The 461373-nt window shown below is 73.5% G+C and carries 418 protein-coding genes, 7 pseudogenes and 3 riboswitches (2 of these 428 running past the window's edge); of the genes and pseudogenes, 186 read left to right on the top strand and 239 right to left on the bottom strand.

Annotation, left to right across the window (positions count from 1 at the left end):
- From O7603_RS02560 to nhaA, 10 genes are all read right to left on the bottom strand, one after another.
- Positions 1-414, bottom strand: the 5' end (the start) of a protein-coding gene (locus O7603_RS02560) for a GH1 family beta-glucosidase (RefSeq protein WP_281574055.1). It extends 957 nt beyond the left edge of the window; the window shows 414 of its 1371 coding nt (coding positions 1-414); its start codon is at positions 412-414; the stop codon falls past the left edge of the window.
- Between the two features lie 25 nt (positions 415-439).
- On the bottom strand, positions 440-1852 hold the full coding sequence (locus tag O7603_RS02555) for a GH1 family beta-glucosidase (RefSeq protein ID WP_281574054.1): 1413 nt from the start codon (positions 1850-1852) through the stop codon (positions 440-442).
- An 8-nt stretch (positions 1853-1860) separates the two neighbouring features.
- The gene (locus O7603_RS02550; protein WP_281574053.1) at positions 1861-2889 is read right to left on the bottom strand and encodes an ABC transporter ATP-binding protein; all 1029 of its coding nucleotides are present in this window, start codon (positions 2887-2889) and stop codon (positions 1861-1863) included.
- Positions 2886-3959 carry an ABC transporter permease gene (locus tag O7603_RS02545; protein ID WP_281574052.1) on the bottom strand — a complete coding sequence of 358 codons (1074 nt, stop codon included), beginning with the start codon at positions 3957-3959 and terminating at the stop codon, positions 2886-2888. The genes O7603_RS02550 and O7603_RS02545 overlap by 4 nt, the downstream gene beginning before the upstream one ends.
- Before the next feature lie 3 nt (positions 3960-3962).
- Positions 3963-4943, bottom strand: coding sequence for an ABC transporter permease (locus O7603_RS02540; RefSeq protein WP_281574051.1), 981 nt, complete (start codon positions 4941-4943; stop codon positions 3963-3965).
- Positions 4940-6073, bottom strand: coding sequence for an ABC transporter ATP-binding protein (locus O7603_RS02535; protein WP_281574050.1), 1134 nt, complete (start codon positions 6071-6073; stop codon positions 4940-4942). Before O7603_RS02535 ends, O7603_RS02540 begins: the two co-directional genes overlap by 4 nt.
- Before the next feature lie 110 nt (positions 6074-6183).
- Positions 6184-7863 carry an ABC transporter substrate-binding protein gene (locus tag O7603_RS02530; RefSeq protein WP_281574049.1) on the bottom strand — a complete coding sequence of 560 codons (1680 nt, stop codon included), beginning with the start codon at positions 7861-7863 and terminating at the stop codon, positions 6184-6186.
- Positions 7864-7996: 133 nt separating this feature from the next.
- Positions 7997-9019, bottom strand: a complete 1023-nt coding sequence (locus O7603_RS02525) for a LacI family DNA-binding transcriptional regulator (protein WP_281574048.1) — start codon at positions 9017-9019, stop codon at positions 7997-7999.
- Between the two features lie 243 nt (positions 9020-9262).
- The gene (locus tag O7603_RS02520; protein WP_281574047.1) at positions 9263-10003 is read right to left on the bottom strand and encodes an NAD(P)H-binding protein; all 741 of its coding nucleotides are present in this window, start codon (positions 10001-10003) and stop codon (positions 9263-9265) included.
- A gap of 137 nt (positions 10004-10140) precedes the next feature.
- Positions 10141-12075 (bottom strand): Na+/H+ antiporter NhaA, encoded by a 1935-nt coding sequence (gene nhaA / locus O7603_RS02515; RefSeq protein WP_281574046.1) that lies wholly within the window; start codon positions 12073-12075, stop codon positions 10141-10143.
- Between the two features lie 577 nt (positions 12076-12652).
- Here nhaA and O7603_RS02510 point away from each other — a divergent pair.
- The 3 genes from O7603_RS02510 (at position 12653) to O7603_RS02500 (ending at position 14825) form a co-directional block, all read left to right on the top strand.
- Positions 12653-13075 (top strand): winged helix-turn-helix domain-containing protein, encoded by a 423-nt coding sequence (locus O7603_RS02510; protein WP_281574045.1) that lies wholly within the window; start codon positions 12653-12655, stop codon positions 13073-13075.
- A 181-nt stretch (positions 13076-13256) separates the two neighbouring features.
- The gene (locus O7603_RS02505; RefSeq protein ID WP_281574044.1) at positions 13257-13721 is read left to right on the top strand and encodes a DUF1707 domain-containing protein; all 465 of its coding nucleotides are present in this window, start codon (positions 13257-13259) and stop codon (positions 13719-13721) included.
- Positions 13722-13895: 174 nt separating this feature from the next.
- The gene (locus tag O7603_RS02500) at positions 13896-14825 is read left to right on the top strand and encodes an NAD(P)H-binding protein (protein ID WP_281574043.1); all 930 of its coding nucleotides are present in this window, start codon (positions 13896-13898) and stop codon (positions 14823-14825) included.
- Positions 14826-14964: 139 nt separating this feature from the next.
- Here the strand turns inward: O7603_RS02500 and O7603_RS02495 are convergent, their stop codons facing one another.
- Genes O7603_RS02495 through O7603_RS02485 form a run of 3 tightly spaced genes read right to left on the bottom strand, consistent with a single transcriptional unit; the run spans position 14965 to position 17973 of the window.
- Positions 14965-16470 (bottom strand): tripartite tricarboxylate transporter permease, encoded by a 1506-nt coding sequence (locus tag O7603_RS02495; RefSeq protein ID WP_281574042.1) that lies wholly within the window; start codon positions 16468-16470, stop codon positions 14965-14967.
- A 20-nt stretch (positions 16471-16490) separates the two neighbouring features.
- A complete protein-coding gene (locus tag O7603_RS02490) occupies positions 16491-16952 on the bottom strand; it encodes a tripartite tricarboxylate transporter TctB family protein (protein ID WP_281574041.1) in 462 nt (153 codons plus the stop codon).
- Between the two features lies 1 nt (position 16953).
- Entirely contained in the window at positions 16954-17973 is a 1020-nt protein-coding gene (locus O7603_RS02485) for a tripartite tricarboxylate transporter substrate-binding protein (protein ID WP_281574040.1), read from the bottom strand.
- A gap of 146 nt (positions 17974-18119) precedes the next feature.
- Between O7603_RS02485 and O7603_RS02480 the strand changes: the two genes are divergently transcribed.
- Positions 18120-18803, top strand: a complete 684-nt coding sequence (locus O7603_RS02480) for a response regulator transcription factor (RefSeq protein WP_281574039.1) — start codon at positions 18120-18122, stop codon at positions 18801-18803.
- Between the two features lie 224 nt (positions 18804-19027).
- On the opposite strand, the gene O7603_RS02475 is transcribed toward O7603_RS02480, so the two are convergent.
- From O7603_RS02475 to O7603_RS02455, 5 genes are all read right to left on the bottom strand, one after another.
- The gene (locus O7603_RS02475) at positions 19028-19903 is read right to left on the bottom strand and encodes a hypothetical protein (protein ID WP_281574038.1); all 876 of its coding nucleotides are present in this window, start codon (positions 19901-19903) and stop codon (positions 19028-19030) included.
- A 415-nt stretch (positions 19904-20318) separates the two neighbouring features.
- Positions 20319-21275 carry a TAXI family TRAP transporter solute-binding subunit gene (locus O7603_RS02470; RefSeq protein WP_281574037.1) on the bottom strand — a complete coding sequence of 319 codons (957 nt, stop codon included), beginning with the start codon at positions 21273-21275 and terminating at the stop codon, positions 20319-20321.
- 49 nt (positions 21276-21324) lie between these two features.
- Positions 21325-22167 carry a phosphatase PAP2 family protein gene (locus O7603_RS02465; RefSeq protein WP_281574036.1) on the bottom strand — a complete coding sequence of 281 codons (843 nt, stop codon included), beginning with the start codon at positions 22165-22167 and terminating at the stop codon, positions 21325-21327.
- Between the two features lie 106 nt (positions 22168-22273).
- Positions 22274-22945, bottom strand: a complete 672-nt coding sequence (locus O7603_RS02460; protein ID WP_281574035.1) for a TetR/AcrR family transcriptional regulator — start codon at positions 22943-22945, stop codon at positions 22274-22276.
- A gap of 107 nt (positions 22946-23052) precedes the next feature.
- Positions 23053-23829, bottom strand: a complete 777-nt coding sequence (locus tag O7603_RS02455; protein ID WP_281574034.1) for a VOC family protein — start codon at positions 23827-23829, stop codon at positions 23053-23055.
- A gap of 281 nt (positions 23830-24110) precedes the next feature.
- Between O7603_RS02455 and O7603_RS02450 the strand changes: the two genes are divergently transcribed.
- Complete coding sequence (locus O7603_RS02450) at positions 24111-25046, top strand: UbiA family prenyltransferase (protein WP_281574033.1); 936 nt, start codon at positions 24111-24113, stop codon at positions 25044-25046.
- 97 nt (positions 25047-25143) lie between these two features.
- Here the strand turns inward: O7603_RS02450 and O7603_RS02445 are convergent, their stop codons facing one another.
- Positions 25144-25404 (bottom strand): DUF6454 family protein, encoded by a 261-nt coding sequence (locus O7603_RS02445; RefSeq protein WP_281576578.1) that lies wholly within the window; start codon positions 25402-25404, stop codon positions 25144-25146.
- 308 nt (positions 25405-25712) lie between these two features.
- On the opposite strand from O7603_RS02445, the gene O7603_RS02440 reads away from it, so the two are divergent.
- Positions 25713-26084 (top strand): VOC family protein, encoded by a 372-nt coding sequence (locus O7603_RS02440; RefSeq protein ID WP_281574032.1) that lies wholly within the window; start codon positions 25713-25715, stop codon positions 26082-26084.
- A gap of 43 nt (positions 26085-26127) precedes the next feature.
- Here O7603_RS02440 and O7603_RS02435 read toward each other — a convergent pair whose 3' ends face one another.
- The gene (locus tag O7603_RS02435) at positions 26128-27618 is read right to left on the bottom strand and encodes a CoA-acylating methylmalonate-semialdehyde dehydrogenase (protein ID WP_281574031.1); all 1491 of its coding nucleotides are present in this window, start codon (positions 27616-27618) and stop codon (positions 26128-26130) included.
- Entirely contained in the window at positions 27615-28919 is a 1305-nt protein-coding gene (locus O7603_RS02430; protein WP_281574030.1) for an aspartate aminotransferase family protein, read from the bottom strand. Before O7603_RS02430 ends, O7603_RS02435 begins: the two co-directional genes overlap by 4 nt.
- 128 nt (positions 28920-29047) lie before the next feature.
- Between O7603_RS02430 and O7603_RS02425 the strand changes: the two genes are divergently transcribed.
- From O7603_RS02425 to O7603_RS02405, 5 genes are all read left to right on the top strand, one after another.
- Positions 29048-30652, top strand: a complete 1605-nt coding sequence (locus tag O7603_RS02425) for a PucR family transcriptional regulator (protein WP_281574029.1) — start codon at positions 29048-29050, stop codon at positions 30650-30652.
- Positions 30653-30883: 231 nt separating this feature from the next.
- Positions 30884-32443 (top strand): NCS1 family nucleobase:cation symporter-1, encoded by a 1560-nt coding sequence (locus O7603_RS02420; RefSeq protein ID WP_281574028.1) that lies wholly within the window; start codon positions 30884-30886, stop codon positions 32441-32443.
- Positions 32440-33282 carry a nitrilase-related carbon-nitrogen hydrolase gene (locus O7603_RS02415; RefSeq protein WP_281574027.1) on the top strand — a complete coding sequence of 281 codons (843 nt, stop codon included), beginning with the start codon at positions 32440-32442 and terminating at the stop codon, positions 33280-33282. The genes O7603_RS02420 and O7603_RS02415 overlap by 4 nt, the downstream gene beginning before the upstream one ends.
- A complete protein-coding gene (hydA, locus tag O7603_RS02410; RefSeq protein ID WP_281574026.1) occupies positions 33279-34682 on the top strand; it encodes a dihydropyrimidinase in 1404 nt (467 codons plus the stop codon). Before O7603_RS02415 ends, hydA begins: the two co-directional genes overlap by 4 nt.
- Positions 34683-34694: 12 nt before the next feature.
- Entirely contained in the window at positions 34695-35687 is a 993-nt protein-coding gene (locus tag O7603_RS02405; RefSeq protein ID WP_281574025.1) for a TIGR03842 family LLM class F420-dependent oxidoreductase, read from the top strand.
- On the opposite strand, the gene O7603_RS02400 is transcribed toward O7603_RS02405, so the two are convergent.
- Positions 35684-36172 carry a hypothetical protein gene (locus tag O7603_RS02400; protein ID WP_281574024.1) on the bottom strand — a complete coding sequence of 163 codons (489 nt, stop codon included), beginning with the start codon at positions 36170-36172 and terminating at the stop codon, positions 35684-35686. The genes O7603_RS02405 and O7603_RS02400 overlap by 4 nt on opposite strands.
- Positions 36173-36258: 86 nt before the next feature.
- On the opposite strand from O7603_RS02400, the gene O7603_RS02395 reads away from it, so the two are divergent.
- Complete coding sequence (locus tag O7603_RS02395) at positions 36259-36816, top strand: TetR/AcrR family transcriptional regulator (protein ID WP_281574023.1); 558 nt, start codon at positions 36259-36261, stop codon at positions 36814-36816.
- A 32-nt stretch (positions 36817-36848) separates the two neighbouring features.
- Here the strand turns inward: O7603_RS02395 and O7603_RS02390 are convergent, their stop codons facing one another.
- On the bottom strand, positions 36849-37145 hold the full coding sequence (locus tag O7603_RS02390) for a MoaD/ThiS family protein (protein ID WP_281574022.1): 297 nt from the start codon (positions 37143-37145) through the stop codon (positions 36849-36851).
- A complete protein-coding gene (locus O7603_RS02385) occupies positions 37142-38257 on the bottom strand; it encodes a sialidase family protein (RefSeq protein ID WP_281574021.1) in 1116 nt (371 codons plus the stop codon). Before O7603_RS02385 ends, O7603_RS02390 begins: the two co-directional genes overlap by 4 nt.
- A 398-nt stretch (positions 38258-38655) precedes the next feature.
- Here O7603_RS02385 and O7603_RS02380 point away from each other — a divergent pair, with 398 nt between their 5' ends.
- The gene (locus O7603_RS02380; RefSeq protein ID WP_281574020.1) at positions 38656-39645 is read left to right on the top strand and encodes an SDR family oxidoreductase; all 990 of its coding nucleotides are present in this window, start codon (positions 38656-38658) and stop codon (positions 39643-39645) included.
- 18 nt (positions 39646-39663) lie between these two features.
- Here the strand turns inward: O7603_RS02380 and O7603_RS02375 are convergent, their stop codons facing one another.
- Together O7603_RS02375 and O7603_RS02370 are read right to left on the bottom strand one after the other, a co-directional pair.
- Entirely contained in the window at positions 39664-40566 is a 903-nt protein-coding gene (locus O7603_RS02375) for a serine hydrolase (RefSeq protein ID WP_281574019.1), read from the bottom strand.
- Positions 40567-40730: 164 nt separating this feature from the next.
- Complete coding sequence (locus O7603_RS02370) at positions 40731-40979, bottom strand: hypothetical protein (RefSeq protein ID WP_281574018.1); 249 nt, start codon at positions 40977-40979, stop codon at positions 40731-40733.
- A gap of 66 nt (positions 40980-41045) precedes the next feature.
- Between O7603_RS02370 and O7603_RS02365 the strand changes: the two genes are divergently transcribed.
- Complete coding sequence (locus O7603_RS02365) at positions 41046-41513, top strand: dihydrofolate reductase family protein (RefSeq protein ID WP_281574017.1); 468 nt, start codon at positions 41046-41048, stop codon at positions 41511-41513.
- On the opposite strand, the gene O7603_RS02360 is transcribed toward O7603_RS02365, so the two are convergent.
- The 8 genes from O7603_RS02360 to O7603_RS02325 all read right to left on the bottom strand — a co-directional run bounded on the left by O7603_RS02360 (position 41462) and on the right by O7603_RS02325 (position 50099).
- Complete coding sequence (locus O7603_RS02360) at positions 41462-43111, bottom strand: aldehyde dehydrogenase (NADP(+)) (RefSeq protein ID WP_281574016.1); 1650 nt, start codon at positions 43109-43111, stop codon at positions 41462-41464. The two genes, O7603_RS02365 and O7603_RS02360, sit on opposite strands and share 52 nt — an antisense overlap.
- A complete protein-coding gene (locus tag O7603_RS02355) occupies positions 43104-44597 on the bottom strand; it encodes an NAD(P)/FAD-dependent oxidoreductase (protein ID WP_281574015.1) in 1494 nt (497 codons plus the stop codon). The genes O7603_RS02360 and O7603_RS02355 overlap by 8 nt, the downstream gene beginning before the upstream one ends.
- A complete protein-coding gene (locus O7603_RS02350) occupies positions 44590-44934 on the bottom strand; it encodes a (2Fe-2S)-binding protein (RefSeq protein ID WP_281574014.1) in 345 nt (114 codons plus the stop codon). Before O7603_RS02350 ends, O7603_RS02355 begins: the two co-directional genes overlap by 8 nt.
- Entirely contained in the window at positions 44931-46088 is a 1158-nt protein-coding gene (locus tag O7603_RS02345; RefSeq protein ID WP_281574013.1) for an FAD-binding oxidoreductase, read from the bottom strand. Before O7603_RS02345 ends, O7603_RS02350 begins: the two co-directional genes overlap by 4 nt.
- Before the next feature lie 66 nt (positions 46089-46154).
- Positions 46155-46838, bottom strand: a complete 684-nt coding sequence (locus tag O7603_RS02340; RefSeq protein ID WP_281574012.1) for a GntR family transcriptional regulator — start codon at positions 46836-46838, stop codon at positions 46155-46157.
- A complete protein-coding gene (locus O7603_RS02335; RefSeq protein WP_281574011.1) occupies positions 46835-47836 on the bottom strand; it encodes a proline racemase family protein in 1002 nt (333 codons plus the stop codon). Before O7603_RS02335 ends, O7603_RS02340 begins: the two co-directional genes overlap by 4 nt.
- Positions 47833-48738 carry a dihydrodipicolinate synthase family protein gene (locus O7603_RS02330; RefSeq protein WP_281574010.1) on the bottom strand — a complete coding sequence of 302 codons (906 nt, stop codon included), beginning with the start codon at positions 48736-48738 and terminating at the stop codon, positions 47833-47835. The genes O7603_RS02335 and O7603_RS02330 overlap by 4 nt, the downstream gene beginning before the upstream one ends.
- A 32-nt stretch (positions 48739-48770) precedes the next feature.
- Complete coding sequence (locus O7603_RS02325; RefSeq protein WP_281574009.1) at positions 48771-50099, bottom strand: aminopeptidase P family protein; 1329 nt, start codon at positions 50097-50099, stop codon at positions 48771-48773.
- A 303-nt stretch (positions 50100-50402) separates the two neighbouring features.
- Between O7603_RS02325 and O7603_RS02320 the strand changes: the two genes are divergently transcribed.
- Positions 50403-51311, top strand: coding sequence for an intradiol ring-cleavage dioxygenase (locus O7603_RS02320; RefSeq protein ID WP_281574008.1), 909 nt, complete (start codon positions 50403-50405; stop codon positions 51309-51311).
- Between the two features lie 132 nt (positions 51312-51443).
- Positions 51444-51767, top strand: a complete 324-nt coding sequence (locus O7603_RS02315) for a DUF4326 domain-containing protein (protein ID WP_281574007.1) — start codon at positions 51444-51446, stop codon at positions 51765-51767.
- Positions 51768-51836: 69 nt separating this feature from the next.
- Here O7603_RS02315 and O7603_RS02310 read toward each other — a convergent pair whose 3' ends face one another.
- From O7603_RS02310 to O7603_RS02300, 3 genes are all read right to left on the bottom strand, one after another.
- The gene (locus O7603_RS02310) at positions 51837-52676 is read right to left on the bottom strand and encodes an amino acid ABC transporter ATP-binding protein (RefSeq protein WP_281574006.1); all 840 of its coding nucleotides are present in this window, start codon (positions 52674-52676) and stop codon (positions 51837-51839) included.
- A gap of 5 nt (positions 52677-52681) precedes the next feature.
- The gene (locus O7603_RS02305; protein WP_281574005.1) at positions 52682-53476 is read right to left on the bottom strand and encodes an amino acid ABC transporter permease; all 795 of its coding nucleotides are present in this window, start codon (positions 53474-53476) and stop codon (positions 52682-52684) included.
- Between the two features lie 67 nt (positions 53477-53543).
- Complete coding sequence (locus O7603_RS02300) at positions 53544-54365, bottom strand: basic amino acid ABC transporter substrate-binding protein (protein WP_281574004.1); 822 nt, start codon at positions 54363-54365, stop codon at positions 53544-53546.
- Between the two features lie 277 nt (positions 54366-54642).
- Positions 54643-54732: riboswitch (ZMP/ZTP riboswitch) on the top strand.
- 20 nt (positions 54733-54752) lie between these two features.
- Between O7603_RS02300 and O7603_RS02295 the strand changes: the two genes are divergently transcribed.
- Positions 54753-56192 (top strand): glycine hydroxymethyltransferase, encoded by a 1440-nt coding sequence (locus O7603_RS02295; RefSeq protein WP_281574003.1) that lies wholly within the window; start codon positions 54753-54755, stop codon positions 56190-56192.
- Between the two features lie 85 nt (positions 56193-56277).
- Here the strand turns inward: O7603_RS02295 and O7603_RS02290 are convergent, their stop codons facing one another.
- The 3 genes from O7603_RS02290 to O7603_RS02280 all read right to left on the bottom strand — a co-directional run bounded on the left by O7603_RS02290 (position 56278) and on the right by O7603_RS02280 (position 59570).
- Entirely contained in the window at positions 56278-57945 is a 1668-nt protein-coding gene (locus tag O7603_RS02290) for a ribulokinase (RefSeq protein WP_281574002.1), read from the bottom strand.
- 149 nt (positions 57946-58094) lie between these two features.
- Positions 58095-58355, bottom strand: coding sequence for a hypothetical protein (locus O7603_RS02285; RefSeq protein ID WP_281574001.1), 261 nt, complete (start codon positions 58353-58355; stop codon positions 58095-58097).
- Between the two features lie 99 nt (positions 58356-58454).
- Complete coding sequence (locus tag O7603_RS02280) at positions 58455-59570, bottom strand: alpha-hydroxy acid oxidase (protein WP_281574000.1); 1116 nt, start codon at positions 59568-59570, stop codon at positions 58455-58457.
- Positions 59571-59725: 155 nt separating this feature from the next.
- Between O7603_RS02280 and O7603_RS33010 the strand changes: the two genes are divergently transcribed.
- From O7603_RS33010 to O7603_RS02270, 3 genes are read left to right on the top strand one after another with little or no spacing between them, the layout of a single operon-like run.
- On the top strand, positions 59726-60223 hold the full coding sequence (locus O7603_RS33010; protein WP_348651050.1) for a phosphotransferase: 498 nt from the start codon (positions 59726-59728) through the stop codon (positions 60221-60223).
- Positions 60174-60644: a phosphotransferase gene (locus O7603_RS33005; RefSeq protein ID WP_348651049.1), complete on the top strand. Its 471-nt coding sequence runs from the start codon at positions 60174-60176 to the stop codon at positions 60642-60644. Before O7603_RS33010 ends, O7603_RS33005 begins: the two co-directional genes overlap by 50 nt.
- A gap of 26 nt (positions 60645-60670) precedes the next feature.
- The gene (locus O7603_RS02270; protein WP_281573999.1) at positions 60671-61075 is read left to right on the top strand and encodes an MmcQ/YjbR family DNA-binding protein; all 405 of its coding nucleotides are present in this window, start codon (positions 60671-60673) and stop codon (positions 61073-61075) included.
- 21 nt (positions 61076-61096) lie between these two features.
- Here O7603_RS02270 and O7603_RS02265 read toward each other — a convergent pair whose 3' ends face one another.
- Entirely contained in the window at positions 61097-61570 is a 474-nt protein-coding gene (locus O7603_RS02265; RefSeq protein ID WP_281573998.1) for a dethiobiotin synthetase, read from the bottom strand.
- 233 nt (positions 61571-61803) lie between these two features.
- Here O7603_RS02265 and O7603_RS02260 point away from each other — a divergent pair, with 233 nt between their 5' ends.
- Together O7603_RS02260 and O7603_RS02255 are read left to right on the top strand one after the other, a co-directional pair.
- Positions 61804-62745, top strand: coding sequence for an exo-alpha-sialidase (locus O7603_RS02260; protein WP_281573997.1), 942 nt, complete (start codon positions 61804-61806; stop codon positions 62743-62745).
- A 416-nt stretch (positions 62746-63161) separates the two neighbouring features.
- Positions 63162-65090, top strand: coding sequence for a S1 family peptidase (locus tag O7603_RS02255; RefSeq protein ID WP_281573996.1), 1929 nt, complete (start codon positions 63162-63164; stop codon positions 65088-65090).
- Between the two features lie 97 nt (positions 65091-65187).
- Here the strand turns inward: O7603_RS02255 and O7603_RS02250 are convergent, their stop codons facing one another.
- From O7603_RS02250 to O7603_RS02205, 10 genes are all read right to left on the bottom strand, one after another.
- Entirely contained in the window at positions 65188-65508 is a 321-nt protein-coding gene (locus O7603_RS02250; RefSeq protein WP_281573995.1) for an antibiotic biosynthesis monooxygenase family protein, read from the bottom strand.
- The gene (locus O7603_RS02245) at positions 65501-66751 is read right to left on the bottom strand and encodes a beta-ketoacyl synthase N-terminal-like domain-containing protein (RefSeq protein WP_281573994.1); all 1251 of its coding nucleotides are present in this window, start codon (positions 66749-66751) and stop codon (positions 65501-65503) included. Before O7603_RS02245 ends, O7603_RS02250 begins: the two co-directional genes overlap by 8 nt.
- Positions 66748-66870 (bottom strand): hypothetical protein, encoded by a 123-nt coding sequence (locus O7603_RS02240; RefSeq protein WP_281573993.1) that lies wholly within the window; start codon positions 66868-66870, stop codon positions 66748-66750. Before O7603_RS02240 ends, O7603_RS02245 begins: the two co-directional genes overlap by 4 nt.
- The gene (locus O7603_RS02235; protein WP_281573992.1) at positions 66867-68141 is read right to left on the bottom strand and encodes a beta-ketoacyl-[acyl-carrier-protein] synthase family protein; all 1275 of its coding nucleotides are present in this window, start codon (positions 68139-68141) and stop codon (positions 66867-66869) included. Before O7603_RS02235 ends, O7603_RS02240 begins: the two co-directional genes overlap by 4 nt.
- A 55-nt stretch (positions 68142-68196) precedes the next feature.
- A complete protein-coding gene (locus tag O7603_RS02230) occupies positions 68197-68601 on the bottom strand; it encodes a cupin domain-containing protein (protein WP_281573991.1) in 405 nt (134 codons plus the stop codon).
- Complete coding sequence (locus O7603_RS02225; RefSeq protein WP_281573990.1) at positions 68594-69337, bottom strand: SRPBCC family protein; 744 nt, start codon at positions 69335-69337, stop codon at positions 68594-68596. The genes O7603_RS02230 and O7603_RS02225 overlap by 8 nt, the downstream gene beginning before the upstream one ends.
- A 14-nt stretch (positions 69338-69351) precedes the next feature.
- Complete coding sequence (locus tag O7603_RS02220; RefSeq protein ID WP_281573989.1) at positions 69352-70842, bottom strand: acetyl-CoA carboxylase biotin carboxylase subunit; 1491 nt, start codon at positions 70840-70842, stop codon at positions 69352-69354.
- Between the two features lie 11 nt (positions 70843-70853).
- Entirely contained in the window at positions 70854-71288 is a 435-nt protein-coding gene (gene accB, locus O7603_RS02215) for an acetyl-CoA carboxylase biotin carboxyl carrier protein (RefSeq protein ID WP_281576577.1), read from the bottom strand.
- 74 nt (positions 71289-71362) lie between these two features.
- Entirely contained in the window at positions 71363-73066 is a 1704-nt protein-coding gene (locus O7603_RS02210) for an acetyl-CoA carboxylase carboxyltransferase subunit alpha (RefSeq protein WP_281573988.1), read from the bottom strand.
- On the bottom strand, positions 73063-73404 hold the full coding sequence (locus O7603_RS02205; RefSeq protein ID WP_281573987.1) for a TcmI family type II polyketide cyclase: 342 nt from the start codon (positions 73402-73404) through the stop codon (positions 73063-73065). Before O7603_RS02205 ends, O7603_RS02210 begins: the two co-directional genes overlap by 4 nt.
- Before the next feature lie 409 nt (positions 73405-73813).
- Between O7603_RS02205 and O7603_RS02200 the strand changes: the two genes are divergently transcribed.
- From O7603_RS02200 to O7603_RS02180, 5 genes are all read left to right on the top strand, one after another.
- Positions 73814-74665 carry a BTAD domain-containing putative transcriptional regulator gene (locus O7603_RS02200; protein WP_281573986.1) on the top strand — a complete coding sequence of 284 codons (852 nt, stop codon included), beginning with the start codon at positions 73814-73816 and terminating at the stop codon, positions 74663-74665.
- Between the two features lie 81 nt (positions 74666-74746).
- On the top strand, positions 74747-75100 hold the full coding sequence (locus tag O7603_RS02195) for a TcmI family type II polyketide cyclase (RefSeq protein WP_281573985.1): 354 nt from the start codon (positions 74747-74749) through the stop codon (positions 75098-75100).
- 8 nt (positions 75101-75108) lie between these two features.
- Positions 75109-76458, top strand: coding sequence for an NAD(P)/FAD-dependent oxidoreductase (locus O7603_RS02190; protein WP_281573984.1), 1350 nt, complete (start codon positions 75109-75111; stop codon positions 76456-76458).
- Positions 76459-76677: 219 nt separating this feature from the next.
- Positions 76678-77685 (top strand): hypothetical protein, encoded by a 1008-nt coding sequence (locus O7603_RS02185; RefSeq protein WP_281573983.1) that lies wholly within the window; start codon positions 76678-76680, stop codon positions 77683-77685.
- Positions 77686-77855: 170 nt separating this feature from the next.
- Complete coding sequence (locus O7603_RS02180) at positions 77856-79031, top strand: low temperature requirement protein A (RefSeq protein WP_281573982.1); 1176 nt, start codon at positions 77856-77858, stop codon at positions 79029-79031.
- An 82-nt stretch (positions 79032-79113) separates the two neighbouring features.
- Here the strand turns inward: O7603_RS02180 and O7603_RS02175 are convergent, their stop codons facing one another.
- The gene (locus O7603_RS02175; RefSeq protein ID WP_281573981.1) at positions 79114-79866 is read right to left on the bottom strand and encodes an Asp/Glu racemase; all 753 of its coding nucleotides are present in this window, start codon (positions 79864-79866) and stop codon (positions 79114-79116) included.
- The gene (locus O7603_RS02170) at positions 79863-80690 is read right to left on the bottom strand and encodes a hypothetical protein (protein ID WP_281573980.1); all 828 of its coding nucleotides are present in this window, start codon (positions 80688-80690) and stop codon (positions 79863-79865) included. Before O7603_RS02170 ends, O7603_RS02175 begins: the two co-directional genes overlap by 4 nt.
- 252 nt (positions 80691-80942) lie before the next feature.
- Here O7603_RS02170 and O7603_RS02165 point away from each other — a divergent pair, with 252 nt between their 5' ends.
- From O7603_RS02165 to O7603_RS02155, 3 genes are all read left to right on the top strand, one after another.
- A complete protein-coding gene (locus O7603_RS02165) occupies positions 80943-81149 on the top strand; it encodes a hypothetical protein (RefSeq protein WP_281573979.1) in 207 nt (68 codons plus the stop codon).
- Positions 81150-81332: 183 nt separating this feature from the next.
- On the top strand, positions 81333-81995 hold the full coding sequence (locus O7603_RS02160) for a TIGR03557 family F420-dependent LLM class oxidoreductase (protein WP_281573978.1): 663 nt from the start codon (positions 81333-81335) through the stop codon (positions 81993-81995).
- Positions 81943-82293 (top strand): hypothetical protein, encoded by a 351-nt coding sequence (locus O7603_RS02155; protein ID WP_281573977.1) that lies wholly within the window; start codon positions 81943-81945, stop codon positions 82291-82293. The genes O7603_RS02160 and O7603_RS02155 overlap by 53 nt, the downstream gene beginning before the upstream one ends.
- 168 nt (positions 82294-82461) lie before the next feature.
- Here O7603_RS02155 and O7603_RS02150 read toward each other — a convergent pair whose 3' ends face one another.
- The 4 genes from O7603_RS02150 to O7603_RS02135 all read right to left on the bottom strand — a co-directional run bounded on the left by O7603_RS02150 (position 82462) and on the right by O7603_RS02135 (position 90410).
- Positions 82462-84120 (bottom strand): hypothetical protein, encoded by a 1659-nt coding sequence (locus O7603_RS02150; protein WP_281573976.1) that lies wholly within the window; start codon positions 84118-84120, stop codon positions 82462-82464.
- A 205-nt stretch (positions 84121-84325) separates the two neighbouring features.
- Positions 84326-86416, bottom strand: coding sequence for an amino acid transporter (locus tag O7603_RS02145; protein ID WP_281573975.1), 2091 nt, complete (start codon positions 86414-86416; stop codon positions 84326-84328).
- A gap of 170 nt (positions 86417-86586) precedes the next feature.
- Entirely contained in the window at positions 86587-87357 is a 771-nt protein-coding gene (locus tag O7603_RS02140; protein WP_281573974.1) for a DUF5995 family protein, read from the bottom strand.
- Between the two features lie 149 nt (positions 87358-87506).
- A complete protein-coding gene (locus O7603_RS02135) occupies positions 87507-90410 on the bottom strand; it encodes a helix-turn-helix transcriptional regulator (RefSeq protein WP_281573973.1) in 2904 nt (967 codons plus the stop codon).
- Positions 90411-90598: 188 nt separating this feature from the next.
- Here O7603_RS02135 and O7603_RS02130 point away from each other — a divergent pair, with 188 nt between their 5' ends.
- Positions 90599-92959 (top strand): adenylate/guanylate cyclase domain-containing protein, encoded by a 2361-nt coding sequence (locus O7603_RS02130; protein WP_281573972.1) that lies wholly within the window; start codon positions 90599-90601, stop codon positions 92957-92959.
- A gap of 155 nt (positions 92960-93114) precedes the next feature.
- On the opposite strand, the gene O7603_RS02125 is transcribed toward O7603_RS02130, so the two are convergent.
- The 5 genes from O7603_RS02125 to O7603_RS02105 all read right to left on the bottom strand — a co-directional run bounded on the left by O7603_RS02125 (position 93115) and on the right by O7603_RS02105 (position 97799).
- Positions 93115-93681 (bottom strand): dienelactone hydrolase family protein, encoded by a 567-nt coding sequence (locus O7603_RS02125; protein WP_281573971.1) that lies wholly within the window; start codon positions 93679-93681, stop codon positions 93115-93117.
- A gap of 49 nt (positions 93682-93730) precedes the next feature.
- Positions 93731-94840 (bottom strand): nucleotide disphospho-sugar-binding domain-containing protein, encoded by a 1110-nt coding sequence (locus O7603_RS02120; RefSeq protein WP_281573970.1) that lies wholly within the window; start codon positions 94838-94840, stop codon positions 93731-93733.
- Positions 94841-94893: 53 nt separating this feature from the next.
- The gene (gene paaI, locus O7603_RS02115) at positions 94894-95313 is read right to left on the bottom strand and encodes a hydroxyphenylacetyl-CoA thioesterase PaaI (RefSeq protein WP_281576576.1); all 420 of its coding nucleotides are present in this window, start codon (positions 95311-95313) and stop codon (positions 94894-94896) included.
- 31 nt (positions 95314-95344) lie between these two features.
- Complete coding sequence (paaK, locus tag O7603_RS02110; RefSeq protein WP_281573969.1) at positions 95345-96652, bottom strand: phenylacetate--CoA ligase PaaK; 1308 nt, start codon at positions 96650-96652, stop codon at positions 95345-95347.
- Between the two features lie 181 nt (positions 96653-96833).
- Positions 96834-97799, bottom strand: a complete 966-nt coding sequence (locus O7603_RS02105) for a zinc-binding dehydrogenase (protein WP_281573968.1) — start codon at positions 97797-97799, stop codon at positions 96834-96836.
- A 247-nt stretch (positions 97800-98046) separates the two neighbouring features.
- Between O7603_RS02105 and O7603_RS02100 the strand changes: the two genes are divergently transcribed.
- The 3 genes from O7603_RS02100 (at position 98047) to crcB (ending at position 99812) form a co-directional block, all read left to right on the top strand.
- Positions 98047-98805, top strand: a complete 759-nt coding sequence (locus tag O7603_RS02100) for a class I SAM-dependent methyltransferase (protein ID WP_281573967.1) — start codon at positions 98047-98049, stop codon at positions 98803-98805.
- Between the two features lie 127 nt (positions 98806-98932).
- Entirely contained in the window at positions 98933-99415 is a 483-nt protein-coding gene (locus O7603_RS02095; RefSeq protein ID WP_281573966.1) for a CrcB family protein, read from the top strand.
- Between the two features lie 34 nt (positions 99416-99449).
- Positions 99450-99812, top strand: a complete 363-nt coding sequence (crcB, locus tag O7603_RS02090) for a fluoride efflux transporter CrcB (RefSeq protein ID WP_281573965.1) — start codon at positions 99450-99452, stop codon at positions 99810-99812.
- A gap of 176 nt (positions 99813-99988) precedes the next feature.
- On the opposite strand, the pseudogene O7603_RS02085 reads toward crcB, so the two are convergent.
- The 12 genes and pseudogenes from O7603_RS02085 to cobN form a co-directional block, all read right to left on the bottom strand.
- Positions 99989-100867: pseudogene (locus O7603_RS02085) on the bottom strand (sirohydrochlorin chelatase); the annotation flags it as partial.
- On the bottom strand, positions 100864-101469 hold the full coding sequence (locus O7603_RS02080) for a precorrin-8X methylmutase (protein WP_281573964.1): 606 nt from the start codon (positions 101467-101469) through the stop codon (positions 100864-100866). The gene O7603_RS02080 and the pseudogene O7603_RS02085, both read right to left, overlap by 4 nt.
- On the bottom strand, positions 101466-101663 hold the full coding sequence (locus O7603_RS02075; RefSeq protein ID WP_281573963.1) for a 4Fe-4S binding protein: 198 nt from the start codon (positions 101661-101663) through the stop codon (positions 101466-101468). Before O7603_RS02075 ends, O7603_RS02080 begins: the two co-directional genes overlap by 4 nt.
- Positions 101651-103420, bottom strand: coding sequence for a precorrin-3B C(17)-methyltransferase (cobJ, locus tag O7603_RS02070; RefSeq protein ID WP_281576575.1), 1770 nt, complete (start codon positions 103418-103420; stop codon positions 101651-101653). Before cobJ ends, O7603_RS02075 begins: the two co-directional genes overlap by 13 nt.
- Positions 103421-103551: 131 nt before the next feature.
- A complete protein-coding gene (cbiE, locus tag O7603_RS02065; RefSeq protein WP_348651048.1) occupies positions 103552-104868 on the bottom strand; it encodes a precorrin-6y C5,15-methyltransferase (decarboxylating) subunit CbiE in 1317 nt (438 codons plus the stop codon).
- Between the two features lie 349 nt (positions 104869-105217).
- Positions 105218-106369: a cobalt-precorrin-5B (C(1))-methyltransferase gene (locus O7603_RS02060; protein ID WP_281573962.1), complete on the bottom strand. Its 1152-nt coding sequence runs from the start codon at positions 106367-106369 to the stop codon at positions 105218-105220.
- Positions 106366-107208: a precorrin-4 C(11)-methyltransferase gene (cobM, locus tag O7603_RS02055; RefSeq protein WP_281573961.1), complete on the bottom strand. Its 843-nt coding sequence runs from the start codon at positions 107206-107208 to the stop codon at positions 106366-106368. The genes O7603_RS02060 and cobM overlap by 4 nt, the downstream gene beginning before the upstream one ends.
- Positions 107205-107969, bottom strand: a complete 765-nt coding sequence (cobI, locus tag O7603_RS02050) for a precorrin-2 C(20)-methyltransferase (RefSeq protein ID WP_281573960.1) — start codon at positions 107967-107969, stop codon at positions 107205-107207. The genes cobM and cobI overlap by 4 nt, the downstream gene beginning before the upstream one ends.
- Positions 107966-109369: a cobyrinate a,c-diamide synthase gene (locus O7603_RS02045; protein ID WP_281573959.1), complete on the bottom strand. Its 1404-nt coding sequence runs from the start codon at positions 109367-109369 to the stop codon at positions 107966-107968. Before O7603_RS02045 ends, cobI begins: the two co-directional genes overlap by 4 nt.
- Positions 109366-109977, bottom strand: a complete 612-nt coding sequence (cobO, locus tag O7603_RS02040) for a cob(I)yrinic acid a,c-diamide adenosyltransferase (protein WP_281573958.1) — start codon at positions 109975-109977, stop codon at positions 109366-109368. The genes O7603_RS02045 and cobO overlap by 4 nt, the downstream gene beginning before the upstream one ends.
- On the bottom strand, positions 109977-112106 hold the full coding sequence (locus O7603_RS02035; protein ID WP_348651047.1) for a VWA domain-containing protein: 2130 nt from the start codon (positions 112104-112106) through the stop codon (positions 109977-109979). Before O7603_RS02035 ends, cobO begins: the two co-directional genes overlap by 1 nt.
- Complete coding sequence (gene cobN, locus O7603_RS02030) at positions 112103-115771, bottom strand: cobaltochelatase subunit CobN (RefSeq protein WP_281573957.1); 3669 nt, start codon at positions 115769-115771, stop codon at positions 112103-112105. Before cobN ends, O7603_RS02035 begins: the two co-directional genes overlap by 4 nt.
- 288 nt (positions 115772-116059) lie before the next feature.
- Positions 116060-116189: riboswitch (cobalamin riboswitch) on the bottom strand.
- 180 nt (positions 116190-116369) lie between these two features.
- Between cobN and O7603_RS02025 the strand changes: the two genes are divergently transcribed.
- Complete coding sequence (locus tag O7603_RS02025; protein ID WP_281573956.1) at positions 116370-117095, top strand: MBL fold metallo-hydrolase; 726 nt, start codon at positions 116370-116372, stop codon at positions 117093-117095.
- A 64-nt stretch (positions 117096-117159) separates the two neighbouring features.
- Here O7603_RS02025 and O7603_RS02020 read toward each other — a convergent pair whose 3' ends face one another.
- Entirely contained in the window at positions 117160-117495 is a 336-nt protein-coding gene (locus O7603_RS02020; RefSeq protein ID WP_281573955.1) for a hypothetical protein, read from the bottom strand.
- 107 nt (positions 117496-117602) lie between these two features.
- On the opposite strand from O7603_RS02020, the gene O7603_RS02015 reads away from it, so the two are divergent.
- On the top strand, positions 117603-118349 hold the full coding sequence (locus O7603_RS02015; protein ID WP_281573954.1) for a hypothetical protein: 747 nt from the start codon (positions 117603-117605) through the stop codon (positions 118347-118349).
- Between the two features lie 38 nt (positions 118350-118387).
- Here the strand turns inward: O7603_RS02015 and O7603_RS02010 are convergent, their stop codons facing one another.
- Both O7603_RS02010 and O7603_RS02005 read right to left on the bottom strand, forming a co-directional pair.
- On the bottom strand, positions 118388-119284 hold the full coding sequence (locus O7603_RS02010; RefSeq protein WP_281573953.1) for an aldo/keto reductase: 897 nt from the start codon (positions 119282-119284) through the stop codon (positions 118388-118390).
- Between the two features lie 119 nt (positions 119285-119403).
- Complete coding sequence (locus tag O7603_RS02005) at positions 119404-120639, bottom strand: MFS transporter (RefSeq protein WP_281573952.1); 1236 nt, start codon at positions 120637-120639, stop codon at positions 119404-119406.
- Between the two features lie 149 nt (positions 120640-120788).
- Between O7603_RS02005 and O7603_RS02000 the strand changes: the two genes are divergently transcribed.
- Complete coding sequence (locus O7603_RS02000) at positions 120789-121778, top strand: LacI family DNA-binding transcriptional regulator (protein WP_281573951.1); 990 nt, start codon at positions 120789-120791, stop codon at positions 121776-121778.
- Between the two features lie 268 nt (positions 121779-122046).
- Complete coding sequence (locus tag O7603_RS01995) at positions 122047-122763, top strand: phospholipase (protein ID WP_281573950.1); 717 nt, start codon at positions 122047-122049, stop codon at positions 122761-122763.
- Between the two features lie 21 nt (positions 122764-122784).
- Here O7603_RS01995 and O7603_RS01990 read toward each other — a convergent pair whose 3' ends face one another.
- Complete coding sequence (locus O7603_RS01990) at positions 122785-123909, bottom strand: FUSC family protein (RefSeq protein WP_281573949.1); 1125 nt, start codon at positions 123907-123909, stop codon at positions 122785-122787.
- Positions 123910-123962: 53 nt separating this feature from the next.
- Between O7603_RS01990 and O7603_RS01985 the strand changes: the two are divergent.
- Together O7603_RS01985 and O7603_RS01980 are read left to right on the top strand one after the other, a co-directional pair.
- Positions 123963-124918 (top strand): annotated as a pseudogene (locus O7603_RS01985) (AraC family transcriptional regulator).
- 5 nt (positions 124919-124923) lie between these two features.
- Positions 124924-126090 (top strand): FAD-dependent oxidoreductase, encoded by a 1167-nt coding sequence (locus O7603_RS01980; protein ID WP_281573948.1) that lies wholly within the window; start codon positions 124924-124926, stop codon positions 126088-126090.
- Positions 126091-126134: 44 nt separating this feature from the next.
- Here O7603_RS01980 and O7603_RS01975 read toward each other — a convergent pair whose 3' ends face one another.
- A complete protein-coding gene (locus O7603_RS01975; protein WP_281573947.1) occupies positions 126135-126563 on the bottom strand; it encodes an NUDIX domain-containing protein in 429 nt (142 codons plus the stop codon).
- Positions 126564-126820: 257 nt separating this feature from the next.
- On the opposite strand from O7603_RS01975, the gene O7603_RS01970 reads away from it, so the two are divergent.
- The 17 genes from O7603_RS01970 (at position 126821) to O7603_RS01890 (ending at position 142198) form a co-directional block, all read left to right on the top strand.
- On the top strand, positions 126821-127651 hold the full coding sequence (locus tag O7603_RS01970) for a DUF3153 domain-containing protein (protein WP_281573946.1): 831 nt from the start codon (positions 126821-126823) through the stop codon (positions 127649-127651).
- Between the two features lie 109 nt (positions 127652-127760).
- Positions 127761-128105: a hypothetical protein gene (locus tag O7603_RS01965; RefSeq protein WP_281573945.1), complete on the top strand. Its 345-nt coding sequence runs from the start codon at positions 127761-127763 to the stop codon at positions 128103-128105.
- A gap of 10 nt (positions 128106-128115) precedes the next feature.
- Positions 128116-128724, top strand: coding sequence for a glycine zipper family protein (locus O7603_RS01960; RefSeq protein WP_281573944.1), 609 nt, complete (start codon positions 128116-128118; stop codon positions 128722-128724).
- Positions 128721-129419 carry a carboxypeptidase-like regulatory domain-containing protein gene (locus O7603_RS01955; protein WP_281573943.1) on the top strand — a complete coding sequence of 233 codons (699 nt, stop codon included), beginning with the start codon at positions 128721-128723 and terminating at the stop codon, positions 129417-129419. The genes O7603_RS01960 and O7603_RS01955 overlap by 4 nt, the downstream gene beginning before the upstream one ends.
- Positions 129420-129434: 15 nt before the next feature.
- A complete protein-coding gene (locus tag O7603_RS01950) occupies positions 129435-130682 on the top strand; it encodes a phage tail sheath subtilisin-like domain-containing protein (protein WP_281573942.1) in 1248 nt (415 codons plus the stop codon).
- Position 130683: 1 nt separating this feature from the next.
- Positions 130684-131163 (top strand): phage tail protein, encoded by a 480-nt coding sequence (locus O7603_RS01945; protein ID WP_281573941.1) that lies wholly within the window; start codon positions 130684-130686, stop codon positions 131161-131163.
- Positions 131141-132844 (top strand): hypothetical protein, encoded by a 1704-nt coding sequence (locus tag O7603_RS01940; protein WP_281573940.1) that lies wholly within the window; start codon positions 131141-131143, stop codon positions 132842-132844. The genes O7603_RS01945 and O7603_RS01940 overlap by 23 nt, the downstream gene beginning before the upstream one ends.
- Positions 132844-133659, top strand: a complete 816-nt coding sequence (locus O7603_RS01935; protein ID WP_281573939.1) for a hypothetical protein — start codon at positions 132844-132846, stop codon at positions 133657-133659. Before O7603_RS01940 ends, O7603_RS01935 begins: the two co-directional genes overlap by 1 nt.
- A complete protein-coding gene (locus tag O7603_RS01930) occupies positions 133656-135251 on the top strand; it encodes a phage baseplate assembly protein V (protein WP_281573938.1) in 1596 nt (531 codons plus the stop codon). Before O7603_RS01935 ends, O7603_RS01930 begins: the two co-directional genes overlap by 4 nt.
- Entirely contained in the window at positions 135251-135589 is a 339-nt protein-coding gene (locus tag O7603_RS01925) for a hypothetical protein (RefSeq protein WP_281573937.1), read from the top strand. The genes O7603_RS01930 and O7603_RS01925 overlap by 1 nt, the downstream gene beginning before the upstream one ends.
- Positions 135586-136053: a GPW/gp25 family protein gene (locus O7603_RS01920; protein WP_281573936.1), complete on the top strand. Its 468-nt coding sequence runs from the start codon at positions 135586-135588 to the stop codon at positions 136051-136053. The genes O7603_RS01925 and O7603_RS01920 overlap by 4 nt, the downstream gene beginning before the upstream one ends.
- Entirely contained in the window at positions 136053-138698 is a 2646-nt protein-coding gene (locus tag O7603_RS01915; RefSeq protein ID WP_281573935.1) for a putative baseplate assembly protein, read from the top strand. The genes O7603_RS01920 and O7603_RS01915 overlap by 1 nt, the downstream gene beginning before the upstream one ends.
- Entirely contained in the window at positions 138679-139194 is a 516-nt protein-coding gene (locus O7603_RS01910) for a phage tail protein (RefSeq protein WP_281573934.1), read from the top strand. Before O7603_RS01915 ends, O7603_RS01910 begins: the two co-directional genes overlap by 20 nt.
- Positions 139191-140117, top strand: a complete 927-nt coding sequence (locus O7603_RS01905) for a hypothetical protein (RefSeq protein WP_281573933.1) — start codon at positions 139191-139193, stop codon at positions 140115-140117. Before O7603_RS01910 ends, O7603_RS01905 begins: the two co-directional genes overlap by 4 nt.
- A complete protein-coding gene (locus O7603_RS01900; protein ID WP_281573932.1) occupies positions 140114-140575 on the top strand; it encodes a hypothetical protein in 462 nt (153 codons plus the stop codon). Before O7603_RS01905 ends, O7603_RS01900 begins: the two co-directional genes overlap by 4 nt.
- A 19-nt stretch (positions 140576-140594) precedes the next feature.
- Entirely contained in the window at positions 140595-141368 is a 774-nt protein-coding gene (locus O7603_RS01895) for a hypothetical protein (RefSeq protein WP_281573931.1), read from the top strand.
- 101 nt (positions 141369-141469) lie between these two features.
- Positions 141470-142198 (top strand): HD domain-containing protein, encoded by a 729-nt coding sequence (locus O7603_RS01890; protein WP_281573930.1) that lies wholly within the window; start codon positions 141470-141472, stop codon positions 142196-142198.
- A 113-nt stretch (positions 142199-142311) separates the two neighbouring features.
- Here the strand turns inward: O7603_RS01890 and O7603_RS01885 are convergent, their stop codons facing one another.
- The 4 genes from O7603_RS01885 to mptB form a co-directional block, all read right to left on the bottom strand.
- The gene (locus tag O7603_RS01885) at positions 142312-142674 is read right to left on the bottom strand and encodes a barstar family protein (protein WP_281573929.1); all 363 of its coding nucleotides are present in this window, start codon (positions 142672-142674) and stop codon (positions 142312-142314) included.
- Between the two features lie 84 nt (positions 142675-142758).
- Entirely contained in the window at positions 142759-143208 is a 450-nt protein-coding gene (locus O7603_RS01880; protein ID WP_281573928.1) for a ribonuclease domain-containing protein, read from the bottom strand.
- Between the two features lie 128 nt (positions 143209-143336).
- A complete protein-coding gene (locus O7603_RS01875) occupies positions 143337-144725 on the bottom strand; it encodes a glycosyltransferase 87 family protein (protein WP_281573927.1) in 1389 nt (462 codons plus the stop codon).
- Positions 144722-146173 (bottom strand): polyprenol phosphomannose-dependent alpha 1,6 mannosyltransferase MptB, encoded by a 1452-nt coding sequence (gene mptB / locus O7603_RS01870; protein ID WP_281573926.1) that lies wholly within the window; start codon positions 146171-146173, stop codon positions 144722-144724. Before mptB ends, O7603_RS01875 begins: the two co-directional genes overlap by 4 nt.
- A gap of 148 nt (positions 146174-146321) precedes the next feature.
- Between mptB and O7603_RS01865 the strand changes: the two genes are divergently transcribed.
- A complete protein-coding gene (locus tag O7603_RS01865) occupies positions 146322-147146 on the top strand; it encodes a hypothetical protein (RefSeq protein ID WP_281573925.1) in 825 nt (274 codons plus the stop codon).
- A gap of 111 nt (positions 147147-147257) precedes the next feature.
- Here the strand turns inward: O7603_RS01865 and O7603_RS01860 are convergent, their stop codons facing one another.
- Entirely contained in the window at positions 147258-147932 is a 675-nt protein-coding gene (locus tag O7603_RS01860; RefSeq protein WP_281573924.1) for a CPBP family glutamic-type intramembrane protease, read from the bottom strand.
- Positions 147933-148202: 270 nt separating this feature from the next.
- On the opposite strand from O7603_RS01860, the gene O7603_RS01855 reads away from it, so the two are divergent.
- From O7603_RS01855 to O7603_RS01845, 3 genes are all read left to right on the top strand, one after another.
- A complete protein-coding gene (locus O7603_RS01855; protein WP_281573923.1) occupies positions 148203-148706 on the top strand; it encodes a hypothetical protein in 504 nt (167 codons plus the stop codon).
- A 140-nt stretch (positions 148707-148846) separates the two neighbouring features.
- Entirely contained in the window at positions 148847-149221 is a 375-nt protein-coding gene (locus tag O7603_RS01850; protein WP_281573922.1) for a hypothetical protein, read from the top strand.
- Between the two features lie 86 nt (positions 149222-149307).
- Positions 149308-150198: an SGNH/GDSL hydrolase family protein gene (locus tag O7603_RS01845; RefSeq protein WP_281573921.1), complete on the top strand. Its 891-nt coding sequence runs from the start codon at positions 149308-149310 to the stop codon at positions 150196-150198.
- Between the two features lie 64 nt (positions 150199-150262).
- Here O7603_RS01845 and O7603_RS01840 read toward each other — a convergent pair whose 3' ends face one another.
- The 3 genes from O7603_RS01840 to O7603_RS01830 all read right to left on the bottom strand — a co-directional run bounded on the left by O7603_RS01840 (position 150263) and on the right by O7603_RS01830 (position 156143).
- On the bottom strand, positions 150263-153358 hold the full coding sequence (locus O7603_RS01840; RefSeq protein WP_281573920.1) for a hypothetical protein: 3096 nt from the start codon (positions 153356-153358) through the stop codon (positions 150263-150265).
- Positions 153359-153558: 200 nt separating this feature from the next.
- Complete coding sequence (locus O7603_RS01835) at positions 153559-155184, bottom strand: anibiotic ABC transporter (RefSeq protein ID WP_281573919.1); 1626 nt, start codon at positions 155182-155184, stop codon at positions 153559-153561.
- Positions 155181-156143, bottom strand: a complete 963-nt coding sequence (locus O7603_RS01830) for an ABC transporter ATP-binding protein (RefSeq protein WP_281573918.1) — start codon at positions 156141-156143, stop codon at positions 155181-155183. The genes O7603_RS01835 and O7603_RS01830 overlap by 4 nt, the downstream gene beginning before the upstream one ends.
- A gap of 108 nt (positions 156144-156251) precedes the next feature.
- On the opposite strand from O7603_RS01830, the gene O7603_RS01825 reads away from it, so the two are divergent.
- Positions 156252-157004: a TetR family transcriptional regulator gene (locus O7603_RS01825; protein WP_281573917.1), complete on the top strand. Its 753-nt coding sequence runs from the start codon at positions 156252-156254 to the stop codon at positions 157002-157004.
- A gap of 39 nt (positions 157005-157043) precedes the next feature.
- Here the strand turns inward: O7603_RS01825 and O7603_RS01820 are convergent, their stop codons facing one another.
- Positions 157044-157508 carry a MarR family winged helix-turn-helix transcriptional regulator gene (locus tag O7603_RS01820; RefSeq protein WP_281573916.1) on the bottom strand — a complete coding sequence of 155 codons (465 nt, stop codon included), beginning with the start codon at positions 157506-157508 and terminating at the stop codon, positions 157044-157046.
- A 141-nt stretch (positions 157509-157649) separates the two neighbouring features.
- On the opposite strand from O7603_RS01820, the gene O7603_RS01815 reads away from it, so the two are divergent.
- A complete protein-coding gene (locus O7603_RS01815) occupies positions 157650-158210 on the top strand; it encodes an NAD(P)H-dependent oxidoreductase (RefSeq protein ID WP_281573915.1) in 561 nt (186 codons plus the stop codon).
- Positions 158211-158281: 71 nt separating this feature from the next.
- Here the strand turns inward: O7603_RS01815 and O7603_RS01810 are convergent, their stop codons facing one another.
- Positions 158282-160075 (bottom strand): ABC transporter ATP-binding protein, encoded by a 1794-nt coding sequence (locus O7603_RS01810; RefSeq protein WP_281573914.1) that lies wholly within the window; start codon positions 160073-160075, stop codon positions 158282-158284.
- An 83-nt stretch (positions 160076-160158) separates the two neighbouring features.
- On the opposite strand from O7603_RS01810, the gene O7603_RS01805 reads away from it, so the two are divergent.
- Entirely contained in the window at positions 160159-160581 is a 423-nt protein-coding gene (locus O7603_RS01805) for a MarR family transcriptional regulator (protein ID WP_281573913.1), read from the top strand.
- Positions 160582-160732: 151 nt separating this feature from the next.
- Positions 160733-162517 carry an N-acetylglutaminylglutamine amidotransferase gene (locus O7603_RS01800; RefSeq protein ID WP_281573912.1) on the top strand — a complete coding sequence of 595 codons (1785 nt, stop codon included), beginning with the start codon at positions 160733-160735 and terminating at the stop codon, positions 162515-162517.
- Positions 162518-162523: 6 nt separating this feature from the next.
- Here O7603_RS01800 and O7603_RS01795 read toward each other — a convergent pair whose 3' ends face one another.
- The 3 genes from O7603_RS01795 to O7603_RS01785 form a co-directional block, all read right to left on the bottom strand.
- The gene (locus O7603_RS01795) at positions 162524-163657 is read right to left on the bottom strand and encodes a glutamate--cysteine ligase (protein ID WP_281573911.1); all 1134 of its coding nucleotides are present in this window, start codon (positions 163655-163657) and stop codon (positions 162524-162526) included.
- 136 nt (positions 163658-163793) lie between these two features.
- Positions 163794-165011 (bottom strand): sigma-70 family RNA polymerase sigma factor, encoded by a 1218-nt coding sequence (locus O7603_RS01790; protein ID WP_281573910.1) that lies wholly within the window; start codon positions 165009-165011, stop codon positions 163794-163796.
- Positions 165012-165013: 2 nt separating this feature from the next.
- A complete protein-coding gene (locus tag O7603_RS01785; RefSeq protein WP_281573909.1) occupies positions 165014-165358 on the bottom strand; it encodes a YciI family protein in 345 nt (114 codons plus the stop codon).
- 280 nt (positions 165359-165638) lie between these two features.
- On the opposite strand from O7603_RS01785, the gene fxsA reads away from it, so the two are divergent.
- Genes fxsA through O7603_RS01770 form a run of 3 tightly spaced genes read left to right on the top strand, consistent with a single transcriptional unit; the run spans position 165639 to position 168854 of the window.
- Entirely contained in the window at positions 165639-165830 is a 192-nt protein-coding gene (gene fxsA / locus O7603_RS01780) for an FxSxx-COOH cyclophane-containing RiPP peptide (protein ID WP_281573908.1), read from the top strand.
- Positions 165831-165832: 2 nt separating this feature from the next.
- Entirely contained in the window at positions 165833-167212 is a 1380-nt protein-coding gene (locus O7603_RS01775; protein WP_281573907.1) for an FxsB family cyclophane-forming radical SAM/SPASM peptide maturase, read from the top strand.
- A 10-nt stretch (positions 167213-167222) separates the two neighbouring features.
- A complete protein-coding gene (locus O7603_RS01770; protein WP_281573906.1) occupies positions 167223-168854 on the top strand; it encodes an HEXXH motif-containing putative peptide modification protein in 1632 nt (543 codons plus the stop codon).
- Positions 168855-168892: 38 nt separating this feature from the next.
- On the opposite strand, the gene fxsT is transcribed toward O7603_RS01770, so the two are convergent.
- Positions 168893-172804, bottom strand: coding sequence for an FxSxx-COOH system tetratricopeptide repeat protein (fxsT, locus tag O7603_RS01765; protein WP_281573905.1), 3912 nt, complete (start codon positions 172802-172804; stop codon positions 168893-168895).
- Positions 172805-172817: 13 nt separating this feature from the next.
- Positions 172818-174056 carry a TIR-like protein FxsC gene (locus O7603_RS01760; protein WP_281573904.1) on the bottom strand — a complete coding sequence of 413 codons (1239 nt, stop codon included), beginning with the start codon at positions 174054-174056 and terminating at the stop codon, positions 172818-172820.
- A gap of 316 nt (positions 174057-174372) precedes the next feature.
- Here O7603_RS01760 and O7603_RS01755 point away from each other — a divergent pair, with 316 nt between their 5' ends.
- Together O7603_RS01755 and O7603_RS01750 are read left to right on the top strand one after the other, a co-directional pair.
- Complete coding sequence (locus O7603_RS01755) at positions 174373-174747, top strand: SCP2 sterol-binding domain-containing protein (RefSeq protein WP_281573903.1); 375 nt, start codon at positions 174373-174375, stop codon at positions 174745-174747.
- On the top strand, positions 174744-176795 hold the full coding sequence (locus tag O7603_RS01750; protein WP_281573902.1) for a glycogen debranching N-terminal domain-containing protein: 2052 nt from the start codon (positions 174744-174746) through the stop codon (positions 176793-176795). Before O7603_RS01755 ends, O7603_RS01750 begins: the two co-directional genes overlap by 4 nt.
- A gap of 58 nt (positions 176796-176853) precedes the next feature.
- On the opposite strand, the gene O7603_RS01745 is transcribed toward O7603_RS01750, so the two are convergent.
- Both O7603_RS01745 and O7603_RS01740 read right to left on the bottom strand, forming a co-directional pair.
- A complete protein-coding gene (locus O7603_RS01745; RefSeq protein WP_281573901.1) occupies positions 176854-179484 on the bottom strand; it encodes a discoidin domain-containing protein in 2631 nt (876 codons plus the stop codon).
- A gap of 667 nt (positions 179485-180151) precedes the next feature.
- A complete protein-coding gene (locus O7603_RS01740) occupies positions 180152-181351 on the bottom strand; it encodes an ROK family transcriptional regulator (RefSeq protein ID WP_281573900.1) in 1200 nt (399 codons plus the stop codon).
- A 98-nt stretch (positions 181352-181449) separates the two neighbouring features.
- Here O7603_RS01740 and O7603_RS01735 point away from each other — a divergent pair, with 98 nt between their 5' ends.
- Both O7603_RS01735 and O7603_RS01730 read left to right on the top strand, forming a co-directional pair.
- Positions 181450-182127 (top strand): TMEM175 family protein, encoded by a 678-nt coding sequence (locus tag O7603_RS01735; protein WP_281573899.1) that lies wholly within the window; start codon positions 181450-181452, stop codon positions 182125-182127.
- A 161-nt stretch (positions 182128-182288) separates the two neighbouring features.
- Positions 182289-183524 (top strand): family 16 glycosylhydrolase, encoded by a 1236-nt coding sequence (locus tag O7603_RS01730; protein ID WP_281573898.1) that lies wholly within the window; start codon positions 182289-182291, stop codon positions 183522-183524.
- Between the two features lie 39 nt (positions 183525-183563).
- Here the strand turns inward: O7603_RS01730 and O7603_RS01725 are convergent, their stop codons facing one another.
- A complete protein-coding gene (locus O7603_RS01725; RefSeq protein ID WP_281573897.1) occupies positions 183564-184196 on the bottom strand; it encodes a nucleotidyltransferase family protein in 633 nt (210 codons plus the stop codon).
- Between the two features lie 126 nt (positions 184197-184322).
- On the opposite strand from O7603_RS01725, the gene O7603_RS01720 reads away from it, so the two are divergent.
- From O7603_RS01720 to O7603_RS01690, 7 genes are all read left to right on the top strand, one after another.
- Positions 184323-184820: a 2Fe-2S iron-sulfur cluster-binding protein gene (locus tag O7603_RS01720; protein WP_281576574.1), complete on the top strand. Its 498-nt coding sequence runs from the start codon at positions 184323-184325 to the stop codon at positions 184818-184820.
- Positions 184817-185806, top strand: a complete 990-nt coding sequence (locus O7603_RS01715) for a xanthine dehydrogenase family protein subunit M (RefSeq protein ID WP_281573896.1) — start codon at positions 184817-184819, stop codon at positions 185804-185806. Before O7603_RS01720 ends, O7603_RS01715 begins: the two co-directional genes overlap by 4 nt.
- On the top strand, positions 185803-187899 hold the full coding sequence (locus O7603_RS01710) for a xanthine dehydrogenase family protein molybdopterin-binding subunit (RefSeq protein ID WP_281573895.1): 2097 nt from the start codon (positions 185803-185805) through the stop codon (positions 187897-187899). The genes O7603_RS01715 and O7603_RS01710 overlap by 4 nt, the downstream gene beginning before the upstream one ends.
- A 27-nt stretch (positions 187900-187926) precedes the next feature.
- Complete coding sequence (locus tag O7603_RS01705) at positions 187927-188298, top strand: metalloregulator ArsR/SmtB family transcription factor (RefSeq protein ID WP_281573894.1); 372 nt, start codon at positions 187927-187929, stop codon at positions 188296-188298.
- Complete coding sequence (locus O7603_RS01700) at positions 188295-188936, top strand: SRPBCC family protein (RefSeq protein WP_281573893.1); 642 nt, start codon at positions 188295-188297, stop codon at positions 188934-188936. The genes O7603_RS01705 and O7603_RS01700 overlap by 4 nt, the downstream gene beginning before the upstream one ends.
- Positions 188937-189172: 236 nt before the next feature.
- The gene (locus O7603_RS01695; protein ID WP_281573892.1) at positions 189173-189832 is read left to right on the top strand and encodes a hypothetical protein; all 660 of its coding nucleotides are present in this window, start codon (positions 189173-189175) and stop codon (positions 189830-189832) included.
- Positions 189833-190043: 211 nt separating this feature from the next.
- Positions 190044-190559: an NUDIX domain-containing protein gene (locus tag O7603_RS01690; RefSeq protein WP_281573891.1), complete on the top strand. Its 516-nt coding sequence runs from the start codon at positions 190044-190046 to the stop codon at positions 190557-190559.
- Between the two features lie 121 nt (positions 190560-190680).
- Here the strand turns inward: O7603_RS01690 and O7603_RS01685 are convergent, their stop codons facing one another.
- The 3 genes from O7603_RS01685 to O7603_RS01675 form a co-directional block, all read right to left on the bottom strand.
- Complete coding sequence (locus O7603_RS01685; RefSeq protein WP_281573890.1) at positions 190681-191730, bottom strand: aldo/keto reductase; 1050 nt, start codon at positions 191728-191730, stop codon at positions 190681-190683.
- Positions 191731-191815: 85 nt separating this feature from the next.
- A complete protein-coding gene (locus O7603_RS01680) occupies positions 191816-193273 on the bottom strand; it encodes an ATP-binding protein (protein ID WP_281573889.1) in 1458 nt (485 codons plus the stop codon).
- Entirely contained in the window at positions 193270-194937 is a 1668-nt protein-coding gene (locus O7603_RS01675) for an FAD-dependent oxidoreductase (protein WP_281573888.1), read from the bottom strand. The genes O7603_RS01680 and O7603_RS01675 overlap by 4 nt, the downstream gene beginning before the upstream one ends.
- 154 nt (positions 194938-195091) lie before the next feature.
- Here O7603_RS01675 and O7603_RS01670 point away from each other — a divergent pair, with 154 nt between their 5' ends.
- A complete protein-coding gene (locus O7603_RS01670) occupies positions 195092-197323 on the top strand; it encodes a hypothetical protein (protein ID WP_281573887.1) in 2232 nt (743 codons plus the stop codon).
- A 79-nt stretch (positions 197324-197402) separates the two neighbouring features.
- Here O7603_RS01670 and O7603_RS01665 read toward each other — a convergent pair whose 3' ends face one another.
- A complete protein-coding gene (locus O7603_RS01665; RefSeq protein ID WP_281573886.1) occupies positions 197403-197819 on the bottom strand; it encodes a RidA family protein in 417 nt (138 codons plus the stop codon).
- Positions 197816-198655, bottom strand: a complete 840-nt coding sequence (locus O7603_RS01660) for an NAD(P)-dependent oxidoreductase (protein ID WP_281573885.1) — start codon at positions 198653-198655, stop codon at positions 197816-197818. Before O7603_RS01660 ends, O7603_RS01665 begins: the two co-directional genes overlap by 4 nt.
- A 94-nt stretch (positions 198656-198749) precedes the next feature.
- On the opposite strand from O7603_RS01660, the gene O7603_RS01655 reads away from it, so the two are divergent.
- The 3 genes from O7603_RS01655 (at position 198750) to O7603_RS01645 (ending at position 200862) form a co-directional block, all read left to right on the top strand.
- Complete coding sequence (locus tag O7603_RS01655) at positions 198750-199673, top strand: LysR family transcriptional regulator (protein ID WP_281573884.1); 924 nt, start codon at positions 198750-198752, stop codon at positions 199671-199673.
- The gene (gene smpB / locus O7603_RS01650) at positions 199670-200158 is read left to right on the top strand and encodes an SsrA-binding protein SmpB (RefSeq protein WP_281573883.1); all 489 of its coding nucleotides are present in this window, start codon (positions 199670-199672) and stop codon (positions 200156-200158) included. Before O7603_RS01655 ends, smpB begins: the two co-directional genes overlap by 4 nt.
- A gap of 311 nt (positions 200159-200469) precedes the next feature.
- Positions 200470-200862, top strand: coding sequence for an SCO5389 family protein (locus tag O7603_RS01645; RefSeq protein WP_281573882.1), 393 nt, complete (start codon positions 200470-200472; stop codon positions 200860-200862).
- Between the two features lie 420 nt (positions 200863-201282).
- On the opposite strand, the gene O7603_RS01640 is transcribed toward O7603_RS01645, so the two are convergent.
- Positions 201283-201567 (bottom strand): hypothetical protein, encoded by a 285-nt coding sequence (locus O7603_RS01640; protein WP_281573881.1) that lies wholly within the window; start codon positions 201565-201567, stop codon positions 201283-201285.
- Positions 201568-201702: 135 nt separating this feature from the next.
- Positions 201703-202116, bottom strand: coding sequence for a type II toxin-antitoxin system Phd/YefM family antitoxin (locus O7603_RS01635; RefSeq protein ID WP_281573880.1), 414 nt, complete (start codon positions 202114-202116; stop codon positions 201703-201705).
- A 298-nt stretch (positions 202117-202414) separates the two neighbouring features.
- Here O7603_RS01635 and O7603_RS01630 point away from each other — a divergent pair, with 298 nt between their 5' ends.
- From O7603_RS01630 to O7603_RS01620, 3 genes are all read left to right on the top strand, one after another.
- The gene (locus tag O7603_RS01630; protein WP_281573879.1) at positions 202415-203947 is read left to right on the top strand and encodes a cellulose binding domain-containing protein; all 1533 of its coding nucleotides are present in this window, start codon (positions 202415-202417) and stop codon (positions 203945-203947) included.
- Positions 203948-204082: 135 nt separating this feature from the next.
- Entirely contained in the window at positions 204083-204868 is a 786-nt protein-coding gene (locus O7603_RS01625; RefSeq protein WP_281573878.1) for an RNA ligase family protein, read from the top strand.
- A gap of 219 nt (positions 204869-205087) precedes the next feature.
- Positions 205088-205669 (top strand): TOPRIM nucleotidyl transferase/hydrolase domain-containing protein, encoded by a 582-nt coding sequence (locus tag O7603_RS01620; RefSeq protein WP_281573877.1) that lies wholly within the window; start codon positions 205088-205090, stop codon positions 205667-205669.
- Here O7603_RS01620 and O7603_RS01615 read toward each other — a convergent pair.
- From O7603_RS01615 to O7603_RS01605, 3 genes are all read right to left on the bottom strand, one after another.
- Positions 205640-206212: a GNAT family protein gene (locus tag O7603_RS01615; protein WP_281573876.1), complete on the bottom strand. Its 573-nt coding sequence runs from the start codon at positions 206210-206212 to the stop codon at positions 205640-205642. The two genes, O7603_RS01620 and O7603_RS01615, sit on opposite strands and share 30 nt — an antisense overlap.
- A 92-nt stretch (positions 206213-206304) precedes the next feature.
- Positions 206305-208818 (bottom strand): DUF4132 domain-containing protein, encoded by a 2514-nt coding sequence (locus O7603_RS01610; protein ID WP_281573875.1) that lies wholly within the window; start codon positions 208816-208818, stop codon positions 206305-206307.
- Positions 208818-209210: a hypothetical protein gene (locus O7603_RS01605; protein WP_281573874.1), complete on the bottom strand. Its 393-nt coding sequence runs from the start codon at positions 209208-209210 to the stop codon at positions 208818-208820. The genes O7603_RS01610 and O7603_RS01605 overlap by 1 nt, the downstream gene beginning before the upstream one ends.
- 166 nt (positions 209211-209376) lie before the next feature.
- Between O7603_RS01605 and O7603_RS01600 the strand changes: the two genes are divergently transcribed.
- Positions 209377-210372, top strand: a complete 996-nt coding sequence (locus O7603_RS01600; RefSeq protein ID WP_281573873.1) for an aminoglycoside phosphotransferase family protein — start codon at positions 209377-209379, stop codon at positions 210370-210372.
- 49 nt (positions 210373-210421) lie between these two features.
- Complete coding sequence (locus O7603_RS01595) at positions 210422-210907, top strand: GNAT family N-acetyltransferase (RefSeq protein ID WP_281573872.1); 486 nt, start codon at positions 210422-210424, stop codon at positions 210905-210907.
- Between the two features lie 46 nt (positions 210908-210953).
- On the opposite strand, the gene O7603_RS01590 is transcribed toward O7603_RS01595, so the two are convergent.
- The 7 genes from O7603_RS01590 to O7603_RS01560 all read right to left on the bottom strand — a co-directional run bounded on the left by O7603_RS01590 (position 210954) and on the right by O7603_RS01560 (position 218854).
- Positions 210954-211454 (bottom strand): anthrone oxygenase family protein, encoded by a 501-nt coding sequence (locus O7603_RS01590; RefSeq protein ID WP_281573871.1) that lies wholly within the window; start codon positions 211452-211454, stop codon positions 210954-210956.
- Between the two features lie 53 nt (positions 211455-211507).
- Positions 211508-213373, bottom strand: coding sequence for an IucA/IucC family siderophore biosynthesis protein (locus tag O7603_RS01585; RefSeq protein ID WP_281573870.1), 1866 nt, complete (start codon positions 213371-213373; stop codon positions 211508-211510).
- Positions 213370-213978 (bottom strand): GNAT family N-acetyltransferase, encoded by a 609-nt coding sequence (locus O7603_RS01580; protein WP_281573869.1) that lies wholly within the window; start codon positions 213976-213978, stop codon positions 213370-213372. The genes O7603_RS01585 and O7603_RS01580 overlap by 4 nt, the downstream gene beginning before the upstream one ends.
- Entirely contained in the window at positions 213975-215270 is a 1296-nt protein-coding gene (locus O7603_RS01575) for a lysine N(6)-hydroxylase/L-ornithine N(5)-oxygenase family protein (protein WP_281573868.1), read from the bottom strand. Before O7603_RS01575 ends, O7603_RS01580 begins: the two co-directional genes overlap by 4 nt.
- A 34-nt stretch (positions 215271-215304) precedes the next feature.
- Positions 215305-216840 carry an aspartate aminotransferase family protein gene (locus tag O7603_RS01570; protein WP_281573867.1) on the bottom strand — a complete coding sequence of 512 codons (1536 nt, stop codon included), beginning with the start codon at positions 216838-216840 and terminating at the stop codon, positions 215305-215307.
- Positions 216841-216977: 137 nt separating this feature from the next.
- Complete coding sequence (locus O7603_RS01565) at positions 216978-217823, bottom strand: siderophore-interacting protein (RefSeq protein ID WP_281573866.1); 846 nt, start codon at positions 217821-217823, stop codon at positions 216978-216980.
- Positions 217823-218854 carry an ABC transporter substrate-binding protein gene (locus O7603_RS01560; protein WP_281573865.1) on the bottom strand — a complete coding sequence of 344 codons (1032 nt, stop codon included), beginning with the start codon at positions 218852-218854 and terminating at the stop codon, positions 217823-217825. Before O7603_RS01560 ends, O7603_RS01565 begins: the two co-directional genes overlap by 1 nt.
- A gap of 121 nt (positions 218855-218975) precedes the next feature.
- Between O7603_RS01560 and O7603_RS01555 the strand changes: the two genes are divergently transcribed.
- The 5 genes from O7603_RS01555 (at position 218976) to O7603_RS01535 (ending at position 224571) form a co-directional block, all read left to right on the top strand.
- A complete protein-coding gene (locus O7603_RS01555; RefSeq protein ID WP_281576573.1) occupies positions 218976-220025 on the top strand; it encodes an iron chelate uptake ABC transporter family permease subunit in 1050 nt (349 codons plus the stop codon).
- On the top strand, positions 220022-221050 hold the full coding sequence (locus O7603_RS01550) for an iron chelate uptake ABC transporter family permease subunit (RefSeq protein WP_281573864.1): 1029 nt from the start codon (positions 220022-220024) through the stop codon (positions 221048-221050). The genes O7603_RS01555 and O7603_RS01550 overlap by 4 nt, the downstream gene beginning before the upstream one ends.
- 62 nt (positions 221051-221112) lie before the next feature.
- Entirely contained in the window at positions 221113-221901 is a 789-nt protein-coding gene (locus O7603_RS01545) for an ABC transporter ATP-binding protein (RefSeq protein WP_281576572.1), read from the top strand.
- Positions 221898-223988 (top strand): penicillin acylase family protein, encoded by a 2091-nt coding sequence (locus O7603_RS01540; protein WP_281573863.1) that lies wholly within the window; start codon positions 221898-221900, stop codon positions 223986-223988. Before O7603_RS01545 ends, O7603_RS01540 begins: the two co-directional genes overlap by 4 nt.
- On the top strand, positions 223978-224571 hold the full coding sequence (locus O7603_RS01535) for a GNAT family N-acetyltransferase (protein ID WP_281573862.1): 594 nt from the start codon (positions 223978-223980) through the stop codon (positions 224569-224571). Before O7603_RS01540 ends, O7603_RS01535 begins: the two co-directional genes overlap by 11 nt.
- Before the next feature lie 179 nt (positions 224572-224750).
- Here the strand turns inward: O7603_RS01535 and O7603_RS01530 are convergent, their stop codons facing one another.
- From O7603_RS01530 to O7603_RS01480, 11 genes are all read right to left on the bottom strand, one after another.
- Positions 224751-226013: an ISL3 family transposase gene (locus O7603_RS01530; protein WP_281572460.1), complete on the bottom strand. Its 1263-nt coding sequence runs from the start codon at positions 226011-226013 to the stop codon at positions 224751-224753.
- Positions 226014-226221: 208 nt separating this feature from the next.
- The gene (locus tag O7603_RS01525) at positions 226222-227088 is read right to left on the bottom strand and encodes a S1 family peptidase (protein WP_281573861.1); all 867 of its coding nucleotides are present in this window, start codon (positions 227086-227088) and stop codon (positions 226222-226224) included.
- Between the two features lie 92 nt (positions 227089-227180).
- Positions 227181-228020, bottom strand: coding sequence for a metallophosphoesterase (locus tag O7603_RS01520; protein ID WP_281573860.1), 840 nt, complete (start codon positions 228018-228020; stop codon positions 227181-227183).
- 6 nt (positions 228021-228026) lie between these two features.
- Positions 228027-228599: a nucleosidase gene (locus tag O7603_RS01515; RefSeq protein ID WP_281573859.1), complete on the bottom strand. Its 573-nt coding sequence runs from the start codon at positions 228597-228599 to the stop codon at positions 228027-228029.
- 73 nt (positions 228600-228672) lie between these two features.
- Positions 228673-229548, bottom strand: coding sequence for an SMP-30/gluconolactonase/LRE family protein (locus tag O7603_RS01510; protein WP_281573858.1), 876 nt, complete (start codon positions 229546-229548; stop codon positions 228673-228675).
- Between the two features lie 14 nt (positions 229549-229562).
- Positions 229563-230615 (bottom strand): sugar kinase, encoded by a 1053-nt coding sequence (locus O7603_RS01505; protein ID WP_281573857.1) that lies wholly within the window; start codon positions 230613-230615, stop codon positions 229563-229565.
- Positions 230612-231232, bottom strand: coding sequence for a bifunctional 4-hydroxy-2-oxoglutarate aldolase/2-dehydro-3-deoxy-phosphogluconate aldolase (locus tag O7603_RS01500; RefSeq protein ID WP_281573856.1), 621 nt, complete (start codon positions 231230-231232; stop codon positions 230612-230614). Before O7603_RS01500 ends, O7603_RS01505 begins: the two co-directional genes overlap by 4 nt.
- Positions 231229-232176, bottom strand: coding sequence for a hypothetical protein (locus O7603_RS01495; protein WP_281573855.1), 948 nt, complete (start codon positions 232174-232176; stop codon positions 231229-231231). The genes O7603_RS01500 and O7603_RS01495 overlap by 4 nt, the downstream gene beginning before the upstream one ends.
- A complete protein-coding gene (dgoD, locus tag O7603_RS01490) occupies positions 232170-233315 on the bottom strand; it encodes a galactonate dehydratase (RefSeq protein WP_281573854.1) in 1146 nt (381 codons plus the stop codon). The genes O7603_RS01495 and dgoD (O7603_RS01490) overlap by 7 nt, the downstream gene beginning before the upstream one ends.
- A 52-nt stretch (positions 233316-233367) precedes the next feature.
- Positions 233368-234084, bottom strand: coding sequence for an FCD domain-containing protein (locus tag O7603_RS01485; protein WP_281573853.1), 717 nt, complete (start codon positions 234082-234084; stop codon positions 233368-233370).
- A gap of 37 nt (positions 234085-234121) precedes the next feature.
- Positions 234122-234880, bottom strand: coding sequence for an SDR family NAD(P)-dependent oxidoreductase (locus tag O7603_RS01480; RefSeq protein ID WP_281573852.1), 759 nt, complete (start codon positions 234878-234880; stop codon positions 234122-234124).
- Between the two features lie 144 nt (positions 234881-235024).
- Between O7603_RS01480 and O7603_RS01475 the strand changes: the two genes are divergently transcribed.
- The 4 genes from O7603_RS01475 to O7603_RS01460 are packed head-to-tail and all read left to right on the top strand — an operon-like array spanning position 235025 to position 240222.
- Positions 235025-236320 carry an extracellular solute-binding protein gene (locus O7603_RS01475; protein WP_281573851.1) on the top strand — a complete coding sequence of 432 codons (1296 nt, stop codon included), beginning with the start codon at positions 235025-235027 and terminating at the stop codon, positions 236318-236320.
- A gap of 10 nt (positions 236321-236330) precedes the next feature.
- Positions 236331-237266 carry a sugar ABC transporter permease gene (locus O7603_RS01470; RefSeq protein ID WP_281573850.1) on the top strand — a complete coding sequence of 312 codons (936 nt, stop codon included), beginning with the start codon at positions 236331-236333 and terminating at the stop codon, positions 237264-237266.
- Positions 237263-238087 (top strand): carbohydrate ABC transporter permease, encoded by an 825-nt coding sequence (locus O7603_RS01465; RefSeq protein ID WP_281573849.1) that lies wholly within the window; start codon positions 237263-237265, stop codon positions 238085-238087. Before O7603_RS01470 ends, O7603_RS01465 begins: the two co-directional genes overlap by 4 nt.
- A gap of 50 nt (positions 238088-238137) precedes the next feature.
- Positions 238138-240222: an alpha-galactosidase gene (locus tag O7603_RS01460; protein WP_281573848.1), complete on the top strand. Its 2085-nt coding sequence runs from the start codon at positions 238138-238140 to the stop codon at positions 240220-240222.
- A 98-nt stretch (positions 240223-240320) separates the two neighbouring features.
- Here the strand turns inward: O7603_RS01460 and O7603_RS01455 are convergent, their stop codons facing one another.
- Positions 240321-243275, bottom strand: a complete 2955-nt coding sequence (locus O7603_RS01455; RefSeq protein WP_281573847.1) for an Hsp70 family protein — start codon at positions 243273-243275, stop codon at positions 240321-240323.
- 179 nt (positions 243276-243454) lie between these two features.
- Here O7603_RS01455 and O7603_RS01450 point away from each other — a divergent pair, with 179 nt between their 5' ends.
- The 3 genes from O7603_RS01450 to O7603_RS01440 all read left to right on the top strand — a co-directional run bounded on the left by O7603_RS01450 (position 243455) and on the right by O7603_RS01440 (position 245368).
- Positions 243455-244147: a response regulator transcription factor gene (locus O7603_RS01450; RefSeq protein ID WP_281576571.1), complete on the top strand. Its 693-nt coding sequence runs from the start codon at positions 243455-243457 to the stop codon at positions 244145-244147.
- Entirely contained in the window at positions 244140-245165 is a 1026-nt protein-coding gene (locus O7603_RS01445; RefSeq protein ID WP_281573846.1) for an ATP-binding protein, read from the top strand. Before O7603_RS01450 ends, O7603_RS01445 begins: the two co-directional genes overlap by 8 nt.
- A gap of 77 nt (positions 245166-245242) precedes the next feature.
- Positions 245243-245368, top strand: a complete 126-nt coding sequence (locus O7603_RS01440) for a hypothetical protein (protein WP_281573845.1) — start codon at positions 245243-245245, stop codon at positions 245366-245368.
- Positions 245369-245428: 60 nt separating this feature from the next.
- Here O7603_RS01440 and O7603_RS01435 read toward each other — a convergent pair whose 3' ends face one another.
- The 3 genes from O7603_RS01435 to O7603_RS01425 are packed head-to-tail and all read right to left on the bottom strand — an operon-like array spanning position 245429 to position 247499.
- Complete coding sequence (locus O7603_RS01435) at positions 245429-246127, bottom strand: class I SAM-dependent methyltransferase (RefSeq protein WP_281573844.1); 699 nt, start codon at positions 246125-246127, stop codon at positions 245429-245431.
- Complete coding sequence (locus O7603_RS01430; protein ID WP_281573843.1) at positions 246124-246804, bottom strand: DUF2064 domain-containing protein; 681 nt, start codon at positions 246802-246804, stop codon at positions 246124-246126. Before O7603_RS01430 ends, O7603_RS01435 begins: the two co-directional genes overlap by 4 nt.
- Complete coding sequence (locus O7603_RS01425; protein ID WP_281573842.1) at positions 246801-247499, bottom strand: glycosyltransferase family 2 protein; 699 nt, start codon at positions 247497-247499, stop codon at positions 246801-246803. Before O7603_RS01425 ends, O7603_RS01430 begins: the two co-directional genes overlap by 4 nt.
- Before the next feature lie 145 nt (positions 247500-247644).
- Here O7603_RS01425 and O7603_RS01420 point away from each other — a divergent pair, with 145 nt between their 5' ends.
- Positions 247645-249045 carry a hypothetical protein gene (locus tag O7603_RS01420; protein ID WP_281573841.1) on the top strand — a complete coding sequence of 467 codons (1401 nt, stop codon included), beginning with the start codon at positions 247645-247647 and terminating at the stop codon, positions 249043-249045.
- Between the two features lie 62 nt (positions 249046-249107).
- Here O7603_RS01420 and O7603_RS01415 read toward each other — a convergent pair whose 3' ends face one another.
- Entirely contained in the window at positions 249108-250169 is a 1062-nt protein-coding gene (locus tag O7603_RS01415; RefSeq protein WP_281573840.1) for an NAD-dependent epimerase/dehydratase family protein, read from the bottom strand.
- A gap of 187 nt (positions 250170-250356) precedes the next feature.
- On the opposite strand from O7603_RS01415, the gene O7603_RS01410 reads away from it, so the two are divergent.
- The 3 genes from O7603_RS01410 to O7603_RS01400 all read left to right on the top strand — a co-directional run bounded on the left by O7603_RS01410 (position 250357) and on the right by O7603_RS01400 (position 253629).
- A complete protein-coding gene (locus O7603_RS01410; protein ID WP_281573839.1) occupies positions 250357-251739 on the top strand; it encodes a molybdopterin-dependent oxidoreductase in 1383 nt (460 codons plus the stop codon).
- Positions 251732-252229 carry a hypothetical protein gene (locus O7603_RS01405; RefSeq protein ID WP_281573838.1) on the top strand — a complete coding sequence of 166 codons (498 nt, stop codon included), beginning with the start codon at positions 251732-251734 and terminating at the stop codon, positions 252227-252229. Before O7603_RS01410 ends, O7603_RS01405 begins: the two co-directional genes overlap by 8 nt.
- Positions 252230-252528: 299 nt before the next feature.
- On the top strand, positions 252529-253629 hold the full coding sequence (locus O7603_RS01400) for an L-dopachrome tautomerase-related protein (RefSeq protein ID WP_281573837.1): 1101 nt from the start codon (positions 252529-252531) through the stop codon (positions 253627-253629).
- Positions 253630-253654: 25 nt separating this feature from the next.
- Here O7603_RS01400 and O7603_RS01395 read toward each other — a convergent pair whose 3' ends face one another.
- From O7603_RS01395 to O7603_RS01360, 8 genes are all read right to left on the bottom strand, one after another.
- A complete protein-coding gene (locus tag O7603_RS01395) occupies positions 253655-254275 on the bottom strand; it encodes a VOC family protein (protein WP_281573836.1) in 621 nt (206 codons plus the stop codon).
- 168 nt (positions 254276-254443) lie between these two features.
- Positions 254444-255142, bottom strand: a complete 699-nt coding sequence (locus O7603_RS01390; RefSeq protein WP_281573835.1) for a dihydrofolate reductase family protein — start codon at positions 255140-255142, stop codon at positions 254444-254446.
- Positions 255139-255792, bottom strand: a complete 654-nt coding sequence (gene ribA, locus O7603_RS01385) for a GTP cyclohydrolase II (protein ID WP_281573834.1) — start codon at positions 255790-255792, stop codon at positions 255139-255141. Before ribA ends, O7603_RS01390 begins: the two co-directional genes overlap by 4 nt.
- A gap of 68 nt (positions 255793-255860) precedes the next feature.
- Entirely contained in the window at positions 255861-256793 is a 933-nt protein-coding gene (locus O7603_RS01380) for a lysylphosphatidylglycerol synthase transmembrane domain-containing protein (RefSeq protein ID WP_281573833.1), read from the bottom strand.
- Positions 256794-256860: 67 nt separating this feature from the next.
- Positions 256861-257676, bottom strand: coding sequence for a class I SAM-dependent methyltransferase (locus O7603_RS01375; protein WP_281576570.1), 816 nt, complete (start codon positions 257674-257676; stop codon positions 256861-256863).
- 54 nt (positions 257677-257730) lie between these two features.
- Positions 257731-258789, bottom strand: a complete 1059-nt coding sequence (locus O7603_RS01370) for a glycosyltransferase family 4 protein (protein ID WP_281576569.1) — start codon at positions 258787-258789, stop codon at positions 257731-257733.
- A 77-nt stretch (positions 258790-258866) separates the two neighbouring features.
- Positions 258867-259265, bottom strand: coding sequence for a 6-carboxytetrahydropterin synthase (locus O7603_RS01365; RefSeq protein WP_281573832.1), 399 nt, complete (start codon positions 259263-259265; stop codon positions 258867-258869).
- Positions 259266-259268: 3 nt separating this feature from the next.
- Positions 259269-260249, bottom strand: coding sequence for a zinc-binding alcohol dehydrogenase (locus O7603_RS01360; RefSeq protein WP_281573831.1), 981 nt, complete (start codon positions 260247-260249; stop codon positions 259269-259271).
- Between the two features lie 91 nt (positions 260250-260340).
- On the opposite strand from O7603_RS01360, the pseudogene O7603_RS01355 reads away from it, so the two are divergent.
- The 16 genes and pseudogenes from O7603_RS01355 to O7603_RS01280 all read left to right on the top strand — a co-directional run.
- Positions 260341-261036, top strand: a pseudogene (locus O7603_RS01355) (CDP-alcohol phosphatidyltransferase family protein); the annotation flags it as partial.
- Positions 261037-261227: 191 nt separating this feature from the next.
- A pseudogene (locus O7603_RS01350) lies at positions 261228-262907 on the top strand (sulfatase); the annotation flags it as partial.
- A gap of 564 nt (positions 262908-263471) precedes the next feature.
- Positions 263472-265355 (top strand): gamma-glutamyltransferase, encoded by a 1884-nt coding sequence (locus tag O7603_RS01345; RefSeq protein ID WP_281573830.1) that lies wholly within the window; start codon positions 263472-263474, stop codon positions 265353-265355.
- Positions 265356-265852: 497 nt separating this feature from the next.
- Positions 265853-267982: a HAMP domain-containing protein gene (locus tag O7603_RS01340; RefSeq protein ID WP_281573829.1), complete on the top strand. Its 2130-nt coding sequence runs from the start codon at positions 265853-265855 to the stop codon at positions 267980-267982.
- 1 nt (position 267983) lies between these two features.
- Positions 267984-269225 carry a poly-gamma-glutamate synthase PgsB gene (pgsB, locus tag O7603_RS01335; protein WP_281573828.1) on the top strand — a complete coding sequence of 414 codons (1242 nt, stop codon included), beginning with the start codon at positions 267984-267986 and terminating at the stop codon, positions 269223-269225.
- Positions 269222-269707 (top strand): poly-gamma-glutamate biosynthesis protein PgsC/CapC, encoded by a 486-nt coding sequence (locus tag O7603_RS01330; RefSeq protein ID WP_281573827.1) that lies wholly within the window; start codon positions 269222-269224, stop codon positions 269705-269707. The genes pgsB and O7603_RS01330 overlap by 4 nt, the downstream gene beginning before the upstream one ends.
- Positions 269708-269743: 36 nt before the next feature.
- Positions 269744-270796 (top strand): NlpC/P60 family protein, encoded by a 1053-nt coding sequence (locus O7603_RS01325; protein ID WP_281573826.1) that lies wholly within the window; start codon positions 269744-269746, stop codon positions 270794-270796.
- A gap of 397 nt (positions 270797-271193) precedes the next feature.
- Entirely contained in the window at positions 271194-271901 is a 708-nt protein-coding gene (locus O7603_RS01320) for a C39 family peptidase (protein ID WP_281573825.1), read from the top strand.
- A 280-nt stretch (positions 271902-272181) separates the two neighbouring features.
- Positions 272182-272793, top strand: coding sequence for a DUF6230 family protein (locus O7603_RS01315; RefSeq protein ID WP_281573824.1), 612 nt, complete (start codon positions 272182-272184; stop codon positions 272791-272793).
- 77 nt (positions 272794-272870) lie between these two features.
- Positions 272871-273374 (top strand): annotated as a pseudogene (locus O7603_RS01310) (DUF6114 domain-containing protein); the annotation flags it as partial.
- A gap of 242 nt (positions 273375-273616) precedes the next feature.
- Positions 273617-274330: a hypothetical protein gene (locus O7603_RS01305; protein WP_281573823.1), complete on the top strand. Its 714-nt coding sequence runs from the start codon at positions 273617-273619 to the stop codon at positions 274328-274330.
- Positions 274331-274624: 294 nt separating this feature from the next.
- Positions 274625-275092: a general stress protein gene (locus O7603_RS01300; protein WP_281573822.1), complete on the top strand. Its 468-nt coding sequence runs from the start codon at positions 274625-274627 to the stop codon at positions 275090-275092.
- 28 nt (positions 275093-275120) lie between these two features.
- A complete protein-coding gene (locus tag O7603_RS01295) occupies positions 275121-275756 on the top strand; it encodes a poly-gamma-glutamate hydrolase family protein (RefSeq protein ID WP_281573821.1) in 636 nt (211 codons plus the stop codon).
- 486 nt (positions 275757-276242) lie between these two features.
- Positions 276243-276506, top strand: coding sequence for an isochorismatase family protein (locus O7603_RS01290; RefSeq protein WP_281573820.1), 264 nt, complete (start codon positions 276243-276245; stop codon positions 276504-276506).
- Complete coding sequence (locus O7603_RS01285) at positions 276503-276841, top strand: YciI family protein (RefSeq protein WP_281573819.1); 339 nt, start codon at positions 276503-276505, stop codon at positions 276839-276841. The genes O7603_RS01290 and O7603_RS01285 overlap by 4 nt, the downstream gene beginning before the upstream one ends.
- A gap of 4 nt (positions 276842-276845) precedes the next feature.
- Positions 276846-278069, top strand: coding sequence for a sigma-70 family RNA polymerase sigma factor (locus tag O7603_RS01280; RefSeq protein ID WP_281573818.1), 1224 nt, complete (start codon positions 276846-276848; stop codon positions 278067-278069).
- 66 nt (positions 278070-278135) lie between these two features.
- Here the strand turns inward: O7603_RS01280 and O7603_RS01275 are convergent, their stop codons facing one another.
- The 3 genes from O7603_RS01275 to O7603_RS01265 are packed head-to-tail and all read right to left on the bottom strand — an operon-like array spanning position 278136 to position 279984.
- On the bottom strand, positions 278136-278825 hold the full coding sequence (locus tag O7603_RS01275; RefSeq protein WP_281573817.1) for a hypothetical protein: 690 nt from the start codon (positions 278823-278825) through the stop codon (positions 278136-278138).
- Positions 278822-279649, bottom strand: coding sequence for an ATP-binding cassette domain-containing protein (locus O7603_RS01270; RefSeq protein ID WP_281573816.1), 828 nt, complete (start codon positions 279647-279649; stop codon positions 278822-278824). The genes O7603_RS01275 and O7603_RS01270 overlap by 4 nt, the downstream gene beginning before the upstream one ends.
- Positions 279646-279984, bottom strand: coding sequence for a PadR family transcriptional regulator (locus O7603_RS01265; RefSeq protein WP_281573815.1), 339 nt, complete (start codon positions 279982-279984; stop codon positions 279646-279648). The genes O7603_RS01270 and O7603_RS01265 overlap by 4 nt, the downstream gene beginning before the upstream one ends.
- 262 nt (positions 279985-280246) lie before the next feature.
- On the opposite strand from O7603_RS01265, the gene O7603_RS01260 reads away from it, so the two are divergent.
- Positions 280247-280522 (top strand): hypothetical protein, encoded by a 276-nt coding sequence (locus tag O7603_RS01260; protein WP_281573814.1) that lies wholly within the window; start codon positions 280247-280249, stop codon positions 280520-280522.
- 128 nt (positions 280523-280650) lie between these two features.
- Here the strand turns inward: O7603_RS01260 and O7603_RS01255 are convergent, their stop codons facing one another.
- Genes O7603_RS01255 through O7603_RS01240 form a run of 4 tightly spaced genes read right to left on the bottom strand, consistent with a single transcriptional unit; the run spans position 280651 to position 285019 of the window.
- The gene (locus O7603_RS01255; protein ID WP_281573813.1) at positions 280651-282201 is read right to left on the bottom strand and encodes a long-chain fatty acid--CoA ligase; all 1551 of its coding nucleotides are present in this window, start codon (positions 282199-282201) and stop codon (positions 280651-280653) included.
- The gene (locus O7603_RS01250) at positions 282198-282662 is read right to left on the bottom strand and encodes a MaoC family dehydratase (RefSeq protein ID WP_281573812.1); all 465 of its coding nucleotides are present in this window, start codon (positions 282660-282662) and stop codon (positions 282198-282200) included. The genes O7603_RS01255 and O7603_RS01250 overlap by 4 nt, the downstream gene beginning before the upstream one ends.
- Entirely contained in the window at positions 282659-283831 is a 1173-nt protein-coding gene (locus O7603_RS01245) for an acyl-CoA dehydrogenase family protein (RefSeq protein WP_281573811.1), read from the bottom strand. The genes O7603_RS01250 and O7603_RS01245 overlap by 4 nt, the downstream gene beginning before the upstream one ends.
- Before the next feature lie 39 nt (positions 283832-283870).
- Positions 283871-285019 (bottom strand): acyl-CoA dehydrogenase family protein, encoded by a 1149-nt coding sequence (locus O7603_RS01240; RefSeq protein WP_281573810.1) that lies wholly within the window; start codon positions 285017-285019, stop codon positions 283871-283873.
- A gap of 142 nt (positions 285020-285161) precedes the next feature.
- Between O7603_RS01240 and O7603_RS01235 the strand changes: the two genes are divergently transcribed.
- From O7603_RS01235 to O7603_RS01220, 4 genes are read left to right on the top strand one after another with little or no spacing between them, the layout of a single operon-like run.
- Entirely contained in the window at positions 285162-285827 is a 666-nt protein-coding gene (locus tag O7603_RS01235; RefSeq protein ID WP_281573809.1) for a TetR/AcrR family transcriptional regulator, read from the top strand.
- A gap of 48 nt (positions 285828-285875) precedes the next feature.
- Positions 285876-287288, top strand: a complete 1413-nt coding sequence (locus tag O7603_RS01230) for an aldehyde dehydrogenase family protein (RefSeq protein ID WP_281573808.1) — start codon at positions 285876-285878, stop codon at positions 287286-287288.
- Entirely contained in the window at positions 287285-288358 is a 1074-nt protein-coding gene (locus O7603_RS01225) for a zinc-binding dehydrogenase (RefSeq protein WP_281573807.1), read from the top strand. Before O7603_RS01230 ends, O7603_RS01225 begins: the two co-directional genes overlap by 4 nt.
- Positions 288359-288374: 16 nt before the next feature.
- Positions 288375-289157 (top strand): GNAT family N-acetyltransferase, encoded by a 783-nt coding sequence (locus tag O7603_RS01220; protein ID WP_281573806.1) that lies wholly within the window; start codon positions 288375-288377, stop codon positions 289155-289157.
- Positions 289158-289183: 26 nt separating this feature from the next.
- Here O7603_RS01220 and O7603_RS01215 read toward each other — a convergent pair whose 3' ends face one another.
- The 10 genes from O7603_RS01215 to O7603_RS01170 form a co-directional block, all read right to left on the bottom strand.
- On the bottom strand, positions 289184-291952 hold the full coding sequence (locus tag O7603_RS01215; RefSeq protein ID WP_281573805.1) for a LuxR family transcriptional regulator: 2769 nt from the start codon (positions 291950-291952) through the stop codon (positions 289184-289186).
- Between the two features lie 144 nt (positions 291953-292096).
- The gene (locus O7603_RS01210; protein WP_281573804.1) at positions 292097-292708 is read right to left on the bottom strand and encodes a TetR/AcrR family transcriptional regulator; all 612 of its coding nucleotides are present in this window, start codon (positions 292706-292708) and stop codon (positions 292097-292099) included.
- A gap of 306 nt (positions 292709-293014) precedes the next feature.
- The gene (locus O7603_RS01205; protein WP_281573803.1) at positions 293015-294298 is read right to left on the bottom strand and encodes an ABC transporter substrate-binding protein; all 1284 of its coding nucleotides are present in this window, start codon (positions 294296-294298) and stop codon (positions 293015-293017) included.
- A gap of 72 nt (positions 294299-294370) precedes the next feature.
- Complete coding sequence (locus tag O7603_RS01200) at positions 294371-295393, bottom strand: branched-chain amino acid ABC transporter permease (RefSeq protein ID WP_281576568.1); 1023 nt, start codon at positions 295391-295393, stop codon at positions 294371-294373.
- Positions 295394-295479: 86 nt separating this feature from the next.
- A complete protein-coding gene (locus O7603_RS01195; RefSeq protein ID WP_281573802.1) occupies positions 295480-296358 on the bottom strand; it encodes a branched-chain amino acid ABC transporter permease in 879 nt (292 codons plus the stop codon).
- A 21-nt stretch (positions 296359-296379) separates the two neighbouring features.
- Positions 296380-297096 (bottom strand): ABC transporter ATP-binding protein, encoded by a 717-nt coding sequence (locus tag O7603_RS01190; RefSeq protein WP_281573801.1) that lies wholly within the window; start codon positions 297094-297096, stop codon positions 296380-296382.
- A gap of 76 nt (positions 297097-297172) precedes the next feature.
- On the bottom strand, positions 297173-297958 hold the full coding sequence (locus O7603_RS01185) for an ATP-binding cassette domain-containing protein (protein WP_281573800.1): 786 nt from the start codon (positions 297956-297958) through the stop codon (positions 297173-297175).
- Positions 297959-298111: 153 nt separating this feature from the next.
- Positions 298112-299014 (bottom strand): alpha/beta hydrolase, encoded by a 903-nt coding sequence (locus O7603_RS01180; RefSeq protein ID WP_281573799.1) that lies wholly within the window; start codon positions 299012-299014, stop codon positions 298112-298114.
- A gap of 183 nt (positions 299015-299197) precedes the next feature.
- Positions 299198-299932 carry a DUF2071 domain-containing protein gene (locus O7603_RS01175; protein ID WP_281573798.1) on the bottom strand — a complete coding sequence of 245 codons (735 nt, stop codon included), beginning with the start codon at positions 299930-299932 and terminating at the stop codon, positions 299198-299200.
- A gap of 81 nt (positions 299933-300013) precedes the next feature.
- Positions 300014-302230 (bottom strand): hypothetical protein, encoded by a 2217-nt coding sequence (locus O7603_RS01170; protein ID WP_281573797.1) that lies wholly within the window; start codon positions 302228-302230, stop codon positions 300014-300016.
- 362 nt (positions 302231-302592) lie between these two features.
- Here O7603_RS01170 and O7603_RS01165 point away from each other — a divergent pair, with 362 nt between their 5' ends.
- Positions 302593-303777 carry a low temperature requirement protein A gene (locus tag O7603_RS01165; protein WP_281573796.1) on the top strand — a complete coding sequence of 395 codons (1185 nt, stop codon included), beginning with the start codon at positions 302593-302595 and terminating at the stop codon, positions 303775-303777.
- A gap of 50 nt (positions 303778-303827) precedes the next feature.
- On the opposite strand, the gene O7603_RS01160 is transcribed toward O7603_RS01165, so the two are convergent.
- Positions 303828-305018, bottom strand: a complete 1191-nt coding sequence (locus O7603_RS01160; protein ID WP_281573795.1) for a low temperature requirement protein A — start codon at positions 305016-305018, stop codon at positions 303828-303830.
- Between the two features lie 190 nt (positions 305019-305208).
- Here O7603_RS01160 and O7603_RS01155 point away from each other — a divergent pair, with 190 nt between their 5' ends.
- Complete coding sequence (locus O7603_RS01155; RefSeq protein ID WP_281573794.1) at positions 305209-307590, top strand: discoidin domain-containing protein; 2382 nt, start codon at positions 305209-305211, stop codon at positions 307588-307590.
- Positions 307591-307653: 63 nt separating this feature from the next.
- Complete coding sequence (locus O7603_RS01150; protein WP_281573793.1) at positions 307654-309696, top strand: glycosyl hydrolase family 28-related protein; 2043 nt, start codon at positions 307654-307656, stop codon at positions 309694-309696.
- Between the two features lie 109 nt (positions 309697-309805).
- Here O7603_RS01150 and O7603_RS01145 read toward each other — a convergent pair whose 3' ends face one another.
- The 3 genes from O7603_RS01145 to O7603_RS01135 form a co-directional block, all read right to left on the bottom strand.
- Complete coding sequence (locus tag O7603_RS01145; RefSeq protein ID WP_281573792.1) at positions 309806-311383, bottom strand: Na+/H+ antiporter; 1578 nt, start codon at positions 311381-311383, stop codon at positions 309806-309808.
- A 122-nt stretch (positions 311384-311505) separates the two neighbouring features.
- On the bottom strand, positions 311506-311793 hold the full coding sequence (locus O7603_RS01140) for a hypothetical protein (protein WP_281573791.1): 288 nt from the start codon (positions 311791-311793) through the stop codon (positions 311506-311508).
- Positions 311787-312107 (bottom strand): hypothetical protein, encoded by a 321-nt coding sequence (locus tag O7603_RS01135; RefSeq protein ID WP_281573790.1) that lies wholly within the window; start codon positions 312105-312107, stop codon positions 311787-311789. The genes O7603_RS01140 and O7603_RS01135 overlap by 7 nt, the downstream gene beginning before the upstream one ends.
- Positions 312108-312249: 142 nt before the next feature.
- Between O7603_RS01135 and O7603_RS01130 the strand changes: the two genes are divergently transcribed.
- Complete coding sequence (locus O7603_RS01130) at positions 312250-314436, top strand: glycogen debranching N-terminal domain-containing protein (protein ID WP_281573789.1); 2187 nt, start codon at positions 312250-312252, stop codon at positions 314434-314436.
- 10 nt (positions 314437-314446) lie between these two features.
- Here O7603_RS01130 and O7603_RS01125 read toward each other — a convergent pair whose 3' ends face one another.
- The 3 genes and pseudogenes from O7603_RS01125 to O7603_RS01115 form a co-directional block, all read right to left on the bottom strand.
- Positions 314447-314863, bottom strand: a complete 417-nt coding sequence (locus O7603_RS01125; RefSeq protein ID WP_281573788.1) for a nuclear transport factor 2 family protein — start codon at positions 314861-314863, stop codon at positions 314447-314449.
- Positions 314864-314929: 66 nt separating this feature from the next.
- Positions 314930-315408 (bottom strand): annotated as a pseudogene (locus O7603_RS01120) (ChaB family protein).
- Positions 315409-315511: 103 nt separating this feature from the next.
- Positions 315512-315955, bottom strand: coding sequence for a PPC domain-containing DNA-binding protein (locus O7603_RS01115; RefSeq protein ID WP_281573787.1), 444 nt, complete (start codon positions 315953-315955; stop codon positions 315512-315514).
- Positions 315956-316128: 173 nt separating this feature from the next.
- A riboswitch (SAM riboswitch) is annotated at positions 316129-316241 on the top strand.
- A gap of 279 nt (positions 316242-316520) precedes the next feature.
- Here O7603_RS01115 and O7603_RS01110 point away from each other — a divergent pair.
- Genes O7603_RS01110 through O7603_RS01100 form a run of 3 tightly spaced genes read left to right on the top strand, consistent with a single transcriptional unit; the run spans position 316521 to position 318950 of the window.
- Positions 316521-317390: an ABC transporter substrate-binding protein gene (locus O7603_RS01110; RefSeq protein WP_281573786.1), complete on the top strand. Its 870-nt coding sequence runs from the start codon at positions 316521-316523 to the stop codon at positions 317388-317390.
- Positions 317391-317433: 43 nt separating this feature from the next.
- Positions 317434-318210, top strand: a complete 777-nt coding sequence (locus tag O7603_RS01105) for an amino acid ABC transporter permease (RefSeq protein WP_281573785.1) — start codon at positions 317434-317436, stop codon at positions 318208-318210.
- Positions 318211-318212: 2 nt separating this feature from the next.
- The gene (locus O7603_RS01100) at positions 318213-318950 is read left to right on the top strand and encodes an amino acid ABC transporter ATP-binding protein (RefSeq protein ID WP_281576918.1); all 738 of its coding nucleotides are present in this window, start codon (positions 318213-318215) and stop codon (positions 318948-318950) included.
- A gap of 39 nt (positions 318951-318989) precedes the next feature.
- On the opposite strand, the gene O7603_RS01095 is transcribed toward O7603_RS01100, so the two are convergent.
- From O7603_RS01095 to O7603_RS01085, 3 genes are all read right to left on the bottom strand, one after another.
- Positions 318990-319865: a sugar phosphate isomerase/epimerase family protein gene (locus O7603_RS01095; RefSeq protein ID WP_281576917.1), complete on the bottom strand. Its 876-nt coding sequence runs from the start codon at positions 319863-319865 to the stop codon at positions 318990-318992.
- A 38-nt stretch (positions 319866-319903) separates the two neighbouring features.
- A complete protein-coding gene (locus O7603_RS01090; RefSeq protein WP_281573784.1) occupies positions 319904-321067 on the bottom strand; it encodes a dihydrodipicolinate synthase family protein in 1164 nt (387 codons plus the stop codon).
- Between the two features lie 67 nt (positions 321068-321134).
- Positions 321135-322286 carry a Gfo/Idh/MocA family oxidoreductase gene (locus O7603_RS01085; protein WP_281573783.1) on the bottom strand — a complete coding sequence of 384 codons (1152 nt, stop codon included), beginning with the start codon at positions 322284-322286 and terminating at the stop codon, positions 321135-321137.
- Between the two features lie 225 nt (positions 322287-322511).
- Between O7603_RS01085 and O7603_RS01080 the strand changes: the two genes are divergently transcribed.
- Entirely contained in the window at positions 322512-323540 is a 1029-nt protein-coding gene (locus tag O7603_RS01080; RefSeq protein ID WP_281573782.1) for a LacI family DNA-binding transcriptional regulator, read from the top strand.
- A 94-nt stretch (positions 323541-323634) separates the two neighbouring features.
- Here the strand turns inward: O7603_RS01080 and O7603_RS01075 are convergent, their stop codons facing one another.
- The 7 genes from O7603_RS01075 to O7603_RS01045 all read right to left on the bottom strand — a co-directional run bounded on the left by O7603_RS01075 (position 323635) and on the right by O7603_RS01045 (position 331646).
- The gene (locus O7603_RS01075; RefSeq protein WP_281573781.1) at positions 323635-325731 is read right to left on the bottom strand and encodes a PQQ-dependent sugar dehydrogenase; all 2097 of its coding nucleotides are present in this window, start codon (positions 325729-325731) and stop codon (positions 323635-323637) included.
- Positions 325732-325769: 38 nt separating this feature from the next.
- Positions 325770-326735: a LamG-like jellyroll fold domain-containing protein gene (locus O7603_RS01070; RefSeq protein WP_281573780.1), complete on the bottom strand. Its 966-nt coding sequence runs from the start codon at positions 326733-326735 to the stop codon at positions 325770-325772.
- Positions 326736-326887: 152 nt separating this feature from the next.
- The gene (locus O7603_RS01065) at positions 326888-327637 is read right to left on the bottom strand and encodes an ABC transporter ATP-binding protein (protein ID WP_281573779.1); all 750 of its coding nucleotides are present in this window, start codon (positions 327635-327637) and stop codon (positions 326888-326890) included.
- Positions 327627-328367 (bottom strand): ABC transporter ATP-binding protein, encoded by a 741-nt coding sequence (locus O7603_RS01060; protein ID WP_281573778.1) that lies wholly within the window; start codon positions 328365-328367, stop codon positions 327627-327629. Before O7603_RS01060 ends, O7603_RS01065 begins: the two co-directional genes overlap by 11 nt.
- A complete protein-coding gene (locus O7603_RS01055) occupies positions 328364-329563 on the bottom strand; it encodes a branched-chain amino acid ABC transporter permease (RefSeq protein WP_281573777.1) in 1200 nt (399 codons plus the stop codon). The genes O7603_RS01060 and O7603_RS01055 overlap by 4 nt, the downstream gene beginning before the upstream one ends.
- Complete coding sequence (locus O7603_RS01050) at positions 329547-330434, bottom strand: branched-chain amino acid ABC transporter permease (protein WP_281573776.1); 888 nt, start codon at positions 330432-330434, stop codon at positions 329547-329549. Before O7603_RS01050 ends, O7603_RS01055 begins: the two co-directional genes overlap by 17 nt.
- Before the next feature lie 6 nt (positions 330435-330440).
- Complete coding sequence (locus O7603_RS01045; RefSeq protein WP_281573775.1) at positions 330441-331646, bottom strand: amino acid ABC transporter substrate-binding protein; 1206 nt, start codon at positions 331644-331646, stop codon at positions 330441-330443.
- 148 nt (positions 331647-331794) lie between these two features.
- Here O7603_RS01045 and O7603_RS01040 point away from each other — a divergent pair, with 148 nt between their 5' ends.
- Complete coding sequence (locus O7603_RS01040; protein ID WP_281573774.1) at positions 331795-332826, top strand: LacI family DNA-binding transcriptional regulator; 1032 nt, start codon at positions 331795-331797, stop codon at positions 332824-332826.
- A 47-nt stretch (positions 332827-332873) separates the two neighbouring features.
- Here O7603_RS01040 and O7603_RS01035 read toward each other — a convergent pair whose 3' ends face one another.
- Entirely contained in the window at positions 332874-333665 is a 792-nt protein-coding gene (locus O7603_RS01035) for a maleylpyruvate isomerase family mycothiol-dependent enzyme (protein ID WP_281573773.1), read from the bottom strand.
- A gap of 368 nt (positions 333666-334033) precedes the next feature.
- On the opposite strand from O7603_RS01035, the gene O7603_RS01030 reads away from it, so the two are divergent.
- Complete coding sequence (locus O7603_RS01030) at positions 334034-335809, top strand: DivIVA domain-containing protein (RefSeq protein WP_281573772.1); 1776 nt, start codon at positions 334034-334036, stop codon at positions 335807-335809.
- A gap of 51 nt (positions 335810-335860) precedes the next feature.
- Here the strand turns inward: O7603_RS01030 and O7603_RS01025 are convergent, their stop codons facing one another.
- The 22 genes from O7603_RS01025 to O7603_RS00920 form a co-directional block, all read right to left on the bottom strand.
- The gene (locus O7603_RS01025) at positions 335861-336241 is read right to left on the bottom strand and encodes a DUF2267 domain-containing protein (protein ID WP_281573771.1); all 381 of its coding nucleotides are present in this window, start codon (positions 336239-336241) and stop codon (positions 335861-335863) included.
- 153 nt (positions 336242-336394) lie between these two features.
- Entirely contained in the window at positions 336395-337201 is an 807-nt protein-coding gene (locus O7603_RS01020) for a methyltransferase domain-containing protein (RefSeq protein ID WP_281573770.1), read from the bottom strand.
- A gap of 5 nt (positions 337202-337206) precedes the next feature.
- Positions 337207-338004 carry an ABC transporter ATP-binding protein gene (locus O7603_RS01015; RefSeq protein WP_281573769.1) on the bottom strand — a complete coding sequence of 266 codons (798 nt, stop codon included), beginning with the start codon at positions 338002-338004 and terminating at the stop codon, positions 337207-337209.
- Positions 338004-338747, bottom strand: coding sequence for an ATP-binding cassette domain-containing protein (locus O7603_RS01010; RefSeq protein ID WP_281573768.1), 744 nt, complete (start codon positions 338745-338747; stop codon positions 338004-338006). Before O7603_RS01010 ends, O7603_RS01015 begins: the two co-directional genes overlap by 1 nt.
- A complete protein-coding gene (locus O7603_RS01005) occupies positions 338744-339766 on the bottom strand; it encodes a branched-chain amino acid ABC transporter permease (protein ID WP_281573767.1) in 1023 nt (340 codons plus the stop codon). Before O7603_RS01005 ends, O7603_RS01010 begins: the two co-directional genes overlap by 4 nt.
- The gene (locus O7603_RS01000; protein ID WP_281573766.1) at positions 339763-340659 is read right to left on the bottom strand and encodes a branched-chain amino acid ABC transporter permease; all 897 of its coding nucleotides are present in this window, start codon (positions 340657-340659) and stop codon (positions 339763-339765) included. The genes O7603_RS01005 and O7603_RS01000 overlap by 4 nt, the downstream gene beginning before the upstream one ends.
- Positions 340656-341846, bottom strand: coding sequence for an ABC transporter substrate-binding protein (locus tag O7603_RS00995; RefSeq protein ID WP_281573765.1), 1191 nt, complete (start codon positions 341844-341846; stop codon positions 340656-340658). The genes O7603_RS01000 and O7603_RS00995 overlap by 4 nt, the downstream gene beginning before the upstream one ends.
- 54 nt (positions 341847-341900) lie before the next feature.
- Positions 341901-342305 (bottom strand): roadblock/LC7 domain-containing protein, encoded by a 405-nt coding sequence (locus tag O7603_RS00990; protein WP_281573764.1) that lies wholly within the window; start codon positions 342303-342305, stop codon positions 341901-341903.
- 17 nt (positions 342306-342322) lie between these two features.
- Positions 342323-344716, bottom strand: a complete 2394-nt coding sequence (locus O7603_RS00985) for a nitrate- and nitrite sensing domain-containing protein (protein WP_281573763.1) — start codon at positions 344714-344716, stop codon at positions 342323-342325.
- Positions 344717-344973: 257 nt separating this feature from the next.
- Positions 344974-345420, bottom strand: coding sequence for a helix-turn-helix transcriptional regulator (locus tag O7603_RS00980; RefSeq protein WP_281573762.1), 447 nt, complete (start codon positions 345418-345420; stop codon positions 344974-344976).
- 271 nt (positions 345421-345691) lie between these two features.
- Positions 345692-346984, bottom strand: coding sequence for a cytochrome P450 (locus O7603_RS00975; protein ID WP_281573761.1), 1293 nt, complete (start codon positions 346982-346984; stop codon positions 345692-345694).
- 457 nt (positions 346985-347441) lie between these two features.
- A complete protein-coding gene (locus tag O7603_RS00970; protein WP_281573760.1) occupies positions 347442-348104 on the bottom strand; it encodes a phosphatase PAP2 family protein in 663 nt (220 codons plus the stop codon).
- A gap of 64 nt (positions 348105-348168) precedes the next feature.
- Positions 348169-348615, bottom strand: coding sequence for a VOC family protein (locus tag O7603_RS00965; RefSeq protein ID WP_281573759.1), 447 nt, complete (start codon positions 348613-348615; stop codon positions 348169-348171).
- A gap of 57 nt (positions 348616-348672) precedes the next feature.
- Complete coding sequence (locus tag O7603_RS00960; RefSeq protein WP_281576916.1) at positions 348673-349476, bottom strand: SAM-dependent methyltransferase; 804 nt, start codon at positions 349474-349476, stop codon at positions 348673-348675.
- Positions 349477-349599: 123 nt separating this feature from the next.
- Complete coding sequence (locus O7603_RS00955) at positions 349600-350637, bottom strand: zinc-dependent alcohol dehydrogenase family protein (protein WP_281573758.1); 1038 nt, start codon at positions 350635-350637, stop codon at positions 349600-349602.
- Positions 350634-351512: a carbohydrate ABC transporter permease gene (locus O7603_RS00950; RefSeq protein WP_281573757.1), complete on the bottom strand. Its 879-nt coding sequence runs from the start codon at positions 351510-351512 to the stop codon at positions 350634-350636. Before O7603_RS00950 ends, O7603_RS00955 begins: the two co-directional genes overlap by 4 nt.
- The gene (locus tag O7603_RS00945; protein WP_281573756.1) at positions 351509-352444 is read right to left on the bottom strand and encodes a sugar ABC transporter permease; all 936 of its coding nucleotides are present in this window, start codon (positions 352442-352444) and stop codon (positions 351509-351511) included. Before O7603_RS00945 ends, O7603_RS00950 begins: the two co-directional genes overlap by 4 nt.
- Positions 352445-352503: 59 nt before the next feature.
- Positions 352504-353874: a sugar ABC transporter substrate-binding protein gene (locus tag O7603_RS00940; RefSeq protein ID WP_281573755.1), complete on the bottom strand. Its 1371-nt coding sequence runs from the start codon at positions 353872-353874 to the stop codon at positions 352504-352506.
- A gap of 56 nt (positions 353875-353930) precedes the next feature.
- On the bottom strand, positions 353931-354692 hold the full coding sequence (locus O7603_RS00935) for a DeoR/GlpR family DNA-binding transcription regulator (protein WP_281573754.1): 762 nt from the start codon (positions 354690-354692) through the stop codon (positions 353931-353933).
- 239 nt (positions 354693-354931) lie between these two features.
- Positions 354932-355786 carry an alpha/beta hydrolase gene (locus tag O7603_RS00930; protein ID WP_281573753.1) on the bottom strand — a complete coding sequence of 285 codons (855 nt, stop codon included), beginning with the start codon at positions 355784-355786 and terminating at the stop codon, positions 354932-354934.
- A 99-nt stretch (positions 355787-355885) separates the two neighbouring features.
- Positions 355886-356074 carry a hypothetical protein gene (locus O7603_RS00925; protein ID WP_281573752.1) on the bottom strand — a complete coding sequence of 63 codons (189 nt, stop codon included), beginning with the start codon at positions 356072-356074 and terminating at the stop codon, positions 355886-355888.
- A 316-nt stretch (positions 356075-356390) separates the two neighbouring features.
- A complete protein-coding gene (locus O7603_RS00920; protein WP_281573751.1) occupies positions 356391-357572 on the bottom strand; it encodes a phosphatidylinositol-specific phospholipase C1-like protein in 1182 nt (393 codons plus the stop codon).
- 197 nt (positions 357573-357769) lie between these two features.
- Here O7603_RS00920 and O7603_RS00915 point away from each other — a divergent pair, with 197 nt between their 5' ends.
- The gene (locus O7603_RS00915; RefSeq protein WP_281573750.1) at positions 357770-359209 is read left to right on the top strand and encodes a hypothetical protein; all 1440 of its coding nucleotides are present in this window, start codon (positions 357770-357772) and stop codon (positions 359207-359209) included.
- A gap of 53 nt (positions 359210-359262) precedes the next feature.
- On the opposite strand, the gene O7603_RS00910 is transcribed toward O7603_RS00915, so the two are convergent.
- The 4 genes from O7603_RS00910 to O7603_RS00895 all read right to left on the bottom strand — a co-directional run bounded on the left by O7603_RS00910 (position 359263) and on the right by O7603_RS00895 (position 365507).
- A complete protein-coding gene (locus O7603_RS00910) occupies positions 359263-360750 on the bottom strand; it encodes a hypothetical protein (protein WP_281573749.1) in 1488 nt (495 codons plus the stop codon).
- Between the two features lie 297 nt (positions 360751-361047).
- Entirely contained in the window at positions 361048-361959 is a 912-nt protein-coding gene (locus O7603_RS00905; RefSeq protein ID WP_281573748.1) for a TIGR03619 family F420-dependent LLM class oxidoreductase, read from the bottom strand.
- Positions 361960-362061: 102 nt separating this feature from the next.
- On the bottom strand, positions 362062-363609 hold the full coding sequence (locus O7603_RS00900; protein ID WP_281573747.1) for a tannase/feruloyl esterase family alpha/beta hydrolase: 1548 nt from the start codon (positions 363607-363609) through the stop codon (positions 362062-362064).
- Between the two features lie 119 nt (positions 363610-363728).
- Entirely contained in the window at positions 363729-365507 is a 1779-nt protein-coding gene (locus O7603_RS00895; RefSeq protein ID WP_281573746.1) for an ABC transporter ATP-binding protein, read from the bottom strand.
- Between the two features lie 74 nt (positions 365508-365581).
- Here O7603_RS00895 and O7603_RS00890 point away from each other — a divergent pair, with 74 nt between their 5' ends.
- Positions 365582-366154, top strand: coding sequence for a TetR/AcrR family transcriptional regulator (locus O7603_RS00890; RefSeq protein WP_281573745.1), 573 nt, complete (start codon positions 365582-365584; stop codon positions 366152-366154).
- Between the two features lie 10 nt (positions 366155-366164).
- On the opposite strand, the gene O7603_RS00885 is transcribed toward O7603_RS00890, so the two are convergent.
- From O7603_RS00885 to O7603_RS00845, 9 genes are read right to left on the bottom strand one after another with little or no spacing between them, the layout of a single operon-like run.
- Positions 366165-366950, bottom strand: a complete 786-nt coding sequence (locus tag O7603_RS00885) for an IclR family transcriptional regulator (protein WP_281573744.1) — start codon at positions 366948-366950, stop codon at positions 366165-366167.
- On the bottom strand, positions 366947-367327 hold the full coding sequence (gene pcaC, locus O7603_RS00880; protein ID WP_281573743.1) for a 4-carboxymuconolactone decarboxylase: 381 nt from the start codon (positions 367325-367327) through the stop codon (positions 366947-366949). Before pcaC ends, O7603_RS00885 begins: the two co-directional genes overlap by 4 nt.
- The gene (gene pcaD / locus O7603_RS00875; protein ID WP_281573742.1) at positions 367324-368103 is read right to left on the bottom strand and encodes a 3-oxoadipate enol-lactonase; all 780 of its coding nucleotides are present in this window, start codon (positions 368101-368103) and stop codon (positions 367324-367326) included. The genes pcaC and pcaD overlap by 4 nt, the downstream gene beginning before the upstream one ends.
- The gene (gene pcaB / locus O7603_RS00870) at positions 368100-369440 is read right to left on the bottom strand and encodes a 3-carboxy-cis,cis-muconate cycloisomerase (protein WP_281573741.1); all 1341 of its coding nucleotides are present in this window, start codon (positions 369438-369440) and stop codon (positions 368100-368102) included. The genes pcaD and pcaB overlap by 4 nt, the downstream gene beginning before the upstream one ends.
- Positions 369415-369987, bottom strand: a complete 573-nt coding sequence (gene pcaG, locus O7603_RS00865; RefSeq protein ID WP_281573740.1) for a protocatechuate 3,4-dioxygenase subunit alpha — start codon at positions 369985-369987, stop codon at positions 369415-369417. Before pcaG ends, pcaB begins: the two co-directional genes overlap by 26 nt.
- A complete protein-coding gene (gene pcaH / locus O7603_RS00860) occupies positions 369980-370732 on the bottom strand; it encodes a protocatechuate 3,4-dioxygenase subunit beta (protein ID WP_281573739.1) in 753 nt (250 codons plus the stop codon). The genes pcaG and pcaH overlap by 8 nt, the downstream gene beginning before the upstream one ends.
- 12 nt (positions 370733-370744) lie before the next feature.
- The gene (locus O7603_RS00855) at positions 370745-371926 is read right to left on the bottom strand and encodes a thiolase family protein (RefSeq protein WP_281573738.1); all 1182 of its coding nucleotides are present in this window, start codon (positions 371924-371926) and stop codon (positions 370745-370747) included.
- Complete coding sequence (locus tag O7603_RS00850) at positions 371923-372660, bottom strand: CoA-transferase (RefSeq protein WP_348651100.1); 738 nt, start codon at positions 372658-372660, stop codon at positions 371923-371925. Before O7603_RS00850 ends, O7603_RS00855 begins: the two co-directional genes overlap by 4 nt.
- A 23-nt stretch (positions 372661-372683) precedes the next feature.
- Positions 372684-373502, bottom strand: coding sequence for a CoA-transferase (locus O7603_RS00845; protein ID WP_281573736.1), 819 nt, complete (start codon positions 373500-373502; stop codon positions 372684-372686).
- A gap of 325 nt (positions 373503-373827) precedes the next feature.
- Between O7603_RS00845 and O7603_RS00840 the strand changes: the two genes are divergently transcribed.
- The 9 genes from O7603_RS00840 to O7603_RS00800 all read left to right on the top strand — a co-directional run bounded on the left by O7603_RS00840 (position 373828) and on the right by O7603_RS00800 (position 383714).
- Positions 373828-374793: an ABC transporter substrate-binding protein gene (locus O7603_RS00840; RefSeq protein WP_281573735.1), complete on the top strand. Its 966-nt coding sequence runs from the start codon at positions 373828-373830 to the stop codon at positions 374791-374793.
- Entirely contained in the window at positions 374790-375614 is an 825-nt protein-coding gene (locus O7603_RS00835; RefSeq protein ID WP_281573734.1) for an ABC transporter permease, read from the top strand. Before O7603_RS00840 ends, O7603_RS00835 begins: the two co-directional genes overlap by 4 nt.
- Positions 375611-376405, top strand: coding sequence for an ABC transporter permease subunit (locus tag O7603_RS00830; RefSeq protein ID WP_281573733.1), 795 nt, complete (start codon positions 375611-375613; stop codon positions 376403-376405). The genes O7603_RS00835 and O7603_RS00830 overlap by 4 nt, the downstream gene beginning before the upstream one ends.
- A gap of 5 nt (positions 376406-376410) precedes the next feature.
- The gene (locus O7603_RS00825; RefSeq protein WP_281573732.1) at positions 376411-377241 is read left to right on the top strand and encodes an ABC transporter ATP-binding protein; all 831 of its coding nucleotides are present in this window, start codon (positions 376411-376413) and stop codon (positions 377239-377241) included.
- Entirely contained in the window at positions 377238-378836 is a 1599-nt protein-coding gene (locus O7603_RS00820; protein ID WP_281573731.1) for a thiamine pyrophosphate-binding protein, read from the top strand. The genes O7603_RS00825 and O7603_RS00820 overlap by 4 nt, the downstream gene beginning before the upstream one ends.
- A gap of 44 nt (positions 378837-378880) precedes the next feature.
- Positions 378881-380341: a benzaldehyde dehydrogenase gene (locus O7603_RS00815; RefSeq protein WP_281573730.1), complete on the top strand. Its 1461-nt coding sequence runs from the start codon at positions 378881-378883 to the stop codon at positions 380339-380341.
- Between the two features lie 15 nt (positions 380342-380356).
- Complete coding sequence (locus tag O7603_RS00810; RefSeq protein WP_281573729.1) at positions 380357-381190, top strand: IclR family transcriptional regulator; 834 nt, start codon at positions 380357-380359, stop codon at positions 381188-381190.
- 2 nt (positions 381191-381192) lie between these two features.
- A complete protein-coding gene (locus tag O7603_RS00805; protein WP_281573728.1) occupies positions 381193-382383 on the top strand; it encodes an MFS transporter in 1191 nt (396 codons plus the stop codon).
- 101 nt (positions 382384-382484) lie between these two features.
- A complete protein-coding gene (locus tag O7603_RS00800; RefSeq protein ID WP_281573727.1) occupies positions 382485-383714 on the top strand; it encodes a 4-hydroxybenzoate 3-monooxygenase in 1230 nt (409 codons plus the stop codon).
- A gap of 3 nt (positions 383715-383717) precedes the next feature.
- On the opposite strand, the gene O7603_RS00795 is transcribed toward O7603_RS00800, so the two are convergent.
- Complete coding sequence (locus O7603_RS00795) at positions 383718-384326, bottom strand: TetR/AcrR family transcriptional regulator (protein ID WP_281573726.1); 609 nt, start codon at positions 384324-384326, stop codon at positions 383718-383720.
- An 86-nt stretch (positions 384327-384412) separates the two neighbouring features.
- On the opposite strand from O7603_RS00795, the gene O7603_RS00790 reads away from it, so the two are divergent.
- The gene (locus O7603_RS00790) at positions 384413-385300 is read left to right on the top strand and encodes an alpha/beta hydrolase (RefSeq protein ID WP_281573725.1); all 888 of its coding nucleotides are present in this window, start codon (positions 384413-384415) and stop codon (positions 385298-385300) included.
- Between the two features lie 61 nt (positions 385301-385361).
- Here the strand turns inward: O7603_RS00790 and O7603_RS00785 are convergent, their stop codons facing one another.
- From O7603_RS00785 to O7603_RS00755, 7 genes are all read right to left on the bottom strand, one after another.
- Positions 385362-385703: an MmcQ/YjbR family DNA-binding protein gene (locus O7603_RS00785; RefSeq protein WP_281573724.1), complete on the bottom strand. Its 342-nt coding sequence runs from the start codon at positions 385701-385703 to the stop codon at positions 385362-385364.
- 91 nt (positions 385704-385794) lie between these two features.
- Positions 385795-386355, bottom strand: a complete 561-nt coding sequence (locus O7603_RS00780) for a gluconokinase (RefSeq protein WP_281573723.1) — start codon at positions 386353-386355, stop codon at positions 385795-385797.
- The gene (gene manD / locus O7603_RS00775) at positions 386345-387574 is read right to left on the bottom strand and encodes a D-mannonate dehydratase ManD (RefSeq protein ID WP_281573722.1); all 1230 of its coding nucleotides are present in this window, start codon (positions 387572-387574) and stop codon (positions 386345-386347) included. Before manD ends, O7603_RS00780 begins: the two co-directional genes overlap by 11 nt.
- 43 nt (positions 387575-387617) lie before the next feature.
- Complete coding sequence (gene dgoD, locus O7603_RS00770; protein ID WP_281573721.1) at positions 387618-388766, bottom strand: galactonate dehydratase; 1149 nt, start codon at positions 388764-388766, stop codon at positions 387618-387620.
- A 5-nt stretch (positions 388767-388771) separates the two neighbouring features.
- On the bottom strand, positions 388772-389587 hold the full coding sequence (locus O7603_RS00765; RefSeq protein WP_281573720.1) for a carbohydrate ABC transporter permease: 816 nt from the start codon (positions 389585-389587) through the stop codon (positions 388772-388774).
- The gene (locus O7603_RS00760; protein WP_281573719.1) at positions 389584-390531 is read right to left on the bottom strand and encodes a sugar ABC transporter permease; all 948 of its coding nucleotides are present in this window, start codon (positions 390529-390531) and stop codon (positions 389584-389586) included. The genes O7603_RS00765 and O7603_RS00760 overlap by 4 nt, the downstream gene beginning before the upstream one ends.
- Before the next feature lie 70 nt (positions 390532-390601).
- On the bottom strand, positions 390602-391876 hold the full coding sequence (locus tag O7603_RS00755; RefSeq protein ID WP_281573718.1) for a sugar ABC transporter substrate-binding protein: 1275 nt from the start codon (positions 391874-391876) through the stop codon (positions 390602-390604).
- 153 nt (positions 391877-392029) lie between these two features.
- Here O7603_RS00755 and O7603_RS00750 point away from each other — a divergent pair, with 153 nt between their 5' ends.
- The gene (locus tag O7603_RS00750) at positions 392030-392791 is read left to right on the top strand and encodes an FCD domain-containing protein (protein ID WP_281573717.1); all 762 of its coding nucleotides are present in this window, start codon (positions 392030-392032) and stop codon (positions 392789-392791) included.
- Between the two features lie 21 nt (positions 392792-392812).
- On the opposite strand, the gene O7603_RS00745 is transcribed toward O7603_RS00750, so the two are convergent.
- Positions 392813-393967 (bottom strand): CapA family protein, encoded by a 1155-nt coding sequence (locus O7603_RS00745; protein WP_281573716.1) that lies wholly within the window; start codon positions 393965-393967, stop codon positions 392813-392815.
- A 251-nt stretch (positions 393968-394218) separates the two neighbouring features.
- Positions 394219-395439: a DUF418 domain-containing protein gene (locus tag O7603_RS00740; protein WP_281573715.1), complete on the bottom strand. Its 1221-nt coding sequence runs from the start codon at positions 395437-395439 to the stop codon at positions 394219-394221.
- Positions 395440-395535: 96 nt separating this feature from the next.
- Between O7603_RS00740 and O7603_RS00735 the strand changes: the two genes are divergently transcribed.
- Positions 395536-396114: a TetR/AcrR family transcriptional regulator gene (locus O7603_RS00735; RefSeq protein WP_281573714.1), complete on the top strand. Its 579-nt coding sequence runs from the start codon at positions 395536-395538 to the stop codon at positions 396112-396114.
- Positions 396115-396282: 168 nt separating this feature from the next.
- The gene (locus O7603_RS00730; protein ID WP_281573713.1) at positions 396283-397875 is read left to right on the top strand and encodes a GMC family oxidoreductase N-terminal domain-containing protein; all 1593 of its coding nucleotides are present in this window, start codon (positions 396283-396285) and stop codon (positions 397873-397875) included.
- Between the two features lie 48 nt (positions 397876-397923).
- Here O7603_RS00730 and O7603_RS00725 read toward each other — a convergent pair whose 3' ends face one another.
- The 4 genes from O7603_RS00725 to O7603_RS00710 all read right to left on the bottom strand — a co-directional run bounded on the left by O7603_RS00725 (position 397924) and on the right by O7603_RS00710 (position 404293).
- Positions 397924-398535, bottom strand: coding sequence for an LUD domain-containing protein (locus tag O7603_RS00725; RefSeq protein WP_281573712.1), 612 nt, complete (start codon positions 398533-398535; stop codon positions 397924-397926).
- Complete coding sequence (locus O7603_RS00720; protein WP_281576915.1) at positions 398532-399953, bottom strand: LutB/LldF family L-lactate oxidation iron-sulfur protein; 1422 nt, start codon at positions 399951-399953, stop codon at positions 398532-398534. Before O7603_RS00720 ends, O7603_RS00725 begins: the two co-directional genes overlap by 4 nt.
- A 17-nt stretch (positions 399954-399970) precedes the next feature.
- Positions 399971-400744 (bottom strand): (Fe-S)-binding protein, encoded by a 774-nt coding sequence (locus O7603_RS00715; RefSeq protein WP_281576914.1) that lies wholly within the window; start codon positions 400742-400744, stop codon positions 399971-399973.
- A 150-nt stretch (positions 400745-400894) separates the two neighbouring features.
- Positions 400895-404293, bottom strand: a complete 3399-nt coding sequence (locus O7603_RS00710; RefSeq protein ID WP_281573711.1) for a glycoside hydrolase N-terminal domain-containing protein — start codon at positions 404291-404293, stop codon at positions 400895-400897.
- Between the two features lie 325 nt (positions 404294-404618).
- Between O7603_RS00710 and O7603_RS00705 the strand changes: the two genes are divergently transcribed.
- The 10 genes from O7603_RS00705 (at position 404619) to O7603_RS00660 (ending at position 414300) form a co-directional block, all read left to right on the top strand.
- Positions 404619-405452 (top strand): fumarylacetoacetate hydrolase family protein, encoded by an 834-nt coding sequence (locus O7603_RS00705; protein WP_281573710.1) that lies wholly within the window; start codon positions 404619-404621, stop codon positions 405450-405452.
- Positions 405449-406819 carry an L-fuconate dehydratase gene (locus O7603_RS00700; protein WP_281573709.1) on the top strand — a complete coding sequence of 457 codons (1371 nt, stop codon included), beginning with the start codon at positions 405449-405451 and terminating at the stop codon, positions 406817-406819. The genes O7603_RS00705 and O7603_RS00700 overlap by 4 nt, the downstream gene beginning before the upstream one ends.
- Positions 406812-407573: an SDR family oxidoreductase gene (locus tag O7603_RS00695; RefSeq protein WP_281573708.1), complete on the top strand. Its 762-nt coding sequence runs from the start codon at positions 406812-406814 to the stop codon at positions 407571-407573. The genes O7603_RS00700 and O7603_RS00695 overlap by 8 nt, the downstream gene beginning before the upstream one ends.
- 166 nt (positions 407574-407739) lie before the next feature.
- Positions 407740-408786 (top strand): sugar ABC transporter substrate-binding protein, encoded by a 1047-nt coding sequence (locus O7603_RS00690; RefSeq protein ID WP_281573707.1) that lies wholly within the window; start codon positions 407740-407742, stop codon positions 408784-408786.
- Positions 408786-410321, top strand: coding sequence for a sugar ABC transporter ATP-binding protein (locus O7603_RS00685; protein ID WP_281573706.1), 1536 nt, complete (start codon positions 408786-408788; stop codon positions 410319-410321). The genes O7603_RS00690 and O7603_RS00685 overlap by 1 nt, the downstream gene beginning before the upstream one ends.
- Complete coding sequence (locus O7603_RS00680; protein ID WP_281573705.1) at positions 410318-411343, top strand: ABC transporter permease; 1026 nt, start codon at positions 410318-410320, stop codon at positions 411341-411343. The genes O7603_RS00685 and O7603_RS00680 overlap by 4 nt, the downstream gene beginning before the upstream one ends.
- Positions 411344-411394: 51 nt before the next feature.
- On the top strand, positions 411395-411730 hold the full coding sequence (locus O7603_RS00675; protein ID WP_281573704.1) for an L-rhamnose mutarotase: 336 nt from the start codon (positions 411395-411397) through the stop codon (positions 411728-411730).
- Positions 411727-412737, top strand: coding sequence for an aldo/keto reductase (locus tag O7603_RS00670; protein ID WP_281573703.1), 1011 nt, complete (start codon positions 411727-411729; stop codon positions 412735-412737). The genes O7603_RS00675 and O7603_RS00670 overlap by 4 nt, the downstream gene beginning before the upstream one ends.
- Positions 412734-413585, top strand: a complete 852-nt coding sequence (locus tag O7603_RS00665; protein WP_281573702.1) for an amidohydrolase family protein — start codon at positions 412734-412736, stop codon at positions 413583-413585. The genes O7603_RS00670 and O7603_RS00665 overlap by 4 nt, the downstream gene beginning before the upstream one ends.
- Before the next feature lie 43 nt (positions 413586-413628).
- Positions 413629-414300, top strand: coding sequence for a FadR/GntR family transcriptional regulator (locus tag O7603_RS00660; protein ID WP_281573701.1), 672 nt, complete (start codon positions 413629-413631; stop codon positions 414298-414300).
- A 97-nt stretch (positions 414301-414397) separates the two neighbouring features.
- Here the strand turns inward: O7603_RS00660 and O7603_RS00655 are convergent, their stop codons facing one another.
- The 8 genes from O7603_RS00655 to O7603_RS00620 form a co-directional block, all read right to left on the bottom strand.
- Positions 414398-415825, bottom strand: coding sequence for a rhamnulokinase family protein (locus O7603_RS00655; RefSeq protein ID WP_281573700.1), 1428 nt, complete (start codon positions 415823-415825; stop codon positions 414398-414400).
- 72 nt (positions 415826-415897) lie between these two features.
- Positions 415898-417940: a bifunctional aldolase/short-chain dehydrogenase gene (locus O7603_RS00650; protein WP_281573699.1), complete on the bottom strand. Its 2043-nt coding sequence runs from the start codon at positions 417938-417940 to the stop codon at positions 415898-415900.
- A gap of 25 nt (positions 417941-417965) precedes the next feature.
- Positions 417966-419147 carry an L-rhamnose isomerase gene (rhaI, locus tag O7603_RS00645; RefSeq protein WP_281573698.1) on the bottom strand — a complete coding sequence of 394 codons (1182 nt, stop codon included), beginning with the start codon at positions 419145-419147 and terminating at the stop codon, positions 417966-417968.
- On the bottom strand, positions 419144-419497 hold the full coding sequence (locus O7603_RS00640; protein WP_281573697.1) for an L-rhamnose mutarotase: 354 nt from the start codon (positions 419495-419497) through the stop codon (positions 419144-419146). Before O7603_RS00640 ends, rhaI begins: the two co-directional genes overlap by 4 nt.
- A gap of 64 nt (positions 419498-419561) precedes the next feature.
- Positions 419562-420647, bottom strand: a complete 1086-nt coding sequence (gene rhaS / locus O7603_RS00635; protein ID WP_281573696.1) for a rhamnose ABC transporter substrate-binding protein — start codon at positions 420645-420647, stop codon at positions 419562-419564.
- 33 nt (positions 420648-420680) lie between these two features.
- Positions 420681-421751, bottom strand: a complete 1071-nt coding sequence (locus tag O7603_RS00630; protein WP_281573695.1) for an ABC transporter permease — start codon at positions 421749-421751, stop codon at positions 420681-420683.
- Positions 421741-422802, bottom strand: coding sequence for an ABC transporter permease (locus tag O7603_RS00625; RefSeq protein ID WP_281573694.1), 1062 nt, complete (start codon positions 422800-422802; stop codon positions 421741-421743). The genes O7603_RS00630 and O7603_RS00625 overlap by 11 nt, the downstream gene beginning before the upstream one ends.
- Positions 422799-424322, bottom strand: a complete 1524-nt coding sequence (locus tag O7603_RS00620) for a sugar ABC transporter ATP-binding protein (protein ID WP_281573693.1) — start codon at positions 424320-424322, stop codon at positions 422799-422801. The genes O7603_RS00625 and O7603_RS00620 overlap by 4 nt, the downstream gene beginning before the upstream one ends.
- A gap of 314 nt (positions 424323-424636) precedes the next feature.
- On the opposite strand from O7603_RS00620, the gene O7603_RS00615 reads away from it, so the two are divergent.
- The 6 genes and pseudogenes from O7603_RS00615 to O7603_RS00590 all read left to right on the top strand — a co-directional run bounded on the left by O7603_RS00615 (position 424637) and on the right by O7603_RS00590 (position 430441).
- Positions 424637-425668 (top strand): LacI family DNA-binding transcriptional regulator, encoded by a 1032-nt coding sequence (locus O7603_RS00615; RefSeq protein ID WP_281573692.1) that lies wholly within the window; start codon positions 424637-424639, stop codon positions 425666-425668.
- A 75-nt stretch (positions 425669-425743) separates the two neighbouring features.
- Positions 425744-426205, top strand: coding sequence for a DUF5709 domain-containing protein (locus O7603_RS00610; protein ID WP_281573691.1), 462 nt, complete (start codon positions 425744-425746; stop codon positions 426203-426205).
- 144 nt (positions 426206-426349) lie between these two features.
- A pseudogene (bla, locus tag O7603_RS00605) lies at positions 426350-427287 on the top strand (class A beta-lactamase).
- 140 nt (positions 427288-427427) lie between these two features.
- The gene (locus O7603_RS00600) at positions 427428-428987 is read left to right on the top strand and encodes an alkaline phosphatase D family protein (protein ID WP_281573690.1); all 1560 of its coding nucleotides are present in this window, start codon (positions 427428-427430) and stop codon (positions 428985-428987) included.
- Between the two features lie 138 nt (positions 428988-429125).
- Positions 429126-429731, top strand: a complete 606-nt coding sequence (locus O7603_RS00595; RefSeq protein WP_281573689.1) for a TetR/AcrR family transcriptional regulator — start codon at positions 429126-429128, stop codon at positions 429729-429731.
- 125 nt (positions 429732-429856) lie between these two features.
- Entirely contained in the window at positions 429857-430441 is a 585-nt protein-coding gene (locus tag O7603_RS00590) for a dihydrofolate reductase family protein (protein ID WP_281573688.1), read from the top strand.
- A gap of 83 nt (positions 430442-430524) precedes the next feature.
- On the opposite strand, the gene O7603_RS00585 is transcribed toward O7603_RS00590, so the two are convergent.
- On the bottom strand, positions 430525-432123 hold the full coding sequence (locus O7603_RS00585) for a DHA2 family efflux MFS transporter permease subunit (RefSeq protein ID WP_281573687.1): 1599 nt from the start codon (positions 432121-432123) through the stop codon (positions 430525-430527).
- 447 nt (positions 432124-432570) lie between these two features.
- Between O7603_RS00585 and O7603_RS00580 the strand changes: the two genes are divergently transcribed.
- The 3 genes from O7603_RS00580 to O7603_RS00570 are packed head-to-tail and all read left to right on the top strand — an operon-like array spanning position 432571 to position 435814.
- On the top strand, positions 432571-433536 hold the full coding sequence (locus O7603_RS00580; RefSeq protein ID WP_281573686.1) for a sugar ABC transporter permease: 966 nt from the start codon (positions 432571-432573) through the stop codon (positions 433534-433536).
- A complete protein-coding gene (locus O7603_RS00575; RefSeq protein ID WP_281573685.1) occupies positions 433533-434378 on the top strand; it encodes a carbohydrate ABC transporter permease in 846 nt (281 codons plus the stop codon). The genes O7603_RS00580 and O7603_RS00575 overlap by 4 nt, the downstream gene beginning before the upstream one ends.
- Positions 434379-434407: 29 nt before the next feature.
- Positions 434408-435814: an ABC transporter substrate-binding protein gene (locus O7603_RS00570; protein ID WP_281573684.1), complete on the top strand. Its 1407-nt coding sequence runs from the start codon at positions 434408-434410 to the stop codon at positions 435812-435814.
- Positions 435815-436022: 208 nt separating this feature from the next.
- Here the strand turns inward: O7603_RS00570 and O7603_RS00565 are convergent, their stop codons facing one another.
- Positions 436023-436826 carry an IclR family transcriptional regulator C-terminal domain-containing protein gene (locus O7603_RS00565; RefSeq protein ID WP_281573683.1) on the bottom strand — a complete coding sequence of 268 codons (804 nt, stop codon included), beginning with the start codon at positions 436824-436826 and terminating at the stop codon, positions 436023-436025.
- A 3-nt stretch (positions 436827-436829) separates the two neighbouring features.
- On the bottom strand, positions 436830-438266 hold the full coding sequence (locus tag O7603_RS00560) for an amidohydrolase family protein (protein WP_281573682.1): 1437 nt from the start codon (positions 438264-438266) through the stop codon (positions 436830-436832).
- Between the two features lie 193 nt (positions 438267-438459).
- On the opposite strand from O7603_RS00560, the gene O7603_RS00555 reads away from it, so the two are divergent.
- Genes O7603_RS00555 through O7603_RS00535 form a run of 5 tightly spaced genes read left to right on the top strand, consistent with a single transcriptional unit; the run spans position 438460 to position 442566 of the window.
- Positions 438460-439596 carry a CoA transferase gene (locus O7603_RS00555; RefSeq protein WP_281573681.1) on the top strand — a complete coding sequence of 379 codons (1137 nt, stop codon included), beginning with the start codon at positions 438460-438462 and terminating at the stop codon, positions 439594-439596.
- Complete coding sequence (locus O7603_RS00550; RefSeq protein ID WP_281573680.1) at positions 439581-440351, top strand: citryl-CoA lyase; 771 nt, start codon at positions 439581-439583, stop codon at positions 440349-440351. Before O7603_RS00555 ends, O7603_RS00550 begins: the two co-directional genes overlap by 16 nt.
- A 30-nt stretch (positions 440352-440381) precedes the next feature.
- Entirely contained in the window at positions 440382-441245 is an 864-nt protein-coding gene (locus O7603_RS00545; RefSeq protein WP_281573679.1) for an extradiol ring-cleavage dioxygenase, read from the top strand.
- On the top strand, positions 441242-441604 hold the full coding sequence (locus tag O7603_RS00540; RefSeq protein ID WP_281573678.1) for a hypothetical protein: 363 nt from the start codon (positions 441242-441244) through the stop codon (positions 441602-441604). Before O7603_RS00545 ends, O7603_RS00540 begins: the two co-directional genes overlap by 4 nt.
- On the top strand, positions 441601-442566 hold the full coding sequence (locus O7603_RS00535; protein WP_281573677.1) for a zinc-binding dehydrogenase: 966 nt from the start codon (positions 441601-441603) through the stop codon (positions 442564-442566). Before O7603_RS00540 ends, O7603_RS00535 begins: the two co-directional genes overlap by 4 nt.
- 78 nt (positions 442567-442644) lie before the next feature.
- Here O7603_RS00535 and O7603_RS00530 read toward each other — a convergent pair whose 3' ends face one another.
- Positions 442645-443019: a VOC family protein gene (locus O7603_RS00530; protein WP_281573676.1), complete on the bottom strand. Its 375-nt coding sequence runs from the start codon at positions 443017-443019 to the stop codon at positions 442645-442647.
- 151 nt (positions 443020-443170) lie between these two features.
- On the opposite strand from O7603_RS00530, the gene ligD reads away from it, so the two are divergent.
- The 3 genes from ligD to O7603_RS00515 all read left to right on the top strand — a co-directional run bounded on the left by ligD (position 443171) and on the right by O7603_RS00515 (position 446532).
- Positions 443171-444124, top strand: a complete 954-nt coding sequence (gene ligD, locus O7603_RS00525; protein ID WP_281573675.1) for a non-homologous end-joining DNA ligase — start codon at positions 443171-443173, stop codon at positions 444122-444124.
- Between the two features lie 178 nt (positions 444125-444302).
- On the top strand, positions 444303-445382 hold the full coding sequence (locus tag O7603_RS00520) for a glycosyltransferase family 2 protein (protein WP_281573674.1): 1080 nt from the start codon (positions 444303-444305) through the stop codon (positions 445380-445382).
- On the top strand, positions 445369-446532 hold the full coding sequence (locus O7603_RS00515; RefSeq protein ID WP_281573673.1) for a glycosyltransferase: 1164 nt from the start codon (positions 445369-445371) through the stop codon (positions 446530-446532). The genes O7603_RS00520 and O7603_RS00515 overlap by 14 nt, the downstream gene beginning before the upstream one ends.
- A gap of 104 nt (positions 446533-446636) precedes the next feature.
- Here O7603_RS00515 and O7603_RS00510 read toward each other — a convergent pair whose 3' ends face one another.
- Positions 446637-448238, bottom strand: a complete 1602-nt coding sequence (locus O7603_RS00510) for a hypothetical protein (RefSeq protein ID WP_281573672.1) — start codon at positions 448236-448238, stop codon at positions 446637-446639.
- Positions 448235-449104 carry a hypothetical protein gene (locus O7603_RS00505; RefSeq protein WP_281573671.1) on the bottom strand — a complete coding sequence of 290 codons (870 nt, stop codon included), beginning with the start codon at positions 449102-449104 and terminating at the stop codon, positions 448235-448237. Before O7603_RS00505 ends, O7603_RS00510 begins: the two co-directional genes overlap by 4 nt.
- A 221-nt stretch (positions 449105-449325) precedes the next feature.
- On the opposite strand from O7603_RS00505, the gene O7603_RS00500 reads away from it, so the two are divergent.
- The gene (locus O7603_RS00500; protein ID WP_281573670.1) at positions 449326-449652 is read left to right on the top strand and encodes an STAS domain-containing protein; all 327 of its coding nucleotides are present in this window, start codon (positions 449326-449328) and stop codon (positions 449650-449652) included.
- A 43-nt stretch (positions 449653-449695) separates the two neighbouring features.
- Here the strand turns inward: O7603_RS00500 and O7603_RS00495 are convergent, their stop codons facing one another.
- Positions 449696-450514: a DUF3152 domain-containing protein gene (locus O7603_RS00495; RefSeq protein ID WP_281573669.1), complete on the bottom strand. Its 819-nt coding sequence runs from the start codon at positions 450512-450514 to the stop codon at positions 449696-449698.
- A 143-nt stretch (positions 450515-450657) separates the two neighbouring features.
- Between O7603_RS00495 and O7603_RS00490 the strand changes: the two genes are divergently transcribed.
- From O7603_RS00490 to O7603_RS00475, 4 genes are all read left to right on the top strand, one after another.
- Positions 450658-451161 (top strand): SigE family RNA polymerase sigma factor, encoded by a 504-nt coding sequence (locus O7603_RS00490; RefSeq protein WP_281573668.1) that lies wholly within the window; start codon positions 450658-450660, stop codon positions 451159-451161.
- The gene (locus O7603_RS00485) at positions 451158-451907 is read left to right on the top strand and encodes a hypothetical protein (protein ID WP_281573667.1); all 750 of its coding nucleotides are present in this window, start codon (positions 451158-451160) and stop codon (positions 451905-451907) included. Before O7603_RS00490 ends, O7603_RS00485 begins: the two co-directional genes overlap by 4 nt.
- Before the next feature lie 108 nt (positions 451908-452015).
- A complete protein-coding gene (locus O7603_RS00480; protein WP_281573666.1) occupies positions 452016-453440 on the top strand; it encodes an aldehyde dehydrogenase family protein in 1425 nt (474 codons plus the stop codon).
- Between the two features lie 279 nt (positions 453441-453719).
- Entirely contained in the window at positions 453720-454553 is an 834-nt protein-coding gene (locus O7603_RS00475) for a helix-turn-helix transcriptional regulator (RefSeq protein WP_281573665.1), read from the top strand.
- 20 nt (positions 454554-454573) lie between these two features.
- On the opposite strand, the gene O7603_RS00470 is transcribed toward O7603_RS00475, so the two are convergent.
- Both O7603_RS00470 and O7603_RS00465 read right to left on the bottom strand, forming a co-directional pair.
- Positions 454574-455395 carry an alpha/beta hydrolase gene (locus O7603_RS00470; protein ID WP_281573664.1) on the bottom strand — a complete coding sequence of 274 codons (822 nt, stop codon included), beginning with the start codon at positions 455393-455395 and terminating at the stop codon, positions 454574-454576.
- 173 nt (positions 455396-455568) lie between these two features.
- Positions 455569-456387 carry an AraC family transcriptional regulator gene (locus O7603_RS00465; RefSeq protein WP_281573663.1) on the bottom strand — a complete coding sequence of 273 codons (819 nt, stop codon included), beginning with the start codon at positions 456385-456387 and terminating at the stop codon, positions 455569-455571.
- Between the two features lie 50 nt (positions 456388-456437).
- Here O7603_RS00465 and O7603_RS00460 point away from each other — a divergent pair, with 50 nt between their 5' ends.
- The 4 genes from O7603_RS00460 to O7603_RS00445 all read left to right on the top strand — a co-directional run.
- Positions 456438-456860: a DUF2000 domain-containing protein gene (locus tag O7603_RS00460; protein ID WP_281573662.1), complete on the top strand. Its 423-nt coding sequence runs from the start codon at positions 456438-456440 to the stop codon at positions 456858-456860.
- 126 nt (positions 456861-456986) lie between these two features.
- Complete coding sequence (locus O7603_RS00455; protein WP_281573661.1) at positions 456987-459245, top strand: esterase-like activity of phytase family protein; 2259 nt, start codon at positions 456987-456989, stop codon at positions 459243-459245.
- Between the two features lie 362 nt (positions 459246-459607).
- Entirely contained in the window at positions 459608-460780 is a 1173-nt protein-coding gene (locus O7603_RS00450) for an alanine--tRNA ligase-related protein (protein WP_281573660.1), read from the top strand.
- 309 nt (positions 460781-461089) lie between these two features.
- Positions 461090-461373, top strand: partial view of a ricin-type beta-trefoil lectin domain protein gene (locus O7603_RS00445; protein ID WP_281573659.1) — the start only. Its footprint extends 1324 nt past the window's final position; 284 of the gene's 1608 nt are visible here — the first part of the coding sequence; the start codon lies at positions 461090-461092; its stop codon lies off the right edge, out of view.

The raw sequence follows: 461373 nt of genomic DNA, 5'->3' as shown, positions 1-461373 counted from the left end.
GCCGCGGTCCTGCAGCACCTGGGGCAGGTCCCAGTGGTACAGCGTGGCGAACGGGCGGATGCCGGCGGCGAGCAGGCCGTCGACGAGCCGGTCGTAGAACGCGATCCCGGCGGGGTTGGGCCGGCCAACACCGTCGGGCATCACGCGCGGCCACGCCACCGAGAATCGGTACGCGTCGAGGCCGAGCCGGCGCATCAGCGCGATGTCCTCCGGCCACCGCCGGTAGTGGTCGCAGGCGAGATCGCCGGTGTCGCCGTTGTCGATCGCCCCCGGGACCCGGCAGAAGGTGTCCCAGATCGAGGGTTTACGGCCGTCGGCTGTCACCCCGCCCTCGATCTGGTACGCCGAGGTGGCGGCGCCCCAGACGAAGGTCGGCGGCAGGGCGGCGAGGTCAAACACACTCTTCTCCTTCATGTCTCTCTTCGGACCGGCCGCCGTACTACGCGGACCCGCCGCTGCGCACCCGCCGCGCGGTGTCGCCGTACCAGAGCGCGCTCTGCTTGGGGACGCGCGCCTGCGTGTCGTAGTCGACCCGGACGATGCCGAACCGCTTGTCGTAGCCGTACGCCCACTCGAAGTTGTCTAGCAGCGACCACGCGAAGTACCCGCGCACGTCCGCGCCGGCCTGCCGGGCCGCGGCCACGGCCGCGATGTGCGTCGCGAGGTACGCGGTCCGGTCGTCGTCGCGCACGAACCCGGTCTCGTCCGGGCGGTCGTCGAACGCCGCCCCGCTCTCCGTGATCACGATCGGCAGACCGGGGTAGTCCCGGCTGATCCGGACCAGCAGGTCGGTCAGCCCCTCCGGGAAGATCTCCCAGTCCATCGCGGTGGTCGGCAGGCCGCGCGGCACCGCTCGCTCCACCGGGTTGCCGTCCGCGTCCTCGGTGCGCCCGTCCTCGTCCACTCCGGAGAAGACGTGGCTCGTGTAGTAGTTGACGCCGAGCAGGTCGAGGGGCGCGGAGATGATCTCCAGGTCGCCCGGCCGCACCGGAAGCTCGACCCCGCGCGCGGCGAGGTCGGTGACCACGTCGGCGGGGTACCGACCGTGCCGCAGCGGGTCCAGGTAGATCCGGAGGCCCAGCCCGTCCGCGCGGCGTGCCGCCGCCCGGTCCAGCTCGCTGTCCGTCTCCGCCGCGGCGGTGCCCAGGTTCAGCGTGATGCCGAGCTCGACCGGGCGGGTCGCGGCGGCGCGCATCCGCTGGGTGGCCAGGCCGTGGCCGAGCAGCAGGTGATGCACCGCCTGCAGGGCCGCGGTGAAGTCGCGGCGGCCCGGCGCGTGCGCCCCGTACGCGTAGCCGAGCATCGCCGAGCACCACGGCTCGTTGAGGGTGGTCCAGGAGCGCACGCGGTCGCTGAGCCGGTCGAAGACCAGCATCGCGTAGTCGGCGAAGCGATAGGCGGTGTCCCGGGCCGGCCACCCGCCGGCATCCTCCAGCTCCTGCGGCAGGTCCCAGTGGTACAGCGTCACCCAGGGGTCGACGCCGCGGCCGAGCAGCTCGTCGACGAGCCGGTCGTAGAACGCCAGCCCGGCGGGGTTGGCCGGGCCGCGGCCGCCGGGCTGCACCCGCGGCCACGCCACCGAGAAGCGGTACGTGTCGATCCCGAGGTCCTGGATGAGCGCGACGTCCTGCGGCATGCGGTGGTAGTGGTCACAGGCCACGTCACCGGTCTCACCGTTGACGACGGCGCCCGGCACCCGGCAGAACGTGTCCCAGATCGACGCGGTGCGACCGTCGGAGCGTACGGCGCCCTCGATCTGGTACGCCGACGTCGCGACGCCCCACCGGAAGCTCGGCGGCAGACCGGCGATGAGGTCGGACTGCGCGCTGGTCAGGTGACTGGTGGTGGTCATGCTTCTCCTCATTGACGAGGTGCCGGGATCAGGGGGGCGGTGTCCTTCGTCGGGTGCAGCCAGCAGGCCACGGTCCGGGTCCGCCCGTCCGGCACCGGCGGCGCGCCGAGCACCGGCACCTCCCCGGCACACGGGTCGAACGCCTTCGGGCAGCGCGGGTGGAAGGCGCAGCCGGTCGGCATCGCGCGCAGGTCCGGCGGCGAGCCGGCGATGCCGGTCAGCTCACGGCGCGGGCCGCGCAACGCGGGGAAGGAGTGCAGCAGCCCGTCGCTGTACGGGTGCAGCGGGTCGCGGTACAGCGCGGCGGCGGGAGCCTCCTCCACGATCCGGCCGCCGTACATGATGGCGATGCGGTCGGAGAACTCCACCAGCAGCGACAGGTCGTGCGTGATGAACAGGACCGAGAAGCCCAGCCGCTCGCGCAGGTCGACCAGCTGCCGGAGGATCTGCCGCTGCATCACGACGTCGAGCGCCGTGGTGGGCTCGTCCATGATGACGATCTGCGGCTCGAGAGCGAGGGCCATCCCGATCATGACGCGTTGGCGCATGCCCCCGGAGAGCTGGTGCGGATAGCTGTCCATCCGGTCGGCCGAGATGCCGACCATCTTGAGCAGGGAGCGGGCGCGGGCCAGCCGGGCCGGTCTGCTCATCGTCGGCTCGTGCGTCTTGATCACGTCGAGCAGTTGGGTGGACACCTTGTGCACCGGGTTGAGCGAGTTCATCGCGCCCTGGAACACGATGGACGTCTCTGCCCAGCGGAAGCGCCGCAGCTCGGCCGGTGTGAGCCCCATGACGTCGATCGGCTCACCGCCGGGCGGGTGGTAGAGCGCCGAGCCGCCGCTGACCACGCCGGGCGGCGGCAGCAGCCGGGTGATCCCGTATGCGAGGGTGGACTTGCCGCTGCCGCTCTCCCCCGCCAGCCCGAGCACCTCACCGCGGTGCAGGGTGAGGTTCACGTCCCGGACCGCGTGCACGGCGTCGTCGCCCAGCCCGTAGTCGACGTTGAGGTTCCGGATCTCCAGGACGGGTTGCTTCATCGCCGGGCACCCTTCCCGTCGGCGTTGCTCACCACGACAGCGCCGGGCGGGACCTTCCCCGGCGGGCTCGATCGCGGCGGGTCCAGGACCGGGGTGAAGCCGACCCGCATCCGCACGGTGCGCCCGACCGCGGTCCTGATCCGGGTCTTGCCGCTGCTGCGCAGGCGCGGGCTGACGAACTCGTCGATGCCGAAGTTCACCAGCGACAGCGCGGTGCCGAGCAGCGCGATGGCCAGCCCGGCGGGGACGAACCACCACCAGGCGCCCTGCGCGAGGGCCTGCTGGCCCTGCGCCCAGAACAGGATCGTGCCCCAGTTCCAGGTCGAGATCGACGAGATGCCGATGAAGGCCAGCGTGATCTCCGACATGACGGCGAAGATGACGGTGCCGACGAAGCCGGACGCGATGATCGCAGTGAGGTTGGGCAGGATCTCGAAGACGATGATTCGCCAGGTCTTCTCGCCGCTCGCCCGCGCGGCCTCCACGTAGTCGCGGCGACGCAGCGACAGGGTCTGTGCGCGCAGCACGCGGGCGCCCCACGCCCACGACGTCAACCCGATCACGAGCGCGACGATCAGGTCGCCGGCGTTGTTGATGGTCGACGTCACGATGATGATCAGCGGGAGGGCCGGGATCACCAGGAACACGTTGGCGACCGCGGAGAGGCTCTCGTCGGCGGCGCCGCCGAGGTAGCCGGAGGTCACGCCGATCAGGATGGACAGGACGGTCGCCACCACACCGGCGATCAGCCCGACGACGACCACGCCGCGCGTGCCCACCAGGATCTGACTGAAGATGTCCTGCCCGAGATGGGTGGTGCCGAACCAGTGCTCGGCGGACGGCGGCTGGATCAGGTCCGAGCTACGCGCATCCGGGTCGTACGGCGCGACCCACGGCCCGATGATCGCGAAGAGGACGTAGACGGCCAGGATGGCCAGCCCGGTGGCCACCTTGGCGTTCGAGACGAAGCGGAACCGCGCCCGCCTGCTCCTGGTCGGCTCGACGGCCGGCTGGGCCATGGACCCCTGGCCCGGAATGACCTGTTCAATGCTGGAGGAGGAGATGGTCATCGGTCAGCCACTCTTTCGGGTGCGAGGGTCGAGCAGCAGGTAGGCGACGTCGGCGAGCAGGTTGGCCACCAGGACGGCGATCGTGATGATCAGGAAGATGCCCTGCATCAGCGGATAGTCCTTGGCGCCGACCGCCTGGAACAGCTGGTAGCCGAGGCCCGGGTAGGAGAAGACGATCTCCACCAGAAGCGTGCCGCCGACGATGAACCCCAACGCCAGCGCGAAGCCCGACACGTTCGGCAGCAGCGCGTTGCGGGCGGCGTAGCTGACCGCCACCCGCCGCTCCGACAGGCCCTTCGCGTGGGCGACGGTGATGTAGTCCTCCGCCGAGACGGTCACCATCATGTTGCGCATCCCGAGAATCCAGCCGCTCATCGACGAGATCAGGATCGTCGCCGCGGGCAGCAGGCTGTGTTGCACGGCGCTGGGGATGAAGTACTGGTCGAACGCGGGCACCAGGCCCGGCTCGAAGCCCCCGGACGACGGGAAGAAGCTCCCTGGGCCGGCCAGCAGCGCGATCGCGACCAGACCCAGCCAGAAGTACGGGATCGAGGAGAGGAACGTCGTGGCGGGCATCAGGGCGTCGATCCACGAGCCGCGCCGCCAGCCGGCCACCACGCCGAGCGCGGTGCCGAGCAGGAAGCTGATGACCGTGGTGATGCCGACCAGGCCGAGCGTCCACGGCAGGCTGTTGCCGACGACCTCCGACACCGGCGACGGGAAGAACGTGAACGACACGCCGAGGTTGCCGTGGAACAGCTGGTTCCAGTATTCGAGGTACTGCTCCCACAGGCTCTGGTTCTTGTCGAGCCCGAAGAGCACGCGCAACGACTGGATGGCGTCGGTGCTGAGCCGCCCCTGGTACCGCGACAGGAGCGAGCTGACCGGGTCGCCCGGGATCATCCGGGGGATGAAGAAGTTGAGCGTGATCGCCGCCCACGCCGTGAACAGGTAGAAGGCGATGCGCCGCAGCAGGAACGTCATCGTGCCTCCTCCGCGAGAGTGCGGGCCGGTGGGGTCGGGTGCGTCGTCTCGGCGACGGCCGCCGATCCGGGTTCCTCCGCCGCGACCGTGGCCGGGTCGTAGAGCCAGCACGCCGCCCAGTGACCGGGCTGGTCGTCGACCGGAAGCCGCGGCGGCAGGTCGCTGGCGCAGCGCGGCATCGCGTGCGGGCAACGAGGGTGGAACCGGCAGCCGGCCGGCGGCCGGATCAGGCTCGGCGGCTCCCCGTTGCCGCGGTCCTCCTCGGTGTCGGCGGCGATTCCGGCGATCCGGTCCGGGTCCGGGGCGGACTCGATGAGCAGCCGGGTGTACGGGTGGGCGGGGCTCTGGGTGACCGTCTCGCTGTCACCGCCCTCGACCATGCGTCCGGCGTACATCACCAGCGTCTCGTCGGCGAAGTACCGGGCGGACGCGATGTCGTGCGTGATGTAGAGGATGGCCAGGTTCAGCCGATCCTTCAGGTCTCGCAGCAGGTTGAGGATGCCCAGCCGGATGGAGACGTCGAGCATGGAGACCGGCTCGTCGGCGAGGAGCACCTCCGGGTTGGCGCCCAGCGCTCGGGCGATCGCGATGCGCTGCCGCTGCCCGCCGGAGAGCTCGTGCGGGAACTTGTTCACGTACCGTTCGGGTGGCGTGAGACTGACCCGCGTGAGCAGGTCGGCGAGGGCCCGCTCGAGGTCTTCGCCGGTGCGACCGGCGTTGCCGTGGATCCGCAGCGCCCGGGTGAGGTGGTACCGCACCGTGTGCACCGGGTTCAGCGACGCGAACGGGTCCTGGAAGATCAGCTGCACGCGTCGGACGTACGCGCGGAAGCGGCGGCCGCCGCGAACCGACGTCGATACGCCGTGCAGGAGGATGTCGCCGCCGGTGCGGGGATACAGCTGGGCCAGGAGTCGGGCGACCGTCGTCTTGCCGGAGCCGGACTCGCCGACCAGCGCCGTCACCCGACCGCGGCGGAGCACGAACGAGACGTCGTCGACCGCGTGGACGCTGACCCGCGTCCGGGAGAAGAGGTCGCGCAACCGCCGACGGACGGCGAAGTGCTTGGTCAGGCCGACGGCCTCCAGCACCACCTCGCTGCCCGGCGTCGCCGCGCTTTCGCTCACCGTCATGCCGAGTTCCTGTCTGGGGTGTCATGTCACCGGAGGTGACGCGATGCCACTGTGGAGCCGGGGACCGCTCCCCCGGGCGGCCGAGGCCACCCGGGGGGCGGTGTCGCGGATCAGCTACCGGCCGGCTTGAGGTGCAGGACCACGTCCACCGCGTTGGGCTGGGTGGGCTGCATCGCGCCGTACGGGTTCGCGTCGTCGGGCCAACCGACCCAGTTCTTCGTGCTGTAGGCGCCGCCGACCTGGTCCGCGCCGACCGGGATCATCGGCATCTGGTCGACGAAGATCCGCTGCAGCGTGGCCATCGCCGTGGTGCGGTCGGCGTCGCTCGTCGCGGCCGCGTACGCCCGCAGCGCCGCGGTGGCCTCCGGGTTGTTGAAGCGGCCGAAGTTGCCGGCCGGCGACGCGGTGCCGATCGGCTTGAGCTGCGCGCCGTCCATGACGGTCCGGTAGATGTCGTACGGGGTGGCGCCACCCTCGGTCCACCGGAACGTCGCGTCGAAGTTGCCCGCCTCGACGTTCTTGAACCAGGCGTCCTGGTTGGCCTTGTCGACCGTCGCCGCGATACCGATCTTGGACAGGTTGTCCTTCACGATCTCGAGGCTGGTCTGGTAGTCGGACCACCCGGCGGGGTCGGTCAGGGTGAGCGTGACCGGCTTGCCGGTCGGGTCCTTGAGCGTGGTGCCGTCGAGCTTGAAGCCGGCGTCGGTGAGCACCTTCTTGGCGCCCTCGACGTCGACCGCGTGCTCCTTGCCCTTGAACTCCGCGGCGATGTACGAGTCACCGGCCGGGCTCGGCAGGCCCGTGACGCTCTTCACCAGCGGGTGGAAGTACCCCGCCTCGGCCTGGACGAAGATGTCCTCGCGGCTGATGACCATGTTCATGGCCTTGCGCAGGGCGGCGTTGTCGAACGGCTTCTTGGTGGTGTTGATGTAGAGGCCGTGGATACCGAGGACCGGCGGCGCCCACACCTTGTGGTTGGCCGGGTCCTTGTCGACGAAGACCGTCTTGTAGTTCGGGATGAAGACGAAGCTCCACTCCGACTCGCCGTTGGCCAGCGCGGTCGTCTGCGCGTTGTTGTCCGTGTAGGACGTGTAGCGCAGCTCCTTCACCTGCGGCAGGTCCTGCCAGTAGCCGCCGGTGCGCACCGACAGGGTGGTGGTCTGCGGGGTGAAGGACTTCAACGTGTACGGGCCGCTGCCGACCGGGTTCTTGTTGATGTCGGTCTTCGGGTCGCTGATCTTCTCCCAGATGTGCTTGGGCACGATCGGGACGCGGAACAGGACCTTCGGCTGGTTCACGAACTGAGGGCTGTCGAAGGTCAGCGTGACGACGTTGCCGCTCACGCTCACCTCCTTGTACGGCGTGCCCTGGTCGTTCAGGGCGTCGTTGTCCTTGACCAGGTTGTAGGTGTACGCGACGTCCTCGGCCGTCAGTGGCTTGTCGTCAGACCACTTGACGCCGTCCCGGATGGTGACCTTGACCGACGTGTAGTCGGGCGACCACTCGGCCTTGGTGGCGAGCCACGGCTTCATCGGGTCGGCCGGCTTGACCGGGTTCCACATCATCAGCGGCTCGTAGATCTGGTAGGCGTAGCCCAGCGATCTGGCGGCCGACGTGGTGAGGAACGGGTTGTGGTTCTCGGTCTGCGGTCCGTTCGGCATACCGACGTTCAGCACGGTGGCCGTCTGGGCCTTGTCCTTGTTGGCGTTCGGGCTGTCGCCACAACCGGCGAGCAGTCCGATCGCGGTCACACTCGCGAGGGCGAGCGCGAGAGTACGTCTGACGCGCATTCATTCCTCCCATTTATTCGTTTTTTGGGGGTGGGGGATCTGGGAGCGGCCGGGGCAGTTGACGGGCGCCGGCCATTCGGTAGAGCGCTCTCACGATTGCGTCGGTGCGACCCCCTGGCGGCGGTGCCGGGGGTCAGGGGAGGTGCGTCGCGGCGAGGGCCGGGACCGTCGAGGTGCGGGTGACCAGGGTGGTGGGGATGACGGTGGGAGCGTCGGGCAGCGGCACGCCCTCGAAGTACGACATGAGCATCCGGGCCGCGGCTTCTCCCATCTCGCGAATCGGTTGGTGCACTGTGGTCAGTGGCGGCTCGGTGTGCGCCGCGTACGGGACGTCGTCGAAGCCGACGACGGCGATGTCGTCCGGCACCGTGCGACCCGCCTCGCGGATCGCCTGCAGGGCGCCGCCGGCGGACAGGTCGTTGTGAGCGAAGACGGCGTCGAACTCGATGCCGGCCTTGAACCGCCCGTTGACCGCGTCCCGACCTGAGTCATAGGTGAAGTCACCCTCGACCACGAGCCGCGGGTCGAGGGGCAGGCCCGCCTCGGCGTACGTCTCGGCGAACCCCGCCAGCCGCTCCTGGGTGCAGCCGAAGGCCTCGATGCCGGTGACGACGAGCGGTCGACGTCGGCCGAGCTCCAGGAGGTGGCGGGCGGCGGATTCGCCACCGGCGCGGTTGGTGGTGGCGACCGACGGAAAGGGGCGTTGGTGGCCGCGGTCGTCGATGAGGATCACCGGGAGGCCACCACGGTGCAGGTCGGCGATGTAGTCGAGGGTGCCCTCGGGCTCGATCACGAGCAGCCCGTCGAACGACTTCGCGGACACGTGCGAGGCGAACTGCCGCATCGACTCGTCGCCCCGGTTACAGGTGAACAGCAGCAACCCGTAGCCCGCGCTCTCCACGACGTCCACGACGCCCTGCACGACCTCACCCATCCACGGCCACGTCAGGGACGGCACCAGCATGCCGACGATCTGCGTCCGGCCGCGGGCCAACCCGACCGCGCGAGCACTCGGCACGTAGCCCAACTCGTCGATCACCCGCCGCACGCGCGCGGCGGTGGTCTCGTCGAGCTCACCCTTGCCGTTGAGCACCCGCGACACGGTGGTCTTGCTGACCCCGGCCCGCGCGGCCACGTCGGCGATGGTGATGGGCACCCGTACCCCCTCCCCGCGTGTTTCTGGTGGGTTAACGCCAGATACGGAACCGGTTGCGGAAGCGGTTCCGGCACGGAGTCAACCGGAGTGAGCTACGCCACGTCAATAACGCCGAGGTAACGACTGAGACCTGGCCACAGCCAGCCCACGACAGGTGTGCGGGCTCAGCCGAGCGGGGACCGGTGCGGCTCACGTGGCGGTCGCGACGCGCCGGCCGATCTCCGCTACCTGCCGCCGTGCCGTTCAGGCGGTGGGGTCACTCCCGGCCGTCCCGGGGAATCGACCATCACCGGCGTGGGCCAGCGCGCTGGGCGAGAGGCACCCGACGATCGCCGGCGCCTCGTGGATGAGCGTGTCGTCGGTGAGCGCGTGCACCATGAACAGCGCGAAATCCACACGCCGCGTCAGGTTGCTCGCGAGGACCGGGTCGCCGACGTGACGGCTCCACACGGGTAGACCCTCGCTCTCGCCCGCCTCGAGGTCGCTGCCGCGGACGACGGTCCACCGCCGATCGCTGGCGAAGATCCGCCGGCACGCCTGCACCTGGTCGTCGACGTCGATGGCGCGCACGAGGCGGGCCAGCCAGGTGACGATCCGGACAACCGCCTTGAACCTCCAGGAGTACTGGTCCCTGCCGTCGCGGGTGATGTGCCAGCCGCATGAGAAGACCAGGCGCGCGCCGGGGTCAGCGTGGTCGAGCACCGCCTGGGCCGTGCCCGACGAGTACTGCCGCATACCCCAGGGGACCAACACGGTCAGCACGCCGTCGCAGCCGGCGACCGCCGTCCGGATCACCTCTCGGTCGTTCGTGGGGCCGGGAACGATCGTGATCCGGTCCGCGTAGGCGGCGAGCTTCGGGACACTGCGTTCGCGACACACGCCGACGACCTCGTAGCCGCGGTCCAACGCGTGCTGAACCATGAACCGCCCGAGCTTCCCCGAGGCCCCGACGACGCACACCTTCCGCATCTGGTTCCTGCTCATGTTTCCGCTCCCGCCTGTGGAGTCGCCGGTCGGACTTACGGCGTAAGTCACGCTAGGCCACCCGCGCCACGCGGGCGCCGATGTCCTGGCGTACTCGATGCCGTCGATCCGGATCGGGCTGCCCGCCGCGCGGCGTTTCAGCTCGCCGGTCCCCCCTCGCGGCGGCGCCCGGGATCCCGGCGGTACTCGGGACGGAGCTTCGCGCTGGCGAACGCCGCCTTCACCGCCGCTGACAGCGCCTCGATGTCGTACGCGCCGTGGTGGCGCCGGCCGTTGATGAAGAAGGTCGGGGTGCCGGTGACGCCGCTGAGGTCGGCGGAGTCGACGTCCTCGGCGATCCGGTCGGCACCCTTGGCCTTGGCCAGCCGTTCCCGGAACCGGTCGAGGTCCAGGCCCACCTGCTCGGCGTAGCGCAGCAGGTCCTTGGGATTGAGCGCGTCCTGGTGCGCGAGAAGCAGATCGTGCATCTCCCAGAACGCGCCCTGCTCACCCGCGGCCTCGGCGGCCTCGGCGGCGAGTTGGGCGTGCGGGTGGACGTCGGTGAGAGGCAGGTGCCGCCAGACGTACCGGACGTTGGCAAAGTCGGCCAGCAGTGCCCGGACCACCGGCTCGGCCTGCCCGCAGTAGGGGCATTCGAAGTCGCCGTACTCCACGACCGTCACCGGCGCTTCGCCCGGCCCGCGCATGTGGTCGCGCTCCGGATCGACCGGAACCATCAGGTCGACGATCCCCTCGGCGACGCCCAGCAGCGCGCGGGCCCGCCGCGCCGGTGGGAGCCGGGCAGCGGAGCGGAACACCAGCCAGGTGACGACGGACGCCACCACCGTCGCGACGAGGATGCCGAGCTTGGCCTCCTCCAGGGCCGGGCCGTCCAGCGCGTGGGTGGCGATCAGGAGGGCGACGGTGAAGCCGATGCCGGAGACCGTGCCGACGCCGGCGACGGCGAGCCAGCCGACCGGCGGCCGGAACCGATTGCGGCTCAGCCGCGTCACCAGCCACGAGGCGACCACGATCCCGGCCGGCTTGCCGACCACGTACGCCACGACGACGCCGATCGCGACCGGGGAGGTCACCGCCCTGGCCAGGAGCTCGCCGTCGATCACGATCCCGACGTTCGCCAGCGCGAAGAGCGGCACGATCAGGTAGCTCGCCCACGGGTGGTAGAGGGTCTGCAACCGCTCGTTGGGCGACAGCGCCGAGGCGAGCCCGGCCCGGGCCGAACGGGCGAGCTGCGGGGTGGGCTGTTCCCGGAAGAGGCGGAACTGGTCACTCGCCCGCTGCAGTTCGGTGCGGCCGGGGGCGTAGGCGTAGCTGAGCATTCCCATCACCAGGCCCACCACGACCGGGTCGACACCGGACTCCGAGACCGCGAGCCAGGCCGCCACCCCGAGCAGCGCGTAGACCGGCCCGAACCGCACGCCACAGCCCCGGACGAGCAGGACGAGGCCGAAGACTCCCGCCGCGACGAGCAGCGCCGTCGGCGACGGATGCTCCGGGTAGGCGATCGCCAGCACCGCGATCGCGACCACGTCGTCGATGACGGAGACCGTCAGCAGGAAGCCCCGCAACCGATCCGAGAATCGTGGCCCGAAGACGGCCAGCGCGCCGAGCGCGAGCGCGGTGTCCGTGGCCATCACCGCGCCCCAGCCCGCGGCGGTGGTACGCCCGGCGTTGATCGCGAGATAGATCACGATCGGCACGAGCATGCCGCTGAGCCCGGCCAGCACCGGCAGCGCCAGCCGGCGCCGCTCCCGCAGCTCTCCGATGTCGAACTCGCGGCGCAGCTCCAACCCGGCGACCAGGAAGAAGAACGTCATGAGGCCGCTGTTGACCCAGTAACGCAGGTCGTGTGACACGTGCCAGTCGCCGAGCTGGACGGAGAAGGACGTGCTCCAGAGCGACTCGTACGACGACGGATGGACGTTGGCCCAGAGGAGCGCCACCACCGCGGCGACCAGCACCACCCGTGCGCCGCCGGTCTCGGTGCGCAGGAACCTGCGCAGTGGGGCGTCGAACCGGCCGACCCAGGCGGTCCGGGCGGACCATCCGGGGTGAGGGCTGCCACTCGTCACGCGGACAATCCTCCTCGACCTGATCGCCGCCTTGGTTCGGATTCGCGCACAACGGCGAGGGTGCCACACGGGCGCGGGCGAGTGATCCGAGGCCGTGCGAGGCGCGACTTCATGGCCGCGATCACCGCGCGAGCCCGCTACCGTCGCCGGCCCTTGGCGGCGCCGAGGAGGTGAATGACGTCCTCGTCGACCGGATCGGCCGGTGAGCCGTCGAGTCACCGACGCACCCGGGTGGATCACGTACCGCCCGCTCATCGTCCGCCGTCCTGGGCGGCACCGGCAGACCCGTGCCGCCCCGGCGCTGCGCCCTCCGGAGCGGCACAGCACCACGACAATCCCCCGACGTCGCCCGACCGAGGGACAGCCGCGACTTCGGCCGCGGGATGCCAGCTCGGCAATGACTATACGGACAGGGGCACAGGGGCACAGGGGCACAGGGGCACAGGGGCACAGGGGCACAGGGGCACAGGGGCACAGGGGCACAGGGGCACAGGGGCACAGGGGCACAGGGGCACAGGGGCACAGGGGCACAGGGGCACAACCGGCGCGGCACACGGGGGGACAACGCTTGTGCGGCATGACTGTCGATCCGCGCTCGCACACACCGGTCTATGTGCAGGTCGCCGATTTCCTCAGGACGCGGATCGAATCGGGTGAGCTGGCGCCCGGGGAATCGCTGCCCAGCGAGGCGCGGCTGACCCAGGAGTACGGCATCGGCCGCGAGGCGGTGCGGATGGCGATCTCGACCCTGCGATCCGAGGGGCTGGTCAGCACGGTCCGCGGTCACGGGACGCGGGTGCGCAGCACGCCCGAGCGGCACCAGATGGAGCTACCGGCTGGCTCGTCAGTCGTCGCTCGGATGCCGACGGGCCGCGAACGAACTGAGCTGCAGTTGGACGAGGGCGTCCCGATACTGGAGATCCGCCACCGCACCGGCAAGACGGAGGTCAAGCCCGGCGACCCGATCGAGCTGACGCGCCCAGGGGAAGACAAGCCCTAGCCAGGTAGCCGGCACGGTGAAGTAGCTCGGTCACAAGAATGCCCACGGGAGCATCGTCGTCCTGCATCTCGACCGGACACCGTCGGTCGCGGTCAAGGCATACTGGGATTCCTGATCTTGTTCCTGACTGGGGCGGGCTGGACGCCCGCTGTGGCCGGATCGTCAGCGCTAGGCTCTCGCGGTGAGCGGCGTCGAAGACCACGGGTTGGATCTCAGCGGACCTTCGCCCGAGCTGCGCATCGGAACACCGGAACGTCGGGCAGCCGAGGACGCACTCGAGATCCACCTGAGCGAGAAGCGACTGGACTCTGACGAGTTTGATCGGCGGGTAGAGGCGTGCGAGCAGGCGAGCAACCAGGCGGAGCTGCTGCGGATATTTGCTGACCTTCCGACGCCCCACCCTGAGATGCCGTCTTCTGCCGCTTCCCCGGCCGAGTTTGAAGGCGACGTCCCACCGATCGCGGTGGCGGGCTGCCTGACGTTGGGGCTGGGGCTACCGGTGGCCATCGTGCTCGGGTGGGTTTACGGCACCTGGTGGGCTCTTGCCGTACCGGTAGCGGCAACTGTGGCGATGGCCTACATCGAGCACCTACGCAAGCCGCCACGTAGCCCTGTCGAGGGCAGCGACCCGCAGCCTTCCGACTGACCAGTGCCCGCGGCCACGGCGCCCGTCGCGCCCGCCGTCGTTCAACGTCCCGTGACGGCTTTCTCACCGTCCTGCGGTTGGTTTCCGGCCGGCTCGCACGGCTTGCCCGTTCTACGTGGTCGCTTGACAAGCCCCGGGGTCGAGTGTGGACGATTCGGTGTGCGGATTTTCGTGGTGGGTGGAAGCGGCCTGATCGGCGCCCATGTGGTGGACGCGCTGCGCGAGCGGGGCCATACGGTGACCACGGTGGCGCGTACCGCTCGTGCGGGCGTTGATCACGTACTCGATGTCGGGTCTGCCTCGGTCGACGAACTCCGGCCACTGCTCGCCGGCCAGGACGGTGTGGTGTACGCGGCCCGCACCGACGAGCAACGACCGGTGCGCAAGCCGATCTATCCGGTCTTCCGCCGTGACATCGTCGAGCCGGTGGCGCGCCTGTTCACTGCCGCCCGCCACGAGGGTCTCACCCGTGGGGTCATCATGGGCTCGTACTACACCTACTTCGATCGGCTGCATCCCCAGTGGCGTCTCGCGGCCCGACACACGTACATCCGGTGCCGGGTGGAGCAGGCGCGGGAGGGACGGGCGGCGGCCGGCCCGGATCTGCCGGTCGCCGTGCTCGAGTTGCCGTTCGTCTTCGGCCGGGCCGGCGAGCGGCTGCCGAACTGGGCCGGTCCGCTGGACCGGTGGGCGAGGTCTCGTACGCCCCTGCTCGTCCCCGCCGGCGGGAGCGCCGCGACCTCGGCGCGCAGCGTGGCCGAGGTCGCGGTCGACGCACTCGAGCGTGCCCGCGGCGCGGACCTTCCGGTCGCGGACGAGAACCTCACGTGGCACGACATGATGGCGCGCATCGCCGAGGCGGTCGGTCGGCGCCGCCGGGTCGGTCGACTGCCCGCCGGCGCGGCACGGGCCGCCCTACGCGGTGGCGGCGCGCTGCAGGCCCTCGGTCGCAGGGAGTCGGGCGTCAACCTCACCCACCTCGCCGACCTCCTGCTGGCCGAGCTGTTCGTCGAGCCGGCGAGCGGCCGGTCGCTGGACCAGGCGCTCCACGAGACCTTCACCGACATGGCATCGACGCAGGATCGCGTGCCGCCGTCGACGTGATGCGCGGGGCGAACTCCAGACCTACCGTGCGGCCGGTCGGCCCACGTACGGCGCGGTCGAGCGCCCGCGAGTGACGCGCCCGACCGGGAGGCGGCTCCTCGCCTCCCGGTCGGAACGCCCACGACTCAATCGGGTACGCCTACTCCTCCTCGGCGAACACGGCCTCGCGGCGCCTGCGGATCGTCGGCAGGACGGCGACGACGAGCGCTGCCACGGCCAGGGCCAGGAGCACCGCGGAGATCGGTCGGGTCAGGAAGACCGACGCGTCGCCCCGGGAGATGATCAATGCGCGTCGCAGGTTCCTTTCGAGCAGCGGGCCGAGGACGAAGCCGAGCAGCAGGGGCGCGGGCTCGCAGCCGCACTTGATCAGGATGTAGCCCAGGATCCCGAAGAACACGATCGCGTAGACGTCGTACGCGTTGAAGCTCAGCGAGTAGGTGCCGATCGCGGCGAACAGGATGATCATCGGGAACAGCACCTGGTACGGGATGCGCAGCATGCGCACCCAGATGCCGATCAGCGGCAGGTTCAGCAGCACGAGCAGCACGTTCCCGATCCACATCGACGCGATCAGGCCCCAGAACAGCGCCGGCTCGTCGTTGATGACGTTCGGCCCGGGGGTGATGCCGTGGACGATGAACGCGCCGACCATCAGCGCCATCACCGGGTGGGCGGGCAGGCCCAGGGTGAGCAGCGGGATGAACGACGTCTGCGCGGCGGCGTTGTTCGCCGACTCGGGACCGGCGACGCCCTCGATCGCGCCGCGTCCGAACTCCTGCTGCCGCTTCGAGATCCGCTTCTCGACGGCGTAGGAGGTGAACGACGCCAGGACGTGGCCACCGCCGGGCAGGACGCCGAGCGCGGCGCCGAGACCGGTGCCCCGCAGGATCGGGCCGACGATCCGGCGCCGGTCCTCGCGGGTCGGCCAGAGGTTCTTCACCTTGCTGACGATCGCCGTGCGGGTCTGCTCGTTCTCCAGGTTGCGCAGGATCTCGGCCACCCCGAACATGCCGACGGCGACCGACACGAAGTCGATGCCGCCGTACAGCTCGCGCTGGTCGAACACGAACCGGGGCGTGCCGGTGTAGATGTCCTGGCCGACCGTGCCGAGCACCACGCCGAGCGCGATCATCGCCAGTGCCTTGAGCGCCGTGCCACGCGCCAGCGCGATCGACACGATCAGGCCGAGCAGCACCAGCGAGAAGTAGTCGGCCGGACCGAACTTCAACGCGACGCTGGCCAGCGGTGGGGCCGCGACGGCCAGCGCGACGGTGGCCACCGTACCGGCGATGAAGGACCCCACCGCCGCGGCGGCCAGCGCCGGACCGGCCCGGCCCTGCCGGGCCATCTCGTGCCCGTCGAGCGCGGTGACCGCCGCCGACGACTCGCCGGGCAGGTTGATCAGGATGGCGGTCGTGGAGCCGCCGTACTGTGCGCCGTAGTAGATGCCGGCCAGCATGATCAACGCCGTCACCGGCTCGAAGCTGAACGTGATCGGCAGCAGCATCGCCACCGTCGCCGTCGGCCCGATGCCGGGCAGCACGCCGATCGCGGTTCCGAGCAGCACTCCCACGAAGCAGTAGAGGACGTTCTGGACCAGGAGGGCGGTCGAGAAGCCCAGCGCGAGGTTGTCGAGAAGATCCATGCCTCAATCCGGATGCCGCGTCAGACCCCCAGCCACGGACCCCACAGGGGGATCCGCAGCTGGAGCCCGACGACGAAGATGAGCGTGCTGGCCACGGTCAGCCCGGCGGCCACGGCCACGGCCGTGAGCAGCCGTACGCGTGAGCTGGCCAGCGTGGTGAGCAGGGCGGTCACCGCCGACGTCGGGACGAATCCCAGGCGCCGGACGGTGAATCCGAAGAACAGGACGGCGACCACGATGACGGCGACCGCACGCCAGGGAATCGGCCCGAACGAGACCACCTCGCCGGCGATGAGTCCCTTGACGACGATCGCCAGCCCCAGGAGAGCCACGGTCGCGCCGACGAGCAGCGGGAAGGCGCCGGGGCCCATCCGCAGTGGGGTGCCCAGCTCGTAGCCGAGCGACCCCAGCGCGAACGCGCCACCGATCAGGACGAAGATTCCCCCGGCGAGGAGATCCGGGAAGGATCGGCGACGCTCCACCTCAGGAGACCTTGACCCCGGCGTCGGCGATGATCTTCGCCCAGGTGCCGAGCTGCTCCTCGAGCTTGGCCCGGTGCGCCTCCGGGGTCGCGTCCTGAGCCGGGACCGGCGCGGTGCCGAGCTTGGCCATCTGGTCGACGACCGCCTGGTCCGCCAGCGCCACCTTCAGCGCCTCGGACAGCTTCTGGACGATCTCCTTCGGCGTGCCGGCCGGGACGTAGAGGCCGTGCCACACGCTGACCTGGAGCTGGGGCAGCCCAGCCTCGGCCGTGGTGGGCAGGTCGGGCAGGCTCTTCACCCGCTCCGGCGTGGTGACCGCGTACGCCTTCACCTTGCCCGCGGCGATCTGACCGCTGGTGTTGGTCGTCTGGTCGCACATGAAGTCGACCTGACCGCCGACGAGGTCGGTGAGCGCGGGACCGGTGCCCTCGTACGGAACCTCCTGGAGCTTGACACCGGCGGCGGTCTGGAACAGCAGGCCGCACAGGTGGGACGCGGCGCCGATGCCGGCGTTGGCCAGTGTGACCTTGTTGGCGTTCGCCTTCACGTGGGTCACGAGGTCCTGGAGCGTCGTAGGGGCGAAATCCTTGCGGGCGACCACCGTCATCGGCACCTCGGTGACGAGCCCGACCATCTCGAAGTCCTCGAGCGGCTTGTAGCCCAGGCTCTTGTACAGGGCGGGCGCCGTCGACATGCCGATGTGGTGCATGAGCACGGTGTAGCCGTCCGGCTCGGCCCGCGCGACCTCGCCGGCGCCGACCGTGCCGCCGGCGCCCTCGACGTTCTGGACGACGATCTTCGCGCCGAGCTTGGCGGCCATCGGCTCGGCGATCATGCGGGTGACGGTGTCCGTCGGGCCGCCCGCGCTGAACGGCACGACGAAGGTGATGTTCTGGTCCGGATAGCCCGCGGCGTCGCCTCCGCCGGTCGCGCCCCCGTTGCCGGAACAGGCGGCGGCAAGCGAGACGACGCCGATCGCGGCGATCATCCGCGCGACGGCGCGGTACCTGCTGGTTCCCATACAGCGACCTCCTCATCGGCGTATGCACATTCCTCAGTGCACGAGTGGCCCCAGTCTCGGCTGGCCGGGGCGCGGATGGTGTCAGAGAAATCCCAAGAACTCGACGCGCGGCACGAGCAGCGGCCCGGGCCGTACAATCCCCCGGTATGCGGATAACCGTCATCGAGGATGACGACCGCGTGGCGCGGGGTCTGGTGACCGTCCTGACCCAGGCAGGCTTCGAGGTCCACCGCATCGCCACCGCCGCGGAGGCCGTGCGCGCCGCGCCGTCCGACGTGGTCCTCGTCGACCTGGGTCTGCCCGACGGCGACGGGCTCGACGTGATCCGCAAGCTGCGTGACCACCCGGAGACCGCCGTCATCGCGGTGACCGCGCGGTCCGAGGAGCACGACCGGGTTCGTGGCCTGCGCGCCGGCGCCGACGACTACATCGTCAAGCCGTTCGGCATCCCGGAGTTGCTGGCCCGGATCGACGCCGTCCTGCGGCGTACCCGGGCCGCCCGCGCGCTGAGCCGTTCCGACGAGCCACTCCTCCTCGGCCCGATGCGGATCGGCGTCGGCACCCGCGAGGTCACCGTCGACGGCACACCCGTGCCGTTGACCCGCAAGGAGTTCGAGCTGCTCCTGCTGCTGGCCCGGCGGGCGCCCAACGTGGTCAGCCGCGACGTCATCCTCGACCAGATCTGGGGCGCGACCTGGGAGTCGTCGAGCCGCACCCTCGACACCCACATCGCGGCGTTGCGGCACAAGCTGCGGCCGGACGTGGTCATCCGCACGGTTCACGGTGTCGGCTATCGGCTCCTGGCCGACCAGCCGGAGCTGATCGGCTGACGTGCCGTGCACCGCCGCCTGCTCGTCGTCCTGGTTCCCCTCGCGGTGCTGCTCGTCGCGGCGCTCGGGGTGCCGCTCGGCGTCACCGTGGCCGAGCGGGAGATGCAGGAGACGTACGTCAACCGGCTCAACGACGTCGGCCGGTTCGCCTCGCTGGCCGAGACCGCGCTGTCGACCGGGCGGACCGAGGCGCTGCAGCAGGAGCTGACGCGCTATCACGAGCTCTACGGCATCCCGGTCGCGCTGATCGACACGTCGGGCGAGGTGCTGCTCGGGCCGGCCGGCGCGTACCAGGAGGCGGCGGGCGCCGAGCCCGCGTTGCCCCGGATCGTCACCGCGGCGCTGGCCGGGGCCCGGTCCGAACCGTCCTGGGAGTGGGCGCCGTGGGACGACTCGGCACTCGTGGTCGCCGAGCCGGTGGGCCGCGACAGTGAGGTCGTCGGCGCCGTCGTGACGATCTCCGACCTGTCGAGGACGCGCGAACTCATCCTCGCCCGGTGGGCCCGGCTCGCCGGGCTCGGGCTTCTGCCGTTGATCGCGCTGACGGCCGTCGCCTGGCCGGTATCGGCGTGGGTGCTGCGGCCGGTGCGGAAACTGGACGCGGCTACCTCTCGGATCTCCGCGGGCGACCTGACGATCCGTGCCGACGCCGAGGCCGGGCCGGTCGAGCTGCGGCGGCTGGCGGAGTCGTTCAACACCATGATGGACGCCGTCGAGAACTCCGTGCAGCGGCAGCGGGCGTTCGTTTCCGACGCGTCGCACCAGTTGCGCAACCCGTTGACCAGCCTCCGCCTCGCGGTGGAGAGCCTCGAACCACACCTGCGGCCGGAGGACGACGGGCGGCAGGTGTACGACGTCGCCGTCGACGAGCTGAAGGCGATGCAGCGGATGCTGAACTCGCTGCAGGCCAGTGCCCGGATGGAGAGCATGCGAACGGCGTCGCCGGTGGACCTCGACGAGGTGCTGGCGACCCGGGTGGACCGATGGCGGGCATTGACGGCGACGGCGGGGCAGACGCTGACGGTCGACGTGCCGCCGGGTCTGCGGTTGCTGGAGCCGCCGGGCGGACTGGGCAGCGTCCTGGACGAGCTGATCAGCAACGCGCTACGGCTGTCGGGAGCGCAGATTCTGGAGGTGACCGCCCGAGTCGTCCTCGGTGGCCCGGTCGCCGGGCACCGCGACGGTGGCGCGGCCGGCGGCGTGGTCACGATCGTCGTCCGTGACGACGGGCAGGGCCTCGACGTTTCGGAGCGGGCCCAGGCGCTACGACGGTTCTGGCGGTCTCCGCGGCACCAGAACGTGTCGGGGACCGGCCTGGGACTGGCGATCTGCGCCGACCTGGTCGGTGCGGCGGGGGCCAACTGCGGCTGGAGGACGGCTTGCCACGCCCGGACGGCTCCGGGCACGGGTTCGCCGCCGTGGTGGCGTTGCCGGTCGTTCCGCGGGTGCCGTCCTCGTCCGGCGTCGCGGCGCCGTCGCCGGCCTGAGGGCCCGGTCCGGTCGCCGGGCCGCGGGTCAGCGCTTGCGGTCGCGGAACCAGGCGGCCGCGCCGGGATGGAGCGGGACCGATGCGGTGGAGATCCCGGTGCGCACGTTGATGTGCCACGCCTCGGGAACGGCTGCGTCGTCGCGGCTCGCGGAGGTGATCGTGCCGGTGTGTGTGAAGATCGTGTCGGTGATGGCGTAGACCAGGTCGTCGGGCAGGTCGTTGCGGGCGAGCAGCACGTTCGGCACGGCGACGGTGCGGGTCGCCGGGACACCCGCGTAGGCGGTCGCGGGAATCATGGCCGGGGCGTAGGGACCCGGGTACGCCGTGAAGAGCGCGTCCGCCTGTGCGTCCAACCGGATCAGCCGGATCGGGTGCCGCTGCGCCAGCTCCGTGATGGCGGGTGTCGGGACGCCGGTCAGGGAGAACATCGCGTCGATCGTGCCGTCGCGCAGTGCCGCCGCCGATTCGGCCTGGCTGAGGTACCGACCGTCGGCGTTCACCGGACCGAGCTTGAGAACCCGCAGCGAGGTGAACTCCGTCCCCGAATCGCGGGCACCGAGGGAGATGCGCTTGCCCCCAAGGTCCCGGAACTCGTCGATCGCCGAACCGGCCAGGACCACGAGATGCAGGTGACTGTCGTAGAGCCGGCAGATCGCCGCAAGGCCGTCGGGCGCGCTGCCGTCGGTCGTGATCAGCGCATCCAGGCTCGTCAGCCCGAGGTGCACCTCGCCGGCCCGCAACATCCGGATGTTGTCGGTGGACGCCCCACTCGGCACGGTGGTCACCGTGGCACCCGGGACCTGCTCGGAGATGTGTTCGGCCAGGGCGCCGCCGATGCGCCGGTAGACCGCCCCCGCCGGCCCGGTGGCCAGTCGCAGGTGGACCTTGTCCGCCTCAGGCCGCGGTTTGCAACCGGCGAGCAGCCCGCCGGCGGCCAGCAGCGCCGCCCGACGGCTGAACCGCACCTCCAGGTTCAGCGCCATGCCGAGATGATACGGACGGTGGCGTCGGTGGGCCCGGCACCAACGATGGCTACGGCCCGCCGGAGCCGACGATCTGCTCCACGTCACCGCGCCGAGCGTCGACGTGCTCCACGCCAACCCCGGCCACCGTGACCAGCGGGCGGGCCGGTTCGCCCGTGTTCGTCGCGGCCGTGGACCGTGTCGTAGCGGGCGCCGCCGATCGGGGTCGGGGGGCAACCAGCAGGATCGCGCCGAGCAGGGCGAGGGCCACCACGGCGTCGAGCCAGTAGTGGTTCCCGGTGATCACCACGACGGTGAGGGTGAGCAGTGGGTGCAGCAACCAGAGCCAGCGCCACCGGGTCCGGCCGGCCGCGATCAGGACGATGGCGACCACCATCGCCCAGCCGACGTGGAGCGAGGGCATGGCCGCGTACTGGTTGGAGAGGGTGTCGGTGGCGGGGTCGCCGTAGGCGCTCGGCCCCACCACGCGTCCCGTGTCCAGCACGCCTGTCGCGGACAGCAGCCGCGGCGGCGCCAGGGGAACGAGTGCCTGGATGGCGAACCCCACGCCGGACAGCGCCGCGAGGAGCGTGCGCGCCCACCGGTACAGGGCCGGACGACTCACGTACGTGAACAGCAGCAGCGCCGCGGTGGCCGGGAAGTGCACCGAGGCGTAGTACCTGTTGGCGGCCCGGACCAGGCCGTCGTACGACAGGACGGTCCGCTGCAGCGTCGCCTCGTCGGGCAGCCCCCACGCGCGCTCCAACGCCCAGACGTGCGTGGCATGGGCGTATGCCGCGGGCAGGTCCCCGACCACGAGCAGCCGCCCGACCTTGTACGCCAGGAACAGGGCGGCCACGATCAGCAGTTCGCGGACGGGGTGCGGGCGCTTCCCGCGGTCGTCGGCACCCACGGCGTTCCTTTCGCGGCGAGGGATGTGTCGGCGCACGGCCGCCGACGTCGTCTGCGAACGGCGGCGGCTCCGTGGGAGGGGATGCTGGTCGGGTACCGGCTCCACCTCATGGACGGGAGGGATCTCCGGCGCGCTGTCGGGCAGCCGGCGGAATGGCCGAGGGCTCAGGTGGCGGGTGGCCGAGGGGCAGGCCCTCGCGCAGCTGCGCGACGCTGATCCGGACGAGGTCGGGAAGGGTGGCGTCGGTGGCGCCGCCGGCCCAGAACGTGACCACCGCCCGCATCGTGGCTCCGGGGACGGCAGCCAGCAGATGCGGAGCAAGGTCATGGTCGACGTCGGCACCGGTCCGCTCCGCGACGACCTCGGCGAGGAGCCGCTCGACGCGAGCGAACGCCGTCAACTGCTGCGCCAGCATCGCCGGGTTCTCGGCGGAGACGCGTACCAGGGCGGCGACGTCGGCCTCGCGCTCACCGAGCACTCTCATGATCGCGTCGGGCAGGACGTGGGCGAAGGACTCCCACACCGGCTCGCCGGCAGGCCGGGCGCGCAGCGCCTCGACGAGCCAGTCCGCGCGCTGCGCGATCCCGTCGAGGATCGCCTCCTCCCGGCTCGCGAAGTAGTTGCGGAAGGTCCGGGGTGAGACGTCCACCGTCGCGGCGACCGACTCTGCGGTCACCGCGTCGATCCCGCGCTCGACCATCAGCGACCATGCCGCACGGCTCAACGCCGCGCGGGTCGCCCGCTTCTTCCGCTCGCGCAGGCCAACGTCCGAGGTCACGGCACAACTATCCGCGCGACTTTCCCAACCGGCAAAATTTCCTTGTGGGAAAAGTCGTGGAATGGATCACATGAGCAGCAGTCATGCGAGTGGGCCACCTCTTGTGGTCAGCCGGGCGCGCCGGCCGGTCTCGTGATCACCGAGAACTCGGCGCCAAAGGGGTCGGTGATGGTCGCTATCCGCCCGTAGAGCATGTCCTCGATCTCACCGGCGGTGCCTCCGGCTGCCCGGGCGCGCGCAACCACGGCGTCGGTGTCGGCGACCTCGAACGTCGTCGCCCACCTGGAGGATCGGGCCTCGGGGAGGCCGAAGATGCCGCCGATCTCGTGGCCGTCCGGCCGGCGGAGGAAGGTGAAGTCGAATCCCGGGAGATCCTCGTTGCGGTCGAGCGTGAAGTCGAACACCGCCGCGTAGAAGGTGCGGGCGGGGTCGGGGGCGGCGGTGACCAGGTCGTTGCGGACCAACGACCCGGGCTCGTTCACGATCTGGGCGCCGATGTGCGCGCGGCCCTGCCAAAGCCCGAACTGCGCACCGACGGGATCCCGTGCGATCGCCATTCGGCCCTGGTCCATCACGTCCATCGGCGCGTCGATCATCGCGCCGCCCGCGTCGATGATGCGCTTGGCCGTGCCATCGCAGTCCGCGGTCGCGAAGTACACGTTCCACCAGAAGTCGGTGGCGCCCGGGTCGGGGTTCGGCATGATCGCAGCGACCGGTCGGCCTCTCAGCAGACACGTCGCGTAGTGCCCGGCCTCCGCCGGACCTACCTCGAACTCCCAGCCGAACAGCGCGCCGTAGAACTCCATCGCCCGGTCAAGGTCGGGGATGCCGAGATCGATCCACGTCGGCGTGCCCTCCGGCTGGTTGGCGGTGACGTGACTCATCGCACGCTCCTTCGTCTCGAGCGGGACCAGGCCCGGCTGACCGGTCGCGTGGGACGTTACCGTCGGGGGCCGACAACAAGGGCCAGTCGGTCCTGGGCGCACCATCGGCAGCAGCCAGCGAGGCCGTCGCGGCCCGTTCCAGTCGTGCCGGCCGACCAGGAGCGACGGGCGCGAGCGCTGGTCGTGCCGTCGGCGACCTCCCGCGGAGTCCCTCCACCGAGGGAGGCGGTTGGCCTTGCCGGGTGAGGTGGGAAGCCGGTGCCCTTCCTAGCGTCGACTGCATGGATCACCCACGCGGCTCCGGCACCGCCACCATCCCCGGTACGCGATCGCGGACCGCCGCCAGCCGGCCGCAGGTCGCATGGGCGGTTGTCCGCCTGGCACGGCCGTGGTTCTGGCCGCTCGGCTGGGCCGGCGCCTACCTGGGCCTCGTGCTCGCGACACGCAGCTGGGTGCCACCAGCTGACACGCTCCCCGCGGCGATCACCGCGCTCGTGGTGCTCGGCCCGCTGGTGTGGGGAGCGGTCCTGACGGTCAACGACCTGCACGACCTGCCGAGCGACCGCCACAACCCGCGCAAGGCGACCGCGCCGCTGGTGACCGGCGTGCTCACCGGGGCCGACCTGAGGCGGTGGCATCGGCGGTGCGTCGTGGCGGCCATGGCCGCGGCGGCGACCATCGGGCCGGCGTTCGTCGCGGGCACCGCCGCGGTGCTGGCGTTGGGGTGGCTGTACAGCGCGCCGCCGGTGCGGCTCAAGGGACGCCCGGGCGTCGACGTCACCGTGAACGCGCTCGTCGTCGGAGTCCTCGCGCCCATGGCCGGATGGTCACTGCACCGGCCCGTCGGCGAGTACCCGGCGGTCATGATCCTGCTGGGGCTCCTCCTGGCCGCCGCGCTCTACGTCCCGACCACCGTGCTGGACGTCGACGCGGACCTGGTCGCCGGCGACGCGACGGCCGCGGTGCGCTGGAAGCCGCGGGCGTGCTACCGGCTCGGACTGGCGTTGTGGAGCTCGGCGAGCGCGCTGTGGCTGGCCAGCTGCCACCTCGACCTCATCGTGCGGCGCGACTCCTGGACCCTGCAGACCGTAGCGGTCCCGATCCTCGTGGCGGTCTACGCCGCCGCGACACGCAAGCCGTCGATCCCCCGGATGGCCGCCGTCTCGCTCGCGTTCGCCGTGCCGGCCGCCGACTTCCTGGCTGCGGTTGCCGGGTGATCACCCCGCCACCCCCGACGACGGGCCGGGCAGACGAGGGCTCTTTCCCCTGTGGTCGCGGGAAAGAGCCCTCGGCGCCGATTGCGCGTGAACGCGGTCAGCCGATCGGAGCCTCGTACACCAGCAGCTCGGTGCCCGCGACCTCCTCGGCGTCGTCGGGCGCGGCGAACAGCCGCAGCTTGTCGCCCGCCACCTCGAGCGCGACCGGGTTGCGCGTCGCGACGTGCCCGGCGGTGGAGAACTTCGGGAACGGGATCTCGTGCAGGATGCGGTTGTCCCGCAGGTCCAGCAGGGCCAGCCCGCCCAGTTCGTAGCCGCCGCCGTCCGGCCGCGGCAGCCCGGTGACCCCGGAGCAGATCTGCTGCGCCAGCCGCTGTAGTCGCAGTCCTGGTAGTCGACGAGGTGGTCGGGGTTCGCCACCTTGCTGAGTTGGTGGCCCTTCGGCGTCCAGGAGTATTCGGGGCGCGAACCCCAGCTCACGCCGTGCACCGTGCCGCTGACCCGGTCCCGGACCACCCCGCCGACGTGGTCGGCGACTCGGAACGCCTCGGTGACGCGGTAGGTCTTCGGGTCCAGCCGGTAGACGATCGCCTTGCTGTTCGGCCGGGCGGTCGGGCGGTCGGTCGGTCGCCAGCCAATGTCGTACCGACGTCCTACGGTGGGGCGATGGACTGGAAAATCGAGCTCATCCCCGTCCCGGTGACCGATGTCGACCGGGCCAAGGCGTTCTATCAGAGCGTGGGCTTCAACGCCGACCACGACCACCGGGTGCACGAGAGCCTGCGGTTCGTTCAGCTGACGCCGCCCGGCTCGGCCTGCTCCATCGTGATCGGCGACGGCATCACCGACAAGACGCCCGGCACGCAGGAGATCCAGGTCGTCGTCGCCGACGCCGCGGCGGCCCGCCGGCAGTTGCTCGACGCCGGCGTCGACGCGAGCGAGGTCGAGGTGCAGCCGTGGGGCAGCTTCGTCTACTTCCGCGATCCCGACGGAAACTCGTGGTCGCTGCAGGCGATCGAGTCGCGCCCCAACGGGTGATCGGCCGGCGGCGGCGCGCCGGCGGCGACTCGGGTCCTGGTGGTCAGCTGTTCTGCGGGAAGCCGAGGTTCACTCCGCCGTGGGAGGGGTCGAGCCACCGGCTGGTGACCACCTTGGACCTGACGAAGAAGTTCACGCCTTCCGGCCCGTACGCGTGCGCGTCGCCGAACAGGGAGTCCTTCCACCCGCCGAAGGAGTAGTACGAGACCGGGACCGGGATCGGCACGTTCACTCCGACCATGCCGATCTCGATTTCGTTCTGGTAGCGCCGGGCCGCCCCGCCGTCGTTGGTGAAGATCGCGGTGCCGTTGCCGTAGCGGTTGGCGTTCACCAACTCGACGGCGTCGTCGTAGCTTCGCGCACGCACGACCGACAGCACCGGTCCGAAGATCTCGTCGGTGTAGACGGACATGTCGGTGTCGACGTGGTCGAAGAGGGTCGGCCCGAGCCAGAAGCCGGTCAGTTCCCCGTCGATCGGGTGGCTCCGCCCGTCGACCACCAGCGTCGCCCCCGCGGCCCGTCCCGCGTCGAGGTATGCCGCCACCCGGTCGCGGTGGGCACCGGTGACCAGCGGTCCCATCTCACAGCCCGGGCGACGGCCGTCGCCGACGTGCAATGCCGCGATCCGCTCGCGGATCTTGTCGACCAGCTCGTCCCCGATCGGGTCGACCGCCACGACGACCGAGATCGCCATGCACCGCTCGCCGGCCGAGCCGAAGCCGGCGGAGACCGCGGCGTCGGCGGCGAGGTCGAGGTCGGCGTCCGGCAGGACGACCATGTGGTTCTTCGCGCCACCGAGCGCCTGCACCCGCTTGCCGTGCCGGGTGCCGGTCTCGTAGACGTAGCGGGCGATCGGCGTGGAGCCGACGAAGGAGATCGCCTTGACCGCCGGGTGTTCGAGAATCCGGTCGACGGCCTCCTTGTCGCCGTGCACGACGTTGAACACGCCGTCCGGCAGCCCGGCCTCGGCGAACAGCTCCGCCAGGAAGTTCGCCGCGGACGGGTCCTTCTCGCTCGGCTTGAGCACCACGGTGTTGCCGCAGGCGATCGCGTTGGGTGCGAACCACAGCGGCACCATGGCCGGGAAGTTGAACGGGGTGATCACGCCGACCACACCGAGCGGCTGCCGGAGGGAGTACACGTCGACCTGGGTCGAGGCGTTCTCGCTGAACCCGCCCTTGAGCGTTTGCGGGATGCCGCAGGCGAACTCGACGTTCTCCAGCCCGCGCTGGATCTCCCCCGCGGCGTCGGACAGCACCTTGCCGTGCTCGGCCGTGATGATCTCGGCGAGGTCGGAGCGGCGCGCGCGGAGCAGTTCCCGGAACGCGAACATCACGGTCGCGCGCTGCGCGAGCGACGCCGTACGCCACCGGGTGAATGCCTCGCCGGCGGCGCCGACCGCCTCGTCGACGACCGCGGCGGTCGCGAAGTCGACCTGCCCGGCGACCTGCCCGGTGGCGGGGTCGTAGATGTCGCCGGTCCGGTCGGGAACACCGTTCCACTGCTTGCCGCCGATCCAGTGCGTCGTCCTCACAGCGCCTGCACCTCCTTGGCCACGGCCTCGATCGACTGGGTGAGGATCTCGAGCGCCTCGTCCGCCTCGGCCCGGGTCAGGGTCATCGGCGGCGCCAGGCGGATGACATTGCCGTACAGCCCGCCCTTGCCGACGAGCAGCCCTCGTTGCCGCGTCTCCTCGAGCAGCGCGGCGGCGGCCGCAGGGCGGGGCGCGCCGTCGGGTCCGACGAACTCCAGCGCGATCATCAAGCCCTTGCCGCGGACGTCGCCGACCACGGGATTCGCCTGCGCCACCGCACGGAGGCCGTCGAGCAGCCGGGCGCCCAGTTCGGCGGCGTTGGCCTGGAGGTCGTGCTCCAGCAGATAGGTGAGCGAGGCCAGCGCGCCGGTGGTGGCGAGCGGGTTGCCGCCGAACGTGGAGATCGAGTTGGCGCCGAGGCAGTCCATCAGGTCCGCCCGGGCGACCACGCCACCGATCGCCAATCCGTTGCCCAGGCCCTTGGCGAAGGTGATCGCGTCAGGCACGACGTCGTGCGCCTGGATGCCCCAGAAGTGCTCGCCGGTGCGGCCCCAGCCGGTCTGCACCTCGTCGGAGACGAGGAGGATGCCGTACTCGTCGAGCACCTTCTTGAACTCGCCGAACAGCCCGTCCGGTGGGGCCGCGAAACCACCCACGCCCTGGATCGGCTCGACGATCATGCACGCGACGTCGCCCGCGGTCGTCGTCTCGATGATGTCCCGCAGGTCGGCCACGCAGGCCCTGATGTAGTCCGCGTCGGGCAGCTCGCGGAACGGGCTGCGGTAACGGTATCCGCCGTGCACCCAGCTCACCTTCACAGGACTGAGGGCGCTGGCCGACCAGCCGCGGATGCCGGTGATGCCGACGGTGGCGAACGCGCGGCCGTGGTAGGAGTTGCGCAGCGCCAGCACCTGCTCGCTGCGCCGGTGCTGGGTGGCGAGCATCAACGCGGTCTCGTTCGCCTCGGTGCCCGAGTTGGTGAAGAAGACCTTGGCGTCCGGGATCCCGGACAGGTGCGCGATCTTCTCGGCGAGCGCGACCTGCGACTCGATCAGGTAGAGCGTGGACGAGTGCAGCACGCCGGTGTCGATCTGCGACCGGACGGCGTCGCTGATCTCGGCGACGTCGTAGCCGATTCCGTTGGTGAGGATGCCGGCGAAGAAGTCGAGGTAGGTCCGCCCTTCGCGGTCGGTGACCCGACGACCGGACGCGCTCGCGAACTCGATCGGCTGCTCGTAGTACAGCGCCAGCCAGTTCGGCATCACGGACCGGTGTCTGGCCAAGAGTTCGCGGTGCGCCATGGCGTCCTCCCCTGTCTCGTCCCTACGGCGAGTGTGGTCGCATTCGTTGTCCAACCGCTATGCACAACCTGTACCGCTCTGCGGAGCGCACCATTACGTTGTGTGCATCCCGTCAGAGGGGAGCGCCGATGTATCCCTCCGTCGCAGAGGCCGTCGCGCTGCCGGTGATCCGGCGGGCGAAGCCGCAGGTGGTGGCCGGGTCGGCCGGCCTGCAGGGGCGCGTCCGCTGGGTCCACGTGGCGGAGGTCGCCGACATCGCCCATCTGTTGCGCGGCGGGGAGCTGGTGCTGACCACCGGCATCGCGTTGCCGGACGAGGCCGCGGCGCTGACCCGGTACGTGGACGACCTCGCCGCGGTGCGCGCGGCGGGACTGGTGATCGAGCTGGTCCGGCGGTGGAACGACCGCGTCCCGGACGCGCTCGTGGCCGCGGCGGACCGGCACCGGCTCCCCCTCATCACGCTGACGGAGGAGACGCGGTTCGTGTCCGTCACGGAGGCGGTGGTGGCGCTCATCGTCGACGCGCAGCTCGCCGAGCTGCGGGCCGCCGAGCAGGTGCACGAGACGTTCACCTCGCTGACCGTCGCCGGCGCGGAGCCGGCCGAGGTGCTGCGCGAGGTGGCCAGGATCTCCGGGCTGCCGGTGGTGCTGGAGACGTTGGGGCACGAGGTGCTCGCGTACGACGCGGCCGGGCAGGATCCCACCGAGCTGCTGGCCGACTGGGGACAGCGGTCCCGATCGGTGGCCGCGCCCGAGCGGACGGCCCACGACGAGGAGGCCGGCTGGCTGGTCACGATGGTCGGCGCGCAGGGCGCCGACTGGGGGCGGCTGGTCCTGCTCTCGCCGGACCCTCCACCCCACCGGCACGTGGTGGTCGCCGAGCGGGCCGCGTCGGCGCTGGCGGTGCACCGGCTGGTGGCGCGTGATCGGGAGAGCCTGGAGCGCCAGACGCACCGCATGCTGCTCGCGCAACTGCTCGGCCAGGCGGTGCCGCCGCCGGATCTGGCCGCTCGGGCCGCCGCGCTGGGCGTCGGCCTGGACCGGCGACAGCTGGTCGGGATGGCGATCCGGCCCGCCACCGTGACACCACGCGCCCCCGCGCTCGCCACCCAGGAGGTGTTGCGCGACCTCGCCGAGGCGACCGCGTTGGCCGCGCGCCGGGTGGCGGTGCCGGCCCTGGTGGGGGTCGTCGACGACACGAGTGTCCGCGCGTTGGTGTCGCTGCCCGCGCAGGCCGGGGTCGACGCGGTGCTGTGCCGGTTGGCCAGGGAGGTGCACCGCTCGGCGGCCGGCCCGGTGTTGGTGGCGGTCGGCACCACGGTGACGCACGCCGCCGAGGTGCGCCGCAGTCTCGGCGAGGCCGCCCACGTGGCGGGGGCGGCGCTCCGCTCCCCCGGCGCCCAGCTCTACCACCGGCTGGACAACGTACGCCTGCGCGGGCTGTTGCACCTGTTACGGGAGGACGAGCGGGTCCGGGCGTTCGCGGATCGCGAGTTGGGACCGCTGCTGGCTCGAGACGCCCACCAGCGCAGCCGGCTGGTGGAGCTGCTGCGCTGCTACTGCGAGCAGGGCGGCAACAAGTCGGCGGCGGCCGCCGCGGCGCACCTGTCGCGTACGGCCTACTACCAGCAGCTGTCGCGGATCGCGCAGGTGCTCGGGGTGTCGCTGGAGGACCCGGAGTCGGTGCTGTCGCTGTACGTGGCTCTCCTGGTGCACGACCTCGACGACGCGTAGGACCGGTCGGAGGCGGGAACCGTCCGGCGTGCTGATTGACAGGTCGGTGCGGGGCATGCCGTGGACAGAGTGTGCCCTGATCACGGCAAGCGTGGACACTTTGCCGCTGCCCGTGGCGGGTCCGCGACACCCACCATTCCCAGATAAAGATCGCGCTGAACCGTCCACCAGGAGCGCGTGAGCCGGGTCGGTCGGCCAGTGTTGCGGCAGCGTAACAGGGAGGTGTCACCGATGGCCGTCGAACCCCTGCCCCCCTCCGAAGCCACCGCGGTCGAGCCGGGCACGCAGATCACCCACCCGGATGGCCGAGTCGAGTTGCGCGACTTCTCCACGATCGCCGACAGCCGGTACTTCAACGAAGAACTCGCCCCGGTGCCCATCGAGAAGCGCACCTGGAACACGTACAACTTCGCGGCGCTGTGGATCGGCATGGCGCACAACATTCCCACCTACCTGCTCGCCGCCGGCCTCATCCAGCTCGGCATGAACTGGGTGCAGGCGTTCCTCACCATCACGCTGGGCAATCTGCTCGTCCTGATCCCGATGCTGTTGAACAGCCACGCGGGCACCAAGTACGGCATCCCGTTCCCGGTCTTCGCCCGCGCGTTCTACGGGGTTCGCGGCGCCAACCTCGCGGCCCTGCTGCGCGCGTTCATCGCGTGCGGCTGGTTCGGCATCCAGACCTGGATCGGCGGTGAGGCGATCTACGCGATCGCCGGCAAGCTGCTGGGCTCGTGGTGGGTCGACGCGGCACGGATCATGGACTACCCGTGGACGCTGTGGGCCTCGTTCTTCGTGTTCTGGGCAATCGAGATGGCGATCATCTGGCGGGGCATGGACACCCTCCGGCGCTTCGAGAACTGGGCGGCGCCGTTCGTCATCGTCGTCGCGGTCGCCCTGTTGATCTGGGTCCTGGTCGAGGCGGGCGGGCTCGGCCCGATCCTGTCCGAGCCGTCGAAGCTGGGCTGGGGCGCCGACTTCTGGAAGCTGTTCGCGCCGTCGCTGATGGCGATGATCGCGTTCTGGGCGACCCTGTCGCTGAACATCCCCGACTTCACCCGGTTCGGCGGCAGCCAGCGGCAGCAGGCGTACGGCCAGATCCTCGGCCTGCCGACCACGATGTCGTTCTTCGCCATCCTGTCGATCATGATCACCTCAGGCACGGCCGTGATCTACGGCGAGGCGATCTGGGACCCCATCCAGCTCGCCGCCAAGTTCGAGAACCCGCTGGTCGTCGCGCTCGGCCTGTTCACGGTCGTGGTCGCGACGCTGTCGGTGAACGTCGCGGCGAACACGGTGAGCCCGGCGTACGACTTCTCCAACGCGGCGCCCCGACTCGTCAGCTTCCGGACCGGGGGTCTGATCACCGGCGTGCTCGGCATCCTGATCCAACCGTGGCGCCTGGTGCAGGACCCCAACATCTACATCTTCGTCTGGCTCGGGTTCTACGGCGGTCTGCTCGGCGCGGTCGCCGGTGTGCTCATCGCCGGATACTGGGTCCGCAGCCGCACGCGCCTCCTGCTGCCCGCCCTCTACCGCCCCGAGGGTCGGTACTGGTTCTCCGGCGGCTGGAACTGGACGGCCGTCGTCGCCACCGCCGTCGGCGCGATCCTCGCGGTGGGTGGCGCCTACTCCGCTCCGGGCAAGGGGCCGTTCCCGGAGGACGGGTTCATCCCGTGGCTCAAGCCGCTCTACGACTACAGCTGGGTCGCCGGTCTCGTCGGCGCGTTCGTCGTCTACCTGGCGCTGTCGCTACCGCGCACCGCTCACGTCAAGGAGGAGATCCGATGAGCACCATCGTCCGAGCCGGCCTGGTGCAGCAGAAGTGGACCGGCGACAAGGAGTCGATGATCGCGAACGCGGTGGAGGCGATCCGCAGCGCCGCGTCACAGGGCGCCCAGGTCGTCTGCCTGCAGGAGTTGTTCTACGGCCCGTACTTCTGCCAGGTGCAGGACGCCGACTACTACTCGTACACCGAGGCGATCCCGGACGGGCCGACCACGGCGCTCATGCGTGAGCTGGCCGAGCAGCACGGCGTGGTGCTGATCGTGCCGATGTACGAGCAGGAACAGCCGGGCGTCTACTACAACACCGCCGCGGTGATCGACGCCGACGGCACCTACCTCGGCAAGCACCGCAAGAACCACATCCCGCAGGTGAAGGGGTTCTGGGAGAAGTTCTACTTCCGGCCGGGAAACCTCGGCTATCCGGTGTTCGACACCGCCGTCGGCCGCATCGGCGTCTACATCTGTTACGAGCGGCACTTCCCGGAAGGCTGGCGGGCCCTGGGGCTGGCCGGCGCGAAGATCGTCTTCAACCCCTCCGCCACCAGCCGCGGCCTGTCGGAGTATCTGTGGCGGCTGGAGCAGCCGGCCGCGGCGGTCGCCAACGAGTACTACGTCGGCACGATCAACCGGGTCGGCGTGGAGCCGTTGGGCGACAACGACTTCTACGGCCAGTCCTACTTCGTCGACCCCCGGGGGCAACTGGTCGGCGAGGCGGCGTCGGACACCGAGGAGGAGATCGTCGTACGCGATCTCGACATGGACAGGCTGGCCGAGGTGCGCGACCTGTGGGCGTTCTACCGCGACCGCCGGCCGGAGACGTACGAATCGCTGGTGACGCCGTGAGCATCGTCATCCGCAACGGCACAGTCGTCAACGCCACCGGGGAGTACCCGGCGGACGTCCTGGTCGAGGGCGAGCGGATCGCGGCACTCGCCGCGCCCGACTCGGGCCTGGCCGAGCAGTGGGCCTCCGGCGCCGAGCGGGTGATCGACGCCGCCGGGAAGTACGTGGTCCCGGGCGGCATCGACGGCCACACGCACATGGAGATGCCGTTCGGGGGCACGTTCTCGGCGGACACCTTCGAGAGCGGGACGATCGCGGCGGCCTGGGGCGGCACCACCACGATCATCGACTTCGCGGTGCAGGGCAAGGGGACGTCGCTGTTGTCCGCGCTGGACAAGTGGCACAGCAAGGCCGACGGCAACTGCGCGATCGACTACGGGTTCCACATGATCGTGTCGGACGTCAACGACACGTCGCTGAAGGAGATGGAGGCCTGCATCGACGCGGGCGTGAACACCTTCAAGATGTTCATGGCCTATCCCGGGGTCTTCTACGCCACCGACGGGGAGATCCTGCGAGCGATGCAGAAGGCCCGGGACACCGGGTCGATGATCATGATGCACGCGGAGAACGGCATCGCGATCGACCAACTCGTCGCGCAGGCGCTGGCCAGCGGGCGCACCGACCCGGTGCAACACGGGCTGACCCGGCCGCCCGATCTGGAGGGCGAGGCCACCTCGCGGGCGATCACGCTGGCGAAGGTCACCGGCGCGCCGCTGTACATCGTGCACCTGTCCGCCGCGCACGCCCTCGACGCGGTCACCCAGGCCCGCGACACCGGCCAGAACGTGTTCGCCGAGACCTGCCCGCAGTACCTGTTCCTGTCGCTGGACGACCTGGCCCGACCCGACTTCGAGGGCGCGAAGTACGTCGCCTCTCCCCCGCTGCGCCCCAGGGAGCACCAGGCGGAGTTGTGGCGGGGCCTGCGCACCAACGACCTGTCGCTGGTGTCCACCGACCACTGCCCCTTCTGCTTCAAGGACCAGAAGGAGCTGGGCCGGGGCGACTTCTCCAAGATTCCCAACGGGATGCCGGGCGTCGAGCATCGCATGGACCTGCTCTACCAGGGCGTCGTGAACGGTGAGATCACCCTGCCGCGCTGGGTGGAGATCAGCTCCACGACGCCCGCCCGCATGTTCGGTCTCTACCCCCGCAAGGGCGTCATCGCCCCCGGCGCGGACGCGGACATCACGGTGTACGACCCGACGGCCGAACAGACGATCTCCGCGGGCAGCCACCACATGAACGTCGACTACTCGGCGTACGAGGGCATGAGGCTGACCGGGAAGGTCTCCACCGTGCTGTCCCGTGGTCGGGTCGTCGTCGACGACAACGCCTTCCACGGCGCCGCCGGGCACGGCACGTTCCTGAAGCGCGACCTCAGCCAGTACCTCATCTGACGAGGAGGAGCCGTGGACTTCGGTGTCGTACTGCAGACCGACCCACCCGCGCGCGACGTCGTGGCGGGGCTCGCCGCCGCCGAGGACAACGGGTTCCGCTACGGATGGACGTTCGACTCCTGCGTACTGTGGCAGGAACCGTTCGTCATCTACTCCCAGGTCCTCGCCGCGACCAAACACCTGGTCGTCGGGCCGATGGTGACCAACCCGAGCACCCGCGACTGGTCGGTCACCGCGTCGCTGTTCGCCACCCTCAACGAGATGTTCGGCAACCGCACGGTGTGCGGCATCGGCCGAGGCGACTCGGCCCGGCGCGTCATCGGCCAACCGCCGGCGAGCCTGGCCACCCTCGGAAGCGCCATGCGGGTGATCAAGGAGCTGGCCGAAGGCCGCGAGGTCGAGCACCACGGCACGCCGGTGCGTATCCCGTGGGTGCGGGACGGCAAGCTGGAGATCTGGATGGCCGCCTACGGCCCGAGAGCGCTGCGGCTGGTCGGCGAGCAGGCCGACGGCTTCATCCTGCAGACCGCCGACCCCGACATCGCCCGCTGGACGATCGGCACCGTCCGCGACGCGGCCACCGCCGCCGGCCGGGACCCCGACTCGATCACGATGTGCGTCGCCGCCCCGGCCTACGTGGGCACGAACCTCGCCCACCAACGGGATCAGCTGCGCTGGTTCGGCGGCATGGTCGGCAACCACGTCGCCGACCTGGTCACCCGCTACGGCGACTCCGGCGTGGTGCCGAAGGCGCTGACCGACTACATCAAGGGCCGCGAGGGGTACGACTACGCACACCACGGCCGCGCCGGCAACCCGTCCACCGACTTCGTCCCGGACGGAATCGTCGACCGGTTCTGTCTGCTCGGTCCCGAGTCGGCCCATGTCGACCGGCTACAGGAACTGAAGGAGATCGGGGTGCACAACTTCGCCCTCTACCTGATGCACGACGACAGGGAGAAGACCCTCACCGCGTACGGCAAGAACGTGATCGCGCACGTCTAGGCGCCCTCATCGGGTGCGCGGACCCGTGCCGCGGCCTGGCGAAGCACGCCGGGGACGAGTCGCCGATGGACGGCCGACAACGGGGGCCACAGGGTGTCGCCCACGGGCCGGGCGTAGTGCAGGAAGGTCGCCAGCGACACCCGCTGTTCGGCGGTCCGCACGAGGAGGTTGCCGGTCAGGAACCACGAGGCGGCTTCGAGCCGGATCCAGTCCTCGCCACGATCGCCGATCCGCCATCCGCCCACGGTGGCCGGTGATCTTCCGCCGCTGAGTCGGAGGCCGAGGATGACGCGCCAGATCAGCAGCTCGGCGACGGTCGGGACGTCGCCGAACATCGCTCGCGCCCACTGCTCCGGTGTGGCGTTCACGTCGGTCGAGAGGCTGAACAGGTCGGCGTAGTCGATGGCGGGCAACGAACTCAGCGCGCGGACGGATGCGGGGATGTTCTCGGTCCCCACCGCACCGTCCACCGACCCCACGGTCATCTCTCCCGCCTCCGTTCGCGCATACGATGCCGTATAAGACCAGCCTAGCCGACATATACGGTGGCGTATATAGAAGGTGGGACATCATGGGCGCGATCCGCACGCCGCGCGACAGATGGATCGAGGAGGGGCTGCGGGCGTTGGCCGCCGGCGGCCCGGACGCGGTCCGCGTCGAGGCGCTGGCCAAGAACCTCGGCGTCACGAAGGGCGGGTTCTATGGGACCTTCGCCGACCGTGAGGCGCTGCTGGAGGCGATGCTGGACACCTGGGAGCGGGAGAGCACCGACGAGGTGATCGAACGGGTCGAGCGCGAGGGCGGCGATCCGAGGACCAAGATCCGGCGCGCGGGCATGCTCACCTTCTCCAGCGACCGCCTGCTCCCGATCGACCTCGCGATCCGGGACTGGGCCCGCCGGGACGAGGCGGTCGCCGAACGCCTGCGACGGGTAGACAACCGGCGCATGGGGCTGCTGCGCGAGATCATCGGCACCTTCTGCGCCGACGCCGACGAGGTCGAGGCCCGCAGCCTGCTCGCCTTCTGCGTAGCCATCGGCGAACACTTCCTCGCCGCGGACCACGGCGACCGCACCCGGGCGCAGGTCCTCGCCCGCGCCGCCGACCTGCTGTTCAACCGCCCGACGTAGGCCACCGGTCGCGGACCAGCCCGCTTTCGCGGCTATCCACCGGCCATCGCGCCGAGGATGATGAACGGCTCCTTGCCGGCGATCACCTCCTCGGGCAGGGTCGTGTCGGGTGCGTCGTTGGACAGGTCCTGCTCGCAGGCGTAGAACCGGACGAACGCGCGGCGCGTGCCGGTGTGCCGGTCGCGGATCGTCCCGAGCAACATGGGGTACCGCGCCTCGAGAGTGTCCAGGACCAGGCGCTGCGTCGCCGGCCCGGACACCTCGAGGCGCACCTCGCCGCTGACGTGAGCCAGGGTCTTCAGGTGGGCCGGGAGGACCACCCGGATCACGGCAGCACCTGGACTTCCACGGAGAGCACGGCCGGCAGGTCCCGGACGATCGGCGCCCACGTGTCGCCACCGTCCGCCGAGTGGTAGACCTGGCCGCCGGTGGTGCCGAAGTAGATCCCGCACGGGTCGAGCGTGTCGACCGCCATCGCGTCGCGATACACGTTGACGAAGCAGTCGGACTGCGGCAGACCCTTGGTCAACGGTTCCCAGTCGTCGCCGCCGGTGCGGCTGCGGTAGACGCGCAGCTTGCCCTCCGGCGGGTAGTGCTCGGAGTCGCTCTTGATCGGCACGACGTAGATGGTCTCCGGCTCGTGCGCGTGCACCGCGATCGGGAACCCGAAGTCCGACGGCAGGTCACCGCTGACCTCGCGCCAGTTCGCACCGGCGTCGTCGCTGCGCATGACGTCCCAGTGCTTCTGCATGAACAGCGTGTCGGGCCGGGACGGGTGCTGGGTGATGTGGTGGACGCAGTGGCCGACCTCGGCGTCCTGGTCGGGGATCTCGCCCGAGCGAAGGCCCTTGTTGATCGGCAGCCAGCTGGCGCCGGCGTCGTCGCTGCGGAACGCGCCGGCCGCGGAGATGGCGACGTAGATCCGGTCCTTGTGCACCGGGTCCAGGATGATCGTGTGCAGGCACATGCCACCGGCGCCGGGCTGCCACGTCGGCCCGGTCGGATGGGTGCGGAGTGCGGTGAGTTCCGTCCACTTCAGGCCGCCGTCACTGGACACGTAGAGTGCCGCGTCCTCCGCACCCGCGTACACCGTGTCGGGATCGTCGCGGGACGGCTCGAGGTGCCAGATGCGCTTGAACTCCCACGGCCGCGGGGTGCCGTCGTACCACAGGTGCTCGCCCACGTCGCCGGCGTAGGCGAAGTCGTTGCCGACCGGCGTCCAGCTCTTGCCGCCGTCGTCGGAGCGCTGGATCAACTGCCCGAACCAGCCGCCGGACTGGGACGCGTAGAGCCGGTCGGGGTCGGCCGGCGACCCGGCGAGGTGGAAGATCTCCCAGCCGCCGAAATGCGGACCGTCGACCGTCCAGTCGCCGCGCCTGCCGTCGGACGTCAACGTGAACGCGCCCTTGCGCGTGCCCACCAGCACCCTTACGCCGCTCATGGCCTCATCCTTCCGCTTGTCGACCGTACGTCGAGTCAGACCGTCCGTGGCGCCGAGATTCATCGGTCTCCGACGCCGCAAAATCCCCGAGTACGAATCGGCGACGCCGGACACCCGGGCTGAGGCGTCAATTCAGATGTGGTCGTCCGGCCACCGGACCCGGGGCTCCCCGGGCGTCAGACGAGTGCGCGGGCAGGAGCTTCGGACACTTCGCCGCCACCATGGTGTCCCTGGTGACGGTGCTGGCCCTCGCTGTCGCCCCGGGCGGCCCGGCCCAGCCGACGGTACCCCGCGACCCGGTGACCCGCGCAACCCCTGACCGGACGCGCGGTTCCCGCGCTTCGGGCACCCCTCGACCCGCCGGGACGGGCCGGCGAACCACCGCCTACCGTACAGCGGTGACTGCCTTGAAGGTCCTGTTCATCGGCGGCAGCGGCATCATCAGCTCGGCCTGTGCCCGCGTCGCGGTCGAGCGGGGCGTCGAGCTGACGGTGCTCACTCGCGGAGGCACCACCATCCGGCCCGTGCCGCCGGAGGCGACGGCGCTGCGAGCCGACGTCCGCGACCCCGAATCCGTGCGGGCCGCCCTCGGCGGGCGCGAGTTCGACGCCGTCGTGGACTGGGTCGCGTTCACCCCGGAACACGTGACCACCGACGTCGACCTGTTCCGCGGCAGCGCCGGACAGTACGTCTTCATCAGTTCCGCGTCGGCGTACCAGACTCCGCCCGCCCGGGTGCCGATCGTCGAATCGATGCCGCTGCGCAACCCGTTCTGGCAGTACTCACGAGACAAGATCGCGTGCGAGGACGTCCTGGTCGCGGCCTACCGCGACGAGGGGTTCCCGGCGACGATCGTGCGGCCCTCGCACACGTACGACAAGACGTTGGTCCCGTTCGACGGCGGTTGGACCGTCCTCGGCCGGATGCGGCAGGGCAAGGAGATCGTCGTGCACGGCGACGGCACCTCGCTCTGGACGCTCACCCACCACACGGACTTCGCCCGGGGTTTCGTGCCCCTGCTCGGCGACCCCCGTACGCTCGGCGACGTCTTCCACATCACCTCCGACGAGGCCCTGACGTGGAACCAGGTCGCCGAGACGCTCGCGGCCGCCGCCGGGGTCGAGGCTCGCATCGTCCACGTGCCGTCGGACGCCATCGCGGCGGCCGACCCGCAGTGGGGCGCCGGCCTGCTGGGCGACAAGGCGCACTCGATGGTGTTCGACAACAGCAAGCTGCGCGGCGTCGTGCCGGACTTCGTCGCGACGATCCCGTTCGCCCAGGGCGCTCGGGAGATCGTCGCGTGGCACGACGAGGACCCCTCGCGGCAACAGACCGACGCGCGACTGGACGCGGTCATGGACCATCTGGTCGAGCGTTTTCGTCAATAGGAGCGTGGCCTGACCGGGCTACCGGTCGAGTTGGGCACGGATCAGCTTGGCGATCTTCTCGACGAACGCGATTCCCTGGCTCAGGGTGGTGTGACCGCGGGTCAGCACCGCCACGGTCACGTCGGTGCGGGTGCCCGTGATCCGGCCGACGCTGTTGACCGTCCATCGATCACCCTGGTTGGCGCGGGTCATCCAGCCGTTCTTCAGTTCGATCGATTCGCCCCGACCGGCAGCGGCGCCGACACCCCAGTCCTGGTCATCCACCACGCTGCCCATCAGGTCGAGGACGAGCTGACCCGATTCGCCGAGCGGCCCGGTCGGATCGGAGATCACGTCGAGCAGCTTGATCTGATCGGACGCTGTGGTGGTGGTCCATCCCCACCAGCCGTCGGGGCCGGGCACCGTTTCGGTCAGGCCGAACGTCGTGTCGGCGGCACTCAGGCCGGCCGCCCCGCCGATCTTGGACCACAGCGCGGTGGCGGCGTCATTGTCGCTCTGCCGGATCATGACCTCGGCGAGGTGCTTCTCCTCGGTGGTCAGGGTGCGGCCATCGTGACGCGCCTGCAACAGCAGCGCGGCGAGGATGTCCACCTTCACCACGCTCGCCGTCTCGAACGGCTCATGGGAGCCGAAGGTGTACGCGGCCCCGGTCCGGTGATCGAGCACCGCCACCGCGAAGTCGGGCGCTCCGCCGGGGGCGGCCAGGGCATCGAGAGCGGCGGTCAGGGCAGCCCCGTTCCCGGCGCTTCCGGTGCGCTTCTGCGCCGGTGGCGTGCTCGGCGCAGCCTCGGCCGTCGCCGAGGTCGCGCCCGTGGGCCCGGCGCCCGGGCCCGCCGTGCCGGCGCTGCCGGCCGAGGCCGAGGAAGGGATGGCGGGCCGCCCGAACAGGGCGACGCCGCCGAGGATGGCCAGGAGCACCACCAGGCACAGCGCCAGGCGCCACCGGCCAACACGTCGCGCTGTCATGCCGCGACGCTGCCTCGGTCAGCTGAGAGAAACCTTGGAGCAGGCTCGGAGCGGGTTGCGAAGGGCCCACGTGGTGGCGGGGATCACCGGTACGGCGAGACGATCCGACGCCGGACCGGTCAGGTGTCGGCCGGGGCCGACGCTCCGACCCGGAGGGCGCGAACCTCGGCGTGGCCCTCGGCGACCCGGTCGGGGATGAGCAGGAGGGTGCAGGCGCGCTCGTACCTCGCGCCGAGGCGATGCCAGCCGTCCACCGCCTCGGTGAGCGCGTCGAGGTCGTGGTGGAGGCGGCCCTGTGCCCGCAGGAGGCAGCAGGCTGCCCACACGCCGTGGGGCCGCACCGGGTCGGGGCGAAGTTCCGTGGCCACCACGGATGTCCGGCAGGTCCGCGCCGAGCAGGCTGACGGAAGCACGCAGGCAGAGCGGAGAGAGCGATGGCCAACGGCATCCTGCACGACGCGTACGAACGGTTCCACCGCACCGGGCCGGAGTGGGGCGAGGACCAGCTGACCAACCACGGCCCGATGGCGGTGGAGGTGCTGGTCCGGCGCGGCCACGCCGACGCGGCCTCCCGCTGGAGAAGGCGGACTGGACCAACTCGACCGTGCTGGACGGGTGACCTTCCCGCGGCCGTACGCGAGCTGAAGGCGAAGCCCGGGAACGAGCTCCAGGTCCACAGCAGCCTGGACCTGGTGCGCACGCTCGTGCGCAGCGAACTGGTGGACGTGTTCCGGCTGCTGGTGTTCCCGGTCGTGCTGGGCGCCGGACGGCGACTGTTCGACGACGCCGTCCCGGCCGCGCTGACGCTCGTCGACAGCAAGCAGACCAGCACCGGCGTCATGGTCCAGACCTACCGGGCGGCCGGCCGTCCCACCTTCGGCACGGTCGACGCCCTCGAGTGACGCGTCCGACCGGAAGGCGGATCCCCGTCTCCCGGTCGCGACCGCCCGCCGGGCGGAGCCGCGGACCGCAACGGGGCCGTCGGCACGCCGTCGACCGTCCGGGGCAGCTGGAGCGGGTTGGCGTCCCGCAGCTCCGCCGGGAGCAGCGGGTCCGGGGTGTTCTGGTAGCAGACCGGGCGCAGCCAGCGTTCGATCGCGGTGCTTCCCACCGAGGTCGACCCGCTCGTCGACGCGGGGTAGGGTCCGCCGTGCTGCATGGCGGGGGCAACCGTCACCCCCGTAGGCCAGCCGTCCACGACGACCCGTCCGGCGATCTCGCTCAGCCGGGCGAGCAGCTCCGCCGCCGCGTCGTCGCGCTCGTTCGCGGCCAGGTGGGCGGTCGCCGTAAGGTTGCCCGGCAGGGCGGTGAGCAGCGCGTCCCGCTCGGCCGTCGAGCCGTAGCGGACCAGCACGGTGACGGGCCCGAAGCACTCCTCCAGCAGCTCCCGGTGCGGCCCACCCTCGGCGAGCCGGGACGCCGCGACGGTCAACACGCCAGGTCGCACGGCCAGCGGCGTCGCGTCGTCGCCGGCCTCCCCCGCCGCCAGCGGCGCCGCCACGCCGGGGAGGCCGGCGCGGGAACGGACGCCGTCGAGGAACGCCGCGCGCATGCGGGGGTCGAGCAGCGGCCCGGACGGGACCGCCGCCGTGACGACCGCCTGGAGGACCCCGTCGCCCGCCGGTCCCTCCGGCAGGAGCACGAGGCCCGGTTTGACGCAGAACTGGCCCATGCCCAGGGTGTACGAGGCCGCGAGCCCCGCCGCGATCTCCTGCGTTCTGGTCTCGGCCGCCCGAGCGGTCACGACGACCGGGTTCAGGCTGCCCAACTCACCGTGGAACGGGATCGGCCGGGGCCGGGCGGACGCGATGTCGAACAGCGCCCGGCCGCCGCGCACCGAGCCGGTGAACCCGACCGCCGCGACCAGCGGGTGGCGGACGAGTTCCGGGCCCGCGTCGAAGCCGTGGACCAGGCGGACGACATCCTCGGGCAGCCCGACGTCGACCGCCGCCGCCCGGAGGATCCGGGCACACAGGACGGACGTGGCCGGGTGATCCGGGTGCGCCTTGACCACGACCGGGCATCCCGCGGCGAGGGCGCTGGCGGTGTCACCGCCCGGCACGCTGAAGGCCAGCGGGAAGTTGCTGGCCGCGAAGACCGCGACCACGCCGAGCGGCACCTTGTAGCGCCGCAGGTCGGGTCGGGGCGCGGGCTGCGCCAGCGGGTCGGCGTGGTCGATGATCACGTCCAGGTAGCCGCCGGCGTCCACCACGTCCGCGAAAGCGCGCAGCTGGTAGCAGGTGCGGGCGAGCTCGCCGGTGAGCCGCACCTGGCCGAGCGCGGTCTCGGCGTCGGCGGTCGCGACGATCTCCTCGCCGCTCTTCTCCAGCAGCGCGGCGGCCGCGCGGAGCAGGTCGGCCCGCGCGGCGTGGTCCCGGAGTGCCGCGCCGGCCGTGGCGGCGGCGCGCACCGCCCGGTCCACGTCCTCCGCCGTCGACTCCGCCGCGACGCGTGCGCGCGTCTGTCCGGTACGCGGGTCGATGCTCAGTACGTCACTCACCGGCTCGTCCTCGTTCCTTCGTCGGGTGTTCCGACGCCTCGACGGGCGTCCTGTCATCGGCCAGTTCGGCAAGTTCGGCGAGGGGCACCGGCACGGCGAGGCTGCGGGTGGCCAGCGGGCGCAGGTCCTGCGCCGTGCACCCGCGCCCACTCAACCGGGCCGCGATCCCGGCGGTGGCGAACCCGCACACGCGTCCCTGGCACCAGCCCATCCCCGGCCGCGCCAGCATCTTCAGCGTGCGCGCGTCCTGCGCGCCGAGGTCGTCGTGCGCCCGGCGCAGGGCGCCGTACGAGACCTCCTCGCAGCGGCAGACCAGCGTCGTCTCCGACAGCCACCGCGGCCACTCGGGTGGCACCGGATAGGTCCGGTGCAGGGCGGCGGCGAACCGCCGTCCCCGCGCGACCGCGCCGCGCAGCCGCCTCGTCATGCCCGGATCGACCGGGCGGCCCCGCGCGGCGGCGAGGGCGAGCGCGCTCAGCCGTCCCTCGTGGACGGCCAGGGCCGCGCCGCCGACACCGGTCGCCTCGCCGGCGACGTACAGCCCGTCGACGCTGCTGCGCTGGCGGTCGTCGACGGCCACGACGAGGGATCCGTCGGCGTCCTGCACCGTCTCGGCGCCGAGCATGAGCGGCAGTTCGACCGACGGGGTGAACCCCCAGCCGAGCGCCACGACGTCGGCGGGGATCTCCTCCGCCGGCCCGGCCGGGCGGCCGTCGCGGTCCACGCGGGCGATCCGGACCGCCTCGACCCGGTCCGTGCCGAGGATCTCACGGATCACGGTTCTCGTCCGGTACGGGATGCGGTGCCGGGCCAGCAGCGCCGCGTACCGCAGTGCCTCGACGGACTTGCCCGGCGCGGACATCGCGCCGAGCGGATCGCGCAGCCAGCCGCGCGTGGCGTTGGCCTCGACGACGGCCGCGACGCGGACTCCGGCCCGCGCGAGCCCGGTGGCCACGGGGAGCAGGAACGGGCCGGTGCCGGCGACGACCGCACGCCGCCCGGCGGTCGTGCGATGCCCCTTGAGCAGGGCCTGCGCTCCCCCGGCGGTCAGCACGCCGGGCAGGTCCCAGCCGGGGACGGGCAGCTGCCGGTCGTAGCCGCCGGGGCAGAGGATCAGCGCCCGCGCGCGGAGACCGCGCTCCGCGCCGTCCGGCGGATCCGCCGTGGACACGGTCGCCGTCACGCGAACGGTGAACGAACCGCCGGCGTCCCGGGTGACGAGCCACACCTGGCGGCCGGGGAGGTACCGGATCCGGCCGGCGGCGCGCAGGTTGTCCAGGCGGTGGCGAAGGCTGGTGAAGACCGGCCAGCCGTGGTGGCCGGCGCGATCGCCGGGGCGGGCGTGGCTCTCGTCGTAGTGCCGCCAGTACTGCCCGCCCGGCTGCGCGGCGGTGTCGATCAGGGCGACGTCGAGCCCGGCTTCGGCGGCCTCGACGGCGGCGGCGAGGCCGGCCGGCCCGGCGCCGACGACGGCGACGTCATGCATGCGCCGCACCGCCCGTCGCCCACCCGGCGGCACCGCCCTCGGCGTCCGCACCACCCTCGGCGTCCGCGCCACCCTCGGCGTCCGCACCGCCCTCGGCGGCGTCGCCGAGGATCATGCCGTCGGCGGCGGTGACCAGGCAGGCGCGCTGGTCGGGGAGGCCGTCGACGGTGATGAGGCAGTCGAAGCAGACGCCGATGCCGCAGAACAATCCCCGGGGTCTGCCCTCCTTGCGGGTGGCGCGCCAGTCGAGGATGCCGGCGGCGACCAGTGCCGCGGCGACGCTCTGGCCGGGCTCGGCCGCGACGGCGGCGCCGCGGAAGGTCAGGTGGTGGGTCATGGGGCCGCCTCCTCGGCGGGCGCGAACCGGTCCGGCGCGAACGGTGTGAGGTCCAGGTCGGTCCGCTCCCCCACGAGCGCCTGGGCGATCAGCTTGCCGGTCCCGGCCGACAGCCCGACGCCGGCGCCCTCGTGACCGCAGGCGTGCCACAGGCCGGGCGCGCGGGGGTCGGCACCGATGACCGGCAGGTGATCGGGGCAGTAGGGGCGGAAGCCGAGGTAGGTGCGGATCGCGCGGACGTCCCGGAGCATCGGGAACAGCGCGATCGCCTTGGCCGCGAGCGCGCCGATGGCCGACGCGGACACCGTCCGGTCGAACCCGACGCGTTCGCGGGACGCGCCGATGAGGACCGTGCCGCTGGCGGTGCCCTCGACGACGGGTGAGGTCTGCAGGGCGGCGTCGGAGCTGGCCACGTCTCCGACGTACTCGGCGGCGTACACCTTGTGGCGGATGATCCGGGGTGGCATCGGCTGGGTGACCAGGATGAAGCCGCGCCGGGGCAGCACCGGGACACGCACCCCGGCGAGGCCGGCGAGCGCGCCGGCCCAGGTGCCGGTCGCGTTGAGCACCGCGCCGGCGGGGATGTCTCCGTCGGGGGTCCGTACGCCGGTCACCCGGTCGCCGTCGCGGAGGAAGCCGGTCACCTCGGTGTTCGTGCGTACCCGGGTGCCGCGCTCGCGCGCCAGCCGCAGCAGGTGCGCCGCGACCAGCATCGGCTGGACCTGGGCGTCCTGCGGATAGAAGGCGCCTCCGGCGAGCCGCGGGGACAGGTGGGGCTCGTAGTCGCGCAACTCGGCCCGCGCGACGTCGCAGACCTCGACCCCGCACCGGCGCTGGTGGACGGTGAGCGCGCGCAGCGAGGCGACACTCTGCTCCGACGCCGCGACGACCAGGCCGCCCTTGGGCTCGAACTCCCACCGCTCGGCGTGCGCCGCCAGGTCCTCGCGCCAGATCCGCTGCGAGTAGAGCGCCAGGTCGAGTTCGGGACCGGCCTCCTTGTCGGAGACCAGCAGGTTCCCCTCCCCCGCGCTGGAGGTCCCTCCGGCGATCGCCCCGCGGTCGACGACGAGGACCCGCAGCCCCGCCCGGGCGGCGAAGTAGGCGCTGGCCGCGCCCACCACGCCCGCGCCGACGACCACCAGGTCCACGCTCATGTCACCGCGTCGCTTCGCTCGGCATCGCCACGACACGCACCGGCGCGGTTCGGACGGTTCGCCCGCTCATCCGGCGTCCCCGGCAGCGCCGGCCCACAGGCCGCGTACGTGGCCGATGTGACGGCGCATCAGCAGCTCGGCCCCGGACGGGTCGCCGGCCTCGACGAAGTCCAGAAGCTCGTGGTGCTCGGCGGCCGACCGGACCAGCCTGCCGCTCTCCAGCAGCGGGGTCAGGCCGAGCAGCCGGGTCCGCGAGCGCAGGTCGGAGACGACGTCCACCAGGAAGCGGTTGCGGCTGTAGCCGAGCAGGGTCAGGTGGAAGACATGGTCGGCCTCGATGTAACCGAGCAGGTCACCGCGCTCCGCCGCGTCGACGATGTCCTGCGCCAGGCCCCGCAGTTCGGGGAAGTCCTCCTTCGGGATCACCGCCACGAGGTCCCGCACGGTCGGCGGCTCGATGAGCAGCCGCACGGCGGCCAGGTTGTCGAGGTCCTCCTCGGACATCTCGGTGACCCGGAAGCCCTTGTTGGGGTGGGGCACGACCAGGCCGCCCTTCACCAGGTCGAGCATGGCCTCCCGCACCGGCGTGGCCGAGACGCCGAGCTGCGCGCCGAGCGCGGGAGCCGAGTAGACCACGCCGGGCTCCAGCTTCCCCGAGATGATCGCCGCGCGCAGCGCCTCCCGGATCCGGTCGCGGAGGTTCTCCTTGCGGCCGATCCCGGGCAGGCTCGGCACGGGCGTCGGGTTCACAGCAGAAACCCCGCGGGGAACGGGTCGGTGGGGTCGACGTGGAACTGCGCGGTCGCGGTGACCCACGCCCGGCCGGTGATCGACGGCAGCACCGCCGGACGCGACCCGACCGTGGTCTCGCCGAGCAGCCGTCCGGTGAAGCGGGTGCCGATGAAGGACTCGTTGACGAAGTCCTCGCCGACGCCCAACTCGCCCCGGGCGTGCAGCTGCGCCATCCGGGCGCTCGTGCCCGTGCCGCAGGGCGACCGGTCGAACCAACCCGGATGGATGGCCATGGCGTGCCGCGACAGTTGAGCGGTCGAGCCGGGCGCCTTCAGGTAGACGTGGTGGCAGCCGTTGATGTCGCCGCGCTCCGGGTGGACCGGTCGCTCCTGCTCGTTCACCGCGTCCATGATCGCCAAACCGGCGGCCAGCAGGTCGCCGGCGCGGGACCGGTCGAAGGGCAGGCCCAGATCCGCCAGGTCGACGATCGCGTAGAAGTTGCCGCCGAACGCCATGTCGTACCCGACGCCGCCGAAGCCGGGCACCTCGACCTTGCGGTCCAGCGCGTGCACGAACGACGGGACGTTCTGGATGGTGACCGACTCCGCCGCGCCGTCGCGTACGGCCACGGACGCGACGACCAGCCCGGCGGGGGTGTCGAGCCGGATCGTGGTCACCGGTTCGACGACGGGCACCATGCCGGTCTCGACGAGGACCGTGGCGACCCCGATCGTGCCGTGGCCGCACATCGGCAGCAGCCCGGAGACCTCGATGAAGAGCACACCGAAGTCGGCGTCGGGACGGGTCGGTGGCTGCAGGATGGCACCGCTCATCGCGGCGTGGCCGCGCGGCTCGTACATCAGCAACGTGCGGATCTCGTCGCTGTTCGCGATGAACCACAGCCGGCGCTCCGCCATGGTCGCCCCGGGGATCGTACCCAGGCCGCCGACGACGACCCGGGTGGGCATGCCCTCGGTGTGCGAGTCGACGGCGTGGAACGTGCGGCGCGACCTCACTTGTACCCCTTCGTCAGGACGGCCTCGGTGTCGGCGGTGATCCTGGCCGCCACCTCCGGCGGCAGCGGCAGGCGGGGCGGACGACAGGGGCCGCCCCTGCGCCCGCAGACGTCCATCGACAGCTTGATCGCCTGGACGAACTCGGTGCGCGAGTCCCAGCGCAGCAACGGATGCAGGTCGCGGTAGATCGGCAACGCTGTGGCGAGGTCGGCGGGATCGCCCGAGGTGACCAGCCGGTAGAGCTCCACGGTGCTCGCCGGGATCGCGTTCGGATAGCCGGCGATCCAGCCGACCGCTCCGGCGATGCCCAGTTCGAGCAGCACGTCGTCGGCGCCGACCAGGAGGTCCAGATCGGGCGCCAGCTCGGCGATCTCGTAGGCCCGGCGGACGTCCCCGGTGAACTCCTTCACGCCGACGACCAGTCCCTCGTCGAACAGTTCGGCGAGCAGCGCCGGAGTCAGGTCCACCTTGGTGTCGACGGGGTTGTTGTAGGCGACGACCGGCAGGCCCGCCCGCGCGACCTCGCGGTAGTGCGCGACGACCGCCGTACGGTCGGCGCGGTAGGCGTTCGGCGGCAGCAGGAGGACGGAGGTGGCTCCGGCCTCGGCGGCGTGCTCCGCCCAGCGGCGGGCCTCGAGTGCCCCGTACGCGGCGACTCCGGGCATGACGCCGAACCCGGCCGGCGCGGACTGGACGGCCGTCTCGACGACGCGCGCCCGCTCCTCGGGGGTCAGCGTCTGGTACTCGCCGAGGGAGCCGTTGGGCGTCACCCCGTCGCAGCCGCCGTCGGCGAGGAACTGGACGTGCTCGGCGAACGCGTCGTGGTCGACGGAGAGGTCGTCCCGGAGGGGCAGCGCCGTCGCGACGTGTACGCCGCGCCAGGGCCGTGCGGGGGTGGTCATGCTGGGCCTCCTCAGCGATCGGCAGTGCAATGTCACACAGCTTGGGTGGTCGCCATCCACTTCTCCAGACCGTCGGCGTCGATCGGCAGCGCGCCGGACAGCACCTCCGCGCCGTCCGGCGTGACCAGGAGGTCGTCCTCGATGCGCACGCCGATCCCGCGCAGTTCGGGGGGCACGGTCAGGTCGTGCGCGTGGAAGTACAGCCCGGGCTCGACCGTGAGCACCATGCCGGGTGCCAGGACCCCACCCTGGTAGGCCTCCTCCGCGGCCGGGCCGCAGTCGTGCACGTCCAGCCCCAGGTGATGGCCGATGCCGCACACCAGATAGCGGCGATGGTGCTGCCCGGTGTCGGACAGCGCCTCGTCCACCGAGACCGGCAACAGTCCCCAGTCCGCCAGGCCCCGGGCGATCACCTCCATCGCGGCGTGGTGGAAGTCGGTGAACCGGCGGCCCGGGCCCACCGCCGCCAGCCCGGCCCGGTGGGCCCGCTCCACCAGGTCGTGCACCTGCCGCTGGACCGGAGAGAACTGTCCGGAGGCGGGGAGCGTGCGGGTGACGTCCGCCGTGTAGTGGCTCCGTACCTCGACGCCCATGTCGAGCAGGAGCACCTCGTCCGGTAGCACCGGACCGTCCGCGCGCACCCAGTGCAGGGTGGGCGCGTGCGGTCCACTGCCGACGATCGTGGCGTAGCCGGGGCCGTTGCCGTAGGCCCGCGCGTACCGGTCGAAGGTGCCCTGCAGCCACCGCTCCCCGGGCCCCGCGATCGCGGTGGGGATCTCGCGGGCGACCGCGGCGAAGCCCTCGACCGTGCGGTCCACCGCGTCGCGCAGCTGCCCGATCTCCCACGCGTCCTTGTCCATGCGCAGCTCGGCGAGGGTCCGGAAGACCTCCTCGTCCCGGGTCACGTCCTCGGTGAGCTCGCCGAGTGGCCGGACCGGGACGCCCAGCGCCCGCGCCCAGTCGGCCGGGCCCGGCGCCGCCCCGACCCACAACTCGCCGTACCGGGCGTCCCGGAAGAACCCGGGGTCGCCGGGCTGGGCGGGCGGCGGCAGGTACAGCGTGGCGTCGCCGTCACGCAGCACCACGGCGGCGCTCTCGACCGCGCAGCCGGTCAGCCAGAAGAAGTCGCTGTCCGGGCGGAAGTCGTACGTCGTGTCGTTGCTGCGTACGGGCGCCTCCCCCGCCGCGAGCACGACGGTCCGGCCGGGAAGCGCCTCGGCCAGCCGGGCCCGGTGGTCGGCGGCGGCCTCGGCCGCGCCGGGCACGACCGGCGGCGTGCGATCCGGTACGCCCCAGCCCGTGCTCAGGTACTCCGTGAACGCCGCGACCTCGGCCAGCTTCGGCGGCCTGCCCTCACGCAACGGGAACTCCTTCCTGCCGCGGACCGGACACGGCCCGGTCGAAGCCGTCGGTGCCGTGCTCCCACCAGCCACGTCCCGGACCACCGGAGCGCCATCACCGGCTGGTGACGTGTGGCATTGCACTGACCCTAGGCGTGCACACGTCACGTGCCAAGAGGCTGCGGGTCATTACTCCCGTCCGGCGCCGAGGTGCCGTCCGGTGTGGCGGGTGGCCCGTAGCCAGACCACAAGGTCGCCACAGCCGGGCCACAGGACGGGCGGCTTCACTCGCCTCATCAGCGACACCGAAGGGGTGCGAGAACGATGCGGGAGCCAGCGGAGAACGAGGCCTACGTACGCCGAGTGCACGACAAGCGACTGCGGTTCGACCTGCGGACCCTGTCGAGACGCCGGCTGCTCACCGGACTGGGCGGCGCGGGTGCCCTGATGGCGCTGGGCGCCTGCCGCGACGGCGTCACCGGATCGTCCGGCGCCTCCGACGGCGCCCTGACCGAGGTCGAGTCGGAGACCAACGGCCCGTACCCGGCGGACGGCTCCAACGGCCCCGACGTACGCGTCCAGGAGGGCATCGTGCGCCGCGACATCCGGTCGTCGTTCGGCGACGCCAGCGGGACCGCCGAGGGCGTACCCCTGGAGTTCTCGCTGGTGGTCAAGGACCTGGCCGGGGCCGCGCTGCCCGGCGCCGCGGTCTACGCCTGGCAGTGCGACCGCGACGGGAACTACTCGCTGTACTCCCAGGCCGTCGCGGACCAGAACTACCTGCGCGGCATCCAGGTCGCCGACGAGACCGGAACGGTCACTTTCACCAGCATCTTCCCCGGGTGCTACTCCGGCCGGTGGCCACACATCCACTTCGAGGTGTACAAGGCCCTGGCGAACGCCACCAGCGGCGACGGGCCGATCGCCAAGACTTCCCAGATCACCTTCCCGGAGCAGATCTGCGACGCCGTCTACGCGACCGCCGGCTACGACAGGAGCGTCACCAACCTGGATTCGATCACCCTCGCCACCGACAACGTGTTCGGAAACGACTCCGCGGCCACCGAGCTGGCGGCGGTCACCGGCAACGTGACCGAGGGATACCGGGCCACCCTGACCATCGCCATCGACCCGGACGGGGAGGAGAGCGGCGGCGGCAACGACCCCGGCGGAGGCGGCCCAGGCGGCACCCCGCCCAGCGGCGGCCCGGCGGGTGGCCCGCCGTCGTCCTGACCCCGATGCCTCCGCCGCCGACCGCGCGACGGTCGCGGCGTCGCCGCCGGGCGAGCGACCAGACGACGCGTGACGGCACCACCGCGCCGGCACGGTGGTGCCGGCCGGCGGGCGTGTGCGAGATTACGGGTCGTGCCGACCACCGTCGTCAACCTCAAGGGCCACCGCGGCGACCCGGCCTACGCCGACGTGGTCTACGTCGGACGCGCCATGTTCCGCGGCGGTTGGCGCCTCCCGGCCTCCGCGCTGTCCAGCCCCTACCGGCCGGGCCCGGACGGCAGCCGTGACGAGGTGGTCGAGAAGTACCGGGCGTATCTGCTCAGCCGCCCCGACCTGCTCGCGCTGCTGCCCGAGTTGCGTGGCCGCCGGCTCGGCTGCTGGTGCGCGCCGGAGCGCTGCCACGCCGAGGTGGTCGCCGAACTCGCCGACTCCCCGCCCGCGGCAGCCCCCGGGTAGCGGCTGCCGGCTGCTCCACCTGCCGGACGTGCGGCGGTGCGGCCTCGCCTCACTCGGACGGTCCGGCCGTCACAGGTGGTGGCGGTCGTCGGCCGGCAGTCGGGGCGGCTCCGGTGGCTCGCTGGGCTGGTCGGGCTGACCGAGCTGCGCGACATGGGTCGGGTCGAGGACCCGCGAGAGGAACGAGCGGGTCCGCTCGTGCCGTGGCGCGCCGAGCACCTCCTGCGGCGGCCCCTGCTCGACCACCACGCCGCCGTCCATGAACACGACCCGGTCGGCGACGTCCCGGGCGAACGCCATCTCGTGGGTGACCACCATCATGGTCATGCCGTCCTCGGCCAGCGTACGCATGACGGTGAGCACGTCGCCGACCAGTTCCGGGTCGAGCGCGGAGGTCGGCTCGTCGAAGAGCATCAGCTTGGGGTCCATCGACAGCGACCGGGCGATCGCCGCCCGCTGCTGCTGGCCGCCGGAGAGCTGCGCCGGAAAGGCGTCGGCCTTGTCGGCCAGGCCGACCCGCCGCAGGTTCTCCCGCGCGATCCGCTCGGCCTCGGCGCGACCGCGCCGGAGCACCCGGCGCTGCGCGATGGTGAGGTTGTTCAGCACGGTCAGGTGCGGGAAGAGGTTGAACGACTGGAAGACCATGCCGATGCCGCGGCGGACGGAGTCGATCTCGACGTCCGGGTCGGTCATCTCGGTCCCGTTCACCCAGATCTTGCCGGCGGTCGGTTCCTCCAGCAGGTTGACGCAGCGCAGCAGCGTCGATTTCCCGGAACCGGACGGCCCGATGACGCAGACCACCTCGCCGTGGCCGACCTCGAAGTCGATGCCCTTGAGCACTTCGAGCGGGCCGAAGGACTTGTGCAGGTCGCGGATCTCGACGGCGGGCCGGGATGGGGTGCTCGTCATCTGGGTCACCGGGCCTTGGCGTAGCGAAGTTCGAGGCGGCGTACCACCTGGGAGAGGGGCAGGGTGATGATCAGGTAGGTGAAGCCGGCCACCAGCAGCGGCGTGGCGTTCACCCGGTCGTTCAGCGTGTCCCGGCCGAACTTGGTGATCTCGATGGTCGACGCCGTCACGCCCAGCACGTAGGCGAGCGACGAGTCCTTGGTGAGCAGGATGAGTTCGTTCGTCAGCGGCGGGATCACGACCCGGAACGCCTGCGGGATGACGATGGTGCGCATCGCGGTGAAGTGCGACATGCCGAGGGTGCGCGCCGCCTCCATCTGCCCCTTCGGCACCGCCTGGATGCCGGCCCGGATCGTCTCCGCCATGTAGGCGGCGGCGGTCAGGCCGAGACCGATCGCGATCGAGCCGAAGACGCCGCCCGGGATCTCCCGCTCGGGGAAGGCGATGGGGATGCCGTACCCGACGAGGAAGAGCACCAGCAGCGCGGGCAGACCCCGGAACAGCTCGATGTACGCCGTCGCCACCCAGCGGTACGGAGCCACCCGGGACAGCCGCATCAGCGCGAGGAGCGTGCCGAACACGAGGCCGAAGGCGAACGCGCCCAACGTGTAGAGGACGGTGTTGCGCAGCGCGACGGTGATGATCGTCGGGAACATCGACTCGATGATGTCGACGCGGAAGAAGGCCTCCCTCAGCCGGCCCCAGTCCGCGGCGAAGATCACCGCGACGATGACGGCGACGAAGGCCAGGTACTGCAGCCAGAGGGACAGCCGCTCCCGCTGACGGCGTCGCAGCTTCACGGTTCGGTGCTCCTCATCCACGCGGAGGGCGCGCGACCCGCGCGCGCCCTCCGACCACAACTGTCGATCACTTGGCCGGCTGCTTGCCGATCCACTTCTCGTAGATCTTGTCGTACGTGCCGTCCTGCTTCGCCTTGGCCAGCACCTCGTTGATCTTCTTGAGCAGCTCCGGGTTGCTGTCCTTCTTCACCGAGAACCCGTACTGCTCGCCGGTGTCGAACTCCGCGGTCACCTCGAACCCGCCCGGGTTCTCCTTGATGTACTCGGTCCAGACCGGCAGGTCGTTGATCGCGGCCTCGATCTGACCGTTGGCGAGGGCCTGCTGCAGGGCGGCGAGATCCTCGAACTCGACGAGCTGGAGGCCCTTCTCCTGCTCGAACTTCTTGGCGTAGTCACGGCCGGTGGTCGACGCCTGGACGCCGAGCTTCTTGCCCTTGAGGTCGTCGAGCGACTTGTAGGTCTTGCCGGTCTTCACCAGCAGCGCCTGGGTGGCGTCGAAGTAGGAGTCGGAGAAGTTCATGACCTTCTGCCGTTCCTCGGTGATCGTCATGCCGGCGGCGGCCGCGTCGCACTTGCCGGTGTTCAGGTCCTGCCCGGACTTGATCCCCTCGAACGGGGTGTCGACGATCGTCTGCTCGACGCCCAGCTCCTTGGCGACCAGGTCCATCACGTCGACGTCGAACCCGACGACCTTGCCGCCGGTGTCCTTGGACTGGAACGGCGCGTACGGAAGGTGGGTGCAGACGGTCAGCTTGCCCTTCTCGACGAGCTTGACCCCGCCCGCCTGGACCTCGCCCTCGTCCTTCTTGGCGCATCCGGCGGCGCCCAGTGCGAGCGCGGCGATGGCGACGACGAGTCCTGCCTTGCGGGCTGCGCGATGGAAAGTCACGCTGCGTCCCTCCGATTCAGCCCCCGTACGGGCAATCCAGCGTTGTGCAAAGGGTGTGAGAGGGGACGGTACCTGATCCGAGGAGCCGTACCAAGATCACGGCGGGCTGGGGGTGCGAGAGCTGCGACCGTCACACTCGGTGAACCGGACGCCCGGCGTGATACGGGTGGTAAGGGGTGGACCGCCGGCCGGTCCGCCGGCGACGAGGCGACGGCGTAACCCGCCGGCGCCCTGGTGGCCGGGTCCCCGGGGTGGCGGTGGTCGATTCGGTAGGATCGGATCGGGCCGTGACTGGCGCGTGGGGATGGAGAACCATCGGGGAGCGGTCCCGTCATGAGGACGCATGCCGAGCGCCTGGGCCTTCCGTACGTCAGTAGGAGGTCTCGCATGTCGTCGCCGAACGCCGAATCCACCGCCTTCCGCAGCGCGCTCGAGGTGATCCGCGCCGTCGAGCCGAGGGTGGCCGACGCCATCGGGGCGGAGTTGGCCGACCAGCGCGAGTCGCTCAAGTTGATCGCGAGCGAGAACTACGCCTCCCCGGCCACCCTGCTGGCGATGGGGAACTGGTTCAGCGACAAGTACGCCGAGGGCACCGTCGGCCGCCGCTTCTACGCCGGCTGCCAGAACGTCGACACCGTGGAGGCGCTCGCCGCCGAGCACGCGCGGGAGCTGTTCGGCGCCGCGCACGCGTACGTGCAGCCGCACTCCGGCATCGACGCCAACCTGGTGGCGTTCTGGGCGATCCTGGCCGACCGGGTGGAGTCGCCGGCGCTGAAGAAGGCCCAGGTCCGCCAGGTCAACGACCTCACCGAGGCCGACTGGTTCGCGCTGCGCCGCGAGCTGGGCAACCAGCGGATGCTCGGCATGTCGCTCGACGCCGGCGGCCACCTCACCCACGGCTTCCGGCCGAACATCTCCGGCAAGATGTTCGACCAGCGCAGCTACGGCACCGACCCGGCCACCGGGCTGATCGACTACGACCGGGTGGCCGAGGCGGCCCGCGAGTTCAAGCCGCTGATCCTCGTCGCCGGCTACTCCGCGTACCCCCGGAAGGTCAACTTCCGGATCATGCGCGAGATCGCCGACTCGGTCGGCGCGACCTTCATGGTCGACATGGCGCACTTCGCCGGGCTGGTCGCCGGCAAGGTCTTCACCGGTGACTTCGACCCGGTGCCGCACGCGCACATCGTCACCACCACCACCCACAAGTCGCTGCGCGGGCCGCGCGGCGGCATGGTGCTCTGCCAGCCCGAGCTGGCCGACCAGGTCGACCGGGGCTGCCCGATGGTCCTCGGCGGCCCGCTGCCGCACGTGATGGCCGCCAAGGCCGTCGCGCTCGCCGAGGCCCGCCGGCCGGACTTCGCCGACTACGCGTCTCGGATCGTGGCCAACGCCCAGGCGCTCGCCGAGGGGCTGCTGCGCCGCGGCGCCACGCTGGTCACCGGTGGCACCGACAACCACCTGGCGATCATCGACGTCACCTCGTACGGGCTCACCGGTCGGCAGGCCGAGCAGGCGTTGCTGGACTCCGGCATCGTCACCAACCGCAACTCCGTCCCGCAGGACCCGAACGGCGCCTGGTACACGTCCGGCATCCGGATCGGCACGCCGGCGCTGACCACCCGCGGTCTCGGCACCGCCGAGATGGACCAGACCGCCGAGCTGATCCACACCGTGCTCAGCCAGACCACGCCGGGCGCCAACGCCGACGGCACCCCGTCGAAGGCGAAGTACGTGCTCGACCCGGCGGTCGCCGACAAGGTCAGCCGGCAGGCGGCGGAGCTGCTGACCGGCTTCCCGCTCTACGGGTCCGTCGACCTGACCTGACGGCCGACCCCCGCTTGTCGATCAAGAGGTTCGCGTCACCGGTCGGCCGACTGGGTGACGCGAACCTCTTGATCACCGGAGTTGGTCAGGCCGAGAGGGCGCGGTTGCGGATGGCGCGCAGGCGGTGCAGGACGTCGGTGCCGCCCCGGCCGAAGTGGTCGTGCAGCCGCCGGTACTCGGCGTACAGCGCGTCGTAGGCGGCCGCCCGGGCCGGGTCGGGCCGCCAGGTCTCCCGCCGGGCGGCGCCCATCGCGGCCGAGGCCGCCGACACGTCCGGGTACGCCCCACCGGCCGCGGCCGCGTGGATCGCCGCCCCCAGCGCCGCCGGGTGCGCCGAGTCGACGACGTGCAGCGGGCGGTTCAGCACGTCGGCGTAGATCCGTAGGAGCAGTCGGTTGTCGGTGAGCCCGCCGGCCACGCTCAGCTCGTCGACGGCGACGCCGGACGCGGTGAACGCCTCGACCACCGTCCGCGCGCCGAACGCGGTGGCCTCCAGCAACGCCCGCCAGATCTCCTCCGGCCGGGTGGCCAGCGTCAGCCCGAGCAGCACCCCGCTCAGCTCGTGGTCCATCAGCACCGACCGGTTGCCGCTGTGCCAGTCCAGCGCGAGCAGCCCGTGCCCGCCCACCGGCTGGTCGGCGGCGAGCCGGTCCAGCAGCTGGTACGGGCTCTCGCCGCGGCGCTGCGCCTCGGCGGCGTACGCGGCCGGCAGCGCGTGCGTCACGTACCAGGCGAAGATGTCCCCCACCCCGCTCTGCCCGGCCTCGTAGCCCCAACTGCCGGTGGTCACGCCGCCCTCGACCGCGCCGCACACGCCGGGCACCTCGTGGTACGCGTCCGCGTTCATGATCAGGCAGGTGGAGGTGCCGAGCACGGCGAGCATCCGCCCCGGCGCGACCGACCGGGCGGCCGCGGCGGTGACGTGCGCGTCGATCGCGCCGACCGCGACCGGCGTGCCCGGCGGCAGGCCGGTCCGTCGGGCCGCCTCGGCGGTCAGCCCGCCGGCCCGGGTGCCCAGCGCGGCGAGCGGCCCGTCGACGCGGGCCAGCAGCCCGTCCAGCCGCGGGTGCAGCGCGCGCAGGAAGTCCGCCGACGGGTACCGGCCGTCCTGGCGCAGCCCCTTGTAGCCGGCGGCCGACACGTTGCGGGTCTCCCGGCCGCAGAGCTGCCAGACGATCCAGTCGGTCGCCTCGATCCACCGCTCCGCGCGGTCGAACAGCTCCGGGTCCTCCTCCAGCAGCTCAAGGGCCTTGGCCAGCTGCCACTCGGCGGAGACCCGGCCGCCGTAGCGGGCCAGCCAGCTCTCACCCCGCTCGGTGGCCAGGGCGTTGATCCGCTCGGCCTGCTTCTGCGCGGCGTGGTGCTTCCACAGCTTCGGGTACGCGTGCGGACGCCCGGCCAGCCCGGGCAGCTCGCAGAGCGGGGTGCCGTCGGCGCGGGTGGGCAGCACCGTGCAGGAGGTGGCGTCGACGCCGATGCCGACGGCGTCCTGCGGGCGTACGCCGGCGGACCGCAGCGCCGCGGGGACGGCCACCCGCAGCACCTCGCGGTGGTCCGCCGGGTCCTGCAACGCCCACTCGGGGGGCAGCGGCGTGCCGTCGGGCAGCTGCCCGCTGATGACCCCGTGCCGGTAGGGGTGCACGGCCTCACCCAGTGGGGCCCCGTCGGAGACGTCCACCACCAGGGCCCGGCCGGAGAGCGTGCCGAAGTCCACCCCGACCACGTATCGGCGTCCGGTCCCGAATTCGCCCACCGCTCCCCCTCCCACCGCGCGCCGGAGGCGGCAGCGGGAGGTAACGGTAGCAACAACGCCGGGTGAACGGCGCTCGGCCGCTCGGTGTGCCGGGCGAGGTACCCGCAGGTCGTGGCGCGGACCGGGCCGGGTGCGCTCGGGCGCGCGGGTCAGGCGACGGGGCGCTTCAGGTGGTAGCGGTGCACCTCGGTGCTGCCCTGCACGTTGTTCACGTCCTCCGCCGCGGAGACCAGCTCCCAGCCGTCCCGGCCGACCCGGTTGAGGTGCGAGATCGCCGTGTCGCCGTACGCCGTGATGTCCTTGCGGGACCCGTCGGGGCCATACCAGACGAACGAGACGTGGAAATTGCGGCCCTGCCCCTGATAGCGGCGGACGAGCAAGGCGTACTCCCAGGCAACCATGCGGCCCATTATGACCGTCCATCCAGGACACCGAAACGCTGGTGGTCGCGCTTTGCCACGGGGTGAACGCGATGTGTCGCGTCACGGCGCCGGCTCCCGCCGGGCCGGTCAGCCGGCGACGACGGTGCGCAGGTCGCGCGCCGCGGCCACGTCCGCGCAGCCGGCCAGGGCCAGCGCGTCGCGCAGCTCGCCGGCGAGCAGCGCCAATGCGCTCTCGGCGGCGGACCGGCCGCCGGCGGCGAGCGCCCAGAGCAGCGGCCGCCCCACCAGCACGCCGGCGGCACCGAGCGCGAGCGCCCGCAGCACGTCCGTGCCGCCGCGGATCCCGCTGTCGAGCAGCACCTCGCACCGGTCACCGACCGCGTCGACCACCTCGGACAGCATGGTGACGCTCGCCGGCGCCCCGTCGAGCTGGCGCCCGCCGTGGTTGGAGACCACCACCGCGTCCGCGCCGATCCCCACCGCGTCCCGGGCGTCCCGCGGGTCGAGCACACCCTTGACCACGAGCGGCAGGTCGATCCGTTCCCGCAGCCAGGCCAGATCGGCCCAGCGCAGCGCCGGCGCGAAGGCGACGCCCGACTGCGCCGGCACCGGGGACACCCCGGGCGTGCCGCCGTGCGCCAGGTCGTTCCGACCGTGGGGCAGGTTCGCGGCGGTCACCTCCGTCGGAAGCCGGAACGCGTTGCGCAGGTCCCGCAACCGCCGGCCCAGCACCGGCACGTCCACGGTGACCACCAACGCCCGGCAGCCCGCGTCCCGCACGCGGGCGAGCAGGTCGAGCACGAGCGCCCGATCCCGTAGCCAGTACAGCTGGAACCAGACCTCGGCGCCGGTGGCCGCGACCTCCTCGATCGGTGTGCTGCCCAGCGTGCTGGCGAGGTACGGCACGCCCGCGGCACCGGCGGCCGCGGCCAGCGCCAGCTCCCCGTCGGGGTGCACCAGCCGCTGGTAGGCGATCGGCGCCACGCCCACCGGCATCGCGTACCGCCGGCCGAGCAGTCGGGTGGTCAGGTCCGGCACCTCCACGCCGCGCAGCATCCGGGGCAGCACCGCGACCCGGTCCAGTGCCGCCCGGTTCGCCGCCAGGGTGACCTCGCTGCCGCTGCCCCCCGCGACGTAGTCCCACACGTCCGACGGAAGCACCGCCCGAGCCCGCTCGGCGAAGTCGGCCAGGCACACCGGCGGCGCGACGGCCGGCAGGTCGGTCACGATCGGCTCGGCCATCGGTGGCTCCCTCCGGCAGGTTCGGCGCCAGGAAATTAGCCGCCGCCGCCGTGGGGCGTCAATCGACCTGCCGGCCGCCCGCCGCCCGCTTCCGGCCGCCCGCCGCCTCGGTAAAGCAGTTGCCGTCCCGGCGTCGCCCCGTCAGCCTCGGACCGGTGGAGGACAGTCGCACGCCGCGACCGGTTCCGGTCGCGGTCGCCGACCGGATCGACGCGGCGCTGGTGCGCCGGCTCGTCGCCGCTCAGTTCCCGCGCTGGGCACACCTGCCGGTACGCCCGGTCGAGATCGGCGGCTGGGACAACCGCACCTTCCATCTGGGCGACGCGATGACCGTGCGGCTGCCCAGCGCCGAGGGGTACGCGCTGCAGGTGGCCAAGGAGCAGCGGTGGCTGCCGGTGCTGGCGCCCCGGCTCCCGCTGGCGGTGCCCACCCCGCTGGCCGAGGGCGAGCCGGACGAGGACTTTCCGTTCCCGTGGTCGGTCTACGGCTGGATCGAGGGGCGGACGGCCCACCCCGACCGGATCACGGACCTGACCGGGTTCCGCGGTCGACCTCGCCGGCTTCCTCGCCGCGCTCCAGCGGATCGACCCGGCCGGCGGCCCGGTGCCCGGCCGGCACAGCGCGTGGCGCGGGGCGCCCCTGAGCACGTATGACGAGGACACCCGCCGGGCGGTCGACCGGCTCGGCGACCAGATCCCGGTCGACACGGTCACCGCGATCTGGTCCGCCGCCCTCGACGCGACCGTCGCCGGCCCGCCCGTCTGGTTCCACGGCGACGTCGCGGTCGGCAACCTGCTGATCCGCGAGGGGCGGCTGGCCGCGGTCATCGACTTCGGCTGCTCCGGCGTCGGCGACCCGGCGTGTGACGTGGTCATCGCGTGGACGCTGCTGCGCGGTCGCAGCCGGGCGGCGTTCCGGGAGGCCCTCGCCGTGGACGCGGCGACCTGGGCGCGGGGGCGGGGGTGGGCACTGTGGAAGGCGCTGATCACGCTCGACGACCCGGACCCGGCGAAGGCGGCCGACGCGCGGCGCACCCTCGGCCGGGTGCTGGCCGACCCGACGGTGTCCCGCTGACGCCCGGAAGGCCGTACCCTGGGGCGATGGCCAGCTGGGAGGACGTCCGCCGGATCGCCGCGACCCTGCCGGAGACGACCGAGCGCGGGTCGTACGACGGCCTGCCGGCCTGGCGGGTGCGCGACAAGCCGTTCGTCTGGGAACGGCCGCTGCGCAAGGCCGACCTCGCCGCGCTCGGCGACGCCGCGCCGGACGGGCCGGTCCTCGGCGCCCGGGTGCCCGACCTCGGCGCCAAGGAGGCGCTGCTCGCCGACGACCCGGCCGTCTACTTCACCACCCCGCACTTCGACGGCTACCCGGCCGTGCTGGTCCGGCTGGACCGGATCGCGCTGCCGGAGCTGACCGAGCTGATGGTCGAGGCGTGGTACGACCGGGCGCCGAAGAGCCTCGCCGCCGCGTACCGGGCACAGGAAACCACACCGGCGGAGTGACCGGGCGGCCGCCGGTGGACGTCAACCCGACAGCGCTGCCCGGACGGCGTCCTCGGCGGTGGTCACGGGCACCGGCCCGTCGACGGGAGCACCCTGCGCATCGACGACCCGCCATCCGCCGAGCAGCACCACCGGGATGCCGCCGTGCCGCATCGCCAGCGCCACCTCGCTGAGGGTGCCCCAGGAGCCGCCGACCGCGATGACCGCGTCGGCGCTCCACACCAGGACAGCGTTGCGGGCCTGGCCCAGGTTGCTGCGGATCGTCACGGACACCTCGGCGGCCGGGCCGGGCGCGGAGCCGTCGTCGGGGCGTACGCCGACGACCAGGCCGCTGCGGGACCGGGCGCCGGCGGCGACCGCGGCCATCACCCCGCCGCCGCCTCCGCAGAGGACGGTGGCGCCGCGCTCGGCGAGCAGCTCGCCCACCCGGCGGGCGTGCGCCAGGTCCGCGTCCGTCGCGACCGCCGGCCCGCAGACCGCCACCTGGTACGCCACCGACACCACCTCTCCGCCGCCCGACCCTACCGGCGCCACCGCCGGCGGGCGCCCGTTCGTGGTGGACCGCGCCGGGCTCGCGCGGACCCGCTGGTCAGCGCGCCGGTGGGACGGCGACCCGGCCGGCCGGCGGCCCCGGAAGTTCGCCGGCTGTTCGCCGCCGGGCCGCCCGGACGTACGCCGGAGGTCCTAGCGTGGTCGGCCGGACCGGACGCCCCAGGAGGCCGCCGCGCATGACCCCGCCACCGATCGGCCGCACCACCCAAGCCCAGGTCACGACGGTGCGCCGGATCGGTGACAGCGCGCCGCACAGCGCGTTCACCGACCTGGTCCGGCACGGCGACGGCTGGTTCTGCGCGTTCCGGGAGGGCACGTCCCACGTCTCCGGCGACGGGGTGATCCGGGTGCTCACCTCCGCGGACGGCCACTCCTGGACCACGGCGGCGGTACTCCGCCGGGACGGCACCGACCTGCGGGACCCGCGCTTCGTGTCCCGACCGGACGGCCGGCTGCACCTGTACGCCGCCGCCGTGACCGGCGAGGCGACGAAGACGTTCCGGACCGTCGCCTGGCTCTCCCCCGACGGGCACCGCTGGGGTGATCTGACGCCGATCGGCGAGCCGCATGTCTGGGTGTGGCGCGCTGCCTGGCACGCCGGCGCGATGTACGCCCTCGGCTACGCCACCCGGGAGCCGCGGTTCGTGCGGCTCTACCGCAGCGGCGACGGCGTCGACCTGCACCCGGTGGTGGAGACCCTGTTCACCGAGGGCTACCCGAACGAGTCGGGGCTGACCTTCGAACCGGACGGCACCGCCGTCTGCCTGCTGCGCCGGGACCGGGACACCGCGACCGCGCAGCTCGGCCGGGCGCGCCCCCCGTACCGGGACTGGCAGTGGACCGACCTGGGCGTCCAGGTGGGCGGCCCGGCCCTGCTGCGGCTGCCGGACGGCCGGCTGGTGGCCGGCGTACGCCTGCACGACGGCCGCGTACGCACCGCGGTGTGCGCGGTCGACGTGGAGCGGGGCGAGCTGACCGAGCTGGTCACCCTCCCCTCCGGCGGCGACACCAGCTATCCCGGGCTGGTCTGGCACGACGGCCTGCTCTGGGTGAGCTACTACTCCTCCCACGAGGACCGCACGTGCGTCTACCTCGCCGAGGTCTCCCTGGGCCGCTGAGCCCGGACGGCCGCCGCGCCGGTCCACCGTGACGGTCCGTCACGCCGGTGGGCCCGACCGCTGAGAGCGGGCCGCCGCGTCATGCGCAGCCGCCTCCGGCCAGCCGTTCCGCTTTTGTCCGATGTGGACGGACCACTGCTCGGCCATCGCTCCGCCGGCGCCCCCCACGGCGCCGATCCATCCACTACCGTCTACCCCGACGGGCGATCTCCAGGGCCTCACGGGGGGCTGACGACGGAGGGACCACCAGCAGGCCGATGAGTTCGACCCACACCGGCAGCCACCGGTGTGACGGGGATTCGGCGTGCCATCGGGCGTCCGCCCGGACGGCGTGGCAGCTGCCGCGCCGTGCGGACGACCGGCGCCGTCGCCCCGCAGGCGACGGTTCCGGATTGAGCTGACACGAGATGAGGAACATGCGTCACACCCGGAACCGTCTCCGGACGGTGTCAGTGCTGGCCCTCGCCGCCATCGGCGCGAGCATGATCAGTGGCGTGGACGCCCGGGCGATCAGCGGGGTCACGCCGGTGCCGGACGGCACGCACCTGTTCACCGCGAGCCTGCGCAACGACGTACGTGGTTGCTCCGGCGCCCTGATCGACCAGGACTGGATCATCACCGCCAAGAGCTGCTTCGCGGCGGCCGGCGAAACCGTCACCGCCGGTCCGCCGGCCCACGCCACCACGGTCGCCCTCGGCAAGACCGACCTCGCCGCCACCGGCGGGCACACCCTCGCCGTCACCACGGTGCTCCCCCACCCGACCCGCAACGTCGCCGTCGCGCAGTTGGAGCGCCGGGTGACCGACGTCCAGCCGGTGGCCCTCGGCGCCGCCGCCACGGCGGCCGAGGAGCTGCGGGCGGTCGGCTTCGGCCGCAGCGCGACGGAGTGGGTGCCCGACAAGCTGCACGCCGGCACGTTCACCGTCCAGAGTGTCACCGCCGAGGCGGTGGCCATCGATGGCAGCGCCAGCGGCGCCAGCCTCTGCAAGGGCGACGCGGGCGGGCCGCTGCTGCGCGACGTCGCCGGCACACCCCGCCTGGTCGCCGTGCACGACCGGGCCTGGCAGGGTGGCTGCCTCAGCGAGACCGAGACCCGGCGGACGGCCGTCGAGACCCGGGTCGACGACCTGGGCGCGTGGATCACCGAGAGCACCGGCGACGGCTACGTCGCGCTGTCCCAGCGCGGCACCCTGCTGGACACCCGGACCACCGGCGGTGTGCGCCCCGGCGGCAGCACCATGTCCTTCCCCGTGCTCGGCGTCGCCGGTGTCCCGGCCACTGGTGTCAAGGCGGTGCTGGTGGACGTGACGACCATCAGTCCGACGGCGAACACCTACCTCACCGTGTACCCGGAGGGCAGCACCCGACCAGCCACCTCTTCCGTCAACGCGTCCACCGGGGAGACCATCTCCACCACCCTGCTGGTGCGGGTCGGCCCGACCGGCAACTTCACGCTCTACAACCACGCCGGCAGCACCCACGCCAAGATCGACGTGCACGGCTACGTCGCCGCCTCCGGCGGCGGGGTCGTCATGGTGCCCCACACCCGAGTGGTGGACACCCGGGACGGGACCGGCACCACGGCCGGCACCGTACCGACCAACGGAACCCGCACCCTCACCCTGACCGGCGGGGTCATCCCGGCGGGCGCCACCAGCGCACTGCTCGATGTCGCCGTGGTCGGCGCCACCGGTGGGGGATACCTGGCCGCCTACCCGGCCGGCGGTGCCGTCGACAACGGCAGCGTTCTGGACTACGTCAGCGGGGTCACCTCACAGGGCATCGCCGTGAAGCTCTCCGCCGACGGCAAGGTCACCATCGTCAACAGGGGGCCGGCAGTCCACCTGGTGATCAGCCTGCAGGGTTACGTCGCCGCCGCCAGCGCTCAGGCACCCGGCTTGCGCGCGATCACGCCCGTTCAGGTGATCGACACGCGGGCCAACGGCGGCGCCGCCGTCAAGGCCAGGGGCGAGCTGTTCGTCCAGCTCAGCGGTGCCAACGGCATCCCGCTGGACGCCATGGAGGGAGCCGTCATCTCGGTGACGGTCGTCGGCCCGACCACGAGCGGCTACCTCACCGTCGAGCCCGTCGACCGTCCCTTCGGGTACACGAAGGATGGGCCGATCGTCTACAACCCGTCGGTGGCCAACTTCGCCGCCGGCCAGCCGGCTCGCACCACGACGGTGTTCACCAAGGTCGGCCCGAGCCCCCGAGCCTTCCCGGGTGGACCGACCATCGGTTCCCCCGGCAAGATCCGCATTCTCAACGTCAGCAGCGGCACGGTCCACCTTGTCGTCAGCGTGCACGGTTGGGTCGACCGGGCAGCGGAGACCGTCTCCCGCTGAGACCCGCACCACCCGAGCTGGTCCGCCGCCGCGATCCCAAGACCGCGGCGGCGGACCAGGCGGGCGGGCCACGCGAAGGTTGGTGCCGGTTGCCGTGTCAGGCCGGCGTCGGGGTCTGGGCGTGGATGTGGAAGCGCAGCGAGCGGGCGTCGGTGAAGCACTCCCGCATCGGCCGGACCAGGTCCCGGTGCTCCGGGCTGCGCTCCCACGCCTCGAAGTCGGCGAGGCTCGCCCACTCGCTGGTGATCAGCCACTGCTCCGGGTCGGCCGACGACCGGCACACCTGATCCACCAGGTGACCCGGCACCCCACCGGCCACGAGGTGCCGCACCGCCTCGTACGCGGCCAGGAACGCTCCGGTGCGGTCGGCCGGCACCCGGACCAGGAACACCACCCGCGCCCGCAGTCCGTCAGTCATGGTCGTCCTCCCTCGTGGGCGCCGCGCCGCGCAGCACCAGCGCGCTGTTGAAACCGTCGAACCCCCGCGCGCAGACCAGCGCCACCCGGTTGCGGGGTCGCCGATGCTCGCGCAGGAAGTCCAGCTCACACCCGTCGGCCACGTCGTCCGGACCGGCCGAGGCGGGCAGCGTGTCGTGCCGGAAGGCGAGCAGCGCGGTGGCCACGTCCAGCGCCGCCCCGCCCTGGTGGGCCCGACCGGTCAACGGTTTCGCGGTGCTCACCGGCGGCGGCCGTTCGCCGAACACCGCCCGCAGCGCGGCGGCCTCGGCGCGGTCGTAGCGGGGCACGCCGAGCGCGTCGGGCAGCACCACGTCCACCGCGTCCGGCCCGACACCGGCCCGCCGCAGGGCCAGCCGCATCGCCCGGGCGTACTGGGCCGGGTCGCCGGCGCTGTCGGGGCCGGTGTGCGCCGCGTCGTGGGTGGCCCCCCAGCCGACGACCTCGCCGTAGACCCGCGCGCCCCGCGACAGCGCGTGCCCCAGCTCCTCCACCACGAAGACCGCGCCGCCCTCGGCCGGAAGGTAGCCGCTCGCCGCGGCGTCGAACGGCTGGTACGCCCGCTGCGCGTCGGCCACGTCGCTGAGCAGGCCGGAGCGCAGCTGGCAAGCCAGGGCGTACGGGCTCAGCGGGCTCTCGGTCCCGCCGGCGATCACCACCGGGGTGCCGCGGCGCACGGAGCGGACCGCGTGCGCGAGGCTGTCCAGCCCGCCGGCCGCCTCGCTGACCAGCACCCCGCACGGCCCCTTGAACTGATGGTGGATGGAGAGCTGGCCGACGCTGGCGGCGTAGAACCAGGCGATCGACTGGTACGCCCCGACGGTGCGCGTGGGCCCACCCCAGAGCCGTTGCAGCTCCCGCTGCCCGAACAGGTTGCCGCCGGACGAGCTGGCCAGGGTGACCGCGTAGCCGTACGGGTCGGCCGCCTTCTCCGGCAACCCGGCGTCGGCCAGCGCCAGCCGGGTGGCGGCGAAGCCGAGGTGCGTCCACCGGTCGGTCTGCACGAGCTGGCGGCTGTCCGCCCACCCGGTGGCATCGAAGCCGGTCACCTCGCCGCCGAACCGGGTCGGGTAGCCGGCCGGGTCGAACAGGGTGATCGGCCCGATGCGCCGGGTGCCGGACAGCACGGTGCTCCAGTGTGCCGGCGCGCCGATGCCGCTCGGGGCGACCACCCCGATGCCGGTGACCACCGCCCGCGCGGTCACCGCGGCACCGCCGCCCGGCCGCGGGTCCGGGCGGTCAGCGCGACACGGCCGCGGGCGGTCAGCGCGACACCGGCGCGGGCGGTCAGCGCGACGTCGCGGCGAGTCCAGGCGGGGGTCACGCGGCCACCGTCCCGGGGAGCCGGCGGAAGACCATCGCGGACTGGAAGCCGCCGAACCCGCTGCCCACCGACAGCGCCACGTCGACGGGCAGCTCGCGCGCCTCGTTCGGCACGTAGTCCAGGTCGCACTCCGGGTCCCGGGTGGTCCAGTTGGCGGTCGGCGGCACCACACCGAACTCGATCGCCAGCGCGCAGGCCGCCATCTCGATCGAGCCGATCGCGCCGAGCGAGTGCCCGACCATCGACTTGATCGAGCTGACCGGCACCCGGTACGCGGCGTCGCCGAGGGCCCGCTTGAACGCGGCGGTCTCGTGCCGGTCGTTCTGCCGCGTGCCGGAGCCGTGCGCGCTGATGTAGGAGACGTGCTCCGGGGCGAGCCGGGCCTGCCGCAGCGCCGCGCCGATGGCCAGGGCCATCTCCACCCCGTCCGGGCGCAGCCCGGTCATGTGGTAGCCGTTGCTGTGGCTGGCGTACCCGGCGACCTCGCAGTAGACATGCGCGCCGCGCCGCCGGGCGTGCCCGGCCTCCTCCAGCACCAGCACGGCCGCGCCCTCGGCGAGGACGAAACCGTGCCGGTCGGCGTCGAACGGCCGGGAGGCGTGCGCCGGGTCGTCGTTGTCCGGGCTGGTCGCCTTGATGGCGTCGAAGGAGGCGACGGTGACCGGTGAGATCGGTGAGTCCGCGGCGCCGGCGAGCACCACGTCCGCCTCGCCGTCGGCGATCAGCTGGTGGGCGTACCCGATCGCGTCGATGCCGGAGGTGCAGCCGGTGGAGACGACCTGGGCGGGGCCGTGCAGCCCGTGCCGGCAGGCCACGTCGGCGGCCAGGCTGCTGGGCACCAGCGCCTGGTAGAGGTAGGGGCCGCCGCGGGCCGGGTCGACCAGCCAGCGCCGGCCGGCCTCGCTGACCTCGACGTACTGCTGCTCCAACGCCATGGTGCCGCCCACCGCGGTGCCGAGGACCACCCCGGTCCGGTCCCGCTCGTCGTCGGTGAGCGTCAGGCCGGCGTCGGCGACCGCCTCGTCGGCGCACGCGAGCGCGAACTGCACGTACCGGTCGGCCCGCCGCCGCTCGGCCTCGGTGAGCCCGGCGGCGACCGGGTTGAAGTCGCACTCCGCGGCGATGCGGGACCGGAACGGCGACGGGTCGAAGAAGGTGATCCGCCGGGTCGCCGTCCGCCCCTCGGTGATCGACTTCCAGAACCGGTCCCGGGTGGCGCCGCCCGGCGCGACCACGCCGATCCCGGTCACCACGGTGCGGCGCCCGGTCACGGCGCCACCTCGGTTCGCGACTGCGGGGCGCGCAACCCCGGCTCACTCCTCGCGCTCACGACGCGCCCCGCTGCTCGACCAGTTCGGTGTCGACGTGGCCGAGTTCCGGGCGGGGCGCCAGCGGTCCGAGGTGGAACACCACCTCGGCCGGCTCGTCGCCGGTGTTGCGCAGCCGGTGCCGGACGTTGACCGGCACGAACAGCGCCTCGCCGGCGCCCAGCGGCACCGGCTGGTCGTCCAGGTCCACGGTGATCTCACCCCGGGTCACGTAGAGGAACTCCTCGCTGTACGGGTGGTAGTGCTCGGCGATCCGTTCGCCCGGCCGCAGGGCAGCCACGCCCAGGAAGCCGGAGGTGCTGCCGACGGTCTTCGGGCCGAGCAGCACCCGCAGCTCGCCGCCGCGGCGCCGGTCGGCGGTTACGTCCCGGGCGGCGACGAGCCGCAGGGTCCGCTCACTCATCGCCGGCTCCCGTCGCGCCGCCGACCGCGGCCACCTCGCCGGTCTGCACCCGCCGCTCGATGCGCTCCTTGATGACGGCGAGCTGGATCGCACTGTTGGCGTTGATGCGGTCGGTCATGCCGGCGTTGTCGACCGGCGCGGTGGACTTCATCGCGAAGTCCTGCACCCAGGTCATCCGGGTGCCGTCGGGCTCCTCGGCGTACCGCCAGTGGATCCGCATGTACTCGAACGGCCCGGTCTCCACCCGGTGCGCGTGCACCTCCCGGGCGGTCGGGTCGGCGGTGCGCTCGCTCACCCAGCTCCACGACACGCCGTTCTCGTCGGGGTGCATGGTGAGCCGGAACCGCACCGTGTCGCCCTCCCGGTGCAGGATCTCCACCACGGCGTACTCGGTGAACAGCTCGGTCCAGTTCGCCACGTCGTTGGTGATGTTCCAGACCAGCGGCAGCGGCGCGGCGATGACGATGCCGTTCTCGGTGTGCCCCGGCTGCTCGGAGCGCCGGGCGACGAGGTCGGCGACGGCCGGGATGCTCAGCTGCGCGGCCTGCTCGGGGATCTGCACCCGCCAGCGGTCGGCGACGACCGCGGACAGTTCGAGCAGCGCGAGCGAGTCCAGGCCGAGCTCCTCCAGGGACGCGGCGGGCGCGGTGGCGGCGGCCTCGGCGTCCAGCCCGCAGTGCGCCACCAGGATGTCGGTGATCTCGGCGGCCAGCGGGTGGCCTCGGGTGACGGTCATCGGGTCCTCCTGTGTCATGCGGACGATCCGGCCGGGGCCGGGGCCGGCGGACGGGCGGCGGTCACCGGTGTGGCCGGCTCGGGATCGGACGGGCGCGGCACGGTCGGCTCCGCCGCGGTCGGGGTGGTCGGCTCCGGCTTGGACCGGAGCGGCGGGCCGGCGGCGAGCAGGCGGTCGACCAGCCCGGTGGTGTAGCGGCCCTTGCGGAATCCGGCGTCATCGAGGACCCGCCGGACGAACGGAATGGTGGTCCGCACGCCCGGCCCGGCCACCTCGAACTCGTCGAGCGCGCGTTCCAGCCGGTTGAGCGCCAGCTCTCGGTCCGGCGCCCAGACCGCCACCTTGGCCAGCAGCGAGTCGTAGTGCGGGCCGACGACGTAGCCGGGACGGCCGTGGGTGTCCACCCGGGTGAACGGGCCGCCCGGGGGCAGGAACCGCTCCAACCGGCCGGGCGTGGGCGCGAAGTCCCGGTCCGGGTCCTCCACGTTGACCCGGCACTCGACCGCCACCCCGTACGTGCGGATCTCGTCCTGCCGCCAGCGCAGCGGCACCCCGGCGGCGATGTGCAGCTGCTCGTGCACCAGGTCGATCCCGGTGATCATCTCGGTGACCGGGTGCTCCACCTGGATCCGGCAGTTGATCTCCAGGAAGTGGAACCGCTCGTCGGCGTCGACGAGGAACTCCAGCGTGCCGGCGCCGGTGAAGCCGACCTGGAGGACGCCGCGCAGTGCGGTCTCCGCGATCGTGTCCAGGGTGCCGGCGGACAGCGCCGGCGCGGGCGCCTCCTCGACCAGCTTCTGGTGCCGGCGCTGCACCGAGCAGTCGCGGGTGCCCAGGTGCACGCCGTTGCCGTGCCCGTCGCAGAGCACCTGTACCTCGACGTGCCGGGCGTCGGTCAGGTACCGCTCGACGTACACCCGGTCGTCGCCGAAGACGGCCTGGGCGGCGGCCCGGGTCTTCGCGTACGCCCGCGGCAGCTCGCCCGGGGACCACACCACCGTCATGCCCCGGCCACCGCCGCCGGCGGCCGCCTTCACGATCACCGGGTAGCCGATCCCGGCGGCCACCTCGGCCGCCGCGTCCACCGTCGGCACGGGCTCGACGCTGCCCGCCGGCAGCGGCAGGCCGGCCCGGCTCATCAGGGCCCGTGCGGAGGACTTGTCGGCGAGCGCGGCCATCACCGCGGGCGACGGGCCGACGAAGGTCAGCCCGTTCTCCGCGCAGATCTCGGCGAAGTCGGCGTCCTCGGAGAGGAACCCGTAGCCGGGGTGCACCGCCTGCGCGCCGACCTGCCGGGCGGCCTCGACGATCGCGGCGGCGTTGAGATAGCTGCGCCGGCTGGCCGCCGGGCCGATCCGGACGGCCTGGTCGGCGAGGCGGACCGCGGCCGAGTCGGCGTCCGCCGCCGAGTACACCACGGCCGTGCGGATGCCGAGTTCGCGGCAGGCCCGCAACACCCGCAGGGCGATCTCACCCCGATTGGCGATCAGCACCTTCTCGAACATCCCGCACCACCTCAGGCCGGATCCAGGGCGACCAGCGGCTGGTCGTACTCGACCGGCTGGCCCTCGTCGGCCAGCACGGCGGCGACCCGGCCGCCTCGGTCGGCGGTCACCTCGTTCATCAGCTTCATGGCCTCGACGATCGCGACGACCTGGCCGGGCCGGACCAGGTCGCCGACGGCCACGAACGGGGCGGCGCCCGGTTCCGGAGCGCGGTAGAAGGTGCCGACGATGGGTGAGCGGATCACCGTCCGCACCTCCGGTTCGGGCGGGTCGGGCGCGCCCGCCGGCGCGGGCGGTGGCACGTCGCCGGTGTCGCGGGCCGGGGCGCTCGCCTCGTGCCACTCCACCTCCAGCACGGTGTCGCCGCTGCGCAGCCGGACCCGGCGCACCGGGCCGGCGAGTTCGGCCACCAGGTGCCGGGCGTGCCGGCGCAGGCCGGCCAGCACGGCGTCGGGCCCGTCCCGGCCGTCGCCCGCGTCGGTGTCCTGCGCGGTCGTCTGCGCGCGGGTCGCGCCGGCGGTCACCGGGCACCCGCCCGGCTGCCGGCGCGGGCCGCGCCGAAGCGCCGGAACCGCTGGCGGCGTAGCCGCACCAGGGTCGCGGGCGGCACGTCGCGCAGGGGCGCCAGGGTGTCCCGCAGCGCGTCGCGCAGCGCCTGAGCTGCCGCCTCCGGGTCGTCGTGCGCGGCGCCCACGGGCTCCGGCACGATCTCGTCCACGACGCCGAGCCGGCGCAGGTCCGGCGCGGTCAACCGCAGCGCTCGGGCCGCCTGCGGGGCAGCCGACCGGTTCGGCCAGAGGATCGCGGCGCAACCCTCCGGGCTGATCACCGAGTAGACGGCGTGCTGCAGCATCAGCACGCGGTCCGCCACCGCCAGGGCGAGCGCCCCGCCGCTGCCGCCCTCGCCGGTGACGACCGCGATCACCGGGGTGGGCAGCACGGTCAGGGCGAGGATGTTCTCCGCGATGGCCGCCGCCTGGCCCTGCTCCTCGGCGCCCACGCCCGGGTCGGCTCCCGGGGTGTCCACCAGGGTCACCACGGGCAGGCCGAGCCGCGCGGCGAGACGCATCAGCCGCAGCGCCTTGCGGTGCCCGGCCGGGCTGGCCATGCCGAAGTTCCGGGCGACCAGTTCGGCGGTCGTGTGTCCCTTCTGGTGGCCGATCACCATGACCGGCCGGCCGTCGAGCAGGGCCAGCCCGCCGACGACCGCCGGACAGTCACCGCCGAGCCGGTCACCGTGCAGCTCGACGAAGCCGTCGAACGCGGTCTCCAGGTAGTCCAGGGTGGTCGGCCGAGCGGGATGCCGGGCGAGGCGAACGGTCGTCCACGGATCGCCGTCGGAGGGGCTCGCCGTCGTGGGGGCGCCGCCCGCCGGCGCGGGCGGGCGGCGCGGCACCGGTGGGCGGGCCGCCGGCGGGCGGGCGGCCCGCGCGGCGGCGAGCAGCGCCACCAGCCGCCCGCGCAGCGCGCGGCGGGGCACCACCATGTCGACCTGACCGTGCCGGAGCAGGAAGTCGGCGGTCTGGAAGCCGTCCGGCAGCGCCCGGCCGGTGACCTGGCGGATCACCCGGGGGCCGGCGAACCCCATCCGGGCGCCGGTCTCGGCCACCACCACGTCGGTGTTGGTGGCGAACGAGGCGGCCACCCCGCCGTACGTGGGGTCGGTGAGCACGCTGACGGTGAGCAGCCCCGCCTCGCGCAGCGCGGCGACGGCCTGGCTGACCGTGGCCATCTGCATCAGCGACAGCGCGCCCTCCTGCATCCGCGCCCCGCCGGAGGCGGTGACCAGGATCAGCGGCACCCGGTCGTCCAGCGCGCGTTCGGCCGCGCGGGTGATCAGCTCGCCGACGGCACAGCCCAGGCTGCCGCCGAGGAAGCGGAAGTCCATCACGGCGAGCGCGGCCGGGTGCCCGCCGAGGGTGGCGGTGCCGCAGAGCACCGCCTCGGGAAGGCCGGTGCCGGCGCGGGCCGCGGTGATCCGGTGCGGGTACGGCAGGACGTCGACGAAACCGATCGGGTCCACGTCGGCGGGCCGGTCGGGCAGCGGCTGGAACGAGCCGGGGTCGACCAGCTGACGGACCCGGTCCGGCGCCCCGAGCCGGGCGTGCACCCCACACTCGGGGCAGACGTCCAGGTTGCGGCGCAGCCGCTTGCGGTACAGCAGGGTGGCGCAGCCGGCGCAACGCGACCAGAGCTGCTCCTCGCGGGGCGCGGTGGCGGTCACGGCCGCCGCCCGACCGGCGCCGGGGCGTCGAACCGGTAGAAGCAGCGCGCCATCGCGTCGCGCGGCGAGCGCCAGTCCGGCGAGTACGGCGAGATGTACGGCCGCAGCCGCGCGCTGATCCGCGCGAACTCCGGGTGCCCCCGTACCGCCTCGACCGTCCCCTCTCCCGGCAGCTCGGTCTCCAGCAGGTGCACGTAGACGTCGTGCAGCCGGTACAGCGACCGGTGCCGGACCCCGGCCAGGTGCGGCAGTTCCGTGGCGTCGGACTCGGCGAAGATCGCCGCGACCTGCGCCTCGGCGGTCGGGACCACCTTCGCGACGATGAGCGATCGGTCCATGGACGGGCCTCCCCACACGGTGTCCGGCGGCAGAGACGGTGGTGCCGGACGACTCCCGCCACGATGCGGCGCTCCTCGTCACGGCGGCGTCACCGTGGACGATGCACACGCGACGTTCGATGGTGACGCTGCGTTGACGGAAGCTGTGTACTGGCTATGCGTCGGCTGATCGGCAGATCGTCCCAGCGGCAATTATTCGCAGTTCAGAGGCCTTCTCACGGTAATCCGGCAGCGATCACCACACCCGCATCGCCGTTGACCCACAGTGACCGCTATTGATAATCTTCGTCACGGTCAGCCCGGCGGTCCCGGCGCGACGCCGCGCCGTCGGCGACGCGACGACACGTCGCGGACAGCCGCGCCGGGAACAGCACAGTCGGGGACGAGCGTTCCACAGGGGGGTGCCGCCGTGGCCGCTGAACCGTCCACGCACACGTCCGGACGTCCGGCCGGCGGCCACGTCGCACTGCACCTGCTCGGCGGCTTCCGGCTGCTGCAGGGCGGCGCGCCGGTCGTGGTGCCCCGCGGCCTGCAACGGGTGATCGCGCTGATCGGGCTGCGTCCCGGCGCCACCCGCAGTCAACTCGCCGGTCTACTGTGGCCGGACGCGCCAGAGGATCGGGCGCTGTCGTCGCTGCGCACCGCCCTGTGGCGGCTGCGGCAGGACCCGTGCTGCCCCCTGGCGGTCAGCACCGACACCGTCCGGCTCGACCCGGCGGTCTGGCTCGACGTCGACGAGCTCACCGGCACCGCTACCCGGGTGCGCGACGGCGACGACCCGCGCACCGCGGCCGGCGCCCTCGCCGCCGGCCGCCACGACCTGCTCCCCGGCTGGTACGACGACTGGGTGTTGCTGGACCGGGAGCGGCTGCGGCAGCTGCGCCTGCACATGCTGGAGCAGGTGGCCGGGCAGCACCTGGCCGCCGGCCGGCACGGCGAGGCGCTGGAGGCCGCCCTGGAGGCGATGGCCGCCGAGCCGCTGCGCGAGACACCGCACCGGCTGGTGGTGCGCATCCACCTGGCCGAGGGCAACGCCTTCGAAGCCGTGCACGCCTTCTACGTCTACCGGGACCTGCTCCTGCGGGAGCTGCGGCTGGAGCCGTCCGCGGCGATGTGCGCCCTGCTCGACGACACCCTCGCCCCGATCCGGCGGGCCACCCGGGACACCACCACCGCCACCCCGCGCCGGGCCCCGGGCCATCCCGGCCGGGGCCCCGGCGGGCCGGCCCGCCCGGCGTCACCGTCACGACGCAACGCGTGACGGGCAGGTGACAGTCCGGCCGGCACGGTGGGCGGCACAGCAGTCCCGTGGCCCCCCGAGGCCACCGGCGAAAGGGGTCCCATGAGCCGTCTACTGATCGTCAGCAGGATCGTCCCCGGCGCGGAGGGCCGGGTCGCGCAGATCTTCGCCGAGTCCGACGCGACCGAACTGCCCGGCCTGACCGGGGTCACCCACCGGTCGCTCTACTGTCTCCACGACGTGTGCGTACACCTGATGGAGACCGCCGAGATCGACCCGGAGACGCTCGCCGCCGCCCGCAACCACCCGCTCTACCGCCAGGTCAACGAGCGGCTCTCCGCGCACACGTCGCCGTACCTGCCGACCTGGCGCTCCCCTCGGGACGCGATCGCCGGCTGCTTCTACCGCTGGGACGCTGTCCCCGCGTCCGCGCCGGCGCCGCGGGCGGCGGGCTGAGGGCCGCCATGTCCGCCAGACCGCCGCACGTCCTCATCATCGGCGCCGGCACCGGCGGGATGTGCCTGGCGCACGGGCTGCGCCGGGCCGGGCTCAGCGTCGCCGTCTACGAGCGGCACCGCACCCGCGCCGACGGGCTGCTCGGCTACCGGGTCGGCATCGGCCCCACCGGCAGCCGGGCGCTGCGGGAGTGCCTGCCGCCGGAGCTGTTCGCCATCTACCTCGCCACCTGCGCCCGCTCACCCCGCTGGTTCAACATCATCACTCAGCGGATGCGCCAGACCGCGTCGTTCGAGCTGCGCCCGGACACCCACCCGGTCGACACCGAACGGTCGGTGGCCCGGATGACACTCCGCCAGGTCCTGCTCACCGGCATGGCGGACGTGGTGCACTTCGACAAGACCTTCACCCGGTACGAGCAGCGCGACGACGGCACGGTCACCGCGTACTTTGCCGACGGCAGCAGCGCCACCGGCGACCTGCTGGTCGCCGCGGACGGCACACACTCCGCGGTCCGCCGGCAGTACCTGCCGCACGCGGTGACCCGGGACGCCGGCACCATCAACATCGCCACCCGCATCCCCCTCACCCCCCACACCCGCTCGCTGCTGCCCGAGCGGCTGCAGCGCGGCATCTCGCTGATCTTCGGCGTCGGCGGGATGATGGGCGTGCTGCACGTCATGGAGTTCAAGTGGGATGCCGACGGCCGGCTCAAGCCCGGTGTCGACGACGCCGACGCCGACCTGCTCTCCGGGTGGAAGGGACTGGCCCACGACCCGACCCGGGACAACATCAACCTGGTCGTCTGGAGCACCGCCCGCCGGTTCCCGGCGGACGTCCTGCAACGCCGCGGCGAGGACCTGGTGCAGGTCGCCCTGGACCTCACCTCGAACTGGCATCCCCACCTGCGCGAACTGTTCGCCCGCAGCGACCCGGACAGCGCACTGCCCATCCGGGTCAGCACCTCCGAACCGGTCCCGCCGTGGAAGAGCAGCACCGTCACGCTGCTCGGTGACGCCATCCACACGATGACCCCGGGTCGCGGGGTGGGCGCCAACACGGCGCTGCGTGACGCCGCCCTGCTCTGCCGCCAGATCCGGCTCGCGGCGGCCGGCGACAAGACGCTGCTGCAGGCGGTCGCCGACTACGAGACCGCGATGGTCCCGTACGGGTTCGCCCGGGTCGCGGACTCGCTGAACCGCAGCGGCACCAACGGCGACGACCGCATGTACAAGCCGGTCGTCGGCCGGGTCGCGCTGCTCGGCGCCCGCGGCTACTTCGGCGTCACGAGCCGGGTGCCCCGGCTACGGCGCAAGTTCGTGGACGACTTCTACACCTACCGGGGCGAGGAGGACTGACCGTACCCCACCCGACCCCGGCGCCCGACGGGCGCCGGGGTCGTCGGCGTGCCCGTCGCGGATCCGCCACGGTCCGTGGCCCGACGCGCACCGCCGGTGCCGCCCCGTCCCACGTCGAGCGTGGCGAACCCCTCCTCCCTGTCCTGCCGGACGCGCGTATGCGAAGCTGCGGCGAGTTTTTATCGCGACTTTTCCGACGAGGTGAGAGGGAGGTCTACCGTGGCTTTGTCCTTCGGGCACTCGCTGATAGTGATACTGGCCCTGCTCCTGGGCCTGGCGGCCGGCTGGTGGCTGCGCGGCCGGCAGGACGCGCGCAAGTCCGAGACCGGTTCGTCCGACGTGGACGACGCTCCGGTCGCCGGCACCGTCGTGCTGGCCAGCCCGGCACCGGCGGCCACCACCGACGCCGCACCGGCGCCGGCGACCGTCGACCCGGCGCCGTCCGCGGTCGCCGACGAGCCGGCCCCGGTCGACAGAGTCACCGCGCCCGCCCCGGCGGCCGACGTCGACCCGGCCGACCTGGCGCTCACCGGCGATCCGCAGCCGGCCCCGGTGGTCGCGCCGCGTCCCGCCCCGGCGGCCGAGCGCGCCGAGCCGGCCGCGGCCGAGCCGGTGACGCCCGCCGAGCCGCTGACGCCGGCCGAGCCGGAGCCCGTCGCCGCCGGCGGCGTGCCGGCGACCGTCGACGCCGTACCTGGCAGCTCCACGACCGAGCCGGCCCCGGCCGGCGCCGAGCCGGCCGATCTCGGGGACGCCGTGCCCGTCACACCGGCGGCCGGCGTGGACGCGCCGGACGCCGGGACCGACGACGAGACCGCGCCCGAGCCCGTCGCCGCCGCCGCGCCGACCGCCGGCGCCGAGGAGGCGACCGGCGCCGAGCCCGGAGGCACCGCGGACGAGCCGGCCACGCCCGCCGCGCCGGCGCCGCGGCCCGCGGTCGCCACCCCACCGGTCCGCCCGGTGGCCGCCGCCGCCGTGGAGGTCGACGACTTCCGCCGGATCCAGGGCGTCGGCCCGAAGATGGCCGCCGCGCTGCAGGCCGCCGGGGTCCGGACCTACCGGCAGCTGGCCGAGTTGGACGAGTCGGGCCTGCGCGAGGTCATCCGCGGCGCCGGCCTGCGGGCCGCGCCCGGCCTGGCCACCTGGCCGCAGCAGGCAAAGGTGCTCGCCGGCGCCTCGGACGAGGCGGCGTCGGTCCTGCCGGCGGGCGGAGCCGACCAGGCCTGACCGGTCGGGTTCCGTGCCGTCACGCCGACGTGACGGCACGGCGGCACGGAGCCCGACCGCCAGATCCGGAAAAACCTCGGTATTCGGGACGATCCAGCGGCCGTGTCGCTACCGTCGGTCGGTGAGACGCCCACGACCCGCCGAGCCGACCTGGTAACCCGGAGCAGCCCGTGCCGCACCGCCCGCCGGTACGTGACCCGGACGCCCCGCGCCGGGTGACCCTGCTCGAACTCTTCTTCGACCTGGTCTACGTCGTCGCGCTCGCCCTCATCTCCCGCAACCTGGTCGTCGGGCTGGACTGGGCCAAGGCCGGCGAAGCGCTCATCCTGCTCGCCGCCGTCTGGTGGACCTGGGCCATCACCACCCTGGTCACCGACATGTACGACCCCGAACGCACCGAGATCAAGCTGTTGATCTGCGCGGTGATGTTCGGCGCCCTCCTGATGACCACCGCGATTCCGGAGGCGTTCGGGGCACGCGGCATCGTCTTCGCCGGCACGTACGTCGCCATCCATCTCGGCCGGGGGCTGTTCCTCATGCCCGCCGTGCGGCACGAGCCGCAGACCCAGAAACGCGCGGCCCGGATCTTCATCTGGTTCGCCGTGTCGGCCGTGCCCTGGATCATCGGCGGGCTCGTCGAAGGCCCCGGCCGGATGATCTGCTGGGTCATCGCGCTCGCCATCGACTACATCGGCTTCCGGCTCGCCTATCCCGTGCCGGGTCTCGGTGTGGTGCCGACCGCCCAGCGCAACGTCACCGCCGAACACCTCTCCGAGCGCTACCAGCAGTTCTTCATCATCGCGCTCGGCGACTGCATCCTGACCGTCGGCACCATGTTCAGCCTCAAGCACTCCGAACTGAAGAACATCGGGTCGTTCGCGGTGGCCTTCGCCACCACCCTGCTGCTCTGGCGGATCTACGTGCACAAGTCCGGCGAGCTGCTGCCCGTCGCCATCGCGACCTCCCGCTCACCGAGCCGGTTCCTCAACACCGCCCCCTACACCCACCTGCTCATGGTCGCCGGCGTCGTCACCACCGCCGCCGGCTTCGACCTGGTCCTGCACGAGACGACCGGGCGCACCTCACCGGCCTGGGTCGCGGTCATCCTCGGGGGCCCGGCGCTGTTCCTGGTCGGCCGGGCCGCGTTCGAGTACGAGGTGTTCAGCCGGGTCTCGCCCTCCCGCCCGGGTGGGCTGCTGGCCCTGCTCACCATCGCCCCGGGCGTGATGTTCCTGCATCCGGTGTACACCTCGTTCGGCGCCATGCTGGTCCTGGCCGGCGTCGCGGTCGCCGACGCCCGGCGCAGCTGGGGTCGCCCACCGGAGGCTCCGGCGCCGCCGCACTGACCGCCCGGCCCCGACCGTCACCGGACCCGCCGCACTGACCGCCCGGCTTCGGCCGTCACCGGACCCGCCCACTGCCCGGCGGTCAGCCGCGCCCGGCCAACAGCCGCCCCGCGTCCGGCACGTACGGGTCCAGGCCCAGCCCGGTGAGCAGCTGGTGCACCGTGGCGGTGGCCGCGGTGAGCACCGGACGGCCGAGGCGCGCCTCCACCCGCGGGACGGCGGCCAGCGACGGCATCTGCACGCAGGCCGACAGCACGACGGCGTCCACGTCGGTCGGGTCGAGCGCGTCGGCCAGGGCCGCCAGCCGCTGCGGCGGAATGCGGCCGACCGCCACGTTGTCCGGCTCGGCGAGGCTCACCGCCCGGGCCACGTCGATCCCGTACCCGGCGAGGTACCCGACGACGGCGGCGGTCAACGGCGGCAGGTAGGGCGCGATGAGGGCGACGCGCCGCGCGTCCAGCGCCCGCAGCCCGGCCACCAGCGCGCCGGCGCTGGTCACCACCGGCATGGGGTGCCCGGCCCGCCCGGCCGCCCGGGCCAGCCGCCGCTCGGCCCGGTCGTGCGCCCCCGCGCCCTCGGTCATCACGGCCACCAGACAGGCGTACGCGAGCACGTCGCACCGCGCGTCGGCCAACTCCGCGGCGCACCGGCCGCTGGCCCGGTTCATCCTCGCCAGCTCCACCGCCGTCACCTGGTGCAGTCGCACCCGGCTCGCGTGGGTGGTGAAGGTGACCCCGGGATCGACCGCCTCGCGCCGACGCAGCATCGCCGGGATCTCCGTCTCCATCGTGGTGTTCGAGCTCGGCACCACGAGGCCGACCTGGTAGCCGCTCACACCAGCGCCCCGGCGTACCCCCGTACGCGCAGACGCTGCCGGGCGGTGCCGCCGAGTCGCACCTGGAGCCCGAGCGGGGCCGCCGCCCGGCGTACCTCGTCGACGTGCAGCGACCCGTGCCGGTCCACGATGAGCACCGGCGGCTCCTCCCACTCACCCTCCGGCAGGTGGAACGAGAGCAGCGTGACGGACGTCGGCAGGTAGGCCGGGTACGCGGCGCGGGCGGCCGCCTCGTCGCGGTGCGCGACCACGACCAGGTCGGGCAGGTGGGCGAAGTCGGCCGCGATGCCGTCGGCCTTCCAGTGCGCCGGTTCCTCGGCCGCTCCGGTGAGGTGCCGCGACCGGTTCGCCGACGTGATGTAGAGGTGGTCCACGCCCGCCTCGGCGGCTGCCCGCTCGAAGAACGCGTTCGAGGGGCACCGCGTCCCGGGCGCGATCACCTGCGTGGTACGAATCCCCCGGTCGTGCTGGGTGAGGTGGTCGGGCAGCCGATCCGTGGCCGGGCCCCGGAAGCCGAACGGACCGACGCCGTAGAGGGCGTCCATCAGCTGCCGCACCCGCCGTTCGGGCAGCCGGGGGGCGAGGCGGGACCAGTCGAACATGCCGGGGATCCGGTGCGCGGCAGCGGTGATGCTGCCCACCTGGTCGGCCGGTCGTCCCTTCGCCAGGTTGACCCGGCGCACCGTGTGCGCGTCCGGGCGGGTGACGATGACGTAGAAGTTCGCGAAGGCCGCCGCGACGACCGCGCCGTCGGCCAGCGCGCGCGCCGCCACCGCGACGTCCGCGGGACGGTCGATGTACAGGTGCGGTGTCCGGACGTCCATGGCTCCTCCTCGGCGGTTGCCGTGAGGCCAGTTCTACGTCCACGCCGGCGGGCCGCGCCGAGGTCGGTCCTCGATCCGATAGTCGGCGGGCCCGACCCGGTGCGGCCGGCCGATCCCCCGCCCTACCACCGGATCGCCCGCGACCACCCGGACGGCGACGCCCGGTCGCCGATCGTCCGACCGTTAGCCGTACGACGCGATTGGGTACAACGCCTGCACCTCGACCCACCACAACCCTTCAGGAGGAAAGCCATGCGTGGCAGTTCGATACTCGGAATCATCGTCGTCATCTGGCTGATCATCGGCGCGATCGCCGCCGGCCAGCGCGGCTACTACAGCGGCGACGACACCAACTGCGCGGAGGCCGGCACCATCCTGGTCACGATCGTCGCCGGGCCGCTGAACTACATCGGCGCCAACCCCAAGGTCGACTGCGAGCTGCCCGAGCCGTCCAAGTAGGACAGACTGCACGCCCGGCCCGCGCCCTGCCCGGCGCGGGCCGTTTCATGTCCGGTCCATCCCGGCAACACATCGCGTAGGGCGTCCTAGGAGGCTGGGTTGTCGGGTCGGGCGGCGTTTGTCGGGTGATCGGGCGGGAACGGCTCCTACTCCGGCACCGGCACGGCACAGGGAGCGAGCGGCATGCAGATCGGCTACAAGCTGGCCACCGAGGGCTACGGACCGAAGGAGATCATCCGGCAGGCCGTCCGCGCGGAGCAGGTCGGGTTCGACTTCGTGGAGATGAGCGACCACTACCACCCCTGGCTCGAGGCCCAGGGGCACTCGGCGTTCACGTGGAGCCTGCTCGGGTCGATCGCGGCGCGGACCACCACGCTCGGCCTGGCCACCGGGGTCACCTGCCCCACCGTCCGGTACCACCCGGCGATCATCGCGCAGGCCGCCGCGACCATGGCGCTGATCTCCGACGGGCGCTTCACTCTCGGCATCGGCGCGGGTGAGCGGCTCAACGAGCACGTCGTCGGGCAGGGCTTCCCGAGTGTCCGGGGCCGGCACGAGCGGCTGCGCGAGGCGCTGGAGATCATCCGGCTGCTCTGGCGGGGCGGCTACCAGTCCTACGAGGGCCGGCACCTCCAACTGGAGGACGCGCGCGTCTTCGACCTGCCGGAGGCGTTGCCGGTGATCGCGGTGGCGGCCAGCGGGCACGACTCGGCACAGCTGGCGGCCGAGCTGGGCGACGGCCTCTTCGCCGCCGCGGCGGCGCCGGCGATCGTGGAACGGTATCGGGCGGCCGGTGGGCAGGGCCCCCCGCTACGCCGAGGTGCCGATCGCCTGGGCGAGGGATGAGCGGCAGGCGGTGCAGGCCGTCCTGGAGACCAGCCGCTGGCTGGTCACCGGCTGGAAGGTGATGAGCGAGCTCCCCAACCCGGCGAACTTCGACGCCGTCAGCGCGCACGTGGAGGAGAAGCACGTCCGCCAGCTGTTCTCGGTGGGCCCGGACCCGGAGCCGCACGTGGCGAAGGCGCGTACCTTCGTCGAGGCCGGCTTCGACCACATCGTGCTCCAGAACGCCGGTCCCGATCCGGACGGATTCCTCGACTTCTTCGCCGGCGAACTCGCCGGACGACTGCGCGGCCTGGCCTGACCGGCCCGAGGCGGCCGCCCGCCGTGATCCGAACCGGCCCGCCGGGCGACTGCGCCGGTGATTCCCGCAGCCCGACCCCGGTCGTAGCGCGGCCGACCACACGCGGGCCGCCCGCGGCGATCGGGAGATCACCGCGGGCGGCGCGCGCGCCCCGGAGCGGGTACGACGTCAGCGGAAGCAGTGAGCGACCGGAGCGGCGTTGCCCACGCAGTTCGTGGGCTCGTTCTCGACGATGACGCTTTCGTCGTCGATCCGGACCCGAGTGTGGTGAGCGAAGACGCCGCCCGGCTGCGCCGTCGCGCTGTTCCCGGTGACCCTGCTGGTGTAGACGGACACCTGCCCCGCCGTGGCGTGGATCCCGCCACCCTTTGACGCGGCACCCGCCGCGTCGTTGCCGGTCACGTCGCTACCCCGGACGAGCAGGTTGGACTTGTCGGCGAAGATGCCGCCGCCGGCCCCGTGGGTGGTGTTCCCGGCCACGACGCTGTCGTCGATCGGGAGCAGACCCTTCACCGTCGAGATGCCGCCACCGTTGACCGTCGACTTGTTGTCCCGGATCGTCATCTTACGCAGCACGAGCACCGCGTCGGAGTTGGCCAGGCCCCCACCGACCTGCGCGGCGTTGCCGAGCACCTTGGTGTCGAAGACCTTGGTCCGGGCCGAGAAGCTGGCCAGCCCGCCGCCCTGGGCCGCGCTGTTCTGCGCGAAGGTGGTGGTCTCGACGTCGGCCGCGCCACGGTAGTTGCCGAGTCCACCGCCGTACGCGTTGGCGCTGTTGTGGTGGAACTGCGAGCGCCGCAGCGTCAGCACGCCGCCGTTGAGCAGGCCCCCGCCCTTGCCCGCGGCGCCGGCCGCGCTGTTGCCGACGAAGGTGCTGTCGCTGACCAACATGTTGCCGTCGTTGAAGATGCCGCCACCGCCGCCCTCCTTGGACAGGGAGGTGCTCTGCGTGACGGTGGTGTGTTCGATGACGGCCGTCGCGCCGTGCACGACGTGGACGGCGCCGCCCTCGATGGCCGAGCGCCCGTTGTGCAGCGTGACGTTACGCAGGAACAGCTCACCACCGTCGCGCACGGTGAAGAACCGGAAGGCCTCGGCCTGGGCGTCGCGGGCGATGGTGGCGCCCGCGCCGTCGATGGTGATCGGGTGGTAGATCACCGGTAGGCCGGCCTTGTCGTCCTCCGGCTTGCGCGGCGGCGCCTCGGCATCGCCCGGGGTCTCGGCGGCGTCGGCCGCCTCCCGGGCGTCGCGGATCCCGCCGTCGTACTCGTCGGCCTGGTGGAACGCCTGGCTCAGGGTGTACGTGCACCTCGACGCGAGCCGCAGCGATCCACCGCCCTCGGCGTTGACCTGCACCAGCGCCGCCACCAGCTTGGCCGCGTCGCAGGGCACCGAGACCACCTCGTGGGGCCCGGTCCCCGGACCGTTTCCGTGGCGGCCCGCACCGGTCTGACCCTCGCCGTTCCGACCCTCGCCGTCCTGGCGCTCGGCGGGCCGGTCGCCCGGCTGGCGGTTGTCAGCGCTGCGGCCGTCCTGCTCACCGCGCCCGTCGCCCTCCCGGCCGTCCGGTCGCCCGGCGCCGTCACCGGCCGGCTCGCTAGCCGTCGGGTCGGCGGTCTCGGCCGGCGGCTTGCCGGCGTCGTCGCCGTGCCGGACGTTCGCCGGTGTGGCGAGATCCGGCAGTTCGTGGTCGGCCGCCATGGCGGCGATCCCACCGGCACCGGCCGCCCCGACGACCAGGCTGCTCGCCAACAGTCCGCCGGCTAAGAACCACCGGGATCGTCGCCTGGGTCGTGCTGCCCGCCGGCCCCCTTGGTACGTGGACATCGTTCCTCCCTGCCTGCCTGACCCGACCGCGCCGAATGGGGCGCGAGGTGAGCGACGGGCCGTCAGCCCACCAGAAGCCACGATAGGTGGGCAATACGGACAGCGGGTCGTGAACGTGAATAGTGGTGCGATTCATCTCCGGCTCGCGCCGGCCGACGTGGTTCGGGCTCGGCCGAGGGCCGGACGCGCGCCTGCGGCGCCGCGCTCAGCCGCCGACGTGGATGCCAGGTCGGCGAGCGGGGTCGGGCTCGCTGCGGCGGATGATCTCGCGGACCACGGGCGGGGTGTCGCCGCGGCCCAGGATCAGGTACCGCAGCAGGTGCGCCAACGGGCTCCCCTCCGACCACTCGAAGTGGGCGTGCGGTCGGACGCCGGTGACGTCGCGCAGCGCCAGCAGGATCGCCGCGATGGCGTTCGGGGCCGCCGGGCTGCTGGCCCGCAGCACCCGGAAGCCACCGACCTCCACCCCGTGCACCCGCAGCACCTGGCTGAACTCGGACGGGTCGATCACGTCGATCTCGAGGAAGAGCACGTCCGCCGCGCCGGGCACTGGGTTCATCCCGCGCTGGGCCCGCTCCTTGACGGTGTACTCCTTCACCGCGCCGCTGTCGCGCTTGTTGGCGATCAGGTGCAGCCGGCCGTCATTCGCGAGGGACTCCTCGACGAACCGGCGGGCCGGCTCGTCGAACTCGATCCGCTCCGCCCGCAGCTCGGTGGTCCGGGACACCCGGGACACCAGCGAGACCGCGATGATGCCGAGGATGAACAGGCCGGAGATCGCGAGCCCGTCCGGGTGCTCGACGACGTTCTCGCCGAGCGCGTACAGCAACACCAGGGTGAGCACGGTGAAGCCGATGGCGGCGGCGCGCTGGAGGTGGCGGGCCGCGGAGATGGTCACCGCGATCGCGCCGGAGACCATCATGGCCAGGATCCCGGTGGCGTACGCGCCGGCCTGCGCGTTGACGTCGGCCCGGAAGGCGACCGTGATCGCCACGCTGAGCAGCGTGTAGACCAGGACGACCGGGCGCACCGCCCGCCCCCACTCCGGCGCCATGCCGTACGAGGGCAGGTAGCGCGGCACGATGTTGATCAGGCCGGCCATCGCCGAGGCGCCCGCGAACCAGAGGATCAGCACGCTGCTGATGTCGTACACGGTGCCGAATCCCTCGCCGAGGTGGGCGTGCGCGAGGAAGGCCAGGGCCCGCCCGTTGGCCGCCCCGCCGGGACGGAACTCGTCGGCGGGGATCAGCGTGATCGTGACGAAGGTGCTCAGCAGCAGGTACACCGACATGATCAGCGCGGCGGTGGTGAGCAGCTTCCGGGTGTTGCGGATCCGTGCCGCGAGCTTCGCCTCGGTGTCCGCCCCGGTCGCCGAGACCAGTGGCATCATGCTCACCCCGGTCTCGAATCCGGAGAGCCCCAGCACCAGCAGCGGGAAGGCCAGCACGGCGGTGACCGTGAGGTCGACCGGGCCATCGAACGAGGTGAGCGCGCCGGTCCAGTCCGACAGCACGGCCGGGTCGTCGACGATCCGGACGATCGAGACGGCGACGATCACCGCGTTCAGCAGCAGGAAGGCGGCGACCAGCGGGATGGCCACCGCCACCGCCTCACGGAAGCCGAGCAGGAACACCCCGCCGAGGATCAGCAGCAGCACGACCGTGACCCCGACGGCCGCCGCCTGGGTGTCGGCGCCGGCCGGCAGGTACGGGTTCTCCAGCAGGTGCACGGTGGCGTCCGCGGAGGAGAGGGTGATCGTGATGATCCACGAGGTGGCCACGAAGCCGAGCAGGACCAGCACGAAGATCTTGCCGCGCCAGAACGGGAGCAGCCGTTCCAGCATCGCGACCGACCCCTGCCCGTGCGGGCTCTCCCGGGCCACCCGGCGGTACATCGGGAGCATCCCGCACAGGGTGAGCGCGACGATCAGCAGCGTCGCGACCGGGGAGAGCGCGCCGGCGGCCACCGCGGCGATGCCGGGCAGGTAGGACAGCGTGGAGAAGTAGTCGACGCCGGTCAGGCACATCACCTGCCACCAGGGGTGCGACCGCGTCTGCCCCTCGGTCGCCTCGGGGCCGACCGGCGGCACCCGGTGCCGGAACAGCCACGCGCGCAGCGCACCCGGCGGCGGCGCGGGACGGACCGGGCTCGGCACCCGCTCCGGGATCGTGACCCGGCGGCCGCCGGGCTCGGCGCGGCTGGGGTCGCGGGCCGCCCGCAGGGCCGGGTCGGGGCCGGTCGGACGCTGCCGACGACGGCGCGCACGACCCGGTTGTCCCCCGTGCTCGTCAGCCATGTCCCCGTCCCGACTCACCGCTCCTGACCCGACGGTAGGCGGTAGCCCGGGCGTCGCTCGCCGGAACCGGGGAAGCCGCGAAGACCGGCCAGCGCGGGGCCGGTCGCGTCGGCACGGACGCGTCCCCGCGTTCCGCCCCCCGGACGGAACGCGGGGACCCCCCGTCCCGGCTACTGCAGGAACGCCCCGAGGGGCGACAGCAGCAGCCGGCCGAGCGCGGCGGCGTTGTCGTCCAGCCGCGTACGCTCGCACTCGTGGGCGGCCGGGTCGTGCCGGCACCGCCAGATCTTCTGCGCGTTGCGCCAGGCCACATCGCGGGTGTACTCGACCAGCTCCCCCTGGTACCAGTCGTCGATGTCGCCGTTGAGCATGTCGATGAGCAGCTGCCACCGCTCCAGGTATCCCCGGCGCAGCCCGGGGATCTTCTCCGCGAAGATGTTGTTGATCTCTAGGTAGTCGCGGTGCTGGTCACTGCCGTCGACCGGCTCCGACTCGAGGTGGTCGAACGTGGTGACCAGCGCGAACGGCAGGTCGAAGTTGATGTGGGCGTTCACCCCGGCGGCCGCCGAGGGCAGCGGGCGGGCGTCCGGGCCGAACATCCGCTCGAACAGGCAGGACCAGGCCTTCGGGGTGCCCGGGCTGGAGTCGGTCCAGAGCCGCATCGCGTCGAAGTAGCGGGCGGCGAACTCCACGTCGAGCCGGGCGAGGAAGGCCGGGTCGACGAAACGGTCGTCGTAGAGCCCGTCCAGCACGGTCGTGGTGATGGTCAGGTAGAGCTTGTTGAAGTCGGCCAGCGGGCAGCTGTCGAGCAGCGGAGGCATCCGCACCAGCAGGTCCTGCAGCTTGGTGAGGTGATCGACCACCGCCGGCACGTCAGCGGGGTGATCGGCGAGCAGGTCGACGATGTCCCGATGCACGGGCCCCCAGACCGGTTCGGTCATCTTTCCTCCACAGTGGTCCACGGCACCTGGGTACCGCCGGCGACAGGGCACAGCCTTTCAGCCGATACCTGTCCGCCGGATCAGTAGAACGACGTATTACCTATGCGCCTCGGACGCGTCCGTCGCGTGCGGCGCCGCGGGCGCGTCGGTCACCCGCGACCGTTACGCAGGTAGATGGCGCTGGCCTGGACGCGGGTGCGGACCTGGAGCTTGTCGAAGATGTGCGACACGTGCACCCCGATGGTCCGCTCGCTGATGAACAGCCGCTGACCGATCTCCTTGTTGGTCAGCCCCTCGGCCACCGCGGCGAGCACCTCCCGCTCCCGCGCGGTGAGCACGGCCAGCTCGTCGTCGCCCGGCGCGGACTCCGCCGCGTCCCGGCCGCCGCGCGCCAGCTCACGCTGCTCCAGCGACACCCGGGCCCGGGCGGCCAACGTCTTGATCTCCGACGTCATCGGCACCGCGCCCAACCCCTGCGCCACCTGGTACGCCTCGCGCAGCAGCTTGCCGGCGGTCGCCACCCGACTGCGCCGGGCCAGCAACGCCTCGGCCTGCCGCAGTCGCGAGTACGCCGCCGGGTAGGGGTGGTTGCGCCGATCCCACTCGACCACCGACCGGGCCCACAGCTCCGGGTCGTTGCCGTCGAGCCGGCTCACCTCGGCGGCGCACAGCGCGAGGAAGCCGTCGACCACGTCGCGGACAGGCCGGGCGGCCTTCTCGCTCTTGCGGGACACCCGCTCGGCCACGTCGCGCAGCCGCCGTACCGCCGTCTCGTCGACGGCGACCGTCCGGCTGGCGTGCGCCTCGGCCTCGGCGCGCAGGCCGTGCCAGACCAGCGCGGCGAGGATCCCCACGTCGTCGGAGCGGATCTCGGTGAGACCACGCTGCACGGCCTGCCGGGCGAGGTCGTGGCGCCCCTGCCACATGGCCAGGCCGGCGCGCAGGGTGAGCAGCGGGATCACGTGCCGGGCGCCGCCACCCGCCAGCACGGTGGCCACCGAGTCGAGATCCCGGTCGGCCGCGTCGATGTCGCCGTAGCCGACCGACAGCCGGCAGCGGGCCAGCAGCAGCTCGACCGCGTCGGCGCCGGACGGACGGTGCCGCAGCGCGGCCGCGACCACCTTCTCGGCCTCGGCCCACTGCCCCACCCGGAACAGACCGTTGGTGGCGATGGCCAGCAGCCGGGTCTCCCAGGTGCGGCCGAGGCCCAGCTCGGCGACCCGCTCCGCGCCGCGGCGGGCGACCACGACACCCTCTTCGAGGATGTTCAGCGGGCCGGTGAGCAGCTCGGCCAGGTGCAGGTACGCGCACGCCACGTCCTCGGGCCGGCCCGCGCGCTCGGCCGTCGCCAGCGCCCGGCGCATCACCGCCAGGCCGGCGTCCGGGTCCTCCAGGTACGCCTCGCTGAAGCCCAGCGCCGCGCTGGCCAGCACCACCTCCGAGGTGGAGCCGTCCACCGCCGCGGCCAGGTCCAGCGCCTCCCGGGCCCGCTGGCCCGCGTCGGCGTACCGGCCGAGGTGCAGCAGCAGCTCCGCCAGGTGGGCGGCGGCGGTGGCCCGCTCCCGCGGTGTGCAGTCGGCGGCCTCCAGCGCCCGCCCGTACTCCTCCTCCGCCAGCGCGGACCGGCCGGCGGCGGCGAGATAGCGGGCCCGGCGGATGTGCAGCGCGCAGGACGACATGCCGTCGACCTTGGCCAGCTCCTCCAGCAGGGCCAGCGCCCGGGCGTGCTCACCGCTGTGGTGGGCGGCCTCGGCGGCGTGCCCGAGCAGGTCGGACCGGTCGACCGCGAACGGTCCACCGGCCGGGGTGTCGGCCAGCTGCAGCGCGACCGACCAGTGCCGGTGCGCCTCGGCGTAGCCGTGCAACCGCTCCGCCTCCTGTGCTGCGGCCATCGCCGCCGGCAGCGCCCGGGCCGGCTCACCGGCCAGCCGCCAGTGATGCGCCAGCCGCGCCTGGTGCAGCTCCGCCTCGGCCGAGGTGAGCGCCTCGGCGTAGCGCCGGTGCAGCGCGGAGCGCTCGGCCGGCAGCAACTCGTGTTCCAGCACCTCGGCGACGAGCCGGTGCCGCAGCCGGTAGCCGTCGTCCGCGCTCACCAGCAGCCGGTGTGCGACGGCGGCTCGGACCGCCTCGATCACCTCCTGCTCCGGCAGCCGCACCACCTGGGCCAGCAGCCAGTGCTCCACCGGCTCCACGCCGGCCGCGACGGCATGGACCACCGCGTGGGCGTGCTGGGGCAACGCGTCCACCCGGGCGAGGAAGATCTCCCGCAGGGTGTCGGAGAGCCCGTCGCGGCCGTCGCGCAGGTCGCGGGCCAGCTCCTCGACGACGAACGGGTTGCCGCCGCTGCGCCGCCAGATCTGCTCGGCGGCGTCGGTCGGCAGCACGCCGCCGACCACCGCGGCGGCGAGCTGCTCGGTGTCGGCCCGGTCCAGCGGGGCGAGGTCGCGCACCCGCACCGACCGCAGCCGCCGAAGCTCGGTGAGGACGCGGCGCAGCGGGTGCGCGCCCTGCAGCGACTCGGCCCGGACGGCGGCGAGCACCGAGAGCTGGAGGTCGCCGAGCCCGGCGAGCAGGTAGAGCAGCAGCTGGCGGGTGCTCCGGTCGACCCACTGCAGGTCGTCGAGGACGAGCACCAGCGGCCGGCCCTCGGCGATCAGGTGCAGCCCGCGGGAGACCCGCTCCAGCAGCGCGCCCGCGCCGTCCGGGCCGGCGGTCTCCTCGGCGAACATCTGCAGCAGGCCACGGACCGCCGACGACGTGCGGGCGTGCGAGGTGGACAGCTCGGCGTCGAAACGTCGCAGCGCCTGCAGCAACGGATGCAGCGGCGAGGCGTCGCCGATGTCCAGGCAGGAGCCGGTGAGCACCAGCGCGCCGGCGTCGCGCAGGTGCGCACCCGCCTCGCGCAGCAGCCGGGTCTTGCCCACTCCGCTCTCGCCGGTGAGGAAGACGGCTGCGGTGTGCCCCTGCGCGACGTCGTCGAGCAGCGCGGACCGGATCTCCCGCACCAGGTCGGCCCTGCCGACGAGCGGCGCGGTGTCCACATCGCTGGCCATGGCAAGCAGCCTAATCACACGTCCCCGCACTGTTCTACGGCCGCATCCCGCATGTGGTACTCCTCGCGTCGACATTGCGACCAAAGGTTGCGGCGGGCCGACATACGTCGTCCTACCGATCCCCCGTCGGCCCAGGAGTGCGAATCTCCGGAGGTCATCAGCCATCAAGCGGGGAAAGGGCAGGTGCGATGCCCCAATCCACGATCGTCGCCGCCGAGCCGCAGGTCCCGGCGCGACACTGGCCGGTGCCGGAGGAGAGACGGACCGTCACCGTCCTGTTCGTCGACATCGTCGGCTCCACCGCGCTGGTCGACCGGCTGGACCCCGAGGACGTGCGCGAGCTGCAGCGTGCGTACTTCGACACCGTCGCCCGGGTGCTGCGCCGGTGGCACGGGGTGGTGGAGAAGTACATCGGCGACGCGGTCATGGCCCTCTTCGGCGCCCGCGAGTCCGACGGGTTCGACGCGTACCGGGCGGTCCGGGCCGGGCTGGAGATCCAGCAGGCGCTCGACCGGCGGCCGCTGGTCGCCGGCACCACCATCCGGGTCCGGGTCGGCGTGGCCACGGGCGAGGCCGTGGTGGACCTGGCGGCGGCCCGCGACGGCGGTCACGGCGCGGCCAGCGGCGCGGTGATCACCACCGCGGCCCGGCTCCAGGAGTACGCCCCGCCGGCCGCGGTCGTCGTCTGCGCGGCCACCCACCGGGCCACCGCCGGGCTGGTGAAGCAGCGCCGACTCACCCCGGTGACGGTGCCCAACCGGGTGCCGCCGATGGGCGTCTGGCACGCGGTCGGCCCGGCCACCCCGCCGGTCCGTCGACACGACGGCCCGCTGGTCGGCCGTCGCCGCGAACTGGCCACCGCCCGGGACCAGATCGTCCGCGCCGTACGCGAGCGCAGCCCCCGCTGGGTGTCGCTGGTCGGGCCCTCCGGCAGTGGTCGCAGCCGGCTGCTGCACGAGCTGACCCGGGCGGTCGGCACGGTGGACGGGACGCCGGTGCGCTGGTGCGTGGCGTCCTGCCCGCCCTACCCGGACCAGCCGCTGGCCCCGGTGGCGGACCTGGTGCGCGGGCTCGCCCGCGCCGGCGCCGGAGAGCCCCTCCCGGCGGTACGTGAGCCGCTGGCCGCCGTCCTGGCGGGCCTGCTCGCGCCGGCCCGGCTGGCGGCGGCGCGGCCGGCGCTGGAGCGACTGCTCGCCGCGCCGGACGGCACCGCCGCCGCGGCGGAGGGGGTTGGCTGGTGCCAGGAGGTGCTGCTGCGCCTCGCGGCGCGCGGGCCGGTGGTGGTGGCCGTCGACGACCTGGACCGCGCCGCGCCGGCGGTCGACCGCTTCCTGCACGGGCTGTTCATCGCGGCGGCCGCCCGCGGACTACCGCTGGTGGTCGTCGCGCTGCACACGCCGGACCGCGCCGACGCGCTGGCCGTGGCATCGGACCGCGCCGACGCGCCGGCCGCGGCGCCGGACCGGCGGTGCCGGGTGTCGGTGGGCCCGCTCGCCCCGGTGCAGTCCGGCCGGCTGCTGCGCCATCTGCTGGCCCGGGCGGGCCAGCAGGTGAGCCTGGTCGACCGCCTGCTGCCGCTGGTCGGTGGCCTGCCCGGCCACGCCGAGGCGTACGTGCGGTCCCTGGTGGACGGGGCGGACCCGGTCGCGCCGCCCGTGCCCGACGACGTGCGCCGGGCGGTCGGTGCGGAGCTGGACCGGCTCGACGGCGTCGGACGCGCCGTGATGATGGCCGCCGCGACCCTCGGTGCCCGGTTCACGCCCGCGGCCGTGGAGCGGCTGCTCGGCTGGACGCCCGGCCGCGCCCGGCCGCTGCTGTACGCCCTCGTCGAGGCCGGCCTCGTCGTCACCCGCCCGGCCGGCACGTACGCGGTCCAGACCCCGGCGCTGCGCCAGGTGGCCGCCGACCGGCTCCCCCGCCGGGTCCGGGCCCGGTTCGCCCACCGCGCCGTGGGCGCCGACCCGGTCGGCCGCGCCGCGGGCGCCGAGGCGGTCGGCCACGTCACGCCGGCGCCGCACCGGACCGACGCCGTTCGGCCGGCGCCCCTGCGCGCGGCGCGCCCCGGACGGCCCGCGACCGTCCCGCCGTCCGGTCGTCGCTCCCCGGATCGGCCCGAGGCCGCGCCCAGGCCGGTTGATCCGGCCCGGCCGGCTGCCGCGCTCAGCGTGGTCGGGCCGGAAACACCGCGCGCCGCGATCGGCCCGGCGGTCCCGGTCGGCTCGGCCGGCCCGGCCGGTCCGGCCGCGGTCGCCTCGGTCGGCCCGCGCCGGCCCGGCAGGTCACCGGCCACGGTGACGCCGGCGCGGGGGGCCAGCTCGGACGCGCCCGTCGCGCCGCCGACGGAGGTGGCGCCGAATGCCGGGCCGGTCCCCCCGGTACGACGGCGGGGACCCGGCGCGGCGCGGGACGGCCATCCGGCGCAGCGCCGGCTCGTCGTGGTGCCGCTCGGCGCGCTCCCGGGACCGCCGGCGGAATCGGGCCCACCCGTGCGCCGGCCCGCGCCGCCCGGGTTGCCGGCCGGCCCCGTCCGTGCGTCGGCGGCCGCCTGAGCCCCCGCCCGCGGGTCAGCCCCGCGCCGGCGACGCGACTGCGGTGCGCCGCCGGGTAACCCGGGCGCCGCCAGCGCATGGTGCCGCGCCCTCGAGTCGGCCCCGGTGCGCCGTCGCGGGGCGCCGCGCCGTCGGGCCCGGCTGATGTCGGGCGTTCAACGGGCGTCGAGGAAGGACAGGACGCAGGCCCAGGTCGCCTCGGCCGCCGCGGCGTCGTGGTCGGGCACGTCCGGGTCGGTGAAGAGGTGGCCGGCGTTCGGGTAGCGGAACACCTCCAGCGCCGCCCCGGCCGCCGTCATCGCCCGGCGCCACTCGTCGAGCTCGTCCGGCGGTTCGTACTCGTCGGGGTCGGCGAGGTGCAGCTGCACGGGCAGGCCCGGGCGGACCGCCGTGGGCGAGCCGCCGGAGCCGTGCAGGAGCAGCAGGCCGGCCGCGGCCGGACGCTCCGCGAGCAGCGCCCCGGCAATCCCGGCCCCCATCGAGAAGCCGGCGAGCACCGTCTCCGGTGGCAGGTCGGCGACCGCCGCCCGGGCCCGGTCGAGCACCACGTCGTGGCCGATCTTCTCCAGCAGGGCGAACCCGTCCTCGACGGTGTCGGCGGCCGGAACGCCGTACAGGTCGGGGGCGACCACCTCATGCTCGGCGGCGCGCAACCGGTCGGCGGCGGCCAGGACGGCGGGCCGCAGCCCGTACACCGAGTGGAACAGCACGATGTGTGGCATTCGCCCATCCTGCCGCAGCGGGGCCGCGTCACGGCGCCGCCGGGCCGGGTCAGGGCAGGTCTTCGAGCCGGGCGACCAGGTCGGCCGGCGGCGGCATCGCGGCGATCTCCCGGCTGACCTCCCGCGCGGCCGCCCGCAGGGCCGGGTCGGTGACCAGCCGGGTGAGGGTCTCGGCGGTGATGTCCCGGGGCGGGACCGCGAGACCGGCCCCCCGGCGCGCCACCAGCTCCGCGTTCTGCCGCCGGTCACCCGGCCCGAACGTGGCCAGCTGCGGCACGCCGGCGGTGAGGGCATTGTAGACACTGCCCGCGCCGCCGTGGTGGACCAGCGCGGCGCTCGCCGGCAGGGCGGCGTGCAGCGGAATCCAGTCGACCGTCCGCACGTTGCCGGGCAGCGGCCGGCGGGCGGTGCGCGGGTCGGGCCGGACCAGCACGAACTCGGCGTCGACCCTGGCGGCGGCGGCCGCCACGGCGGGCATCGGCCAGGCTCCGCCCGGCCCGGTCAGGGTGCTGCGGCTGACCAGCACGCGGGGGCGCTCGCCCGGCTCCCGCAACCAGTCCGGCAGCTCCCCGCCGCCGACGTAGGACGCGTAGCGCATCGGCCAGCCGTCCTGCCGCAGCACGCTGGGCGGGGCGACGGCGATCGCGGCCGCCGGTGGGGGCAGCTCGGCCAGGCCGTGTCGACGCAGGGCGCCCGACAGCCGGGCGATGGTGGCCCGGCCCAGCTCCCGACCGTCGAAGAGGGCGTTCTCCTGGCGTACCGCCGGCACGCCGAGCCGGGCGGCGGCGACGGCGCCGGCCACCGCGAACGGCTCGTGCAGGACCAGGTCGGGCTTCCACTCGGTGGCCAGCGCGACCACGGGGTCGGTCAGCCGGTCGTTGAGTGCCCCGAACAGCAGCCCGGCGCCCCGGGTGCCGGCCGTCCCGGCCAACTCGGCCCGGGCGACGAGCGGGTGACGGGGCAGCACACGGAGGGCGATCCGGCCGAGGTCGAACCCGGGTGCGACGTCGTGCACCGGCAACCCGGACCGGGCGGCGGCCATGCCGTCGCCGCCGGTGGCGACGAGCACCTCGTGCCCGGCCTCGCGCAGCGCGGCGGCGAGCGGAATCATCGGGAAGACGTGGCCGATCAACGGTGCCGAGACCACCAGGACACGCATGGGCCGATCCTATGCGGACACCGCGCGCCCGGTGGTCCCGCGAAACGGCGGGATCAGGGCGCGGGTGGCGGCACGGCGCCGTCGGCGGGCGGCCGCGGCCGGTCACCGGCGAGCGTCCGGCTGCGCCCACGGAACTCGGCGACCACCTCGCCGTCGCCGCGGGTGACCGTGACGTCGTAGATGCCGCTGCGACCGTACCGGGTGCGCTCGGTGGCGCGGGCGGTCAGCAGGTCGCCGGCGCGGACCGGGCGGATGAAGGCGATCTCGCCGCCCGCCGCGACGGTGGCCGGTCCCCAACTGTTGCAGGCGAGCGCGAAGGCGGTGTCGGCCAGCAGGAAGACGAAGCCGCCGTGGGCGATGGCGTGCCCGTTCAACATGGTGCCGGTGACCCGCATCCGGGCGACCGCCGCCCCGTCGGCCGCCTCCACCAGTTCGATACCGAGCCCGCGGGAGGCCAGGTCGGCGTCGAACATGTCGTACGCGGCGTTGCGCTCCTCCCCCACGTCAGCGGCCCCGCCGCTGGTCGACGATCCGCCGCATCTTCCCCATCGACCGCTCCACGCCGTCCGGGGCGGTCACCTCGACCGCCACGCTCACCCCGATGGTGTTCTTGACCAGGTCGACCAGCACCGCGCCGGCCCGCTCGGCGGCGTCGACCGCCACCCCGGCCCGCCGCTCGACCCGCACGGTCAGGGTGTCCATCCGTCCATGCCGGTCCAGCACGCACTGGAAGTGCGGGGACAGTTCGGGGGTACGCAGGATCAGCTCCTCGATCTGGGTCGGGAAGACGTTGACCCCGCGGACGATCATCATGTCGTCGGTCCGCCCGGTGATCTTCTCGATCCGCCGCATCGGCCGGGCGGTGCCCGGCAGCAGGCGGGTCAGGTCCCGCGTGCGGTAGCGGACGACCGGCATCGCCTCCTTGGTCAGCGAGGTCAGCACCAGCTCACCCGGCTCACCGTCGGGCAGCACCTCGCCCGTGACCGGGTCGATGATCTCGGGGTAGAAGTGGTCCTCCCACAGGTGCAGCCCGTCCTTGGTCTCGACACACTCGTTGGCGACGCCGGGGCCCATCACCTCGGAGAGCCCGTAGATGTCCACGGCGTGCATGTCGAGGCGCTGCTCCATCTCCCGGCGCATGTCCTCGGTCCACGGCTCCGCGCCGAAGATGCCGACCTGCAGCGAGGTGGCGCGCGGGTCGACACCCTGGCGCTCCATCTCGTCGACGATCGCCAGCATGTAGCTGGGGGTGACCATGATGACCTCGGGCTCGAAGTCCCGGATCAGCATCACCTGCCGCTCGGTCATGCCGCCGGAGACCGGGATGACGGTGCAGCCCAGCTCCTCCGCGCCGTAGTGCGCGCCCAGGCCGCCGGTGAACAGGCCGTAGCCGTACGCGACGTGCACCCGGTCGCCCGGCCGCCCGCCGGAGGCGCGGATGGACCGGGCCATCAGCCGGGCCCAGGTGGTCAGGTCCGCGCGCGTGTAGCCCACCACGGTGGGCCGACCGGTGGTGCCGGAGGAGGCGTGTACCCGAGCGACCTGCTCCCGGGGCACGGCGAACATGCCGAACGGGTAGTTCTCCCGCAGCTCGGCCTTGCCGGTGAACGGAAACCGGGCCAGGTCGTCGAGGTCGCGGAGGTCGTCGGGGTGCGCCCCGGCGTCGTCGAACGCGCGCCGATAGTGCGGGACGTTGTCGTACGCGTGCCGCAGCGACCAGCGCAGCCGCTCGCGCTGCACCGACCGCAGCTCGTCGACGCCGGCCCGCTCGATCGGTTCCAGCTCCTCGGGACGGGGGGCCCGCTCCTGCATCGGTTCCTCCTGCACGGCGACGGTGGGCGCCGTTCGGCTCCCGCGCCCGCCGATCCGCGTACCGTACGCCGACCCGGGCCGGCAACCATCGGGGGGTGCCCGCCGCCCGCCACGACCCCGGGGGCCGCCGCGCGCCGGGAGCGTGCGGACGGGTGAGCCGTGCCGGGCCGGCGGCGGCCGGTCAGACGGTGAGGAGCGTCTTGCCGATCGCCGACCGGTCCTCGATCGCCCGGTGCGCGTCCGCGGCCCGGTCGAGGGGGAACGTCTGCCCGATCAGGGGCCTGATCCGGCCCGCCGCGGCCGCGTCGAGCGTGGCGCGCAGGTAGCGGCGCCGGCGCTCGGGGGTGAACTGGACGTCGGCGATGCCGACCACGCGGACGCCCCGCGACCGGGCCGCGTCGACGTCGGGCACCGCGAACGCGCCCGCCGGGGTGCCGTGGGCGGAGAACCAACCGCCGTCGTGGACCAGCGCGAACGCCGCCCGGCCGTACTCGCCACCGGCACCGTCGAGGACGACGTCCAGCCCGCCGGTGGCGGCGCGGACCCGGCCGGTCCAGTCCGGCTCGGCGTAGTCGACCGCGAGGTCCGCGCCGAGCCGGTAGAGCGCCTCGCGCTTGGCCTCGCCGCGGGCCGCCGCGACGACGTACGCGCCGCCCGCGCGTACCTGCTGGACGAGCAGGGCGCCCAGTCCGCCGGCGGCCGCGGTGACGAGCACCCGGTCACCGGCGCGCACCGGCACCAGGTCGAGCAGCCCGGCCGCGGTCACCCCGTCGTGCAGCAGGGCGGCGGCGTCCGCCAGGCCGACCTCCTCGGGTACGGGCAGCACCCCGTCGACCGCCGCCACGGCGCGCTCCAGGTAGCCGCCGCGCGCGTCGGTGCGGGTGACGACCCGCCGCCCGACCCAGGCCGGGTCGACGCCGGGGCCGACCACGCCGACCGTCCCGGCCACGCCGACCCCGGGCCGGTAAGGCGGGACGACCGGGAAGTGGTCGCCGCCCGCGCCGCGACGGATGGCCGTCTCGACCCAGAGCACGTCCGCGGCGGCCACCTCGACCAGGAGTTCGCCCGCCCCGGGCACCGGCTCGGGCGCCTCGGCCAGCGTCAGCACCTCCGGGCCGCCGAAGGCCCCCACCTCGATCACCCGCACGTCGTCCTCCGCCTCGCTCGTCGGTAGGACCAGCCTCGACGCTGAAGTGGGGTTGAGGTCAACCGGTCGCGCGGTGACGTAGCTCGCCCGACGGTCAGCGGGCGGACCGGTGGCAGAGCTGACACGCGGGGCCCCGGACGGCGTCCGGGGCCCCGCGGCCGATCATCGCCCTGCCATCTTCTCCTAGTTGCATATCATTGGCAACAAGTCTGGACACCGGACTTGCCCTGTAACTAGCCTGTCGTTCATGAGTCCTTACATCACGGATGCGGCCGCCTGGCAGGAGAGCTGGGACCGGCAGCAGGAGGCATACCTGCCGGACCGCGAGCACCGCTTCACGGCCCTGCTCGACGCCGTCGACGCGGTCACCGACGGCGCCCCGCCACGGGTGCTCGACCTGGCCGGGGGCACCGGCACCATCTCGCTGCGCACGCTCGCCCGCTTCCCCGGCGCCGAGGTGACCCTGCTCGACCTGGACCCGGCGCTGCTCGCCATCGCGGAGGTGTCGCTGGCCGACCGCGCCACCGTGGTCACCGCCGACCTGGGCCGCCCCGACTGGGTGACGGCGCTCCCGCACCAGGAGTACGACGCGGTGCTGACCGCCACCGCCCTGCACTGGCTGCCCGCCGACCGGCTCGCCCGGCTCTACGCGGAGATCCGCGGCGTGCTGCGCCCGGGCGGGATCTTGGCCAACGCCGACCACATGCCCGACGACGGCCTCCCCGAGCTGACCAAGCGGCTCACCGCCCGCGCGCAGTCCCGCCGCGCCGCCCGGTACGCGACCGGCGCGGTCCTCTCCTGGTCGGACTGGTGGGACCGGGCGGGCGCCGACCCGGCCCTCGCCCCGCTCGTCGAGCGCCGGCACGCGATCTACCCGACCGGGCACAGTCCGGAGTGGAACCCCCCGGTGTCGTGGCACCTGGCCGCGCTGACCGACGCCGGCTTCACCGAGGTCGGCACCCTCTGGCGTGGCGGCGCGGACGCCGCGGTCGTCGCACTCCGCTGACCCCGCCCCCACGGCAGGCATATCCTGACCTCCCGCGATCTTGCACGTGGTGCCTCGGCCTTCCGGACATCCGGCGCAAGTCAGGGGCCGAGACTGCAAGATCGCGGGTGGGGTACGGGGAGGGCCGGTGACCGAGCCATCGGGGCGGCGGGTGGATCCCGACGTCGACCTCGCCGTCTCCCGGGACCGGACGGAGTTGACCGGCCACCCGGCGGCGGTGCTCGGCGCGATCGCCGCCGGCGGGGTGCTCGGCGCGCTGGCCCGGGCCGGCCTCCAGGCGGCGTTCCCGCACGGTCCGACCGGCTTCCCGGGAGCCACCTTCGCCGTCAACGTCAGCGGCTGCCTGCTGATCGGCGTGCTCATGGCGGTCCTCCGGCGGCGCGGCGGCGGGCCGCCGCTGGCCCGGCCGTTCCTCGGCGTCGGAGTGCTCGGCGGGTACACCACCTTCTCCACCTATGCGGTGGACGTGCGGCAGGCGCTCGCCGCCGGCGCACCCGGGGTGGCGCTGGCCTACCTCGCGGCGACCCTGGTCGGGGCGCTGCTCGCGGTGTGGGCCGGCGACGCCCTCACCGGCCGTCTGCTCGACCGCGCGGAACGGCGGGTCCGGTGATACCGGCCGACCCGGCCGCGGACCGGGGCGCCCGGTGACCGTGCTGCTCGTCGCGCTCGGCGCGGCCGTCGGGGCGCCGCTGCGCTACCTCGCCGACCGGGCCGTGCAGGCCCGGTTCGGGTCGGCCTTCCCGTGGGGCACGCTGACCGTCAACGTGGCCGGCTCGCTGCTGCTCGGGGTCCTGGTGGGACTGCCGACCAGCCCGGCGGTCACCGCGCTGGTCGGCACCGGCTTCTGCGGCGCGCTCACCACCTGGTCCACCCTCAGCTACGAGACGCTCCGGCTGGCCCGAGCCGGCGACCGGCTGCCCGCTCTGGCCAACGTGCTCGGCAGCGTGGCCGCGGGGCTGGCCGCCGCCACCGCCGGATACGCCCTCGCCCACGCCCTCGCCGGCTGACCCGCCCGGCGACCGCCGCCGTCCGGACCGCCCACGCCCGCCGGCTGGCCCGGCCGTCAGCCGGTCGGCTCGCGCCGTGCGACCCCGACCCCGACCACGGCCGGCGGACCGACGTGCGCCCCGGCGGCGACCGCGCCGCGACCGGCGTGGTGATCGTGATGGTCGGGCCCGTGGTCGTGGTGATGGTGGTGGTGGCCGCCCACCGGGTCGTCGGGGTGGTCGTGCGGGGTCTGCGGCCGCCCGACCTTGTCGGCGAAGCCGGGCATCAGCACCCGGTACGCGCAGGTGTCGCAGTTCATCCGGATGTCCCCGCGCAGCGCCTCGGCGTACCGCTCGAGCACCAGGTCGGCGAGCGGGTCGCAGTCGCCGATCAGGTCGGCCACCCGCACGTCGAGGTCCGGGTGCGCCGCGGCGTACGCGGCCGACTGGGCCACGATCCGGTCCGGCAGCACCCCGGCGAACAGGAAGTACGGCGCCACCACGATCCGCCGGGCGCCGAGCCGGCGCAGCCGGTCCAGGACCGCCGGCACCGACGGTTGCGCGAGCGAGATGAAGCCCGGCTCGACGCCGGCGTAGCCGCGCCCCTCCCAGAGCAGGCGGGCCACCTTCGCCACCTCCGCGTTGGCGTCGGGATCGGTGGAGCCCCGCCCGATCAGCGCGACCCAGGTGTCCGCCCGGTCCGTTCCGGCGAGGGCCGCGTCGATCCGCTGCTCCAGCACCTCGTGCAGCAGCGGGTGCGGGCCGAGCGGCCGCCCGTACGCGTAGGTCAGCCCCGGGTGACGGGCCCGCTCCCGGGCCAACGCGGCCGGGATGTCGCCCTTGCCGTGCCCGGCGGCGGTCAGCACCAGCGGCAGCGCGACCAGCGCCCGGTGACCGTGCCCGACCAGGGCGCCGACCGCGTCGGTGAGCGGCGGGCGGGACAGCTCGATGAAGCCGCCCTCGACGTCGGCGACGGCGCCGGCGGCCCGGCCGCGGACCCGGTCGACAAGAGCGGCGAACTGGTCGACCCCGGCCGCGCTGCGCGTGCCGTGCCCGACGATGACCAGCGCGGTCATGCCTGTTCCTCCCAGTAGAGCAGGGCGTTGACGGCGGCGGCGGCGACCGCCGAGCCGCCCTTCTCGCCCCGGTTCGACACCGCCGGCAGGCCGCTGTCCCGCAGCGCCGCCTTGGACTCGGCGGCGCCGACGAAGCCGACCGGAAGGCCGACGACCAGCGCCGGGCGCGCGTCCAGGGTGATCAGTTCGGTCAGCGCGGTGGGCGCGCAGCCCACCACCCAGACCGCGCCGGGGCCGACCCGGTCCAGGGCGATCCGCACCGCCGCGGCGGAGCGGGTGATGCCGGCCGACCGGGCCAGGTCGGCGGCGGCCGGCTCGCCGACCGGGCAGACCGCCTCCCGGCCGGTGATCCCGGCCGCGACCATCGCCACGTCGGTCACCAGCGGCGCGCCGCCGCGCACGGCCGCCACCCCGGCCTCCAGCGCCACCTCGTCGCAGACCAGGTCGGTGACGTAGTCCAGGTCCGCGCTGGCGTGCACCACCCGCTCGGTCACCGCGCGGGTCAGCGGCGGCAGGTGGCTCAGGTCGACCCGGGAGCGCAGGATCCGGTACGACAGCTGCTCGATCGGGTGCACCACCCGGCTGACGGGGACGGTACTCATCGGACTCCTCCGGGACGGTCGGGGTCGGTGGCGCGGATGGCGTCCACGGGGCAGATCTCCAGGCATTCCAGGCAGCCGGTGCAGCGGTCGTCGCGTACGGTCAGGCCGCCGGGGACCGGCCGGATCGCGTGGGTCGGGCAGGTGAGCAGGCACGCCCCGCAGCCCTGGCAGGGGCCGATGGTCACGACCGCCACCGGTACCCCCGCGGCGTGACCATCCGGCCGGCGACCAGCCGGGTGTCGCTGTTGCCGACCACCACGACGCTGTACATGTCGACCACGGCCGGGTCGAGGTCGGCCAGGGTCGCGAGGTGCACCCGCTCACCGGGGCGGCTGGCGTTGCGCACCACGCCGACCGGCGTCGACGGTGGGCGGTGCCGACCGAGGATGGCCAGCGCGGCGCCGAGCTGCCAGTCCCGGGCGCGGCTGCGCGGGTTGTAGATCAGCACCACGAAGTCGCCCTCGGCGGCGGCGGCCAGGCGGCGCTCGATGACCTCCCACGGCGTGTGCAGGTCCGAAAGGCTCAGGTAGGCATGGTCGTGGCCGAGCGGGGCGCCGAGCAGCGCGCCGGCCGCGAGCGCGGCGGTCACCCCGGGCACCCCGACCACGTCGATGCGCGCGTCGGCGTACTCCAGGGCGGGGCTCGCCATCGCGTACACCCCGGCGTCACCGGAGCCGACCAGCGCCACCGCCCGCCCGGCGGCGGCCTCGGCCACCGCCGCCCGCGCCCGCGCCTGCTCCGCGCCGAGCCCGCTGGTCAGGACCCGGGTGCCCGGGCGGAGCAGGTCGCGCACCTGGTCGACGTACTGGTAGAGGCCGACCACCACGGCGGCCCGGCGCAGCTCGTCGACCGCGCGCGGGGTGCGCAGGTCGGGCGCGCCGGGCCCGAGCCCCACGAGGGCCAGCCGGCCGCGCGGGGCGTGCCGGGCGACCGCCACGGTGGCCATCGCCGAAGCGGTCTTCGGCACCAGCAGCTCCGCGTCGTCGGGCCGGCCGGTCACGCCGAGCAGCGCGGCGGCCTCCGCGACGCTCGGCGTGCCGACCACCGCGCGGACCACCTCGCTGGGGTGCGGCACGTCGACCGCCGCCAGCTCCGCCGCCGGCCGGGTCAGCAGGCGTACGCCGAGCGCGTCGGCGGTCGCCCGGATGCCGGCCTCGTCGGCCTTGACGTCGGCGCTGGCCAGGCAGCGCAGGCTGGCCGGGCTGAGCCCGGCGTCGGCGAGCACCCGGTGCAGCAGGTCGCGAACCTCGCCGCCCGGTACGCCCCGGCTGCCGCCGACGCCGGCGACCAGCGACGGCGGCCGGAGCACCGCGGTCCGCCCGTCGAGCGGCACGACCCGGTCGGTGACCAGGAGCCGGTACTCACCGTCAGGCCGGCTCGGGGCTGGCGTGGCGTCGTCGTGCCGCGCGCTGCTGCGCGGCTCGCTGTGAGTGCGGCGCGGCGGCGCGACCGGGTCCGGACGGACATTCTCCGGCATTGCGGGCAGCGGCCAGACGGCGTCGGCGACCAACCGGACCGGCTCGCCGTCGAGGATGGCCCGCGAGACGGCGGCGACCGCGCCCTCGACCGGCCAGCCGAGCGTGTCCAGCCCGGGCAGGCCGACAGCATCGGTGGCGGTGGTGACCACCGGGACGGCGTCGAGCAGCGCGGCCACCCGGGCGGCGAGGGCGTTGCCCCCGCCGGCGTGCCCACCGAGCAGCGCGACCGCGTGCCGGGCCGCCTCGTCGACCACCACCACCGCCGGGTCGGTGCGCTTGTCACCGAGCAGCGGCGCGAGGACGCGCACCACCGCCCCGGTGGCCAGGAACGCCACGACCGCGTCGCACCCCGTCCACGCGGTCCGCAGCGCGTCGGCGACGCTCTGCCCCGTCACGAGCCGGGCCCCGGGCCAGGCGTCGGCGAGCACTGCCGCGTGCCGGCGGCCGGCGGCGGTGGCGGCGACCAGCCCGATCCGGACCGGGTCCGCCCGGAACGTGCCGTCCTCCGGGCTGGCGACGGCGACTGCACGGGTCGCCGGGCCGACGACGGAGCCCGGGTCGGTCGCGGGGTCCGCGGCGGCGGGCGTCGAGGTAGGGGTGTCGGTCACGGGCGCTCCCCGGTGAGGACGACCACCGGGTTGGTGGCCGCGAGTCGGATCGAGCCGCCGGGCAGATCGGCCAGGCGGGCGGCGGAGAGCTGGACCCCCTCGACCGCGTAGCCGGCGGCCCGGAGCAGGTCGACGGCCGGACCGATGCGGTCGACGGCGGCGAGGGTGGCCACGATCCGCGGTGGACGGCGCGCCGCGACGGCCGCGAGCACGTCCGGCCCGCCGCCGCCGACGAAGACCGCGTCCGGCTCCGGCAACCAGGCCAGCGCCGGCGGGGCGGCCCCGGTCACCACCCGGACGTCGACTCGGTGCGCCGCCGCGTTGCGCCGGATCAGCGGCGCGGCGGCCGGGTCGCGCTCCACCGCGACCACGGCCGCGCCGAGCAGCGCGCACTCGATACCGACCGAGCCGCTGCCCGCCCCGACGTCCCAGATCAGCCGGCCGAGTCGGGGGCGCAGCCGGGCCACCACGAGTGCGCGGACCTCGGCTTTGGTGATCATCGAGTCACGGTGCGCGTAGGCGCTCTCCGGCAGCGCCCAACCGCCGTCCGGAGCGGCGGCCGGCTGGTTGTCCCGCCGCATCCCGGCCACTCCGGCGGCCACCGTCACGCCGCCGGCGAGTGCGGCGCCGTCCGGCGCGGTGTCGCTGTCGGCTGGCGCGGTGTCGCTGTCGGCTGGCACGGTGTCGTCGGCCGGTTCGGCGAGGCAGAGCACCACGTGCGGGTCGCCCCAGGTGCGCGCGGCGGCCCCGGCGGGTGTGGTCTCGACGACCCGTTCGGTGTCGGTGCCCAGGTGCTCGGCCACCACGAGCCGGCGCGACCAGCCGGCCAGTCCTGCCCCGATCTCGGCCGCCCCGGCACCGGGCGCGGTGAGCACCGCGACCGCGGGCAGCGCCCGGCAGGCGTTCAGCGCCGGGTGGAGGTCGCGCCCGTGCGCGCTGACCACGGTCGCGTCGTCCCAGGACCGGCCGGACCGGGCGAACGCCGCGGCGACGCTGGACACCGCCGGCACGACCCGCGGGCGCAGCCCGGCGGCGCGCAGCCGGCGCACGATGCCGAAGAAACCGGGGTCACCGCTGGCCAGCACGACGGCGGGGGTCCCGGCGGCTCGGGCGGCGACTAGCCGGTCCACCGCCGGGGCGAGCGGCCCCAGGGTGACGGTGGCACAGCCGGGCGGCAGCGGCACCGCGGCCAGGTGCCGGGCCGCGCCGACCACCAGGCCCGCGCCGACCACGGCCGCCTCGAGTCCCGGGTACGGTGGCCGGCCCGCGGCGTCGATCCCGACCACGGTCACCGTGGCCGGCTCGCTCGTCACGCCGCCCACCACCCGGTCGCGGCGACCGCTCGGGGGCCGAACGCCCCGCGAAGCCCAGACGCGGCCTCGCGGCCGGGCACTGCCGCGCGACGGCCGGACACCGCCCCGTAAAGGCCCGAGGCGGCTGCGGTCCGTCCCGGCTCGGCGTGTCGGCCGGCGGGGAGCACTTCGCTGATGGGCGTCATGACTCTGCGCCATAAATATGCCGGAGAGTCATAACGCTCGTAGGCACACACCCCAGGGCCAAGGTCACCCAGCGTCACGACGCCCCGTGCCGGGCCAGGGTCAGCGCTCGGTGTCGGGCCACGGTCGCCCGTCACGGCGTCCCGCGACGGGCACGGAGGGGGCGTCATGCGGCCCACCGGCCCGAGGAGGCGACCAGGCGAGAGCCGGCGAAGTCCACCATGGCCACGTCGACCGTGACGGCGTGCTCGGCGAAGCGGCGCAGCACCTGCTGGACGCGACGGCAGAGCAGGTCCCCGGCCGGGCCGAGCAGTCCGGCGGCCTCCCACAGCTCGTACGCGTGCCGCCCGGTGTTCGCCGCGGTCACCGCCGCGGCCACCTCGGGTGTGCCGCCGGCCTCGGCGGTGACCGCGCCGAGCAGGGAGAGGTCCACCTTGGAGCGGGTGTAGTGGGTCATCAGCACGCCGGCGGCGAGCTTCGCCAGCTTGCCGGCCATCCCGACGAACACCACCCCGGTCAGGCCGTCGGCGACGGCAGCGGTGACCGCCGCGCCGGTGAAGTCGCCGACCTCGACGAAGCAGACCTCGGGCAGCTCCGGCAGCAGCGCCCGGGCCGCCCGCTCGGTGCGCCCGCCGGTGCAGAGCACGACGGTCCGCTCCCCCTGGGCCGCCATCACGTGGACGGCCTGCACCACGCTGGCCCGCCAGGAGGCGGTGGAGAACGGCCGGACGATCCCGGTGGTGCCGAGGATCGAGATGCCGCCGAGGATGCCGAGGCGCCGGTTGGTGGTCTTGCGCGCCATGATCTCGCCCCGCGGCACGCTGATCACCACGCGTACGCCGACCCGGGTCAGGTCGACCACCTCGCCGACGGCGGCGGTGATCATGCGGCGGGGAGTCTCGTTGATCGCCGGCCCGCCGACCGGCAGACCCAGCCCGGGCTTGGTCACGGTGCCGACGCCCGGTCCGCCGGCCAGGCGCAGGCCCGGCTCGGCCCGCCAGTCCGCGCTCGCGGTCAGTTCCGCGCCGTGGGTGACGTCCGGGTCGTCGCCGGCGTCCTTCACCACGACCGCCTCGGCGCGGGTGGGCGGGCCAGGGATCAGGTCGCAGCGGGCCACCTCGAAGGTGACCCGCCGGCCGGCGGGAAGCCCGATCTCGACCTCCCCCTGCGGGACCCCGGAGACCAGCGCGGTCACCGCGGCCTTCGCCGCCGCCGTGGCGCACGCCCCGGTGGTCCAGCCGGTGCGCAGCGCGGTGGGCCGGGCCTTCGCGGTACGCGGCAGGTCCGGCTCGCGCAGCGGCGGCTCGGCGTACGTCATGCCGGATCGCCGCCGGCCCGCCGCGCCTGGCGGAGCTCGGCCCGGGCGGCGGGTTCGGCCCGGCGGAACGTGTGGAAGTGCCCGGGGTGGTACAGGTGTGAGCGGGTGCCGGTGGCGGCGAGCGCCGGGCCGACCAGGAAGAGCGTGTGCTTCCAGAGCCGGTGCTCCTTCACCCTCGCGGCGAGGGTGCCGACCGTGCAGCGCACCACCAGCTCGTCGGGCCAGGTCGCCTGGTACGCCACCACGGCCGGGGTGTCCGCCGGATACCCGCCGGCCAGCAGCTCGGCCTGCACCTGCCCGGAGCGGGCGGCGGAGAGGAAGAGCGCCATGGTGGTGCCGTGCCGGGCGAACTCGCGTACCCGCTCGCCCGGCGGCATCGGGGTCTTGCCGCCTTCGAGGCGGGTGAGGATGACCGACTGGGCGACCTCGGGGATGGTCAGTTCCCGCCCGACGATCGCCGCGACCGCGGTGAACGACGACACCCCGGGCACGATCTCCACCGCCAGGCCGAGCGCCCGGCACAGGTCGAGTTGTTCCTGCACCGCGCCCCACAGCGCCGGGTCGCCGGAGTGGATCCGTGCCACGGTGAGCCCCTCGGCGGCGGCGCGTTCGTAGAGCGGCAGCACGCCCTCGATCGGCAGTCGCGCGGAGTCGACGATCTCGGCGTCGGGCCGGGCGTGCTGGAGCACGTCGGCGTGGACCAGGCTGGCCGCCCAGATCACGATGTCGGCGGCGCCGATCACGCGGGCGGCGCGCAGGGTCAGCAGGTCCGCGGCACCCGGGCCGGCGCCGACGAACCACACGGTGCCCGTCGTCGCCGGAGTGTGGTCGGTGGTCACAGCTTTCCTCCCCGGCGGTCCCGGCGGGCCGGGACCAGCAGCGTCGACAGGTACGGCAGGTCGTCGTCGGGCTCGGTGGCCGGGCCGATCCGTTCGCCGGGCAGTCCGAGGCCGCGGCCGAGCACCGCGTCGTCGAGGCGGTCGCGCCGACGCAGCGCGGCGACCAGCTCGGGGTGGCGGCGCCAGCCCTTGTAGGCGACCACGGTCCCCGGGCCGGCCAGGGCGTCCTCGAACAGCGCCAGCCCGGCGGTGGCCGGCAGCAGGGTCAGCGGCTCGCGTCCCTCGCAGAGCGGCACGCCGCTGCGCGCCGCGAGGTCCTGCATGGCGGTGACACCGGGCACGGTGCGCACCTCGACCGTCGGGCGCAGCGCCCGGACGCCCTGGGCGAGGTAGCCGAAGGTGGAGTAGACGTTGGGGTCACCGATGGTGGCGAAGGCGACCGCGCGGGCGCCGCCGTCCATCGCGGCGACGACCGTCCGGGCCGCCTGGTTCCAGGCGCGTTCCCGGCGGGCGGTCACCCCGCCCCGGTCGTCGAGGGCGAACGGCAGCCGGCGCAGTCGGGCCGCGGCCACGTGCGCGAGCACGGTGGTCTCGGCCCGGCCGGGCGGCGCGTCGCGCTCCGCGGCGAGCCGGTCCAGCACGGGTACGAACACCACGTCGGCCTCGCGCAGCACCCGGACCGCCTTGACGGTGAGCAGCTCCGGGTCACCCGGACCGACGCCCACCCCGGTCAGCGTGGACACGCCGTCCGACGCGCTCACGAGGCCGCCGCCTCGACCAGGCGGCGGGCGGCCTCGGGGTGGCCGGCCCAGTGGGTGTGCAGGTAGGAGGCGTGCACCCGGCCGGCGACGAAGCCGCGGTTCTGGCCGTCCCAGCGCCACGCCGGGGCGTCGCCGTGCCCCGGGTCGGTGACCGTGCGGTGAAACTCGTGCCCGCGTACCGGCTCGCCGGCCCGGTGCAGCGGGGAGTCGCTGGCGACGACGGCATCGCGGTAGCCGAGGGTGAGCCTGCCCGTCATCCGGGCGGTGAGGTCGAGCCGTCCGCACATCGGCACCCCGTCCAGGGCGCGGCCGAGGTAGAGCAGGCCGGCGCACTCGGCGACCACCGGGCCGGCGAAGTCGGCCAGCTCGGCGCGGAGCGCGGTGTTGGCGGCGAGCTGGTCCGCGTACGCCTCGGGGAAGCCACCGCCGATCACCACCGCGCGGGTGCCGGCGGGCAGCGCGGAGTCGCGCAGCGGGTCGACGCTGGCGACGGTCGCGCCCGCCGCGGTGAGCAGTTCGGCGGTCTCCGCGTACGAGAAGGTGAAGGCCGCGCCGCCGGCGAGCGCCACGACCGGGCGGCCGGCGCCCGCCGGGCCGCCGACGGCGGCGACCGGGTCCCAGGCCGGCGCGGTCAGCGACGGGGCGGTACGGGCCAGGTCGAGCACCGCGTCGAGGTCCACGGTGGACTCGACGAGGTCCGCGAGGGCGCGCACCACGGCGACGGACTCCGGCGCCCGCTCGGCGACCGGCACCAGCCCGAGGTGTCGCGAGGGCGCGGCGACCTCGGCCGTCCGGGTGACCGCCCCGAGCACCGGTACGTCCACCTCGGCGAGCGCGTCGCGCAGCAGCGTCTCGTGCCGGGGCGAGCCGACCCGGTTGAGGATGACCCCGCCGAGGCGCACCCGGGGGTCGAAGGCGGCCATGCCGAGTGCCAGCGCGGCGGCCGACCGGCCCTGGGCGGTGGTGTCCAGCACCAGCAGCACCGGGGCCTCGACGAGCCGGGCGACGTGCGCGGTGGAGGCGTGACCGCGCCGGCCGACCGCGCCGTCGTGCAGGCCCATCACGCCCTCGACGACGGCGATGTCGGCCGGTGTGGGCGCGCTCGCGCCGTGCCGCAGCAGCGGCGCGATCCGCTCCTCGCCGACCAGCCAGGGGTCGAGGTTTCGGCCGGGCCGGCCGGCGGCGAGGGCGTGGTAGCCGGGGTCGATGTAGTCGGGGCCGACCTTGTGCGGGCTGACCGTCAGGCCCCGCCGGCGCAGCGCGGCGAGCAGGCCGGTGGCGATCGTGGTCTTGCCGTGCCCGCTCGCCGGGGCGGCGACCACCACCCGGGGCAGCGCCCACGGCGCCGCCGGGCCCGGTGTCGGACCCGGCGTCGCGGCCTCGTCGGATCGCGGGCTCACCACTCGATGCCCTTCTGGCCCTTCTGGCCGGCGTCCATCGGGTGCTTGACCTTGGTCAGCTCGGCGACCAGGTCGGCGGCCTCGACCAGGCGCCGGTCGGCGTCCCGGCCGGTGATGACGACGTGCTGGAAGCCCGGCCGGGCGGCGAGGGTGTCGACCACCTCGTCCACGTCCACCCAGCCCCACTTCATCGGGTAGGTGAACTCGTCGAGCACGTAGAGCCCGTACCGCTGCGCGGCCAGGTCCCGCTGGATCTGTCGCCAGCCCTCCAGGGCGTCCGCGGCGTGGTCGGCCTCGCCGCCGCGCTGGATCCAGGACCAGCCTTCGCCCATCTTGTGCCAGGCCACCGGGGCGCCCTGTCCGGTGCGCTCGTGCACCTCGCCGAGCGCACGGAAGGCGTTCTCCTCCCCCACCCGCCACTTGGCGCTCTTCACGAACTGGAACACCCCGATGGGCAGGCCGGCGGTCCAGGCGCGCAGCGCGAGCCCGAACGCGGCGGTCGACTTCCCCTTCATCTGTCCGGTGTGGACGAGCAGCAGCGGACGGTGGCGCCGCTGCCGGGTGGTGAGTCCGTCGGCGGGAACGTGGGTCGGCTTCCCCTGCGGCATCAGGCGGCGCTCCTTCGCGGCTGGGCCTCGGCGTTCGCGATCGTGCGGTTTGTGCCCCTTCCGTGCCCGGCTTCGTCCGGTCCGCCGGAGCGGAGGGTGCCCGATCGCGAGAGGTGGGTGAGTGCGGTGAGGGGGTGGAGGGGGGCGTTCAGGGTCGCGGCCAGGCGGGCGGCCAGGTGGAGGCGGACCGGGCCGGACTCGCAGTCGACGACGACGCACGGGGCGCCGGTGGCGGCGAGCACGGTGGCCGCGTGGGCGGCCCGCTCCAGCGGACGGTCGCCGGCGGTGGCCCGCCCGTCGGTGAGCACCAGCACCAGGGGGCGGCGGCGCGGGTCGCGGAGCCGCTCCACCCGCAGCAGCTCGACGGCGGCGAGCAGGCCCTCGGCGAGCGGTGTACGCCCGCCGGTGGGCAGCTCGGCGAGCCGGGCCGACGCGGCGAGCACCGACGAGGTGGCCGGCAGCAAGGTCTGCGCTCCGGCGCCCCGGAAGGCGACCACGGCCACCTTGTCCCGCCGCTGGTACGCGTCGGTGAGCAGGGCGAGCGCGGCGCCCTTGACGTCGGCCATCCGCTGGCGGGCGCTCATCGACCCGCTCGCGTCAACCAGGAAGAGCACCAAGTTTCCCTCACGCCCCTCGCGGATCGCCTCGCGCACGTCGGCCGGGCGCAGCCGCAGCGGGCCGGCATTGCGGCCGCGGGCCACCTGGTGCGGAGCGGCGGCGCGGACGGTGGCGGGCAGGTGCAGCGCGCCGGCCCGCCCGCCGCTCGGAACCCGCGCCCCGCTGGTGCGGCCCCGGCCGGTGCGGGCCCGGGACCGCCGGCCGGGTACCCCGTCGCCGACGCCGGGCGCGGTGAGCAGCCGGGCCCGCAGGCCGGCCCGCGGTGCGGCCACCGGGGTTACCCCGGCGGACGGGCTGCCGGCCGGGTCGGCGTCGGAACGACCCCGGTCGTCGGCGTCCCGTCCGGCCGCGGCCCGATTCCGGCCGTCCGAGCCTCGTTCGCCGTCGGCGGGGTCCGGGCCGTCCACGCCCGGGCCACCCGACGGGTGCTGCGGGCCGCCGTCCGGGTCGTCGGGCGGACCGCCCGACGGGCCGCCGGGTGGGTCGTCGTCCGGATCGTCGCCGCCGGCCCGGTCCAGGGCCTCGTCGAGCCGCTTCTCGTCCAGCCCCGGCGTGTCGAACGGGTCGCGGCGGCGCCGATGCGGCAGGGCCAGCCGCGCGGCCACCCGGACGTCGTCCACGGTGACCCGGTCGCGGTCGTGCCAGGCGGCGTGGGCGATCGCCGTGCGGGCGGTGACGATGTCGGCGCGCATACCGTCCACGTCGAACGCGGCGCAGACCTCGGCGATCTGCCGCAGCGCGGCGTCCGGCAGCAGCACCCGGTCGAGCCGGTCGCGCGCGGCGGCGACGCGCCGGGCGATCTCGGCGTCGGCGTCGGCCCAGCGGGTGGCGAAGCCGGCCGGGTCCGCGTCGGCGGCGAGCCGGCGACGGACCACCTCCACCCGGACGGCCGGGTCCCGGCTGGCTCCCACCTCGACGGTGAGCCCGAACCGGTCGAGCAGCTGCGGGCGCAGCTCCCCCTCCTCCGGGTTCATCGTGCCGACCAGCAGGAAGCGGGACGCGTGGCTGACCGACACGCCCTCCCGCTCGACGTGGCTGCGGCCCATGGCGGCCGCGTCGAGCAGCAGGTCCACCAGGTGGTCGTGGAGCAGGTTGACCTCGTCGACGTAGAGCACCCCGCGGTGGGCGGCGGCGAGCAGGCCCGGCTCGAAGGCGCGTACCCCGGCGGCGAGGGCCTTCTCCAGGTCCAGCGAGCCGACCACCCGGTCCTCGGCGGCGCCGACCGGCAGCTCGACCAGCCGGGCCGGGCGCCGTTCGGTGCCGACGCCGGTCGGGTGCGGGCCGTCCGGGCAGCCCGGGTCGGGTGCGGCCGGGTCGCACGCGAAGCGGCAGCCGGTCACGTGGTCGACCGGGGGCAGCAGGGCGGCCAGGGCCCGCACCGCGGTGGACTTCGCGGTGCCCTTCTCGCCCCGGACCAGGACCCCGCCGATGGCCGGGCTGACCGCGTTGAGCAGCAGGGCGAGACGCATGTCGTCCATGCCGAGCACCGCGCTGAACGGAAACGTGGTCATGCCCGGTCCTCCAGGTCGCCCTCGCTGGCCAGGTACGTCTCGCGGAGCCGGTCGAGGGTCGCCGGGTCGGGTTCGGCCCACAGCTTCCGGTCGGCGGCCTCGAGCAGCCGTTCGGTGATGCCGCGCAGCGCCCACGGGTTCGACTCCTCCAGGAACGCCCTGGTGGTGGGATCGAAGACGTACGCGGCGGCCAGGTGCTCGTACATCCAGTCGTCGACCACGCCCGCGGTGGCGTCGTAGCCGAACAGGTAGTCCACGGTCGCGGCCAGCTCGAACGCGCCCTTGTAGCCGTGTCGACGCATCGCCGCGATCCACTTCGGATTGACGACCCGGGCGCGGAACACCCGCCGGGTCTCCTCACCCAGCGTCCGGGTGCGCACGTCGTGCGGCATCGCCGAGTCGCCCACGTACGCGGCGGGCGCGGCGCCGGTGAGGTGGCGGACCATCGCCACCATGCCGCCGTGGTACTGGAAGTAGTCGTCGGAGTCGACGATGTCGTGCTCGCGGGTGTCCTGGTTCTTCACCGCCACCGCGATCCGGGCGAAGGAGCGTTCCATGTCGGCCCGCGCCTCCCGCCCGTTCAGCCCCCGGCCGTAGGCGTAGCCGCCCCAGACGGCGTACACCTCGGCCAGGTCGGCGTCGCTGCGCCAGTTCCGGGCGTCGATGAGCGGCAGCAACCCCGCCCCGTACGCCCCGGGCTTCGAGCCGAAGATCCGGGCGGTGGCCCGCCGCTCGTCGCCGTGCTCGGCCACGTCGGCGGTGACGTGGGCGCGGACGAAGTTGCGCTCGGCCGGCTCGTCCAGGGCGGCGACCTGCCGAACCGCGTCGTCGATCAGCGCCACCACGTGCGGGAAGGCGTCGCGGAAGAAGCCGGAGATGCGGACGGTGACGTCGATCCGGGGGCGGTCCAACTCGGCCAGCGGCACCACCTCGACGCCGGTGACCCGGCGGGACCGGTCGTCCCAGGTGGGGCGGCAGCCGAGCAGCGCCAGGACCTCGGCGATGTCGTCGCCCTGGGTCCGCATCGCGCTGGTGCCCCAGACGGTGAGCCCGACCGAGCGCGGGTACTCGCCGGTGTCGGTGAGGTGGCGGGCCAGCAGCGAGTCCGCGAGGGCGACGCCGACGTCCCAGGCGTTGCGGCTGGGGATCGCCTTGGGGTCCACGGAGTAGAAGTTCCGGCCGGTGGGCAGCACGTTCACCAGGCCCCGGGTGGGCGAGCCGGACGGGCCGGGCGGGACGAACCGGCCGTCGAGGGCGGCCAGGGTGTGCGTCAGCTCGTCGGTGGTCCGGTCGAGCCGGGGCACCAGCTCGGTGGCGGCGAACCGGAGCACCGCCTCGGCGTCCGGGATCGACCGGCCGGTCACCTCGCCGACCACCGCGCCGACCTGGGCGGCGTCCCACCCGAGGGTCTCCATGCCGACGACCAGCCGGCGGGCGAGCGCCTCGATGAGGTCGACGGCGTCGGCGGCGGTGGCGGCCGGCCCGTCCACGGTGTCGGTGAGCGCCGCCGGCACGGCCATCCGCGCGCCGGGCTCGGCGAGCAGCGCCGCCTCGTCGAGGCCGTAGCCGGCGGCGAGGGCCTGCCGCAGGCCGGGCAGCGCGCGGCTGCCGCCCCAGACCTGCGGCGCGCGCAGCACCGCCAGGACCAGGTTGACCCGGGGCTCGCCGGTGGGCGCGGCGGCCAGGACGTGCAGGCCGTCGCGGATCTGCACGTCCTTGACCTCGCACAGGTACCCGTCGAGGTGCAGCACGAAGTCGTCGAAGTCGTCGGCGTCGGGCATGTGCTCGGCGTGCAGGTCGTGGTGCAGCTCGGCGGCGCGGACCAGCGCCCAGATCTGCGCCCGCACGGTCGGCACCTTCGCCGGGTCGAGGGCCTGCACGGTGGCGTACTCGTCGAGCAGCTGCTCCAGCTTCGCCAGCTCGCCGTACGTCTCGGCGCGGGCCATCGGCGGCACCAGGTGGTCGACGACCACGGCGTGCGCGCGCCGCTTGGCCTGGGTGCCCTCGCCGGGGTCGTTGACGATGAACGGGTAGACCAGCGGCAGGTCGCCGAGGACGGCGTCCGGGGCGCAGTCGGCGGCGAGCCCGAGGCCCTTGCCGGGCAGCCACTCCAGGGTGCCGTGCTTGCCGAGGTGCACGACGGCGTCCGCGCCGAAGCCGCCGTCGGCCGGGGGCGCGGCGAGCCACCGGTACGCGGCCAGGTAGTGGTGGCTCGGCGGCAGGTCCGGGTCGTGGTAGATGGCGATCGGGTTCTCGCCGAAGCCGCGGGGCGGCTGGATGAGCAGCACCACATTGCCGAAGCGCAGCCCGGCGAGCACGACGTCGCCGCCGTCGGTGTAGAGCGCGCCGGGCGGCTCGCCCCAGTGGGCGCGCATCCGTTCCCGCAGCTCGCCGGGGATCTGGTCGAACCAGCGCCGGTAGACCTCGCCGGGCACCCGGGCCTCGGCGGCGGCGAGCTGCTCCGGGGTGAGCCATTCGACGTCGTGGCCGCCGGCGGCGATGAGCGCGTGGATCAGCGCGTCCCCGTCGTCGGGCGGCGGCGCGTCGCCGAGGTGGTAGCCGGCCTCGGCGAGCTGGGCGAGCAGCCGCACCGCGGAGGCGGGGGTGTCCAGGCCGACCGCGTTGCCGACCCGGGAGTGCTTGGTCGGGTACGAGCTGAGCACGACGGCGAGGCGCTTGTCGGCGTTCGGCAGCCGGCGCAGCCGGCTCTGGCGGACGGCGATGCCGGCGACCCGGGCGGCGCGTTCGGGGTCGGCGGCGTACACCGACAGGCCGTCGGGGTCGATCCGCTTGAACGAGAACGGCACGGTGATGATCCGGCCGTCGAACTCGGGAACGGCCACCTGCATGGCCGCGTCCAGTGGGGACAGCCCGGCGTCCGAGGCGGCCCACTGGTCGCGGGTGCTGGTCAGGCAGAGCGCCTGGATAACCGGTACGTCCAGCGCGGCGAGCGCGCCGACGTCCCAGGCGTCCTCGTCGCCGCCGCCCGACGCGTCGGCGGCGACGGTGCCGCCGGCGGCGAGCACGGTGACGAGCAGGGTGTCGCAGCGGGCGAGCAGGTCGTACGGGCCGTCGCCGGCGGTCAGCCCGCGCAGCGAGCCGCAGTAGACGGGCAGCGGGTTGCCGCCGGCCGCCTCGACCGCGTCGGCGAGGGTGTCGACGAACCCGGTGTTCCCGGCGAGCGCGTGCGCCCGGTAGAAGACGATCCCCACCGTGGGGCGGTCCGGGTGCGCCGGGCGGTCGCCGTGGACACCGTGGGTCGGGGTGGGCGCCGGCGGCGCGAAGCCCTCACCGGTGAGCAGCACCGTGTCGGAGAGGAACCGGGCCAGCTCGGCCAGGTTGGCGGGGCCGCCCTCGACCAGGTACGCGAGCGCCTGGGTGGCCACCCCGGACGGCACGGTGGACGCCGCCATCAGCTCCGCGTCCGGCACCGACTCGCCGCCGAGCACGACCGTGGGCACGCCGGAGGCGAGCACCGCGGCGAGCCCGTCCGGCCACGCCGGGGGGCCGCCGAGCAGCCGTACGACGGCGAGGTCGACGCCGTCGAGCAGCGCGGGCACGGAGTCGGCGTCGACGCGGGCCGGGTTGGCCAGCCGGTAGTCGGCGCCGCTGGCGCGGGCGGCCAGCAGGTCGGTGTCGGCGGTGGAGAGCAGCAGGGTGCGCACGGACAGCTCCGGAGAGTGACGCCCGGATCGCCGCGTGGGCGGCCGGGCGGGCGGGTGGGCGCGGGGTCAGCGACCGCGTCGGGCCGCCGGCGGGGTCGTCGGCCACGGGCCGACGCCGACGGGCGGCGCGGGGCGTACGTCAGTGGCCGGCGCGGCCGGATGCGAGGCCGACGTCTCCGCCGGAGGTGAATGCGGGCCGGTCACGGCGATCGCCGGCGGCGCTGCGGACGCGGTGCGTCATCGGGTCCTCCTCGGGTGTCCACGCCCTGGGGTACGTCCCGACGGCCGAAGTATCCTGGCTCCCGGATCGACGCTCACCCCCGGCCTTCCAACCGCGCACGCACGGCCGTGGCTCACGAGGGGGGATCGCTCCCCGGTGACAGTGGCGGGACCGCGCCGGAATCGCACCGGCTTCCTTCACTGCCGTCAGGCCGCGAATGCTGCCACACCCGTCCGACGCCGGTCAACGCCGCCCCCGCTGGTCACCGTCGCCCAAACCATCGATTGATGACGATGTCGGAGTGGAACGCCCGGTGTGGACGGTGGCCGGGCATAGGATCGGGCCGGCACGAGCGACCGGCTCGGATCGACGGGGAGGATGACGGCCATCATCGCCATGCGGTTCCACCATCTCGCCGGTCGCGTCTGGCTCTGCCCGGGCGATCCGGACCCGGAGGCCGTCCAGGCCGGCGTCGCCGTCGTGGCCGACGAACGCGGCAGTGTGCTGATCGACGCGGGGCAGAGCCCGGCGCACGCCCGCGAGATCCGCGCCGCCCTGGACGCCGCCGGGCTGCCGCCGCCGCGCTGGCTGGTCTACACCCACCACCACTGGGACCACGTCTGGGGCGCCTGCGCCTGGCCCGGCGTGGAGATCGTGGGACACGTCACGGGTGGCGAGTTGCTGCGGGCCGAGGCGGCCCGGCCGTGGAGCCACCGTTACCTACGCGAGCAGGTCCGCGCCAATCCGCGGCTCGCCCCGAGCTTCCGGGCCCGGGCGTTCGCGGTGGACTCCTGGGACGACTTCGCGGTGCTGCCGCCCACCCGCACCTTCACCGACGAGGAGGAGCTGCCGGTCGGCGTACGGCTGCGGCACGTCGGCGGCGCGCACGCGCCGGACTCGACAGTGGTGCTGGTGCCGGACTCCGGCGTCATGCTCCTCGGCGACTGCTACTACCCGCCACCCGCGCACCTGCGCGAGCCCGCGGACGGCCTCGACGTCGCGCTGCTCCGCCGGCTGCTCGACGAGGACTACCGGTGGTACGTGTCGAGCCACGGCGACGCGATGACCCTGGAGCAGGCCCGGGCGGAGATCGACGGCGCCTGAGCCGGCACGCCGGCGCCCATCCCGGGTCGCGCGTCATCCGGCGGCCGGCGGGGCGCGGGACCGGTCAGCGCATCCGGCGCTCCGGGTGGGCCCGGTTCCAGGCGCGCATCCGCTCGGGGTAGCCGGTGCGGGCGGCCTCGTACAGCGGGACGGCGCGGCGGCGGGCGATGTCGGCCGCCGCCCGCGGCGAGCCGGTGCGCCGACGGATCCATTCGCCGTCGTGGGCGATCGCCACCACCGTGGTGTCGGTCGCCGTGGTCTCCGGCTCCAGGTAGAACTCCACACCCTGCCGGCTGGTGACGAACGCCTCCAGCGCGGCGAGGTCCTCCCGGGTCGCCTCCCGGTCGAGCTTCGTCGGTGCCCCGTGGGCGGCGCGTGACCGCCGGTTGAACCAGCCCATGCCCCCTCCTCTCCTCGGTGCTCCTCCAGTGCAGCACCGTTTCCTGTCAATCCGCTGCGAGCCGGATGGGAGCGACCTGACCCCGGCGACCTCGGTAGGGTCGGGCCGTGGCCGGAGTGACGGTGGCGGTGCGGGCGGCCGCCGACAACGCTCAGTGGTGCGGCAGCGTGTGCGCCAGCCACGGCCTGGCCGGGCGGACCGACGCGGACGCCTGGTCGGTGCCGCGCCGCTCGCCGCCCTGGTACCCGGACGCCGTCACGCTGCGGCCCGGGGTCCGCGCCGCCGTCCTGCTGAACCGCATCGACGACGGCCCGGGCGCGTCGGTGAAGGACAGCTTCGCCGACCTCGACCTCGCACCGTACGGCTTCCGCGTGCTCTTCGCCGCCGACTGGATCCACCGGCCACCCGCCGACCCGCCGGCGCTGGGCGAGCCTGCCGCCGACGCGCCCGCCGCTCGCCGGCCCGGGACCGGGCGGTCCGCCGCTCAGCGGCCCGGCGCCGTGCCGCTGACTCCGGTGACCAGCCCGGACCGGTTGGCCGCCTGGGCGGCCGCGCACGGCGGCGGCGCGCTGTTCCGCCCGGAGTTGCTGGCCGACCCCCGGGTGACCGTGCTGGCCCGGTACGCGCCCGACGGGTCGGTCGCCGGCGGCGCCGTGCTCCACCGCAGCGGCCCGGCGACCGGGGTCTCCAACGTCTTCGCCGTCGGCGACGGCGTGGCGGAGATCTGGGCCGGGATCTGCGCGACCCGACCCGGGGCGCCGCTGGTCGGCTACGAGTCCGGGCCAGACCTCGATCCGGCGCTACGGGTCGGCTTCGCCCGGGTCGGGCCGCTGCGGGTCTGGCTGCGCGACTGAGGATCGCCGGGTGGGCGGGCCGGCCCTGGCCGGCGGGCTCAGCCGAGACGGGCCAGGTCCTCCGGGGTGAGCCGCACCGCGCCGGCGGCGACGTTGGCCGCCAGGTGCGCCGGGTTTCCGGTGCCGGGGATGGCCAGCACGTGCGGGCCCTGGTGCAGGGTCCAGGCCAGCCGCACCTGGTGCGGGGTGACCCCGTGGGCGTCGGCGACGGCCAGCACCGCCTCGTTCGCCTCGGCCGACGCGCCCGCCTCCCGCCGGGTGCCGGCCAGCGCGAAGAACGGCACGTACGCGATCCCGCGCTCGCCGCAGAGGCGGACGAAGGCGTCGTCCTCCCGGTAGGCGTCCACCCCGTAGGCGTTCTGCACGCAGACCACCGGCGCGATGTCCCGGACCTCGTCGAGGTGCTCCGGGCGGATGTTGGAGAGCCCGAGGTGGCGGATGAGCCCCGCCGCCCGCAGTTCGGCCAGGGCCCCGAAGCGGTCCGCCAACGGAACCGGCGTGGGCCGCTTGTAGGCCCTCAGGTTGACCAGGTCGAGGTGGTCCCGGCCGAGCCGGCGCAGGTTCTCCTCGACCTGGGCGCGCAGCCGCTCCGGGGTGAGCGCCTCGGTGAAGCCGCCCTCCGGGTCGTACCCGGGACCGACCTTGGTCGCGATCACCAGGTCGTCCGGATACGGCGCGAACGCCGCGCGGATCAGCTCGGTGGCGAACCGCGGGGGCCCATCCCCGACATCCAGGGTGCCGCCGGGCGAGACGTAGAAGGCGGCGGTGTCGATGTGGTTCACGCCCAGCTCGACCGCGCGGCGCAGCACCGCGACCGCGCGCTCCCGGTCCGGGTGGGCGGTGATCCGCATCGAGCCGAAGCCCATCCGGTTGACGGTCCGGTCGCCCAGCGTCCAGGTGCCCGCGGCGGCCGCGGTGATCTCGTCGGTTGGCATCCGGCGACCCTAACCAGCGGCGGTGCGCGGCGCAGTCGGCCGCGCACCCGATACCGCGGAACACCGATCCCCGCTAGGTTTGATGCACTGGACGTGATGCGTGCGCGTCGGCGCCCCGGCTACTCGGAGCCGGCCGGGCGGGGCGCGCGGAGCACCGGCACCAGCGCCAGGGTCGGCACCAGCAGCAGCGGCACCACGAGCAGCGCGCGCAGCGTGCCCACCCGGTCGCCGAGCAGGCCGAGCAGCGGCGGCCCGGCGAGGAACGCGGTGTAGCCGATCACCGCGACGACGCTGACCCGTACGTGCGCCTTCTCCTCGTCGTCCGCCGCCGCGCTCATTCCGACCGGGAAGCCGAGCGACGCGCCGAGCCCCCAGAGCGCGACGCCGGCGACGGCCACCAGCCCCGAGCCGGCCAGGACGGCCAGGGCGGCGCCGACCGCGGCGAGCAGGATCGTGCCGGTCAGCACGGGCACCCGGCCCCACCGGTCCAGGGCGATGGTGCCGGCGGTACGCCCGATGGTCATGCCGAGCACGAATACGCCGAACACCGCGGCGCCGGCCGCCTCGCTGAGGCCGTGACCGTCGACGAAGGCCACCGCCAGCCAGTCGTTGGCGCTGCCCTCGGTGAACGCCATCACCAGCGTCAGCAGGCCGATCAGCAGGGTGCGCGGCTCGCGCCAGGCGGCGAGCAGGGCGCGCCGTCGCCCGGCCGGGGTCGGCGTGGCCGTCGTGCTCGTGGCCGGCGGCAGGAAGAACCGCGCCGCGACCAGTGTGCCGGCCAGCACCACCACCGCCACGGCGGTGAGGTGGACGCCGACCGGGAGACCCACCCGGGCCGCCCCGGCGCCGAGCCCCGCCCCGGCCACCGACCCGAGGCTCCAGGCCGCGTGGAAGCGGGGCATGACGGTGCGCTCCAGGCGCCGCTCGACCGCCGCGCCCTCGACGTTCATCGCCACGTCGCAGCTGCCGGAGCCGTAGCCGAACGCGAACAGGCCGAGCGCAACACCGACGACCGAGCCGGCGAGACCGGCAGCCAGCCCGGCGCCGGTGAGGCCGAGAGCCACCAGGCAGGTGGAGAACTGGACCGTACGCGCCGCGCCGAGCCGTTGGCTGACCAGCCCGGCGGTGGGCATCGCGAGCAGCGCCCCGGCCGAGATGGCCAGCAGCAGCAGACCGAGCCGTCCGGCGCTGAGTTCCAGCGCCTCACGGGCCGCCGGCACCCGGGAGAACCAGGTTGCCACGGCGAGCCCGTTGAGGGTGAACACGACGGCGACGCCGTTCCGGGCGGCCCGCACCACCCGGGGTACGGCCGGCGCGGTCGCCGGGTTGACGGTGGGCGCGGTGGCGGGGCTCACGGGGGGCGGTTCCTCTCCTCGGACGGTGTCTCCACCTGATCCCACCCCTGAGAGCGCTCTCACGACAACCCGGTTCTACCCCTGTCCTTCGTCACACCCGCGCGGGATGATGCCGGCATCGGACCATCGGCCACCCGGGGAGGACCGCCATGACCACGTCCGCAGCGCGACCCGCCACCCTGGAGGACGTCGCCCGGGTCGCCGGCGTGTCGCGGGCGACGGCGTCCCGGGTGCTCGCCCGCACCGGCTCGGTCTCGCCCGCCACGCGCGATCGCGTCGCCGCCGCGGCCAAGCAGCTCGGCTACGTGCCCAACCAGGCCGCCCGGGCGCTGGTGCGCGGCTCCGGCGTCCGGCTGGCCGTGGCGGTCACCGGCAGCACCGACGCGGTCCTCGACGACCCCTACATCGACCGGGTGGTGGCCGCCGCCGCCCGGGTGTGCGGTCCGCAGGGGCTCGGCGTGACCCTGCACTGGCTGCCCCGACACGCCCCGGAGACGCTGCGCCGGCTGGTCGCCGACCGGGGGATCTGCGGGGTCGTGCTCGTCAACACCACGAGCCCGGTGCTGGACGCGGTGCCCCGGTCGTTGCGCGGTCGGGTCGCGTCGATCGGCATCGGCTCACCCGCGGTGCCCGCCTTCGACGTCGACAACGGCGCCGGCGCCGAGGCGGTGCTGCACCATCTGCACGCCACCGGCCGGCGGCGGATCGCGATGGTGACCGGTCCCCGGTGGCTCGTCTGCGCCGAGCGTTCGGTGCACACGTACCGGCGGATGGCCGGCGAGGCGGGGCTGCCCGTCCGCCTGGTACGCGGGGACTTCACCGCGGCCCGCGGCCGCTCCGCGGCGCACGAGGTGCTGGAGCGGTGGCCGGACACCGACGCCGTCTTCGCGGCCAGCGACGCGACCGCGCTCGGGGTGATCGCCGGTCTGCGCCAGACCGGCGTGCGGGTGCCCGGTGACGTGGCGGTGGCCGGCTTCGACGATATCCCGCTCGCCGAGCTGAGCACCCCGGCGCTGACCACGGCCAGCCATCCGGTCGGGCGGATCGCCACCGCGGCGGCGCAGGCGGTGCTCGACCGTCGCGCGGTCCCACCGGTGACGTTCTTCCCGTCCGCCCTGGTGGCGCGGGACAGCGCCTGAGCCCGGCCCCGGGCGACGGCCGCGGGCTCGCAGCGGGGCAGGCTCGCAGCGGGGCAGGCTCGCAGCGGGGCAGGCTCGCAGCGGGGCAGGCTCGCAGCGGGGCAGGCCGCCGGCGCGGCGGCCCGGCGGCCGGGCCGGCGGCGGGCGGCGTGGCGGCGGGCGGCGCGGCCGCGGGCGGGCACGGCGGCAGGCGATGGTAGCGGCGGTTAACCGGCGGTGGGTGGGGTAACCGCGGCGCACACCCCGCCGACAGCGAGGAGCGGTGATCGTGTCCGAACCCGCGCCGCCGCACCGGCAGCCGGAGGAGAACGCCCGGCACGGCCGGCTGACCGCCCGGCCCGTCGCGCCGGTGGGCCCGGCCGCCGCCGGTCTGCTGCCGCTCACCGATCCCCAGGGCGGGCCGCTCGCCCTGCTGTACGCCCCGGAGCCGGTCACGGAGCGGCCGTACCGGCTGGTGGTGCTCCTGCACGGGGCCGGCGGCGAGGCGCGTCAGGCGCTGGACCTGATGCTCCCGCTCGCCGACGCGCACCATCTGCTGCTGGCCGCGCCGCAGGCGGCGGCGAGCAGCTGGGACCTGATCGTCGAGGGGTTCGGCGTGGACGTGCGGCGCATCGACGCCCTGCTGTCCCTGATCTTCGCCGCGTATCCGGTCCGGGACGTGGTGCTCGGTGGCTTCTCCGACGGCGCGTCGTACGCCCTCTCGCTCGGCCTGACCAACGGCGATCTGGTCGCCGGCGTGGTGGCCTTCTCGCCCGGCTTCGCCGCGCCGCTGGTGACCCACGGCCAGCCGCGGGTCTTCGTCTCGCACGGCGTCGACGACCGGGTGCTGCCGGTGGACGTGTGCAGCCGCCGGCTGGTGCCGCGCCTGCACGACCTCGGCTACGAGGTGAGCTACCAGGAGTTCCCCGGTGGCCACGAGGTCCACACGGACATCCGCGAGGCCGCCGTCACCTGGCTCACGTCCCTCCCCGAACCGGTCCCCTGACCCGGGCCTCCGCGGCTCGGGTCAGACCGGGGGAAGCCCGAGGGCCTGGTCGACGCGGCCGAGGACGGTGGCGTCGTCGTCGGCGCCGACGCCACGGAGCAGGTCGATGGCGGTCGCCCGCACCTGCCCGATGATCATGACGAGCGGCAGCGTCTGGCCGGGGGTGAAGAGCCCACCGGCGGTACGCACCGCGGCCAGCGCCGCCTCGTCGGCCCGCGCGGCGTGCCCGTCGGCGACCTCGTCGCGGCCCTCCAGGTCGGCGGCGAGCGCCTCGCCGGCGGCGCGCACCGCCTCGGCCAGCGCCCGCAGCGCCACCCCGAGGTCGGTCGGCACCGGCACCGGCAGCCGGCTGAGCGTCACCCCGGCCCGGGCGAGCACCCGGACGTTGCGGACCACGTAGTCGATCTGCCGGATGGCGGTGTCCACCGAGCGCAGCCGGCCGATGTGCCGGCGCCGGCGCAGGTTCAGCCAGAGCGCCTCCCCGGCGGCGAGGACCCCGTCGCGCAGCCGGTCCACCCGGGCGTCCATGCCGCGGGCCTGCTCCAGCGCGGCGACCGCGGCCGGTTCGTCGTGCCGGTCCAAGGCGTCGGCGATGTCGGCGAGCAGCCCGGCAAGGGCGTCGAAGGTGGCCCGGACCTCGGCGACCAGCGGGGCCAGCGGCCGCCGGACGTCGAGCAGTTGACTGGCGGCGATCGCGATCGCGCCGCCGATCAGGGCGTCGACGAAGCGGAACGGCACCAGCGACTCCGTTGGCGGCGCGACCACCACCAGGTAGAGGGCGGAGACGGCCGCCTGCACCAGGGTGACGCCGGTCGCGCCGACCGCCGCGGCGAGGGTGACGGTGAGCAGGATGACGGTGAAGACGGTCCACGTGGAGCCCCGGCCGAGGGCCTGGATCACCAGGTCGGCCACCAGTACGCCGCCGGCCACCCCGAGCACCACCTCGACCGCCCGGCGCAGCCGCTGGCCCCGGGCCTGACCGAGGACGATGAGCGCGGCGGCCGGGGCGAAGAACGGCTGCGGGTGCCCGATCACCTTCGCCGCCAACACCCAGGCGATGGTCGCGGCCAGCGTCGCCTCGAGCACCGGACGCCACCCCTGGCGCAGCCGCCCGGCAGCAATCCGGAACCAGCTCCAGCGGATCATCGCCGCCTCCTCGCCGGCCCTTGTGACCATACGTGATCGTCTACCATCGGGCGGTGGATCCGCTCACCGGGCTGCTCGACGGACCCCGGCCCGGGGCGCCTTCCTGCTGCGGTCGGTGCTCGACCCGCCGTACGCGCTGCGGATCGAGGATCGGGCCCCGTTGACCGTCGCGACGCTGGTCCGCGGCGTCGCCTGGGTGGTTCCGGACGCCGGTCACCCGGTGGCGCTGCACCCCGGCGACGTGGCGGTGCTGCGCGGCCCGGACGCGTACACGGTGGCCGACGACCCGGCCGCCCCGCCGCAGGTGGTCATCCACCCGGGCCAGCGCTGCACGACGCTGCGCGGCGAGCCGCTGGCCGAGTCGATGGCGATGGGCGTCCGCACCTGGGGCACCGGGGCGGACGGGTCGACCGTGCTGCTCACCGGGACGTACCAGCTGCCCGGCGAGGTGAACCGCGGCCTGCTGGCGGCGCTGCCGCCGGTGCTCGTGGTGGCGGCCGACGAGTGGCGCAGCCCGCTCGCGCCCCTGCTCGCCGAGGAGCTCGCCCGGGACGAGCCCGGCCAGGCAGCCGTGCTGGACCGGCTGCTCGACCTGCTGCTCATCGGCGCGCTGCCGATCTGGTTCGCCCGGCGGGGCGCCGCGCCCGGCTGGTACCGGGCCGCCGCCGACCCGGTGGTGGGCCCGGCGCTGCGGCTGGTGCGCGACGATCCGGCCCGGCCGTGGACGGTCGCCGCGCTGGCCTCCGAGGTCGGCGTGTCCCGGGCGGCGCTGGCCCGCCGCTTCAGCGAGCTGGTCGGGGAGCCGCCGATGAGCTACCTGACCGGGTGGCGGCTGACGCTCGCCGCCGACCTGCTGCGCGAACCGGACGCGACGCTCGCCGCGGTGGCCCGGCGGGTGGGCTACGGCAGCCCGTTCGCGTTGAGCGCCGCGTTCCGGCGGGTCCGCGGGGTCAGTCCTCGCGAGTACCGGGCCGCCACCGGCCCGCGTCACGGAACCGGTAAGGAGTGATCGGGATGGGTGACCCTCGCGCCGTCGTGGTCGGCGGAGGCATCGGCGGGCTGAGCGCGGCGCTGGCCCTGCACCGGCGCGGCTGGCGGGTCACCGTGCTGGAACGCGCTCCGCGACTGCGCGAGGTCGGCGCCGGGCTGACCCTGATGGCGAACGCGCTGCGCGGGCTGGACGTCCTCGGGCTCGGCCCGGCGGTCCGCCGCGACGGCCACGCCGAGACGCCGGGTGGCATCCGCGCCTCGACGGGACGCTGGCTGTCCCGGGTGGACGGCGCGGAGCTGACCCGGCTGCTCGGCACCACGGCGCTCGGCATCCACCGGGCCACCCTGCACCGACTGCTGCGCGACGCGCTGCCCGCCGAGGCGCTGCGCACCGGTGCCGAGGTGGTCGACGTGGACACCGATCCGTCCCGCGCCGAGGTCCGGTACCGGCACGACGGCACGGCGGAGACGGTCGACGCCGACCTGGTGGTCGGCGCCGACGGCCTGCACAGCGTGCTTCGCGCCCGGCTCTGGCCCGAGTCGCCACCGCCGGTCTACGCCGGCTCCACCGCCTGGCGGGCGGCGATCGACTGGCCGGCGCCGGTGCCGGCGGCGATCACCTGGGGACCGGGGGCCGAGTTCGGCATGGTGCCGCTCGGCGACGGCCGGGTCTACTGGTACGGCGCGGTCAACGCCCCGCCCGGCGGGCACGCCCCGGACGAGCTCGCGGCCGTCCGGGAACGCTTCGGCTCCTGGCACGACCCGATCCCTGCGCTGCTCGCCGCCACCCCGCCCGGGGTGGTGCTGCGCAACGACATCCACCACCTGGCCATCCCGCTGCCGACGTACGTGCGGGGGCGGGTGGCGCTGCTCGGCGACGCCGCGCACGCGATGACCCCGAACCTGGGCCAGGGCGCCTGCCAGGCGATCGAGGACGCGGTGGTGCTCGGCGCCGCCTGCGCCGGCGGGGCCGACGGGCTCCCGGCCGCGCTGGCGGCGTACGACCGGCAGCGCCGCCCGCGCAGCCAGGCGATCGCCCGGGCCGCGTACCGGACCGGCCGGTACGGCCAGCAGCTGCGCAACCCGGTGGCCGTGGCGGCACGCGACGCGCTGCTGCGCCTGACGCCGGCCCGCGCCGCGCTGCGGGGCATGGCCCGGTACGCCGACTGGCAGCCCCCGGATTCCGCCTGAGCCCGGTCGAGGTCGGCGGTGGACGGCGGCCAAACCGGGCCCGGTCAGCCGGTGGCGGCCGCGGCCAGCCGGGCGTACTCCGGCGAGGCGAGGAACCGGGTCAGCACCTCGGCGGTGCCCGGTGTGTACGGCCGACCGTCGAGCACCTCGGCCGCCGACAGGAACACGATCGCCGCGCCCTCGCCGAGCACCACGTCCTCCTGGCGGGCCCGCGTCGGACCGGAGAAGTAGTGAAACACCCGATCCAGCGCCGGCATCTCCTGGGTGGTGAAGAAACGCAGGCCCTGCTCGGCCCGGAGGCCGGTCTCCTCCCACAGCTCCCGCTCGGCGGTCTGCTCCGGGGTCTCCCCCGGCTCGGCGTGCCCACCCGGCAGTCCCCACAGGTTCGGGTGGTACACCGCGTGGCCGTCGCGCAGCTGCATGAGCAGCCGTCCGTCCCGGTCCACCAGCAGCACGCACGAGATCGAGAACATGGCCGCAGCCTACCCAGGCCGGCCGACGATGAGGGTGGCGGCGGCCTCCGGGCGGGAGTGGCGGCAGGGCCGCGGCCGGGCACGGACAATCGCGGCGCCGGTCGACGTTGGACGTCCGGAATGGACAAACCCTTCAGGATATCCATTCCGTTGATTTTCGGCCTCGGCCGAACGTGACAGCGCGCTGGTAAGATCGGCGACTGCGTTGTGACTGATCACCGACTGCTGTGGTGATAGCGATCACACACACTCGTTCCATGAATACGAGATTCACCCGCGGCAGGGCACTCCGCGTCGCGGTGTGTCTCGCGTTGGTCGCCGCACTCAGCGGCTGCATGCAACTCCATGTCGGGCTCACCGTGAACGTCGACGACACGGTCGACGGCCAACTTCTCCTGACGGCGCAGAAGTCCCTGCTCACCGCCCGGAAGATGACCGTCGAGGCCGGCTTCGCCGAGCTGCGGCAGAACATCCCGGCGCTGCCGCCCGGCGAGGAGAGCCGGTATGAGGACGCGAAGCTGTACGGTTCTCAGATCACCTACCGGAAGACGCCGTTGAGCGATTTCAACAGGGAGAGCCTGAAACTGGTCCGGGACGGCGATCTCTACCGGTTCACCCTGCCACTCGATCCGCAGAAATACGGCGGAAAACTGGCCGAGCAGAACCCGCAGAACCAACAGGCTTTCCTGCGGTTGATGTCGTTCGAGATATCGGTGACGTTCCCCGGTCGGGTGCTCGACTCCAACGGCACGGTCACCGGTCGGTCGGTCAGCTGGAAGGTCGACGCGAACCAGGAGAAGCCGATCGAGTTGCGGGCGCTCGCCGAGGCCCCACCGCGTCCGTCGGCGTCGGCGGCGACCGGCACCAACGACGGGAGCGGCTTCCCGTGGCTGCCGGCCGCCGGCGGGGCGGTGATCCTGCTCCTGGTCGCCGTCGTGGTCGTCCTCCTGCTGCGACGCTCCCGCCCGACGCCGCCGGCGGGCACCGGCGCGGCGGTTCCGGCACAGCCGTCCGGCCCCGCCGCGCCCCCGCCCGGCGGCCCGCCCGCACCGGGCACCCCGCTGGCCGAGCCGCCACGGTCCGGCTGACACGCCCGCCGGCCCACCCACGGGCCGACCCGACACCGGCGACCTCCACGCGCCGGCCCGCACCACCTCACCCCGGTCGCACCACCGCACAACCGAAGGGGGGATCGCCGTGAACGATCTCTTCACCTGGGCCGCCCTCGGCAGCCTCACCGGCGCCAGCGCCGCGACGCTGCTGGCCACCAACGTCATCGGCGGGCTGATCGGCCCGAGCGGCGACAAGGCACGCAAGTGGATAGCGGTAGGCATCGCGCTCGCCCTGTCCTACGTCACGGCGGCGTTCGCCACCGACGCCGGTGCCGAGAAGTGGATCATCGCGTTCTTCAACGGGCTGGTCATCTTCTCCGCCGCCCTCGGCATCAACCAGCTCCCGCCCGGCAACCGGCAGGCGACGCAGGCGTCGCCGACGCAGGTCACGCAGGGCCGCGAGCCCCGCATCATCCGCTCCTGGGTCTGAGGGAGTCGTCATGGTCTACGGAATCGTCAGCGCGGCGGCGCACGTCCTGCTCGGCGCGGCGTTCGGCGTCTGGGCCGGCGGCCCGGCCGGCCTGCTGATCGGTGCCGTCGTGGGCGTGCTGGTCGGCGCGCCGTTCGGCTGGGCGGTCGCCTCCGCCCGGGTGTACGACCCGGACGCCCGGGGCGTGTTCCTCTTCGTCGTCGACCACACCTGGAGCCTGCTCAACACGGTGGTCGGCGCGGTCTACCTCGCCGCGCACCTGGTCTTCGGTCACTCGCTGGACCGGGCCACCTCGCAGCACAGCTGCCGGGTGAACGTGGTGGAGGGCGTCTCACCCCGGTACGCCACCACGATCGGCACGGTCTGCGCCGGCTCCGGCCCGGGCATCCAGCGGCACGAGGACGTGCACATCCTCCAGGCCCGGCTGCTCGGGCCGCTCTACATCCCGCTGGTGCTCGCGAACTACGTGCTCTTCACCATCGCGCCGGTGTGGCTGCTCTACCACGACCACCGCAACGCGCCGATCAACCGGTTCACCCGGTACTTCGAGATCGGCGTCTACCCGCACGTCTGGAACGAGGCCATCGCGTACCGGATCCAGGGGACTCCCCCGCGATGAGCGGCGACGGACGCGGACCGATCGAGACGGCCACCGCCGAGCTGGCCGCCTGGCTGGCCACGGCGGCGGGCGCACCCGTCCCGGTCGGTCCGCCCCGGCCCGCCGACGACACCGGCGAGCTGACCCTCTGGCCGCTCGAGCTCTGCCCGGCCCGGCAGACCCGCGGCAGCGGCGCGGTGCGGGAGCCGTACCGCTTCACGGTTCGTTACCTGGTCTGCGCCAACGGCCCCGCGGGGCTGCCGGGGTTGGACCGGGTGCTCGCCGCCGCCACCCGCGACGGCGGCTACGCGGTGCTGCTGGAGGCAGGCGACTCCCGGCTCTGGGACGCCTTCGGCACCGGCCCGCGCCCGGCGCTGCTCATCGACGTGCCGGCACAGGTCGCGCACCCGACGCCGGCGGCGCCGCCCGTGCTCCACCCGATCCGGCTCCGACAGCTCGAGTCGCTCACCTTCGGCGGCCGGGTGGTCGGACCGGAGGACCAACCACTGGCCGCGATGCGGGTCGAGGTGCCCGGCACGGCGTACGTGACGGCGACCGACGCCGGCGGCCGGTTCCGGGTGGTCGGCGTCCCGCACGACCCGGAGCACCCGGGGCCGGTGCGGCTGCGGCTGACCGGCCGGGGCCGGGTGCTCACCGCCGACGTCGACCCCACCGAACCCGACATCGTCATCGTCTGCCCGCCACGGCCCGGCTGATCCCCAGGAGGACCGATGCCCAGCTACTTCTCCCCCGGCATCTACGTCGAGGAGGTGCCGAGCGGCGCCAGACCGATCGGCCCGGCCGGCACCAGCACCGCCGCCTTCGTCGGCGTCGCCCCGGATTCGGGTGCCCACCTGGGCAAGGCGCTGCCGGTCAACAACTGGTCGGACTTCCTGCGCCTCTACGCCGACGGGGAGCACCTGGAGAGCACGCCGCTGGCCCGGGCGGTGTTCGGGTTCCTGGACAACGGCGGCACCCGGTGCTGGGTGGTCAACGTCGGCGAGGGCGGCGCGATCACCGGCACCGGGCAGCGGCGCGGCGGGCTCCAGCTCCTCGAGGCGGTCGACGAGATCTCCATCCTCGCCGCCCCCGGCTTCCACGACCCGGTCTCCCACGACGCGCTGCTCAGCATGGCGGAGCGGCTGCGCACGATGGTCGCGATCTGCGACCCCGCGCCCGACATCGACGACGTCTCCGCGCTGACCCGGGTCGCCACCCCGTCGAGCGGCAAGCCGCCGAAGCCGGCCGAGGGCTCGGGCGGCTCGGGCTCCGGCGGCTCGGGCTCCGGCGGCTCCGGCGAGGCGGGGCTGGCGGCGTACCGGCCACGGCAGTCCGACTTCGGCGCCTTCTACTACCCGTGGCTGCGCGTGCGCGACCCGCTCAGCGGCGACCTGGTGCTCACCCCGCCGAGCGGGCACATGGCCGGCATCTGGGCCCGCACCGACGGCCTGCGCGGGGTGCACAAGGCTCCGGCCAACGAGCCGGTACGCGGCGCGGTCGACCTGGCGTACCTGGTCACCCGCCCGGAGCACGACGTGCTCAACCCCAAGGGCGTCAACGTGATCCGCTACTTCGCCGGCGAGGGCATTCGTGTCTGGGGCGCCCGTACGCTCGCCGCCGAGGCCAGCGAGTGGCGTTACCTCAACGTCCGGCGGCTGTCCATCGCCATCGAGCAGGCCATCGCCAACGGCACCCGGTGGATGGTGTTCGAGCCGAACGACTTCTCCCTCTGGCGCTCGATCCGCCGCGACATCGGCGCGTTCCTCACCCGGGTGTGGCGCGACGGCGCGCTGCTGGGGCGTACGGCCGAGGAGGCGTTCTTCGTCAAGTGCGACGAGGAGACCAACCCGCCGGAGGTACGCGACGCCGGGATGGTGGTGGCGCACATCGGCATCGCGGTGGTGAAGCCCGCGGAGTTCGTGGTGTTCAAGCTGAGCCAGTGGGCCGGCGGCACCGAGACCGAGACGATCGGAGGCTGACATGCCGACCACGGCCACCCCGCAACCGGGCGCCCCGGTCGACCCGTACCGGGCGTACAACTTCCGTCTGCTCGTCAACGGCGTGGCCAGCGGGCACTTCACCGAGGTCAGCGGCCTGGCGATGAGCATTCCGGGGATCCCGTACCGGGAGCACGGCACCGACCGGATCCGGATCGTGCCGGGCCAGGTGGAGTACGAGCCGGTCACCCTGCACTTCGGACTGACCGCGTCGCGGGAACTGTGGGACTGGGTGCACGCGGTGGCGAAGGGCGTGGTGAGCCGGCGCAACGTGTCGATCGTGCTGCTCGACGCGGCGGGCACGGCCGAGGTGCTGCGCTGGAACCTGATCAACGCGTGGCCGACCGGGTGGCGTGGTGCCGCGCTGAACACCCTCGGCCAGGAGATCGCCATCGCCGCGCTGACCCTGCGGTACGAGGGTCTGGACCTGGAGACCGGCGGTGCCGCGCCGACGCCCGCGTAGCTGGCTGGCCAGCGGGCTCCGGTCGGTGGCCTCGACGGCGCAGCGGCTGGCCGGGCTGGCCGAGCCCGGACGCTCCGGCGCACCCGCTGGAGGGCCGGCCGGACCGGGCCGCATCGGGGCCGGCGGCCCCGGCCCGGGGACCCGGCGGCCGGGCCAGCCTCCCGAGCACTGGCTGCGGATGGTCGCCGCGCACGCCCCCGGGCTGCTCGACGGCCTGCCGCTCGACCCCGGGTCCGGTCCGGCCTGGGGCGACGACCCGGCCGCGGGCGCGCCCCGCACCGGTGGGCCCGTCGGCCCGGCGGGATCCGCGCCGGACCCGACCGATCGCGGTGGCGCCGGCCAGGGCGGCGACGGATTCGGCCACCGTCTCGGCCAGGGCGACTGGCACGACCACGGCCACGGCCAGGGCCACGACGGTTACGGCCACGGCGTCGGTTTCGACCACGGTTTCGGCGACGGCGAGCGAGAGGGCGACGGCCACGAGTTCGCCGGTGACGTCCGGGGCGCCCCACCGGTGCGCCCGGCGGTGCCGCCGCTCGCAGCCGCGCCCGGTGTGACGGCTCCCGGTCACACCGACGCCGGCGACCGGGGTCGGGCCGGCCTGGCCCGCTGGGGCCGGCGCCGCCGGAATGCGGGGCGGCGTCCGGGCCGGGGCGGTGTCGGCCGGGGCGGTGTCGGCCGGGTCGAGTCGGCCCGGGAGGCGTACGGCGAACACCCCGCGTCGCGCACCGAGCCGGGCGGCCAGCTGGCGGCGCCGTCCGCCGCCACGATGGGGAGCGGGAACGACGGCCGGGGCGGGAGTCAGGGCGGCCCCTGGACCGCGAGCCGGACCGCCGGCCCGGGCCGGACGGACCACGCCGACGGCTCCGGGACCCCGGCCTGGGCCTCCCGCGCCGTGGTCACCGGCTCGGCTCCGGCCGACGCCCACCCCGGTAGCGCGGCCTTCGCCCCGCTTCCGCGACGTCAGGACCCCCCGTCCGGCCCGCGGACGTCGGACGTTGCCGGTAGTGAAGCCGAGTACAGCGGCTGGGGTGGGGATCGCGCCGGCCGTCCGGCAGGACCGGCCGCACAGCACCCGACCTCACAGCTTCCGGCCGCACAGCGCTCGGCCGCACAGCACCCGGGCACACAGTGGCTGGGCACGCAGGGACCGAGCACGCAGGGACCAAGCACGCCGGGACCCGGCACGCAGGGACCCGGCACGCGCTGGCCTGGCCCGCACGGGCCGAGCACGCGGTGGTCGGCCGCGCGGGCGTCGGTCGCCGGGCCGGGCCGGGCGGCCGGGGGTTCCGGGTGGCTGACGGGTCGTACCGCGGACGGGCGGGGCGACGTGGCAGTGGTCCGGAGCACGAAGGAGGGCGGCGACGTCCGCCGGACCGACGCCCCACCGTGGGGGCCGGGCACCGTACCGCTCGGGGTGCCGGACGTCGGTGGCGTGCCGGCGCCGGCCGGCGGCGGCGCTCCCGGGCCACGTGGCGTCGAGGACCGATGGCCGGCGCTGCCGGACCCGGCCGGACCCGGCGGCGCCGACCGGGGCGTGCCCCGCGGCGGACGGCGGGCCACCCCGACGGGCGGCCCGTGGCCCGAGTTGCCGGACGACGGTCCGCTCTGGACCGCGCTGGGCGACGCCCTGGCCGCCGGGCACGCGGGCCGGCTGGACCGGGAACAGGCGGGTGGCTGATGGAACGGGTCGCCTTCCTCGTCGACGCCAGCGGCGCCCGGGTGGACTGCCTGCTCAACCCGGAGACGGTGCAGGTGACCCGGCTCGCCGGGGTACGCCACCGGTCCGCGGCCGGCGGCCAGCTCACCGGCGCCGGGCTGGCCGACGACACGCTGGTGTTCACCGGCGGCGGCCGCACCGAACTGGTGCTGGACCTGCTCTTCGACGTCGACTTCGTCGAGGCGCAGGTCCGCCCGGACGACGTCCGGGCGCTGACCCGGCCCCTGTGGATGCTTGCGGAGAACTCGACCGCCGAGCACGGCTGGCTCCGTCCGCCGCTGGTCCGGCTGGTCTGGGGCAAGGCGTGGAACGTGCCCGGCGTGATCGTCGCGGTCGCGGAGCGGTTCGACGCGTTCACCGGCACCGGCTCGCCGCGCCGCTCCTGGCTGCGACTCAAGCTGGTCCGGGTGGCGGAGAGCGCCGACCAGGCGCAGGCCGGCTTCGAGGAGGAGTTGGCGGCCGCGAGCACGCCGACCGCCGCGCCGGGCGCCGCCGTCGTGGCCGCCGGGGACGGCGCCGCGGCGCCCGGCTACTCCGGCGTCCGGTTCGACCTGCTCGCCCACGACGCGCTCGGCTCACCGCTGCGCTGGCGGCTGCTCGCCGAGCACAACCGGGTCACCGACCCGATGAGCGTGCCCCCGGGCACGGCGCTGGCCGTGCCGCCGGTGGCCGGCCTGATCACCCCGACGCCGACCGGCCCGGCCGAACCGGTGCCCGGCCGGGCCGGTGCGACGACGACCGGCACCGTGCCGTCCGGAACGGGCGGTGCCCGGTGAACGCCGTCGCGCCGCGGGCGCTCGCGGTGCGGGTCGACGGCGCGCCGTTGCCCGACCTCGTGCTCCGCCGGCTCCGCTCGGTGCGGGTCGCCGCCCGGCTGGACCAGCCCACCCAGTGCGAGGTGGCGATCGCCGCCGAGCCGGGCCCGGCTGCGCTCGCCCCGTGGGCGCGCACCGGGGCGACCCTCGACGTGCGGCTGGTCGACCACCCGGACGGGCTCTTCGCCGGCGAGGTGACCTGCGTCGAGGTGGAGTACGCGGCGGACGGCTCGGCGCTGCTGCGGCTCCGCGCGTACGACGCGCTGCACCGGCTGCGCAAGCGGCAGCGGCTGCGGGTGTTCGAGTCGGTCACCGCCGTCGAGCTGGCCCGGGATCTGTGCGGCGAGGTCGGGCTGAGCGTCGACGCGGAGGACGACGGTCCCCGGCTGGAGCGGCTGCTCCAGCACCGGCACAGCGACCTGGAGCTGCTGACCGAGGTGACCGGCCGGGCCGGGCTGCACCTGGCCGCCGACGGCGACCGGATCCGCCTGGTCAGCCTCGCCGGCCATGGTGAGCCGGTCGTGCTGCGGTTGGGGCGGGACGTGCACGCGCTGCGGGTGTCGACCAACCTGGACCGGGCCGCTGGCGGCAGTGCCGCGCTGGGCTGGCACCCGCAGCGGGCCGAGCCGATCAGCCAGCGGGCGGACGAGGCGCGCTGCGCCCGCCCGGCCGACCGCCGGCCGGACCCGGCCGACGTGGGCGCGGACGACCTGCGTACCGCGGTGGACCAGCCGGGGCGCAGCGACGACGAGTTGGCCGGTATCGCCCAGGCCCGGCTGGACACGCGTACCGCCGCCCTGGTCACCGCCGAGGGGGTGGCCGAGGGCGTTCCGGCGCTGCGGCCGGGGCGGCGGATCACGCTGGACGGTGTGGCCGAGCCGGTCGCCGGGGAGTACGTGCTCACCGAGGTGGTGCACACGCTCGACGCCAACGGGCACCTGACCCGGTTCGGCACCGCGCCGCCGCCGAGCCCGCCGGCCGGCGGCGGCGCGGGCGCGACGGTCACCCTCGGCGCGGTCACCGACGTCGCCGACCCCGACGGGCTGGGTCGGGTCCGGGTGACCCTGCCCGCGTACGGGGACCTGGACGCCGGCTGGCTCGCCGTGCTCTGCCCGGGCGCCGGGCGGGACAAGGGCATCGTGGCGCTGCCCGACCCGGAGGACACCGTGCTGGTGGCGCTGCCCGGCGGGGAGCCCGCGTCCGGCGTGGTGCTCGGCTCGCTCTTCGGCGCGGTGGCCCCGTACGACGCGGGCATCGCCGACGGGCGGGCCCGGCGCTGGTCGCTGCGGACCGGCACGGGGCAGTCGATCGTGGTCGACGACGCCGGGCGCAGCCTGCGGCTGGCCACCGACGGTGGCAGCTGGTTGGAGCTGACCCCCGACCTCGTCACCCTGCACGCCGCGGCCGACCTGGTGCTCTCCGCGCCGGGCCGGGCGATGGTCGTGCGCGCCCGCAGCGTCGACTTCCGGCACGCCGAGGCGGCCGAGGACGCGGCGACGGCCGCGGAGCAGGCCCGCGCGCTCGTCCGCGACCAGCAGCGAGGAGGCGGCTGATGCGGTGGATCCATCGCGACTCCGTGATCACCTGCGACCACGACGGGCGCGTCGAGAACCGCCCGTCCCAGCGCTGGGTGACGGTCGGCGGCGTGCCGGCGCTGGTCGACGACGACCCGGAGGGGCGGGAGATCACCGCCTGCCCGAACTACGGGCCGACGGTGAAGCCGTGCGCGAAGACGCTGCCGGTGCGGGTCGGCTACAGCGACTGGCTGCGCGTCGACGGCCGGCGGGTGGTGCTGTCCCACCTCGACGGGCTGACCGACGGCACCCCGCCGGGCCTGGTCCACCACCGGGTGCGCGACCCACGGCAGGGGTTCCTGGGGGCGGACCGGTGAGGGCCTTCCGGTTCGTCGGCGCCGGGTTCGACGCGGGTCGCACCGGCGGGCTGGCGCTGACCGCGGCCGGCGGGCTGGCCATGACCGACGGCGACGAGACCGTACGCCAGGCGCTGTTCCTGCTGCTGTCGACCATGCCGGGCGAGCGGCTGATGCGGCCCGGGTACGGGTCGCGACTGCACCGCCTGGTGTTCGCCCCGAACGACGACACCACCGCCGGGCTGGCCATCCACTACGTGCGCCAGGCAATCGCCCGGTGGGAGCCGCGGGTCGAGGTGATCGACGTGGACGCCGGCCCGGACCCGGACGACCCGTGGCGCCTGGTGATCCGCCTCGACTACCGGGTGCGGGTCAGCCTGACGCCCGGCCAGCTGGTGTTCTCCGTCGACCTGCTGCCGACCGACGAGCCGGACGCGCCGCCGGCCGGCGGGCCGGACCCCGATCTCTCGCCGGGAGGCCAGTGATGACGCTGCCCGTGCCGCACCTGGACGACCGCGGCTTCCTCGACCTGGTCACCGAGGCGCGCGAGCGGATCCGGCAGTCCTGCCCGGCGTGGACCGACCTGTCCGCGCACGACCCCGGCATGGCGTTGGTCGAGGCGTTCGCGCACCTCACCGAGGTGATGATCTACCGGCTGAACCAGCTGCCGGAGAAGGCGTACGTCTCGTTCCTGAACCTGCTCGGGGTGGCCCGCCACGCGCCCTCGGTGGCCTGGGCCGACGTGCGGTTCACCCGGACGGGGCCGGAGCGGGGCGCGGTCTGGATCCCGGCCGGCACCCGGGTCGCCGCAGCGCGCGGCGCGGATCCGCGGCCGGTCGTGTTCGTCACCACCGAACCGGCGGCGCTGCCCGCCGGGGAGTCCGCGGTGACCGTGCGGATGCACCACTGCGAACCGGTCGAGGCGGAGCTGCTCGGCACCGGCACGGGCCAGCCCGGCCAGGTGCTCCGCGCCGCCCGGGCCCCGCTCGCGCACACCGCCGAGCCGCTGGACCTGCTGCTCGGCGTGGAGGTGCCGGCCGGGTCGGTGGAGCTGGGCGCGGCCGCGCGGGAGCACGGCGGCCGGACCTTCGAGATCTGGCGGCCGGTGGACAGCTTCGCGGGCGTCGGCCCACAGGCCAAGGTGTACCGGGTCGACCGCTGCTCCGGAACGGTCACCTTCGGCCCGGCGCTGGACCTGCGCGACCCGGGCGACGACGCGGCGCCGGCCGGGCCGGTGACCGTCGCCGCGGTGCCGCCGGCCGGACGGCAGATCCGGCTCTGGTACCGCGCCGGGGGCGGGCCGGCCGGCAACGTGGCCGCCGGGACGCTGACCAGCCTGCGCGACCCGCTGCCCGGGGTGCGGGTGGACAACCCCGCTCCGGCGGCCGGCGGGCGGGACATGGAGTCGATGGAGTCGGCGCTGCTGCGCGGCCCGTACGAGTTCTTCGCCCAGCAGCGAGCCGTCACCGCGCGGGACTTCGAGGTGCTCGCCACCGGCTCCGGCGCGGTGGCCCGGGCCCGGGCCTTCACCCGGTCCGCGGTCTACAGCTTCGCCCGCCCCGGCGAGGTGGAGGTGGTGCTCGTGCCGTACGTGCCGCCGGCGACCCGGCCGGGCGGGCGGCTGCCGGTGGCGGTGCTGCGCGAGCACGAGGTCGCCGAGGCGCGGCGCCGGGTGGAGGCGGATCTGGACCGCCGTCGGACGCTGGGCACCAGTTGCCGCGCGAGCTGGGCCCGGTACAAGGCGGTCTCGATCCGGGCCCGGGTGGTGGTCCGCCGGGAGGAGGACGCCGACGCGGTCCGCCGGCGCATCCACGAGCGGCTGCACCAGACGCTGAGCCCACTGCCCACTGCGCTCAACCCGAACGGGTGGGCGTTCGGGGAGCCGTTGCGGGCGTCCAACGTGTACCGGTTGCTCGAGCACGCCGAGCCGGGCGTGCGTTACGTCGAGTCGGTGCGGTTCGTGGTGGACGAGGCGCCGGACGCCGAGGTGCGGGCCCTGGCCGTGGACCAGTACCAGCCCCGGACCTGGTACGCCGGGCGTGGTCCGGTGCTGTTCCGCTCCACCAACGCGGGGGCCGGCTGGGAGCCGGCCGGCCGGTCCGACGGGGAGACGGTGCTGCGGGTGACGCCCGCCCCGGCGCCGGTGCGGCCCGGCATCGTGCCCCGGCCCGGCTCGGTGGCCGTGGTGACCCTGCGGGCGTCCGGCGGCTCGCGGGTGCACCTGAGCACCGACCTCGGCGAGACGTGGTCGCTGCTCGCCGACCTGGACGCCCGGATCTCCGACCTGGCCTGGATCGACCGGGACGGGGCGGGCGCGCTGCTGGTCGCCACCGACACCGGCCTGTACGAGGTGTCCCTGCTGCCCGGCGCGGTGCCGTTGCAGATCCTCGTCGACCCGGCCGACGCGGACCGCGGCTTCTACGCGGTGCGCGCCTTCGTCTCCGAGCGCGGGGCTCCCGGGGTGGCGGTGGCGGCGCAGGCCGGGTTCGGGGTCTACCTCTCCACCGCCGGTGGCCGGCCGGGCACCTTCGCCCACGTCGGCCTGGCCAACGTGGACAACCGGGTGCTCGCGGTGCAGTACGACGGACCGGCCACCCTGCTGTGGAGCGGCGCGGGCGAGCCGGACCCGAAGAAGCCCGGGCAGGGCTGTCACCGCACCCGGCTGTTCGAGTCGGACGTGAAGTGGCAGTCGGTGCAGTCCGGCTGGATCGGCGGCACCTGCCGCGACCTGGCCTTCGCCGGCCCGCTGGCGCTGGCCGCCACGCAGAGCGGCGGCGTGCTGCGGCTGGACACCCTGGCCACCCAGCCGCAGTGGACGTCGGTGAGTGTCAACTGCGGTCTGCCGCTGCGGGACCGCACCCGGTTCGTGCCGGTGGACGCGGTCGCGGCGGCCACCGGCGCGGGCGTGACCGGCGGACCGGCCGGTGGCCCGGGCGCGGCCGGCGGGGTCGGGCGGCTGATCCTGGCCGCCGGGGAACGCGGCGTCCACCGCAGCGTGGACGCGGTCGACTGGACGGCCAGCGCCAACCAGGCCACCGCCGACGTGGTGACCGTCCCGGACACCTGGCTGCTCTGCTCCGGCGAGCACGACATCGAGGTGGTGCGGCAGGATGCGTCGAACGGCGATTGAGCGGCTGCTGCCCGCGGCGTACCAGCGGGCCTGCGTGCCCGGCAGCGTCCTCTGGGCGCTGCTGGAGGTCATGGAGGCGCTGCACGCCCCGGACGAGGCGATCCTGGCCGAGGTGGACGCGCTCTTCGACCCGTACCGGGCGCCGGACGGCCTGGTCGCGCACCTGACCCGCTGGGTGGCGATGGACCACGTGGTGGCCTCGCCCCGGCCGGACGCGCCACCGCCGCTGCCGGTCGGCCGGCTGCGGGACCTGGTGGCGCAGGGCGCGTTGCTGGCCCGCTGGCGCGGCACCCCGTACGGCATGCGAAGAGCTCTCGAGGTGGCTACCGGGTTGAGCGGTTTCGGCCTGGACGAGCCGGCCGAGAAGCCATTCCACGTGGTGGTGACGGTGCCACCGGCGGCGGCCGGGCAGCTGGTCGTGATCACCCGAATCGTCGAGGCGGAGAAGCCCGCGTCGACCACCGTCGAGATCGTCGTCGCAGAGGAGTCGCCATGACCACCGAGTGGGCGGTCGTCGCCGCCGCCGAGCAGTTCACCCTGGATGCCCGCAACGCCGGCGAGCTGACCTTCACCGTGTCCAACCCCGGCGAGGCGCCGGACACGGTGGTGTTCGACGTGGCGCCGGGTGAGGGCTCGCAGCGCGCCTGGTTCACGGTCACCGAGCCGCAGCGGGTGGTGCCCGGGCAGGGCTCGGTGACGTTCCTCGTCCGGTTGACCGTCCCGGCGGGCACGCCGCCGCGCCGCTACGACATGACCGGGTTCGCGTACTCGGCGAACACCGCGCCGGAGGAGAGCTCCCGTTCCAGCGGCCGGGTCACCTACGAGGTACGCGCGGTCGCCGCGCCGAAGCGGACGCCGTGGCCGTGGATCGCCGCGGCGGCGGCTCTGGTGCTGCTGGTCGGCACGGTGGTGACCGTCCTGCTGCTGCGGGGCGACGACCCGCCGCCCGGTGATCCCCGGGTGGTGACCGTCGAGGCGGAGAGCCTGGTGTCGGCGGCGGCGGTGGAGTCGCCCCGGGGCAGCGCGGCGACCGTCGTGGAGCAGGGCAACTGCTGCGGGGTGACCTGGTCCGGGGACACCCAGCTGTTCTTCCAGGGCCGGGCCATCGGCGACCAGGTGAGCGTGACGGTGGACATCCCCGCCGACGGGACGTGGCTGTTCTCGACCGTCCGGACGACCTCGTTCGACTACGCCAACACCGTCTGGGCCATCGACGGCACGCAGGTGGGCGGCGCGTTCCTCGGCTTCACCCCGACGGTGGTCCGCACCGACTGGATCGACGTGGGCAGCGTCCGGCTCACCGCCGGCCAGCACCGGGTCACCCTGGTGGTGGTCGGCAAGACCCAGGGCACCGACCGCTACTTCGCCGGGGTGGACACGATCCGGTTCACCGAGGTGCTCCCGCTGGCCGTGCGATGAGTGGACGGCAGAAGGCGCTGCTGGCGACGCTCGGCGTCCTGCTGGTGGCGCTGTTCGTGGTCGCGGTCGGCGCCGGCCGGGGCGACCGGGGCGACCCCGCCGGCCGGCCCGGTCTGGTCGACCGGCTCGCCGGCCTGGGCGGCGAGCGGTCCGCGGTGGACCCGGCCACGGTGGCCGCGGAGTGCGCCGACGGCACCGGCCGGCTGGTCTTCGTCGGCGGTTGCGTGCTGCACGTCGCCGACCCGGGCGGGCTGCGGACGCTGATCCTGCGCAGCCCCGGGCCGTTCACGGTGGCCGCGCCAGCGCCCGGCGACGCCGAGTTCACGGTCCGCGACGAGGTCGAGCCGGCCGCGGACGGCACCGGCGCGGTGGCCCGGGTCGCCGTCGACGGGGCCACCGACATCGTCCTCACCTGTCCGGGCGTCGGCGGCTGCGCGGTCACCGTCGTCCCGTCCTGAGCGCCCGAGGAGGCCCGCCGTGGGTGAGTTGCGCAAGCCGTTCCTGCTGCTGGCGATGCTCGCGATCGTCCTGGCGATCGGCGTGGAGTTCGGCGCCGGGCTGCTCACCGGTGGCGGGGACGCCGGCGCCGCGCTGCGGGACAGCGCCGACGCGCTCGACGTCGAGCTGAGCGACGTGGCCGGGGTCAGCGAACCGTCCGGTCGGGGCACCGGCTACCTGGCGCTGATCGACGCGGTCGCGGTCTGGAGCACCGGGCTGTACTGCCTGAGCCTGGTTTTGCCCGACCGGGTCCAGGGCCGGGTGCAGGGCGTCGCCACCCTGATCTTCTCGATCATCCTGATCGTCATCTCGCTGATCACGCTGGTCGTGGCGTTCGTCGAGCTGTCCGTCATGGTCTCGCTCTTCCTGGCCACGCCGTTCGGCACGATCGCGTACCTGGCGCTGTGGGGCTTCTTCCCGGTCGGTGACGCGACGCTGCTGCTCGGGCTGGCGCTGCTGCTCAAGCTGGCCTGGGCGGCGCTGCTGATCCTGGCCCAGCCGCGCTTCCTGCAGAACAAGGGTCTCGTCCTGCTGATCCTCACCACCCTGCTCGGCACGGTGCTGCTGGAGTTCCTGCACCGCCTCGTGCCGGTGATCCTGGTGAGCATCCTCGACGACGTGGGCGCGCTGGTCTTCGCGGTGGTCGCCATCATCTGGGGCCTCGTGCTGCTGATCGGGTCGATTCCGGCGATCGTCAAGGCGGTCCGGGTGACCGCCGCGCCGCCGAGCCGCGCCGGCGGGGCGGATCGGTGACGCGCGACGCTCGGGCGTGCCACGCGGCGGTCCGGTAACGCACGACGGGTCGGGCGAGTCGCGGGGCGGAACGGATTGTGAAGATCGGCTATAAGTGACGCATGGACTTCCCGCCGTACCTGGCCACCATGCCGATGCACGCGATCACCGAGATCCACGGCGAGGCGGGGCTGCTGGAGCGCTTCCGGCTGGAGATCCAGTCCTTCGACGAGCCGGCCCGGGAGCGGCTGACCGCGGCGCTCGACCTGGCCGCCGAGCTGCACCGCGACGACCGGCGGGTCCGCGAGCCGTACCTGAACCACCTGCTCCGGGTGGCGATCCGGATGATGCACCACTACCAGGTGCGCGACGTGGACGTGATCGTCGCCGGGTTGCTGCACGACGCGGTCGAGGACCACCCGGCCGAGCTGGCCGGGGCGGACGCCGACGACGACCCGACCACGGCGGCGCTGGCCACGCTCGCCGCGCGGTTCGGCCCGCGGGTCGCCCACCTGGTCGCCGCGGTCACCAACCCGCGCTACGACCCGGCGCGCGACCGCAACGAGCAGTACCGCGAGCACGTGGCGGTCAGCCTCGACCGGGAGCCCTGGGCGCGGGTGATCAAGGTGTCCGACTTCACCGACAACGGGGTCGGCGTGATCCACACCGTCGGCCCGAAGGTGGAGTCCTCGGCCCGCAAGTACCGGCCGCTGGTGCCGGTCTTCCGGGAGCTGGTCACGCGGCCGGACACGCCGCTCTCGGCGCCGGTGAAGCGGCACATCCTGGCCCAGCTCGACCTGGCCGAGGAGCGGTTCGCGGCGATCCTGGACCAACCCGCCCACCACCACTGACCCGGATCGTCACGGTTACCGGCGATCATGCACATGTGGTGCCCGACGCATGGCGCTATGCACCTTCTGTCCACCAGCACAACTGCATGATCGACTAATCACGCGGGCGCCGGTCAGGCGTGTGGGCGGTCGCGCAGCACGACCTGCAGGGGGTGGGGGGCGTCGGCGGCGACGTCGCCGAACACGGCGAGGAAGCGGGCGTACTGGCCGGCGGGCTCGTCGGCAAGCAGTTGACCGGCGTCGTCGACGCGCAGGGTGAGGGGCGCCGCGGCCAGCCGGTCGCGGAGCACGTCGGCGAGCGCGTCCCAGTTGCGGCCGAAGTGGGCCGGCAGCGCGAGCGCGTCGGCGAGCGCCGTGAAGAGCGCGCCACGGGTACGCGCCGCCGCGCCGGCCAACGGCACCGCGGCAGGGTCGTCCGGTTCGGCGTCCCGGCCGGCGGTGAGCCACCCGACGGACTGGTCGTCCTGGTCGGTCATCGGACCTCCTGGTTCGGCCGGCGCACGCGACGCCGGCGGTGCGGTGCCGGGGCCGACCGTCAGCGGCCGGCCCCGGCGGGTGGGTCAGAGCCGGTAGAAGTCGCCGTAGTGGTTCGGCGAGAACCAGGTGACGCCGGTGCTCTTGTTCACCACGATCCGGTACGCGTCCCGGGCCGCCCCGTTCCGGCGCGGGTACACGTCGTACTCGTAGTAGGTGGCGTTGGCGGGCAGCTGCCCCTCGTAGTTGTAGAACCGGCCGCCGGCGAAGTTGGAGAGGCCGCCGCTCCAGCTGTACCAGCCGCGGGTGGTCGGGAAGCCCTTGGCGGCCCAGCCGGAGCGGGCCGTCCGCGCGTCCGCGCAGCGGGTCATGGTGCACGAGCTGTAGACCGCGGCGGAGGCCGAGTCGGTCAGCTTCGGCGCGACCACGGACGGGCCGACCAGCGCGGCGGCGACCATGGCGACGAGCAGGGCGAGCGTGGTGGCGAGCCGGCGGGTCGCGCCGGGCGCCGAGGGCGGGGATGCGAGGGTGGACATGCTGCCTCCAGACCGTTCGAGACATCGACTTATGTCACTGTCGAATCACGATCAGTCTGGCCCGCGCGCGGTGATCGGAACAGGTGTTCCGCCCTAACCGCTCCACAATGTCCGGTGAACGGCGCCGATCAACCGACTGCCACGCCGCCGGAGAGGCCCGGCGCGGACCCGGCCGGCACCCCACCCGACGGCCCGGCCGGCACCGAAACGCGCGGTGCCGGGATCGGCTCCAGCGGGCCGGACGACGACCCGGGCGGTGACGCGGGAGCGGTGCGGGTCGCACCGATCGGGAGGAACGCGAGCAGCGCGATCGACACGAACAGGTAGCTGTTGCCGCCGACGAACCCGACCACCGTCCCCGGGTCGTTGGCGAAGACCCAGACCAGCCCGCTGGCGAGCACCACGTACCCCGCGACGCCCGCCCTCAGCCTGCGGCGGGCCACGGGGTCGCCCGGCGGCCACGGCAGCGTCGACGCGGCGACCAGGACCAGCCCCGGCACCAGCCACACCAGGTGGTGCACCCAGGTGATCGGGCTGACCAGACACGCGGCGATCCCGGTCAGCGCGAAGCCGGCCCGCTCGTTACCGGCCCGGGCCGCCCGCCGGGAGCGGACGAACCACACCGCCAGCGTGGCGACGACCAGGACCAGCCAGAGCCGCCGGTCCGGGTGGTCCCGGTCGAGCCGGGCCACCAGCCCGAGCAGAGACTGGTTCGACACGTACGCGAGCTTGCCGATCCGCTCCGTGTCCCAGAGCGCCTCGGTGAAGAAGGTGCGCGAGGCGCCCGGGGCCACCGCGGCGGCGAGAACGGTGGCGGCGGCGCTGGTGCCGGTGGCCGTGGCGGCCGCGCGCCAGCGCCGGGTGACCAACAGGTAGCCGATGAAGATCGCCGGGGTGAGTTTGATGGCCGCGGCCAGCCCGATACCGATGCCGGCAGCCCGGTGACCGCGTTCGAGCAGCCACAGGTCCAGGTAGACCAGCGCCACCAACAGCAGGTTGACCTGCCCGAAGCTGACCGTGTCCCGGACCGGGTTGAGCCCGGCCAACAGGCAGGCGGCCAGCGCGAGCGCGTACCACCGGCTCCAGCCCGCACGCCGGACCAGCGGGTTGACCAGCAGCATCAGCAGGAACGCGGTCGCCACCGCCGTGAGCAGCAGATGTAGCACGATCGTCGGGTACCAGGCCAGCGCGGCCATCGGCATCATGATGACCGCGGCGAACGGCGGGTAGGTGAAGCCGTACCCGTTCCAGGTCATCCACTCGTACAGGTCGCCCCCGCGCACCCAGTACCCGACCGCGCCGTGGTACACCCCGACGTCGAACCAGCCGCGGTGCCCCGGCAGCACCGCGATGAGCACGCCGATCGCCGTGGCCAACCCGGCCACCAGCAGCACCCGGCGCCGGTCCACGCGCCGCCCCCCGCCGCCGCCCACCGCGCCGTCGGCACCGCTCACCACGCGACCGCCGGCGCTCACCGCGCCGTTGGCGCCGGTCACCACGCGACCGTCGGCGCTCACCGCGCCACCGCCGTCGACAGCCGCAGCGGGGCGGTGAGCAGTCGCAGCCAGCCGACCGCGAGCAGCCCGACCAGCACGCCCGCCGCGGCGAGCACCGCCTGGACACGGTCCGGTCCGAACCCGCTGGGCAGCGCCACGAAGGCCAGCACCACCGCGCCGAGCGCCGCCGCCGGCCGGGCCCGCCCGTCCGGCGCGGCCGCCGCGATGAGGACCAGACCCCAGAGGGCGTACCAGGGCCGGGTCGCCGGTCCGAGCAGCGCCACCGCCGCCAGGGCGAGCCCCAGGGCGTACGCCGGACCGAGCCGCCGTCGCTGCCACCAGGCCGCGGCGGCGGCGGCCAGCGCCGCGAGCAGCCCGAGGCCGAGGCAGAGGCGCATGGGGCCGTCCCCCAATTCCAGCCCGAGGGCGCCGGCCAGCCTTGTCGCGCCCCGGCCGAGGGCGCTGGACACCGACCAGCTGTGCCGGTACACCGGCGTGCCGAGCGCGCTGATCCAGCCGAACCCGATGCCGGTGGCCCAGGTGACCGCGGCCGCGGTGCCCGCCGCGAAGCCGGCGGTGCGGGCCAGCGCGACCCGCCGGCCGCTGTACCGCGCGGCGAGCGACACCACCACCAGCAGGCCCACCACCGCCGGCGCCTTGACCAGCGCGGCCAGGGTGATGAGCACGGCGGCGGTGCCGAACCGGCGTTCGAAGGCCAGGCAGAGCCCGGCGACCAGGAGGCCCAGCATCACCGCCTCGTTGTGCGCGCCGGCGACCAGGTGCAGCGGCACCAGCGGGTTGAGCACGCCGAGCCAGAGCGCGGCGCCGGGATCGACCCCGCAGTGCCGGGCCAGCCGGGGCAGGTACCGCAGCAGCAGGGCGACCCCGGCCAGCGCGACCAGCCGCAGCCCGAGCAGGCCGAGCACCAGCTTGCCGCCGGTCAGCCCCGACACGACGGCGGCGATGGCGAGGAAGACCGGCCCGTACGGCGCGGGCGTCTGCTGCCACATCTGCGGCACCTCGGCGGCGAGCCGCCCACCGAGCGCCGCCACGCCGTGGCGGTAGACGTCGATGTCGGCGAGCACCATCGCCCCCTGGGCGAGGTAGCTGTACGCGTCCCGGCTGAACAGTGGTGGGCTGAGCAGCAACGGTCCGGCCCAGCACGCCAGGGTGAGAGCCGCCGAGCGACAGTCGAGCCGGGCTCCCGACTCCCCCGCGGACTCGCTTCCCGCCGCGCGGCGGCTCGTGGCGCGCAGGTCCCGCCCGGCCCACCACCAGGCGGCGACGAGGAGGGTCAGTCCCGCGTACCCGCACAGCAGCGCCGGCTCGGCGAGGTGCCGCAGGTCGGTCCACCAGGCGGGGCCGGTTTCGACCGGCAGCGCGCCGGCAGCCAGGCCGGCGACGGCGATGAGCGTGGCGCCCACGCCGCCGAGCATCCGGTACCCGTGGACGGTGGGCAGTGTCCGCACCCGGGCAGGATGTCGTCCGCACCTGACCGGCACACGGCCACCCGACGATCATCAAGCAACGGGGCGGTGTCGCGTCGGCGTGGCGGCGAGCGGATCGGCTACCCGTTGTTAGCGTGGGAACGCGGATCCGTGGCCAGGGAGGGGTGGCATGACGGGCGCCCCCGGTACGGAGCCGACCTCCACGGGCCGGTGGCGGCAGCGGGCGATCCGCGGCCTGACCACCACCCGCGACGCGAGCCTTCGCAGCTTGCGCGGGGTGCAGCGGGGCTGGGACCGCATGCTCACGTCGCTGCAGGACGACCCGCCGGCCCGGCTGGATCCCACACCACCACCGCCCGGTCCGCTCGTCGAGCAACGCGACGTGCCCGGGATGATCGTGGTGCCCGCGCGGGGTTACGTTTACCACTTCCAGCTCCACGTCACCTTCGCCTGGTCCTCGTCGACCAGCCTGCGTGCCGAGGTGTTGAGCTGGTACGCGCAGTACTTCACCCCGCACGCGGTCCAGCGGCTGACCCGCCTGGCCACCGACGCCGCCCGCGACCTGGCCCCGCACCAGGCGGCGGAGCTGGAGACCCAGCTGCTGCGGACGTTCGCCGAGCAGGCCCCGTGGACCTACCGGCGCGGTGACGTCGAGGTCACCTGCGCGCCCGACGTCTCGGTCCGGCTCGAGGAGAGGATCCGGCGGCGGCTCCAACCGCACGTCGACCGGCTGGTCGCCCTGGACTGCGAACTCGAGGAGCACCTACGGCGGGCACGGCACGCCGAGCAGCTCAGCCGACGGTGGGTCGCGATCCTGAACGACCACCTCGACGCGGACGACGACGAAGACCTGGCCGAGGCGCGGGATTTCCTGCTCAGCAGGCAGCGCGACGCCGCCCGGTGGGTCGAGGACCTGCTGACCCGGAGCCGCCGCCCCCACCCCGGCCCGCTGGCCACCCCCACCGTCCCACCCCAGCCGTCCGCCGATCGTTGACAGCCGGGTGACTCGACACGCCGTGCGTCGGCCCGCTGGCACGTCAACGATCGCCCGAACCTCGGCCGCCAACGATCGGGGAGAGGCCGGCACCGGGCTCGGCGAGTGCGGTCAGGTCGTGGCGCCGTGGTAGAAGAGGTCGCCCAGGCCCACGGTGAACGCGAGAATCCCGTACAGCGCGTGCTCGACCGACGTGGCCAGCAGCGACCGGGTCTGGTGGTACCGGCGGGCGAACAGCCAGCCCGCCGCGAGGGTCAGCAGCACCGACCAGACGTTGCCGAAGATGATGTGCGCGAAGCCGAACGCGGCGGCGCTGGCCGCCACCAGCCCGGTGCCGGTGCCGAACACCGGACCGTACCGATGGAACAGGAACGCCCGGAAGATCAGCTCCTGCGGGTACACCGACAGCAGTGGATAGAACACCATCACCGCGAGCCAGATCAGCGGCGCCTCGCGGGGCAGCTCGAACAGGCGGTGCGGCATGGTGAGGGCGACGAGCGCGGCGGCGAGCACCAACATGACCACCCAGACACCGAGGATGGCGGGCAGTGCCGGGCGTAGGGCCGCGGCCCGGGTCAGGTCGGCCCGGTCGAAGTCGGGCCGCCGACGTAGGTAGACCGCGGCGGCCACTCCGAGCAGGAGCAGCGGCGGGATCGGGCCGCCGGGAATGTCGAACCAGGCGTACGCCGCGACGACGCCGTAGAACAGCAGCAGATGTTCCACCGCGAGCCGGAGCCGCTGCCGCCGGCCGACTGTCGGATGTGCTGCCTGCGCCGTCCGGGTCATGGCCGGGACGGTACCGATGCCGAATCACTGAATCATGAACAGCAGAAAGCGGTCAGTTGGACGCCTGGAGGCGCCCCGCGGGCTCGAAGGTCAACGCGACGGCGGAGGGTCACCGTCACCGCACCCGAGATCAAAGCGACACCAAATCTTGATCATCAGCGCGCGGTCCTTCGTACCACTTCTCGCCCGTCCGCACCTTCTGCCATGATCGCCGGAGCTTCCGGTGCTGACTAGCATCCTCGCGTCATCCATACGGGGGAGGAATGCACTGTGGAGCTGCATCGGAACTGGAAGCCGTACGTTCGTGGGCCGGGCCTGCTGGCGCTGGCGGTCGTCCTGGCGTTCTCGCCCGAGCTCCTGGCGGCGACGGGCCGCGAGTTCGTGCTGGGCGACTGGATCGGCTACCTGATGGCGCTGCTCGCACTCGTCGGCGGCATCGGCGCGGTGCGGGACAGCCGTCGCGCGTTCTCCGTGCGCATCGACGAGCACGGCGTCACCTGGGTCAGCGGGACGCACACCCTGGTCTTCCCGTGGGCGGAGGTCAACCGGGTCACGGTCGAGCAGAGGCCGAACTCCGGGAAGTTCAACCGGCCGAGCCTCCTGACGGTGTGGACGGCCGACTCGACCGAGCGGCCGCTACCGCCGGACGTCCAGTTGACCGGGCTCCGGGGTTACCGGGTCGCCGACCTGCACAACGTGAAGGAGTCGACGGACCAGGTGGTGGCGGCGCTCCGCCAGACCGGCGGGGACCGTTACCCCGCGCCGGCCAGCTGACCGAACGTCGACCGATCCCCGCGAATCCGGAACTCACCATGTCAGCACAGCCACTGCCGGGGGACGCGACATCTCCCGCACCTCCCGCGCTGCGTCCGCCCCTCGACGGCGAATGCCAGTTCTGCGGGGGGCAGCCCGCGGTGCGGACGGCATTCCAGTCCGTCACCAGCGTCGTGATCCTCTACATCGTCTCCAGCCACCGCGGCTGGATGTGCCGGAGTTGCGGCCTCGCGATGTTCCGGCACCACACGAACCGGAGCCTGCTCGGCGGTTGGTGGGGCATCGGTGTGATCGCCATACCGATCTTCCTGCTCTTCGACCGCGTCCGGTTGCGACGCGTCCTGCGACTCGACCCACCCCGGCCGACGCCGGGCGTCGCGGCACACTCGCCCGTACCGCTCGACCCCGGAAAGCCGGTCCTCGCCCGGCCCGGCGGCATCCTGGCGATCGTCCTGTTGACGCTGCTCGTCGTCGTGGTCGGCTGCGGGATCGTCGCCGTGACCACGTCGAGCTGACCAGGAGACGCGAGGTTCGCTGGACGTTCGCCCGGCGGTCGGGCCGATGTGGCTCTGCCGGTACGGGGGTCATAGACCTTTACCTCGTGCGCCCCTCGGATCGCATCCGCTACGTCGCCCTGGGCGACTCGATCACCGTGGGACTCGGCGACCCGATGCCGGACGGCTCGTGGCGTGGATGGGCCGCTCTGCTCGCCGACGGGCTCGGCGCGCCCGGGACGGTGGAGTTCCACAACCTGGCTCGCACCGGCGCGTTGACCGCCGACGTGGCGCGGGATCAGTTGTCCGCCGCGGTGGCGTTGCGGCCGACGGTCGCATCGGTCGTCGTCGGCGTCAACGACACGCTACGGGCGACCTTCGATCCCGCCGCCATCGGTGCCTCCGTACTCAAGACCGTCAGCACGCTGCACCGTGCCGGCGCGGTCGTCCTCACCGCGCGGCTGCCGGAACCGGGGCGCATGTTCGGGTTGCCGGCGACCCTGGCCCGGCCCCTGGCCCGCCGGATCGCCGCGGTCAACGCGATCACCGACCACGCGGCCAGCCTGTACCGCACCGTCCACTTCGACACCGCCGGGCACCCCGACACCTACCGCCCCGGCATGTGGAGCGTCGACCGGCTGCACCCCAGCGAGCGGGGCCACCGCCTGCTCGCCGCCTCGTACGCCGACCTGTTGCGTGAGCGTGGTGTTCCCGTGCACCGCCGGCCCGACCTGGAACCCGGCAACGCGCCGCCGAGTCGTCGCGCCCAGGTCGCCTGGCTCGCCGTCGAGGGCACCAAGTGGATTCGAGCCCGCTGCACCGACCTGGTGCCGCAACTGCTGTGGCTGGCCGCCGAGGAGACCTGGTACGGACTGCGCGGGGAGGCTCGTCGGGTGGACGAGCGCCTCGGCCGGGACCTGGCGGCGGCCCTCGCCACGCTCGTCGGACCGGACGACGTCAGTCCGGCGGAGCGAGAGCACCGACCGGTCGAAGCCTGAGCGGCCACCACACCGCGCAGCGCCACCAGGTCATCCCCCCTGTGTCCGGGCGGCCCCGTCGGCGTCAACCGCCGTGCCACATCGGGGCGCTGCGCCCGACGGTCCGAACGACGATCGCGGGCTCGGCGAGGACGACGGACAGCCGCCGGGACACGGCCACCGCGAGCGGCCCCAGCGTCTGGTGACCGATCAGGGCATGGCACGCCTGAAGCCCCATCTCGGCCAGTTCGCGCCGGCTCAGCTCGACCCGCCGGCGGTGGTCCTGTCGCGCGGCCGCGGCGGCGCGGATCCGGCGCAGCAGCTCGGCCCGCTCGTCGGTGGCCCGCCGCATCACCTCGACCGACCAGCGCCACGCCTCGGCGGTCACGAGCAGATCGCCCCGCTCCGGCCAGTAGTCGGCCAGCAGCAGCGCCTCGTGGCACACGACGGTGGCCGTGGTCGGGTCACCGGCGTCCACGAGCAGCCGGGCCAGCAGTCCCGCCCCGATCGGCGACGGCGGGCCGGGGTCCCGGTCCGCGTCGGTGCTGTCGCGCAGCTGCGCCAATCGGGTCCGCGCCCCGTCGCTGTCGCCGGCGGCGAGCTGGAGGACCGCCAGGAACTCCTCGATGCCGCGCTGCCCCGGGCCGCTCCCGTCCTCGTGGCGGCGCAGCTCCTCGACGGCGAGGACCAGGTCCACCGGCGGCGCGCCCTCGGCGACCAGGCGGGCGATCCGCTGCCGCTGATGGAGGATCCGGGCGCGCCCGGGCGGGAGGCCCGCACCGGACGTCGTGGGCGTGGCCGGCGGCGGCACGAGCGTCAGCAGCGCGGACATCCCGGTCCACTGCCCGGAGGCGGCGCCCGCCAGCAGGGCCTTGCGCAGGGCCGCCACGGCCAGGTCGTCCGTGGGTCCGACGTTGGTCGCCCGGGTCTGCGCGATCTCGGCGAAGAGGTGGGCCGCCTCGGTCCAGTAGCCGGCCCGCGCCAGTTCGATGCCGAACTCCTCGCGCAGGCGGCTCCCCCGACGCCCGGTCACCGATCCGCCGGAGAGCCGGCTCTGCAGGCGGGCGTGCCGGAACCGGTAGCCGCCGGCGCCGTGGCGCAGCAGGCCCACCGACTCGGCGTACGCCAGGAACGCGAGCAGTTGGTGCGGTGTGCGCCCGCGGGCGGCGAGCACGGCCCGGGCCACCGCGAAGCGAAGCCACGCGCCGCCGCCGTTGCGGAGCAGCCACCAGCCCAACCCCAGGCCCAACCCGGCGTAGATCAACGCCGGCAGGGGCGGCACCGCGGTGAGCACCCCGCCCAGGCGCAGCAGCGCCACGGCGACGATCAGCCGGAACACGGCGACGAGGCAGCTCGCCAGCGCGAACGCGACGGTCGCCGCGCGGTCCGCGTCGACGGTCTCGGCCACGCTGGTGGCCCCGAGTTCGGCCGCGGGCGCCGAGACGTCGACACGCAGCGCGGCGCGCACACCCCGGTAGGCACACCACAGCGCGCCGGCGAGCACCGCCGCGCGGGCCGGGTCGGACCACGCGGGCAGCCCCGGCACCCGGTCCAGCAGCGCGACCAGTTGGGCGGTCGGGGCGAACCCGGTCAGCAAGCCATAGGTCAGGAACGCCAACAGCGCGCCGCCGGCCAGTCCGTCGAAAAGCCCGAGAGGCAGGGCTCGGAGCCCGCCCACGAACGCGATCCGGCGGGGCCGCGCCGCCCCGCCTCGGCGTACCAGCGCGACGGTCCCCGCCAGCAGGAACGCCGCGACCGTCAGGCTCGGCGTCGCACGCGTCACACCGTCGAGGACGGCCCGGCCGTTCGGATCGGTGACCAGGGCGGCGGTCGCGGTGAGGGCCTCCCGGGAGAGCGTGAGCGCCAGCCACACCGCCAGCGCGGCACGCAGACCGGCGACGAGCGCCCAGAACGGCCCGGGCAGCGCGGCCGGCAGCTGCCACCAACGGAACTCCCGGACGTCCAGCGATTCCAGGTGCGCGGCGAGGAAGCCGAGATAGGCGCGGGCCTTGACCGGCAACCACCGGCGCAGGCCCTGACCGCCGCGGCGGGACCGCAGCGCCGCGTCCACGGCGCGGGTGAGCAGATCGTCCTCGACCGAGCGGCGACCCCGCTCCCGGGCGAGTGGCAACAGGTCGCGCGGGTCGGTGCCCGGCTGGTCGAAGGCGCTGCGGGCCATCGTCACCATCAGCGGGGTGGACAGCGCCGCGGTCAGCTCCGGTTCCGCGCCGACGGTGGCGGCGACGGCGGACCAGTTGTCGACCTGGTGGTACGGGGCCGCGTCCACCAGGTAGTCGGCGACCTCGGCGGGCGCCGGGGATTCCAGCAGCACCACGGCGGCGCCCCGCAGCTTCTCGCCCTGGGTCAGGTAGCGCTCGTAGACCGACGTGCGGCAGGTCAGGACGAACCGCTGGGTCGGCAGCGCGTTGAGTTCCTCGAGGCAGGCGATCAGCCGCTCCTCGGGCACCTCGTCCAGCCCGTCGAGGACCGGCACGACCAGGTTGGTCTCGACGAGGTCGCGCAGCACGGCGTCCCGCCGGACGTGCTCGGCGGCGAGCCGCGGGTACCGCCGGCCGAGCCGGTCGACCAGCCAGTCGTGGAAGGCCTCCCGGTCCGGGTCCCACGAGTCGACCGGCAGCAACACCGGGATCGGCGCGTCCGGCTCGCGGTGCAGGGGCAGCTCTCGGGCCATCCGCAGCGCGATGATCGACTTGCCGGAGCCCGCCGGCCCCAGCAGCAGCAGCCGTCCGGAGGGTACGGCCCGGTAGCAGCTCCACAGTGCTCCGTCGCGGCCGGCGAGGTCCATCGGGGTCGCGTCGCTGGACCGGCCGATGGCGCGCCACGACGGGAGCAGGCGCTGCGGGGCGGTGTGCCAGCGCACGGGCAGCGGGTACGGCTCGTCGACGGTGCGCAGCAGGGCCTCGTCGGTCGGGTCCCGCCGGGTCAGCTCGATCAGCTCGTCGGCGGCCGCCCGGCGGTGCACGCCGGCCGCCGCGAGGCTGGCCGGCTGGGCGCGGAGGACCTGGTCCAGCAGGAGGTAGACCGCGATGACCCCGGCGACGACGCCCCAGGTCCAGTTGACCTTCTCGAAGTCGTACCGCAGCCAGACCCAGGCGGTGCCGGCCGCCGCCCCCGCGGCGACGACGCCGAGCAGGCCCCACTTCCACATTCGACGCCGCACCGCACGATTGTGATCGACCCCGCCCCGGTGGGGACACCCTCGCTCGCCGCGCACTGTCGGATATGGGGGTATGGGGCGCAATTTCAGGGAAGTAGTGGCCTCGGAGCGCCGAGGAGGGGACAACTTCCCGGAAGTTGCGGCAACCACCCGCGCGAAGCTGGGCGGTGGCCGCCCGCGCGAAGCCGGGCGGCACGGGTCGGTCAGCTCGGCACGTCGCGGTGGCGGAAGGCGGCGACGCCCGCAGCCAGCAGCGCCGCCGCCACCGCCGTGAGCACCACCAGCGGCGCGACCGCCGAGTCCACCGCGGGCACGGACGGAATGTGCGTGTACGGCGAGAGGTTCAGCGCCGCCTGCGGCAGCTCCAGCACCGCGCCGAGCTGCCCGAGCAGGAGGAACACCAGCAGCGCCGTCCACGACAGCGCCACCGACCAGCGTGGCAGCAGGCCGAACAGCGCGGTCACCACGCCGGCCACCACGAGCAGAGCGGGCAGGCGCAGCAGGGCGGCGCCGCCGAGGTCGGCCGCCCGGCCGAGCGGGTCGCCGGCGACGAGGCCGTGACCGAGGCCGGTGGTCACGCCCGCGAGCAGCAGCAGGGCGAGGGCGCCGAGCGCCGCGACGAGCACCTGGGTGCCGAGCCAGCGGCTGCGGCTCACCGCGGTGGCGAGGGCGGCCTCCAGCACACCGTCGGCCTCGTCGGCGCGTACCCGCAGGAGGGCCTGCACGACGTACGCGCCGATGGTCAGCGCGAAGAGCCCGAGCATCGCGGCGAGGTACGCGTCGACCAGGTCGGCGCCGCCGCCCATGGCACTGATCGCCTCGGCCGCGGCCGGATTCTCCTCGATCATGGCGTTGAACTCGTCGGCCGCCACACCCATCGAGAGTCCGAGCACGGCGACGCCGATCGCCCAGCCGAGCAGCGTGCCGCGCTGCAACCGCCAGGCCAGGCCGGCCGGGCTGAGCAGCCGCGCCGCGGCGGTGGCCGGGCCGCGCCGGGGCGCGACCAGCCCGGCGCCGAGGTCGCGCCGCTCGGCGAGGGCGTACGCGAGGGCCACGGCGGCGAGCAGCAGCGCGACGGGGAGGGCGAGCACCCACCACCGCTCGCCGACGAAGGCGCGGATCTGGTTGCCCCAGCTTAACGGGGAGAGCCAGGACGGCCAGGCGCTGTCCACCCGGGTGCCGTCGGCGCTGGTGTCACCGAGCACGTCGCCGGCGGCGCGCAGGACGAAGGAGAGCCCGACGGCCTCGGCGGCGAGCGCGTTGGCGCCCCGGGAGGTGACGGACAGCTGGGCGGTGACGGCGGCGATGCCGGTGAAGGCGATCCCGACGCCGCCGATCGCCGCGGCCGCCGCGACGGAACCGGCCAGGGCCAGGCCGCCGCCCGCGAAGGCGACCGCGAGCAGCGCCGCGGCCAGCACGTTCGTCGCGACGACGACGAGCAGCGCGGCGGTGAGCGGCGCGTACCGGCCGACCATGGAGGCGCCGATCAGCTCCGCCCGGCCGGTCTCCTCGTTCTGTCGGGTGTGCCGGACGACGGCGAACGTGCTCAGCAGGGCGACGATCAGGGCCAGCGTCACGTACGTCTCCGCGACCACCACGGCGCCGAGGTCGGTGCCGGCGATGGGGCCGTTGAAGGCGCGGGCGACGAGGCTGGACGCCGAGGTCGCGGCGTAGCCCTCGCGGGCGGCCTCGTCCGGGTAGATGCCGGCGACACTGCCCGCGAGGGCGTACCCGAGCAGGGGCGTGCCGAGCACCCAGATCGCGAGGCGGATCCGGTCGCGGCGCAGCACGAGCCGGGCCAGGCGGCGGGTGCCGGTGAAGGCGCTCATCGGACGGCCGCCCGCCGCGACCCGCCGCTCGGGCGCCCGTCGGCGGCGCGCTCGGCGCTCGGCGGCCCGTCGGCGGCGCGCTCGTCGCCGTAGTGGCGCAGGAACAGCTCCTCCAGGGTGGGCGGCGTGCTGGTGAGCGCGCGGACGCCGAAGCGGATGAGCTGGCCGAGCAGCTCGTCCAGGTGCGCCGGCTCGACCTCCAGGTGGGTACGCCCGTCGACCTCGCGTACGGCGTGGACGCCGGGGAGCGCGTCGAGGCCGTCCACCGGGCGGGCGGTCTCCACGGTCACGGCTGTACGCGTGAGGTGGCGCAGCTCGGCGAGGCTGCCGGACTCGACGGTGCGGCCCTCGCGGATGATGCTGACCCGGTCGCAGAGCGCCTCGACCTCGGCGAGCACGTGGCTGGAGAGCAGCACGGTCGCGCCGTCCCGCTTGATCCGCCGGACCTCGTCCTGGAACACCGCCTCCATGAGCGGGTCGAGGCCGGAGGTGGGCTCGTCGAGCACGTACAGCTCGACGTCGGAGGCGAAGGCGGCGACGATGGCGACCTTCTGCCGGTTGCCCTTGGAGTAGGTGCGGCACTTGCGGGTCGGGTCCAGGTCGAAGGCGTTCAGCAGCTCGTCGCGGCGGCGGCGGTCGAGGCCGCCGCGCAGCTCGCCGAGCAGGTCGATCGCCTCGCCGCCGGAGAGGTTGGGCCAGAGGCTCACGTCGCCGGGCACGTACGCCAGCCGGCGGTGCAGGCGCACCGCGTCGCGCCAGGGATCGGCGTCGAGCACCCGTGCCTCGCCGGAGTCGCGGCGCAGCAGGCCGAGCAGGACGCGGATGGTGGTGGACTTCCCGGCGCCGTTGGGCCCGAGGAAGCCGTGCACCTCCCCCGCCTCGACCCGCAGGTCGAGGCCGTCGAGCGCCCGGATGCCGCCGAATGTCTTGACCAGGTTTCCGACCGAGATGACGGCCATCGCCCCTCCTGTCGTGTGACGCACCGACCATCCCACTGTACTGACCGTCGGTCAGTCGGCTCAACGGTGATCCCGGCCACCGGTCAGGACGGCGGTTACGCTGGCGGCGTGACCCTGGAGCCCGTGGACGACACCCGCAGCCGGATCCTGCGCGCCGCGCTCGACCTGTTCGCCGAGCACGGCTACCAGCGCACCTCGCTGCGGCAGATCGGCGAGCGCCTGCGGCTGACCAAAGCCGCGGTCCTGTACCACTTCCCGGCGAAGGAGCACCTGCTCGCGGCGCTGGTCGAGCCGCTGCTGTCCGATCTGGAGAAGCTGCTGGACGCGGCCGAGGGGCGGCCGACCGAGCAGGCACGATGGACGGTGCTCGAGGGCTGGGTGGACACCATGCTGGCCCACCGTCGGCCACTCGGCATGCTCTTCCACGACATCGCCCTGATCACGCGGGGCGACACCTACCACCGGCTGATGCGAATCGCGATGCGGGCCAACGAGTTCATCGCCGGCCCGGACGCCGGGCGCCGGGAACGGGTCCGGGCGGTGCAGGCGGTCGCGATGTGCAGCGACCCGGTCGTCTTCTTCACCGACGTGTCCGACGAGGTGCTCCGCGCGGACATGCTCGACGGCGTACGCCGGCTGCTGACCGCGCCCGCGCCGGCGGCCGACGAGGTCCGGTCGACGCCGGCCCGGCGACGGCCGGGGCGGCCCCGCGCGATGGGCCACGAGCAGGTCGAGGCGGCGCGCCGGATGCACGCCGCCGGCACCCACTCGGTGGAGGCCATCGCCGCGACGCTGGGCGTCTCCCGCGCCACCGTCTACCGCCACCTGGACGCGACGCCCACCGACATTGAGACGGTTTAGCGACAGTTTCGAGACAGTTGTGGGACCGGACGACCCGACTCAGTCGGCGGTCCCGACCCCCTGGAACGCGCGGGCCAGCCGGGCGAGGTCGAGGCCCTGGAGGTGGTCGAGGAGCCGCCGCCGCACGCTGGCCAGGTGACTCGGCCAGGACTCCGCCAGGCGGGCGAGGCCGGCGTCGGTCAGGACGGCGTTGTTGCCGCGGGCGTCCTCCTCGCACCGGACCCGCTTGACCAGGCCCTGCGTCTCGAGCCGGATCACGGTGCGGGTCATGCCGCTCAGCGAGAGCTGGCAGGCCGCCGCGAGATCGCTCATCCGCATGTGCCGCTCGGGCGCCTCCGAGAGGTGCATCAGGGCCAGGTACTCGGTGAAGGGCAACTGCCGGTCCGCGACCATGTCGGCGTCGATCGCCCGGGGCAGGACGTAGATCACCCGGACCAGTTCGCGGACCAGCGCCTCCTCGTCGGGATCGAGGGGCCGCAGGGGCTGCGCGGAGGTGCCGGACATGACAACCATTCTAGTTGCTTGACCGGGCAACAGCCTGCCCGCGCTGTGACGGTGGACACCGGGCCGATATTTGCTTGACCACGCAATCAATGTCTAGCGTGTGGGACGTTCTGTCAGCCTTCCGGAAGGGCACCACACGCAATGACCAGGATCGGCATCATCCTCGGCAGCACCCGCCCGGGCCGCAACGGCGAAGCCGTCGCCCACTGGGTCCTCGAGGCGGCCAAGCAGCGCTCGGACGCGGAGTTCGAGCTCATCGACCTGCTCGACCACCCGCTGCCGCACCTCGACGAGGCCATCCCGCCGTCGATGGGCCAGTACACCCAGCCGCACACGCTCCGCTGGGCCGAGACCATCGCCGCGTTCGACGGATTCGTGATGGTGACCCCGGAGTACAACCACTCCACCTCGGGCGCCCTCAAGAACGCCATCGACTACCTCTACGCCGAGTGGAACAACAAGGCCGTCGGCTTCGTGAGCTACGGCTCCGTCGGCGGCACCCGGGCCGTGGAGCACCTGCGCCTGATCGCCGCCGAGCTCCAGATGGCCGACGTGCGGGCCCAGGTGGCGCTGTCGCTCTTCAGCGACTTCGAGAACTTCAGCGTCTTCAAGCCGAACCCGGCCCACGAGGGCCCGCTCACCACCATGCTCGACCAGGTCGTGGCCTGGAGCACCGCGCTCGCTCCGCTGCGTAACCGCTGACCTGCCACAGAGGGTGGCCGCGGGATCCTCCCGCGGCCACCTTTCGGTCGTCCGGTGAGCGCGACGACCGGTCAGGCGGCCAGGGTGGCGTACCGGCCGTTGCGGTCCATCAGACCGTCGTGGGTGCCGCTCTCCACGATCCTGCCGTGGTCGAGCACCGCGATCTGGTCGGCGTCGCGCACGGTGGAGAGCCGGTGCGCGATGGTGATCGTGGTCCGCCCCTCGGCGAGCGTGTCGAAGGCCCGCTGCACGGCCCGTTCGGTCTCGGTGTCCAGGGCGCTCGTCGCCTCGTCGAGGATCAGCACGCGCGGGTCGCGCAGCAGGGTGCGGGCGATGGCAAGCCGCTGCTTCTCGCCGCCGGAGAACCGGTGGCCCCGGGAGCCGACCACCGTGTCGTACCCGTCGGGCAGGCCGGCGATCAGGTCGTGGATCCGGGCGGCGCGGGCCGCGGCCTCGATCTCCGCGTCGGTAGCGTCCGGCCGGGCGTAGCGCAGGTTCTCCCGCACGGTGGTGTGCAGCAGGTAGGTCTCCTGGCTGACCACGCCGACGATCGCCGCCAGGTCGGCCAGGCGCAGGTCACGCAGGTCGACGCCGTCGATGGTGACCCGGCCGCTGCTCGGGTCGTGCAGCCGGCTGACCAGCGCGGCGAGGGTGCTCTTGCCGGAGCCGGTCTCGCCGACCAGCGCCAGGCCGGTGCCGGCGGGCACGTCCAGGGACACCCCCGCGACCGCGGCGGTGTCGCTGCCCGGGTAGCTGAAGGTGACCTCCTCCAGGCGTACCTCGCCGCGGACCGTGCGCGGGTCGAGCCGGACCGGCTCGGCGGGGTCGGCCACCTCGACCGGGAGGTCCAGGTACTCGAAGATCCGCGCGAAGAGCGCCAGCGACGCGGTCAGCGAGACACCCACGTTGAGCAGGCCCATCAGCGGGCGGAACAGCCCGCCCTGGAGCGCGGTGAAGGCGACCAGGGTGCCGATGCTCAGCGTGCCCGCGGTGCCGGGCAGCCCGGCGCTGAGGTAGATGACCGCCGGAATGGCGGCGAAGACGATGGTCATCGAGGCCATCCGCCAGCGGCCGGCGAGCTCGCTGCGCAGCTCCAGGTCGACCAGGCGGGCCGAGGAGGCGGTGAACCGCTCGATCAGCGCCGGCCCGGTGCCGAGCGTCTTGGCCAGCTGCACACCGCTGACCGACAGCCCCTCCTCCACGGTGACGTTGAGGTCGGCGAGTTCCCGCTGGCGTCGGGCGGTGATCTCCCGGCGCAGGTGGGCGACCCGGCGGGTCAGCCAGATCGCGGGCGGGAGGACGAGCAGCGAGACCAGCGAGAGCCGCCACGACAGCGCCACCATGGCGGCCGCGGTGGCGACCACGGTGGTCAGGTTGGACGCCACGCCGGTGGCCGTGGAGGTGACCACCGACTGCATGCCGCCGATGTCGTTGGTGATGCGGGACTGCACCTCGCCGGTGCGGGTGCGGGTGAAGAAGCCCAGCGACTGGCGCTGGAGGTGGCTGAACACGTCGGTGCGCAGCCGGTGCATCACCTGCTGGCCGACCCGGGTGGAGATCCAGGTCTGCACCACGCCGAGGACGGCGGTGACGGCGGCCACCGCGACCATGCCGACGACCAGCCAGATCAACAGGGTCAGGTCGCGTTCCGGCAGGGCCTCGTCGATCACGTGGCGGAGCAGGAACGGCGAGGCCATCGCGATGACCGAGGAGGCCACGATGATCGCGGTCACGGCGCCGAGCGCGCCGCGGTGCGGGGTGAACAACCCGGCGACGCGCCGCAGCGACACCTGCCGGGCCTGCGCCTTCTCCGCGGCGCTGACGGTGCGGGGGCCGCGGTCGCGGCCGGTGGGGGTGGAATCCAAGAGGGGTACCTACCTTCGTCGGGGGAATTGCTGAGGTTGCCTCATCATGAGGGAACAACCGTACCTGCTGCTACGGTATTCCCGTGACCGAGGCGGACGGCGACGACGAGACCCTGGCCGAGGCGTTCTGGGGGGTGGCCCGCCGGCTGCGGCACCGCACCCGCGACGCCCTGGCGCCCTGGGACGTCACCCCCAGCCAGGCCCGCGCGCTCGCCGCCCTGACCCGGCACGGCGTGCTGCGGCCCGGCGCGCTCGCCGAGCACCTGCGCATCGCGCCCCGCTCCGCCACCGAGGTCGTCGACGACCTGCAGGCCCGAGGCCTGGTCGAGCGGCGGCCCGACCCGAACGACCGCCGGGCCACCCTGGTCGCGCTCACCGCCGAGGGCACCCGCACCGGCGCCGCCATCCGGGCCGCGCGGCAGGCCGAGGCGGACCGGTTCTTCGCCCACCTCGACCCGGCCGACCGCGACCAGCTCGCCCGGATCCTGCGTACCCTGCGCGGCTGACGCCGGCGCCCGGCCCGGGTTTGGTCACCGCCGCCGCGGGTAGCCGTGCCGCCCGTCCGATCGACGGGACCGATGCCACCGGGCGACCGCCCGGGTGACAGGAGGGTTGCGCGGTGCCTCTGCTGACCCCTGAGCCCGGTGACCTCCGCTGATGTGCGGCATCACCGGGGAGGCACGCTTCGACGGATCGAGGCCGGACGCCGCGGCGGTCACCCGCATGACCGAGGCGCTGCGCTCCCGGGGCCCGGACGGCGAAGGGCTGTGGAACGACGACTGGATCACCCTCGGGCACCGCCGGCTGACGATCATCGACCTCTCCGACGCCGGCGCCCAGCCGATGGTGCGCACCGACCTCGGCCTCGCCCTCGTGTTCAACGGCTGCGTCTACAACTACCCGCAACTGCGCGAGGAGCTACGCGACGCCGGGTACACCTTCCACTCCACCAGCGACACCGAGGTGATCCTCGTGGCGTACGCCCGGTGGGGCGAGCGGTTCGTCGACCACCTGGTCGGCATGTTCGCTATCGGACTGGTCGATCGGGCCCGGCGGCGGCTCGTGCTGGCCCGCGACCGGCTCGGCATCAAGCCGCTCTACCTCGCCGAGTCCCCCGGCCGGCTCCGGTTCGCCTCCAGCCTCCCGGCGCTGCTGCGCGCCGGTGACGTGGACACAAGCATCGACCCCGTCGCCCTGCACCACTACCTCTCCTGGCACTCGATCGTGCCGGCGCCGCGGACCATTCTGCGCGGCGTACGCAAGCTGCCGCCGGCCACCGTGCGGATCGTGGAGGCCGACGGGCGCAGCCGCGACGAGGTGTACTGGCGGCCGGACTACGTCCGGGAGCCGGCCGACGCGGCCCTGGACGCCCGGGACTGGCAGGCGGCCGTCGGGGACGCGCTGCGCACGGCCGTACGCCGGCGGCTCGTCGCCGACGTCCCCGTCGGCGTCCTGCTCTCCGGCGGCCTGGACTCCAGCCTCATCGTGGCGCTGCTCGCCGAGGCCGGGCAGGAGCACCTGCGCACGTTCAGCATCGGCTTCGACAGCCGAGGCGACGAGTCCGGCGACGAGTTCCACTACTCGGACCTCGTCGCGCGCACCTTCGACACCGACCACCAGCGCATCCACCTCACCGACGACGACCTGGTGCCGGCGTTGCGCCGCACCGTGCTGGCCATGACCGAGCCCATGGGCAGCCACGACGTGGTCGGGTTCCATCTGCTCTCCGAGCAGGTGGCCCGGCACGTCAAGGTGGCCCAGTCCGGGCAGGGCGCCGACGAGGTCTTCGCCGGCTACGGCTATCACCAGCCGCTGACGCGGATACCCCGCGACGCCGCCGCGGCGCAGTTCGCCGCGGCGTTCTTCGACCGGGACCACGCCGAGCTGAACCGGGTGGTCGACCCGGCCTACGTGCTCGACCACGACGCCAGCCGGGACCTGCTGGACGCGCACCTCGCCGCTGCGGGCGCGGACACCGCGCTGGACGCGGTGCTGCGACTGGACACCCACCTGATGCTTCCCGACGACCCCGTCAAGCGGGTGGACAGCATGAGCATGGCCTGGGGTCTGGAGGTGCGCACACCCTTCCTGGACCAGGACCTGGTAACCCTCGCGGCCCGCTGCCCGCCGGAGCACAAGGTCGGACAGGGCGGCAAGAGGGTGCTCAAGGAGGTCGCGCGGGAGGTGCTTTCCGCCGACGTGGTCGACCGCCCCAAGGGCTATTTTCCGGTGCCCGCGCTGCGCAACGTGGACGGTCCGGTCCGCGAACTGGTCACCGAGGCGTTGCGGGCGCCGGCCGCCCACGAGCGCGGGTTGTTCCGCCCGGAGTACGTGGCGCGGCTGCTCGCCGAGCCGGATCAGGCCGAGGCGGCGGCGGGCAGCAACAAGCTCTGGCAGCTCGGCCTGCTGGAACTCTGGCTCCAGTCACACGGCATCCGCTGACCCTGGTCAGGTGGCGACGGTCGCGGCGGCGAGGTGGTCGACGACGGCGCGCAGGTCATCGGTGCGGTCGAGGACGCGGCGTTGCCGGGTTGCGCCGGTGCCCTCCCGGCGCAGCCGGGACAGCTGCCCGATCGCGTACGCCAGGTCGCCGTGCCGGTCCAGCGCCGGCGTGACCATGGCGAACAGCTCGTCGACCAGCGCCCAGGCCGGCCGGGCGCCGCCGGCCCGCAGGTCGATCAGCTCACCGTCCAGGCCGTCGTGGGCGGCCCGCCAGTGCGCGGCCGAGACGAGGCAGTCCCGCACGGGTGCGGCGGGCACACCGGCCCGTGCGTCGTCGAGCACCGTGGCCACCAGGGCCCGCGCCAGGGCGGCGACCAGCACCGCGTCGTCCACGGTCGGGCAGACGTCGCCGACCCGGATCTCCACCGTCGGGTACGACGCGGACGGCCGGGCGTACCAGTAGACCATCGCGGCGTCGAGCATGACGCCGGCGGCGATCAGCTCGTCGACCGTCCGGTCGTACTCCGCCGCCGACCCGAAGTACGGCGTCGGGCCGATGCTCGGCCAGCGTTCCAGCTGCATCCCCCGCCAGCTGGCGTGCCCGGTGTCCACGCCGTCGTGCAGCGGCGAGTTGGTGGTGATCGCCTGCACCACCGGCAGCCACGGCCGCAGGTGGTTGCAGACCTGCACGGCCAGTTCGCGGTCGGGCACCCCGACGTGCACGTGACAGCCGCAGACGGCCGGATCGTGCGCGACCGGCCCGTACCGCCGGGACATGGCGTGATATCGCGGCTTGTCCGGCACCGTCCGGTGCGGCTCGTGCAGCGGCGTCGCCCCCACCGCCACCAGCCGGGCCCCGGCGGCCTCGGCCGCGTCCGCCGCGGAGCGGCGCAGGGTGACCAACTGCGCGCGCAGCTCGGCCAGGTCGGCGGTGACCGGGGTGACCATCTCGACCATGCTGTGCCGGAACTCCTGCCGGCTCTGGTCGCGGGCCGACCCGCGCAGCGCGGTCAACACCTGGTCGGCGACCGGCAGGTTCTCGCCCGTGTCCGGGTCGAGCAGCAGGTACTCCTCCTCCACGCCCAGCGTCAGCATGGTCAGGTCGGGCACCGCGGTGGCGACAGTCGGCCGGTACGTCATGCGTTCGGCGTCCGTTTCGTCGGGCGGCGCGCCGGGCGCCGCACTGCCGGCGACACCCGCGTTCCCGACGCCCCGACCCGCAAACGCCGCTCCGCCGGGCCCCCGGCTCACCGGCGCCCGGTCCCACCGCCCGCGGCTACGCCAGCGCGTCGCCCCGGGCGCTCAGGAAGGCCCGCTCGGCCGCGTTCTGCGTCCGGGCGGCGGCCGTCCGGTACGCGTCGGCGGCCTCACCCGCCCGCCCGAGCCGGGCCAGCAGGTCACCCCGTATCGCATGGAAGACGTGATAGCCGGCCAGGTCGAGGGGCTCCACGGCGGCCAGCGCGGCCGCCGGGCCGGCGACCTCGGCGAGCGCGACCGCCCGGTTCAGCGCCACGACCGGGCCGGGGGCGAGCACCATCAGCTGGTCGTACAGCTGGAGGATCTGACCCCAGTCGGTGTCCGCGACATCCGCCGCGTCGCTGTGCACCGCGGCGATCGCGGCCTGGACCTGGTACGGGCCGGGCCGGTCGCGTCGCAGGCACCGCCGGACCAGCGCCTGCCCCTCGGCGACCAGCACCGCGTCCCAGCGGCCGCGGTCCTGCGCCGGCAACGGCACCAGGTCGCCCCCGGCGGTCGTACGCGCCGCCCGCCGCGCCTCGGTGAGCAGCATCAGGGCGAGCAGCCCGAGCGCCTCCGGCTCGTCCGGCATCAGCTCGACCAGCAGCCGGGCCAGCCGGATCGCCTCCGCGCAGAGGTCGTCGCGGACCAGCGTCCCGCCCGAACTGGCGGTGTGGCCCTCGGTGAAGATCAGGTACAGCACGGCGAGCACCCCGTGCAGCCGCTGCGGCAGGTCCGCGTCGCGCGGCACCCGGTACGGGATCCGGGCCGCCCGGATCTTGGCCTTGGCCCGGACCAACCGCTGCGCCATGGTCGGCTCGGGCACCAGGAACGCGTGGGCGATCTCGGCGGTGCTCAACCCGCCGAGCAGCCGCAGCGTCAGCGCCACCCGGGCCGCCGGGGCGAGCGCGGGATGGCAACAGGTGAAGATGAGACGCAGCCGGTCGTCGCGCACCGGTCCCTCCTCCGTGGCCGTGTCCGGGGCGCGCAGGAGCGCCGCCTGGGCGTGGCGGGCGGCCCGGGACGCCTCGCGGCGCAGCCGGTCCACCGCCCGGTTGCGGGCGGTGGTGATGATCCAGCCGGCCGGACTGGGCGGCGCCCCGGTCTCCGGCCACCGTGCCAGCGCGACGGTGAACGCGTCCTGCACCGCCTCCTCGGCGAGGTCGAGGTCGCCGAGGAGGCGGGTCAGCACGGCGACCGCGCGTCCGTACTCCGCGCGGAACACCGTGGCCACGTCGGCCGGCTCGCGGTCGCCCATGCTCAGCCCTGGAACGGGCGCACCTCGATGGGCAGGGTGGTGGCCAGCGCGTACCGGCGGCCCCACGCCAGCGCCGCGTCGAGGTCCGGCACGTCGACGATGGTGAACCCGCCGAGGTACTCCTTCCCCTCGACGAACGGCCCGTCGGTGACCAGCACCTCGCCGTCGCGGGGGCGCAGCACGGTGGCCGTCTCCGGCGCGTGCAGGCCCTGCCCGAAGACCCACGACCCCGCGGCCGCCAGCTCGTCCCGGATCGTCCCGAGGTCGCGCATCACCCGGTCCAGGAACTCCGGCTCGGGCAGCCCCTCGCCCGCCGGCTGGTAGATGCTGAGCAGGTACTGCGCCATGGAGCCTCCTCACGCGCGGCCGGCTCCTCGCCGGCCTCTCATCCTCCACACGAACGTCGCCGGCCGGAATCGACAGGCCCGGTGGACAATTTCTCCCGGCGCTGCTCACGCGCTCCGAGCCGGCCCTGGGCGGCCGCGTACGCACGCCGGATGAACACCTTCCGGCCGGGCCGTCAGGGGTGCGGTGTCGAGCCGTCCGGGCCGGCCGCGATGGTGTAGAAAGGCGGAGTGAGCGCAGCGGTGACGCACGTGCGGACGTCCGACCGCGGGACGGTCCACGGTGGCTGACCACGACCAGCTTTCCGCGCCGGTGAGCCCCGGCGCCGCTCTGGTGCAACTCGGCGACGTACCGCTGGTGGAGCTGCTGGCCGGTGCCGGTGACGGCGTGCTCGCCCACGTGCTGGCCACCCTCGCCACCGGCGACGACCCGGGCCGGCCCGGTGACGTGTCGGCCTTCGAGTCGAGCTTCTGACCATGCCCGCCGACGCGCCGCCGTCGGCCACCCGGCGCGACCCTGAACGCGCCGCCGACGCGCCGCCGCTCGGCGGGCCCGAGCCCCGCGTACGCCAACTCGTGCTGAAGCTGCACGGCCGCTGCAACCTGGCCTGCGACCACTGTTACGTCTACCGGCACGCCGACCAGGGCTGGCGCGAGCGGCCCCGGCTGATCGGGCCGGGCACGGTGGACCGGGTCGCTGACCGGCTGGCCGCCCACGTCACACGGCACCGCACCGGGCGGGTCCGGGTCGTGCTGCACGGCGGCGAGCCCCTGCTGGCCGGCGTACCGGTGATCGACCGGACGGTGCGGACGCTGCGCGCCGCGATGCCCACCGGCACCACCCTGGACTTCGCGGTGCAGACCAACGGGGTGCTGCTCGACGAGCGGTTCCTCGCGCTGTTCCACGAGCACGAGATCGACGTCGGGGTCAGCCTGGACGGCGACCGGGACGCCAACGACCGGCACCGCCGCCACCCGGACGGCCGGGGCAGCCACGCCGAGGTGGCCGCCGCGCTCCGGTTGCTCGCCCGCCCCGAGCACCGCGCCCGGTACGCCGGCCTGCTCTGCACGGTCGACCTGGCCAACGACCCCGTCCGGGTCTACGACAGCCTGCTGGAGTTCACCCCACCCCGGCTGGACCTGCTGCTGCCCCACGGCAACTGGTCCCAGCCCCCGCCCGGGCGCCGCCCCGGCGGCACCGACACCCCGTACGGGGACTGGCTCGTCGCGGTCTTCGACCGCTGGTACCGGGAGACGCCGCGGCGGACCGGAATCCGACTGTTCGAGTCGCTGATCGCACTGGTGCTCGGCGGGCGCAGCGGCACGCAGGCGCTCGGCGGCGGCGAGCCGGACGTGATGACCGTCGAGACCGACGGCACCATCGAAGGCACCGACACGCTGAAGACCACCGCCGAGGCGTCGATGCGCACCGGATACGACGTCTTCCGGCACTCCCTGGACGAGGCGCTGCGCCACCCGTCCCTCGCGGGCCGACCGACCGGCCCCGCCGCGCTCGCCCCGGCCTGCCGGAGCTGCCCGGTGGTCAGCGCCTGCGGCGGCGGCCTGTACGCGCACCGCTTCCGCGCCGGCGCCGGCTTCGCCCACCCGTCGGTGTACTGCCCGGACCTGTACCGGCTGATCCGGCACGTGCGGTCCGTGGTGGCGGCCGACCTCGACGCGGTCCGCCACCGGATCGCCGCCCCCGACGGCACGCGGTCGGGCGGCGCGGGGCCGAGCGGCGCGGGGCCGAGCGGCGCGGGGACGGGCGGGAGCGCCGCAGCGCCGGCGGGCCGGGCCGCGACCGGCCGCCCGGCGGTGGCCGGCATGCCTCCGGTGCGCCTGCCCGCCGGGCGGTAACGCGGTGGCCGTGCTCTCGCCCACGCAGCTCGCCGCGCTGGCCGGTGGTCACGGCGACCCGGCCACCCTGGACGTGCTGCGCGGCGGGCAACTCGGCCGGCGCCGGCTGCTGACCGTCGCCGCCGCCCGGGCCGCCGCCGACCAGACGCTGGCACGGCGGAGCCTGGACCTGCTCACCCGCGCCGAGCGGGCCGACCCGGCGGCGGTGGCCGCCGTGCTGGCCCACCCGCCGGTCACCGGCTGGGCCCGTGCCGCCCTCGACGGCAACGCCGACGCCGGCTACCTGGCCGCCCTCGCCGCGGCCGCGGCCACCCGAGCCGGGCTGCCGTTCGAGCTGACCGTGCCCTGCCCCGACGGCACGCTGCTGCTGCCCACCATCGGCGGCACGGCCGGGCTCATCCCGGGCACGGCGACCGTCCGGGGCACGGCCGGCACCCTGTCGATCCAGGCGGACGTGGGCGGCGACTGGTTGCCGGCACGGCGGATCACGCTCCCCGCGACGGGGCCGGAGCTGCTGGTCGACGACCTGGACCCGTGGCGGCACCGGTACCACCGGCCGCCGGCGGCCCGACTGGACGACGCGGCGGCGGCCCGACTCGACCGGCTGACCGGCCAGGCGTGGGAGTGGGTGGCCCACCACCTCCCGGCGCACGTCGACGGGTTGGGCGCGCTGCTGCGCTCGCTGGTGCCGCTGGACCCGCCGTCGTCGGGAAACCCGGTCAGCGCCACCAGCCGGGACGCGCTGGGCGCCATCGCGCTCTCCGTGCCGGCCGACCCGCGCACCCTCGCGCTGCTGCTGGTGCACGAGCTCCAGCACACCAAGCTCGGCGCGCTGCTCGACCTGCTGCCCCTGCACGCCGCCGCCGGGCCGGCCCGCTACCGGGCGCCGTGGCGGCTCGACCCGCGACCGGCCGGCGCGTTGCTCCAGGGCGCGTACGCGCACCTGGGTGTCGCCGAGGTGTGGCGCAGCCGGCGGCACGAGAGCGTCGCCGCCGCCTTCGAGTACGCGTACTGGCGGGAGCAGACCGTGCGGGCGACCGCCCAGCTGACCGGCGGCGCCGAGCTGACCGAGGCCGGGCACGCCTTCGTCGCCGGCATGGCCGCCACCCTGCGCCGCTGGCGGGATCCGGCCGACTCCCCCGTCGACGGCCGGATCGAGGCGGCCGTCGAGGACGTGGCCGACGGCGGCGCGGTGCGCTGGGCGCTGGCCAACCTCACGCCGGACCCCGACGAGGTGGACCGGCTGGCCGGGGCCTGGCGTCGGGGCCGGCCCCGACCGGCGGGCGGCCCGGCAGCGACCGTCACCGCAGCCCCGGCCCGCCCGGCGCTGGCCACCGAGACCGGTCCGGAGGCGGCGGTCCGGCGCCGGCTGCTCGGCGCCCCGGCGGAACCGTCCGACCCGGACCCGAGCGACCGGGCGTACGCGGCCGGCGATCCGGCGACCGCGTTGGCCGGATACCGGCGGCGGCTGACCGCCGAACCCGACGACGCGGACGCCTGGGTCGGCCTCGTCCTCGCGGCGCGGCGGACCGGACAGCCCGCCGCCCGGGCGCTCACCGGCCGCCCCGACCTGGCACGTGCCCTCTGCGGGGCGCTGCCCGGCGCCGACCCGCTCGCGCTGGCCACCTGGCTGTCCGGCTAGCGGAGACCGCCGACCGGGGACGGCGGCACCGCGAGACGTCAGAGCAGCGCCGGCTCGATGTACGCGTTGGCGCGCTCCTTCTGGCGGGCCTGCACCACCCGCGGGTTGTCCCCGCCGAACAACTGCACCAGCTGCCCGTACGCCTCGTCGTAGAGGGCCCGCCCGGCGTCCGCCTCGCTCTCGGTGCCCATCCGGCTCAGTGCCAGGTTGACCGAGGCGGAGAGGGTGTCGGGGTGGTCGGCGCCGAGCGCCCGGGTCAGCTCCACGTACGCGGTGGTGTCCAGCAGCAGCGCGGCGTCCCGCTCGCCGAGGGCGTACAGGTCGTTGGCGAGGTTGAGCGTGGCCAGCAGCGTGTGCGGGTGCCGCTCGCCGAGGCTGGCCAGCATCTGGTCGCGGACCCGCTGGGCGAGGTCCCGGGCCTGGAGGTGGTCGCCCTGCTTGCGCAGCAGCACGCCGAGGTTGTTGACGCAGGCGAGGGTGATCGCGTGCGACTCGCCGAGCACCTCGTTGTAGCCGTCGCGCAGCCGGCGGGCCATCCGGACCGCGGTCTGGTTGTCGCCCACGGCCGACCACGTGGTCGCGAGCGCCATCTCGGCGGAGAGGGTGTCGGCGTGGTCGCTGCCCAGGGTCCGCTGGTAGCGCACCACGGTCCGCTCGATCAGCCGGTGCGCGTCGGCGAACCGGCCGAGCTGACGCAGGGTGAGCGCCAGGTCCTTGGCGGTACGAAGGGTCTCCGGGTGGTCCGGCCCGTTGACCTTCTGCTGGGACGCGTACGTGCGGTGCAGCACGGAGTGTGAGCGCCACAGCTCGCCGGTGTCCCGCAGCCCCCGCCCGTAGTTGCTGGCCGAGGCGAGGGTGGACGGGTCCTCCTCGCCGAACCGGTCCCGGCGGCGCTCGTGGATGTGCTGGTCGAGCTGCACGGCGCCGCGGAAGTCGCCGACCAGCCGCAGGGACACCGCCAGGTTGTTCTCCGCGATGAGGGTGCGCCCGCTGTCGTCGCCGAAGCTGCGGATGCTCAGCTCCAGCGTGCGCCGGTCCTGCGCCTCCGCCTCGTGGTAGCGGCCCTGCGCGCGCAGGTCGGCGCCGAGGCTGCGCGCGGTCATCAGGGTGTAGAGGTGGTCCTCCCCGAAGATCCGCCGCTGCCGTTCGTAGATGTCCTGGTCGATGGCGTAGGCCAGGTCGAAGTGGCTCTGCGCGCGCAGCACGTTGGCGAGGTGGAAGCGCATCCGCAGGGTGGTCGGGTCGTCCTCGTCGGTGTCCCGCCAGTTGGCCAGCGCGTCCTCGGCGAGCGCCCGGCTGGTCTCGTAGTCGCCGCGCCGGTAGAGGTAGCGGACGGTGTCGGCGACCAGTTGCCGGGCCTCGTCGGCGGCCGAGGCGTGCAGGCCGGACGGGCGCACGTGCGGCCACAGCTCGGCGTACCGGGGCCAGTTGGCCGGCTTGTCCGGGTCCCGCGGGCTCGCCGCGGCGAGCAGCAGCTGGGCCTGCCGCCGGGCGTCCTCCCGATCGTCCAGCTGATCCTGGATGACCAGCTGCACCAGCCGGTGGATGCGGACGGTGTTGTTCTCCGCGTCCACCTGCGCCAGCCCGTACCGGCCCAGCTCGCCGGTGACCAGACCCTGGAGGATCGGGTCGGTCAGCGTCGGGTCGAACGGGGCCATGAAGGCAGCGAACCGCTCGCCGGTGAGCATCGCGACCGGGATCGGCTCCGGCGCGTAGAACGAGCAGAGTTCCAGCAGGCGCGCGGCGGCGGGCTTCTCCCGGCGCAGCTGGCCGAGCGTCACCAGCCAGGTCGCGGCGAGCGCCTTGGAGTATCCGGCGGACTGCCGCCCCTCCAGGATGCGGAGCAGGCCGGGCGTGTCCAGCGAGGCGAGGTACTGCTCGACCGGCAGCGCGGTGGCCCGCAGGTACGCGGCGCCCTGCTCGACGGCGAGTGGCAGGTCGCCGAGCTTCTCGGCCACCTGGGTGGCCTCGTCGTCGGTGAGGCCGCGGACCCGGTCGCGCAGCAACTGCATGCTCTCGGCCCGGTCGAACACGGTCAGCTCGGTCGCGGTGGCGTGCTCGCTCCAGCTCTGGTCGCGGGTGGTGAGCAGCACGTGCCCCGGGCCCTGCGGGATCAGCGCCCGGATCGCGCGGGTGGGCTCGTCGGCGTTGTCCAGCACGATCAGCCAGCGGCGGTCGGAGCCGCCCCGGCGCAGCCCGTCGAGCACCCGGCGGATCGCCTCGCCGCCGCCGCCGGCGCCCAGGCCCATCGCCTCGGCCAGGTCGGCGAGGCCACCGCGGACCCGCTCCTCGCTGTCCGCCGGGATCCACCAGACGAGGTCGTAGTCGCGGGCGAACCGGAGCGCGTACTCGGCGGCGAGTTGGGTCTTGCCGACGCCGCCCAGGCCGTGGATCACCTGCATCCCCGCGTCGGGGGACGCGGTCAACCGGTCGCGCAGCGCCTCGAGCTGCGCGGCCCGCCCGACGAACGGGGTGCCGTGCTGGCGAACGTTCCACACCGTGGGGAACGGGCCCGGGAACCGGCCGACCGCCCGGCCGGCGGCGGCGACCGCCGGCGCGCCGGAAGCCTCCAGCAGCCGGATGCGGGCCGTCGAGGGGTCCACGTCGGTCAGGTCGACCGGCACCCGGTCGCTGTACGGGACCGTCAGCCGCGACTCGTCGACCCGCAGCGGCACCAGCACGCCGCCGCCGGCGACCTGGTCCCGGCCGGTGGCGAGCTTCCACGTGTCGGCGGCGAGCGGCGTGGCCGCGAAGTGCCGGGTCAGCACCACCAGCACCCGGCTCGCCGACGCCATCGCCCGGTCGAACTCGGCCCGCCCGCCGGAGCGCAGCGGCAGGTCCACCGCGCGCCGGTCGACCCGCAGCCCGGCCTCCTCCAGCTGGTCGCCGATCCACTCCGCCCAGAGCCGGTCCACCGCGGCGTACGCGATCAGCACGCTCTGCTCGGCGGTGAGCCGGGACCGTTCGAACTCGGCCAGGGAGCGCCGCCGGTCCTCGTCCGGCATCGGTTCGATCCGGGTCACCCGCCCGGCGGTGATCACGGAGGTGAGCTGCTCGTAGGCGGCGAGCAGGGTGCCGCCCTGCTCGGGGCGGTCACCGAACGCGGCGAGGATCTCCTCGTAGGCGTAGAAGGTCCGGTACGGCACCTCGATGGTGTTCCAGTAGCGCGCGGCGGCGGCGTCGGAGAGGTGGTCGAGGAACGGGGCGAACTCGGCGCGTACCAGGTCCCGGCCGGTCTCCAGCTTGCGCAGCTCGGCGTCCTCGACGCGCATGGGCACGGGCAGCAGCAGCGGCGGATCCTCCGGGCGCTGGGACCGGATGGAGCGGGCGACCGCCGCCGCGCCGCGGATGCTCTGGGTGGACATCGTGAAGCAGTTGACGACGATGTCCGGCAGCTGCACGGTGCAGATGCCGGCCACGTCGCTGAGGCCGGTGCGGCTGTCGATGAGGACGACGTCGTACTCGCCGCGCATCTGGGCGCGGACGGCGTCGATGAAGGTCGCGCCGCCCTGCCGCTCGTAGAAGTTGGCCCAGTCGAACGTGCTCACCAGCCGGGAGTACGCCGAGTCCTGCTGGCCGGCGGCCACGAAGTCGATCACGCCGCCGTGGCTGAACTCCCAGTTCAACGAGACCGCCCGCCGCTGGATCTTGGCGTGCCCGGCGAGCAGCTCCGGGGAGTCGTCGTCCCGGTTGCGCTGCATCGTGGCGATCGAGTAGTCCCAGATCATCTCGATCACGCCCGGGGTGGCCCGCAGCTCCTTGTCCCGCAGGAACGGGTGGAAGTAGCGGTGCAGACCGGGCGACTCCAGGTCCCAGTCGACCACCAGCACCTGCAGGCCCTGGCTGGCCAGGATCCAGGCCACGTTGGCCAGCGCCATCGTCCGCCCGGTCCCGCCCTTGTAGGAGTAGAACGTGACGATCTGGCCGCGTGCCGCCTCGGTTCCCGCCATTGGCCTGCCTCCCCTAGGGACCTTCGAGGATCGGGCGTTGCCCGGGGCCGTCGGAGGTCGGCTCCTGGTAGACCGTGCCCGTGCGGTAGATCCGGCCCTGCGCCACCACGAGCACGCCCTCCAGCTCCTCCTGGAACCGGGCGGAGGTCGGGATCTCGGTGCGCCACACCTCGCGGTCGTTGCGGAGCACGTGGTGCGGCAGCACCCGGGCGAGGGTGTCCCACATCCGCCGGTTGCCGCCCGCCGCGGCGTCGTCGGCGGCCGTCCACGGCACCAGCACCGGCGCGATCGACTCGACCTCCCGGTCGTAGCCCACCAGGCTGAGCTGGTAGCGCGGCAGGTCGGCGGACCAGACGTCCACCACCAGCACGACGATCTGGTTGTGCGCGCGGGCCCAGTCGCGCACGGCGGCCAGGTCGACCGCGTCCTCCACCGTCCAGCCGTAGCTCTTGGTGGTGGCGATGGCGCCGGCCCAGCTGCCGATCGGGGCGTCCACCTCCGGCTGGTACGGCCGCCAGTCGCGGGACACCGCGCCGTAGCGCTCCTCGGTGCCGGGGCGGCTGCCGACCAGCTCCGCGGAGCTGCCGGCGGCCAGGACGAAGTAGACGTGCCGGGCGCTGGTCGCGCGGGGCGTGGGGGCGGCCGCCGCCGGGCCCGCCCCCGTCTCGGACCGCGCCGGCTCGCCGAAGGCACTGGTCACCTTGGCCAGCACCGGTCGCTGCGCCGGACGGGGCAGGGCGTGGTCGCGCGCGGTGTGCACGATGTGTCGCGCCAGGGCGTCGACGAAGTCCTGGTACTCGTCCTGGTGGCGGCGGCGCTGCTTCAGGGTGAGCAGGCCGTCCTGGGCGTAGACGGAGCCGGTCGGGAAGTTCCGGTACTGGAACTGGCCGATCACCGACGGCAGCCGGTCGCACGGGATCCACCGGATCGGCACCAGCGCCGGCGGGCGCAGGTGGAACTGCCGCTCATGCTCGTCGACCCGGTCGGCGAAGACGCGGAACTCCCGTCCACAGTAGTCACTGACCACGTAGCGCGGCGAGGTCAGCGCGATCAGGCAGGAGCTGGTGGAGAGCGCGTCGGCCAGGTCGTGCGACCAGGTGGTGCCGAGCAGCATCTGACCGTCGATGAATCCCGCCTCGTGCCAGCCGACCCCGGCCAGCCCGGCCACCGCCTCACTGAGATCGCCGAAGAACTCCTGCACCTGACCGCTGCGGTTGTCGTCTTGGGCGTAGCTCAGGAAGAAGAGTGGCACGCCCGCCTCCGCTCACGGGTTCCACGACCGGTGCGCCCAGTATAGGACCGTCGATGCCAGCGCACCTGCCGCGCGATCTTCACCTGGCCGGCCGGCGGAGTCGTATGCCCGACCGCCGCGGCCGCCGGGTACGGACGTCGCGGGGCGGCCGGCGATCCGGGCGAAGGGCACCCGGTGGGCACGGACCACGCGAGCGGCGCGTTCCCGCTCCTCCGGCAGGTCGTGACCAGCGTTTTTCACCCTCACGGGGTGATGCCCCGGTAGCGTGCGCCGGGGGATGCTGCCTGATGGCCGGCGAACGCGCAGGAGGTGGTGCATGTCCGACGCGACGACGAGGTTCTTCGACGAACTCGGCCGCCACGGGCACGAACGCCTGCTGCGCCGGACCAGTGGGACCATCCGCTTCGACCTCGAACACGACAACGGCGTCGACCACTGGCTGGTGGTGATCCGCGGTGGCGCCGTCCAGGTGTCCCGGGGAAAGCACGAGGCGGACACGGTGGTCCGGACCGACACGGCGTTCTTCGAGCGGATGGCGCGCGGGGAGGCCAAGCCGCTGTCGGCGTGGCTCCGCAACGACATCACCAGCGAAGGGCAGTTCAAGCACATCGTCCTGCTGGAGCGGCTCTTCCCGCCCCCGCCCGGGGCGCGGCACCCGCGGTCGATGGCACCCGGGCGGGAGCCGGCATGACGGAGGACGATCTCGTCCGGATCCTGGACGGCAACAACTTCGTCTTGAGCGACCGCAGCGGCGACATCGAGGCGGACACCGTGTGCGGGTTCTTCGAGTTCGACACCCGCTACCTGTCGGAGTGGCTGCTCACGATCAACGGCGAGCAGCTGAACGCCCTGGCGATCGACGAGCCCCACTACTTCCGGATGCGGTTCTTCCTGGTGCCGGGGTCGCCCACCCACTACGTGGACGCCAAGGTGTCGGTCATCCGGGAACGCTGCATCGCCGGCGCCGGCTTCGAGGAGCGGCTGACCGTCCTGAACCACGCCGGGAAGGCGGTCGACTTCACCGTCCGACTCGCCGTCGACAGCGACTTCGCGCCGGTGTACGCGATCATCGCCGAGCCCATCGAGCGGCCCGGGCGGGTCTACCGGCGGGTGGAGGAGCAGCGGCTGCGGCTCGGCTACCACCGGGAGAAGTTCCGCCGGGAGACGACGATCGCCACCAGCGAGCCCGCCCGGATCGACGAGCACGGGCTGACGTACGAGGTGCGGATCGGGCCGCACGGGCGCTGGTCGACGCTGCTGCAGGTGGACGGACTGGTGCTCCGCCCGGACGGCGAGGAGGCGCGGGCGCACCTGCGTCCGCGCCGCACCCGGTCGGCGGAGCAGCTCCAGCACGACCTCGACCGGTGGATGGCCAAGGCGCCGTCGCTGACGTGCGGCTGGGACACGATGGAACGGACCTACCGGCGGAGCCTGGTCGACCTGGCCGGCCTGCGGTTCTCGCCGCTCGCGCTGCCGGACGAGGCGATGCCGGCGGCGGGCCTTCCGTGGGCGGCGACCATCACCGGGCGCGACAGCATCCTCTGCAGTCTCCAGTCCCTGCCCGTCGCCCCGGAGCTCGCGGTCGCCACGCTGCGCCTGCTCGGGATCAACCAGGGCGCCGTGCTCGACGACTTCCGGGACGAGGAGCCGGGCAAGATCGTGCGCCAGTTCCGCTACGGCGAGCTGGCCGCGTTCGAGGAACGGCCGGAGTCGCCGTACTACGGCAACGCGGACGCGACGCCGCTCTACGTGATCCTCCTGGACGAGTACGAACGGTGGACCGGGGACGCCGCGCTGGTGCGGGAACTCGAGGAACAGGCCCGGGCGGCGTTGACGTGGATCGACGAGTACGGCGACATCATGGGCGACGGGTACCTCTGGTACCAGAGCCGCAACGAGCGCTCGGGCCTGGTGAACCAGTGCTGGAAGGACAGCTGGGACGCCATCTCCTACCGTGACGGCAGGCTGCCCGGCCTACCCCGGGCCACCTGCGAGCTGCAGGGCTACGCGTACGACGCGAAGGTGCGGGGCGCCCGGCTGGCCCGGGCGTTCTGGAACGACCCGGACTACGCCGACCGGCTCGAACGGGAGGCCGCCAACCTCAAGGACCGCTTCAACCGCGACTTCTGGATCGACGACGGCGAGTACTTCGCTCTCGCCGTGGAGCCCGACGGACGCCGGGTCGACGCCCTCTCCTCCAACATCGGGCACCTGCTGTGGAGCGGCATCGTCGAGGAGTCCCGCGCCGACTCCGTCGCCGCGCACCTGCTCGGCCCCGGCCTGTTCTCCGGCTGGGGCGTACGCACCCTGGCGAAGGGGGAAGGCCGCTACAACCCGCTCGGCTACCACGTCGGCGCGGTCTGGCCGTTCGACAACTCCCTCATCGCCTGGGGGCTGCGCCGCTACGGCTACGTCCGGGAGGCCGGCGCGATCGCCGAGGGCATCATCGGGGCCGCCCACTACTTCGACGGCCGCCTGCCCGAGGCCTTCGCCGGCTACGACCGTGACCTCACCCGCTACCCGGTCCGGTTCCCCACGGCCAACAGCCCGCACGCCGTCGCGACCGGCACCGCCTTCCTGCTCCTGCGGGTCCTGCTCGGGCTGGAGCCGTACGGGGACGAGCTGGTGGTGTCGCCGGCGCTGCCGGCCCGGTTCGGCCGGATCGAGCTGCTCGACATCCCCGGGCGGTGGGGTCGGCGCGACGCGATCGGCAACGCGCGTCACCCGCTGGCCCGGTGACCCGCGGCTCGAGGACGGGCCCGGCCGGTCCGGCCGGGCCCGTCCTCGTGCTCGTTCGCTACGGATAGGTGGTCAGGTACACCTGCTGGTTGGCGGCGTTCGCGGTGCCGCCGGTGTTGTTGATCACCCGGTTGATGGTGCCCACACCGCCGAGCGAGACGGTCACCATGTTGGTGAACCGCACGTTGGGGTTGGTCGGCACCTCGTAGGCACGCTCGGCGACCACGGCCGGGTTGACGTTGAAGTAGCAGTAGCTGCCGGTGCCCCACGCCTGGTGGCTGGTCACCCCGTCGCCCACCTTGTACGCGGCGTACCCTCGGGTGGCCCCGTTCATCCAGGCGGCCTGGTTCGGTGGGTCGTACGGCATCTCGTTCTGGTAGAAGTACGTCCGGCCGCCGTTGCCGTTCCAGACGGTCTGGTACTTCTGGTAGTGCTCGACGAAGAGGCCGTACATGGTGACGTTGTCGCCGTTGACCGTCAGCCCGGTGTCGGCGGTGTTCAACGTCCACCCGGTGGGCACGCCGGAGGCCGCGTGGTCGGCCCGCCACAGCCACATGTGATCGCCGATCACGTTGTCGCTGTTGACGGTCAGCGTGTTGGTGGCCTTGCCGACGTGCGGCCCGCCGATGCGGAAGAACACGTCGTGCAGCGAGGTGGGGTTCGCGGCGTGGCTGGCCGACGAGCCGGCCGGGCCGACCTCCATGAGGACCGGCGAGTTCGTCGTGCCGGCCTCGAACATGATGCCGGCGACCTTCACGCCGTCCACGTCGGCGACCCGCATGCCGACGGCGCCGTTGTCGGCCTGGATGGTGGCCAGGCCCAGACCGAGGATCACCGTGTCGGGGCGGTTGACCTGGATCGGCTCGGTGACGCGGTGCACGCCCGGGGTGAACAGCAGGTGCCGGCCCTGGGCGAGGGCGGAGTTGATGGTGGCCGCGCTGGTGCCGGGCTGGACGACGAAGAACTGCGACAGCGAGATGGACGACCCGGCCGGGGTCTTGCCGTACCAGCTGGTGCCCGCGGAGTTGGCGCGCAACGCCGGGACGAAGACCCGGTACTCGCCGGTGCCGTCGACGTAGAGGAACGGCTTCTCCCGCACCTGCGGGGTCTGCGGGATCACGGTGTGCGACGGGTTCGGGAAGTGCGGCGGCGGGGCTCCGGTGACGCCCTGGAAGACCATGTTCCACACCGAGCCGGTCCAGCCGTTGCCGAACTCGCTGTTGCGCGAGTACCACTGCTGCTGGGAGCCGGAGACGACGAGGCCGTCGATCCGGGTGTCCGCCATCAGGCCGCCGCTGGACCAGCCGTCGCCGCCGTTCCAGAGCTGGATCTGGTTCTGCGCGCCGCGCAGGTGCATCCGGCGGTACGGCGCCGCCTGCGACACCGCCCACCGCTCGACGGTCACCCCGGCCGGCAGGGTCACCGACAGGTTCTCGGCGGCGCGCCAGAAGTTCTGGGTGGCGTTGCCGCCCATCCAGAACGCCTCGACCCGGACGTGCCCGTTGAGGTTCACGTCGTCCGGGCTCATGCCGAGGCCGGCGACCTGGGTGAAGAAGCCGAGGTTGACGTCGGCGGTGTAGGTGCCGGGCTTGAACAGCACCGCGTACCGCTGCGGGCCGAACTGGTTGGTCTCCTGCTGGGTGAAGAGGGTGTTCAGCCGGCTCTGGATGGTCGACGTCGGGGTGCTCGGATCGAAGACGAAGGTGTTCGGCCCGAAGTTCGGGTTGCGCGGATCGGTCGGCGGCACCGGATCGGTGGTCCCGCCGCCGGTGGTGTTCACCTGGACCTCCCAGAGCGAGTAGCCGTACGCGGTGCCGCGCGCCGTGCCGTACACCCGGAGGTAGCGGCCGCTCCCGGTGACGTCGATGGTCTGGACGCCGCCGGTGCCGGTCGTGGTGCTGTGGATGGTGGTCCAGGCGTTGCCGTCCGCGGAGGTCTGGATCTGGAAGGACCGGGCGTACGCGGCCTCCCAGTTCAGCACGACGCGGCAGATCGACTGCGTGCTGCCCAGGTCGACCCGGAGCCACTGCGGGTCGCTCGCGGCGCTGGCCCAGCGGGTGCCGGTGTTGCCGTCCACCGCGGCCGAGGCGGACAGCGTGGCGTTCTCGGTGGAGGAGGCGGTGGCCGGCCGGCCCTGGGCGGCGTTGCCACTGCCGCAGGTCGGTGTGCCGCCGCCGGTCTCGCCGTAGACCTGGAACTCCCAGAGTGAGTAGCCGTACCCCGTGCCCCGCGCCGTGCCGTACATCCGCACGTAGCGGCCGGCGCCGGTGACGCTGATGTTCTGCGTGCCACCCGCGCCGGTGGTCGTGCTGTGGATCGTGGTCCAGGTGGAACCGTCGTCGGAGGTCTGGAGCTGGAACGCGCGGGCGAAGGCGCCCTCCCAGACCAGGGTCACCTGGCTGAGCGTGGCCCGGGCGCCGAGGTCCACCTGGAGCCACTGCGGGTCGCTGAACGCGCTGGACCAGCGGGTCCCGGTGTTTCCGTCGACCGCGGCGGCCGCCGGGGTAGCGGCGTTCTCGGTGGACGAGGCGGTGGCCGGGCGGCCCTGGGACAGCAGGGTGGGGGCGGCCTGCGCCGGCGGCACCGCGCCGACCGGACTGAGCGCCGCGACCAGGGCCACGGTGAGCCCGATGAGCACGCGTCGCCGCCGGCGCGGAGACCGGCGTACGGATAAAGCCTGAGATGTCATGACGTTGCCTGTCGGTAGGGGCTGCGGACGCCGGCCAGACGGAAACGGACGAGGTCGACCACGGGCGCCGGGGTGGTGCCGCCGAGGGGCGCGGGGGTCGGAGAGAGCGCTCTCCTTGGAGTGTTACGGGGGCGTTGCGACGCCGTCAAGACATCGATCTATAACACTGTTATTTATCCCGGATATCCTTTGTGGAGGTTCTGCGCCCTCGGCCACACGCCCACCGCACGAATCCCGGCACGGGCGGCGGACGACGAGCGGCAGGCGCGGGCGGCGGGCGGTGGACGGCGGGCGCGGGCGGCGCACGGCGGGCGCGGGCGGCGCACGGCGGGCGCGGGCGGCGGACAGCGGGTGGCGGGCGCGGGCGGCGGAGTCGAACTGCTCGGAGGCTTTGGAGCTGATGCTACGAACGACTCAGCCCGCAGGGCCCCAACGGCGCCGCCGCGCGAGGGCACGGCACAGCGCAGTGCGGCTCGCACGGCAGCGGCAGCGGCAGCGGCAGCAACGGGAACGAGGCTGTCTGATGACGTAAACGACTCAGCTCCAAAGGGACGGCACCGCATCACCGCAGCCCCGACGGCCGACGGGCGACTCGTCCGCGCCAGCCACCTCGATGCTGGGCCGGGGCCGGGGCCGGGGCCGGGGGCGGGTCGGGCGAGCGGGCGCGTCAGCGGCGCACGCCGCCGTCGCCGAGGAACCGGGCGATCGGCAGCGTCGCGGCGCCGAGCGCGACCGCGTCCACGCCCAGCCGGCACAGCTCGATCGACGCCTGCTCGTACGGCTGGCGCAGCGCCTGCCGCCCGGCGGCCTCGCGCACCGCCGGCAGCAGGTCGCCGAGGGCCATCGCCGCCCAGCCGCCCAGCACCACCCGCTCCGGGTTGAACAGGTTGATCAGGTTGGCCACCCCGGCGCCGAGGTAGCTGGCCGTCTCGTCGAGCACTCGGCGTGCGGTGGCGGACGTCGCCGCCGCGTCGACCAGGGCGGTGAGCTGGGACTCCTCGTCCTCGCCGGGCACCGGGCGACCCCGGCGGGCCTCCCGGTAGCGCTCGACGATCGCCTCCGCACCGACGTACGCCTCCAGGCACCCCCGGGCCCCGCACCGGCAGCGCCGCCCGCCGTAGACGAGGGTGGTGTGCCCCCACTCCCCCGCGCTGCTGGACGCGCCGCGATAGGTGACGCCGCCGGCCACCACGGCCGCCCCGACACCCGAGCCGACCAGCGCGAAGACCGCGTGACGGGCGCCCCGGCCGGCGCCGAACCACATCTCCGCCTGGCCGAGGGTCTTGGCGCCGTTGTCGATGTGCAGCGGCAGGTCGGTGCCCACGGCGATCAGCCCCTCCAGCGGAACCCCGTCCCAGCCGAGGGCCTGGGCGTGCACCACGGCCTGCGTACCCTGCGCGACCACTCCCGAGACCCCGATCCCGACGCCGAGCACGTCGGCCGGGGCGACCCGGGCCGCTCCGGCCACCGCGTCGATGCCGGCCAGCACGTGGCCGGCGACCGCGGCCGGCTCGGTCCGGGCCGGGTCGAGCGGGTACACGGCGCTGGCCAGCAGGGTCATCGCGAAGTCGAACAGCTCGACCCGCACCCGGGTCTCGCCCACGTCCACACCGATCACGAAGGCGAACCGCGGCGCGACCCGTAGCATCATGCTGGGACGGCCGCCGTCGGACTCGGCGGCACCGGCCTCGACGACCACGCCCTCGTCGATCAGGTCGCCAACCACGTTGCTGACCGCCGGCTGGCTGAGGCCGGTGCCGCGCACCAGGTCCTGCCGGGTCAGCGGACCGTCGAGGAAGAGCCTGGTCAGCAGGGCGGACCGGTTGCGGAGCCGGACGCTCCGGTTGGTCGCTCGCGCCAGCTCCACTTGTCACCTCGGTCCCGTCGGTCGTCCGAGGCACTGTAACGGCCCGGGCGTCGAGGAACGCGGTCTCGTCGACCGGGCCGGACCGGTAGCCTGCGGCAATGGCCGCAGGAGCAGAGGAGACCGGCCCGGCCCGGGTGTCGGAGACGGACCGGATCAAGGCGTTCAGCGACGGGGTCTTCGCGATCGTCATCACCCTCCTGGTGCTCGAACTGCGGGTGCCGGAGTACCACAAGGGCGGGCTCCTGGAAGGGCTGCGCCACGAGGGCGCGTCGTACCTGGCCTTCGCGGTGTCGTTCGCCTACATCGGAGTGATCTGGCTCAACCACCACGCGCTGCTGCGCCTGATCCGCGGCACCGCCCTGGCGCTCAACTGGATCAACCTGGCCATCCTCTTCGGTGCGGTGATCATCCCGTTCCCCACGGCGGTGCTCGCCTCCGCCTTCACCCACGGCGACGCGGCCGACCAGCGGGCCGCGGTCGCGCTCTACGCGCTGGCCGCGGCGCTGATGTCCGCGCCGTGGCTGGCGTTCTTCGCCTACCTGCACCGCCACCCCGCGTTGCGGGCCGCCGAGGTCGACCCGGACCACGTCCGGGCCCAACGGGCCCGCCCGCTCACCGGCCTCGTTCTCTACGGGCTGAGCGGGCTGCTCGGCTGGTTCGTCAACCCCGTGCTCGGGCTGATCCTCATCATCGTCATGATCGCCTACCACGCGGTCACCAGCGAGGGCCTGCGCGCCGGGCCGCTCGGGCGACTCTGGGGCCGCCGGCGAGGCTGACCGTCACGGATCCGCACCGGAGAGCGCTCTCTTGACACTGTCGAAATCTGTGAATATTGTTACACATCAATTTCGCCGGTTTCCTCACAGTTATCGTCCCAGCGCCCGTGCGCCGGGCGGGCCGAGGGGCCGGGACATCCGAGACCGCAGGGAGGCTTCCCGTGCGCAGCATTCGTGCGATCGCCGCGCTCGCCCTCGCCGGCGTGGGGCTCAGCGTCGCGCTCACCGCGACCACCGCGGCCCCCGCCGCGGCGGCGCCCGGCGCGGTGACCTGGTCCGACGACTTCAACGGCGCCGCCGGCACGCCGCCGGACCCCAGCAAGTGGCGGTACGACATCGGCGGCGGCGGCTGGGGCAACAACGAGCTGCAGTACTACACCAACAGCACCCGCAACGCGGCGCTGGACGGCAACGGCAACCTGGTCATCACCGCCCGCCGGGAGAACCCCAACAACTTCTCCTGCTGGTACGGCAGCTGCCAGTACACGTCCGCCCGGCTGCTGACCGCCGGCACCTTCACCCAGACGTACGGGCGGTTCGAGGCCCGGATCAAGATCCCCCGCGGGCAGGGGCTCTGGCCCGCGTTCTGGATGCTCGGCAACGACATCTCGACCAACCCGTGGCCGGCCAGCGGCGAGATCGACATCATGGAGAACGTCGGGTTCGAGCCGTCCACCGTGCACGGCACGCTGCACGGCCCCGGCTACTCCGGCGGCAACGCGGTGACCGGTCAGACCTCCCTGCCGGGCGGCCAGGCGCTCGCCGACGCCTTCCACACCTACACGGTCGACTGGGCGCCGGACTCGGTCACCTGGTACCTCGACGGCGTGCAGTACTCCCGCAAGACCCCGGCCGACCTCCGCGGCAACCGGTGGGTCTTCGACCACCCGTTCTTCATGATCATGAATGTGGCGGTCGGCGGGAACTGGCCCGGCTCGCCCAACGCCAGCACCGTCTTCCCGCAGACCATGGTGATCGACTACGTGCGGGTGCAGGCCTGGGACACCGGCGGAGGCGGCGGGGGCGCGCCGATCGTCGGCTACGGCAACAAGTGCGTGGACGTGGCCGGCGCGAGCACGGCCAACGGGACCGCAGTGCAGCTGTGGACCTGCAACGGCACCGGCGCGCAGCGCTGGACCTGGGCCGGTGACGGTTCGGTGCGGGCGCTCGGCAAGTGCCTCGACGTCACCAGCGGCGGGACCGCCAACGGGACCAAGGTCCAGCTCTGGGACTGCAACGGCAGCGGCGCGCAGCGCTGGGTGTTCAGCGCCGCCGGGGACATCGTCAACCCGCAGGCGAACAAGTGCCTCGACGCGACCGGGGTGAGCTCGGCCGACGGCACCCGCCTGCAGATCTGGGACTGCACCGGCGCCGCCAACCAGAAGTGGCGCCGCTGACCCCATCCCGCCGTCGATCATGCAGTTGTGGTGCCCGGATCAGCCGCTCGCGCGGCGCTCGTGAGGCATCACAACTGCATGATCGGCGCTGAGGGCGGCGGCCCGGGTCAGGTCGGAAGGGGTGTCGGCGTCGAGCGGGTCGCCGACGCCGTCACACGGCACCCGGACGACCAGGTCGGGGCGGGCGCGCAGCAGGTCGCGGGCGCCGCGGTCGCCGGTCGCGTAGCGGTCGAGCAGGGGCCAGGTGGTCCGGCCCAGCAGCACCGGATGCCCGGGCCGGCCGGCATAGGTGGCGGTGGCGACGACCGCGCCGGCGGCGTGCGCGGCCCGGACCCGGCGCACCGCCGCCGGGGTGAGCAGCGGCTGGTCGACGAGCACGACCACCGCGGCGGCCACCGGCTCGGGCATCGAGGCCAGACCGCGGCGCAGGGACAGGCCCATCCCCTGCCGCCAATCGGGGTTCCGGACCAGCTCCGCGTCGGGCAGCGCGGGCAGGTCGTCGGCCCCGGCGCCCACCACGACGTGCACCGGCGCGCAGCCGCCGGCACGCAGCAGCCGGACCGCGCGCCGGACGAGCGGTTCGCCGTCGAACTCGACGAGCGCCTTGGGGCGGCCGAACCGGCGTCCGGCCCCGGCCGCGAGCACCAGCCCCGCCACGCTCTCGTCCCGCACGGGGCCGTCCCCCTCCCGGGAGCGTCTCGCCAGATTTCTTCGTATTCGTACCGATAAAGCTACTATGAGCCCGTGCAGCAGGGGACGGGGAGCGCCACGACGGCGGACGACCAGTGGTCGTCCCGGGTGGCCGTGACCGTCAACGGCACACGTCGGGACCTGACCCTCGACAACCGGACCACCCTGCTCGACGCCCTGCGCGAGCACCTGGGCCTGGTCGGCGCGAAGAAGGGCTGCGACCACGGCCAGTGCGGCTCCTGCACGGTGCTGCTGGACGGCCGGCGGGTGAAGAGCTGTCTGATCTTCGCGGTCACCCTGGACGACCGCACGGTGGTCACCGTGGAAGGGCTGGCCGGGCCGGACGGGCTCTCCCCGCTGCAGGAGGCGTTCATCGCGCAGGACGCCTTCCAGTGCGGCTACTGCACCCCCGGGCAGCTCTGCTCGGCGCGCGGGATGCTCGACGAGGTCGCCGCGAACTGGCCCAGCGTGGTCACCGACGACCTCAGCGGGCCGGTCGACCTGACCGACGCGGAGATCCGCGAGCGGATGAGCGGCAACCTGTGCCGCTGCGCGGCGTACCCGCACATCGTCGCGGCGGTCCGCGAGGCGGCGGGTTCCCGGTGAGAGCGTTCCGGTACCGCCGACCGGCCGACGTCGCCGAGGCCGTCGCGCTGCTCGGCGCGGATCCGGAGGCGGCCTACCTGGCGGGCGGGACCAATCTCGTCGACCTCATGAAGCTCGGTGTGCAGCGGCCCGACCTGCTGGTCGACGTGACGCGGTTGCCGCTCGACGCGATCGAGCCGCTGCCGGAGGGCGGGTTGCGGGTCGGCGCCACCGTCCGCAACAGCGACCTCGCCGCGCACCCGGTGGTGCGGCGGGACTACCCGGCGCTCGCCCGCGCGCTGCTCGCCGCCGCCTCCGGCCAGCTGCGCAACCTGGCCACCACCGGCGGCAACCTGTTGCAGCGCACCCGGTGCGTCTACTTCCAGGACACCGGCAGGGCGTGCAACAAACGGGAGCCCGGCAGCGGGTGCGCGGCCCGGCACGGGCAGAACCGCGACCTGGCCATCCTGGACTGGTCCGAGCAGTGCGTCGCCACCCACCCGTCGGACCTGGCGGTCGCGCTGGCGGCACTGGACGCGGTCGTCGAGTTCGCCGAGGTCGACGGCCCGCGCGAGGTGCCGGTCACCGAGCTGCACCGGTCGCCGGGCGAGTACCCGGAGCGGGAGACCACGCTTCCCCGGGGCGCGCTGATCACCGCCGTCCGGCTTCCCCCGCTGCCCGCCGCGCGCCGGTCGACGTACCTCAAGGTGCGGGACCGGGCCTCCTTCGCCTTCGCGGTCGGTTCCGTGGCCGCGGCGCTCGACCTGGACGCCGGTGTGGTGCGCGACGTCCGCCTGGCGTACGGGGCGGTGGCGCACCGGCCGTGGCGGGCCCGCCGGGCCGAGGCCGAGCTGCGCGGCCGGCCGTTCACCCCGGAGCTGGCGGCACGGGCCGCCGACGCCGAACTGGAGGCGGCCCGCCCGTTGCCGCACAACGGGTTCAAGGTGCCACTGGTCCGCGCCATCACGGTGCGCGCCCTGACCGAGCTGGCCGAGGCGGGGGCATGAGCACCGGCGCCGTGGGCCGGCCACATTCCCGGCTGGAGGGCCGGGAGAAGGTGACCGGCGCCGCGCGGTACGCCGTCGAGTACCCGCTGGACGACGTGACGTACGGCTGGGCCGTGCCGGCGGCGGCGGTACGCGGCCGGATCACCCGGATCGACCCGGACCCGGCGCTCGCGGCGCCGGGGGTGATCGCGGTGGTGCACCACGGCAACGCGCCCCGGGTCGCGCCGGACGTGGACGCGGAGCTGTACCTGCTCCAGGAGCCGACCGTGCACTACCGGGGCCAGCTGATCGCGGTGGTCGTGGCGGAGAGCATCGAGGCGGCCCGGGAGGGGGCCCGGCTGGTCCGGATCGACTACGACACCGAGCCGCACAGCACGGTGCTCACCGCCGACCACCCCGGCCTCTACCGGCCGGACAAGGTCAACCCGAACTACCCGACCGACACCGCAGAGGGGGACTTCGACGCCCGGTTCGCCGCCGCCGAGGTGCGGGTGGACGCCACCTACCGGACGCCGGCCTACCACAACAACCCGATGGAGCCGCACGCCACGACGGCGCAGTGGCGGGACGGCCACCTGCTAGTGCACGACTCGAACCAGGGCTCGACGCCGGTCCAGGCCGCGCTGTCCGAGCTGTTCCGGATTCCCCGGGAGACGATCCGGGTGATCAACGAACACGTCGGCGGCGGGTTCGGCAGCAAGGGGTACCCGAAGGCCGCCGTGGTGCTCGCCGCGATGGCCGCCCAGCACGTGGGCCGGCCGGTGCGGCTCGCCCTGACCCGTCAGCAGCTGTTCGGGCCGGTCGGCTACCGCACCCCGACCATCCAACGCGTCCGGCTCGGCGCCGACGCCGACGGCCGCATCGCCGCGGTCTGTCACGACGCGATCAGCCAGACCTCGACGATCACGGAGTTCGCCGAGCAGACAGCGGTCTACACCCGCAGCATGTACGCCGGACCGCACCGGCGAACCACCCACCGACTGGTCCGGCTCGACGTGCCGACCCCGTTCTGGATGCGGGCGCCGGGCGAGTGTCCCGGCGCGTACGCCCTGGAGTCGGCCATGGACGAGCTCGCCGCCGCCTGCGGCGTCGACCCGGTCGAGCTGCGGATCCGCAACGATCCGGCGGTCGACCCGGACCAGGGGCACCCGTTCAGCAGCCGCAACCTCGTGGCCTGCCTCACCGAGGGGGCGCGCCGGTTCGGGTGGGCCGACCGCAATCCCCGGCCGTGCGCCCGACGCGACGGCCGATGGCTGATCGGCACCGGCGTGGCCGGCTCCAGCTATCCGGCGCGGGCACGGGCCTCCGCCGCCACGGCCACCGCCCTGCCGGACGGCGGCTACCTGGTCCGGATCAACGCGGCGGACATCGGCACCGGGGCCCGGACCGCCCTGTGGCAGGTGGCCGCGGACGCCCTGGACGTCCCGCCGGAGCGGGTCCGGATCCGCGTCGGCGACAGCGACCTGCCACCGGCCGGCGTCGCGGGCGGCTCGATGGGGACCTCGTCGTGGAGCTGGGCGGTGGTCCGCGCCTGCCAGGCGCTGCGGGACCGGCTCGCGCACCACTCCGGCGAACTGCCGGCCAAGGGGCTCACCGTCGAGGCGAACACCGCCGACGAGATCCGCGCGCAACGGCCGATGGCGCGCTACTCCTACGGCGCCCAGTTCGCCGAGGTGCGGGTGGACGCGGACACCGGCGAGGTGCGGGTGAGCCGGCTGCTGGGGGTCTTCGCCGTCGGACAGGTGGTGAACCCGACCACGGCACGCAGCCAGCTCATCGGCGGCATGACGATGGGCATCTCGATGGCGCTGCACGAGGAGGGCCTGCTCGACGAGCGGTACGGCGACTGGGTCAACCACGACCTGGCCACGTACCACATCACCGGGTGCGCGGACGTCGAGCGGATCGAGGCGTACTGGGTGCCGGAGGAGGACCCCGACCTGAACCCGTGCGGCGTGAAGGGTCTCGGTGAGGTCGGCATCGTCGGCACGGCGGCCGCGATCGCCAACGCCGTCCGGCACGCGAGCGGCGTCCGGGTGCGCGACCTGCCGATTCGGCTCGACAAGCTGCTCGCCTCATCAGGTATCGCTTAATTAAGCTGAGGCTGATATAACTGTCGGGTGCACGCCTTCGATGTGCTGGGCGACCCGGTGCGGCGGCGGATCCTCGAACTGCTCGCCGAGGGCGAGACGACCGCCGGCGCGCTCAGCGCGGTGATCCAACGCGAGTTCGGGATCTCCCAGCCGGCCGTCTCCCAGCACCTCAAGGTGCTGCGGGACAACGGTTTCGCCACGGTCCGACCGGAGGGGACGCGGCGGCTCTACGCCGTCGATCCGCGTCCGCTGCGCGACGTCGACCAGTGGCTGGACCACTTCCGGCGGTTCTGGGCCCCGCCGTTGGCGGCGCTGGCCACCGAACTCGCCCGCGGCAAACGCGAACGGCGGCTGCGCGAGCAGGCCGTCGACCCCACCGAAGATCGAGGAGAACGATGATGGACGTGACCGAGCAGGTCAACGCCGTGCGGCGCCAGGTCGGCAGCCGCACGCTCGAGGCCGGCGAGGCCCGGGTGAGCACGATCAGCCAGACGTACGACGCGCCGCTGGAGGACGTCTGGGACGCCTGCACCAATGCCGAACGCATCCCCCGCTGGTTCATGCCGGTCTCCGGCGAGCTGCGACTGGGCGGCCGCTACGAACTGCAGGGGAACGCCAGCGGCGTCGTCGAGCGCTGCGACCCGCCCCACAGCTTCGCCGCCACCTGGGAGTTCGGTGGCGAGGTGAGCTGGATCGAGGTCCGGCTGACCCCCGTCGACGGCGACCGGACCCGCTTCGAACTCGACCACATCGCGCACGTCGACGACGACCGGTGGGCCCAGTTCGGCCCGGGCGCGGTCGGCGTCGGCTGGGACCTGGCCCTGCTCGGTCTGGCCTCGCACCTGGCTGCGGACGGCACCGGCATCTCGCCGGAGGAGGCCGAGGCCTGGTCCGTCTCGGAGGAGGGGCGACGGTTCGTCACGGCCTGCAGCGAGCTCTGGGGTGCGGCGAGCGTCGCCGCCGGCACCGACCCCGAGGCGGCCCGCGCCGCCGCCGATCGCACCACCGCCTTCTACACGGGCGTCCCGGCCACCTGACCCGCCACCGCCCGCCCGCACGAGCCCGCAGGGCCGCCCGCCCGCACGGGCCCGCCCGGCCGCCCGCCCGCGCGCCCGCGCGCCCGCAGTGATCCACTCCGTTGTGCCGACGTGGCGGTATCCCACACTCCCGGATACGGCCACGTCGGCGACCTGGCGTTTGCACCCGACGACGGCGGTTCAGCGGGCGAGAAACCGGGCGGCGTGGTGTCGGCGCCATCCGGCACACTCTCCCCGTGTCGCCACGATCCGACGCCGACCCTGCCGCCGGGCCGGCTCGCACCGCTGCCGAGATCCACGCCCACCTCCGGCAGCACGTCGACCACGCGCTGCGCCGGCCCGGAATGTACGGCGGCGAGGTGGCGCTGGTTCCGCTGTTCCACCTCCTGGCATTCGCCGAGGGCATCGACGGGGACTGGGAACGTGAACGCGAGGCGTGGCGGCGACGGGACGTCCTGCTGCCCACCGGGGTCAGCGGGGCGTTCGGGTACGTGCTACCCGACGGCGCGCGCGACCACTGCGCCGTCGCCTCGGTGTACGCCGAGTTCGCCCACCGGGTGGGCTGGCTGCCGTTGGACCGTCGGCTGGCCCGGGACGAGCACGACGATCTGGTGTCGTCGGTGCCGACCTGGGTCACGGAGGACCGGACCAGTGCCGACGTGGCCGCCCGGTTCGGCCCGCCGTCGGCACTGCTCGGCGGCTCCCACCCGAGTTTCCCGGAGACCCTGCTCTACGCGAGCGACGCGGACGTTCCGCCGACCGCCTTCCACCTGTGGAATTCCCCGGTCGACACCCCGTTCCCGCAGCCGGTGCTGCTGGCCGCCCGGATCGGCGGCGTGCTGTTCGACCGGGCGCTGCACTTCACGCCGGAGGGCCGGGCGCGGCGACCGCGGTGACCGGGAACCCGGCGGCCGGGCGCTGGGCACGCGGCGACCGCGCTGACCGGGCACGCCGCGGCCGGGCTGGCGGGCGCGAGGCGGCCGGGCTGACCGACCACGCCGCGCGGCCGGGCGGGTGGGCGCGCGACGGCCGGGCGGGTGGGCGCGCGGCGACCGCGCCGACCGGCCACGCGGCGGCCGGGCGGGCGCGCGGGTAACGTGCTGCGGCATGACCGGTGCGCCGTACTCCCACTGCTCGTTCTGCGGGGCCGCCTACCCGGCGGCGGCCGGTTGGCCGCGCGTCTGCCCGGGCTGCGGTCAGACCGTCTGGCGCAACCCGTTGCCGGTCGCGGTGGCGGTGCTGCCGGTCCGCACGACCGCCGGCCTCGGCGTGGTGGTGGTCCGCCGGGACATCGAACCGGCCCGGGGCCTGCTCGCCCTCCCCGGCGGCTTCATCGAGTACGGCGAGGAGTGGAACGAGGCGCTGGTCCGGGAACTCCGCGAGGAGACCGGTCTGCTCGCGGACGCGGCGGACGCGACCCTGTTCGCGGTGCACGGCGCGCCGGCCGGCGGCACGATGATGGTCTTCGGCGTGCTGCCTGAGGTGCGCACGGAGGACCTGCCGCCGTCGGCGCCCACCGAGGAGGCGACCGAATGGCTGGTGCTCACCGAGCCCACCGAGCTGGCCTTCGACACGCACACCCGGGTGCTGGCCGACTTCCTCGCCGCCCAACGGACCGGCTGACGACACCGACCGCACCGTCCGCACGTGATGGTCGTGCTGGACCGTGGAAGTAGTGGCCTCCAGACGAGGGGAGGCCACTACTTCACGGATCTGGCGCGACCATGTCCGCGATCCGGGGCGGTCAGGCCGCCGCGCGCTCGGCGGTCGGGCGTCGGCGCCGGGCCGGATCGGTCAACGCCGGCGGGCGCCAGGCGCCGTCCGGGGCGTACAGGTCGGTACCGGGCGGCACGATCTCGTCGATCCGGTCCAGGGTGGCGTCGTCCAGGGTCAGTGCGGCGCCGGCCAGCAGGCCGTCGAGCTGTTCCATGGTCCGCGGTCCGATGATCACGGAGGTGACCGCGGGGTGCGCGGCGGGGAACGCCACGGCCAGTTCGGGCAGCGTGTGGCCGAGCTGCCCGGCCAGCGCGAGCAGGTCCTCGACCGCCCGGTACTTGGCGGCGTTCCCCGGGATCGCCGGGTCGAAGCGGGCCGGCGTGAGGGCGGCGCGTCCGCTGCTCAGGTCGACGGGCTGGCCGTCGCGGAACCGTCCGGACAGGAAGCCCGAGGCGAGCGGGCTCCAGGTCAGCACGCCCATGCCGTACCGCTGGCTGACCGGGAGCACGTCGGCCTCGATGCCCCGGGCGAGCAGCGAGTACGGCGGCTGCTCGGTGCGGAACCGGCCGAGCGCCCGCCGCTCGGCGACGTGCTGCGCCTCGACGATCTCCTCCGCGGGGAAGGTCGAGCAGCCGAAGGCCCGGATGGTGCCGGCGCGGACGAGGTCGGTGAGGACGCCGAGGGTCTCCTCGACGTCGGTGGTGTGGTCCGGCCGGTGCACCTGGTAGAGGTCGATCCAGTCGGTGCCGAGCCGACGCAGGCTGTCCTCGACCGCGCGCATGATCCAGCGCCGCGAGTTGCCCCCTCGGTTGCGCCCCTCCCCCATCGGGAAGTGCACCTTGGTGGCGAGCACCACGTCGTCCCGTCGTCCGCGCAGCGCCTTCCCGACGATCACTTCCGACTCGCCGGCAGAGTACATGTCGGCGGTGTCGACAAGGTTGATCCCGCGGTCGAGGGCCGCGTGGATGATCCGGACGCACTCGTCGTGGTCGGGGTTTCCGACCGCGCCGAACATCATCGTGCCGAGCGCGTGGACGCTCACCTCGATGCCGGTGCCGCCGAGGACGCGGTAACGCATGGTTGTGCTCCCTGGTGTCGATCGCACGCCGGCGGCGGACCCGCCGGGCGTGCGCCTGACGCTAGGAGTTCGAGCGCACTGGAGGTCAAGGCGACGTGCGCGGGTCCGGCGTGGACGCTTCGTCGGCGGTCAGCGGCAGCAGCACCCGGAACGTGGTGCTGCCGGGCACGCTCTCCACCCGGATGTCGCCGTGGTGCTTGTGGACCACGATGCGGTACGAGATGTCCAGGCCGAGGCCGGTGCCGGTGCCGACCGGCTTGGTGGTGAAGAACGGCTCGAAGATGCGCGGGCGCACCTCCGGCGGGATCCCCGGACCGGTGTCGACGATCTCGACGACGATCTGGTCACCGTCCCGGCCGGTCCGGACGGTCAGCGTGCCCTTCTCCCCCATCGCGCCGAGCGCGTTGTCGATCAGGTTGGTCCAGACCTGGTTCAGCTCCGCCGCGTACGCCGGAACCGGCGGAAGGTCCCGGTCGTACTCCTTCACCAGCTTGACCCCGGCGGAGATCTTGGCCTTGAACATCACCAGCGTCGCGTCGAGCAGGTCGTGCACGTCGACCACCTGGAACGGCGCCCGGTCCAGCTGGGAGTACTGCTTGGCCGCGCCGACCAGGCCGGAGATCCGGGTGACCGCGTCGGCGATCTCCCGCATCAGCAGCTCCGTCTCGACGGTGTAGGTCAGCCAGCGGACGGCCGCCTCGAGGTCGGCCGGGCCGACCGACGCCTTCACCCGAGCCAGCCAGGGGATGTCCGCCCCGCCACCGACCAGCGTCGGCGCGAGGTCCCACGCTCCGCCCACGCCGTGCTCGTCCAACCAGTCGGTCAGGGCGTCCTCGGCGTCCGACGCGGCCAGCGGGCTCAGCTTCGGCGCCGCGGCCACCCGGGCGACCGCCTCCTCCTGCAACTCGACGAGGCTGTGCAGGCGGTGGCCGTCCAGCCGACCGTCGGCGATCATCGCGAGCTTGTGCCGCATGCCGGCCACCCGTTCGCGCAGCACGGAGGTGGCCCGGACCGCCGCGGCGGCCGGGTTGTTCAGCTCGTGGGTCAGCCCGGCGGAGAGCGAGCCGAGCGCCAGCAGGCGCTCCCGCTCGCCGACGATGGTCTGGCTGGTCCGCATGCCGATGAAGAGGCCCTCCAGCAGGTGCATCGCCATCGGGAACCAGGAGCGGACGGCCTCGGCGAAGCTCTCGGCCGGTAGCACGAAGAACTCCGAGTCGACGATCGCCCGTAGCGTGTTGCGGTAGAGCTGCTCGCTCTGCTCGTCCAGGTAGGCCTGGGTGGCCCCGCCGTACACGCCCCGCTGGTCGGTGCGGTTGACCTCCACCTCGTCGCCGTGCACCCGGCGGGTCATCGACACCGCGCCGCGGAGCAGGACGAAGAAGCACGTGGCCGCCTCGCCCTCGGCGTAGACGACGGTGCCGCCGGCGCGCTGCTCCACCCGGCCGTGCTCGGCCAGCCAGGCCAGCTGCTCGGCGTCGAGGGACTCGAAGAGGAAGAGCGTGCGCAGCTCGTCCGGGGGGAGCCGGTCCGTCGGGGTGGTCACTGCGCCTCCAGGTAACGGTGCACCAGCGAGACGGCCATGGCGCCCTCGCCGACGGCGGACGCGACGCGCTTCACCGACTCGGCGCGGACGTCGCCGGCGGCGAAGACGCCCGGCAGGCTGGTCTCCAGGTGGTACGGGTCGCGCGACAGCGACCAGCCCGGTGGTCGCTGCCCACCGCTGACCAGGTCGGGACCCGTGACGATGAACCCGCGGGCGTCCCGCGTCAGCACCCCGTCCAACCACTCGGTACGCGGCTCCGCGCCGATGAAGATGAACAGCCACGAGGCGTCGACGGTGCGTTGCTCGCCGGTGCGCCCGTCGCAGAGCGTGAGCCGTTCCAGGTGGTCGCCACCCGCGCCGGCGACGACCTGGGTGTGCGGGTGCACGGTGATCCGGTCGATCCGCTCCAGCTGATCGATCAGGTACCGCGACATCGAGGCGGTGAGGTCCGCGCCCCGGATCAACAGGTGCACCCTGGCGGCGTATCGAGAGAAGTACACCGCCGCCTGCCCGGCGGAGTTCGCCCCGCCGACGATGTAGACGTCCTGCTCGGCGCAGCTCGGCGCCTCGGTGGCGGCGGAGCCGTAGAAGACGCCCCGGCCGGTGAAGTCGGCCAGCCCCGGAGCGTCGAGCACCCGGTAGGAGACGCCGGTGGCCAGCACCACGGTGTGCGCGGCGATCTGGGTGCCGTCGCCGAAGCGCAGCAGCCGGGCGCCGCCGGCCTCGGACAGGCCGACCACCTCCCGGGTGCTCAACAGCTCCGCGCCGAACTTCAACGCCTGCCGGCGGGCCCGGTCGGTGAGCTGGAGGCCGGACACGCCGTCGGGGAAGCCGAGGTAGTTCTCGATCCGGCTGCTCTGCCCGGCCTGACCGCCGGTGGCCCGGCGCTCCACCAGGACCGTGCGCAGTCCCTCGGACGCGCCGTACACCGCCGAGCCGAGGCCGGCCGGGCCGCCGCCGACCACCACCAGGTCGTAGAAGTCGGTGGTCGGTTCGACGGTGAGCCCGACCACGCCGGCCAGCTCGGCCGGCGTGGGGGCGACCAGCGTCTTGCCGTCGGCCGTCACCACCAGCGGCACGTCCGCCTCGGTGGCGCCGGCCGCGGCCAGCAGCCGGGCCCCCTCCGGGTCGTCGGTGAGCAGCCAGCGGTACGGGATGAGGTTGCGGGCGAGGAAGTCACGGACCTTGAACGAGGGGGCGGACCAGCGGTGCCCCACCACCCGGATCTCGGTCGGCTCCGCCTCCGGGGTGGCCGCCCAGGCCTCCAGCAGGGCGTCGACCACCGGGTAGAGCTTCTCCTCGGGCGGGTGCCAGGGCTTGAGCAGGTAGTGGTCGAGGTCCACCACGTTGATCGCCTCGATCGCGGCGTCCGTGTCGGCGTACGCCGTGAGCAGCACGCGCCGGGCGGCCGGGAAGAGGTCCATCGCCGCCTCGAGGAACTCGATCCCGGTCATCTCGGGCATCCGGTAGTCGGCCAGCAGCAGCGCCACCCGCTCACCGCGCAGTTTGATCTCACGCAGCGCGTCCAGCGCCTCCGGACCGGACCCGGCCCGCACGATCCGGTAGCGGTCGCCGTACCGGCGCCGGAGGTCGCGGGCCACCGCCCGGGAGACCACCGGGTCGTCGTCGATGGTCAGGATCACCGGGTTCGCCATGGCGCCCATGAAACCACCTCCACCACGACGGCCGCACCTTCCCCACCAGCGGGTGAGACTCACGGGAGGGCGCGGTTGGCTCGCGTCCTGGCGGGTAACCGGGGCCGGGCGCCGGCCCGGCCGAGCGACCCGTGTCGGGCTGCGCGGACACCTCGGGGGGCCGATGCCGGAGACGTCAGGGTCGTCGACCGGGCCCGCGCCGCCCGGCGCGGTCGTGGAGCTCCGGGTACACGGGGTCTCCGGGGCCACCGCCGAGCAGGTGCTGGACCGGCCGCACGCGCACCAGGTCGCCGGGGACGGCAGCGGCGGGTTCTACCGGCCCCGTCCCGGCTACCCGGACAGCGCCGGCCCGGACGGCGTCATCCCGGAGGCGTACCGCTGGAGCGACCTGCCGTCCGGAACCGCCGTGCGGACGTTGTCCCTGGTCTTCATGCTGCCGTTCATGCTCTGCAACGTGGCGGTCTGGATGCGCCCACGAAGCGCAGGCCGGCGCTGGGGGATGAAGGCGCTCTGCCGGGTGCTCGGGCTCACCCTGACCGCGCTCTACGTCCTGTCCATCGTCGGGGTCGCGCTGGACCTGATCGCCTGGCGCTGCATGGCCAGCCCGACCTGCCTCGCCGAACGGGAGTGGCTGTCGTGGCTGGGCGGGCGACCGGTGGGGCTCCGCCTCGCCGTGCTCTCCCTCGTCCCGGTGGCGGCCATCGGCGTGGTGTGGTGGCTCGGGGCGCGACCCGGCAAGCCGTTCGCCACGTTCCGCGCGCCTCCGCCCAGCCGTGACAACGCGCTCCAGCTCGGCGCGATCGGCCAGTGGGACGCGGAGCCGTTCGTCGGCCGGCTGCGGTCGATCCACGTCGCGGCCGCGTTCGGGACGCTCGACGCGAGCCTGCTCGCCGCCCGCATCGGGTCGAGCCCCTCGGTGGTCACCATCGTGCTGGCGGTCCTGGTCGGGGCGATCCTGGTGGCCTGCCTGGCGGTGGTCTGCGCTCACCCGTTGATCGACCGCCCGGATGCGGGGCCGGGGGTGGACCGGCTGATCCGAGGCCTGCGGACGGCCGCGGGCGCGACGACCGTGCTGGTCGCCGCCGTCGTCGTGTTCGACTCGGCGCCGTGGCCCGAGCACCACGGCCTGCCCCGGTACGGGGCGACGGTGGCCGGCATCTTCGTCGCCCAGACCGCGCTGCTGGCCGCCATCGCGTTCTCCGTGCTGCGCCAGCCGGGTCCGCGGCGGCGGCCATTGCGCGGGCGGGGCGCGGCGACGGTCGCGGCCGTCTCCACCGGGCTGGCGGTGGCGTTCTCGTCCGAGCTGGTCTACCGGTTCGCCGACATGCTCGACCGGCATGCGCCCACCGCGGAGCGGATCATGACCAGCCCCCCACTGGCGTACAAGTGGGCGATCTTCGGATTCGTTGTGGCGGTGGCCACCACCCTGGCGTCCGCCGGGTTGGTCACCCTCATCTCCCGTCCGGCGCGCCTACGCGCCGGCGCCGAGATCGCGGCCCGCGACTTCCCGGACGCGCCGCCCGAGGCCGCGCCACGGCTGCGGCAGGTCCAGCGGACCATCGCCCGGGCCCGGTTCACCGACCGGCTCGAGTCGCTCACCGTGGTGTACGCGACGCTCGTCGCACTGGGTCTGGCGACCAGCGTCTTCGGGCTGATGGGGCACTACCCGGCCGACGTGGTCAACCGCCTGCTCGGGATACCGGGCGACCTGGTGAACTTCTTCATCGGCGTGGGCAGCTACGTGATCGCGGCACTCCTGCTCGCCCTGCTGATCGGCGGCATCTTCGCCTACCGGACCGCCGAGTTCCGCCGGTACGTCGGCGTGGTCTGGGACTTGGGCACGTTCTGGCCCCGCGCCGCCCACCCCTTCGCGCCGGCGTGCTACGCCGAGCGGGCGGTGCCCGAGTTGACCCGGCGGATCACCTACCTGGTCGGGCGGGGCGACGCCGTCGTGCTGTCCGGGCACAGCCACGGCTCGGTGTTGCTCGCGGCGACCGTGCTACAGCTGCCGGACGGGGTGAGCGACCGCGTCGCCCTGCTCACCTACGGCACCCCGCTCCGCCGGCTCTACGCCCGGCTCTTTCCCGCGTACGTCGACGAGGAGATCCTCCGTGAGGTGGGCCGGCGGGTCGGCTGGCGGTGGATCAACCTGTGGCGGGACACCGACCACATCGGCGGCTGGTTGTTCGCCCCGCACCGCCCCGGGGATCCGACCGCGCCGGACGATCCGGCGGCGGCGGTCGACCGGCGGATGATCGACCCGAGCGACGTGGTGCCGCCACCGAGCGACGTCGTGCCGCCGCCGATTCACGGCCACTGGCCGTGCGAGTCGGACGAGCGGTTCGAGGACGCGATCCGCGAGCTGGCCGGCCGGCTCCGCGCCGGCGGCGGCTGATCGAGCCGCGCCGGCGCGCCCCGTCCGCCGCGGGCTGACGGATTCACCGGGGCGGGTGCCGCGCCGGCGCGGTCGCCGGTCAGCGTGGCCTGGCCGGCACTGCGGCGGTGACCTCCACCTCGATCACCGCGCCGGGCAGGAACAGGCGGCTCACCTCGACCGTGGTGCTGGCCGGCGGCAGGGCGCCGGTGAAGAGCCGGCGACGGACGGCGGCGTAGCCGGGCAGGTCGTCGAGGTCGGTGAGGAAGCTGCGGATGTGCAGCACGTCGGCCAGGCCGGCGCCGTGCGCGGCGAGCAGCCCGGCGACGATCTCGAAGATCCGCTCGGACTGTGCGACGACCTCGCCCGGCGCGACCAGCCGACCGGCGTCGTCCACACCGACCTGCCCGGCGAGGACCAGCAGCGCGCCGCCGGCCAGGTCGACGCGGGCCACGTGGGCGAACCGGTCCCCAAAGGGCGCGGCGACAGAGTCCGGGTTGTCGAGGGTCAGCTTCACAGGTGCTCCAGGGTGCTGAGGAGGGCAGGGGTCGTGAGGGTGGCGATGTCGGCGGCCGGGTCGGGCGCGGCGGCCAGTGCCGCCTGGGCCGCCCGGACCAGTGGAACGGCCGTCCCGGCCAGGTCGCCGAGGACGAGGCCGAGGTCCTTGCCGGCGAGAGCGATCGGAAAGTCGGCGTCGACGGCGGTGGCCCGGGCGACCGCGGCGCCGAGCGGTCCCTCACGGAGCAGGTCGAGCGCCGCCTCCCGGCCCACCCCGGCGGCGCGGGCCACGGACAACGCGTCGGCGACACCGGCGACCCCGACCAGCAGGGCGGTGTTGAGCACCAGCTTGGCCGCCGCGCCGGCGCCGGTGGGCCCCAGATGGCGTACGGTGCCGAGCGCGGCGAGCACCGGGCCCACCCGCTCGACGGCCGCGGCCGGGCCGCCGGCGAGGATCCGGAGCCGACCGGCCGCCGCGGCGTCGACGCTCCCGCCGACCGGCGCGTCGACCAGGTGCACGTCGTCGGGCAGCCGGCGGGCGAGGGCGCGCACGGCGTCCGGCCCGATGGTGGACATCTCGACGAGGCACGCGCCGGGGGGCAGGGCCGCCGCGGCGCCGTCGGACCCGAACAGGACGGTGTCGACGGCGGCGGGGTCGGTGAGCATCGTGACGGCCAGGTGGACGCCGCGGACGGCCTCCGCGGGTGTGGCGGCCACCCGGGCGCCGGCCCGACGCAGCGGCTCGGCGCGGGCGGCGGTGCGGTTCCAGACCGTGACCGGGTGGCCGGCGGCGAGCAGGCGGTGGGCGATCGGCGTGCCCATCCGGCCGGTGCCGAGTACGGCGATCTCTGTCATGCCGCCGACCGTAGGCGCCAGCAGCCGATGCGACCAGCGAATGTTGGGCATGGCGGCCATGCGTGCGCCGCATGACTCGGCGTAGGCTGATCCCGTGCAGATCGAGGCGCTCGACGTGTTGCGCACCGTCGTCCGGCACGGGTCGATCACCGCCGCCGCCCGGGAGCTGCGCTACACCCAGTCGGCGGTGTCCCGGCAGATCGCCGCGCTGGAAGCGGAATTCGGCGTGGTGCTCTTCGACCGGCTGCCCCGCGGCGTGACGCTGACCGACGAGGGCCGGCATCTCCTCCCGCACGTCGAGGCGGTGCTCGACCGCCTGACCAGCGCCCGCCGGGAGTTGGACGCGCTGCGCGGCCTGGGCGGCGGCCGGCTGCGGGTGGGCGCCTTCCCGACGGCCATGGCCGCGCTGGCGCCCCGGGCGCTGGCGGCGTACCGCGCCGCGTACCCCGCGGTCGCCCTGTCCCTGGTCGAAGGGCTGACCCCCGCCCTGCTGGAGCGACTGCTCGCCGGCGACGCCGACCTCGCCGTGGTCAGCGCCCCGCCGGACCAGCCCCTGGACGCCGACCGGTTCGCCCTGCACCACCTGCTGGACGAGCGCCTGCTGGTCGCGGTGCCCCGGCGGCACCCGCTCGCCGCGCGGGACAGGGTCCGCCTGGCCGAGCTGGCCGGGGACAGCTTCATCGCCGGGTCCAGGGACGCGGCGGACCCGTTCATGCGCGCCACGATGCCGCCGGGCTTCCGGCCCCGGATCGACATCGTCGCCGCCGACTGGACCGGCAAGCTGGGCTGCGTGGCCGCGGGCCTCGGCGTCGCGCTGGTGCCCGCGCTCGCCGTCCGGGCCACCCCGGCCGACCTCGCCCTGCTCCGGCTGCACGCCGACGACGCGCCGGCCCGGCGGGTGTACGCCGCCACGGTCGCCCACCGGCACCACTCCCCGTCGGTGGCCGCCCTGCTGCCCCTCCTGACCGACACGGCCGCCCAACTCCGACCCGGTCGCCGGATATCCTCGGGCGGGTGAGCTCCAGGCAGCCCGAGCGCCGGCTGATCGCGTCCAACAAGAGGGCGCGGCACGACTACACCGTGCTCAAGACGTACGAGGCCGGAATCGTGCTGATGGGCACCGAGGTCAAGTCGCTGCGAGAGGGGCGCGCGTCGCTGGCCGACGCGTTCGCCCAGGAGCGCGACGGCGAGATCATGCTGTACGGGCTGCACATCGCCGAGTACGGCTTCGGCACCTGGACCAACCACCAACCGCGGCGGACCCGCAAGCTGCTGCTGCACCGGGTCGAGATCGAACGGATCCTGGCGAAGACCCGGGAGGGCGGCATCACGCTCGTGCCGCTGTCGATGTACTTCGACAACGGGTGGGCCAAGGTCGAACTCGCGCTGGCCCAGGGCCGCCGGTCGTACGACAAGCGGCAGGCCCTCGCCGAACGGGACGCCAACCGGGAGATCGCCCGCGAGCTGGGCCGGCACCTCAAGGGCCGGCCCCGCCGCGGCTGACCCGGCCGTCCGCACCTCCGAGATCCTTCGATACCGCCCGCACCCGGCCCATTGGGGCGTCGAGCGATCTCGCCCGTCCGCGCCGGCCGCGCCCCTCCCGCGTCGAGCGACCTCGCCCGTCCGCGCCGGCCGCGCCCTTCCCGCGCCGAGCGATCTCGGCCCAACCGCGCCGGCCGCGCCCCTCCCGCGCCGACCGTCGGCGTGTCCGCAGTCGGCGCGCCGGTCCACTGTTGACCCCGCCCCGACCTCGTGGTCTGCTCGACCCCAGACCGTTGGTGGCAACGGTTTTCGTTTCCGAATGGAGGATGAGCATGTCCCTCACCGTGTCACCCACCCTGCTCGACGCCGCCGAACGCGGCCCGGTCGACGACGCCGACTTCGTCGCCTGTGTCCGGGAGTCGCTGCCGTACGCCTGGCAGACCGTGAGCCGGGTGGTCGCCGAACTCCACGCCAGCGGAGCCGATCACGCCGACAACATCGAGCCGCCGGCGACCGAGGCCGACCGCGGGCAACTGCTGCGCGCCCTGGCCAGCGACGCGATCCGGGGCGGCCTGGAGCGGCACTTCGGTGTCCGGCTGGCTTTCCAGAACTGCCACCGGGTGGCCGCGTTCCAGCCGGCGGCGGTCGACTCGGCCACGTACCGGGCGTTCATCTCGCCCCGTGGTCAACTGCTCAACCAGTCGCCTGAACTGCGCAACTGCTGACCGCACCGGGCCGCCTGGGCCCAGCGTCCGGGCGGCGGGCGCGGGCGGCGGGCGCAGGCGGCCCGGCCAGCAAACGCGGGCGGCGGGCGCGAGCGGCGGCGCAGGCGGCGGGCGCGGGCGGCCCCGGGCAGCCAGCGCGAGCGGCCTGCCCAGCCGACCTGGGCGCCGGGTGCGGGCGGCCCGGCCAGTCCGGTGATGCCGCAGCCGACACTCGACGCCCGGAGATCGAGGGGATCGAGCCGGCAGCCGCTTGATCGACACCAGCGGGGCGATATGGCGGTATCCGACCGAGCGGGACACCGCCGTATCGGCCCAACGGAGTTGATCTTCCCGACCGATCCGCGCCAATCGCCGAGTACGGCGGCGGCACCGATGCGGGTCGGCACAGCGCCATGCTTAGGGGTCGACACGGCGCGCCAATCACACGGTCGGCACGGCGCCAATCACACGGGTCGGCACGACGCCAATCACACGGGTCGGCACGACGCCAATCACACGGGTCGGCACGACGCCAATCACACGGGTCGGCACGACGCCAATCACACGGGTCGGCACGACGCCAATCACACGGGTCGGCACGACGCCAATCACACGGGTCGGCACGACGCCAATCACACGGGTCGGCACGACGCCAATCACACGGGCCGGCACGACGCCGATCGCTCGGGTCGGCCACTGCCGCGGACAGGTCGGCAGGGCGCCCACCACAGGGGCCGGCAGGCGTCAGCCCCGAGGGCCGGCACGGCACCACTCACGGGATCAAGTCGGCAGGTGGTCACCCATGCGCGTCCGCGCGGGACCGGAAGGGCGGGGCCGCGCGACGCCGGACGGATGAGTGGATCAGTCGGCGAGCAGGTCGGCGTGGGCGGCTCGGAGCCGGGCCAGCACCGGGTCGCCACCCGGCGCCGCCCGCCGGTCGAGCTCGGCCCAGGCCTGAGCGAGGGCCGCGCGGACCGCGCGCAGCTCGTCGGCGTGCCGGCGACTGCTCTGCCGGTGCAGCTCGTCGAGGCGGCGGGCCCAGCCGGCGGTGACGGTGGCCAGCCGGTCGGCGTCGGCACGGGTCTGCGCCAAGGTGCGGGCGGCGCCGGCCGGCACGATCGCCGCGACCGGGCGGGGGTCGCCGTCCCGGGTGACGACCGTGACGGTGTCGGTGGCCTCGGCCAGCGCGACGAGCTGGGTGAGCCGGGTGCGCACCTCGCGCAGCGGCAGGGCGCGTGGCTGGTCGGATCGAGGGGGCAGCGCGGGGACAGCCATGAATGGATGCTCCCGCCCGGGTACGACAGAAACGGCCACGCCGACCGCCGCCCCGCACGACCCACCGACCACGCCGACCGCCGCCCCGCACGACCCACCGACCACGCCGACCGCCGCCCCGCACGACGACCGCCGTCGGAGGACCGAACGGCCACGCCGGGCGCCGCACGGCACGGCTGCCCGGACCGCTGCCCGGCACGGCGGAAACAGGGCCATGGCAACCCCTGGACATTTACAGTTAACAATCCTAATAATTGTGCATCCGTCGATCCGACGGCACTCGTACCGGGAGGTCCGGATGCGTCGTCCTGCCCGCACCCTGCTGCTCGCCGCCGTCGCGGCGCTCGCCACCGCCGCCACCGCGACGCTCACCCTGGCCGCGCCGGCGCAGGCCGCCGGCCCGACCGCCACGTTCGTGAAGACCGCCGACTGGGGCACCGGGTGGGAGGGGAAGTACACCATCACCAACGGCGGCGCCGGCACGCTCAACGGCTGGCAGGTCGCCCTCACCCTGCCCGCCGGCACCACCCTCGGCTCCTACTGGGACGCCACGGTCAGCAGCTCCGGCCAGCGGCACACCTTCACCAACCGGTCCTGGAACGGCACCGTCGCCCCGGGAGCCTCGGTCTCCTTCGGCTTCCTCGCCACCGGCTCCGGCTCGCCCACCGACTGCACGCTCAACGGCGCGCCGTGCGGTGGCGGCACCCCGACCACACCCCCACCCACGACGCCACCGCCGACCACACCCCCACCCACGACGCCGCCGCCGACCACGCCGCCGCCGACCACTCCCCCGGCCACCGGCCTGCCCCGCCACGCGCTGATCGGATACCTGCACGCGAGCTTCGCCAACGGCTCCGGCTACCTGCGGATGGCCGACGTGCCGGCCGATTGGGACATCGTCAACCTCGCCTTCGGCGAGCCCACCTCGGTGACCTCCGGCGACATCCGCTTCCAGCTCTGCCCGGCCAGTGAGTGCCCGGGCGTCGAGACCGAGGCCGAGTTCACCGCGGCGATCCGGGCGAAGCAGCAGCAGGGCAAGAAGGTGCTGCTCTCCATCGGCGGCCAGAACGGGCAGGTACAGCTCACCACCACCGCGGCCCGGGACACCTTCGTCCGGTCGGTCTCCGCGATCATCGACCGGTACGGGCTGAACGGACTGGACATCGACTTCGAGGGGCACTCGCTCTACCTGAACGCCGGCGACACCGACTTCCGCAATCCCACCACCCCGGTGATCGTCAACCTGATCGCGGCGATCCGCACCCTCAAGCAGCGCTACGGCGCCGGGTTCGTGCTCACCATGGCGCCGGAGACGTTCTTCGTGCAGCTCGGCTACCAGTTCTACGGGCCGGGCCCGTGGGGCGGGCAGGACCCGCGCGCCGGGTCGTACCTGCCGGTCATCCACGCGCTCCGCGACGACCTCACCGTGCTGCACGTGCAGAACTACAACTCGGGCCCGATCATGGGGCTCGACAACCAGTACCACACGATGGGCAACGCGGACTTCCACGTGGCGATGACCGACATGCTCCTCGCCGGTTTCCCGGTCGCCGGCAACTCCGCGGCGGTGTTCCCGCCGCTGCGCGAGGACCAGGTGGCGTTTGGCGCGCCCTCCTCGGTCAGCGCCGGCAACGGCTACCTGGCCCCGGCCGGGGTGCAGGCCGCCGTCACCTGCCTGGTCCGCGGCCAGGGCTGCGGCGCCTACACCCCGCGTAGCGGCGCCAACCCCGCGTTCCGGGGCCTGATGACCTGGTCGATCAACTGGGACCGCTACTACAGCTGGGAATTCCGGCTTCAGCACGGCCCCTTCCTGAAGGCGCTGCCCTGACCGGTGTGGTGCCCTGACGCCTCCGCACCAGACGGAACAATTCGCGCGGCCGGGCGGGGAGGGCGGGTTACGCTGCCCGCCCAACGTCGGCGCCCAGTGGGGCGCCGACGGTCCCTAGCGGTGATGAGGAGTGCCGTGTCCAGCATCGACCTCCGTACGGTCGACCTCAAGGCGATCAACTCGATGACCAAGTACCCGTCGATCCCGACGTACCACCGCCTCGACCCTCGCAACGGAGGGCTGCTCGAGGAGTGCGTCGAGTTCACCGGGCCGGTCACCCTCACCGAGAAGATCGACGGGACGAACGGCCGGATCGTCGTGCTGCCTGACGGGTCGTACCTCATCGGGAGCCGGGAGGAACTGCTGTACGCCCGGGGCGATCTGATCGGCAACCCGGCGCTCGGCATCGTCGACGCGCTGCGTCCGGTGGCCGAGACCGTGGGCGCGGCCGCGGCGGACGAGCGACTCACCGTCTTCTACCTCGAGGTCTACGGCGGCAAGGTGACCGCGGCGTCGCGCAACTACACCGGCAGCCGACAGGTGGGCCACCGGCTCTTCGACGTGGCGGTGCTCGACGAGCCGGCGGCCCTGCTCGACTGGCCGGCCGAGCGCATCGCCGCCTGGCGGGACGGCGGCGGCCAGCGGTTCCTGTCGGAGGACGACCTGCTCGGGCGGGCCTCCGTCCTCGGACTGGCGACCGTGCCCCGGCTGGACACCGTCGCCGCCGACGATCTGCCGCGCGAGGTCGAGAAGATGCACGCGTACCTCACCGACCGGTCGCCCCGAACCCTGGTCCCGCTGGACGGCCCGGCCGGCGCCGCCGAGGGGATCGTGCTCCGCTCGGCGGACCGGTCGGTGATCGCGAAGGCCCGGTTCCAGGACTACGAGCGCACCCTGAAGCGTCGGACCAGCCGGCGCTGAACCGCGTCCGGCGGGTGATCCGGCGGGCCCACCGGTTCACCCGCCACGACACGGCGGCCCAGTCGTGCGTGGCCGAATCGGAGGCTACCGCCGTCGCCGACGACCTCGCGGGCGTTGGTACGGCCGGCCGGCCCCGGGGCGCCGCCGGCGGAGGCGCAAGCGCGCTGGGCGGGCGGACCCGGCCGCGCGATGATGGGCCGGGAGAACGGAGGTGTCCCCGTGTTGCTGGAGGCGATCGCCGGGCTGGACGCGCGGACGGTGGTGCTGGTCGAGGGGGTGAGCGACCAGGCGGCCGTCGAGACGCTCGCCGTCCGGCGTGGCCGGGACCTGGCCGCGGAGGGCGTGCGGGTGCTGCCGATGGGCGGCGTCACCAACGTCGGCCACTACCTCGACCGGCTCGGCCCGGCCGGGCGGGGGCTGCGGCTCGCCGGTCTCTACGACCACGCCGAGGAGGGCTTCGTCCGGCGTGGCCTCGAACGGGCCGGCCTCGGCGCGGAGCTGTCCCGGGACGCGATGGCCGGCCTGGGATTCCACGTCTGCGTCGCCGACCTCGAGGACGAGCTGATCCGGGCGGTCGGCGTCGACGGGGTGCAGGAGGTCCTGGCCGCCCAGGGTGAGCTGCGCTCGTTCCGGCTCTTCCAGCGGCAGCCGGCCCAGCAGGAGCGCGCCCTCCCGGCCCAGCTGCGCCGCTTCCTGGGCACCCGGTCCGGGCGCAAGAGCGCGTACGCCCGGCTGCTGGTCGAGGCGCTGGACCTGGACCGGGTGCCGCGGTCACTCGACGGGGTGCTCGCCGGCGTCTGAGCGGGCCCGCCACTCGTCGGCCAGCACCGACCAGACCTCGATGTCGATCCGTCCGGCCGGGCCGGGGTAGACCTGCCGGAGCGTGCCGTCGTGGCGCAGGCCGAGCCGCCGCGCCAGGGCGATGCTGCGTAGGTTGTCCGGCTTCGTCCGCCACTCGATTCGCTGGATGCCGCGCTCCCGCACCGCCCAGTCGACGATCCGGCGCACCGCGCGGGAGACCATGCCCCGCCCCTCGGCGGCCGGCTCCAGCCAGCAGCCCACCTCACAGACGCCCTGGGTGGTGTCGAACGAGACGAGCATGACCCCGCCGACCAGAGTGCCCTGCCACCACAGCCCCCAGATGCCGCCCGCGTCGCGGGCCCAGCGGTCGGCGTAGCGCTGGAGCACCGCCCGGGCGGACGCCAGGTCGGTGGCCACGAAGGACGGCGAGACCCAGGGCGCGATGTGCTCGCGGGCCCGGTCGAGGTTGGCGAGGAACTCGTCGGCCCGCCAGGGGTCGAGCGGACGCAGTTCGACGTCGGTGGTCAGGGGTAGCGCGAACACCAGGTCTCCCGTTCCTGCTGGAGGGTCGGGCACCGGCCGGGCCGGCCGGTGCGGGCCATCCTGCCCCGCCGCTTGGGCAGGGGCGATCGAATTCACCGGCGGCGCAGCTGGGAGAGGATCGTCGGGTCGGTGATCTCGGTGTCCCGGGCGAGCAGCATCGCCTTGCTGAGGATGACACCGAGCATCCGGTCGCCCTCGAACGGCAGGAACACCTCACCGGTCCCGGCGGCCGCCGACTGCTGCGGCACGATGCAGAGGTACTCGTCGTTGGGGGTCATCAGGATGTTCCCCGACCCGAGATGGATCTGGTAGCCGCGCAGGTCGCCCCGGACCACCAGAAAACGTCCCTCCACCCGGCACCGGTCGGCGATGGCCAGCCGGGGCACGAGCCGGCCCAGCAGGTCTCGGCGGGTCTCCGCGGTGGCGGACAGCTCACCGAAGCCGTACGACTGCCAGTACTCCCGGTAGCGCCCGGCCGGACCGCCGTCCTGCCACGTCGGGTCGTTGCCGATGCTGGCCACCCCGACGAACAGGTCGACGTCGCGCATCACCTCGCTCAACACCAGCGGCGGGATCTGGTCCAGCGGCAGCGGTGCGACCGGACCGGCCCCCGGCCGGAGCCACTGCTCGTAGCCGCCACCGCCGGCGTGCGCGTTGTTCTCCGGAGCGTCCAGCGGGTAGAAGCGCACCTGGTCGGTCACCACCCGCAGGTAGGCGCCCGAGTCGGTGCTGTCGACGCCGTACTCGTCGCCGGCGCCCTCGACCCAGTACTCGGCACGCAGCCCCCATTCGGGCAGCTCCCGGCTGGCCGGCGGGTAGGTGTCGTCGACCATCAGCCGTAGCCGGTTGCGCCAGCCGCGCACCGCCGCCAGCGCGTGGAACTGGTGCTGACGCAGCACGTGGGCGGCGAACCGGTTGGAGTAGACACCGGTGCGCTCCTCGGCCGCGGTCAGCAGGTAGACCTCCCGGTGTGCCTGCTTGAACGGCTGCACGACGGCGTGCCGCTCCAGCCACTCACGCCAGCCCAGCACCTCGGCGACGTCCCGGCCGATGGGGTGCCAGAGCGTCACCTCGGCGTCGTCGGCCGGCGTGAGCCGCGTGTCGTCGACGGTACGCAGGGCGCCGTCGGCGTACCCGCACGGCACCCCGTCGACCTGCCAGACCAGCCGTCGCCCGAGCGTGCCGACGAGCACGTGGTCCAGGTAGCGCGACCGCCACGCGTCGTACCGCCACCGCCGCCGCGCGAGGAACTGACGGTCCAGCCGTTCGGCCTGCGCGGCCAGCATCTTCTCGACGTCCTTGACCGCCGCCTTGAGCTCCCGCAGCTCGTCCGGATGGTCGCGGCGCACCGCGGCCGGCGCCGTCCGCACCGGACGGCCGGCGGCGTTGCACCAGCGGAGGGCGACCGCGCCACCCCGCACCACCAGCTCCGCGGTGGCCGCGCCGAACGTCTCCGTCCGCCGCCCGACGGCGGTGAGGCCGTACGTGGGCACGGCCAGCTCCTCGACCTCGGCGCGGGACAGGCCGAGGGCGGCCGCCCGCCGGTCGAGCGCCGCGTTGAGTTCCTTCAGGGTGCCCTTGTAGGTGACCCGGGAGGTGAGCCGGGCGATCTGGGCCAGGGCGTGCTCGCCGTCGAGCCGGGCGAGCGCGTAGACGGCGGCGTTGGCGACCTTCGGGTTGCGCGGACCCAGCCCGGGCACCTTGCGCAGCGAGGTCTCCACCAGCCGGCCCAGCTCGCGCGCGGTGTCGGCGTCCGGGCTACCGCCGCGGGCCCGGTCGGCGGCGAGGGCGACCAGCCAGACGAGCCCACGCAGGGCGGTCGCGTTGTGCGGGTCGTACGCCTGGGCGACGTCGTAGCCGTAGAGGCTCGGCTGCACCGGCGCGGTGCGGGGCCGACCGACCAGGGCCAGCCAGCCGAGCGCGGCGTCCCGGTAGGTATCGGCGCCGACCCGGTCGAGCAGCGCGCCGGCCTGCCGCTCCCAGCGGGCGGTGGGCCGGGCGGCCGTCGCGGTCAGCGCGTGGGACACGAGGTCCGGCCCGCCGTCGCCGAGCCCGGGCAGCTCGGCCAGCAACCGGTCGGCCCACGCCTCGCCGGGGTTGAGCAGCGGCTCGCGGATTTTGCCGACGAGGTCCTTGAGCGCGCCGGTGCTCTGGTAGCCCGTCAGCACGGTCCGGCGCAGCACGCCGACGAGGGCACCCGGCAACGTCCCGTCGGCCTTGTACACCAGCCGGGCGAGCACGCCGAGCTGGTCGGCCGGCCACCACGTCCACTGCCGCGCGGCCAGGTCGAGCAGTCGCCGCGCGTCGGCGAGGGAGACGAGCGGGCCGAGGTGCCGGACCAGGATCGTCAGCAGGGCGGTCAGCGACGCCCCGTCGCCCGGATCGGACTCCTCGAGGTGGTCGACCAGTGCGGTGGCGAGCCGGGCACGCCGGTCGTCGGGCAGCGCGTCGAGCACGTCGGTCACCTTGCGGCCGTCGTGACCCCAGTGGCCGCCGTTGAGCCGGGCGATCTCGGCCAGTTCCGCGACGAGCGCGGCGACGTCGTCGCCGTCCGCGTGGTGGCGGACGGCGGCGACCCGCTCCGGGTAGAACGACAACGTGGTCATCAGCCACCCACCAGCGGAACGAGCTTGAGGAAGCAGACCTCGGTGCCGGCCCGCAGCTGCACCTCGGCGTCGAGCTGGTCGACCTGCCGGTCGTCGACGAGCACCACGAAGCCGTTGCGACCGAAGGCCTCGACCGCGCGGGTGAACTGCTCCTCGGCGTCGACCCGCCGGGGCTTGCGCAGCCGGTAGCCGTTGAGCGTCCGCTCGGCGTCGCCGGGTTGGACGAGGCCACGGAAGACCTCGGGCTGCCGGGCGTTGTACTCGGCCACCTCCTGGAAGACCCGGCGGCGGATCAGCTCCCGCAGCGGCAGCCGCTCCTCGAAGATCTCCAGGTGCCACGCGTCGGCCCGGGAGCCGGCGGTGGTCTCGTCGACGAACCTCACCATCACCATGCCGGCGGAGTCTAGGGACGGGCACCGACAGGACCGCGTCCGTCCACGGTGGTAGGTCCACGCCGGGGAGGCCGGCGGACTCGCGGGGCCGCGCGGAGGGCCACGGGCGTACTAACGTGGCTGGCGTGTCGCGGAACCCGAGGGTGCGCCGGCCGGGCGGTGCCGGGTGAACGTGGTCAGCCCGACCCAACGCGCGATCACGTCCGAGGACGTGTCCCGGCTGATCCGCGCCTCGTTCGGGCCGGCCGCGGCGGTCGCCGACTGCGGGCCGCTTCACGGTGGCGGGTTCGCCGCCGTCTGGTGGGTACGCCTCGACGACGACCGCCGGGTGGTGCTGAAGGTCGCCCCGCCGGACGCGCTGCGGCTGCTCCGCTACGAGCGGGGCCTGTGCGCGGCGGAGGACCGCTACTTCCGCCTGGTGGCCGACCGCGCCCCGCGGGTGCCGGTGCCACCCGTGCTGCATCACGGCGTCGACCCGGCGTACGGCGAATGGTTGGTCACCGGCCTGCTGCCCGGCCGCTCGCTGGCCGACCTGGCGGCCGACGGGGTGGCCGACGGCCCGGCGCGGTACGACCTCGGCGGGGCGCTCGCCGCGCTGCACCGGGTGACCGGCGACCGGTTCGGCTACGAGGGCGACCGTCCGTCCGGGTCGACCTGGCGGGAGGCGTACGCCGCGATGGTGGACGCGCTGCTCGCCGACGCGGCCGACTGGAACGTCCGGCTGCCGGTCCCGCCGGAGCGGGTCCGTGCCCTGGTCCGGCGGCACGGCCCGCTGCTCGACGCGGTACGCCGGCCGGCGCTGCTGCACTTCGACTGCTGGGACGGCAACGTCCTCGCCGCGCCCGCCCCGGACGGCCGGCTGCGGCTGAGCGGGCTGGTCGACGGGGAGCGGTACCTGTACGGCGACCCGCTGATGGACCTGGTCTCCCCGCTGCTGGGGCGCCGGGCGGAGGACGAGCCCGACCATCAGACGCTGCGCGGCTACCGGACCGCCGAGCCGTTCGACCTGGACGGCGCCGCCCGCCGCCGGCTCAGCCTCTACCGGCTGTACCTCTACCTGTTGATGACGGTGGAGATGCCGAGCCGGGGCATGAACCCGGAGAGCCACCCGGACCGGGCCGCGCTGCTCGACGCGGAACTCGCCGCGCTCGGCCGGGCCTGATCCGCAAACCCGGTTGCCGGACGGAGGCCGCCTTCCTAGCATCGCCGCCGTGCAGATCCGGGAGTTCGCGGCGCAGGACTGGGACCAGGTGTGGCCGATCGTCGAGGAGGTGGTGCGGGCGCAGGAGACGTTCCCGTACGACCCGGCGCTGACCGCCGACGCGGCGTACTGCATGTGGGTGGAGGCGCCGCCCGGGCGGACGGCGGTGGCGATGGACGGCGAACGGGTCCTCGGCACCGCGAAGATGGGCACGAACCGTCCCGGACCCGGGTCGCACGTCGCCACCGCGAGTTTCATGGTGGCGGCGGACGCGCGAGGCCGGGGTGTCGGCACCGCGCTGTGCCAGGACGCCCTGGCCTGGGCTCGCCGGCAGGGCTACGCCGGCATGCAGTTCAACGCGGTCGTCGAGACCAACCGGTCGGCCGTCGACCTGTACCGGCGGGAGGGCTTCCGCGTCGTCGGCACGGTGCCCGGCGCGTTCCGCCACCCGACCCTCGGCCGGGTGGGCCTGCACGTCATGTACCAGGAGTTCTGAGCGGCCGGGGCGGGCGGCGCGCCGCCCGCCCCGGCCCGGGTGGCGGTCAGCCGGAGATCCTGCCGTGCACCACGAGGGCCCAGGTGAGCACCGCGAACCCGGCGGTGGAGGCGACCGCGCGGAGCACGTTCCATCGGATCCAGGCCGGCGCGAACCGCTCCCGCACCGCGGCCAGGTCGGTCAGCCGGTCCGAGTCGCCGGCCTGCGCCAGCGCGTTGTTCAGCGGCACGTTGGCCGCGAAGGTGACCACCAGGACGACCAGGTAGAGCAGCAGCGCCGCCGCGATCCACGGCAGCACGCCACGCCACCCGCCGCCCAGGTGCAGGGCCGCCGCCACGCCGGTGAACACCAGCGCGCCGAAGAAGCAGACGAGGAACCAGCCGTTCAGGATGGACTCGTTGATCCGCTGCATCGCGACGACCAACGTCCGGTCGTCGGCCCGGGCCAGGCCGGGCACGACGGCGTACGCGAAGGCGGTGAAGAGGCCGGCCATCAGCCCCATGGTCACCGTCGCGGCGAGCAGGCTCAGGGTGCGCAACACGGTCATGCCCATCATTCAACGGTGCGCCGGCACCGGTGGACCATCCGTGAGCGCCCCGATCACATACGCGTGCGTCTCACCGCCTCGGGCGCGTACCGGGCGAGGGGGTTGGTCAGGGTGCCGACGAGTTGCAGTGCCGCCGAGGGGTCGGCGAGGTCGACCATCTGCTGGTTGTCGCGCAGCTGGAGCCGGTTGAGGCAGGACAGCGCGAACTCCGGGGCGAACAGGTCGTACCGGCGGGCGCGCTCGGCGAGCTGCGGGACGCCGTCCAGGTAGTCGGCGGCGCAGGCCGCGGCCGTACGCCAGAAGGCCTCCTCGGTGAGCGTCCCGGCCTCGACCAGGACGGCGGCCAGGTGCCGCAGGAAGCAGTCCACGACGTCGGTGAAGATGGACAGGAGCTTCATGTCCTCCGGGACGTCGGCGCGGATCCGCTCGACCGCCGGCGGCAGCGGCCGGTCGGCGCTCATCACCACGATCTCCTCGGCGATGTCCTTGAAGATCACCCGCTCGACGGTGTCCCGGTCGTCGAGGACGAGGATGACGTTCTCGCCGTGCGGCATGAACGCCAGGTCGTAGGCGTAGAAGGCGTGCAGCAGCGGCGTCAGGTACGCGTCCAGGTAGCGGCGCAGCCACTCCTCGGGCGCCAGGCCGGACCGGTCGACCAGGGCGGCGGCGAGCGAGCCGCCGTCGGTGTCGACGTGCAGCAGCGAGGCCATGGTGGCCAGCCGCCGGCCGGGTTCCAGGCCGGGCACCGGGCTCTCCCGCCAGAGGGCGGCCAGCATCTTGCGGTACGGGGAGTAGCGGTCGGTGGCGGCCTCGTACTGGCGGTGCCGGTAGCCGACCGCGGCCCGCTCCCGGATGACGGTGAGCCCGGTGTCCTTGAAGACCTCGTCGGCGGCGATCAGGTCGGCGAGCCAGTCGTTGATGGCCGGCGTGGCCGCCATGTACGCGGCCGACAGGCCCCGCATGAAGCCCATGTTGAGCACCGAGAGCGCGGTCTTGACGTAGTGCCGGGCCGGGTCGGTGACGTTGAAGAAGGTGCGGATGGACTGCTGGGCGAGGTGCTCGTCGGGGCCGGGGCCGAGGTGGACCAGCCGGCGCTGGGCGACCTCGCCGGCGAACGTGACCGAGAGCTTGTTCCACCACTGCCAGGGGTGGACCGGGATCAGCAGGTAGTCGGCGAGGTCGAGGCCGAGCCCGGTCATCGTGTCGGCGAACCGGTCCAGGGTTTCCGCGCCCAGCTCGCCCCGGACCAGGGTGTCGTAGTCGAGGTCGGCGGCGCAGCTGAACGCCGCGTGGTCGCGGTGCGCGGCCAGCCAGATAAGCCGGACCGGCCGGGCCGCCTCGGGGGCGTAGCGGTGGTACTCGTCGAGGCCGAAGCCGAGGCGGCCGTTGTTGGCGACGAAGCAGGGGTGGCCCTCGGTCATCGAGGTCTCGATGGTCTGGAAGTCGGCCCGGGCCAGCTCCGCCGCGGGAGTCGGCGGACGGCCCAGCTTGTACGCGGTGCCGGCCAGCGTGGAGGTGATCTCCTCCAGGTAGACGGGGAGGACCCGGGCGGAGAGCCCGAGCGTCTCGCGCAGCTCGATGACCAGGTCGACCGCGTCGAGCGGAAGATCCGCGACGTCGCGCTGCCGGGTGATGCTCTCGGCGTCGATCTGCCAGTGCTCCAGGGCGAACAGCCGGGCGGCGAACCGGTACGTCACCGTACCGTCGTCGCTGCGGACCACGTACCAGCGGCGGTGGTCCCCGGCCGACGCTCCGGCGGAGGCGGGCGCGTCGGCGGCGACGGCGGCGGGCGCTTCGGCGGGCACGGGGGTGATCAGCCGCTCGTGGGTGAGCTCCGCGAGCGCCTTGCGGACCAGCAACCGGTTCGCCCGGTCCCAGTGCGCCGGCGTGAGGTGGGCGGCGGGGTCGGCGACGGTCACGCGGTGGCTCCTTCGTGAGTGGGCGCGCCGGTGGCGGCGTCCGGGGCGGGCACGCCGGTGGCGGCCAGGAACCGCTCGCGGGTGCAGATGCTCAACAGGGCGTCCTTCTCGGGTTTGGTGATCGTGCCGACGACCTCGAAGCCGACCGCCGCGTTCAGCGCGTGGACCGCGGTGTTGCGCACGTCCGGCTCGACCACCACCCGGTGGGTCGCCGGGTCGGCGAAGAGCCAGGCCATGACGGTGGTGATCACCGCGCGGGTGAAGCCGTGCACGGGGCTGTCGGCCGGCGCGCAGAGGAAGTGCATGCCCACGTCGCCGGGGCGGGCGTCGTGCAGGCCGACGAGTTCGACGTGCGCGGGGTCGTACCGTTCGGCCAGGAACGCCGGGCGGCCCCGGTGCAGTCCGAGGAACGCGTCGTGGTGCGGGTGCTCGGCGATGCGCCGGTACTCCTCGGCGACCCGGGCCACGTCGGCGTCCTGCATCAGCCAGAACGCCGCCTTCGGGTGGGTGACCCAGCCGTGCAGCAGCGGCGCGTCCGCGTCCGGGTCGAGCGCGCGCAGCGCGAACTCCCCCAGCCGGGGGTCGACGCGGGTGAAGACGGTCATGAGATCGCCCCCGCCGGCGTGCCGAACTCCTGGAAGGTGATGCTTTTCTCGATCGAGTAGTGCTCACGGCCGAGCAGCTCCCGGATGATCCAGGAGTTGCGGTAGGGGCCCATGCCGAGGTCGGGCGACGTGATGCTGTGCGTGTGCGTGCCGGCGTTCTGGAGGAAGATCCCCCGGCCGGTGTGGTCGATGCTGTAGTTGCGGGCCACGTCGAAGCGGCCGCGCGTGTCCCAGCGGATCCGGTCCCGCACCGGTTCGAGGAACGCCGGGGTGCGGTAGTGGTAGCCGGTGGCCAGCACCAGACCCTCGGTGCGCAGGCTGAACTCGCGGTCCTGCTCCACGTGGCGCAGCCCCAGCGTGTACGTGCCGGTCGCCTCGTCGTGTTCGGCGCTGCTCAGCTCGGTGTTGGTGAGCAGCCGGGTGTTCACCGGCCCGTCGACGCTGCGCTCGTAGAGCAGGTCGAAGATGCCGTCCACCAGGTCGGCGCTGATCCCCTTGAACAGCCCCTTCTGCTCCGACTCCAGGCGGTAGCGGATGTCCTCGGGCAGGGCGTGGAAGTAGTCCACGTAGTCCGGTGAGGTCATCTCCAGGGTGAGCTTGGTGTATTCGAGGGGGAAGAACCGGGGCGAGCGGGTGACCCAGTTCAGCTGGTAGCCGTAGGTGTCGATGTCGGTGAGCAGGTCGTGGTAGATCTCGGCGGCGCTCTGCCCGCTGCCGATCACGGTGATGCTCCGCTTGGTCCGCAGCGCGACGCGGTGCTGCAGGTAGGTCGAGTTGTGCACGGCGTCGCCGGTCAGCCCCGCGCAGGCGGGCGGCAGGTGCGGCGGGGTGCCGGTGCCGAGCACCAGGTGCCGGGCCCGGTAGGTCACCGTCTCGCCGTCACCGACCCGCGCGTGCACGACGTACCGGTCGTCGGCGGTGTCGTACTCGACCGTGGTGACCTCGTGGCCGAAGCGCAGGTTGGGCAGCTTCGCGGCGGCCCACCGGCAGTAGGCGCTGTACTCGCTGCGCAGCGGGTAGAAGCTCTCCCGGATGTAGAACGGGTAGAGCCGCCCGGTCTCCTTGAGGTAGTTGAGGAACGAGAACGGCGAGGTCGGGTCGGCGAGACTGACCAGGTCGGCCAGGAACGGGGTCTGCAGCCGGGCCGAGTCGAGCAGCATGCCGGGGTGCCAGTCGACGCCCTGGCGGGATTCGAGGAACACGCCGTCCAGCTCGGTGATCGGCGCGGTGAGGCAGGCCAGGCCCAGGTTGTACGGGCCGAGGCCGATGGCGATGAAGTCATGCGTGGACATCCGGCCCTCCAGGCGTGGGTTCGGGTTCACGGGGTCAGCCGACCTGGCAGCTGAGGTCGGCGGTGGTCCGCTCGTGCACGTACCGGCTCGCGTGCTCGGCGATGAGTTCCAGCACGTACCCGATGTCGTCGAGGGTGGTCTCGGGGTTGAGCAGGGTGAACTTGAGGAAGTGCCGGCCGTCCACGGTGGTCCCCGCGACCAGCGCCGCGCCGGAGGCGGCCAGCGCCTCCCGCGCGTGCAGGTTCGCGGCGTCGGCCAGGTCCCGACCGGGGCCGGTGGGCAGGTAGCGGAACACCACCGTGCTGAGCGGCGAGCGGGTCACCACCTCGAACCGGGGGTCCTCGCTGACCAGCTCCCAGGCGCCGGCCGCCCGGTCGACCACCTCGTCGAAGAGCGCGCCGACCGCGTCCGGGCCCATGACCCGCAGGGTGAGCCAGAGCTTGAGGGCGTCGAAGCGGCGGGTGGTCTGGAGGCTCTTGTCCACCTGGTTGGGAATCCGCTGCGCGACCATCCGGGCGGGGTTGAGGTAGTCGGCGTGGTAGGTGACGTACCGCAGCACCCGACGGTCCCGGACCAGCAGCGCGCTGGAGCTGACCGGCTGGAAGAAGGACTTGTGGTAGTCGACGGTCACCGAGTCGGCCCGCTCGATGCCGTCGAGCAGGTGCCGGCGGGTCGGCGAGACCAGCAGCCCGCAGCCGTACGCGGCGTCGACGTGCAGCCACACGCCGGCCGCGGCGGCCACGGCGGCGATCTCGAGCAGCGGGTCGATCGAGCCGAAGTCGGTGGTGCCGGCCGTGGCGACCACCGCCATCACCACCAGGCCCTCGCGCCGGCAGCGGGCGATCTCCCGCTGGACCGCGGCGGGCACCATGCGGCGCTGCGGGTCGGTCTCGACGGTCACCACGGCGTCCGGGGCGAGGCCGAGCAGCTTCGCCGACTTCTGCACGCTGAAGTGCCCGGCGGCGGAGGTGAGCACGCGCAGCCGGGGCAGCAGCTCGCGGCGGGCGTCCGCGGTCGGCGCCACCAGACACGCCTCCTCGCGGGCCAGCAGCAGCGCCTGCAGGTTGGACTGGCTGCCGCCGCTGGTGAAGATCCCGTCGGCGTCCGCGCCGAGGCCGATCCGCGCCGCGGTCCAGTCGATCAGGTGGCGTTCGACGAGCGTCGCTCCGGCGCTCTGGTCCCAGGTGTCCATCGAGGAGTTCACGGCGGTGAGCACCGCCTCGCCGAGCAGCGCAGGGATCACCACCGGGCAGTTCAGGTGGGCCAGATAGCGGGGGTGGTGGAACAGGACGGCGTCGCGCAGGTAGACGTCCTCCAGTTCGTCGAGGGCGGCGCCGGCGTCGCCGAGCGGCCGGTCCAGGTCGATACCGGCGATTCGCGGGGCCAGCGCGTCCGGGCTGACGCCGGTGAACGGGCGGTCCGCGATGGCCACCCGGCGGGCGACCCGGTCGACGCCGTCGGCGAGCGCGGCGCGGTACCGGGCGAGGTTGCCGCCGTGCAGCAGGTGGGCCCGGGCGGGCGATCCGGGTGATGCGGTGACGAGATCGGCGGTGTGTCCCGGCAGAGTCATGGGCAGGTCCTCCACGCTCGGTTGCGGAGTTTCGGGCAGCCGGAACCCGCCTCCGACGGTGCGGCGGCAGGACGGCGGGCGGGGTCGTGGCCGCGGTCAGGCGGCGGTCAGGCGGCGACGGTCGGGGCGGCGGCGGATCAGGCGGCGGCGGTGAGCGTTTCGGCGCGCAGGGTGTCCTCGGAGGCGCCCTGACGCCAGTAGCCGGAGAAGGTGACCCGTCGCCGGTCCAGGTCGCGCTCGGCGACCAGGTGCCGGCGGACGGCGCGGACGATGGAGGATTCGCCGGCGACCCAGGCGTACGGGGTGCCGGCGGGCAGCCGGGCGGCGCGGACCGCGTCGACCAGCAGGCGGCTGCCGGGCGGGGTGCTGCCCCGCACGAGCCAGCGGACCTCGGCCTGCGCCGCGGTGGACAGTTGTTGGATGTCGGCGGCGTCGGGCACCTCGATCCAGGCCCGGACGCGGGTGCCGGCGGGCAGCCAGTCGAGGATCCCGCCGACCGCGGGCAGCGCGGTCTCGTCCGCGGCGAGCAGGATCAGGCCGGTGTCGTCCGGCGGCCGGAAGCAGACGCTGCGGTTGTCGGCCGTGGTCGGGCCGAGCAGCACCACCTGGTCACCGGCACCGGCCCGGCCCGCCCAGCGGGAGGCCGGGCCGGTGTCGCCGTGGACGACGAAGTCGATGTCCACCTCGGCGTGCTCCGGGCGCTGCGCCCGGATGGTGTACGACCGCATGACCGCCCGGACCTCCGGGTCGAGCGCGCGGTACGCGCCGAACCAGTCCTCCCCGCCGTCCTGGGCGGGCAGCACCGGGGCGGGCTGCCCGGGGTGCGGCAGGAAGAGCGACACGCTCTGGTCCCGGCCGCCGCCGGCGAACCCGGCCAACTCCGCCCCGCCGAAGGTGACCCGGACGGTGCTGGCCCCGATCCGGGTCACGCCGACGACCCGCGCCGGGTAGAGGCGGTACTGCTGGGCGATGGGGGCGCCCATCAACTGACCTTCTTCGCGGCCCGGATCGCCGTGGCCAGGTTCTCCAGCAGCGGGGCCGCACCGGCGTACGAGAAGCGGGGCACCGCGTCCCACGGGGTGACCTGGTTGGCCTTCACCGCCGGGAGCTGCGCCCAGGTGGGCTTCGCGGCGAGGTCCTTGGGCTGCAACGCGGTGCTGCGGTTGTCGAGCAGGATCAGGTCCGCCGGGAACTTGCCGGTGTTCTCCCAGCTGAGCGCCTCGAAGTAGTCGCCGGATTCGAGCTTGGTGGGCACCACGATGTCCACGCCGAGTTCGGCGAAGTACATCAGGTCGGTGCTGACCTTCGGGTTGGAGACGTAGAACAGGTCGGGGCTGCCGGAGGAGGCCATGACCTTGATGCCGGGGTTCGCCTTCACCGCCTGCCGGACCGACTCGGCGGCCGCCTCGAAGCGGGCCTTCGCCTCGGTGACCTTCTTGGCCGACAGGTCCGCGCCGAGCGACTCGGCGAGCTGGGCGTACCGCTCGATCGGCTTGGTCATCGGCACCCGGGCCGTGGTGATCGCCACGCTGGGCGCGAGCGGGAGGATCTTGTTCTTGCTCTCGTCCGGCACGTACCAGAGGGCGCCCGGGTCGTACTGGTGCGTGACCAGCAGCTCCGGACGCAGGGCCGCGTACTTCTCGACGCTGAACTCGCCCCACACGTTCCCGAGGATCTCCACGCTCTCCACGTTGAGGTCGCCGGCCTGCGGGTCGACCGAGCCGTCGGCTCGCTTCGTCTCGCCGAAGACACCGACGAGCTGCTTGTCGAGTCCGAAATCGACCAGGGCCGCCGCCGTGCCGGTGAAGGCCACCACCCTGGTGGGCCGGCTGCCGGCGGAAACCTTCTCGTTGCGGTCGTCCGTGAACGACCAGGGACCACCGGTGCTGCCTCCGGCCGGCGCGGCAGCGTCGTCGCCGCCCCCACAGCCGGCCACCAGGGCGGCTAACGTGACGGCCCCACCAGCCAGCAGGCTGCGGCGGGAGAGGCGGCGGGCGGTGACGGGATCAAGCATGGTGACGTCTTTTCGGTCAGGGTCGGGTACGACCAATGGACAGCGGGGTTAGGTTAACCTAACCTAATTCGCTGTCAAGCCTGTCCGGCGTTTCCCCACATCGGAGCCCACACTGTCCGTCATCCAATCGGCACCCCTCGGTGACCGTGCTGCGGCGCCGCCCACGCCGAGCCCACCCCGACGTGGCCGCACCACGGCACGGGCCGTCGGCCTGGTCGCCGCGCTGCTGCTGCTCGCCGTCGTCGTCGTACTCAGCATCGCCGTGGGCGCGAAGCAACTCCCGCTCGCCGACGTCTGGTCGGGCCTGCGGGACCCCGACTCGGCCGAGTACGCGGTGGTGCACCAGATGCGGCTGCCCCGGACCCTGCTCGGCCTGCTCGCCGGCATGGCGCTCGGCCTGGCCGGCGCGGTGATGCAGGCGCTGACCCGCAACCCGCTCGCCGACCCCGGCCTGCTCGGCATCAACGCCGGCGCCTCCGCCGCGGTCGCCACCGCCGCCATCCTCGGCGTGACCGCCCTCGGCGGCTACGTCTGGTTCGCGCTGCTCGGCGCGGCCGTGGTCACCGCGCTCGTCTACGCGGTCGGCGGTGGACGCGGCGCCACCCCGGCCCGGCTCGCGCTGGCCGGCGCGGCGCTCAACGCCACGCTCTACTCGTACGTCAGCGCGGTGATGCTGCTCGACGCCGCCTCGCTGGACCGCCTCCGGTTCTGGACGGTCGGTTCGCTGGCCTCCGCCGACACCGCGACGGTCACCCGGGTGCTGCCGTTCCTGGCGGCCGGCCTGCTCGTCGCGCTGGCCACCGCGCGTCCCCTCAATGCGCTCGCCCTCGGCGACGACGCGGCCCGGTCGCTCGGCGCCCGCCCGGCGCTGATCCGGGCGGCCGTCATCGTGGCCGTCACCCTGCTCTGCGGCGCGAGCACCGCGGCCTGCGGACCGATCGTGTTCGTCGGGCTGCTCGTGCCGCATCTGGTGCGCGCGCTGACCGGGCCCGACCTGCGCTGGCTGCTGCCCTACTGCGCGGTGCTCGCGCCGGTGCTGCTGCTCGGTGCCGACGTGCTCGGCCGGGTGCTCGGTCGGCCCGGCGAGCTGCAGGTCGGGATGGTCACCGCGGTGCTCGGTGGGCCGCTCTTCCTGTGGCTGGTCACCCGGCGGAGGGTGGCACCGGCGTGATCGTCCTCCGTAGTCCCGGCGGGCTCTCGCTGCGGTTCCGCCCCCGCGCGCTGGCCGTCGGCGTCGGCTGCGCCCTGCTCGCCGCCGGCCTGGGCGTTCTGGCCGTGGCCGGCGGCGACTACCCGATGTCCCCGGCCGACGTGCTGCGCACCCTCGCCGGCGGCGGCACCCCGGCCGAGGAGTTCATCGTCCAGGAGCTGCGGCTGCCCCGGCTGGTCACCGCGCTGCTGGAGGGCGCGGCCCTGGCACTGGCCGGAGCCGTCTTCCAGTCCCTGGTCCGGAATCCGCTGGGCAGCCCCGACGTGCTCGGCTTCACCCAGGGCGCGGCCACCGGCGCGCTGGTGGTGGTCGTGCTCGGCGGCAGCAGTCTGGCGCTCTCCGGCGCGGCGGTGGCCAGCGGCCTCGCGACCGGCCTGCTGATCTACGCGATCGTCTGGCGCAACGGCGTACACGGCTACCGGCTGGTCCTGGTCGGCATCGGTGTCTCCGCCATCCTCACCGGGTTCAACGGCTACCTGCTCACCCGTGCCCCGCTGATGGACGCCGCCCGGGCGATGCTCTGGCTCACCGGCAGCCTGGACGGGCGAGGCTGGTCCGACGCGCTTCCGCTGCTCACGGTGCTCGCGATACTCACACCGGTGGTGCTGCTCGGCTGCGGTCCGGCCCTGCGGATGATGGAGATGGGCGACGACACGGCGAGCGCGCTGGGCGTCCCGGTGCGGCGGCTACGCCTGGTGCTGCTCGCCGCGGCCGTGCTCCTGGTGTCGTTCGCGGCGGCCGCCGCGGGGCCGGTGTCGTTCGTGGCGCTGACCGCGCCGCACCTGGCCCGGAGACTCACCCGCTCGCCCGGGCCGAACCTGCTGCCCTCGATGTGCCTGGGCGCGACACTCCTGGTCGGAGCCGACCTGTTGGCGCAGCGCGCGTTCACCGGGCACCAGCTGCCGGTCGGCGCGGTCACCGGCGCCATCGGCGGGGCGTACCTGGTCTGGCTGCTGGCGGTGGAACGAAGGGCGGGGCGGATATGAGCGCCCGCGACGAGAACGGAGAACCGATGGAGACCGGCACGACGCGGCTGCGCGGCACCGGGATGACCCTGGCCTACGACCGGCGCACCATCGCCGAGGAGCTGACGGTCGACGTTCCCGATCGGTCGTTCACGGTGGTCATCGGCCCGAACGCCTGCGGCAAGTCCACCCTGCTGCGCGCGCTGTCCCGGATGCTCCGGCCGACCGCCGGAGCGGTGCTGCTGGACGGCGAGGACATCCACCGCCGGTCGGCCCGTCAGGTGGCCCGGACCCTCGGCCTGCTGCCACAGTCCTCGATCGCCCCGGACGGCATCACGGTCGCCGAACTGGTCGGCCGGGGCCGGTACCCGCACCAGGGGCTGCTGCGGCAGTGGTCGCGCGACGACGAGCGGGTGGTGCAGGAGTCGATGGCGGCCACCGGCGTGGCGGACCTCGCCGACCGGCCGGTGGACGAACTCTCCGGGGGCCAGCGGCAACGGGTGTGGATCGCCATGGCGCTGGCCCAGCAGACCCCGCTGCTGCTGCTCGACGAGCCGACCACCTACCTGGACATCGCCCACCAGATCGAGATCCTCGACCTCTGCGCCCGGCTGCACGAGGAGCAGGGCCGCACGCTGGTCGCGGTGCTGCACGACCTCAACCACGCCGCCCGCTACGCCACCCACCTGATCGCGATGCGTGACGGACGCGTGGTCGCCGCCGGCCCGCCCGGTGAGGTGGTGACCGCGGACCTGGTGGCGGAGGTCTTCGGGCTGCCCTGCCGGGTGATCGACGACCCGGAGACCGGCACACCGCTCGTCGTCCCGGCCGCCCGCCGCCGGGCCGGCGCTCTCGCGCCGGAGCCGGCATGACCGCCCGGGTGTTCCGGGACGCGTGGGGCATCCCGCACCTGCGCGCCACCGACTCGCGGGCGCTCGCCGTCGCCCAGGGCCGGGTCACCGCGTACGACCGGGCCTGGCAGATCGAGGTGGAACGGCACCGGGCCGGGGGCACGAGCGCGTCCTTCCTCGGCGCCGAGGCGCTCGGCTGGGACCGGTTCGCCCGGCAGGCCCGACTCGACGACACCGCGCACCGCTGCTTCGCCGCCCTGGACCCGGAGACCACCGACTGGGTGCGCGGCTATGTGGAGGGCGTCAACGAGGGCCTGGCCACCGGGGCCGCCCGGTCACCCGAGTTCGCCGCGGTCGGGCTGACGCCCGGCCGGTGGGAGCCCTGGACACCGTTGGCGGTGTGGCTGGCCCACCACATCCTCTTCGCGGGTTTTCCCACGAAGCTCTGGCGCGAGCACGTCACGCACCGGCTCGGCGAGGCGGCGGCCAACCTCTTCGCCGCCGACGCGCCGTCCACCGCCGGCAGCAACGGCTGGCTGCTGGCCGGCGACCGGACCGCGACCGGCGCCGCGCTGCTCGCGGGCGACCCGCACCGGTTCATCGAGGACCCGGGGGTGTACCAGCAGATCCGGCTGGCCTGCCCGGAGTACGACGTGGTCGGTCTGGCCGTGCCGGGCGTGCCGGGCGTCGCCCACTTCGGACACACCGGCGGGGTGGCGTGGGCCATCACCAACGCGATGGCCGACTACCAGGACCTCTACGTCGAGCGCCTGCGGCGCCGGGGCGAGGCCGTGGAGGCGTACGGCCCGGACGGCTGGCGGCCCGCCGCCGTGCACACGGAGACCGTCGAGGTCGCCGGGGCGGACGCGGTCGAGGTGGAGGTGATCGAGACCGCCCGGGGCCCGGTGGTCGCCGGCGGGCCGGACGACGCGCCGGCCGTCAGCCTCCGCTACCCGCCCCGGGTGCTGGCCGACCTCGGCTTCGCCACGCTGCCGGCGCTGCTGCGCGCCCGCACCGTCGACGACGTGGACGCGGCGGTCGACCGCTGGATCGAGCCGGTCAACGTGCTGCAGGCGGCGGACACCGCGGGCGGGCTGCTGCACCGCGTCGCCGGCGCGGTGCCGGTGCGGCACCCGGCGAACCGGTTGCGGGTGGTGCCGGCGTGGGCGCCGGAGCACGCCTGGCAGGGCTGGTACGCGCCGCTGCCCCCCGCCGAGGTCGACGGCTGCGCGGTGATGGCGAACGAGCGGGGGCTGGCGTCGCCACTGGGCGTCGAGTTCGCCCCGCCGTACCGGGCGGACCGGATCCGCGACCTGATCGACAGCGGCCGGGACTGGACGGCCGACCGGATGCCGGCCGTGCACACCGACACGTACCTGGGCTCGGCCGAGCCGCTGCTCACCCGACTGGCCGGCCTCACCGGGCTCGAGCCGGCGGCCGCGGCGCTGCGCGACCGGCTGGTGCGCTGGGACCGCCGGATGGCCGCCGACAGCACCGACGCCACCGCGTTCGCCCTGTTCCGGGCGGCCCTGGTGCGCCGGCTGGCCGCGCACCCGGCGCTGGCCCCGCTCGCCGATCCGCCGCCGTACCCCGAGGTGTTCCAGCCCTGGCTCGCCCTGGTCCCGCGGGTCGCCTACGCCGTGCCGGCGCTGCTGGGCAGTTCCCTGCTGCCCGGCGTCGACCCGGACGCGCTGCTGCGCGCGGCCGTCGAGGAGGTGGCGGCGGGCCCGGCCGATCCGGGCGGCACGGCCGGGGACGCCGGGCGGGGCGGGCCGCCGCGGTGGGGCGAGCTGCACCGGCTCACGCCGTGGCAGGCGTTGCCGCACCCGCACGCCGGCCCGGTACCCGAACTCGCCGGCGACCACGACTGCGTGCTCGCCACGTCCAGCATCCCCGGTGTCACCCACGACTGCCTGCGCGGGCCGGCGGCGCGTTTCGTGTGGGACCTCGCCGACCGGGCGGGCAGCCGCTGGGTGGTGCCGTTCGGCGCGTCCGGGGTGCCCGGCGACGCCCACCACGAGGACCAGCTACCGTCCTGGCTGGCCGGCGACCTGCTGCCGGTGACCACCGACTGGGACCAGCTGACCGAGGAGCGAGATGACCGCTGACCGGAACACCGCCCCTCCACTCCCCGCGTCCGGCCCGCACCACCACGACCGGGAGGTGCCCGGGTTCGGTCGGGTCACCATCCGGCCGGTGGTTCCGGACCGGGACGCCGAGCTGCTGCACGGTTGGGTGACCCAGGAGCGGGCCCGGTTCTGGGGGATGCGGGACGCCAGCCGGGAGCGGGTCCGGGAGCTCTACGCGTACGTGGACTCGCTGGACACGCACCACGCCTACCTGGCGCACCGGGACGGGCGGCCGGTGGCGCTGCTGCAGACGTACGAGCCGGCGGCCGACCCGGTCGGCGAGTGCTACCCGGTCCAGCCAGGTGACTTCGGCCTGCACCTGCTGATCGGCCCGCCGGCCCGGACCGAGCCCGGGTTCACCGGCGCGCTGCTCGGGGCGCTGCTCGACTTCCTGTGGGCCGAGCCGAGGCGGCAGCGGCTGGTGGTCGAGCCCGACGCGCGCAACGACCGGGCCATCGCCCGGTTCGTCCGTGCCGGCTTCCGGCCCGGGCCGCTGATCGACCTCCCGGAGAAGCGGGCCCGGCTGCTCTTCCTGGACCGGGTGCCGGCCGACGCCCGCTGAGGCGACGTCGGGTGGTTGACCCCGGTGCCGCCCGCCGCCGCCCGGCCGGACCACCGCTCGCCCCGGCCGTGACGTGGCGGGCGGCGGCAAGCAGGGTGGCGGTCCCCGGTCCATGCCTCGACGAGGGTTATGCCTCTGCGTCATAAAAATGGCTCTTGTGATTGATGTGTGGGTCGGGGTCATGGTCGGGGTAGTTCGGGTCGGTGGCCGCCGAGGCTGAGCATGGCCAGGGCGATGAGGGCTTCGGCTGAGTGGAAGCCGAAGGCCATCCGGGTGATCAGGCGGATCTTGGTGTTGACCGACTCGATCCGGCCGTTGGACAGGCCGTGTTCGATGGCGGCGATGATCTGGTCGCGGTGTCGCGTGACGCGTCGTTGCAGGTCGACGAAGACGTCGATGCGGCTGCGTCGGGCCCATCCGATCCACCGGTCGAGGGCTTCGACCGCCGTGGTCGGGCTGGTCCTGGCCAGGGTGAACACCAGCCGTAGGCCCTCTTTCAACGCCCAGGCCCGGTGCAGGCGGGGATGGGTCTTGGCGATCCAGGCGAGTTTGGCCTGCTGGGCGTCGGTGAGGTTGTCGGGGTTCTTCCACAACGCCCAGCGGGTGTTCTTCAGCTCTCGGGCCTCGCCGGTGGCGACACCGCGGCGGCCGGCTCCTCGCCCGGTGGTCTCGTTCCATGCCTGACGGCGAACCCGGTCAACGGCGTCGGTGGCCCAGGCCACCACGTGGAACGGGTCGGCGCAGCGGACCGCGTTCGGGCACCTGCGCCGCACGACCGTCGTGATCCAGTCCGCGCCGTCGGCCGACACGTGCGTGATCTTCGCGGCCCGCTCGGGACCGAGCAGGTCGAAGAACGCCTGTAACGTGGTGGCGCTTCTACCCGGCGCCGCCCACACCAACCGGCCGCTGTCATGGTCCACGACCACGGTCAGATACCGGTGCCCCTTCTTGTAGCTGACCTCGTCGATCCCGATACGACGCAACCCGTCATACCGGTCCTCAAGGCCACCGGTATCGGCCCATACCCGGGCCACGATCGACCCCACCGTGCGCCAACCGACCCGCATCAGCTGCGACACCGCCGACTTCGCCGTGTGCACCGCCAACCACGCCACCGTCGCGTCGAACGCCCGTGTGTGCCCCGCCCCGTGACGCGCCCACGGCACCGCCGCCACGACCACCCCATGCACCCGACAGGACACCCGAGGCGCGTCCGCCTCGATCACCGCCCGCACCGTCCCGAGATCCAACGCCCGCCACCGACGACGCACCCCAGCGTCATAACGGGCACACCGCCGCCGGCAATACGGACACCGCCGCGACGCGCCCTTACGCACCCGCACCCGAGCCACCACCACCGACTCGTCCGGATCGAACTCCACACCCTCCACCACCGCCTGCTCGACCCCGAGCAGCCCAGCCCATACCCTGGCAGAACGCACGCCGTTCTCCCGCCCATCCAGTTCTGACCTCGACAAGCCAGAACCTAGGCAGGACAACGGCGTGCGCCATCAAGGACGCGCCCAACCACCCACAAACACGTCACAAGAGCCATAAAAATGCCGCAGAGGCATAACCCGCACGCGCGGCATCGCCGCGCGCCCACGGGCGCGGTGTAACCCGCGGGCGCTCGCTGGCCGGGGCCGCGGGTCAGGGGATGGTCAGGCCGTACGCCGCCAGGATCTCCTGGATCGGCTGGTAGTAGGTGGTGCCGCCGCTGGTGCAGTTGCCGCTGCCGCCGGAGAGGATGCCGACGATGCGGCCGGTGGCGGCGACGTAGAGCGGTCCGCCGCTGTCGCCCGGCTCGGCGCAGATGTTGGTGCGGATCAGCCCGGACACCGAGCCCTGGGCGTAGTTGACGGTCTGGTTCAGCCCGGTGACGGTGCCGCAGCGCACGCCGGTGGTCGACCCGCTGCGGCAGACCGCCAGACCGACGTACGCGCTGGCGGTGCCGTTGATGGTGAGCAGGCCCGGGTAGGTGTAGACCGCGCTGGGGCGAGGGGTCGTGCCGGTGTAGCGCACCACTCCGTAGTCGTTGCCGGGGAAGCTGCTGCCGGTCCGGGTGCCGAGCACCGTGGTCTGTCCACTGTCGGCGTACCAGGTGGCGGCGAGGCTGGTGCAGTGGCCGGCGGTGACGAAGTAGGACGTGGCGCCGCTGCGGACGTTCGCACCGAGGGAGCAGCGTCCGCCGCCGCCGTAGACGGCCTGCCCGCCGGCGATCAGGGTGCGCAGCTGTCCGGGCTCGCGACGCAGCTCGGCGCCGGCCCGGGTGGCGGCCTCGCGCAGCGTGGCGAGGTCGCGCCCGGTCACGGTGTCGTCGACGGTGAGGGTCATCCGGCCGGTGGCCGGGTCGAGCCCCCAGGCGGTGCCGGCGGTGTGCACCTCGGCGAGCACCGCGGCCGCGCGGGCCGGGTGGGGGCGGGCCTGGGCGGCCGCGTCGGGGTGGGCCTGGGCGGCCGCGGGGGCGCCGAGCAGGAGCGCGGCCAGGACGAGGGCGACGAGCGGGAGACGGCGCATCCGGTCCTCCGATTCAATCGGTGGCGGTCGATGTCCTTCTCAGCATCCGCCGGTCCGGCACGGGGTTCAAGCCCCGCCGGCACACCGCGCGTTCACGCCCCGCCGGACGGCGCCGCGGGAAGGATCACCCGGGGCACCGCCGGCGCGCCGCGCCGCCGCCACTCCCGCGGGTAGCCGAGCGACACCTCCTCGAACCGGACCCCGTCGTACCACGTCGTGCGCGGGATGTGCAGGTGTCCGTAGACCACCGCCGCGGCCCGGAAGCGCCGGTGCCAGTCGGCCGTCCGCACGGTGCCGCACCACTGCGCGAACTCCGGGTACCGCAGCACGTCGGTCGGCTCGCGGACCAGCGGGAAGTGGTTGACCAGCACCGTGGAGCGGGTCGGGTCGACGGCCGCCAGCCGGCGCTCGGTCACCGTCAGCCGGGCGGCGCACCACGCGTCCCGGCTCGGGTACGGGTCGGGGTGCAGCAGCATCTCGTCGGTGCAGACCACCCCCACGTCGTACGCCCGGCGCAGCGACTCCGCCTTGGTCGACGTGCCCGGGGCGCGGAACGAGTAGTCGTAGAGCACGAAGAGCGGGGCGACGGTGACCGGGCCGCCCGGGCCGGACCAGACCGGGTAGTCGTCCTCGGGAGTGCACACGCCCAGCTCCCGGCACATCGCCACCAGCTCCCGGTAGCGCGCCTCGCCGCGCAGCGGGACCGGGTCGTCGCGCGGCGTCCACAGCTCGTGGTTGCCGGGCGCCCAGACCACCGTGGCGAACCGGTCGCGCAGCTGGGCCAGGGTGGACCGCACGTCCGCGAACCGCTCCGCCACGTCGCCGGCCACGATCAGCCAGTCCTCGTCGGAGCCGGGGCGCAGCCCGTCGACGACCGCGCGGTTCTCCGCGTACCCGACGTGCAGGTCGCTGACGGCGAGCAGCCGGCCCATCACGGCTCAGCCGAACTCGGCCCGGACCCAGTCGGCGAGGTCCCGCGCGCAGTCGTCGACCGCGTCCCGCCAGGCCCGGTCCGCGCCCTCGCCCGCCTCGTCACTGACCCGCTTGACCAGCCGGCACGGCACCCCGGCCCGGGCGGCGGCCCAGGCCACCGCGTACCCCTCCATGTCGACCAGGTCCGCCCGGCGGGCCAGCCGGGCCCGGGCGTCCTCGTCGGCGATGAACGCGTCACCGGTGGCCAGCACCGGGGTCTGCGTGCCGAGGGTCAGCGGCGCGCCGTACGTCTGCCCGGTGAGCGTGCGCAGCAGCTCGGTGTCGAGGTCGTGTTGGAGCACCGTGCCGATCTCGTGGATGCCCGCCCAGCCCGGACGCAGCGCCCCGGCGGTGCCGAGGTTGAGCACCAGGCTCGGCTTCGGGCCGACGGCCAGCACCTCCGCCAGCGCGGCGGCGGCGTTGACCTTGCCCATGCCGGTCAACAGCACCGGAAGGCCGCCGTCCAGGTGGGCCGCCTCCTCCTCGACGGCCAGCACGACCAGTGGCGCGTCGGCCCGGATCTCTCCCCGAAGAATCACGCCGGCATCGTACGGGCCGACCCGCGCACCTGGCCTGGGTGGTGGGTCACCGGCCCGTCACCCGGACACCGGCTCACGCCGGGACCGGCGCGGCGGGACGCCCGGGGACCGGCACGTCCAGCGCGAGCAGCGCGCCGTCGAGCGGCCCGGGGTCGGCCAGCCCGTACGCGGCAGTCGTCACGAAGAGCCGGCGCAGGCCCGGGCCGCCCAGGCAGACGCTGGTCGGCTGGACCGCCGGCAGCGGGATCTCCCGGTCGAGCGTGCCGTCCGGCCGGTAGCGGCGCACCGCGGAGCCACCCCAGAGCGCCACCCAGAGGTGGTCGGTCGCGTCCACGGTCATCCCGTCCGGAGCGCCGTCCACCGCCGGGCGCAGGCGCAGGAACGGCTCCCGGCCGCTCAGCTCGCCAGTGCGGGCGTCCACGGTGAACCGGTCGACGTGCCCGCGCGGGGTGTCGGCCAGGTACATGGTGGTGCCGGCGCCGTCGAACGCCGGGCCGTTGGCGATGGTCAGCCCGGTCACCACGGCGACCGGAGCGGCGCCCGGATCCATCCGGTAGAGCGAGCCGCCCCCGGGCACCCCGGCGTACGTCATGCTGCCGGCCCAGAATCGGCCGTGCGGGTCGGCCACCGCGTCGTTCATCCGGGCCGGCTCCGGCCGGCCGCCCTCCAGGTCGGCGACCGGCCGGTACGCGCCGTCCCCGCCGAGTCGGGCGACCCCGGTGCTGGCGGCGACGAGCCACTCCCCCGGCCGCCCCGCGACCGGCGCCACCGCGCCGAGCGGCACGTCCAGCCGGCCCAGCTCGTCCAGTGGACCGGGACCGTCACCGCCGGTGGCCAGCAGCCGGCCGGCGAGCAGGTCGACCAGGACGAGGCGCTCGTCCACCCAGCGGGCGCCCTCGCCCAACTCCAGGCGGTCCGCGCTCCACGGCGTCGGGTCGGTCAGCTCCATCTCTCCTCCTGGGGTCAGCGCAGCGCGGTGCCTGGCTCGTGGTCGAGCAGGGGCAGCTCGGCCCGGTCGGGCAGGCCCTCCCAGTCGCCCCGGGTGGCGACGGTGAAGGCGGCGGTGGTCACCGCCCGGTCCAGCCGCCCGGCCGCGTCCGCGCCGTCGAGCAGCGCGGAGAGCCACCCGGCGACGAAGGCGTCGCCGGCCCCGATCGTCTCGACCACCGGCACCCGGCGGGCCGGCCGGTGCAGGGTGCCGCCCTCGTGGTGGCTGGTCGCCCCGTCGCCCCCGCGCTTGACCACCACCTCGTCCACGCCGGCGGCGCGCAGTGCGGCGACCGGGTCGTCGGCGTCGGTGAGCACGGGCAGTTCGTCGTCGGAGGCGACCACCACGTCGACCGCGGGCAGCAGCGGACGCAGCGCCTCGGCGGCCTCGGCCACCGACCAGAGCCGGCTGCGGTGGTTGACGTCGAGGCAGACCGTCGCACCGGCGGCGTGGGCCCGCTCCACGGCCACGCGCACGGCGGCGTACGGGCCGGCGCCGAGTGCGCAGGTGATGCCGGTGACGTGCAGCACCCGGGGCGACACCGCGTCGAACGCCCGGATCACGTCGGCCGGGGCCAGCCGGGAGCCGGCCGAGCCGGCCCGGTAGTAGGTGACCCGGTTGAGGTCGGCGACCCGGGGCTCGAACAGGATCAGCCCGGTGGGCGCCCCCGGCTCCACCCGCGACCAGGTCAGGTCGACGCCCTCGGCGCGCAGGGTCCGGCGGACCAGCGCGCCCGGCTCGTCGGCCCCGGTGACGCCGATCCAGCCGGCCCGGTGACCGAGCCGGGCCAGCCCGATGGCCACGGTGGACTCGGCACCGGCGATCGAGACGCCGGCGGTGCCACCGAGCCGCAGCGCGCCGGTGGTCCGGAAGGCGGCCATCGTCTCGCCGAGAGTGAGCACGTCGATGGGCGCCGGGCCGACGGGCGGGTCGGCGGCCGGCGCGGCGCCGCGCGGAAGCCCGCGGGTCGGCGCGTCGGCGGCGGGGGCACCGCCGCGCGGAAGCCCGCCGGTCGGCGCGTCGGTCACTGCCGGACCGCCGACAGGAAGGCGGCCGCCCGCTCGCGCAGGGCGGCCGGGTCGCCGCCCCGGACCGAGTCACCGAGCAGCGGCGACCCGACGCCGACGGCGATCGCCCCACGGTCCAGGTAGCGCCGCGCGCCCTCGGCGTCCACCCCGCCGACCGGCACGAACGGCGTGTCGGGGAACGGGTCGCGCAACGCGCCGAGGTAGTCCGGGCCGCCGAGCGACGCTGGGAAGAGCTTGACCGCGGCGGCGCCGGCGGCCCGCGCGCGGACGACCTCGGTCGGGGTCAGGGCGCCGGCCAGCACCGGCAGCCCGAGCCGGGCCGCCTCGTCCAGACTGTCGGCGAGGGCCGGGGTGACCAGGAAGGTCGCGCCCGCCTCGGCGGCCGCCCGGGCGTCCTCGACGGTGAGCACGGTGCCCGCGCCGAGGGCGAAGTCCGCCCCGAGCGCGGCCCGGGCCCGGCGCAGCGTGCCGAGGGCGTCCGCGCCGGTCAGCGACACCTCGATCAGCGCGACCCCGCTGTCAGCCAGGGTGAGCACCGCGGCCAGCGCCGCCTCCGGGTCCGGGCCGCGCACGATGGCGAGCAGCCGATGGGTACGCAGGGCGTCGGTCAGGTTCATCGATGTCCTTCGGTTCGGTGGGCGGAGACGGTCAGCCGCCAGGCGACCTCTCCGGTGGAGGGCACCACCGCCGCGTCCGCCGGACCGGCGTCGGCCAGGCCGAACGCGGCGCCGAGCATCGGCTCCACCCCGACGCTGCGGTACGGGCGGGGCTCGGGCCAGCCGCGCAGGTTGCGCCAGAGGGCGGTGGCCACGGGCTGGCCGGCGCACTCCAGTTCGAGTGTCAGCACGTCCGGCCCGTCCACCACCCGGACCCGGGGGCAGTCCACCAGGACCGCGCCGACGGCGGTGCCGTCGTCGGGGCCGAGCGCGTCCAGTGCCAGACCGGCGGGAGCGGGCCAGTCGCCGGTCAGCCAGGGCCGGCCGGTGGGCCACGCGCCGGGCGGCAGTAGCACGGCGGCCTCCGGGTGGAGCCGGGTCGGGGTTCCGGCCGGGGCCTCGAGCCGGGCCGCCGGTGAGAGGTCGAGCAGGGCGTGGGCGGCCCACACGAAGCGGTAGCCCGGATCGGCGGCGAGCCGGTAGTCGGCGGTCACCACGCCGGAGCCGTCGCGCAGCCGGCGGGTGAGGGTGAACTCCGGACGCTCGATGACAGCGACACCCGAGCCGGCCCCACGCCATGGCCGCGACCAGACCTCGCCGTGGTCGGGGCGGCCCCGCACGGTCGGGAGGCACTCCTCCAGCCCCCCGGCGTCCACGAACGCCGCGTCCGGTCGGACGTCGGCCCGGCCGGGCTCCGGGCCCCGCCAGAGCCACTCCCGGCCGCCGCCGGCGAGGCTGGTCCAGCGCCCGCCGAGCGCGGGGTCGGCGGCGACCCGCAGCGGCACCGGCCGCTCGGCGCCGTGCGCGTCGTCGGCGCCGCGGGACTCGTCCGCCGGCGCGGATCGGGTGGCCGGCGCCGCACCGGCGACGGCGCGGTCCGGACCGGGACCGGCGGGGGTCACCATTCGGCGAACGAGCCGTCGGGGTGCCGCCAGACCGGGTTGCGCCAGGCGTGCGGGCTCTTCGCGGCCTTGCGTACGGCGGCCTCGTCGACGCTGATCCCGAGGCCGGGCCCGTCGAACCGGACGATGTGGCCGTCGACGAACCGGAACGGCTCCGTGTCGACCACGTAGTCCAGCAACTCGGAGTCCTCGTTGTAGTGGATGCCGATGCTCTGTTCCTGGATCAGGAAGTTCGGCGTCGCGAAGGCCACCTGGAGGCTGGCCGCGAGGGCGATCGGGCCGAGCGGGCAGTGCGGGGCGAGCAGCGCGCCGTACGTCTCGGCGAGCGCCGCGATGCGCCGCACCTCGGAGATGCCCCCGGCGTGTGACAGGTCCGGCTGGACCACCGCCACCCCGGCCTGCAGCGGGGCGAGGAACTCCGACCGCCCGTAGAGACGTTCCCCGGTGGCCACCGGCACGGGCGAGGCGGCGACGACGTCACGCAGGTGGTGGGCCTGGTCCGGCAGGACCGGTTCCTCCACGAAGAACGGCCGCAGCGGGGCCAACTCGGGCAGGATGCGGCGGACCGCGGCGAGCCCGGCCCGACCGTGGAAGTCGAGCGCGATGTCCCGGTCGTCGCCGAGCACGGCCCTGGCCGCGGCGACCCGGCCGACGACCGCGTCGATCTCGGCCGGCGTGGGGATCGGCGAGAGCCGGCCGCAGGCGTTCATCTTCAGCCCGGTCAGCCCCGCGGCGACCTGCGCCTCAGCGGCGTCGGCGATCTCGCCGGGCTCGTCCCCGCCGATCCAGGAGTAGATCCGGACCCGGTCCCGCACCGGACCGCCGAGCAGGGCGTGCACCGGCACCCCGTACGCCTGGCCGGCGATGTCCCACAGCGCCTGGTCCAGACCGGCCACGGCGCTGGAGAGCACCGGCCCGCCCCGGTAGAACCCACCCTTGGTGAGCACCTGCCAGTGCTGCTCGACGCGGAGCGGATCCTCGCCGACGAGGTACTCGGCGAGCACCTCGACCGCGGCGCGGACGACCTCGGCGCGCCCCTCCACCACCGGTTCGCCCCAGCCGACCAGCCCGGTGTCGGTCTCGACCCGGCAGAACAGCCACCGCGGCGGGACCAGGAAGGTCTCGATCCGCTCGATCTTCACCGGTGGAACCTCTCGTTCGCGACTGCGGGGCTCGCAAGCTCACTCCTCGCGCTCACCGGTTGCCACCCCGCTGTTCGCGGACCTTCTCCACGTCCCGTACCGCCTTCGCCAGCAGTTCGCGCATCGCCGTCTCGGCCGCGCCCTCGTCGCCCGCCCGGATCGCGTCGACCACCGCCCGGTGGCTCGGCACCGGGTCGTCGTGGCCGTCGCCGTGGCCGTGCACCAGCCGGTCGCGCTCAGCGAGGCCGGTCTCCATCACCACCTCCATCCGGACCAGCAGCTCGTTGTGGGTGGCGGCGAGCAGCGCGCGGTGGAACGCGAGGTCGGCCGCGACCGCGGCGGCCGGGTCGGCGTGCGCGCCCGCCATGTCGGCCAGCGCCGCGTCGAGCACGGCGAGATCGTCCACGGCGGCTCGGGCGGCGGCCAGCCGCGCCGCGGCGGGCTCGATGATCGCGCGGACCTCCTGGAGCTTGTCCAGCAGCATCGGATCGGTGCCGTCGGCGAACTGCCAGCGGATCACGTCGCCGTCGAGCAGGTTCCAGTCCGCCCGCGGGCGGACGAACGTGCCGCGCTTCTGCCGCGCGTCGACGATGCCCTTGGCGGTGAGGACCTTCAGCGCCTCCCGCAGCGCGGTGAGGCTGACGTCCAGCTCCTCCTGCAGGGCGGCGAGGTTCAGGGTGGCGCCCTCGGCGATCTCCCCGCTGAGGATGCGGCGGGCGATCACCTCGACGGTCTGTCCGTGGACGCCGCGGCCTGCGTACTGTGCCAAGTCTCTTCGTGCCTTCTCGCTCGTCGGTCTCGATCTCTCAGGCTGAGGCTTTCACCGCGGTCCAACCGCCGTCCACCACCAGGCTGGTGCCGGTGACGTACGCGGCGTCCGGCGAGGCGAGGAACGCCACCACGGCGGCCACCTCCTCCGGTGTGCCGAACCGCTTGGCGACCGTCTCCGCGACGCTGCGGAGCCGGTCCTCCTCGCCGATGCCGTCCCAGGCGCCGGTCAGGATCGGGCCGGGCAGCACGCTGTTGACCCGCACCGCCGGCCCGTACTCGACGGCCAGTTGGCGGCCGAGCGCGACGAGCGCGCCCTTGGCCGCGGCGTACGCCGGCCGGCCGGGAAGCCCGACCAGGGCGTGCACCGACGACACCAGCACCACGGCGCCGGACCGGGCGACCAGGTCGTCCAGGCAGGCCCGGACGCCGAGGAACGCCCCGGTGAGGCTCACCCCGAGCTGGTGGTCCCAGGACGCCCGGGTGGTCCGGTGCGCCGGCGCCACCTCCACCGCGTAGGCGTTGCTGACCAGGATGTCCACCGGGCCGAGCCCGGCGCGCACCTCGGCCACCGCAGCCGCCCAGGCCGCCTCGTCGGACACGTCGGCCACTACGGACAGTGCCCGGCCACCGGCGGCGGTCACCTCCTCGGCCAACGGGGTGCAGTCGCGGACGTCGAGCAGCGCGACCCGGGCGCCCTCGGCGGCGAGCCGGCGGGCCGTTGCCGCGCCGATACCCCCGTACGCGCCCGTGACCAGTGCTGTTCTACCGTCCAACCGACGCGGGTCCGGACTCATCAACACCCCACAGGCAGCCGTTTAACCATTAATTACGAATACATCTTGACAGTCAGGCGAGCCGGATGCAACCTTCTGGTCACATCGTTCACACCACCGACACACAGCCACGTTACGCAGCGTGTCGATAGGAAGGGACCCCCCGTGACCGACTTCGACCCCGGCCGACGCCGGCTCCTCGGCCACCTCGGACTCGCCGGCCTGGGCGTGCTCGGCGCCGGCCCGCTGCTGTCCGCCTGTGCCAGCTCCGCCAGCGGGCCGGCCGGCGGCGGCGCCTCCGGCACCGTGACCCTCCAGTCCAACCTCTCGTCGCCGCAGGCCAAGACGGCGATCGAGACGCTGATCGACAGCTTCAACAAGCAGGGCAAGGGCACCGCGTCGGTCAACACGATCGCCTCGGAGACCTTCCGCACCCAGCTGCCGACCTACCTGACCTCCGCTAACCCGCCGGACCTCTACACCTGGTACGCGGGCTCGGTCGCCAACGACTACGCCAGCAAGGGCCTGCTGCTCGACGTCTCCGACGTCTGGCAGGGGCTCGGCGAGTTCCCGCAGTCGCTGAAGACCCTCTCCACCGACGCCTCCGGCAAGCAGGTCTTCGTGCCGCAGACCAACTACTGGTGGGGCTTCTTCTACCGCAAGAGCAACTTCGCCAAGTGGGGCGTCCAGGAGCCGAAGACCTGGGCCGAGTTCCTGACCCTCTGCGAGACCATCAAGGGCAAGGGCGTCCCGCCGATCGGCATCGGCCTCGGCGACACCCCCTGGGTCGCCTCGGCCTGGTTCGACTACCTGAACATCCGGATCAACGGGGCGCCGTTCCACCGCGAACTGCTGGCGGGCAAGCAGCGCTTCGACGACCCGAGGGTCAAGGCGGTCTTCACCCGCTGGCGCGAGGCGCTGCCGTACTTCGACCCGAAGGGCAAGGCGTACCCGTTCCAGGAGGCGACCACCGCGCTGCTCGCCGGCAAGACGGGCATGTTCCTGATCGGCACGTTCTTCGCCGACGCCGCTCCGAAGGACGCCCTGGGCGACCTGGACTTCTTCCGGTTCCCGATCATCGACCCGGCCGTCCCGGTGGCCGAGGAGGCCCCGACCGACGGCTTCTTCGCCAGCGCCAAGACGAAGAACACGGCCGGCACCAAGGCGCTGCTCACCTACCTCGCCTCCGTCGAGGCGCAGGAGGAGTACGTGAAGTCCAGCTCCGGGATCGTGCTGCCGGTCCACTCGAAGGCCAAGACCTCCGACTCACCGCTGGTGAGCAAGGGCAAGGCGATGCTGGCGAGCGCCGCGGAGCTGACCCAGTTCTTCAACCGCGACTCCAGCGACGCGCTCCAGCCCACCGCGGACACGGCGCTGACCAAGTTCATCGACAATCCCGACCAGATCGACGCGATCCTGCGCGAGTGGCAGGCCGGGGCCGAGAAGGTATTCAAGGGCTGACGTGACAGACGTGGCAACCAAGGCCGACGCATCCCGGGCGACCGCGCCCGGGATGGCCGGCACACCCCGGCGGCGGCGACGGTCGGCTCGACTGTCGCCGCTGCTGGCGGCGTTCGTGCTGGTGCCCTTCGCGGTCGAGAGCATCTGGGTGTTCTGGCCGGCGCTCCAGGGCTTCTGGTTCTCGCTGACCCGCTGGGACGGCCAGACGCCGCCGCAGTTCGTCGGCGTCGACAACTACGTGGAGTTGGCCGGCGACGCCACCTTCCGCGGCGCCCTGGTCAACACGGTCATCTGGCTGGTGCTGTTCGGCGGGCTCTCCGTCGTCGGCGGCTTCGGGATGGCGCTGCTGCTGCAGAAGGACCGCCGGTGGGTCGGCTTCTACCGGGCGGCGCTCTTCACCCCGGTGGTCTTCTCGCTGGTGGTGACCGCGCTGGTCTGGCGGGTCTTCTACCAGCCCGACGGGCTGGCCGACTCGATCCTGCGCGCGGTCGGGCTGGAGCAACTCATCCGGCCGTGGCTCGCCGACCCGGAGACCGCGCTCTACGCGGTGATCCTGCCCGCGCTGTGGCGGCAGATCGGCTACGTGATGGTGCTCTTCCTCGCCGGCCTCAAGGCAATCGACCCGGCGCTGCACGAGGCCGCCCGGATGGACGGGGCGAACGCGTGGCAGCGGCTCTGGTACGTCACCGTGCCCCAGCTCAAGGGCGTCAACGCGGTCGTGCTGTCGGTCATCGTGATCGACTCGCTGCGCTCGTTCGACATCGTCTGGTCCCTGACCCGGGGCGGCCCCTACCACTCGTCCGAGCTGCTCAGCACGTACATGTACTCGGCCGCCTTCCAGAGCCTTCGGCTGGGGTACGCCTCCGCGATCGCCGTGGTGATCTTCGTGCTCGCGTTGGCGGTCATCCTCGGCTACCTCGTCCGTGCGTTCCGGGAGGAAGCGTGATCCGCAAGCTCCGTACCGGGGTGTTCCACACCGGCATGACCCTGCTGTCGCTGCTCTGGCTCGGGCCGGTGCTCTGGGTGATCGTGATGTCCACCCGTAGCTTCGACGACATCGCCGCCAACGGGGTGGGCAGCCTGCCGCACTCGTTCACGCTCGACACGTACCGCCAGGCGTGGACGGACGGCGGCGAACTGCAGGCTCTGATCAACAGCATGCTGGTGACGATCCCGTCGGTGGCGCTGAGCCTGCTGCTGGCGGCGCTGGCGGCGTTCGCGCTCAGCCGCTACCGGATCCCCGGCCGGCGGACCATCCTGCTGCTGATGCTCGCCGGCAACCTGCTGCCGCCGCAGATCCTGCTCATCCCGGTGCAGAAGTTCAGCGAGCTGACCGGCCTGTACGACACGCTGTGGGCGCTGATCGCGGTGCAGGTCGGCTTCGGGCTGGGCTTCTACACCTTCGTCCTGCACGGCTTCATGCGCGACCTGCCCAACGAGATCCAGGAGGCGGCGACCATCGACGGCGCCGGCCCGGCCCAGATCTTCGCCCGGGTGATGCTGCCGCTCACCCGCCCGGCCCTGGCCGCGCTCGGTGCGCTCTCCTTCACCTGGATCTTCAACGATCTGCTCTGGTCCATCACCGTGCTGCGCACCGACGACAAGATGCCGGTCACCCCGGCGCTGCTCGCGCTCCAGGGCCAGTTCGTCTCGTCGTGGAGCGTGATCGCCGCCGGCACGGTGATCGCCGCGGTCCCGACGGTGGCGGTCTTCCTGCGATTCCAGCGGCACTTCGTCTCCGGCCTGGCGATCGGGGCGGTCAAGTGAGCGCGCGGAGCGAGGCGGTCCTGCGAGCCGTCCCGACCGAGGGAGACGCCATGACTTCGGCAGCCCGGCGCTGGACGCTGCGCGGCGCGCACACCGAGTACGCCGTGACGCTGCCGGCGCACGAACGCTGGCTGGAACTGGACGCGTGGGGTCCGCACGGGGTCGGCGACGGCCCCTCCCCGGTGGCGTACGACGGCCCGGTGCCGTTCCTCACCGCCGGCGACGCCGCGCCGGTCGAGTACGCCACCGACGCCGACCGGCCGTTCACCGGCGCGGACCTGGTGGTGGAGACCACGACCGGGCATCGGCGGGTGGCCTTCGGCTTCGTCGAGGCCGCCCACGATCCGGCCGCGGGCACGCTCGCGGTCACCTTCGCCGACCCGGTCACCGGGCTGCGTGCCGTGCTGCGGTACGCGGTGCCGGCCGGCACCGACGTCGTACGCCGGTGGGTCGAGCTGACCAACGACGGCGCGGAGTCGCTGCGGCTGGTGCGCGCCGGCTCGGCCGGCTTCTGCGTCCCGACGCCGCACGGCGCGCTGCTCAGCCACCAGTGGGGGCAGTGGTCGCAGGAGTTCCAACTCGACCACGTCGACCTCGGCCACGGCGCCTTCACCATCGGTAGCAACCAGGGCGTCCCCGGCCACCTGCACGTGCCGTGGCTGGCGGTCCGCGACCGCGCCGAGCCGGACGGACCCACCTGGGGCGTCTCGGTGGCCTGGACCGGCTCCTGGGAGATCATCGCGGAGCGGGACACCGGCGGGCTCACCCGGGTCCGGGCCGGACGGCGACTCGCGGACGGCCCGCTGGAGCTGCCGGCCGGCGGTGAACTGACCCTGCCGGAGGTGGCCGGGGCGTACAGCGCGCAGGGGCTCGGCGGGCTGGCGCGGGTGTGGCACCACTACCAGCGGACGCTCGCCGGTGACCGGCTGACGCCGCGGCCGGTGCTCTACAACTCCTGGGAGGCGACCTACTTCGACGTGGACGCGGCCAGCCAGCTCGCGCTGGCCCGGATCGCTGCCGACCTCGGGGTGGAGACGTTCGTGGTGGACGACGGCTGGTTCCTCGGCCGCGTCGACGACACCACCGGCCTCGGTGACTGGACGCCCGACCCGGCCGGCTTCCCGGACGGCTTCGACGCGTTCATCGCGGACGTGCGCGCGCTGGGGCTGCGCTTCGGGCTCTGGGTGGAGCCGGAGTGCGTCAGCCCCCGCTCCCGGCTCTACGCGGCGCATCCCGACTGGGTGTACGCCGTGGACGGCCGGCCGCTGACCCCGATCCGCAACCAGTACCTGCTGGACCTGGGCCGGCCGGAGGTCGCCCAGTTCGTCCACGGCACGATTGACGGCCTGCTGCGCCGGTACGACATCGGCTACCTGAAGTGGGACTTCAACCGGCCGCGTACCGAACCGGGCCGGGCCGGCGCGGACCGGCCGGTCGACCTGGACGGCGCGCACGTGACCAACCTGCACCGGATCTACGAGCGGCTGCGCCGGGACCACCCGGACGTGCTGATCGAGTCCTGCGCGGGTGGTGGCGCGCGCACCGACCTGGCGATGGCCGCCCGGGCCGACATCTTCTGGCCCAGTGACAACACGGCCCCGCTGGACCGGCTGGCCATCCAGCACGGCTTCCTGCACGCCAATGCCCCGCACCTGCTCAGCTCCTGGGTGACCGACGCGCCCGGGATCTTCGACCCGCGACCGCGCTCGCTGGCGTTCCGGTTCGTCCTGGCGATGGCCGGCGTGCTCGGCGTCGGCGCGGACATCCGGCACTGGACGCCGGAGCAGCGGGCCGAGGCCGCCGGCTGGATCGCCCGGTACAAGGAGATCCGCGAGGTGGTCACGCACGGGGAGGTGCACCTGATCGGCGGGCCCGACCAGGCCCGCTGCGCGGTGCAGTACACCTCCCCCGACCGGCGCACCGTGGTCGTCCTGGCCTGGCACACCGGCCGGTCGGACGGCCCCGGGCAGCTGCCGTCCCGCCCGGTCCGGCTGCCGCTGCGCGGCCTCGAGCCGGACGGGACGTACCGGCACGACGACCGGCACTACTCCGGCAGCCACCTCACCGCGGTCGGGCTGCCGGTCCAGTGGACGCAGGACCACGACGCCGACCTCGTGGTCCTGCACCGCGAATAGCCACCGTCGCCCCGGCGGGTGCGCGTGAACCCCCGGCGGGGCATGATCGACTCCGGTACGCCGACCTCGAGTGGATCACCCTTGGCCGCGGCTCACGGTCACTCCGCGGCGAGGCGGTACAGCACGAAGTCCTTCTCCGAGCCGCAGGCGATGACCCGGGTGTTCCACGAGCAGGTCGCGCTGCGGACGTCCTTCAGCTCGCCCAGCTCCGACACCTCCCCGGTCGCGGCCCACACCCCGGCGACGCTGCGGTCCTCCTCGATGGTGCTCGGCGTCTTCGCGAACACCAGCAGGTTCCCGGCGTCGAGCCGCACCGCCACGCCGTCGCGGTCGCGCAGCACCGCCTTGCCGGCGACGTCGAAGACGGTGCCACTGGCGGACGGGTCGGTGCGCCGGACGAGCAGGCGCTCGCCGAGCGCCACCAGCGCGGTGGCGTTCGGCGCCGCCCACGTGACCGAACCGTCCTGCTCGCTCGCCGCCACCACCTGGGTCCGCGCGGCCTCGGCGTCCGGCACTTCCAGCAGGCAGGCCCGGTGCTCGCCGCAGGCCACCAACGCCTTCGGCCGACTCCGTTCGTCCGGCGCGCGGTGGAGCACGGCCGGCTTCGCCGACGAGTTCAGGTCGTACGCGAGCAGTTGGTAGCCGCCGTCGTCGTTCGCCACGTAGAGCCGGTCCTCGTGCGCCGCCACGAGGTCGTCGAGGTCCGCCACGTTCCCCCAGCTGCGGACGATGTCGCCGCTGTCCATGTCGACCAGCCGCACCGACCGGTCCGCGCCGACCTGCACCAACCGCCGGCCCTGCTTCCCGTGCCACGGGTCGCGGGCCGCGCCGTCGAGGTACGCCGGCCCGCCGGCCGCCTTCTCCGTGCTCACCGGCAGCACGGTGGTGCGGGCGCTGTCGTACCGGTCCTTCGGGTTGGGCTCGCTCCACCGTTCCCGGCCGTCGTTCAACCCCAGGCCGACCAGCCGGTGCTCGGTCCGGTCGACCAGCACCGCCACCCGATCGGTGAAGAACACCTCGTCGTCGCCCCGGACAGGACGGTTCCAGAGCCGCTTCCCGGACGCGCCGTCCAGGATCACCAGCTCACGCGGGGTGCTGTCGCCCGGCGCGTCGGCGTAGACCGCCACCGCGCCCGGGACCGCGACGACCCGTTCCCAGTCGTCGGCGGCGATCCCGGTCGGTTCGCGCCACACCTCGTCGCCGGTGCCGGCGTCGACCGCGGCCACCTCCAGCTGGTCGTCGGCCCGCTGGTACGCGAGATAGGCGCGGTCGCCGAGCACCGCCGTCCACATGCCGGTGGGCCGCTCGTCGCCGGCCTCCGGCCGGGCGATCTGCCGCACGGCCTCCTCGAACTCCAGACCCGGGTAGGGATCGCGGGTCAGGTAGAGCACGGCGGCGGCGGCCACGCCGGCGAGGGCGAGGACGCCGCCGAGCCCGATCCACCAGGCCCGGCGCCGACGGCCGGCGGGCAGCCCGGCCGGGTGACCGGAGGGCGGCGCGGACACCGGACCGCGGGGCGGCGGCACCGGGCCGGCGGGCGGGGACATCGGGCCGGCGACGGGGTACGGGTACCCGGGGCCGAACGGCGGCGCCGACACCGGGGCGGGGCCGGACACCGGAGTCGTGGCGCCGGGCAGATCGGCGAGGGTCGGCCGGACGCCGTTGCCGGCCGGCAGCGTGGCCGCCAGGGTCGCCGCCGCAACGGTCGCGCCCGGCCCGCCCGTCGGTCCGGTTCCCGGCACCGTCGCATCTGGTCCGCTGTCCGCCAGCGTCCCGGCCGGACCCGCCGCGACGGTCGTGCCCGACGCCGCGTCCGGGACGGTCGCGCCCGAGCCCGCGTTCGCGAGGGTGGTGGCCGGGACCGGCTCGACGGGTGCCGGCGGGTTCGGGACCGGCTGGGCGGGCCGGGCCCCGCGGCGCTGCGGCAGGTCGGTGAGCGCCCCCTCGGCCACCGGCAGTTCCGGCTGTTCCAGCACGGTCGGCGCGATTCCCAGGTCGGCGTGCAGCATCCGGGCCACCATCGGTATCCGGGACGATCCGCCGACCAGGAACAGCCCGGCGAGCTGCTCCGGGCCGAGCCCGGCCTCGCCGATGACGTCCCGGGCGGCGGCCACCGCGCGGTGCAGCAGCGGCGCGGCGGCCCGCTCCACGTCGTCGCGGGTGAGCCGCACCGCCTCGGCCACGCCGGGCACCGCGACCGGCGCGACGGTGGCGCGGGAGAGCATCTCCTTCGCGCCCCGGACCTCGTCCCAGAGCTGGACGCGGTCCCGCCGCGCGGTGGCGTCACGCGGCGCGGTCAGCCGCGCCCACTGCTCCGGGTGCTTCCCGGCGACCAACTCGCCGACGCGCTCCACCAACGCCGCGTCGACATCGAGCCCGCCGAGGTCGGGCAGGCCGCCGCAGGAGACCACGGTCGAGCCGGAGTCGCCCCACGGGTCGGAGCCCTCGTTGCGGACCACCGCGACGTCCAGGGTGCCGCCGCCGAAGTCGAAGACGGCGACCGCGCCGCCGACCGGCACCGGGCGGCGAAGCACCTCGGTGTAGTAGCGGGCGGCGGCCACCGGTTCGCGGAGCAGCCGGGTTCCGGGCGGCGTCGGGCCGGACATCGTGTGCTCGGCCGCCTGCGGCCATCCGGCCCGCATCAGCGCGTCGCCGAGCACGTGCCGGCGGGCCGCGTCCCAGGCGGCCGGACAGGTCAGCACCGCCGGAGGCAGGAAGCCGACCGCCGCGACCGCGGCCCGGCCGACCGCGTGCAGCACCGCGCCGAGCAGCTCCGCCGGGGCGTACGCCCGGTCGCCGAGGGGCACGCTCGGCTCGTCGATCCGGCGCTTCGGGTTCGGCTCGAACCGGGCGGGATCGCCCTGCGCCAGCCGGCGGGCGTCCAGGCCGGCGTGCAGCCCGCCGTCCGGGTCGGCGTACACCCCGGACGGCATGATCGGCTGGCCGTCCACCAACAGTGGACGGGTCCGCCCGTCCGGCCAGCGCAGCACGGCGACGGTGTTGGACGTCCCGAGGTCGACACCGAGGGCGAAGCCCTCGTGCTGGCCTGCCATCTACCGATACCTCCGCCGCGACGAGGGGATGTCCGACCCCGCATCGTACGCAGCCCATGCCGGACGGCTGAGCGGCCGGTCAGTTCGGAGCGGACGGGCGGGCGGGCCGTAAGGAAGCGGCAACATCTCGGCTCCGACCCGCCGGTGGCGGCATGGTTAGGCTGGCCCGGGAGGTGCACGTGGGGCAGCGGGTGCTGGTGGTGGACGACGACCGGACGGTCAGCGACGTGGTCTGCCGCTACCTGGAGCACGCCGGCTACGAGGTGAGCCACGTCGGGGACGGTATCGCCGCCCTCGAGGCGGTGCACGAGCGCCGGCCGCACCTGGTGGTGCTCGACCTGATGCTGCCCGGGCTGGACGGCTTGCAGGTGTGCCGGCGGCTGCGGGAGCAGCCGGACGGCGTACCCATCATCATGCTCACCGCCCGCGGCGACGAGGCGGACCGGGTGCTCGGCCTGCAACTGGGTGCGGACGACTACCTGGGCAAGCCGTTCAGCCCCCGGGAGCTGGTGCTGCGGGTGGGCTCGGTGCTGCGCCGGGCCGGCGAGCCCGCTCCCCCGGCCGCCGAGGTCTTCGTCGACGCCGGCCTCGAGGTGGAGACCGGGCCGCGGGTGGCGCGGCTGCACGGCCGGGAGTTGACCCTCACCCTGCGCGAGTTCGACCTGCTGGCCCACCTGATGCGCCACCCGGCCCGGGCGTTCCGCCGCGCGGAACTGTTGGAGCGGGTCTGGGGCTGGAACTTCGGCGACCAGTCCACGGTGACCGTGCACGTGCGGCGGCTGCGGGAGAAGGTCGAGGACGACCCGGCCGACCCGCGACGCATCGTCACGGTGTGGGGCGTCGGCTACCGGTACCAGCCCGCCGATGCGTGACCTCGCACTGATCTTCGTCATGGCGCTGGGCGCGGCGCTCGGCATCGGCCTGGCCGGCGCGCTCGCCCTCCGCCTGTTGCGCCACCGGTCGATCACCGTGCACGTCTGTGTGCTGCTCGCGGTCACCGTGACGGCCGTGGTGGCCGGCGTGGTGACGGTCGCGCAGGCGATGTTCCTGTCCCGCCACGACCTCCAGGTGGTGCTGCTCACGGTCGCCGCCGCGGCGGCCGTGAGCCTCGCGATCGGCTGGTACTTCGGCCGCCGGCTCGCCGCGGCCGCGATCTGGGCCGACCAGGCGCGGGAGCGGGAGCGCCGGATCGAGAAGGGCCGCCGGGACCTGGTCGCGTGGGTCTCCCACGACCTTCGTACGCCGCTGGCCGGGCTGCGCGCGATGGCCGAGGCGCTGGAGGACCGGGTGGTCGACGACCCGACGACGGTGGCCGAGTACCACCGGCGGATCCGCGTCCAGACCGACCGGATGACCCGGCTCGTGGACGACCTCTTCGAGCTTTCCCGGATCAACGCCGGCGCGCTGCGGCTCTCCCTGACCGCGGTGCCGCTCGGCGAGGTCGTCTCCGACGCGCTGGCGGGCGCCGCCCCGCTGGCCGCCGCCCGGCGGATCCGCCTGGTCGCGGCGGAGTCGGGTTGGCCCACCGTGCTGGCCAGCGAGCCCGAGCTGGCCCGGGTGGTCGGCAACCTGCTGCTCAACGCGGTGCGCTACACCCCGGACGACGGCACCGTCCGGGTCGACGCCGGCCGAGAGCAGGACGACGCCTGGCTGGCCGTCGCGGACACCTGCGGCGGCATTCCGGAGGAGGACCTGCCCCGCCTCTTCGACGTGGCGTTCCGCGGCGAGCCGGCCCGCACCCCTCGCTCGGGGACCAACGGGGAGGGCTCCGGCGGCCTCGGCCTGGCCATCGTCCGCGGGCTCGTCGAGGCGCACGACGGTCGGGTGGACGTACAGAACACCACCGAGGGCTGCCGCTTCGTGGTCCGGCTGCCCGCCGCGACCGGCTGAGCGGCCCACCCGCCCTGATGAATGGCCGTCGTCTCGGCGGGTACGCGGGCTGACGTACGTCCGAAGGGAGGGTCGGGATGAAGGGCAAGATCCTGACAGGGTTGCGGCGGAAGGCCAAGTCGATCATGGTGCGCCGCCGGGGCAAGGACTCCGTGGTCAACAAGCCGACCGGCGCCCGAAGGCCCGGCCGGCGCTTTCAGTGAGAGCGCGGCACGCCGCAGGCCGTCGAGGCGTGGAGGGAGCCGCGCGGGTGCGGCGAGGCGTCACCCTCGTGCGGACGACACCGCCAGCACGCCGAACCAGCGTCCGCCGCAGCGGAACACCTCGCGCACCGCGAGGCCGGCGCGGGCGGCGACCTGATGCACCGCCCGGGTGTCGAGCCGGGCCCAGCGGAACGCCGGCCCGAGGGCGATGACACCCGGGCGTCGCGGCGAGGCCACCCGCGCGTGCCCCTGCCAGAGCCCGGGGCCGGGCGGTTCCAACTCGACCAGCACGGTGCCGGCCGGATCCAGCAGCGCACGGCAGCGACGCAGCAGGGCGATCGGGTCGCCGCCGATGCCGACGTTGCCGTCGAGCAGCACCGCGTGCGCCCACCGCCCCTCGGCCGGCAACGGGTCGAACAGGTCGCGGTGGATCGCCACCGCCCCGCGGGCCCGGGCGGCCGCGACCGCGTACGCGGAGACGTCGACCCCCACCGCGGTGATCCCGGCCCGGGCGAGGGCCACGGTGAGCCGGCCCGGGCCGCAGCCGAGGTCGACGGTCGGGCCGGCGCAGCGGGCCACCACTCCGACGACGGCCGGCTCGGCCGGGCCGTGCCAACGGCGGACCGGCAGGCGGCTGCGGGCCCCGTCGCCGTGCACCAGCCAGTGACCGTCGACGTCCGGCGCGCGTAGTGCGGTGGCGAATCCGTCGTCGCCCGGTCGGACCGCGACCGTCGCCGTCCGCGTACCCTCCGGGTTCACCCGAGACCGCCGGGGACCAGGGCACGGCGGACCGCCCCGACCTGCCGGGCGAACCGGCCGTCCGGGACCTGTGCCGCCACCGCCAGCGCGTCCGGCCACTCGTCGACGTCGCGCAGCACCGGCAGCGGGGCCGTCCGCAGGCCCCGCTCACCGAGCGCGACCCAGGTGTGCCGGCCGGTGTCCGGGGTGGACATCGGCACCGTACGCAGCAGCGCCGCCTGCCGTGGGTCGCGCAGGCCCAGCGACCACCAGCCGCCGTCGAGCGCCGCGCCGAGCACCGCCTCCGCGGAGTCCAGCCGGCGTACGGCGGCGGCGAGCCGGGCGGCGGTCAACTGCGGGGTGTCCATGCCGATCTGGAGCACGGCCCGGCCCGGGTACGCGGTGGCCACCTCGGCGTGGGCGTTGGCGAGCCGCTCGCCCAGCCCGCCACCGCGCTGCTCCAGCACCACCCAGCCGGCGAGCGCCGCGGTCAACGCGGCGCCGTCCTCGGCGTCGGCGAACCGGCCGGCGCGGGCCAGCACCGGGATCACCCCCGGGGTGGCCCGGACGGCGTCGAGGGTGTCCCGCAACGCGGCGGCGGCGATCCGGGCCGCCTGCGCCGGGCTGGCCGGCGGGCAGAGCCGGGTCTTCACCACGCCCGGCACCGGCGCCTTCGCCATCACCAGCAGGACGGTCACCGGGAGCCGCCCACGGTACGCAGCACGCCGGCGAAGTCACGGGTGGCGCGCAGGGTGCCGCGGACGGAGCCGGAGACCTTCGACCGGGTGCCGGCGGCCCGGGGCGCGTAGGGCACGTCGAGTTCCTGGATCCGCCAGCCGGCGGCGGCCGCCCGGATCAGCAGTTCGAGGGGGTAGCCGAAGGCGCGGTCGGTGACGCCGAGGCCGAGCAGCGCCTCCCGGCGGGCCACCCGGATCGGGCTGAGGTCGCGCAGCGGCACGCCGCGGCGCCGCAGCAGGGCCGCGACCAGGGCGGTGCCGGCCCGGGCGTGCCACGGCCAGACACCCGCGCCGACCGGTCGGCGGCGCCCGACCGCGAGGTCCGCCGATCCGGCCGCGACGGGCGCGACCAGCGCCGGCAGGACGGCCGGGTCGAACGATCCGTCGGCGTCGAGGACACACACCAGCTCCGTGCCGGCCGCCTCCAGTCCGGTGTGCACGGCGGCGCCGTAGCCGCGGCGCGGCTCGTGGACGACTCGGGCGCCGTGCCGGGCGGCGACCTCCGGCGAGCCGTCCCGGGAGCCGTTGTCCACGACGACGGCCCGGTATCCGGGGGGCAGGGCAGCCAGCACGCCGGGCAGCGCGGCGGCCTCGTCCAGGCAGGGCAGCACCACGTCGACGGGGGCCGGCGGAACGCTGGCGATCGGGGTCGGCATACCGCCGACGCTAGGGCGCGACCAGGGCGGACGGGGCCGGAACGTCCTTACCGAACGCTTACCGCGCGGCCGATTCTTACCGGACGGTGACGGGCCGGCGGTTCCGCCACCGCGCGGCGCTCGGCCGCCGTACCGTCCGATGGTCATGGCCTCCGCACCCGCGCTCACCGCCCCCGACCGCGCCCCGGCCCGCCGGCGCCGCGCCGACCTGGCGGTGCTCGCCGTCGAGGCGGCGCTGCTGGCCGCCGCGGTGGTGGTGGGCCTGCTGCTCAACGCGCGCGGGTCGGGGCTGCACGCGGACGCCGCGCCGCTGTACGCCACCTGGCGGCCGCACGTCGGCTGGGGCACCCCGGCGGCGCTGCTGGTCGCCGTCGCGGTCGTCGGCTGGGGGGCGCGCTGGGCCCGCACCGCCCGGTGGGGTCACCTGCTGGCCGCCGGCTGGCTCGCGGCGGTGGCCTGGACGTTGTCGCTGGCCCTGGTGGACGGCTGGTCGGCGGGCCTGGCCCGGCGGCTCACCCCGCAGGCGGAGTACCTACACGAGGTGCCGGGCGTCACCGACATCCCCGCCATGCTGGCCGGCTTCACCGGACGGATCCTCGACTTCCAGCCCGACTCGTGGGCCACCCACACGGCCGGGCATCCGCCGGGCGCGCTGCTGCTCTTCGTCTGGCTGGACCGGGTCGGCCTGGGCGGCGGCGCGGCGGCGGCGCTCGCCTGCGTGCTGGTCGGGACGTCGGTGGTGGTCTCGGTGCCGGTCACCCTGCGGGCGCTCGGCGCCGCCGACGCGGCCCGCGCGGTGGTGCCGTTCCTGGTGCTGCTGCCCGGCGCGGTCTGGGTGGGGGCGTCGGCCGACGGCATCTTCGCCGGCGTGGTGGCCGCCGGCCTGGCCCTGCTGGCGGTACGTGGCCCGGGCACCGCGGCGCTCGGCGGCGCGCTGCTCGGCTTCGCGCTGTACCTGTCGTACGGCTTCGTGCTGGTCGGGGTGCTGGCGCTCGCGGTGCTCGCGCTACGTCCCGCGGCCCGGCTGAGGGCGCTGCTCGCCGCGTCCGCCGGGGTCGCCGCCGTGGCCGGCGCGTTCACCCTGGCCGGCTTCCCGTGGTGGGAGGGCTACCGGTTGGTCGTCGAGCGCTACTACCAGGGCTGGGCCGCCGAGCGTCCGTACGCCTACTGGGTCTGGGCGAACCTGGCGGCGCTGCTGCTCAGCGCCGGTCCGGTGGTCGGGCCGGCGCTGCGCCGGGCGGTGGTGGCGGCCGCCGCCGCGTTGCGGGCCGGGTGGGCCCGGCCGGGTCGTCGCGTGGCCGCGCTGGCCCCGGCGGCACGCGGACTCGGCCCGGCCGTGCTGCTGCCGCTCGCCGCCGCCGTCGCGGTGATCGGCGCGGACCTGTCCGGGATGAGCAAGGCCGAGGTGGAGCGGATCTGGCTGCCGTTCGCGGTCTGGCTGCTGGCGGCCGCCGCGCTGCTGCCCCCGGGCGCCCGCCGCTGGTGGCTGGCCGGTCAGGCGGCCACCGCCCTGGCCGTGAACCACCTGCTCTGGACGGTCTCCTGAATCGCCCGGCATGCGCGGTTCCCGGGCGCCCGGCGACTGCCGCTGCCCTCGTTGGCGGCCGGTCAGGCGGACACGGCGGCCGGCTCGCGCAGCGGGTCGCTGGCGAAGGCGGCCACCCCCTCGGCGAAGCCCACCCGGGCGGTGTAGCCGAGCAGCTCCGTGGCGCGGCGCGGGTCGGCCACCACGTGCCGGACGTCGGCCGCCCGGGCGCCGCCGACCACCAGCGGCTCCGGCCCGCCCATCGCGACGGCCAGCGTCCGGGCCAGCTCGCCGACGGTGTGCGGCTCGCCGGAGCAGACGTTCACCGGCACCAGGCCGGCCGGAGGCGGCGCGACGAGCGCGAGCAGGTTCGCCCGGGCCACGTCGGTGACGTGCACGAAGTCGCGTCGCTGGTGGCCGTCCTCCAGCACCCGGGGCGGCCGCCCGGCGGCCAGCGCCGACCGGAAGAGCGAGGCCACCCCGGCATACGGGGTGTCGCGGGGCATCCGCGGGCCGTAGACGTTGTGGTACCGCAGCGCCCAGGCGCCGCCGCCGGTCTGCCGGGCCCACGCCGCGGCCAGGTGCTCCTGGGCGAGCTTGGTGGCCGCGTACGTGCTGCGCGGGTCCAGCGGCGCGTCCTCGGGCACGAGGGCGGGGCTCAGCGGGACGCCGCACGCGGGGCACGTCGGGTCGTACCGGCCGGCGACCATCTCCTCGGCCCGGCGGGACGCCGGTCGGACCGTCCCGTGGTCGGGGCACTCGTACCGCCCCTCGCCGTAGACCACCATCGAGCTGGCCAGCACCAGCCGGAACACGCCGGCCCGGTACATCGCGGCGAGCAGCACCGCCGTGCCCAGGTCGTTGTGGTTGGCGTACTCCGGGGCGTCGGACGGGTCGACGCCGTGGCCGACCATCGCCGCCTGGTGGCACACCGCGTCCACGCCCGGCAGCAGCCGGTCCAGGAGCCGGGCGTCCCGCACGTCCCCGTGGACCAGGTCGTGCCGGCCGCACCACTCCGGTGCCGCGCCGCCGTGCGCCTGGGGCAGCAGCGCGTCCAGCGCCACCACCTGGTGCCCCTCCGCGACGAGCAGGTCGGCGACCTGCGATCCGATGAACCCGGCCGCGCCGGTGACCAGTACCCGCATATCCGGTGACCGTAGGTCAGCGGGCCCGGCGGGCGGGTCGGCTCGGCGGGCCCGTAAGGAGTTCGCAACAGGTTGGCCCCGTCCGGGTAGCGACCCTGCTCCTCCGGTAAGCGTTCCGTAATACGGCAAACCGGGCCGCGGCGCCGTGCCCCCGTCTAGCCTGCCGGAAGACCGACAAGGAGGACCGGTGCCCACGAGCAGTCCCGGACCGTCCGCCGAGGATCGTCCGACGGAACCGGCGGACGCCGACACCGCGGCCCGCTACGGCGCGCCTCGGCAGTTCTGGCGCGCGCTCGACCGGCGCCGGCCGCCGGGCGTGGACGCGGTCACCCAGGGGTGGCGCAGCCCGCTGCGCGGGCCGTGGCTGACCTCGGTGTACGGCCTGGCGCTGCTCGTCACGCTGCCGCTGGTGATCGTGACCGGGCTGCTGGACTACGCCGCGTACGGGCCGCAGTTCGGGCAGGCCTTCCCCACCGACGTGGGCTGGCTGCGGCTGCCGCCGTTCGACTGGCCGACCCGCCCATCCTGGCTGTTCCGGATCACTCAGGGCCTCCACGTGGGGCTCGGCATCGTGCTGATCCCGGTGGTGCTGGGCAAGCTGTGGTCGGTGATCCCGAAGCTGTTCGCCTGGCCGCCGGCCCGCTCGGTGGCCCAGGTTCTCGAACGGCTCTCCCTGCTGCTGCTCGTCGGCGGGATCCTCTTCCAGATCGCGACCGGCCTGCTGAACATCCAGTACGCCTACCTCTTCGGCTTCGACTTCTACACCGCCCACTACTTCGGGGCCTGGGTGTTCACCGCCGCCCTCGTCGCGCACGTGGCGCTGAAGCTGCCCCGGCTGGTCACCGCGCTGCGGTCCCGCCCGGCCGGCGCCGAGCTGCGTACGCCGCGTGCCGCGACGCGGCCCGAGCCACCCGACCCGGACGGCCTCGTGCCGCCCCGCCCCGGCCCGGCCACCATCAGCCGGCGCGGGGCGATCGCCCTGGTCGGTGGCGGTTCGCTGCTGCTGGCCGTGCTGACCGTCGGGCAGACCCTGGACGGCCCGCTGCGGCGCACCGCCTGGCTGCTGCCGCGGGGCCGCGACCACGGCGAGGGACCGAACGGGTTCCCGGTCAACCGCAGCGCCGCCGCGGCCGGCATCCAGGGCGCCGACACCGGGCCGGGCTGGCGGCTGACCCTGCGCGGTGGCGGGCGTGAGGTGACGCTCGACCGGGCCGGGCTGCTCGCGATGGGCCAGCACACCGCGCGGCTGCCGATCGCCTGTGTCGAGGGCTGGTCCACCCTGCAGACCTGGACCGGCGTACGGCTGCGCGACCTGGCCGCCCTCGCCGGGGTGCCCGATCCGGCCTCGGCGCACGTCCGATCGCTGGAACAGGCCGGGCTGTTCCGGCAGGCCACGCTCCAGGCCAACCAGGTCCTCGACCCGGACTCGCTGCTCGCGCTGCGGGTGAACGGCGCCGACCTCTCCCCCGACCACGGCTTCCCGGCCCGGGTCATCGTCCCGGCACTGCCCGGGGTGCACTGCACGAAGTGGGTGGCCGACATCGAGTTCCGGGCCCGGTCCGGTGGCTGACCCGACCGCGCGGCTGCGGGCCGGCTACGGTGCCGGGCCCCGGCACCTGCTCGTGCTGCTGCTCTGCTTCGTGGTCACCGGCTGGGTCGCGCTGCGGCTGGCCGGCGAGGCGACGGCGGGCCGGATGCTGCTGTGGTTCGTCGGCGCCGTGATCGCCCACGACCTGGTCCTCTTCCCGATCTACGCGACGGTCGACCGGGCGCTGCGCGGCGCGGTCGGCGCCGTGCGAGGGCCGGCCCGGCTCGCCCTGCTCAACCACATCCGGGTGCCGGCCCTCGCCGCCGGCCTGCTGTTCCTGGTCTTCCTGCCCGGGATCCTCGGCTGGGGCGGGGACACCTACCGGGCCGCCACCGGGCAGGAGCGGATGCCGTACCTCGTCCGCTGGCTGGCGGTGACCGCCGTGCTGTTCCTGGCCAGCGCCGTACTGGGCGCGATCAGATGGGCTCTCCGGCGGGTCGGCCGGCCAGCCCGGACGACACCGCGGCGATGAGTGCGAGGCAGCCCGGTCACGATCCGCGCCGTGGGCGGCGGTGGGCGCCCGGTCACGGGATCGGGCGCCCACCGCTCGGCTGAGCGGCGTCGGCCGCGACGACGATCCGATCCCGGCGACGTCGGCCGGTTTCGGCCGCGGACCGCCGGGAAGACCGTGGCCCGGCGGTCCACGGCCCGTCGGATCATCGACCGCGCCCGCCCAACCTCGACAGGGGGTACGTCCATGGGAACCGTCCTCAGGCCCGCGTCCCGCGGCACCCGCCCGACGCCGGCCGGCCGTGCCACCGGGGGTGCGGCGTGAACGGGCCGGTGGGCGCCGAACCGGTCGGCGAGTTGGAGCTGGTGCACAGCTTCACCGGCCCGATGCCGACCGGGGTGGCGGTCTCGCACACCGGCCGGATCTTCGTGAACTTCCCGCAGTGGGGTGACGAGCCGCCGGCCGCGCTGGTCGAGGTACGCGACGGCCGGGAGGTGCCGTTCCCGGACGAGCGGTGGAACTCCCCCAAGGGCGACGACGACGCGCAGGCGTTCGTGTCGGTGCAGAACATGGTCGTCGACCCGGTCGACCGGCTCTGGGTGGTCGACACCGGCAGCCCGATGTTCCGGCCCACCCGGCCGGGCGGCCCGAAGCTGGTGCGGATCGACCTGGACACCAACACGGTCGCGCAGGTGATCACCTTCCCGTCGGAGGTGGCGCTGCCCACGACCTACCTCAACGACGTCCGGTTCGACCTGCGCCGTGGCTCGGCCGGCCTCGCCTACCTCACCGACTCCGCGGTCAGCGGCCCCAACGGCATCGTCGTCGTCGACCTGGGAACCGGCCGCTCCTGGCGACGGCTGCACGACCACCCGTCGACCACGGCGGACCCGCTGCACGCGTACCTGCCGATCGTCGAGGGGCGACCGCTGATGTCGCGGCCGCCGGACGGCCCGCCGCAGGCGCTGACGATCGGCTCCGACGGCATCGCCATCTGCGCGGACGGCTCCCGGTTGTACTACTCCCCGCTGATGTCGCGCCGCTGGCACAGCGTCGCCACCGACGCGCTGGCCGACGCGTCGATGCCGGAGGAGGAGGTCTCCGACACGGTCATCGACGAGGGCGACAAGGGCACCGGCTCGGACGGGCTCGAGAGCGACGACGCCGGCCGGCTCTACCTGACCGCGTACGAGCACAACGCGGTGCTCCGGCGGCTGCCGGACGGACAGTTCGAGACCCTGCTGCACGACCCGCGGCTGCTCTGGCCGGACACCATGGTGGTGGCGGTCGACCGGCACCTCTACGTCACCGCGAACCAGCTGCACCGGCAGCCCAGCTACCAGGGCGGACGGGACCTGCGGCGCAAGCCGTACGCGCTGTTCCGGACCCCGATCGACGCCGGGCCGGTGCTGCTGCGCTGAGCGGCGCGGCGTCGTGGCGCCGGACTCAGGTGGGCAGCTCCGTGCCGGCCTGCTCGCTCACCATGTACGCCGCGTACCAGTCCGGCCAGTTCGCGTCCGCCTCGCCGATGCGCTTCTCGTGCTCGCCGTGGGCGGCCGCCGCGCGGCGAAGTGCGCCCGCCAGGTCGCTCACGGAGGCGAACGACGTGGCGGCGGCCTCGACGCGCCCGGGCAGCCGGGTCGTGATCTCCTGCAGCAGCCAGGTGTTGCCGTCCGGGTCGTCGAACGAGGCGCGCGAGAAGTAGCTGCGGCGCTCGGGGTCCAGACCGCTGACCGGGCCCTGCGGGCCGATGTGGTACAGCTCGCTCACCTCGACACCGGCGGCGACCAGCGCATCGCGGGCCGCCTCGACGTCGGACACGATCAGGTAGGACTTGGCGGAACCGGGCGCGGCCGGCGTCAGGTTCGGACCGAATTGGACGGAGCATCCGGAGCCCTGCGGCGTGAACTGGACGACGCCGGGCGGAGTCTGGTCGAGCCGCCATCCGAGGCGCCCGTAGAACTCCTTCGCGCGGTCCACGTCCGAGACCGGGACGACGACGACCTCGAGCTTCATGTCGACGTCCTGGATGCGCGATGTCCCGCTCGGATCGTTGCTCCGCGGCATGGCGGCCTCCCTGGGCTCGATCACGGCACCATACGCGTCACCGGCCCGGCAGCCGGTGAGGCAGGAACCCGGTTACCAGCAAGCTACTGCGTCGGCAGCCCGCGGATGCCTCGTTCCCGGCATCACCCGCCTCCGGCGGCCGGAATCCCCCGGGGCCTGGCCGGCGGGTCAGGACTCGCAGCGGTCGGAGAGGGCGTAGCGCACCAACACCACGTCGCCGATCTGGCGGACCTCCGCCACGCTCGCCCGCCGGCCCGGATGCCACGGGTACCGGCCGTCACCGACGAAGCGCGGCGCGCGGCAGTCGCCGACGAAGAACGGGGCGACCACCAGGTGCAGCTCGTCGGCGAGCCCGGCGGCGAGGAACTGCGCGTGCACGGTCCCGCCGCCCTCCACCATCAACCGGCGCACGCCCCGGACGGCCAGGTCGGCCAGCATCGACACGAGGTCCACCGGCTCGCCGGCGTCCACCACCTCGGCGAGCCCACCGACCCGTTCCCGGGTCTTCTCCAGCACGCCGCCCGCGCAGTACACGATCCGCTCCGCGTCCCCGGCGGTGAAGAACCGGGAGGCCGGGTCGAGGTCGCCGCGACCGGTCACGGTGACCTTGGCGGGTGAGGCGGGCAGGCCGCGGGCCACCCGCGCCTCCCGGTGCCGTGCCGAACGGACCAGCAGGCGCGGGTCGTCCCGGCGCACCGTCTCGGCGCCGACCATGATCGCGTCGCAGCTCGCCCGGACGGCGTCGATCCGGGCCAGGTCGTCGTCGTTGGAGAGCAGCAGCCGCTGCTCCGTGGCGTCGTCGATGTAGCCGTCGATGGAGGTGGCGCAGCTGAGCAGCACGTACGGCCGCGCCGGCCGGGAGGTCACCGGACGGCCGGAAGGTCGGGGGTACGGGCCGCCCGGCTGGCCTTGGCCGCCAGGTAGTCGGCGTTCGCCGGGGAGAGGTACAGGCCGGTCGGCACCCGCTCAGTCACCGTGACGCCCAGCCGGTCCAGTTGCAGGGCCTTCTCCGGGTTGCTGCTGAGCAGCACGATGCCGCTCACGCCCAGCGTGGCCAGCATCTGCGCCGCCGCCGTGTAGTCGCGCTCGTCCTCGCGGTGGCCCAGCGCCACGTTCGCCTCGTAGGTGTCGAGCCCAGCGTCCTGCAACGCGTACGCGTCGAGCTTCGCGTACAGGCCGATGCCGCGCCCCTCCTGGCGCAGGTAGAGCAGGAAGCCGCCGGCCTCGGTGATCCGCTCGACCGCTTCCCGCAGCTGCGGGCCGCAGTCGCAGCGCTGGCTGCCGAACACGTCCCCGGTCAGGCACTCGCTGTGCGGGCGGACCAGCGGGGCGGCGCCGCCCGCCGCGTGCCGGTCGACCGCACCCGCCCAGTCACCCAACCCGAACGCGAGGTGTTCCCGACCGTCGACCAGCCCCTTGAAGGTGAACAGGCGGGCGGTCGTCGCGTAGCCGTCCGGAAACCGGAGCGGCACCGTGACCTCGGTCCGGACCGTCGCGGTCGGCAGTGTTTCGGTCATGGATCTCCTTCGTCCGGCGTGCCCGGGGTGGCCGGGCACGCGTAACGGATTCACCACTTGGTCAACACTCAACCACGGACAGCACGTTCCCGCCGGACGGCGGCGGAACGGGATCCCCGGCTGAGCAGGACGGCGGCGCCGGGCAGGCTGGCCACGAGCACCAGCGCTCCGTACACCGTGGCGGTCGCCACCCCCTGGGCGGCGGTCAGGCCGGCGGCGCCGAACGCCCACGCGGCCACCCCCTCGCGCGGGCCGAACCCGGCGACGTTCAGCGGCAACCCCATCGCCAGCAGCGCCAGCAGCGTCAGCGGCAGCAGCCGGGACAGGGGCGCGGTGGCCCCGGCGGTGCGGGCCGCGAGCAGGAACGTCGCCAGGTGACCGGCCACCATCACCGCGGAGGCGAGCAGCACCCCCAGCCAGGTGCGGCGGGCCAGCAGGCCGGCGCGCACGTCGGTGACCACGGTGCGCAGCGCCCGCGCCCCGCGCGACCGGCCGGCGCGGGGCAGCACCCGGGCCAGCAGCACGGCGCCGAGCCCGCCGGCCACCACGAGCGCGACGGCCACCGGGAGGTACGGCCGGACCGGCGACGGGAACGCGGCGAGGACGACCAGCGCGAGGACGACCTGGACGACCTGGCCGGCGGTGCGTTCCCAGACCACCGCGCGCACGCCCCGGCCGACGTCACCGGCGTCCCGCCCGTGCCGCACCGCCCGGTGCACGTCGCCCAGCACCCCGCCGGGCAGCGTCGCGTTGAGGAACACCGCGCGGTAGCAGTGCGCCACCGCCGTGCGCAGCGGCAGCCGTACGCCGAGCCCGCCGGCGACCAGGCTCCACCGCCAGGCGCCGCAGACCGTGGTGAGCGCGCCGATCGCGAGCGCCACGGCCAGCGCCCGACCGTCGATCAGCGCGAGCCCGTCGACGAACGGCCCGGCGCCGACCTGCCACAGCAACGCCCCGATCAGCCCGATCCCACCGAGCGCCCGCGCCCAGGTCCAGAACATCCGCGCCGGCCTCCCGTCGAAAAGATCGTTCCCTCTCCGATAGGCACGCGCGGCAGGCCCGAAGGGTTCATCCGCAGCCGGCGAGCAGGTCCCGGTGGTCGACCACCACCCGCAGCCGGCCGGCCGCCGCCTCGGCCAGCCGGCGCCGGGCGTACGCGGCCGCCGGGCCGGCCAGCTCCGGCCGCTGCTCGCAGGCCGCGGCGACCCAGCCCCGGAACCACTCGGCGGCCAGGTCGACCTGCGCCGCGCCCAGCCGCCACGGGCTGGACCGGACCTGGACGGTCACGCCGTGCCGGGCGAACGCCGCCACCGTGGCGTCGACAGCGTCCGGCCCGAGCAGCCGCCGGCCGTCGACGGCGCGGCGCTGGTGGTCGTTGAACGCGGCGGCGATCTCCGCGTCCAGCGGGTCGGCCGGGGTGAGCCGCACCCCGCCGGTCACGGAGATCATCAGCAGGGTCGGGCTGCCCGCGCCGGCGCAGGCCGCCACCACCCGCTCGACCTCCTCGGCGGTGAACATGTCCAGCAGCGCGGACGCCGTGATCAGGTCGGCCCCGCCGAGGTCCGCGGCGGTCAGCCGGGTGAGGTCCCCGCAACGGGCCGCCACCGCGACCGGGGCTCCGTCGGCGGCGGTGACCGTCCCGGAGGTGGCGGCCGACAGCAACCCCGGGTCGCGGTCGTGGAGGACCCAGTGCTGCGGCCCGGGCAGGCGCGGGGCGAGCCAGCGCAGCATCGACCCGGTGCCGCTGCCCAGGTCGTGCACCACGATCGGGCGGTCGGCCGGCAGCCGGCGGCGGACCACGTCGACCAGGCCGGCGTCGCGGGCCGCCGCGTCGGCCGCCTCCCGCAGGTCCAGCCAGGCCGCGAACGGCAGCACTACGTCGATGCTCAATGGGCTCGCCTCTCGGTGACGACTGCGGGGCTCACTCGCTGCGCTCGCTCACCGGGCCACCGACGACAGGGCCGACGCGAGCCGGGACGTCGTTGCCGACCAGCCGGTGAGCGTGTCGCGGCGGGCCCGGGCCGCGCCGCCGAGCCGGTCGCGCAGCGCCGGGTCCCCCAGCCAGCGGCGCAGCGCGTCGGCCAGCGCGGCCGGGTCGTCCGGGGGCACCAGCAGCCCCGGCAGCTCGCCGTCCGGCGCCCGGCCCAGCGCCTCCGGCAGCCCGCCCGCCTCGGTGCCGAGCACCGGCACGCCCCGGGCCAGCGCCTCGGTGACCACCATGCCGTACGTCTCGCCGCGCGACGGGAGCACCAGCAGGTCGGCCACGGCGTACGCGGCGTCCAACGCGGCACCGGTGAGCGGGCCGGCCAGGCGGACCCGGTCGGCGAGCCCGGACCGGGCGAGGCCGGCCCGCAGATCGGCGACGAAACCGGGGTCCCGGGTGAGCGCGCCGACGCAGACACAGCTCCACGGCAGCTCGGCGACCAGGGCCAGGGCCCCGGCGAGGACGTCCTGCCCCTTGGCCGGGGTGACCGCGGCGACGCAGAGCAGCGCCTCGCCGGTGCCGCTGCCGGCCGCCAGGGGCGCGGGGTCCGCGCCGGGTGCCGCCACGTGCACACGGTCCGCGACCAGCGGGTACGCCTCCAACAGCCGCCGGCGGGTCCAGCCGCTGGTGGTGACGACCGCGCTCGCGGCGGCCAACGTCCGGCCCTCGACCTCGTCCTCGAACGGCAGGTGCACCAGGACGACCAGCCGCAGCCGGCCCGCGTGCGGTGTCAGCGCCTCCGGAGCCGGCGAGGCCACCAGCCCGTCGAGGAGAACGACCGCGCCGTCCGGCAGCGCCGCGAGCACACCCGCGAGGGCGGCGCGGGCGGTCCCGTCCGGGTGCGGCCAGTCACCGGGCACGGAGTGCTCGTGGACCCGCCAGCCCTGCTCGGCCAGTCCCCGGCAGACCCTCCGGTCGTAGTGGTTCCCGCCGCTCGGCGTGGCCGGATCGTCGATGTCGTTCGGCAGCACGACGTGTACCTCGCCGGCGCCGACGGTCCCGTCCCCGACCACCCTCACCGAGGGAACGGATCCCCTCACAGAGCCGTCTTCGTTCGGGGCTGCGGGGCTCGCCAGCTCACTCCTCGCCCTCACAGATCCCGCTCGTAGCTGGCCCACGCGACGTGCGACTCGTGCAGGGTGACGGTGATGCCGGCCAGGTGACGTGCGCCGTCACCGAGGCGGCCGGCGTGCACCGCCTCGGCGAGCCGGTCGGCGACCGTACGCGCCAGCACCTCGGTGGTGGTGTTCACCCCGGCGAACGCCGGCTCGTCGTCGAGGTTGCGGTAGGTCAGCTCGCCGAGGACGGCCTTGAGCTGCTCGGTGGCCAGGCCGATGTCCACCACGATGCCGTCCGCGTCGAGGTCGGCGCGGCGGAACGTCGCGTCCACCACGAAGGTCGCCCCGTGCAGCCGCTGCGCGGGCCCGAAGACCTCGCCTCGAAAACTGTGGGCGATCATCATGTGGTCACGGACGGTCACACTGAACACGGATCACTCCCCGTCGTAGGTGATGAGGTGGCAGAGCGCGGGCAGCTCTCCCGAGGTCAGGCGGTCGAGCACGTCGGGTAGCTCGACGAATGGGGACGACCCGGTGATCAGCGCGTCGAACGCGGGATCGTCGAGCAGGTCGAGGGCGAGGGCCAGCCGGTCGGCGTACGTGCGGCTGCCCCGCCGGGCCGGCGCGACCGTGCCGACCTGGCTGCCCCGGATGGTCAACCGCCCGCTGTGGAAGGTTCCGCCCAGCGACAGCTCGACCGGGCGGTCGCCGTACCAGCTCAGCTCCACGACGGTGCCCTCCGGCACGAGCAGTTCGAGGGACCGTTGCAGGCCGGCGGCGGTGGCGCTGGCGTGCACGACGAGATCCCGCCCGGTCGCGGCGTCGCCCGGCGCGGCGAAGTCGACGCCGAGCGCCCCGGCGATCCCGGCCCGGCCCGGGTCGGTGTCGACCAGCTCCACGTGCACGCCGGGGAACCGGGCGAGCAGGGCCGCGACGGCGCAGCCGACCATGCCCGCGCCGACCACGGTGATCCGGTCGCCGACCAGCGGGGCGGCATCCCAGAGGGCGTTCACGGCCGTCTCCACCGTGCCCGCCAGCACCGCCCGGGCGGGCGGCACCCCGTCCGGCACCGGGACGACCGCACCGGCCGGCACCACGTAGGCGGTCTGGTGCGGGTACAGGCAGAACACGGTCCGGCCCCGCAGGCCGGCGGGGCCCTGTTCGACCACCCCGACGTTGAGGTAGCCGTACTTCACCGGCGCCGGGAAATCGCCCTCCTGGAACGGCGCGCGCATCACGGCGTGCTCGTGGGGCGGGACCCGGCCGGCGAAGACCAGGGTCTCGGTGCCCCGGCTGACCCCGGAGTAGCACGTGCGGACCAGCACGTCGTCCGGTCCCGGGGCGGGCAGCGTGACCGGCCGGATCTCGCCATGGCCGGGCGTACGGAGCCAGAAGGCGTCCGCTTCACGGGTCACCGTCTGCTCCTCACCTCGGGTCCGACCGAACCGAACGCGTACGTCGTCCGTGTTTCCTGTCAGGGTCGTCGATCATAAACACGGAGGAACGGTGCCCACAGTTCGAAACGGTCCACTGGTCGGGCTGAGCGCCCAGATCGTCCTGCTCGCCACGCTGGCCGCGACGATCGGGCTGAGCCTCGCGGGCTGGCTGGCCGGCGTCGGGTACGGAGTGGTCACCTGCCTGCTGCTCTCCGCCGGGCTGCGGCGCTCGGGCGCGGCGCGGCTCGGTCCGGCGGACCGGGTGACCCTGACCCGGGCCGTCCTGGCCGGGGCGGTGACCGCGCTCGTCGTGGACGCGTGGACCGGGTCCGCGCCGGTCGGGCTGCTGGCCACCCTCACCGCGGTGGCCTTGCTGCTGGACGCCGTCGACGGGCGGGTGGCCCGCCGGACCGGGACGGTCAGCGCGCTCGGCGCGCGCTTCGACATGGAGGTCGACGCGTTCCTCCTGCTGGTGCTCTGCGTGCACGTCGCGCCGAGCGCCGGCGGCTGGGTGCTCGCCATCGGCGGGATGCGCTACGCGTTCGTCGCCATGGGCTGGGTGCTGCCGTGGATGCGCGGGTCGCTGCCACCCCGGCAGTGGCGCAAGGTGACGGCGGCGACGCAGGGGATCGTCCTGGCGGTCGTGGCGGCCGGCGTGCTGCCCGGCCCGCTGGCGGTGCTGCTGCTGGCCGCGGCGCTGGCCCTGCTCGTCGAGTCGTTCGGCCGTGACGTGCACTGGCTGTGGCGGCACCGGGCGCCGCGACCGCGCGTGACCGCATTGCCGGCCCGGATCCCGGCCCCGGCGGGCGGCGCGGACCCGGTGGCGCGGCGACCGGTACTGTCCGGCGGCGCGGATTCGGTGGCGCGGCGACCGGCACTGTCGGTCGGCGGCGTCCGGGCCGAACGGTGGGGCCACTGATGCGCCTCCTCGCACGGCTCCGTCCGACCCGCCCCACCGGCCCGGCGGACGAGGGTGCCGGCGGCCGCGGGAGGGTCCGGTCGGTCGCGGCCCGGGTGTTGACCGCGCTGGCCGGCCTGCTGGTGTTCGCCGCCCTGGTCGCGCCGGACCGGCCCGACCAGCTGACGGCCGGCGCGGTCCTGCGGATCCCGCTCGAAGGGCTGTTGGGCGTCGCGCTGCTGCTCGCCCTGCCGGCCCGGGGGCGACGGGTCGCCGTCGCGGTCGCCGGACCGGTGCTCGGCCTGCTGGCCGTGCTGAAGCTCGCCGACGTGGGCTTCCGCTCCGCCCTGGACCGGCCGTTCGACGTGGTGCTCGACTGGGCGCTGCTGGACGACGCCTTCGGCTTCGTCACCGACGCGGTCGGCCGGGCCGGCGCCGTCGCCGCGGCGGCGGCCGCGCTGCTGCTCGCCGCCGGGCTGCTGCTGCTCATGACCCTCGCGGTGCGTCGCCTGACCCGACTGGTGGTGCGGCACGACCGCGCCGCGACCCGGGTCGTCGCGGCGCTGACGGTCGCCTGGGTGGCCTGCGCCGCGTTCGGGATACGGGTCACGCCCGGCGTGCCGGTCGCCGACACCGGCGCGACCACCCTGGTCGGCGCGCACGCCGCCCAGGTGAACGCCCGGATGCGGGACCGCACCACGTTCGCCGGCGAACTCGCCGCCGATCCGTTCCGGGACACTCCCGGCGATCAGCTGCTGACCGCGCTGCGCGGTAAGGACGTGGTCCTCGCGTTCGTGGAGAGCTACGGGCGCGACGCCGTCGAGGACCCCGAGTTCGCCCCGCAGATCGGGGCGCTGCTGGACGCCGGGGACCAGCGGCTGCGGGCCAAGGGGTACGCCTCCCGCAGCGGCTTCCTCACCTCCCCGACAGCGGGCGGCGGCAGCTGGTTGGCCCACGACACGCTGCTCTCCGGGCTCTGGATCGACAACGAGCAGCGCCACCGCACCCTGCTGGCCAGCGACCGGCTCACCCTCAACGGCGCGTTCCGGCGGGCCGAGTGGCGGACGGTCGGGGTGATGCCGGCGGCCACGCAGCCCTGGCCGGAGGGCGCCTTCTTCGGCTACGACGGTTACTACGACACCGAGCGGCTCGGCTACCGCGGTCCGAAGTTCAGCTACGCCCCCATGCCCGACCAGTACACGCTCGCCACCTTCCAGCGCACCGAACGCGCCGCGACGGACCGGCCGGCGGTGATGGCGGAGATCCCGCTGATCTCCAGCCACTCGCCGTGGACGGCGATCCCCCGACTGATCGGCTGGGACGAGGTCGGCGACGGCTCGGTCTTCGCCCACGCCGCGGCCAGCACGGAGGGTCCGGAGGACTCGGTCGGCCGCGGCACCGCGGCGGTCCGCGCCGGCTACCGGCAGGCGATCGCGTACTCGCTGGACACGTTGATCTCCTACGTCGAGACGTACGGCGACGACGACCTGGTGCTGGTCTTCCTCGGCGACCACCAGCCGGCGCCGGTGGTGACCGGTCCGGGCGCCAGCCGGGACGTGCCGATCAGCATCGTGGCCCGCGACCGGGCGGTGCTCGACCGGATCTCCGGATGGGGCTGGCAGGAGGGGCTGCGACCCGGACCGGACGCGCCGGTCTGGCCGATGGACGCGTTCCGCGACCGGTTCCTCACCGCGTTCGGCCCGGCGGTCCCACCGATCGCCGCGCGGCCGGCCCGCTGAACCGGCGTCGACCGGCCGCGCTGTGCCCGACGCGGCCGGTCGGGCGGGCGGTGATCCCCGGCTCACCAACGACTCAGCGGTGTGCTGGCGGCGGGTGGGGAAGACCGCAGAACGTCGGATCGTCACAGCAGCATGGGGCGAAACGCGTGGCGCAGCATCGTCTGAGTGCGCCTTTCCCCTTCTCCACGGAATATGCCGCCAATTGCCTGCTGCACCGGCTGTCGCCGGACGCCCACAACAGGGAGATGCACGGTTGCAAACACAATCTGCTTGACCGTCCCCTCCAACTGGTAGGCGCACCGTCCACCGTGCTACTGCGCCACTCTCGTCCCGGAAGCCACGACTTCTGGCGATGCGCTGCGCCTTCACCCAGGCGCCCACCATGATGCCGGTATCCGCTCATGCCCGGGAGCACTGAAGCTGAGGGCTTCGCATCAACAACCGTTTTGCCGGGCGGCAGCTGGGTCTGTCGGTCCGGCGCGGGCGGGGCCAACATCTCCTTGCCGCGAGCCTCCCTGACGTCGAGGGTGACACCCTGTCTGCCGAGATGGGAAAGGTTGCTACATGTCGACACGGAAGCTAGGCCACGTCATTCCCATGCTGGTCCTGACGCTCGGTCTCTCGGCCGCTGCGACAGCCCCCATCGGGGCGAATACGGTGGCTGTGCGCGCTGATCCCTGCGCCAACCCCAAGAGCGGTCGGAAAGCAGATGCGGTCGGTAAGAAGTTCATGGTGGCGGCTGCCAATCCATTGGCAGTTGAGGCTGGTTGCCGGATCCTTGCCAAGGGTGGTCGGGCCGCGGATGCGGCGGTAGCTGTTCAAGCCGTCCTCGCTGTAGTCGAGCCGCACGCCTCCGGTCTGGCGGGCGGCACACTCATCAACTACTGGAATAACGATAAGCGTGATATTCGCTCCTTCGACGGCTATGCAAGAGCCCCGGAAGTCGCGACGGAGAACCTCAGGACACCGACCGAACAGGAGCGTAAGGATCTCAAGACGGACCGTTTCCCGAACGCGGCCTCGGCAACCGGACGATCATTCGGGGTTCCAGGCACGCTTCGAGTGCTGGCGGACGTCCACGAGTTGTTCGGTGCCCTTCCGTGGAACCAGCTCTTCGATGACGCCATCCGCCTTGCGGCAAACGGGTTCCCGATGTCGGACAACTTGCACAAGGGTTTCGAGGAGCGCTTCAACGGGCGGAAGCGATGCAACTACCCTGACCTGCGGCCCCGTTACTGCAACGGTGACGAGCCGAAACCGGCGGGGACCACACTTCGCAACCCCGAGATCGCAGACGTGCTGCAGCAGGTTCGAGACGGGGGCGCGGACGCGTTCTACGACCCCAACGGCAATATCGCTCCGGCGATTGTAAAGCATGCGGCCAAAGGGCCGGTCAAGCTGAAAGGGAATACAGCGGGACCTGTGGTGATCCCCAGCCTCATGACGGCTCAGGACTTCGCGGACTACACAACAGTGGAGCGCACGGAAATCTGCCGGAAGGCGTTCGGTGCAGTAGTGTGCACCTCCTCACCGCCAGCCTTCGGAGGAGTAGCGGTCCTGCAGATGCTCGGCTTGCTCGAACGCGGCCAGGTAGGGAAGACCAAGCCCGATTCCCCCGCACGCACCCACCTCTCAATCGAGGCGAGTCGCTTGGCAAACTTCGACCGCCGCGCCTACATCGGTGACCCGGATTTCCACGGGGTTCCCGTGGAGGGGCTTCTCGACGACAAGTATCTCGACCAGCGCTTCTCTCTCTTCTCGCCGGACCGCGCAATCCGGCCCGTCGAACCCGGTGATCCGCCGGGCGCTCCCCCGCCCGCGCCCTCCATCAGTGACGAGCCCGCCACGGTGGACGTCGGCGATCCGACGAGCAACGTCAGCATCGTCGACGCCGACGGCAATGCCGCCTCCATGACCACCACCAACAACAGCCACTTCGGCTCGCACCTCGAGGCACGAGGGATAATTCTCAACAACTCGATGAACAACTTCACCGACACGTCATCGGTGTCACCGGGCAAGCCGGTGAACGTCATGAAGCCAAAGAAACGACCCACCGCCTCCATGGCGCCGACCTTGGTCCTTGATGGCGAGGGGAAGAATCTACAACTTGTCGTGGGCGCAGCGGGAGGCTCACACATCCCTGACTACGTGGCCCAAGCACTGGTGGGCCTCCTCGTCGACGGCCAGACGCCGGCGCAGGCTCTCGACCAGGGGCACTTCAGCGGGCAGGACATCACACGGGATTGCGCTGGGAAACGGGACGCCCCCTCAGAGATTGAAGCAGGTAGGCGGGTCGCGACGCGTCTGCCGAGCCTCGTACAACTCGACCACCCTTGCCCACGAGTCATCGCACTGGATTCCGGGTCCACCGCAATCCAGATTCGCGGAGACCAGCTTCTCGGGGCGGCCGACCGACGTCGGGACGGTGTGGCGATCGGCGAGTGACGTCTGCCTGATCATCCGCGGCCGCGGCCGTCACGATGCCCATCCGCCGCAACGCGGCCACGTGGACATATGCGTAATCGGTGGCCCTGCATGTCCCTTCATCTTCACCGGGTGAGGCGTCCTCACCCACGGGGGGTCGACGGTGGAAGTCATGACCCCATGCCCAGGCGAAGCGAGACCGACGAAGGTCACCGCGCCTCTGGTTCATCTCGGCCGGGTGATGTTCGCTCACCCCCCCGAGTTCCATGATCGAGACTGACCGTACAGCTTCCGATGTTCGCGGAAGGAAAGGGGTCGCCATGAGGATGAGAGGCAGAGGGGAAGACCCTGCGGCCAACGGGCGGACCGATCGCAATGGGTTTCGCGGACGCGCTTCGGTAGCAGCATCGCCGACGGACAAGCTGTCGCAAGAGCAAATGGTTACCTGGCGCCAACGGGCGCTTGATCAGCAACTACCGGCCGCCGGGTTCCCGGCAGGATCGGGTAAGCCGTCCCTGGTGTACCTCTGGGCGACGATGGTCCTCGCGGCCGCAATTGTGCTGGGCTTTGCCATTCACAGTCAGCGGGGCGTACCCCCGGCGGTGGTCGAATCGCAGCGGGACAACCTGACGAAGGTGGCATCCAGCACGCGACTGAGTGTTCAGCACTCTGTGGAGGAACTCGACCAGCGGGTCGCGACTCGAGCCCCGGGGACCCCGGATCCAGAGCTTCTCAAGCAGGTGCTGGGTGACGCGTCGATCTGGAACGGAGCCACGATCATCGAGACGGCCACCCGCCGTCCGGCCGCGACGCTCGGCCCCGCGCTGCCCATTGAGCTGCTGCCGCCGGCGTTTCCGGCGAACGTGTTCCCGATCAGCACCCACGACGGCCCGACCCTGGTCCGGAGCATCCCGCTGGACAACTCGCGGACCCTGTTGGCGACTCAACCGCTGAGCATTGACGAGTTGCGCCTCAGCCCCGACGCCCGACAGGGCGTTTTCGCGATCACTCCGGACGGCAAGAGCACCCTCCTGCAGGGGATCAGCGCGGTCGACCAGATTCATTTGCCGACCGTCTTCCACGGCTTGGCGCAGTCCCAGTCCAGTGCGGGCCAACCGATCCGGGTCACCGAATGGCCGGACAAGCAACTCGTCGTGTCCTCCGCACCCCTGGGCAACACCGGAGTGACGCTCGCTACCTTGATCGTCGCAGACGAGACCGGCGGCACCTCCACCACGCAGGGTGCCGTGCTCGGCCTGACCTTGCTGGCGATGGCGATTCCGAGTTTTCTGCTGATGCGGCTGGCGTTGGCGAGCCCGGTTCGGTCGCTGTTGACGCAGGCCAGGGCAAACGCCAGCGGCGCCGCCACCAGGCGGCAACCTCTGCGCATCGCGGAGGCGCACCGCATTGCGCACGCTCTGGCTCTCACGTCCGGCAACCCGTCGTCGTCTACCGCCCCGCGCCGTTGGTGGCGATGGCGACGACCAACCGTGATGCAAGGTCTCGCCCTGGCGACATTGGTGGCTCTGATCTGGCCGGCGGCGGCTGCTGCCATTACTCTGCGTGCGCCTGAGCCGGCCATTCCCGACCAGCTCGTGCGGGACGAGGAGAGTCGGGCAGCGGCGGCGGGCACTCTGATGGGCAAGGCGCTGAACAACGGCCTGCAGACCATTATCCGCATCTCGCAGGCGACCGAGGCCGGCGATCCTGCCCAGACGACGAAGCCACTCCTGGAGCATGAGTTGGCGGACAAACAGCGCTTCCGCAGTCTCTACGTCGTCGACCCGCAAGGGTCGGTGATCAGTTCCGCCGGGCGTGAGCCGCTCCGAAAGGAACCGCTCCGGGGTGAGGCTGGCATCGACCTGGACAACAACACGGCGCGCCTCCCAGTGGTCTACGCCTACCGGGTCGCTGCCAACGGCGTCGGCGTCGTCGGCGAGTACAGCATCGACTACCTACTGGGAATGCTGCGCGAGGTGGACGGCCAGGTGCGGGTCGTGGACGAAGACCTGCGCACCGTCTTCGACTCAGAGGGTTTCCGCGCTTTCGAGCAGTTGGAAGGTAGCGCACGTAGCGCCGCAGCCGAGGCGCTGAAGGGCGGCACGGTCGGGCAGGCAAGGACACCCGACGGCAGACCGGCCCTCATCGCCGCGACTGGCCTGAACAAGCCCAACACCGTTACTCCCTTGAAGTGGTCGCTTGTGGTGGAGCAGGACCTCAACGGGCTGCGATTGCCCGAGAGCGACGGCCGACGGTGGACTCTGCTGGTCGCCGCCGCTGCAGCGGGCGTCGTGGTGCTCACCCAGGTTTGGCAGTACTACGTCTTCGCTCGGCCGCTGCGGCGGTTGGCCGGCGAGGCCGACCGGATCAGCCGTGGTGAGACGGACGTACCGATCCCGCCGCAACGACACGATGACATCGGCGCTCTGGCCGTCTGTCTGGAAGTCTGCCGCCAGGCGCGCAACACCGGCTCGGCCCGGTTGGGCGGCGCGCCACGACTTCGCGGTGCAACACAGTCACGCGGTGCGGAGGACGACGCCACGGCGGTGCTCCCCGAGATCCCGCCGCAGGCCAATACTGATCGAGGTACGCCGTCAGGTGGCGATGACCCCGATCCTCCCCCTGCCGGCCGAAACGAAAGGGGCTGACGTGGCGTACCTCTACATGGTGTTTGTCCTTTGCTGCCTGGCTCTGCTCGTCGCCGGGATCGTCGAACAGCGCAACCACTACGGCAACCTGAAGATGATTCCGGACCGGGTGCTTGTGAACGGCATCCGGGGCAAGAGCTCGATCACCCGGCTCGCGGCCGGCGCCTTGCGCGGGGGCGGTCGGGTGGTGGTGGCGAAGACCACCGGCACCGCCGCCCGGTTCATCTTTCCGGACGCGAGCGAAGAACCGGTGCACCGCAAGTTTGGCATTGCCAACGTGGTCGAGCAGATCGGAATCGTAAGACGAGCCGCCGTCTACCACCCGGACGCTCTGGTCATCGAGTGCATGGCGGTGATGCCGGCGCTGCAGGACCACAATCAGAGCAAGCTGATTCAATCCAACATCGGAGTGCTCTGCAACGTGCGCGAGGACCACCTCGCCGAGATGGGACCGACGCTTGATGACGTCGCCCGGTCCCTGAGCCTATCCATGCCGGTGGGAGGAGTCTGCATCACCGCGGAACGAGAGCGGCTGGCGATCCTGCAGGAGGAGGCCGACAAGCGCGACTGCCACCTCATCTCGGTGGACCCGGAGTCGGTGACCGACAGCGAGATGAACGGCTTTGGCTGGATCACCTTCAAGGAGAATGTGGCCATCGCCCTAGCTGTTGCCGAACAACTCGGCGTGGACCGGCAGAGCGCCCTCAAGGGCATGTGGGAGTCACCCCCCGACCCGGGTGTGCTCTCCGTGGAACGGGTCATGCACGGCACCAAGCGGATGCGGTTTGCGAACATCTTCGCGGCAAACGATCCCGAGTCCACCCTCATGAACATTCAACAGTTGGAGCGTCAACAGCTCGTCACTCGCCCGCTGACAATGGTGATCAACTGCCGGCCGGACCGGATCGAACGCAACGGACAGATGGGCGAACTCAGCGGCCAGGTACAGCCGGAGAAGATCGTGTTGATCGGCGAGGTCACCAAGAGCGCGCGTACGAACGTGCCGACGGAGCTTCAGGACCGGGTTGTCGATCTCGGCGGCAAGCTCGACTCCGAGCGGCTCCTGGACGACGTGGCGGCAGAGGTACCGGACGGTTCCTCCATCGTCGCCGTCGGAAACATCCATGGACAGGGTGAGGTGTTGATCCAGGCCCTGGCCCAGCTGCCGAGCTGGTCCTGTGAGGACGGCTCGCAGGGAGCGTCCATGATCCGTACGCAGACGGGAGAAGGGATCGAACGATGACCTTCGGCGGAGAACTCAGTGCCCAGTTGGCCACCGCGAGCCTCGGCATCGGGCTGGTGTTCGCGCTGCTGTGCTACCTGACCACCAATCTCTCGCCCGGCGGCATGATCACACCCGGCTGGATCGCGCTGACACTGATCGAGGACCAGCTGCAGGCAGGAATCATCCTGGGGATGACAGTCCTGACCTATCTGCTCACCAAGTTGATGCAGCGGGTGGTCATCCTCTACGGAAAGCGGTTGTTCGCGGCGATCGTATTGCTCAGCGTCCTGCTGCAGCTGACACTGTTCGTCATCGTCCAGCGGGACCTTCCGCTGCTGTTTGCCCACCAGACGCTGGGCTTCGTCATCCCTGGGCTAATCGCGTACCAGCTCGTACGTCAGCCGGCCAAGGCCACCATCCTCGCGACCCTCATCGTCACCGGGATCACGTTCGGCGTGGCGTACAGCGGGGTCGTCGCCGGCTTCGTGCCGGTGACCTGACCGTTGTCTTGGACAAGTCGCGAAAGGAGAAGCGGCATGAACTACCGGACGTACTTCCGCAGGCCCAGCGTCCTGCTGACCATTGCCGGGGTCGCGCTGCTAGTCGTCGCGAGCGCGATCACCTATGTCGTCGTGCGCCCCTCGCCAGGGGACCAACCGGTGCTGACGTTGGGCTCGGGGAAGTCGGCCCAGAGTCAGGCGCGCGGGTCGTCCGGCTTCAGCTACCATCGATTGACCGCGCCAGATCGCACACAGATCACCGACTCGTCCGGTCACCCGGTCGCGACCATGACCGACGGCGCGCGAACGGTGCAGCTCTACGGTCCACTCCGCACATTCGAGGAGCCACGGTACACGGCGGCAAAGGTGGAGACGAATGTCTGGGCCCGGCTCGCACCACAGGAGTGGCGCGCGGGCGCGGAGCACGAGAAGTGGTTCACCGACTGGCTCGCCGCCGCCCGCAACGACCGCTCGCCCGACGCGCTGGCGATCGCGATGGAGTACACCGACGAGTCTCCGGTGAAGAAGGACAACCAGGGACAGCAGTATTCGGGTGACGCATCGTTCGGGCCGTTGGACCCCCTGGATCCCGATGGCCGTGCGGAGAAATCTGACTTCTACGACTACCTCGGCGTGCCATGGTCGTTTCTTGACGGCAAGAACGTGGTGCCCGAGCCGGAGCGTGTTCTGGCTCTGGACTGCTCTGGCTTCCTGCGGATGGTGTACGGACATCGACTCGGGTATCCGCTGCTCGGCACGAACAACCCGGGAGAGGGGCTTCCACGCCGGGCCTACGCGATGGCCGAAGTGGGTCCGGGTGTTCAGTTGATGCCGAATTCTGGGCAGCGAGCACGCGGCTTGGATCGTCTGCTCCCGGGCGACCTCTTGTTCTTCAATGCCGGGCCGGTGGTGGGCGCCAACATTGAGCACTCGGGCATCTACCTGGGCATCGACGACAGCGGCCATCACCGCTTCATCTCCAGTCGCTCACAGGCAGACGGGCCGACGATGGGCGATCTGGCGGGTGAATCAATCCTGGACGGTGCCGGCTACTGGCCGGACCGGTGGCGCACAGCTCGCCGAGTCTGACTCGGCCCTGGTAAAAGAGCCTGCGGAAGGAGGCTGCCGCCGTGGTTGCGCGCCGAGCTGGCGCGCGACCAAACCTGCGGTCGGCGCCTCGAGGAGGTCGGACGGTCAGCGAGCACGCCGGCGGGCCAACGGTGCGCCACGTTCCCAGTCAGCCGGCGCCGATGCCAGACGTGCAGGCCTTCTGGCCGATCTGGCGCCGGTTCCGCGATCAGTGCGGTAGGCTCCCGCGTTTTTATGCACTCCAGCCGGGTATTCGACAGCCGAGAGCCCGGGAAGCCGATCGAAAGCCCGGGAACCCGGGAGCGTCCGGGGCGACCTGCTGGGTAGCGCGATGGTCCCGCCCCTAGTGCTTGCGCTTCCGAGTCCTAACGGTGTCAAACCCGATGGGAGCTTCACGATGAACTCGATTTCCCGTGTGGGCCTGCTGTCCGCAGCCGGTCTCCTGATCACCGGAGGCACTGTGGCCGGCCCGGCCATGGCCGCCGAGGTACCCGCGGCTGATCCGAAGCCCGTCGACCCGAAGCCGCCCCAAACCGCGCCGCCCGAACCGGCGCCGGCCTCGCCCGCGCCCGCCCATCCCCCGCCGACCGAGCCTCGAGGTGGGGGCAAGCGAGTGCTCGACCACGACTACCAGCGGCAGCGGAACTCCTACTACTGTGCTCCGGCCGCCACCCGGATCGCCCTATCGACTCAGGGCAAGACCGCGAGCCAGAACGAGATTGCCGACAAGTTGGGCACCACCAAGGCCGGCACCAAATCGGCCGACGACACGACAAGGGTGCTCAACGAGATGACCGGCGGCGGATACGAGACGACCGAGATTGACGGCTCGACGGCGAGGCGAGAACAGGTTGAGGAGCTGCGCGAAGACGTCGTCGAGGCGGTCGATGCCGAGCGGGGCGTCGTTGCGAACATCACGGGCACCGCAGCTGACACACGTGGCAACTGGCGTTCATACGAGGGCGGGCACTACCTGACCATCATTGGCTACCGCAATGGCGGCAAGAGCGTCAAGATCGCGGACCCGTACTCGCCTGACGAGCACTACTGGATGCGCGGCAAGAAGGTCGCGAGTTGGATCGCCGAGCGCGGCTACTCCAGCTGATGAACCTGAACGCTGCCGCTGGCCGGGTTTCCTACGGGGCCCGGCCAGCGCCCATTCGACTCCCGGTGCTGAGGGTGGACGCTGATAGCTTGCGGACGGTCTGCAGTTGCGGCACCACGTTGAGTAAGGCTCGTGTTATCGTCAGTTCGGCGGGGTGCAGCGGTGCGACACCAACGCGCCACCTTCACCGAGCTCGCTAGCAACAGACAACACATATGAGCCAAGCGAGCCGCCACGTTCATCCGGCTAACCTGCGCGACATCCACCTGAAGGAGGAATCGTGCCGGAACGGTCCGACTCTCCAGGCCATACACGCTGGGGCCGCTTCGCCGCCCTTATCGTGCCAGCCACCGTGGCCGCCGGCGCGATCGTGCTCAGCATCAGCAATGGTGCGCTGGCAGCTTCGTTCGCGGTCTCCGGCCAGACTTTCAAGGTTTCCGCCTCCGAGCTGCGCGGGGAGGGCTTCGTCCAATTCGGCGGCGTCACAAGGCAGATTGACGGCACAAGCCAACCCGTAGCGGTGACGGGCATCCGAAACGCACAGCTCTTCGATCTCTGCCAGTCAGTGAAGGCGCCAGGGGCCCCCGTGGTGCTCACCATCACCGCTGGCGGTGGCGGCAAGCCCGCAACAGCGGACGACCTGCTGATCGATACGGAATCGCTTGAAGGTGATGTCGTCTTCGACGGCATCAACATCGGACAGGACGCGTCGACGCTTGAGGGGGGTCCAGCCGGAGCCCGGGGCGAGCCGAAGTCCTTCGGTCAGCAGGCCGAGAGGGTGAACATCAAGAACCTCCGCCAAGTAGCTCGCGCAACTCACGCGGGGAGGTTCAACCTGACGGGACTCAAGCTGAAGGTCAATGTCGGTGCCGCCGCCAAGGAATGTTTCTGAGCTGATCGCCGGCCGCCGGAACGGCGTCTTCCCCGGCCACGTCCCTGCCCGCGACTCCTACCTGGCAGGAGGCATATGTGTCAACCGTCAAACCGCGACACGAGCAGCCGAAAAGGTTCCGCTATGCATGGGGCGGCGCCCGCCGGTGGCGGCGGACGCGACCGTTCTGGGGAGGCACGGTCACCGCACTGGCCGGTCTGGAGATATTCGGCACCACCCAGATGTCGCTCGCTGGTCTTACGTTTCAGATGGGCCCGACCGGTTTCCTCTCCTGGCTGGTCCCCACCATTCTCCTAACCTGCGGGTTGCTGATGTGGTTCAGGCCGCGGGAGCGGACGTTCTACGCTGTAGTCGCTGCGGTGACCGCGCTCTTCTCCCTGATTGGAGTGAATCTCGGCGGCTTCTTCCTCGGCCTGCTGCTCGGCATTGTAGGTAGCGCCCTCGGCTTCGCCTGGGTACCAGGCGATCGACCGGCGGCCTCACGCGAGGAGGCGTCGAGCGCAAGCGGGAAGCTACCGAACGAGCCGGCCAACGATCCCACCGCCGAGGACGAGCCGGCCGAGGACCGAACGGCCGGGAACGAGCCGGGTCAGGTCCACACACTGGGGAGCGAGTCGGTCGAGGCGCCAACGGCGAAGAACGAGCCCGCCGACGAACGCGCGATACCTGGCGAGCCATCACATGATGGGGTCCGCAAGCTATCGGTCAACGACGAGGCGCCGATCACGAGCACGCGGCCCTCATCAACGAGCTGATGTCGGACGGAGACGATACCCGCCGGCCGGTAGCCGGTGTCTGTCGCGTCCGAGGAGCCACGCCCATCATGACGGGGCGAGCCGGACGGCCGGATGACCGACGGACGCTGTCCGCGGGCCGACACCCGCGCCTCTACGTGGCGCTGCTCGGCATGTTCGGACTCTCAGCGGCCGTAGCCATAAACGCGCCCAGCGCGGCACGGGCCTGCGCACCGGTGTCGCCCGCTCCGGTGTCGGCCGGTGCAGCCACCGACCAGTCAACGGGTCCCGCTGCTGAATGCGACGCCGGACAGCAGACACCGCGCGCCGGCGGCGGCCGCGGAGCGCGGAAGCCCTTGGCACGGATCTCCGCCGATCCGGGACAGCCAGTCGTGGCGGCGACCCCGTCGACGCTGACCGCCGCCACCATCACCATGACCGGGCTGCGTTTCGACGGCGTCGTCGACCTGCCCACCAACGGTGGCACCGTGACGGCGTTGAAGCTGACCATGGACCGCGTCGTCACCGACGACGTCCTTCTACGCTCATCCATGCCGACGGACCGGACCATGCCGCTCACGACCGACCGATTGACCATCCAGGGGGACGTCGCCTTGTATGCCACCCGCATTGTCGGCCAGCTGCTCGGCATCGAGATCGAGCTGACGCCGCACCAGCCGCTACCCGACGGCATCTCTACCAAGGTGCCGAACCCGATAACCGTCACCGAACCTGCCATCGATCTGGCCTTCGTCACCGGCAACATGCTGACCGCCCGGCAGCGGCTCAAAGCTCGCCGTTGACCGGCAGTAACGGCCGTTGAGGTCACCAGTACCGGCCCGACAGTCGGTGTCCGCGGCTCGGTCTCAGCGCCGTCACTCACCGGGTAGCGGCGACCCGCCGCAGGTCGCCCTCCTGGCCGGGAAGGATCCCGCCTTCGTCGCCCGCCCGGCCGATCCGAGGTCGCTGCATGAGTACATCGCCTTGGAGCGGGAAGAACACGGCACGACGATCGGCAGAGGAAGGGATTGATCGCTGTGGCCCAGTCATCGTTTGACCGCTCGGGGGCCGCGCCGTCCTCGTCCGAAGGTCAGGTCGTGATTGCCTCGTACGCGACACACCCGGACGCCGAACAGGCGGTGGACTACCTGGCCGACCAGCGGTTCCCAGTAGAGCATGTGGCAATCGTCGGTCGTGGCCTCAGCAGCTACGAGCAGGTCACTGGCCGTTTGGGCATGGGCAGCGCGGCCGCCCAGGCTGCGGCCGCCGGGTTCGTGTTGGGTGCGTTGTTCGGTTGGCTGTTCGGGCTGTTCGACTGGATCGACCCGCTGATCTCCAGCGTCTTGCTCGCCCTCTACGGCGCGATCTTCGGCGCGATCGTCGGTGGGCTGCTCGGTCTTCTCGCGCACGTGCTGACCGGTGGGCGTCGCGATTTCAGCTCGGTCGCCGGCATGCGAGCTGACAGCTACGACGTCCTTGTCGACGCGGGGTTCGCCGGCCAGGCGGCCCAGCTTTTCGCGACTCCTGGTTCGCCGAGCCGGGGCAGCGTCGCTGCTCGCCGCTGAGGCGGGCGTCCTGAGCGGGAGGTCGTTGGTGGGCAACCTGTATGACAACTACGCCCAATTGGCTGCCGCCGAGGAGGAGGGCGTTGCCTACACCCGTACCGCGCTTGACCTGCCCACGACGTCGTGGGCATCCATCGCAATTCACGGCGGGGGCATAGAAGCTGGTAGCGGAGAGTTGGCGCTGACCGTAGGCGACGGCCTCATGAAAACCTACGTGTTCGCTGGCATCAAAGCCAGCCACAACTCCGACCTGCACATCACCGCCACGCACTTCGACGAGCCACAGTGTCTGGCCCTACTGGGAGCGGTAGACCGGACCATCTCCTTTCACGGCTACGCCGGCACGGGCGACCAGGCCGAAACCGCCGTCGGTGGACTGGACACGGACCTCGGAGGAAGTATCGCGGCCGGGCTGGCCGACAGGGGGTTCAGTGTCACATCGGCCTCGAGCGAGGTAGCGGGCACCTACCGCGGCAACATTTGCAACAAGAACCAGCGAGGAGCGGGTGTGCAGCTAGAGCTCTCTCACGCCCTCCGCAAGTCGTTCTTCCCCCACGGGGACTTGTCCCGAAAGATGCGAGACTCGGGGCAACGAACGCAGCGCTTCTACGACTACGTCGAGGTCATCAGATCGGTGACCGCGACGCCTGCGCTGGCGTCATGACCGTCTGATGCGGTGAAGGAGCGGGGCCGTCGCTCCTCGTGACAGTCACCCCTAGTCAGCGTTTCCCTGGGGTTGTCACGACGTACCACCACGAAGGAGATGGCGCTCAGCACGCTCGACCCTCGCACCGCCCTCGTCCTCATCGACCTCCAGCGTGGCATCGTGGCCGCCCGGCCGTCCCGTACCCCGCTGCCGACGTGGTGGCCCGCGCCACCCGGCTCGCCGACTCCTTCCGTGCGCACGGCGTCCGGTGGTGCTGGTCCGGATCACCGCCGCCCCGACGGGTCGGACGCCGTACCCGCCCGCGCCGAGCAGAAGCGCCCGGCCGGCGCCCGCCGGCCGGCTGGGACGTGCTCGTCGACGAGGTCGGCGGGAATCCGGACGACTCGTGGTGACCAAGAGCAACTGGGGCGCCTTCCACGGCACCGACCTCGACCTCCAGCTGCGCCACCGGGCGTCAACCAGATCGTGCTCGGTGGCATCGGCGTGGAGTCCACCGCCCAGGCCGCGTACGAGCACGGCTACCACGTCACCCTGGCGGTCGACGCGATGGCCGACCTCGACGCGGAGGCGCACCGCAACAGCGTCGAGCGGATCTTCCCCCGGCTCGGCGAGACCGGCGGCACCGGCGGAGATCATCGACGTGCTGGCCCGGACCCGGGTCTGAAAAAATTCCGCGCAGGGCCGTCCGGAACCGGCCAGCCCGATCGTCACCCTGGTGGAGTCACCACACTGAGGAGTGCGACATGAAGTACATGATGTTCGTCTGCACGGACACCGAGCCGGACACCGACCCGACCGCGGCGCTCGACATCGAGCGGTGGGTCGCCGAGCGGGACGCCCGCGGCCAGCGCCTCGCCGGCGACCGGCTGGCCGCGCCGGACGCGGCGACCACGGTCCGCGTCCGCAGCGGCGAGCTGCTCGTCAGCGACGGGCCGTTCGCCGAGACCAAGGAGGTGATCGTGGGCTTCGACCTGCTGGAGTGCGCCGACCTGGACGCGGCGATCGAGGTGGCCCGCAACCACCCGATGGCGTACGCCGGCCGCATCGAGCTGCGCCCCTTCTACACGGACCCGGACGCCTGATCCGGTGACGGACCCGTCCCGGGCTGTGGCCAGCGCGGGCCAGGAGTCGTTCGCGCGGATCGTGGCCACGCTGATCCGTGTCACCGGCGACTGGACGCTCGCCGAGGACTGCGCCCAGGAAGCGCTGGCGCTCGCCATGGAGCGCTGGCCCCGGGACGGGGTGCCCGCGAATCCGGGCGGCTGGCTGATGACGGTCGCCCGGAACCGGGCCGTCGACGTGCTGCGCCGGGCCGACACCGAGCGCCGCAAGCTGCGCGAGTTGGCGCTGCTCACCGAGCGGGCGGCGGGACCGCCCGTGGCCGGGGAGGAGGACGTGGTGGACGACCGGCTGCGGCTCATCTTCACCTGTTGCCACCCGGCGCTGGCGATGGAGGCGCGGGTCGCGCTCACCCTGCGCACCGTCTGCGGGGTGAGCACCGCCGACATCGCGCACGCGTTCCTGGTCAGCGAGTCGACGATGACCCGGCGGCTGACCCGGGCGAAGACGAAGATCGCCCAGGCCCGCATCCCGTACCGGGTGCCGAGCGGGTCGGCGCTGGTGGAGCGGTTGCCCGGCGTGCTGGCCGTGCTCTACCTGCTCTTCACCCGGGGGTACGACGCGGACGGCGAGCCGGCGTTCGCGGACGAGGCGATCCGGCTGGCCCGGCTGGTCGAGCGGCTGATGCCCGGCCAGCCGGAGGTCGCCGGGCTGCTCGCGCTCTTCCTGTTCCAGCACTCCCGGCACGCCGCCCGGCGGGACGCCGCCGGCGACCTGGTCACCCTAGACCGGCAGGACCGGTCGCGCTGGGACCGGGCCGCCGTCGCCGAGGGGCTCGACGTGCTGGACCGCGCCGGCGCGGACGGCCCGTACGCCCTTCAGGCCCGCATCGCCGCGTGCCACGCCATGGCACCCAGCAGCGCGGAGACCGACTGGCCGGCCATCGCCGGCTGGTACGACCAGCTGGCCGAGCGGCATCCGTCACCGGTGGTGCGGCTGAACCGGGCCGTGGCGCACGGCTTCGCGTACGGGCCGGCGCGCGGTCTGGCGCTGCTCGCCGAGGCCCGCGCCGGCGGCGCGCTCGACGGCTACCCGTCGGCGCTCGCGGTCGAGGCGGAGCTGACCGTCCACCAGGGCGACCGGGCCCGCGCCGCGGCGCTGTTCCGGGAGGCCGCCGCGATGACCGACGCGCCGGCCGAACGCCGGGCGCTCACCGCCCGCGCCGCCGAGCTGGCCCGGAGCGGCCCCTGAGCCGACCCGGAGCGGGCCGGCCGGCCGCGCCCGGCGGAGATCGAGGGCGACCGGCTCCGCGTTCGGCTACGCGCCGGCGAACCGCAGGTGACGCCGCTGGCGGAGCCGGACCGCGGCGGCCACGGCCACCAGCACGGTGAGCGCGACCGCGAACCCGACGCCCTGGGCCAGCCCGCGGGCGAGGTAACCGCCGTCGGTGTGGTCGATCGCGTACGTGCCGATCTCGCGGCTGAACCAGAACGGCAGCGCCCGGGAGGCGGTGTCCGCGGGGTCCATCACCATCTGCAGGCCGACCACCGTCAGCAGGACCAGCGTGCCCTCCAGCTCGCGGGGCAGCACCGCGCTCAGCAGCAGGCCGAACGGCGCGGCCACGGCGACCATCAGCGCCATGATGAACGCGATCGCGCCGTACCGGACGTCGTGCTGGTCGACGAGGATGAGCCCGTAGTACGGCGCGGAGAGCAGCACGCCCACCGTCCACAGCGCGAGCAGCCGGCCGAGCACCAGGTGCAGGCTGCCGTAGCCGGACAGCCGCAGTCGGGGTTCCATCCCGCGCGCCGCGCTGCCGGCGAAGAGCGCGGCGGTGCTCAGCGCCCAACCCAACCCGAGGCAGACGAAACGGATCGACTGGCCGAGATGGTCGCCCCGGCGGCTGAGGTAGAAGGCCAGCGGCAACAGCAGCAGGATGAGCAGCACGGAGCGCCGGCGCAGCAGTTCGCGCAGCGCGCTCTCGGCCACCACGAGGATCTTCGTCATGCGCGGTGCTCCCTCGCGGCGGTCAGGTCGAGCACGATGTCGACGCGGTCGAGCTGGTTGAGCAGGTGGGTGACGACGACGATCGCCTTCCCGGCGTCGCGCCACCGCCACACCTCGTGCCAGAAGTCGAGGTAGGTGCCCCGGTCGAAGCCCTGGTAGGGCTCGTCGAGCAACAGCACGTCCGGCTCGCCGAGGCGGGCGAGCACGAGGTTGAGCTTCTGCCGGGTGCCCCCGGAGAGGTGCCGCGCCTGGGTGCGCGCCGGCGGCGACCAGTCCAGCGCCGCGGCCCCGGCCCGGCCGGCCCGGCGGGCGGCACCCCGGGTCAGCCCGCGACCCGCGCCGACCAGCACGAAGTGCTCGTCGGGGTCGAGGAACTCGGCGGTGCCGCCGTCCTGCGGGCAGTAGCCGAGCGTGCCGTGGACGTCCACCGTGCCGGCGTCCGGGCTCAGGAGGCCGGCGCAGATCCGCAGGAAGGTGCTCTTGCCGGCCCCGTTCGCGCCGACCACCGCCGCGATCTCTCCCGCCCGCACGGTGAGGTCGACCCGGTCGAGGACGGTCCGCCCCCGGTAGCGCTTGGTGATGCCCGTCGCGGCCAGCCGCACCGGGCCCGGCCGCCGTCGGGGCGGGCGGACGTCCGGCCCGCCGAGGCTGTCGGCCACCGCCCGGGCGTACGCCTCCGGCGCGCCGAACACCCGCAGCGGCGGTTCCCCGCTCTCCCGCAGGTGGGTGGCCGCCTCGGCGACGACGTGGCCGGTCAGATCGGGCCCCACCCCGTGCCGGCGCAGCTCGCCGGTGAGGGCGGCGAGCCAGGCGTTGTGGTTCACCGCTTCGGCTCCTCGCTCAGTATGGCGCCCACGCTCCCGGCGAAGGCGGTCCAGTCGGTGGCGGCCGTGCGCAGCGCCGCGCTGCCGGCCGGGCTGATCCGGTAGTACTTCCGGGCGGGGCCGGTCTCGCCCTCCCGCCAGTGGGCCGTGAGCAGGCCGGAGCGTTGCAGCCGCAGCAGCACCGGGTAGAGGGTGCCGCCCTGCACAGCGCCGAGTCCGCTGGCCTTCAACGCCTGCGACAGCTCGTAGCCGTAGGACTCCCCCCGGCTGAGCAGCCCGAGCACGCAGAGGTCGAGCACCCCGCGCAGCCACTGCCCCCGCCGCTCCTGATCCATTGCCGCTCCCACCGCGCCCGCCCACCGGCCCGCCCGACCGGACACTAGTACCGCCACCTAGCTAGCGCAACCACCTACCCCGCCCGCACGTCCCCCGCCGTCAACCCCCGCGACCTTGCACTTTCGGCCGCCGTTTCGGGATTTTTGGGGGTATGCCGGGGCAGGAAGTGCAAGATCGCGGAAGTGAGGGTGGCGACGGGACCGGGTTTCCGGCTCGCCATCGGGGAACGCAGGTGCCCGACGCCGCCGGAGAGGATCTGACATGACCGTCAACTGGAACGGCCCGGACGACCCACTGCGCGAACCGCCGGAGGCCGACGCGCTGGAACAGCGCCAGACGGTGGTCGACGACGCGGAGCAGGACGTCACGCCGACCGCCCCGCCGCTCGAGGCCAGCGAGGCGGACGTGGCCGAGCAGGGCTCCCCACCGGCCGGCGAGCAGGATCTGCTGACCGCCCTGCCGGAGGACGCGAACCCGGCGGACGCCGTCGAGCAGCGCGAGTCGATCATCCCGGCCGACGAGGACTACCGAACCTGAGCACGCGCGGCCCGATGCGGGAGCGATCACCCCCGCCCGCGTCGTGCCGCAGGGTCATAAGACGCCTCTGCGGCACACCGCTCGCGGCGGCACCGCGGCCGACGACGCGCACCCCCGCTGGCGCGTCGTCACTCCGTCGGCGCCGCCGACATGGTCCGGCGCAGCTCACGCTTGAGCACCTTGTGGCTGGGCCCGATCGGCAGCGTCTCGACGTAGCGGACCTGGCGCGGGTACTTGTGCCGGCCCAGGTGCTCGCGCGCCCAGTCGATCAGCTCCTGTTCGCTCGGCGCTCCCGGGCCGGCCGGGTCCGGCACCACCACCGCGCAGATCTCCTCACCGTGTCGTGGGTCGGGCACGCCGATCACCGCGACCTGGCCGACCGCGGGGTGCCGGACAAGCGCCTCCTCGACCTCCCGCGGGTACACGTTGAAGCCGCCGCGGATGATCAGGTCCTTCTTCCGGTCGACGATGGTGATGAACCCGTCGTCGTCCTTGCGCCCGAGGTCGCCGCTGCGGAACCAGCCGTCGACCACGGCCTCCGCCGTGGCCTCCGGCCGGCCGAGATAGCCGGCGAAGACGTTGTGCCCGCGGATGACGATCTCGCCCAGCTCGCCGGTCGGCAGCAGCTCGACCCGGTCGTCCAGGTCGGCACGGGCGATCTCCACCTCGACCCCCCAGACCGGGTGACCGATCGTGCCGGCCCGCGTGCCGAAGTGCGGCTGGTTCGTGGTCGCGGTGGGCGAGGTCTCGGAGAGGCCGTACCCCTCGAAGATCGTCGTGTCGAACGCGGCGTGGAAGCGTTCCAGGACGGCGACCGGCAGCGACGCGCCGCCGGAGACGCACAGCCGCAGCCGGGGCAGGACGGGCCGGTCCCGGGCCGCGTCGAGCAGCGCCACGTACATGGTCGGCACGCCGTGGAAGACGGTCACCTCCTCGCGCAGCATGAGGTCGACGGCCTCCGGCCCGGTGAACCGGCTCAACAGCACCAGGGTCGCGCCGATCCGGAACGTGCCGTTCATCGCCACGGTCTGGCCGAAGCTGTGGAACAGCGGCAGGCAGCCGAGGACCACGTCGGTGCTCCGCGCGTCGTTCGCGTCGAAGACGTTGACGGTGGCGTTCATGACCAGGTTGAGGTGCGTGAGCACGGCGCCCTTGGGCACGCCGGTGGTGCCGCTGGTGTAGAGCACCACGGCGGGATCCTCGGCGGACCGGGTCACGTAGGACGGCACCGCCGGCAGCGGATCGCTCAGGTCCTCCAGGCGGGGCGCGATGGTGCCGGCGGCGGCCGGACCGACCGTCACCAGCGGGACACCGGCCGCGGCCGCCGCCGCGGCCCCCAGGGCGAGCTGCGAGGTGTGGCAGACCAGCAGCTTCGCGCCGCTGTCGCGCAGCACGTGCGTGGCCTCGTCGGCGGTGAGCAGCAGGTGCACGGGCACCAGCACCGCGCCGGCGGCCAGGGCGCCGTAGTAGACCCGGGGGAAGTCGACGACGTTCGGGGCGAGCAGCGCCACGGCGTCGCCCGGCGCGATGCCCAGGTCCCGCAGCCCGGCCGCGTAGCTGCGGGCCTCCAGCCACAGCTCGGCGTACGTCACCCGGATCTCCCCGTCCACCACGGCGACCGTGTCGGCGTGCCGGCGGGCCGCCTCGGCCAGCACCGTGGCCAGCGACAGGGCGGTCACCGGGCCGGGCCCGGGTAGAGGCGGCTGACCGTCTCGGCGACGCAGACGGGCTTGCCGCCCGCGTCGCTCTCCACGGTCACCTGCGTGACCACCTGCACTCCACCGTCGACCGGGGACACCTCGGCGACGGTCGCCGAGGCGCGCACCGCGCTGCCGACCCGCACCGGCGCGGGGAAGCGCACCCGGTTGAGGCCGTAGTTGACGCCCATCCGCACGCCCTCCACCCGGTAGAGCGCGCCGACCAGCGCCGGCAGCAGGGACAGTGTCAGGTAGCCGTGGGCGACGGTCCCGCCGAACGGGCCGGCGGCGGCCCGTTCGGGATCGACGTGGATCCACTGGTGGTCGTCGGTGGCGTCGGCGAAGAGGTCGACCCGCTGCTGGTCGACCCGCTGCCACGGGCCGGGGCCGACGGTCTCGCCGACGGCCGCGGCCAGGTCGTCGATGGAGGCGAACGTCCTCATGCCAGGTGCCCTCCCAGCTTGGTGTAGCCGCGCAGCAGGTCGCGGGAGAGGATCAGTCGCTGCATCTCGTCGGTGCCCTCGAAGATCCGGTACAGCCGGACCTGCCGGTACCACCGCTCGACGGGCAGCTCGCGGGTGTAGCCCATGCCGCCGTGGATCTGGAGCACCCGGTCCACCACCCGGTTGACCATGCCGGCGCCGTAGAGCTTCGCCATGGAGGAGGCGTGCCGCGGGTCCAGGCCCTGGTCCACCGTCCAGGCGGCTCGCAGGATGAGCCAGCGGGCCGCCTCCAGCTCGGTCTCCGAGTCGGCGATCATCCACTGGATCGCCTGGTTCTCGCCGATCGGCCGGCCGAAGGTCTCCCGGGTGTTGGCGTACGCGATCGCCATGCCCAGGGCTCGTTCGGCGATGCCCACGGCGTGCGACGGGATGGTGTAACGGCCCTTGCCGATCCACTCCATGCCGAGCGCGAAGCCCTGACCCGGCTCGCCGAGAATGTTCCGCTCGGGCACCCGCACGTCGTCGAAGATGAGCGAGGCCGGGCCGCCCTCCCCCATGGTCTGGATGAACTCGGACCGCCAGCCCATCTCCCGGTCCACGAGGAACGCGGTGGCGCCGCCGCGCCGTGCCCCCTTCTCGGGGTCGGTGACCGCGATGACGATGGCGAAGTCGGCGTCGTTGCCCCCGGTGATGAAGGTCTTCTCGCCGTTGAGCACCCAGTCGCCGCCGTCCCGGCGGGCGCTGAGCCTGATGTTGGCCGCGTCCGATCCGGCGCCCGGCTCGGTGATGGCGAAGCAGCTCAACCGCTCGCCCTCGATGGTGGGCAGCAGGTACTCCCGCTTCTGCTCCTCGTTGGCGTGGAACAGGATGTTGTCGGCCTCGCCGCCGAACCGGAACGGCACGAACGAGCGGCCGATCTCGGTCCAGATCAGCGACTGGGTGACCGCCGGCAGGTCCATGCCGCCGTACGCCTCGGGAGTGGCGAGCCCCCAGAAGCCGAACTTGCGCGCCTTCAGCTGCAGCTCGCGCAGCTCGGCGCGGTCCAGGCCGGGCTGGTGCGCCCGCTCCCGGCGCAGCAGCTCCTGCTCGAGCGGCATGACCTCGCGGGTGATGAAGTCGCGGGCGGTGTCACGGATGGCTCGCTGCTCGTCGGATAGCGCGAAGTCCATGGTCCCTCCAATCTGGTGGCGGTGCCCCTGTGCGGGGGCCTAGAAGGCGTTGACGCCGGTGAGCGCGCGTCCGATGAGAAGCTGCTGGATCTGGCTGGTGCCCTCGTAGAGCGTGGCGACGCGGGCGTCGCGCAGGTACTTGCCGACGGGGTACTCGTCGATGTAGCCGTACCCGCCGAAGACCTGCACCGCGTTGTTGGCCGCCCGGACGGCGGCCTCGCTGGCGAAGAGCTTGGCCATCGACGCCTCGGTGGCGAACGGCAGGCCCCGGTCGACCAGGTCGGCCACCTGCCACACCAGCAGCCGGGCGGCGGCGGTGTCGACCGCGATGGCCGCGAGGAGCTGCTGCACCAGCTGGTGGCCGGCGATGGGCTTGCCGAACTGCGTGCGCTGCCCGGTGTAACCGACCGCGGCGTCCAGGCAGCCCTGGGCGATGCCGACGCAACCGGCGGCGACCGACATCCGCCCCTTGGCGAGGGTGGCGAGCGCCAGCCGGAAGCCAGCGCCCTCCTCGCCGAGGCGGGCGGTGTCGGGGACCCGTACCCCGTCGAGGCGCAGCTCGCCGGTGGCCTGTCCGCGCAGGCCGAGCTTGCCGTGGATCTCCCGGCGGCTCAGCCCGGCGCTCGCGGTGGGCACCAGGAACGCCGTGATCCCCCGGTGCCCGGGCCCGCCGGTGCGGGCGAAGACCAGCGCGATGTCGGCGGTGGTGCCGTTGGTGATGAACGTCTTCGTGCCGGTGAGCAGCCAGTCGCCGCCGTCGCGGACGGCCCGCGTGGTGAGCGCGGCGGCGTCCGAGCCGCTGTCCGGTTCGGTGAGCGCGAAACAGCCGAGGGCGGTCCCGGCGCAGAGCCGGGGCAGCCACTCGGCCCGTTGCACCGGCGTGCCGTGCGCGGCGACCGCCTTGGCGACCAGGCCGAGCGAGACCGACACGATGCCCCGGACGGCCGAGTCCCCCCGGCCCAACTCCTCCAGCACCAGGCAGTACGAGAGGTGATCGCCGCCCGAGCCGCCGTCGGGCTCGGGGATGGTGAGACCGAGGAACCCCAGCTCGCCGAGGGCGCCGACGACGGCCGGGTCGACCGCCTCACGCCGGTCCCAGTCCGCCGCGTGCGGCCGCACCTCCCGGTCGACGAACTCGGCCGCGAGCCGGCGGACCGCGGCGTGTTCCGCGGAGAGCGCGAGGTCCATGGCGTTAAACTATCGCTGGAAGTTTAATTCCGTCCAGACCCGCTGTGGCAGAGTTTCCGGCGGCCCTCCGGCGCCCCGGCGGGCCAGCGAGCACCGGCGGCGCGGCGCGCGTCCGGCGGAGCACCGAGCAGAGGAGGACGCGATGCCCCGGCCGCGGCAGGCGCTGCTCAGCCGGCAGCGGATCGTCGAGGCCGCCGCCGCGCTGATCGACGCCGAGGGGCTGGAGGGGTTCTCCACCCGCCGGCTCGCCGCCGAGCTCGGGGTGCGCGGGCCCTCGCTCTACAACCACTTCGCCACGAAGGACGAGATCCTCGACGCGGTCGCCGACAGCGTCACCGGCCAGGTCGACGTGTCGTTCTTCGGCCGGGTCGACTGGCGGGAGGCGCTGCGCCGGTGGGGGCACTCGTACCGGGCGGCGCTCGCCGCGCACCCGAACATCGTGCCGTACCTGGCCCGCGGCCCCGGGCGCCGACCGGCCGCGCTGGCCATGGCGGACGCGGTCTACGGCGGCCTGGTGGACGCCGGCTGGCCGCCCGCCCGGGCCACCCACATCGGCGCGCTGATGCGGTACTTCGTCGCCGGGTCGGCGCTGGGCTCCTTCGCCCGCGGCTTCGTCGAGGATCCGAGCCTCTACGCCGAGCAGTACCCGCACCTGACCCAGGCGCACCGGCTCGCCGAACGCCAGCAGCAGGTGGACGAGGGCGCGTTCGCGCTCGGCCTCGACACGCTCATCGACGGACTGTCCCGCACCTACGAGCAACAGGTCGGGCCGCTGCCGCCCCTCCCGCCGGCCGCCGCCCCGTACTAGGGTCGAAACTTGCACTGCTAGTTTCGGGGGACGTACGGAAGGGGCGCGATGGATCGCACCGACTTCTACCTGGACGGCCGCTGGGTCACCCCCTCCGGGGCGGCGACCCTCCCGGTGCACAACCCGGCGACCGAAGAGATCATCGCGGCCGTGCCGGCCGGCGACGCCGCCGACGTCGACCGCGCCGTGGCCGCCGCCCGGGCCGCCTTCGACGGCTGGGCCGCGACCGCCCCGGCGGCACGCGCGGCCCACCTGGACCGGCTGCACGCCGCCCTCTCCGCCCGGGCCGACGACATCGCCCGCACGGTGGCCCTGGAGTTGGGCACGCCGCTGAAGGTGGCCACCCGCGTCCAGGCCGGCCTGCCGCTCACCGTGCTGCACAGCTACGTGGAACTGGCCGCCCGCCCGCCGGCCGAGGAGACGGTGGGCAACTCGGTGGTGGTGCGGGAGCCGGTCGGCGTCGTCGGCGCGATCACACCCTGGAACTACCCGCTGCACCAGGTGGTGGCGAAGCTCGCCCCCGCCCTGGCGGCCGGTTGCCCGGTCGTGCTCAAGCCGAGCGAGCTCACCCCGCTGGTGTCGTACCTGCTCTTCGACGCGATCCACGAGGCCGGCTTCCCGCCCGGCGTGGTCAACCTGGTCACCGGCACCGGCCCGGTGGTCGGCGAGGCCATCGCCGCCCACCCGGACGTCGACATGATCTCCTTCACCGGCTCCACCGCGACCGGCCGGCGGATCTCCCGTCTGGCGGCCGACCGGATCGCCCGGGTCGCCCTGGAGTTGGGCGGCAAGTCCGCGAACGTGGTCCTCGACGACGCCGATCTGGTCACCGCGGTCAAGGTCGGCGTCGGCAACGCCTTCCTCAACTCGGGGCAGACCTGCACTGCGTGGACCCGGATGGTGGTGCACCGGTCCCGCTACGACGAGGCGCTGGCGCTGGCGGCCAAGGCCGCCGAGGGCTACCGGCTCGGCGACCCGTTCGACCCGGCCACCCGGTTGGGCCCGCTCGTCTCGGCCGCCCAGCGGGACCGGGTGCGCGGCCACGTGACCCGCGGGCTGGCCGACGGCGGGCGGTTGGTCGCCGGCGGTCCGGACGCGTCGGTGCCCGACCGCGGCTGGTTCGTCGCGCCCACCGTCATCGCCGACGTCGACCCGGACAGCGCGCTGGCCCAGGAGGAGGTCTTCGGCCCGGTGCTCGCGGTGATCCCGGTCGACGACGACGACCAGGCCGTCGCGGTGGCGAACAACTCTCGCTACGGGCTCGCCGGCGCGGTCTGGTCGGCCGACGAGGAGCGGGCGCTGCGGGTGGCCCGACGGATGCGTACCGGCGCGGTCGACGTCAACGGCGCGCCGTTCAACCCGCTCGCGCCGTTCGGTGGTTACAAGCAGTCCGGCGTCGGCCGGGAGCTGGGCCGGTACGGGCTGGACGAGTTCCTCCAGACCAAGGCGATCCAGCGGTGAGGGCGCTGGTGGTGCGCGGCGTCGGCGAGCTGCCACGGGTGGAGGAGGTCGAGCTGCCCGACCCGGGGCCGGGCGAGGTACGCGTCGTCGTCCGGGCCGCCGGAGTCTGCCACTCCGACCTGTCCATGGTGAACGGCACGCTCGCGGCGCCGTACCCGCTGGCGCTCGGCCACGAGGCGGCCGGCGTGGTGGCCGAGGTCGGCGCGGGCGTGTCCCGGGTCGCGGCCGGCATGTCCGTGGTGCTGAACTGGGCGCCGCCCTGCCGGTCCTGCTGGTACTGCGGGCACGGCGAGCCGTGGCTCTGCGAGCGCGGCGGGACTCCCGCCGCGGCCCGGGGCCGCACGGCTTCCGGCGAGCAACTGCACGTCACGCTCGGCCTCGGCGCCCTCGCCGAGGAGGTGGTGGTGCCCGAGGCGGCGGTGATCCCGGTCCCCACCGAGCTGCCCTTCGAGGCGGCCGCGCTGCTCGGCTGCGCGGTGCTCACCGGGGTCGGCGCGGTCCGGCGGACGGCGACGGTGGCTCCGGGCGAGTCGGTGGTCGTGGTCGGCCTCGGCGGGGTGGGGCTGTCGGTGGTCGGCGCCGCGCGGGCCGCCGGGGCCGACCCGGTGCTGGCCGTCGACCTCTCACCGGCGAAGGCGGAGCTGGCGCTGGCGGCGGGCGCCACCGAGTTCCTGCCCGCCGACGACTCGCTCAGCCGCGCGGTGCGGGAGCGCACCGGCGGCCGCGGCGTGGACCACGCGTTCGAGTGCGTCGGGCGGAGCGCCACCATCCGCACCGCGTGGCGGGCCGCCCGGCGCGGCGGCCAGGTGACCGTGGTGGGGATGGGGGCGCGGGACGACGTGGTGCCGCTCAGCGCGCTGGAGATCTTCCACTCGGCCCGCACCCTACGCTCGTCGGTCTACGGCTCGTCCGACCCCGACCGGGACCTTCCCGAGCTGGCCCGGGCGGTGCTCGACGGCACCCTCGACCTCACGCCCCTGATCACGGATCGCACCACTCTGGACGGCGCGCCGGAGGCGTTCGCGCGGATGGCGCGGGGCGAGGGCGCCCGCACCGTCGTCCTGCCCTGACCCGGGGTCGGCCGGTATGAGTTCCGAGCTGGTGCGGGCCCTCCAGGAGCGAGCGGCGCGCGCCCAGCCGGCCGCGTACGTCGAGGAGGTCGGCGGGTGGTGGCTGCGCCACTTTCCGCAGGGCTCGTGGTGGCTGGGTTCGGTGCTGCCGCACGGGGCGGTCACCGCGGACCGACTGCCGGAGCGGGTCGTGGCGGCGGAGGACTTCTACGCGCGTCGCCGGGCGGTCGCGCGCTTCCAGATCACCCCGGGAGCGTGCCCGGCCGGGCTCGACGCGCTGCTGGCCGAGCGCGGCTACCGCCGGCACAGCGCGATGTCGTTGCAGGTGGCGCCGACCGCGCGGGTCGTGGCGCAGCCCCCGGCGAGCACGGTGCGGGTGCGGGTGGACGACCGCCCGACGAAGGCGTGGTGGGACGCCTGGCACGCCGTGCGCCGGGAGGGGTCCGACGCCGGCCCGGAGCGCGGGATGCTCGCCCGGGTGCCGGGCGACTCGGCGTACGTCCGCGCGGCGATCGGGGACGAGGTCGTCGCATCGGGTCGCGCCGTCGCCGACACCGGTTGGGTGGGCGTCTTCGGCCTCGCCACGATCCCCGCGGCGCGCGGACAGGGCGCGGCGCGCGGCATGCTGGCCGCGCTGGCCGGGTGGGCGGACGCGCGCCGGGCCGCCGGGATGTATCTGCAGGTGGAGCGCGACAACGCCGCGGCGCTGCGGCTGTACGCGCGCACCGGCTTCCACGAGCTCGCCGGCTACCACTACCGCTCGGACGACCGCGTCGACGCCGCCCGCCCGCCTGCCTGACCTCGCCCCGGGCCCACCGCCCTGGGTCAGGTGAGGGCGCGGGCGAGTTCGGTGCGGGACCGGACGCCGAGCCGGTGGAAGATGTTGCGCAGGTGGTGGTCGACGGTCCGGGTGGAGAGGAACATCCGCGCGGCGACCTCCCGGTTGGTGGCGCCCTCGGCGATGAGTTGCGCGATCCGCATCTGCTGGCCGGTCAGCAGCCGCGCCGCGGCCGGGTCCGGCGCGCCCACCGACTCGCCCGCCGCGCGCAGCTCGGCGGTGGCCTGCTCGGCCCAGGCGGTCGCGCCGAGCAGCGTGAACGCGCCCCAGGCGTCGTGCAGGTGTGGCCGGGCGTCACGGGGTCGCCGGCCCCGGCGCAGCTCCCGACCGAACAGGAGCGCGGTACGCGCGCGCTCGAAGGTTCCGGCCTCCGCCGGGTGCAGCCGTAGCGCCGTCCGGAACCCCGCCTCGGCCGCCGCGCTGCCCCGGCGGGCGAGCAGGGCGTGGCAGCGGGCCGACAGGGCCCGCCGCGACGGGCTGGCGGTGCTGCTGGCCCAGCGGTCGAAGACGGCGAGCGCCGCGCTCGCCGCCGGCCGGTGCGCCAGGTGGGCGGCGGCCTCCACCAGGTACGGGGTGGCCATCACCTGGACCAGGATCTGTCCCCGGCCGGTGCCGGGCCGGGCCAGCGACGCCAGTCGGGCCGCGGCCTCTTCGTGCCGTCCGTCGACCAGGTCGAGCACGGCCAGGGCCCAGGCGGCGAGCGCGTGCGGGCGGCTACCGGGCGCCGGTTCGACGCCGATCTCCCGGATGCGGCGCAGGCTGGCGTCGCGGTCGGCGCGGACGGCGGCGAGCACGGCGAGCATGCCCAGGTGGACGTCGGCGCAGTTGACCTGGCCGGTGGCTCGGGCCGTCCGCAGCCCTTCGCGGGAGGTCTCCGCGGCCGCCTCGTGCCGCCCCAGCCAGTACTCGGCGACCGCACGCAGCTCCAGCGCCCGGGGCAGCGCGGACCGCTCGCCGCGGGCCCGCGCCAGCTCGACCGCGCGGTCGGCGAGCCGGTACGCCGCGCCGTCCACGGCGACCAGCAGACCGGCCGAGGCGGCCCAGGCCAACCCGGCCGGGGTGAGCGCGGGACCGGACAACTGGCCGCCGAGCACGACTGCCCTACGCAGCGCGGGACCGGCCCGCACGTGGTCGCCGCGCAGCGTCGCGGCCACCCCGGTGAGATAGGCGCCGATCAGTTCGGTGGCCGGCGGGTCGCCGGGGCGGGTCAACGGACGGGACCGGCGGGCCAGGTCGGCGTACCGGTACTGCTCACCCGAGAAGCAGGCCGCCTCGCCGGCACGCGCGAGCGCGGCCAGGGCCAGCTGCCGGTCGGCACCGGCCAGTGTGTCCGCCGCGGTCCGCAGCGTGGGCACCGCCGCCGGGACGCGGCCGCACCGCAGCTCGACCTCACCGCGCAGCAGCTCGGCCCGGGCCGCGGCGGGCGGCGGGACCGGCCCGGCGGCGAGGCCGGCCAGCAGTCGCCGGGCACGCTTCGACGACCCGGCCCACCAGGCGTACCGGGCGGCGGCCAGCCGACGGTCGGCGGCGCGGGCCGGGTCGTCGGTGAGTTCGGCGGCCCGTTCCAGGGCCACCGAGGCGCGGGCCGCCCAGCCGCCTTCACCGGCGGTGTCCGTCGCCAGCCCGGGCCGATGCTCGGCGGGCACGGCCGCTGCCACCGCTTCCTCCAGTTCGGCCGCGAGCGCCGGGTCCGGGCCGGCCGCGGCGGCCGCCCGGTGCATCGCCCGGCGCAACCGCTGGCCGCCGTCGGTCAGCACGCCAGCCAGCAGCAGGTGCGCCGCGCGTCGGTCGCCGACCGGCGCGGCGGACGCGACCACCGCCCGCGTCACCGGCTGCGGGAAGGTGATCCGGTGCGCCTCGACCCGGACCAGGCCGGCGACCTCGGCCGGCGCGAGCGCCGCGATCGTCGTCCCGCCCGCCAGGGCGGCCCGCACCAGGGTGTCCGGGTCACCGTCCTCGTCGAGGGCGGTGAGCAGCAGCACCCGGCGGGTGTCGGCGGGCAACTGGTCCAGCCGCGCCCGGTACGCGCGGCCCAGCACACCGTCGACCGGCGGCTCGGCGGGCGGCGGCTCGTCGCCTCGACACTGCCCGGGGGTGACGGCGTCCGCGAGGTCGACCAGGGCCTGCGGATTGCCGTTCGCGACCGCGATCAGCGCGGCCGCCACCAGCGGGGTCGGCGGCTCGGGCAGCCGGTCGGCGAGCAGAGCCAAGCTGTCCCGCTCGGTCAACGGACGAAGGCGAAGGCTCGGCAGCCCGGCGGGCGGCACGGCCGCCGTGGTGAGCAGGACGGCGACCGGTAGCCGACGCAGCCGACGCGCGACGAAGGCGAGGGTCTCCGCGGTCGGCCGGTCGCCCCGGTCGAGGTCGTCCATGGTGCACAGCAGCGGGCGCTCCCCGGAGACGGCGGCGAGCAGCCGCAGCACGGCCAGGCTCAGTGCCAGCCGACGGCCGGCCGGGCAGCCGGCGCCGGCCAGCACCCGGCGCAGCAGGCGGGCCTGCGGGCCGGGCAGCGCCCCGGCGCGGTCGAGCACCGGGTCGAGGAGCCGCTGCAGCCCGGCGTACGGCAGTGCGGCCTCCTCCGCGAGCCCGGTCCCGGCGAGGACGGCGTGGCCCTCGGCACGTCGGTGGGCGTGGCCGACCAGCGCGGTCCGGCCCGATCCCGGCTCGCCGTGGAGGACCAGCGCGCCCCCGCCGTCGAGCACCCGGCCGATCGCCCGGCGCTCCTCGACCCGGCCCCGCAGCACGGTTATTTGCACTCTTGATGCACTAACCATGCATTCAGTGTCACCTATCGGTAACCGGTTGGAAAGGGGTGGCGACCGCCGGCCGCTCCCGCGCCGGAGCCGCTCCCACGCCGGAGCCGGTCGCACGACGGTCCCGCGTCCGCGCGTGACCGCTCGTCAGCCGGTGGCGACCTCGGCCAGCAGCGCGCCCACCGTGCGGGTCATCACCGCACGCGCCGGGTCCACGCCCAGCCCCAGGCCGTAGCGCAGCATCGACCAGGCCGGCCACATGCTGGCCGCGACGATGGCGTCCACCAACTGCTTCCGCCCCGGCCCGGCCTGCGCCAGCTCGGCGGCGAAGAGCTGGTCGACCTCGTCGCGGACCCGCTCGATGTGCTTGAGCCGGTTGCGGTGCAACTGCTCGGAGACCGGCTCGCGCATCTGCGCGGCCCGCGCCGACGGCGCGATGAGCTGGAGCAGTCGGGCGCGCTGCCGGCAGTACGCGTCGACCCGCTTGCCGAGCGGCTGGTCGGCTGAGATCGGCCGGTACGCGGCGTCCTGCTGCCGGAGCACCTCCGCGCCGCTGGCCTCGAAGAGGGTCTCCATGTCCTTGAAGTTGGTCCACAGGGTGCGCAGCGAGATGCCGGCCCGCTCGGCGATCCGCTCGCCGGTCGGCCGGAGGTCCCCCTCTGAGATGAGGGCGAGATGCGCCTCGACGATGGCCGCGCGGGTGCGTTCGGCGCGGGCGGTCCGTCCGTCGACCCGTGCCGGCGCTTCCGCCCTGCCCATCCGTCCCCGCCCTCTCACCACCGCCGCGGCCCACCCACGGGCACCGGCGAGTCTAGACGCGCGGTGATCAGCGCAGCGGAGGTGTCGGGCGCGGTCATCCGGCGGCCCACCCGGTCAGCGCGGCCACCCGACCGTCGAGCCGTGAATCTGCATTCACAGTGCATATAGTATTGCCGCCTCTCAGTCCGGTCAACGACCGGGACATCCGGCCCGGTCGGACCCGACCGGCCGCGCACGACCGCCGGGTCCGGTCACGGCGTCGCCATGACCGGACCCGGCGGGTGGATGCCGATGCTGAGGTCGTGGTCAGGTGATCGGGACACCGTTGGCCGGCGGCGGCACCGGCGCGGCGGCGTACTCGTTCACCGGGCCGTCCGCCTCGTCGGTCTCGTACGTCGGCCCGAAGTAGCTCTGCACTCCCCCACTGACCCGGGTCAGCCGCTGCCCGCCGTATCCGGAGTGGTCGGTCGCGGAGAAGCGCAGCGGGGCCAGGCCGGGCCCCTGGAAGCCGCCCTTGCCGACCGCCTCGAGCACCGACTCCCGGGTGAGGTCCTTGCCGGCGGCCAGCAACGCCTGCACGAAGAGGTAACCGACGGCCATCCCGTAGACGGTGTTGCCGTCGAACGGCGCGTCCCCGTTGTGCTCCTTGTTGATCCGCGTGAAGAGTTGGATCCACGGGTTGGCGGTGTCGTTCTGCATCGGCAGGTAGTTGGTGCCGATCATGCCCTCGAGCAGCGGAGCGGCCTCACCGAGCTGCTTCGCGAGGGTGGGGTGGTCGGCGCCCACGTTGGAGACCAGCCACTGCGGCCGGAAGCCGAGCCGGGCGGCCGTGCCGATGGAGAGCGCGGTGAAGCCCGGCACGGTGGCGAGGATGACGACCTGGCACCCGGCCGACTTGAACGCGCCGATCTGCGGAGCCACGTTGGTGTTGCTGGTGACGTAGGTCTGCTTGACCGCCACCGCCGCGGCGCCGAGCACCTTCTCCACGCCGGCGAGGCTGTCCCGGCCGAAGTCGTCGTCCTGGCCGAGGAAGCAGACCTTGCGGCCGGCCAGGTTCGTCTTCACATGGTTGGCGAGGATCTTGCCCTCGACGGTGTAGTCGGGGTTGAACCCGAACGTGCCGGGATACTTCTCCGGCTGGTCCCAGCTGCGGCTGCCGGAGGCGACGAAGAGGTCGGGCACCCGGTTGCTCTTGAGGAAGTCCAGCACGCCGGTGTGCGTCGGGGTGCCCAGCCCGTTGAGGATCGCGAACACCTTGTCCTGGAGGACCAGTTGGCGGACCACCTGCTGGGTGTTCGCCGGGTTGTACCCGTCGTCCATGATCTTGTAGGTGATCTTCCGGCCGTGCACACCGCCGTTGGCGTTGACGAAGTCGAAGTACGCCTTCGTCGCGGGAGCGATCTTCGAGTAGCCGGCCGAGGCCGGCCCGGTCAGCGGCATGTGGGTGCCGACCACGATCTCCGTGTCGGTGACGCCGGGCACCGCCCCGCGTCCGGGGCCGGAACCGCCGTCGCCGCCGCAGCCGGCGGCAGCGATGAGCAGAGCGATGGTGCTGGCGATCGCGAGACCGCCTCGTGCCGAACGGTGCATGGGGACACCGGCCTTTCCTCGGTGTGGTTTCGGTGGTGGGGGTGGAACGCCCGGCCGGGGCCGGACCGGGAGCTAGGACCGCCGGAGCGGCCATCGGGCGAGCACGGCGCGGCCGAGCCGGGACAGCAACCCCTGCACGCCGCCGGGCGCGGCGATCATGACGACGACCAGCGTGATCCCGAAGATCGCCAGCGGGAGGTTCCCCTCCAGCCGCTGTGCCGCCGACGGCGAGAGGGTGAGCAACTCGGTCACCGAGTGGCTGAGGTCGGGCAGCGCGACCAGCAGGACGGCGCCCCACAGCGCGCCGGCGAGCCGCCCGAGGCCGCCGATCACCACGGCCATGAGCAGGAAGAGCGACAGGGTCAGCGAGAACGCGCCGGGCGACACGCTCTGCGCGAGCACCGCGAGCAGGCCGCCGCCGAGCCCGGCGGTGGCGGCGCTGACCACGAACGCGAGGACCTGCGTACGCGCCACGTGGATGCCGGCGAGCCGGGCCGCCACCTCGTCGTCGCGGACCGCCCGGAAGGTACGGCCGTACCGGCTGCGGACCAGGTTGGCGAGCAGCAGCATCGCGAGCAGGGTGGCCGCGGCGGTGATCCAGAGCTGCCACCGCTCGTACGGGAAGTACGGGCCGAGCGCGAGCGGGGGCGGCTCGACCGGTACCGACAATCCCTGCTCGCCGTTGAATACGCCGTCGAAGGTGACGGTCAGCGCCGGTACCACGACCGCGACCGCCAGGGTCACCCCGGCCAGGTACGGGCCGCGCAGCCGGGCGGCGGCCACCCCCACCACGGCGCCGACCGCCACCGCGGCCAGGACCGCCGCGACCAGCGAGACGGCGAGCAGCCAGCCGCCGGTCAGCCCGTTGTCGAGGAACGCGTTCTGGCAGAAGGCGACCGTGTAGGCACCGGTCGCCATCAGCGCGCCGTGCCCCAGCGAGAGCTGGCCGTTGAGACCGGTGAGCACGGTGAGCCCGGCGGTGGCGCAGAGGTAGGCCGCCACGGTGGCGAGCTGGAAGTTGCGGAACGGCTCGACGGCGTAGCTCACCCCGAGCACCAGCAGCCCGGCGACCGCCACGACGGCGAGGTGCCGCAGCAGCGTGCCGCCAGGGCGCGGGGCCGTCCGGAGCAGGCCCGGCCCGGCCGTCCGGTCGCGGGGCGGCGCGTCCGCCCGGGTGGCGCTCACACCCGCCTCGCCGCGACGGGGGCGAACAGCCCGCCCGGACGGACCAGCAGCACCGCCAGCAGCAGGACCAGCACCGCGAGCGGGGTGAGGTCGCTGCCGGCGTAGCCGCTGACGTAGGAGAGCACCAGGCCGACCACGAGCCCGCCGACCACCGCCCCGGGTGGACTGTCCAACCCGCCGACCACGGCCGCGGTGAACGCCGAGACGAAGACCAGGTCCATCGCGTGCGGATGCAGCCCGAGTTCGGTCGGGATCACCAGCATCGCGGCCAGCGCGCCGACGCCGGAGGCGAGCGCCCAGCCGAGGGTGAGCATGCCGCCGACGTTCACCCCGAGCAGACGGGAGACCTCGGGGGCGAACGCCGCGGCCCGCATCCGCAGGCCGACCGCCGTCCGGGCGAAGATCCAGGCGAGCGCGCCGACCACCACCCCGATGGTGGCGAAGACGAACAGGTCGTACGGCGACAGGAGAGCGAGCCCGCCCACGGTGAACGCGCCACGGGAGAAGGGTGTCCCCGCGGGCCGGAACTCGCTGCCGTAGACCATGCCGAGGACGGCCTGGATCAGCAGCACCAGCCCGAGCGCGACGATCACCGGGTTGAGCGGCGACGCGTGGTCGACGTGACGCATCACCGCCCGGTCCACCACCGCGCCGAGCAGCAGCCCGGCGGCGAGTGCGGCCAGGAAACCCAGCCAGTAGGAGCCGGTCGCCGCGGAGACGCTGTAGGCGACGTACGCCGCGGCGACGGCCATGGCACCCTGGGCGAAGTTGACGACCCGCGCGGCCCGCCAGATCAGCACCAGAGCCAGCGCGAACGCGGCGTAGACGGCGCCCCGCGACAGGCCGTCCAGGGTGAGGAAGACGAAGCGGTCCAACTGTTCTCCCTCCGAGGGCGGTCAGAAACCGAGGTAGGCGTGGCGCAGGTCGACGTCGTCGCGCAGGTCGGCCGCCGGTGCGCTGGTGATCACCCGACCGAGGGACATCACCACACCCTGGTCGGCGATCCCCAGCGCGCTGCGCACGTTCTGCTCGACCAGCAGCACGGTCAGGCCGGTGCGGTCGCGCAACTGCCGCAGCAGGGCCATGGTCCGGGCGACCACCCGCGGCGCCAGGCCGAGCGACGGCTCGTCGAGCAGCAGCAGCCGGGGCCGGCCGACCAGCGCCCGGCCGAGCGCGAGCATCTGCCGCTCGCCGCCGGAGAGCTGGTGCCCGAGGTACCGCCGGCGCCGGGCCAGCGGCTCGAAGAGCTCGTAGACCTCGTCGAGGGCCCGCGCGGCGTCGGCCCGGTCCCGCCGCCACAGCCCTCCGAGGCGGAGGTTCTCGTCCACGGTGAGCTCGCCGATCACGCCGCGCCCCTCCGGCACGTGCGCCATGCCCCGGCGGACGAGCTGCTCCACCGGCGTGCCGCGCAGGTCCTCGCCGGCGAGCAGGATCTGGCCGGCCAGCGGGCGCAGCATGCCGGAGACCGCGCGCAGCAGGGTGGTCTTGCCGGCGCCGTTGGCCCCGACCACCGCGGCGATGGTGCCGGCCGGGACGGAGAGGTCGACGGCGTGCAGCACGGGCGCGGCGCCGTAGCCCACCACCAGCCCGCGCACCTCCAACAAGTCGCTCATGTCACCGCCTCGCTCCGCTCGACGGCACCATGAGGCACCAACGCACAGAGCCCGATGATTCGCTCGCCACGCTCGCTCATGCGGCCGCCTCGTCGACGGCGGCGCCGAGGTAGGCGTCGGTGACGGCAGGATCGTCGCGGACCTCGTCGGGTGTGCCGGCGGCGATCACCCGGCCGAAGTCGAGCACCACGAGCTCGTCGCAGACGGCCATCACCAGGTCCATGTGGTGCTCGACCAGCAGCACCGCGCACGGGTCGGGGTCACGGCGGGGCAGCTGCCGGATCAGCTCCGCCAGGTCGGCGATGTCGTCGGCGCCCAACCCGCCCGCCGGTTCGTCGAGCAGGAGCAGGCGGGGTCGGGCGGCGAGCGCCCGGGCCAACGCCACCCGCTGGCGTACGGCGAAGGGCAGCGTGCCCGGCACGGCGTTGGCGTGGTCGGCGATGCCCAGGCCGTCGAGGACGTCGAGGGCGTGCCGGCGCAGCCGCGCCTCGTCCCGGTCGCTGCTCGGCAGCCCGAGCAGCGCGGGGAGGAAGCCGGCCCGTGCGGTGTGCGACGCGCCGGCCATCACGTTCTCCAGCACGGTCAACCCGGCGAAGAGGCCGGTCCCCTGCAGCGTGCGGGCGATGCCGAGCCGAGTGAGCTGGTGCGGTCGCGGACGCAGCGGTCGACCGTCCAGGGTGAGCGAACCCGACTCCGGCCGGATGAAGCCGCAGATCACGTTGAACAGGGTGGTCTTGCCGGCACCGTTGGGGCCGATCACCCCCACGACCCGACCGGGGGGCACCCGCAGCGAGACGTCGTCGAGGGCGGTCAGGCCCCCGAAACGCACTCCGACCTGGTGCAGTGCGAGCCCGTCGTCCATCACCCATCCCTCGGTCGTGGCGGGTGTTATTTACACTCGCAGTGTACATTTCCGGGTTACCGCGTCAATACCTTCGATGTATCGATCGGGTCGCGGAAGGCGGGCCGCCGAAACGGCGGGACGACCGCCCACGCGGCCGTCCCGCCGTCGCCGTCAGGCGCTGGGACAGGTGTTGCGGTACTCCTCGATCGCCAGACCGCTCGGCCCCGGGCAGAGGAACTGCTCGTAGCGGGTGTCGTTGTCGACGAACCGCTTGAGCCACGCCACCATCTGCCGTGCGGTGGGCGTGTTGACCGTCTGCGGGAAGAAGTGGCTCGCCCCGTTGAGCTCCAGGTACGCCTTCTCCGCGGACGCCGGGATGGTGTTGTAGAACGGCTCCGAGTGCGAGGCGACCCGGGCGACGGAGTCCGACTCCCCACCGATGATCAGGGTCGGCACCCGGACGTCGGACCAGGTCTTGTCCAGATTCCACGGTGCGAGCGGCACGGCCGCCTGCAACGACGGTCGGCTCACCGCCGCCTCCAGACTCCCTCCGCCGCCCATCGAGTGGCCGGCCACGGCGAGACGGGTGCCGTCGATCCGGGTCCGCACCGAACTGCGCTGCACGAGGTAGTCGAGCGCGGCGAGCAACTGCCGCCCCCGGCTGTCCGGCTGGTCGAGCCGGCTGTTGGTCTCGATGCCGATCACCACGAAGCCGTGCGAGGCGATCCGGGGGCCGAGCCAGCTGATGCTCGACCAGGCCGCGGTGTAGCCGGGTGAGATGGCGATGGCGCCGAAGGTCCCCTGGCTGGTGTCGGTGGGGTAGTAGATGACGCCGCCGCCGAAGCCCGTGACGCTCAGCGAGGAGACGCTCTGGGGCGCGGTGGCGAACGGGCCGCGGCTGGCCTCGAGCACGGAGACGGTCGGGGCCGGGCCCCGCTCGTACGGGTTCTCGGCGGCCTGGGCCGCGGACGGTACGGCCAGCGCGCCGGTGATGGCCAGGGCGGCGGCCGCTCCGAGGCGTACGGCGCGGCCCGCGACGCGGCGGGGACGGGTGGTGGTGGTTGGTGACGACACGTCGGGCGCTCCCTCATGGTCGGGATATATCGACGTGGGTCAGTCTTTGACGTGCCCCTCGACCGCCGCATCGGCGAAATCACCAGTCCCGGCGCGGTCGGTGCGGGATCTGGGCAGGATGGTCGGTGCGGGATCCGGGCAGGACGGTCGGCGCGGGATCCGGGCAGGACGGCCGGCGCCGGGTCAGCGCACGGCGGCGGGCGCGCCGAAGCGCACCGGCACGCCCGGCGACCAGAGCACGCTCACCGGCGGCGACTCCGCCGCGGGCAGCCCGGCCGCGCGGATCAGGTGGTCGTCGAGGTGCACCAGCTCCGCCCGGTGCAGCGGCCAGCGTGGATGGACGTTGGGCAGGTGCAGGGTCCGCCCGTACGCGCGGGTGTGCAGGCCCCAGCGCGCGGTCAGGAAGTGCTCCAGCGCGCTCGGCTCGGGGATCGCCGCGCCGACCCGTACGCTGACCGTGCTGGTCACTCCGCGCGGGCCGGGCCAGCGTCGGCGGCAGGTGTACGTCCGCAGGTCACCGTCGCGGCGCAGGCGCATCCGCGACCACATGTAGGGCAGTCGCAGGCTGGCCCGCGCGGTCAGCACGGGCACCAACCGGGCGGCGTCCAGGGACCGGAACACGACGGCCCGCCGGCCGGCGGTGTCGACGCTGTACAACCGGACGTTGGTCTCGCCGAACGTGCCCAGGTAGGGCAGCCCCGGCCCGGCGAGCAGACCGAGCCGCACCATGCGGAACGCGACCAGTCCGACGTAGGTCCGGCCGGCCAGGATGTCCGGCCGCGTCCCGGGCGGCAGCAGCGGGGCCACCACTCCCGGGTCCACCGCCCAGTGCAGGAAGGCGAGGTCCGCCCAGCGCTGGACGAGCAGCGGCCGGCGCAGTGGCCGGGTGGCCTCGACCGCGACCGCTTCGGCGTCCATCCGGGCATTGTCGCGCGCCGGGTCGCCCGCCGGCGCTCCGCGTCCTTCCGGTTCCTGCCGCCCGGCCCGTCTCGGCGTCCGCTACGTCGGCCCGGCGGTCGGATCCGCCGGCTCACGGAGCCGCTCCGCCAACTCGCGAACCGCCTGGGCGTACGGCGCCTCGGACTCGGCCAGCCAGTGCCCCCGGATCGGGGGTGGGGTGCTGTCACCGGGTGGCGGCACCACGTCGCGGGGATCTCGCAGCCGGCGGTCCACGGTGGCCTCCGGGCCGCCGACGGTGGCCGGCGCGGACGGCCGGTGGGCCGAGAAGATCCAGCCGCCGATGGGATCCGTGTCGCGCCACAGGTTCAGCCACCGCCAGCCGACCCGGTCGCCGATCTCGCGCAGCGCCGCGTCGTCGACGTAGGCGGGGAAGAGCCGGGCGTAGAGCCGGCGCAGCGGCGACCCGTAGGTGAGCAGGGCGACCCGGCTGCTGATCTGGGCCGGTAACTGGAGCACCGTCGCGGCGAGCAGGACCGAACCATGGCTGTGCCCGGTGAGCAGCACGCCGTTGCCGCGCGCGACCAGGTACGTGATTCGTCGGGCCAGCTCCGGCACCGCCCGCTCGGCGTAGCAGGGTGGCGCGAACGGGTGGGCGGCCCGGGGCCAGAAGGTGCCCAGGTCCCACAGGATGCCGACGTGGCGCCGGAACTCGATGGTCCGATAGGCGAAGAGCGCGCCGACGATCAGGCCGAGGATGATCCCCGCGATCACCCAACTGCCGAACGCCACGCCGAACGTGACGAGGCCGCCGGGCACCCGTGCGTACCGCTCGATGGCGTCGGCCGGAAGCAATCCCAGCAGCCCGAGGGTCGTGGTGGCCGTGGCGAGCCCGGCGAGGCAGCCGTACACCACCGCCATCGGCACCAGGCTGTCGGTGAGGCGTGCCCGCGCCACCGCCCGCTCCACCTGTCGCAGTCGGGTCCCGGCCTCCGCCGGGGCGTCCGGGTGATCACGCGCGACGATCATCGCCGCGGCGCGGTACCGGCGCCGCCGCGAGATCAGGATCATCACTGCCGCGACGACCAGCGTGACCAGTACCGCTCGGAAGAAGCCGTAGATCGCCCAGGTGTACGCCGGCGGCGGGCCCGTGGCGATGCCCTCGCCGGTCGGCGTGTCGCGGTCCAGGAAGTCCGCCACCCGGTAGACCAGTTCGGCGGAGAACGCCACGGCCAGACTGATCGCCGCGGCCGCCATCACCAGCGCTCCGAGCCCGAGCAACGGCCTGGCCCGCGGCTCTCGGCGCCAACGCCGGAGCAGCATCGCCCCCAGGGCGGCCAGCAGCGCCGTCTGGGCGACGAACAGGGCGGCGAGGGTCGGCGCGTAGCCGGGCAGACTCGCCCCCTCGCGCCACGGCGCCGGGCTGGTCAGCACGTGGGCCACGACCGCGACGGTCAGGACGACGGCGATCGTCCGCAGCGCCCGGGTGATCCCGTCGAGCCGCCGGTCCGTGTCGGCCCGGTCGGTCAGCCGGGGGGTACAGAGCAGGACCACGCAGGCCGCGAGGACCGTCCCGGTGACCACCGCCAGCGTGGTCGTGGCCGCGGAGGCGCCGCTCGAGGCCCGGGCGGCGAGCAGGGTGACGTCCAGCGTCGCGAACGCCGCCGCGACGTGGATGGCGCGCAGCCGGCCCACCAGCGGCTCGGCGTCCCACCGACCGACCGCGCTGAGCGGATGCCCCGAGGCGCTCTCCTCCGGAGCGCGAAACGCGGCGAACGCCCGCCCCGGACGCGTGCTGAGCCACCAGACCAGGCCGATCGCGGCGATCGGGATCAGCGCGAACTCCGCCAGTCGTGGTCCGGTCGGTTGCCCGCCCAACCAGGACAACCAGCTGCGCCCGGCCAGACAGCCCGGCGAGGGCAGGCACTTCCAGGCGACCAGGTCAAGGGCGGTGCCGGCGACGGTGAGGACGTACAGCGCGGTGAGCGTGAGCGCCAACAGCCGGCACAGGGATTTGACGACCGCGTCGGAGCCCGGGTCCGCCGGACGCATCCAGGTCGCCACGTTGACCAGCATGAACGGCAGCAGGAACACCAGCGACAGGGTGCGGACCACGCTCCCGGAGGGCAGGTCGCCCCACCGGTACGCCTCCGGCGTCACCCCGTCCACGCCCTCGGCGCCGGCGGACCGGGCACGGCGCCGGTAGAAGCCCCCGCTGCGGTCGCCCGCGACCTGCTCCGCCTGCGGCTGGGTCAGCACCCGGTCGGCGCTCGCGCCGACGATCCCGTGCACCCGCAGCTCGACCACGTGGTCCGGCATTCCTGGCCCGCTCAACCGACCTGTTCCATCCGGCACCGCCCTCGAGGCGTCTCGGTAGCCCTCACCAGGCGATCCGGCCGAGATGCGCCCGCCACCCGCGTGGGCAGACCCGGATCTACCCCACCAGGCCGGTCGTAACCGTCGAAGACCGGAAGCGCCGCCGCGCGCGGCCTCCCGCGACCGGCAGGGCGACCGACGCGGCCACTCCGGGTCAGCGTCGCGCGTGGCCCGACCGTCGGAACCGCCCCATGGGGTGACGACCCGTCCGTTCCGGCTCGTCCGGCCGACCCGGCCGCTAGCGTGGCGGGTGGCCGAGACCGTCGCGGCTTCCTCGCCGCCGGCGCCGGAAGGAGGCAGCCGCGGTGACGTCCGGTCCGCTCCCCCGCATCCTCCGCCGGCGTGGCGAGCCCGAGTATCCGACGTTCCTGGAACTCTTCTTCGACCTGGTCTACGTCTTCATGCTCTCCCGGCTCGCCGCCGGGCTGGCCGAGGACCTCACCGTCCGCGGCGCGGCGCAGACCGCCGTCCTGCTGATGGCGGCCTGGTGGGTCTGGGTGCTGACCGCGTGGCTCACCGACCTGTTCAACCCGCGGCTGCCGGTCATCCAGGCCACCGTCCTGGCGGTCATGTTCGGCACCCTGCTCATGGCGATCGCGGTGCCGCAGGCCTTCGGCCGCTACGGGTGGCTCTTCGTCGCGGCGTACTTCGGCATCCATCTGGTGCGGGACGCCGTGCTCATCCCCGGCACGCGGGTGAACCCGTCGATCCAGGCGAGGAGCATCCGGGTGCTCTTCTGGTTCGGCGTCACCGCCGCGCCCTGGGTGGCCGGCGTGTTCGTGGAGGGGACCGCCCGGCTCCTCCTGTGGGCCCTGGCGGTGGCGATCGACCTCGGTTCGGCCCGGGCCGGCTGGCCGACGCCACGGCTCGGGCGCACCGAACTGGCCAGCCAGATCTTCACCGGGACGCACCTCTCCGAGCGGCACCGGGCGATCTTCATCATCGCGCTCGGCGAGCTGGTCCTGACCACCGGCCGAGGGCTGTCCCTCAGCGACTTCCAGGCCGGCCGGGTGGCGGCGAGCGCGCTCGGGTTCGCCAGCGCGGTGCTGCTGTTCCTGCTGTACTTCCACCGTGTGCGGCAGCTTCTCGCACCGTCGAACGTCGGGGTGGTGGAGCGCGTCCGCCCCGGCACCTCCACCTCGTACAGCCACCTGGTCATGGTGGCCGGGGTGCTGGTGGTGTCGACGAGCGTCTCGCTGGTCACCGATCGGCCGTTCGGGCCGACGCCGGCCGGCTGGGCGGCGATCATCCTCGGCGGGCCGGCGCTGTTCCTGCTCGGCGGCGCGCTGTTCGACGCCGTCGTCACCGGTCGACTCCTGTGGTCCCGGGCGGTGGGTGTGGTGCTGCTGGGTGCGCTGGTGCCCGCGGTGATCCCGCTCCCGCCGCTGGCCGTGCAGGTCGTGGCGAACCTGGTCCTGCTGCTCCTCCTGGTCGGTGAGACGTGGGCGCCTCGCCTGCGACCGGTCCGCACGCCCGCGCCCGCGCGCTGAGCATCGGCGAGGCGCCCGCCGGCGGGCAAGCCGCGTCGGCGCGGTCGGCGTCAGCGGCGCGCGGGTGGCCTGGGCGTCCGGGCGTGCCTGCGGGTGCTCACCAGGTTCGCCGCGGCGATGAGCAGCAGGACGATCACGGCGAGCAGGGCGACCCCGACCGGCGGCAGGCGTGTCGCGACCGGCGCCACGGCGGCCAGCAGCGCCAGCCCGACGAGCCGGGACCGGGAGATCCTTGCGAACACCGTGTAGTCGAGCACCCCGCGGCCGATCAGGAAGAGCGCCGGTCCACCGAGGATCACCGCGGCCCACGACGGCGGCGTCGGCCCGAACGGGCGGACCACGACCAGGTGGCTGGTGACCGCCATCCCGGCGATGCCGGCCACCATGATCAGATGGGTGACCGCCGCGAACTGGGTGAGCAGCGACGGGTTCGTCGCCCGGGCGATCGCTTCGGTCAGCAGCTCCCCCGCGCGGTAGATGTAGATCCGCCACATCAGCACCACGCCCGTGAACATCACCACCAGGGCGACAACGTGGCTCGCCCCGTCGTTCAGGCTGAACCTCGTCCCGAGGACGAAGAGCGCCGCGCCGAGCGCGATGATGACGAACTGCCGGTACCGCTCGGCCACCCGCTCACCGACCAGCCGCCACTCCTGCGGCTGCGAGCGCCCGAACCGGGGCACCGGCCAGCCGAGTGAGGCGGCGGTGTACTCCACCGTCACGGCCGTCGCCCAGAGCGCCAGGCGGACGGGGCCGCCGGCCAGTCCTCCGCCGACCCAGGCGACGGCGACGATCGTGTACCAGAAGAAGATCCGGCCGCTGCGCCGCGGCTCGGGCGCCTTCCGGTCGAACAGCAGGTAGTAGCTGGACGAGCCGAGGTGGATGGTCAGGTAGGTGACCGCGAAGAGCAAGCCCCGCCCGTCGTACGCCTGGGGCGTCGCGGCCGCCAGCAACAGGCTGGCCGCCGCCACCGCGATGAGCTGCACCTGGACCAGCGGCCGGGAGAGGTCGAGGCTGTCCGCGGCCCACGTGGTGATCGCCCAGACCAGGGTGAACGCGAGCAGCAGCACCAGCGTTCCGACCACACCGGTCCAGGTCAGGTTCTCGGCCTGCGTCTTCACGAGGGAGATCAGCGCGAAGACGTAGACCAGGTCGAAGAAGAGTTCGAGGAAGGCCGGGCGGCCCCGCGCCCGCGCGAGGGAAGCCGCCGCCTCGGCGTCACCACCCGCTGCCATCGCCATCGCGCCCACCCGGCCCCGCCGCCCGTCCCCGACCGACGTTACGGCCCACGGTCCGCCGGGACCCTTACCATCCACTTCTTACAGAGTCGTAGCCGCGATCTTTCAGAGAGCAGTCAAAGTATTGCGGTGCTGTGTCGATGGCTGGCATGATGGCCGTCAATTCCCTCCTACCCCCGAAGGAGCGGTCGACATGGCGCTCACCCGCCGCTCACTGATCGGGTCCGTGGCGGCGGGGTCCGCGCTCGCCGCGCTCCCCGACCTGGCTCCCACCCTCGCCCGGCCCGCCGTCGCGGCCAGTCCGCCCGGTGACGTGGTCGGCAAGATCACCGTCGGCTACCAGGGCTGGTTCAGCTGCCCAGGCGACGGCGCACCGATCGGCGGCTGGTGGCACTGGAGCCGGGACCGGTTCCAGCCTCCGTCACCGGCCAACACCACCATCATCTCCTGGCCGGACATGCGCGAGTACGCCCACGGCTACACCACGGCCTACCCCAACCTCGGCAACGGCCAGCCCGCCCAGCTCTTCTCGTCCTACGACCAGCAGACCGTGGACACCCACTTCCGCTGGATGCAGGAGTACGGCTGCGACACCGCGGCGTTGCAGCGGTTCAACCCGTTCGGCGACGAGGGGCCGACCCGCGACGCGATGGCGGTGAAGGTCCGCGGCGCGGCCGAGCGGTTCGGGCGCAAGTTCTACATCATGTACGACGTCACCGACTGGACGGCGATGCAGTCCCAGATCAAGCAGGACTGGACGACCAAGATGTCGGCACACACCGCGTCACCGGCGTACGCCCGGCAGAACGGCAAGCCGGTGGTCTGCATCTGGGGCTTCGGGTTCAGCGAACCCAGTCGCCCGTTCGCCCCGGAGCCCTGCCTCGACGTGGTCAACTGGTTCAAGGCGCAGGGGTGCTACGTCATCGGCGGCGTCCCCACCCACTGGCGACGCGGCGTCGAGGACTCCCGGCCCGGCTTCTCCGAGGTCTACCACGCCTTCCACATGATCTCGCCGTGGATGATCTGGCGCGCCACCACGCTGCAGGGCCTGGACGACTACTACACCAACGTCAACATCCCCGACCTGGCCGACTGCGTCGCCCACGGCATCGACTACCAGCCCTGCGTCATGCCGGGCGACCTGTCGGCCGGGCACCGCCGGCACGGCGACTTCTACTGGCGGCACCTCTACAACATGATCCGTCTCGGCTCGCAGGGCCTCTACGTCTCGATGTTCGACGAGTACAACGAGGGCAACCAGATCGCGAAGACCAGCGAGACGCAGGCGACCACGCCCGCCGGCGCCGGAATCCGGGCGCTCGACGAGGACGGCACCGTCTGCTCCGCCGACTACTACCTGCGGATCACCGCCGACGGCGGCAAGATGCTCAAGGGCCAGCTCGCACTCACGCCGGTCCGGCCCACTCCCCCGGTCGTCGGTGGCGGGCCGCCGCCGAGCGGCAACCTGGCCGCCGGCCGGCCCGCCACGGCGAGCAGCCAGAACGGCCCGTTCGCGGCCGGTAACGCCGTCGACAGCGACCGGGGCAGCTACTGGGAGGGCACCAACAACGCGTTCCCGCAGTGGTGGCAGGTCGACCTCGGGGCCAGCCACGCGGTGAACCGGCTCATCCTCGCCCTGCCCACCGGTTGGGAGGCGCGTACCCAGACGCTGTCGGTGCAGGGCAGCGCCGACGGCGCCACGTTCACCACGCTGGCCGCGCCGGCCGGGATCCGTTTCGACCCGGCAGCCGGCAACACGGCCACGATCACGGTGCCGGCCACCGTCGCCCGCCACGTCCGGGTGACCGTCACCGGCAACACCGCCTGGCCCGCCGCGCAACTGGCCCAGGTCGAGGTGTACGCCGCCACCGGGAGCAACCCCTCCCCGCCGACCGCCCCGGGCAACCTGTCGGTGACCGGGCGCACCGCGACCAGCGTGTCGCTGGCCTGGACCGCCTCGACCGACGCCGACGGGATCGCCGGCTACCAGGTCCGCCAGGGCGGCCAGACGGTCGCCTCGGTCACCGGCACCTCGGCCACCGTCAGCGGACTCACCCCGGCCACCACGTACACCTTCACCGTCATCGCCCTGGACACCGGCGGCACCCCGTCCGCGCCCTCGAACGCGGTCACCGCGACCACCAACCCGACCGCCCAGACCGACCTGGCGCGGGGCCGGCCGACCGCGGAGAGCAGCCACACCCAGAGCTACGGCAGCGCAAACACCGTCGACGGCAACCCGGACACCTACTGGGAGAGCGCCAACAACGCCTTCCCGCAGTGGGTGCGGGTCGACCTCGGCGCCCCCACCACGGTCGGGCGCGTCGTGCTGCGGCTGCCCCCGTCGCCGGCCTGGCAGACCCGGACCCAGACGCTCTCGGTGCAGGGCAGCGCGGACGGCACGAGTTGGAGCACCCTCGTCGCCTCGGCGGGCCGGCTGTTCGACCCGGCGACCGGCAACCAGGTGACGCTGACCTTCGCCGCGACCGCCACCCGCCACGTGCGGGTCCAGGTCACCGGCAACACCGGCTGGCCCGCAGGCCAGCTCTCCCAGCTCGAGGTCTACGCCGCCTGACCGCGGCGGCCGGCGTACGCCGGCGCGCCGCGCCGCCCACCGCCGAACAGAGATGAGTCCTTGATGAACCGAAGCATCCGCGCAGCGCTGCCGCGCACCCGACGCCGATCCACCGCGGCGGTCGCCGCCGCCACGGCGCTCGTCACCGCCGTCGGCATCCTGGCCGGGGCACCGGCCGCCGCCACCGGCAAGCACGGTACCGCGCCCGCTCCGGTGGTGACCCGGGCCGCCCTCGATCCGCAACTGGTCGCCGGCAAGGGCGCCCGGGTCGGCTTCCTGGAGCAGGAGGCGGAGAACGCGGTGACGAACGGCGAGGTCATCGGCCCGGACCGGACGGCGTACACGCTGCCGTCGGAGGCCTCCGGACGGCGTGCGGTCAAGCTGGTCCCCGGCCGGCACGTCGAGTTCACCCTGCCGGCGGCGGCCAACGCCATCACCGTGCGCTACAGCATCCCGGACGCGCCCTCCGGCGGCGGCATCACCGCGCCGCTGGACGTGGCGGTCAACGGCAAACGGGTCCGGAGCATGACGCTCACCTCGGAGTACGCCTGGCTCTACAACCAGTACCCCTTCAGCAACGACCCCGATGCCGACCTGCTGCACCCGGACTGGTGGATCACCGAGTGCTCCTGCGTCCCCGCCGCCACCTCTCCGTACCCGACCATCCAGAAGCCGTTCCGACCCAGCCACTTCTACGACGAGCAGCGCCTGCTGCTCGGCCGCACCTACCGGGCGGGCGACCGGATCCGGCTCACCGCGCCGGCCGGCAGCAACGCCGCGTGGACGGTCATCGACCTGCTCGACTCCGAGCTGGTCGCCCCGCCCCGGGTGCGGCTGCTCGCCGCGAACGTGCTGGCCTTCGGCGCCGACCCCACCGGCCGGCGGGACTCGGCCCCGGCGATCGAACGGGCCATCGCCTTCGCCCGGCGCACCGGGCTGGACGTCTACCTGCCGCCCGGCACCTTCCAGGTCAACCGGCACATCATCGTCGACGACGTGACGATCGAGGGCGCCGGCAACTGGTACACGATCATCAAGGGTCGCGAGGTCACCCTGCCGAACCCCGCGCCGGACGGCTCGGTGCACACCGGCGTCGGCTTCTACGGCCGGGACGCCGCCGACGGCGGCAGCCGCGACGTGCACCTCTCCGGCTTCGCCATCGAGGGCGACGTGCGGGAGCGGATCGACACCGACCAGGTCAACGGCATCGGCGGCGCGATGAGCGACTCCACCATCGACGGCCTGCACATCCGGCACACCAAGGTGGGCCTGTGGTTCGACGGCCCGATGCGCAACGTCCGGGTCACCAACAACATCGTCGTCGACCAGATCGCGGACGCGCTGAACTTCCACACCGGCGTGACCGACTCGCTGGTCGCGCACAACTTCGTCCGCAACACCGGGGACGACGGCCTGGCCATGTGGTCCGAGGCGACGGCGAACGCGCGCAACACCTTCGACCACAACACCGTGCAGTCGCCGGTGCTGGCCAACGGCATCGCGATCTACGGCGGCACGGACAACACCGTCTCGAACAACCTGGTCGCCGACCCGGTCCGCGAGGGCAGCGCCCTGCAGGTCGGCTCCCGCTTCGGCGCGGAGCCGTTCACCGGGCACCTGTGGATCACCGGCAACACCACGGCCCGCGCCGGCACGTACGAGCTGAACTGGAACATCGGTCTCGGCGCCATCTGGCTCTACGCGCTCGACCGCAGCATCGACGCGCGGATCGAGGTGGTGGGTGACGCGTACCTGGACAGCACCTACAACGCGATCATGCTGGTCAGCGAGTGGTCGGTGAAGGACCTCTACTCGATCGACAACGTGCACTTCCGTGACATCCGCGTCGACGGAACCGGGACGTCGGTGGTGAGCGCCCGGACCGCCGGTGCCGCGTCCTTCCAGAACGTGGACGCCCGGAACGTGGGCGCGGTCGGGGTCAACAACTGCGGGTCGTTCCACTTCACCCCGGCCGGCTCCGAGTTCGGCCTGACCGATCTCGGCGGCAACGACGGGGGCTGGCTCGCCGACTGGCAGTTGCCGAACACCATCACCTGCGACGACCGCCCACCGGTGGTGCCCCCACCACCGCCCACCCGCTGGTAGCCGACGCCCGTCGCGGTCGACCACGCGGTTGTGGTGCCGGGTACGGCGGTTCGCGCCGTCCGCCCCCACCACAACCGCGTGGTCGCCGCGTACCCCGATCCGGCGGGCGCTACTCCGACGCGGTGGGTCCGAGCAGTCGGATCTCCTCGATGTCCATGACGGCCTGGAGGTCGCGCAGCACCACGTCGTCGATCTCGTTGGCGTCCCGCATCCGGGTGATCTCCCGACGTTTGCGTTCGAGCAGGCCGAGCCGTAGTTGCCGCTCGAGTTCGCGGACCCGCGGCAGCCCCTCCTCCTGCTCGGCGGCGCGGACGTCCTCGAGCAGCGCCTCGTAGTCGGTCCGCACGCGGCTGACCACGTCCTCGCCGGCGCCGACCTCGGCGGCCACCTCGGGCAGCGCCGCCAGGCCCACCTTGCCGGCCTGGATCCGGGCCTGCCGCACCTCGTCGACGCGCTGCTGGTCGCCGACGAGGCCGGCCCAGCGGACCACCAGCGGCAGGGTGGTGCCCTGCACCAGCATGATCGACAGGATCGCCACCGCGGTACAGAAGATGATCAGATCGCGTTCCCGGACGGGTTGGCCGCTCGACATGGCCAGCGGCACCGCCAGCGCCGCCGCGAGGGACACGGCGCCGCGGAAGCCGGCCCACCCGGCGACGGTCCGCACCCGCCACGAGATCCGGTTCTCGCGCGCCGACTCGCCGCGGTAGAACAGCCGGAACAGGTACGGGGTGAACAACACCCACGCCAGCCGGGTCGCGACCACCACGAGGGTGACCACTATCGCGATGACGAGCGCACGGTGGGGCGAGACGCTGCTGACGCTGCGGACCGCGCGGGGGATCTGCATCCCGAGCAGCACGAACAGTCCACCGTTGATGATGAAGGTGGAGAGGTCCCAGAATCCGAGGGCCAGCACCCGGGACGGGGCCCGGATCACCCGTGGGCCCGCGTAGGCGAGCACCAGACCGGCCACCACCACCGCCAGCACCCCGCTGGCGTGGATCTCCTCCGCGAGCAGGAACGCGGCGAACGGGGTGAGGACGCTGAGCGCGCCCTCCCGTAGCGGGTCGTCGATGTGCCGGCGCACCATGACCACGATGAGGCCGACCGCCAGCCCGGCGGCGATGCCACCGACGAACGAGAGGCTGAGTTCTCCGACAAGGTGCAGCGGTGTCGGCACCGTGCCACCGGCGAGCAGGCCGACCGTGACGGCGAAGAGCACCAGCGCCGTGCCGTCGTTGATCAGGCTCTCCATGTGCAGGGTGGTGAGCAGCCGGCGGGGCATCCGCTTCGCGAGGCCGGAGACCGCGGCGGCGTCGGTCGGCGCCAACACGGCGCCGAGCACCCAGGCCGCCGCCGGATTGACGCCGAACGCCTGCGCGGTGATCGACACGGTGAACATCGTGAGCCCCACGAGCACCACCGCGAGCAGGGCGATGACCCCGAGATTGTTCCGGATCTCCCGCAGGCTGGTGGTCAGCGCCTCGCGGTAGAGGATCGCCGGCAGGAAGAGCACCAGCACGACCTCGGGCTCGAGCACCACGTGCGACAGCGGTGGGATGAGGGCCAGCAGCGCACCCATGCCGATGAGCAGGACCGGCGGCGCGACGCGGTAGCGCCCTCCGATCGTGGTGCCGACGAGGACGGTGGCACCCAGCACCACGAGCAGGACGAGTGCTTCCACACCCCCCTTCACGTCGCACCCCCCGCCGTCCCCCGGCGACCTGCCGGCGCCCCGCCTCCACTGTCGCGGCTGGAGACGGGTCGCGGAGGCGGAACGGGCTCAGTTCCCGGGCGTGGGGTGGGTCAGCAGAACCAGCCGTCCTGGACCCAGCCGCGCCGGTTGATGTGCCCGTACGCGAAGCCGTAGACGTAGCCGCCGCTGCGCGGCCCCTCGACGAGGAAGGTCTGGCCCTGGTACAGCGTCCCCATCCAGGCGCCGTTCGGCTGGGTGCGGACGAACAGGTCGGCGGCGCAGACGGTCTCCCGCTCGCCGATGGTGCCGTTCGCCGCGCGCGCGGGCCCGGCCGGCGCGGCGGCCGCCAGGATCGCCACCACGACCACCACGCCGACCCGCCGTCGGATCCTCACCACGAGTCGTACCCTCCGATGCACTCGATGCGCAGGTAACCCCAGTCGTTCGGACCGAAGTCGAAGGCCGCCGCCCAGCCGTTGTAGACGGGGTGGGCGCCGGGGGTGTGGCCGATCTTGTTGCCGTACTCCAGCACCCGCTTCAGGCCGTGCGGGCCGCCGGCGGAGTCGTAGTTGGCGTAGAAGCTGGCGGTCTGGCAGATGACCACGGCGTGCCGGGGCACCACCGGGTCGGCGTGCGCGGCGCTCGCCCCGAGCGGGGCCGCCACCACCGTGGCCGCCAGGACGGCGGCGAACCGGGTCACCGGTCGACTCATCGGACCTCCCGATCCGGTGCGGCCACGCGGCCCCACCGAGACAGTCGGAGACATCTATGAACATGATCGGTCTCGGGGCCATGTTGGTCAATGCCGCAGCGCCGTCGGCGGGACCGCACATAGGCTGGTCGTCGGTGACGGCATGTCCGGTTGTCGGCTGGGGGTGTACGTGACGGCCGCGGAACGACGACGCACGCCGGCGCAGCCGTGGCCGGACACGACCGGTGAGCAGCTGGCCGGCAGCGGCGCGTGCCGGGACCTCCCGCCGGAGCTGGGGCCGGACGCCGTCAGCGTGCTCGAGGGCCGCACCTTCATGTTCTCCAACGCGCTCGGTGACGTGCCGAGGGGTTCCATCGGTGGGCTGGTGCACGACGACACCCGCTTCCTCGACCGGTGGGAACTGACCATCGACGACGCCCCGCTGCTGGTGCTCGGGTCCGGCACCGTCGACCCCTTCTCCGCCGCGTTCTTCCTGGCCAACGCCGACCTGCCGGGCCTGGCCCCGAACCGGGTCGGGGTACGCCGGCAACGCTTCGTCGGCGACGGCCTGTACGAGCGGATCGAGCTGCGCTACTTCGGCCTCGAACCGGTCGAGTTCCAGCTGCGGCTCGCCGTCGGCACCGACTTCGCGGACCTGTTCGAGATCAAGGAGTCCGGACGGGACCGGTCGGCCGAGATCGTCCGCGATCACGCGGCCGACGGGTCGTCACTCTGCTTCGCCTACCGCAACGGCCACTACCAGACGATGGTGCGCGTACGGGCCGATCCGGCCGCGGACCGGGTCGACGGTGACTCGCTGGTCTGGCACCTGCGGCTCGAGCGGGGGCAGGCGTGGGAGTGCGAGCTGCGGGTGCCGCTGCGCTGCGGCGGGTCACATCTGGAGCCGATGCCCCGCGGCTTCGGCGACGTCTTCGAACGGGACGCCGAGGATCCGTCCACCCGCTGGCTGGCCGACGCGCCCATGCTGACCAGCCAGTCCGACCGACTGGTGGCGGTGTGCCGCAAGGCCGGCGCGGACCTGGTGTCGATGCGGATCGAGAAGGACATCCGGGGCGAGCCGGTGGTGCTGCTCGCGGCCGGGCTGCCGTGGTTCATGACGGTGTTCGGCCGGGACACCCTGATCACCTCGTACCAGAGCGTGGCGTTCGGCCCACAGCTCGCGCGGGGCGCCCTGCTGGTGCTCGCCGCCCACCAGGCCGACGAGCACGACGACTTCACCGACCGGGAGCCGGGCAAGATCTTCCACGAGTACCGGACCGGGGAGCTGACCCAGCTCGGCATCAAGCCCTACCAGCCCTACTACGGCGGGGCCGACACCACGCCGCTGTGGCTGGTGCTGCTCTCCGAGTACTGGCGCTGGACCGGGGACGACGACCTGGTCCGCGAGCTGCGACCGAACGCCGAGGCGGCGCTGCGGTGGATCGACGAGTTCGGCGACCTGCACGGCACCGGCTACGTGGGCTACGCGACCCGCTCGACCCAGGGGCTGGGCAACCAGTGCTGGCGGGACTCGAGCGACGGCGTCCAGTTCGCCGACGGGACCATTCCGGTGCTGCCCATCGCGACCTGCGAGACGCAGGGCTACACGTACGACGCCAAGCTGCGCATGGCGGAACTCGCCGACGGGCCCTGGCGGGACTGTCCGCTCGGCGAACGGCTGCGGGCGGAGGCGGCCGCGCTGCGCGACCGGTTCAACCGTGACTTCTGGATCCCCGAGCGGGGCGGCTACTACGCGATCGGCCTGGACGGCGACGGACGCCCGATCGACTCGATGACGTCGAACATGGGTCACCTGCTGTGGAGCGGGATCGTGCCGCAGGAGCGGGCCGACCTGGTGGCCGCCCAACTGATGTCCGAGGAGATGTTCTCCGGATGGGGGGTGCGGACCCTCTCGACCACCGACCGCGGCTACAACCCCATCGGATATCACCTCGGCACGGTCTGGCCGCACGACAACGCCCTCATCGCCGCCGGCCTCGCCCGCTACGGCCACCACGACGACGCGCACCGCATCATCCTGGCCATGCTGGAGGCGTCCGCCTACTCCGAGCACCGGCTGCCCGAGGCGTTCTCCGGCTACGACCGCGCGTTCGGCCTGCGACCGGTCCCCTACCCCACCGCCTGCAACCCGCAGGCGTGGGCCAGCGGAGCGCCCCTGCTGTTCCTGCGGACGCTGCTCGGGCTGGACGCCGTCGACGGCCGGTTGGTCGTCGACCCGCACCTCCCGGAGTCGCTCGACTGGATCCGGCTGGCCGGGGTGCCGGCGTTCGGCCGCCGGTGGGACGTGCACGCCGACGGCAGCAAATCCACCGTCCGGCCCGCCTCCTGAGCGGCAGCGGTCAGGCCGCCGGCGGGGTCTTCCACAGCTCGTTGAAGGCCAGGCTGTCGAAGAAGGCGGTCCCGTCCACCACCTTGCCGTCCGAGAAGGTCAGGATCCAGGCGTAGGTGTTCTCGTACGTCGAGCCGTCACGGGTGACGCCGGCGCCGTCGAAGACGGCGACGACCGTGTTCGCGTCGGCGTCCTCGTAGATCGCCCGGAGGTTCACCGGCCGGTACGGGCTGTCCGGGTCGAACCGCGCGTTGAACGGTCGCATCGCCTGGGTGAGGAAGTCGTCGGCGCTGTGGTACGTGCCGGCCACCACCGAGTTGCCGACGACCTCCCACCGCATGCGCGGGGCGAAGATGTCGCTGATGGCGCCGGTGCCGGCGGACCAGTCCGCGAAGGCGCGGGCGACGATGTCCCGGTTCGCCGTCATGGCGTGACCACCTCTCTGCGGGCCTACGACCAGGGGCGTCGGCGTGATCGCCCATGCCATCGGCGTTCACCGCCACTCTAGCGACGGGCGGGAGCGGCCGAGGTCGGTCGACGGACAGCCGCCTGGTCGGGGCTGTTCCCGACCTCGCCGGCGGGCGCGGGCGGTGGCCCGGGCGTTGGCCTTCTCGATCGCGCGGACCAGGTCGTCCCGGTCCAGCTCCTGCGGGCGGTCGATGCCCACCTTGCGGGCCACCTCGTCGAGGTGGCCCCGGCTGGCGTTGGCGTCCACCCCCTGGGCGGTCTCCCGAGGTCGGGCACGGGAGGCGGGGTGCCCAGCGCGGCCTGTGGGTCGGACGGCCCCGGACGCTCCTTGGGCTCCCAGTGGTCCCCGACCTTCTCATGGGTGTGCTTGAGCGAGGAGTACGCCGTGCGGTGCGCCCGTTCGCCGTCGCCGTAGGTCTCCTCGGCCGCCTCGAGCGTCTTCTTGTAGGTCCGCACCGCCTTGTCGTCGGAGCGGGCGATCGTCGACGGCACGTCGTGTCGCATCTCTTCGGCCTGCTCGTGCTTGTCCGGCACAACGCACCCCCTCGGCGGTGTCGCCCCGGGAGTACCCGCGCCCCCGCCCGCTACGCCAACCGCTTCCGCCCGGTCATCGTCCGGTCTCGCCGCTGAGCAGCGCCAGGCCGGTCTCCGGATCCACCTTCTTGGCGAGGCTCGCGCCGACCTCGGTGATCACCACCTCGAGGGTCGGCCAGACCTCGCCGCGCAGCAGGTGGCCGCCGACCGTGCTGCCGTCCCGGCGGCCGAGCACCGCGTGCACGTGCAGGGCGGGGCGGCCGGAGTCCTCGGCGATGTCCCCCAGGATGCTGAGCACCTCCACCTGCTCGGTCACCGGGATCGGCCGGATCTCGCGTCGCTCCCGGTCGAAGTAGCCCAGCTCGGCGGCCTGGAAGCCGCCCACCGCGGTCACCGAGGCGCCCCGGATGTTCCGGTCCACGGCCACCTGGTTGATCACCGTCACCGGGTCCTCGCCCTTGTCGAGGACGACCACGACCACTCGTCGGCCGTCCTCGTGCAGCTCGACGTCCCTCACCGCACCGACTCCCGCCCGGTCGGCCCGCGCCGGCCGACCACTCGGTGATCGTGTCACCACCGGCGCGCGGCCGTGGTGGGTTTGCCCTGTTCGGCGGGTCGCCCGGCGGGCCCGCGTGAGGGTGGTCATAACGGCTGGACGGTGTACCGCCACGGGCTGCTAACCTCGGCGCAGGTCATGAGCGCCAGCGTCAAGCCCCGGCTCGCTGGCCGGCAACCCTCCTCCGCGGTGGGGTGCCCCGGGTGAAGACCGGGCACCGGAGTGTTCTCCGGTGCAAGCGTGGCCTGGTTCCCAGGTCAGCAACGACCTAGGAGAGCCATGTCGTCTCGCATCACCATCCCACCGCTCGACCCCGCCGCGTCGGCCCACCGGCCCACACCGCCGGCACTGACCCGGCGCCGGCACGTCGACATGATGTGGGTCTGCAGCGCCGCGTGTCGGCCCAGCGCCGGTCGCTGACGCGCCCTTCCCCGCTTCCCTGATCTATCCAGCGGTACGCCCGTCGGGCGCGCCGTCGGCGGCGTACGCCCGTGCGCCGCCGCTGACACCATCCCCGGAGACACCTGTGCGACTTCTTCCTGCCCTGACCCGGGTGGCCGCCCTCGGCGTGGCCGCCGTCCTCGGCGCCGCCACTCTCACCGCCTGCGGCGACGACGCCTCGTCCAGCGCGGCGGACAACCCCTACGGCCTGCTCCAGGCCGGCGTGCTGCGCGCCGGCACGCTCACCGACGCGCCGCCGAACGTGTACCTGAAGGACGGCCGGTTCACCGGCTTCGACAACGACCTGCTCACCGCGGTCGCCGGAAAGGTCGGTCTGAAGGTGGAGTTCGTCGGCACCGACTTCTCCGCGCTGCTCTCGCAGGTCAACAACCGGAAGTTCGACGTCGGCAGCTCATCGATCACCATCACCGAGGCTCGCAAGAAGACGGTCGACTTCGGCAACGGCTACGACTTCGGCTACTTCGGACTCGACGTACCGGCCGGCTCGCCGATCACGGGCTTCGACCAGCTCGCGGGCAAGCGGGTCGTGGTCGTGCAGGGCACGGTCCAGGACGACTACGCCACCGGCAAGGGGCTCAACCCGGTCCGGGTGCCGGACTACAACGGCGCGATCAACCAGCTGAAGGCGGGCACCGCGGACGCCTGGATCGCCCCGGCCGAGATCGGCGAGAAGTCGGCGGCGGACAGCAGCGGCAAGATCACCGTGGCGGCGAAGCAGCTCAGCCCGGCGCCGACCGCGTACGCGGTGGCCAAGGGGAACGACAAGCTGCGCGAGGCGCTGAACAAGGGCCTCGACGAGGTGATCGCGGACGGCACGTGGAGCCGCCTGCAGGACCAGTACTACCCGGGCCGGCCGATCCCGGCGGACTTCAAGCCGGGCAGCGGCACCGTGGCGGTCCCAGCCGCGACGGCGTCGGCCTCGGCCGCGTCCTGACGGTGGTGCTGACGAGCGAGCGGGGCGGTAGGAGAGGCGACTGATGGATCCGTTGCGCACCCTCTGGGAGACGTTCTTCGACTGGGAGTCGATGCGCGAGGCGCTACCCGAGATGGTGACCGTCGGGTTGCCCAACACGCTGATCCTGGCGGTCTCCGCCGCCCTGCTCGGCTCGGTGCTGGGCATGCTGCTGGCCGTCGCCGGCATCGCCCGCACCCGCTGGCTACGCTGGCCGGCGCGCGTCTACACCGACGTGTTCCGGGGCCTGCCGGCCGCCGCGACGATCCTGCTCATCGGCGTGGGGCTGGCGCCGCTCGGCATGCAGGTGTGGGGCCCGGACCCGTACCCGTTGGGCATCCTGGCGCTCTCGTTGATCGCGGCCGCCTACATCGGGGAGATCTTCCGCTCCGGCATCCAGTCGGTGGAGGCGGCCCAGTTGGAGGGCGCCCGGGCGCTCGGCCTCTCCTGGGGCGAGGCGATGCGGGTGGTCATCATCCCGCAGGGCGTACGCCGGGTGCTGCCGGCGTGGGTCAACCAGCTCATCGCCCTGATCAAGGACTCCAGCCTGGTGTACTTCCTCGGCCTGGTGGCCAGCCAGCGGGAGCTGTTCCGGATCGGTCAGGACTACGCCGCCACCACCGGCAACGAGTCCGCGTTGCTGCTGGCCGGGCTCTTCTACCTGGCGCTCACCGTTCCGCTCACGCACGCGGTCAACGCGATCGACCGGCGGCTGCGGCACGGCCGGCAGGCCGCGCCGGCCGAGGACATCGACGACGCCGACCTGACACTGCCGGGCGCGGCCGGAGGGAGCCAGCGATGAGCATCGACACCACGACCTCGGTGAGCCTGGGCGTCCGCGACGTGCACCTCGCCTTCGGGGCGAACCGGGTGCTCCGTGGCGTGGACCTGGACGTGGCGCGGGGCGCGACCGCCTGCGTCATCGGGCCGTCCGGCTCCGGCAAGTCCACGCTGCTGCGGACGATCAACCGGCTGATCGAGCCGGATCGCGGTGACGTGCTGTTCGACGGACGCAGCGTGCTGACCGACGACCCGGACGCCCTGCGGCAACGCGTCGGCATGGTCTTCCAGCAGTTCAACCTGTTTCCGCACATGAGCGTGCTGCGTAACGTCACGCTGGCGCTGCGCCGGATCAAGCGGCTGCCCGAGGAGGAGGCGGTGGCCGTCGCCCGGGCCCAGTTGGACCTCGTCGGGCTGGCCGGCAAGGCCGACGCCCGACCGGCGCACCTGTCCGGCGGGCAGCAGCAGCGGGTGGCGATCGCCCGGGCCTTGGCCCTGCAGCCGCAGGTGATGCTCTTCGACGAGGCCACCAGCGCCCTCGACCCCGAACTGGTCAAGGGGGTGCTCGGAGTGATGGCGGACCTCTCGTCCGGCGGGATGACCATGGTGGTGGTCACCCACGAGATGGGCTTCGCCCGCGAGGTCGCCGACACGGTGGCCTTCATGGACTGTGGGGTTGTGCTGGAGGTCGGTGAGCCGGCCGCGGTCTTCGGGGCGCCCGAGCACCCGCGCCTGCGCCAGTTCCTCGCCCAGGTGCTGTGACCCGCCCGGCCCGGGCGCGGCCCCGTGGCGCTCCGCCGCTCAGTCGCCTAGCACGTGGGCGAGATGGCGGCGGGCCATCGTGGCGACGACCGCGTCCGGGTCGGCGGCCCACACGTCGGCGTTGAAGATCTCCACCTCGATGTCGCCGGTGTAACCGGCCTGCTCGACGGCCCGGCGGAGCAGCCGGAAGTCGATGTGCCCGTCGCCCATCATGCCCCGGGAGAGCAGGGCGTCGGGCGGCAGCGGGGTGATCCAGTCGCAGACCTGGAAACTCGCGATCCGGCCGCGGGCGCGTTGGATCTGGCCCAGGACGTCCGGGTCCCACCAGACGTGGTACGTGTCGACCACGACGCCCACGTGCTCGGCGGGGAACCGCTCGGCGAGGTCGAGCGACTGGCCGAGGGTGGAGAGCACCCCGCGGTCCGCGCAGAAGATCGGATGCATGGGTTCCAGCGCGAGCCGTACGCCGTGCTGCGCCGCGTGCGGCACCAGGTCGGCGATCCCGTCGGCCGCCCGCTCCCGCGCGCCGGCCAGGTCACGGGAGCCCTCCGGCAGACCGCCGACCACCATCACCAGGCAGGCCGCGCCGACCTCGGCGGTCTCCTCGATCGCCCGGCGGTTGTCGTCGAGCGCACGGCGCCGGGCGGCCGGGTCGACGGCGGTCAGGAACCCGCCCCGGCACAGGGAGGACACCCGCAGCCCGGCGTCGGCGACGAGGCGGGCGGCGGCGCCGGCGCCGATCGCCTGGACGGGCTCGCGCCAGAGACCGATCGCCGGCAGGCCGGCCCGGACGCACCCGTCGACCGCCTCGGCCACCGACCACCGGTCGGTGGTCTTCTGGTTCAGCGACAGCCGGGCGAGCGCCGGGTCGCCCGGCTGCGGCGTGGCGACCTCGGCCGGCCGGCCCGACGGCACGTCCACGGCCCGGTCCACGGTGGACCGGTTCGCGCCGCTCACCGGGGAACCCCGGCGACGTCGAGGAACGCGCGCAGCCGCGCGGCGGCGAGGTCGGGATTGGGTAGCAGCCGGGCCTCGTCGGCGAGCCGCGCCAGCTCGGCCAGGTGGACCACGCCGCGGGCGCTCTCCAGGCCGCCCACCATGGTGAAGCCGGGCTGGTGGCCGCTGAGCCAGGCCAGGAAGGCGATGCCGGTCTTGTAGTACCAGGTCGGCGGGGCGAAGATGTGCCGGGCCAGCGGCAGCGTCGGCGCGAAGGCCGCGTCGTAGCCGAGCGGGTCGCCTCGGTCGAGGGCCTGGAGGGCGCCCGAGGCGGCCGGTGCGATCGCGGCGAAGATGCCGAGCAGGGCGTCGCTGTGGTGCGTCCCGTCGCCCCGGATCAGCTCCGGGTAGTTGAAGTCGTCGCCGGTGTAGAGGCGTACGCCGGCCGGCAGCGCGGCCCGCAGCGCCCGTTCGTGGTCGGCGTCGAGCAGCGACACCTTCACCCCGTCGACCTTGGCCGCGTGCCGGCCGATGAGGTCGAGCAACGCGGTGCTGGCCGTCGGAACTTCCGCCGAGCCCCAGTAGCCGTGCAGCGCCGGGTCGAACATGGGCCCCAGCCAGTGCAGGATCACCGGTCGGGACACCTGGGCGAGCAGCCGCTCGTACACCTTGGCGTAGTCCTCGGGCCCGCGGGCCAGCCGGGCCAGCTGCCGGCTCGCCATCAGGATGACCTGCGCGCCGCTGGCCTCCACCACCTCGACCTGCTCCTCGTACGCGGCCGTGACGTCGTCGAGCGAGGCGACGTCGGCCGGCACGTGGTCGGTGCCGGCGCCGGCCGCGATCCGGCCGCCCGCCTCGCGCGCGGCGGCGGCGCTGCGGTCGATGAGCTGGCGGGTGGTGGCCCAGTCGAGTCCCATGCCGCGCTGAGCGGTGTCCATCGCCTCGGCCACCCCGAGCCCGTACGACCAGAGGTGCCGGCGGAACGCCAGGGTGGACTCCCAGTCCACCACCGCCGGGGCGCCGGGCACGTTGTCACCGAACGGGTCGGCGACCACGTGCGCGGCGGCGAACGCGACGCGGGAGGCGATCGCGCTGGCGGGCCGCTCCCACCGGGCCGGCTCGGCCAGCCGGCGCTCCTCCAGCGTGCCGTCGGCGCGCGGCAACCGCACCGTCGCGCTCATGCCGCCACCTCCGTCCGGTCGGCGCCGGCCCGAGGCTCGCACGCGCGGATCCTGATGATTCGCTCGCTCATGCCGTCAGCTCCGGCAGCTCGATGCGACGGCCCTCCCGGGAGGAGCGCAGCCCGGCGTCGGCGAGCTGCACCCCACGGGCACCGGAGAGCAGGTCGTACGGGTTCGGCGCGTCCTCCACGACGTGCCGGACGAACTGCTCCCACTGGGCCTTGAAGCCGTTGTCGAACACGGCGTTGTCCGGCACCTCGTGCCACTGGTCGCGGAACCGCTGGGTCTCCACGAGGTCCGGGTTCCACACCGGCTTCGGGGTGACCGCCCGCGGCTGCACCCGGCAGCGGTGCAGCCCGGCCACCGCGCTGCCGTCGGTGCCGTCCACCTGGAACTCGACCAGCTCGTCCCGGTTGACCCGGACGGCCCAGGACGAGTTCACCTGGGCGACGATCCCCCCGTCGAGTTCGAAGATGGCGTACGCGGCGTCGTCGGCGGTCGCGTCGTAGCGCTGGCCGTTCTCGTCCCAGCGCTGGGGGATGTGCGTGACGACCCGGGCGGTGACCGCCCGTACCGCGCCGAAGGTGTTCTCCAGCACGTAGCTCCAGTGCGGGAACATGTCCAACGCGATGCCGCCACCGTCCTGCGCGCGGTAGTTCCAGCTGGGGCGCTGCGCGGGCTGCCAGTCGCCCTCGAACACCCAGTAGCCGAACTCGCCGCGCACCGAGAGGATCCGGCCGAAGAAGCCCCCGTCGACCAGACGCTTGAGCTTCATCAGCCCGGGCAGGTAGAGCTTGTCGTGCACCACCCCGTTCTTCACCCCGGCCCGTCGGGCGTGCCGGGCGAGTTCGAGCGCCCCGGCGAACGACTCGGCGGTCGGCTTCTCGGTGTAGACGTGCCGGCCGGCGTCCATGGCCTTGATCAGTGACTTCTCCCGGACCTGGGTCAGCTGGGCGTCGAAGTAGACCGGGTGGTCGGCGTCGGCCAGCGCGGCGTCCAGGTCGGTGGTCCAGCGGGGCAGGTCGTGCCGCTCGGCGATCTCCCGCAACTTCGTCTCGTTCCGCCCGACCAGCAGCGGTTCGAGCTGCACGCGGGTGCCGTCGGAGAGTGTCACGCCGCCCTGTTCCCGGATGGCGAGGACGGATCGCACGAGGTGCTGCCGGTAGCCCATCCGGCCGGTCACCCCGTTCATCACCACACCGAGCTTGCGAGCGGACATCGACGAACCTCCTTGGGAAAGCGCTTACCGAAACGGTATGGCAGAGTCTGTCACCGGTGCAAGCCCCGTCCACACCGGCCGGTCACCATCGGCGACGACGGCGTGACCGGGGGGCGGATCCGCAGGCCACCGGCCCGGTGCCGGGTTTGACGGGGTGATCGGCGGCTTCCTACGCTGGCGGGAAACGATTTCCGCCCGCGGTCGAGTTCGGGAAGGAAAGGTTTCGTGACCGGTTCCGTCACGCTGCACGACGTGGCGCGCCGCGCCGGGGTGTCGCTGGCCACCGCCTCCCGTGCTCTCAACGGCAGCGCCAACCGGGTGGTGGGCGAGAAGCTGCGCGAGCGGGTGCTGCGCGCGGCGGCCGAGCTCCGCTACTCCCCCAACGCGCACGCCCAGGCGATGGCCCGGGGGCGGACCAACATCGTCGGCCTGTCGCTGCACGACATCGCCGACCCCTACTTCTCCGCCGTCGCCGCCGGCGTGATGCGGGAGGCCGGGGCGCACGGGCTGCTGGTCACCATGGCGAGCACCGAGCGCCGGCCGGGGGCCGAGACCGACTACGTCGGCGCGTTCCGCCGGCACTGGGCCAGCGTCGTCATCGTCGTCGGCAGTCGCACCGACGACCGCGCCGCCACCGACCAACTCGCCGAGGAGCTGGCCGCGTTCGAGGCCGAGGGCGGCCGGGCGGTGGCGGTGAGCCAACCACGCCTTCCGGTCGACACCATCTCCATCGACAACCAGGCCGGTGCGCGCGACCTCGGCCACGCCCTGCACGACCTCGGGCACCACCGGTTCGCGGTGCTCGGCGGGCCGCCCGACCTGCTCACCGCGACCGAGCGGGTGGCCGGTTTCCGGCAGGCGCTGGCCCGACGGGGCGGCCGGCTCGCCCCGGAGCACGTCGTGCCCGGCCCGTTCACCCGGGACGGCGGCTACGACGCCATGAGTCGACTGCTCGACCGTGAGCCCGACGTCAGCTGCGTGTTCGCCGTCAACGACGTGATGGCGGTGGGCGCGATGGCCGCGATGCGCGACCGGGGCGTGGAACCACCCTCGGGGATGGCGATCGCCGGCTTCGACGACATCGCCACCCTGCGCGACGTGAACCCGGGGCTGACCACCGTACGGATCCCCCTCGAGGAGATCGGGGCACTGGCCGTCCAGCTGGCCCTCGACGACGAGGTCGAACGGCCCCGCCTGCGTCGCGTCGGCGGCGAGGTGGTGGTCCGCGCCAGCACCCCCCGCGGGCCGTCCTGAGCCGACGTGCCGGCCCCCGGCGTGCCGGTTCTGGTGGGGAGCGGCGGCCACGCTGCCGCCGCTCCCCTGCCCGGAACCGCCGACCGGTGGCCGGTCAGGCCGCCGGCGTGCCGCGTACGGTGAGGTCACGCATCCGCCCGACGTTGTCGAACGAGCCGAAGCCCACCCGGCCCGAGTCGAAGGTGGTGTCCTTCGCGGTCATCAACGGGTCCTTCGCCCCGTCGATGTAGACGGCGATCTCCCCGGTCGCCGGCAGGTGCCGGACCCGGACCGTGTGCCAGTCCGCGTCCACGATGGCCGGCGCGGCGCCACGGGACCGGCCGTTCCACTGGTAGTCGATCCGCTCCCGGTCCGCGTTGTTGACCTTGAAGATGCCGTTGTGCGGCAGGATCGTGTTGTCGGTCGACACGTGGGCGTAGTAGAACTCCGTGTCCGACCGGTAGCCGAAGACGATGATCACGTCCCGGTTGGTCACCTCGACCGGGGTGTCCAGTCGCACCTCGGCCGTGACGTCGACGGCCCCGAACTTCGGTCCGGCGGTGAGCACCGCGTACTCGAACGGCCGGCGCGGGCCGGGCCGCTGCACGCCCGCCTCGGCCAGGATCACCTGCTTGCCGGTGAACTGCCACTTCGACGGGGTCACCGGCGCCCAGTTGGTCGGCCGCATGGTGTCCCGGACCTTGGTGTCGCCGACCGTCCCGTCCGCGAACTCGCGGGTGCCGGTCACCTTCCAGATCTTGCCGTTGGCCTTGGCCAGGATGTACAGCTCGCCCTGCGCGTCCGTGCCGAAGCGCAGGTCGACCCGGTTCGGGTCGCCGGGCGCGCCGGGACCGGAGAGGTCCTGCATGCGCACCGAGTTGCCGGCGGCGTCGAAGAGAGCCAGCCGGTGGATCGGAGCCGGGTCCTGCCCACGCCGCATCTCCTTGGCCTCGGTGTAGAGCACCCGCCCGTCGACCAGGTCGCCGAAGACGTACTTGCCCCGCAGGGCGGGCACGTCCCGGCCGCGGTAGACGAACCCGCCGGCCACCGCGACACCGACGTCCGAGGTGCAGTTCCAGCCCGGAGCCGGGTCGTGGTCGTACGCGGCGACCGGGTAGGTGTAGCCGTACTGTGCGTCGTCCTCGGGCAGCGGGAAGAGCTTGTCGCACGGACGCGTCGACGCCTTGTCGAAGACGAACGCCCCCTCGCGCTCACTCCAGCCGAAGTTGTCGCCGGCGCGCACCTCGTAGATCGCCTCGATGGCGTGCTCGCCGATGTGGCCGAGGTACATCCGTCCGGTCTGCCGGTCCCAGCTGAACCGGTGCGGATCGCGGAAGCCGACCGCGTAGATCTCGCCGAGCGCGCCCGCGCGACCGACGAACGGGTTCGAGGGCGGCACGCCGTACCGCCCGCCGGCGGCGTTGGTGCCCAGCGGGTCGATCCGCAGCAGCTTGCCGTGCGGGAGGGCGAGGTTCTGCGGGTCGGTGTTGCGGACGCCGAGACCGCCGTCGCCGGCGGCGATGTAGAGATTCCCGTAGTCGGCGTCGTGCTTCTTGGCCGTCGGGTTGAAGTTGATCTCCTGGATGCCGTGCACCTGACCGCCGAAGCCGAGGCGCAGCACCTCCCGCCGGGTACCGGCGAAGGTGTCGGCGGCAGGGTCGCTGGCCGTCCACTCGGTGATGATGCCGTGGAAGATGGTGCCGGTCTGCGACCAGTCCGGCACCTCGGTCGCCAGCGACGCCTGCTCGGTGTGGACGGTGTAGAACTTGCCGCTGCGCTTGAAGTCCGGGTGGAAGGCCACGTAACCGAAGCCCTGGCCGAGGCCGCGGCCGGAGAAGAACTTCGGCGCGAAGGTGGCCGCGACGTCGAGGTAGACGTGCGGCACGCCGTTCTCGACGACGTAGAGCTTGCCGTTGAGGTCAGGCACCGCCCGGCGGCCGGAGCCGTCCGGGATCTCCATGATCGTGTTGATCCGGGCCTGCCGCATGAGCCGCTGGTCGGTCGGCGCCGGGGTCGGCTCGGACTTGGGGAACGAGGTGTACTCGCTCAGGACGAGCCCGAGCCGGCTCTGGATCTGCGCCTCGGGGACCGGGTCGTAGATCGGGTCGGCGGCCTGGGCGGGCGGCGCGACCAGCAACGACAGGGTGAGGGTGGCGGCCGCGAGCACGGCGGTCGTCGCCGATCTGCGTACGCTGCGAGTGGAGATGCGCACGGGTCACTCCATTCTCGGGGGACGGGTGGCGGGGCGGGTCAGTGCCCGCGGGCGGTCATGTGCCGGTACTGCTTCTCGACGTCGCGCGCCGAGACGACGCGGTCGAGGAACATCAGCGAATCCATGCGGCAGTCGCACGGGTTCTGCTCGCGGGTGTCCTGCGGGTAGCTGCCGCCGATCTTGATGCCGCGGGGATCGGTGGCGGTGGTGACGTGCGGGCCCGGGCCGCTCACCAGCCACGGGTCGTCGGTGCGGGTGTAGAAGCCGGCCAGCGGCTTGCCGTTGCGGTAGAGGGCCATCGCGCCAGTGGCGAAGTCGAAGGTGGCGGTCAGGTGCACCCACTCGCCCACCGGCAGCAGCGTCCGCCAGTCCTCGTTCGCCGCGAACGTCTGCGAGTTGCCCCCGTCGAGGCGCCGGCCGAGCGCGACCAGGCGAAGTTCCCCGTTGACGTCGATGAGTTCCAGCAGCGCGCGGACGCCGTGGCCGTCGGAGTCGCCGGTGAGCACGCCGGCGAGCCCGATGGCGTTGAACAGGTCGTCGGGGTTGGCGGTGTGGGAGTTGGGCCGAGGGCTGGTCATCTCGACCTTGAACCAGCCCATCACGGTGGTGCCCGCGACGGCGTTGAACGGGCGCAGCGTGCGCACGCCGCTGGCCGACCAGATGCCGGCCTTCCAGTCGTCGTTGCCGGCGACCGTCGGCTCGACCTGCCGGGTCTGCAGCGCCCGGCCGCTGCCGGCGTACGCGCGGTCCCGGACACGCATCGCCGCGCCGCCGTTGACCAGTTCGATCTCGGTGCCCGACCGGCCCTGGTCGCGTTCCAGCGCCGGGTCGCCGGTCACCGGGTGGTCGAAGTCGTAGAAGGAGACCAGGTTCTCTCGTAGGGACGGGTGGACGCCGCGCGGGCCGGGCCAGCCGGCCGCCGCGGGTGGCGCCGCGGCGCCCGCCAGCACACCGGCCGCCAGGAGGGCGGCGGTGGCGGCGGCGACGCGTCGTGGTCTCGACATCGCGTACACCTCTCTGTGCCACGAACTTCGCCGACCCGACGCCTGCGGTAAGCGCTTCCCGGAAGCGCCGGGTCTCACTATGTCGGTGGTGCGGTGGTGCCGTTCGCCTGCTGGCGCCCGCGGGCTCGGCGCGCTCGACGCCGACGCGGGGCTCAGCGTTTCGGGGTGACCGGTGGCTCGGCGGGCCGTCCGCCGAGGTAGAGCTCGCCGAGCTGCGGGTCGGCCAGCAGTTCGGACGCCGGGCCGGAGATGTGCACGCGGCCGAGGTCGAGCACGCAGCCGAGATCCGCGGTCTCCAGCGCCCGCCGCGCGTTCTGCTCGACCAGCAGCACGGCGGTGCCGGCGTCCCGCATCCGGACGACCTGCTCGAAGACGGTGGCCGTCGCCTTCGGGTCGAGACCCATGGACGGCTCGTCCAGCAGGACCACCTTCGGGTCCACCATGAGCGAGCGGGCGAACTCGACCTGCTTCTGCTGGCCGCCGGAGAGCAGTCCGGCGAGGCTGTCCCAACGCTCGGCCACGACCGGGAAGAGTTCCCGGACGAACTCGACCCGCCTGGCGATGAACGCCTTGTCCTTGAGCGTGTAGCCACCGAGCAGCACGTTCTCGGCCACGGTCATCTCCCGGAACACGCTGTGCCCTTGGAGGACGTGCGCCACGCCGGCGGCGAGCATCCGCTTCGGACCCTGGCCGGTGACGTCCCGCCCGCCGACCAGGATCCGACCCGACCGCGGGGAGAGCAGCCCGCTGGCGACCTTCAGCACGGTCGACTTCCCGGCGCCGTTCGGCCCGACCAGGCAGACGATGGTGCCGGCCGGCACGGCGACGCTGAGGCCGCGCAGCACCGGGGCCGCGCGCCCGTAGCCGGCCTGGATGTCGATGAGTTCGATCTCAGACGCCAAGGTAGGCCCCCAGCACGCGTTCGTCGGAGCGGATGACTGACGGCGGACCCTCGGCGATCGGCCGGCCGCGGTCGAAGACCACGATGTGGTCGCTGATGCTCATGACCAGGTCCATGTTGTGCTCGACGATCACGAACGTCCGGCCCTCGGCGTTGAGCTCGCGGACCAGGCTGCCGATGCGGTCGAGCAGCGCCGGGTTGACCCCGCCGGCCGGCTCGTCCAGCAGGACCGTCTCCGGGTCGCTCATCAGCACGCCGGCCAGCTCGAGCAGCTTCTGCTGCCCCCAGGACATGTTGCGGGCCTCGACGTCGACGAGGTGCTCGATGCCCAACCGGGTCAGCCAGCCGCGCGCCCGGTCGACCTCGGACCGGCCGTGCGCGCCGCGCAGCTGCCCGAGCAGGCCCGCCGGGCGTACGGCGGCGAGCACGTTGTCCAGCGCCGACATCCGCGGGAACACCCGGCACAGCTGGAAGGTACGGCCGACGCCGGCGTGGGCGATCGCGTGCGGCGCGGCGCGGGTGATGTCCCGCCCCCGGTACGTCGTCCGGCCGGAGTCGGGCCGGATCAGGCCGGTGACGCAGTTGAAGAACGTCGTCTTGCCGGAGCCGTTGGGCCCGATGAGCGCGTTGACCTTGCCGTGCTGAAAGGCCACGCTCGCGCCGTCGAGGGCCACCACGCCCCCGAACGCCTTGGTCAGGGCGTCCGTCCGCAGTGCCTGCCCGTCGCTCATGACCGCCCCTCGCTTCGCTCCGCACCCGGTCCGCCGTTGCCGGCCGCCGCCAGCTCGGGTGGTGCCTCGCCCGTGTCGCCGCGCTCGCGCTGGTCGCGCAACTCGGCGGCGGTCACCTCACGGATCGAGTGCTGGGCCGGCCGGAACCGGTCGAGCAGCGCGGCGATCGCCGGCAGCACGCCGTCGGGCATGAAGAGCACGACGAGGGCGAGCAGCAGGCCGGTCGCGACCAGGTGCAGCGGGGTGTTGCCGTACTCGACCTTGAAGTACTCCAGCGCGGTGCCCACGACCACGGCGCCGAGCAGCGGACCGAACAGGTTGCGCACCCCGCCGAGCAGCGCCATGAGGACCATGTACGACCCGGTCAGGATGGAGAACTGGAACACCGGGTCGAGGTCGCCGAACCAGAGTGCGTAGAGGCCGCCGGCGCAGGCGGTGAACCCGGCCGAGACGACGAAGACCACCAGCTTGTAGGTGAACGTCGGGGTGCCCAGCGCCTCGGCCTTGTCCTCGTCCTCCCGGATCGCCTTCAGCCCGAGGCCGAACCGCGAACGGTCGATCACCCACCACACCAGCAGCGCGAGCGCCAGCAGGGCGGCGAAGAGGAACCAGAAGACCCGGTGGTGTTCGGGGCGCAGCAGATCCGGGAACGGCCGTGGCACGACCAGGCCCCGGGACCCACCGGTGAACGACGCCCAGCTCTGGAAGACCAGCAGCATCACCAGCACCAGCGCGATGGACACGATGACGAAGGAGGCGCCGCGGACCCGCAGCGCCGCGTACCCGATCGGCACGGCCAGCGCCGCGACCCCGACGGCCGCGACGACCAGGGCCAGGAAGCTCGGCAGGCCGGCCTTCGTGACCAGCAGCCCGGTGCCGTACGCGCCGAGCCCGGCGAGGGCGCCGTGCCCGAGCGAGATGTAGCCGGTGAACCCTCCGACGAAGTTCCACGAGGTCGACAGGACCGCGTAGTTCAGCACCAGGATCCCGGCGGAGAGGATGTACGGGTTGGGCGCCAGCGACGGGAAGGAGAGCACCACCGCGACGAGCGCCACGAGCACGACGCCCTGGACGATCCGGCCGGTGGTGACCGCGGGCCGGCGCGCCCCGGCCGGCCCGCCGGACGCTGTCGTGGCCGCCGGGCCGCCGGGGGCTGTCGTGGCGGCCGTCGGTGTCGGATCAGAAGCGCTGGGCAAGCCGACCTCCGAAGAATCCCTGCGGGCGGAACGCCAGCGTGGCGAAGAGCGCGAGGTAGAAGATGGTCTGCGCCCAGGTCGTGTTCAGCGGGATCTGCAACAGGCTCTGGAGCAGGCCGAGCACCATGGCGGCGGCCGCGGCCCCCGGCACGCTGCCCAGCCCGCCGACCACGATGATCGCCATCAGCGGGCCGATCCAGTGCCAGTGCAGCGACGGGTAGATGGTGGTGTCCAGGGCCAGGGCGGTGCCACCGACGGCCGCGCTGGCCAGCCCGATCCCGAAGCCGAAGCCGGCGATCCGGTCGGTGTCGATCCCGACCAGCCGGGCGGCGTCGCGGTGCTGGATCGTCGCCCGCAACGCCCACCCGAAGGTCGTCCTCTTGAGCAGCAGGTAGAGCGTCAGCAGCGCGGCGGCGGCGAGACCGAACGCGATCAGCTTGACCACCGCGATCCGGGCGCCGAACAGCTCGAGGTTCGCCGAGCCGTAGCCGAGCTGGATGCGCCGCTGCGTGCCGGTGAACGCGTACCCCAGCAGGCCCTCGATGATGACCGCGATGGCGAAGGTGAGCAGCACCGACATCATGGTCAGGGTCGCCGGGCGCAGCCTTGACAGCAGCAGCCGCTGCAGCAGCACCCCCGCGGCGAAGAAGAGCGGGACCGTGACGACCAGCGACAGCAGCGGGTCGACGCCGAGCCGGGTGTGCCACCACCAGGCCAGGTAGGCGGCGAGGATGAGGAACGCCGAGTGGGCGATCATCACCACCCGCATGATGCCGAAGTAGAGCGTCAGACCCGAGGCCAGCAGGGCGTAGAGCCCGCCCAGGAGCAATCCCAGCACGACGCTCTGGAAGATCAGCGCGCCAGAGGACATCGGTGCCTACCAGGCCGGCTTCGGGAAGACGAAGTCGGTCTCCTTGGCGTCTTCTGGAAGCACGATCTGGATCTCGCCCTTGACCCACTGCTGGATCATGTGGGCGCCCTTCGGCTTGCCGGTGGCGTCCCAGCTGAGCGGGCCGACGACCGTCTCCACCGTGTTGCCACGGACCCACTCGACCAGCTTCTTCTGGCAGTCCCCCTGCTCGGCGCAGCCGACCGCGGTGATCGCGGCCGCGACGACCTGGCCGGTGGTGTACGCGTTCGCCTCGTCCTCCTCCGGCGCCGAACCGAACTGGGCGGTGTACTTCTCGACGAACTCGACGTTGCTCGGGTAGGGCGCCTTCTGGGTGTAGCCGGTCGGCGACAGGATGCCCTCGGTCTTGTTGCCGATGGCGGCCGCGAACTCGGGGCTGGTCGGCGCCGTGGAGAAGGCGGCCAGCTTCGGCTGGTAGCCGAGCTGCTGGAGGGCGACGATCAGGTTGACGCCGTCCTGGTACTGCGAGCCGCCCACCACGATGTCCGCCTTGGACGCGGCGATCTTCGCGGCGATGCCGCTGAAGTCGGTGGTGTTCGGCGGGTAGACCTCGTCGACGACGGTGCGGATGCCACCGGCGGTGAGCTTCTCCTTGAGGCCGTACGCGGTGCCCTGGGCGAACGGGTCGTCCATCGCGGCGTACGCGGCGGTCGTGGGACGCTGCCCCGCCGGCAGGGCGAGGATGTGCTCCGCGAGGTGGTTGTAGTGGTCGTTGGCAACCGCCGGAGCGGCGTAGAACAGGTTCTTGAAGCCCTGCTCGAAGACCTCCTTCGCCGCGCCCGCGGGCTCGACGAACAACATGCCGTACTCCTCGGCGACCCGGGCGGCCGGGACGACGAGCCGGGTCGAGAAGGGACCGACCACCACGTCGACCTGGTCCTGGCCGATCAGCTGCTCGTAGTCGGAGACGACGCGGTCGGCGTTGGACTGGTCGTCGAGGATCTTCAGTTCGACCTGTCGGCCCAGGAGACCGCCCTTGTCGTTGACGATCTTCGCCCAGGCCTGGTAGCCGCGCTGCACGCCCTTGCCGGGCTCGGAGAAGTCTCCGGTCAGCGGCAGGGAGATGCCGACCACGATCGGGTCGTCGCCGGAGGACGAACCCCCGCCATCACCCCCGCTGCAGCCGCCGAGCGCGAGGGCCACCGTCGCGCCGAACGCCGTTGCCCATCTCATCTTTGTCAACCGGGTGGACATCCTCGGACGCTCCTTTGCACCAGGCTGGAAGCGCTTACGAAAGCGCTTTCGTACTCTAGGCTGTGTGCTACGTCACTGGCAATAGCCGAGGACGCGTCAGCATCGATGTGTTTCGGGAGCGTTACTGATGCCCAAGCCTGGCTCGAGGTTGCGCCTCGTCGACGTCGCCGAGCGGGCCGGTGTGTCGCTGGCGACCGCCTCGCGGGCTCTGGCCGGCCGGGACGGCGTCAGCGAGGAGGTCGCCGACCGGGTGCGGCGGGTCTCCCAGGAGCTGGGCTACGTCGCCAACCCGTACGCCCGCACCCTCGCCGGCGGGGCGAGCTCCACGGTCGGGCTGGTCGTGCACCAGGTGGACGACCCTTACTTCTCCGAGATCGCCGGGGGTGTCATCCAGGTCGCCGCCGACCAGGGGCTGCTCGTGCAGATCTGCCACTCCGGACGGGACCCGGGCTTCGAGCTGCGCCAGATCCGCCACCTCATCGCGCAGCGGGTCGGCATCATCCTCATCGCCGGCTCCGGCTACACCGACCCCCGCGTCGAGGCCGAGACGAAGGCGGAGCTGTCGGCATATCAGAACCTCGGCGGGCGGGTGGCGGTCATCGGCCGCCACTCGCTCGGCGCCGACGCGGTGCTGCCGGACAACGAGGCCGGCGGGCGGGCGCTCGCGGAGCACCTGCTCGCGCTGGGGCACCGGCGGATCGCCGTCGCCGCCGGCACCGAGGGGCTCACCACCGTCGCCGACCGGATGGCCGGGGTCGCGTCGGCGTTGCAGCGCCACGGCCTCGACCTCGGCGACCTGCCGGTCGTGCACACCGACTTCACCCGCGAGGGCGGCCGGGTCGCCGCCGAGCAGATCCTCAGCGACCACCCGGCGACGACCGCGATCATCGCGCTCAACGACGCGATGGCGATGGGGGTGCTGGCCGTGCTGCGGGCGCACCGCATCTCCGTGCCGGACCGGATGTCGGTGGTCGGCTTCGACGACGTCTCCGTCGCCGCCGACCTGGCGCCCAGCCTCACCACCGTCCGGCTGCCGATGACCGACATGGGGCGGATGGCTCTCGCCCTGGCGCTCAAACCCCGGTCGACCCGGCCACGCCGCCGATCGACCGGGCACACCCTCGTGGTCCGCGACTCCACCGGCCCGGCACCCGCCTGACGCCGACGTCGCCGCGCCGGCACGGGGCCCGCCGCCGGCGTCCGCGCTCAGAAGCCGGGGAAGACGCCCCGCAACTCGTCGAGGCTGACCGGCCCGGTCACCCGCACATCCTCCGGAGTGTACCGCGGCGACAGCCGACCGACCGTGAGGCGCAGCCACGCCTCGGCCGGCGCCAGCAGCTCACCGTCCGGCCGATCCGGAGCGTCGGTCAGCTCCAGCCGCTCGCCCAACCGCAGCCCGTACGTCCGCACCGGGTCGTGCAGCCGCACCGCGAGCACGGCCCGGCGGCCGGCCAGCACGTCCGTCCGGCCGGTCCAGGCGAGCATCGCCCCGACCTGGTCGAGCAGCAACGGCACCGCGTCGGCGGACACCGTCGCGGCCGGATCGAACCCGACCTCGACGTCCCACCGGTGCAGGGCGAACTCGTTGAGCCGCATCCGGGTCGCGGTGGCCACGTCCACCGGCTCGGGCAGGAAGCCGAGGTCGATCCGCAGGTCCGCCCGCGCGGTCGGGTCCAGCGCCTCGTACGCCTCGACGAGCCGCTCGTTGGCCTCGAGGAAGCCGTCGGCGTGCTCGGCGGGCGGCATCGCGTCCCAGCGCGCCCACACGGTCGTGTTGAAGTCGCCGCCCGGCGCCGGCTCACCGGCCCGGGCGGCACGGAGCACGGCCAGGTTGATCTCCGCGCCGCTGCCGAGGTGGCTCAGCACCTGCGACACCTGCCACTCGCTCGCGCCGGACGGCCGGACCAGGTCGTCCGGGCCCAGCTTCCCGACGAAGGCGGCGAGCGCGTCATGCCCGCTACGCAGGGCGGCTATGGTCTGGTCCGCGGTCGTGGTCATCGTTCTCCCGTCACTGATCGGTGCCGCCGTACCCCGCACACCCCGCGGAGCTGGCCGGTGGCCGACGCCGGCACCCCATCATGCCGCAGCCCAGGGGCCTCGACACGGGCTACGGCGGCGACGGGATGCTCTACTCTCGACGCCTCCGGTGCGGGCGACGCCGGCCGGCGCGCGCGCAGCTACCGCTCGGAAACGGCCGGCGTGCGACGCGACCTGACCGGCCGCGGCGGTGACCCAGCGCGACCGGTCGGATGCGTGGCAGCGATGACCGGGCCGGGACGACACGCGCCACCGGCGTCCCGGTAGCGTTGCGCGACATCATGGCCCGCGGGGTGACAGGGCGCTCGGGATGGTACGGAGGATGGCGGATGTCCAACGGCGACGAGCCGTTCGCGGTACGCGAGGGCGGGGTTTCACGACCCACCTTTGAGCTGGCGCGGCGTGGCTACGAGAAGCGGCAGGTCGACTGGTACGTCGAGCAGGTGAGTGACCAGCTCGCGGCGCTGGCCGCCGAGCGGGACCGCAACGGCGGCCAGGTCCGGGAGTTGACCGGTCAGCTCCAGCAGCTGCACACGGAGCTGACCGAGCTGCGCCAACGGCCGGCCCAGCCGGATCGGGCGACGTTCCGCGACCTCGGTCCCGTGGTCGACCAGATCCTCGCCCTGGCGGAGAAGCAGGCCGGGCTGATCACGGAGGCGGCCACCCAGCAGGCCGACGAGCTGCACGCCGAGGCGGAGAAGACGCTCGTCGAGGCCCGAGAGCGGACGGCCCGGGCGTTGCAGGAGCTGGAGGAGGAGCTGGCCGCGCAGCGCGCCGAGCAGGAGAAGGTCTACGAGGAGCGCCGCACCGCGGCCGAGTCCGAGCTGGCCGAGATCCGGGACGCGGCGGAGAAGCTGCGGGCCGACGGCGAGGCCGCCCACGAGCGCGCCCGTCAGGAGGCGAAGCGGATCGGCGAGCAGAGCGCCCAGCAGATCGAACAGGCCAGGGCCGCGTCCGAGGCGCTGACCCGGGCGGCCCGTACCCAGATCCAGCAGGAGCTCCAGGCGGCCCGCAGCAAGAGCCAGCAGGAGCTGGCCCAGTGGCAGGCCAACATCGAACGGGACGTCACCGAACGGCGGGCCGCCGCCGAGCAGGACCTGGCCGAGCAGCGGGCCGCCGCCGAACGGGAGATCGCCGGCCAGCGCAACGCCGCCGAGCAGACGATCGGCTCGCTCATCGCCGAGGCCCAGCAGTACGCGACCGAGGTACGCCAGCGCGCGGACGAGCAGGCCACCGCCCACCAGGAGCGGCTCACCGTGGTGCAGCAGGAGCTCTCGGCCCGGCAGCAGGCGGTGACCCAGTTGCAGTCCGAGCTGGAGAGCGCCCGGCAGCAGCTCGCCGAGTCGCGCCACGAGCAGGCGGAGGCGGATCGCGAGCTGGCCCAGGTGCGGCAACGCCTCGACGAGATCCGCCGGGAGCTCAGCGCCGAGGTCGAACGCCTCGACGCGGCGCGGCGGGCGGCCGACTCGGCCGAGCGGCACGCCAAGGACGTCCGTGCGCGGGTGCAGCGGGAGGCGAAGCGTGTCGCGGACCTCGCCGCGGCCGCGGTGATGGCCGCCGCCGCGGGCGGCGTGGCGACCGCCGAGTATCCGATGGTGACCGCGCGATCGGCAGCCGAGCGGCCGTCCCCCGGGGCGGAGACCGGCGGACGGCCGGCCGACGACGAGGCGACCGCCGAGCGGCGCGCCGACAACCTGGCGGGCGGCGAACGGCGGACGGACGACGCCGCGACCGGCGAACGGCGGCCCGACAGCACGATGGGCGGCGAACGGCGGGGCGACGACGAGGCGACCGGCGAGCGGCCCACCGGCGGCGCGGAGGGCGGCACACCGCGTACCGACGAGGCGGCGGCCGGCGATCAGCCGGCGGACGAGGCGCCGACCGGCGAGCGGCGGGCCGACGTGGTCGGGGCCGGCGAGCGGCGGGTCGGCATGTTCGAGCCCAGCGGGCGGCGGGTCGACATGTTCGAACCCGGCGAACGGCGGGCCGACATGTTCGAGCCCAGCGGGCGGCCGGTCGACATGTTCGAGCCCGGCGAACGGCGGACCGACATGTTCGAACCCGGCGAACGGCGGGCCGACGCGGAGGTCATGGAGCAGGCGTGACGAGGCGTCCGCGCCGCCGACCCGATCGGCGGCGCGGCGCCGCTCGTCACCTCATGCCTTGGTGCCGAAGAGTACGGCGTAGCCGGACGGCAGCTGGGTGATCACCTGGTTGAGTTCGCCCCAGCTCACCGCGTCCGCCAGCGTCGTCAGCACCGCGCCGGCATCCCACTGGGCCGTCCGCGTCGTCGCCCCGGTGCCGGCGGCGATGCGGTTGAGGAACTCCTGCGCCGACAGTTGCAGGGTCGGCTCGTGCTGGTCCTCGAGGATCTCGGCGATGCCCTGCGGCAGCTGGGAGGCGAGGTCGTGGGCCTCGGCCGGGGTCAGGCGCGCGGCGAGCACGCTGAGGACGGCGCGGATGACCGCCTCGGCCTCCGCCGCGCTGCCGTACTCACCGCGCTGGCGTACGGCGGCGACGAACTCGTGGTGTTTCACGATGCTGTCCCTTCCTGACCGTTGAACGGGCAACCGGACCGGAGGGAGGGGCGGGCGACACGGGGACGGCCTGCGCTTCCCCGAGTCTGGCACAGCGGATCGGCCGGGGACGCCGTAATCGTCGCCCCCGCCCGGCCGGAGACCCGCGGGCGGCTACCCGGGCAGCCGCCGGCCGCGCGTGGACACGAACTCGTAGGACATCACCGCGAACGCCGGATCGCGCAGGAGCTTGCGGAACGCCTCCAACTGGCCGGGGGTGAACCCGGCCTCCAGCAGCTCCGGTTCCAGCTGCCGCGAGTTCGTCTCGTACAGCGACGCTCCACTGGACTCGCCGGCCCAGCTCTCCGCGTGCGTGACGGTGTCGACGTCGACGAGGCCGGCGTACGTCATCTCGGCGTGCACGTCCTGCGCCCAGGCCAGGTCGGCGCCGTGACCCTGGAGGATGCCGAGCATCGCGTCGGCGACCTGGCCGAAGAGCTTCGCCGCGTCGTCGTTGGGTGCGGTCAGCACCCGCAGTGGCGCGGTGCAGTCGAACTCCTCGACCACCAACCACCCCCCGGGAGCGAGCGCGCCGGTGAGCGACCGGAGGATGTGCCGGCGCTCCGGTAGGTGCAGCAGCACCAGCCGGGCGTGGACCAGGTCGAACGCCGCCCCCGGCGGCAGCTCGGTGCGCACGTCGTGCCGGCGGACGTCGAGGTTGGCCGTCGGGGCCAGTCGCGAGGTGTCGATGTCGGTGGCCAGCACGTGGCCGTCCGCGCCGACCGCCCAGGCCATGCCGTGCGCCACCGACCCGCCTCCGGCGCCCACCTCCCAGCATCGGGCGGCCTGGCAGAGGACCGGCGGCGCGAGTCGGCGCATGGTGATCGGGTCGAGGAACGCCTCCAGCGCGCGCAGCTGGGGCACCGCCTCGGCGGCGGCGTTGTCGAAGGCGTACTCGCTGTCGATGGTCTCCGTGCGCATCGTGTTCACCCTTCCCTAGGTGGTCGTGACGACTGCGGGGCGTCGGCCCAGAGCCCGGGCGCCGGTCCGGGGGCCGGCGACGTGGCGACGGTGGCGATGCTCAACATCGCGGCCAGCGTCGCCGGGTCGGCCCGTGCCTCGGTGGACGGCCGGTCGTAGACCAGCCGCCCGTACTCCAGCACCGCGACCCGGTCGGCGATGTCGATGGCGTGCTGGAGCTGCTGCTCGACCAGGAGCACGGTGAGCCCGGTGCCGGCCAGGCCGCCGACGAGGTCCCGGACCCGGGCCGCGAGGTCGGGGGCGAGCCCCTCGCACGGCTCGTCGAGCAGCAGCACCCGGGGCTGGCCGAGCAGTGCCCGGGCGATCGCCAGCATCTGCTGCTCACCACCGGACAGCTGGTCGCCGCGGTGGCGCAGCCGCACCGCCAGCCGGGGCAGCAGCTCCAGGACGCGGGTCACCGTCCAGCCCTCGCCGCCGGGCGTCGCGGCACGCCAGGGCGCGGCGGCCAGGACGAGATGCTCGGCCACCGTCAGCCGGGAGAAGACCCGCCGCCCCTGCGGGACCAGCCCGACCCCGGACCGGGCGATGCGGTGCGGCTGGCGTCCGGCCACCTGCACCCCGCCGATCTCGATCCGGCCCTGTTGCGGCCGGACCAGGCCGGCGATCGTGTGCACCAGGGTGGACTTGCCCGCGCCGTTGCGGCCGACCACCGCCTGGATGCTCCCGGGCGGCACGTGGAGCGTCACGTCGTGCAGCACGGTCCCGCCGTAGTAGCCGGCGGAGACCCGGTCCAGCCGCAGCATCAGGCCACCCCCTCGGCGTAGGCCCGCCGCACCAGGTCGGAGGCGCGGATCTCGTCGGGCGTGCCGGCGGCGAGGGTGCGGCCGTCGCGCAGCACGGTGACCGTGTCGCAGAGTTCGTAGACCAGGTCCAGCCGGTGCTCGACCAGCAGGACGGCCACCGCCCGGGGCAGTTCCCGGAGGAAGTCGACCAGCCGGCCGACCTCGGTGGCGGAGAGCCCGGCGGCGGGCTCGTCGAGCAGCAGCAGCCGGGGCCGCCCGGCCAGCGCCATGGCGATCTCCAGTTGTCTCCGCTGACCGTGGGCGAGCTGGCCGGCGGGCAGCGCGGCGAGGTCGGCCAGGCCGACCCGGTCGAGCAGAGTGCCGGCGGTGCGGCGGGCCGCGCGCCGGGCCGCGCCGGGCTGCCACCGGCCCGGCCGGGCGGCGTGCGGCAACGCGGCGACCTGCACGTTCTCGGTCACCGTGAGGGTGGACCAGACGGCGGGCCGCTGGTGGATCCGGCCGACGCCGCGCCGCGCCCGGGCCGCCGGCCCGCGCCGGGTGACGTCTCGGCCCGCGAGTCGGACCCGCCCGCCGGCCGGCCGGGTGGCCCCGGCGATGACGTCGAGCAGGGTGGTTTTCCCGGCGCCGTTGGGCCCGATGAGCGCGTGCCGTTGACCGTGGTCGACGCGGAGGTCCACCGCGTCCAGCGCGGCCAGTGATCCGTACCGGACGGTGATGCCGCGCGCGGCCAGCAGCGGGGTCATGCCCGTACCTCCGTCCGGACGGGCTCGCGGGCCGGGCGAGGCCCCGACGGGCGCGGACGGATACCGGGGTGCGGCCGGCCCCACCGGCGTGACCGCCCGTGCCCGGGGCCGGGCAGCAGATAGACGGTCGCGATGAAGACCGCGCCCAGCACCAACGGCGCCTGGCCGGGGAGCAGGCCGAACAGCCAGTCCCGGGCGGCGATGACGAGCGCCGCGCCGAGCAGGGCGCCGCCGACCGACGCGGTGCCGCCGATCACCACGCCGAGCAGCAGCAGGGCGGACGTGTCGAAACTGAAGTCGGCCGGTGAGACGTACTGCTGGGCGACCACGAGCAGTGAGCCCGCGCCCCCGGCGATCGCCCCGGCGGCGATGTGCACGCCGGCGACGTGGGCGGCGATCCGGTGCCCGCTGGCCCGCAGCCGGGCCTCGTCGTCGCGGCCGGCGCGCAGCACCAGGCCCACCCTGGTCCGCAGGACCAGCAGCAGGGCGCCGACCGCCACCGCGACGACCACCAGGGTGTACAGGTAGCGGGCCCGGTCGGTGGCGAGGACCGGCAGCCCCCAGAACGGGCGGATCGGGGAGATGCCGGCGAGCCCGTCCGTGCCGCCGGTGACCGACCGCCAGCGGCCGACGACGGTGACGACCAGCTCGCCGACCGCCAGGGTGATCATGAGGACGACCACCCCGCGGGCCGACACCACGAGCGGGACGGTCAGCGCGGCCAGCGCCGCGCCCGCCGCCGCCGCGACGGCGAACCGCACGACCCCGACGTCGGAGACGCTCCCGCCGACCACCACGCAGGCGTACGCGCCGGCCGCGTACGGTGCGGTCTGGCCGAGGGTGGGCAGGCCCGCCACCCCGGTCAGCAGGGCGACGCTCACCCCGACCAGGCCGAGGGCGAGCGTGCGCGCGAGGATCGCCGCGGTGTAGTCGTCGACCATCCAGGGCGCCAGGACGAGTCCGGCCAGCACGACGGCCGCCACCGTGCGGCGCAGCGGGCGGATCAGCTCGTCCCTCACGTCGCCCTCCTCGCGGTGGCGAGGCCCCGCGCGCGGACCGCGAGCACGGCGGCCATGGCCGCGAAGAGCAGGAAGGGCGCCGCCGACGGGGCGAGGGCCACACCGAGGGTCTGGATCTCCCCCACCAGGAGCGCGGCGAGCAGCGTGCCGGTCAGCGACCCGAGACCGCCGAGCACCACGACCACCAGGGAGAGCAGGAGCACGGTGTCGGCGGTGTCCGGCCCGGGGCCGATGATCGGCGCGCCGAGCACACCGGCGGCGCCGGCGAGCGCTCCGGCGGCGGCGAGCACACCGACCCGGATCCGGGTCGGGCTGGCACCGAGGCACGCGACCATCTCGGCGTCGTCGACGGCGGCGCGGACCAGCATTCCGGCCCGGGTGCGGCGCACGGTGAGATAGAGCAGGCCGGCCAGCAGCGCGGCGACGACGATGAAGACCAGCCGGTACGCGGCGTACCGGTGGCCGGCCACCGACACGGACCCGTCGAGCGCGGCGGGGACGTGGACCGGGCGGTCGTCGGGCCCGAACGCGGAGACGAGCAGGCTGCCGCCGGCCAGCGCCACCCCGAAGGTCAGCAGCGCCTGGGTGAGGTGGTTGCGCGAAGCGGCCCGGGTGAGCAACCCGGCCAGCACCACCCCGCCGGCGGTGGCGGCGGCGACGCCGACCCCCAGTGCCAGCGCCAGGCTGGGCCAGCCGCCGTCCAGCAGGGCCGCCGCCGTGTAGCCGCCGATGGCGTAGAGCGTGCCGTGGGCGAGGTTGAGGATGCCGGCGACCCCGAAGCAGAAGACCAACCCGGCCGCGGCGACGAAGACGAGCAGGCCGTAGGCCACGCCGTCCAGCGCGGGGATGACGTACGGGTCGATCCGGGCCGTGCCGGCCGCCACCGTGCTCATCGGCCGACAGTCGCGAGATCACCGACGACGGTGTTGGAGAGCGCCCGACCGTCCTGGCGGACCTGGCGCAGGTACCACTTCTGCACCGGTGAGTGGGTGGTGGTGGAGAACTGCCAGGTGCCGCGAGGGCTGGCGATCTGCCCGAGCTTGCCGATGGCCTCGTTGATGCTCTCCGGCGTGGGATTGTCCCCGGCGGCGCCGATCGCCCGGTCGAGCACCGCCGCCGCGTCGTACGAGGCCATGGCGTACGTCGTCGGGGAGCCGTCGTGCTCGGCCTTCCAGGCCGCGACGAAGGCTCGGTTCTCGGCGTTGTCGAGGTCCGGCGAGTAGTTCAGCACGGAGTAGATGTCACGGGCGGCCTCGCCCTGCGCGTCGAGCACCCCGCCCTCGGTGAGGAAGCCGGCGGCGTAGAGCGGAAGATCCCGGATCTCCGACTGGGCGTACTGCTTGACGAAGTCCACCGCGGCGCTGCCCGCGTAGAAGGTGAAGACGGCGTTCGCCCCGGACGCCTTGATCCGGGCGAAGTACGGGGTGAAGTTGGTGGTGGTCGGGAACGGGGTGAACGTGGTCTTGCCGTCCGGGTTGGCCAGCGTGCCGCCGGCCTTGGCGAAGGCCTCGGTGAAGCCGCGCAGCTCGTCCCAGCCGCCCTGGTAGTCCGGACCGATCGCGTAGACCGAGCCCTTCACGTTGTCGCGCACGTGCTGGGCGATCGCCTCACCGGGCTCGTCGGACAGGTAGGAGGTGTGCCAGATCCGGGACACGTCCTTGAGCTCCGGCCGGCCGTTCGAGCCGACGAGCGGCACCTTGGTCTCGTTGAGCAGCGGGTAGACGGCGGCGACCGAGCCGCCCCCGACGATGCCGGTGAGCGCGGCGACGCGGTCCTGCTTGAGCAGCTTGGTCGCGGCCGGCACCGCGGTCGGCGCGCCGTTGCCCTCGTCGGCGACCACGAGGTCGACGGTGCGTCCGCCGAGCTTGCCGTCGTGCGTGGACAGGTAGAGCTCGAAACCGTCGCGGATCTCCGTGCCCACCGCCTGGTAGGTGCCCGAGAGCGACGCCAGCAGGCCGATCTTGATCGAGCCAGCTTCGCTCGCGCCCGGCCCGTCCTGGTTGCAGGCGGCCGCGGTGAGCAGGACGAGGGCGAGCAGGCTGGCGGTGCGGGCGCGGCCGCGCCGAGGGGTGACAGACATGTCTTCCTTCCAGAGGGGATGAACGGCCCGGCGTGAGGGGGTGCCGGGAGGGGGTCAGCGGCTGCGGCTGAGCGCCGCCCGGGCGGCCGGGGTGAGGGCGTCGCCGATGCGGTTGGCCAGCTCGGTCATCTCGTACGAGACCTTGCCGACGTCACAGTGCGGCGAGGCGAGCACCAGCAGGGACGCGCCGTCGTTGAAGGCCATCGAGAACATGAATCCGCCCTCGAGCTGGGTGACGTTGGAGATCACGGCGCCGGCGTCGAAGAACGCGGCCGCGCCGCGGAGCAGGCTCACCAGGCCGCTGCCGGTGGCGGCGAGCTGGTCGGCGCGGTCCGGCGGCAGGTCCCGGGTGGCGGCCACCATCAGGCCGTCGCTGGAGATGGCGATCGCGTGGCTGACCTCGGTCGCGCGTTCGGCGAAGCTGTCCAGCAGCCAACCGAGGTCCTGGTGGTCGGTCACGTGCTCTCCCTGTCGCGTCATTGGTTGCCCTGGTTGGTCAGGGTGGGGCGGCGGGCGGCCACGCCGCGGGCGTACGCGGCCATCGCGGTGGCCACCTGCGCCGGGTCGCGGTACTCGGACCGCTGGGGCTGCGTCGGCGTGGTGACCGTGCCGGGGACGAGGTGCCGCTGCGGCTGCCGCTTGGGCAGGCCGGAGTTGGTGGTGGTGACGACGTCCGGGGCGGCCACCTGGGCGGCCGCCCGCCAGGCGTCGTCGGCCGGGCTGGCCCACGGCGCGCCGTGGTGACCGTTCGGCTGGTCAGTCCGGAACCAGTGGTTGACCTCCTGGAAGATGAGCAGCTCCTCGGTCGGCGCGTCGCCCCGGCCGGGCGCGGCGGCCGGCCGGAACACCGGCGCCGCCGGCAACGCCCGGTCGGGGGCCGGTCGCCCGGCCCGCGGCCGCGGCACCGTCGGCGGCGCGTACGGCGGCGGTGGGGCGGCGGTACGCGCCGTGCGCCGGGACGGCCGGGCGGCGCTGAGCAGGTACTCCTCCGGGGGCAGCGGCCGGATCATCGTCGCCGGCAGCGCCGCCTCGGCGATGGTGCCGAGCCGGGGGCCGGGTCGCAGCTGCACGGCGACTCCCAGCCGCACCCCGAGCTGCCCCACCACGACCAGCCCCATCGCCCGCACGGCGGCCACGTCGATGGCCGGCGGGCGGGCCAGCAGCTCGTTGAGCTGGTGCAGCCGCTGCGGGGAGAGGCCCACGCCCTCGTCGCTGACCTGGATGATCACCCGGTCGCCCAGGCTCCGGCCGGTCACCCAGGCCTCGGTGCCGGGCGGCGAGTAGACGGTCGCGTTGTCCATCAGCTCGGCGAGCAGGTGCACCACCTCGTCGACCGCCTCGGCCGCGACGGCCACGTCGCCGTCGACCATGCCGAGCCGGATCCGGGCGTAGTGCTCGATCTGGGACTGCGCCGCCTGCAGGACCTTCTGCAGCGGGGCGTCCTCCTGCCGTACCCGGCCGACGCCGACCCCGCCGAGCACCAGCAGGCTGGCGTTGATCCGGCCCATCCGGGTGGCCAGGTTGTCCAGCGCGTACAGCTGTTCCAGGCGTTCGGGGTCGGTCTCGTCCCGCTCGACCCGGTCGACCTGGGCCAGCACCGCGTCCACCAGGCGTTGCTCGCGCCGGCTGAGGTGGATGAAGATGTCCGCGGTGTTGGCCCGCATGACCGCCTGCTCGGCCGCGGTGCGCACGGCCGCCCGGTGCACCGCGCTGAACGCCTGCCCCAGCTCGCCGATCTCGTCGTCGCTGGACGGTTCCAGCGCCTCGGTGCTCTGCCGCCGGGCCAGCTCGTCCGGGTCGACCGAGCCGCTGTCCGGCTGTTGCAGCCGGGCCACCACCTCCGGCAGTCGTTGGAAGGCCACCGCGTTCGCCGCGTCCCGCAGCCGGCGCAGCCGGCGGGTGATCTGGCGGGCGACCACCCAGGTGACCAGGGCGGTGAGCACCAGCGCGACCGCCACGGCGACGGCCTCGACCGCGGCTCGGCGCCGCTGGTCGGCGTGCGCGGCCCGGACGTCGTCGAGCACCGCAGCGTCGACCCGTTGCCGAAGGTCGGAGAGGCGTCCGGACCACTGCTGCGTGGCGGTGATCCAGGCGTCGACGTCGAGTCGCAGGGGGCCGCCCGCCTGCGTGCGGGACACCTCGTCCTGCAGCCGTTGCAGCAGGAGCGCCTGCTCGCCGCTGCCGGCCTGCTCCCACCAGACGCTCCACTCGGGCCGGGCGAGGGCCAGGAACGACAGGCTGGACTCGGTGAAGCTGGTGCGGGCGGCGGTGATGTCCTGCTGCAGGGCCGGTGTCAGCTCGCCGGCCGACACCGCCCGCAGGACCGCCACCTGCTGCTGGCCGACCGCCTCGGCCGTCTTGGACAGCGCCGCCGAGGCCCGGACGCCGTCGGCGATGCGGGCGTTGACCACGCCGACGGTGACGCTCTCCCGGAGGGTGAGCAGGTCGGCGATGGCGATCCGGTAGCCGAAGGTCATCGCGGAGACCGAGGCGTGCGCCGCCGTGCGGACCTGGGCGCGCAGCGGCGGGAGGGCGTCCAGCGTCGCGTCGATGCGGTCGAGGACCGCGCGGCTCGCTGCGGGCCCGGCCGGGATCCGGGCCCGCTGCGCGCGATAGCCGGCGATGACCGCGTCGGTGGCGGTGGTGGCGTCGGCGAAGGCGTCTTGCTGCTGCGGTCCCCCGCGGCCCAGGAGGTCGGCGGCGGCGACCCGTTCCCGCTGCAACCGGTGGGCCAGGTCGCCCGCCTCGGCGCCGAGCCGGGCCAGGTTGCCGAGGTCGCTGGCGCGGGTGGTCTGGCGGGCGCTCTCGGTCAGCGCCAGGCCGGCGAACCCGATCACCGCGACCAGCGGGGCGGCCACGATGAGCCGCATCCGGGAGGCGATCCTCCACCCTCGACGCCGATTCGGGTAGGGTCGGGCCGCGTGGGACCTCGTGCTCGACGCCAAGACTGACTCCCACGGCTCATCGACGGTGACCTATGTGCACGTTGCCGTATGCACGTTTCATTGCGCCGGAACCCGTGCGCTGAGACCAGACCCGCCCGTGGTACAAACAGCCCGTACCAACATCTGTACCCAGAGTCAGCAGCGCCGGCGGGCCGGCCCCCGCGCATCGACGCCGGCGGGCCTCAGGACCGGCGGGCGACCTCGCCGGCCGACCCGTCCTCCGGGCCCGGCGGGGCGCTGAGCACCTGACCGATCAGCTCGCGCAACTCGTCGATCGCCGCCACGACCGCACCCGGGTCACGGGCGTCCCGCCGGGCCGGCGGCGTGTCCACCGCGATCAGGCGAGGGCCCCGGCGCCCGTCCGCCGCCAACTGCTCCGCCGCGACCTGCGGCCACAGCCCCGCCAGACACCCACCGGTGTCGAGCACCTCGTCGCAGCGCACGGCGAACTCGTGACTGCCGAACCGGCGGCCGGACTCGACCGCGGCGACCGTCTCGCGACTGAACCGCACCCGCTCCGCCAACGCGCGCTGGGTCAACCCCGCCCGGGTACGCCAGGACCGCAGCTCGACCCGGAACCGGTGGCTGGCACCGGAATGGTCGGCGTTGGGCCGAGATGCGCGATCCATGTGCTCACCTTCATGACACCGGCGACGAGCACGGCATCAGATCGAGGTCAGGCAATGAGTATGCATTCGCAGGGCACAATTCTTAACCCACCAGTGGACGGGTGTGAAGACGTGCACCCGAGATGGTCCATTGCGTCCCTGCGATTGCCGCCGTCGCCACCCGGCGCGGCCCGCACCGGCGGACGCGGGCCCACTCGCGGTGACTGCCACCCGCCGCCCCTCCCATGAAACGACCGTTACCGCAGGTCAACCGCGCGGATCCGAAGCCACCTCAGCGAGCGGGGACCTCGGCGGGGTCCGCGTCGGGAGCCCCGGCGGGGCCGGGCGGCCGTCCGATATCGACGATCGCCGGAAGCTCGCGGTGCGCGCGGAATGCAACATTCGGCTTGTATGAACGACGGTGGTCGGGTGTTAACCGCAGACCGGGAATGGCCGCGGCGAGCCGGGCCAGGGCGATCCCGGCCTCCAGTCGCGCCAATGCCGCGCCAATGCAGAAATGCGGCCCGTGCCCGAACGACAGGTGATCCGACGCGTCCGGCCGGTCCGGGTCGAACCGGTCGGGATGGGCGAAGACCGCGGGATCCCGGTTCGCGGCGCCGATCAGCAGCAGGCACCGCGACCCGGCCGGAATGGTGACCGCGCCCAGGGTCACCTCCCGGCGGGTCACCCGCAGCCACCCGTCGATGGCGGGTGCGTACCGCAGCGTCTCGGTGAGGAACGCCGGGATGCGGCCCGGGTCCTCGACCATGGCCCGCCACCGCCCGGGCACCGACAGCGCCTGGTCGAGGGCGTGGGCGAGCAGGCCGGCGGTGGTCTCGTGCCCGGCGACCAGCAGGTTGAAGACGATGCTCGCCACCTCGGTGACCGTCAGCCTCGAGTCGTCGCCGTCGCGGTACGCCAACGCCAGGCTGACGTAGTCCTCGCCGTGACGGCCGTCGTCCAGGCGGGCCCGGACGAGCCGCTGGCAGTAGTGCCAGAACTCCAGCAGGCTCCGGGCCAGCCGCACCTGCTCGGCCGGCTCGGGCCGACCCCAGATCAGCGCGATCTGCCCGTCGGCCCAGTCCCGGACCCGCCCGATGTCCTCCTCCGGCACGCCGAGCAGGTCCAGCAGGACGAGCAGCGGCAGCTCGGTGGTGAACTCCGCGACGAGGTCGACGCGCTCGCCGGGACGGGCGGCCAGGCGGGACACCAGCTCGTCGACCCGGCGACGGACGATCGGCCCGTACCGCTGGTCGACCCGGTCCGGCGTGTTCGCGAAGGTCGCGCGCAGGGCCCGGCGCGTGCGCGGGTGCACCGGCGGGTCCGCGGCCGCCGTGGTGGGCGGCGCGTCGATCTGCATGATCACCTGCAACGCCTCGGGGCGCACGTCGTAGAGGGGCACGAGGGTGAGGGCGTTGCCGAACGTCGCCGGGTCGGCGAGCGCCCGCCGTACGTGCGCGTGGCTGCTGATCAGCCACAGCCCCAGGTCCGGGTCGTGGTGAACCCCGCCGGGCTCGTCGAGAACGCGTCGCCACACGCCGGCCGGGTCGGTGAGATATTGCTCGTCGAATGGGTTCAACCGCATGACCGCCTCCTGGTGCGTCGCGTCGGCGGGCCGCATCCGGGGACCGGACGGCAGGTCCGTGAATGTGCCCCGATGGCCGCGGACGCCTTCACGGTGCGCCAATTTAGCGCGCAAGTCAAGATTTGTCGGCGTCAATGGAAATAGGCTCGGGAATTGCGACTTACGCAGATCGCATCGACACCGGAGAGTGCAAGTTGCGGGCCGACCATTGCCCGACGCACAGATCGTTGAGCAGTTCAGATACCATCCCGACCAGTTCCGGCGACCCACCGTACCGGACCGGAAGCGTCGGCACGGAGCGCCTCGCGGACGGCGGACGGATGCGACGGCGTCGGTTACGAGCAGTCGCCGGAATGGCGATCGGACGCAGATTTACCACGACCCGGAAAACGACTCCTGCGGCCACCGGTGACGGTGTCGGTAATGCCGAGCGGCCGTTGCGTCGGGTATCGGTCGGTCAGGTTCGGGGCGCCCGGTCCAACACACGGGGCAGCGGGAGCGTGCGCCACGGCAGCCGCAGGAGCAGCCGCACGATCAGCAGACCCAGCAGGTATCCCCCGACGCTGTCGGTGAGCCAGTGCCAGCCGAGGTAGGTGGTGCCGATGAAGACCAGCACGCCGGGCAGCCACAGCAGGACGCGGCGGACGGTCACCCCGAGGTACGGCGCGAGCAGCATCGCCAGCACGCCGTAGTACACGATGCCGTTGCTCACGTGCCCGGAGGGGTAGAACTCCTCCCACCCGTCGCTGAACATCTCGACCGAGCCGTGGTGCGGGGCGCCCCGCGAGGTCCACCGCTTCAACCCCACGATCAGCAGGGTGCTGATGACCGGCGCCAGCCCGGCCGGGATGATCGGGCGGATCGTGCGGTGGCGCCAGGCCAACCAGAACGACAACCCGACGGTCACGGTGGTGAGGATGCCACCCTGCCCGACGTGGTCGAAGATCCACATCAGGAGGTAGACCGGCCGGGGGCGGCGCGCGTCGCACCAGTCCCGGACGAGGATGTCCAGCCGCAGCAGCGGCGGCCACCAGACCAGCGCCGCGGTCAGCGCGACGAGCGCGGCGAGCAGCAACCCGTCGAACCACCAACCGCCCGGCACCGGCCTGAGGACGGGCACGCCGAGCGGTCGGAGCCGGCGGTCGCGCAGGTGTCGAGGCGATCGTCGTCCCGTCGCCATGGCCTCAACCGGCGGTGCCGGAAGGGTCGGCCATGATCCCGGTGCCCTGACCGACCTCGATCAGGTAGCCGTCCGGGTCCCGCAGGTAGCACCGGATCTCGGCGCCGTGGTCCTTCGGCTCGGTGAGGAACTCCCCGCCCCGGGCGCGCCACTGCTCGTAGACCGCCCGCACGTCGGTGACCCGGATGTTCATCGCCCCGCTGAGCGTGTCCGGGTCCGCCGGCGCCTGCGCCCGCACGTTCGGCTTGTCGTCGGTCGGGCCACCCTCGTCGTTGATCACGATGTAGCTGTTGTGGAACCGCAGGATCGCGGGATGCCGCTCCCGGACCACCGTGGCGCCCAGCACCCGGCGGTAGAACTCCCGGGAGCGGTCCACGTCCCGCACGATCAACAGGTGGGTGAGCACCATCCCGTGCTCGGGCCGGAAGTAGTCCGGCGCCTCGCTCGCCATCCGTGCCTCCCGGGTGTCGTCCGGGCCGCGCGTACCCATTCCCGCAGCCCGTACACCTCAGGGTTTGCGGGCCAGACCGGCCCAATAGTAGGCGGCGTGCGGATCCTCCGGGGCGCCGTCCTCGGGCCGCCAGGCCATCACCGGGACGACGCCCGGCTCGACCATCTCCCAGCCGTCGAAGAACCGCTCCACCTCGGCGCGGGTCCGCGGGACCAGCGTCATGCGGCCCTGGGTGGCCGCGGCGACGGCGGCGTCCATCTCGGCCGGGTTGAAGTCGCCGGTCGGGTGGGTGATCGCCAGGTAGCTGCCGGAGGGCAGGGCGTCCATCAGCGTACGCAGCTTGCCCGCCGGGTCGTCGGCGTCCCGCAGCAGCATGAGCACCGCGATGAGCGTGAGCGCGACGGGGCGGCTCAGGTCGAGCGTCTCGGTGAGGCGGGCGTCCGCGAGGATCTTCTCCGGCTGACGCAGGTCGGCGTGGATGTACTCGCTGCGCCCCTGTTCGGTGCTGATCATCAGCGCCCGGGCGTGCGCCAGCACGATCGGGTCGTTGTCGACGTAGACCACCCGGGTCTCCGGCGCCACCGCCTGGGCGACCTCGTGCAGGTTGGGCCGGGTGGGGATGCCGGTTCCGATGTCGACGAACTGGCGGATGCCCGCCTCGCCCACCAGGTAGCGGGCGACCCGGTGGACGAACGCCCGGTTCTCCTTCGCCATGGTGCGCAGGGTGGGGATGGCCTCGATGAGCGCGGCTCCCATCGCCCGGTCGACCGCGAAGTTGTCCTTGCCACCGAGCCACCAGTCGTACACCCGTGCCGAGTGCGGAACGCTGGCGTCCACCCCGGACGGCGGAACCTCTTCGATTCCGACGCTGGCCTCACTGTCCCCCACGATCGTCTCCCCTCGATCGACCGGTATCGACGAGCGCAGCCTAGAGGACACGCCGCGATCCGGGCGACCGAGGGGCGGACGGTCAGAGGCGGCTGGTCACGCGCGGCCGACCTGCGCCGGGAACGACGCGCGGGCCGGCTCGCCGGACCCGACGATCTCGATCTTCCGGCCGACGCCGGCCCGGAACTGGGCGATCGCCTCGGCGTAGCTGTCCAGCGGGAACCGGTGGCTGATGAACACCTCCGGGTCGAGGATTCCGCCGGCGAACAGTTCGCCGGCCCGCTCGAAGCTGTGCAGCACCGCCATCGACCCGGTCACGGTGATCTCCTGGTTGTAGACGCGGTACGGCTCGATGCTCGCCCGCGTCCGGTACTCCGAGACCCCGAACTGCAGGAACGTGCCGGCGGGCGCGACCCGGCGTAGCCCGTCGTCGATCGCGGCCTGCACGCCCGTGCAGTCGATGACCACGTCCCAGCCGCGCGGCCGGGTCAGCTCGTCGGCACCGGCCGCCGACGCCGAGCAGCCGAGCCGGACGGCGGTGGCGAGCCGGGCCGGGTTGGGGTCCAGCACGCTGACGCTCGCCGCGCCACAGCGTTTGGCGAGTTCCAGCATCATCAGGCCCATCGTCCCGGCGCCGTAGATCAGGTAGTGGTCGCCGAGCCGCCGGGGCAGGACGTCGAAGCCGCGTACCGCGCAGGAGAGCGGCTCGATCAGCGCCGCGTCCGCCGGCGCGACGCCGTCGGGCAGCGGGAAGCAGTTCTTCACCGGAGCCACCGCGAACTCGGCGGCCCCGCCGGCCACGGTGACGCCGATGGCCGCCCACCGCTCGCAGAGGTTCCCCCGGCCGCGCCGGCACTGGTAGCACTCCCCGCAGTGCAGCGACGGATCGACCGCGACGGCGTCGCCGACCCGCACCTCCGTGACGTCCCGGCCCGTCGCCACCACCGTGCCGGCGAACTCGTGCCCCGGCACGATCGGGTACGCGGGGGCGAACTCGCCGTCCAGGATGTGCAGGTCGGTGCCGCAGATGCCGCACCCGGCGACCTGCACCACGACGTCGCGGGGCCCGGGCGCCGGGTCGGGCACCGATTCGATCGAGATCTGACCCGGCGTGACGATGACCGCTGCTTTCACTTGACCGCCCCCATCGAGAGTCCTCGGACGAGTTGTTTCTGGGCGATCCAGCCGGCCAGCACGACCGGTAGCGACACCAGCGTCGCCGCCGCGCAGAGCCGGGCGAGGAACAGCCCTTCGGACGTGATGAAACCGACCAGGAAGATCGGTGAGGTGCCGGCCCGGGTCGCGGTCAGGTTCACCGCGAAGAAGAACTCGTTCCAGCTGAAGATGAAGCAGATCAGCGCGGTCGCGGCCAGCCCCGGCGCCACGATGGGCAGCAGGATCCGGCGGATGGTGACCAGCAGGCTCGCCCCGTCCACGGCCGCCGCCTCGATCAACGCCGGCGGCACCTCCAGCAGGAACGACCGCATCATCCACACCGCGAGCGGCAGGTTCATCGCCGTGTACAGGACGATCATCGTCCAGATGTTGTCGAGCAGGCCGAGCTCCTTGACCAGCAGGTAGATCGGCAGCAGCGCCGCCACCGCCGGCAGCATCTTGGTGCTGATGAAGAAGAACAGCACGTCGCGCCACTTGGTCACCGGGCGGATCGACAGCGCGTACGCCGCCGGGGTGGCCAGCAGCAGCACGAGCAGCGTGGAGAGCAGGCTGGCCATGAGCGAGTTGAGCAGGTACGGGGTGATGTCCCGGTCGAAGACCTGCCGGTAGCCGTCGAGGACGGGAGGGAACACCCAGGACGGCGGGTTGCTGGCGGCGTCCACCTCCCGCTTGAACCCGGTGAGCACCATCCAGAGCACCGGCAGGAAGAACAGCAGCCCCGCCAGCCAGGCGACGGCGGTCCAGGCCATCCCGGCCCGGTCGGTCCGCCGGGTCCGGCGACCGGTCGGCCGGGCGGGTGCGGCGGTGGTCGGATCGTGCCGTACGGCGGTCATCGCGCGTCCTCCATCCGGAACAGGCTGGAGATCACCCGCAGCGCGAAGGTGGCGACGACGATCGTGCCGATCACCACGACGACGCCGGCGGCCGCCGCCTCGCCGTACTCGAACTTGCGGAAGGTGGTCAGGTAGATCTCGTACGGAAGGTTGGTGGTGGCGGTGCCCGGACCGCCCTGGGTGATGGTGAAGACCGCGTCGAACGTCTGCACCAGGTAGATCGAGCCGAGCAGGGCGCCGAGCTCCAGGTAGGGGCGCAGGTAGGGCAGCGTGATCCGGACGAAGATCTGCCACGGGCCGGCACCGTCGACGCGGGCCGCCTCCAGGGTCTCGGTCGACTGGCCCTGCAGGCCGGCCAGGATGATCAGCATCATGAACGGCGTCCACTGCCAGACCAGGGTGGCGACGACGGAGAGCATCGGGTACTGCGAGACCCAGTCCGTGCTGCCGCCGAGGATGCCGTTGACGAGGCCGTACGCGGGGTTGTAGATGGCGTGCTTCCACAACAGCGCCGCCGCCATGGGCATCACCAGGAACGGGGTGATCAGCAGCGTCCGCACGACCCCTCGGCCGGGGAACTTCCGGTCGAGCAGGATCGCGAGGCCGAGGCCGAGCAGCACCGACGCGACGACCGAGCCGGCCGTGAGCACGACCGTGTTGAGCAGGGCCGCGCGCAGCCGGGCGTCGGTGAGCACGTCGGCGTAGTTGGCGAGCCCGACGAAGCCCCGTTCACCGGGGCGCAGGGCGTTCCAGTCGAGGGTGGACAGGTAGAGCGTGACCAGGAACGGAATCTGGGTCACGACGATCGCGAAGATCAGGGCGGGCAGCAGCGGCGCGCGGCGGATCCACCGCTCGGCGGCCCGGCCCACGGCCGGAGCCGCGACCGGGGTACGGGGTGTCGGGCCGGCGCCGGCGTGCAGCGTCTGGGTCATCGGTTCACCTCGTTGCTGGGCCGGGAGCGGCCACCGGCGGTGGCCGCTCCCGGCGACGGCTACCGGTACTCCTTGGCGACTTCCTCGGCCAGCTTCTGGCCGTCGGTCAGTGCCTTGTCGACAGTGGTGCTCCCGGCGATCGCGGCGGACACCTCCTGGGACACCTTGGTGCCGAGGTCCGCGAACTCCGGGATGCCGACGAACTGCACCCCGAGGGCGGGGCGGGGCTGCGCGCCGGGGTTCTTCGGGTCGGCCTCCTGGATCGACTTGAGGGTCAGGTCCGCGAACGCCGCCGCGGACTGCCGGTACTCCGGGATGGCGTAGGTGGACTGCCGCTTCCCGGCCGGCACGCGGGACCAGCCGAGCGAGGAGCCGACGAGCCGCTCGTAGTCCTTGCCGGTGGCCCAGGAGATGAACTTCCAGGCGGCGTCGGCGTTCTTGGTGGTCTTCGGCATCGCCAGCGCCCAGGCCCAGAGCCAGCCCGACGAGGCGGTCTTGTTGACCGGCGCGTACGCGTAGCCGACCTTGCCGGCCACGGTGCTGGCGGCCGGGTCCTCCAGGGTGCCGGCCGCGGAGGTCGCGTCATACCACATCGCCGCCTTGCCCTGCCCGAACGTGTTCAGGCACTCGGTGAAGCCGGCCTGCGGCGCGCCGGGCTCGCCGTGCTTCCGGACCAGGTCGACGTAGAACCGGGTGGCCTCGGCGAACTCCGGCGCGTTCACCCGCGGCGTCCAGCTCTGGTCGAACCAGGTGCCGCCGAACGTGTTCACCACGGTGGTGAGCGGGGCGAACAGCTCCCCCCAGCCGGGCAGGCCGCGCAGGCAGATGCCGGAGACGCCGGACCTGTCGTCGTCGAGCTGGGCCGCGAACTGGGCCACCTGCTGCCAGGTGGGCCGCTCCGGCATGGTCAAGCCCTTCGCGGCGAAGAGGTCCTTGTTGTACATGAGGAACGACGACTCCCCGTAGAACGGGGCGGCGTAGAGCTTGCCGTCCTCACCGGACAGCGACGTGACCATCGGCTGGAGCAGGTCGGCCCGGTCGTAGCCGGAGTCGGCGTCGGCGTACGAACTCAGCTCGTGCAGCCAGCCGTTCTTCGACCAGATCGGGGCCTCGTACGCGCCGATCGTCGCGACGTCGTACTGGCCGCCCTGGGTGGCCACGTCCTGGGTGACCTTGTCGCGCAGTTCGTTCTCCGGCAGGATCGTGAACCGCACCGTGATGCCGGTCTGCTTGGTGAAGTTGTCGGCGGTGACCTTGGCGAGATCCTCCATCTGCGGGTTGCCCACCATCAGCACGGTGATGGCCTTCCCGTCGCCGCCGTCGGAGGAGCCGCCGCCGGCGCCGGAGCAGGCGGTGGTGGCGGCGAGGACGGCCGCGACGGCGAGGGCGAGTGGGGGTCGCCAGCGGTGCGCAGTCCGGGTTCCGGGCACAGCAAACCTCCAGGATGGGTCGTTTCGGTGGTGTGGGGGTGCGCTCGGTCGGGCGGTCAGACGCGTTGGACCACGGGACCGAGCAGTGAGTAGCGGTGCGCCTCGGACGCCGGCAACGCGGCGTCCGTGACGATGGCGTCGACGTCGCTGACGTCGGCGAAGCGGCAGAAGCTGCTGGCGCCGAACTTGGTGTGCACGCCCGCGAAGACGACCCGCCGCGACACCGCGACCACCTGCGCCTTCACGGCGGCGACGGCGGGGTCGGGGGTGGTCAGGCCGTGCTCGCGGGAGATGCCGTTCGCGCCGACGAACGCCAGGTCGATGACGAAGCCGGCGAGCATCTCGGTCGCCCAGTGGTCGACGGTGGCCCGGGTCCGGCTGCGGACCCGGCCACCCAGCAACAGGACCGTGGTGGCGGATGACGACGCGAGCATCGCCGCGGTGTCCAGCGATGCGGTGACCACGGTCAGCGCCCGCTCGGCCGGCAGCGCCTCCGCGATCAGTTGCGGGGTGTAGCCCTCGTCGATGAAGACCGACTCGGCGTCGCCGAGCAGCTGCGCCGCGGCGGCGGCGATGCGACGCTTCTCGGTCACCAGCCGGGTCGTCCGCGTGTCGAGGGTCGTCTCGAACCGCGCGGTCTCCACCGGGTAGGCGCCGCCGTGGGTGCGCCGCACCAGCCCCTGCTGCTCGAGCCGGTGCAGGTCGCGCCGGACGGTCTCCGGCGCCACGGCGAGGTCGACGGCCAGTTTCTGCACGTCGACGGAGCCCTGGTCGCGGGCGAGTGCGAGGATGCGCTGCCGGCGCTCCGCGGAGTTCATCGCTCACCTCCCGCTCATCGGTGTCTATTGTTTCTAACACCGTTACCGGGGTGTGACGACCAGCACATCGTGCCGATCCCAGAGCGTTCCTGCCCGGTTCACGCAACCGGTCGGCAGCACAGGTCCGGCCAGATCCGTCGGTAGCGGACAAATGGTCCGCCCGTTTGGGCGGCCCCACCGCCCGTCTGACGCCCGTCCTCCTCCATCGGAGCGCGGCGGGCGGTCGCGGGCCGTCGCGGCTAGCCGGCGCTGAGGATCGCCCGCGCCACCGCCTCCGGCGCGTCGATCTGTACGTAGTGGCGGGCGTCCGGGACCAGTTCGAGGTCCGCGCGGGGAAACAACCGGGCGAGCGCTCGGGCGACCCGGGGGTTGAGGTAGCGGTCCTCGGCGCCGAAGACGACCCGCACGGGCCGGTCGAACCGGTGGACGTCCGTGACCCGGCGACGGCGCGCCCAGATCGTGCCGAGCAGGTCGTCGTTGAGTCGCCAGAAGGCGGGCTCGGCCGCGACGAACTGCTCGTACAGGGCGGGCACCACCGTCCTGCGCCGGCCGGGGTCGGCCATGAACCGACTCACCTGCCAGGTGTAGAGACGCCGGTCGAGGTTCCGCCACCGGCCGGCCGCCCGGCGGGCCACGCGACGCACCAGCGGCGTGGAGTACAGCGCGATCGCCGGTGGGCGCCGCAGGCCGGCCACGGGGTGGTAGTAGGTGTTGAGCAGGACCAGCGCCGCCACCCGGTGCGGGTGGCTGAGCGCCCAGTCGATCGCGGGCGGGCCGGAGGCGTCGTGGGCGACCAGGACCACCTGCCGCAGGTCGAGATGGTCGATCACGGCGGCGATGTCGCCGGTCTGGTTGTCCGCCGTGTACGGGTATCCGCGCGGCTTGTCGGAGCGGCCCCAGCCGAGGAAGTCGAACCGCACCACGGGACGGCCGTGCAGGTGGGGCAGGAGGTCGTCGTAGAGGTGCAGGTTGTCGGGGAAGCCGTGCAGGAGGACGATCGGCGCGCCCGAACCGGGCGTCACCTCGGCGTGGATCCGCTGCCCGGCACGGGGTACCCACCTCGTCGTGGCCCCGTCCGACGGGGTGATCGCCATCGTGTCGCTCCCGAGCAGCTGCCGGCCGTCGAGACCGAGTCTCCTCGCCCGGCGGCGCGCCGGTGGGTGATTCGCCCGTCCGAGCCCCGATGAACCCGCTCAGTGCCCGGTGCCGACCCTGCGCCCGGGCAGGGAGAGCTGTGCGATCACCGGTAGGTGGTCGGAGGCGGCGGCGGCCAACGGCGAGGTGACGACCGCGATGGCGCGTGCGACGACGTCGTCCGACCGCAGGATGTAGTCGATTCGGTGGGTGGGCTGCTCAGTGGGGTAGGTGTACCCCTCCCCCACGCCCACGGCCTTTCACGTGTCGGTGAGGAGGGGCGACGAGGGTCCGGATCTCCGGCGTCTCGGGGGTCGCGTTGTCATCACCCGCAGCGACCGGTCCGGTGCCTGCCGCCGGGTCGATCCGGCGGCCGCGGCCGGTGCGGCCAGGACCACCGTCGCGACGACGAGCGCGACCAGCGGGACAATCGATCGATTCATTCGCATGTCCGGAGCCTGTCGGCAGACGATGACATCGGCTCAACGGTGGGCGGAAGGTTACCTTACCTGGACGGTGACCGCTCCGATTTCCGGAGCGGCCACCGTTCGTGTCCTGCTGGCGTCAGCGCTCCAGCTTGGCGTCCCGACAGTTCCGGGGCGCCGAGACCGGGTTGCATCGCACGGCGACCCCGCCGGGGAGTTCGGCCACGAAGTCGCTGTCGTAGCGGGCGGCCATACCCACGGTCGGGTAGTCGGTGGTCACGAGCTGGGCCCCACTGGCGAGGGCGGTGTCGACCCGGCTGAACTCCTCCGCCTTGACCGTCCGCAGGGGCTCGTCCGAGCGGGTCCGCACCAGGTAGCCCCGCTGGACGAGATCCCGGATGACCGCCTCGTTGGCGCCCCGCGGATCGTTCACCATCGTGATCGCGGCGTCCGGCGATCCGGGCGGGCCCTGGGTGAAGACGGCCCGGCCTTCGAGGTTGGGCCGGCCTTCGAGGTACATGTTGCGGATGCCGCCGGGGCCACCGTTGTCGAAGAAGAACATGACCTTGCCGCGCGCCCAGTCGAGCGTCGGCCAGCCGTACCGCAGGATCGACTCCTCCAGCGTGCGGCCCGGTCGGCGCAGGTCGTCGGCGGTGATCAGCTGCTTCTCGGAGAAGACGGAGCGGATCTCCTCGTCGACCGCGTCGAGCAGGGCCGGGCTCCATGCCGGGCTCACCGCGCCGCCGAGCGCCTCCCAGCGCTTGTCGGTCTGCTTGAGCTCCAGCTGCATGATCACCGGCGCGTGGTGCGGGTTCGCGTCGGACCAGGTCCGCACCTGCTCCAGGCAGCTGACGAAGGTGCGGCAGCTGGTGCCGTAGTCCTGGTCGGCGACGTGCAGGACCTTCATGCCCGGCTTCGCCATCGCCGGGTCGTCGATCGGGCCGAGGCCGGCCCGCTTGCGCGGCAGCGGGTGCTGGTAGAGCCCGCCGTCGGGGTCGGGCAAGAGGTCCAGCTCCAGGCCCCGGACGTTCTGGCGGCCGAGCAGGTCCGGAATGGAGGCGTGCGAGTACCACCCCCAAGTCGGGTAGCCGGGGTCGATCTTCAGCGACTCCTGCAGCTCGGCGTCCTGCAGCTCGCGGTGGTAGGCGTTGTGCGCGCCCATGAACTGGATCTGGTTCATCCGGACGGCGTCGCCGCTCGACGCGCCGGCGGCCTGCGCGTCACCGACCGCGCCGCGCAGCACCGGCGACAGCGCGGTGACGCCCACGGTGGCGAGGACGACCGCGGCCATCGCGGCGAAGTTCCTGGTCCTGGTTCTCATCGCAATCCCCTTCATCGGATCGCGGTCACGCTAGGACGCCCGGGTGTCCGCGGCGAAAACCTGCAGCGGAATCGGAGTAGCCGAAGGTTTCCATTGCACCTTTCCGGGGTGGCGAGAGCCCACGCCGCCGTCACCCGTCCCGCCACCGGTAGCCGCCGTGCTGCCTGCGCGCCGCGGAGCGCTGGCAGGATGGCCGGGTGGACCTCGAATCCGGTGCCGGGCTGTTGCACCGCCTCACGTCGTACGTGCCGGACCGCGAATGGAACGTCCCCCACGACGATCCGCGGGTCCGCCGGGACCTCGTCCCGAACGACCCCGCGACCCAGCCGCCGCAGGTGAAGGGCTATCCGGCCGGGCTGCCGGTGGTCGCCCTGCCGCGTGACCTGCCCGACCCCGGTGTGCCCGCCACGGCCGTCCTCGCCGGCGTCGCGTCGCCCGCTCGACCGCTCGACGCGGCGCAGCTCGGCCGGGTGCTCTTCCTCGGCGCCGGCGTGGTCCGCACCGCGCAGCGCGACGGGCGTGCGCACGTCTACCGCGCCTCCGGCTCGGCGGGAGCCCGCTTCCCGCTGGAGGTCTACGCGAGCACCCGGGGCGTAGCCGGTATCCCGGACGGAGTGCACTGGTACGACCCGCTGCGCCACGCTCTGGTCCGGATCGGTCCCGCCGCCGGCGGCGCCGCCACCACGCTGGTGGTGACCGGCGTGCCGTGGCGCACCGGGTGGCGGTACGCCGAGCGGGGGTGGCGGCACCTCTACTGGGACGCGGGGACGCTGCTGTCCCAGCTCTCCGCGGCCGCCGCGAGCGCCGGCGTCCCGCCCCGGCTGCGCTCGCTCTTCCCGGACGCCACTCTGCGCAGGCTCGTGGGCGCGGACGGCGTACACGAGTATCCCCTGGTCCTGCTCTCCCTCGGCGACGGCGAGCCGGCGATCGACCCGGGCGGGTCGGCGGCCCGGGGCGACCTGCCGCCGGTCGAGTTGCCGCTCTGCACCGAGGCACAGCGCGCGGGCGAGCGGGACGCGCTCGGCGCACCGTGGCCGGACGGCGACCCGCTCTCCGAGATCCCGCCGTCCCCGTCGCTGGACGAGGTGATCCGGCGGCGCGGCTCGCAACGACGGATGGACCGGTCCCGGACGCTGACCCGCGCTCAGCTGGACTGGCCCCTGGCGGCGGCCCTGCGCGGGGTGGCCGTGCCGCACTGGGTCGCCGTGCACGGCGTCGATCACCTGGCGCCCGGCGTGTACCGCTGGCCGGACCTGTCCCGGCCGCTGCGAGCCGGCGACCTCCGCGGCGAGCTGCTCCGGATCTGCCTGCACCAGTCGCTCGCCGCCGACGCGGCGTACGTCGTCGTCGCGGCCACCCCGCTGGCCGACCTCGACGACCACACCTACCGGGAGGCCCAGCTCGCCGCCGGGCTCGTCGAGGGCCGGCTGCACCTCGCGGCGTACGCGCTGGGTGCCAGCGCGTCCGGGATGACCTTCGTGGACTCGGAGGTCCCGGCCCTGCTGGGCGCGCCGGAGGACCTCGCGACCTTGCTGTTCACCTGCGTCGGCGTCCCCGAGTACGCGTCCCGCGCCGGCGGCGGCCCCGGCAGCCCGGTCACCGTCCGCCCGGTCCGCCCGCGCCTCCGCGAGCCGTGACCGGCGGGGCGGCGCCCCTCAGCCGGGGCGCCCGCCCTCGAACCGCTCCGTGCTCAATCGGCCGAGGGTTGCGGGGTGCCGCAGATCTTGGTGTTGGGCGGGTCGATCTCCTCCTTGCTCCACACCCGGTACGGTGGCGGCCCGAGCCGGTTCTCGGCGTTGATGGGTTTGACGTTGATCAGGTTGAGGAACTTGTTGATCACGTTGACCACGGGCTGGAGGATGCTGTAGCCCACGCCGTAGCGGGCCCACACCCCGAGCCCGACTCCCCGGCACTCCACGAAGTGCGATCCCAGGGTGGCGACCGCGCCGAGGGCCGAGCCCATCGTCGTGCCGCAGGCCGTCGACAGCTCGAAGTAGACACCGGCCTTGAACACGAACGCGTTGAACCCGACGTCGAACTTGACGCGGTGCTCGACGAGCAGGCCCATGACACCGACGGGAACGCCGTGCAGCGACTTGGTGATGCTCGACTTCCGCTGCACGTTCGTGGTCACCTTCGGGCCGAACGTGCCGTTGGCGTACCCGTAGCCGAGCTTCCCGGCGAGGGAGAACTCGCCGGAGCCGTTGATGGAGCCGGCCTTGGCGCCGAACGCGGTCGTGACCTTCAGTGTCTGGCCGATCGTGAGGGTGAGCGGCACGCCGAGGACGACGCCGATCGGGAAGGCCGCCTCGACCGGGATCGGCAGGACGGCCCGGATGTTCTGTCCGTTCTGGATCGCGGCCTGGAAGGACATCCGGATGCCGAACCCGCCGGTGATCTCCAGCTCCGCCCGTTTGAGCGAGCCACCACGGACGTCGAGGTGGAAGTCCGCGCTCGGCGACGTGAAGGTGAGCGCGACCCGTCCGATCAACCGCAGCCCGTCGCGGTCGTAGTGGTAGCTGATCTCCGCTCCGTCGCTGAAGCTCACGCCGGTGGAGAAGTTCGCCGCGACGGTCTGGACCTCCCGGTTACGGGTGGGCGGAGGTTGCAGCGGCCGGGCCGGCGGTGGCACCGCCGGCGCGACGCGTACCGGCGCGCTCTTGCCGAACCTCCCCGTCGGCGAGGGCGTGACGGCGGCGTCGGCTTCCTCGGGGTTGGCCCAGGAGGGTTCACCGGCCTGGTAGACGACCGGGTTGTCGAGTGGGACGCCCTTCTTCTCGAACGTGCCGTCCCGGATCACCTCGGTCAGGGTTACCGGCCCGACCGTGACGAGCAGGTCGCCGCCTTCCCGCTCGAGGTGCAGCACCCGGCCGACGCCGCGGCCGGTGACGAACATGACCTTGCCGACGGCCAGGTCGTCGGCGTGCTTCGCCTTCCCGTCGAGACGCCAGGTGAGCCCGTCGGCGGTGACCGACCGGATCGAGCGGCCGCCGCCGCCCACGAGCACCACGTCGGGCTGGAACGTCACGTCCGGATGGGGCACGGGCGCCTGGCCGTACCGCAAGGCGGCCTCGCTGTACGGATCCTCGTCGCCCGGGTCCGTGGACGGTCCGCCCGTGCAGGCGGCCGTCGCGAGCAGCATCGCCACGGTGAGGACGATCGACACAAGCTTCCGCACCGGGGCTCCTCGTCAGGTCCGGGTGGTCACCGGTCGGGCCGGACGTGCGAGCGGCCCTCGCCCCGCCGCCGGGCCGTCGAGCCGGACGAGCCGGGGCCCCGCACCGCCGCGGGTGGACCGGCGACAGGTCATGCGACGACGCTACGGCGGGACCGCGGCCGGGTAATCGGGGGTTTCCCTACGTATTGGCGGCCACGACCCGGGCGGCGGGCTGCCCGAACCCCGGCGGAGGGCTGCCACGACCCGGGCAACGGGCGGCGGCGCCACCGTGGCGACGGCGGCGGTCGAGCCGGCGGCTCACCGGCGCGGTGCGAGGGCGTCGAGCACCTCGTCGGCCCGTCGACGCGAGGCCTCCGCGTCCGCTCGGGGGGAGCCGATCTCCGGATCGAAGTTGAGGTCGACGAAGAGTTCGGTGACGCCGGCCTCGGCGAGCCGGCCGAGGTCGGACCGGATCTGGTCGAGCGACCCGGTGAGCGGCTCGCGGTCGGTGGGGCCGCCTGGGCGCACCCGGACCGCGCCCCGGCAGACGAACCGCAGCGCGCCGGGGTCGCGGCCCGCGTCCGCCGCGGTCGCCTTGACCGTCGCGATCGCCGCACCGATGGCGGCGAGGTCAGCCTGGCTGCCGCTGACCCAGCCGTCGGCGAGCCGACCCGCTCGGCGCAGCGCCTGCGGTGCGAGGCCACCCAGCAGGATCGGGGGGTGCGGCCGCTGCACCGGTTTCGGGTCCATGCGGGTCGGTGGGACCTGGTAGAACTCGCCGTGGTGCTCGGTGACCTCGTCCTGCCAGAGTCCGCGCAGGACGGTGACGAACTCCTCCGCCCGCCGGCCGCGCCGGTGCTTGCTGGCACCCGTCGCCTGGTACTCCTCGTCCGACCAGCCGAGGCCGAGCCCGACGTCGAGCCGTCCGGCGCTGAGGATGTCGAGGGTCGCGGTCTGCTTCGCCAGCACCACGGGCGAGAGGAACGGCATGTTGAGCACCGCGACGCCGAGCCGGACCCGGGTGGTGTGGGCGGCGAGGAACGCCAGGGTGGTCAGCGGGTCCTGCACGCTGTGGTAGGTCTCGCTCCAGCCGAGGTCGGCGGGGGCCAGCAGGCGCTGGAACGTCCAGAGCGAGTGGTAGCCGAGCTGCTCGGCGCGGCGGGCGATGTGCACCATGTGCTCCGGCGTGGCCCACGAACCGGAGACGGGTACGGCGAATCCCAGGTCCACCCTCGCACCGTACCGAGTTCCGGCCCGGCCCGCGGACGACAGTACGGCCGGCCCCGCGGTGGTGCGGTGGCGCGGACGTCGCCCGCGCCACCGCACCCGACGTCAGCGGTGACTGCTGGAGCAGGTGAAGTTCTTCGCCTCGGTGGTGGCGCCGTGGCCCTTGTACCGGGCGACCAACGGGTACTGGCAGACCGGGCGGGTGAGCACCGGGTTGCCCGCCGCGTCGGTCCGCTGCCCGGTCAGCTGGCTGGGCGCCTTGCCGCGCTCGACCCACGTCACGACCGCGTCGAGCAGGTTGGTCGGCGCGGCACCCTGACCGCCGCCGCAGTGCGCGACGCCGGGTGCCACGAAGAAGCGGGCGAACTTCTGCGTCTGCTTGGCACCGCCCATCGCCGCCTCCAGGCGCTGGTAGTAGTCCACCGTCCCGCGGAAGAAGATCAGCGGGTCGGCGGTGCCGTGCCAGAAGGCGACCTTGCCGCCGGCGTCGCGGAACGCGGACAGGTCCGGGTCGTCGGTCGCGATCACCGCCTGGTACTGGAGCGCCGACTGTTGGAAGAGCAGCAGGTACTGGTCGTACGTCATGGTCCGCCAGTCCCAGCCCGGGTTCTGCAGGAGGAAGTAGCGGAACCACTCCAGCCCGACGCCGAACGGCAGCTGGTTGCCGCCGGAGCTGTTGTTGAGGCTCTGCAGGTTGGCACCACGCTCCAGCCCGTACCACAGGAACTGGCCGTCCGCGTCGCGCGGACCTGCCCAGATCTTGTTGACCACGTCGGCGTCGGCGGCGGTGAAGGTGCCGCACTCGGTCGCGGCGCCGATCAGTGTGCGGGCGTCGAACCGGCAGCCCTGCCAGTCCCCGATGATCCCGTCGGTGGCCCCGTCCCGCGGATCGCACGCGGTGATCGCGGCCTGGGTGGCCAGGGCGAGCTTGCACGGCGCGACGATGGTGCCGGAGAGCAGCATCTGCAGCTGTCCCCAGAACTGCGCGGGGTGGAACTTGGTCCAGTTGACCGCCGGGGACGCGGCGGCGATCCCGTCGTAGTCGCTCGGGTAGCGCTGCGCCTCCATGAGTGCCTGGCGGCCGCCGGTGGAGCAGCCGTTGAAGTAGCTGTGGAAGGAGGAGTCGCCGTAGAAGGCCTTGACCAGCGCCTTGCCGGTCACGGTCATCTCGTGGATGCCGAGGTACCCGAAGTCGGCGATGAGCTGCCAGTTCAGCGTGCCGTCGGGGTTGAGCGCGAAGCTGCCGCTGCCGCCGGTGTGCCCGGTGTCGGTCGCCGCGGCGGCGTACCCGGCCCGCAGCACGGCGGCCGGCGTGGCGGTCGGCGACCCGCCGGAGAAGCCGCCGCCGCCGGTGCCCTGGAACCGGCCGTTCCAGTTGTCGGTCGGCAGCCACACCCCGATCCTGACCTGGTCGTGGGCCGGCGGGTTGGTGACCGTCAGCTGCACCGCGCAGTGCGCCGGCACCGACGCGGTGGCCGCGACCGCCGTCGCGCTGACGACGGTGGTGTGCGGGAGGTTCACGGATGCCAGGCTCGCGCAGGTGGCCTTCGGCCGCTTCGCGCCGACGGCGCTGGCACCAGGCCCGGCCGACAGGATCAGCGCGGCGCTAGCCAGCATCGCCAGGCCGGTGAGAACAGTGCGTCTGGGTCTCATGGTCCATCCCTTCCGGTGGGGTGGGATGGGATCACCGTCGCCCCGGCCCGGGAACCGGGCAATGAAGTCCTTCCGGCAGGTGGAAGGGGCAGATCGGGTGGTGGCGGGACCCGCCGCGGCTACGGCGCGGCGACCGCCGCGACGTCCTGGTCCGCGGCGACGCGCAGCGCCGCGACCAGCCTGCGGTAGAGGTCGTCGCCGGCGAGCAGCTCCCGGTGGGTGCCCTGGGCCCTGATCCGACCGCCGTCCAGGACGACGATCCGGTCGGCGTCGAGCACGGTGGAGAGCCGGTGGGCGATGGTGATGACGGCGCCCACTGCGGCGCGCTGCCGGATGCACTCGTGCAGGGCCGCCTCGGTGAGGCCGTCGAGCTGGGCGGTCGCCTCGTCCAGCAGCAGGACCTCGGGCGTCCGCAGCATCGCCCGCGCGAGCGCGATCCGCTGCCGCTGGCCGCCGGACACCTCGGTCGACGAGAGCGAGGTGTCCAGCCCCTCCGGCAGCGAGTCGACCTTCTCGTCGAGCTGGACGGCCCGCAGCACCTCCCGGATCTCGGCCTCGGTGGCGTCGGGTTGGGCGAACCGCAGGTTGTCGCGGATCGTGCCGGGCACGACCGGGGTCTCCTGCTCGACGTACGCCAGCCGGGCGCGGACCTGGTCGTGGGTCCAGGTGGCGTAGGGGTGGCCGTCGAGCAGCAGCTGGCCGTGTTCGGGTTCGAGGAACCGCAGGATGAGCGAGAAGAGGGTGGTCTTGCCGGCGCCGGAGGGCCCGACGATCGCGGTGTGCCCGCGGCGGGGGATCTCCAGTTCGATCCCGAGCACGGCGGGTGGGACGTCCGGGCCGTACCGGGCGGTGACGTCCCGGAAGGCGAGGACCGGCTGGTCCTCGGCGACCCGGGGGTGGCCCGCGCCCGGTGCCGTCGCCGCCGTGGGCGGCTCGACGCCGATCGCCTCCACCTCCCGGATGCGCCCGGCCGCGGCCACGCCCGCCTGCAGTGCCGTGACGTTCTGGGTCAGCTCGGAGATCGGCCCCATGAGTTGGAAGGTGTAGAGCAGGAAGGCGATGAGGCTGGAGATCTCCAGCAGGTCGCGTTGGGCTCGCCAGGCGCCGATGCCGAGGATCGCGATGACGGCCAACTGGATGCCGGTCCACGCGATCGTCCAGACGGACGCGCTGATCCGCGCCGCCCGTACGCTGTGCGTCGCGGCGTCCCGCGCGTCGGCGACGACCCGTTCGCTCAGCCGGGCCTCGGCGCGGCTGGCCTTGACGGTCCGGATGGCCCGCAGCGCCCCTTCGAGGGTCCCGCCGAGGCGCCCCACCGACTCCTGCGCCGCCGTGGTCGCCTTGCCGATCGCGGGCAGGAGCGCACCCATGATCGCCGCGACGACGACGACCGCGGCGATCGTGCAGCCGAGCAGGAACAGGTCCAGCACGCCCATGAGCACGAGGGTGCCGAGCAGCGCGATCGCGCTGTTCACCAGGCCGACGATGCTGCCGGACGCCTCGTGCAGCAGGGCGGTGTCCGAGGTGACCCGGGTGACGAGTTCACCGCTGGGACGGCGTTGCAGCTCACCGATGCGGGCCCGGAAGTAGCGACCGATGATCGCGGTGCGGGCGTCCAGCACGATGTGCTCGGCCAGCGCGCCGAGCAGCCGCCACTGCCACAGGGTGATGGCCGCGCCGACGAGGACGAGGACCAGCAGCGCCCCGATCGGACGGGCCATCGACTCCCCGGCGCCGAGGGTGTCGAGCACCCACTTGGTCACCATCGGCGTCGCCAGCCCGGCCGCGTTGGCGACGAGGCCCAGCACCAGGCCGAGGAGCATCGTCATCCGGTGCGGGGCGATGAACGACACGAGCAGTCGCAGCCGGGGCAGCGCGGCGGAGAAGGGCGGCGGCATTCCCCGATTGGAACATCGGTGTTCCGTTTCAGGCAAGGGGTTTACCGGAGTGGCACCGTTGCTATCCTCGGGCGGTGACCGAGGCGCAGGTGTCCGGCAGCCGGGCGCGGACCCGAGGGGCCATCGTCGAGGCGGCGATCGACGTTCTTGGCCGAAACCCGGCCGCGTCCCTGGGCGACATCGCGACCGCCGCCGACGTCGGCCGTACGACCCTGCACCGCTACTTCGCCGACCGCGCCGACCTGCTGCGGGCCGTCGGCGCGGAGGCCGGCGCCCGGCTGGATCGCGCGACGGTCCAGGCGCGGATGGCCGAGGGCACCGGCGCCTCCGCCGTCCACCGGCTCTGCCAGGAGTACTTCGACCTGGGCAGCCTGCTCTCGATCATCTTCAACGAGTCCCTGCTCGCCGCCGATCCGAGCTGGGCCGGCCCGGCGGGGTGCGATCCCGACTTCGCCGCCATGGTCGAGCGCGGGCACCGGGACGCGAGCATCGACCCGGAGCTGCCCGCCGACTGGGTGCAGAGCCTGATCTGGTCCCAGCTCTACGCGGGCTGGGCCTACCTCCGGGACAATGGCGCGTCACGGCACGAGGTGCTGCGGCTGGTCCTACGGACCGTGGACGGCGCGATCGCCGTCCGGACGACCTGAGGCCCTGGCTTCAGCGGCCGGGTCCGGCCCGCAGGTCCTCCTCGATGCGCTTCGCGGTGGCCAGCAGCGGCGGCAGCAGCTCCCGACGGATCACCTCGAACGACCCGCGGCTGGCATGGGCGGAGACGTTCACCGCCGCGATCACCGACCCGTTCTCACCGTGGACGGGCGCGGCCAGGGAGCGCAGCCCCTCCTCCAGCTCCTGGTCGACGATCGCGTACCCCTGGATCGCGATCCTCGTGAGCAGGGCGCGCAGCTTGGCCGGGTCGGTGACGGTGCGCCGCGTCAACGGGCGCAGCTCCGCCGTGGCCAGGTAGTCGTCCAGCCACTCCGCCGGCTGCGCCGCGAGCAGTACCCGTCCCATCGAGGTGGCGTACGCCGGGAACCGCGTGCCGACGCTGATCCCCACCGTCATGATCCGTTTGGTCGGGACGCGGGCGACGTAGACCACCTCGTCGCCGTCGAGCACGGAGACCGAGCAGGACTCGTGGACCTGCGCGACCAGCGCCTCCATGTGCGGCTGCGCGACCTCCGGCAGGCTCAGGCTCGACAGGTAGGCGTAGCCGAGGTCGAGGATCCGCGGCCGCAGCGAGAAGAGTCGGCCGTCGGTGTGCACGTAGCCCAACTCGACCAGGGTGAGCAGGAACCGGCGCGCGGCGGCCCGGGTCAGACCGGTCAGCCGGGCCACCTCGCTGAGGGTGAGCTGCGGATGCTCGGCGTCGAAGGCGCGGATGACGGCGAGCCCGCGTTCCAGCGACTGGACGAACTCGGGGGTCCGCGTCGCCTCCTCCGTCACTGGGCCTCCTGCCGCAGGGTCTGTCGGGCCACCTTGAACGCCCGGTTCGCCGCCGGTACGCCAGCGTAGATGCCGACCTGCAGCAGGACCTCACCGACCTCCTCCGGGGTCAGCCCGTTACGCAGCGCGGCCCGGACGTGCATCGCGAGCTCCTCGTCGTGGTGCAGGGTGGCGAGGATCGCGAGGGTGATGCAGCTGCGGGTCCGCCGGTCCAGGCCGGGCCGGTTCCAGATCTCGCCCCAGGCGTACCGGGTGATGAGGTCCTGGAAGTCGGCGGTGAACCCGTCGGTGTCGGCGACCGCCCGGTCGACGTACGCGTCGCCGAGGACCTCCCGGCGGACCGCCATGCCGGCGTCCCGGCGTTCGTGGTCGTTCATCCGTTCACCGCCCCGTGCGCGAAGTGGTCGATCAGCAGGCGGGTCACCTGCTCGGGCTGCTCGACGCTGGCCAGGTGCGCGGCCCGGTCCAGGACGGCCAGGCGTGCCCCGGGGATCCGCTCGACGATCTCGCGGGCGTGCCCGACCGGCGTCGCCGGGTCGTCCGCGCCGGCGACGACGAGCGTCGGAGCCCGGACCGCCGGAAGGTCGTCGCGCAGGTCCATACCGGCGATCGCCTCGCAGCAGGCCGCGTAGCCCGTCGCGGGGACGGCGGTCAGCAGGGCCCGGTGCGCGGCGACCACGTCCGGCCGGACGGTGGCGAGGGCCGGGGTGAACCAGCGACTGACGACCGCGTCGGCGATCGCCTCCGGGCCGGCGACCCGTACCGTCGCCGCCCGGGCCCGCCACGCCTCGGGCGGCCCGAGCGACGCGGAGGTGCAGAGCACCGCCAAGCGGTCCACCCGGTCGGGGGCGTGGGCGGCCAGCCACATCGCGACCATGCCGCCGAGGGAGAGGCCCGCGTGGTGCGCGCGCGGGACGTCGAGGTCGTCGAGGAGTGCCAGCAGTTCCCGGCCGAGCTGGTCGATCGTGTACGGCCCGGACGGCACCGCCGAGCGACCGTGCCCGAGGTGGTCGTACCGGACGACGCGGAACCGTTCGGCGAGGGCCGGGACCTGCGGCTGCCACATGGCGCCGGTGGTTCCCAGCGAGCTGCCGAGCACGAGCACCGGCGCGTCCGACGGTCCGTCCACGGTGGCGTGCAGCCGGGAGGTCATGCCGCCGCCCCGCGGTGGATCGCCAGCGCCCGGTCGACGAATCGGTCGGCCGACCCGAGCCAGCCGCGCGGGTCGAGCGCCTCGTCGACATCCGTCTCGGAGAGGTGCGCCCGCACGTCGGGGTCGGCGAGCAGCGCCGCGCGGAAGTCGGGCCGGGCGGCGGCGCGGGTGACCAGGTCGTGCGCGGCGCCGCGACCGAGGACCGGTGCCAGCCGGGCGGCGACCGCCTCGGCGAGGACCAGCCCGCCGGCGGTGTCCAGGTTGGCCCGCATCCGGTCGGGGAACACCCGCAGCCCCGCCAGCATCCGGGCGGTCCGGGCGGACGCCCCGCCGGCGAGGTGCAGCAGGTCGAGCAGCGGCTCCCACTCGGCGTGCCAGCCGCCGGTGGCGCGCTGCTGTTCCTGCACGGCGGCGCCGAACAGGGTGGCGACCAGACCGGGGCCACGCCGTGCGGCGGCGGTGATCAGGATCGAGTCGACCGGGTTCCGCTTGTGCGGCATGGCCGAGGAACCGCCGCGCCCGGCGCCACCCTCGGCCACCTCGCCGACCTCCGTCTGGGCGAGCAGGCCGACGTCGACGGCGACGGTGCCGGTGGCCGCGAGGAGCCCGCCGAGCGCGGCCGAGAGGTCGAGCAGGGGCTGGCGACGGGTGTGCCACGGCAGCGGCGGGGCGACCCGGCCCAGGTGCGCGGCGAACCTCTCGGCCACCGCCGGCCCGGCCGGGCCGAGCGCGGCGAGGGTGCCGACCGCGCCGCCGAGCTGTGCGGGCAGCGCGCTGCACGCCTGCGCCAGCCCGGCCCGCGCCTGCGCCAGGCCGAGCAGCCACTGCGCGGCGGTGAGCCCGAACGTGGTGGGAGCCGCCTGTTGCCCGAGGGTGCGGGCGACCTGCGGGGTCGCGCGGTGGGTGTCGGCGAGGCCGGCCGCGGCGTCGGCGGCGACGGCGACGTGGCGCAGCAGCGGCGCGGCGGCCCGCACCGCCACCAGGACCAGCGCGGTGTCGAGCACGTCCTGGCTGGTGGCGCCGTGGTGCACCCACGGCCGGGCGGACTCGGCGACCCGGGCGGTCAGCTCACGGACCAGCGGCACCACCGGGTTGCCGGCGGCGTCGGCGGCCCGGCCCAGCGCCGCCGGGTCGTACCTCTCGGCGTGGCACTGCGCGGCGATCGCCTCCGCGGCGGCGGCGGGCAGCACGCCGTTGTCCGCGCCGGCGCGGGCGAGCGCGGCCTCCACGTCGAGCATCGCCTGCAGCAGCGCCGCGTCGCCGAGCTGCGCGTCGACGTCCGGGGCACCGGACAGCCCGCCGAGCAAGCGGTCAGACGGCGAAGAAGACGGTCTCATGGTCTCCCTGCAGGCGGATGTCGAAGCGGAGCCCGTCCGGCGCCGGAGTCGCCAGCAGCGTGTCGCGGCGGTCGGCAACGATGCCGGTCAGTACCGGGTCGGCGGCGTTCGCGGCGGGCTCGTCGGGGAAGTAGATCCGGGTCACGACGCGGTGCAGCAGGCCCCGGGCGAAGACGGACAGGGTGAGGTGGGGCGCCTCGGTGTCGCCGTCCGGTGTGGGCAGCGGGCCGGGCTTGACGGTGAACAGGCGGTACTCCCCCGCCGCGTCGGTCTCGCTGCGGCCGAAGCCACGGAAGCCGGGGATGGCGGCGGGTCGGGCGCCGCGCGGGTCGTCCGGGTGGTCGAACCGCCCGTCCGGGTCGGCCTGCCAGCTCTCCACCAGCGCGTCGACCACCGGCTCACCGGTGCCGTCGACGATCCGGCCGCGGATCCAGAACGCGCTCGGAGTGCCCTCGGGCACCACGTACGGGCCGTCGGGCCAGCGCAGGCCGATGTGCAGGTACGGCCCGACGGTCTGGGCGGGCGTCACGCCGAGCCGTTCACTCATCGTCGTCCCCGTCCTCGAAGGGGATGCCCTCGCGGCCCCGCAGCACGATGTCGAACTCGTACGCCAGCGCCCACTCCGGCGCGGTGGTGGCGTGGTCGTACCGGGCGATCATGCGCTCCCGGGCTTTCGGGTCGCGGACCGAGTTGAAGATCGGGTCCTGGAAGAAGAGCGGGTCGCCAGGAAAGTACATCTGGGTGACCAGCCGCTGGGTGAAGGCGCGGCCGAACAGGGAGAAGTGGATGTGCGCCGGCCGCCACGCGTTGTCGTGGTTCTTCCAGGGATAGGCGCCGGGTTGGACGGTGACGAACCGGTAGTGGCCGTGGTCGTCGGTGAGCGCGCGGCCCACCCCTTCGAAGTGGGGGTCGAGCGGGGCCGGCCAGGTGTCGATCGCGTGGCGGTAGCGCCCGGCGGCGTTGGCCTGCCAGATCTCCACCAGCGTGCGCGGGACCGGCCGGCCGTCGCCGTCGAGGACGCGGCCGTGCACGATGATCCGCTGCCCCTGCGGCTCACCGTCGTGCTGGCGGGTGAGGTCGTGGTCGAACTCGCCGAGCCGTCCCTCGCCCAGCAGCGGGCCGGTGACCTCGGTCAGCCGCTGCGGCAGGTAGGTGAGCGGTTGCCGCGGCGCGCGCAGCACCGTCGAACCGTAACCCGGGCTGAGCAGCGGTGGATGCGCGTCGACGTCGTCACGCCGGTACCGCGGCAGCACCAGCCGGCTGCCGGTCGGGTGGGCGGTCTCCTGCGTCATGGTCCTCTCCTGTCAGGCTTCCAGCACGACGGCCAGCGCCTGGCCGACGCCGATGCAGATGGCGGCGAGGCCGCGCCCGCCGCCGCGGCGGTGCAGCTGCCAGGCGAGCGAACCGAGGATGCGGGACCCGGACGACCCGAGGGGGTGCCCGAGGGCGATGGCGCCGCCCCGCGGGTTGACGAGGTCCGGGTCGAGTTCGGGCCACTCGGCCAGGCAGGCGAGGGACTGCGCCGCGTACGCCTCGTTGAGCTCGACCACGTCGAGGTCTCCCCAGTCGAGGCCGGCCCGGCGCAGGGCCTCCCGCGCGGCGGCCACCGGGCCGATACCGAACAGGTGGGGTTCGACCGCGGTGGCCGCCCGGGAGACGATCCGGGCCAGCGGCTCCCGCCCGACCGCGTCGGCGCCCGCGCGGTCGGCGAGCAGCAGGGCGCTCGCGCCGTCGTTGAGCGGGGAGGCGTTGCCGGCGGTCACCGTGCCGTCGGCGCGGAAGACGGGCTTGAGGCGGGCCAGCGCCTCGACTGTGGTGTCCGGCCGGATGCTCTCGTCCCGCTCCAGCACGGTGTCGGGCACCGGGCTCACCTCGGCGGCGTACGCGCCGTCGTCCCAGGCCCGGGCGGCCAACCGGTGGCTGCGCAGCGCGAAGGCGTCCTGCTCCTCCCGGGTGATCTTGTATTGGTCGGCGAGGATCTCGGCGCTCTCGCCGAGCGGGATGGTCCACTGTGTCGGCATCCGGGGGTTGACCAGTCGCCAGCCGAGCGTGGTCGAGTGCAGGGTCTCGTGCCCCCGCGGATAGCCCTGCTCGGGCTTGGGAAGCACCCAGGGCGCCCGGCTCATCGACTCGACGCCGCCGGCGACGCAGACCGACGCGTCGCCGAGGGCGATCGCCCGGGACGCGCCGATCACCGCCTCCAGGCCGGAGCCGCAGAGCCGGTTGACCGTGGCGCCGGGCACCGACGGGGGCAGGCCGGCCAGCAGGACAGCCATCCGGGCGACGTTCCGGTTGTCCTCTCCCGCGCCGTTCGCGTTCCCGAACAGCACGTCGTCGATGCGGGCGGGGTCGAGGCCGGGGCTGCGCCGGACGACCTCCCGCACGACGTGGGCGGCGAGGTCGTCGGGGCGTACGCCGGCGAGGCCGCCGCCGTACCGGCCGATCGGGGTGCGCACGGCGTCGAGGATGTAGACCTCGCGGCTCATCGGGTTCCCTTCGTCGCTTCCAGGGCACGGAGCACGGCGAGTTCGTCCGCCGTCGGCGCCTCGTTCGTGACCGGGTGGTCGGCGACGGCGAGGGCCCAGCCGGTGGCGGCCCGGGCCTGCTCGACGGTGACGCCGGGGTGCAGGCGGGTGAGGGTCAGTTCGCAGGTGTCCGGTGCCGGCTCGAGGACACCGAGATCGGTGATGACCATCCGGGGACCGCCGCCGCGCAGGCCCAGCCGTCGCCGGTCGCCCGGTCCGGTGCCGTACCCGACCGAGGTGACGAAGTCGACCCGCTCGATGAAGGTGCGCAGGTTCTGCCGGACGATGACCACGACCTCCCCGCACGAGGCGGCGATCTCCGGGGCGCCTCCGGCGCCGGGCAGGCGCACCGACGGGTCGTCGTAGTCACCGCCGATGACCGTGGTGTTGATGTTGCCGTACCGGTCGAGCTGGGCGGCGCCGAGGAACCCGACATCGATGCGGCCGGGTTGCAGCCAGTAGTTGAACACCTCGGGCACGGAGACGACCGCGTCCGCCGTGTCGGCGAGCACGCCGTCGCCGATGGACAGCGGGAGCCGGTCGGGTTTCGCGCCGAGGCAGCCCGACTCGTAGATGAGCACGAGGTGCGGGGCGTGGGTAGCCCGGGCCAGGTTCGCCGCCGTGCTGGGCAGCCCGATCCCGACGAAGCAGGCGGTGCCGTCGCGCAACTGCCGCGCGGCGGCCACCGTCATCATCTCGTCGGCGGTGTACTCCCCGCTCACGCCATCGCCTCCGCCTTCAGCACCTGCCGCTGCAACCAGTCCTGGAAGCTGTCACGGTCACGGCTGATCGCGTCCCAGCCGACGTAGAAGTCGTTGTCCCGCACCGAGTAGCCCTGGGCGTAGGAGGGGTGCGCTCCGCCGGGCGCCTCGGCCACCGCGGTGACCGCCCAGCCCGGCAGGATGACCTGGCCGGGAACGGGTTCCAGCTCGTCGACGACCTCTTCGACGGTGACCAGGGAGCGGTGCGCGGCCAGCACGGCCTCCTTCTGCACGCCCGTGATGCCCCACATTTGCACGTTGCCGGCCCGATCGGCGCGCTGCGCGTGCACGACCGTGACGTCGGGACGCAGCGCGGGGACCGCGGTGAGCTCCTCGCCGGTGAACGGGCAGGTGATGGTCCGGATGTTGGTCGTGTGGCGCGGCAGGTCGGTGCCGGTGTAGCCGCGCAGCACGGCGAACGGGAGGCCGGACGCGCCCGCGACGTAGCGGTTGGCCATGCCCGCGTGACTGTGCTCCTCCAGCTCCAGTGGTCCCGGCCAGGCGTTCTGCACCGCGTCACGGAAGCGGTGCAGTGAGCCGACACCGGGATTGCCGCCCCAGGAGAAGACCAGGCGGCGGGCGCAGCCGGCGCCGATGAGCTGGTCGTAGATGACGTCGGGTGTCATCCGGACGAGGGTCAGGTCCCGCCGTCCCTGACGGATGATCTCGTGTCCGGCGGCGAACGGGATGAGGTGGGTAAACCCTTCCAGGGCCACCACATCGCCGTCGCGGACCAGGTCCGCCACGCCTTCGGCCAGCGAGACGAGCTTCGCCATGAGCCTCCCCGCCTCCCGCGAATCCCTGCGGACCGCGCACTGTTCGCTATGCGGACTGCCGTACTTATCTCGAACGTAATCCCCCGCAACGGCATCCGTCAACGCACGACGAGCGGTCGGCGGGAGGGCATCCGGCACGTTGCAGAAATGTTGCGGCGACCCGTTGACGTGAGCCAGGCCACGTGCCAACGTTCTATATGAGAACAGCCGTTCGGCTAGCGAACAAGCCGACGAGCAATACGACGAACACCCCCGGGGGCTCCTCCGGTTCGGAGGCCCACCACTTCCGGTCCCTCCCGGGACCACCGGACGCGGGAGTACCTGCATGCGCCGTCTCGTCATCAGCGCCATAACCGTCGCAGCACTGCTCACAGCCACCACCGCCTGTGGTTCCTCCGATGCCGACGAGCCGGGTGGACAGGGCGGCGGCACCACGAAGGTCAAGGTCGGCGCCATCCCCATCGTGGACGTCGCGCCGCTGCACCTCGGCATCCAGAAGGGCTTCTTCACCGAGGTGGGCATCGAGGTGGAGGTGGTCAACACGACCGGCGGCGCGGCCGCCGTGCCGGGTGTGGTCAGCGGCGAGTTCGACTTCGCCTTCGGCAACCTGGTCTCGCTCATCGTCGCCCGGTCGCAGAAGCTGCCGCTGAAGGCGATCGCGGAGGGCAACTCCTCGACCGGCCAGCAGGGCAAGGACTTCGGCGGGATCGTGGTGCCGAAGGACAGCCCGATCACCAGCGCCGCCCAGTTGGCCGGCAAGACCGTGGCCGTGAACAACCTCAAGAACATCGGCGACACCACCGTGCGCGCCTCCATCCGCAAGGCCGGCGGCGACCCGTCGTCGGTCAAGTTCGTCGAGCTGCCCTTCCCGGACATGCCCGCCGCCGTCGCCGGCAAGCGGGTCGACGCCGCCTGGATCGTCGAGCCGTTCTTCACCGTCGCCCAGAACCAGGGCGCCAAGGTGATCGCCTCGAACTTCGTCGACACCGCGCCGAACCTGACCATCGCGGCCTACTTCACGACCGAGAAGACGATCCAGCAGAAGGCCGACCTCACCAAGCGCTTCACGGCGGCCATCGAGAAGTCCCTGGCGTACGCGCAGGAGCACCCGGACGAGGCGCGGGCGGTGCTGCCGTCGTACGCCAAGATCGACCCGGCGGTCGCCGAGAAGATGACGCTGCCGGCCTGGTCCGGCAAGATCAACCGGGACTCGGTCCAGACGCTGGCCGACCTGATGCTCACCGACGGGCTGGTCAAGGAGAAGGTCGACGTCGCGGAGCTGCTCCCGTGACGTCGTCGTCCACGCTCGCCGCGCCGGTCCGGAAGCCCCGGGCCGGCCGGCTGGGCGGCGGCAACTCCCTGCTGGGCGTGCTCGGTTTCGGCACCTTCCTGGCCCTGCTCGAGGCGGTGCCGCGCGCCGGCCTCGTCTCGCCGGACTTCTTGCCGCCGCTGAGCCGGGTCGCGGTCGCGTTGGCCGACCTCGTCGGCGAGGCCGCCTTCTGGACCGCGCTCGGCGACACCGTGCGGGGCTGGTTCCTCGGCCTCGTCATCGCCGTCGCCCTCGGTGTCACCGTCGGCTTCGTCGTCGGCACGGTCCCGGTGCTGCGGGAGTTCACGGGCTCGACCGTCGAGTTCCTCCGACCCATCCCCTCGGTGGCGCTCATCCCGCTCGCCGTGCTGGTCTTCGGCACCGAACTGCGCTCGGTGCTCCTGCTGGTCGTCTACGCCTCGTTCTGGCAGGTGCTGGTCCAGGTGCTCTACGGCGTGCAGGACGTCGACCCGGTCGCGAGCGAGACCGCCCGCACCTTCGGGCTGCGCCGCTGGGCGCGCATCCGGCACGTCACCTGGCCGACCGCCCTGCCGTACGTCCTCACCGGCGTCCGCCTCGCCGCGGCCGTCGCGCTGATCCTCGCCATCACCGCCGAACTCATCATCGGCGCGCCTGGTCTCGGGAACGAGATCGGGGTGGCGCAGTCCGGCGGCGCGGTCGCCCGGATGTACGCGCTGGTCGTCGTCACCGGGCTGCTCGGCGTGGCGGTCAACGTGCTGGCCCGCCGGCTCGAACGGTGGCTGCTGTCCTGGCACCCGTCCCTGCGCCGGGAGGTGCCGTGAGACTCGCCCGTCGCGTCACCCGGGCGACGCTGGCCGCGCTCGCGCTACCGGTCGCGCTGCTCGCCCTCTGGTGGTTCCTGACCGCCGACAGCGAGAGCTACTACCTGCCGCCGCTGTCGGACATCCTCGCCAACGTCGACGACGTGTGGCTGCACTCCGACCGCCTGCGCGTGGACGTCCTGCCCAGCCTTCTGCGGCTGTTCGGCGGCTTCCTGCTGGCCGTCGCGCTCGGCGTGACGCTCGGCGTGGCGATCGGATCGTCCCGCCGGCTGCGGGCGTTCTGCGAGCCGGTGCTCGAGTTCCTCCGGGCCATCCCGCCGCCGGTGCTGGTGCCGGTGCTGATGCTCTTCGCCGGCATCGGCGACACGATGAAGGTGCTGGTGATCGTCTCCGGCTGCGTCTGGCCGATCCTGCTCAACACCGTCGAGGGGGTCCGCGCCGTCGACGAGGTGCTGGTCGAGACGGCCCGCTGCTACGGCCTGCACGGCCCGGCCCGGCTCTGGCACCTGGTCGTCCGCTCGGCCAGCCCGCAGATCGTCACCGGCCTGCGGCAGGGCCTGTCGATCGGGATCATCCTCATGGTCATCAGCGAGATGTTCGCCGCCAGCAACGGACTCGGGTTCAGCATCATCCAGTTCCAGCGGACGTTCGCCGTCACAGAGATGTGGACCGGCATCCTGCTGCTCGGTCTGCTCGGGTTCCTGCTCGCCACGCTCATGCGGCTGTTCGAACGGCGAGCCCTCAACTGGTACTTCGGTCTGCGCCAGGCGCAGCGAGGGGGGAGTCGATGAGCGTCATGAGTGAGACGCAGACCCAGTCCGCCACGCGCACCGAGGTGCTGCTCGACGTGCGCGGCGTACGAAAGGTGTACGAGGGCCACGGCCGCTCGGTGGAGGCCGTCCGCGACCTGACGTTCGCGGTCGCGCGCGGCGACCTCGTCTGTGTGGTCGGCCCGTCCGGCGCCGGCAAGACCACCCTGCTCAAGTGCATCGCCGGCCTGCTCGCGCCGACCGACGGCGAGGTGGTGCTGGAGGGCACGCCGGTCGACGGCCCGCCGCCGGGCATGGCGGTGGTCTTCCAGGAGTACGGTCGCAGCCTCTTCCCCTGGATGACGGTCCGGAAGAACGTCGAGCTGCCGCTGAAGCAGAAGAAGCTGCCGAAGGCGCGCCGGACCGAGCTGGTCCACCAGGCGTTGGACGCCGTCGGCCTCGGCGACGTGCACGGCGCGTACCCGTGGCAGCTCTCCGGCGGCATGCAGCAGCGGGTCGCCATCGCGCGCGCGATCGCGTACGAGCCGCACATCCTGCTGATGGACGAGCCGTTCGCCGCCGTCGACGCGCAGACCCGCGCGGACCTGGAGGATCTGGTCCGGTCGCTGTGGCAGCGCCTCGGGGTGACCACCCTGTTCGTCACCCACGACATCGACGAGGCCGTCTACCTGGGCCAGCGGGTGCTGGTGCTCTCCTCCGCGCCGACGGTGGTGCTCGACGACATCGCCGTCGACCTGCCGGACGAGCGGGACCAGCTCACCACCAGGTCCTCGGCCCGTTTCGGTGAACTCCGTGGGCAGGTCTTCGCGCAGATCCAGCGGGCCAAGAAGCAGCACGGCGCGGTGGAGCCCGCATGACGACGGTGCGCGAGGCCACCCTCGACGTCCTGCGCCGGTACGGGATGCAGCGCATCTTCGCCAATCCCGGCTCGACGGAGGTCGCGTTCCTCGCGGACCTGCCCGACGACCTGGAGTTCGTCCTCGCCCTGCACGAGGGCTCGGTGGTCGGGATGGCCACCGGGCACGCCATCGCGACCGGCCGACCGGCGTTCGTGAACCTGCACACCACGGCCGGGCTCGGCAACGCCGTCGGGGCACTGGCCACCGCCCGGGTCAACCGGGCGCCACTGGTGGTGGTGGTCGGCCAGCAGGACCGCCGGCACCTGGCGCTGGAGCCGTTCCTCGCCGGGCAGCTGGACGGGCTGGCCGGGCCGTACCCGGTCTGGGTCAACCAGCCGGCCCTCGCCCAGGACGTGCCGCCGGCGATCCGGCGGGCGTGGCACGAGTCGGTGCAGCACCGCGGCCCGGCCCTCGTCGTCGTGCCGATGGACGACTGGTCCGCGCCGGTGGACCCGGCGCTCGGGCTGGCCGCGCCGGCGACCGTGCTGCGCGCGGAGCCGGCCGTCGGCCCGGCCGCCGGGGAGGTGGCCCGGCTGCTGGACCGCTCGGCGAACCCGGTGGTGGTCGTCGGCGCCGGCGCCGACGACCGACGTGCCTGGGACGCGCTGGTGTCGCTGGTGGACCGGCTCGGGGCACCGGTCTGGCAGGAGGCGTTCGGGGCCCGCGCCGGCTTCCCGCAGGACCACCCGCGCTTCGCCGGGCACCTGCCGGCCGGCCGGTCCCGGCTGCGTGCGGCGCTCGCGGCGCACGACCTGGCCCTCGTCGTCGGCACCGGCGCGTTCCGGCAGTACCCGTACGAGCCGGGTCCGCTGGTGCCGGACGGCCTGGCCGTCGCGGTGGTCTCCGGCGACCCGGACGAGCTGCACCACAGCCGGGCGGACCTCGCCGTGCTCGCCGACCCGGCGGCGTTCTGCGCCGCGGTGGCCGGTCAGGTGACGCCCCGGCGGGTGCCGGCGCCGGCACCGCGCGCCGAGACCGTCGAGCCGCCGGCAGCCGGCGAACCGATGCGGGCCGCGCACGTCTTCGCCGCGCTCGCCGAGCGGCTGCCCCGCGACGTCGTGCTGGTCGAGGAGACCCCGTCGTCCCGGCCGGAGCTGCACCGGCTGCTCCCCGCCCGGGAACCCCGCGGCTTCATCAGCGCGGCCATGGGCGGGCTCGGGTTCGCCCTGCCCGCGGCGGCCGGCCTGCGGATGGGCGACCCGACCCGGCCGGTCGTCGCGGTGCTCGGCGACGGCTCGTCGCTCTACGGCATCCAGGGGCTCTGGAGCGCCGCGCGGTACGGCTGCGGCGCGCTGTTCGTCGTCCTCTCCAACGGCCGGTACGCCGTCATGGACCGGCTCGCCGACAAAGCGGGCGGAAAGGCGCCCTGGCCGGCCTTCGAGGACGTCTCGGTGCACGGCCTGGCGCACGCCCTCGGCTGCCCCGCCCGCCGGGTGGGCGGCCACGCCGAACTCCTGGCCGTCCTCGACGAGGTGGTGCCGACGCTCGCCCGCCGTACCGAACCGCTCCTGCTCGACGTGCCGGTGCGCGTCGACACCCACTTCGAACCCTGACCCCTACCGGCGCTCCGCGTCGGCCATCCCGCAAGGAGACCGCCATGACTCTGCTCGACGCCGGCACCTGGCACGGCACCCTCTACAGCGACGGCTGGGTGGAGGCGACCGGCGGGACGGCAGCGGTGCGCTCCCCCGCCACCCGCGACGAGATCGGCGTGGTCGGCGTGGCGAACGCCGACGACGTGGCGCGCGCCTGCGCCCGGGCCGCCGAGGCGCAGCAGGCGTGGGCAGCGGCCAGCTACCTGGAACGCGCCGCGGTGCTGCGCCGGGCCGGGCAACTCTGGGAGCGGCACGCCGCCGAGGTGGGTGACTGGCTCGTGCGCGAGGCCGGATCGATCCCGCCCAAGGCCGGGGTGGAGACCGACACCGCCGCGCAGGAGTGCTACGAGGCCGCGGCGCTCGCCTCCCGCCCGCTCGGCGAGATCATCCCGAGCGCGCAGCCCCGGTTGAGCCTCGTGCGCCGGGTGCCGGTCGGCGTGGTCGGCGTCATCGCCCCGTTCAACTTCCCGCTCATCCTGGCGATCCGCTCGGTCGCGCCCGCGCTGGCCCTGGGCAACGCGGTGGTGCTGAAGCCGGACGTGCGCACCGCCGTCTCCGGCGGCCTGACCATCGCCCGGATCTTCGAGGAGGCGGGGCTGCCCGAGGGGCTGCTGCACGTGCTGCCCGGCGGGGTGGAGACCGGGGAGGCGCTGGTCGCCGACCCGCACGTCCGGGTGGTCAGCTTCACCGGCTCGACCGCGGCCGGGCGCCGGGTCGGCGAGGCCGCCGCCCGCCACCTCAAGCGGGCGCACCTGGAACTCGGCGGCAACTCGGCGCTCGTCGTACTCGACGACGCCGACCTGGACCTCGCGGTCTCCGCCGGCGCCTGGGGTTCGTTCCTGCACCAGGGGCAGATCTGCATGACCACCGGCCGGCACCTGGTCCACGAGCGCCTGGCCGACCGGTACGTCGCCGCGCTGGCCGAGAAGGCCGACCACCTGCCCGTCGGCGACCCGGCCAAGGAGCAGGTGGCGCTCGGGCCGATCATCGACGAGGGACAGCGTGACAAGATCCACACGCTGGTCACGGCCAGTGTGGACGCCGGCGCGCGGCTGGCCGCCGGTGGCCGTTACGACGGCCTGTTCTACCGCCCGACCGTGCTCGCCGACGTCACCCCCACCACCCCGGCGTACGCGCAGGAGGTGTTCGGCCCGGTCGCCCCGGTGATCACCTTCGCCGATCCGGACGAGGCCGTGGCACTGGCCCGGGACACCGAGTACGGGCTGTCCCTGGGCATCCTCAGCCGCGACGTGATGAAGGCGATGGCCCTGGCCGACCGGATCCCGAGCGGCATCGTGCACATCAACGACCAGACCGTCGGCGACGAGGCGGTGGCGCCGTTCGGCGGGGTGGCCGCCTCGGGCACCGGGTCGCGCTTCGGCGGCGCGGCGGCGAACGTGGAGGCGTTCACCGAGACGCGGTGGATCACCGTGCAGGGCGACGTCACCCGGTACCCGTTCTGATCGAGGGAGACCACCGTGGCGGGCGGAATCCGGGCCCCGGGCACGTCGGTGACTGCCCGGGTGCTCGCCATCCTCGGCGCGTTCGACGTGGCCCATCCGGCCCTCACCCTCAGCGACCTCGCCCGGCGCGCCGGGCTGCCGCTGGCCACCGCCCATCGCCTGGTCGGCGAGCTGGTCGCGTGGCGCGCCCTGACCCGCGAGCCCGACGGCGCCTACCGCATCGGCGTACGGCTGTGGGAGGCCGGACTGCTGTCGCCACTGCACACCCGGCTGCGTGAGGTGGCGCTGCCGTTCCTCCAGGACCTGCACACGGCCGTACGGGAGAACGTGCACCTGGCGGTCCGCGACGGCGACGAGGCGCTCTACGTGGAGAAGGTGACCGGGCACCGGGCGGTGCCGATCATCTCCCGGGTCGGAGGCCGCCTGCCGCTGCACGCCACCGGTGTCGGCAAGGCGCTGCTCGCCTTCGCCCCGCCCGAGGTCGTGGCGGCCCACCTGCGCCGGCCGCTGGCCCGGTGCACGCCGTACACGGTCACCGAGCCCGGCCGCCTGGCCCGGGAGCTGGCCGCCGTCCGCGCGCGGGGCTGGGCCCGGACCAGCGAGGAGATGACCCTCGGCTCCTGCTCGGTGGCCGTGCCGGTGCTCGGCGCGGACGCCACGGCGGTGGCGTCGATCGGTGTCGTCGGGCACAGCCTCGGCGCGGCGCCGGAGCGGTTGGCGCCCGCCCTGCGGGCGGCGGCCGAGCAGGTGGCCGCCCGGCTGGCCGCCACCGCGGACGACCCGTACCCGACGTTGCAGCACGCCATCGCGCCGCGGCGCCGGACGGACCGCCCGGCGGCCAGCGCATGAGGGTGACGGACGATCCGTCGCGGACCGGTGGGCGCACCGTCCCGGCGCGCGCGGCCGGGCCGGTCACGCTGCTCGGCGTGCTCCTGCTGGCGCTCAACCTGCGCGCCGCCATCGCCGCGCTCGCGCCGCTGCTGCCGGACGTCCGGGCCGACCTGCACCTGGGCAGCGGAGCCGCCGGGCTGCTGACCACGCTGCCGGTGCTCTGCTTCGGGCTGCTGTCGCCGTTCGCCGCGCTGCTCGGCCGGCGGATCGGCGTCGAGACGGCCCTGCTGGCCGCGATGCTCGGCATCCTCGCCGGCAGTGTGCTGCGCGCGACGCCAGGACTCTGGTGGGTGGTCGCCGGCACGGTGGTCATCGGCGCCGGGATCACGGTCGGCAACGTGCTGGTGCCCAGCGTGGTCAAGCAGGACTTCCCCGACCGGCAGGGCCCGGTGACCGCGTTGACGACGGCGGCGTTGACCGGCGGGGCGGCCGTCGCGGCCGCGGTCGCCGCCCCGCTGGCGCACACCGGGCTGGGCTGGCGGGGCGCCCTGCTGCTGGGGGGCGGGCTGGCCGCGGTCGCCGCCCTCGCCTGGCTACCTCAGCTGCGGCGCCGGCACGTGGCCCCGGTGCTGGCCGTGGGCCGCACCTCGGTGCTCCGCTCCCCGGTCACCTGGGCGCTGGCCGCCTTCATGGGCATGCAGTCGTTGACCTACTACGCCCTGCTCGCCTGGTTGCCGACCATCGTCCGGGACGCGGGCGTGTCGGCGGCCGGCGCCGGCTGGGCGCTCGGGCTGTTCAACCTGCTCGGTATCGCCACCGCGGTGGCCGCGCCCGCCCTGGCCTCACGACTGCGCAGCCAGCGCGGGTTCGGTGTGCTGGTGGCCGCCACCTGGGGCGCGGGTCTGCTCGGGCTGCTGGTGGCGCCGTCGCTGTACCTGCTCTGGGCGACCGTCACCGGCCTGGCGCAAGGTGCGGGCATCGGGCTCGCGCTGGCCCTGTTGGTGCTGCGCGCGGGGACTCCGCAGGGCGCCCGCGACCTGTCCGGCACGGTGCAGTCGGTCGGTTACCTGGTCGGGTCCACCGGTCCGCTGCTCGTCGGCGTGCTCCGCGACCGGACCGGCGGGTGGGGCCTGCCGCTCGGCGCGCTCTGCGTCGCGGCGGTGGTGATGGCGACGGCGGCGCTGTGGGCGGGACGCGACCGGCCGGTCTGACGAACCTTCCACTGGACGGAAACCCGGTGGGGCGATCGGCCGCCGGTGGGGGCAGGCTGGTGGCCGCCGGGAACGGCGTGGCGGAGAACGAGGAGGCACGGATGCGTACCCAGGTCGGCATCGTCGGAGCGGGACCGGCCGGGCTCATGCTGTCGCACCTGCTGCACCTGCACGGCATCGAGTCGGTGGTGGTCGAGAGCCGCAGCCGGGCGTACGTCGAGCAGCGGGTCCGGGCCGGGGTGCTGGAACAGGGGTCGGTGGACCTGCTGTGCCGCACCGGGGTCGGCGAGCGGCTCCAGCGGGAGGGGATGCGGCACGAGGGCATCGAGCTGCGCTTCGACGGGGAGTCGCACCGGGTGCCGATGACGGAGCTGACCGGCCGGGCGATCACCGTCTACGGGCAGCAGGAGGTGGTCAAGGACCTCATCGCCACCCGCCTCGCGGCCGGCGGCTCGATCCTCTTCGAGACCGAGGCGGTGCGCCTGGCGGACCTCGACTCCGCCCCGGTGATCCACCTCCGCCGGGACGGCCGCGACGAGGAGCTGCACTGCGACTTCGTGGTCGGCTGCGACGGCTACCACGGGGTGAGCCGGGGCGCCGTACCCGAGGGGGTGCTGCGGACGTTCGAGCGGACATACCCGTTCGCCTGGCTCGGCATCCTGGCCGCCGCACCCCCGGCGGTGGACGAGCTGATCTACGCCAACCACGATCGGGGCTTCGCCCTCTACAGCCTGCGCTCGCCGGAGATCTCCCGGCTCTACCTCCAGGTCGCGCCGGACGAGGACATCGCCGACTGGCCGGACGAGCGGATCTGGGCGGAGCTGCGCGCCCGGCTGGAGACGGTGCCGGGCTGGTCGCTCAACGAGGGGCCGATCCTGGAGAAGGGCGTCACCCCGATGCGCAGCTTCGTGGTCGAGCCGATGCGGTGGCAGCGACTGTTCCTGGCCGGCGACGCCGTGCACATCGTCCCGCCCACCGGCGCGAAGGGCATGAACCTCGCGCTGGCCGACGTGGCGCTGCTCGGTGAGGCGTTCGCCGCCTGGTACGGCGAGGGACGCACGGACCTGCTGGACGGCTACTCGGAGACCGCCCTACGCCGGGTGTGGCGGGCGCAGCACTTCTCCTGGTGGATGACCTCGATGCTGCACCGGCTGGCCACCGACGACCCGTACGAGGCCCGGCTGCAGTCCTCGACGCTGCGGTACGTGGCCAGCTCCCGCGCGTACGCCACGAGCCTGGCCGAGAACTACGTCGGCCTGCCCTGGCGTGACCTCGGGGGCCGGCTGGACGACGACGCGGCGCTTCCTCCGGCGACGGTCCCCGGCCGGTGAGCGTCACCGGCCACGGTGGAACAGGCGGTTGAGGTGGTACGTGAGGATGGCCAGCGCGGCCTCTCCGTCGCGCTGACCACCGAGCACGCTGGACCCCAGACCGTTGGTGAGGGCGAGCAGCCCGGCGACGACGGTCGCCGCGTCGAGAGCCGGGTCGACGTCACCGGCTTCCTGGGCCGCGCGTAGGTAGCCGGCGAGGAAGCGCTCCAGCGCGTCCGGATAGGTCGCGCCGTGCTCGGCGGCCAGGGCCGGCTCGGCGAGGGCCAGGGCGTAGTACGCCGCGTAGGTCCTGGTCAGCCGGCGGCTCTCGGCGTCGGTGGGCAGGATCGCGGTGAGGGTGCCGTAGAGGACGTCGCGCGGGGTCGGCGGTGCGCCGAGGGCGCGAACCCGCCGCTGGACCCGCGCGGACAGCTGTTCGCCGAGGTAGCCGAGCGCGGCGAGCAGCAGCTCGTTGCGGGTGTGGAAGTAGTACTGCACCAGCCGGAGGGACACGCCCGCCTCGGCCGCCACGTCGCGCAGGCTCGTGGCGTGGAGGCCGCGCGTGTCGGCGATGCGCAGCAGCGCCTCGCCGATCTGTCGGCGCCGCAGGTCGTGGTCGACTCGTCTGGGCACTGTGCTCCGTCTCCGGCCGAACGGATCATACCATCTTTGATGGTACGCTCGTACCATAAAAGCGGACCGCCGGATCGGAGGTCACCGTGACGGAGCAACGGATCAGCGCATTCACCAGTGACCGAGCGCGGGCGGCCTACCTGGCCGTCTACACGCGCGGGCTCGATCGACTGTGGCCGGTGGACCGGCAGTCGCTCGACGTGGCCACGTCGCTCGGCCCCACCCGCGTCCACCGGACCGGCCGGGGCGACGGCGTCCCGGTCGTCCTGTTGCCGGGCGCCGGCGGCAATTCCCTGTCGTGGCACCGCCATGTCGCCCGGCTGGGCGAGGCGGTCCCGGTGGTCGCCGTCGACCCGGTCGGCGAGCCGGGCGGCTCCGACCAGCGGGCGCCGGTCGGCGACGGCCGCGACCTGGCCCGCTGGCTGGACGAGGTGCTCACCGCGCTGGGCATCGAGCGCGCCCACCTCGTCGGCTGCTCCTACGGCGGCTGGATCGCGGTGCGGCACGCCCTCCACGCCCCCAACCGGGCCGCCACGATCACGCTGCTCGACCCGGCCGGATTCGGCCGGATCACCGGCCGGTTCCTGTTCTGGGTGATCGCCGGCGGGCTCGCGGGGCTCACCCCGGCGCCCCTCCGCCGACGCCTGGCGCGGTGGCTGCGCAACGCCACCCTGCGCGACGACGACCTCATGCGCCTCGCGGCCGCGACGATGCGGTTCCGCCGCCGGCTGCCCACGCCGCCCACCCTCACCGACGCCGAGCTGCGCGCGGTCACCGTGCCGACCCTGGTGCTGCTTGGCGAACGGAGCCAGATGTACGACGCGGGCCAGGTCGCGGACCGGCTTCGCCGTCTGCTGCCCGACGGCCGCGTCGAGGTCGTGCCCGGCGCCGGCCACGACCTGCCCCTGCACTCCCCCGACCTCGTGACCGAGCGGACCATCGCGTTCATCGGGCAGACCGAGGCGCTCGCCTGACGCGCCGGGCCCGCGTCGGTCGCCCGCCCGGCGCCCGGCGCGGGACCCCGCGACCGCGCGGTCAGTCGCCGAGGCGCTGCCGGGCGAGGAACTTCGGCACGACCATCCGCCACGCCTCAGTGACCAGCTCGGTCATGTGGTCGTGGTCGAGGCGGGCGGTGTGGCAGCACACCCAGTGGAAGCGCAGGTCGGACGGGCGGGGCAGGAAGAAGAGTTCCGGCTCGGCGGCGATCAGCCCGTCCCGCTCCTCCTTGGGATAGCCGAAGCCCATCGTCGCCTCGTCGCGGCTGAACGCGACGTAGACGATCGACCCGACCCGGAACTTCACCCGGTCGCGGATCAGGTGCTCGGTGCTGCGGGGCAGCGTCCGGGCCAGGGCGCGGACGTCGGCGACGGTCACCATGCCCGGACCGTAGCGGCCGGCGCCGACAGTCCGGCGCCCCGACGCCCACACCCGCCGTGCCCGACGACGACGCCACCGTCGCTCGCGCCGACTAGCGCTCCCCCACCGGGCTGGCGGCCGCCAGGTCGAGGCCGTCGACCGCCGCCGCCACGAGGTCGTCCGCCGTGAGCGAGACGTCGAGCACCAGCACCGACTCGTCCGGCTCGCCCGGTTCCAGGATGGCGAGCTGTGATTCGAGCAGGCTCGCCGGCATGTAGTGCCCGGTGCGGCGGGCGAGCCGGTCCCGGATGATCTCCGCCGACCCGTCCAGGTGCACGAAGTCCACCGCCGGCGGGCCCTGGCGCAGCACGTCCCGGTACGACCGCTTCAAAGCCGAGCAGGCCAGCACGGTCGACCGGCCCTCCGTGCCGCGGTCGGCCATCCAGGCGGCGAGATCGCGCAGCCAGGGCCACCGGGCGTCGTCGTCCAGCGGCACGCCCGAGCGCATCCGCGCCACGTTCGCGGCGGAGTGGAACTCGTCGGCCTCGGCGAACAGCAGCCCGGTCAGCTCGCTGATCCCCCGGGCCACGGTGGTCTTGCCGGCGCCGGAGACGCCCATCACCACGACGTGCCGGGTGCGGCTCCCGCCGTCGGGGAACCGCTCACCAGTCATGGACCGTCCCGTCCTTGAGGCGGTTGAACGGCAGGTAGGCCGGCACGTACGGGAACCGGGCCGCGGCCTCCTCGTCGAGGTCGACCCCGATGCCCGGTCGGTCGCCCGGGTGGAGGTAGCCATCGGCGAAGGTGAACGACTGCCGGAACACCTCGTCGGTGAGCGCGCCGTGCGGCATGTACTCCTGGATGCCGAAGTTGTGGATGGCCAGGTCGAGGTGGAGCGCGGCGGCCATGCCGACCGGTGAGATGTCGGTCGGGCCGTGGATGCCGGACTTGATCTGGTACTGGGCGGCGAAGTCGAGCAGCTTGCGCATCGCGGTGATCCCGCCGGTGTGGGTGACGGCGGACCGGACGTAGTCGATCAGCTGCTCCCGGATCAGCGTCTGGTAGTCCCACACCGTGTTGAAGACCTCGCCGATGGCCAGCGGCGTGACGGTGTGCTGGCGGACCAGCCGCAGCGCCTCCTGGTTCTCGGCGGGCGTGCAGTCCTCCAGCCAGAACAGGTCGTACGGCTCCAGGTCCTTGCCGAGCCGCGCGGCCTGGATTGGGGTCATCCGGTGGTGCCCGTCGTGCAGCAGCGGCAGCTCCCGGCCGAACTCGTTGCGGACCGCCTCGAACACGCCGGGCAGGTGGCGCAGGTAGGCGCGGGTGTCCCAGTCCTCCTCGGCGGGCAGCGGGATGCGCTGCGCCGGCTCGTAGTCGTAGCGCCGGCCGTCGGCGCTGGGCTGGGCGGCGACGCCGTAGACGGCGTTGATGCCGGGCACGGAGGTCTGCACCCGGATCGACCGGTAGCCGAGTTCGAGGTGCCGGCGGATCGAGTCGAACAGCTCCGGCAGGTCCCGGCCGGAGGCGTGGCCGTACGCCATGACGCCGGTGCGGGACGCCCCGCCCAGCAGTTGGTACAGCGGCATGCCGGCCGCCTTGGCCTTGATGTCCCAGAGCGCGACGTCGACGGCGGCGATGGCGGCCATGGTCACCGGGCCGCGCCGCCAGTACGCCGATCGGTAGAGGAACTGCCAGGTGTCCTCGATGCGGTGCGGGTCGCGGCCGATCAGCAGCGGCACGACGTGGTCGCGCAGGTACGACGCCACGGACAGTTCCCGTCCGTTGAGGGTGCCGTCGCCCAGGCCGGTGACGCCGTCGTCCGTCGTGATCTTCAGGGTCACGAAGTTGCGGTCGGGGCTGGTCACGATGACGTCCGCTGCGACGATCTTCACGGGGTGCCTCTCTCGTTGGTGCGAGGGTGGTCGGTGGTCGCGGTCACCACTCGGCGTAGGAGCCGTCGGGGTGTCGCCACGTCGGGCTGCGCCAGGCGTGGCCGCGCTGGTCGGCCGCGCGGACCGCCCGCTCGTCGATGTCGATGCCGAGGCCCGGCGCGGTGAGGCGCTCGACGTGCCCGTCGACGAAGGTCAGCGGTGTGCGGTCCAGGCAGTAGTCCAGGACCTCCGCGCCGAGGTTGTAGTGGATGCCGATGCTCTGCTCCTGGATCAGGTAGTTCGGCGTGGCGAAGCCGATCTGGAGGCAGGCGGCGAGGGCCAGCGGGCCGAGTGGACAGTGCGGGGCGAGCTGCGCGTCATAGACCTCGGCGAGCGTGGCGATCTTGCGCACCTCGGTGATGCCACCCGCGTGCGAGAGGTCCGGTTGCGCGACCGCGATGCCGGCCTGGAGGACGGGCAGGAACTCCTGGCGGCTGTAGAGCCGCTCCCCCGTCGAGACCGGTGTGGTGGTGGACCGGACGAAGTCGCCGATGAGGTGGGAGTTCTCCGGCACGACCGGCTCCTCGAGGAACAGCGGCCGGTACGGTTCGAGCAGCGGCGCGACCCGGCGGGCGTTGGCGAGGGTGAACCGGCCGTGGAAGTCGACCGCGACGTCCCGGTGCTCGCCGAGCACCTCGCGGGCGGCGGCGACCCGCTGCACCACCCCGTCCAGCTCGGCGACCGAGGCGACCGGACTCATCCGCCCGGACGCGTTCATCTTGACCGCGGTCAGACCGGCGGCCACCTGCGCGGCGATGTGGTCGCGGACCTCGTTCGGCTCGTCGCCGCCGACCCAGCCGTAGACCCGGATCCGGTCGCGGACCGGGCCCCCCAGCAGTTGGTGGACCGGCGCGCCGTAGTGCTTGCCGGCGATGTCCCACAGCGCCTGGTCCAGTCCGGACACCGCGCTGGCCAGGATCGGGCCGCCGCGGTAGAACGCGCCCTTGGTCATCACCTGCCAGTGGTCCTCGATCCGCAGCGCGTCCCGGCCGTCGAGCAGCTCGCCGAGCTGCTCGACGGCGGTGCGGACGGTTTCGGAGCGGCCCTCGCAGGTGGCCTCGCCCCAGCCGACGATCCCGGAGTCGGTCTCGACGCGGACGAAGAGCCAGCGGGGGGCGACGAGGAAGGTCTCGATGCGGCCGATCGTGGTCATGCGCCTCAGCCCTTGGTCGCGCCGGCGGTGAGCCCGGAGACGACGTACTTCTGCACGAAGAGGGCGATCAGCATGATCGGCAGGGTGACGACGGTGGCCGCCGCCATCAGCCCGCCCCAGTCGATGCTCGCGTAGCCGACGAAGTCGAAGATCGCCACCGGCAGGGTCTTGGTGTCGGCGCCGGAGAGCACGAGGGCGAACATGAAGTTGTTCCAGGAGAAGATGAACGACAGGATGCCGGCGGTGGCGATGCCCGGCACGGCCAGCGGCAGGGTGATCCGGCGGAACGCGCCGATGTGGGTGAGGCCGTCGACCAGCGCGGCCTCCTCCAGTTCGAGGGGCATGCCGTCGAAGAAGCCCATCATGATGTAGACGACCAGCGGCAGCGACACGAACATGTGGCTCAGGATCAGCACGGTGAACCCGCCGACCATCCGCACGTTGGAGAAGACGTAGTACCAGGGCACCAGCAGCGAGACGCCGGGGATCACCCGGGCCATGAGCACGACGAGCGCCGACTTCTTCATGTTGAACCGGCTCATCGAGTACGCGGCGGGCACCCCGAGGATCAGCGACAGCACGGTGGCCGCGAACGCCACCCAGAGGCTGTTGCCGATGAACTGGACGTAGTTGGCCTGTTGGAGGACGGTGACGTAGTTGTCCAGCGTGGGCGAGAAGAGGAGTGCCTTGCTGGTGTCGTAGATGTCCACGTTGGTCTTGAACGACGCCGCGATCATCCACAGCAGCGGGGCGAGCAGCGCGAGCACCACGAGGGCGAGCGCCACCGCCCGGAACACCCGGTACGGGCCACGGGAGGTCATCGCCGCGCCTCCTTCCGGCGGTACGTGAGGGCCCACATGGACCCGATGATGATCAGGAAGAAGAGGATGAGGACCGTCGAGGAGACGCCGTACTCGTTGTAGTCGAAGCTCAGGCCGTAGGCGTACACGTTCAGCGTCTCCACCTCGTGGAACGACCCGCCGCCGCGGCCCTTGGTGGCGTACAGGATGTCGAAGGTCTTCAGCGCGTCGATGCCGCGCAGCAGGATCGCGACGATCACGGTGGGCATCAGCAGCGGCAGGGTGACGTGCCGGAACCGCTGCCAACTGCTGGCGCCGTCGATCCGCGCCGCCTCCTGCGGCTCGTCGGAGAGCGACGTCAGCCCGGCGAGCAGGATCAGCACGACCATCGGGGTCCACTGCCAGATGTCGATGAAGATCGTGGTGGGCAGTGCCGAGTGCTGCCCGGCGAGCCACGGCTGGGGGCCGATGCCGATCCAGCCGAGGACCTGGTTGGCCAGCCCGATGTTCGGGTCGAAGATGAGCCGCCACATCATGCCGACGGCGACCGGGGTGGCGACCAGGGGCATGAGGATGGCGACCCGGACCCATTTCTGGCCCCGGAACGGCCGCCACAGCAGCAGCGCGATCGCCATCCCCAGGACGACCTCGAAGAGCAGGGCGACCCCGGTGAACGCGACCGTCCGTCCGACGGCCGGCCAGAAGCGGTCGGTGTCCGAGAGCACGTCGAGGTAGTTCCGGACGCCCACGAACTCGGACTCGGCGCGGACCGAGCCCTCGGCGTCGGTGAGGCTGAGGTACACCGTCCAGGCCAGCGGCACGATGATCAGCGCGGCGACGAAGGCCATGGCGGGGGCGGCGAAGAGCCACTTGCGGTGGTCGTTGGCCCAGCGGGCCCAGGCGGGCGTGTCGGGCGTGGGGGTGGCGCCGCGGGGCGCCGCGGTGGGGGTGGTGACGGTAGCCATCAGGTCTCCGGGGTGGGCGGACCGGCGCGGGGTGGCGGGGGCCGGTCGGCCCCCGCCACTCAGGCACGGCTTACTTGGCCTCGTCGTCCAGGAACTTCTGGAACGCCGCGTTGGCGGTGTCCGCCGCGGCGGCCGCGTCCTTGCCGGTGATCGCGTCAACGATCGGCTGGCCGACGATCTCCCGGGCCTCGGCGACCTTCACGACCAGCGGCCGGTCGTGGCCGACGCCGGCCTGAGTGCTGGCGGCGATGGCGTCGGCGAGGTCCTTCGGGTAGGTCGAGGTGCCCTCCGGGTTGGCCCAGACGGAGGTACGGGCACTCGGCACACCGGACTTCTGCTGCGCGAGGGTCTGCTGCTTGCCGGTCGCCCACTCGATGAACTTCCAGGCGTTGCTCTGGTTCTCGGAGCCCTCGTTGATGCCCAGCGCCCAGGAGGGGATGTTGTACGGCTTGGACCCGGCGGGGCCGGCCGGGAAGGGCGCGAACCCGACGGTGTCGGAGACCTTGGACTTGGTGGGGTCCGTGGCGTTCTTGTAGAGCGAGTTGGCCTCGGTGTAGAACGCGGCCTTGCCCTGGGTGAAGATGGCCATCGCCTCGGGCCAGCTCATGTCGGTGCTGACGTTGGCCGGGCCGTGGTCCTTGATGAGCCCGCCGTAGTAGGCGTACGCCTGCTTGGCGGCGTCGCTGTTGACGGAGGCCTTGCCGCCGCCGTCGACGAAGTCGCCGCCGAAGCTGTAGAGGAAGCTGGAGAACTGGGTGACCGCCGGCGACTTGCCGGTGCGGGCGACGAAGCCGGCGACGCCGGGGGTGCTCTGCTGCACCTTGGCGGCCGCGGTCTTGAGCTCGTCGAGGGTCTTCGGCGGCGCGGTCAGGCCGGCCTTCGCCAGCAGGTCCTTGCGGTAGTACAGGACCTCCTGCTCGGTGATGATGGGGACGCCGACCGGCTTGCCCTCGTAGGAGGTCGCCTCCACCGGGCCGGCCTGGAAGTCGGCGAAGTCCCAGTCCGCGCTGGACTTCACCCGGTCCGACAGGTCGGCGAGGTACTTGTTCTTGGCGAACAGCTTCCCCTCCTGCAGGGGGCGGTACATCATCACGTCGATGTCGCTGGAGCCCGCGTTCAGCTTAACGTTGTACTGGTCGGAGAGCTGGTCCTCACCGAGCTGGGTCACCTCGACCTTGAGCCCGCTCTGCTTCTCGAACTCGGGCAGGGCCTTCTTGATGTTCTCCGTCCACACGTGGTTGGCCAGGGTGACCCGGACCGTGTCGGAGGCGCCACTGTCCTCGCCGCCGCCGCCACAGGCCGCCAGGCCCATGGCGGCAACCACGGCCAGAGAAGTACCGATCATCGATCGACGCCGCACGTCATCCACTCCTTCTGTCGTGGTCGCCGCCCCGGGGGAAGAGCACCACCTGGTCGAAACATCCGCTTAACGTCGGGATGTTAGGGCCATAGATCTGATTTATTCAAGAGCTGATGGCTAACTGATATGATCCGTGCCGTGGACCGGTCCTCCTCAGTGGTCGTTCCCGCCCAGGCGACCGTGGTCGAGGCCGGGCTGCACGCACGCGTCCTCGAGCACCTCGGCACCGCCATCTGCGGCGGCGACGTGGCCGCGGGCTCGGTGCTCAACATCGACGACCTGGTCGAGCGCTACGCGGTGTCCCGCTCGGTCGTCCGCGAGGTCCTGCGGGTCCTCGCCGCGATGGGGCTCATCGAGACCCGACGCCGGGTCGGCGTGCTGATCCGATCGGCGAACGACTGGAACGTGTTCGACCCACAGGTGATCCGCTGGCGGCTCGCCTCGGCCGGGCGGATGGCTCAGCTACGGTCCATCACCGAGCTACGGACCGCCGTCGAGCCGCACGCGGCGTGGCTGGCCGCCGGCCGGGTCGACCACGACGAGGCGAGCGACCTCGTCGGCCTGGCCGCGAAGATGTGGGCCGCCGGGAAGGCCGGCGACGAGGAGCGCTTCCTCCGCCTCGACATCGAGTTCCACCGGCGGGTGCTGCTCGCCTCCGGCAACGAGATGTTCGTGAAGCTCCAGGAGTTGGTGGCGGAGGTGCTGACCGGTCGTCACCACTACCACCTGATGCCGCACCACCCGCACGAGCAGGCCCTTCAACTGCACGCCGACGTGGCCCAGGCAATCCAGCGCCGCGACGGCGACCGCGCCCGGGCCGCCATGGTGCAGATCATGGAGCAGGCGTTCGACGAGATGAAGTCGTTGTGGGAGCGGTCCGGCGAACCCGAACGTCCCTGACCGATCAGCCGGTGCGCCCGGTCAGTGCGGCATGCGCAGCCCGGCGGCGAAGGCGCCCCGCTCGTCGATGAACCCGGCGATCCGCCGGACGATCGCGGCGTACTGCGCGCGCCGCCAGGTGGGCACCGCCGGGTCGACCGACGCGGCGGTCAGGTCGACCACCCGGGCGAGCGGGCGGTACTCCATCCAGGTGGGCAGCACGGTCACGTCGGTGACCTGCCACCGGTCGGCGGCGGAACGGGTGAAGGTGAACTCCGGGACGACCGCGTCCTGGGTCTTCTCCGGCGACCCGTCGGCGAACCGGGTGGTCAGGTTGCCCATGCCGTAGGCGACCCACTTGCCGGCCACCTTCTCGAACGGCTGCACCACGTGCACGTGGTGGCCGACGATCAGGTCGATGTCCGGCGAGGCGAGCAGTTGCTCGGCGAGGTCGACCTGATCGGCGTTCGGTTCGTGTTGGTACTCCGTGCCCCAGTGCATCGACAGGATGACGATCTCCGCGCCGGCTTCCCGGGCCCGGCGGGCCTCGGCGAGAATGGCGTCCGCGTCGATCAGGTTGGCCGCCCACGGCCGCCCCGCCGGCAGCGGGATGCCGTTGAAGCTCAGCGTGTACGACAGGTGCCCGACCTTGACGCCCTTGACGTCCAACACGCTCGGGCGGCGGGCCTCCGCGGCGGTGCGGGCCATTCCGGTGTGCCGCAACCCGACCCGGTCCAGGTTGTCGAGCGTACGGGCGATGCCCTCGACGCCGGTGTCCAGCGAGTGGTTGGACGCGGTGGAGCAGGCGTCGAAGCCGGCCCAGGCGGCGGCGTCGGCCAGTTCCGGCGGCACGCTGAAGTTCGGCCAGCCGGTGAACGGTCCGTCCGGTTCGGCCAGCGGCGTCTCCATGTGACAGATGGCCAGGTCCGCGGCGCTCACCCGGGGGCGGACCCCGGCCAGCACCTGGGTGAAGTCGTGCCCGGCGCGTCCCGCCCGGCGAGCGTCGGCGGCGGCCTGCTCGCTGAGCGCCGGGTGGACGAGCAGATCGCCGGCCGCGACCACGGTCAGGGTGGTCGGCGGGCCCGCGCTGGTGGCCGCCGAGGCGGACGGCGTGGACGGCGAGCGGACCGACTCCGGCTCAGGTGTCTGGCAGCCCGCCACCAGCGCGGCGATCACCAGCACCGCAGTGGCGGGCATCCTCCTCATAACGGGACATAATGCCGGCTGGCGAGCCCGCCGCAGCCGGATTGCCAAAAGTGACGGCACCTCCCATCACGACGAGCCAACCCCGGTGGTCCGGTCAGGACGGTCGCGGGCGGCACCCCACCCCGGCGCACCCCGCGATCTGGCACTTTGTGCCCGGCAAATGCCTTGAATGCCGCAGATCAGGGGCGGAAAGTGCAAGATCGCGGGGGTGGGGGGCGGGCGGAGAGCGCGCGGCCGGCTAGCTAGGCCCCCTCGACGCGCCGCCAGGGCGGCAGCGCGGCGTTGGTGAGCGCCCGCAGCAGCCACTCGACCGGGCCGTAGTGGTGCCGCCGTAGCCACGCGTCGCTGGCGACCACCTGCGCCGCGAAGATGGCGGCGGCGATCCCGACGGCGGCCAGGGGTGACACGTGGCCGATCAGGCCGAAGCCCCAGCCGGTGAACACGATCGCGCAGATCACCGACTGGCCGAGGTAGTTGGACAGGGCCATCCGTCCGGCCGGGGCCAGCGCCCGGGAGAGCCGACCGCCCGCCCGGGTGGGGAAGATCCGGTACAGGGTCGCCACGTACGCGGCGGCGAGCAACGGCGCCGTCACGACGGTGACGGCCAGCGCCACCGGGTCCAGCCCGGTGGTGCCGCCGGTGCTGGCGAAGAGCACCGCGCCGGCCAGCCCCACCGGGTAGCCGACCCAGCACAGCACCCGCCAGAGTCGGGTGTGCCGGTCGCCGTCGGCCAGGACGGCGCGCTTGCCGGCGGCGAGCCCGACGAGGAACGCGGCCAGGGCGATCGGCGCCTGCAGCGACGCCAGGCCGAGCAGCATCTGCGGCATGGACCGCAGGTGCTCGCCGATCACGGTGGCCGGGCTGCCGGCGAGCGCCTCGGTCGACTCCCGCCCCTCGGCGAGAGCGGCGGCCGGGTCGGTGGCGAGGCTCGCACCGGTGAGGGCGGCCCCGGCGAGTTGCAGGGCGACCAGGCCGATCAGGACGCCGGCCCAGATCAACGCGGTGCGCGGGCGGATCCGGCGGGCGAGCAGCAGGACCACGCCGAGCAGGGCGTACGTGGTCAGGATGTCGCCGTGGAAGAACAGCAGGGCGTGCGCGGCGCCGAGCAGGAACAGGCCGGCCAGCCGCCGCAGGAAGCGCGGCACGAACGCCGCGCCGCGCCGCTCGGCGGAGGCGAGCTGGAGCGTGAAGCTGTAGCCGAACAGGAAGGAGAAGAGCAGGTAGAACTTCAGCTCGAAGAGCAGGACCACGGTCGCGCGCACCGCACCGTCGAGGGTGGACGCGTAGGCCGGGTCGTCGATGCCGTGCCACGGGTAGGCGGTGGCGAAGAAGGCGATGTTGACCACGAGGATGCCGAACAGGGCGAAGCCGCGCAGGGCGTCGACGTCGCGCAGCCGGGCGGGCGTGGTGCGGGCGGAGGTCTCCGTGCTCTGCGTCGGAAGCTGGTGCGTCGGGCTCGTCATGCGGGTTACTCTAATGAGGATCTATACATCTGTCTATGACGTTTGTATAAGACGTGCGTCTTATACAAGCGAACGGATCCGGGTTAGGGTGGCGCGGTGGGACATCGAGAGCAGCTCCTCGCCGGCGCCAAGCGCTCCCTCTACGAGCGCGGCTACGCCCGCACGACGGCGCGGGACATCGTGGCCGCCTCGGGCACCAACCTGGCCTCCATCGGCTACCACTTCGGTTCCAAGGAGGCGCTGCTGACCGCCGCCATGATCGAGGCGATGAACGACTGGGGCGACACCCTCCAACGGCGCCTCGAGGTCGACGAGCGCCTCCCCCCGCCGGACCGGCTCCGCGCCCTGTGCGACCAGGTCATCGCCGCTATCAGGGACGACCGGGCACTCTGGGCGGCCAGCGTCGACGTGTTCACGCAGACCGACCACCAGCCGGACCTGCGCGCCCGGATCGCCGCCGCGTACGAGGCCGCCCGGCCATGGTTCGGCGCGCTGGTCGCGGGTGGGCCGGACGAGCGGTCGCCGCAGGGGCAGGACACGGCGCGGGCCGTCGGCTCGCTGGTCCTCGCCCTGATCAGCGGGCTCACCGTGCAGTGGCTGCTCGACCCGGAGCACGCGCCCACCGGCGCCGACCTGGCCCTGGCCGTACGGGCCGTGGCGGAGGCCGGCGGCTGAGCGTCGGCGGCCGCAGGTTCACTGCGGACCGAGAACAACCCGGTCGTGTTCCTGCCGCGCCACCTCCCCCTCGGCGAGGGCGACAAGCCGACCCGCCCACCCCTTCCCGTTCGGTGATCAGGCAACTACGGTGAGCGTGGCGCTCGGGCCGGCGGACGGGGGTGTTCGGTGGAGGAGTTCGACTACATCATCGTCGGTGCCGGCTCGGCCGGGTGCGTGCTGGCCAACCGGTTGACCGAGGATCGGGGCACCCGGGTGCTGCTGATCGAGGCCGGCGGATGGGACCGCAGCCCCTTCGTCCGCGTCCCCAAGGGCTTCAGCCGGCTGATGGACGATCCGCGTACCGCCTGGCACTATCCCGCCGAGGTGGCGCCCGGGCAGCACGAGACCTGGCAACGAGGTCGTTTGGTCGGCGGCTCCAGCTCGATCAACGGGATGATCTACGCCCGCGGCGACCGGCTCGACTACGACGGCCTGGAGCGCCGCGGAAACCCCGGCTGGGGCTGGGACACCATGCTGCCGATCTTCAAACAGCTGGAGGACAACCCACTCGGCGCCTCCGAGGTCCGCGGCGCCGCTGGGCCGCTGCGGCTGTCCAGCGCGACCGGCACCGACGACCTGTGCGAGGAGACGATCGCCGCCGGCGCCGAGCTGGGGTGGCGCCGAACCGACGACCTGAACGCCGACGACGGCGAGCGGATCGGCTACGTCACGGCGACCATTCGCGACGGCCGCCGGTCCAGCGCCGCCGACGCGTTCCTGCACCCGGTGCGCTACCGGCCCAACCTGACCGTCACGGTACGCACGGTCGTGCTCCGCGTCCTCGTCGACGGCGGCCGGGCGATCGGGGTGCGCGCCCGCCGCGACGGCCGGACGGTCGACTACGCCGCCGCCGCCGAGGTCGTCCTCGCCGCCGGCGCGATCGCCACACCACAGTTGTTGCAGGTCTCCGGCATCGGTCCCGCCGACACCCTGCGCGACGTTGGAGTGACGGTGCTGCTCGACCGGCCCCGGGTGGGCGCCGGCATGCGAGAGCACCGGCCGATGGTGGCGCAGTTCCGGCTCGCCACCAGAGGCGGCTACAACCCGACGCTCAGCAGCCCGCTCGGGCAGGGCCGGGCCGCGCTGCGCTACCTGCTCACCCGGCGTGGGCCCCTCGCGCTGCCGGTGCACGACGTCGGGGCGTACTTCCGGTCCGGTCCCGACACCGAGCATCCGGACGCGCAGTTGCTGATGGCACCCTTCTCGGCTGCGCCGCGACGCCCCGGCCAGGCGCTGGAGTTGGAGCGCGAGTCGGGGCTGATGGGCCTGGTCACGGTCACCCGGCCGGACAGCGAGGGGATCCTGGCCATCACCTCGGCCGATCCGGAGAGTCCACCCCGGATCGTCGCCAACTACTTCGGCACCGCGCACGACCGCCGCGTCGCGGTCGCCGCCTTCCGGCGGATGCGCGAGCTGTTCGCCACCGGGCCGATCGCCAAACGGATCTCCGCCGAGACGCTGCCCGGTCCGGCCGTCCAGGACGACGACGAGATCATCGCGGCGGCGCTGGAACACGGCTACTGCGGCTACCACGCCGTCGGCACCTGCGCGATGGGCCCGGACGACGACTCCGTGGTCGACCCCCAGCTGCGGGTACGCGGCGTCGACGGCCTGCGCGTCGCCGACGCCTCCGTGCTGCCGGTTCTGGTCTCGGGTTACCTCAACGCCCCGGTGATGGCGCTGGCCTGGCGGGCCGCCGACCTGATCCGCGCCGCCTAGCGACCGGCGGAGCGGGGCCCCTCGCGGTGGCCGCGGCGTCGATCAGTGTCACGTCGTGGCTGGCACGATGACCACATGCAGGTTCCGGGGGCCGTGCACACCCTCGACCCGGTTGAGTTCGATGTCGCTGGTGGCGGAGGGCCCGCTGATCCAGGTCAGCGGGCGGCGCGGGTCGAGTCGGGCGACGGCGTCCGGGACCCCGGCGACGACCTGGTCGGCGCGCAGCACGCAGACGTGCACGTCGGGCAGGAGCGAGACGATGCGCCGGCCCTGGTCCTCGGCGCCGTCGAGGACGACGGTGCCGGTCTCGGCGACGGCGACGGCGGCCGCGGTCACCACCCCGTCGACGGCGGCCAACCGCTCCGCGGTGAGGTTGTCGTCGGTCACGACCTCGACGCTGGCGGGCAGCCACCGGCGGGGCAGACCCGACGGCACCACGACCCGCCGGCCGGCGAGGATCGCGTCCACCACCTCCGCCACCTCGGCGTCCACGCAGCGGTGCACGGTGGCCCGGTAGTCGACGAGGCGCTCCACGAGCAGGTCGAGGTCGACCGCCGCGCCGGCGGGCCGATAGTCCCGGGGCGGGTCGGCCGCGCCGGTCGGCGCCGGGCCACGGGCCGCGCGGAGGCGGCCGAGGACGAGGTCGCGCGACGTGGTCACCGGTTCGCCCACCAGTCGCGGAAGGTCTGCTCGGGCGGTTGCGGCAGGTCGCGACCGATGGTCCAGCCCGAGAGCGGGGGTGGCAGGCCCCGGCCACGGCGGCCGGCGAGGCGGCTGAGCCGCGCCGCCCGCTGCGCCGCCGCGTACAGCGCCGGGTGGTCCATGGTGTACGCCGCGGCGGCCATCGCGACGGACTCCGCGGTCGGCCGGCGCCGGGCGGCGGTGTGCTCGGCGCGCAGGTGGACCAGCAGCTCCGGAATATTGATCTTCACCGGGCAGGCGTCGTAGCACGCGCCGCAGAGCGACGAGGCGTACGGCAGGGAGGCGTTGTCCTCGACGCCGGTGAGTTGGGGCGACAGCACCGCGCCGATCGGCCCGGGATAGACCGACCCGTACGCGTGCCCGCCGGTGCGTTCGTAGACGGGGCAGACGTTGAGGCAGGCGGAGCAGCGGATGCAGTGCAGCGCCTGCCGGCCGACCTCGTCGGCGAGGACGGCACTGCGCCCGTTGTCGAGCAGCACCAGGTGAAACTGCTGCGGGCCGTCGCCGGGCGTCACACCGGTCCACATGGACGTGTACGGGTTCATCCGCTCCCCCGTCGACGCCCGGGGCAGCAGCTGCAGGAACACCTCGAGGTCCCGCCAGGTGGGCAGCACCTTCTCGACGCCCATCACGGTGATCAGCGTGTCGGGCAGGGTGAGGCACATCCGCCCGTTGCCCTCGGACTCCACCACGCCAAGGGTGCCGGTCTCGGCGACGGCGAAGTTGGCGCCGGAGACGGCGACCCGGGTGGTCAGGAAGGTCTGGCGCAGGTAGCGGCGGGCGGCGGCGGCGAGGGCCACCGGGTCGTCGGTCAGCGCCGGGTCGACGCCGGGCATCGCGTGCAGGAAGATCTCGCGGATCTCGGCGCGGTTGCGGTGGATGGCCGGCACCAGGATGTGGCTCGGCCGGTCGTCGCCGAGCTGCACGATCAACTCGGCGAGGTCGGTCTCGACCGGGGTGATCCCGGCGGCCTCCAGCGCCTCGTTGAGGCCGATCTCCTGGGTGGCCATCGACTTGACCTTGATGACCCGGTTGCTTCCGGTGGCGGCGACCAGCTCGGTCACGATGCGGTTGGCGTCCACGGCGTCGGCGGCCCAGTGCACCGTGCCGCCGGCGGCGGTGACCGCCGCCTCGAGCTGTTCGAGCAGCTCCGGCAGGCGGGCCATGACGTCGGCCTTGATCGCCGCGCCGGCCGCGCGCAGCTGCTCCCAGTCGGGCAGCTCGCCGATGACCGCGCCGGACTTGGCGCGGATCGTGGTGGTGGCGTGGCCGAGGTTGCGGCGCAGCTGCGGGTCGGCGAGGGTACGCCGGGCGGCGGCGGGGAACGGCTCGTCGCCGCGCAGGTGCCCGACACCGCGCGGCGCGGTAGCGGGCATGCCGAGGAAGGTCCGGGTCACGGCCGCGCCCCCAGCCGCCGCCGCTCGCTGGCGGTCTCACTGCGTTCCGTCGCGGCCAGGATCTCGGCGAGGTGCACCGTCCGGACCCCGGTGCGCAGCCGGGACAGCCCGCCGCCGATGTGCATGAGGCAGGAGGAGTCGCCGGCCGCGCACACGTCGGCGCCGGTCGACAGGACATGGCGCAGCTTGTCGGCCAGCATCGCCGTCGACGTGTCGGCGTTCTTCACCGCGAAGGTGCCGCCGAAGCCGCAGCACTGCTCGGCCTGCGGCAGCTCGACCAGGTCCAGGCCGCGGACCTCCCGCAGCAGCCGCAGCGGCCGGTCGCCCACCCGGAGCATCCGCAGCGAGTGGCACGTCGGGTGGTACGTCACCCGGTGCGGGTAGTACGCGCCCACGTCGGTCACCCCCAGCACGTCGACGAGGAACTCGGACAGCTCGTAGGTGTGCCGCGCGACGTCCTCGGCGCGGCTGGCCAGTCGCTCGTCGCCGCCCCGCCGGGCCACCATGGCGTGCTGGTGACGCACCGACCCGACGCACGAGCCCGACGGCGCCACCACCACGTCGTACGGCTCGAAGGTGCGCACGTGCCGGCGGACCAGCGGCAGCGCCTCGTCCGGGTAGCCGGTGTTGACGTGCATCTGCCCGCAGCAGGTCTGCTGCTCGGGGAAGACCACCTCGTGGCCGAGCCGCTCCAGCAGCCGTACGGTCGCCTTCGCCGCCTCGGGAAACAGCGTGTCGGCCAGACACGTCACGAACAGCGCGATCCGCATGGTCACCCGCCCATCCGGTGCTCGGCGGCCCCGTGGGCCGCGGCTATTCGATCAGATCGTCCGCGCCTGTGCAACGTACCTCCCCACGGGCCGCCGCCCGCCAGGACGCCGGACGGCGTCCCGGCGGGCGACGGTCGGAGTGGCCGGTCGTCAGCCGAAGGCACGCGCCTGCCAGGTGCGCACCTGGTCGGCCGGGAGCGCCTCGGGCAGGATGGCCATCCGGTCCACCTCGCCGGTGAGCCGCTGCCCGCCGTCCTGGTCGGCGGCGAACCGCAGCTCGCGGGTGGCGCAGCCGACGATGCCGCCGTCCGGGACCTTGGCCGCGCCGGCCTGCTGGCCGTCGAGGTAGACGGTGATCGTGCCGCCGCCGTCCATGGTGACCACCAGGTCGACGTACCGGCCGACGGGCACCGTGGCACTGGTGGTGACACCGGTGCCGGAGCCGATGAACCGCACCTGGTTGCTCGGGGTGAGGTCGATCAGCACCCCGTCGGCGCCCGGATCGCCGCCGGGTTGGAAGTCGAACAGCCGTCGGTAGCTGCCGCTCGTGCCCACCTTGACCTCGGCGGCGAACGTCGCGGTCTCCAGGAAACCCAGGGTGGTGGGAGTGGTCCGCAGGTACCGGGTGCCGTTCAGCGCCAGCGCGCTGCCGGTCGGCCCGTCGGCGACGTACGCGGCGCCGGTCTGGACCGTCGCGGTGCGCCCGTTCGGTGACCGGTCGGCGACCCTGTCCCCGCTGGTCGGATCCCAGGCGACGAGTGGGTGCCCCGGGTCGGGCCGGGCGCACGGCGGCGGTACGGGCAGCGCGACGGCGGTCCAGGCGGAGGCCCGCCACGCGTCGTTCACCAGTCGCGCCTCGATCCGGTTCGTTCCCGGTGTCGCCTCCCCGCCGGGGGTGACCGTGAAGCGGTACACCTGGGAGTCGCCCGCGCGCAGGCGCGGCACCTCGAACCGGGCGGGCCGCGCCGTCCAACCGGCCGGCAGGACCAACGTGAGCCTCGACGGGGCGAGGTTGGTCGCGGCGTCGACGGTCACCGCGACGATGCCGGACTCGCCGGCCTCCAGCGTGGGCGGCGCGTCGACGGTGAAGCCGACGTGCGCGGTGGCGACGTAGCGGTGGCCCTTCCGGGCCTCGAGGGTGAGCCGCTCGCCCTGGGCCCGTCCGGTGACCCGCTTGCCGGTCGTGGCGTCCACCAACCGGTACGGTCCGGCGAAGAGCGGGCTGCGCAGGCTCACCTCGCCGGTCCGGCCGGCGGTGACCGCGATCTCGGTCGCGGCGCCGGCCGACCACCTGGTGTCGACGGTCAGGTCGCCGCGGGCGCGCAGCCCGCTGACCGAGCCGTTCTTCCAGGCGCTGGGCAGGGCCGGGAGGACGTGCACGTCACCGCCCTGGCTCTGCAGGAGCATCTCCGCGACCCCGGAGGTGGCGCCGAAGTTGCCGTCGATCTGGAACGGCGGGTGGGTGTCCCAGAGGTTGGCGAGGGTGCTCTGTCGCAGCTGCTCGGTGAGCATCTTGTGCGCGTGGTCGCCGTCGAGGAGCCGGGCCCAGAAGTTGATTTTCCAGGCCTTGCTCCAGCCGGTGCCGCCGTCGCCTCGCGCCGTCAGCGACACCTTGGCCGCGGCGGCGAGCTCGGGGTCCTCCAGCGCGGAGATCTGGTCGCCGGGGTGCAGGGCGAACAGGTGCGAGACGTGCCGGTGCTCGTTCTCGGGGTCGTCCAGGTCCTCCTTCCACTCCTGCAGCTGGCCCCAGGAACCGACCCGGATGCCGGGGTCGAGCTTGTCGAGCGCGGCTCGCAGCTCCTTGCGGAACGCGTTGTCGCCGCCGACGATCCCGGCTGCCTCGACCGTGTTGGTGAAGAGGTCCCACACGATCTGCTGGGACATCGAGGCGCCGGCGGTGAAGTCGCCCTGCTCGGGCGAGTAGCTCGGCGAGACGACGAGCGTGCCGTCGCGCGGGTCGACGACCAGCTCGTCGAGCCAGAACAGCGCCAGCTCCTTCATGATCGGGTACGCCCGCTCCCGCAGGAACCTCTCGTCCCCGGTGAACTGGTAGTGCCGGTAGTAGTGCTGGGCGAGCCAGGCGCCGGCCTCCGGGAACCAGAACGACGAGGCCCAGTTGTGCAGACCGGTGAACCCGTAGATGTTGGTCTCGTTGTTCACCACCCAGCCCCGGTTCCCGTAGATCTGCTGCGCGGTGACCTTGCCCGACGGCACCATCGCGTCGACGTAGTCGAACAGCGGCGCGGTGGTCTCCGACAGGTTGGTGATCTCGGCCGGCCAGTAGTTCATCTGAAGGTTGATGTTGACGTGGTAGTCGGCGTCCCAAGGCGGGTTCGTCGTGTTGTTCCAGACGCCCTGGAGGTTGGCTGGCAGCGAGCCGCCCCGGGACGACGCGACCAGCAGGTAGCGACCGTACTGGAAGAAGAGCGCCTCCAGGGCACGGTCCGCGGGCGACTCGCCGCCGATGTACGACTTGAGCAGCTCGTCGGTCGGGATGTCGGGCATCGCCTGGCCGATGTCCAGTCGGACGCGGTCGAAGAGGGCACGGTGGTCGGCGGTGTGCGTGGCACGCAGGTCGGCGTACGTCTTGCGGGCTGCCGCGTCGACCGCCGCCGTCACCGCGAGGTGCGGGTCGGCACCCCGGTAGGTGGGGTAGGTCGGGGCGTAGTCGGTGCCGGCGGCCAGGACCAGGGTGGCGGCGTCGGCGCCCCGCACGGTGACCGTGCCGTCGGCGCCGTCGGTGACCGCGCCACCCTCGGCGTTGACCTGGATCTGGGACTCGTACCGCAGCTTGTTGTCGTTGAGCGTCCCGGTGAACGTGATGCGACCGCCGCCGGCGGTGACCGCCGTGGACCGGTTGTTCGGCGCGCTGACGCCGGCGGTGAAGCCGATCCGGCCCGGCTGGTCGGCGGTGAGTCGGACCACCAGGACGTTGTCGGGGTGGCTGGCGAAGTACTCGCGGGTGTAGCGCACCCCCTCGTCGAGGTAGGAGACCCTGGCGACGGCCTGGCCGATGTTCAACTCGCGGCGGTACTCCTGGACGGCGCCGGGATCCTCGGTGAGCCGCAGCGAGAGGTCACCGAAGGTGTTGTACGAGCCGAATCCGCTCTTGGGCTGGCCCAGCCGGTCCGCCACCTCCTGCGGCGACAGGCGGCCGCGCTCGGTGATCAGGCGCTGCACCTCCTCGATCGCGCCGGGCCGGGGCGTGGTCCAGTTGCCGAAGTCGTAGCCACCGGCGGAACCGGGGCCGCCGGTCCAGAGCGTCTTCTCGTTGAACTGCACCGTCTCCGCCGCCACCCGGCCGAAGACCATGCCGCCGAGCGCGCCGTTGCCGATCGGGAGCGCCTGCGTCTCCCAGTCCGTGGCCGGTTCGTCGTACCAGAGGGTGAGCGGGTCCTGGGCGGTCGCGGCGGCGGCCGTGGCGGCGGCCGTGGCGGCGGCGGCCGGGGAAGCGGCGGCGGACCAGGCGGGCAGCGTCGCGGCCAGCACGGCCGCGAGGGCCACCGCTGTCAGCCGGCGCGGGGTTCGCCACGGGCGAGGGTCATCCATGGGGGTCTCCGGATCGTCCGAGGGCCGAGCGGGACACAGGCGGCCTGATCACCGTGAGGGCCGAACAGGTGCGGCACGCCTCCGATGTTTGAGCACGAGGTTACAAAGGACGCCCGGCAGAAACAAGGACTCAATCTCATCGATCGTTGCGGTCGGCGGCGCCCTGCCTCGTCCCGAGCGCCGATTGCCCCGCCGGCAGCGGCCGACGGAGCGGGTCCGATGGGGATCGCGGTCTTGTGGAGCGCGTCGAGCGCTGGTAGACATCGGATGTATTGCTGGCACATTGCGAGACGGTGTCTGGGGGCGACGGGTGAGGCTGTTGCGGGTGGGCGCACCGGGGCGGGAGTCCCCGGCGCTGCTGGACGAGGGTGGACGGTTACGCGACCTCAGCGGGGTGATCGACGACGTCGACGCCGCGTTCCTGGCGGCCGACGGCCTCGCGCGGCTGACGACGGTGACGGTGGACGAGCTGCCGATCCTGGACCGGGCGGGCCTGCGCGTGGGCGCGCCGCTGCAACCCGGCAAGATCGTCTGTATCGGCCTGAACTACCGGGACCACGCCGCCGAGACCGGCGCGGCCCTCCCGACCGAGCCGGTGGTCTTCCTGAAGGCGCCGGACACCGTGGTCGGCCCCGACGACACCGTGCTGATACCGCGGGGCAGCACCAAGACCGACTGGGAGGTCGAGCTCGCGGTGGTCATCGGCCGTCGCGCGCGCTACCTGTCCAGCGCCGGGGAGGCGCTGGCCTGCGTCGCCGGCTACGCGGTCGCCAACGACGTGTCCGAGCGGGAGTTCCAACTCGAGCGCGGCGGCCAGTGGGACAAGGGCAAGTCCTGCGAGACCTTCAACCCGTTCGGGCCCTGGCTGGTGACCGCCGACGAGGTCCCGGACCCGCAGGACCTCCGCCTGCGGCTGTGGGTCAACGGTGAGCTGCGACAGGACGGCACCACGAAGGACATGGTGTTCGGCGTCGCCGAGGTCGTCCGCTACCTGAGCCAGTTCATGGTGCTGCACCCCGGTGACGTCATCAACACCGGCACGCCGGCCGGGGTCGCGCTCGGCCAACCGGATCCGAAGCCGTACCTGACCGCAGGCGACGTGCTCGAGGTGGAGATCGACGGCCTGGGCCGGCAGCGGCAGGTGGTGGGGCAGGCATGATCTTCACCGACCTGGCGATCTCCGACATCCGCTTCCCCACCTCGTTGGCGCTGGACGGCTCGGACGCGATGAACCCCGACCCGGACTACTCGGCCGCGTACGTGGTGGTCCGCACCGACGCCGGAGACGGCCACGAGGGGCACGGCTTCGCCTTCACCATCGGCCGCGGCAACGACGTCCAGGCCGCGGCGATCGCCTCGCTGCGCCCGTACCTGGTGGGCCGCCCGGTGGCGGCGGTCCTGGCCGACCTCGGCGGCCTCTGGCGCGAGCTCGTCCACGACTCGCAGCTGCGCTGGCTCGGCCCGGAGAAGGGCGTCATGCACATGGCGATCGCGGCGGTCGTCAACGCGCTGTGGGACCTGCGGGCCAAGCGCGAGGGGCTGCCGCTGTGGCAGCTGCTGAGCCGGCTGAGCCCGGAGGAGCTGGTCGACCTGGTCGACTTCCGCTACCTCACTGACGCGTTGACCCGCGAGGAGGCGCTGGAGATCCTGCGCGCGGCGCGGTCGGGGCGCGCCGAACGCGAGGAGCACCTGCTGCGGGACGGCTATCCCGCCTACACGACCTCGCCGGGCTGGCTGGGCTACGACGACGACAAGCTGCGCCGGCTGTGCAAGGAGGCGGTGGCCGACGGGTTCGGCCAGATCAAGTTGAAGGTCGGCGCCGACCTGACCGACGACGTACGGCGGATGACCATCGCGCGGCAGACCTGCGGACCGGACTTCCGGATCGCGGTCGACGCCAACCAGCGCTGGGACGTACCGACGGCGATCAGCTGGATGCGGGAGCTGGCGCCGCTCGACCCGTACTGGGTCGAGGAGCCGACCAGCCCCGACGACGTGGTCGGTCACGCCACGATCGCCCGCGAGCTGGCGCCGCTCCGGGTCGCCACCGGCGAGCATGTCGCCAACCGCGTGGTCTTCAAGCAGCTGCTCCAACTCGGCGCGGTCTCCTACGTGCAGATCGACGCCAGCCGCGTGGCCGGCGTCAACGAGAACATCGCGATCCTGCTGCTGGCGGCGAAGTTCGGCGTCCCGGTGTGCCCGCACGCCGGCGGCGTCGGGCTCTGCGAGCTGGTGCAGCACCTGTCGATGTTCGACTACGTGGCGGTCTCCGGCGAGATGCGGGACCGGGTCATCGAGTACGTGGACCACCTGCACGAGCACTTCGTCGACCCGGTGGTGATCCGCCGGGGCCGGTACGTCGCGCCGACCGCGCCGGGCTTCAGCGCCACCATGCGGCCGCAGACGCTGATCGAGTACGCCTACCCGGACGGCCCGGTCTGGTCGGCGACGGCCGCCGGCGGGCCGACGGAGAGCGGGCGAGCAGCGGGGCTACGACGATCGGAAGCGGGGCGGCACCATGGCTGAGTTCACCGGACTGAGGGCGATCGTCACCGGTGGCGCGTCGGGCATCGGCCTGGCGACCGCGACCCTGCTGGCCCGTCGTGGCGCGCGGGTGGCCTGCCTGGACCTGCGTCCGGAGGGGCTACCCGAACCGTTGCTCGGCCTGGCCGCCGACGTGACCGACGACGGGGCCGTCCGGGCCGCGGTGGCCGCCGCGGCGGAGGCGCTGGGCGGCATCGACGTCCTGGTCAACAACGCCGGTATCGGGGCGGCCGGCACGGTGGCCGACAACCCCGACGAGGAGTGGCACCGCGTGCTCGACGTCAACGTGGTGGGCATCGTCCGGGTGACCCGGGCCGCGCTGCCGCACCTGCGCGCGTCGGCCCACGCCGCGATCGTCAACACCTGCTCGATCGCGGCCACGGCCGGCCTGCCGCAGCGGGCGCTCTACAGCGCCAGCAAGGGCGCGGTCCAGGCGCTCACCCTGGCGATGGCCGCCGACCACGTGCGGGAGGGCGTGCGGGTGAACTGCGTCAACCCGGGCACCGCGGACACCCCGTGGGTACGCCGACTGCTCGATGCCGCTGACGACCCGGCGGCGGAGCTGGCCGCGCTCCGGGCCCGCCAGCCCACCGGTCGGCTGGTGAGCGCGGAGGAGGTGGCCGCGGCGATCGCCTACCTGGCGAGCCCGCTGGCCGGGGCGACCACCGGCAGCGTGCTCGCCGTCGACGGCGGGATGCAGGGCCTGCGGCTGCGTCCCGCCCCGCCACCCGACTGAACATCCGATGTACGCGCGCTCCCCGAACATACCTGTCCCGCAAAATCCCGCTTCGGGGTCTTGCCGGCCCAGGGATCGACTGATAGACATCCGACGTATTAACAGCGTGTTTCCCCGCTTGCCTCCGCGAAGCGTTCACCGTATCCACACCGGATGGAGGACCACCGTGAGACATACCTTCAGGACCCCGATCGGGATCGCGATGGCCGCGGTCCTGGCCCTGGGCACCGTCGCCTGTGGTGACTCGTCGAGCGGGACGGGCGGCCAGGCCGGCTCCGGCCCGCAGATCGGCATCGACCTGCCCCGCGCCGACTCCGACTTCTGGAACTCCTACGCCAAGTACGTCCCGCAGTTCGCCGACGAGTACGACATCAACCTGATGTCGCCGACCAACTCGCAGAACGACGTCTCCAAGCTCGTCGCCAACGTCCAGGCGATGACCAGCCAGGGGGCCAAGGCCATCGTGATGGCGCCGCAGGACACGGGTGCGATCGCCTCCACCCTGGACACCCTGGAGAACCGCAAGATCCCGGTGGTCTCGGTCGACACCCGCCCGGACAAGGGCAAGGTCTTCATGGTCGTCCGCGCGGACAACCGGGCGTACGGGCAGAAGGCGTGCGAGTTCCTCGGCGAGAAGCTCGGCGGCAAGGGCAAGGTCATCGAGTTCCAGGGTTCGCTCTCCTCGATCAACGGCCGGGACCGGTCGGAGGCCTTCGCCGAGTGCATGAAGACGAAGTTCCCCGGGATCACGATCTTCGAGGAACCGACCGAGTGGGAGGGCGCCAAGGCGGCGGCCGCGCTCCAGACCCGCCTGGCCCAGCACCCGGACATCAACGGCGTCTACATGCAGGCCGGCGGCGTCTTCCTGGCGCCGACGCTGCAGGTGCTGCGGTCGAAGAACCTGCTGGTCCCGCCGACGGACCCGAAGCACATCTTCATCGTCTCCAACGACGGCATCCCGCAGGAGTTCGAGGCGATCCGCAAGGGCGAGATCGACGCGACCGTCTCCCAGCCCGCCGACCTCTACGCCAAGTGGGCGCTGTACTACGCCAAGGCGGCGGCCGAGGGCAAGACCTTCTCCGCCGGCCCGACCGACCACGACAGCACCATCATCGACATCGGCAACGGCCTGGAGGACCAGATCGCCGCGCCGCTGGTGACCAAGGAGAATGTCGACGATCCGGCGCTCTGGGGAAACCAGATCGGCAAGTGATGACCAGCCACGAACGGAAAGCGGACTCCGCGGCCGGGGCCACCGCCCCCGCCGCGGAGGCCCGCGGCGTGTCCAAGCGGTACGGCGCGACCGTGGCGCTGGACTCGGCCGGCATCGTCGTCCGGGCCGGCGAGACCCACGCGCTGGTCGGACGCAACGGCGCCGGCAAGTCCACGCTGGTGTCGATCCTGACCGGCCTGCAGCGACCGGACGGCGGGGAGATCCGCTTCGACGGCTCGCCCGCCCCGACGTTGGCGGACCGCGACGCGTGGCGGCAGCGAGTCGCCTGCGTCTACCAGAAGTCCACGATCATCCCGGCCCTGACCGTCGCGGAGAACCTGTTCCTGAACCGGCAGGCCGGCCGCGGCCCGATCGGCTGGGGCGGCCTGCGCCGCCGCGCCGCCGACCTGCTGGCCGGGTACGGCGTCGAGGTCGATCCGGCCGCGCTCGCCGGCTCGCTCACCGTGGAGCAGCGGCAGCTCGTCGAGATCGCCCGGGCGCTCTCGTTCGGCGCCCGGTTCATCATCCTCGACGAGCCGACCGCGCAGCTCGACGCCGCCGCCATCGAGCGGCTCTTCGGCCGGATGCGCGAACTGCAGGCCGCCGGTGTCACCTTCCTGTTCATCTCGCACCACCTCCAGGAGGTGTACGAGGTGTGCCAGACGGTGACCGTGCTGCGCGACGCGCGGCACATCCTGACCCAGCCGGTCGGGACGCTCTCCCGGGACGACCTGGTCGCCGCGATGACCGGTGACACCGGCCCGGCCCTCGCCGCCGGGACCGACCGGCCGCCGGTGCCGGAGAGCGCCCCGGTGGTGCTCGGAGTGGACGGCCTGCGGCTGGCCGGCTACTACGACGGTGTCGACCTGACGGTGCGGGCGGGGGAACTGGTCGGTCTCATCGGTTCGGGCAGCAGCGGCAAGGTGGCCCTCGCCGAGACGGTCGCCGGGCTGCGCCGGGCCGACGCGGGCACGGTGACGATCGCGGGCACCACCCCGAAGCCGGGCAGCGTGCCCGCCACGCTCGCCGCCGGGCTCGGCTACCTGCCACAGGACCGGCACCGGGAGGGGCTGGTACCGCTGCTGTCGGTGGCGGAGAACGCCACGCTGCCGATCGCCGGCCGGCTCGGGCCCGCCGGCCTCGTCGCGCCCGCCCGGCAGCGGGCCGTCGCCGAACGCATGATCCAGACGTACGACATCAAGACCGACGGACCGCACCAGCCGGTCAGCGGCCTCTCCGGCGGGAACGCGCAGAAGGTCGTTCTGGCCCGGGCGCTGGCCAACGATCCCCAGGCGCTCGTCATGGTGAGCCCCACGGCCGGCGTCGACGTCCGGTCCAAGGCGTCCCTGCTGGGCGCCGTCGCCGGAGCCGCCGCTTCGGGCACCGGCGTGCTGATCGTCTCCGACGAGCTGGACGACCTGCGCTCGTGTGACCGGGTGCTGGTGATGTTCCACGGACGGGTGGTCCGGGAGGTCCCCCGGGGTTGGACGGACGCCGAACTGGTGGCCGCAGTGGAGGGAGTGGAGCAGCCGTGACCGGCACCCAGACCATCGTCAAGCCGCCGACGCCGAGCGGATCCCGGCCCGGCCTCGGCCGCCTACCGCTGGCTCGGCTGCGGGACCTCGCACTGGTTCCCGCGATCCTGCTCCTCGTCGTGGTGGGCGCGCTCATCGACCCGGTGTTCCTCAGCGCCGCCAACATCACCAACGTGCTGCAGCAGCAGACCGAGTTGGCGCTGCTGGTGCTCGCCGAGGCGATCATCCTCATCGCCGGCAAGTTCGACCTGTCCCTGGAGTCGACGATCGGGCTGGCACCGGCACTGGCCGTCGCGCTGGTCATCCCCGCCGCCAGCAACGGGCTGGGCACCGAACTGCCGGCCGGCCTGGCCATCGTCCTCTGCCTGCTCACCGGGCTGGTGATCGGGGCCTTCAACGGCCTGCTGATCCTGCGGTTCAAGCTCTCCGCGTTCATCGTGACCCTGGGCATGCTGATCGTCCTGCGCGGCCTGCAGATCGGGATCACCGGCGGGCAGAACCTGTTCGACATCCCGCCGTCGGTGCTCTACCTCGGCAGCGCGGTCTGGCTCGGCGTGCCGGCGTCCATCTGGATCAGCGGCACGCTCTTCGTGGTGGGCATCGTGGCGCTGGGCTTCTTCCGGCACGGCCGGTCCGTCTACGCCATCGGCGGCAACACCGACGCGGCCCGGGCCGCCGGCATCCGCACCGACCGGGTGGTGTGGGTGGTCCTGATGATCGGCGGCCTGCTGGCGGCGCTGGCCGGCCTGCTGATGACCGGCCGGCTGGGCTCGGTCGCGGCGGCGCAGGGCGACGGCATGATCTTCACCGTCTTCGCCGCGGCGGTGATCGGCGGGATCAGCCTCGACGGCGGCAAGGGGACGCTGTTCGGCGCGCTCTGCGGCGTCATCGTCCTCGGCCTGATCAACAACATCCTGACCCTCGCCGGGGTCTCCGCCCAGTGGATCCAGGCCATCTACGGCGCCATCATCCTGGTCGCGCTGATCCTGGCCCGCCTCACGTCCGGCAAGGCCCAGGACTAGCCGGGCATCGCCCGCAGCGGCCCGGACCGGCAACGGAAAGGAGCGTCGCCCATGCACCGCATCGCCCTGCACACCCGGCTACGGCCGGGCAGCGAGAGCGAGTACGACGACGTCCACGCGACCATCCCGGTGGAGCTGGCGGCCGCGATCCGCACCGCTGGTGTGCATGGTTGGTGGATCTGGCGGGACGGCCGGGACCTGTTCCACCTGGTGGAGGTCGAGGACTACCAGCGGATGCGCCACGAGCTGCGCGACCACCCGGTGAACGTGGCGTGGCAGGCCCGAATGGCCCGGCTGCTCGACGTGCCGGACGACTACTCGGGCACCGACTCCGGGCTGTGCCTGGTCTGGGCGCTGCCGCCCGCGCCGGACGGGGCGGGCGGGTGACCGGCGTGCGGGTGGGGCGGTCCGAGGTGACCGTGAGCCGGCTCGGTCTCGGCTGCGCCCAGCTCGGCAACCTCTTCACACCGATCGGCGAGGCCGACGCCATCGCCACCGTGGCGGCCGCCTGGGACCAGGGGATCCGCTACTTCGACACCGCGCCGCACTACGGTCTGGGGCTCTCCGAGCGCCGGCTCGGCGACGCGCTGCGCGCCCTGCCCCGGGCGGCGTACACGGTCAGCACGAAGGTGGGGCGGCTGCTGGTCCCGGAGCGGTCCGGGGCCGCGCGGCGCGACCCCGAGGGCTTCGACGTGGTCGCCGACCACCGGCGGGTGTGGGACTTCAGCGCGGACGGCGTGCACCGCTCGCTGGAGGCCAGCCTGGTCCGGCTCGGCCTCGACCGGATCGACGTCGTGCTGATCCACGATCCGGAGGACCACCAGGGGCCGGCCCTGGCCGAGGCGTACCCCGCGCTGCACGAGCTGCGCGCGCAGGGCGTGGTCGGCGCGATCGGCGTCGGGTCGAAACAGTGGCAGGTCCTGCACCGGTTCGTCGCCGAGACGGAGGTCGACGCGGTCATGGTGGCGGGCCGGTACACCCTGCTGGAACAGCCGGCGCTGGACGCGCTGCTGCCCGGGTGCGCGCGCCGCGGCGTGTCGGTGTTCAACGCCGGCGTCTTCAACAGCGGGCTGCTCGCCGTACCGCGTCCGCACGCCGGCCTCCCCTACGAGTACGGCGACGTGCCGGCGGCGGTGCTCGACCGGGCCCGGGCCATCTCCGAGGTCTGCGCCCGGCACGGCACCTCGCTGCCGGCGGCGGCGCTCGCCTTCGCCGCCGCGCATCCGGCGGTCGCGGCGGTGGTGGTGGGCGCCCACGGCCCGGACCAGGTCCGGCGCAACGCCGCGCTGTCGGCGGCGGAGCCGCCCGGTGCCGGGTTCTGGGCGGAGCTGGTCGCCGAGGGCCTGCTCCGCGCGGACGCGCCGCTGCCCATCTCCCCGGTCGGTGCCGCGTGATCGTCGACGCACACCACCACCTGTGGCGGATCGAGGACGGCTACCGGTGGCTGGACGCGCCGGAGCTGGCCCCGATCCGGCGCTCGTTCGTCCCCGACGACCTGCGGCCGGAGCTGACGGCCGCCGGCGTCGACCGGACGGTCCTGGTGGAGGGGGGCCGCTGCGACGTCGCCGAGGCGGCCCTCCTGCTCGAGTACGCGCGGTCCACTCCGGCGATCGCTGGGGTGGTCGCCTGGGTCGACCCCGCGGATCCGGCGCTCGCCGACACCATCGCCGACTACCGGCGGTTGCCCGGCGGTGACCTGATGGTCGGCGTACGCCCGCAGCTGCAGGCCGAGACGGACCCGCACTACCTGGACCGGGAGCCGGTCCGGCGCGGCCTGCGCGCCATCGCCGAGGCCGGGCTGGCCCTCGACGTGGTGGTCCGGGTCGACCAACTGTCCGCCGTGGCGCGGGCCGCGCGGGAGGTCCCCGAGCTGCGGTTCGTCCTCGACCACCTCGGCAAGCCACGGATCCGGGACGGGCTCGGTGGCCTGGCCGAGTGGTCCGGCCCGGTCGGGGCGCTCGCCACCCTGCCGAACGTCACGGCGAAGCTGTCCGGGCTGGTCACCGAGGCGAGCTGGGACGCGTGGCAGGTGGCCGACCTGCGGCCCTTCGTGGCCGAGGCGGTCACCCGGTTCGGGCCGGACCGGCTGATGTTCGGGTCGGACTGGCCGGTCTGCCGGCTCGCCGCCGACTACCAGGCGGTGCTGTCGGCCCTGGTCGAGGCCCTGCCGCCGCTGTCGGCCGAGGAGCGGGCGGCGGTGTTCGGCGACACCGCCGCGCGGACCTACCAGCTCCGGCGTTGAGCGGTCTCATACTCTGCGGTACGCACGAGGGGCGGAGGAGCACGTGGCAGTCACGGACGAGGCGATCGACAAGATCAAGCAGATGATCGTCGCCGGCGAGTTGCGCCCGGGTGACCGGCTGCCCCGCGAACCCGACCTGGCCGAACGGCTCGGCCTGTCCCGCAACTCGCTGCGCGAGGCGGTCAAGGCGCTGTCGCTGATCCGGGTCCTCGACGTCCGGCAGGGCGACGGGACGTACGTGACGAGCCTGGATCCGGCGCTGCTGCTCGACGCCCTGAGCTTCGTCGTCGACTTCCACCGCGACGACACCGTCCTGGAGTTCCTCGAGGTCCGGCGGATCCTCGAGCCGGCCGCGACCGCGCTGGCCGCACAGCGGGCCAGCGCGGAGGACCTCGCCGCGTTGCGCGACGTGCTGGACGGCCTCGGCGACGATCCGACCATCGACGAACTCGTCGCCAACGACCTGGAGTTCCACCGGCTGATCGCCGTCTGCGCGGGCAACAACGTGCTCACGTCCCTGCTCGACAGCCTCTCCGGGCCGACCACCCGCGCACGGATCTGGCGGGGTCTTACCCAGGAGGGCGCGGTCGCCAAGACCCGCGAGCAGCACGCCGCCATCCTGGACGCGGTCGCCTCCGGGCAGGCGGACCTGGCCCGCTCCTGGGCCACGGTGCACGTCGCCGGTGTGGAGCAGTGGCTGCGCCGGGTCCTCTGACCGGCCGGTCTGCGGCCGGGCGGTCCGCGGCCCAGCCCGGAAAGCGGCCCCGCGGGTCAGCGTGGGCGCGCGTTCCCGAAGCGCGCGACCCGCGCCGTCACCGGGCCAGCCGGCCCTCGGCGGCCCGCCAGGCCGCCTCGTCGCCGCGCGGCTCGTACCGCACGATCCGTTGCGTGTCGCGCAGCACGGTCCGCAGCGCCGGCAGGTCCCCGCCCACCGCGCCGGCCGCCCGCGCCTGCACCAGCATGTTGCCCAGCGCGGTCGCCTCGACCGGCCCGGCGAGCACCGCCAGCCCGCAGGCGTCGGCGGTGAGCTGGCAGAGCAGCTCGTTGCGCGCGCCACCGCCGACCATGTGCACGACGTCGACGTGACGGCCGGAGAGCCGCTGCGCCTGGCGTACAGCGCGGCGGTGTGCCAGGGCCAGGCTGTCGAGGATGCACCGCGCGGTGCCGGCCGGACCGGTCGGCACCGGCTCGCCGGCGCGGCGGCAGGCGTCGGCGATGCGGGCCGGCATGTCGCCCGGCGGCAGGAACACCGGGTCGTCCGGGTCCACGACGGACCGGAAGGCCGGTTCCCGACCCGCCTCGCGCAGCAGCGCGGGCAGGTCGGCGCCGCCCCACGCGCGCACCGACTCCTGGAGCAGCCACAGGCCCATGACGTTACGCAGGTAGCGGATCGTGCCGTCCACGCCGGACTCGTTGGTGAAGTTGGCCGCCCGGCTCGGCTCGCTGAGCACCGGGGCGTCGAGTTCGACGCCGACCAGCGACCAGGTGCCGCAGGAGATGTACGCGAACCGCTCCCCCACCGCCGGCACCCCCACGACGGCGGACGCGGTGTCGTGCGAGCCCACCGCGACCACCCGGGGATCGCCGGACAGACCCACCGTCGGCAGGACCGGGCCGATCGTCGTGCCGGGCTCGCGGAGCGGCGGGAACAGCTCGGCGGGGATCCCCGCGTCGGCCATCAGCTCGCGGGCCCAGGTCCGGCGGCGTAGGTCGTACAGCTGGGTCGTGGAGGCGTTGGTGATCTCCGCGCCGATCTCGCCGGTGAGCCAGTACGCAATCAGGTCGGGGATCAGCAGCAGCCACCGCGCCGCTGCCAGCTGCGGCGTGTCGGCGGCGGCGACGAGCTGGTAGAGGGTGTTGAACGGCAGCTTCTGCAACCCGGTGGTGGCGTAGAGGCGCTCCTCCCCCAGGTGCTTCGCCACCCGCTCGGCGACGCCGTCGGTGCGGTGGTCGCGGTAGTGCACCGGGTTGCCCAGCAGCGCGCCCGCCGCGTCGAGCAACCCGTAGTCGACCGCCCAGGAGTCGACGCCGACGCTGGCCACCGGACCGGCGGCGCGCAGGCCGTCGAGGACGCCCCGGTAGAGGCCGAGGACGTCCCAGTGCAGGGTGGCGCCGACGCGTACCGGCTCGTTGGGGAACCGGTGCGCCTCGGTCAGCTCCAGTTCGCCGGGGCCGACCCGGCCGACCATGACGCGTCCGCTGGACGCGCCGAGGTCCACGGCGGCGAGGCGGACACTCACCGCGCCCCCCGCCGGGCCGCTCGGACCACGACGTCGATCGGCGTGCTCGTCCTCATCCCGCACCCGTTCCGGTCAGCGGAGGAAGGCCGCGGCGACGCCGGCGTCCACCGGGAGGTGCAGGCCCGTCGTGTGGGACAGGTCGCCTCCGGTGAGCACGAAGACCGCGTTGGCGACGTGTTCGGGCAGCACCTCGCGCTTCAGCAGGGTGCGCTGGGCGTAGAACTCGCCGAGCTTCTCCTCGGGCACTCCGTAGACGGCGGCCCGCTGGGCGCCCCAGCCGCCCGCGAAGATGCCGGAGCCGCGCACCACGCCGTCGGGATTGACCCCGTTGACGCGGATGCCGTGACCGCCGAGTTCGGCGGCGAGCAGCCGGACCTGGTGGGCCTGGTCGGCCTTGGCGGCCCCGTACGCGACGTTGTTCGGGCCGGCGAAGAGCGAGTTCTTGCTGGCGATGTAGACGATGTCGCCGCCCAGCCCCTGCGCGACCATGACGCGGGCGGCTTCCCGGGAGACCAGGAATGAGCCCTTGGCCATCACGTCGTGCTGAACGTCCCAGTCCGCCTCGGTGGTCTCCAGCAGCGGCTTGGAGATGGACAGCCCGGCGTTGTTGACCACGAGGTCCACGCCGCCGAAGGCGAGCACGGCCGCTCGCAGGGCGCCGGCGACGGCGGCGCCGTCGGTGACGTCGGCGGTGACGGCGACGGCCACGTCGGTGCCGCCGATCTCGGCGGCGACGGTGGCCGCCGAGCCGGCGTCGCGGTCGGCGACGACGACGCAGGCTCCCTCGGCGGCGAGCCGATGGGCGATGGCCCGGCCGATGCCGGAGCCGCCACCGGTGACGAACGCGACCCGGGTGGCCAGCGCCTTCGGCCTCGGCATCCGGCGCAGCTTCGCCTCCTCCAGCGCCCAGTACTCGATCCGGAACTTCTCGGCCTCGTCGATCGGCGCGTAGCGGGACACGGACTCCGCGCCGCGCATCACGTTGATCGCGTTGACGTAGAACTCCCCGGCGACCCGGGCGGTCTGCTTGTTCTGGCCGAAGCTGAACATGCCCACGCCCGGCACCAGGACGACGGCCGGGTCGGCGCCGCGCATCGGCGGACTGTCGGCGGTGGCGTGCCGCGCGTAGTAGGCCCGGTACTCGTCGCGGTACGCGCCGTGCAGCTCCCGCAGCCGGGCGACGACGTCCTCGACCGGGGCGGTCGGCGGCAGGTCGAGCACCAGCGGCCGGACCTTGGTGCGCAGGAAGTGGTCGGGGCAGGAGGTGCCGAGCGCGGCGAGCGCGGGGTGTCGCTCCCGGGCGAGGAAGTCGAGCACCACGTCGCTGTCGGTGAAGTGCCCGACCTGTGGCCGGTCGGTGGAGGCGAGGCCGCGCAGCAGCGGGAACAGCGCGGCGGCCCGGCGCCGCCGCTCCTCCGGCGGCAGCGGGCGGTAGCCGTCGCGCACCGGGCCGAACGGCTCGGCCCGGCCCCGCTCGTCGAGGAAGGCCTGGGCCGCGCGGATGATCTCCAGAGAGTTGCGCTCGCACTCCTCGCTGGTCGCGCCCCAGGCGGTGATGCCATGGCCGCCGAGGATGACGCCGATCGCCTGGGGGTTCGCGCTCGCCACCGCGGCGATGTCGAGGCCGAGCTGGAAGCCGGGCCGCCGCCACGGCACCCACAGCACCCGGTCGCCGAAGATCTCCTTGGTGAGCGCGGGGCCGTCGGCCGCGGTGGCGATCGCGATGCCCGCGTCCGGGTGCAGGTGGTCGACGTGCGCCGCGTCGACCAGACCGTGCATCGCGGTGTCGATCGAGGGCGCCGCCCCGCCGCGGCCGTGCAGGCAGTAGTCGAACGCGGCGACCATCTCGTCCTCCCGGTCGACGCCGGGGTAGACGTCGGCCAGGGCGCGCAGCCGGTCCAGCCGGAGCACGGCGAGACCCGCCTCGGTCAGGGTGCCGAGGTCGCCGCCGGAGCCCTTCACCCAGAGCAGGTCGACCGGGCCGCCGGTCACCGGGTCGGTCGCCCCGCCCTTGGCCGAGGTGTTGCCCCCGGCGTAGTTCGTCGTGGTCGGGTCGGCGCCGAGCCGGTTGCTGCGCGCGATCAGCGCCTGAACCTGCGAATGCATCGTCCTCACGTCCCTGTCTGCGTACTCGGTGTGGTCAGGCGCCCCAGCCGGCCTGCTGCCCGCCGACGCGCTCGGCCCGGATCCGGTCGAAGTAGCCGGAGCGGGCGTAGGCGGCGATCGGGTCCGGGTCCAGGCCCAGGTCGGCGCGGAGGTCGGCCAGCAGCGGCCGGACGTCGGTGTGGTACGCGTCCATCAGCACCGCGTTGGCGCCGAGCACGTCGCCGGCCCGCTGCGCGGCGGCCAGCGCGTCGGCGTCCACGAGCAACGCCTTGGCGGTGGCCTCCTGCACGTTCATCACCGACCGGATGATCGCGGGGATCTTCGGCTCGATGTTGTGGCACTGGTCGAGCATGAAGGCGATGCCCGCCTCCGGCGCCAACGCGTCGCCACGGACGATCTCGTGCATGATGCGGAACAGCTGGAACGGGTCCGCCGCGCCCACCATCAGGTCGTCGTCGGCGTAGAAGCGGGAGTTGAAGTCGAACGCGCCCAGCCGCTGGGCGCGCAGCAGGAAGGCCACGATGAACTCGATGTTGGTGCCCGGCGCGTGGTGCCCGGTGTCGATGACGACCTGCGCCTTCGGTCCGAGTTCCAGGCAGTGCGCGTACGCGGTGCCCCAGTCCGGCACGTCGGTGGTGTAGAAGGCCGGCTCGAACAGCTTGTACTCCAGCAGCAGCCGCTGGTCGTCGCCGAGCCGGTCGTACGTCTCGCGCAGCGCGGTGGCGAGTCGGTCCTGCCGGGCCCGGATGTCGTCCTGCCCCGGGTAATTGGTGCCGTCGGAGAACCACAGCTTGAGGTCGCGTGACCCGGTGCGGTCCATGATGTCGACGCACTCGAGCAGGTGGTCGGTCGCCTTGCGCCGCACGCCCGGGTCCGGATTGGTGACGCTGCCGAGCTTGTAGTCGTTGTCCTGGAACACGTTGGCGTTGATCGCGCCCAGCGTCACGCCCTGGTCGGTCGCGTGGCGGGCCAGGTCGGCGTAGTCGTCGACCCGGTCCCACGGGATGTGCAGGGCCACCGTGGGCGCGACCCCGGTGAGCCGATGCACGACGGCGGCGTCGGCGATCTTCTCGTACGGGTCGCGTGGCACGCCCTCCTGTGGGAAGACCTTGAAGCGGGTGCCGGAGTTCGCGTACGCCCAGGACGGGGTCTCGATGCGCTGGGTGCGCAGGGCCTGCGTGACCCGCTGTCGGGTCGGCGCGTCGGGCTGCGTCATGCTGTTTCTCCCGTCTCTGCGGCGAGTTGCGCCTCAAGGTTGAAGACCTCGTCCAGCGGCCGCATGGCACGGTCGGGTGTGCCCTGGTCGAGGTCGAGGAAGAACGACGCCATCTCCGCCTGCCAGCGGGCGTTGACGTCGCGGGTCCGCATGGCGGCCTGGGCCGCCGGGAAGTCGTCGGTCACCAGGAACCCCACGAGCAGTCCGTCCTCGCGGAGGAAGAGCGAGTAGTCGTGCCATCCGCACTCGGCCAGGGCGCCGAGCATCTCGGGCCAGACCCGCTCGTGCCGGGCGCGGTACTCGTCCAGGCGGACCGGGTCGACCTGGAGGGTGAAACAGACGCGGGGCATGGATCTCCCGTCGGTACCCCGGCGGTGCCGGCACCGTCCGGCGCCGGCACCGCCCGGCGAGCGGTCAGAAGTCGAACTGGTCGATGTTGTTCTTGTCGAAGACGGTGGGCGGGCCGAGGACGACCACCCCGTCCTTGCCGACGGTGTACTCACCGAGCTTGCCGGCCGTGAACTTCTCGCCCTCGGCGCCGCTGATCTGGCCCGACGCCAGTGCGGCGCCCGCGTAGGCCGCCAGGTAGCCGAGGTCGGCGGGATTCCACAGGGCGAACCCGTCGACGGTGCCGTCCTTGACGAACTCGCGCATCTGGTTGGGAGTGCCGAGGCCGGTGAGCTTGACCTTGCCCTTGTACTGCGACCCGCTCAGGTAGCGGGCGGCGGCGGCCACGCCCACGGTGGTCGGGGAGATGATGCCCTTGAGGTTGGGGTATGACTGCAGCAGGCCCTGGGTCTCCTGGAACGACTTCTGGTCGTCGTCGTTGCCGTACGCCACCGTGACCAGCTTGAGCTTGCTGTACTCGGGCTTCTTCAGCTCCTCCTTCATCAGCGCGATCCAGGCGTTCTGGTTGGTCGCGTTGGCGGTGGCGGAGAGGATCGCGATCTCACCCTCGCCGCCGACCTGCTGCGAGATGAGCTTGACCTGGTTCTCCGCGATGCCCTCGGCCGTCACCTGGTTGACGAAGATCTGGCGGCACTCCGGCTTGGTGTCCGAGTCGAAGGTGACGATCTTGGCGCCGGCGGCCTTCGCCTGGTTCAGCGCGCCGCAGATCGCGTTCGGGTCGTTGGCCGACGTGACGATCACGTCCATGCCCTGTTGGGACAGGGTGTTGATGTAGCTGACCTGGGAGGAGGCGCTGGCCTCGGAGGGGCCGACCTCCTTGTACTCGCCCTTGATCTCGGTCACCGCGGCCTTGCCGCCGCTGTCCGAGACGGTGAAGTAGGGGTTGTTCACCTGCTTGGGCAGGAAGGCGATCTTGAGCCCTTCCTTGATGGCGGCGTCCGGGTTGGCGGCGCCGCTGGCCTGGTTGCCGGCGCCGGAGTCGTCGCCGGAGTTCTCCCGGGTGGTGCCGCCGCAGGCCGTGGCGCTGAGCAGCAGGGCGGCGAGGGCGAGGCCGGTGGCCCCGAGACGGAAACCTCTGCGGTGCGCGGACATCGATATCCCTTCCGGAGGTCGGTGGTGGGGGAATCAGGGCGCGACGGGGTTCGCGCGCTGTCGTCGGCGGTGCAGCCGGGCGCGGACGTCCGCGACGGCGTTGGGAAGCACGACGGATGCGATGAGCAGGGTGCCGGTGACGATCGTCAGCGCGTTGGCGTCGACGTCGGCGAGTTGCAGGGCGTTGCGCAACACGCCGAGGAGCAGGACTCCCGCGACCACGCCGAGCAGCCCGCCCCGGCCGCCGAAGATCGAGACGCCGCCGAGCAGCACGGCGGTCACCACGGTGAGTTCGAGACCGGTGGCGTTGTCGCCGCGGGCGCTGGCGTAGCGCAGCGTCCAGAAGACGCCGACCAGCCCGCAGACCGCGCCGGAGACCACGAACAGCCAGAACTTCGTCCGGGCCACCGACACTCCGGCGAACGTGGCGGCCTGGTCGTTGTTGCCCGTGGCGTACAGCGCCCGGCCGGCCGAGGTGGCGTGCAGCACGACACCGAAGACCAGCGCGAGCAGCAGCACCGGGACGACCACGGCGGGGACGGACGTGCCCGGGATGTTCCGCATCGCGGCGGCGGTCCAGCTGGCCGGGAAGTCCGCCACCGCCTGGTCGCCGAGCACGACGAACGACAGGCCCCGGTAGAGGGCGAGCGTGCCGATGGTCACCGCCAGCGAGGGCAGGCCGAAGCCGGTGACGAACAGCCCGTTCAGCGCGCCGAGCACGCCGCCGAGCAGCACCACGAGGACGCAGATCAGCTCGAGGGACAGTCCACTGGAGAGCCAGAGCTGACCCATCAGGGTGCTGCACAGGCCGACCATGCTGGCCACCGACAGGTCGATCTCGCCGGTGATGACGATCAGCGTCATCGGCAGCGCGATGAGCGCCAGCGGCACCAGGTCGAGCAGCAGGAACTGGGTGTTGCGGCCGGTGGCGAAGTTCTCCACGGTCAGGCCGGCGAGCAGCACCGCCACGGCGAGCGCGGCGACGACCGCCGCGTCCCAGGAGCCGAGCAGCCCGCGCAGCGTGGCGAGGCCGCCCGGTCCCCGCCCGGCGTCGGCCTCGGCGCCCACGCTCGGCGGCGCCGCGTACAGGCTGTCATGCGCCATGCGCGCTTCTCCCTCTGAGCCGGGCCGCCATCCGCAGGGCCAGGAACCGGTCCAGGCCGATGGCGGCGAGGATGAGCGCGCCGACCACGGCCTGCTGCCAGAACGGGTCGATGCGCAGGACCGCGAGCGAACTGCCGATCGTGGTTAGCAGCACGGCGCCGAGCGCCGCGCCGTAGGCGCTGCCGCTGCCACCGAAGATGGCCACCCCGCCGACCACGGCGGCGGCGACGACCTGGAGCTCCAGCCCGGTGCCGGCGGCGGCGTCGAGGGTGCCGAACCGGGCCGCGTACAGCACGCCGGCGAGGCCCGCGAGGGCGCCGTTGGCGACGAACACGGCGAACACCCGCCGGCCCACCGGGATGCCGGAGAGCCGCGCGGCGGCCGGTTCGGAGCCGATCGCGTACAGCTCCCGGCCGCTGCGGTAGGACCGCAGGTAGAACCCGACGACGGCGACGACGACCACCGCGACGAGGAACAGCACGGGCACGCCGAGCACCGTCTGGTTGCCCAGCCGCAGGAACGACCGGGGCATGTCGGCGGCGTTGATCTGGCGCCCGGACGCCCAGTAGTAGTCGACGCCACGGAACGCGTAGAGGGTGCCCAGCGTAATGACGAGGGCCGGCACCCGGGCCACCGCGATCAGACCGCCGTTGAGCGCGCCGCACAACGCCCCCAGCGCGACGCCGACCAGGAGCGCGACGGGCCACGGAGTGCCGGGCGCGCCGAGGAACAGCGAGCCGGTGGCGAACGCGACCAGGCCCAGGATCGAGCCGACGGACAGGTCGACGTTGCGGGTGATGACGACCAGGGTCTGGCCGACCGCCAGGATCACCAGGATCGCGCAGCCCAACAGCAGGTCCTTCACGCTCTGGCCGCTGAGGAAGCGGTCGTTGCGCACCGTGGTGATCAGGACGAGGACGGCGAGGGCGATCAGCAGGCTCAGCTCGCGTACGGCGAACAGCCGCTCGGCGAGGCCCCGGCGGCGTGGGTCCGGCTCGGCGCGGGTGTCGGCGGTGGCCCGCTCGGGGGCGCCGGCATCGGTGCGGCTCACGCGGTCGCTCCTTGCCCGGTGGCGGCGAACATCACGGAGGTCTCGTCCGCCTCGGCGCGGGGCAGCTCGCGGACCAGCCGCCCCTCGTGCATGACCAGGACCCGGTCGGCCGTGCCGAGCACCTCGGGCAGTTCGCTGCTGATCATCAGGACGGCGAGTCCCTCGCCGGCCAGTTCGGACAGCAGCCGGTGCACCTCGGACTTGGTGCCGACGTCGATGCCCCGGGTGGGCTCGTCGATGATCAGGATCCGCGGCTCGGTGGCGAGCCACTTGGCGAGCACGACCTTCTGCTGGTTGCCGCCGGAGAGAGTGGCAACCGGCGCGGAGAGCCGGGCGGCCTTCACCTGGAGCCGCCGGGTCCAGCGCCTGGCCTCCGCGCGCTCCGCGCCGCCGAGCAGGAGGCCCAGCCGGCTCAGGGCGCGGCGGCGGGCCAGGGTGGCGTTGCGCTCCACCGACAGCTCCATGACCAGGCCCTGTTGGCGCCGGTCCTCGGGGACCAGGGCCAGGCCGGCGGCGATGGCCCGGCCCGGGTTCCCGGGCGGAAGGGCGCGACCGGCCACCCGTACCTCGCCGGCGTCGTACCGGTCGACGCCGAAGACGGCGCGGGCGACCTCGCTGCGGCCGGCGCCCACGAGTCCGGCCAGCGCGACGATCTCGCCGCCGCGAACGGAGAAGGACACGTTGGAGAAGACACCCGCCCGGGTCAGGCCGCGGACCTCGAGCAGCGTGTCGCGCAGCGGGGCGTCCCGCTTGGGATACAGCGACGAGACGTCCCGGCCGACCATGCGCCGCACCACCTCGTCGACGGTGAGGTCGGCGGCCCGGTCGCTGGAGACCCAGGCTCCGTCACGCAGCACGGTGACCCGCTGGCACAGGTCGAACACCTCGTCGAAGCGGTGCGAGATGAACAGCACCGCGGCGCCGCGCTCGCAGAGCGAGCGGGCCACCCCGAAGAGCCGCTCGACCTCGACGCCGGAGAGCGCGGCGGTCGGCTCGTCCATGACGAGGACCCGGGCGTCGAAGGAGATCGCCTTGGCGATCTCGACGAGCTGCTGGTCGGCGATGGAGAGCCCGCGGGCGGGCCGGGTCGGGTCGATCCGGACGCCGAGCCGCTCGAACAGCCGCCCCGCGTCGCGGTTCATCGCCGCGGCGTCGATGCGGCGCAGCCCGCGCAGCGGCTGCCGGCCGATGAAGATGTTCTCCGCCACCGACAGGTCCGGGAACAGCGTCGGTTCCTGGTAGATGACCGCGATCCCGGCGGCGAGCGCGTCCGCGGGGCCGCGCAGGTGCAGCGGCCGCCCGTCGAGGGTCATCGCGCCGGAGTCCGGCGCGTGCGCGCCGGCCAGAACCTTCACCAGGGTGGACTTGCCCGCCCCGTTCTCTCCGACCACGGCGTGGGCCTCACCGGGGTGCAGCGCCAGGTGCACCCCGCGCAGCGCGGCGACGGCCCCGAAGGACTTCGTGACGCCGTCCAGTACCAGCAGCGGAGCGCCATCGACGCCCGGTGCGTCGGGGGTCATCCGATCCCCTCCTGAATCGTTTCATCTGTTGTGCATGGACCGTAGGGCTGGCGTTCGGGAGCGTCAAGAGTTTCCATGCGATTTCTCCCCTGTTGCCGAAGCCGGGTTCGCCACCCGAGGCGCGGTCTGGGAACAGCGGCACCGGGGCGCGCCGGCACGAACGGCCCGGCTGGATGAAACGTTTTAGGAGCTATACACTGCCGGTCTACCCGGCGGGGACCGCCCGAGCGACGTGTCCGGCGGCCCGGGGACCACCGCGAGGCGCCGCACCGGACCGCGGGCCGCACACCACCGCACGGATCGTCGAGGGAGTCATGGCAGCCGCGAACATCAAGGAGGTGGCCCGGCACGCCGGCGTTTCCCTCGGCACGGTGAGCAACGTGCTCAACCGACCCGACACGGTCGCCCCCGCCACCCGGCAACGGGTGCTCGCCGCCATCACCGAACTCGGCTACGTCCGCAACGACTCCGCCCGCCAACTGCGGGCCGGCCACAGCCGCACCGTCGCCATCGTCGTCCTGGACGTGGCGAACCCGTTCTTCACCGACGTGGTGCGCGGCGCCGAGCGGGTGGTCGAGGAGGCCGGCGCCATGCTCGTCGTCTGCAACAGCGGCGAGGACAGCGCCCGCGAGCGGCGCCACCTGGAGCTGCTGGAGGAGCAGCGGGTCCGCGGGGTGCTCATCACGCCGGTCGGCCACGGCCCTCAGCCCAACCTGGAACGGCTCATCGACCGCGGCATTCCGGTGGTGCTGGTCGACCGGGGCTCGGGGCGGGCCAGCCGCTGCTCGGTGGCGGTCGACGACGTGCTCGGCGGCCGGCTGGCCATGGACCACCTGCTGGACCAGGGCCACCGCCGCATCGCGTACGTCGGCGGCCCGTTCTCGATCGCCCAGGTCGCCGAGCGGCACGCCGGCGCCGCCGCCGCTCTCGAGGAGCGCGGCGCCGACGCCGAGCTGCAGGTGTCGGCGACGTCCAGCCTGACGGTCGCCGCCGGCCGGCGCGCCGCCGAGGAGCTGCTGGCCCTGCCCGCCCGGCAGCGCCCCACCGCCGTCTTCTGCGCCAACGACCTGATCGCGCTCGGCGTGCTCCAGGAGGTGACCGCGCGCGGCCTGCGGGTGCCCGCCGACGTGGCCATCGTCGGGTACGACGACATCGAGTTCGCCGACGCGGCGGCGGTGCCGCTGTCATCGATACGTCAGCCCCGCGAGCAGCTCGGCCGCACCGCGGCGCAGCTCCTGCTCGAGGAGGCGGAGTCCGGGGAGACCCACCGGCACCGGCACGTGGTCTTCCAGCCGGAGCTGGTCGTCCGCCGCTCCAGCGACCAGCCTCGCCGCCCCCGCCGCTGACCCCACCCCCGGCTCCCCACTCGACCGTCCTAGGCTGGGCACCACCTGCTGAATCTCGAACGAGGAGAGAACGCCGTGAGCCAGACCGACAGCACGGACCGCGTCGAGGAGTGGAACGTGGCCGAGGACGACGGCGTCCTGGACGCCTCGGACACCCTCGACGACGATCGCGTCGGCGACCCCCTCGACACGGGCATCATCGCCGAGGACCACTGGTCGGGCGCGAACCGGTACGGGACGACGCCCGCCGAGGAGCGGGCGGGTGAGTCCCTCGACCAACTGCTGGCCCAGGAGGAACCGGACATCGATCCGTACGCCGCGACCACCGACGACGAGGACGAGCTGACCCGGCGGGGGTACGAGCGGGAGCCGCGCGCCGGCCGCCTCGTCGCCTACGACGAGGGCCTCGGCGAGGACGAGGAGGCCGATTCGGTGGCGTGGGACGCGGGGATCGACGCCGGCGCCGCGAGCGCCGAGGAGGCCGCGATCCACCTGGTCGACGACCCCGACGGCCCGGGCGACGGCCCGCTGCGCTGAGCGGGACCCGCCCGCGTCGTGTCCGGTCGACCTGCCCCGGATCCGGGGCAGGTCGACAGCGTCATCAGGGTGGAGCCGGGCACCGGATCGACGCCCGTTGAGCCGGTGCCCGGCTCGCCGCCCGGCCGGACGGAGGAGAACGCCATGTGGTCATCGCACGCGCGACGGGTCGTCGTCGGGGCACTCGTGGTGGTCTCGCTCACTCCGACCGCGGCCTGCGACGCCGCGGCCCCCTCCCCCACGACGCCGACCGGTGCCGCGACCACGCCCGGCCCGGGCGACACCGCCGGCGACACCCGCCGGGCCGAGCAGGAGTTCCGCCGACTCGAGGCCGCGTCCGACGTACGGCTGGGGGTGCACGCGGTCGACACCGGGACCGGCCGGAGCGTGCGGTACCGGGCCGACGAGCGGTTCGCCTACGCCTCCACGTTCAAGGCGTTGGCCGCCGCGGCGCTGCTCGACCGCACCTCGACCGCCGACCTCGACCGCGTCGTCCGCTACCCGCGGGCCGACCTGGTGGCGCACTCCCCCGTCACCGAACGACACGTGGCCACGGGGATGCCCCTGCGCGACGTGGCCGAGGCCGCGGTCCGGTACAGCGACAACACCGCCGCCAACCTGATCCTGCGCCGCCTCGGCGGGCCGCGCGGCTTCGAGGAGGCGCTCCGCAGCCTCGGCGACACGACCACCGAGGCGGCCCGCTACGAGACCTCCCTCAACGAGGCCCGGCCCGGCGACGAGCGGGACACCACCACGCCGCGCGCCTTCGCGGGCAACCTGCGCGCGTACGCCGTGGACACCGCGCTGTCCCGGGAGGACCGGGACGTCCTCAACGGTTGGTTGCGGGGCAACACCACGGGTGACGGCCTCATCCGGGCCGGCGTCCCGAACGGCTGGGTGGTCGGCGACAGACCGGCTCCGGCGGCTACGGCACGCGCAACGACATCGCCGTCCTCTGGCCGCCGGACGGCGCCCCGATCGTGCTGGTCGTGATGTCGAGCCGAGACACGAAGGACGCGACGTACGACGACGCGCTCATCGCGCAGGCGACCCGCGTCGTCGTCGACGCGCTGCGTCCCTGACTCTGGGCCCACGAGCGATCCACCACCGTCGACTGCTGTGCCCAGGATGGCCGCCGGTCGGCAACGACAGGGAAACCTGATCCTCACCGGTGCTGCCGAGGATCGAGTTGATCTTCCCCTCTGTCGTAAGGAGATCCTCGATGCAGCAGTTCGATCGACGCTCGTTCCTCGGTCTGGCCGGGGCGGCCGGCGCCGGGCTCGCGGCGGCGGTGGCCGGCTGGTCCGCCGCTCCGGCCCTGGCGACCGGCCGGCTCCCGGACAACCCCTTCACCCTGGGCGTCGCGTCCGGCGACCCGCTGCCCGACGGTGTGGTCCTCTGGACCCGTCTCGCCCCGGAGCCGGTGGCGGCCGACGGTCTCGGCGGGATGCCGCAGCGCGTGGTGCCGGTCCGGTGGGAGATCGCCGAGGACGCCGGCTTCCGACGCGTCGTCCGCCGGGGGGTGGAGCTGGCCACCCCGGAGCTCGGACACTCGGTGCACGCGGAGGTGCACTGGCTGCGCCCCGACCGGGAGTACTTCTACCGGTTCCGGACCGGCACCGAGATCAGCCCGGTCGGCCGCACCCGCACCGCCCCGGCCTACTGGGACCTGCCGCGGAGCCTCGCCTTCGCGTTCGTCTCCTGCCAGAACTACCCGGCTGGCCACTTCACCCCGTACCGGCACATGCTCGACGAGGACCTCGACCTGGTCGTCCACCTCGGCGACTACATCTACGAGGGGCCGTCGGCCGGCACGATCGGCCGGGCGCACCTGCCCGCCGCGGAGATCTTCTCCCTCGCCGACTACCGGGTCCGACACGCCCAGTACAAGACCGACCCCGACCTGCAGGCCGCGCACGGCCGGTTCGCCTGGGCGGTCACCTGGGACGACCACGAGGTCGAGAACAACTACGCCGACGAGAACTCCGAGGACGCCGCCCAGTCGCCGGAGAGCTTCCTGCAGCGACGGGCCGCCGCCTACCAGGCGTACTACGAGCACCTGCCGCTGCGGCGCAGCGCGCTGCCGCGCGGCGCCGACATGCGGCTGTACCGGCGGCTGCGCTACGGCCGGCTCGCCGAGTTCAACATCCTCGACGGTCGCCAGTACCGCGACGACCAGGTCCCGCCCGGCTCGCCGGAGGCCGACGACCCGACGCGCTCGATGCTCGGCGCGGAGCAGGAGAAGTGGCTGCTCGACGGCCTGGCCGCGTCGCGCGCGAACTGGAACATCCTGGCCCAGCAGACGGTGATGGCCAAGGCCGACCGCGACCCCGGGCCGGGCGAGAACCTGTCGGACGACAACTGGAACGGCTACGAGCCGGCCCGGCAGCGGATCTTCGACGCGGTCGCCCGCCGGAACGTCGACAACATGGTGGTCGTCACCGGCGACGCGCACTGCAGCATGGTCGCCGACCTCAAGCAGAACTTCGACGACCAGAGCTCGCGCACCGTGGGGACGGAGTTCCTCGGCACCTCGATCAGCTCCGGGGCCGACGGCGCCGACATGGACGCGCGCGGCCAGGAGTGGCTCGCCTCGAACCCGCACATGAGGTACTACAACCAGCGGCGCGGATACGTGCGCTGCACGGTCGGACGCGACGAGTGGCGCAGCGACTACCGCGTCGTCCCGTACGTCACGACCCCCGGGGCGCCGGTGAGCACGCACGCCAGCTTCGTCGTCGAGAACGGCCGCCCCGGCGTCCAGACCGACACGCTCTCCTGACCCGCACCCTCGACGGCGCCGCCGGCCCTGGTCCCCGGGCCGGCGGCGCCGCGCCACCTCGTGCCGCGCCCGACCCGCCCGGGCTCGCCGCGGAAGCCGCTAGAATTGGACTGGGCGGTCCAGAAAAGGAGCGGTGGCATGGCGGCGACCTTCACCCGGAAGGGCAGCACTACCCGGCAGCGGATCATCGAGGGCGCGGCCGCGGAGATCCGGGAGCGGGGCATCGCGGTGTTCCGACTCGACGACGTGCTGGCCCGGACGAGGACCAGCAAGAGTCAGCTCTTCCACTACTTCCCGGGCGGCAAGGAGGAGCTGCTGCTCGAGGTGGCCCGGCTCGAGGCCGACCGGGTGCTGACCGACCAGCAGCCGATGCTCGGCGACCTCACCTCCTGGCCGGCGTGGCAGGCCTGGCGCGACCGGGTCGTGGCCCGGTACCTGGCCCAGGGCCAGGAGTGCCCCCTCCAGACGCTGCTCTCCCAGCTCGGCGGCCGCACGCCCGGCGCGCAGGCGGTGGTCACCGAGCTGATGCGACAGTGGCAAGCAGAGATCACGGCCGGCATCCGGCACATGCAGGACGCCGGCGAGATGGTGGCCGGGGTGGACGCCGAACGCGCGGCCGGCGCGCTGCTCGCCGGCATTCAGGGCGGCGTGCTGATGATGCTCTCGACCGGGCGCATCACCCATCTCGAGGACGCCATGGACGTGGCCATCGAGAACCTCCGCGCCGACTCCTCACGTTCGTAGCGCGCTAGCGGACGCCGTCGTCGACGCCGAACGGAATCGAGGGCGCCAGCCATCGATCGAGCGGTACGGTGTCCACCGGTGACGGCCGGGTGCCGTGCGGCGCCCACTCTCGGCGAGGAGCTGTGATGGCGCGGATACTGCTCGATGTCACGATGTCGCTCGACGGCTTCATGGCCGGACCGGACGTGAGCGTCGAGAATCCGATGGGCACGGGCGGCCTCCGGCTGCACGAGTGGATCTTCAACGCCGCGGCCAGTCCGGTGGACGCCCGGATCTCGGGCGAGATGTTCGAGACGACCGGTGCGGTTGTCCTCGGGCGCCGTACCTTCGACGTCGGCATCGGCGTGTGGAACGACACCCCGTTCCCGGCACCCTGTTTCGTCCTCACCCACGATCCGCTCGCCGACCGGGTCGAGAAGAGCGGCACCTTCGCCTTCGTCACCGACGTCCGGACGGCCTTCGACCGGTCGACCGCCGCGGCCGGGCGCAGGGACGTCCGGCTGATGGGCGCGGAGGTCGGGCAGCAGTTCCTCGCGGCGGGCCTGGTGGACGAGATCCGCGTGCAGATCGCGCCGCTGCTGCTCGGCCGCGGCCGACGACTCTTCGCCGAGCTGGACGAGCACGTCGAGTTGGAACGGCTCTCGGTGGAGGGCTCGCCGTACGCCTCCCACCTGCGCTTCCGTGTCCGGCGCGAGGCCGTCGCACCCTGAGCCGGAGCCGCGGCCCGACCCGGAACAGGCAGCCGGCCCCGTCGGGCACGCACGTGCGTGCCTGGCGGGGCCGGCTGCGATGCTCAGTGGATGACGACCGGGGCCTTCGCCTCCCCCGGCTGCTCACCGTCGAGCAGGTGCGACGGCTCGCGCCGGCGCGGCAGGAAGGCGGCCGGGATGAGCGTGAGCGCCACGAGCGCGAACGCGACCCAGAACGTGCTGGCGAACGAACTCGCCGCGAAATCGAGCCCGCGGTCGATGATCGACGGGTCGACCGGGATCTGCTGGGTCAGTTCCGGCCGCTGCTGGCTGGCGATGGCCAGGCCGGCCTCGGTGAGCGGCTTGCCGTTCGGGTCCGTCACGCCGGGGATCACCCGCGAGCCGTTCAGCTCGTTGGTGAGGATCACCGACATCACGGCCGCGCCGACCGAGCCACCGATCTGCTGGAGGATGTTGACCAGCGTCGAGCCGCGAGCCACCTCCTGCGCGTTCAGGGTCTTCAGCGCCGAGGTCATGATCGGCATCATCGTGCCGCCCATGCCGAGCCCCATGACGAACAGCGACCCGCAGAGCAGCACGTACGACGTGTCGGCGTCGAGCTGCGTGAAGGTGAAGAACCCGAGGATGATCAGCGCCAGCGAGAACGGGACCGTGCGGCCGACGGGCACCCGGTCGGCCAGCGTGCCGGCGATCGGCATCGTGATCATCGCGCCGATGCCCTGCGGCGCCATCAGCAGGCCGGCGGCCAGCGTCGACTCGCCGCGCACCTGGAGGAAGTAGCTCGGGAAGAGCAGGCCGGCGCCCATGAACGCGATGATGAACACGAACAGGGTCACCGACGCGACGGTCAGGTTGCGGTTGGTGAAGAGCCGCAGGTCGAGCAGCGGGTGGCGGGGCTTGAAGGAGTAGCGGACGAACGCCACCACCAGCGCGGCGCCGACCAGCATGGGCGCGAGGACCTTCGCGTCGGCGAACGTGCCGGCCTCGGGCAACGAGGAGACGCCGTAGAGGAACAGGGCGAGGCCGGGCGACAGCATCAGCATGCCGAGGAAGTCGAACGACTCCGACGGCTCCGGATTGTCCTTCGGCAGGGCCATCTGCGCGTAGAGGAGGGCGATCACACCGATCGGCAGGTTGATCAGGAAGATCCAGTGCCAGCTCGCGGTGTCGATCAGCCAGCCGCCGAGGATCGGGCCGCCGATCGGGCCGAGCAGCATCGGGATGCCGAGGACGGCCATCAGCCGGCCGATCCGGTGCGGCCCGGCCGCCCGCGTCATGATCGTCATGCCGATCGGCATGAGCATGCCGCCGCCGAGGCCCTGCAGCACGCGGTAGGCGATGAGCTGCCCGATCGTGTCGGCGGTGGCGCAGAGGCCGGACCCGATCGTGAAGAGCGCGAGTGCCACCATGTAGAGCCGCTTGGTGCCGAACCGGTCGGCGGCCCACCCGCTGAGCGGGATCACCGTGGCCAGCGCGAGCGTGTAGGCCGTCATCGTCCACGCGACCCGCGCGTAGGACGCGTCGAACTCGGCCTGGAACGTGGGCAGCGCGACGCTGACCACCGTCACGTCGAGGATCGACATGATCGCGCCGAGCACGACGACGCCTGCCACCTTGAGAACCGCGGCGTCGAGCTTGTCCGATGTCGCGACAGGCGGCGCCACGACAGGTTGCTGTGTCACAAAATCTCCTGAAGTCGGTCTTGGCCGGCGGGCGTGAGCGATGGTGGCGGTGCCGCACCGGCCGAGGGCGGCGCGACGTGCGGAGGGGTGACGCTCGCAGGCAGACTAGCGGCGACGACCGACGCTCCGCCCCGGAATTAGGCCCGCCGCGCGGCCGCCGAGACGTTCGTCACGCGCCAGCCATCCCGTCGATGGCGGAGCTGTCCCCGCCCGCCGGCGGGGCGGCCGCACCGCCCCGCTCGACCGGCCGTACCGATGGACCCGGAGATCGATACGTACAGTTACTTCGCAGCGGGCCCATAGCCACGATTAGTCGCGTTTTGTCGATGAAGCCCTGTGCAATGCTAACGCTGCGTAGTGCAATGTCATTGCCGCGACAACCATCGGTCACCTGATCGACGGCCCGACCACCCCGACCGGTCGCGCGAGCTGTACAGGCTGCCCGATGTGACAGCTCCGACTCTGCTCGCGACCGGGCCGTCCACCGCCGGCCGCACCGACAGGCCACCCGGGCGGATCCGTGTCGGGACCACCCCGGCCCGGGTCCGGGAGGCGGCACTCGGCCTGCTCTTCGCCCTCCCCGGCCTGGCCGGGCTCGGTGTCTTCGTGGTCTTCCCGCTGTTCCAGGCGGTCTACCTGGCCACCCGGGGCAACGACATCCTCGGGAACCCGACCCGCTCGGTCGGCCTGCAGCACTTCCACGAACTGCTCACGCCGGCCTTCGGCACCGTGCTCTGGCAGACGCTGGTCTTCACCGTCCTGGTCGTGGCGCCCGGGGTGCTGCTGCCCCTCGCGCTCGCGGCCCCGATGACCCAGCGGCTTCCCGGGATGCGGATCTTCCGGACCGCCTTCGCCCTACCGTTCGCCTATTCGGTCTCGGCCGCCGCCGTGGTGTGGCTGACCATGCTGAACCCGGGGGTCTCCCCGGTGAACTGGGTGCTCGGGCTGGTCGGGCTGCCCGCGCCGAACTGGACCACCGAACCGGGCTGGGCGATGGCCACAGTCGTCGGGGTGACGGTGTGGATGGTCTCCGGCTTCAACCTGCTGGTGCTCGCCGCCGGCCTGGCCGGTGTCGACGAGGAGGTGCTGGAGGCGGCCCGGATGGACGGCGCCACCGGCCCCCGGCAGTTCGTCAGCATCGTGCTGCCGATGATCTCGCCGAGCCTCTTCTTCGCCGTGGTGACCACCACGCTCGCGGCGCTCCAGGCGCTCGGCCAGGTGCAGATCATGACCGACGGCGGGCCGAACGGACACACCCGCACGCTGGTCTATTCGATCTTCGACAACGCGTTCCACAACAACAACAGCAACTTCGGGCTGGCCAGCGCGCAGGGGCTGGTGCTCCTGGTGATCGGCGTGCTGATCGCCGTGGTCCAGTTCGGCGTCCTGGAGAGGCGGGTGCACTACCGGTGAGCAGAAGCGTGAACCGTCCGGGTCCCGTGCCGACCGTCCTCACCTATCTCTGGCTCGGCGTCGCCGCGCTGGTGCTGCTCTTCCCGGTGCTGCTCACCGTGCTGGGCGGGTTCCTGCCCTCCACCGCGCTGCTGCACCAGCCGCCGCAGCTCTTCGGCGGACACTGGACGCTGGAGAACTACCGTGCCGCCTGGCGGCAGCCGGTGGTGCCGCTCGCCCCGGCCTTCGTGAACTCCCTCTTCGTCGGGCTGAGCATCATGCTCGCGCAGGTGGTCACCTCGTGCCTGGCCGCCTACGCGCTGGTCTTCCTGCGCAGCCCGCTGCGGCGGCCGATCTTCTGGCTGTTCCTGGCCACGATCATGGTGCCCTACGAGTCGATCGTGGTGCCGAACGCGCTGTTCATCCGGTCGCTCGGCATCAACGACAACCGGCTCAGCCTGATCCTGCCCTTCCTGGCCAGCGGCTTCGGCGTGTTCATGCTGCGCCAGGCGTTCGCCCAGTTCCCGCGGGAGCTGCGCGAGGCGGCCGTCATCGACGGGTGCGGCCACCTGCGGTTCCTCGTCACCATCCTGCTGCCGGCGAGCCGGCCGGCGCTGATCGGCATCGCCGTCTGGTCGTTTCTGCAGGGCTGGAACATGTACTTCTGGCCCTTGATCATCTCGTCCAGCAACAACTCCCTGAACACTCTTCAGACCGCGGTCTTCGCCCTCAAGGACAACGAGGGCGGCAGTCCCGCCGTGCTCCTGGCCGGCATCACCATCACGCTGGTGCCGACGCTGCTGCTGGTCGTCTTCGGCCAGCGCTGGCTCGTCCGGGGCTTCACGGCCGGCGCGGTCAAGTAACCACCTCACCCCAGTAGTAGGAGGAAACAGTGCGTACCACTCTGCGCCGGGTGGCGGTCGGGCTCTCGCTCGCCGCGCTCACGGCCACCGCCGCCGCCTGCGGTTCGGCCACGGCGAACACCAGCGACGGGGCTTCCGGCACGGACGCGCCGGCGGCCAGCGCGCTGGACGGCAAGGGCGAGGTGTCCATCGACTTCTGGCACGCGATGAGCGGCAAGAACGGCGAGGCGCTGCAGCAGCTCGCGGACCAGTTCAACGCCAAGAACAAGGGTCGCGCCAAGGTCAACCTGCAGTTCAAGAACACGTACGACGACACCCTGTCGGCGTACAAGGCGGCGCTCAACAGCGGGCAGGCGCCGGCCGTTGTCCAGGTCTACGACATCGGCACCCGGTTCATGATCGACTCGAAGTCGACGGTGCCGGTCCAGTCGTTCGTGGACGTCGACAAGACCGACACCTCGGACATCCAGCCGAACATCGCCGGGTACTACTCCGTCGACAGCAAGCTCTACTCGATGCCGTTCAACACCTCGATGCCGCTGCTCTACCTCAACAAGACGGCGTTCACGCAGGCCGGCCTGGACCCGGCGAACCCGCCGAAGACGCTCGACGAGATCACCGAGGCGGCCCGCAAGCTGACCGTCAAGGACGCCAGCGGCCGGGTCACCCGGTACGGCTTCGGGGCCGCGCTCTACGGCTGGTTCCTGGAGCAGTGGACCGCCGCCGGCAACCAGGAGTACTGCGACCAGGGCAACGGCCGCGACAGCCGCGGCACCGGCGTGAAGCTCGCCACCGACGACCACGTCAAGCTGCTGACGTGGTGGAAGAAGATGGTGAACGAGGGCCTGGCGCCGAAGCTGGACAGCAACACCACCACGGCCGACAACGCGTTCACCGCCGGCACGGTGGCGATGACGCTGGAGTCCACCGGCTCGCTCGGCGGCTTCCTCAAGAGCACCGAGGGCAAGTTCGAGATCGGCACCGGCAACTACCCGAAGGTCAACGCCACCGACTCCGGGGGCCCGATCATCGGCGGCGCGTCCCTCTGGGTGGTCGGCAAGGGCAAGGACGACGCCCACAAGCGCGCCGCGTGGGAGTTCGTCAAGTTCCTGTCCGACAAGGACTCGCAGGCCACCTGGCACACCTCGACCGGCTACTTCCCGATCAGCAAGGGCGCCCTGGAGACCGACGTGGACAAGCAGTGGGTGGCGCAGCGGCCGCAGTTCCAGACCGCGATCACCCAGCTGCAGAACACGCCGCTGACCAAGGCCACCCAGGGCTGCCTGCTCGGCGCGATGCCGCAGGCCCGCAAGGCCGCCGAGCAGGCCATGCAGGCCGCGGTGCTCAGCGGGACCGACCCGCGGGCCGCGCTGCAGGAGCAGGAGCAGGCGCTGGCCGGCCCCATCAAGGACTACAACCAGTCCGTGGCCGGCTGACCGCCCCGCACGGACCTCGTCGGCCCGCTCCCGCCGATCCCGTCGGGAGCGGGCCGGTCGACGCCGGCCGATCGGCACCCACCCGGTGTCCGGTCGGCCGGCGCTCCGCGGTCGTGGCCGGCGGCGGCGAGCAGGCGGTCGTGGCCGGCGGCGGCGAGCAGGCGGTCGTGGCCGGCGGCGGCGTTCCGTCCGGCCGGGGGCCTGGCGGTCAGGTGGTGAGCACCGGCACCGACGCGGTCAGGGCCCAGTCGTGCCCGATGTCGGCGGCGGTGCGCAGCAGCTTCGGCAGGTGCTCGTCGAGCAGCGTCGCCACCGACGTCTCGGCGGCGTGCACCGTGACGTTGACAGCGGCCACGACCCGGCCGTCGCCGTCGCGGACGCCGGTGGCGACGGACCGGATGCCCGGCGCGAGATCCTGGTCGGCCAACGCCCACCCCTTGGCCCGGACCTCGCGCAGCGAGGCCTCGAGCTCCGCCGGAGCGGGCTGCCAGCGTGGGGTGATCCCGGAGCGGGACGGCTCGGCGAGCACGGCGGCCAGCTCCGCGGGAGGCAGCGCCGCGAGGAGGACCTTGCCCATCGACGTCGCGGGCGCCGGAAAGCGGGTCCCGATGGTCACGGCGAGCGTGACGATCTTCGGCACGGCGACGCGCGCGACGTAGACGATGTCGCTGCCGTCGAGCTGGGCCATCGAGGTCGACTCGTTGGTCTCCGCGACCAGCTTCTCCATGTGCGGGCGCGCGACCTCCCACATGTTCAGCGCGTTGACGTATGTCATGCCGAGTTCGAGGACCCGCGGGGTGAGGGCGTAGCCGCGGCCGGCGGCACGCACGTAGCCCAGCGACTCGAGCGTGATGAGGATACGGCGGACGGTCGGCCGCGCCAGCCCGGTGGCCGCGGCGATCTCGCTGAGGGTCATCGACGGGCAGGCCGGGCGGAAGGAGCGCAGGACGTCGAGGCCACGGGCGAGGGCCTCGATGAAGTCGGGCCCGGCGCCCCTTCCGTTGTCACTCATGCCCTAATGCTTCCACTGCGCGGAGCCGGCGTCCCACTCGGTGTACTGGTAGGGGTTCTCCAGGATCTTCGTCTCCGGGACGTCCGGGTTCATGCCCCGCTGCCAGGCCTCCTCGCCGAGCGTCTCCCGCAGGTGGGAGATGGTGGACTCGACCGTCGCCCGGGCCGCGGCGAGGTCGACGCCGACCAGCCGGCCGTCCTGCTTGACCACCCGGCCGCCCACCAGCACGGTGTGCACGTCCGCGCGCTGGGCCTGGAAGACGACGTGGCCGTACGGGTGCAGGATCGGGAACATCACCGGCGAGGCGTCGTTCTTGATCAGGACGACGTCGGCCTGCCGGCCGGGGGTGAGCGCCCCGATCGACGAGTCCAGGCCGAGGGCGCGGGACCCGCCCCGGGTCGCCCACTCGACGACCTGTTCGGCGCGCAGGTGGCAGTGGGTGATGGTGTCCTGCTTGGCGTGCGCCTCCAGGTGCTCGCGGGAGCGGTCGGCGCCGAGGGTGGTCCGCATCGCGGAGAAGAGGTCGCCGCTCCACCACACGCTGGTGTCCATGGACAGCGAGACCGGGATGTCGTGGTGCCGCAGCTGCCAGGTGGGCGGGTAGCCCTGCCCGGCGCTCTGCTCGCTCTCCGTCGACACGGAGACCGATCCGCCGGTAGCCGCGATCCGGTTGTAGGAGTCGTGGGTGAGGGTCGCGGCGTGCACGTAGACGGTGGACGGGGTCATGAAGCCGTTTTCGTGCATCAGCCGGATGCCGTCGTCGTTGGTGGCGCCCCAGACGCCCGCATGGGTGGTCACCGCGGCGCCGAGTTCCCGGGCCGTCTCGAAGGCAGCCCGCTCCGGGAAGGCGGGGTCGCCGGTGACGTCGAAGGCCATCTGGAAGCCGGCCAACCGGCCCCCGTCGATGCGCCGGCGGTGGAAGTCGCGGAACTCCGGCGAGGTCGCCCACTCCCACGGGCCCTGCTGGATGTTGCCGTAGGCGAGGACGAACCGGCCGGGCACGGCCTCGAGGGCGTCGACCGCGGCGTCGGCGTGGTCGATCGACTGCAGGCCGTGTGACCAGTCGACGGTGGTCGTCACGCCGGCGTCGATCGCCTCGATCGCGGCGAGCAGGTTGCCGGCGTACACGTCCTCGGGGCGGAACAGCTTGCCGGACTCGAGGTAGTACCAGACGAAGTACTGCGTGAGGGTCCAGTCGGCGCCGTACCCCCGCATGGCGGTCTGCCACATGTGCCGGTGGGTGTCGACCATGCCGGGCATGATGATGCCGCCGGTGGCGTCGATCTCCAGGGCGCCGTCGGGCGCGGTGAGGCCGACGCCGACCTCCGCGATCCGGTCGCCGATGACCAGCACGTCGGCGCCCGGGAGCACCGTGTGCGTGTCGTCCATGGTGAGAACCAGGCCGTTGCGGAGGAGCACCGGCCGGTCGGGTGCGCTCATCGCCAGCCATCCTTTCCGGATACGAATTGCCGGACCGCTGTCCGCTGTGCGGGCAGATCGAGTGGCGTCAGTGTGGTCCCGGTCACCAGTCGTGTCAAGAGCGCGCACCCGGTCGAGGAAGCGGCCGTTGACAGCGACCGGCCCGTGTCGCAAGCTGATTCGGCGGACAGATGTCCGCAGAACGGACGGTGACATGGTTCAGCACTCCGCAGGCCCGCTGGCCGGCCTGCTCGTCGCGGACTTCTCCCGGATCCTCGCCGGGCCGTACGCGACGATGCTCCTGGCCGATCTCGGCGCGCAGGTGATCAAGGTGGAGAGCCCCGGCGGTGACGACACCCGGACGTGGATGCCGCCGACGCGCGACGGCGTCTCGACGTACTACCTTGGCATCAACCGCAACAAGCGGTCCGTCGCGCTCGATCTCAAGGACCCCGAGGACCTCGCGGCCGCGCGGGAGCTGGCCCGCCGCGCCGACGTGATGATCGAGAACTTCCGGCCCGGGGCCCTCGCCCGGTTCGGCCTCGACTACGACACGGTCGCCGCCGGCAACGCGAAGGTCGTCTACGGGAGCATCAGCGGGTTCGGCACCAGCGCCGGGGCGAACTTCCCCGGGTACGACCTGATGGTGCAGGCGATCTCCGGCCTGATGAGCCTCACCGGCGACCCGGACGGTTCGCCGTACCGGGCCGGCATCTCCGTCTTCGACGTGATGGCCGGGCTGCACGCGAGCATCGGCATCCTGGCCGCGCTGCACCACCGCGGCGAGACCGGCCAGGGCCAGCACGTCGAGGTCAACCTGCTCAGTTCCGCGTTGTCCGGCCTGGTCAACCACTCCAGCGGCTACGTCGCCGGCGGCACCGTCCCGTTCCGGATGGGCAACGCGCACCCCAGCCTCTTCCCGTACGAGCCCTTGCCGACTGCGGACGGCGAGCTGATCGTGATCGCCGGCAACGACGGGCAGTTCCGCAAGCTCTGCCAGGTGCTCGACCTGCCGGACCTGCCGGACGACCCCCGCTTCGGCCGCAACCAGGACCGCACCGCCAATCGCGAGCAGTTGCGGCCCCTCCTCGTCGAACGGCTCGCCAAGCGGACCAAGGACGAGTGGTTCCGCGAGCTGCTCGCCGCCGGCGTGCCGTGCGCGCCGATCAACACCATCGACGGCGGCGTGGCCCTCGCCGACGAGCTGGGCCTGGAGCCGGTGGTCACCGTCGGCGACGTGCCGGGGATCCGCAACCCCATCACCTTCTCCGACACCCCCGCGCGGTACGAGCTGCCGCCGCCCGGGATCGACGAACACGGCGAGGAGATCCGCGCGTGGCTGAAGAGCTGAGCTTCCCGACCGGGATCGGCACGTCCGACCCGAACGCCATCTCCCTGCTCGGGAAGGATCTGGCCACCGACCTCATGGGTTCGGTGGGCTTCGGCGAGCTGGCGTACTGGCTGGTCGCCGGCCGCCGCCCCACCCCGGGCGAGGTGCGGGTCTTCGAGACGGTGCTGGTGGCGCTCGCCGACCACGGCTTCACCCCGACGGCCATCGCGGCGCGGCTCACCTACCTGTCCGCGCCCGAGTCCCTGCAGGGCGCGCTCGCGGCCGGCCTCCTCGGCGGCGGCTCGCGCTTCCTCGGCGTCACCGAGGACAGCGGACGCTTCCTCGCCGACACGCTGGCGCGGGCGGGCGAGGTGACCGACTACGACGCGGTGGCGCTCGACGCGGTGACCCGGGCCAAGCAGGAACGCCGACTCGTCCCCGGGCTCGGGCACCCCGTGCACAAGGACCAGGACCCGCGTACACCGGTCCTGATCCGCATCGCGGAGGAGGAGGGGCTGCGCGGGCCGCACCTGCGGCTGTTCGAGGCGATCGGGCGCGTCCACCCCCGGGTGCTCGGCCGGACCCTGCCGCTCAACGGCGCCGGCGTCTGCGGCGCCGCGCTCGCCGACCTCGGCCTCCCGGTCGACCTGCTGCGCGGCTTCGCCCTGCTGGCCCGCGCCGCGGGGCTGCTCGGGCACCTCGCCGAGGAGCGACGCCGACCGCTCGGCATGGACATCTACCGCACCGTCGACCGCAACGCCGTCTACGAACCCTGATCCCCCGATTCAGCAGCGAGAGGAGCGGGAATGGCCTCCATCGTCGCGGTCATCGCCTCCACCCACCACCCCTTCTACTACAAGGCCAGCACCGCCACCGGCGCGGACCGGCCACCGTTCGCGGACGAGTGGACCCGCAAGATCCTCACCTTCCGGGAGACCCTGACCCGGGCCAACCCGGACGTGCTGGTGATGGTCGGCTCGGACCACTTCCATCAGCTCTGGCTGGACAACATGCCGCAGTTCCTGGTCGGCAAGGCGCCGTTCTACGACGCCAACTGGTACAACGAGGAACGCGAGTTCGGCCTGCCGCGGATGCTGCTCAAGGGCCAGGAGGACCTGTCCGCGCACATCCTGCGGGCGGGGATCGACTCCGGCTTCGACCTGGCGTTCAGCAACGAGTTGCGGATCGACCACAGCATCACCTGCCCGATCGTCACGTTGCGCCCGGAGGCCGACCTGCCGATCGTGCCGATCTACACGAACATCTTCGCGCCGCCCCTGCCGCAGCCGAAGCGGTTCGTCCAGCTCGGCCAGGCCATCCGCGAGATCGTCGCGTCCTGGCCGTCGCACCTGCGGGTCGCCGTCATCGGCACCGGCCACCTATCGCTCGAGCTGGGCGGGCCGCGGCAGTTCGGACCGCACGGCCCCGATCCCGAGTTCGACCAGCGGGCCGTCGAGTGGATCGCCACCGGCGACCTGGACGGCTGCCTGCGCGAGGTGACGTTGGACAGCCTGCACGCCCCGGGCAACGCCACCCACGGCTTCATGGACTTCATGCTCATGATGGGCGTCGCCGGCGCCGGCGCGAAGGCCGACTACGTCGACACCCTCGACCTGTTCCACACCATGGAGGCCTACTTCACCTGGTACCCGAACGGAGCGCCGGCATGAGCAAGTACCTGCTGAACAAGTTCCTCTACACGGTGGACCGGGACCCGGAGCTGGTCGAGCGGTACCGGACCGAGCCGCGGGAGCTGGTCGCCTGGTGGGAGGCCGAGCGGGCCAACGCCGTGCTGAACTGCCACACCGGCGAGGCGAGCACCTGGTTGCGCTTCGACGACGGGGAGCGGGAGGCGCTCGCCACCCACGACCACGTGCGGCTGTTCGAGCTGGGCGCGCACCCGTTCCTCACGCTGACCCTGTTCATCGCGATGTTCGAGCGGGACAACACCGAGCCGCTGGAGTACCAGAAGTCGTACGGCGCCCGGCTGGCCCACTTCGCCATGCCGTACCCGGACATCGCGACATGATCCGTACGGCCCTGCTCACCGCCTGCGGCGTGCCGCCCACCGTCACCGAGCGGCCGGCGCCCGTGCCGGCCGCCGGCGAGGTGCCGGTCACCGTCGAGGCCGTGCCGATCACCCCGCTCGACCTGCTCTGCGCCTCCGGCACCAGCTACTTCGGCACCCCGTCGACCCCGTACGTGCCGGGGGTGCAGGGCGTCGGTCGGCTCGACGACGGCACCGCCGTCTGGTTCGGCACCTCGGCCGGAATGCGGGCCGGTGTGGACGGCAGCATGGCCGCCACCGTCACGGTGCCGACCGCCGACGTGGTGCCGTTGCGGTCGGACGTGCCGCTGACGCTGCTGGCCGCGCTGGGCCTCTCGGCCGTCGCCGCGCACGGCGCGCTGACCTACGCCGGCGGGCTGGCGACCGGCGAACAGGTCGTGGTGCTGGGCGCCGGGGGCGTGGTCGGCCAGGCGGCCGTCCAGCTGGCCCGGCTCGGCGGGGCCCGCCGCGTGATCGCGGTGTCCCGCTCCGCGGCGGCCTGCGCCCGCGCCAAGGAGTTGGGCGCCACGGTGTCCGTCCCGCTGCGGCCCGACGACGACGTCGCGACGCTGGCCGACCGGCTGCGCGGCGCCACCGACGGCCCGGTCGGCCTCGTGCTCGACCCGGTCTTCGGGATTCCGGCCGCGGCGGCGCTGCGGGTGCTGCGCCCGGGCGGCCGGCTGGTCAACCTGGGCAGCGCGGCGGGCGCCACCGCGCCGGTCGAGTCCGCGGTGCTGCGCAGCGGGTCGTTGCGGATGATCGGCTACACCAACAACGGGCTGTCGACCGAGGAGCGGGCGGCGTCGCTCGCCGTGGTGGCCGGGCACGCGGCCGCCGGCCGGCTCACCGTCGACCACGAACTGGTGCCGTTCGCCTCGGTCGCCGACGCCTGGTCGCGGCAGGCCGAGGGCCTGGCGAACGGCCGCATCGTGCTGGTCCTCTGACCGGTCGCCACGGGCCCACGCGCGGTGGGCCCGTGCGGGACCGAGGGCCGGGGACCGGCGCCGACGGAACCGGCCGGGTCAGGTGAAGAGACAGAACGGGTGGCCGTCCGGGTCGAGGAGCACGCGCACGTCGTCCTGGGGCTGGAAGCCCGCCAGCGTGGCGCCGGCGGCCACCGCGTGCGCGGACGCCGCGTCGAGGTCGTCGACCCTGATGTCGAGGTGCACCATCATCGACGGATCCCCCGGGCCGGCCGGCCAGACCGGCCGCACGTACGCCGGCTCGGTCTGGAAGGACAGACCGGCACCACCGCACGGAGCCCGCAGGGTGACCCAGTCCGCCTCGTCCTCGTCGCGCGACCAGCCCAGCAGGCGTTCGTAGAACGCGGCGAGCCTCCGCGGGTCGGTGGTGTCCAGCACGGTGGCGGCCAGGGTCAACCGAGGTGTGTCAGCCATGCCGGTGTCCGTACCCGCCCGCCGGGCGGCCGTACCACCAGATCTCGCGGCCGACCCGGCGCCACCGCACGGTCATCCGGAAGACCGACAACCGGCGAAGACGACCTGCTCCGGTCGCGGGTTTCGTGATGATCGGGAGGTGCGCGCCAGGATGCCCCCGCTCGTGCGGCCGATGCTCGCCACGAGCGGCGCCCTTCCCTCCGGGCCCGGTTGGGGGTACGAGTTCAAATGGGACGGCGTACGGGCGATCGCGTACGTCGCCGGTGAGGTGCGGCTGCTCAGCCGCAACGACCGGGACATCACGCGGGCCTATCCCGAGCTGGGCGGGCTCGCCGACCTGCTGGGGAAGCGGCGCGCGGTGCTGGACGGCGAGATCGTGGCGCTGGACGGCAGGGGCCGGCCCGACTTCTCGGCCCTCCAGCACCGCATGCACGTCCGCGCGCCGTCGGCCGCGCTCGTGAAGGCCACGCCGGTACGGGTGTACCTGTTCGACATCCTGCACCTCGACGGGCGGGACACCACCCCCCTGCCGTACGCCGAGCGCCGCGCCGCCCTGCAGGAGCTGGACCTCGGCGGGGAGAGCGTGGACACCCCACCCTACTGGACCGGCGACGCCGGCCGGGACCTGGCCACCGCCGCCGCAGACCTCGGTCTGGAGGGCGTGGTGGCCAAGCAGCTCGGTTCGTCGTACGCGCCGGGCCGCCGCTCGCCCGCCTGGGTCAAGGTGCCCCTCAACGAGACCGTCGAGGTCATCGTCGGCGGCTGGAAGCCGGGCGCCGGCCGGCGCGAGGGTGCCATCGGTTCCCTCCTGCTCGGCATGTACGACCGCGCGGGCCGGCTGACCTACATCGGGCACGTGGGCACCGGCTTCACCCAGGCGGCGCTGCGCGACCTGCGGCAACGGCTGGATCCGCTGCGGCGGCGGGACTCCCCGTTCGCGTCCCCGGTGCCACGCGAGCACGCCCGGCACGCCGTCTGGGTCGACCCGGTCCTGGTCGGCGACGTGACCTTCCGGTCCTGGACCCCCGACCAGCGCCTGCGCCACCCCTCCTGGAAGGGCCTGCGCAGTGACCGGGAGCCCGCCGAGATTCGGCTCCGGGGCTGACGCCGCCCGGCCCGGCACCGCCCGGGACAGCCGCTCCGCCACGGCGCGCACCACCGTCCGGACCGGCCACCGGCCCCTGTTGTACGCCTGCGCGCCGGATTCCATTCACCGGCGTGACGGCTGGAACCCATACCGTCGCCTGCGGACAAATCGTCTCCGGCCGAATGAGCAGGTGAGCATGTCCTCGACACCCGAGGTCAGCGTCGTCATCCCCACCTTCGCCCGCCCCGACCTGGTTACCCGGGCGGTGCGCAGCGCCCTGGCCCAGACGGTGACCGACATCGAGGTCGTCGTCGTGGTCGACGGGCCGGACGAGGGGACCCGGAACGCGCTGGCCGAGTTCGGGGATCCCCGCCTGCGGCTGGTGGAGCTCGCGCACAAGGGTGGCGCGCCGAACGCCCGCAACATGGGTGTCCTGGAGGCCCGGGCGCCGTGGACCGCCCTGCTGGACGACGACGACGAGTGGCTGCCGGAGAAGCTCGCCGTCCAGCTGGAGGTGGCTCGGCGCACCCCGGTGCGGACGCCGATCGTCGCCAGCCGTCTGATCAACAAGACACCGCGGGCGGAGTTCGTCATGCCCCGCCGGCTCCCCGCGGACGGCGAACCGGTGTGCGAGTACCTCACCGTCCGGCGGGGGCTGTTCCACGGCGACGGGTTCATCCAGACCTCGACGATCATGGCGCCCACGGAGCTGCTGCGGCGCGTCCCGTTCACCGTCGGTCTACGCCGGCAGCAGGAACTCGACTGGACGCTGCGGGCGCTGGACCACGACGACGTCGACCTGGTCATCGCCGCCGAGCCGCTGGTGCTCTGGCACCAGGACGAGGACCGGCCGCGGATCAGCCTGAACTCGCCGTGGGAGGCGCAGCTGGAGTGGCTGCGCGGCATCCGTCCGCTGCTCACCCCCAAGGCGTACGCCGCGATCGTCATGAGCATCATCAGCTCCATGGCGGCGCCCACCCGCAGCTTCCCCGTCTTCCGGATGCTGCTCGGCGAGGCCCGGCGGCACGGGCGGCCCAGCGCGATCGACTACCTGACGTTCCTGCAGATCTGGATGATCCCGCCGCAGCTGCGGCACACCCTCCGCGACCGGATCCTGGGGCGCCGGCGTACGGCCGCCCCGGCGGGGAACACCGAGCCGGCCGGGGCGGGGCAGGCGCTCGCCGGCGAATCCGGGACGCCGGCCGCCCCGATCACGCCCGACACCACCGGCTCGCCCGCCCCGACCACGAACGTCAGGAACGATGTCCACGCGTAAGGTCGCCGTGATCTGGCGGAGCTGCATGCTGCCGGTCTCCGAGACGTTCATCCGCAACCAGGGCGACGCGCTGCCCTCGTGGCGTCCGGTCTACCTCGGCGCGACGAAGACCGTCTCACCGATCGCCGCCGACAGCGACGTCATCGTCTACCCCGACACCCCGCAGGGGCGTCGCGGCTGGCGGTTGCTGCGGCTGACGGGTGGCTCCCCGCGGCTGCGGCGATTGCTGACCCGGCTGAAGCCGACCGTGGTGCACGCCCACTTCGGTGGTGACGGATGGCTGATCAGCCGCACCGCGCAGCAGTTGGGCGTACCCCTGGTCATCACGCTGCACGGCCTCGACGTGACGCGGCAGCCCGCGGTGCCCGGGCCGCGAGGGGCCCGGCACCGCCGCAATCTGCGGGTCGCGTTCGACCGCGCGGCCCTGATCATCGCGGTCTCCGGGTTCATCCGCGACCGCGCGGTGGAGCTGGGCGCCGACCCGGCGAAGGTACGCGTCCACTACACCGGCGTGCCGATGCCGCCGCAGCCGTCGACGGCGCCGAAGACCTGGGACGTGATCTTCGTCGGCCGGTTCGTCGACAAGAAGGGCGCCGACGACCTGGTCGAGGCGCTCGGCCTGATCCCGGAGCTGCGCCCCCGGGCCCTGTTCGTCGGCACCGGGCCGCTGGAGCAGTCGGCCCGGACGCGGGCGGCGGAGCTCGGCGTGGACGCCACGTTCCTCGGGTCGCAGCCCCCGGAGGTGGTCCTCCGGCACATGGCGGAGGCCAGGATCCTCGCGGCGCCGTCCAGGACGGCGTCCGACGGGGACTGCGAGGGGTTGCCCACCACGATCCTGGAGGCCGCCAGTCTGGGCCTGCCGGTCGTCGCCACCCGGCACAGCGGGATCCCCGAGGGGGTCCGGCACGGCGAGACCGGCCTGCTCTGCGCCGAACGCGACCGGGTGGCGCTGGCGGAGAACATCCGGCAGCTGCTCACCGACGAGCCGCTGCGGGAGCGCCTCGGCCGGGCGGGCCGCCAGTACGCCGAGACGACCTTCGACCTCCGGCGGCAGACCCGGCTGCTGGAGGAGCTGTACGAGAGCGTCGTCGGACCCGACGCCGACGTCCCGGTGCCGGCCGCCGACCGGGCGGTCCAAGCTCCGGGCTGAGCCCCCGGCCCGGCAGCCGCGGACGTCGACGGAACTGCCGGGCTCGGCCGCGCGGGCCGAAACCGGCCGGCCGCCACCGCCGGACCGGTCCCGCCCGATGCGCGTCAGTCGCGCGGCAGGACGCGCCGCACGGCGGCACCCGCGGTCCGCCGCGCCCGCCGTGCGCCGGCCAGGACGAGCTTGCCGGCCCGCGCCGTCGGTGTGCCGCTCACCAGGGCGATGATGCCCCGGGCCCGACGCAGCTCCACCTCCCGCTCGGCGAGCGTGCGCTCGTACCACGCCTCCCGCTCGCGAGCCTCGGCCAGCTCGCGGGACAGCCGGTCCCGGTCCGTCCGCAGCTCCCGGTAGGCCCGGGCATCCGGCCGCTCCGGGGCGACGTCGCCGGGTGCGACCGGTTCGGACGCCCGGCCGGCCAGCGCGGCCAGGGTCTGCGCCAGCTCGGCCGGGTCCGCGGGGGACGGCCAGAGGTGGGCGAGGCCGGCGTCGAGCAGCCGGCCGGCGAGACGCCGCAGCGCGGCCGGGGGCGAGCCCGCCGGCGTCAGCGGGTTGAGTTCACCACCCCGCGTGGCGACGACCTGGTCGGCGGGGACGCCCGCGTGCCGGCCGGCCTGCCAGCGGTGCAGCAGCTCCCGCACGGTCGGCAGGTCGTGCCGCAGGGACGCGACGATGAGCAGGTCCTCGAGGGTGCGGCCCACCGGCACCGGCGTGGGGACGGCGTCCGGGCGGCGCAGCACCAGACCACCGCCGGGCCGCGGGACGACGTCGAACCGATCGTCGCCGATCGCGATCAGCGCCTCGGGCAGGGACGCCGCCGCGGCCGGTGAGCCGGGCGTGGCCGGCCGGCCCGCCGGCGCCGCGAACCAGCCGTCCCGGCCGGGGGCGACGGCCGGGTCCGCTCCCGCATCGGCCTGCTCGGCCAGCAGGATCCAGCCCGGTGCGAGGTCGACGGCCGCGCCGTGGCGCAGCGCCCGGGCCGCCAGCCGGCCGGGGTCGGTCAGCGCCTCGGCCGGCGAGCCGATCGCCCGGCCGAGCGTCGCCTGGAGGAAGCCGATCGCCTCCGGGTCGGCCGACAGCTCCGCCGAGACCAGCGCGGTCGGGGCGAGCGGCGTCGGCCAGGCGGCGTAGGTGCGGGTGACGACGAGGCCGGCGCGGGCCAGCCGGAACTGAAACCGCGCCAGGCCGGCGGGGCGGTCGGGGTCGTACTCGCCGGCGTCCGCCCAGTCCGAGTCGGTGACGTCGGGCGGCAGCGCCGCCAGCCGGTGCAGGCCGAGGTGGTTCTCCGCGGCGAGCAGCAGCCGGCCGCCGGGGCGCAGGGTGGCCGCCAGCAGGGCGAACGTGTCGTCCCAGGTCAGATCAGCGCCCTCGGTCGAGCCGAGCCGCTCCAACCCGTCGAGCGCGATCACCGTGTCGTACGCCGGCTCCCCGGCGAGCTTCTCCGGGCCGCCGCACAGCACGGTGATCCCTGGCCGGTCGGCCAGGCGGGCGGCGAGCGTCTCAGCGTCCGGCAGGCCCCGGACCAGCAAGGTCAGATCGTCCGCCGGCACCGCGTCGAGCAGCGCCGGGTCCAGCGGCCCGACGACCGCGGTGCGCCCGGACGCGGCGGCCAGCAGCGGGGTCAGCACCGTCCCCCGGACCGGGCCAGGGCCGTGCTGGCCGTCCAGGTCCGACCAGACCTGCATCTCCCCGCCGGTCAGTCGCAGGTTCACGGGGTCTCCTCGAACAGGTCGCGGCCGGCCGGAGGGGCCGACGGCAGCGGGTCGGGCCAGCGGAACATCCGACGCAGCGCCGCGGGCGGGAGCAGCCGGTCGGCACCCAGTTCCGCGACGGCGATCTGCCGCGCGACGACCGGGTCGACCTGGGCGCCGTGCAGCTCGGCCCACTGCCGGCGGATCCGCGGCTGCCCACCCCAGATCGGTACCTCCCCGGCCAGTTGCATGGGATCGCCGTACACGGCGGGCTCGCAGCCGGCGAGGATGGCGTAGAACACGGCGGTGCAGAGCCGGTTCGAGGCGACCCGCCGGTGTCGGCGCTGCTCGGCCAACTGCCGCCGCAGGAAGTCCGGGTCCAGGCTGTCCCACCGGCCGCCACGGTAGCCATGGCAGATGACCCGGAAGCCGGCCCGTTCGTACCGGTCGCGTACCCGCCGGGACCGGTACTCCTGCCAGTACAGGCACACCGTCACCGGGCCCGGTTCGGTGGCCTTGATCTCCGCGATCAGCCGGTCGTGGTCACCCACCACGTGCTGGCCCTCCCAGCCGTGGAACGGGTACCAGATCGTGCCCTCCCGGGGTGGCGCCGGCTCGGGTTCCGGTTCCGTCGCCAGCAGGTACGCCCAGGGCGCGCCCACGGCGTACGTCTGCCGCCGGCCCAGCGACCACGCCCGGCGCCGGGTCCGCTCCGACCAGACGAACAGCGGGACGCCGGGGACGAACTCGTGGTCGGCGGCCATCCCGTCGCCGATGTTCCAGCCGTGCTGGAGATAGCCGTGGATGCGCTGCGGTGCCCGGTCGTCGAGGCCGCAGTAGCGGGCCAGGACGTGCGAGTGGCCGTAGTAGTGGTTGGCGTGATGCACGGCCGTCTTTCGTTCCGGGAGCTGGCGCGAGGCAGAGCGTAGCCATCCCACGTGAATGCCGACCCACGGCCAGATGGACAGCCGGCGACGGCGCGGTTGGGCCGTCGCCCGCGGTAGTTGCGGATGACGCGATTTGTGACCCATCCGACCCCTGTCCGGAGGCGGGCCGGGACAGTAGCGTGTGCGGTGTCCGGTGACCACGGGCGCGGGATGGGAGGGCCGTGTCGGACCCGTCGTTGACCCTGCGGACCAGTGACGACGGCACGGTCGTGCTGCGGCCGTGCGGTGAGGTCGGCGTCGACGCGGCCGTCGAGCTGCGTCAGGTCCTCGTGCACGTGGTCCGCCGGGTGCGTCCGTGCCGGCTGGTGGTGGACCTCGCGGACGTCACGGCCCTGGACGACATCAACGTCGGGACGCTCGCCGCGATCGTCCCGGTGGCCGACGAGCACGGCGTGGCTGTCTTCCTCGACAACTCCTCGGCCGGCGTCGCGGACCTGCTCTGCGCGTGCGGTGTGCCCCAGCAGCGCCTTCGTCCGGTGCCCGCCTGACACCGTCCCCGCCCGCCGTCCGCCCTCGCCCACCCGGCGCGACTCAGCCGCTCCGGCCCCGATCGCGGGGCGGGACCGGATCGTCGTACGACCCGGAGGGTCCGGTGTAGCGCTCGCCGTCGAGGTAGGGCAGCGCGTTCGGGACGCAGCCGTGCAGGCCCAGCGTCTGCTGCTGCATCACCGGCGCCGGTCGGCCCCGACCGGGGCAGCGCTCGTGGCCCATGCCGAGCCGGTGCCCGACCTCGTGGTTGACCATGTACTGCCGGTAGACGGCGAGGCTCGCGCCGTAGCCCGGCACCCCCTTCACCCAGCGCGCCACGTTGAGGACCACCCGGGCGCCGTTGCGGCAGGACGTGTAGCCGTCCGGCACGTCCTGGCACAGCACGTCGCGCGTGCTGGGGGTGGCCAGGTAGATGGTGAAGTCGGCGGCCTGGTCCCGCCCGACCCGGCGCAGTTGCCGCGTCCCGTCCGCGGTCCATCCCTGCGGGCCTGACAGGGTGCGGGTGACCTCGGCGGCGAAGGCCGCCACCGGCAGGCCCTGGATGTCCCGCTCCACCGCCACCCGGTACCGCCACAGCCGGCCGGCGCCGCCCGGGGCCGGCGCCTCGCCCTCGGCGTAGGACCACTGGTTGCCGCCGTCGGCGGGATAGCTGATCGGGGTGGGCGTCGGCCGGGCGGCCGGCGGACGCGACGCCGCGGCTGCGACGGCGGGCTGGTCGGCGCTCGCCGGGGCCGGCGGGCCGACGGCGGGGTGGCCGGCCGCCGGCAGCGCGCAGCCGGTCAGCGGCGCGCTGAGCAGCAGAACCGCCAGCGACAGGGCGCGGAAGCCCCTTCCCCGAGCCCGCGTAGTGTGCGACGCCATGTGCCTCCCCTCACCGCGCACCGCCGGCTGGTGGCGCGCAGGGGAAAGGACGCGTGACCCCGGGGAAAAGTTGCTCCCGGACGGACTCAACCTTTCCGGCGCCCCACCCGTCCTGTCCGTCGTGAGGTGTGGGAAGGGCGTCCATGGCCCGCGGTGACGCGGAGTTCGTCGAGTTCGCCCGGGCGTCGTCCGGCCGGCTGGTGCACGCCGCCTTCCTGATGACCGGCGACCACCACCTGGCGGAGGACGCGGCGCAGACCGCGCTGGTCCGCACCTACGCGGCGTGGTCCCGGGTCCGGGACAACGACGCCTACGGGTACGCCCGGACGGTCCTGGTCAACCATCTCGTCGACAGCTGGCGACGCCCCATCCGGGAGTACCCGAGCGACGACCTCCCGGAGCAGCGGCGTGGCGACGTCGCGGACGAGGTCGCCACCCGGCGCTGGTTGCTCGCCATCCTCGGCACGCTCAGCCCGCGCGAGCGCGCCATCGTCGTGCTGCGCTACTACTTCGACCTTCCGGAGGCGCAGGTGGCCCGCGAACTCGACGTCTCGGTCGGCACGGTCAAGAGCACCGGTTCCCGCGCCCTGGGGAAGCTGCGCGCCGCCGGCGTCGCGGAGCCGGAGACCCACGGGACGCGCCGATGAACGAGGTGGAGCAGCTCCGCCAGGCCATGCGGGCGACCGAACGGACCGACGGGAACGTCCTCGACCTGGGCACGATCATGCGCGAGGGCCGCCGCCTGCGCCGGCGGCGGCGACTGGCCGGGGGCGGGGCGGCGGCGCTGTCGGTGGCGGTGGTCGTCGGCGGTGTCGCGGTGGGCGTGCGGCTGGCCGGCCCGCCGGATCCGGCGCCGCAACCGGGCCTCGGCGCCACCGCGTCCGCCGGCCCGGCCACCGGGTCGCCCACCCCGCTGCCCACCACGACCCGGTGGGAGCCACGCCCGCAGCCGGTCGGCGAGGTGGTGGAGACCGGCATCCGGTACGCCGCCGGCGACGAGCGGGTGCTCTACTTCGTCCCCGTCGACCTGCCCCACGCCCCCCGGGTGACGATCGGGCTGGTCGCCGGGCGCCGCGCCCCCGGCGGGGAGCTGACCTCGGACTACCTGATCAACGACGTCGAGGGGTCGGACCGGCGGGCCGGCTTCCACCAGATCGGCTACGACCAGTCGGGCGGTGCCGCGACCCGCAGCCCGGTGCCCGCGTTCGGGTACTTCGTGGGGCGGGCCACCCGGATCGTCGGCACCGTCGACGGCCGGAAGGTCGCCGCCCGACTGGCCAGGTGGAGCACGGACGCGGACGTGGTGATCTTCTGGTTCGACCCGAAGGCGCTGCCCCCCGGGGTGGAGTTGGACGGCATCGTCGCCCACGACGCGAAGGGGCGACCGCTCTGACCGTCGGGCGGCAAGGTCGTCAAGACCGGCGACGGCTCAGCCAGGGACTGCCGAGTCCCGGATACGTTGCGCCTGGATGGGGTACGGCGCCGGTGCCACGGTCGGTCCATGACCACGTCAACCTTCACCGCCACCGGCCACTGGATCGGTGGCGAGACCGTCGCCGGCTCCGCCGGCACCCTTCCCGTCGTCAACCCCGCGACCGGTGACCACGTCGCCGAGACGCCGGCCGGGACCGCCGCCGACGTCGACCGGGCCGTCGCCGCCGCCCGCGCCGCCCTCCCGTCCTGGACGGCGACCACCCCGGCCGAGCGGGCCGCCGTGCTGCGCTCCGTCGCCGCGGGCCTCGCCGCCCGCACGGAGGAGATCGCGGCGGCGATCACCGCCGAGATGGGCGCTCCGATCAGCCTGTCCCGCACCGCCCAGGTCGGTTTCCCGGCGGCGGTGATCGAGTCGTTCGTGGGCCTCGCCGACACGTTCCCCTGGACCGAGGAGATCGGCAACTCGCTGGTCGTCCGCGAGCCGATCGGCGTCGTCGCCGCGATCACCCCGTGGAACTTCCCGCTCCAGCAGGTCGTGTCCAAGCTGGCGCCCGCGCTGCTCGCCGGGAACACCATGGTCTTCAAGCCGTCCGAGAACGCCCCGCTGACCGCGCGGATCCTGGCCGAGATCACCGCCGAGGCGGGCCTGCCGGCCGGCGTGTTCAACGTCGTGTACGGCACCGGCGCGGTTGTCGGTGAGGCCATCTCCGCCCACCCGGGCATCGACATGATCTCGTTCACCGGCTCCACGCGGGCCGGCCGGCGCATCGGCGCGGTGGCCGCCGCGACGGTCAAGCGGGTGGCGTTGGAGCTGGGCGGAAAGGGCGCGAACATCATCCTCGACGACGCGGACCTGCCACAGGCGGTCGCCACCGGCGTGACGATGGCGTTCACGAACGGCGGCCAGGTCTGCGGCGCGTGGCCGCGGATGCTGGTGCCGGCGGCACGCCAGGAGGAGGTTGTCGCGCTGGCCGTCGAGGCGGCCAAGCAGTACACCGTGGGCGACCCGACCGACGAGGCGACCCGGATCGGTCCGATGGCCTACGAGGCGCACCGGCAGAAGGTCGACGGATACATCGAGCGGGGCCTCGCCGACGGCGCGCGGCTGGTGTTCGGTGGCCCGGGCCGCCCGGCGGGCCTGGAGAAGGGCGCCTACGTCCGGCCGACGATCTTCGCCGACGTCGACCCCCGGTCCGCGATCGCCCAGGAGGAGATCTTCGGCCCGGTGCTGACGATCATCCCGTACGCGGACGAGGAGGAGGCGGTCGCCATCGCCAACGGCACCGAGTACGGGCTCACCAGCGGCGTGTTCGGTGAGCCGGGGCACGCCCTCGCCGTCGCCCGGCGGCTGCGGGCGGGGCAGGTCGACGTCAACGGCGGCCACTGGAACCCACTGGCCCCGTTCGGTGGCTACCGGCAGTCCGGCAATGGCCGCGAGTTCGGCCGCTTCGGCCTGGAGGAGTTCCTGGAGATTAAGTCCATCCAGCGCTGAGTGCGGCGGAAGCCCCGGCCCGCGCCGTCGGGCCGGGGCGTTCCGCCGGTGATGCCGGCGGGGCCGCTGACGCCGACGGGGCCGCTGATGCGGTCGGGGGTGATGGTGCCGGCGGGGCGGCGGGGGATCCCCGGACCGACCGTCCCTGGCTCATCCCCGGCGACCGCGCCACGCTGGACCGGCCGGCGGAACACCGGGCCGGTGCCACCGGTTGTCCGACATGCGGGCACCCGCCGACCCGCCGCCCGGTGCACACCGTCCGGTGCAAGGAGGAAGACCATGGACCGCGCCCAACTCGCCAGCTTCCTGCGTACCCGGCGGGAAGCGCTCCAGCCGGAGGACGTGGGCCTGCCCCGGGGCCGGCGGCGGCGCACCGGCGGGCTGCGTCGCGAGGAGGTCGCCGCGCTCAGCGGCATGTCCACCGACTACTACAGCCGCATCGAGCAGCAGCGCGGCCCGCACCCGTCCGAGCAGATGCTGGCCGCGCTGGCCCGTGGCCTGCGGCTCTCGCTGGCCGAGCGGGACCACCTGTTCCAGCTCGCCGGACACGCCGTCCCGCATCACGCCGTGCGGGCCGATCACGTCAACCCCGGGATGATGCGGATCCTGGACCGCCTTCAGGACACCCCGGCCCAGGTGGTGAACCACCTCGGCGAGACCCTGGCGCAGACCGGGCCGGCGGTCGCCCTGCTCGGCGACGAGACCCGGCACAGCGGGCTGGCCCGCAGCGTGCACTACCGCTGGTTCACCGACCCGCAAGCACGGCGGCTGCACCCGGAGGAGGACCACCCGACGCAGAGCCGGCTCATCGCCGCGCACCTGCACGCGGCGTACACCCGGGACGGCCGCGGCTCTCGGGCCGCCGCCATCGTCGAGGCCCTGCTGGCCGCCAGCCCGGAGTTCGCGCGGCTGTGGCGGGAGCATCCGGTCCAGGGCGCGTTCTGCCCGCCCAAGCACTTCCGGCACCCGGAGGTCGGTGCGCTGGAGCTGCACTGCCAGACCCTGGTGGATCCCGACCAGTCGCAGACGCTGATGGTCTTCACCGCCGCGCCCGGGACGGAGAGCGACGAGAAGCTCCGGCTGCTCTCCGTCATCGGCGCCCAGCAGATCTGAGCCGGCGGCGACGGGTCCGGTCAGCCCCGCAGGAACGCGAGCAGGTCCTTGTTGACCTGATCCTGCATGGTCGACGTGACGCCGTGCGGCGCGCCCGGATAGTAGATCTCCTGGGCGTTCGCGACCAGTTGGGCGGTCTTGTGTGCCGAGTCCTTGACCGGGACGATCTGGTCGTCCTCGCCGTGCAGCACCAGCGTCGGGATGTCGAATTTCGCCAGGTCGTCCCGGAAGTCCGTCTCGGAGAACGCCTTGATGCTCTCGTACGCGTTCAGCAGACCGGCCTGCATGCTCCACAGCCAGAACTGGTCGAGGATGCCCTTCGAGACCTTCGCCCCCGGCCGGTTGGCGCCGTAGAACATCTGCGCCAGGTCCTGGTAGAACTGCGACCGGTCGGCGAACAGGTTGGCGCGCAGCTCGTCGAAGACGCTGATCGGCAGCCCCTCCGGATTGTCCGGGCTCTGCACCATGATCGGCGGTACCGCCGAAATCAGGACGGCCTTGGCGACCCGACCGGTGCCGTGGCGACCGATGTACCGGGCGACCTCGCCGCCGCCGGTCGAGTGGCCCACCAGGGTGGCGTCGCGCAGGTCGAGCGCCTCGATGACCGCGGCCAGGTCGTCGGCGTACCCGTCCATGTCGTTGCGGCCGCGAGCCTGGCTCGATCGGCCGTGACCGCGGCGGTCGTGGGCGACCACCCGGAACCCGTTCTGGACGAGGAAGAGCATCTGCCCGTCCCAGGCGTCCGCGCTCAGCGGCCAGCCGTGGGAGAACGTCACGACCGGGCCCTCACCCCAGTCCTTGTAGTAGATGTCGGTGCCGTCCTCGGTCGTGATGAAGCTCATCCGGTGCTCCCCCCTGGTCGAGACGCTCGCGAGCGGACGGCGGCGGGCGGGTCGAAGCCCGGGCGCCTGCGGCCGGTCGCCGTCGGAACCGGTCGGCCGCTGACGCGCCGGCCGCTCTCCCCCGATGCTAGGTCCGGACTCGGGGCGGGGCTCCCGCTTCGCCCGGATGCCGCTCAGCTCCGCGGCGAGGGGCCGGGTCGGGCGTAGCGGGCCGGCCCGACGCCGAGGTGTCGCCGGAAGTGGCGGGTCAGGTGCGCCTGGTCGAAGAACCCGGCCGCGGCGGCGACCTCGGCGGGACGCTGCCCGGCGAGGAGCAGGCGGCGCGCCAGCTCGATCCGGCGGCCGGTCAGGTATGCGTGCGGCGGCAGGCCGTGCGCACGGGTGAACGTACGGACCAGGTGGGTGGGGTGGGCGTGGAGCATCCCGGCCGCCTCGGCGAGCGTGATGCCCTCGGCCGTGCGGGTGTCCAGCAGCTCACGTAGCCGCGCGGCGAGCCCGTGCGGTGGCGGCGCGACGCCGGCGGGGGGCTGCCGGCGCAGGTGCCGGCCGAGCCGCTCCAGGATGAACGCGAGTCGGCTGTCCGCCTCGAACTCGTCGCCGCGCCGGACGAGCACCTGGTGGAGCTGGTGGATCCGGTGCCGCAACTGCGGATCGGCCAGGCTCGGCTGGTCGACCGCCCGGCCGCCCAACTCGGCGTCGAGCACCGCGGCGTCGAGGTACAGGACGCGTTTGCGGAAGCCGGTCCGGGTGGCGGCACGGCCGTCGTGCGGCACGTGCGGCGGCAGCAGCGTGACCGACGTGCGCAGCGCGCCGTGCCGGTGCCGGTCGAGGTCGTAGCGGACCGCGCCGTCGTCGACGATGAGCAGCGTCCAGACGTCGTGCGTGTGCGACGGGTACGCGTGGTCCACGAAATGGGCGTGGAAGACCTCGGCGACCCCGGCCACGGCGGGTCGCCACGCGCTGACGTGCGAACCCGCCGGCCCGATGGCCACGCTAAGAACGTACAAGACCGGTGGATGCCGGATCGGGCAGGTTCGAGGGCATGACCGAACCGATCCGTTTCCCCACCAAGATCGCCGTCCTGCTCCGGGACGACCTGGCCACCTGGCAGCGGCTGAACGTCACAGCCTTCCTGGTCAGCGGCGTCGCGAACGCCGAGCCGAGACTGCTGGGCGAGGAGTACCGCGACGCGGACGGGACCCGGTACCTGCCGATGTTCCGCCAGCCGGTGCTGGTCTTCGCGGGCGACCGGTCCACGCTGGCCGGTGCGCACTCGCGCGCCCTCGCCCGCGGACTGCACATGTCGATCTTCACGCAGGAGTTGTTCACCACCGGCAACGACCGGGACAACCGCGCGGCCGTCGCGGCGGTGGGCCGGGAAAAGCTCGACCTGGTCGGGTTGGCCCTGCACGGCCCGCGAACGGTGGTGGACAAGGTGCTCAAGGGCGCCCGCATGCATCCATGACCGTCAACACACGGCCATCGTGCACGGGGTGTTCATGCGGCGTTCCGTCGAGGGTTCCACTGTGGCGGGCGGCGGGGGTTTGCATCGGCCGGGCGGTAACGGCCGCCGACAGATGCTGGAGGCAACATGGGTACGACTTCCATCCGGGCTCGGGCGATCGCGCCCGCGGCGGCGGTGATCTCGCTGCTCGCCGCGGCGCCAGCGCTCGGCTACCCCACGCACCCGACCCCGGGGCACCCCGTCACCGGCGCGAGCTGCGCGCCAGACGCGTCGCTGCTCAGCTTCTCCGACGACCTCGACAAGACCACCTTCCGGGGCAACCCGGTCGGCGGCCTGTCCGCGCTGGCGTTCGCCCGTCCCGAGCGCGCCCTGGCGCTGGTGGACAACATCGGCACCACGCCGGCCCGCGTGTACGAGCTGGACCTGGACGCCGACCGGCGCGGAGTCGACGTGGACGTCCGCGACGTCACCGTGCTCACCCGGCCGGACGGCACGCCGTACACCGGCGTGGACTTCGACGGTGAGGGCTTGGTCGCCGAGCGCGGCGGCAGCACCGTCCTGGCCAGCTCGGAGCGGGAGCCGTCCATCCGGCGGTTCCGGCTCTCCGACGGCCGGGAGATCGCGTCGCTGCCGGTGCCGGCCCGGTTCCAGGTGACGCCGGCCGGTGAGGCCGCGGTCAACCAGACCTTCGAGGCGCTGACCACCACCCCGGACCATCGGGTGCTCTTCGCCGGCATGGAGGGCCCGCTGTCCGCGGACGGCCGCGACGCCGCCGGCCGGGGCCTGCAGCGGATCATCCGGTACGCCGGCCGCGAGGGCGGCGCCTACACGCCCACCGCACAGTACGCGTACCGCACCGACCCCAACCTGGGTCTGGTCGAGCTGATCGCGCTCGGCGACGACCAGCTGCTCGCCGTGGAGCGGGGCTTCACCGCCGGGGTCGGCAACACCGTCCGCGTGTACCGCGTCTCCGCGACCGGCGCGACCGACGTCTCCGCCGTGCCGTCGCTGTCGACGGTGACCGACCCGCGCTCCTGGCTCGGCAAGGAGTTGCTGGTCGACATCGCCGACTGCCCGCCGTCCGGCGCGACCACCAAGCAGCCGCAGCCGAACCCGCTGCTGGACAACATCGAGGGCGCCGCGCTCGGCCGTGACCTGCCCGGCGGCCGTCGCGAGCTGTACCTGATCTCCGACGACAACGGCAGCGCGACGCAGACCACCCGGGTGTACGCGCTGTCGGTGAAGCTGCGGCCCGAGGTCACCCTGAAGGACCGGGCGCTGCTGTCGGCGACGGCGTACCAGCCCGGTCCGGTCTCCGGCACGCAGCTCGCGCCGACTCCGGTCAACGGGATCACGCCGCCGTTCCCCGGCCAGCCCATTCCCGGCTTCTCCGCGGTGATCCCGGCCCGCGCCGGCGACCGGTCCGGCAACCGGCTGCTCGCCATGCCGGACAACGGCTTCGGTGCGAAGACCAACTCGGCCGACTTCCTGCTGCGGGCGTACGAGATCGAGCCGAGGTACGGCAGCCACACGGTGAAGATCCTCGGGCACCTCGACTTCCGCGACCCCGACCACAAGGTGCCGTTCCCGATCGTCAACGGCAACACCCGGGGCCGGCTGCTGACCGGCGCGGACTTCGACATCGAGTCGCTGGCCCGGGACGCGCGCGGTGACCTGTGGATCGGTGACGAGTTCGGGCCGTACCTGGTGCGCACCGACCGCACCGGCAAGGTGCTCCAGGCGCCGATCCCGCTGCCCGACGGGACGAAGTCGCCGCAGTCGCCGGACCTCGCGCCGGGTGAGACCCCGACCCTGCGCGCCAGCAACGGCTTCGAGGCGATGGCCACCAGCGAGGACGGCTGGACCCTCTACCCGATCCTCGAGGGCGCCCAGGTCAACGACCCCGACCAACGGCGCCGGGTGGTCTACGAGTTCGACGTCCGGGCCAACCGGTACACCGGCCGCACCTGGTCGTTCCGGGTCGACGACCCGTCCCTGCTGGTCGGTGACGCGGCCGTGCTCGACGGCCGGCGGCTGCTGCTGATCGAGCGGGACAACGGCATGGGCCGGCAGTCGCTGGTCAAGCGCCTCGTCGTGGCCGACCTCGACGAGGTCGGCAAGGACGGTTACCTGATCCGGCGCATCGCCGTCGACCTGATGCGGATCGCCGACCCGAAGGGCGTCTCCACTCCGGCCCGCCCGGGCGAGTACGGCGTCGGCCCGCTGTTCTCGTTCCCGCTCCAGTCGGTCGAGTCGGTCCTGCCGCTCGGCGGTGACCGGGTGCTCGTCGCCAACGACAACAACTTCCCCGGCAACGACGGGCGCATCCCGGGTCGCGCGGACGACACCGAGCTGATCGTCATCGACGTACCCGGCCTGCGGTAGGCCGCCGACGGACGGCCCCTGGCGCACCCGCGCCAGGGGCCGTTTCCGTTCTCGCCCCGCCCCGCCCCGCCCCCGGCGGTCCGGGCACGGCCCCGCCTCGAACCGGCCCGGCGCGGCCCCGGCCCGTCCGGCCCGTGAACGCGGTGGGCGTCGGCGCCGGGGCGAGATACAGTGCACTCATGGAGATCACCAGGCTGTCCGCCGTCGCGGCCGCGCGAGCTACGTGCTCGACGGTCGCCGCCGCCTGACCTCCTTCTTCCCGCCGGCGACCGGAAACGGTCCGCCGGCGCCGTTCGTCCTCTCTGCTCCGCCCCGCGCCCCGCGGACCTTTCCGGTCATCCCTGACTAGAAAGGCCCTCACCATGACACCCGAGAAGATCATCGGGACGTTCGTCGACTTCTACCGGGAGCGCGGTCACCTGCTCCTGCCGGAGAGCTCACTGGTCCGGCCACCGGACGATCCGGTGCTGTTCACGACCTCCGGGATGCATCCGCTGACCCCGTACCTGGAGGGGCGGCCCCACCCGCTGGGCCGGCGGCTGGTCAACGTCCAGCGCTGCCTGCGCACCACCGACCTGGACGAGGTCGGCGACCCCACCCACCTGACCGTCTTCCAGATGCTCGGGTCCTGGTCGCTGGGTGACTACGACGGCCCGCGGAGCCTGCGCTGGGGCTACGACCTGCTCCGGGAGGGCTTCGGCATCGACTCCGACCGCCTGCACGCCACCGTGTTCGGCGGCGACGAGCAGGTCGGGCCGGACACCGGTTCGCTGGAGGTCTGGCGGGAGCTCGGCGTGCCGGTGGAGTTGACCGGACCGGAGAACTGGTGGTCGAACGGCCCGACCGGGCCGTGCGGACCCGACTCGGAGATCTTCGTCTGGACCGGCGACACCCCACCGACCGGCACCCCCGGCACCGACGGGCGGTGGATGGAGGTGTGGAACCACGTGCAGATGCGCTACCACCGTCACGACGACGGCCACCTGTCGCCGTTGCGGCAGCACAACGTCGATACCGGCATGGGGCTGGAGCGCATGGAGATGGTGCTGCGGGGCGGTCGGTCGGTCTTCGAGGGCGACGGCCTCCGTCCCTGGTTCCGTACCGTCAGCGGCCTCTGGCACCTGGACGAGGAGTCGCTGCGTCGCGTCTGTGACCACCTCCGCTCCAGTGTGGTCGTCCTCGGCGACGGGGTACGCCCGTCGAACACGGGACGCGGTTACGTGCTGCGCCGGCTGGTCCGGCGGACGCTGACGATCCTGTGGCGGGACGACCCGTCGCGGAGCCTGTCCGACCTGCCGGACGAGCCGTTCACGCGGACGCTCGACCGCTTCGGGCAGGGCACCGACGTCGGTGAGCTGCGGGGTCTGCTCCTCGACGAGGAGCGGCGGTTCCGCGGGCTGCTGCGGCGCGGCCGCCCCGTCGTCTCCCGGTACCGGTCGCGGGGGCCGCTCAGCGAGGAGGACTACCGCTACCTGCACGACACCCACGGACTGCCGCGCGACCTCGTCGACGGGTTGCTGGTCGAGACGCGGTGACCGGGTGCCGGATTCGGCGGCACGGGCGTCGGCGCCGGCGGCACCGGGCGCCGAATCCGGGCCGGCACGTCGGTCACCCGACGCCGGCCGCGGAGGCTCCGTCGTGGACTGCCCGCGCCGACGAGTCAGCGATTGATATCGATGGTCATCCCTGCAATGATTAACACACTTTACAATTTGGATCCGCCGCACCGGGCAGGCCTCAACCACCGACGACCGGCGCCCCCGCCACGGCGACGCCGGTGACCGGCGTGCCCACCTCCGGCGGAGTCCCGACCTACCGCCTCCCGTGGTGGAAAGGACCAGGACATGGCGCGACGAACGGCCGGGGTCGCTCCCCGCCGCCCCCGCACCCGGTTGGCCGCCGCACTCACCGCGGCCGTTCTCGCCCTGCCGGCGAGCCTGATGGTCGGCGTCCACGCGGCGGCCGCGGCCGCCGTCGGCGCCATCACCGGGTACGGCGGCAAGTGCGTCGACGTGGCCGCGGCGAGCCCCGCCAACGGCACGCAGGTGCAGCTGTACGCCTGCAACGGCAGCACCGCGCAGCAGTGGACGGTCGCCGACGACGGCATGATCCGGGCTCTCGGCAAGTG

This window comes from Micromonospora sp. WMMD812 (assembly GCF_027497215.1).
GTDB lineage: Bacteria > Actinomycetota > Actinomycetes > Mycobacteriales > Micromonosporaceae > Micromonospora.
This window is presented reverse-complemented; position numbering and strand designations above follow the sequence as displayed.

Excerpts from the sequence above, each read along its gene's own strand:
- O7603_RS02450 (WP_281574033.1), top strand. The coding sequence starts at position 24,111 with ATGGATCACCCACGCGGCTCCGGCACCGCCACCATCCCCGGTACGCGA.
- O7603_RS01960 (WP_281573944.1), top strand. The coding sequence starts at position 128,116 with ATGGTCTACGGAATCGTCAGCGCGGCGGCGCACGTCCTGCTCGGCGCG.
- O7603_RS01155 (WP_281573794.1), top strand. The coding sequence starts at position 305,209 with ATGGCGCTCACCCGCCGCTCACTGATCGGGTCCGTGGCGGCGGGGTCC.
- O7603_RS00900 (WP_281573747.1), bottom strand. The coding sequence starts at position 363,609 with ATGAGACCCAGACGCACTGTTCTCACCGGCCTGGCGATGCTGGCTAGC.
- O7603_RS02060 (WP_281573962.1), bottom strand. The coding sequence starts at position 106,369 with ATGACGTACGCCGAGCCGCCGCTGCGCGAGCCGGACCTGCCGCGTACC.
- paaK (WP_281573969.1), bottom strand. The coding sequence starts at position 96,652 with ATGCAGGAGCGGGCCCCCCGTCCCGAGGAGCTGGAACCGATCGAGCGG.
- O7603_RS02260 (WP_281573997.1), top strand. The coding sequence starts at position 61,804 with ATGACCCCGCCACCGATCGGCCGCACCACCCAAGCCCAGGTCACGACG.
- O7603_RS01090 (WP_281573784.1), bottom strand. The coding sequence starts at position 321,067 with ATGAGCGCGACGGTGCGGTTGCCGCGCGCCGACGGCACGCTGGAGGAG.
- O7603_RS02535 (WP_281574050.1), bottom strand. The coding sequence starts at position 6,073 with ATGACGGTGAGCGAAAGCGCGGCGACGCCGGGCAGCGAGGTGGTGCTG.
- pcaH (WP_281573739.1), bottom strand. The coding sequence starts at position 370,732 with ATGACGCAGGAGACCGCCCACCCGACCGGCAGCCGGCTGGTGCTGCCG.
- O7603_RS01150 (WP_281573793.1), top strand. The coding sequence starts at position 307,654 with ATGAACCGAAGCATCCGCGCAGCGCTGCCGCGCACCCGACGCCGATCC.
- O7603_RS01900 (WP_281573932.1), top strand. The coding sequence starts at position 140,114 with ATGAGTGGACGGCAGAAGGCGCTGCTGGCGACGCTCGGCGTCCTGCTG.
- O7603_RS01915 (WP_281573935.1), top strand. The coding sequence starts at position 136,053 with ATGACGCTGCCCGTGCCGCACCTGGACGACCGCGGCTTCCTCGACCTG.
- O7603_RS01880 (WP_281573928.1), bottom strand. The coding sequence starts at position 143,208 with ATGTCCACCCTCGCATCCCCGCCCTCGGCGCCCGGCGCGACCCGCCGG.
- O7603_RS02555 (WP_281574054.1), bottom strand. The coding sequence starts at position 1,852 with ATGACCACCACCAGTCACCTGACCAGCGCGCAGTCCGACCTCATCGCC.
- O7603_RS01635 (WP_281573880.1), bottom strand. The coding sequence starts at position 202,116 with ATGGCTGTCCCCGCGCTGCCCCCTCGATCCGACCAGCCACGCGCCCTG.
- O7603_RS00760 (WP_281573719.1), bottom strand. The coding sequence starts at position 390,531 with ATGGCTACCGTCACCACCCCCACCGCGGCGCCCCGCGGCGCCACCCCC.
- O7603_RS01015 (WP_281573769.1), bottom strand. The coding sequence starts at position 338,004 with ATGCTGCGGCTGGACCGGGTCTCCGCCGGCTACTACGGCGGGACCGTG.
- O7603_RS02295 (WP_281574003.1), top strand. The coding sequence starts at position 54,753 with ATGTCGTCGCCGAACGCCGAATCCACCGCCTTCCGCAGCGCGCTCGAG.
- O7603_RS00745 (WP_281573716.1), bottom strand. The coding sequence starts at position 393,967 with ATGCCCGCCACTGCGGTGCTGGTGATCGCCGCGCTGGTGGCGGGCTGC.
- O7603_RS01910 (WP_281573934.1), top strand. The coding sequence starts at position 138,679 with ATGCGTCGAACGGCGATTGAGCGGCTGCTGCCCGCGGCGTACCAGCGG.
- O7603_RS01455 (WP_281573847.1), bottom strand. The coding sequence starts at position 243,275 with ATGGCAGGCCAGCACGAGGGCTTCGCCCTCGGTGTCGACCTCGGGACG.
- O7603_RS01890 (WP_281573930.1), top strand. The coding sequence starts at position 141,470 with ATGGACTTCCCGCCGTACCTGGCCACCATGCCGATGCACGCGATCACC.
- O7603_RS01905 (WP_281573933.1), top strand. The coding sequence starts at position 139,191 with ATGACCACCGAGTGGGCGGTCGTCGCCGCCGCCGAGCAGTTCACCCTG.
- O7603_RS01745 (WP_281573901.1), bottom strand. The coding sequence starts at position 179,484 with ATGACATCTCAGGCTTTATCCGTACGCCGGTCTCCGCGCCGGCGGCGA.
- O7603_RS01565 (WP_281573866.1), bottom strand. The coding sequence starts at position 217,823 with ATGGGCGCCCCCATCGCCCAGCAGTACCGCCTCTACCCGGCGCGGGTC.
- O7603_RS01785 (WP_281573909.1), bottom strand. The coding sequence starts at position 165,358 with ATGGCGCAGTACCTGCTCAGCATCTACCAGCCGGCGGGCGAGGGGCTG.
- O7603_RS02355 (WP_281574015.1), bottom strand. The coding sequence starts at position 44,597 with ATGCATGACGTCGCCGTCGTCGGCGCCGGGCCGGCCGGCCTCGCCGCC.
- O7603_RS01495 (WP_281573855.1), bottom strand. The coding sequence starts at position 232,176 with ATGGTGACCCCCGCCGGTCCCGGTCCGGACCGCGCCGTCGCCGGTGCG.
- O7603_RS01415 (WP_281573840.1), bottom strand. The coding sequence starts at position 250,169 with ATGCGGGTACTGGTCACCGGCGCGGCCGGGTTCATCGGATCGCAGGTC.
- O7603_RS00755 (WP_281573718.1), bottom strand. The coding sequence starts at position 391,876 with ATGATCGGTACTTCTCTGGCCGTGGTTGCCGCCATGGGCCTGGCGGCC.
- O7603_RS01610 (WP_281573875.1), bottom strand. The coding sequence starts at position 208,818 with ATGACCACGTTGTCGTTCTACCCGGAGCGGGTCGCCGCCGTCCGCCAC.
- O7603_RS01040 (WP_281573774.1), top strand. The coding sequence starts at position 331,795 with ATGCCCAAGCCTGGCTCGAGGTTGCGCCTCGTCGACGTCGCCGAGCGG.
- O7603_RS02170 (WP_281573980.1), bottom strand. The coding sequence starts at position 80,690 with ATGGACGTCCGGACACCGCACCTGTACATCGACCGTCCCGCGGACGTC.
- O7603_RS02205 (WP_281573987.1), bottom strand. The coding sequence starts at position 73,404 with ATGGACCGATCGCTCATCGTCGCGAAGGTGGTCCCGACCGCCGAGGCG.
- O7603_RS01835 (WP_281573919.1), bottom strand. The coding sequence starts at position 155,184 with ATGAGCGCCTTCACCGGCACCCGCCGCCTGGCCCGGCTCGTGCTGCGC.
- O7603_RS01190 (WP_281573801.1), bottom strand. The coding sequence starts at position 297,096 with ATGAGCGACTTGTTGGAGGTGCGCGGGCTGGTGGTGGGCTACGGCGCC.
- O7603_RS01220 (WP_281573806.1), top strand. The coding sequence starts at position 288,375 with ATGAGTTCCGAGCTGGTGCGGGCCCTCCAGGAGCGAGCGGCGCGCGCC.
- O7603_RS01575 (WP_281573868.1), bottom strand. The coding sequence starts at position 215,270 with ATGTCCACGCATGACTTCATCGCCATCGGCCTCGGCCCGTACAACCTG.
- O7603_RS02135 (WP_281573973.1), bottom strand. The coding sequence starts at position 90,410 with ATGGCCAGCGATGTGGACACCGCGCCGCTCGTCGGCAGGGCCGACCTG.
- O7603_RS02420 (WP_281574028.1), top strand. The coding sequence starts at position 30,884 with ATGGCCGTCGAACCCCTGCCCCCCTCCGAAGCCACCGCGGTCGAGCCG.
- O7603_RS00780 (WP_281573723.1), bottom strand. The coding sequence starts at position 386,355 with ATGACTGGTGAGCGGTTCCCCGACGGCGGGAGCCGCACCCGGCACGTC.
- O7603_RS01460 (WP_281573848.1), top strand. The coding sequence starts at position 238,138 with ATGACTTCGGCAGCCCGGCGCTGGACGCTGCGCGGCGCGCACACCGAG.
- O7603_RS02365 (WP_281574017.1), top strand. The coding sequence starts at position 41,046 with ATGGCCAACGGCATCCTGCACGACGCGTACGAACGGTTCCACCGCACC.
- fxsT (WP_281573905.1), bottom strand. The coding sequence starts at position 172,804 with ATGGCGGGAACCGAGGCGGCACGCGGCCAGATCGTCACGTTCTACTCC.
- O7603_RS00630 (WP_281573695.1), bottom strand. The coding sequence starts at position 421,751 with ATGGCGCATGACAGCCTGTACGCGGCGCCGCCGAGCGTGGGCGCCGAG.
- O7603_RS00845 (WP_281573736.1), bottom strand. The coding sequence starts at position 373,502 with ATGGCGAAGCTCGTCTCGCTGGCCGAAGGCGTGGCGGACCTGGTCCGC.
- O7603_RS01170 (WP_281573797.1), bottom strand. The coding sequence starts at position 302,230 with ATGCCGGACCACGTGGTCGAGCTGCGGGTGCACGGGATCGTCGGCGCG.
- O7603_RS01345 (WP_281573830.1), top strand. The coding sequence starts at position 263,472 with ATGTCGACACGGAAGCTAGGCCACGTCATTCCCATGCTGGTCCTGACG.
- O7603_RS02440 (WP_281574032.1), top strand. The coding sequence starts at position 25,713 with ATGGACTGGAAAATCGAGCTCATCCCCGTCCCGGTGACCGATGTCGAC.
- pcaG (WP_281573740.1), bottom strand. The coding sequence starts at position 369,987 with ATGAGTGAACGGCTCGGCGTGACGCCCGCCCAGACCGTCGGGCCGTAC.
- O7603_RS01685 (WP_281573890.1), bottom strand. The coding sequence starts at position 191,730 with ATGCGTTACCGCGTCCTCGGCGGCACCGGCATCGAGGTGAGCGTCCAC.
- O7603_RS01535 (WP_281573862.1), top strand. The coding sequence starts at position 223,978 with ATGACCGCTGACCGGAACACCGCCCCTCCACTCCCCGCGTCCGGCCCG.
- O7603_RS01105 (WP_281573785.1), top strand. The coding sequence starts at position 317,434 with ATGGATCCGTTGCGCACCCTCTGGGAGACGTTCTTCGACTGGGAGTCG.
- O7603_RS01605 (WP_281573874.1), bottom strand. The coding sequence starts at position 209,210 with ATGGTGATGGTGAGGTTCGTCGACGAGACCACCGCCGGCTCCCGGGCC.
- O7603_RS01245 (WP_281573811.1), bottom strand. The coding sequence starts at position 283,831 with ATGGACTTCGCGCTATCCGACGAGCAGCGAGCCATCCGTGACACCGCC.
- O7603_RS01425 (WP_281573842.1), bottom strand. The coding sequence starts at position 247,499 with ATGCCGACCCCGATCGCCAGCGTTCCGCCGGCCCCCGTCGACGTGGTG.
- O7603_RS01795 (WP_281573911.1), bottom strand. The coding sequence starts at position 163,657 with ATGACGTACCGGCCGACTGTCGCCACCGCGGTGCCCGACCTGACCATG.
- O7603_RS00600 (WP_281573690.1), top strand. The coding sequence starts at position 427,428 with ATGCAGCAGTTCGATCGACGCTCGTTCCTCGGTCTGGCCGGGGCGGCC.
- O7603_RS02140 (WP_281573974.1), bottom strand. The coding sequence starts at position 87,357 with ATGACCGAACCGGTCTGGGGGCCCGTGCATCGGGACATCGTCGACCTG.
- O7603_RS02025 (WP_281573956.1), top strand. The coding sequence starts at position 116,370 with ATGACGGCCATCATCGCCATGCGGTTCCACCATCTCGCCGGTCGCGTC.
- O7603_RS01230 (WP_281573808.1), top strand. The coding sequence starts at position 285,876 with ATGGATCGCACCGACTTCTACCTGGACGGCCGCTGGGTCACCCCCTCC.
- O7603_RS01935 (WP_281573939.1), top strand. The coding sequence starts at position 132,844 with ATGGAACGGGTCGCCTTCCTCGTCGACGCCAGCGGCGCCCGGGTGGAC.
- O7603_RS01830 (WP_281573918.1), bottom strand. The coding sequence starts at position 156,143 with ATGGCCGTCATCTCGGTCGGAAACCTGGTCAAGACATTCGGCGGCATC.
- pcaD (WP_281573742.1), bottom strand. The coding sequence starts at position 368,103 with ATGACCTCCCGGCTGCACGCCACCGTGGACGGACCGTCGGACGCGCCG.
- O7603_RS02415 (WP_281574027.1), top strand. The coding sequence starts at position 32,440 with ATGAGCACCATCGTCCGAGCCGGCCTGGTGCAGCAGAAGTGGACCGGC.
- O7603_RS02310 (WP_281574006.1), bottom strand. The coding sequence starts at position 52,676 with ATGACGAGCACCCCATCCCGGCCCGCCGTCGAGATCCGCGACCTGCAC.
- O7603_RS01240 (WP_281573810.1), bottom strand. The coding sequence starts at position 285,019 with ATGGACCTCGCGCTCTCCGCGGAACACGCCGCGGTCCGCCGGCTCGCG.
- O7603_RS02230 (WP_281573991.1), bottom strand. The coding sequence starts at position 68,601 with ATGAGTGAGCGGACCCTGCGGCTCGTCGCCGCCCGGGACGTAACCGCC.
- O7603_RS00785 (WP_281573724.1), bottom strand. The coding sequence starts at position 385,703 with ATGGTGACCGTCGCCGACGTCCGCGCCCTGGCCCGGACGCTGCCCCGC.
- O7603_RS02430 (WP_281574030.1), bottom strand. The coding sequence starts at position 28,919 with ATGGCGCACCGCGAACTCTTGGCCAGACACCGGTCCGTGATGCCGAAC.
- O7603_RS00545 (WP_281573679.1), top strand. The coding sequence starts at position 440,382 with ATGGCCTCCATCGTCGCGGTCATCGCCTCCACCCACCACCCCTTCTAC.
- O7603_RS00495 (WP_281573669.1), bottom strand. The coding sequence starts at position 450,514 with ATGGCGTCGCACACTACGCGGGCTCGGGGAAGGGGCTTCCGCGCCCTG.
- dgoD (WP_281573721.1), bottom strand. The coding sequence starts at position 388,766 with ATGACCACGATCGGCCGCATCGAGACCTTCCTCGTCGCCCCCCGCTGG.
- O7603_RS01250 (WP_281573812.1), bottom strand. The coding sequence starts at position 282,662 with ATGAGGACGTTCGCCTCCATCGACGACCTGGCCGCGGCCGTCGGCGAG.
- O7603_RS01035 (WP_281573773.1), bottom strand. The coding sequence starts at position 333,665 with ATGACCACGACCGCGGACCAGACCATAGCCGCCCTGCGTAGCGGGCAT.
- O7603_RS00565 (WP_281573683.1), bottom strand. The coding sequence starts at position 436,826 with ATGAGTGACAACGGAAGGGGCGCCGGGCCCGACTTCATCGAGGCCCTC.
- O7603_RS00675 (WP_281573704.1), top strand. The coding sequence starts at position 411,395 with ATGCACCGCATCGCCCTGCACACCCGGCTACGGCCGGGCAGCGAGAGC.
- O7603_RS01060 (WP_281573778.1), bottom strand. The coding sequence starts at position 328,367 with ATGAGCGACGGGCAGGCACTGCGGACGGACGCCCTGACCAAGGCGTTC.
- O7603_RS01480 (WP_281573852.1), bottom strand. The coding sequence starts at position 234,880 with ATGAGTCCGGACCCGCGTCGGTTGGACGGTAGAACAGCACTGGTCACG.
- O7603_RS02080 (WP_281573964.1), bottom strand. The coding sequence starts at position 101,469 with ATGAGTACCGTCCCCGTCAGCCGGGTGGTGCACCCGATCGAGCAGCTG.
- O7603_RS00480 (WP_281573666.1), top strand. The coding sequence starts at position 452,016 with ATGACCACGTCAACCTTCACCGCCACCGGCCACTGGATCGGTGGCGAG.
- O7603_RS00995 (WP_281573765.1), bottom strand. The coding sequence starts at position 341,846 with ATGTCTGTCACCCCTCGGCGCGGCCGCGCCCGCACCGCCAGCCTGCTC.
- O7603_RS01070 (WP_281573780.1), bottom strand. The coding sequence starts at position 326,735 with ATGTCGAGACCACGACGCGTCGCCGCCGCCACCGCCGCCCTCCTGGCG.
- O7603_RS02545 (WP_281574052.1), bottom strand. The coding sequence starts at position 3,959 with ATGACCATCTCCTCCTCCAGCATTGAACAGGTCATTCCGGGCCAGGGG.
- O7603_RS00470 (WP_281573664.1), bottom strand. The coding sequence starts at position 455,395 with ATGAGCTTCATCACGACCGAGGACGGCACCGACATCTACTACAAGGAC.
- O7603_RS01950 (WP_281573942.1), top strand. The coding sequence starts at position 129,435 with ATGCCCAGCTACTTCTCCCCCGGCATCTACGTCGAGGAGGTGCCGAGC.
- O7603_RS00595 (WP_281573689.1), top strand. The coding sequence starts at position 429,126 with ATGGCGGCGACCTTCACCCGGAAGGGCAGCACTACCCGGCAGCGGATC.
- O7603_RS01020 (WP_281573770.1), bottom strand. The coding sequence starts at position 337,201 with ATGCGCACGGAGACCATCGACAGCGAGTACGCCTTCGACAACGCCGCC.
- O7603_RS00715 (WP_281576914.1), bottom strand. The coding sequence starts at position 400,744 with ATGCGGATCGCGCTGTTCGTGACGTGTCTGGCCGACACGCTGTTTCCC.
- O7603_RS00980 (WP_281573762.1), bottom strand. The coding sequence starts at position 345,420 with ATGGATCGCGCATCTCGGCCCAACGCCGACCATTCCGGTGCCAGCCAC.
- O7603_RS02510 (WP_281574045.1), top strand. The coding sequence starts at position 12,653 with ATGACTGTCGATCCGCGCTCGCACACACCGGTCTATGTGCAGGTCGCC.
- O7603_RS01500 (WP_281573856.1), bottom strand. The coding sequence starts at position 231,232 with ATGAACCTGACCGACGCCCTGCGTACCCATCGGCTGCTCGCCATCGTG.
- O7603_RS00685 (WP_281573706.1), top strand. The coding sequence starts at position 408,786 with ATGACCAGCCACGAACGGAAAGCGGACTCCGCGGCCGGGGCCACCGCC.
- O7603_RS02455 (WP_281574034.1), bottom strand. The coding sequence starts at position 23,829 with ATGAGTCACGTCACCGCCAACCAGCCGGAGGGCACGCCGACGTGGATC.
- O7603_RS02160 (WP_281573978.1), top strand. The coding sequence starts at position 81,333 with ATGCAGATCGGCTACAAGCTGGCCACCGAGGGCTACGGACCGAAGGAG.
- O7603_RS00540 (WP_281573678.1), top strand. The coding sequence starts at position 441,242 with ATGAGCAAGTACCTGCTGAACAAGTTCCTCTACACGGTGGACCGGGAC.
- O7603_RS01790 (WP_281573910.1), bottom strand. The coding sequence starts at position 165,011 with ATGGGCGACCGCGAGCCGGCCGACGTGGCCACGGTGTTCCGCGCGGAG.
- O7603_RS01285 (WP_281573819.1), top strand. The coding sequence starts at position 276,503 with ATGAAGTACATGATGTTCGTCTGCACGGACACCGAGCCGGACACCGAC.
- O7603_RS02255 (WP_281573996.1), top strand. The coding sequence starts at position 63,162 with ATGCGTCACACCCGGAACCGTCTCCGGACGGTGTCAGTGCTGGCCCTC.
- O7603_RS01325 (WP_281573826.1), top strand. The coding sequence starts at position 269,744 with ATGAACTACCGGACGTACTTCCGCAGGCCCAGCGTCCTGCTGACCATT.
- O7603_RS02480 (WP_281574039.1), top strand. The coding sequence starts at position 18,120 with ATGCGGATAACCGTCATCGAGGATGACGACCGCGTGGCGCGGGGTCTG.
- O7603_RS00935 (WP_281573754.1), bottom strand. The coding sequence starts at position 354,692 with ATGAACTCCGCGGAGCGCCGGCAGCGCATCCTCGCACTCGCCCGCGAC.
- O7603_RS01570 (WP_281573867.1), bottom strand. The coding sequence starts at position 216,840 with ATGACTCTGCCGGGACACACCGCCGATCTCGTCACCGCATCACCCGGA.
- O7603_RS02395 (WP_281574023.1), top strand. The coding sequence starts at position 36,259 with ATGGGCGCGATCCGCACGCCGCGCGACAGATGGATCGAGGAGGGGCTG.
- rhaI (WP_281573698.1), bottom strand. The coding sequence starts at position 419,147 with ATGACGCAGCCCGACGCGCCGACCCGACAGCGGGTCACGCAGGCCCTG.
- O7603_RS02330 (WP_281574010.1), bottom strand. The coding sequence starts at position 48,738 with ATGACCACCCCCGCACGGCCCTGGCGCGGCGTACACGTCGCGACGGCG.
- O7603_RS01670 (WP_281573887.1), top strand. The coding sequence starts at position 195,092 with ATGCCGGAGACGTCAGGGTCGTCGACCGGGCCCGCGCCGCCCGGCGCG.
- O7603_RS01135 (WP_281573790.1), bottom strand. The coding sequence starts at position 312,107 with ATGAGTCGACCGGTGACCCGGTTCGCCGCCGTCCTGGCGGCCACGGTG.
- O7603_RS01990 (WP_281573949.1), bottom strand. The coding sequence starts at position 123,909 with ATGATCCGCTGGAGCTGGTTCCGGATTGCTGCCGGGCGGCTGCGCCAG.
- O7603_RS01700 (WP_281573893.1), top strand. The coding sequence starts at position 188,295 with ATGATGGACGTGACCGAGCAGGTCAACGCCGTGCGGCGCCAGGTCGGC.
- O7603_RS01125 (WP_281573788.1), bottom strand. The coding sequence starts at position 314,863 with ATGACGGCGAACCGGGACATCGTCGCCCGCGCCTTCGCGGACTGGTCC.
- O7603_RS00825 (WP_281573732.1), top strand. The coding sequence starts at position 376,411 with ATGAGTGAGACGCAGACCCAGTCCGCCACGCGCACCGAGGTGCTGCTC.
- O7603_RS02020 (WP_281573955.1), bottom strand. The coding sequence starts at position 117,495 with ATGGGCTGGTTCAACCGGCGGTCACGCGCCGCCCACGGGGCACCGACG.
- O7603_RS02190 (WP_281573984.1), top strand. The coding sequence starts at position 75,109 with ATGTCCGCCAGACCGCCGCACGTCCTCATCATCGGCGCCGGCACCGGC.
- ligD (WP_281573675.1), top strand. The coding sequence starts at position 443,171 with ATGCCCCCGCTCGTGCGGCCGATGCTCGCCACGAGCGGCGCCCTTCCC.
- O7603_RS01980 (WP_281573948.1), top strand. The coding sequence starts at position 124,924 with ATGGGTGACCCTCGCGCCGTCGTGGTCGGCGGAGGCATCGGCGGGCTG.
- O7603_RS00985 (WP_281573763.1), bottom strand. The coding sequence starts at position 344,716 with ATGCGGCTCATCGTGGCCGCCCCGCTGGTCGCGGTGATCGGGTTCGCC.
- O7603_RS00490 (WP_281573668.1), top strand. The coding sequence starts at position 450,658 with ATGGCCCGCGGTGACGCGGAGTTCGTCGAGTTCGCCCGGGCGTCGTCC.
- paaI (WP_281576576.1), bottom strand. The coding sequence starts at position 95,313 with ATGTTCGACGCCGACCTGGCCTCCCGCGGGCTCGGTATCGAACTGGTG.
- O7603_RS01010 (WP_281573768.1), bottom strand. The coding sequence starts at position 338,747 with ATGACCCCGCTGCTGGCCGCGCGCGGCATCACCGTCCGGTACGGATCA.
- O7603_RS02495 (WP_281574042.1), bottom strand. The coding sequence starts at position 16,470 with ATGGATCTTCTCGACAACCTCGCGCTGGGCTTCTCGACCGCCCTCCTG.
- O7603_RS02150 (WP_281573976.1), bottom strand. The coding sequence starts at position 84,120 with ATGTCCACGTACCAAGGGGGCCGGCGGGCAGCACGACCCAGGCGACGA.
- O7603_RS00640 (WP_281573697.1), bottom strand. The coding sequence starts at position 419,497 with ATGCCCCGCGTCTGTTTCACCCTCCAGGTCGACCCGGTCCGCCTGGAC.
- O7603_RS01330 (WP_281573827.1), top strand. The coding sequence starts at position 269,222 with ATGACCTTCGGCGGAGAACTCAGTGCCCAGTTGGCCACCGCGAGCCTC.
- O7603_RS02285 (WP_281574001.1), bottom strand. The coding sequence starts at position 58,355 with ATGGGCCGCATGGTTGCCTGGGAGTACGCCTTGCTCGTCCGCCGCTAT.
- O7603_RS01520 (WP_281573860.1), bottom strand. The coding sequence starts at position 228,020 with ATGGGCCGGCTGCTCGCCGTCAGCGACCTGCACGTCGGGTACGCGGAG.
- cobO (WP_281573958.1), bottom strand. The coding sequence starts at position 109,977 with ATGCCGCAGGGGAAGCCGACCCACGTTCCCGCCGACGGACTCACCACC.
- O7603_RS00450 (WP_281573660.1), top strand. The coding sequence starts at position 459,608 with ATGACACCCGAGAAGATCATCGGGACGTTCGTCGACTTCTACCGGGAG.
- O7603_RS02280 (WP_281574000.1), bottom strand. The coding sequence starts at position 59,570 with ATGGCCGAGCCGATCGTGACCGACCTGCCGGCCGTCGCGCCGCCGGTG.
- O7603_RS02530 (WP_281574049.1), bottom strand. The coding sequence starts at position 7,863 with ATGCGCGTCAGACGTACTCTCGCGCTCGCCCTCGCGAGTGTGACCGCG.
- O7603_RS01945 (WP_281573941.1), top strand. The coding sequence starts at position 130,684 with ATGCCGACCACGGCCACCCCGCAACCGGGCGCCCCGGTCGACCCGTAC.
- O7603_RS00850 (WP_348651100.1), bottom strand. The coding sequence starts at position 372,660 with ATGATGACGGTGGCCGCCGCGCGGCAGTTGCGCGACGGCACCGCCTGC.
- O7603_RS00740 (WP_281573715.1), bottom strand. The coding sequence starts at position 395,439 with ATGACGAGCCCGACGCACCAGCTTCCGACGCAGAGCACGGAGACCTCC.
- O7603_RS02100 (WP_281573967.1), top strand. The coding sequence starts at position 98,047 with ATGAGTCCTTACATCACGGATGCGGCCGCCTGGCAGGAGAGCTGGGAC.
- O7603_RS01050 (WP_281573776.1), bottom strand. The coding sequence starts at position 330,434 with ATGTCCTCTGGCGCGCTGATCTTCCAGAGCGTCGTGCTGGGATTGCTC.
- O7603_RS00620 (WP_281573693.1), bottom strand. The coding sequence starts at position 424,322 with ATGACCCCCGACGCACCGGGCGTCGATGGCGCTCCGCTGCTGGTACTG.
- O7603_RS01775 (WP_281573907.1), top strand. The coding sequence starts at position 165,833 with ATGCCCGCCGACGCGCCGCCGTCGGCCACCCGGCGCGACCCTGAACGC.
- O7603_RS00460 (WP_281573662.1), top strand. The coding sequence starts at position 456,438 with ATGACCGAACCGATCCGTTTCCCCACCAAGATCGCCGTCCTGCTCCGG.
- O7603_RS01540 (WP_281573863.1), top strand. The coding sequence starts at position 221,898 with ATGACCGCCCGGGTGTTCCGGGACGCGTGGGGCATCCCGCACCTGCGC.
- O7603_RS01185 (WP_281573800.1), bottom strand. The coding sequence starts at position 297,958 with ATGGACGACGGGCTCGCACTGCACCAGGTCGGAGTGCGTTTCGGGGGC.
- O7603_RS01265 (WP_281573815.1), bottom strand. The coding sequence starts at position 279,984 with ATGGATCAGGAGCGGCGGGGGCAGTGGCTGCGCGGGGTGCTCGACCTC.
- O7603_RS01970 (WP_281573946.1), top strand. The coding sequence starts at position 126,821 with ATGAATACGAGATTCACCCGCGGCAGGGCACTCCGCGTCGCGGTGTGT.
- O7603_RS00765 (WP_281573720.1), bottom strand. The coding sequence starts at position 389,587 with ATGACCTCCCGTGGCCCGTACCGGGTGTTCCGGGCGGTGGCGCTCGCC.
- O7603_RS00840 (WP_281573735.1), top strand. The coding sequence starts at position 373,828 with ATGCGCCGTCTCGTCATCAGCGCCATAACCGTCGCAGCACTGCTCACA.
- O7603_RS01380 (WP_281573833.1), bottom strand. The coding sequence starts at position 256,793 with ATGTTCTGGACCTGGGCGCGGGCGCTCGGTGGGATCGGGCTGATCGGG.
- O7603_RS00855 (WP_281573738.1), bottom strand. The coding sequence starts at position 371,926 with ATGAGCCGCGAGGTCTACATCCTCGACGCCGTGCGCACCCCGATCGGC.
- O7603_RS01860 (WP_281573924.1), bottom strand. The coding sequence starts at position 147,932 with ATGACCCGGACGGCGCAGGCAGCACATCCGACAGTCGGCCGGCGGCAG.
- O7603_RS00475 (WP_281573665.1), top strand. The coding sequence starts at position 453,720 with ATGGACCGCGCCCAACTCGCCAGCTTCCTGCGTACCCGGCGGGAAGCG.
- O7603_RS01690 (WP_281573891.1), top strand. The coding sequence starts at position 190,044 with ATGACCGGTGCGCCGTACTCCCACTGCTCGTTCTGCGGGGCCGCCTAC.
- O7603_RS00695 (WP_281573708.1), top strand. The coding sequence starts at position 406,812 with ATGGCTGAGTTCACCGGACTGAGGGCGATCGTCACCGGTGGCGCGTCG.
- O7603_RS00965 (WP_281573759.1), bottom strand. The coding sequence starts at position 348,615 with ATGGCGAGCGAGGCGCCGGACTACTTCCGGCCCGAGCACGGGATGGTG.
- O7603_RS00530 (WP_281573676.1), bottom strand. The coding sequence starts at position 443,019 with ATGGCTGACACACCTCGGTTGACCCTGGCCGCCACCGTGCTGGACACC.
- O7603_RS01445 (WP_281573846.1), top strand. The coding sequence starts at position 244,140 with ATGCGTGACCTCGCACTGATCTTCGTCATGGCGCTGGGCGCGGCGCTC.
- O7603_RS02470 (WP_281574037.1), bottom strand. The coding sequence starts at position 21,275 with ATGGCGCTGAACCTGGAGGTGCGGTTCAGCCGTCGGGCGGCGCTGCTG.
- O7603_RS02000 (WP_281573951.1), top strand. The coding sequence starts at position 120,789 with ATGACCACGTCCGCAGCGCGACCCGCCACCCTGGAGGACGTCGCCCGG.
- O7603_RS00515 (WP_281573673.1), top strand. The coding sequence starts at position 445,369 with ATGTCCACGCGTAAGGTCGCCGTGATCTGGCGGAGCTGCATGCTGCCG.
- O7603_RS01710 (WP_281573895.1), top strand. The coding sequence starts at position 185,803 with ATGAGCACCGGCGCCGTGGGCCGGCCACATTCCCGGCTGGAGGGCCGG.
- O7603_RS02425 (WP_281574029.1), top strand. The coding sequence starts at position 29,048 with ATGTATCCCTCCGTCGCAGAGGCCGTCGCGCTGCCGGTGATCCGGCGG.
- O7603_RS01675 (WP_281573888.1), bottom strand. The coding sequence starts at position 194,937 with ATGGGCGCCATGGCGAACCCGGTGATCCTGACCATCGACGACGACCCG.
- O7603_RS02035 (WP_348651047.1), bottom strand. The coding sequence starts at position 112,106 with ATGACCACGTTTCCGTTCAGCGCGGTGCTCGGCATGGACGACATGCGT.
- O7603_RS01885 (WP_281573929.1), bottom strand. The coding sequence starts at position 142,674 with ATGACCGACCAGGACGACCAGTCCGTCGGGTGGCTCACCGCCGGCCGG.
- O7603_RS01205 (WP_281573803.1), bottom strand. The coding sequence starts at position 294,298 with ATGCACCGTTCGGCACGAGGCGGTCTCGCGATCGCCAGCACCATCGCT.
- O7603_RS02350 (WP_281574014.1), bottom strand. The coding sequence starts at position 44,934 with ATGACCCACCACCTGACCTTCCGCGGCGCCGCCGTCGCGGCCGAGCCC.
- O7603_RS01525 (WP_281573861.1), bottom strand. The coding sequence starts at position 227,088 with ATGCGCCGTCTCCCGCTCGTCGCCCTCGTCCTGGCCGCGCTCCTGCTC.
- O7603_RS01510 (WP_281573858.1), bottom strand. The coding sequence starts at position 229,548 with ATGGAGCTGACCGACCCGACGCCGTGGAGCGCGGACCGCCTGGAGTTG.
- O7603_RS01630 (WP_281573879.1), top strand. The coding sequence starts at position 202,415 with ATGCGTCGTCCTGCCCGCACCCTGCTGCTCGCCGCCGTCGCGGCGCTC.
- O7603_RS02145 (WP_281573975.1), bottom strand. The coding sequence starts at position 86,416 with ATGGCTGACGAGCACGGGGGACAACCGGGTCGTGCGCGCCGTCGTCGG.
- O7603_RS01800 (WP_281573912.1), top strand. The coding sequence starts at position 160,733 with ATGTGCGGCATCACCGGGGAGGCACGCTTCGACGGATCGAGGCCGGAC.
- O7603_RS02010 (WP_281573953.1), bottom strand. The coding sequence starts at position 119,284 with ATGCCAACCGACGAGATCACCGCGGCCGCCGCGGGCACCTGGACGCTG.
- O7603_RS02250 (WP_281573995.1), bottom strand. The coding sequence starts at position 65,508 with ATGACTGACGGACTGCGGGCGCGGGTGGTGTTCCTGGTCCGGGTGCCG.
- O7603_RS02120 (WP_281573970.1), bottom strand. The coding sequence starts at position 94,840 with ATGCGTGTCCTGGTGGTCTCGGCACCGTTGATCGGCCACGTCTTCCCG.
- O7603_RS01925 (WP_281573937.1), top strand. The coding sequence starts at position 135,251 with ATGCGGTGGATCCATCGCGACTCCGTGATCACCTGCGACCACGACGGG.
- O7603_RS02225 (WP_281573990.1), bottom strand. The coding sequence starts at position 69,337 with ATGACCGTCACCCGAGGCCACCCGCTGGCCGCCGAGATCACCGACATC.
- O7603_RS01660 (WP_281573885.1), bottom strand. The coding sequence starts at position 198,655 with ATGACAGAGATCGCCGTACTCGGCACCGGCCGGATGGGCACGCCGATC.
- O7603_RS00950 (WP_281573757.1), bottom strand. The coding sequence starts at position 351,512 with ATGACCGCCGTACGGCACGATCCGACCACCGCCGCACCCGCCCGGCCG.
- O7603_RS00720 (WP_281576915.1), bottom strand. The coding sequence starts at position 399,953 with ATGCCCGCTACCGCGCCGCGCGGTGTCGGGCACCTGCGCGGCGACGAG.
- O7603_RS01440 (WP_281573845.1), top strand. The coding sequence starts at position 245,243 with ATGAAGGGCAAGATCCTGACAGGGTTGCGGCGGAAGGCCAAGTCGATC.
- O7603_RS00555 (WP_281573681.1), top strand. The coding sequence starts at position 438,460 with ATGGTTCAGCACTCCGCAGGCCCGCTGGCCGGCCTGCTCGTCGCGGAC.
- O7603_RS01305 (WP_281573823.1), top strand. The coding sequence starts at position 273,617 with ATGACGGGGCGAGCCGGACGGCCGGATGACCGACGGACGCTGTCCGCG.
- O7603_RS01275 (WP_281573817.1), bottom strand. The coding sequence starts at position 278,825 with ATGACGAAGATCCTCGTGGTGGCCGAGAGCGCGCTGCGCGAACTGCTG.
- O7603_RS00615 (WP_281573692.1), top strand. The coding sequence starts at position 424,637 with ATGGCAGCCGCGAACATCAAGGAGGTGGCCCGGCACGCCGGCGTTTCC.
- O7603_RS01175 (WP_281573798.1), bottom strand. The coding sequence starts at position 299,932 with ATGGACGCCGAAGCGGTCGCGGTCGAGGCCACCCGGCCACTGCGCCGG.
- O7603_RS01735 (WP_281573899.1), top strand. The coding sequence starts at position 181,450 with ATGGCCGCAGGAGCAGAGGAGACCGGCCCGGCCCGGGTGTCGGAGACG.
- O7603_RS01580 (WP_281573869.1), bottom strand. The coding sequence starts at position 213,978 with ATGACCGTCTTCACCCGCGTCGACCCCCGGCTGGGGGAGTTCGCGCTG.
- O7603_RS02125 (WP_281573971.1), bottom strand. The coding sequence starts at position 93,681 with ATGCCACACATCGTGCTGTTCCACTCGGTGTACGGGCTGCGGCCCGCC.
- O7603_RS01815 (WP_281573915.1), top strand. The coding sequence starts at position 157,650 with ATGACCAGGATCGGCATCATCCTCGGCAGCACCCGCCCGGGCCGCAAC.
- rhaS (WP_281573696.1), bottom strand. The coding sequence starts at position 420,647 with ATGTCCGCGCACCGCAGAGGTTTCCGTCTCGGGGCCACCGGCCTCGCC.
- O7603_RS01590 (WP_281573871.1), bottom strand. The coding sequence starts at position 211,454 with ATGACCGTGTTGCGCACCCTGAGCCTGCTCGCCGCGACGGTGACCATG.
- O7603_RS01260 (WP_281573814.1), top strand. The coding sequence starts at position 280,247 with ATGACCGTCAACTGGAACGGCCCGGACGACCCACTGCGCGAACCGCCG.
- O7603_RS00455 (WP_281573661.1), top strand. The coding sequence starts at position 456,987 with ATGGGTACGACTTCCATCCGGGCTCGGGCGATCGCGCCCGCGGCGGCG.
- O7603_RS01645 (WP_281573882.1), top strand. The coding sequence starts at position 200,470 with ATGTCCCTCACCGTGTCACCCACCCTGCTCGACGCCGCCGAACGCGGC.
- O7603_RS02345 (WP_281574013.1), bottom strand. The coding sequence starts at position 46,088 with ATGAGCGTGGACCTGGTGGTCGTCGGCGCGGGCGTGGTGGGCGCGGCC.
- O7603_RS02165 (WP_281573979.1), top strand. The coding sequence starts at position 80,943 with ATGCGTGGCAGTTCGATACTCGGAATCATCGTCGTCATCTGGCTGATC.
- O7603_RS02550 (WP_281574053.1), bottom strand. The coding sequence starts at position 2,889 with ATGAAGCAACCCGTCCTGGAGATCCGGAACCTCAACGTCGACTACGGG.
- pcaB (WP_281573741.1), bottom strand. The coding sequence starts at position 369,440 with ATGAGACCGTCTTCTTCGCCGTCTGACCGCTTGCTCGGCGGGCTGTCC.
- O7603_RS01235 (WP_281573809.1), top strand. The coding sequence starts at position 285,162 with ATGCCCCGGCCGCGGCAGGCGCTGCTCAGCCGGCAGCGGATCGTCGAG.
- O7603_RS01130 (WP_281573789.1), top strand. The coding sequence starts at position 312,250 with ATGTCCGGTTGTCGGCTGGGGGTGTACGTGACGGCCGCGGAACGACGA.
- pcaC (WP_281573743.1), bottom strand. The coding sequence starts at position 367,327 with ATGAACGACCACGAACGCCGGGACGCCGGCATGGCGGTCCGCCGGGAG.
- O7603_RS01320 (WP_281573825.1), top strand. The coding sequence starts at position 271,194 with ATGAACTCGATTTCCCGTGTGGGCCTGCTGTCCGCAGCCGGTCTCCTG.
- O7603_RS01000 (WP_281573766.1), bottom strand. The coding sequence starts at position 340,659 with ATGAGCACGGTGGCGGCCGGCACGGCCCGGATCGACCCGTACGTCATC.
- O7603_RS00520 (WP_281573674.1), top strand. The coding sequence starts at position 444,303 with ATGTCCTCGACACCCGAGGTCAGCGTCGTCATCCCCACCTTCGCCCGC.
- O7603_RS01085 (WP_281573783.1), bottom strand. The coding sequence starts at position 322,286 with ATGTCCGCTCGCAAGCTCGGTGTGGTGATGAACGGGGTGACCGGCCGG.
- O7603_RS00535 (WP_281573677.1), top strand. The coding sequence starts at position 441,601 with ATGATCCGTACGGCCCTGCTCACCGCCTGCGGCGTGCCGCCCACCGTC.
- O7603_RS00975 (WP_281573761.1), bottom strand. The coding sequence starts at position 346,984 with ATGCGGTTGAACCCATTCGACGAGCAATATCTCACCGACCCGGCCGGC.
- O7603_RS00700 (WP_281573709.1), top strand. The coding sequence starts at position 405,449 with ATGATCTTCACCGACCTGGCGATCTCCGACATCCGCTTCCCCACCTCG.
- O7603_RS01160 (WP_281573795.1), bottom strand. The coding sequence starts at position 305,018 with ATGGCGATGGCAGCGGGTGGTGACGCCGAGGCGGCGGCTTCCCTCGCG.
- O7603_RS02130 (WP_281573972.1), top strand. The coding sequence starts at position 90,599 with ATGCCCCAATCCACGATCGTCGCCGCCGAGCCGCAGGTCCCGGCGCGA.
- O7603_RS02385 (WP_281574021.1), bottom strand. The coding sequence starts at position 38,257 with ATGAGCGGCGTAAGGGTGCTGGTGGGCACGCGCAAGGGCGCGTTCACG.
- O7603_RS00560 (WP_281573682.1), bottom strand. The coding sequence starts at position 438,266 with ATGAGCGCACCCGACCGGCCGGTGCTCCTCCGCAACGGCCTGGTTCTC.
- O7603_RS00815 (WP_281573730.1), top strand. The coding sequence starts at position 378,881 with ATGACTCTGCTCGACGCCGGCACCTGGCACGGCACCCTCTACAGCGAC.
- O7603_RS02540 (WP_281574051.1), bottom strand. The coding sequence starts at position 4,943 with ATGACGTTCCTGCTGCGGCGCATCGCCTTCTACCTGTTCACGGCGTGG.
- O7603_RS02220 (WP_281573989.1), bottom strand. The coding sequence starts at position 70,842 with ATGTTCGAGAAGGTGCTGATCGCCAATCGGGGTGAGATCGCCCTGCGG.
- O7603_RS01865 (WP_281573925.1), top strand. The coding sequence starts at position 146,322 with ATGACGGGCGCCCCCGGTACGGAGCCGACCTCCACGGGCCGGTGGCGG.
- ribA (WP_281573834.1), bottom strand. The coding sequence starts at position 255,792 with ATGACCGAAACACTGCCGACCGCGACGGTCCGGACCGAGGTCACGGTG.
- O7603_RS01820 (WP_281573916.1), bottom strand. The coding sequence starts at position 157,508 with ATGTCCGGCACCTCCGCGCAGCCCCTGCGGCCCCTCGATCCCGACGAG.
- O7603_RS01975 (WP_281573947.1), bottom strand. The coding sequence starts at position 126,563 with ATGTTCTCGATCTCGTGCGTGCTGCTGGTGGACCGGGACGGACGGCTG.
- O7603_RS01560 (WP_281573865.1), bottom strand. The coding sequence starts at position 218,854 with ATGCTTGATCCCGTCACCGCCCGCCGCCTCTCCCGCCGCAGCCTGCTG.
- O7603_RS00930 (WP_281573753.1), bottom strand. The coding sequence starts at position 355,786 with ATGGCGATCACCCCGTCGGACGGGGCCACGACGAGGTGGGTACCCCGT.
- O7603_RS00710 (WP_281573711.1), bottom strand. The coding sequence starts at position 404,293 with ATGGATGACCCTCGCCCGTGGCGAACCCCGCGCCGGCTGACAGCGGTG.
- O7603_RS01955 (WP_281573943.1), top strand. The coding sequence starts at position 128,721 with ATGAGCGGCGACGGACGCGGACCGATCGAGACGGCCACCGCCGAGCTG.
- O7603_RS01545 (WP_281576572.1), top strand. The coding sequence starts at position 221,113 with ATGACCCTGGCCTACGACCGGCGCACCATCGCCGAGGAGCTGACGGTC.
- O7603_RS02400 (WP_281574024.1), bottom strand. The coding sequence starts at position 36,172 with ATGACCGTGGGGTCGGTGGACGGTGCGGTGGGGACCGAGAACATCCCC.
- O7603_RS01030 (WP_281573772.1), top strand. The coding sequence starts at position 334,034 with ATGTCCAACGGCGACGAGCCGTTCGCGGTACGCGAGGGCGGGGTTTCA.
- O7603_RS00895 (WP_281573746.1), bottom strand. The coding sequence starts at position 365,507 with ATGCCGCCGCCCTTCTCCGCCGCGCTGCCCCGGCTGCGACTGCTCGTG.
- O7603_RS02520 (WP_281574047.1), bottom strand. The coding sequence starts at position 10,003 with ATGAGCAGGAACCAGATGCGGAAGGTGTGCGTCGTCGGGGCCTCGGGG.
- O7603_RS02485 (WP_281574040.1), bottom strand. The coding sequence starts at position 17,973 with ATGGGAACCAGCAGGTACCGCGCCGTCGCGCGGATGATCGCCGCGATC.
- O7603_RS00945 (WP_281573756.1), bottom strand. The coding sequence starts at position 352,444 with ATGACCCAGACGCTGCACGCCGGCGCCGGCCCGACACCCCGTACCCCG.
- O7603_RS02195 (WP_281573985.1), top strand. The coding sequence starts at position 74,747 with ATGAGCCGTCTACTGATCGTCAGCAGGATCGTCCCCGGCGCGGAGGGC.
- O7603_RS01045 (WP_281573775.1), bottom strand. The coding sequence starts at position 331,646 with ATGAGATGGGCAACGGCGTTCGGCGCGACGGTGGCCCTCGCGCTCGGC.
- O7603_RS01750 (WP_281573902.1), top strand. The coding sequence starts at position 174,744 with ATGACGGAGGACGATCTCGTCCGGATCCTGGACGGCAACAACTTCGTC.
- O7603_RS00485 (WP_281573667.1), top strand. The coding sequence starts at position 451,158 with ATGAACGAGGTGGAGCAGCTCCGCCAGGCCATGCGGGCGACCGAACGG.
- O7603_RS01755 (WP_281573903.1), top strand. The coding sequence starts at position 174,373 with ATGTCCGACGCGACGACGAGGTTCTTCGACGAACTCGGCCGCCACGGG.
- O7603_RS00590 (WP_281573688.1), top strand. The coding sequence starts at position 429,857 with ATGGCGCGGATACTGCTCGATGTCACGATGTCGCTCGACGGCTTCATG.
- O7603_RS00820 (WP_281573731.1), top strand. The coding sequence starts at position 377,238 with ATGACGACGGTGCGCGAGGCCACCCTCGACGTCCTGCGCCGGTACGGG.
- O7603_RS02270 (WP_281573999.1), top strand. The coding sequence starts at position 60,671 with ATGGCCAGCTGGGAGGACGTCCGCCGGATCGCCGCGACCCTGCCGGAG.
- O7603_RS01210 (WP_281573804.1), bottom strand. The coding sequence starts at position 292,708 with ATGGGCAGGGCGGAAGCGCCGGCACGGGTCGACGGACGGACCGCCCGC.
- O7603_RS00800 (WP_281573727.1), top strand. The coding sequence starts at position 382,485 with ATGCGTACCCAGGTCGGCATCGTCGGAGCGGGACCGGCCGGGCTCATG.
- O7603_RS00920 (WP_281573751.1), bottom strand. The coding sequence starts at position 357,572 with ATGAGAACCAGGACCAGGAACTTCGCCGCGATGGCCGCGGTCGTCCTC.
- O7603_RS02320 (WP_281574008.1), top strand. The coding sequence starts at position 50,403 with ATGCGGGAGCCAGCGGAGAACGAGGCCTACGTACGCCGAGTGCACGAC.
- O7603_RS01395 (WP_281573836.1), bottom strand. The coding sequence starts at position 254,275 with ATGCCGCGGAGCAACGATCCGAGCGGGACATCGCGCATCCAGGACGTC.
- O7603_RS01420 (WP_281573841.1), top strand. The coding sequence starts at position 247,645 with ATGGCCTCCGCACCCGCGCTCACCGCCCCCGACCGCGCCCCGGCCCGC.